The organism is Phyllobacterium sp. NPDC097923 (assembly GCF_044760925.1).
GTDB lineage: Bacteria > Pseudomonadota > Alphaproteobacteria > Rhizobiales > Rhizobiaceae > Phyllobacterium > Phyllobacterium calauticae.
Window position 1 is genome coordinate 2070707 of record NZ_JBIWBL010000001.1, and the last position, 391184, is coordinate 2461890.

The following is a 391184-nucleotide window of genomic DNA, read 5'->3' on the forward strand; positions in this document are numbered from 1 at the left end:
CGCTGTTTAACCATTGCCTCGCAGAAATGCAGGCCGCCCATAAATAGGACAGGCCGGTTTTGCACAATTATTTGAGAATTGCGTCATTTGCCGCAGAGGTTTATCCATTCATTGTGCCCTAAAAGAACCAAAACACTGTGGGGTTAAGGGTCCAGATCCATTAATCTGATCGAAAGGGCGCCTGAAACGGCAAGAAGATGCGAGGAGAGGCGTGAAGGGCGGGGCCTTTCCCCCGACCGAGCGGCTCGACACTGCAGCTTGCAGCCGTTTCGGCGTCCGGAGGATATGGTCTTTTCGCCCGGCTACATCGTCGCAAAGGCTTGAAAATGAACCACATTGCCATCGCCTTTGTTCCTTGTATCCGAACGAAAAGCCTCATACCATTTCGACCAGATTAACGGGTCCGGACCCTAAAGATGAGCCAGGTCTATTTACTCCGCCATGCCAAAGCAGTCTGGCCATCTCCCGGGCAAAAAGACTTTGACCGGACTTTGGATTCCGTCGGGATTCAATCGGCAACCGTTCTCGGCGAAGAGATGAAGCGGTTCGGGCTGCGGCCGGACATCGTCCTCTGCTCGACCGCCGTTCGGGCAAGGCAGACACTGGAGCATATCGCCCTGCAACCGCCCTTCATTCTGGAAGATCTGGAAAAACTCTATTCCGGCAGCGCCGACAACTATCTGACAGCCATCCGCATGGCGGGGCTTGAGCATGAAAATGCCCATTCCGTCATGCTGGTCGGCCATAATCCGATGATGGAGGATGTGGCCATTGCCCTTGCCGGGCGCGGCGATCCGCCCGCTCACCCCACCTTCGCAGCCGGTTTTCCCACGGCGGGGCTCGCCGTCATTGATTTTGCCGTCCCCCTGGCGGAAATCCGTCACGGAACCGGGACGCTGAGCACGTTCCTGTCGCCTTCCGAGCACCTCTGAAAAAAGCCAACGTCTTGTCATTGGACGTGTCACCCCTATATCCGGGCCGAGAACGGACGAAAGTGCAGGACGATTGACTTGGGAACACTGACAACACTGACCGACGAGGCAAAGATCGCCCTCGATACACTGGCGGATCGTACCGCGGGGCTGGTTTCGCCCTCGCTCCGGCTTGGTGTGACCGGCCTTTCCCGGGCGGGCAAGACCGTTTTCATCACCGCGCTGGTGCACAACCTCATCCACGGCGGCAGGCTGCCGATGTTCGAAGCGCAGAAATCCGGACGGATCGCCAAGGCCTATCTGGAGGAGCAGCCGGACGACGCGGTGCCGCGTTTCCAGTATGAGGATCACCTCAAGGCGCTCATTGAGGACCGTGTCTGGCCGGATTCCACCCGAGCCATTTCGGAGCTGCGGCTGACCATCGAATACGAATCCGCGTCGATGTGGAACCGCATGTTTTCCGGCGGCAAGCTTTCCCTCGATATTGTCGACTATCCCGGCGAATGGCTGCTCGACCTGCCGCTCCTCAACAAGTCCTATGCCGAATTCTCCAGCGACTCCTTCGATCTGGCGCGCCTTGAAAGCCGCCGCGAGCTGGCAAGCGAGTGGCTTGCCGTGGCGGATGCCATTGACGCCGATGCGCAGGCCGACGAAGTAACGGCGCAGCGACTTGCGCGCAGTTTCACCGGCTACCTCAAAGCGGGAAAGGCAGACGAGCGCGCATTGTCGACGCTGCCGCCCGGCCGTTTTCTGATGCCCGGCGATCTCGACGGCTCACCCGCCCTCACCTTCGCACCCCTGCCCAATCTCAAATCCGGCAAGTTCCGCCCCGGCTCGCTGGCCGCCATGATGGAGCGCCGCTACGAGGCCTACAAGACCCATGTGGTCAAACCGTTTTTCCGCGAGCACATTGCCCGGCTCGACCGGCAGATCGTGCTGGTCGATGCCATGCAGGCGATGAATGCGGGATCGTCCGCCATTGCCGATCTCGAGCGTGCCCTGACGGAAATCCTCTCCTGCTTTCGCCCCGGCAGCACCAATTTCCTCACCGGGCTTGTCCAGCGGCGCATCGGCCGCATTCTTATTGCCGCAACGAAGGCCGATCATCTGCACCATGAAAGCCATGACCGGCTGCAGGCCATCGTCCGCCGCCTGGTGGACCGGGCCGTCGGCCGTGCCGACTTTTCCGGCGCGAATGTCGACGTGCTGGCCATGGCGGCGGTGCGCACCACGCGCGAGGCAACCGTCACCCAAGGCAAGGAAATCCTCCCCGTTATCGTCGGAACGCCGCTGAAGGGCGAAACGATCGACGGCGAACACTTCGACGGCAAGACGGAAACAGCCATATTTCCCGGCGACTTACCGGAAAGACCGGATTCAATTTTCGAAGGACCGGAATCAGCTTCTGAAGATCCGGCCATTCGCTTCGTCCGTTTCCGTCCGCCGGTACTCGAAAAGACCGCAGAAGGGTTTACACTCTCGCTGCCGCATATCCGGCTTGATCGCGCGCTTCAGTTCCTGATCGGAGACCGCCTCGCATGACCGACAGCACCCCACGCAAACCTGCAGCCTTCCGCATGGCCCCGCCGGAGACAGCCGCGCGCGCCGGGGCGGAAACGACGCACAAACCCGCCGAAGCCCGCAGGCCCGCCGCAATCAGGGATATCGCGGTGATCACACCGGCACCCGTTGATGTGTTCGACCTCGATGCCGCAACGGCAGATGAACTGGATGCCTTGACCCCGCCACCGGCCCTGCCGCGCAAGAAACGGTTCTCCTTTGCGTCGGTGCTGACCGGCTCCCTCGGCGTATTGGTGTCGCTCGCCGTCGGGCTATGGGCCGACAATCTCATCCGCACCCTGTTCGAGCGCGCGCCCTGGCTTGGCTGGGCGGCGCTTGCCGTCGGCATCGTCGCCGCTCTCTCGCTTTTCGCCATCGTCATCCGCGAAACCCTGGCCCTGCGCCGCCTCGCGTCCGTACAATCGCTGCGCGATGAGGCGGCCAAGGCGGCGGCCGACAATGATGCACGGCAGGCCAAGACCGCCGTCGCGCGGCTGGTTACCATCGCCGAGACCATGCCGGCGACCGCCAAGGGCCGTGCCCTGCTGCATGATCTGCGCGACGACGTGATCGACGGACGCGATCTCATCCGCCTGACGGAAACCGAATTGCTGCGCCCGCTCGACCGGCAGGCGCGCGAGCTCATTCTCGCCGCTGCAAAGCGCGTTTCGGTTGTCACCGCCGTCAGTCCGCGCGCCCTCGTCGATATCGGCTATGTGATTTTCGAGTCGGCCCGGCTGATCCGCCGCCTGTCGGAACTCTATGGCGGGCGCCCCGGCACGCTGGGCTTCCTCAAGCTGACCCGCAACGTGATCGCCCATCTCGCCGTCACCGGCACCGTGGCCATGGGCGACAGCATCGTCCAGCAGCTTGTCGGCCACGGGCTCGCCGCAAAGCTCTCGGCGCGGCTGGGCGAAGGCGTCATCAACGGCCTGATGACCGCGCGCATCGGCATTTCCGCAATGGATCTGGTCCGCCCGTTTCCGTTCAATGCGGAAAAACGCCCGGGGATCAGTGATTTTATTGGGGATCTTGCCCGTATCGGCGGCGGGAAAAAACAATAATCCTGTGGACGGGGTTGCAATTTCGGCAGGAATGGCAACCATCCGTTAACCATTCCAACCGATGATCGGTCATCGTCATTTCAATGATTTGTGTTGAGTAACCCGAATGAAAACACGCGCAGCTGCCGCTACCATATCTTTGTTCGCATGCGCGCTCTTCGCGTTTTCCGCACAAGCCAAGGACAAAGACAAGGACGCCGAGTTCTTTCAGACCGTCGAAGGCCAGTGGGTTGGTCCCGGCGAGATCGTTGCCGGCAAGTACAAAGGCACGAAATTCACCTGCACGCTCGACGGTTCAACGCCCGATGAGACCGCAGGCATGACGCTGGACGGCAATTGCCGTGTCGGCATTTTCAACCAGCCGATGAAGGCAACCATCGCCCGTTCCGGCGGCACCTATAAGGGCACGTTCCTCGACGGTGCAGCGGGCAAGGGCCTTGATATCACCGGCGGCAGTGTTGCCGGCGACCGGGTTGTCCTGAACATCACCCGCAAACAGCTGACCGGCGCAATGCTGGCCAAGTTTACCGGCGACAACACGCTGAACGTCACCATATCCGTGCGGCTCGAAGATACGCTGATCCCGGTTGTCGGCATGACCCTGAAGCGCGTGGACAACACCGCGGTCAGCAGCATCGCCAAGAACTGATCAATCCGTTCGGTTGTCGCGCCACCAGCCCGCCTCGTCGCGGGCTTTTTCTATGCCGGAACGGTCACACAGGAGAGCCCATCCGGCAATGCTTTTGCCGCCGACCACAAGGTCCGGCGCGATATCGCCGAGCGGCACCAGCACAAAGGCCCGTTCCGTCATGCGCGGATGCGGCAGTGTCAGCGTCGGGCTTTCAAAGTGCTCCCTGCCCTCATAGACCAGAAGGTCGATGTCGATGATGCGCGGCCCCCAGCGTTCGATCCGCTCCCGTTTCATCCTGCGCTCGATGTCCAGCGTGGCCGCCAGCAAAGCTTCCGGTTCGAGGGATGTTTCGACACAGGCACAGGCATTGTGAAACCACGCCTGATCGATCTTTCCCCACGGCGGGGTCCGGTAAACCGGCGAAACGGCAGCAACCCGCGTATCATCGCGGCGGTCAAGGGCCTGCAGGGCTTCCGCCATCGACTGAACGGGTTCGCCGATATTGCCGCCCAGTCCCAGCCACGCCTTGTGCACCGGGCTCATGTTCCGGCACTCCGGGTTGCAAGCATGGCATCGGCAATGGCCAGCGCATCCCGGTTCATCCTGACATCGTGCACGCGAAACACATCCGCACCGGCCAGCCGCAGGATCGCGGATGTCGCGGCCGTGACCACGTCGCGCTGGTCCGCATCGCGCCCTGTCACCGCGCCGAGGAAACGCTTGCGCGACGTACCCGCCAGGAAGGGATAACCAAAGGCCCGCAGCTCGCCGAACCGCCGCATCAGGGCGAGATTTTCCTCGGTTTCCTTGGCAAAGCCGAATCCGGGATCGAGCACGATCTGCTCGCGCGCCACGCCGGCCAGCCTGGCGATCTCCAGCGAGCGGTTGAGGAAAGCGAATTGGTCAACGATGACATCCGGATCGCGCTCCCGCTCCCGGCCCGTATGCATGATGACAAGCCCCGCACCGGTTTCCGCCGCAAGATCGGCAATCGCCGGTTCGCGCTGGACACCCCACACGTCATTGACGATATGCGCACCGGCGGCAACGGCCAGCCGCGCGGTTTCCTCGCGATAGGTATCGACGGAAATGAGCACATCGGTTTGCCCGGCCAGGGCTTCAATCACCGGAAGTACCCGCGCCTGTTCGGTCCGGGGATCGACGCGGGTTGCGCCGGGACGGGTCGACTCGCCGCCGACATCGATGATGGTTGCCCCCTCGGCAATCATCGCCCTCGCCCCCTCGATGGCCTTGTCCAGCGCCAGATGTACGCCGCCATCGGAAAACGAATCCGGCGTGACATTGAGAACACCCATGATGACAGACACCGGCCCGAGCGTGAGGGATCGCCCATGCGCCAGACGCCACTCTCTTTGCATGGGATGCTCCTTTCAAGACTGTACTGCTGCCGTTGTTTTTGAACAGAACGGCCGTCACGTCAATTCATCCGCAACGTTTTTGGCGCTACAGTATCGGCAGCACAGGCAGGCTTTGGCCGAAATGAAGGACCAGTCCCCATGAAAACGATTGTCAGAACGGCGGCTCTCGCACTTGCATGCCTGCTCGCGACAGAAAGCGCCAATGCGGCCGTGGTCCTGCGCAATTACAAGTATTTCACGCTGTCCGGCACCACCGCCGCCGATCTCGACCGCGAGTTGAGCCGGCGTGGTCCGCAACTGCACAAGACCGGGCCTCGCCATCCCGGCGCGACACAGATGCGGTTCAACACCAAGGTCAAATACGGCTCCGACGGCAAGAGCTGCCGGGTTGTCGAGGCAAACATCACCATTCACGCCCAGGTTCACCTGCCGCGCTGGAAGCAGCGCGCTTCGGCCAAGCCCGATCTCGCCATGATCTGGGATACGCTGTCGGCCGATATCAAACGTCATGAAGAGAGCCATATCGTGATCGCCCGCACCGCCGCCGGCGATATGGAACGGGCGATGAAAGCCCTGCCCTGGCGCAGCAATTGCGAAGAGATGAAAGCCGATGCGGCCAAGCTCATGGTCAAGCTGATGAAGGAGCAGGACGCTGCGCAGATTCAGTTTGACCGCGTGGAGGGAAAGAATTTTGAGCGCCGCTTCGAACGGCTGCTCATATTCCGCATCCAGCGAGAGATGGAAAAGAAAAAGGGATAGCGTGACCGGCGCTGACGCGCCGGCGCATTCTTCAAGCGACGCCCAGCTTCTTCTGCAGGCTGGTCGATGAGGTCGTATACTGGAACACCACCCGTTCGCCGGGGCTGACGATGCGTTTGGCCGCCTGGGTCATCAGCGCGGCCTCGTGGAAACCGGACAGGATCAGCTTGAGCTTGCCGGGATACCAGTTGATGTCGCCGATGGCGAAAATCCCCGGTTCCGAGGTTTCGAAGGTTTCGACATTCACCGGTATGAGATTTTCATGCAGGTTGATCCCCCAATCGGCGATAGGGCCGAGTTTCATCGTCAAACCGAAGAACGGCAGCAGGCGGGTGACCGGAATCTCCGTCTCGCCCTCCGCAGCCTTGATCGTGGCGCTGGACAGTTGCCCGTCGGTGCCCGTCAGGCCGGAAACCTGTCCAAGCTCGAACCGCACGCTGCCGCGTTCGACCAGTTCGAACATTTTCTTGACGCTGTCGGGTGCCGCGCGGAATTCGGCACGGCGATGCACCACGGTCAGGCTGCGGGCGATGGGCTGCAGGTTCAGCGCCCAGTCCAGCGCCGAATCGCCGCCGCCGACAATCAGCACGTCTTCGTCACGGAACTCTTCCATGCGGCGCACCGAATAAAAGACACTCTTGCCCTCGAAGGCCTCAATGCCGGGAACCGGCGGACGCTTCGGCTGGAATGAGCCACCGCCGGCGGCGATCACCACCACTTTGGTCTCAAAAATCTCGCCTTCGTCCGTTTCCACGTGGAACTGGCCATCGGGCTGACGTTCCAGCCGGGTGACCATGCGATTGAAATGAAATTGCGGCGCGAACGGCTTGATCTGCTCCATCAGCTTGTCCGTCAGCCCCTGCCCGCTGATTTCGGGCCAGGCCGGAATGTCATAGATCGGCTTTTCCGGGTAGAGTTCGGCGCATTGGCCGCCGGGACGGTCGAGAATATCGATCAGATGGCATTTGAGATCGTAAAGGCCGAGTTCGAATACGGCAAAGAGGCCGACAGGCCCGGCACCAATGATCACAACGTCCGTTTTGGTTATTTCACTCATCGACAATTCCTCATGACAAACCAGTGCAGTATTTCATACCCGCCCGCGGTCTGGAATGGAGCAATTCTAATCGGTCGGTGAGAAAATATCAGGCAAAATATGCGGAATGTCAGGCCTGACGTTCCGGAACATGCACGACAAGGCCGTCCAGTTCATCGGAAACGCGAATCTGGCAGGACAGGCGCGAGCTCGGACGCACGTCATAGGCGAAGTCCAGCATGTCTTCTTCCATGGCTTCCGGCTCTCCGGCCGCGTCCTTCCATGCCCCATCGACATAGACATGGCAGGTCGCGCAGGCGCAGGCACCGCCGCATTCCGCGTCGATGCCCGGCACGGCGTTGCGGATGGCACTTTCCATCACGGTCGAGCCGTTCTCGGCTTCCGTTTCAATCCGGACGCCATCGAAAGTGACAAACGTGATCTTTGCCATGAAAAGAACCCCAAGCAGAAAAGTTACCGCTGAGATAGGGATTTGGGCAGGGAAGTCAATTGCACTCCCTGACGCAGCCTTGGGGGGCCTGCCCCCGGGGCCGAGGCCCTAGCGCGTGATCGCCGCTATATAATCACGTACACCGTCGATTTCGGGATGAAGTTCGCTGAGCAGCTTCGTGTTGCCGGGCGACTGTTCAATCGATTCGGCCAGATCGGCCACACGGAAGGCACCAACGGCGCGTGCCGAACCCTTGAGCGATTTGGCAAGACGGACCCGTTCATCCGCGTTCGCCTGGCTCAACCGGTTGACGATTCCGGAGATTTGCCGGGAGAACAGGCTGAGGATTTCGGTCTCGAGTGCACGGTTGCCGAATGTCTCGCGGGTAAGATGCACAAGATCGATCGGCCGTTTGCGCGATGGTTTGGACGTTTCGCCGCCCGGCAGCGCAAAAGCCATTGACGCTTGTTGTGGCAGTGCCATGATACTCTCCTGAACTCAGACTCAAATGAATGCACAAGTTTAATCAAATGCCGGATATTCTGGGTTAAAGCGTGGCCGCTACCCCCCGAATTGGCCCGATGTGGTGAACGAAGGGTTAATTCAGGCATTCCGGCAAAATTTGGTTCGGGCCAAAAAAATTAACCTTGTGTTTAAACTTTTAAGCATTTCCCGAATCCATTGTTTCTTTCCAATCCATGTGCCAGTACGATAGACTTAAGGCGTAAAGAGTATGGCGCAGTCGACTCCACATGTGGTCACTGCCCAATATTGCGAGGTAAACATGGCCACAGCCCCGAAGAACAAAGCAGCGAAAGCCGAGGACGAACTTGGTGAAGCTCTTGAAAAGGCTCTAGAAATTGATTTCGATGAGTCTACACTCGGCATGGATATGGATCTTTCGCCAGTCGATGACGATCTGATCTCTTTCAACGATCTCGAAGCGCAGATTTCCCAGGCAGCGCAGGAACTGGCAGCGGAAAAACATATTCCGCCCGTCGCTCCGGAACCCGTAAAGCCCGTGGAAATCAAGGAAAGCCTTGCCGCGGAGAACACGATTCCGCTGCCGGCGCCCAAGCCGCAGATTCAGGCTGCCAACCCGATTCCCGCTGCTCCGCCCGCGCCGCCAAAGGCGCCCGCCGTGCCGCCGCAGACATTCAAGCCGGCAAATGACGATTTGCTGCAGAATACCCAAACGACCCGCTCGCCGGTTTCAAACCAGGCGCCACGCTCCTATGGACTGGTCACCGCAATCGTCAGCGTGCTCTGGGCCGCCGGCGTTCTTGCGCTTGGTCAGGCGCTCTACGGCTCGTCCCTGTGGTCGATTCGGTCCTTCGCCGATTTTGCCGCTGCGCCCTATGCGATTGCCCTTGCCGTCGCGATCATCGTTCCGATCATGCTGTTCTGGGCCTTTGCCCTGATGGTGCGCCGCGCGCAGGAAATGCAGTATGCCGCCCGCTCCATGGCCGAAGCCGCCATGCGTCTTTCCGAGCCGGAAATGCTCTCGTCCGACCGCGTGGCCTCGCTGGGCCAGGCCGTTCGCCGTGAAGTCGCCGCGATGAGCGAAGGTGTCGAACGCACCCTCGCCCGTGCCGTTGAGCTGGAAACGCTTGTTCAGACCGAGGTCAACCAGCTGGAACGCGTCTATACGGACAACGAACACCGCATCCGCACGCTGGTCGACCGTCTTGGCGGCGAACGCGAATCGGTCATCGGCCATGCCGAACGGGTTCGTGCGTCGATCTCCAGCGCACATGAACAGCTGAAGGATGAACTGTCCCTGGCTGGCGATTCGCTGCGTGACAATCTGCTCAACGCCTCGACCAACCTGACCATGTCGATCAACCAGTCCGGCGACACGCTCATCGATCGCCTGACCCAGAGCGGCCATACAATTGCCGAATCGATCGGCTCGCGCTCCGACGACATCTCGGCCAAGATCACCACTTCGGGCGAAGCCTTTGCAAATCTTCTGGAAATGCGGATTGCAGCCCTGTCCGAACAGACCGATTCGGTGACGATGAAGCTGGCCGATACGCTGGATGGCCGCACCAACAGCATGCTCTCGCTGCTCGGCAACGCCACCCAGACCCTGGTCGGTGAATTCGATACGCGTCTCGCCGGGCTCGACACCACAATCAACGAGCGCGGCCGTTCCCTGCTCGCTGAATTCGAAACCCGCGCCCAGTCGCTGGATGCCAGCACCGAACGCCTGAATTCAGCGCTGGAAGCCCGTGCGCGCCAGATCAATGAACAGTTGATCGAACGCACCCGCGACATCGCCAAGACCTTCACTGACGGCCGCGCTTCGATTGACGGTATCGTCGACGAGACGAAGGCGAAGATCGGCAACGACCTGTCGAGCCTTTCCGAATCGGTTGGAAGCCTGCTGTCCACCAATACGACGCTCTTTGCCGACAGGTTGGCCGAAAGCCGCGAAGCCCTCGCTGCGACCCTTTCCGGCGAAACAGAACGGGCTGCCTCGATCATTCGCGATCAGGCCGGACAGCTTGGCGACCATACGTCGACCCTGCGCTCCGTTCTCGAAACCAGCACGGCAGCCATCGGCCAGATCATCGACGGTCACACCGCATCGCTTGATGACCGCACCTCCGGTCTGCGTGCGGCACTGGCTGACAATGATGCCCGTATCGGCGCGACGCTCGATTCCCATGCCAAGGCCATCGAGGACCGCACGTCGGGCATGCATGCTGCATTCTCCGACACGGATGAAAAGATCCGCCAGACCCTGGACGAACATGTGCGCAGCATCGATGCCCGCAGTGCCGGCGTTGAAGCCGCGATCCTGGCTGGCGATGCCCGCATCGGCCAGACGCTCGAAGCCCATGCCAAGATCATGGACGACCGCACGTCCGGTATGCGCGCCGCCTTTGTCGACACGCACGCCAAGATTGCCCAGACTCTTGACCATCATGCCAAGAGCCTGGACGAACGCAATCAGGACATCCAGCTCGCTCTGGCTGGCAGCGACGCCAAGCTTGACGAGACGCTGGCTGCCCACACGCAGGCCATTGACGCCCGCAACGCGGAAATCCAGTCGACCCTGCTCAACAGCGGTGCGCGCATCGACGGCACACTCAGCGGCTTCATCGAATCCGTTGATGGCCGGACAAGCCGCATTGAAAGCGCATTGACCAGCAGTGACGAGCGCATCAGCAATGTCCTGGCATCGCATGCCAGCGCCATTGAGGACCGCACCGCCGGTATCGAACAGGCGCTCGCCAACAGCGATACACGCATCGGCAACACGCTTTCTTCCCATGCCTCGGCATTGGATGAGCGCACGGCGGCCATCCAGGCGGCGCTTGAAAACACCCATGCGCAAATCGGCCAGACCCTGGCCGGTCACGCCTCGATCATCGACGAACGCACTGCCGGCATCCGCTCTGTTCTCGACAGCAGCAATGCACAGATCGGCAATGTGCTCACCTCGCACGTCACCGCCATCGACGAACGTGCCGCCGGAATCCGGGCAACGCTCAACGACAGCAACGCACAGTTCGGTGATACGCTTGCCTCGCATGTCAATGCGATTGACGAACGGGCAGCCGCAATCTCGGCAGCGCTTTCGAACAGCAGTGCGCGCATCGATGACACGCTCGCCTCGCATGTCGGCGCTATTGACGAGCGGGCTGCGACGATCACGTCGACGCTTGCCAACAGCACCGCCAAGATCGGCAGCACACTTGCCTCGCACGTCAACACGCTTGATGAGCGCGCGGCAGCCATCCAGGCAACGCTTGCCAACAGCAATGCCGGTATCAGCGATACGCTTGCCGCCCATGTCGGCACGATCGACGAGCGGGCCGCGGCCATCGCGGCAAGCCTCGCCGACAGCGATGCCCGCATTGGTGAGACACTCAACACCCATGCCAGCGTGCTCGACGACCGTATCAGCGGTATTCGCGCGGCGATGGAACATGGCAATACGACGCTCAGCCAGACCCTTGACGGTCAGGCCAGCGCCATCAGCGATCGTACCGTTGCCCTGCAGGCCGTTCTGCACGACAGCGCCGAAGTGCTCGCCAAGGCGTTCGAAACCCATGGCGGCACCATCGACGAACGCACGACGACCATGCAGAGTGCGCTCGCCATGGGTGTCGACAATGTCCGCAAGTCGCTTGAACAGAGCGCCTCGGTCGTTGCCCGCACCCTGCGCGACAAGATCACCGAAGCCGCTTCCACCCTCACCGGCGAAGCACAGAAGGCCGGTGAAGCACTCGACGGCCACGGCGAGGCATTCAGCCAGCGCATGAATGAAAGCCTGGCTGAAACCGAGAAGCGTCTTGGTCAGCGGGCAACGGAAGCCGCCGCCAATCTGGAAGCACTGGAAGCCCGCTTCACCGCGGCCACGGATTCCACCGCCTCCAAGCTGGCCGAAAGCACCCGCGAACTCAACGAAGTGCTGGCAGCCCGCTCGCAGGAAATCATCAGCATCCTCGACAACACGGCGCAGCCGCTCGTCGAGAGCCTTGCTGACAATGGCCGTACGCTCGCTTCGCAGCTTGTCGAAGCCACCACGGCGGCGACAGAACGCCTGCGCGTGGAAAATGCGGCCCTGATCAATGCCATCGCCAGCCGCACTGCGGAAACCATCACCGCTGTCCAGGAAGCCAAGGCAGGCCTGACCGACGACGTCAGCAACCTGATCGACCGCCTCTCATCTTCCAATGCGAAGCTGGGCGAGTTGATCGACATGGCCACCAAGAACCTTGGCGACATCGATGGCCGCCTCCTCGACACGACAACCACCTTTGCCGAAAACGCAACGCGTGCGGCCGAGTCCTTCCAGTCCTCGACACGCCTGATCGACGGCAATATCGGCAAGCTCTCGCAGCTGTCGAACACGACACTCGTCGACATTGCTTCCATCGCCAAGCGTTTCGACGACCATGGCAAGATGCTGGGTGCTGCATCGGAACTGATCAACTCGTCGCAGTCGAACCTCGCTTCGACCTTCGACGAACGTCAGGCCGCCCTGCAGAATCTGGCAACCGGTCTGGTGGAGAAATCCGAGCACATCGAAAAGACCATGCGGTCGTTCGAATCCCTCGTCTCCTCCGCCTTCGACCGGGCCGAAGGCCGTGCCACGCAGACAACCGAACAGATCCGCAATTCGATCGCGGAAGTTGTCGAACAGGCATCGCAGAAGTTCGCCAATGCGACGGACGAAATCCGCCGCTCCTCCGCCGCCATCCGTGCGGAACTCGAAGAGACCCGCTCCGAATTGCAGCGCGGCGTCATGGACATGCCGGAAGAAGCCAAGCAGTCGACCGCGCAGATGCGCAAGGCTGTTTCCGAGCAGATCAATGCGCTGAAGGAACTGTCGGAAATCGTGCAGAAGTCCGGACGCCTGACCGACGTCGGCGAAGCCCGGGCAGCCCGCGCCCCTGCTCCTGCCCGTACGGCAGCAGCCGTTGCACAGGCCCCGCAGCCGCAGCGCAGCGAGCCGGTTGCAGCACCACGCGCCGTTGCTGCAGCACCCGCTGCTCCGGCCCCGGCCATGCGCGGCAGCCTCGACGTGCGCGGCAACCCCGAACAGCCCAAGCAGGGCAATGGCTGGGTTTCCGACCTGCTCCGTCGTGCATCCAGTGATGAAGCTCCGGCCGAGCCAAAGGCAAAGGCGCCCGAGGCACGCTCGCCCGGTCAGGTGGTTGAATCGCTGAACTCGCTTTCGGTCGATATCACCCGTGCTATCGACCACGAGGCTTCGGTTGAACTGTGGCAGCGTTACCGCGCCGGTGAACGCAATGTGTTCACCCGTCGCCTCTACACGCTGAAGGGTCAGCAGACGTTTGACGAGATCAAGCGCAAGTACCAGGCAGACAGCGAATTCCGCCGTGCCGTCGACCGCTACATGGACGACTTCGAGCGCCTGCTGGAAGACGTTGCCCGCAATGATCGCGACAATGTCCTGACCCAGAACTACCTGACGTCGGATACCGGCAAGGTCTACACCATGCTGGCCCATGCGAGTAACCGCCTGCGCTAAGGCGCGTTACCAGCCGGAACTGAAAAACGCGGCCACTGGCCGCGTTTTTTGTTGCCCGCGCACCAACGCCGGAGACAGGCCTGCAGCGAATGGAATATCTCCCGTTGCAGGCCGGCGGCTTCGGCGCTATACATGCCGCGTCGGAAAAGGCAGACTTGGTTTGGTAAGCCCAAGTCCTTTCGGAAACGGAAGCTCTGTCCCTGCCTCGTGCAAGTGTTCCCCTCGACGAACAGCCAACGCTGTCCAAGCGTTTCTTGTTCGTCCGTGTGGTTCGCAGAACGATGAACCGCTCCGGTCGAACGACCACAAAGGAGTAGTTCATGCCCGATTTTCCCGAGATTTATGATGTTGTGATTGCCGGCGCAGGCCCTGTCGGCCTGTTTCTCGCCTGCGAGCTGCGCCTCGCCGGCCTCTCGGTCCTGGTGCTGGAGCAAGCCGAGAACCCGCACTCCCCACTGAAAGGGTTGCCGTTCGGCATGCGCGGCCTTTCCGCCCCCACCGTCGAAGCCTTCTATCGCCGCGGCCTGCTGGACGACATCCCGGCCCCGCAAAAAGAACCATCGGATGGCAACAGGACACCGGCTACAGCGCATTGGGTGCAACAGCCGCGCCGCGCGGGCGGCCATTTCGCCGGCATCCAGTTTTTCCAGGACAATATCGACACCTCAAAATGGCCCTATCGCCTGCCCGGCCCTGCCGCCGCCAATCTGGCAACCACCATGCAGCAGGTGGAATCCGTCCTTGCCGCCCGCGCTGACGCAATGGGCGTCGAGATCAGGCGCGGCCTCGGCGTGGAGCGTTTCGACCAGTCGGACGATGGCGTGACCGTTCATGCCGGCGGCACCGCCTTTCACGGTCGCTGGCTCGTGGGCTGCGATGGCGGGCGCAGCACCGTGCGCAAGGCTGGCGGTTTTACGTTCACCGGCACCGATCCCGAATTCACCGGCTATTCCGTTGAGGTCGAGATCGCTGATCCGGATATGCTTGCCCCCGGCCGTCACTATACGCCGACGGGCATGTACACCTACCAGAAGCCCGGAACCATCGCGATGGTCGATTTCGACGGCGGCGTTTACCACCGGACCCGGCCGATCACGCTCGACCACGTGCAGGCGGTGCTGCGCCGCGTCTCCGGCACCAGCGTCACATTGACGGCGCTCACGCTTGCCACCACGTGGACGGACCGCGCCTGTCAGGCCACCGCCTACCGCAACGGACGGGTGCTGCTCGCCGGTGACGCTGCGCACATCCATTCCCCGCTCGGCGGACAGGGATTGAATCTCGGGCTTGGCGACGCGATGAACCTGGGATGGAAGCTCGCATCAACGATCCGCGGCACCGCGCCGTCCGGCCTGCTCGACAGTTATGAGAGGGAACGGCACCCGGTTGGAGCGCAGGTGCTTGACTGGTCGCGTGCCCAGGTCGCGCTCATGCGGCCGAGCCGCAGTTCCCGTGCGCTCGAAGCCATCATGCGTGATCTCATCGATACGCGCGATGGTGCAACCTACTTCGCCGAACGCGTCTGGGGCGTGTCGCTCCGCTACGATCTAGGGGACAGCCATCCGCTCGTCGGTCGCAGCGCGCCCGACTTCGAGCTGGCCGACGGGACGTTCCTTGGCGGGCATCTTGGAAGCGGGAAAGGCCTTCTCCTGGACTTTGACGCCGCTGCACCGCTTCAGGCGCTGGCACGCCGCTGGGGCGGCCGGATCGGCTATCTCGCACAAGATGCCAGAAACCGGCTTGGCCTGCGCGCCGTGCTCATACGCCCTGACGGTATCGTCGCCTGGGCCGGTGCGACCGCTTCCGATCTGGAAGACCTTGCGCAGACCGCGGCGCAATGGTTCGGCGAGCCTGAATAGGCAGGTGAACGATACGTGGTGCGTGGTTCGACAAGCTCACCATGAGGAAAGTGGTTTGGTTGCAAAGCCAGTCACAGGCGTTGCAGAACATGACTCCCTGCAGCCCACGTCATCCCTCATGGTGAGCTTGTCGAACCACGCACGCTGTTGCTTGCCGTGGTCCTCACGCCGTCTGCAGCGCCTTCTCTCCGCCGAACATCTCGCGGTAGGCGGTGGGCGTTGTTGCCAGCTGCTGGCGAAAATGATGCCGCAGGGTGGCAGCCGTGCCGAACCCGGTGGTCTCGGCGATGATCTCTACCGAAAGTGAGGACTGCTCAAGCAGTTCCCGTGCCTTGGCCAGCCGTTCCGACAGCAGCCACTTGGCCGGTGTCGTGCCTGTAGCCGCCTCGAAGCGGCGCAGGAAGGTGCGCGGGCTCATGCCCGCCGCCTTGGCCAGCGTTGCAATGGAAAAATCCTGCCTGAGCTCGGTGCGCATCCGCTCGAGCAGCGGCGACAGCCTTACCCCCTCATGCGGTGGCGGCACGGCCCGTTCGACGAACTGCGCCTGCCCGCCTTCACGGTGCGGCGCCACCACAAGCCGGCGCGCCACCTTGTTGGCAGCCTCGGTACCAAAATCCCGGCGGATCAGATGCAGGCAGAGGTCAATGCCCGCCGCGCTCCCGGCAGAGGTCAGGACACTACCCTCATCCACGTAAAGCACGTTGGGCTCAACCGCGATATCCGGATAGCGCTCTGCCAGGAGATCGGCATAACGCCAATGCGTCGTCGCCCTGCGACCGGCCAGGAGACCGGCGGCCGCCAGGACGAACACACCGGAGCAGATGGAGAGAATCCGCGCGCCATTGGCATGTGCCCGCCAAAGGGCCTGTGCCAAAGCGTCCGGCACTGCATGCTCGACACCGCGCCAGCCCGGCATGATGATGGTGCCCGCCTGTTCGAACAGGTCAAGCCCGCCATCGGCCAGAATGCGCACGCCGCCGGTGGCGCGCAGTTCGCCCACCTCAATACTGGCGACGGCAAATTTGTACCAGTCATCGCCCATTTCCGGGCGCGGCAGTCCGAACATTTCAACGACCAGGCCGAACTCGAACGTGCAGAGCCCGTCATAGGCAACGGCGACAACCAGCGGATTCTCAAGGCGGGGGGCAAGGGATGCGTTTGACATGATATCGACGATATATGGCAATCTTGCCAACTACCAGTACCTTGTTGCTTGCCTTACGAATTGGGCAGCAACACAGGAGAACGCCATGAGCTACGTTACCGAAACCCCTGCCGCCGCACCACAGATTGTCATCGAGCATTTTTCCCGGCGTCTCGCGCTTGAGACCGATTGTGCCGATGTGGCCGCATCGCTGAAGGCGGGCGAACAGGACTTTGTCCTCCTGCACGTGGTGGGAACACCGGCGGCCTATGAACGCCGTCACGTGCCGGGAGCCATTCATCTTCCACATCGCGAGATCACCGCCGAACGCATGGCCGCATGGCCCAACGATACGCTGTTCGTCGCCTATTGCGCCGGCCCACACTGCAATGGAGCCGATCAGGCAGCGCTGAAACTCGCAAGACTGGGACGCCCTGTGAAAATCATGATCGGCGGCATTACCGGCTGGGCCGACGAGGAACTCCCCTTCGCCACCGGTCCGGCGGCGGGCGAACTCAAAAAGGTCGCCTGAGTTTCCGGTTTAGATAACGGACAGCGTCCAGGTGACGATATCGCCTGCGGCGCTGTCAAACGCATGGTTCAGGGCGGTGACATAGGCTGCATTGCCCTGGCCGCTGACCGGCGATGTCGAGCGGAACACGCGGGTTGCGCGCACGGTGCCGTTCTTGTCATTGAGGATCTTGATGGCGATCTCGACAACGGCCGTTTCCTTGCCCGAAGCATCGATATCGAACGTGCGGATATTGCTGATCACCTGATAATCGATGGCAAGGCCTTCGCCGGGACGGCCGACACCGCCGAAGCGGCCCGAGCTCTCGAACGCCTGCACGAGCCGCGTCTGCACGATGTTCGGCAGGCGGTCGGACCACTGCGCGCCCTTCAGGAACGAAATGGCGTTCGGTCCGGAGCGGACAACGACATTCTCCCCGTCAAGCGCTTTGAGGGCCGATGGCGCGGCGATCAGGATCTGCCGGCTGCCATGTTTTCTGGATGAAGTGTCGGACAGCGACGGGCCGGACAGATCGAATGTATCAAGCTTCTTGGTTCCGGCGCAGGCGGAAACGGACAAAGCCATCAGCAGAGCGGCAATTGTCGTTCTTGAATTCACCAATGGTATCATCCCTGTCACGCAAAGCTTCACGATTCATTAACCTTCATGCGATGCAGCATCGCCAAAGTCAACGGCGCGTGCGGCCGTCATACTCCGGCACATTGCCGCTGCCGCCGAAAATCACCCGCTGCGGATTCTTCTCAAGATCGCTGATCGCCCGCTCGATGCGCTGGACCGACTGGCGGCTCTCGGTGACGAGCGCCTGTACGTCGCGCAAGCCCTGTCCGGAGAAGCGGTTGAGGTTGTCCGTGATCGGGCCGAGCTTGGTGTTGAGATTGTCGGCGACCTCGCGGTAGGATTTGAGTGTGTTCTTGGCCTCGGCTACAACGCTGCCGTCCCCATCGGACACCAGATTGTCGACCTTGGCCAGGACGCCATCGACCCGGGCGGAAGCGGCATTCAGGCGCGTCATCATTTCACGCGCCTCGCGCACCACCGACTGCACGTCTTCGGCGCTCTGGCTGAACTTGTCGATCACATCGGAGTTCTTGGCCAGCGCATCGGTGAATTTCTTGGTGTTGTTGACCGTATCGACCAGCGGCCCCTTTACCTCGGTGATGAAACTTTCGATCGAGCTCATCGCCGTGTTGACGCGCTCAAGAATGTCCTGCGCCTTCTGCAGAAGGTTGTTGACCACCGACGGATCGGCATCGATACGCGCAACGGCGCCATCCTTGTCGGCTTCCTCAAGCAGATTGGGCTCATAGACCTTGCCGCCCTTGAGCTCCACGAAGGCCAGACCGGTCAGGCCGGTAAAGCCGAGGGTTGCCTGCGTCGAGCGGGTGATCGGTGTCGTGCTGTCAATTTCCGCGGTGGCGATCACCGCGTCAGGATTGGTCTTGTCGATATTCAGCCGCCGCACGGTGCCAACCTTGATGCCGTTGAACAGCACCTGGCTGCCCTCGGCCAGGCCGGTGACCGAACCGGCAATGCGGATTTCCAGCGTCGTCATTTCCTGCCTGTCGCCGTAGCGGGCGATCCAGTAGACGAAGACGAACGCCGCGACGCAAACCGCAAGCGTGAAAATCCCGACCAGAACGTAGTTGGCTTTGGTCTCCATCGATTATTCCACCTAACCCTGTTCCTTCAGCAACGGCCCGGATTGCCGGGCGCTTTGCACACGATCAGACTTTCGCCTGCTGCTGCCGTTCGGTACGATCTGGCGCGCGCGCTTGCCATGAAAATATTCCTGAACCCACGGGTCATCAAACGTCAGCATGTCGTCGATGGTTCCTTCCACAAGAACCCTTTTCTTACCCAATACCGCGATTCGGTCGCAAACGGCGAACAGGCTGTCGAGATCGTGCGTGACCATATAGACCGTCAAACCCATGGTATCGCGCAGATTTGCGATCAGTTCATCGAAATCCGCGGCACCGATGGGATCGAGCCCCGATGTCGGCTCATCGAGAAAGACGATGTCGGGATCGAGCGACAAAGCGCGGGCGAGCGCCGCACGCTTGATCATGCCGCCGGACAGTTCCGACGGAAATTTCTCCGCCGTATCCGGTTTCAATCCAACGAGATCGATCTTGAGGCGCGCCAGTTCGTCCATCAGGCTGTGCGGAATGTCGAGATATTCACGCATCGGCACCTGAATGTTCTCCAGAACCGTCAGCGACGAGAACAAGGCACCGTGCTGGAACAGGACGCCCATGCGCATGTCGACGCTGAGTTTTTCCTGTTCCGTCGCATGATCGATGTCATGGCCGAAAATGCTGATATTGCCGTGCTGTTTCTGATTGAGACCGAGGATCGTCCGCATGAGGACGGATTTGCCGGTCCCCGATGCGCCGACAAATCCCAGTATCTCGCCGCGATAAACGTCGAGATTCAGGTGCTCCAGCACCGATGAACGGCCGAAGGACACGCTGACATCCTTGACCGAAAGGATGATATCGCTGGGCTCCTGCTCTCTGCTCTGGCCGTTGTCTGTCGAATTCATTCGCCTCGGGCGTCCCTGGATCTGAAAATCAATGGATAGAGAGCGTCGTCAGCACCGCAGCACACACGCCGGTATCGACGTGGAACCCTGCGGCGGCAGAAGCACTTGAATTGTTTGCTCTATCGGTCAACATCCCCCACACATATCGAGTCTCGGACTCGATGTCACTGTAGCAATTAAGGCGCACATAATGACTGTTAACATGGAGATTACCGTTGAACGTTGGCCTATTGCCGGAACGTTTACAATCTCGCGCGGTTCCAAGACGGAAGCAGCCGTGGTGGTTTGTACCCTGCGCGACGGACTGCACACGGGGCGCGGCGAATGCGTTCCCTATGCCCGCTATGGCGAAAGCCTCGATTCCGTCTGTGCCGAAATCGAAAAACTGCGCAGCGTGCTCGCCGCAGGGGCCAACCGGCACGATTTGCCCGGTTTGATCGGCGCCGGCGCGGCCCGCAATGCCGTCGATTGCGCGCTCTGGGATCTCGAAGCCAAACGGGCCGGCCGGCGCGTTGCCGATATCATCGGCTTGTCGCCGCTCAAAGCCCTGACCACGGCCGTGACCGTTTCCTTCGGCGATGCACAGACCATGGCTGCCTCGGCCCGCGCCCTGTCGGGCCGTCCGGTCATCAAGGTCAAGGTGGGCGGCGAGGATGACGAAGATCGCATTCGGGCCGTAGCGGAAGCTGCGCCCGACAGCCGCATCATTCTCGATGCCAATGAGGGCTGGACCGACCGGAATATCGTCCGGCACATGCTGGCCGCCGCAAAGGCGGGGGTCGTGCTCATCGAGCAGCCGCTTCCGGCGGGCAAGGACGGCATTCTCTCGACAATCCCCCACCCCGTCCCCCTGTGTGCCGACGAGAGCGCCCACGGTACGGACGATCTGCACACCCTCCTTGGTCGCTACGACAGCATCAACATCAAGCTCGACAAGACGGGCGGCCTGTCCGAGGCCCTGCGCATGCAGAAACGGGCGCGCGAACTCGGGTTCGGCATCATGGTCGGCTGCATGGTGGGCACGTCCCTGGCCATGGCGCCTGCCATCCTCGTCGCGCAGGACGCCGACTTCGTCGATCTCGACGGTCCGCTGATCCTGAAGGAGGACCGCCAGCCCGGCCTCGTCTTTGAAGGCAGCCGCGTCTCGCCACCGCAATCGGAGCTTTGGGGCTAGCGCTCGCGCTGCTCCAATCGAAGCGAAACATTGGCCAGGACAAGCCCGACTGCCGCCAGTGCCACCATGGCATAGAAGCCATAGATGCCGGTGGCGCTGTAAAGCGGTCCGGACACCATGGTGACGATGGCCAGCGACGTGCCGATGAAGAAGGTGGATATGCCCTGCGCCGTTCCACCTTTCTCCTCGGGAATGGTCATGGCGATCATTTTCTGCATGCCGAGGAAAGACAGGGCGAAGGAGAAGGCATGCAGGCTCTGCACGACGAAAAAGCCGGCGACGCCGAGACCGGCGGGCACGATCAGCGGGAAGACGGTCCAGCGGAATATGGCGACGGCTGAACCGATCATCAGCACCCTGGCCGGATGCAGGCGTCCGAAAACCCGGCGAAAGCAGGTGAACATGATCACCTCGGCCACCACGGCGATGGACCAGAGCGCGCCGATCACCGTCTCTTCAATGCCGATGGACTTCCAGTAGATGGCCGAAAAACTGTAGCCGTAGGCGTGGCTTGCCTGCGTGATCCCCGTGGCGATCAGGAAGGTCACGAACGCCGGGCGGCGCAGCGCCCTGCCTGCATCCGCCATGTCGATATCCGACAGCGGCGACAGGCGGCGCGGCTTGCCGATGCGCGGCACCACGAAGCTCATGCCGCATGCGGCTACCAGCGCCCCCAGCAGCACCGTCGGGATGATCCACTCGCCCGTGTGCTGGATCAGCACACCGCCGGCAAAGGAAGCCAGCAGGAACGCAATCGATCCCCAGACGCGCATTCTGGCAAAATCCGCGCCGTAGCGGCGCACGCCTGAAAGCGCAATCGTGTCGGCCAGCGGAACCTGCGATGTCCACGGTGCGGCAAGCACCAGCGACACGACCAGTATCCCGAAGAAATTGAACGGCAGAAAGTAGAACGCCGCAACGATCACCGCCAGAACGGTGGCAATGGTCAGGATATGCGCCCGGTCGCTGGATTGATCAGCCAGAATGGAAACCAGCGGCGCGGCGATGACGCGCACGAACAGCGGCATGGACAGAACGATCGATATTTCCGTCGGCGACAGCGAACGGAATTCCAGCCACAGGGGGAAATAGGGCAGATGCAGGCCGCTTGAGATGAAGATCGCGAAATAAGCCAGAGCCAGCCGAAACTCGAACCGAGATGGCTTGTCGTGAAAAGTGTCCGCAGTGGCGGCTGTCATGGAGGAACTTTCGGAGGATCGAGGAACGGCGCACGAATATATGAATAGCCGTATTCCGAAATACCATGATTTGGCCCAACTGCCTAGAAACGCTGAAGGTTTTCCAGCTCAATTATCATGAATGCAGAAAATATAAATTAGCCGGCGGAGGCGATCCTCGCCGCGTTCGCTTCGTGGCCGAGCTGCGGCTTGGCACCGGCAATCGCCGTGAGAATATCCTCGAATATATCGGCGCAGGCTTCCCAGCTGAATCCCTGCAGGGTGGCATCGGGATCGACGCGACCCATGGCAAGTGCGCCCAGCGCAGCCTCCTGCAGGTCGGTTGACAGAACGCCAGCGCCTGTCGCACCGATGACATCCTTCGGGCCGGCCACCGGATAGGCCGCGACCGGCAGCCCGCAGGCAATCGCTTCCAGCAGCACCAGGCCGAACGTGTCGGTGCGGCTGGGAAAAACAAACACATCGGCACCCGCATAGTGGCGGGCGAGTTCCTCGCCCTCCTTCTTGCCGGCGAACACGGCGTCGGGAAATTTGCGCTTCAGCTCATCCATATCCGGCCCGTCGCCGACGACAAGTTTTGTTCCCGGCAGATCCAGCGCCAGAAAGGCTTCAAGATTCTTTTCCGGCGCAACGCGGCCGACGCAGAGAAAGACGGGATGCGCGAGACCGAGATCGACATCCGCCTGCGGCCGGAACAGATCGCGGTCGACACCGCGCGTCCACACGCGCAACGTGTCGAAGCCGCGCTCGCTCAATTCCTCGTAGATAGACTGTGTCGGGACAAGGCAGGTCTCGGCGGCATTGTGGAACCGGCGCAGAAAGCCGTAGGTCCAGGCCAGCGGAATGGGCAGGCGCTCGCGCAGATATTCGGGAAAACGCGTATGAAAGCTGGTGGTGAAACGCCACTTGTTTTTCAGGCAGGCACGCCGCGCCATGATGCCGAGCGGGCCTTCCGTGGCGATATGCACGAAGGCGGGCTGCAGCGCCTCGATCCGGGCTTTCACCGCCGCAGGATAGGTCAATGCCAGGCGGATTTCCGGATAGGTGGGGCATGGCGCCGAAGGATAGTCCGCGGGTGAGATGATCGTCACCTCGACGCCCCGCGCCTCCATCTGCTCGCGCAATTGGGTCAGGGTGCGCACCACGCCATTGACCTGCGGATGCCAGGCATCGGAGACGATGACCAGCCGCTTCATCGGATCGATCTCTGCAGGAGACGCCATTCAGGCCGCATTCGCCGCCTTGGGACGCTTGTCCTCGAGTTTGACGACAGGCGCAAAGCCCGCCTTCTCCCCGATCAGATGCGTCCAGGAGATCAGTTCCATCTTGCCGTCATGATGCTCGACAATGGCGGTGCAGCTTTCAACCCAGTCGCCGGTGTTGATGTATTCGATGCCGTCGATTTCTTCGATGGTGGCGTGGTGGATATGGCCGCAGATGACGCCGTCGGCGCCGATGCGCCGGGCCTCGTCGGAAACGACGGTCTGGAAGGAACCGATGAAGTTGACGGCCTTCTTCACCCGGAATTTCGCCCAGGCGGAGAACGACCAGTAGCGCAGCCCGAGCATGCGCCGCACCTTGTTCATGATGGTGTTGATGGCCAGCGCCGCATCATAGGCCCAGTCGCCGAGATAGGCGATGTGGCGGGCATTGCGCACGACGACGTCGAACTGGTCGCCATGGATCACGAGGAATTTACGGCCGTCAGCGGTTTCGTGCATCGTGCGGTCCATGACCTCGATACCGCCGAAATGCGTACCCTGGAAATCGCGCAGGAATTCATCGTGGTTGCCGGCGATGTAGAGGATGCGCGCGCCCTTGCGGCTCTTGCGCAGAAGTTTCTGCACGATGTCGTTGTGCTCCTGCGGCCAGTGCCAGCTGCGGCGCAGACGCCATCCATCAACGATATCGCCGACCAGATAGATCGTATCCGCATCGTGATACTTCAGGAAGTCCAGAAGGAAGGTCGCCTTGGCGCCTTTGGAACCAAGATGCACATCGGACAAAAAGAGCGTGCGAAACTTACGTGTCTCTGGCTCAACCATGAGGCTGATCTCCGTTCAGCGCCGGTACGCATCGGTACCTCTGGTCTGACAGAAACCTGATTCATGTCACAGTCTTATGACGCCGCTAAAAAGTCTATGGTTTCCTGCGATAAACACTTGTAACAAAATGGACTTCATTTATGGCTCTTCGTGTCATTTATGCATGCTAAAAAGATTGAATCGCAAATCCCAAGTTGCGACCAGCCAATTTCCGGAGGATATTATCCATGGCCAAGGACAATTCGCCCAACCAGTCCGACCTCGAAGAAAGCGCCCTGTTTTACCACCGCTTTCCTCAGCCGGGTAAACTGGAAATCCAGGCGACGAAGCCGCTTGGAAATCAGCGCGATCTTGCCCTTGCCTATTCCCCCGGTGTCGCCGCGCCCTGCCTGGCCATTCATGAAAACCCCGCTACAGCCGCCGATTATACCAGCCGCGCCAATCTTGTGGCGGTCATCTCCAACGGCACTGCCGTCCTTGGCCTCGGCAATATCGGCCCCCTCGCCTCCAAGCCGGTGATGGAAGGCAAGGCGGTTCTCTTCAAGAAATTCGCCGACATCGACGTCTTCGACATCGAGATCGACGCGCAGGAGATCAACAAGATCGTCGATGTCGTTGCCGCGCTCGAACCCACCTTTGGCGGCATCAACCTCGAGGACATCAAGGCGCCGGAATGCTTTGACGTGGAGGAGATCCTGCGCGCCAGGATGAACATTCCGGTGTTCCATGACGACCAGCACGGCACGGCGATCATCGTCGCCGCAGCCATCCTCAACGGCATGGAGCTGGCCGGCAAGGATCTGTCCAAGGTCAAGATCGTGGCGTCCGGCGCCGGCGCGGCAGCGCTCGCCTGCCTCAACCTCCTGGTCAAGCTCGGTGCCAACCGCAAGAACATCTGGGTCTGCGATCTCGACGGCGTCGTCTATGACGGCCGCAACACGCTGATGGACCGCTGGAAATCCGTCTATGCCCAGAAGACTGACGCACGCGTGCTGGCCGATGTCATCGGCGGTGCCGACGTGTTCCTCGGCCTGTCCGCGGCAGGTGTCCTGAAGCCGGAACTTTTGAAGCAGATGGCGCCGAACCCGCTGATCATGGCGCTGGCAAATCCCAATCCGGAAATCATGCCGGAAGACGCACGCGCCGCACGCCCCGACGCCATGATCTGCACCGGACGCTCCGATTTCCCCAACCAGGTCAACAACGTCCTCTGCTTCCCCTATATTTTCCGCGGCGCGCTGGATTGCGGCGCACGGGCGATCAATGAGGAAATGAAGATGGCGGCGGTCAAGGCCATCGCGGCGCTCGCCCGCGAGGAGCCATCGGATGTGGCGGCTCGCGCCTATTCCGGCGAAACGCCGACCTTCGGCCCCAATTATCTCATTCCTTCGCCGTTCGATCCGCGCCTGATCCTGCGCATCGCGCCGGCCGTGGCCAAGGCGGCCATGGAAACCGGCGTTGCCGACCGCCCCATCGAGGATTTCGAGGTCTATCTCGACAAGCTGAACCGCTTTGTCTTCCGCTCCGGCCTGATCATGAAGCCGATCTTCACCGCAGCGCGGACCGCCGAGAAGAAGCGGGTGATCTATTCCGACGGCGAAGACGAGCGGGTTCTGCGCGCGGCACAGGTGGTGCTTGAGGAAGGCACGGCGATTCCGACGCTGATCGGCCGCCCGCAGGTCATCGAGACGCGTCTCAAGCGCTATGGCCTGAAGATCAAGCTCGGTACCGATTTTGACATCATCAATCCGGAAGACGATCCGCGCTACCGCGACTATGTCGACCTTCTGGTGAACCTGACCGGCCGGCGCGGCACCACGCCGGAGGTGGCACGCACCATGGTCCGCGCCAGCGGCACGGTGATTGCAGCCCTGGCCATCATGCGCGGCGAAGCCGATGCCATGATCTGCGGCCTGGAAGGCCGTTTCGAGCGCCATCTGCGCAATGTCGACCAGATCATCGGCAAGCTTGAGGGCATCCGCAATTTCTCGGCACTCAGCCTTTTGATTTCGCAGCGCGGCGTGCTGTTCCTGACCGATACCTATGTCAGCATCGATCCGACAGCCGAAGAGATTGCGGAAAAGACGGTTCTGGCCGCCAACGAAATCCGCCGCTTCGGCATCGAGCCCAAGGCCGCCCTGCTCTCGCACTCCAACTTCGGTTCGCGCGATTCCGAAAGTGCCGCCAAGATGCGCGCCGCTTCGGAAATCCTGCGCTCCAAGGCACCGGACCTGGAACAGGATGGCGAAATGCATGGCGATTCCGCCCTGTCGGAAATCCTGCGCGAGCGTGTGCTGCCGCATTCCCGTTTGAGCGGTGAAGCCAACCTTCTGGTCTTTCCCAATCTCGATGCGGCCAACATCACGCTCAACGTCGTCAAGACGGTCACCGACGCACTGCATGTCGGGCCCATTCTGCTCGGCGCCGCCAAGCCTGTGCATATTCTGACGCCGTCGGTGACATCGCGCGGTATCGTCAACATGACGGCTCTGGCAGTGGTTGAGGCGTCACAGCGCCTGGAATAGCGCGCTGCCGTCTTATTGCTGCCGCACGTTCATGGATGGTTCAGGCGCAGTCAGCCAGGTAGGCTGCGCGTGATCTTGCAGGACTAGACCATATGAAACGGTTCATACACTTTGCGGCACTCGCCATGGGCACGCTGCTGTTGTCAACACAGCTGGCAGCGGCCCAGTCGGACGTTTGCAGCCGCATGGAACAGCGTCTGCGCGAACTCGACAATGATTTCGTCACCGACGAGTATGAGCTGAACCTGCGCCGCGACCGGGTGGAAGCTGCCATGGACGCCAACAATTGCTCGGCATCCTACGAGCCTGACCGCGAAGTCTTGCCGCGCGAAGTCGAACCGCGCGACGGGGAGCCCCGGCGTCGCCCCTATGAAGTCCTCGGAGGCCAGCGGCCACTGGAAAACGAGCCGCTGGAAAGCACCGCGCCGGTCTACGGCGGACAATATCAGACGCTCTGCGTGCGCACCTGCGACGGCTATTATTTCCCCATTTCCTACGCGACGGGCGCGGAGAATTTCCATCGCGACGAAGCGCAGTGCCAGGCGCAATGCCCGGGCGCGAAACTGTTCTATCATTCGACCAACGGTGAAACCGTCGATCAGATGATTTCCCTGCGCGGCCAGGCCTATACGGATATGCCCAACGCGTTCAAATTCAGGAAAGTCGGCGCCAATGGCACGCCGCAATGCTCCTGCCAGCGCACGGCGGGCAATTACACGACGCTTGGAAATCCCAAGGAAATAGCCCGGCAACCAGCGGCGAAACCGGCGCCAGCACAAACACAGCCAGCACTCAAACCGGCGGAACCGATCAAACCTGTCGAGCCTGTCAAGGCCGAACCATTGCCATCGGCCGAGCCGGCGAAAAACCCCGAACCGAACAAGCCGGCGGCACCGGCCGAGGCCAAGGCCGAACCGGCTGCGCCTGTGATAGAGCCGGAGAAAAAACCGTCATCGATTATTCAGCTGGGGACACCCGCCGTGCCGAAAGTCGAAGCGGAACAACCGAAACCGCTGTCACCGGACAAGCCGATCGATCCCAACCGCAAGGTCAGGGTCGTCGGGCCAACGTTCCTTCCCGACCAAGAAGGGGCAGTAAATCTGCGAGCTCCGGACCAGAAGCCAGCCCGGTAAGGGCAATGCGCAGGGGCATGAACAACGGCTTGCCCTTGCGTCCGCTCCGAACCTTCACCGCTTCCGTCCACTGCTTCCAGGTCTCGCGGCTCCACGGCTCCTGCGGCAACACGTCAAAAGCCGCCGCAACGAAATCATGGTCCTCTTCGGCAAGGACTTCGTCACTGACGGGACCGTCCTGGACGATCTTCCACCACAGCGCCGCATCGGCGACGCGCGTGAGATTGCCGCGCACCGCAAGCCAGAAGGCTTCGGCCTTGTCTCCTGTTATCCCCATGTCCCGCAGGCGTTCTTCAGCCACGTCGAACGGCATGGCATGGATCAGCGTGCGGTTCAGCGTATCGAGTTCCGCCGGATCGAATTTCGAGGATGATTTCGATGTTGCCTTCGGATCGAAGATCGTGGCGAGCGATGCCATGTCAGGCATGGCGACCACATTCTCCGACGTTCCAGTCAGCACGGCGAGGCTGACCACGGCCATCGGCTCATAGCCGTCGCGGCGCAGGCTGCCGACGGACAGGGCGCCGGTGCGCTTGGATAGTCCCTCACCCGAAACAGTCGTCAGCAGATTGTGGTGGCCAAGTGCCGGCGCCTTCGCACCGAGCGCTTCGAAAATGGAAATCTGCACGCCACTGTTGGTAACGTGATCGTCGCCGCGGATGATATGCGTGATGCCCATGTCGATATCATCGACCACGGAGGTCAGCGTGTAGAGATAGGTGCCGTCTTCGCGCACCAGCACCGGATCGGAAAGCGATGCCAGATCAACGGTCTCTTCGCCGCGCACGATATCATCCCAGTGGACAATGGTGCGCGCAGGCGCGAACGGATCGTCCTTGAAGTTCGGCAGCAGGAAACGCCAGTGCGGGCGATGACCCTCGGCTTCCAGCTTGGCGCGATCCTCCGCCGTCAGTTTCAGCGCATCGCGGCCATAGACCGGCGGCAGGCGGCGCGCGAGGCGCAGCTTGCGCTTGCGTTCGAGTTCTTCCGGGGTCTCGTAGCAGGGATAAAGCACGCCAGCCGCTTTCAGCTTTTCGACAGCCGCATCGTAGAAGGCAAAGCGTTTCGACTGGTATTCCACCCGCACCGGCTTGATGCCAAGCCAATCAATATCAGCCGCGGTCGCTTCGGCATATTCGGTCTTCGAGCGCTCCACGTCGGTGTCATCGAAGCGCAGGATCAATTGGCCATTGTGCTTCAGCGCGAACAGCCAGTTGAACAGGGCAGTGCGCGTGTTGCCGATGTGGATATAGCCGGTCGGAGATGGTGCAAAACGGACGGTGATGGTCATGCGTCGGGCATATCGGAACGACGCGTGAAGATCAATATGCGGACCATGAGGAGGTACGTTGCAAGACCGTCATGCGTCCTTCGACAAGCTCAGGATGAGGGAGACGGAAGGGTTGCAAGGCAATTGACGAAAGTCACAAAACCTCCGCTCCCTGCAAATCTCCAGCCTCCCTCATGGTGAGCCTGTCGAACCACGCACAATGATCACGCCAGCATTCTAGCCGTCATTGAGAACAAGACCCTTGGTCAGTTCCAGCGCCTGCCGTTCGAACAGGCTGCGGTAGATGCCGCCGTTCAGGCGGATCAGGGCTTCGTGGTTGCCCTCTTCCGCAATCCGGCCATGGTCGAAGACCAGCAGCCGGTCGAGCGCCCGCACCGTGGACAGCCGGTGCGCGATCACCAGGGTCGTCCGGCCCAGCATCAGCCGTTCCATGGCCTGCTGGATCAGCACTTCCGATTCCGAATCGAGGCTCGACGTTGCCTCATCCAGGATCAGAACCGGCGCATCCGCGAGGAAAGCCCGGGCAATGGCCACGCGCTGACGCTCGCCGCCGGACAGCTTCACACCGCGTTCACCCACCAGCGTGCCATAGCCCTTCGGCAGGGCCATGATGAAGTCATGCGCGCTGGCCTGCCGGGCCGCTTCCTCGACCTCGCTTTGCGTGGCTGTCGGCCGCGCATAGGCGATGTTCTCGGCCAGCGTCCGGTGGAACAGGATCGGCTCCTGCTGCACGATGGCAATCTGCTGGCGCAGCGATGCCTGGGTGACGGTGGAAATATCCTGACCGTCGATCAGGATGTGCCCCGCCTTCACGTCGTGCAGACGCTGGATCAGCTTGACGAACGTCGTCTTGCCCGAACCGGAGTGGCCGACAAGGCCGACGCGCTCACCCGCCCGGATCGTCACCGAGAACCGGTCATAGAGCGGTGCCCGATGCGCCCCGTAGTGGAACGTCACATTGTCGAACACGATCTTGCCATTGGTGATCTGGATCGGCTTGGCGCCGGGCCGGTCATCAATGCCAAGCGGCTGACTCTGGATGTCAACAAGCTCTTCCATATCGTTGATCGAACGCTGCAAATTGCGGATGTGCATGCCGACTTCCCGCAGGTAGCCCTGCAGGATGAAGAACGACGTCAGCACGAAGGTGATGTCACCCGCACTCGCCTGCCCCTTCGACCACAGCCACAGGGCAAAGCCGATGACCGATGCCCGCAGGATGAGCAGCAGCGAGCCTTGCGTCGTGCCGTTGCGGGTACCGCGGATCCACGTGCGCCGCGTCCGGTCCTGCCACTTGGCAAGAACCTTCAGCAGCCGTGCGTCCTCGCGCTTTTCCGCGCCGAAACCCTTCACCACCATGTTGCAGCTGACCGCATCGGCCAGCGAACCGCCGAGCTTGGTATCCCAGCGATTGGCAAGGCTCGCCATCGGCGCGACATAGCCGAGCGACATCGCCACCGTCACGCCGACGAACACCAGGGATCCCAGGCCGATGATGACGCCCATCATGGGCCAGTACCAGGCCATCAGCACGGTCGAGCCGACAAGCATGACAACGGACGGAAACAAGGCTACCAGCAGCGTATCGTTCAGCAGGTCAAGCGCCCACATGCCGCGCGTGATCTTGCGCACCGTCGAGCCGGCAAAGCTGTTCGCATGCCAGTCCGTCGAGAAGCGCTGGACACGGAAAAAGGCGCCTGAGGCAATCTCCGACATCATTTTCAACGTCAGCTTGACGATCGTCATGAAGGTGACGTGCCGCAGGATGATGGCACCCAGCGACAGGGCCATCAGGGTCCAGAATGCAGCCATCGCCGCATCCCAGGCAATCGCATCCGTTGCCGCGCCATTGACCACCGCGTCGACCAGCCGCCCCGAATAGAGCGGCGTCAGCACGTCGGCCAGTGTCGAGAGCAGCACTGCACCAAGAATAAGAGCCAGACGCACCGGCTGCTTCTGCCAGTGAATCCAGGTGAATCCGAGAACGCTGCGGAAGGCTCCGCCGCGCAAGGCGTTACGTAAAAATGCCATGACAATCGTCCGGTGCCAAAACGCACCGGCCTCAAATATGAATTTCAGACGAGAATGCCGCGCAACAGAACGAGGGAATCAATGCGGCACAATTGGCTTGGCGACTTGCCTGAACACAGGAAAGGCCAATATCGGCGATGAGTGTTCTTGACCGGTGAAGTCAATTGAAAAGCCCTGGGGCTTTTCATCATCACATGTCAGGAACGGACGCCGCCCCGAGGGGACATTGAAACAGCTGCCATTCTAAACCTCCCGGGCTTGATTGCCGGAGAGATGGCTTATAGGTGAATCGCAATCACGCGCCAAGCGCCTATTTTTTGTGCAGCCGCTTTTCGAAATAAAGTGAGGCGTGATTGCAACACTAGACTTTAGTCGTAGTCAAAAACGACGGTTGCAGAACGACCCGTGCGTGGTTCGACAAGCTCACCATGAGGGATGGAGAGGATTGCAGCGTGTTATATCCTGCACCCTTTGCGATTGGCATTGCAGCCAAATCACCTCCCTCATGGTGAGCTTGTCGAACCACGCACCATCGCACTCATGCAATCAGCCCTATCCCCGATCACGGAACTTGTTGGTGATGGGATAACGCCGGTCGCGGCCGAAATTCTTCCGCGTCACCTTCACACCCGGCGCGGACTGCCGGCGCTTGTATTCGGCGAGATAGAGCAGGTGTTCGATCCGCTCCACCGTCTTGCGCTCATGGCCGCGCTCGACGATCTCGTCCACGCCCATCTCGTTCTCGACGAGGCATTCGAGAATGTCATCGAGCACCGGATAGGGCGGCAGCGAATCCTGATCCGTCTGGTTCTCGCGCAATTCGGCGGACGGCGCCTTGCTGATGATGTTTTCCGGGATGACGATACCCGATGGACCGAGGCCGCCGGCGGGCACATTCCTGTTGCGCCATTCCGACATGGCGTAGACCTGCATCTTGTAGATGTCCTTGATCGGATTGTAGCCGCCGTTCATGTCGCCATAAAGCGTGGCATAGCCCACCGACATTTCCGACTTGTTGCCCGTCGTGACCACCATCGAACCGAACTTGTTGGAGATTGCCATCAGGATCGTGCCACGGGCCCGGCTTTGCAGATTTTCTTCGGTGATGCCCTCTTTCGTCCCTTCGAATGTCGGCCCGAGCGCTTTCAGAAAACCTTCCACCGGCTCGAAGATCGGCACGATGTCGTAGCGGCAGCCCAGCGCCTTGGCGCAGTCTTCCGCATCTTTCAGCGAGTCCTTCGATGTATAGGTATAGGGCATCATCACGGCGCGCAGCCGCTCCTCGCCCAGCGCGTCGACAGCCAGCGCCGCGCAGATCGCCGAGTCAATGCCGCCGGAAAGCCCGAGGACCACATCCTTGAAGCCGTTCTTGTTGACGTAATCGCGCAGGCCCAGCATGCAGGCGCGATACTGCGCCTCCTCGCCCTCGGGGATTTTCGACATGGGGCCTTCCGAGCAGGACCACCCGCCCGTGCTGCGCCGCCACGTGGTGACAACAAGTTGTTCCTCGAACTGCGACATCTGGAACGCGATGTTCTTGTCCGGATTGAACGCAAACGAAGCACCGTCGAAAATCAGATCGTCCTGACCGCCGAGCTGGTTGGCGAAAATCAGCGGTAAACCGGTTTCGATCACCTGGCGCAGCACCACCTGATGGCGCACATCCACCTTGCCGTTGTAATAGGGCGAGCCATTGGGCACGCAGAGTATCTCCGCGCCGCTCTCGGCCAGTGTCTCGCACACGCCGAGGTCGCCCCAGATATCCTCGCAGATCGGAATGCCGATGCGGATGCCGCGGAAATTCACCGGCCCCGGCATCGGCCCCTGCTGGAACACCCGCTTCTCGTCGAACTCGCCATAGTTGGGCAGATCGACCTTGAAGCGTTCCGCAATCACCTTGCCGCCATCCAGCACCATGACCGAATTGTGCAGGCCGCTCTCGCGCCGCAGCGGCGTACCGATAATCACCCCCGGTCCGCCATCCGATGTGTCGGCCGCAAATTCTATTGCCGCCTTTTCGCAGGCTTCGATGAAGGCTGTCTTCAGCACCAGATCTTCCGGCGGATAGCCTGAGATAAACAGCTCCGTGAACAGGATGAGATCGGCGCCCTGCCGCGCGGCGTCGGCCCGTGCTTCACGCGCTTTTGCCAGATTACCCTTGATGTCACCCAGGACAGGATTGAGCTGGGCGATGGCGATACGGAGGATGTCGGGATTTTTGCTCATATTGAACATATATCATTTCGCTGGAGATTAAACAATGCGACTCACACGCGGTTTCAGGAAAGAAATACGTGCCAGAGCGTATAGAACCAGACGATGGCGACGAGAACAACCGAGATCAGCACGGCCAGCGATCCGCAATCCTTGGCGATCTGGATGTCGCGCTGGAAATCCCGCGACACGGCGTTGCACGCCGCTTCAATGCCGGTGTTCAGCACCTCGATCATGATCAGGATAAGCACCGAGCCGGTCAGAACCAGGAAAACCAGCACGGATGGCGCAATCGCCGCGGCGACGGGAATCGAGAGGATGAAAAGGATGAGTTCCTGCTGAACCGCCTTTTCATGCACCGCCAGGTGCCTGAGCGCGCGCATGGAATTGACGAATGCCAGTATTAGCCGCTGCATGGTTTGCTCCCGTCCGTCCGTAACGGCAGCTATAAAGCCAGATCGGGCGGCGTCAATCCTTCACCCGTTCCCGGCCCCTCAGTCGCCCGCCACGACGATACCGCCGCCGCTCGCCACATATTTCGGCAGATCGTCGCCGATTTCGTAATAGTCGCCCTTGTCGCCGACAAAAATGTGCACTTCGCCCTTGAGACTGGTCGGCTTGTCGAACGATCCGGCCATCACCGAGATGTAGTCGAGATCATGGTGTTTCCAGAACATCACCGATCCGCAATTGCGGCAGAAACCGCGCGCCGCATATTCGCTGGCGGCATACCATTTGATGTTTTCCTCACCCGTGATGGTGATGGCATCCTTCTGGACATTGGTCGCCGCATAGAAATGGCCGGATTGCTTGCGGCACTGCGAGCAATGGCAATAGACGATCCCGCGCAGCTTGCCATGCGCCTTGAAGCGGATGCCTCCACACAGACACGATCCACTATGCAATTCCGACATCAGGCGGACTCCTGTTCAAAACAGCAAAAGACTAGGCTTGCGCCAGCGTCCTGCCTTGCGCGATCACGCCTTTGCCGACCGTGTCAGCGACATGCGCAAAAGCGCGGCGCCGACGACGGCGGAAAGCAGTGATCCGAGCAGCACGCCCAGCTTTGTTTCATCCTGCAGCAGGGGCGAATTCGCATAGGCGAGGAGGCCAATGAACAGGCTCATGGTGAAGCCGATGCCGCACAGCATCGAAACCCCATAGATCTGGAACCAGCTTGCACCCGCCGGGCGTTCTGCCAGCCGCAACTTTATCGCCAGCAGCGCAAAGGCAAAGACGCCGATCTGCTTGCCGACGAACAGGCCGGCCGCCACGCCAAGGGGGACGGGATCGGCAAGGTTGGACAGCGAGACGCCGCTGAAGGATACGCCCGCATTGGCAAAACCGAAGATCGGCACGATGGCAAAGCCGACCCAGGGCTGGATGGCGTGCTCCAGCTTGAGCAGCGGCGATTCGGTTGCCCCCTGCCCGTCCTTGGCCCCGCGCATGGGAATGGTCAGCGCCAGGAGGACACCGGCCACCGTGGCATGCACGCCCGATTTGAGCACAAGAATCCACAGAATGACGCCGAGGACGAGATAGGCCCAGAGCCGCACCATGCCGAGACGGTTCATGGCCATCAGGATGACGAAAACACCGGCGGCACCGGCAACGGCGGGAATATTCAGCCCATCCGAATAGAACAGCGCGATGATGAGGACCGCGCCCAGATCGTCGATAATGGCAAGCGCCGTCAGGAAAACCTTCAGGGACAAAGGCACGCGCGAACCAAGCAGGGACAAAACACCGAGCGAGAAGGCGATATCCGTTGCCGATGGAATGGCCCAGCCCCGCGCCGTTTCGGTGCCAGCATTGAAGGCAAGGAAGATGGCCGCCGGAACGACCATGCCGCCGACCGCAGCGAAGCCCGGCAATGCGCGCCGTGACCAGCTGGACAACTGGCCGCTGATCATTTCACGTTTGATTTCCAGCCCGACCAGCAGGAAGAAGATCGCCATCAGCGCATCATTCACCCAGTGAAGAATACTCAGGCCGCCGACATAGGTCTTCAGAAGGCCGAAATAACCGTCACTGAGCGGTGAATTGGCAATGATCAGCGCCAGCGCGGCCACCACCATCAGGATGATGCCACCGGAGGCTTCGCTCTCGATGAAGGAACGGAAAGACGCTGTCAGACGGATTCGGCGCGAAGGTTTTGTTGTCATGGAACCTTGATAGAATCCAAAGACATAAATTTCCAGCCAAAACGGCCCGGCGTTCTGACAGATACGTGATCAGGTCAGGATTGTTACCCCAATCGCCCAAAACAAAGGGCGGCCCTTTGGAGGCCGCCCTTGCTGTTCATGCCAGTTGTTCAGACGGATCAGCCGTTGACGGCGATCTTCTGCGGATGCGCGTTGCGCTCCTTCTTGAGAAGTTCTGCAACGAGGAACGCCAGCTCCAGCGCCTGGTCGGCGTTGAGGCGCGGATCGCAATGGGTGTGGTAGCGGTCCGACAGATCTTCCGCCGAAATCGCCCGTGCACCGCCCGTGCATTCCGTCACGTTCTTGCCGGTCATTTCGATGTGGATGCCACCGGGATAGGTGCCTTCCGCATGATGAACGGCAAAGAAGCCTTCAACTTCCTTCAGGATACGGTCGAAAGGCCGTGTCTTGTAGCCATTGGCCGTGATCGTGTTGCCATGCATCGGGTCACAGGACCAGACCACATCGCGGCCTTCCTTCTGTACGGCGCGGATCAGCTTGGGCAGATGGTCGCCCACCTTGTCATGGCCGAAACGGGCGATGAGGGTAAGGCGGCCGGGTTCGTTTTCCGGGTTGAGCAGATCGATCAGCCTGATCAGACCGTCGGGCTCCAGCGAAGGGCCGCACTTGAGGCCAAGCGGGTTCTTGATGCCACGGCAGTATTCCACATGGGCATGGTCCGGCTGGCGGGTACGGTCGCCGATCCAGATCATGTGGCCAGATGTGCCATACCAGTCACCGGAGGTGGAATCCACGCGGGTCAATGCCTCTTCGTAGCCAAGCAGCAAGGCCTCATGGCTGGTGTAGAAATCCGTCTCGCGCAACGTGTGGTTGGTTTCCGACGTGATGCCGACGGCGCGCATGAAGTCCATCGTATCGGAAATCGTGCGGGCAAGTGACTCATAGCGCTCGCCCTGCGGGCTGTCCGACACGAAACCGAGCATCCACTGGTGCACGTTCTCGAGGTTGGCATAGCCACCTTGGGCGAAAGCGCGCAGAAGGTTCAGCGTTGCAGCCGACTGGCGATAGACCATTTCCTGGCGGTTCGGATCGGGGATGCGGGCAGCCTCGGTGAACTCCATGCCATTGATGATGTCACCGCGGTAGACCGGCAGCTCGATACCATCCTTGATTTCCGTATCGGCAGAGCGCGGCTTGGCGAACTGACCGGCAATGCGGCCGATTTTCACAACCGGCTGCGATGCGCCGAAGGTCAGGACAACCGCCATCTGTAGGAACACGCGGAAAAAGTCGCGGATATTGTCCGCGCCATGCTCGGCAAAGCTCTCGGCACAGTCGCCGCCCTGCAACAGAAAACCCTGCCCTTTGGACACGGCTGCGAGCTGGCGCTTCAGCTTTCGCGCCTCACCTGCAAAAACCAGCGGCGGATAGGTACGAAGACGGCCCTCGACATCGCTCACAGCCTGAGCGTCCGGATAAAAAGGCGCCTGCTTGATTGGCTTGCCTCTCCAGGAAGTCGGTGTCCAGTTCTTCGTCATTATTGCACCTGTTTTCTATTGTCCGCACTGGGTAGCGGTGGTTTGCGTTTTCCGGTTGCTCCGGAAGGCGCTCATATAGTGGAAATATCCCTATTATACCAGTCCTGTTAAGGTTTGCGGCGGAAACACGAAATCGAGATTGTCGCAGGCGGCATTTTGATTTACGTTGACGTTAAAGTCAAAGTTGGAGCCGCCGATGCGCGACATTGCTTTTCAAACCTCTGATGGCTTTCCCCTGCATGGCACCATGTTTGACGGAAAAGGCGCCGGGCCGGCGGTCCTGATCTCCTCCGCGGCCGCCGTTCCCAACACATTCTACCGGCACTTTGCCCATAAACTGCTCGATTGCGGCGCCTCCACGGTGCTGACCTACGATTATCGCGGCGTCGCGAAATCCGGAACGCCGAAGGGATGGACCACGCGCCTCGGCATGAAAGACTGGGGCGTGCTCGATTTTCCCGCGGCAGTCGATGTTCTCAAGCGCGCAGCCGGCGACAGGCCTCTGGTGGGCATCGGCCATTCCTATGGCGGCCTGGCGCTTGGCCTCAGCAACCGGTCTTCCGATTTTGCCCGCTATACATCGCTTGCCTCGCTCTCCGGCTATTACCGCTACACGGCCGAACCGTTTTCCGTCTTTGCCAAGATGAACTTCCTCGCCCTGCCCCTGGCGCTCTCGCTCGGACGCGTGCCCAAATGGAGCGGTATCGGCGAGAAACTGCCCGGCAGTGTCTTCCAGGACTGGGCACGCTGGTGCCGCAATCCCAATTTCCTTTTCGGCGACGCCAGAACGCCGGAGTCGAAGCATTTTCAATCGGTGCGCACGCCCCTCCTTGCCGTCGGATTGACCGATGATCCCTGGGGAACGCCGAAGGCAATCGATCACCTTTTGACCCACTACGGCAATGCGCCGACAAACCAGCTATGGCTATCCCCGCAGCAATCGACCGGCGGCGCAATCGGCCACCTCGGCTTCTTCCGCAAGCATCATACCGCCACGCTGTGGCCGCCCGTCATCGACTGGCTGCTGCACGGGAAGGTGCCGCACGGCGCAACGCACCGCGCCGAACAACGCGTTGCCTGAAGGAATGCGTTGATGTCTCAGGCGTAGGGCGTGCCCGCCATTGCGGCTTTGAGGCCGAGGGTTCCCTGGTCGACAAGCCCGAGGAAGACGGCTGTCGCTTCCCGCGCATCCTGTTTCAGCTGAAAGGAGCGGTGCGCCTGGACGAAAGCCGTGGTCCATGTCGCCAGAAGCAGCCCGGCGGCAAGATCGGCATCGGAATCGTCTGGTTCCCGCCCCGCGCTCTCGGACAGGGCCAGACTGATGGTCTGCGCAAGCTCGTCACGGATCGCTCTCGCCCGGGCCTTCAGGGTTTCACTGCTCTCGATCGTCGCCATGAAGGCCTGGCTCCTGACCGAAAACCGGAGATAAGGAACGTCCTCCGCAGCCAGCCGATGGGCCAGCAGACGCAATGTCTCGACCGGAGTGACGCCGGGCTCGCGCCGCTGCAAAGCGTCACGCAGCATCCCGTGCCCCTCTTCCTCGCGATCGAAGAACATGTCCTCCTTGCGGGGAAAGTGATTGAACACGGTCATCCGCCCCACATCGGCGGCCGATGCAATCTCGTCCACCGTCACATGATCGAAGCCACGCTGCATGAAAAGCCGGGTGGCGGCGATGGAGATGCTTTGCCGGGTGGCAAGGCGCTTACGGGATCGGCGGTCGGATGGCACTGTCATGTCACCGCTGATAGCACGATTTATATACTGAGTACAATTTTGTATTGACACGAAGCGCCGGATGACCCCATATAAGTGTACTGAGTACATATTGGGATCAAGTATATGAGAAATGACATCGATATCGTGGTCGTGGGAGCCGGCCCCGTCGGGCTCCTCACCGCCATTGAACTGACTTTGGGCGGTGCGCGCGTTCTCGTGCTGGAGCGCCTCGCCACGCCGAGCCTGGAAATGAAGGCCGGCGGGCTCGGGCCATTGGGGCTTGAGGCGTTGCAGCGGCGGGGCATGACGGCCGCCATCGCCGCCGCCGAGGCGAGCAGTTTCGCGGCGATGGCGCAATCCGGCCGGGACCCGCGGGCGAAGGGGTCGAAGTACAGCGGCCATTTCGCCGGCCTCTCCCTGATCCGCAAGGATGCGCAGACAGAGCCGGAACGCCGCGCCCGCCCCGTGGACCAGCAGGCCCTCGAAGCCATGCTGGCCGACCGCGCACACGCGCTTGGAATCGATGTCCGCCGCGACTGTGAAGTCACCCACTTCATCCAGCATGCGGATGGCGTCGATGTGGAATGGACATCTCCCGCGGGCACAAACCATGTGCGCTGCGCCTACCTCATCGGATGTGACGGGGGACGCAGTTCGATCCGCAAGATGGCCGGCTTCGATTTCCCCGGCACGCCGCCCTCATCGACCTTCTACCAGGCCGTTGCCGAAATCGATCATCCCGACCGCCTGGCACCGATGGGTTGGCGGCGCACATCGGGCGGCATCTTCTCCTACGGGCCGTTCCCCGGCCGGCTGGTGATGATCGAATTCACCGGTGCGCCGCAGGACCGGCAGGCGCCGGTCACACAGGAGGAGATCGAAGCGGTTCTGCGCCGTGTCAGCGGCGCCGATGTCCGCGTCAAGGCGCTCGAAAGCGGCAGCCGATGGACTGACAACACGCGGCTTGTCGACACCTACCGCCAAGGCCGGGTGCTGCTGGCCGGCGATGCGGCGCATATCCATACGCCGTTCGGCGGACAGGGCCTCAGTCTCGGGCTCGTGGATGCCGCAAATCTCGGCTGGAAGCTCGCCGCCGTCATTCGCGGCGAGATGCCCGAAACCCTGCTCGATACCTATACGGACGAGCGGCGCCCCGTTGCCGAAGCCGTTCTGGCAAACACGCTTGCCCAGATGGCCATCATGCGGCCCGATCCGCAGGCGGGCGCGATGCGCGATATCATCGTCAACCTCATGCAGTTCGATGACGTCAACCGGTTCATTGGCGAGATGATGAGCGGTCTCTCCATCCGCTACGATCTCGGCTCGGAACGGGACGAGGTTGGCCGGCTGACGGGCGACCGGCCGATCAACTGCGGCGATGCCGGCACCTCGCTCTACGATCTGATGCAGGATGGCATGGGCGTTCTGCTCGACGCCTCCGCCGGAGGGAAGGCTTTCAGCCTCGTTGCCGCCCGCACAGGAAGGGTGCGGTGCATCGCCGTCGATGCAGGACCTTCCCTGCTGATCCGTCCGGACGCCTGCATTGCCTGGGTGGGTGACGACGACAGCACGGACGATTTGGAGCAGGCACTCCGGCGCTGGTTCGCGCCATCACAACCGTGACCCCGTCCGGGTCGAGCCCTTACAGCAGCAAAGGCTCGATATCAGTCGATGCGGGCGCCGTCGACGATCCGGTATGTCGGCTTGTACATCGTCACCAGTTCCTCGGCGGCAGTCGGATGCACAGCCATCGTCCTGTCGAAATCTTCCTTGGTGCATCCGGCCTTCATCGGAATGGCCAGAAGCTGTGCCATTTCACCCGCATCGGGTCCCAGGATGTGCGCGCCGACCACTTTCCGGCTGTCTGCATCGACAATCAGCTTCATCAGCATCTTTTCCGTGCTGCCGGACAGCGTATTGCGCATCGGGCGGAACACCGCCCGGTACACCTCGACCGCTTTGAATGCGCGCGCCGCGTCCTGCTCGGTCAGGCCGACAGTACCGATCTCCGGCTGCGAAAACACCGCCGTTGCAATCAGCGCGTGATCCGGCTGCGTCGGATTGTTCTTGAAGGCAGTCTCAAGGAAGCACATGGCTTCGTGAATGGCGACAGGCGTCAATTGCACCCGGTTGGTGACATCGCCGACCGCCCAGATGTTTTCCCTGCTCGTGCGGGAATAGCCATCCACTTTGATCGCACCCATCTCATCCACAGCAACACCAGCCGCCTCGAGACCGAGCGATGTCGTGTTCGGCACGCGGCCGATGGCCAGCATCACCTGATCGGCAACAATCGCATCCCCGCCGGACAGATGCACCAGTTTGCGGCCATCATCCTGGCGTTCGACCCTGGTGATGATTTCCGTGCAACGGATATGAATGCCCTTTTCCGCCATGGCCGCATGCAGCATGTGGCGTAGATCCTGATCAAAGCGCGACAATATCTCCTTGCCGCGATAGACAAGCGTGGTGTCGACGCCAAGGCCATGGAAAATATTGGCGAATTCCACCGCGATATAGCCGCCGCCTTCGATGACAATGGCTTTCGGCAGCGTATCCAGATGAAACGCTTCATTCGAGCTGATGCAGAATTCATTGCCCGGCAGCGAGGGATGCGGGCTTGGGTGACCGCCGACGGCGATCAGTATCTGGTCAGCGGTCACCCGCTTGCCGGTCTTGAGAATTTCGATCGTGTGATCATCGATCAGCAAAGCGCGGCTCTCGAAAATCTCCACGTCCGAGTTTTCCAGCCCCTTGCGATAAAGCCCTTCCAGACGGGCGATTTCGCGGTCCTTGTTGGTGATCAGCGTCGGCCAGTCAAAGGTGCTCTTGCCAACGGTCCAGCCATAGCCGGCCGCCGCATCGAAATGTTCCTGGAATTGCGAGGCATAGACGAAGAGCTTTTTGGGCACGCAGCCGCGAATGACGCATGTGCCGCCCATGCGGTATTCCTCCGCCAGCCCGACCCGCTTGCCCATGGCACCCGCAAGGCGTCCCGCACGCACGCCGCCGGACCCGCCGCCGATGACAAAGAGGTCATAGTCATAGGTCGCCATTTGCACTCACTCCGAATCTGTTCCGCTGCTGATCACTTTATATGGGTTTATAACGCCGCTTTAAAAGAACAAAGCCCGGCTTGGACACCGGGCTTTGCAAATGGTCAGGAAGCGGAAAGGATCAGGGCTTCGGCTTGGCAGGCGCTGCCGGCTTGGCCGGAGCCTTTGCCGGGGCTTTGGCAGGCGCTTCCGGCGCTGCCGGTGCTTCAGGCGCGGGCGCCGGCGTTACCGGTGCTGTCGCCGCAGCGGCCGCAACGACCTTTTCGGCCACAGCCTGCGCAAGATCGCGGGCAATACCGGCGCGCCAGATGCTGGCGGCCTTCAACACTTCGCGCATTGCGATTGGGTCTTCCGACAGGAATTTCTTGCCTGCGGGAGAATTGTAAAAGCCGGTGATGGCGTTCAGCTCTTCTTCCGAAAACGACACGGCATAAGCACGGGCAGCTTCGTTTTCGAGATCCGCACGACGCGCCGCCAGGGCCAGTGCCTGCTCGTCCACGGTGGAGCTGATGATGGACTCAAGATTGGGATCTTTATCGATCAGCTGAACTTTCAGGTTCTGTGCCGCATCTGGCAAAATCCCGTCAAACATATCCGTCTTCTTCATCGCTGCAATTGCAGCGCGTGCGGCAGCAAGATGTGATGCGGTGATTTCCTGCGCCTGCGCGGTACAAAGACTGCCCAGCATGATCGCGATAGACAGAGGTGCAATCAAACGGCGAAAGCCAGTTGCTCGGTTCATGGATTTATTGCTCCGTTTTTCTCAAGACTTTGCCTGTCAAGGCTGTGTTCGTGTTCGTATGCCGTCAGCACCGGCCAGAATAGCCACGCGCGCCAGCCCTAGAAATAGTCCATGCTCCACAACGCCCGGTATGGCGTGCAGAGCGTTTGATAACGCTCTTGTATCCGGAATGCGGCCAAAAGATGCATCCAGGATCAAATGCCCGCCGTCTGTAACAAATGCTTCGCCTCCCGTCATCCTCAATGTAACGGAACCGGACAGATCAAGCGCTGCAGCAGCTTTTTCAATGGCGATGTGCGTTGCCGCAAGACCAAAACGGTTCACTTCAATCGGCAATGGGAACCTGCCGAGCACCTCGACATTCTTCGACTCATCCGCAATCACCAGCATTTGCGCCGACGCGGCAGCCACGATCTTTTCACGCAGCAGTGCACCGCCGCCGCCCTTGATCAAGGCGAGTTCCGGGCCGATCTCGTCGGCGCCGTCAATGGTCAGGTCCAGTACCGGCGTTTCCTCCAGCGTGGTCAGCCTGACGCCAAGCTCCCGGCACAGCGCCGCCGTGCGTTCCGACGTCGGCACGCCGATGACATCAAGGCCCGCGGCGACCTTTTCCGCCAGAAGGCGCACAAATTCTTCGGCCGTGGAGCCGGTGCCGATACCCAGGCGCATGCCATCTTTGACATAGGTCAGCGCTTCGGCAGCTGCCTTGATCTTCAGTGTCCTGGCATCCATCCTTGGCGCCCTCTCCCTGCTTTGACTTGACACTAGTGGTCCTATTCTGACATTCGCATATGGCGCGTGATGTCAAATGGGATGCGAATGTCACATTCGTTCCACTTGGCTCCCTAACACGTCAGACAGACGGGTCAAGGCTCGATAAATGATTTCGCCCTATACATAAGCGGATCGTACCACGCCTGAAATGCATAAATCGCGGAACTCCTCATCCGAACCTTAAAATCGCAGGTGCACAGAATGTCCAAACCTATTGTTGTTTTCGATCTCGATGGCACCCTGGTCGATACCGCCCCGGACTTGCTCGACAGTCTCAACCACTGCCTCGAAGCGGCCGGCATGCAGAAAGTAGACCCGGTTGCGCTGCGCCGTTATGTCGGGCAAGGCGGCCGCGTGATGATCGAACGGGCGTTCGAGGCACAGCAGAAAATTCTCAGCCCCGAACAGCTCGACTGGCTGGTCGGTCTTTTCCTTGAGCACTACGGCAAGAACATGCCCGGCCATTCCGCGCTTTACGACGGCGTGGAAGATGTGATGAACAATCTTGCCAAGGCCGGCTACCTCCTTGCCGTGTGCACCAACAAGTTCGAGGGCCTTTCCGTCAGCCTTTTGACGGCGCTCGGGCAGAAGCAGCGCTTTGCCGCCATATGCGGATCCGATACGTTCGCGTTCCGCAAACCCGATCCCCGCCACCTCTTCGAGACCATCGCCAAGGCGGGCGGCGACCGCGACCGCGCCCTGATGATCGGCGACAGCCGGACGGACATCGACACGGCCAAAGCCGCGGGCATTCCCGTGATCGCCGTGGATTTCGGCTATTCCGACCTGCACGTGTCGAGCTACGAACCAAGCAAGGTCATTTCACACTATCGTGAATTGAACCTCGACCTCGCCGAACGTCTGATCAACGCGGTCAATGCCTGATTTGGCTTGAATCGGAAAGACTTAGCTTTCCCGACGGCAAGTACCTGAAGATCCCGGATGGAACAAAGTCTGCAATCATGCGTTGCATATTTTGATCGATACCACGCCCATGGGTGTAGTATCCGCAGCCTATTCGCGCATTCATGACAACGAAGATGTGCATCTTCGGGATTTCAGGAGGAAATATGAGAAAGCTTGTTTCGTTGTTCACGGCGGCCGTCATGTCGATCGGCATGGTTTCCGCAAGCTCCGTGGCCAGTTATTCCGCCCCGATGGTGCCCTTGTCCATCGAAGGCTCGAATCCCGTCAAGCAAGTCCGGGATCACGGCAACTGGAGGATGCGCCATGGCTGGCGCGGCGGCGGTCATTGGCGCGGCAATCGCGGCTGGCACGGTAATCGCGGCTGGTATGGCGACCGGGGATATCGCGGCGACCGCTACTGGTACAGAGGCCATCGCGGATATCGCGACTACCGTCCCGGCTACCGCTATTATAACGGCGCATGGTTCCCGCTGGCTGCCTTTGCGGGCGGCGTGATCATCGGCAACGCCATCAACAATGACCGCGTTGTCAGACGCGGCTCGAGCTATCACACACGCTGGTGCTACAATCGCTACCGGTCCTACCGGGCGTATGACAATACATACCAGCCCAACAATGGCCCGCGCCGCCAGTGCGTTTCGCGATAAGGCGGAACAGAACGCGCTTGATTCACGTCCCCGGTCACCGCTGTGACCGGGGACGTACCGAAGCGTTGCCGCCTATGCTTTAGACGGAAGTAGCAGCCAATTTGCCTCAAATTCGCAACCATTGCCCATTTTTTGGGCGATTATCCGCGTTGCAGCGTAAATAGCGGAATGTGCTTGCATTTTTTTCCCAACGCGCTTGAATGATCGTGTGTGAAGGGGATTATGAGTGAAGCCATTTGATGAGATGATCAAAACCGGCGGTCAGGTACGCCCGCCATATGAACAACTGCAATGCTGGCTTAATACCCAGAACCCGGAACGGTTTGCGCAGAAGGCGCGCGATGCAGAAAATGTCTTCCGCAAAACCGGGATCACCTTCGCCGTCTACGGCGATGAGGAAGCGGCAGAACGCCTGATCCCCTTCGATATCATCCCACGCATCATCACCGGCAATGAATGGCGACGCCTGTCGCAGGGCATCGAACAGCGTGTGATGGCCCTCAACGCCTTTCTCGATGACATCTACCACCGCCAGGAAATCATCCGCGCGGGCCGCATCCCGCGGGAATTGTTCACCCACAACGATGCCTTCCTGCCCGAGATGGTCGGATTCCGCCCGCCCGGCAATGTCTATACGCACATTATCGGCGTCGACATCGTCCGGACCGAAGAAAACCAGTTCTACGTTCTCGAAGACAATGCCCGCACGCCATCGGGCGTTTCCTACATGCTGGAAAACCGCGAAACGATGATGCAGCTGTTTCCGGAGCTGTTCCAGCAGATCAAGGTACGGCCTGTCGAAACCTATCCCAAGCAGTTGCGCCAGTCCCTGGCCGCCGTCGCGCCGCCCGGCTGCAACGGCACGCCGACCATCGCCGTCCTGACCCCCGGCATCTACAATTCAGCCTATTTCGAACACGCCTTCCTGGCCGACCAGATGGGTGTCGAGCTCGTCGAGGGCAGCGACCTGAAGATCGAGAACGGCAAGGTGGTGATGCGGACCACCGAAGGCAACCGCGCCATAGACGTGCTGTACCGGCGTGTCGACGACTCCTTCCTCGACCCCCTCACCTTTCGCCGCGATTCAGCGCTCGGCGTTGCCGGCATCATGGATGTCTACCGCTCCGGCAACATCACCATCGCCAATGCCCCCGGCACAGGCATCGCCGACGACAAGGCGCTCTATTCCTATATGCCGGAGATCGTTGAGTTCTATACCGGACGCAAGGCAATCCTCGAGAATGTGCCGACGCACCGCTGTTCCGAACCGGACACGCTGAAATATGTCCTGGAAAACCTTGCCGATCTTGTGGTCAAGGAGGTTCACGGCTCCGGCGGCTACGGCATGCTGGTCGGGCCGGCGGCCACCAAGCAGGAACGCGAGGATTTCGCGCTGAAACTCAAGGCCAATCCGAAAAACTACATCGCCCAGCCGACGCTCGCCCTGTCGACGACGCCGATCATGACGGAAAAGGGTCTGGCGCCACGCCACGTCGATCTGCGCCCCTTCGTTCTCGTGTCCGACCGCATCCGCATCACGCCGGGCGGCCTGACCCGCGTGGCGCTGAAGGAAGGCTCGCTCGTTGTCAATTCCAGCCAGGGAGGCGGGACAAAGGACACCTGGGTTCTTGACGACTGACCACTCTGAATGGGGAATGAGGGCTGCCACAGACGGCCCCATCAAGAAATAAAAGAGGGATACAACCAAAACATGCTTCTTGGTCGCACCGCGAATGGTCTCTACTGGATGTTCCGCTATATCGAGCGGGCAGAGAATATGGCACGCCTGATCGATGCCGGTTTGCGGATGGCTTTGACGAAAACCTCCGACGCGCCGGAGGAATGGTCCTCCGTGCTGATGAGCGCCGGGGTGAAAATCGGCTACGACGCCAAATATGGCGAATACAATGCCAGTCTGGTCTCGGATTTTCTGCTGCGCGACCTTGGCAATCCGTCGAGCGTGATGTCCTGCATCGAAACAGCCCGCTCCAATGCCCGCATGGTGCGCACGGCCCTCACCCGCGAAGCCTGGGAAAGCGTCAATGAAACCTGGATGATCCTCAAATCGACGCTCGCCGAAGCGGTCCCCGAAACGGATCTTCCGCGCGTCCTCGACCAGATCAAGCGTGAAACCGCCATCATCCGCGGTGCCTTCCACGGCACGATGCTGCGCAACGAGATTTTCAATTTCGCCCGCATCGGCACGTTCATCGAACGGGCCGACAACACGGCGCGCATTCTCGACGTGAAATATTACGTGCTGCTGCCGTCGATTTCCTATGTCGGCACGACACTCGACAATTTTCAATGGGAGTCGATCCTGCGCTCGGTCTCGGCCCACCGCTCCTATCGCTGGGTCTACGATGTCGAATACAATCCGGTGAACATCGCCGATTACCTCATCCTCAATTCGCGCATGCCGCGCTCGCTGAACTTCTGTTACTCGAATATCGTCGACAATCTCACGTTTCTCGCCAATGATTACGGCAAGCGGCACGAGTGCCACGACATGGCGGAAAGCATCATGACACGGCTCGAAAACAACGACATCCGCACCATCTTCGACAACGGCCTGCATGAGTTTCTCAGTGACCTGATCTATCAGACATACGGCCTGGGCAGCAAAATTGCCGAAGCCTACAATTTCGATTGAACGCCATGCTCCTGACCATCAAACACACCTCGCGCTACCAGTATGATTTCCCGGTGCAGTATGCTGTTCAGCGTTTGCGCCTGCATCCCTCGAGTTCGCCCGGCCAGAAGGTCATCGACTGGACCGTGACGGTTCACGGCGCCGAGCAGGAAGCGAATTACCGCGACGGTTATGGCAACCGGACGCAGCTCGTGCGGCTTAACCGCGATGCGAGGGAACTGGTCATCGAGGCCGCGGGCCAGGTGGAGACGGAAGACCGCTCCGGCGTGCTCGGCAAGGTCTATAATTTCATGCCGATCTGGCTTTATGAGCGCGAAACCGCACTGACGAAGCCGGGGGATGCCGTCCGCCAGCTCGCGGCCAGCCTGAACGTCAAGGACGACAAGCTGGCGCTCATGCATGAATTGATGGACACGCTGCACAGTGCTGTGGCCTATACGCCGGGCACCACCGACATCGCCACGACGGCCGAAGAGGCGCTGACACTGGGAACGGGTGTCTGCCAGGATCACACCCATGTTTTCCTCGCTGTCGCCCGTGTCCTGAAAATTCCTGCCCGCTATGTCTCGGGCTATCTCATGATGCTCGACAGCATCGAACAGACCGCCACCCATGCCTGGGCGGAAGCCCATATTGACGGGCTCGGCTGGGTCGGCTTCGATGCCGCCAACAACATCTGTCCGAACGAGCATTATGTGCGCATCGCCTGCGGCCTCGACTACAATGAAGCGTCGCCCATTTCCGGCATGCGCTTCGGCCCGGGCATGGAATCGCTTGCCGTGGACCTCAATGTAGAGCAGTAATCGCCGGGATTTTTTAAATTCGGGATTCGCTATGACCTATTGCGTCGGGCTTAAATTGGATCGTGGTCTTGTGTTCATGTCGGACACCAGAACAAATGCCGGCGTCGACAACATCTCCACGTTCAAGAAGATGTACACATGGGCAAAGCCCGGTGACCGTGTCATCACGCTTCTGTCGGCCGGCAATCTTGCCACGACGCAGACCGTCATCAGCATTCTCAACGAACGCACCAAGATTCCGTCCGAGCGGGCACCGTCGATCTTCGACATGCCCTCGATGTTCCAGACGGCAAAGCTGGTGGGCGATACGATCAAGAATGTGATCCACGACGTGGATTCCAACGGCCAACGTGCCGATTCCTTCGGCGCCTCGATCATTCTGGGCGGCCAGATCAAGGGTGGCGAGCCCCGCCTGTTCCTGATCTATCCCGAAGGCAACTTCATCGAATCCTCACCCGACACGCCGTTCTTCCAGATCGGCGAGCACAAATACGGCAAGCCGATCATCGTGCGTTCCTACGATCCGGCCATGACGTTCGAGGAAGCAACCAAACTGCTGCTGGTGTCCTTCGATTCCACCCTGAAATCCAACCTGTCGGTCGGCTTGCCCCTGGACATGCAGTTTTACGCGGCGGACAGCCTCAAACTGGGCTTCGAAAAGCGCATCGAGCGCAACGATCCCTATTACGAGGCCATTTCCGACGGCTGGTCGCAGGCTCTCAAACTGGCATTCCAGAGCCTGCCTTCCTTCGAGATCGATTAGCTGCAAAACCTCGGATGCGTGGTTCGACAAGCTCACCACCACCGGCAAACCGGTAGCCTACAGCTTTGCCGTCGTCTGCGGAACGTCCGCCTGGCGCACCGCCGTCGTCTTGACGATGGCCTTTTCCATGTAGAGATCGCGCTGATAGACGTCGTCGAAATACTGGATGGCGCCCGTCCTGGCGTCTGGCCATGCGGTGAAATACGAGACGTAGACTGGCAGCGGGTCCTTGACCCGGACGCTGCGCTCGTTCTTGCCGAAATACTGGTTCAGCTCCTCGACCGGCACGCCGAGCACGGCCGCAGCCATGTCACGCGGACGTTCCAGACGGATGCAGCCGTGGCTGAGCGCCCGCATATCCCGTTTGAAGTAGGACTTTGCCGGCGTGTCGTGCATGTAGATGTCATGGCTGTTGGGGAACAGGATCTTCAGCTCGCCCAGCGCATTGTCGAGGCTCGGCTTCTGGCGGATGCCGACGCCGCCGCCGCTGGATGCGACCTGCGCCCAGTCCACGGCGCTTGATGGAATGACACGGCCGGACTTGTCATAGACCTCGTAACCGCTATTCTCGAGATAGGAGGGGTTATTGAGAATTTTCGGCATCATCTCATTGAGAATGATCGACCGCGGCACGCCCCAGGACGGATTGAACACGACGGTCTGAATCGTGTTGTCGAAAAAGTAGGTCTGGTTGGTCGGCGAACCGACCACAATGTTCATCGCCAGCTTTTCCGCGTTGTCGTCAAAATACTGCGCGCGATAGGCCGGCTGGTTGATGAACACGTAGCGCTTGCCGAAATCGTGCGGCAGCCAGCGCAGGCGCTCCATGGAATAGAGAATGCGGTCGCGCTTGGAACTGTTGGTCTCGCCCTGCAGCGAACTGATGGTGCCGCGCCCGATCACGCCATCGGGCTTCTTGCCCTGGCTGGTCTGGAAATCCTTGATCGCCTCGACCAGGCTCGGGTCGTAAACCGTCGCATTCTCATGTTCCTGCAGCACGGCTTCATGCTTGGCGAGAAAATCCTTCGGCGCCTTCGCCTTGATCAAGGCGACCACGTTGCGGATTTCCGGGTTTTCCTCGCCGGGACGGATCATGGTGCCGGGCGCAACGCGCACCGTCGGCTCGGCACTGGTCCCGCCAAGCTCATGCAGATTCTGCTTCAGTTCCGCATACCATTTGTTCTGCGGCTCAAAACTCTTGAGCAGCGCAGCAGCATCATTGGTCGACGCAAGCTGCTCGATCACCGCACGCGGCTTGACCCGGTCAACGGCGAAATCGTGGAACCCGCTCAGCCGGTTCGGATTGATGCGCCCGTCACCCTGGTCCATCGCATAGCGCAGCGCCCGCGCCGACATGGTCAGTTCGAAATCCGCCAGTTCCTTCAGCCGCGCCGGGATGTTGGCCCGATCATAATCATCGCTCGGCAGCTTGACCGCATAATCCTTTGGATCAAGCCCGTCGGCGCCCGCCGAATTGAACACCGCCGCGACCGCCTTGGCCTTGGCCGAGACATCATAGGAGGACGTCCAGATGGGCTGCTGTTTCAGGGCATAATAGGCAACGATAGCGTCCGCTATGTCCTTTTCCGCCAGAATATGGGCTTCCCTGATCTGCTCGAACTTCAGGCCGAACTGTTCCAGCGGAATCTGCGGTGCGGCATCCCGGTTCTGATTGGCCGATGCCGTCAGTTGCAGGTCGATCCTGGAAAAATCCACCCGCACCAGCCCGTCGGGTTTGTAATCGTAATTCTTCGGCGCGGTCACCGTCACGCGCTTGACGGGCGCTGCCCGGGCAACGGGCTGCTGCCGCGGCAGTTCAGGCTTCGGCGCATAGACCGGCTGCGCCTGTACGCGGCGGCTGCCAAACAGGAAATCCATCAAATTGTCGGCGGCCAGTGCCGGAGACATGGAAATGGCTGTGGCCGACAACATGGCAGCTACAAAAATCGCATGCTTTTTCGAATTGGAATTCATAATGCTCGCCCAGATGGTACAGTCACGCCCGCAACGGATGCAGGCCACGAATGGTGATTCACAGCCAGTTTCGCCGCATCCTATTTACAATCTTTTAACAATAACCCGCCCCTTCGATTTATATTCGCGCGCGCCGCTCGAGCACCCTGATGATGGCTATCGGCTCATTTAACGCAATTCACCGCAGCTTTCACAACGATTCGCGCATCAGGCCCCTGACCCAATCAATTCTTTTGCAGAACATGCAATAATGTCACAGCTCAAGTGACGCGAAACTTGAATTGCGCTCTTCGGCGCATAAATATTTCCAAGTAACCTTACTGTTGTTCATTATAGCATTGATAAGTACTTTGAGCACGCCCGCCAAAGCAGGTTATAGTCTTCTGAAGAAAATATTTCTCACGGGAAAGCCCGCGCGGATATCGGTACTATTGCTCCGCAGCAGGGATCAGTGGCGATGACGGGTCACGACGGGCTCGCGGCTTAAACCTTTCGCCGCCAGTTCATCGAGATAGGCCTGCCAGCGCTCGTCGCGGTTGCGGCCGAGGTCGATCAGGTAATCCCAGCTGAAAAGGCCGGTATCGTGCATGTCATCGAAGGTGATGCGCACCGCATAATTGCCGACGGGGTCCATCTTGGCAATTTCGACATTCATCTTGCCCGGAACCGTCACACGCTGTTCCGGCGAATGCCCCTGCACTTCCGCCGATGGCGAAGCCACGCGCAGCAGTTCCGCGCTCAACATGTAGGTTTCGCCGGTATCGAATGCGATCGTCAGGGAACGGCGATCCTTGCTTACCCGCAGTTCCTTGGGCCAGGCAGTGGTCATGGCAGATGCTCCTTTATGCGCACTCTTCTCTATGCGCCCCGACATTTGGTCGCAAGTGAACAATCGTCCGCATGCGGAATCCTATAGAGACTGGACAAGCCGGGGCCGCCACCCTATCTCTTCTCAAGGAGGTTTGCTTGGACCACGTCGCATTGCTCGAGAAAACGGCTGTACAAACACCGATGGTTGATCCTTTCGGCAGGACGATCAGCTATTTGCGTGTGTCTGTCACCGACCGCTGCGACTTCCGCTGCACCTATTGCATGTCCGAGCACATGACCTTCCTGCCCAAGAAAGACCTTCTGACGCTGGAAGAACTGGACCGCCTGTGCACCGCCTTCATTGGAAAAGGCGTCAAAAAACTGCGGCTGACCGGCGGCGAACCGCTGGTGCGCAAGAACATCATGCATCTGATCGGCGAACTGTCGCGCCATCTGCGCAGCGGTGCTCTCGAAGAATTGACCTTGACCACGAATGGCTCGCAGCTCGCCCGCCATGCGGCTGAGCTGGCCGAGCACGGCGTCAAACGCATCAATGTATCGCTCGATACGCTCAATCCGGAAAAATTCCACGCGATCACCCGTTGGGGCGATCTGGCGCGGGTGATGGAAGGCATCGACGCGGCGCAGGCTGCCGGCATCCGGGTCAAGCTCAATGCCGTTGCCCTCAAGGGGTTCAACGACCTGGAAATCCCGGAGATGATCCGCTGGGCCCATGGCCGCGACATGGACCTGACGCTGATCGAAACCATGCCGATGGGCGAAATCGATCTGGACCGGACCGATCAGTATCTGCCGCTGTCCATGGTCAGGGCCGACCTTGCCCGGCAATTCACGCTGGATGACATTCCCTACAAGACCGGCGGCCCGGCCCGTTACGCGCATATTCGCGAAACGGGCGGGCGCATCGGCTTCATCACGCCGATGACGCACAATTTCTGCGAAAGCTGCAATCGCGTTCGCCTGACCTGCACCGGCACACTCTATATGTGCCTTGGACAGGAAGACGCCGCCGACCTGCGCGCGCCGCTGCGCGCCTCGGAAGGCAATGACCTCTTGAACGAGGCCATCGACGAAGCCATCGGCCGCAAGCCGAAGGGGCATGATTTCATCATCGATCGCCGCCACAACCGCCCTGCAGTCTCGCGCCATATGAGCGTGACCGGCGGCTAGAGCATTTTCCAACATTCCGGATGCGCGAAGCCTCGCCGCTTGATATATCAAACGGAGCGATTCCGGGGGAGAATCGCCTGCTCTCATTCGGATGAACGCCTTGGCGCTTACGCCCAATCTTCGCGGCAGCCTGTACATGGCCATCGGCATGGCCAGTTTCACCTTCAATGATGCGACGGTCAAACTGGTTGGCGCGCATATGAACATGGGCCAGGTGATGCTGGTGCGCGGCGTGATGGCGACCACGCTCATCCTGCTGCTCGCCTGGCGGCAGGGCATGCTGATACCGCTACGCCACGCCCTGCACCGCATGACGATCCTGCGCGCCGTCGGCGAAGTCGTGGGAACCGTGAGTTTTCTCATCGCGCTTGTTCATGTTCCCCTCGCCCTCACCTCGGCCATTCTGCAGGCCCTGCCGCTGGCCGTCACGCTGGGCGCGGCGATGTTCCTCGGCGAACCCGTGGGATGGCGGCGCTGGATCGCCATCGCCGTCGGTTTCTGCGGTGTCCTCATCATTGTTCGCCCGGGTTACGAGGGCGTCAGCCCCTACGTCCTGCTGATCGCCGTAACCGTGATCTTCGCCGCGATGCGCGATCTCGCCACGCGGCGCGTGCCCAAAACCATCCCGGTGCTGATGATATCCGCCCTGACATCGGCGGGCGTATCGCTGGCCGGCATCGGCCTGATCGGCCCGCTGGGCGGCTGGACGCCGATGACCTGGCTGAACACCGGCCTCCTGTTCTTCGCCTCCTGCTGCGTGATCGTCGCCTACCATTTCATCATTCTCGCCATGCGCGAGGGCGAAATTTCCTTTGTCGCACCTTTCCGCTACACAAGCCTCGTCTGGGCCATTCTCCTGGGTTTCCTGTTCTTCGGCGACCTGCCGGATCTTCCCATGATCATCGGCGCGATGATCGTTATTGGCAGCGGCCTCTATACGCTTTACCGTGAGCGGATTGTGGGACGGAGGCTGCCCGCCGCAACGGCTGTGGCGGCCGGTTCTTCGCCCGATGGAGTGTAAACGGTGCGCATTGCAGGGATTATTCTGGCCGGCGGCCGCTCGAGCCGCATGGACGGGCACGACAAGGCGCTTTTGCCGTTCGGCACGGCGCGGCTGATCGATTTCATCGTCGCGCGCCTGTCGCTTCAGCTGGAAACCCTGGCCATCAACAGCAATGGCGATCCTGCGCCCCTCGCCGATCTGCACCTGCCCGTTGTCGCCGACAGTATCACGGGATTCGCCGGCCCGCTCGCCGGTATCGTTGCCGGCATGGAATGGGCCGCAGGCGGCGCGCTTCCCCTCACCCATATCCTGACCGTCGCCACGGACACGCCCTTCTTTCCGCATGATCTCGCCTCCAGACTTGGCGGGGCCATCGCCGATGCCCCGGATCACATCGCCGTCGCTGTCTCCGATGGGACATGGCACCCGGTGTTCGGGCTCTGGCCGGTTGCGATGAAGGAGGACCTGAAGCAATGGCTGCGCGATCCGGAGAACCGGCGGGTCCGTACCTGGATCGAAGATCACGCGCATCGCACGGTGGATTTTCCGCTGATGACGGCGCAATCAGGCGATTCATTCGATCCGTTCTTCAATATCAATCGCCCGGACGATCTCGGCCAGGCCCGGTCGATGATCGCAGAATCACGCGATTGGAAGACATGGTCATGACCCACCGCATCTTTGGCATCACAGGCTGGAAGAACTCGGGCAAAACAACCCTGACGGTCAAGCTCGTAACGGAACTGACGCGGCGCGGCTGGAAGATTTCAACCGTCAAACACGCCCATCATGATTTCGACATCGACAAGGAAGGCACGGATTCCTTCCGCCACCGCAAAGCGGGCGCCGGAGAAGTGGCCATTGTTTCCGACCGCCGCTGGGCGCTCATGCATGAACTGGCGGATGAGGCGGAACCGTCCCTCGAAGAGATTGTCGCGCGGCTTGCCCCATGCGATCTCGTTCTGGTCGAGGGCTACAAGCGCGAAGGCCACAAGAAGATCGAGACGCGGCGGCTGGAGGGACGGCCCGGCGGGAGCCTGGCGCAAAATGATCCCGGCATCGTCGCCATCGCCAGCGATTTTCCGGTGACGGACGAGCAGATTCCCGTCTTCGACCTGGATAACACGACAGGATTGGCCGACTTTATCGAGCATGAGATGGGGCTTGCCCGCTAGGCGGGTCAGGAAATGACGTTTCGCGCGGAAGCTGCGCAAGAAAAATATAATCCTCAAACAATTATGTGGTTTTGCCGTCCTGAATCGCCGCCCGGTAAAAGATTCCCGGTTGCTTTTATCAGAAAACTAGTGGGAATATCGCCGGTCAGGAGCAGCGAAAAAACTGCGACCTTGCCCGGAAGGCTGTCCAAAAGAACAGGGGAACAGCCGGGCCACAAAAGAGAGGTTGAATAATGCGTATCACCAAGCGTCTCGCACTCGGCGTTGCTGCCGTTGCCTTTGCATTGTCCATGGGAGCGGCCCATGCAGAGGACGCCCTGAAGCTGACCATCGCTTCAGAGGGAGCCTACCCGCCCTTCAACAACCTGACGCCGGACGGCAAGCTGGAAGGCTTTGACATCGATATCGGCAAGGCGCTTTGCGAAGAGATGAAGGCGCAGTGCACCTTCGTCACCCAGGATTGGGATGGCATGATTCCCGCCCTGCAGGCTGGCAAGTTCGATGCCATCATCGCATCCATGTCCATCACGGATGAGCGCCTGAAGAAGGTCGATTTCTCCAAGAAGTACTACAACACGCCTCCGGGCATTGCCGTACCGAAGGATTCGAAGCTGAAGGACGTCACGCCGGAATCCCTGAAGGGCAAGACACTGGGCGTGCAGGCATCGACCAGCCACTCCAACTTTGCCGAAGCCAAATACAGCGGCGCCGACATCAAGATGTATCCGACCGCCGACGAATATAAGCTCGATCTGGCCAATGGCCGCATCGACGCTGCCATGGACGACTCCGTGGTTTTGGGTCAGTGGCTCGACAGCGATGCCGGCAAGTGCTGCAAGCTTCTCGGCACGATCACCCCGGATCCGGTCATCCATGGTCCGGGCGCTGGCGTCACTGTCAAGAAGGGCAACACGGCCCTGGCTGACAAGTTCTCCGCTGCCATCGCTGCGATCCGCAAGAATGGCAAGTACAAGCAGATCAACGACAAGTACTTCAAGCTTGACGTTTATGGCGCCGAAAATTGATTTTAGCCTTGTGAATTGACCAAGGGGGATGGCGGATCTGTTCCGCCATCCCTTCCTGAACTCCAAATTCGAACCTGAATTTTAAATTCAAAAATGACGGGCCGGCCCGAAAAATCGGGCACTGGGGAATGGCCTGCAAAAGAATGAAAGAAGCCTATGGGCTCAATTGCGTTATTGGGATTTGGTGAAGGCGGCTGGGGCCTGAGCATAGCAAGCGGCATTCTTGTGACTGTCACTCTTGCGCTTGCGACATTGCCCGTCGGACTGCTCATCGGATTTTTCGTCGCTCTCGGCAAACAGGCCGAAGAACCGTCCATCCGGCTTGCGGCCAATATGTACACCACGATCTTTCGTGGCTTGCCCGAGCTGCTCACTCTGTTTCTCGTCTATTTCGGCGCACAGATCGGCATCCAGAAGCTCGGCGTCCTGCTGGGTTTTTCCGGAACCATCGAAATCAACTCGTTTCTGGCCGGCATGTTCGCCATGGGCGCCGTGTTTTCGTCCTACGCCAGCGAGGTCTTTCTCTCCGCATTCCGCGCCATCCCGCGCGGCCAGTATGAGGGCGGCTATGCCATCGGCCTCTCCTACGGCCAGACAATGTGGAAAGTGGTCCTGCCGCAGCTGATCCGCGTCGCCCTGCCCGGCCTTTCCAATCTGTGGATGATCCTGCTCAAGGATACGGCGCTGGTGTCCGCGATCGGACTGGCGGATATCCTGCGCCAGACCGGCGTTGCGGCGCGCGTCACCAAACATGCTTTCCTGTTCTACGGTACGGCCTGCCTGATCTATCTGGTGCTCGCCATTCTCTCGTCCTTCGTGATCCATGCCATTGAACGGCGCACGACAGCCAGTGGAGTGCGGCGATGACCGAAAGCTTCCTCAATGCCCGCACTGCCGCGATAAGCCGTCCGCCCGCACCGGCGAAACGCTGGACCAGGACGCGGATTATCGGCCATGTGCTCGTCGCGTTCTGGGCCGCCCTGATCATCGGGCTCCTGCTCGATCTCTATGCCGCCTGGGATATCGTTCTCATCCAGACCTATGGCCCGAAATACTGGCAGGGCCTGGTCACCACCCTGACGCTGGTATTCAGCTCCATTATTTTCGGGGCCATCCTGTCGGTCCCCGTGGCCTATGGCCGAATGACCAAGAACAAGATCGGCGCGGCGATCGCCTATGGCTACGTCTATTTCTTCCGCGGCACGCCGCTGATCGCCCAGGTCTTCCTGATGTATTACGGGGTCAGCGAGTTTCGCGGCTTCCTCGAAACAATCGGGCTGTGGTGGTTCTTCCGTGAAGCCTGGTATTGCGGCTTCCTGGCCTTCGCGCTCAATACGGCGGCCTATCAGGCGGAAATATTGCGGGGTGCCATCCAGAGCGTGTCGCTCGGGCAATGGGAAGGCGCGGCGTCCCTTGGCATCTCCAAATTCGTCACATTCCGCAAGGTCATCCTGCCCCAGGCGCTGATTGTTGCCCTGCGCCCTTACGGCAACGAGGTCATCCTGATGATCAAGGGATCGGCCATCGTCGCCCTGATCACCGTCTACGATCTCATGGGCTATACCAAACTCGCCTATTCACGGACTTTCGATTTCCAGGCCTATCTCTGGGCCGCTATCATCTATCTGCTGCTGGTGGAAATACTGCGTCACATCTGGGACTGGATGGAACGCCGCATCACCCGGCATCTGATACGCTGATTCAACTGACTGAAAAGAAACAAACGATGCTGAAAATCTGGGGCCGCGGCAACTCGACCAATGTCAAGAAGGCACTTTGGGCGGCCGAAGAACTGTCCATTCCCTATGAAAATATTCCCGCTGGCGGTGCCTATGGCATCGTTGCCAGCCCGGAATATCGCGCCATCAACCCCAACAGCCGCGTGCCCGCCATTGAAGACGACGGCTTCGCACTCTGGGAGAGCAACACGATCGTGCGCTATCTCGCGGCGAAATACGGCAAGTCGACCTTGCATATCGAAGATGCCGCGGCGCGTGCCAGCGCGGAAAAATGGATGGATTGGGCCACGTCAAGCATCGCCATCCCCTTCCGCGACGTGTTCTGGAACACGGTGCGCCTCGCACCGGACCAGCAGGATCACGCCGCCAGGGACAAGGGTCTGGCGGAATGCAGCGCGATGTTTGCCATTGCCGATGCGGCGCTGGCCTCCCAGCCCTATCTCTCCGGTACAGACTTCGGTGTCGGCGACATCCCGCTTGGCTGTTTTGCCTATGCGTGGTTCGAGATGCCGATCAAGCGCCCCGATCACCCGCATCTGCTCGCATGGTATGAACGCCTCAAGAGCCGCCCGGCCTACCGGAAGGCCGTGATGACGCCGCTCACCTGACAGACTTACTGCGGCTTCAACCGCCAGACCCCCAGCAAGCCGTCCTGATAGGCCTTTTCGTCCGTCGGGATGGTAATTCCCTGCGTATCGGCCCATTTCTGCGCGAAATCGCGATAATTGGCTGAGAACACATTGCCGGACTGGCCGGTCGTCTGGATATAGGTCGACCGGTTGAGATCGGCCAGATCGAACAGGCCGCGATAGCTGCTGCCGTGGGTGGCGCGATACGGATTGCTTTCATCCGTGAGCTGCGATTTTGCCCGGTCGAGCGTGAAAGCACCGCCGGAGGCCGGCACATCCACATTGAAGATGCGGTCGAGCGGGCTGACCTGCGCGAACGGCCGGTGCGCCCCATAGGCATAATGCAGCGCGCCCCAGTTCCATTTCGAGCGGTCCGCGCCGAGGCGGCCATCGAGATCCTTCAGGGCATCGGCCAGCGCCAGGGCAAGCACGTCGCCGCAGCTTTCCTTCTCCGGCGTCCGCCCGTCGTCACACCAGTCGCGCGCCGGATTGGGTCCGAGCCAGCGCAGCATCGCCGATACCCGGACCTGCCAGTAGGTTGGGAATGCCTCGCCGAGATCATCCTCGACAATCCGTTTGGTGGCCGCGCGCAGCCAGGCATTGAACAGCAAGGGCTCGATGCGGTGGCGGTCTTCCACATAATCCCATTGGCTCAATTGCTTGAACGCGGCCTGATCGATGTCCTTTCGTCCTTCGATCAGCTTGAGCATCACCGGCCCCAGCACCGCATAGGCGTTGGAATAGGCATCGCCCTGCGCCTTGCGGTTGCTCTCCATCGATTGCCGGTCCGCGCCATAGATCAGTGCCTTGATCCGGTCGAACCGCCATGTCTCGTCCCAGTCGAATGTCAGGAAATGCGGATAGGCTGCATCCACCATCTTGGTATTGGCCGTGCCGATGACATTTTCCGGAGGGTTATAGCTGCGGGGCAGTTCCTCGTAGGGAATGGTGCCTTTCCAGTCATAGGTCGCATCCCAGCCCGGCGACGGCGCACGCCCCATGATCCGGTTGGCCGGATCGCGGACCGGCACCCTGCCCGGTGCGATCAGCCCGATATTGCCGTCGACATCGGCAATCACAATCGATTGCATCGGCGTGACGAAATCGCGCATCCCGTTCTGGAAATCCGCCACACTGGCAAAATCCCAGAGTTTCAGGCCAGCCGATATGGTTCTGTCGTCATCGGCAAGTGCGGTCCATGCCAGCGCTGCAACCGTGTTGTCAGGCAGATAATGATCAAGACCACGATAGTCCGCCGGCAGTACCGGCCCGTGCCGCGTGACCAGCCGGTCGAAGGTCACGTCACTGCCGCCCTTGACCTTGATGGTGACAGGCTGCTTGCGGAACGGCGCAAAGCCCTCCGGCGTCTGATATTCATTCCGATTGGCCGGATTGATCCGTTCGACAAAAATATCCTGAACGTCGGAGCCGGTATTGGTGAAACCCCAGGCAATGCGATCATTGCGCCCGAGCAGCACCAAAGGCACGCCTGGAAGCGTCACGCCGACGAGATTCTTGCTGCTGCCATCGGCGTTCTTCACTTCCAGATGCGCCAGATACCAGACGGCAGGCGTCGTCAGCCCGAGGTGCGGATCGTTCTCCAGGATGGGCTTGCCGGTTTCGGTTTTCGCCCCGCCCACCACCCAGTTGTTCGATGCGCCGGTCGACATGACGGCATTGAGCGCGGCAAACCGCTGTTCAGCTTGCAAAGCGCCGGTCCTGATCGGGCCGCTTGGCAAGCCCAGAAGCTGCTTCAGGTCCGGCAGCGGCGGCGGTGCGTCATCGGCCACGGGCGGCAGGAGATCGGTGATTTCCGCATCCGTCATTCCCAGCCGGGCAAATTTGAGACGCAACACTTCCTGATCGATATTGGCGGCCAAAGTCACGGACATCATCTTCAGCGTCACGATCACATCGGCCGCCGTCCATTCATCCGGCTTGTAGCCGAGGACGACAAATTCAGGCGAATATTTCGATGCGAAGGAGCGGCCCTTGCTGTTGATGAAGGCGTTGATGCCGCGCACATAGGCATCGATGCGCTTGCGGTCCGCCGGATCGAGCGAAGCGGCCGACGCGACGGCGGATTCATAAACACCGAGCGAGCGCAGAAACCGGTCCGTGGAAACCGTCTTGTCGCCGAACATTTCTGACAGGCGCCCCTGCCCGGCCATGCGGGTGACCTCCATCTGCCACAGGCGTTCCTGCGCGTGGACAAAGCCGAGAGCGGTCAGAACATCCTCGACATTGCTGCCGACGATATGCGGCACCGCGTTCTTGTCCCGCGTCACCGTGACGGGCGCCGCAAGGTCCGTCAGCACCATCTCGCCGGTGGCCGGGGCCACCGAGCGGGCCAGCCAGACGTAACCGGCCCCTCCTGCGATCAGAGCGAGCGGAATGAGTGAAAAAACAATCCACAATAGGCCTTTGATGATCCGCCGCATTGTCCTAACCTCTCCCGCAATCCTTCGAACACATAGCCTATCTGACAGAGGAAATTACGGAATGGCAACAGTCACATTTATCGGTCTTGGCGTAATGGGTTACCCGATGGCGGGTCACCTGAAGACTCGTGGGGGCCATGACGTCACCGTCTTCAACCGCAATGGCGAAAAGGCGAAGAAGTGGGCTGATGCGTTTCACGGCAAGCATGCACCGACTCCTGGAGAAGCCGCTGCGGATAAGGATTTTGTCTTCTGCTGCGTCGGAAATGATGACGATCTGCGGGCTGTCACCACAGGCGAGAACGGCGCGTTCCATACGATGAAGAAGGGCGCGATTTTCGTCGATCACACCACCGCATCAGCGGAAGTGGCGCGTGAACTCGATGCGGAGGCGCGCAAGCGCGGCTTCCATTTTCTCGATGCGCCGGTCTCGGGCGGCCAGGCCGGTGCCGAAAACGGCGTACTGACCGTCATGGTCGGCGGCGAATCGGAAGCCTTCGAGCGGGCAAAGCCGGTTATCGAATCCTTTGCCAGAATGGTCGGCCTCATGGGCCCCGCCGGTGCGGGCCAACTCACCAAGATGATCAACCAGATCTGCATTGCCGGTCTGGTGCAGGGGCTGGCCGAAGGCATTCACTTCGGCAAGAAGGCCGGCCTTGATATCGAGAAGGTCATCGAGGTCATTTCCAAGGGTGCAGCAGGATCGTGGCAGATGGAAAACCGCCACAAGACCATGAACGCCGGAAAATACGATTTCGGCTTTGCCGTCGACTGGATGCGCAAGGATCTGGGCATCTGCCTCGACGAAGCCGACCGCAACGGCGCACAGCTGCCCGTCACGGCATTGGTCGACCAGTTCTACAAGCAGGTGCAGAACATGGGCGGTAACCGCTGGGATACGTCATCCCTGCTGGCGCGTCTGGAGAAATAACCCGCCGGGGAACCGGCCTGAGACGATCAGGCTGGTTTCCCAGCAACGCTACCGGGCGCGCGAAATGTGCGCCGCCAGATCAAGGCAACGGCAGGCATAGCCCCATTCGTTGTCGTACCAGGCGACAAGCTTGGTCAACCCGCCCTCGATCTGCATGCCGGCGAGCGCGTCGAAGATCGATGAATGCGGATTGCCGCGCATGTCGGTCGAGACGACGGGTTCATCGCAATAGGCGAGAATACCGGCCATCGCGTTCACCGCCTGCGTGCGGATCATCGCGCAGATGTCCTTATAGGACACGTTTTCCCTGAGGCGGCATGTGAGATCGATCATCGATACATCAGAGACCGGCACGCGCACCGCCATGCCGTTGATCCGTCCGTTCAATTCGGGCACCACCTTGCCGACCATGCGCGCCGCGCCGGTCGTCGCCGGGATGATGTTCTCGAGGATACCGCGCCCGAAACGCCAGTCCTTGCGTGCCACGCCGTCGACCGTGTTCTGGCTCGACGTCGTGGCGTGCACCGTCAGCATCAGTGCTTCTTCGAGGCCGAAAGCGTCGTTCACCGCCTTGGCGAGCGGTGCCACGCAATTGGTCGTGCACGAGGCGTTCGAGACAATGCTTTGACCGGCATAGCCGGTCGCGTTGACGCCCATGACGAAGACCGGCGTGTCGTCCTCCGGCGGCGCCGAGAGCAGGACCTTGCCGGCGCCGGCGGAAAGATGTCCTTCCGCCGCAGCCTGCGTCAGAAACCGGCCGGTCGCCTCGATAACCACATCGACACCCGCCTCGCCCCAGCCGATTGCGCCTGGCTCCCGTTCGCTGAAGGCCCTGACCCTGCGGTCATTGATATCGAGCGCGCCGTCTGCGGCACTTATGCTGCCCCGGAAACCGCCATGCACGCTGTCATATTTGAGGAGATAAGCGAGATGATCGGTTGGCAGCAGATCGTTGATCGCCACGATCTCGACGTCGTTGCGCGCCATCGCGGCCCGTAGAACCGTCCGGCCAATGCGGCCGAACCCGTTGATGCCGATACGGATTTTGTCAGTCATCGATTGTCCTTTTTGTCCAGGCGGAGAAATGGCGCGTCTCTTCTTCGAGAGGGATTGCTTTCCGTGCCGCTGAATTTTAGACTACTTCGCATAAAAATTTTTGCAACGAATTTATTGCGATACGGTACAAAAATGAAAGAGCAATCCGCCCGCGGCCGTCCGCGCCAATACGATGCCAAGGCTGCGCTCGGTGCCGCACTCCTCGAATTCCGGCGTCGCGGCTACACCGCCACATCGCTCGACCACCTGTCGGAGGCGACGAAAATGGCGCGGCCAAGCCTTTATGCCGCCTTTGGCAACAAGCGCGCGATCTACCTGCAGGCCGTCGCCCATTACGCCGAGGACAGTGCCGAGCGCTGGAACCGCGCCCTCTTCGGCGAACCCTCGCTGGCAAAGGCGCTCAATGACTATTTTTTGATGATTGTTGCCATCTATTCGGAAGGGGACGACCGCCCGCTCGGCTGCCCCGTGCTCAGCGTCATCACCGGCGAGGCGACAGCCGACCCATTGATCGGCGCCGAACTGTTTGCCGCTCTCGGACGCACGGACGCGCGCTTCCGCGAGCGGATCGCGGCGGCGCGCGATGACGCCCAACTGCCGCCCGCGACCGACATCGATGCGGTCGCCGACATGCTTGCCGCCCTGCAGCACAGCCTTGCGCAGCGCGCCCGCGCCGGGACGGCCCGGGCCGACCTTGAGCGCATCGCGCGCAACAGCATTGCGCTGATCCTCAAGGCCGCAGGCGCGACCACAGCGTCATAGACGCCATGGCGGGTCTATGCGCCTGGGGCGATCAGGCGGATTCCTTTTCGATGCTCATGTAATCGAGCGGCAGTTCCGTCGTGTACTTGATCTGCTCCATGGCGAAGGCCGAGGACACGTCGCGAATGTCGATCTTGGCGATCAGGCGCTTGTACACGGCATCATAGGCGGCAATATCAGGCACGACGACCCGCAAGAGATAGTCGACATCGCCGCTCATGCGGTAGAACTCGACCACTTCGGGAAATTCCTGCACCACTTCGGAAAAACGCTTCAGCCATTCATTGTTGTGCGCCCCGGTGCGGATCGACACGAACACCGTGACACGCGTATTGACACGGACAGGATCAAGGATGGCAACGCGGCGCTGGATCACGCCATCCTCTTCCAGTTTCTGGATACGGCGCCAGCACGGCGTCGTCGACAACCCTACCTTCTTGGCGACATCAGCCACCGCAAGCGTTGCATCCTCCTGCAGGAGGCGAAGAATTTTTCGGTCGAGTCTGTCCATGATCTCTTGTCCCTTTGGAATGGGATACTTTATGGTCCGTAATTCCCCCACCGTACAAGAAAAATATTCTAAACTTTATAAATCTGAAAAAAATTTCATCCGTAAACCGGTCAAATTAGAATCCTGACCTTCTGCCGGAGCACAGGGAGAACGTTCTGCTCGAACCATGGATTTCGGCGCAGCCAGCCGCTGTTGCGCCATGACGGGTGCGGCAGGGGCAGAATCGAGGGTCCGGACGCCGCATCGAAATAATCCTGCCAGTGAAAGACCGTATCGGTCATGCTGGCACGGCGGCGCTTTCCCAGATGGTAGGCCTGCGCATACTGGCCGATTGTCAGGATAAGCTCGACTTGGCGCATGGCGGCGAAAACCTGATCGTGCCAGATGTGACGGCACTCCTTGCGCGGCGGCAGATCGCCGCCATGCGCATCATAGCCGGGAAAACAGAACCCCATCGGCACGATGGCAAATTTGTCCGGATCGTAAAAAGCGGTGCGATCAACCCCGAGCCAGTCGCGCAACCTATCGCCCGAAGGATCGTTGAACGGCAGGCCACTGTTGTGAACGCGGATGCCGGGCGCCTGCCCGCAGATGACGATGCGCGCGGTCTGCGACAGCACGCAGACCGGATTGGGCTCATGCGGCAAAGGCGGCAGATAATGCGGCGCATCCCGGCACAGGCGGCATGCCTTGATCTGCGCGGCCAGGACGTCAAGCGCCCGGGCTGGCATGGTCAGCGCCTCATGCCTTGGCACTCGGCCGGCTTGAAACGGCATCGTACCAGCGCTTCACATGCGTGACATGGCCGGGCATCTCGATCCGGGCAGGCTTGAAGAAGTCGATGGCCACAAGCCCGGTAATATCGGCGATGGAATAGTCGTCGCCCGCAATGAAGGCGTTGGTTGCAAGCTGCGCGTCGAGAATATCGAGGAATGCCACGGCCTTTGGCTTGTTTGCCTCGCCCCATGCGGGAATTTGCGGCACCTCCCATTCGATCATCGCCGGGTGGATATGACGGAAGGCGGCAGCGACGCTGGCAAACAGGTGCAGTTCCACCCGCCGCTGCCACATTTCAACCAGCGCCTTGCCGACCGCACCCCGGCCGAACAGGGCAGGTTCGGGATAGATTTCCTCGAAATAGCGGGAGATCGCCACGGACTCGGTGATAACAGTGCCGTCATTGAGTTCAAGCACGGGCAGGCGCTGCATGGGATTGAGCGCGGTCACTTCGGCCGAGCGATGCCCCATCGCGCCCATGTCGACGGGCACGAGCGGCACTTCGACACCCTTCTCCGCCAAAAATATGCGCACGCGCCGCGGGTTCGGCGCCCGTCCTCCATCATATAGCTTCACCAGATCTCTCCCAATTTCTCACGCACCCAGTCATAGACGCCATTGACGATATCGGCCAGCCGGTTCCGCGCCTCGGGCGGTGCTTCGATGTCCTGCTGGTGCATTTTCCGCCAATCCTGCGGCCTGTCGAAAGAACTTTTCCACAGACCCTTTCGTTCCGTCCGCGCCTGCATTTCCGCGTCGCGGTAGTCGCCATAGGCGACGGCCTGCCCGGTCTCGACCATGGCGCGGTTGAGATCAGCATCGCCCGCAAAACAGGTGCCGAGATCGCGCTTGTACTTGTCCCGCCCGCTTGTCTCGCAGCGGATGGGCCGGCCACCGATCAGCCTGACCAGCGCCTGCCGCGCCTCTTGCCCGCAGGCATAGCCGCCCTGCCCTTCGCCGCAACGCTGGGCGAGTTCCGGCGCATCGATCCCCTTGAGGCGGACATGCTGCCCCGTCACGACCACCGTATCGCCATCGATGACATAGGCCTTGCCCGTTATCTCCCGCACCTCGCGCGGCACCGACAACCGCGCCGCCAGCAGCGCAACCAGAGCGAAGAACACCAGCATCAGCAGATAGTCGGCCAGTTTCCTGGCGAGCGAACGCGGCGCCGCCGCAGGACGCCGCCAGCGCCGGCGATAACGGCCAAACCGCCCGTTCATTGCGACGTACCATCCATGCCGGTTGATTCTCCCCACCGATTGGCCAGATTTGAAAGTCTTTTAATCATTTATGAATAGGCTTGCGATGCAATGCTGCCGGAGTGCAGACAAAACGGCGATCTGGAACGGGGCGCATGGCATTACTCGACGCAATCAGTGCAGACAAAAACATTGTTGACCGGCGAAAACTGCCGCGCAACAAGGATTTGTCCGTTGTGGTTCGCCGCGCCCGCGACCGTCTGATGGAACATGCCGGCATCAGGCACTTCGAACGCGAACTACTGTTCATGCACACCCGCGCGCTGATCGTCAACGCGGCAATGCTGCCGCTGTTCATCGCCCTGATCGCCGTGGCCGGCGTCCTCGCCGGATTTGGCCGAGACATGGTCGTCTGGGCCGGCATCACGATCGGCCTCTATATGGTGCTCGGCCTTCTCGCCCGCCGCCTGGAAAAAATCGGCATCACCAACGAACAGGTCAAGAACTGGCAGATCATCTATCTCGGCGGCCATTTTCTCACCAGCATGGGATGGGCGTATTTTTCCTTTCTGAGCTGCGCCACCTGCGGCATCAGCCTGTTTCCGGTCATTCAGGCGGTTGTCCTGATCCTGGCCATGGCGATTACCGCCATCATCTGTTCGGCCCTGCGCGCGGCCATCCTCGCGGCATTCACCGTGCCGGTCATCACCTACACGATCCTCGCCACCAGCCATCTGCAGAGCCCGATACAGGCGACGATGGTCGTCATGCTGTTTGCGGGGCTGGCCTTCTTCTATCTCGTGGCGACACGTCTCAACCGCTCGGTATCCGTCTCCCTTGCCCTGCAGGCGGAGAAGGATGCCCTGATCGCCGAGCTGGAAACGGCCAACGCCATGTCCGACGAAGGCCGCCGCCGCGCCGAGGAAGCCAATCTGGCCAAATCCCGTTTTCTCGCCTCCATGAGCCACGAACTGCGCACGCCGCTCAACGCCATCCTCGGCTTTTCCGAAGTCATGGCCAAGGAAGTGCTCGGGCCGATACAGAACGCCACCTATCGCGAATATGCCGGGGATATCCATACCTCCGGCGTCCACCTGCTCAACCTCATCAACGAGATCCTCGATCTGAGCCGGATCGAAGCCGGGCGCTACTCCATCAACGAAGAGCCGCTGCTCTTGACCGACATCGCCGAAGAATGCATCCACATGATGGATCTGAAGGCCCGCAACAAGGGGATACGGCTGCTGCCCCAGTTCGAAACCGGCATGTGGCCGATGCAGGCCGACGAGCGCTCCATACGGCAGATCGTCCTCAACCTTTTGGCCAATGCGGTGAAATTCACCCCGCAGAACGGCCGCATCGACATCAAGGTCGGCTGGACGGCGGGCGGCGGGCAGTATGTCTCGGTGCGCGACAATGGCCCGGGCATCCCGCCCGAGGAAATCCCGGTGGTCCTGTCCGCCTTCGGTCAGGGCTCCATCGCCATCAAGAACGCCGAACAGGGCACAGGCCTTGGCCTGCCCATCGTGCAGGCCCTCGTGCACATGCATGACGGCGAGTTCCACCTCTTCTCCAAATTGCGCGAAGGCACGGAAGCGCTTGCGGTTTTCCCGCGGGCGCGGGTCCTGCAAAACATGGATTCCGCCACGAAATCCGCCGCCGCCAAAAAAGTTGCCTAGAATACTCAGGTTCAATTTATTGTCATTTGCGCGTTATGCGGCACCCCGCCATTGCTGGCCCATTGCAACAGGTTCATATGGGGAAGCTTCATGAACGCAAATGGAAACAACCGTCCTCTGATCATTCCGGCCCTTGGCGGCATCTACACCGGCCTCGCACAATTTTCGGAAACGCTGCTGCGCGTCATTGCCGGCGGTGCACTTGTCGTGCACGGCTCGGGCAAGATCGCCAATCCGTTCGGCGCCGTCGAAATGGTCGAGGGTCTGAGCTTTTATCCCGGCGTGTTCTGGTCGCCGCTGCTGGCGGCAACGGAGTTTTTCGGCGGCATCCTGCTGGCGCTCGGCTTCCTGACGCGCCCTGCGGCCTTTGCCACCACCATCGTGCTGGCCGTGACAATCTATTTCCACTGGATCGCGCAGGGTCAGGGCTGGGCAGGTTCGGAAAAATCCATCCTGTGGGCGGCGATCCTGTTCTTCTTTGTCATCCGCGGCGCCAGCAATCATTCGGTCGACGCAAAAATCGGCAAGGAATTCTAGCCAGCAGTGCACCGCCGGCATGCGCCCCGCGTGCCGGCGGTATCACTCTGCCCGCTCAGGCAGCAAAGCGGGCGATCACCATGCAGACGGCGGTGACCGCCAGCAGACCGGCTGCGATGCGGTGGGATATCTCCGGTTTTTTCCGCAACGCACCCTGCACCCCCGCTGCGGCGATGGCGGTGAGGATGCCGATCCCGAGAACCGTCTCGGAGCCTGACAGCCAGCTGCCGTGGTAAAGCCCCATCAGCGTGGCACCGCTCAAAAAGGCCACGGTCGCCGCCCCCATTTGCGGCCGGAAGAACTGCTGGCTTCCCGCACCGCCCGTACGGGCAAGCGTAAACGTCGATCCCGCCCAAAAGATTGATGACAGGACGTGAATGGCGAGCAAAATCATCAGAAAGACTGGCATGATGAACCTCCCTGTTGGCGTATTGACGCGAATTGGTATGTTGATCGATACGATCGAATAATACATAGATATCTAACTATTCGATGTCAAAGGAATATGATGGAACCCGTACACCCACCCATCGGATTGCTGCTCGCACGCACGGCCAAAACTGTCAGCCGTGCCTTCGATGATGCTCTGGCCGCCGAAGGCGGCTCCGTATCGGTCTGGCTTATCCTGCTGGCGCTGATGCGCGGCGGCCACCGGATGCAATCGGAACTGGCCGATGAGGTCGGCATCCAGGGCCCGACCCTGACGCATCACTTGAATGGCATGGAGGATGCAGGTCTTTTGCTGCGCAAAAGGGAACCGGACAACCGGCGTATCCACCGGATCGAGCTGACCGATGGCGGGCGCGCAATGTTTCATCGCCTGCGGCGTGTCGCCATGGCCTACGACGCGCGATTGCGCTCCGGCTTTACGGAAGCGGAGCTGGACATGGTGCGGGATTTGCTGGAGCGGCTGGCCGGCAACGCCAATCCAGCCCCCGGATGATTGGCCGAGGGCTGCTGCGCAAAAATCTCAGTCCCGGTTGCTGACGCCTGCCTGGTCGAATGTCGCCATGCCGCTGTGGCAGAGCGCTGCCGCCTTGACGATACCGGCGGCGAGCGCCGCGCCGGTGCCCTCGCCCAGCCGCATGCCAAGGTCAAGCAATGGCTTCTTGCCCAGCTTTTCCAGAACCTTGCGGTGGCCGGGTTCTGCCGAGACATGGCCGAACAGGCAATGATCGATGGCTTCCGGGTTGGCCGCATGCAGGATCGCGGCGGCCGAGGTGGCGACATAGCCGTCGATGATGACGGGAATGCGTTCAACGCGGGTCGCCAGGATGGCGCCCGCCATCGCCGCGATCTCGCGCCCGCCCAGACGGCGCAATACTTCCAACGGATCCTTCAGGTGCGAGCCATGCAGCGCCACCGCCGTGCGCACCGCATCGGCCTTGCGCTTCATGCCGTCACTGGTCGCGCCCGTGCCGGGTCCGACCCATTCCTCCGCCGTTCCGCCATAGAGGGCGTGGAAAATCGCCGCCGCAATGGTGGTGTTGCCGATACCCATTTCGCCGATGCACAGAAGGTCCGTGCCACCCGCGATGGATTCCATGCCGAAAGCCATAGTGGCGGCGCAGGTCTTTTCGTCCATGGCCGCTTCTTCGGTGATATCGGCGGTGGGATATTCCAGCGCCAGATCGAAGATTTTCAGGCCGAGATCATTGGCGATGCAGATCTGGTTGATCGCCGCGCCGCCCGCCGCGAAATTTTCCACCATCTGCGCCGTCACCGATGACGGATAGGGCGAAACGCCCTTGGCGGTGACGCCGTGATTACCGGCGAAAACCGCGACCAGCGGCCGCGTCACCTGCGGACGCGAGCGGCCTGTCCAGGCGGCCAGCCACTCGACGATCTCTTCCATGCGGCCGAGCGCGCCCGGCGGCTTGGTCAGGGTCGAATCGCGCTTGCGCACGGCGGCGACAGCGGCCTCGTCCGGTCCGGGCAGAGTTTCGATGAGAGTGCGGAAATCGTCAAATGGCAGGCCAGTGGTCATGATGTTCCTTGAACCAAGTCTTCATGGCAAATTATCGATGCACGTCCTATAAGCTTTGGCAGACAAAACGCAAAGGCCATCGGGCGGCATTGAATGTCGCGCCCCGGCCGCCGGCTTTGCTGAACGGGAACAGGTCATGGAACTGCTGAAGGAAACGATGCGCGCGCTGGCCTTTCTGTCGCGCTGGCCGGTATCGCCGCAATGGTTCGAGGATTATCAGGGCTCGCTGCACGACACGGTGCGCGGCTTTCCGCTCGCAGGTATCCTGATCGCCGTGCCCGCCGCGGTGGTCATCCTTGTCGGACACACCCTCGACCTGCCGGAATTCGTGACCGCGCTGCTGCTGGTCACCACCTCGATCATTGTCACCGGCGCCCTGCACGAGGACGGCCTTGCCGACGCTGCCGACGGCTTCTACGGCGGAAAAACCAGCGCGCGGCGGCTTGAGATCATGAAGGATTCGGCCATCGGCTCCTACGGAACGCTGGCGCTGATCCTCTCCGTGCTGCTGCGCATTGCCTTCTACATGGACATTCTCAGCGATCTCAGCCCCATTGCCTCTATCGCCGTTCTCGTGGCGACGGAGGCGGCAAGCCGGGCCATCCTGGTCAAATTCTGGCAGATGCTCCCCTCCGCCCGCTCCGGCGGCGTTGCCGACAGCGCGGGTACGCCGACGGAAGACGCCGCCAATTTCAGCCTGATCATCGGCGCGGTCATCCTCGTGATCGGCTTTGGCGCAGCCGGGGGACCTTTTGCCGTGATCGTACCCGCCTGTCTGGCGGGATTGGTGTTTTATGGCTTTGCAGCCCTCTGCCGCGACAAAATAGGCGGGCAGACCGGCGATACTTTGGGCGCCATGCAGCAACTGGCAACGATTTCGCTTTTGCTCGGGCTTGTGATTGCGGTCTAACTGTACCAAATCTGGGATATGAGCACCATCGAGTCACCCTGCATCCTCGTCTGCGCCATCGATATGAAGACCGGCTATTGCTTCGGCTGCGGGCGCACGCGCGAGGAAATCGGTGCGTGGCTGACGATGACGCCGGACAATCGCCGGACGATCATGGCTGGCCTTGCCGCCCGTCTCGACGTCATCGAACGCCGCCCGCGCCGCGAAACCCGGCGCACCCGCATGGCCCGCGAGAAGGAGGGTGGCATTTGATGTCCCGCCTGTTCTGGATCATCATCGCCCTCATCGCCGGAACAACCCTGCTCCTCATCGCCAACAATGGCAATGGCACGACGCTGGGTCTGGCCAATGACCAGTTCGCCCGCCTTGCCTATATGAGCATCTGGGGCATCGTGATTGCGGCAGGCCTGCTCGGCTCCGGCATCCCGCTCAGCCACTTCCTGCGCAACATGGCCATGTGGCTGGTTATTCTGATGGCCCTGGTTGCCGGTTACCAGTATCGCTATGAACTGCAGGACATCGGCCACCGCGTCACGGCGGGGCTCGTTCCCGGCAGCCCGATTTCCGCAAGGGATGGCGATGGCGGCGTGACAGTGACGCTGGCCAAGGCGGAAAACGGTCATTTCGAGGTCAAGGGCTCGGTCAACAATGCCTCGATCGGCTTCATGGTCGATACCGGCGCATCCTCCATCGTGCTCTCCTATGACGATGCGCGGCGGGCGGGCCTCAATCCGGACAAGCTCGCCTACAGGACGCCGATCATGACGGCGAACGGCGCAGCCACTGCCGCGATCGTGATGCTGGACGAAATCAGGATCGGTGCCATCCTCCGGCGCAATATCCGTGCCATGGTCGCGCAGGAGGGCCGCATGGACGGCAGCCTGCTCGGCATGAATTTCCTCAACACCCTCAGCGGTTTTTCCGTGCGCGGCGATCGCCTGATCCTGTCGGATTAGACGGTTCAGGCGGCCTGGTCGGCCGATCCGGCCTGCACGGCTTCATACGCACGGCGGATGACACTGCTGTCCGCATCCGGCCTGTTGGCTTCAGTCGACAGGATCTGGCGCCAGCGCCGCGCACCGGCTGCACCGTGGAACATGCCGACCATGTGGCGGGCTATATGCGAGACGCGCCCGCCCTGCCGCACGTGCTCATCCGCATAGACGCACATATGGTCGATGATCGCATCGACCGATGCGGCCGGACGGGCATCGCCATAGATCGCCCTGTCCACATCGGCGAGCAACATGGGATTGTTGTAGGCGGCGCGGCCGAGCATGACACCATCCACATGATTCAAATGCTGAAGCGCTTCATCGAGCGTCTGAATACCGCCATTGATCCCGATGAATTGACTCGGGTTTTGCCGCTTGAGCCGGTAGACACGGTCGTAGTCCAAGGGCGGAATATCGCGGTTTTCCTTCGGTGACAGCCCCTTGAGCCAGGCTTTGCGCGCATGCACCCACAGGGCATCGGCCCCGGCCGCGAACACGCCGCCAGCGAGATCGTCAAGCGCCGGTTCGATATCCTGATCATCGACGCCGATCCGGCATTTGACCGTGACGGGGATGGACACTGACTGCTTCATCGCAACGACGCAGTCGGCCACCAGACCGGGCGTTTTCATCAGGCAGGCACCGAACGTGCCGGACTGCACGCGGTCCGACGGGCAGCCGACATTCAGGTTGATCTCGCGGTAACCGAAGGTTTCCCCCACTCGCGCGGCTTCGGCGAGCTTGGCCGGATCGGAGCCGCCGAGCTGCAAGGCAACGGGGTGCTCAGCACTGGAAAAACCCAGGAGCCGTTCGCGGTTGCCGTGGATAGCCGCATCCGCCACGATCATTTCCGTGTAGAGCAAGGCATGGCGCGTGAACTGGCGGTGCAGCGTCCGGCAATGGCGATCAGTCCAATCGATCATCGGCGCAACCGCAAAGCGGTTGTGCGTGTAGCCATTGTTCTGTTCAGCCGTCATTGCCACGTCCGGATGCTTTCGTTTGGTGTTGGCGCGTTTGCACAATGCGTGATCGGCAATGTGACGGTCAAACGGCCGAATTCTCCCGGCCTTCGCCACAGATTGCGCCGCTCCTCATAATGCGCGGCGGCCGTTTTGTCCACCGGAGCATGGCTTTTGCGCCACAATGGCCCGGCCTGATAGGGTACATTCAGTAGCGTGATAAAACCGCAACAAAGTCTATCGAACCGCCGGTTCGGCATTTTTCAGTTTTACACCGTCATAAAAACCGGCCTAAAACAGATTCATCGATTTGCATGGAGGCTCCCGATGAACATCAAAGCTATTCTTCTTGGCTCGGCGGCGGCGTTGGTTGCCGTTACTGGCGCCCGCGCAGCGGATGCTATCGTGGTGGCGCAGCCGGAACCGGTTGAGTATGTTCGCGTCTGCGATGCTTATGGCAAGGGCTTCTTCTATATCCCCGGTACTGAAACCTGCCTGAAGATCGGCGGGTATGTGCGCTACGATGTCGGCGCGGGTGACAATGTCTACAGCGGCGGCGAATTCGGCACCTGGAACAAGCATCTGCGCACGGAAATCCGCTTCGATGCCCGCTCGGAAACCGAACTCGGCACGTTGCGTTCCTACATCCAGACCCGTTTCGAATACACCAATGGCGTGAACAGCGGCGGCACCATTCCGCAGGCCTTCATTGAGCTCGGCGGCTTCCGCATCGGTGTTGCCGACGAAATCTTCGGCTCATGGACCAATTATGCCGGCAACATCATCAATGACGATGTGATCAACTACAACAGCTGGGCAAGCAATCAGGTCAGCTATACCTACGCCGCGGGCAATGGCTTCTCGGCCATCATTGCCGCCGAACAGGGTTCGACCAATGACGGCTATTCCGGCTATGTCATCGACAGCTACCTGCCGCACATGATGGGCGGTGTGAAGTTCGAGCAGGGTTGGGGCGGCGTCAGTGCAATCGGCGGTTATGACTCCAACGTCGAAGAATTCGCCGGAAAGTTGCGCTTCGACCTGAAGTTCACCGATACGTTCTCGGCCTTCGTCATGGGCGGCTATCAGTCCGGCTACGACACCACCCGCGTCAACCGCAATTTCCTCGCGCCATGGCATGGCGAGTGGGCGGCATGGGGCGGACTGGCCGCCAAGGTTTCCGACAAGGCAACCATCAACGGTCTCGTCGGCTATGAATCGGAAGGCACCGTGGCTGCGGCTTTGAACGTTGCTTACGAACTTGTCCCCGGCTTCACCATCACGCCGGAAGTGAACTACACCAAGTTTGACGGCGACCGTAAGGACACCTCGCTTGCCAATGGCGGCAACGATGATGCTTTCGGCGGCACGATCCGCTTCCAGCGCAATTTCTAAGGCGATCGAAGAGTAAACAAAACCGGGGGCTTGCCCCCGGTTCTTGCATATTCGGATAAGGCTCGTTCAGATTTGCTCGGAAACGGCGGCAAAGGCCGAGGATTTCCTGAGAACAGCGACAAAAGCACGGCCTGCGACGGCAACCTCGCCGGAATTGTCGATCATCACGGCATCGGAGGGATCGCACGGGTTTGGCGCAGCCCGCATCAGGCGGCGTTTGATTTCCTCGGCATCCTCGCGGCCGCGCGCGGCCAGACGCTGCGCCAGGACCTCGGGCGAAGCAGTGATGTGCACGACGATGAAATTGGCATAGGACTGGCGCAAGGCAGGCAGGACACCGCGCGACACATTGGCAATGGCCACCGCGCCCTGTTCCACCTGCTGGTCCACCGAGACCGGCAAGCCGTAGCGCAAACCGTGGGCTTCCCAGCAATGGCAGAACGCCCCTGCCCGCTGCGCGGCCAGAAACTCTTCCTCACCCAGGCTGTCATGGTCTTCCGCATCGACCGTCGATGGCCGTGTCACCACCCGGCGCACGAAATGGAAATCCGGCTGGCCGCGCAATGCGTCGCGGGCAAAATCCATGATCGTGTCCTTGCCCGCCCCGCTCGGGCCGACAACGGCGACAAACACACCGTTGCGCAACGGCGCCGATGCCGGATTGAGCGCGCGTTCGATCGTTGCCGCTGCCATCAGACCACCCGGCGGCCTTCGCGCCACACCGTGCGGACGACCGGAATGTGCTCGTCGACCCGGACCCGCACCAGATCGGCGCGCTTGCCGACTTCGATGACGCCGCGGTCGTCGAAACCGACCGCCTCGGCCGGGTTCTTGGTCACCAGCCGCACCGCATCCGGCAGGGTGATCCCCTCGACCACGTCACTCAGGAAGAATGTCGACTGGATCAGGCTGAACGGAATGTAGTCGGAGGACAGGATGTCGAGATGACCATGTTCGACCAGCTCACGCGCCGAAACATTGCCGGAATGCGAACCGCCGCGAACGACGTTCGGCGCGCCCATCAGCACGGCAAGACCGGCCTGTTTCGAGGCCGCCGCCGCTTCCAGCGTCGTCGGGAATTCCGCCACGTGGATGCCCTGCTCCACCGCTTCATCCACATGGGCTGTCGTTGCGTCGTCATGGCTGGCCAGCACGATGCCGCGCTCGCGGCACAGATCGGAAATGGCTTTCCGGTGCGGTGCGGAATGGCGGGCCGATTCCTCCATGCGCTGCTCGCAGAACACGTTGAATTCGAGGTCGGACAGCTTCAGCTTGCGCTGGTAGTAATAGGCATAGGTTTCCAGGTCGACGAACTGACGCTGGCCCGGCGCATGATCCATCAGCGAGGCCAGGCGCACGCGGCTGTCATTGTCGAAATAATGGAACCCGTCGAGGCAGTCGGCGACCGACACTTCGCAGCGCAGATGGAAATAGTGATCCGCGCGCAGGCGATCCTGCTGCACGCTGTCTTCAATCGCGTCGGCCAGCTTGCGGATTTCCCCGGCGGACATGTCCGCATCGCGGTCAAGGCCGATGCGCAGTGCATCGAGCACCGTGGTGATACCGGATGAGGCAATCTGTGCATCATGCGCAAGCACGGCTGCAATCGGGTTCCAACGCACACGCGGACGCGGCGCATAGTGGCCTTCCAGATGGTCCGTGTGCAGTTCGACAAGCCCCGGAATGAGATAGTCGCCGCCAAAATCCTCGCCGCCCGATGCCGTCCCGGTTGAAATATCGGCAATCTTGCCGTCACGGATCAGGACGGACCCCTTGATGACGTCATCTTCGAGAACGATTTGCGCGTTGTTCAGGATCAATTCGGCGGACATGATCAGGCAGTCTTTCTACGGTTGGTTCCGGCCAGCGGATGCAGCGAGTGAATTTCAAAGGGGAAGCCCGGCTCGGCTTCCGTAAACAAAGCGAGATTGTTGATTTCGACTGGCTCTTCGAGGACTGGTTCCAGGAATTCACTCAAAATACGTTCGATTTTGGGCCGGTCACGCTCGGGAACCGGTCCCGTCAGGGTCATATGGAAGCGGAAATCCTCGAAAACATAGGGATAGCCCCATTGTTCCAGATTGCGGCGCTGGGCCGGCGACAGTTTTTCCGGGTTCCGCCGCTTGATCTCCGCTTCGCTCGGCGGCGCGCGGAAACGGTCGAAGGCCACGGTCACGTCATTGGCCAGCTGGTTCAGCCTGTCCACCGGTTCCTCCGGCACGAGGGCGAAAAACCCGTCAAGATTGGCGATCGTCAGCTTGGGAATTTCCACGGGTTCGATGGAGGAGGCAAAATGCATGAGGGCCGAGAGAAGCTCGCGCTCCTCAATCCCGTCAGCCAGATGGAACGGCGCCTTCAGCGTCGCGTGGAAACCGTAGCGGCGCGCCGACTCGGTCAGCTGGGCAAAATCCTCATGCGCCAGATCGCGGATCTGCGGCGGCCGCACCGGCTGGCCGGTGAAGGCGTTGCGGCCGAGCCAGTTTGCCGCCACTTTCAATAGCGGGTCGGCCGATGGCGGCGTGAAATAGATTGCATAGCGCATGGATGATTCCTCTGGAACAGTCTCGCGTTACGCTTCAAATATGACAAGCCTTTGAACGTCGAGATTTAGAGCAAGTTTTATTTATTCGGAGCCATTCTGTCGGAGGGAATTTGGTTCAAGATCGAGGGGTTTGGCGAGACCGATGTCTGTCCATCGGGCGAAGCCGAAACCCGATGGAATTGGGCCAAATTCACCCGGCCCTTCGGGTTTCCGGCTGGCGGCCACCCACTTTGTCAGGCAGCTTCGTCCGATGGGTAAACATCGGCCTCGCTGCCTTCCGCGTGGGTTGTCTCGCCATCCGAGAAACAGAATTGGCTCCGCATAAACAAAATTTGCTCTAATGTTGGCTCTTTCCGGTCAAACGCGAGCGCAGGGCGTTGGATATGCCGTCGAAAATGAATATCACAACGAGGATGAGGACGACCATATAGGCGACATTGTGCCAGTTGGTGTTGGTGCGCATCGCTTCCCACAATTTCAGGCCGATGCCGCCCGCCCCCATGGCACCGATGATGGTGGCCGAGCGGGTGTTGGATTCCCAGAAATACAGCGCCTGGCTGGCGAAAACCGGCAGCACCTGCGGCAGGACACCGTAGCGCTGCACATTGGCCGGCGACGCGCCGACGGATTTAACGCCCTCGCGCTGCTTGTCGTCGATGTTTTCAAGCGTTTCCGAATAGACCTTGCCCAGCGTGCCGGTGTCGGTGAAGAAGATCGCCGAAATACCGGCGAGCGGTCCCGGGCCAAAGGCGCGGGTGAAGAACAGCGCCCAGATCAGCATATCAACCGAGCGCAGGAAGTCGAAGAAGCGCTTGGTGATCTGGTTGGCAAAGACATTCGGCGTGATGTTGCGCGCGGCAATGAAGGCCAGCGGAAACGACAGCAGCGACGCCATCAGCGTGCCCATGAAGGCCATGACGATGGTCTGCAGCAGTTTTGTCCAGACATCGCCGTGCTGCCATGAGGAGTTGAACCAGATATTGTCGAAGGCAAGCGATGCATTCGACATCTCAGGCTTGATGCGCTCGCCGCTGACGATCAGCGAGGCCACCTCGCCAAAGGACTTACCCCAGAACGGCGAACTCGTATCGAAGACGAAATTCGCCCAGCCGAGGAACCGGCGGCTCACCACGACCCGCTGCGGAATGATGTCGGCCTGCCCGGCAAAGCCGAAACTCACCGTCACCTGGTCTTCCTTCAGGGTTGCCCAGCCCGGCAGCGGCCCCTGCGGCTTGGCGCCGTCTGCCGCCAGCAGCACCGTCAGGGTCTCGCCGCCCCGCGTGACGATCACGCGCTGATCGTTGATGTCGAGCTTCTTGTCCGAACCGAAGAGGATGGCGACATTGTTGCCGTCCTTCACCACCCAGCTCGGGTTCGGATTGTCGCCGAGCTCAGAAAACCGGGGATAGCTGACGGTCGTGTCCGTCGGCCCCGGCCGAACCGTGGTCTTGATGGCATAGGACACCCAATCGCGGGCATAGAGTTCGGCACGCTGCCATTGGCCGCCGGCAAGCACGGTGCCGATGGAAAAGAACCACCAGCAATAAAAGACATAGGCCACGATGCCCGCTGCAATCAGCACAGGCATGAAACGGCGCCAGAACGGCGGATTGAAAACGGCGGGATACCGGGTTTCGAAATCGGCAATGGTGCCGGCTGTGATAGCGCTCATGATATTATCCTAACCACCGGCAGTGAAGGCCTGCTCGCCCACGAGGCGGCGGCGCAGCCATGCGGAAAACTGATCCACGGCAATGATCGTCACGAACAGGAGCAGGATGATCGCCAGCGTCTTGGCCTGATGCCCGCGTCCGATCGACAGGCGCAGCTCCTCGCCGATACCGCCGCCGCCAACCGCGCCGATGATGGTCGAGGCGCGCACGTTGATCTCAAGCCGCAGCAGCGCATAGGACATGAAATTCGGCATGACCTGCGGCACGATACCGAAACCGACGCGCTCGAACCAGTTGGCACCGACGGCGCGAAGCCCCTCATCCGCCTTCATATCGGCATTCTCCACCACTTCGAAGAACAATTTGCCGAGAGCGCCGATCGTGTGAATGCCGACGGCGAACATGGCCGGAATCGGCCCGAGCGACAGGATGGCAGCGAAGAAGCCGGCAATGACGATTTCCGGAAAGGCGCGCAGGATTTCCATATAGCGGCGCGCGGCAAACCGGATGAACCGGTTTTTCACGAGATTCTTGGCCGCGAGAAAGCAGATCATGAAGCCGAAAATGAAACCGGCGAGTGTCGCCAGGATCGCGATATTGAGCGTTTCCAGCATCTTGTAGAAATATTCGGGCATGTAGAACCCGCCGAAGAGATAGACCCGCCCTTCCGGATAGTCATATTTCAGGCTTCCGTCGAAATAGGGCGACGGCAGATCGAACATGGCGCGCCAGACTTCCCATCCGTCGCGCGGAACCAGATCACCGGCAAAATCGAAGAGATGCGGCAAACGGTCGAAGAACTTGCCCGCATTGGATTCATTGGCAAACCACAGGGACCCGGCAATGGTGACCAGCAGCCCTATGGCGATGATCCAGCTATAGGCACGGCGGCGTCCGGCAAGCTCCTGCCAGTGCCGTTCGATCTGGATGCCGTCGGACGACAACTCAGGGGAAGCGGTTCTGCTCATTGCAAACATCCTTCAAGGTGCCGCAAACAAAATCACGGCCAGATCCGCAGAACTGGCCGTGATGATGTGTGTCTGGCTTATCCGCCGATCTGCGCTTTGCGGGCGTCGATGATGGGCTGATAGAACTGGGTGTTGACCTCAGTATAGCTCTTGAAATCGCCGCCCATGGTGGCTGCGAAGCAGGCAGGATCGCTCTTCGGCAGATCGAGCATGAAGGCCTTGAACTTGTTCTTCAGGTCGGCATCCAGCGAGGTGCGGATAACGATCGGGCCGTTCGGGATCAGCGGCGACTTCCAGAGTTCAACGAAATCCTTCATGTCGATCAGGCCCTTGTCGACCATCTTGCGCAGATTGCCGGAGGTGTAGCCTTCGTCGAACTTGCCGACGCCGGAGCCGAATGTCGTGCCCGCATCGAACTTGCCGTCCTTGACGGCGAGAACGAGGTTTTCATGGCCGCCGCCGAAACCGGTTTCAGAGAAGTATTCCTTGACCGAGGTCTTGATGTCCTTCGGCAGCGAGGTCACAGGGATCAGGTAACCGGATGTGGAGTCTGGATCGGCAAAGCCGAGCTTCTTGCCCTTCATGTCGGCCAGCGTCTTGATGCCGCTGTCCTTGCGGGCAACCATGATCGAATAGTAACCGGTCGCACCATCCGTCTGGACGGTGGTCAGGATCGGCTCGACAGCCTTCGGATTGGTCAGGTAGATCTTGGCAAAGCCAGAAGCGCCCAGTTCCGCATAGTCGAGGGTGCCGCCGAGCAGGCCCTGGATGACGCCATCATAATCCGTCGCCGGGAACAGTTTGACATCCTTGACGCCGAGAACCTTTGGCAGCTTGTCGACGATGCACTGGTAGTTGCGCAGACGGTCTGCTTCGTTTTCGCCGCCGATGATACCGACGCGAAAGGTCTCAAGGTTCTCGGCACGAGCCATCGAGCCTGCAAACACGGCGCTGATTGCAATCGCACCCATAAGGGCTTTCTTAAGCAACATGACTATCTCTCCTGTCAAAGCTTCCAGAGTTTTTTATGTGGACTTGAGCCCGTTACGTGGGCAAGCCGATCAGTCTGCACTGCATTTTCCAGCCATATCTGCCGGAAAACACTCTACCGCGCGGCCAAAATGGCCTCCAATTCGGGGATTGGTGTCGGCGCATGACGCGCAATGCTTGTCGATGTGATGGCTTCCGAGAAAGCATCCTTCAGGCCATCAGCACCATAGATACGGCGGGCGGCAGCCTCGGTCAGATCATCCGGCGTTCCGTCGAAGACCACCTTGCCGCCCTGCATGCCGATGATGCGCTCGCAGAAATGCCGCGCCGTATCGAGCGTATGCAGGTTGGTGATGACGGTGAGGCCCTCTTTCTCATTGATGTCACGCAAGGATTCCATCACCACCTGCGCATTGCGCGGATCGAGGGAGGCGATGGGTTCGTCGGCGAGAATGACTTTGGGGTTCTGCATCAGCGCCCGGGCGATGGCGACCCGCTGCTGCTGTCCGCCGGAGAGCGTTCCGGCCCGCTGCAGGGCGGTTTTGGCAATATCGAGCCGCTCAAGGGCGGCGATTGCCATGGCACGTTCTTCGCGTGAGAATATGCCGAGAAGGCTTTTGATGGTGGATCGGTGGTTCAGGCGTCCAAGGAGGACATTGGTCAGGACATCGAGGCGGGGAACAAGGTTGAACTGCTGAAAGATCATCGCGCAATCGCGTTGCCAGGTTCGCAGCGCCGAGCCGTTGAGCTTGGCCACATCCTTGCCGTCAAAGATGATCGACCCTTCGGACGGGTCGATCAGGCGGTTGATCATGCGCAGCAGCGTCGACTTGCCGGCACCCGAGCGACCGATGACTCCGACCATCTGCCCCTGCGGGATTTCAACATTGACATTGTCGATGGCAATATTGCTGCCAAAGCGACGCGTCACGTTTTCAATCTTCAGCATAGGCCAATCCTTGTTGGTATTGCCCTGTCCTAAAGCCCTAGTGTGAAGGTGCGATGGCACTTTTATTGCACTTACGTGACAACTGGGGATAGCAGAAGTCAGCCTGAATGTTTTTCGAGAAATGCCTCGATATCGAGGGCGCGAAAATCATCCAGCGCACCACGCAGGCGGGCATGGTCCCAGTCCCACCACGCCAGTGTTTGCAGGCGTTCCGCCGTCTTTTTGTCGAAACGGTCGCGGATTTTGCGGGCGGGAACACCGCCGACAATCGTATAGGGATCAACATCGCGTGAGACCACTGCCCCTGCCCCGATCACGGCGCCATCACCGACGGTAACGCCGGGCAGAACCGTCGCGCCATGGCCGATCCAGACATCGTGGCCGATACGCACCTGATTGGTCCGGCGCCATTCGAAAAACGACTCCTCCGGACCCGCATCGTCCCAGTAATCGCCGGCGCGATAGGTGAAGTGATGCAGCGTTGCCCGCCAGGTCGGATGGTTGGTCGCGTTGATGCGCACGCTCGCCGCGATGTTGGCGAACTTGCCGATCGTGGCGCACCAGACCGCACTGTCCTGCATGATGTAGGAATAATCGTCGAGTTTGGTTTCGCTGATGCGGCAGCGCTCGGAAATCTCCGTGTAGCGGCCGAGTTCGCTGTCCTCGACGTGCGCGGTCGCGTGAATGAGCGGTGTTGGGGAAAGCCGGGTCATGCTGCCTCGCTCTGCACGGCAAATGCGGTCACGTCGATGATGCGATCGGCCACGGCCTCGCGCACATCCTCGTCGTGGAATATCCCGAGCATGGCGATACCCGCTTCCTTTTTGCTGCGGATCATCGCAACGACCACTTCGCGGTTTTTGGCATCGAGCGAAGCTGTGGGCTCATCCAGAAGCAGGATCGGGTGATCGGTGATGAAACCGCGCGCAATATTGACGCGCTGCTGTTCACCGCCGGAGAAGGTGGCGGGCGGCAGCGACCAGAGCCGTTCGGGCAGATTGAGCCCGGCAAGCAGAGCCGCAGCCTTGTCACGGGCGTCGGTGCGGTCGATGCCGCGTGCCACCAGCGGTTCGGCAACGACATCGAGCGCCGACACGCGCGGCACGGTGCGCAGGAACTGGCTGACATAGCCGATCATGTCGCGGCGCACGCCCAGAACCGTGCGCGGATCGGCACTGGCAAGATCGACCAGCCGGTCGCCATAGGGCACGATGATCTGGCCCTGGTCGACGGCGTAATTGCCATAGACCATTTTGAGGATCGAGCTCTTGCCCGCCCCGGACGGACCGCCAAGCACGGCGCATTCACCCGCCTTGATGGAAAACGAGACATTCGCCACCACGGGCAGGCGGATGCCGTCGCGCAGATGCATGGTGAAGCTCTTGGCGACATCGGAAACAACGAGAGGTGTTGGCATGATGCTAGACCTGCAGGATGGAGGAAACGAGAAGCTGGGTATAAGGCGCCTGCGGATCGTCAAGCACCCGGTCGGTCAGACCGGTTTCAACGATGTGGCCATCCTTCATCACCATCATCCGGTGCGACAGCAGCCGAGCGACGGCAAGATCGTGGGTGACGACGATGGCCGCAAGCCCGAGATCGCTCACCAGCCCGCGCAACAGATCGAGCAGACGGGCTTGTACCGACACATCGAGACCGCCGGTCGGCTCATCCATGAACACAAGCCGGGGATTGGTGACGAGATTGCGGGCGATCTGCAGACGCTGGCGCATGCCGCCCGAGAAGGCGCGCGGCTGGTCGTCGATGCGGTCGGAGGCGATTTCCACCCGGCCCAGCCAGTCGGTAGCCGTCGCGCGGATATTGCCATAATGCCGGTCGCCGATGGCCATCAGCCGCTCGCCGACATTGGCACCGGCGGAAACAGTCATGCGCAAGCCATCGGCCGGATTCTGATGCACGAAACCCCAGTCGGTGCGCATGAGGAAGCGGCGTTCCGCTTCGCTCAGCCGGTAGAGATCGCGGAACTGGCCGTCGCGCATGCGGTATTCCACCGAGCCTGCCGACGGGGCAAGACGCGTTGCCAGACAGTTGAGCAATGTCGTCTTGCCCGAGCCGGATTCACCGACAATCGCCAGTACTTCACCCGGCCACAGCTCGAACGAGACATTCTGGCAGCCGATGCGGCTGCCGTAGAATTTGGAGAGGTCCTTGACCTTCAAGAGAGGTGTATCGCTCATATTCATTCTGCTGCCTCCGCCGTATCCGCCGCCAGCGCACCGCGGTGCCCCTTGGCCTGCCGGTCTTCACAAAAATCCGTATCCGAACAGACGAACATGCTGCCACCCTTGTCGTCGAGAATGACCTCGTCCAGATAGCTGCCCTTCGCCCCGCACAGGGCGCATGGCTGGGAAAATGTCTGAATTTCAAAAGGATGATCCTCGAAATCGAGACTGACGACTTCCGTATGGGGCGGAACCGCATAGATGCGCTTTTCGCGCCCTGCCCCGAAAAGCTGCAATGCCGGGGACATATGCATCTTCGGGTTGTCGAACTTCGGCGTCGGCGACGGATCCATCACATAACGCCCCTCGACCTTCACCGGATAGGCATAGGTGGTGGCGATATGGCCGTGGCGGGCAATGTCCTCATAGAGCTTGACGTGCATCAGGCCGTATTCTTCCAGCGCATGCATCTTGCGGGTTTCGGTCTCGCGCGGCTCCAGGAACCGCAACGGCTCGGGGATCGGCACCTGATACACGAGGATTTGCCCCGCCTGCAGCTGTGCTTCGGGAATGCGGTGGCGCGTCTGGATGATCGTGGCTTCAGCTGTTTTCGTGGTCACGCGGACATTGGCGACTTTCTGGAAGAAAGCCCGGATCGACACGGCGTTGGTCGTGTCATCGGCGCCCTGGTCGATCACCTTCAACGTATCATCGGGTCCAAGAACGGCGGCAGTCACCTGCACGCCGCCGGTGCCCCAGCCATAGGGCATCGGCATTTCGCGTGAGGCGAACGGCACCTGATATCCCGGAATGGCAATGGCTTTCAGGATGGCGCGGCGGATCATCCGCTTGGTCTGTTCATCCAGATAGGCGAAATTATAGGTCGCTAGATCGGTCATTCTGCTGCCTCTTTGGTTTCGACGCCTGCCAACCGGTTGCGCTCATGTTCAGCGCGCATGCGCCGGATGAGATCGAGTTCGGCCTGGAAATCCACATAGTGCGGCAATTTCAGGTGCTCGACGAAGCCCGTCGACTGCACGTTGTCACTGTGGGAAATGACGAATTCCTCGTCCTGTGCGGTGGCGGTGATGTCTTCGCCCAGCTCCCTTGCCCGCAGGGCACGGTCGCACAGCGACATCGACATGGCCTTGCGCTCGCTCTGGCCGAACACCAGGCCATAGCCGCGCGTGAACTGTGGCGGCTGCTTTGCCGATCCCTTGAACTGGTTGACCATCTGGCATTCGGTGACCCGGATGGTGCCGAGCGTCAGCGGGAAATCCAGCTCCGCCACCTCGAGTTCAACCTCGACCTCCCCGATACGGATTTCACCGACAAAGGGATGGCTGCGGGCATAACCGCGCTGGGTCGAATAGGCGAGCCCGAGGAGAAAACCTTCATCGCCGCGTGCAAGCGCCTGCAGGCGCAGATCGCGTTCCAGCGGAAAGGTCAGCGGTTCGCGGGTCAAATCCCCCGCGACTGCGCCTTCCGGCAGGTCGCCATCTTCCTCGATCATGCCGTCATGGCCGAGGATGTCGGTGACCCTGGGTGTGAAAACCTCCGGCTCGTCGCGCTGGTCTGGCGCTTCAACCGGTGCATCCACGGCAAGCTCTGGGTCGAGCAGACGGTGCGTGTAATCGAATGTCGGGCCCAAAAGCTGCCCGCCGGGAAGATCCTTGAACGTGGCGGAAATGCGCCGTTCGATCTGCATCTGCGCCGTTTCCAGCGCCTTGGTATAGCCGAAACGGGGCAATGTGGTCCGGTAGGCACGCACGAGAAAAATCGCCTCGATCAGATCGCCGCGCGCCTGCTTGATGGCGAGCGCCGCGAGTTCGGGATCGTAGAGCGAGCCTTCGGCCATGACCCGGTCGACGGCCAGCGACATCTGCTCGACAATCTGATCGAGCTGGATCGGAGCCACATCCCGGTCACCGCGGCGCCGGTCGGCCAGAAGCTTGTGCGCATTGCGGATGGCGGCTTCACCGCCCTTGACTGCAACATACATGGTTCAGGCCTCCGTCTTCTTGATGCGCGTGGTGCGGGGCAGCGCGGCAAGCGCACCCTTGCCGGCGAAGATCAGGTCGACACCGCGCGGGAAAGCCGCGCGATTGGCGATCCATTGATCGATGAACATTTTCGGCAGCTGGCTGGGTGAGAACGCCATGGAACCCTTGATCCCCGGTCCTTCGAGAACGAGCGTGTCCGCGCCGTCGAAACCATCGATCTGCAGGATCAGCGTCGTCGAACGATCAGGGTATTCCGACGTGCCGCGGCAGAAGGATTCCAGCGAGGGCATCGTTGCCACATCGCTGATCAGGGCAAAATCCGCATCCGCCGGTTCGCCGGTCAGTTCAAGACCCGTATGGAATTTCAGCCATCCCGTGCATGCCGCCGAACCCGAGATCGCGCGGTCACACCACACGGTTGCGTCGTGATCGAACAGGGTTGCGGCAATCGACGCGGCAAGAGACGTCAGCGGCGCAGGCGGCACGGCAAGATCGCTCACGTCGACGATCCTGCCGGGATTGGCCATGGCGTCCATGAGTGCCCGGAAAACGGTTTGCGCGTTCAGCACACTGTCGCTGAAACCGCCCTCGAAGATTTGTGTGTCCGAATGCATCAGTCGTCACCCCGTACCATTGTGAAAAAATCGACCTTGGTCGCAGCGGTCTCGGCGCGCTTCGACGTGCGGTCGCGTTCGAGACGATCGGCAATCGGCGCAAGCACCGCGCGCTCCACCGCATCGCGGCATTCCGGCTGCTGCCACAGCGCATCGAAGACAGCGGCAAGCCGCACCTTCTCGCGGTGACGGCCAAGCGCATAGGCATGGCCGACCGCACCATTGCCGAGCCGCACCGTTGCGCGCGTCACGGTCGCCTCACCCAGGTTGAAGGGCGCGCCGCCGCCGCCGATACGGCCGCGCAGCATGACGAGGCCGGTTTCCGGGCCGCGCAGGGTCTCGACCTCGGGCTTGTCGCCCCATCCGGCCCACAGGGCCGCTATTTCAGGCGCGGTCGCCTGCGCCAGCAAAGCCATGGCGGCCTTGCGCTGCAGATCCGGCGCGCTGCCGGTTTGCGTGGACTGTATATTTTCTTTGATCATTGACATCTCGCTCAGATTTGTCTATTTATCTATACAACTAGACAATAAACACACCTATAAATCCCGTCAATGACAGGAGCATGACAAAACGTGAAATCCGCACGATTCATCACCCGCAACAGCGGTGTTGCCATCTGGCGGCAGATTGCCGACCAGATCCGCGGCGACATCACGGCGGGCAAAATGCCGAGCGGCGCCAGGCTGCCGCCGGAGGTAACCCTGGCCGAACGCTTCGCGGTCAACCGCCACACCATCCGCAGCGCCATTGCCGCCCTGACCAAGGAAGGCGTGCTGCGCGCCGAACAGGGCCGCGGCACCTTCGTGGCCAACAGCAAGAAGCTGACCTACCGCATCGGCGAGCGGACGCGGTTTTCCGAAATCCTGGCGACGCAGGTGCGCGAGACCAGAGGCATATTGCTGGGTCACCGCGTCGAGGACGCGGCGGGAGAAGTCGCCGCAGCCCTCGGCATGACGGGCGGTCAGGTGATCAGGATCGATTCCATGCACACGGCGGACGGCAATCCCGTTTCCTGCGCCACCGCGTGGTTCGATGCGGCGCGCGTGCCCAACGTGGCCGAGGATTATCGGGCGTCAGGTTCCATCACCGCCGCCCTCAAGGCGGCCGGCATCGACGATTATCTGCGCAAATCGACCATCATCGCCGCGCGCCACGCGGATGCGGAGGATTTGCGGCACCTGCGCCTGTCGCCGGGCGCCATCGTTCTGGTCTCGACGGCGATCAATGTCGATATGGACGGCCATCCCATTGAATATGCCAGAAGCCGCTTTGCCGCCGACCGCATGGAGATCGCAATCGACGGCAAGTCGATGGTCTAGTTATCGGCAGTCGATTGCACCGCGCGTGGTGCGTGGTTCGACAAGCTCACCATGAGGGAGGTCGAGAGTTGCAGGGAGCCTTATTCTGCGACGTTCGCGATTGGCATGCAGCCAAACCACCTCCCTCATGGTGAGCTTGTCGAACCACGCACGATGGGAATGCCAAGCGTCAATTCATTCCTAATCCGTCACCGACCCGCACCAGCCCGGCAGATAACCGGCAGCATCGCCCTTGGCTTCCTTGAGAGCGCGGTTGAGAGCGGCGTCAAAATCGGCTTCCACCGTCTTGCGGCCTATCCGGCGCCGCAGAAAATCCGCCCAGAGGAACTCGCTGAACGGCGTGGTGTCCTTGGCATAGCCGCCGGCACGGCGCAGTTCACCCGCAAGGCTGCGGAACGGATCGTCATCAAGATCCTTGATCGCCTTGGGAATGGCCGCATAGTCACGGCGTTTGCCCTCGGAATCAAACGGATGCATCCAGCCGCGATTGTCGAGAACCACCATGAACGCATCCTTCTCCAGCGATGACAGGTCGCTGACGACAGTGACAAGAATGTGTTTCACCCCCTCCTCGTGCAGCGCGCGGGCAAGATGGTGATGGTCGATGACGTAATTGCGCCTGTTCGGTCCAAGCACCACGGGGATCATGTGTTCGCCGAGAAACTTGCCGCCCTTCTCGCCCTTCTGCTGGCGCCATTTCCTGCGCTTTTCGTCCACTTCGCGCATGCCGACGGTGATCTGGGTCGGCCGCAGATCCTTGATCGCAACCGGCGTTACAATGGGTTCTCTTGTTCCGGATATCTGCATGATCATTCCCCTACGCTTGGTGCCAGTTTTCGGATGGCATCATCGACACTGTGAAAGATGTTGTCCGGCCCGAGCAAGGCGATAAGCCCGAACCGGGACAAGGCATTCTGCGCCCGGACCGATTCCAGCCGGGCGATGGCGAATTTCACATCGGCGTTCCGGCAGTAATTTATCACGTCCGTCAGGGCCTGCGATGCCGTGTAATCGATCTCGATAATGCTGCTGGCTTCGAGGACAACGAGGTTGAGCGCCGGCCCGCTCGCATCGATGGTGCTGCACAGACCACGCTTGAAATCATCGGCGTTGACAAAGGAAAGCGGCGCCTGGAACGCCACGACCAGCACACCGGGTATCTTCTCGCCGTCGCTGGCGGCGCTCGGCGGCCACCAGATCGAACTGCCGGGCACTTTTTCGAACTCGATGGGGCGGGCGCGCATCACAGCCCACAGGCCATGCAGCAGCGACAGCCCGATGCCGATGGTCACCCCCGATTCGATGGGCAGGGCGACGATCGCCGCCATGGTGATGAGGATCAGGCCGAATTCGCCCCGCGCTTCCCGGTAGACAGCGATGATCGTCGGCCAGCGGATGATCCTCTGGGCGACAAAGAGCAGGATGCCCGCCAGGGCAGCGTGCGGCACGCTCGCCAGCAGCTGGCCGCCGAACGCCACCAGCGCCAGAACAATTGCCGCAGCGATCAGGCCGCTGATCTGCGACGTCCCGCCGGTCTCCGTGACAATCGCCGTGCGCGGTGGGCTGGCATTGACCGGAAAGGCGCCAAACAGCCCCGACAGGATGCTGCCTGCCCCCACGCCGACAAAATCGCGGTTGACGTCGGGCGCATCGCCGTTCTTGGACACGAAAGACCGTGTCGTGGCGGCCGTTTGCACCATCACCACCACGGCGACCAGCAATGCGAGGGGCAGCAGGCTGCGCAGTTGCTCAAAACCGATCTGCGGCAGGGCAACATGCGGCAGGCTGTTGGGAAGCGGGCCGAGAACCGTCACGCCGCGGCTTTGCAGGCCGAGCAGCACCACCGCAAGGGTGGAGATGACAAGCCCCAGCAGGGCGCCGGGTATCCGCGCATTGATCCGCTCGGACAGGAACACGATCAGGAACACACCCGCCCCGATGGCAACGCTGTACGGGTTGATCTGTCCAGCGCTGGCAATGGTTGCCGAGACGCGCTGGAACACATCGCCCGACTGCGCGGCGATGCCCAGGAGGCCGGGCAATTGCGAGATGATGATGTGGATGGAAATACCCGCGAGAAAGCCCGTCGTGACCGGCACCGACAGAAGGTCGGCAATCCAGCCGAGCCGGAAGATGCCGCTTGCCACAACGATCAGCCCGACAATCAGGCCGAGCGCCGCAGCCAGCAGACCGAATTCGGGCGAGCCGCTGGTGGCCAGCAGCGCGAGGCTGCCGGCAAAGATCGGCGTGATGGTTGAATCGGCCCCGGCGGAGAGATGGCGGCTGGCGCCGAAGATGGCAAAGGCCAGCGAACCCGCAATGAAGGCAAAGAAACCGATCTCGGGGGCAAAACCGCCAAGGCGTGCCGTCGCCATCTGTTCGGGGATGGCGATGGCCGCCAGCGTCAGGCCGGCAATGACATCGCCGTTGAGATCGGACAGCCTCCACCCCGCAAGCGAGCGGAACGGCAGCCAGTTCCTAGCTCCGGTCGCCGGATTGGAAGCACTCACCTGTTTCACCGAACGCCTCCATTGGATTGATGCAGTCTACCACATGGTTTTGGCCGCGCGTGCGGCCCATTCATTGTCGTAGGTTTCACCGCCCACGCGGTTTTCGCTCAGCGCCGCCAGCATCTGGCCCGGTGTCGGGAATTCCTTCGGCGAGCGGAATTTCTCCGGGTTCCACAATTCCGAGCGGATGAGCGCCCGCGCGCACTGGAAATAGGCTTCCTCGACTTCCATGACGAGAACGGAGCGCGGCGCCTTGCCATCCATGATGAAGCTGTCCAGCAGCGTCTGATCCGTATCGACGAACGCGCGGCCGTTCACACGGAAGGTCGTGTTGAGACCGGGAATGAGGAACAGCAGGGCGACGCGCGGATCGCGCACGATATTGCGCAGCGAATCGATGCGGTTGTTGCCGCGCCGGTCGGGCATCATCAGCGTCCGCTCGTCATGGATGCGGATGAACCCGGCCAGATCGCCGCGCGGCGAGCAATCGAGCCCCTCGGGCCCGCTCGTTGCCAGCGCCACAAAGGGCGAACCTTCGATCAGTTGCCGGTATTCCGGAATGATGCGGTCCGCCACCTTGGCGGTCGATGCTTCCGCTATCGCGCCATTGCCGTAAATGACCTCAAGTTCATCAATTGTCGTAACGCGGGACAACGCAACCTCCTTCTGTGTCGTGCAAATGCGTTTGCCGCCTAACATCGCATGTTTAAGTCTTGATGACAGCCGGTATTTTTACCGAATGACAGCGGCATCGCACTCGTATATCAGTCGCACCGGATGCATGTTGAGGAGGTTTTCATGGGCGGGTTTGCAGCCATCGGCGAGTGTATGATTGAGCTGTCGGGAGCCAGTGGCGACCAGTGGCGCATGGGATTTGCCGGCGATACGCTCAACACCAGCTGGTATGTGCGCGCCCTCACCGACGCCGATTTTGCCGTCGATTACATCACGGCCTTCGGCGATGATCCGTTCTCGCTCAAGCAGCGGGCGTTCCTTGCGGAAAACGGCATCAACACCGCCCATAGCCCGGTTATAACAGGTGCACGTCCGGGCCTTTATGCCATCACGCTGACGGGTGTCGAACGCTCCTTCACCTATTGGCGCACCGATTCCGCCGCCCGCCATCTCGGCGACGACCCGCAGGCCCTGGCGCTCAGCCTCGATGGGCGCAAGATCATCTATTTCTCCGGCATCACCATGGGTATCTTGAGCCCGAAGAGCCGCCAGAACGTGCTGAACGCCGTCAGCAATGCGCGCCGTCAGGGCACGCTCGTCGCCTTCGACGCCAATTACCGGCCGCGCCTGTGGGAAAACGCCGAGACGGCCAGACAGGCGCTGATCGATGCCTACCACGTCGCCGACATCGCCCTGCCGACCTTCCCCGATGAAAATGCCCTGTTCGGCGACGCCACGCCCGAAGAAACGGCCGCGCGCATCGCCAGCTATGGCGTGCGGGAAATCGTGGTGAAGGACGGCACGGACCCGGCGCTCGTGGTTGCGGACGACCGGCAAAGCCGCGTGCCCGCCGTCCGCGCCAACGCCGTGGACACGACAGGGGCCGGCGACAGTTTCAACGGCGGTTATATCGCCTCGCGTCTGGCCGGTCTTGCGCCTGTTGACGCCGCCGCCCGCGCCCACCGGGTCGCGGCGCGGGTCGTTGAGTTCCATGGCGCGCTGGCACCGATGGGGGAAGCGCGCAAGGCCTTCAGCAGCTAGGAGCAGCAGCACCGTCACGCGTGGTTCGACAAGCTCACCATGAGGGAGGGTGCGGATTGCAGGGAGCTATATCCTGCAATGTTCGTCGTTGGCGTTGCAACCAAACCACGTCCCTCATGGTGAGCTTGTCGAACCACGCACCACGATCTAAACCTTGTGCTTCTTGAAGGTGTAGCGGGTCATCTGGCTGTATGTCTCGTCCGGACGCAGGATCGACTGCGGAAAATACGGGAAATGCGTCGAATCCGGCCAGTTCTGCGCTTCAAAGCAGAACCCGGCATAATCGGCATAGGTCTGCCCCGTCAGGCCGAGCGGCGGTCGCCCGCCCAGCGTATTGGCCGCGTAGAACTGCACACCCGGCTCCGTGGTGAGCACCTGCATCTCGATGTTGCTGCGCGCGCCCTTGGCGGATGCTACCCATTGCAGGGGATGGCGCTGGCTGGAAACGCAGAAATTGTTGTCATAGACAACCTGCTTGCCGTCCTCATCCCGCCGGATCGTCCGGTATTCGCGGAAATCATGCGCCGTTCCCGCAACAGGCAGGACGCGCCCGTCCGGAAGCAGGTCGCCATTGACGGCGAGGTAAGCGTCGGCACCGATCTTGACCTGATGGTCCAGCACGTCGGTCAGGCCGCCATCGTCGAGATTGAAATAGCTGTGATGCGCCAGGTTGCAGATTGTCGGCTTGTCCGTCACCGCATCGAGGCGGATGGCCAGCGTCCCCTTGGATTCCAGCATATAGGTGCAGGTGATGGTGAGATTGCCGGGAAAGCCCATCTCGCCGTCGCCAAGCATGATCGTCAGCGTGACATAGTCAGGACCGACGGCCACGACGTTCCAGGCGCGCCGTCCCGCCCCGGCATCGCCGCCATGGATGTTGTGGATGCCATGGAAATTGCGCTGCAGGGCAAAGGTCTGTCCGTCAATGACGAGTTCGCCATCGCGAATGCGGTTGACCGTCCGTCCGATGGTCGCCCCGAGATAGGGCGAATGCGCGGGATAGTCGGCAAAGTCCTGATAACCGAGAACCAGCGGGTGATCGTGATCCTTGAGGCGCAAATCCTGGATGACTGCGCCCCAGGTCAGGATTTTGGCTGTCAGCCCGCCGCCCGAGATGGTGATGCGGTGAACTGCCTCGCCATCGGGTGTATGGCCGAAAATTTCCGTATGCATCAGTCTTACAGCCCCAGGCCGCCGACGCAGATATATTTGGTGTCGAGATAGTCTTCGATACCCTGATGTCCGCCTTCCTTGCCGAGACCGGATTCCTTCAGGCCGCCAAACGGTGCTTCCACCGTGGTGATCATGCCTTCATTGACGCCGACCATGCCGTATTTCAGGCCTTCCGAAACCCGGAACACCCGGCCAAGGTCCTGCGTGTAGAAGTAGGAGGCAAGGCCGAACTGGGTGTTGTTGGCCAGATCGATCGCTTCCTGTTCCGTCTCGAATTTGTAGATGGGCGCGACAGGGCCGAAAATCTCTTCCGTGGTGAAGAGCATGTCGGGCGTGGCATCGCCGATCACTGTCGGTTCGAAGAAGCTGCCGCCGAGCGCATGGCGCTTGCCGCCGGTGACAATCCTGCCACCCTTCTCTTTGGCGTCGGCAATGAATTCTTCCACCTTGGCGACGGCCTTGTCATCGATCAGCGGACCCTGCTGCGTGCCCGCATCGAGACCGTTGCCGACCTTCAGCTTGTCCGTGGCCGCCGCGAATTTCTCGACGAAGGCGTCGTAGATGCCGGACTGCACGAGGAAACGGTTGGTGCACACACAGGTCTGGCCGGAATTGCGGAATTTGGCCGCGATGGCCCCATCCACCGCGCGGTTCAGATCCGCATCGTTGAACACGATGAACGGCGCATTGCCGCCCAGTTCCATCGACACCTTCTTCACGGTGTCGGCCGCCTGCTTGATCAGGATCTTGCCGATTTCCGTCGATCCGGTGAAGGTGATCTTGCGCACCAGCGGATTGCTGGTGATCTCGCCGCCGATTTCCGAGGCCGAACCGGTGAGAATGTTCACGACACCCTTGGGAATGCCGACCTCTTCACACAGCGCACCCCAGACCAGGCCGGAATAGGGTGTCTGCGTTGCCGGCTTGACCACGGCCGTGCAGCCGGACGCCAGCGCCGGACCGATCTTGCGGGCAAGCATTGAGGACGGGAAATTCCACGGTGTGATCGCGCCGATGACGCCGAGCGGTTCTTTCGTCACGAGAATGCGCCGGTCGGCCCACGGGGATGGCACCACGTCGCCATAGGTGCGCCGCGCCTCTTCCGCATACCAGAGGATATAGGCCGCCGACATGCCGATCTCGCCTTTGGCTTCGGTCAGCGACTTGCCCTGCTCCAGCGTCAGAAGCTCGGCCAGCGCATCCTGATTATCGAGAATGGCATCGTGCAGCTTGCGCATCAGCTTGGAGCGTTCGAGCACGGATGTCTTGCGCCATGTCTTGAAGGCTTCGGCGGCGGCGTCGATGGCGCGCCGCGTTTCCACCTTGCCGGCATTGGGGACGGTGCCGATCTTCAGGCCGGTTGCAGGGTTGATGACGTCAATCGTCTTGCCGGAATCTGCGGCCACCCATTCGCCATTGATCAGATTGGCCTGTTTCATGAACTGGCTGGATTTCTGCAACATCATGTTTCTCCCTGAAATGTAAGGCGGAGCGTTTGGTCCACTGATTTTGTGAGTTCCGTAAAAGGCAGCCCGGAGTGGCGCCCGTGGCCGTCACCCTGCTCCTTTTTCGTCAAAGCTGCAACAACCTTCCCTATCCGAAGAAGTGCGTCGCTATCGTGACCCAGAACGCCATCGTCACCGCCGACAGCGCCGTCGCGATGACCATCGAGTTGGAAGCCAGGGCCTCGGCGGTCCGGAATTTTGTTGCTATGAGGTACGAATTCACGCCTGCCGGCAGTGCCGCCGACACCACGGCGATCTTGGCGGTGAACGGCGGCAGGCCGATGGCCAGCGCGAGCCCCAGCACGACCGCAGGCATGACGAAGAGCTTGATCGTCGCGATGACCAGCGACGCGGCGAGATGGCCGGATATGCCGAACTTCTTCAATCCCATGCCCATGGCGAACAGCGCCACCGGTCCGGCAACGCTCCCCAAGAGCTGCACCAGGGAATCGACGACGGACGGCAGGTGCAGGCCGGTCGAGCGCCACAGCCATCCCGCGAGAATGCCGAGAACGAAGGGATTGCGCAGGAGGCTGCGGAAAAACGACACGATGACCGTGCGCAGGCTCCCCTCTCCCTGGAACACGCCGTCCCGCCGCAGGGCGATCTCGTGCAGGGTGATCGAGGCGGCCATGACGCTCGGCATGTGAACGGCAACGATCAGCGACAGGATGGCAAACCCGTCCTGACCATAGACCCCGAGCATGAGCGGCATGCCGAGGAATACGAGATTGGAAAAGGCGCCGGAAACCCCGGCAACGACGCCGGCGCGATTATCCCGGCCAAAGATCACCTTGATCGCCAGATCGGACAGCGTCCAGGCGACGGCAAGCCCGATGAAATAGGCGGCCCACAGGCCCCACGGGGCCGAACCGTGGAAATCCGCCGTCACCATGGTGCGGAACAGCAGCAAGGGAGCGGCGATCATGAAAACAAATTCGGAAAGCCCGTCGCCCACCCGTTCATCGAGCAGCTTGAAGTGCGCTGCGGCATAAGCCACGGCAATCACTCCAAAAACCACGATGATTGTTTGAACGAGACCCATTGTCTCCGCAATAGGCCCGCGGCGGTGCCCGCGCAAGGCAATCGCAGTTCTTCACTTTATTTTTTTTGGCCAAAACCCCATCTGCGCTGCTAAGGAGATTGAATGTTGAAGCATTCGCGATTTTACGTCCTTCCGGCACTCTCGCTCGTTCTGGGCGTATTCCTATCCATTCCAACGGCATTGGCGACCGATGCGGCCTGGGCCAGGCTGACACGCGGCGGCTATACCGTCCTGCTGCAGGGCGCCGATGCGTCGGGCAGTTTGAGCCCCTCCACGGACAGTTCCACCGACTGCACGCAGGTCCGCACGCTGTCCGACCGCGGTCATCAGCTGGCGCAGAAGCTCGGCGCCCGCTTTGCCGCAAAATCGGTGCGAATCGACAAGGTTCTGAGCAGCCCCGTCTGCAATGCGCAGGAAACCGCCCGGCTGGCCTTCGGCGCAGCGCCCATGGAAATTGTCAGCGCGCTTGGACCTTTGGCGGATGACGATGCGGGGAAACAATCGCAGATTGACCAGATTCGCGCCATGATCGCGGAATTCAAAAGTTCCGGCAATCTGGTAATGATGACCGACCGTGCCAATATAACCGCACTGACCGGCATTGTTCCGCGCCCGACGGAAGCGGTGGTGGTCTCGCCTCCCGCAGCGGGTGAAACGGTTCATATTGCGGGCAGGATCATTTTCGACTGACGGCGGAATATGCTGGAGTAACAAGGGATAGGGCAATTCGGTCTTTCCCTTGGCCGTGAAAAACGCTAGATACCGCGTCATCAGACATCAGTGCCTTTACGAGGCACCGGAAGCAAAAGGAAACTGAATTGACCTCAACATTCGACAAGGTCGCCGATATCATCGCTGAAACCAGTGAAATCGACCGCGATTCCATCACGCCGGAAAGCCACACGATTGACGATCTCGGCATCGATAGCCTTGACTTCCTCGACATCGTTTTTGCCATCGACAAGGCCTTCGGTATCAAGATCCCGCTCGAGCAGTGGACGCAGGAAGTCAATGACGGCAAGGTTCCGACCGAGGAATATTTCGTGTTGAAGAACCTGTGCGCCAAGATCGACGAACTCGTCGCCGCCAAGAAGGCCTGATTTCTGGAAATCCATTCTAGTGGTACCATCCACCTAACCGGGTGCACCGTATAAGCGGTGTTGCGAGACAATGCAGAACAACACCGTCGTTATCACTGGCATCGGACTGATTTCATCCCTGGGTGAAGGCGCCGATGCCCATTGGCAGGCACTGAACGGTTCCGCCGGTCCGCGCGTCGATAGCGAGACGTTCAAGCCCTATACGGTTCACCCGCTCGGTGAGGTCGACTGGAACAACCAGATCCCGAAGCGCGGCGATCAGCGGCAGATGGAGACCTGGCAGCGCCTGGGAACCTATGCCGCCGGCCTCGCCCTCCAGGATGCCGGGATCAAGGACAATGAAGCGCTCTGCTCGACCATGGACATGGTCGTTGCCGCCGGTGGCGGCGAGCGCGATGTTACCGTCGACACCCAGATTCTGGCCGAAGCGCGCGTGCGCAACGATCTCGGCACCATGCTCAATGAAAAGCTGACGACGGAACTGCGCCCCACCCTGTTCCTGGCGCAGTTGTCCAACCTGCTCGCCGGCAATATTTCAATCGTCCACAAAGTGACCGGCTCATCGCGCACATTCATGGGCGAAGAAGGCGCTGGCATTTCCGCCCTCGATACGGCCGCGGCCCGCATCCGCTCTGGCCAGAGCACCCATGCGCTCGTCGGCGGCTCCTACAATTCCGAACATCCCGACATGCTGCTCGGCTACGAGCTCAACGGCATGCTGAAGACCGATGGCTGGGCACCGCTCTGGCAGCGCGAAGGCACCGCAGGCGGCGGCATCGTCACCGGTTCCGGCGGCGCATTCCTTGTTCTCGAAAGCGCCGACCATGCGGCCAAGCGCGGCGCCCGCGTCTATGCCGCCATCGACGGCATCTACAGCGCGCAGATCCGCCGCAAGCGCGAAGACCTGAAGGAAACCATTGCCAAGCTGGTTGGCGCTGCCAGCGCCGACAAGCCCGCCGGTCTCATCGTATCCGGCGCAACCGGTGCGCACGGCATCACAGCAACGGAAAAGCAGGCGCTTGATGTGTTTGCCTCCGCCGCCGTGCGCGGCGTTGCCGGCAGAATCGGGCATCTGCGCGAAGCACAGTTCCCGCTCGCCGTCGGCCTCGCAGCCCTCAGCCTGTTTCATGGCGCGGCGTTCCCGCCCATCGATGCAAAAAATGAAAAGGCCGCTTCCGGCGGTCTCGATACGGCACTGGCGACCTCGATCGGCGCAACCCGGGGCGAAGGCGTCGCTCGCCTCGTCAAAGTTTGAAGGACTGGCACATGTCCAAATACACTGACCATCTTGGCCGCCCGCTCGTTGCCGTCACCGGTCTTGGCGTTGTCTCCTCGCTCGGACAGGGCAAGCAGGATAACTGGGCCGCACTGACTTCGGGCACATCGGGCATTCACACGATCACCCGCTTTGCCCTCGACAATCTGCGCACGCAGATCGCCGGTACCGTGGATTTCCTCAAGGAGAGCGACGAAGGCGCGTCAGCGCTGTCGGAAAAACTGGCATCGCTTGCCGCCGAGGAAGCCATCGCGCAAGCCGGTTTCGACACGGAGAATTTCGGCGGACCGCTGTTCCTCGCCGCGCCGCCGGTGGAACTCGAATGGCGCAACCGCTTCGCGCTCGACGCACTGGTGAAGAGCGAGGGCGAGCCGGGTTATGACCTGCTTCTCGCCGCCTGCCGCCGCGGAACGCAGGAAGCCATGTTCCATACAACCGAATTCGGCTACATCGCCGAGCGCCTTGCCGATACGTTCGGCACGCGCGGCCTGCCGATTACCCTGTCGACCGCCTGTGCATCGGGCGCCACCGCCATTCAGCTCGGCGTCGAGGCCATCCGGCGCGGCGAAAGCGACCGGGTTCTGTCCATCGGCACGGACGGCTCGGTTTCCGCCGAAGCGCTGGTCCGCTTCTCCCTGCTGTCGGCGCTATCCACCCAGAACAATCCGGCCCACAAGGCGGCAAAACCCTTCTCGAAGGATCGCGACGGTTTTGTCATGGCCGAAGGCTCCGGCGCACTCGTGATGGAATCGCTGGAATCAGCCGTCGCGCGCGGCGCCAAGATTCTCGGCATCATGCGCGGCTGCGGCGAAAAGGCCGATGATTTCCACCGCACCCGGTCAAAGCCCGACGGCTCGCCGGCCATCGGCGCGGTGCGTGCAGCGCTTGACGATGCGGGCATCAAGGAAGATGCGATCGACTACATCAACGCGCATGGCACCTCGACACCCGAGAACGACAAGATGGAATATCTCGCGCTCTCGACCGTCTTCGGTGAGCGCATTTCCACACTGCCGCTCTCGTCCAACAAGTCGATGATCGGCCACACGCTGACGGCGGCCGGTGCGATTGAAGCCGTGTTCTCGATGCTGACCATCGGGACGGGAACCATCCCGCCGACGATCAACTATGACAATCCGGATCCCGCCATCGTGCTCGATGTGGTGCCCAATGTGAAGCGTGAAGCCAGCGTCTCCGCCGTGCTTTCCAGCTCTTTTGGCTTCGGCGGGCAAAATACGTGTCTTGTCATGACGGCAGAACCGCACTAATCCCTCTCCGAAAAGGAAAACGGATAATATGCGCGCATTACAGCTGATCGAAGACCGCAGGCTCGAGATTGTCGACATTGCACCCCCGCCCCCTCCCGGCCCCGGTGAAGTAACGGTCAATATCAGGGCTGTCGCTCTCAACCACATCGACGTCTGGGGCTGGCGCGGCATGGCTTTTGCCAAGCGCAAGATGCCGCTGACCATCGGCGCGGAAGCATCCGGTGTGGTCGATGCCATAGGCCCCGGCGTTGCCAACCTCCTGCCCGGCCAGCTCGTGTCGATCTACGGGGCGCAGACCTGCGGACTGTGCCGCCCCTGCCGCGAAGGCCGCGACAATCTCTGCGAGCATGTCTCCGGCGTACACGGCTTCCATCTCGATGGCTTTGCCCAGGAAAAAGTAAATCTCAAAGCCCGCCTGCTGGTTCCCGCACCTCCCGGTGTCGACGAGATCGGCGCAGCTGTTGCACCCGTCACGTTCGGTACCGTCGAGCACATGCTGTTCGACAATGCCAAGCTCGAACCCGGCGAGACCATTCTCGTGCATGCGGGCGGTTCCGGCATCGGTTCGGCGGCGATCCAGCTGGCCAAAAAAATCGGCTGCACGGTCATCACCACCGTTGGTTCCGACGAAAAGATCGAAAGAGCCAAGGCGCTCGGCGCCGACCACGTCATCAACTACCGCGAGGACCGCTTTGAAGGTGTCGTGCGCAAGCTGACCAAGAAGAAGGGCGTTGACGTCGTCTTCGAGCATGTCGGCGCCGATACCTGGGCCGGGTCCATGCTGTCGCTGCGGCGCGGCGGAAGGCTCGTGACCTGCGGCTCGACCTCGGGCGTTTCCACCAGCATGAACCTGATGATGCTGTTCCAGCAGCAGCTGAAACTGCTCGGCTCCTTCGGCTGCCGCATGGAGAACATGGCCGATGCCATGCAGAAGATGGCGCGCGGTCTGGTCCATCCGGTCATCGACACGGAAGTCGGTTTCGATGATATCGATACGGCATTGAAGCGGATGGAAGGCCGGGACGTCTTCGGCAAGATCATCCTGCGCGTCAACTGAGCCGCGCATGAATCTGAAATTCAAACTTGCCCTGTTCCGCTGGGGCCAGAAGTTGAAGACATTCAACTACTGGCTGTCGGCGCATGCGATTTTCGGTGTGCTGTTCCTCCTGCGGCTGCTGCCGGCGAAGGCGGCAACGAATTTCATCGATGCTTCGGCACGCCGCATAGGCCCGCTCATGGGGCGTCATCGCGTCGCCATGACTAATCTGCGCATGGCCTATCCGGAAAAATCCGAAGAAGAACTGCAGCTGATCGCCCGCGACATGTGGAGCAGCATGGCCCGCCTCACCGCGGAATATGTCTTTCTCGATGCAATCTTCGATTATGACCCGCACAGCGATACGCCGGGCCTGATCGAAGTGCAGGGCCGCGAAATCTTTGAGCGCATCCGCGACGAGAGCGACCGCCCGCATATCTTCTTCACCGCTCATTCCGGCAATTTCGAACTGCTGCCGATCTGCGCCGCGACGTTCGATCTCAACGTCACCGCGCTGTTCCGCCCGCCGAACAATCCCTATGTCGCGAAGAAAATCCTCAGCGCGCGCCGCACCAATATGGGCCACCTCGTGCCGTCCAAGGCCGGTGCTGCCTGGTCGCTGGCCAGCGTTCTCAACACCAACGGCAATGTCGGCATGCTGGTCGACCAGAAATTCCACCGCGGTGTTGCCTCGACCTTCTTCAACCGCCCCTGCAAGACCAATCCGCTTCTGGCCAAGCTGGCGCGGCAGTATGATTGCGATGTCTATCCCGCGCGCTGCGTCCGCCTGCCCGGCGGCCGTTTCCGGCTGGAGCTGGAAGAAAAGATGGAACTGCCGCGCGACGAAACCGGCGCGGTCGACATTGCCCGCACGGTTCAGCTGGTCAATGACAAGGTCGAAACCTGGGTGCGGGAATATCCCGGCCAATGGATGTGGTTCCACAAGCGCTGGAATGCCTAAGCCGGCGGTTGATGCCGCTCGCGCCGTCAATAATAATTCATCACCGCATGTTTCGCCTCGGCGAAGAACAGCCAGCGCTCGACGAACAGGCCGACGAGATGGGTGAGAACGGCAACGACCATCAGGCAGAGGCCGAGCGCACCGCCGACAGCCATCGCCGTCAGCAGCGCCAGAACCGGCAGCAGAATGCCACTGACAAAGGCGATGGCCCAGAGTTTTTCAGCGTGTTTGCGCGCAACGCGAAATCCCATTTCCCGGGTGAGATAATTGTCCAGCGCATGCGGGCGTTCGAGCAGCCGCACTGTGCCGATACTGCCCAGTCCGGTGGCACTTTCCGGCGTCGACAGCGGAACAAGCGTCCTTGCCCGCTTGCGCCAGACCATCTTTGCCACAAGTGCCAATAGCAGAAGCAGCAAGGCGAGGAGTTGCAGTGGCAATCCGCGCGGTCCAGCGAAAAAAGCCGCCAGCAGCGCACCGCCCGCAAGGGAAAACAGCAGGAAGCAGAGCGGCGTCAGCCGGGTGTGCCAGAAATCCACGGTTTTCAGCGAGGCATAGATCATCGAGGTGCAATAGACCGTGATCAGCGCGCCGAGCACAGTGATCAGGCCGAGAATGCCGTCCTGCCGGTTCATGAAGAGACAGAGAGCAGCGTTCGACGTCAGCGGAACGAAGGTGGCAATCGCCATCACGCCTTCGCGCGACAGCCAGCTCGACCGCCATTGGCTCAGTGCCCGCCATGCCCGCTGCGGGTTGCCGAGATGCAGGAGCGATGACAGGAGCCCGATGCTGATCAGCGCGAGGGCTGTCACATAAGCGATTTTGGTCGGCAATGCCGACGGATCGAGAAATCCCAGCCCCAGCATGACGGCAAGGCCATAGCCAAGACCCGACAGCGTGGTGAAGATGATGATCGAATAGGCCGGATGCATTCAGTGCATCCTCGGGGTGTCAAAAAACAAATGCATGTTCAAATCCGGTCCAGCGTTTTGTCGAGCCAGGCAAAGAAGCCGCGCGCACCTTCGGTGTTCTCAGCCAAAGGAATCATCGGCGCGGCGCTGGCCAGCGATGTGCGGGCGCGTGGCGGCAGATATTTGTTGGTCGGCCGCGTCGCCTGCTCCGGCATCAGGTCAAAACCGCCCCGTTCCGCCACCATCACCGACACGTCGGACGTGGGATCACCGAGATCGCCGTAATGGCGGGCATTGGCCGGGCATGTGCGCACGCAGGACGGCACCCGGTCCTCCTGCTGCAGGGTTTCATTGTAGATCCGGTCGACGCACAGCGTGCATTTCTTCATCACCCCGGCCGCCAGGTCCATTTCGCGTGCCCCATAGGCGCAGGACCAGGCACACAGACCACAACCGATGCACTTGTCCTCGTCGACAAGCACAATGCCATCTTCGGCACGCTTGTACGATGCACCGGTCGGACAGACGGTCACACAAGGCGCGTCTTCGCAGTGCAGGCAGGATTTCGGAAAATGCACTACCCGCGCATCGCCCGCCTCGCCGATCACCTGCCCGCCGTCCGGCACCACCTCAAAACTGTGAATGCGGTTAAGAAAGGTGCCGGAAACATCGTCGCCGTAGGGATGCTGGTCCGACAGCGCGTTGCCATAGGCGCCGGTGTTCCACTCCTTGCAGCTGATGACGCAGGCATGGCAGCCGACGCATACATCGAGATCAATGACGAGGCCGAGCTTCTTGGCACTGCGGGTTTGCGGCAGGCTGGTCATGCCGTCCACTCCTGTCCGTAGCGTAATTGATCCACCGGTTCCGGCTGGCTGCCGGGCCGGTGCAGCGTCGGGAAATGCGGCTCGCTCACCGCCTCACCCGCCTCCGCTTTCTCGATCTGCACGCGCAAGTCGTACCAGGCCGCCTGCCCGGTGATCGGATCGGAATTCGACCAGCGCATGCCATCGGCTTTCGGCGGCAGCAGTTCATGGATGAGATGGTTGAGCAGAAAACCCTTGGTCGCCTCCGGGGCATGCTTGTCGAGCGCCCAGGCGCCGCTGCGCTTGCCGATGGCATTCCAGGTCCACATGGTCCTGCCGTTCACCGCCTCGGTGCGCGCGATCTCGCATTTGATGCGGCCGTGATGCGACGTCACCCAGACCCAGTCACCATCCTTCAGCCCCAGCGCGTCGCAAATGCCGCCGGGCACATAGAGCGGGTTCTTGGTGTGGATCTGCCGCAGCCACGCATTCTGCGATCCCCAGGAATGATACATCGCCATGGGGCGCTGCGTGATCGCATGGTAGGGGAAAGCCTCGGTATCGACGCCCTGTTCCTCGAACGGCCGGTACCACAGGGGCAGCGGATCGAAACATTCGAGCAGCCGCTGCCGGTATTGTTCCGGCGCAACCGGCTGGCGGGTGCCCAGCGCCGACAGGCGGAATTTTTGCAGCGTCTCCACATAGAGCTGGATCGTCACCGGCTGCGGCGTATCGAAAAAGCCGGTATCGATGGCGAACTGCTGGTAGGCGGCATTGTGGTGCTTGAAATACAGCGCCTCTTCCGGGATGTGCTTCATCCAGAAGGCGCCATTGCCGATGTAGTTTTTCAGCTGGTCCGGGTTCGGCGTTCCGCGCCCCTCGCCCGCCCCATCCGCATCGCGCCAGCCGGACAGCGGACCGATGCCCGGCTTGCGCTGGTGATTGACGATGTAATCGGCATAATCCTTGTAGAGCGCACCGCCCTGTTCATCGACGAAACCCGGCAATTTCAGCCGTGCACCGAGATCGATCAACACCGACTGGAAGCCGCGCACATTGCGGTCCGGCTCCAGCACAGGCCAGCGGATGGCATCACAGGCGGCTTCCGGCTCGGAAATGGGCCGGTCGAGCAGCGAGATGCAATCATGCCGCTCAAGATAGGTCGTATCGGGCAGCACCAGATCGGCATAGGCGACCATCTCCGAGGAATAGGCATCGGAATAGATGATTTTTGGAATCTTGTATTCGCCGGTCGCTTCGTCGCGCGCTTCCAGCATTTTGATGGTGCCGCGCGTGTTCATCGACGAATTCCACGCCATGTTCGCCATGTAGAGGAACAGCACCTCCACCGGATAGGGATCGCCCACATGGGCATTGGCGATCACCATATGCATCATGCCGTGCGCCGACAGCGGCGCTTCCCACGAAAACGCCTTGTCGATGCGCTGCGGCTTGCCATCCGCATCGACCAGCAGGTCTTCCGGCCCAAGCGGATAGCCGAGATGCGGCCCGGCCAGCGGCTTGCCCGGCGTCACGTGCTCCGCCCGGCCGTGCGGGCGCGGGTGCGCTGTGGCCGGTTTCGGATAGGGTGGCTTGTAGCGATAGCCGCCGGGGCAATCGATGGAGCCGATGATGGTCTGCAGCACGTGCAATGCCCGCGCCGATTGAAAACCGTTGGAATGGGCCGAGATACCGCGCATGGCATGAAAAGTCACCGGGCGGCCGATCATCACATCGTGCTGCTCGCCCTTCATGTCGGTCCATGGCTGGTTGAGGATGATCTCCTCCTCGAACGCCACCCGCGCGATTTCCGCAGCCAGCCCTTTGATGGTCGCTGCCGATATGCCGGTTTCAGCAGCGACGGCATCGGGCGCGTATTGCGGATCAAGGTACTTTTCCGCCATCAACCGTAGGACACTGCGCACTTTGCGGCCGTCATCCGTGGTGAAATCGGCGTTGAGATCGGCAACATGGCCCGGCTCGTCAAAACGCACCAGCGCACCCGTTTTGCGGTCACGCACCAGCGCCTTGCCGAGATCGTCACGCAGGAACAGGCCGTGATCCTCCTTGCCCTCGTCGTCAATCACCAGCCACGGCGCATTGGTGTAGCGCTGGAGATAATCGAGATCGATCTGGCCGTTGCGGAACAGTTCGTGAATGATGGCGAGGATCAGCAGCCCGTCCGTACCGGGGCGGATGCCGATCCAGTTGTCGGCCACCGCGGAATAGCCCGTGCGCACCGGATTGACCGAAACGAACCGCGCGCCGTTCTGCTTCAGCTTGGAAATACCCATCTTGATCGGGTTGGAATCATGATCCTCGGCGACCCCGAACAGCACGAACAGTTTCGTCTTGTCCCAGTCCGGCGCCCCGAATTCCCAGAATGCGCCGCCGATCGTGTAGATGCCCGCCGCCGCCATGTTGACGGAACAGAAGCCGCCATGGGCGGCGTAGTTGGGCGTGCCGAAATTCTGCGCCCAGAAACTGGTCAGGGCCTGCGACTGGTCGCGGCCGGTGAAGAAGGCCAACTTCTGCGGCGCGGTCTCACGCACCGGCTGCAGCCAGTCGACGGCAAGCGACAGCGCCTCCTCCCAGCTGATTTCCTTGAATTCGCCCGAGCCGCGCGGGCCGGTGCGCAGCAGCGGCGCCCGCAGCCGCGCCGGCGAATAATGCTGCATGATTCCGGCCGAACCCTTGGCGCACAGCACCCCCTTGTTGATCGGGTGATCGCGGTTGCCTTCGATGTAGCGGACCTTGCCGTCCTTCAGATGCACGTTGATGCCGCAGCGGCAGGCGCACATGTAGCAGGTTGTCTTGGCGATCGTATCCCCCACCGGCGCCGACAGGGCAATGTACGGTTCGGTTTGCATGGGGTGATTGCCTCGCTTGTCACAGAATCCCTGTTTTATAAGAACAATTCCAATCCACCAAACACACAAGCGACATTGCACAGAGAAATCGCCGCGATGCTACTGCCAAGAAGTTGCCTCTTGCCAAATCAGGACATGGCCTGATTTGATATACCAATGGATGAAAAACTCTCCCATGCCATTGAAAAACGCCGTGACGATCTTGTCGCGCTGACCCGTGATCTCATACGCTTTCCCACGGTCAATCCGCCGGGTGAAGCCTATACGCCCTGCGCCGAATTTATCGCGCAACGGTTGAAGAAGAGCGGTTTCGAGACCCAGCTGATTCGCGGTGAAGGCACGCCCGGCGACACGGACCGCTATCCGCGCACCAATATCGTCGCGCGTTTCGATGGCCGGACGCATGGCCAGACCGTACATTTCAATTCGCATATCGACGTGGTCGACGCGGGCGAAGGCTGGACGGTCGACCCGTTCGAGGGCGTGGTAAAAGACGGGAAAGTCTACGGGCGCGGCGCCTGCGACATGAAGGGCGGGCTTGCCGCTTCGATCATCGCCGCCGAAGCCTTTCTTGAAGTCTATCCCGACTTTGCCGGTTCCATCGAGATTTCGGGCACGGTGGACGAGGAATCCGGCGGTTTCGGCGGCGTCGCCTATCTCGCCAGCAAGGGCTTTTTCTCAAAACCGCGCGTCGACCACGTCATCATTCCCGAACCGCTGAACAAGGACCGCATCTGCCTCGGCCATCGCGGCGTCTGGTGGGCCGAGATCGAGACCAAGGGCGAGATTGCCCATGGCTCCATGCCGTTTCTCGGCGATTGCGCCGTGCGCCACATGGGCGCGGTGCTCGACGCCTTCGAAAAGGAACTGTTTCCGGCGCTCGACAAGAAGCAGACCCGCATGCCCGTGGTGCCGGAAGGCGCCAAGCGCTCCACCATGAACATCAATTCCATTCATGGCGGCCAGACCGATGACTATTCCGGCCTGCCCTCGCCCAACGTGCCGGATTCCTGCCGCCTGACCATCGACCGGCGTTTCCTGCTTGAAGAAGACATCACCGAGGTCAAGCGCGAGGTGACGTCGATCCTCGACCGGCTGCAATGGGAGCGGCCGAAATTCCATTACAACATCCGCGACATCATGGAGGTGCAGCCATTGATGACAGAGCGTGATGCACCTGTGGTCACCGCCGTTGCACAGGGCATCCGCGACGTCTTCGGCAAGGAACCGGAATATGTCATTTCGCCGGGCACCTATGACCAGAAGCACATCGCCCGCATCGGCCTGCTGCATGACTGCATCGCCTACGGGCCGGGTATTCTCGACCTCGCCCACCGGCCCGACGAATATGTGGGCATCGAGGACATGGTCGAGTCGGCAAAGGTCATGGCGCTCGGCCTGAAAGTTCTGCTGTCCGGCTCAATCTAGGCATGGTTCTCAAAACAAAAATGTGCTGATCTGCACGGGGTTTACGGCAAAGTCCTTGGGAGACGTTGAATGAACAAATTCTGGAAGTCGGCCCTTGCGGCCAGCGCGCTTGTCCTGCTTTCCGCCACCGCATCCCTTGCTGCCAAAACCGACCTCGTGCTGGGCGTCGTCTTGGAACCGCCGCACCTCGATCCGACTGCCGGTGCAGCCACGGCGATCGGTGAAGTGGTCTACGCCAATGTGTTCGAGGGGCTGACACGCATCAATGCCAAGGGCGAGGTTCTGCCAGCCCTTGCCGAGAGCTGGACTGTGTCGGACGACGGCAAGATCTATACCTTCAAGCTGCACAAGGACGTGAAATTCCACGATGGCACGGCCTTCGACGCGCAGGATGTCAAATTCTCGCTCGACCGGGCGCGCGACGAAAAATCCGTCAACCCGCAAAAGCCGCTGTTCGCGGCCATCGATACGGTGGAGGTCGTCGGTCCGCTGACCGTCAAGGTCACGCTCAATCAGCCCAATGGCGATTTCCTCTACAATATGGGTTGGGCCGCCGCAGTCATCGTCGCGCCGGAAAGCGCCGACACCAACAAGGAAAAGCCCGTCGGCACCGGGCCTTTCAAGTTCGATACCTGGGCGAAGGGCTCGCAGATCGTCATTTCGAAAAACCCAGCCTACTGGGGCACACCCGTTGCCTTGGACAAAGCGACATTCCGCATCATCCCCGATCCGGCCGCCGCAACGGCAGCGCTGCTTGCCGGCGACGTGCAGGCGTTCCCTGTGTTCCCGAGTTATGAGGCCGTGCCGCAGTTCCAGGCCGATCCGCGCTTCAAGGTGGTCATCGGCACCACGGAGGGCGAGACCGTCCTTGGCATGAACAACCAGAAGCCGCCCTTCGACAATCTCAAGGTCAGGCAGGCGATCGGCCACGCCATCGATCGCAAGACCCTGATCGACGGCGCCATGTTCGGCCTGGGAACGCCCATCGGCTCGTTTTTCCCGCCGCACCACCCCGCCTATATCGACCTGACCGCCGAGTCCGCCTACGATCCGGCACTGTCGAAGAAACTGCTGGCGGAGGCCGGTCATCCCAACGGTTTCAAGACCACGCTGAAACTGCCGCCTCCCGTCTATGCCCGCCGCGGCGGCGAGATCATTGCCGCGGAATTGCGTGAAATCGGCATCGAAGCGGAAATCATTCCGGTGGAATGGGCGCAGTGGCTCGAACAGGTGTTCAAAGGCAGGGATTACGACATGACCATCGTGTCGCACACCGAGCCGAACGACCTCAACATCTTCGCCCGCGACAATTACTATTTCAACTACACCAGCCCGGCCTTCCGTGAGGTGATCAAGCAGATCGAGGCGACCTCCGATAAGGCCAAGCGCACCGAACTCTACCAGCAGGCGCAGAAAATTCTGGCTGCCGACGCCCCGGTCGCCTTTCTCTTCCAGCTGCCGAAAACCGGCATCTGGGATGCCAAGGTCGAGGGACTGTGGGAAAACGGACCCATACCGGCCAATGACCTGACGGCAGTGAAATGGGCGGAATGATAGGTTGATGTATCTGGGTTCTTTCACCCCCCTCTGGGCTGCCGCCCATCTCCCCCACAAGGGGGGAGATCAGCCTACATTGCCGTCTTTGCAAAATCTGAAACGGCTCCTGTTGTGCGAAAGCGTTCATGTCGATGTGATCTCCCCCCTTGTGGGGGAGATGTCCGACAGGACAGAGGGGGGTGAGTATCCCCGTCGCCCATGCTGAACTACGTGTCGAAGCGGATCCTGATCGGCATCCTGACGCTTCTGGCCGCTTCCGTCGTCGTGTTCATCGTGCTGGAGGTCGTGCCCGGGGATCCGGCGCGGCTGATGCTCGGCATGAACGCCACCGAGGAAGCCGTGCGGGCCCTGCAGCAGCAGATGGGGCTCGATCAGCCCCTGCTCGTCCGTTATGCCAGCTGGATCGGCGGGCTCCTCGTCGGCGATTTCGGCAAATCCTACACCTATTCGGTTCCCGTCCTGAACCTCATCACCGAACGCATTGCCGTTTCTCTGCCGCTGGCCCTGATTTCGCTGTTTCTGTCGACAATCATCGCCATTCCTGTCGGCCTGTTTTCCGCGTCGCGGCGCGGCACGATGGCCGACAGCGGCACGATGGCGATTGCGCAGGTCGGCGTTGCCATTCCCAATTTCTGGTTCGCGCTGCTGCTGGTCTATGTCTTCGCCGTCAGCCTGCGCCTCGTTCCGGCGGGTGGCTTTCCCGGCTGGAATGCCGGTATCTGGGCCGGGTTCAAATCGCTGATTCTGCCCTCCATCGCGCTTGGCCTGCCGCAGGCCGCCATCCTTGCCCGCGTCACCCGCTCGGCTCTGCTCGACGTGCTTGGCGAGGACTATATCCGCACGGCGCGGGCCAAGGGCCTCACCCGCCGCAAGGTGCTGTACCGGCACGCCCTGCGCAACGCCCTGATTCCGGTCCTGACCATTCTCGGCCTGCAGTTCGCCTTTCTGCTGGCGGGTACGATCATCATCGAGAATGTCTTCTACCTGCCTGGCCTCGGCCGTCTGGTGTTCCAGGCGATCACCCAGCGCGATCTCATCGTGGTCCAGGGCGTCGTCATGCTGCTGGTCGCCACGGTCATCCTCGTCAATCTTCTGGTCGATCTCTCCTATGCGCTGGTCGATCCGCGCCTGCGGGGCCGCTCATGAGCGCGCCCACGGAATGGCAGGCCAATATCTCGAAGGCCTTTTCCAACCGGTCCTTCGTCATCGGCCTGACGATCACGGTCCTGCTGGCATTGATGGCGGCGCTGTCCTTCGTCTGGACACCCTATGCCGTCGGCTCCTTCGACATTCTCGGCAAGCTGAAACCGTCGTCCTCGGCCCATTGGCTCGGCACGGACCATTTCGGCCGCGATATCCTGTCGATGATCATGGTCGGCAGCCGCAATTCCATCGCCGTGGCCTTTGTCTCCGTCGTCATCGGCGCCGGCATCGGTGTGCCGCTCGGCCTGTGGGCGGCAGCAAGGGGCGGCATGATCGATGAAGCCCTGATGCGCTTCAACGATCTCGTCTTCGCCTTTCCGGCCCTGCTTTCCGCCGTCATGATTACCGCCGTGTTCGGCCCCGGCGCGATCAACGCCATCATCGCCATCGGCATTTTCAACATTCCGGTCTTCGCCCGCGTCGCCCGCGGCGCGGCGCTGTCGCTGTGGCCGCGTGAATATATTCTGGCCGCCCGCGCAGCGGGCAAGAGCAGCCTGCTGATCACCATCGAGCACATCCTGCCCAACATGATGAACATTCTTGTGGTGCAGGGCACCATCCAGTTCTCCCTCGGCATTCTGGCGGAAGCGGGCCTGTCCTATGTCGGCCTCGGCTCGCAGCCGCCGATGCCGAGCTGGGGGCGGATGCTGTTCGAGGCGCAGACCATGATCGGTCTGGCGCCGCACATGGCGCTTTATCCCGGCCTTGCCATCGTCATCACCGTGCTCGGGCTCAATCTTCTCGGCGATGGCCTGCGCGATGTTCTCGACCCGAAAATGCGGCGGGAGCGGTCATGAACCTGCTTGAAATCAGCAAACTGACCCTGCGCATCGGCGCGTTCGAGGCGCTGAAAGGCATCGACCTTTCAGTGAGGACAGGCGAAATCCGCGCGCTTGTCGGCGAATCCGGTTCGGGCAAATCCATGACGGCGCTGAGCATCATGAAGCTGCTTCCGGGCGGTGCGCGCACCGGCGGGCAAATCAACTTCGGCGGCAGGGATCTGCTCACAGCCAGCGAAGCGGAGATGTGCCGCCTGCGCGGCAATGAGATCGGCATGGTGTTTCAGGAGCCGATGACCGCCCTCAACCCGGTCAAGACAATCGGCGAACAGGTGGCCGAAGGCATCAGGCTGCACACCGGCGCAACCCGCGCCGTCGCCGAGGAGCAGACGCACGCCATACTCGACCGGGTCGGCCTGCCCTCGACAACATTTCCCCTCAGCCGCTATCCGCATGAACTGTCCGGCGGCCAGCGCCAGCGCGTGGTGATCGCCATTGCCTGTGCGCTCAAACCGCGCCTGCTGATTGCCGACGAACCCACCACCGCGCTCGATGTCGTCCTGCAGGCGCAGATTCTCGACCTCCTGCAAAGCCTCGTTGACGAGGAACGGATGGGCCTGCTGCTGATCAGCCACGACCTCGCAGTGGTCGCGGGCATGGCTCATTCGATCACCGTGCTGCGGCATGGCGAGGTCATGGACACCGGCGAAACCACGCAGATCCTGAGCGAGCAGACGCATCCCTATACGCGCCAGCTGGCACAGGCCTCCATGCATGTACCGGAGCGCACCGCGCATCACCCGACCCAGGCAACCCCGGATGGCCCATTGCTGGCGATCCGCAACCTCACGCGCACCTATCCGGGCCGCCGCAAGGGATTGTTCGGCCGCGATCCGGATTTCCGGGCGGTGGACGACGTCACTTTCGATATCAAGCCGGGGCAGTCCACGGCCCTTGTCGGGCGGTCCGGCTGCGGCAAGTCCACCCTCGCCCGCATGGTTCTGGCGCTTGTCCGGCCGACTGACGGCCAGATTCATTTCGCCGGGCGGCGCATCGACAAGCTGGCGCCGGACGATCTGCGCCCGGTGCGGCGCAACATGCAGGTGGTGTTTCAGGACCCCTACGGTTCCTTCAATCCGCGCCACAAGGCCGAGCGTCTGATCGCGGAGCCGCTTTATCTGCTCGACCGCGAACTGTCCGACGGCGAGCGGCGCGACCGGGTGCACCGTGCACTGGAGCGGGTCGGCATCCCGCGCGCCGACAAGGACAAATATCCGCACGAGTTTTCCGGCGGCCAGCGCCAGCGGCTCGCCATTGCCCGCGCCATCATCACCGAGCCGAAACTTATTGTCGCCGACGAGCCGGTGTCCGCCCTCGACGTGTCGATCCGCGCGCAGATTCTCGATCTCTTCGCCGACCTCAACGACCGGCTGGGCATCGCCTACCTGTTCATCACCCACGATCTCGCCGTGGCGCGGGCCATCACCGATACGGTCATGGTGATGTCCGAGGGCAAGATCGTCGAGCGCGGCAAGACGGAGGAAATCCTGCGCCAGCCGCTGTCGGAGGCCGGCCGGGCACTGGTCCGCGCCTCACCCGACCTGCACAAGGCTCTCGCCCGCCGGATCACCGAACAGGGCTAAAACAGCCCAAGAAAGAACAACACCAGCAGCACGCCCATGAAAAGCGCGGTTGCAACGCTGTAGACGCGCAGCGCCGCATCGATGTGCGCGGCACCGGCATCGCGATGGCCTGATCCGTTGAGCATCGGCTCGTTGGCAACCACGCCGCCATAGATGCGCGGTCCGGCAAGCGCGACATCGATGGCCCCGGCCATGGCCGCCTCGGGCCAACCGGCATTGGGCGAGCGATGCAGCCGCGCATCGCGCATCATCACGTCGAACGAACGGGCTGCGGCTTTTCCGCCATGCACGATCCACGCGGCCGCAGCGATCAGCAATCCGGTCAGGCGCGCCGGGATCCAGTTGGCGACATCATCCAGCTTGGCGGCGAACCGGCCAAAGTCGCGATGGCGGTCATTGAGATGACCGATCATCGAATCCGCCGTGTTCAGCATCTTGTAGGCGAGAAGCCCCGGCAGGCCGAGCAGCGCAAACCAGAAGGCCGGGGCAATGATCCCGTCTGACGTGTTTTCGGCAAGGCTTTCAATCGCAGCGCGCGTGATGGCCGCCTCGTCGAGCACCTGCGGATCGCGCCCGACAATCATCGACACGGCACGGCGCGCACCCACCAGCCCGTCATTGCGCAGCGCATCGGCAACCCGTGCGACGTGCTCGCCCAGGCTTTTCTGTGCCAGGAAAACCGCGACGATCAGGGCTTCGATCAGCCCGCCGAACGGCGGAATCATCGTCAGCGCCCAATGGATCAGCACGCCGATACCAGCGGCGGCAAGCAGGAGGACGAGCATGGCGAGAAAACCGTTGCGGCGCTTTTCCTCCTCGGTATGCCCGGCCCTGTTGAAACGCTTGTCGATGAAGGCGATGGCCTTGCCGAACAGCACGACGGGATGCGGCACCCGCTGCCACAGCCAGTCGGGATCGCCGACATAACGGTCCGCCAGGAGGGCAAGAAACAGAATCAAAAGGTTGATTTCCATAGATGATTCGATCCCGTTGATTCAAAATCTCAGCTTCGCACAGCGTCCATTGCTATAATGGCACGCTGCCGGAATGTCTCTGCGTCATTCTCATCCAGTGGCAGGCCAAAGCGCAACCACTGCGGTGCATAGGCGAATTTGCGCACCAGCACGTGCTGCGCGCACAAGGCCTCGAACAGGGCATGGGCGCGCCCGTGCTCGACCAGCGCAAACAGATCGGTACCCGCGATTTCCTTCAGGCCGATACCGGAAAAAACCGTGACGAGGACCTCGCGCCGCCGGGTCAGCCGGGCGCTGAAAGCGGCAAGCGCTGACGTGTCGGTAAAGGCGTGCCGGGCAATCGCCAGCGCCGGACCGGAGACGGCCCACGGCCCCATGCGCTCCGTCAGCTTCGCCGCAAACGCCGGGCTGGTCAGGGCAAAACCCAGCCGCAGACCGGCTAGCCCGAAGAACTTGCCGAAGGATTTGAGCACGATCAGGCCATCGCGCCCGCACTGCGCGGCAATGCTTGTTTCGGGATGCGGATCGGCAAAGGCTTCATCGACGATCAGGAAACCGCCCCGTACCTGCAATGTCCCGGCAAGCGCAATCAGCGTGTCCTTCGCAACGATGCGGCCGTCCGGATTGTTGGGATTGACGATCACCACCACTTTGGCGGAGTGCGGAATGCCGGAGACATCGCTGCACGGCGTTACTTTCCAGCCTGTGCGCTCGAACGAGGACTGGTGCTCCTGATAGGTCGGACCGACGATCGCCACCTCGCCGCGATCCGTCAGATCCGGCATGATCTGGATCAGCGCCTGCGTGCCCGGCGCAGCGGCAATGCCTGCGCCCGCCGAGGCGCCGTAGTAAACACGGGCTGCCTCGAGCGCCGCTGCCAGCAGGTTTTCATCGGGCAGACGGTTCCACACGTCCGGATGAATGGATGGCAGCGGAAAGGCCTCCGGGTTGATGCCGGTGGACAGGTCAATCCAGTCTTCACGCCGCCCGCCAAACCGGCTTATGGCGCGATCAAGCGCGCCGCCATGCTCAATCTGCATCATCCGGCCATATCGATCATATGCATGTAGGAACCCGATACCGAGCCGACCCGCAGGCCCGCCTCGCCGAGATCTTCGCCCAGCGCATCGCGGACGCGAAACAGCCGCGCGGCGTCCCCTTCGCGCACAATGCTGGCATAGTGGAATTCATGCGCGGTGAAGGGAAAGGGAAACGGCGAAGCCGCCAGCGGCTCGATCCGGCGGTAGCCCAGATGCATCCGGCGCTCGGCAAAGCTGGTCTGCAGCGGCAGCAGGCCGAGCATGCCATGGGCTTTCCCGGCGGCATCCTCGATGCTTTCACCCAGCACCATGTAGCCGCCGCATTCCCCGTAGATCGGGATGCCGCGCTGCGCCGCCTGGCGGATACCGGCGGTAAAATTGGCAGCCGCCGCCAGCTGTTCCGCATAAAGTTCGGGATAGCCGCCGGGCAGATAGACCGCATCGCTGTCCGCTGCCGGGGCTTCGTCGTTCAGCGGCGAAAAGAAACTGATCTGCGCACCGCGGCGGCGCCAGCCATCGAGCAGATGCAGGTAGGAAAAGGCAAAGGCATTGTCGCGCGCCACTGCAATGTGCTGGCCGAGCGGCGGCACGCGCGCAATATTGGCCATGGAGGCGACGGGCCCCAGACGCCCGGCGATCTGCTGCAGCGCGGCAAGATCGATCTGCCTCCCCATGACCTCGCCCGCATGGGCCATGAACGCATCGAGCGCGCAATGCTCCCCCGCCTGCACCAGCCCGAGGTGACGCTCCGGCAGATGCAGCCTCGGGTCGCGCGCAATGACGCCGAGAACCGGAATGCCGACCGGCTGCAGCGCGGCGCGCAGCATGGCCTCGTGCCGTGCGCTGCCGACGCGGTTGAGCACGAGACCCGCGATCATCAGCGTGCGGCGGAAATCCCGGAAGCCGCTGACCACGGCGGCAATCGAATGCGACTGCTTTGCGCAGTCGAGCACCAGAATGACCGGCAGCGACAGGCGCACGGCGAGATCGGCCGCCGATCCCTTGCCGTCCAGCGCACCGTCGAAAAGCCCCATCATGCCCTCGACCACCAGCGTCTTGCCGCCTTCCGCATGACGCGATGCCAGCGCGCTGATCAGGTCGGGCCGCATGGCCCAGGGATCAAGATTGATGCAGGGCACACCGCTGGCCACGCTGTGATAGGCCGGATCGATATAGTCGGGGCCCGCCTTGGCCGGCGCGATTTTCACGCCGCTGTCGCGCAGCGCGCGCAGCAAACCCAGCGTTACCGTGGTCTTGCCGCTTCCCGAAGCCGGGGCGGCGATGACAAAGCCCTTCATCCCGCATCCTTTTCGCGGCGCGTTCCCAGCGGATCGACCTGCAGCACACGCCCGTCCAGTGCCCCCAGCCAGTCGAGCGCATTGCGCAGGCGCACCACTTCGCCGATGACAACGATGGCGGGCGGGCGCAGTCCCGCCTGTTCCACAGCGTTCTCGGCCTGCGCAAGGGTTGTTTCCAGCACTGTCTGCGCGCCCGTCGTGGCATTGCAGACAAAGGCCATGGGTTCGTCCTTCGCGCGGCCCGCCGCCATCAGCTTGGCGGCGATCACGCCGATATGCTTCATCGCCATGTATATGACGATGACGGACGAACCCTTGGCGATGCTCGCCCAGTCCATCGTATCGGGAATGAGACCCGTCGCGTCGTGGCCGGTCAGGAAGGTCACGCTCTGGTTGGTCTCGCGGTGGGTCACCGGAATGCCCGCATAGGCGAGCCCGCCGATACCGGCGGTGATTCCCGGCACGATGCGGAAGGGAATGCCATGCTCGACCAGCGTCAGCGCTTCCTCCCCGCCCCGGCCGAAGACGAAGGGATCACCGCCCTTCAGGCGCAGCACCCGCTTGCCGGCCTTGGCCAGTTCCACCAGACGCAATGAGATATCGCGCTGCTGCGGCGAAGGCTTGCCGCCGCGCTTTCCGGCATATTCGAGTTCCGCGTCCGCACGGGCAAAGGAAAGGCATTCCTCGTTGACCAGCGCGTCATAGACAATGGCATCGGCCTGTTCGAGCGCATTGACCGCATGCAGCGTCAAGAGCCCGGGATCACCCGGCCCGGCCCCGACAAGCCAGACATGACCCGTTTCGAACTTCGGCAATTTTGACGTCACTGCGCTCATCGCGCTCCCCGTATCTGTTGCATCGCGCATAGCATAATTTTCCGCATCGCAAGCATGAACTTATCGGAAAAATCATGCAACTCTATCCCAAGCTGGTCTATAAGACGCGCATGAGCGACGAACCCGATGCCGGATTGCGAAAACCAGACGATGCCAACCCTGCTCCCCTGCGCCGGGGCTGGACCACGGGTGCCTGTGCGACCGCCGCAACCAAGGCCGCGCTGATTGCCCTGATCACGGGTGAATTTCCCGATCCGGTCGCCATCATCCTGCCAAAGGGCGAGGTCCCGCATTTTCCGCTGGCGCTCGAATCAATCGGCGACGGCTATGCCATCGCCGGGATCGTCAAGGATGCCGGCGATGACCCTGACGTTACCCATGGCGCCACCATCATCTCCACGGTCCATCCCGCCGCGCCCGGCAGCGGTATCCGGTTTGTCGCAGGCGAAGGCGTTGGCACCGTCACCCTGCCGGGCCTGCCGATTCCGCCGGGTGAAGCGGCCATCAACCCCGTCCCGCGCGCCATGATGACCGCCATCTGCGAGGAAATCTGCGCCCAGTACGACCTGCCCGCCGATCTTGTCGTGACCATCTCCGTGCCGGAGGGCGAGGAACTGGCGAAGAAAACCTGGAACCCGCGCCTCGGCATCATCGGCGGCATTTCCATTCTCGGCACGACGGGCATCGTCCACCCCTTCTCCTGCGCGGCATGGATCCATTCGATCCATCGCGGCATCGACGTATCCCGCGCCGCAGGGCTTACCCATGTGCTGGCGGCAACCGGTTCGACCTCGGAGGATGCGGCGCAGGCGATCTACGATCTGCCAGATATCGCGCTGCTTGACATGGGCGATTTCGCCGGGGGGCTCCTCAAATATCTGCGGGTTCACCCCATCGACAGGCTGACCATCGCGGGCGGCTTCGCCAAGCTGACCAAGCTGGCACAGGGCGCGCTCGACCTGCACTCCGCCCGCAGCCAGGTCAGCATGGCATTTCTGGCCGACGAAGCGGAAAAGCTTGGTTTCGACAAGGATATGAGGGAGCGGATTCTGAATGCCAACACCGCGCAGGAAGTGCTTGAAATGACTCAAGGGTTTGGCATCGACTTGCCGAAGTCCATCGCCGAAAAAGCCAAGGCCGTGGCGCTCGCCACCCTCAGGGGTGCGCCTGTCGCGGTGGAAATAATCGTGACCGACCGCAAGGGGACAATCCTTGCCCGCCTCTGATCGTCCTGTGCTTATCCTCGGCGGCACGGCGGAAGCGGTCAAGCTTGCCGCCGCGCTTGTCGCCCTTGGCTATCGGACAATCTCATCGCTGGCAGGCCGCACCAGCAATCCCGGCAGGATCGACGGCGACGTGCGCACCGGCGGTTTTGGCGGCGCGGACGGCCTTGCCGCCTATATCCGCAGGGAAGGCATCGCCCTGCTCGTCGATGCGACCCACCCCTTCGCCACGCAGATATCGGACAATGCGCGCGCGGCGGCGGATGCCACGGGCGTTCCCTTCGTGCGGCTGGAACGGCCGGACTGGCAGCGCAAGCCCGGCGATGCCTGGACCAGCGTCACAAGCCTTGAAGAAGCGGTTTGCGCCATTCCCGCAAAGGCCCGGATATTGCTGGCGCTCGGCCGCCAGCACATCGCTCCCTTCTCCAGACGAAGCGACGTGTACTTCGTCGTGCGCATGATCGATCCGCCGGAAACGCCGCTCGACCTCCACGATTTCGAGCTGGAACTATCCAAGCCGGGCAAGAAGGATGAGGAAGCCGCGTTTCTCAGCCGCAAGCGCCTCACCCATATCGTCTGCCGCAACTCCGGCGGCGCCGCATCCTATGCCAAGATCGCCGCGGCGCGGGAGCTTGGCTTGCCCGTCATCATGATCGAGCGGCCGCACCGCCCCACCGGTCACACCCTGCCCGACACATCAGGCGTTCTGCGGTTTATTGAGGAAACGCTGGGCTAGCGGGAAAGGTGTTGGGCATGGCTCGTGGTGCGTGGTTCGACAAGCTCACCATGAGGGATGGAGTGGGCTGCAGGGAGCTATGTTCTGCAAAGTCTGCGATTCGCCTTGCAGGCAACCATCTCCCTCATGGTGAGCTTGTCGAACCACGCACCCACCAGAATGCCAACTATTCCGAGCGTGACCGCAAGGTGTGGCTGTGATCCTTGTGGTAAAGCGCGGAATCGCGGAACGCATCCGCCGACAGGCCCTTGCCGACAAAGATCATGGCCGAGCGCGTCAGGCCCGACTCCCGCACTTTTCCGGCAATATCCGCCAGCGTGCCGTGAATGAACTGTTCATCCGGCCAGCCGACGCGGTAGGCCACGATGACGGGGCAATCGGCGCCGTAGAGCGGCACAAGATCGGTCTCGATCCGCTGAAGGTTGCGGATGGAAAGGTGAATGACAAGCGTCGCGCCGGATTTGCCCAATGTCACGAGATCCTCGCCCTCCGGCATGGCCGAGGACTTCATCGAGGTGCGGGTGAGGATGATGGTCTGGCACACTTCGGGAACCGTCAGTTCCTTTTTCAACGCAGCGGCGGCGGCGGCAAAGGCCGGAACCCCCGGCGTCACGTCATAGTCGATGCCGAGCGCATCGAGCCGCCGCATCTGCTCGGCCACCGCGCCATAAATGGAGGGATCGCCGGAATGCACCCGCGCCACGTCCTTGCCTTCCGCATGCGCCCGCTCGAATTCGGCGATGATCTCGTCCAGCGTCAGTGACGAGGTATCGACAACGCGCGCGCCCTCCGGCACCTCGGCCACCATTTCCGGCGGCACCAGCGATCCCGCGTAGAGGCAGACCGGGCAGGACTGGATCAGTTTCAGGCCGCGCACGGTGATGAGATCGGGGGCGCCGGGGCCGGCGCCTATAAAATGAACCGTCATTGTCTATCTCTTTCTTGCCAATGCAGCCGTTGCATGGGCGGATTTTGTCTTACCGATCACCAGCGCGCCGTCCGGTCCCGCAGCGGCAAGCGCTGCCGCTTCCGCGACGCCGTGGTTGCCTGTCAGTTCGAAGACACGCCGGGACGGATTGGCAAGGCGGGGCGTTTCCCGTTCCAGGGTTGCCGCATCGAAGCACAGGAAAGGCAATTGCCAAAGCGCAGCAAGCGCAACCATCGCCGGTTCAGCCGCGCGCGCATCGAGGGAATGGATACCTGTGAGATCGCCGGGCTTTACCCCGCCCGCATGCAGCACCGACTCGGCAAGGCTGCGCAGTTCCGCCGGATCGCATCCCCGCTCGCATCCAAGGCCCAGCGTGTAACGGGCTGCGCTCTCCGGCTCTTTAACCATCAATGCTGCTTGTGAAGCTCTTCCGGCGTCACGCCCAAAAGATCGGCCGTGCGGCGGATGAGATTGGCTTCCTTCGGATCGAGATCGTCATCGGCATTGGCGATCGTCAGCAGGTGCCGCAGCAGCATGACCTTGCGCTCGAACGGCACATCGGCAAAAGCCAGCGCCGCCTGCTCGCTGGAGGTCTCGTAGCCGAAATCCTTCAGATAGTCGGCCACTTCGCCGAATTCTTCGGGAGCAATGCCGAAATCATTGGAGGCAATGCGCAGGATCGCCGCATATTCCGACTTTTCGGTCTTGCCGTCAGCCAGCGCCACATGCATCAGAAGCAGGAGCTCCGCCGTCAGGACCGGGTCATCGGCAACCTTCTGCACGGCACTCTTTGCGCCAAGAAATGCGGTGATGCGATCAAAGATGCTCTCGCTCATTGTACCCCCAAACTGTCTTCACGCGATAGATCGCAGCCCCGGCGGCTGAATTCAAGTGCGCAAACAACACACTAGAATGCGATTCGCACAAGCGGATCGGCTCAGCATTGAAATGTTCTCGCCAAAGCCGAAATTCCCTCTATGGTCCGGCGCATTCTCAAAGAGTCTCCCGCCATGCCCGCCTTCTTCGACAATGTTCCCGTACTTCTGATCCTTGCCGGCTTTGCCGCCGGTTTCATCGATTCCATTGCCGGAGGCGGCGGCCTGATCACCGTTCCGGCCCTGCTTCTGGCCGGCCTCTCGCCGGTGGAATCGCTGGGGACCAACAAGCTGCAATCGCTGTTCGGTTCCACCTCGGCAACCATAGCCTATGCCCAAAAGGGCCATGTGAACCTGAAGAAGCAGCTTCCATCGGCGTTCATGTCGTTCCTCGGTGCGGTGGCGGGTGCCCTCCTCGCCGGCTTTCTGCCCGGCGATCTCCTGCGCGCCTTCCTGCCCGTGCTGCTGATCGCCATCGCGCTGTATTTTGCCCTGAAGCCCAACATGGGCGATATCGACCGCGCCCACCGGATGACGCCGTTCCTGTTCGGCCTGGCCATCGTTCCCTTAATCGGATTTTACGACGGCGTGTTCGGACCGGGCGCCGGTTCGTTCTTCATGCTCAGTTTTGTCTCGCTGGCCGGTTACGGCCTGCTGAAGGCTACGGCTCACACGAAACTGCTCAACCTTGCCTCCAATCTCGGTGGCTTCGCCACCTTCGCCTTTCTCGGCGTCATCAACTGGAAGGTCGGCCTGTGCATGGGTGTCGCCCAGTTCATCGGCGCGCGGGTTGGTGCGGGGCTGGCGATGAAGAACGGCGCGAAAATCATCAAGCCGCTGCTGGTGATCGTCTGCCTGGCGCTGGCGACAAAGCTGCTTCTGGACCCGAACAATCCGATCCGCCTGTGGCTCGCCACGCTGTTTTAGCAGCGTGGCGTGAACATCGCCTCTAAAATTCGATGCCCTTCTGCGCCTTGATACCGGAACGGAAGGGATGCTTGATCATTTCCATCTCGGTGACGAGATCGGCAAACTCGATCAGTTCGTCCTTGGCATTGCGCCCGGTGATGATCACGTGCTTCATGTGCGGCTTCTGCTTGAGCACATCGATGATTTCCTCCACCGGCAGATAGTCGTAGCGCAGCGCGATGTTCAGCTCATCGCACAGGACAAGATCGGTTTCGTCATCGAGGATCATTGTCTTCGCCTGTTCCCAGGCATCCCGGGCCATGGCGATATCGCGGGCGCGGTCCTGCGTTTCCCACGTAAAGCCCTCACCCATGGCCGAGATGGTCACCTGCTCGGGAAACTTCTCCAGAACCCAGCGCTCGCCGGTATCCCATGATCCCTTGACGAACTGGATCACGCCGATCTTCATGCCGTGGCCGAGCGCCCGAAACACGACGCCGAAACCGGCCGTCGATTTGCCCTTGCCCTTGCCGGTATTGACGATGACCAGTCCCTTTTCATCGGTCTTGGTGGCAAGGATCTTGTCGCGCACGGCCTTCTTCTTGCGCATCTTGTCGGCGTGGCGCGCGTTGACTTCCTCTTCGGTCAGGTTCAACAGTTTCTGTGATTTTTCAGCCATTTGGCGTCTCCTTCCGAATCATTGTCTCAGGCGGCAAGCATGCCGAGTTCATAGCGCGCCGAGTTCGACCGCGGGGTCCAGAAGCCGCGCTGCACGGCCTCCTCCAGCTTTTCGGCGATATCCCGCAGCGCATGCGGGTTCTTGTCTTTCAGGAATGTCCGCACATCCTCGTCCATCAGGAACGCCTGATAGACCGCCTCGAAATGGTGCGTGCGCACGGCGCCCGTCGTGGCGGCGAAGGCGAAGAGATAGTCGACCGTTGCCGCCATCTCGAATGCACCCTTATAGCCATGGCGCATAACCCCGGCGATCCACTTCGGATTGGTCACGCGGCCGCGCACGGTTCGCCCGATTTCCTCTTCGAGCGTACGGATGACAGGCTTTTCAGGACGCGAATGATCATTGTGGTAGATGGCTGGACGCTCGCCCGACAATTGCTCGACCGCCGCCGACATCCCGCCCTCGAACTGATAGTAATCGTCGGAGTCGAGCAGGTCGTGCTCGCGGTTGTCCTGATTCTGCACCACGGCCTCAACGGTGCGCAGGCGCTCTTCGAGAAGACCGCGCTCCGCCTTGCCCTCTTCCCCCGCGCCATAGGCATAACCGCCCCAGACCAGCCATGCCTCGGCAAGGTCGTCGCGCTTGTCCCAGGCCTTTTCGTCAATCAGCGCCTGCAGGCCGGCACCATAGGCACCGGGCTTTGAACCGAACACGCGAAAGCCCGCCCGCTGCTTTGCCGTCTTCTCGTCGGCTCCCTCCGCCACAAGCCGCGCCTGTTCGCTGCGCATGCGCAGGGCAATGGGATTGTCTTCCGCGTCTTCGGGCAAGGCGCCGACCGCCCGCACCGCCGTGTCGAACAGTGCGATCTGGTCGGGGAAAGCATCGCGGAAAAAGCCGGAGATGCGCAGGGTCACGTCGACGCGCGGACGGCCAAGCACGGCAGGCGGAATGATCTCGTATCCCGTGACACGCCGCGAAGCCATGTCCCAGACCGGTTTGACCCCGATCAGGGCCAGCGCCTGCGCAATATCGTCGCCGCCGGTGCGCATGTTTGATGTACCCCAGGCGGTCAGCCCCAGCGATGTCGGCCACTCCCCATGATCCTGCGTATAGCGGCGGATCAACAGCTCAGCCGATTTCTGCCCAAGCTCCCATGCGGCGGGTGTCGGTACGGCGCGGCTGTCGACGGAAAAGAAATTGCGTCCGGTCGGCAGAACGTCCGGACGTCCGCGCGTCGGTGCGCCTGACGGCCCCGGCGCCACAAAGCGTCCGTTCAGCGCCGTCATGAGCCCGGTCATTTCGGCTGCGCCGCAGGCCATCACAGCCGGATGCAGGGTTGCGCGGATACCGTCCAGAACCGTTTGCGTCGCCTGCCAATCCCCGGGACAGGCGGTTTCACCGGCCACCAGCCTGGCGGCCAGCAACTCGATGCGCTCCACCGTATCACCGGCAATGCGCCAGGGATCGCTGGTGACAGCGTTCAGAATTATGGGCCGTTCCGCGCTCCAAGGTGCGGCCATATCGCAATCCAGCGGATCGAAACCGGCAAAGCCGAGATCAGCAGCGATGGCGCGCTGCAGGCTTTGATCGGCGCCAACACCCGAACCGCGCGGCACGCGCGCCAGCGCGACCACCAGATCGGTGAGCAGGCGCCCTTCCGGCGACAGGCCGAAAATATGCAACCCGTCGCGTATCTGCATCTCCTTGAGGTCGCAGAGATAGGCATCGAGCTTCTGCAGGGCGAGATCGTCGGGATCGTGATCGTGAATGCCCGCATCGCTGTCGAGACCGATATCGCGCACGAGATCAAGAATCTGCACCTTCAGCCGCACGAGGCGGCGCGGATCGACGCCGGACGCTTCGTAATATTCGTCGACCAGCGCTTCGAGGTCCTTCAGCGGCCCGTAGCTTTCGGCCCGGGTCAAAGGCGGTGTCAGGTGATCGATAATGACGGCGGCGGAGCGGCGTTTTGCCTGTGTACCCTCGCCCGGATCGTTGACGATGAACGGATAGATATGCGGCACCGGCCCCAGCACCGCCTCGGGGAAACAGGTTTCCGACAGCGCCAGCGCCTTGCCCGGCAGCCATTCGAGATTGCCGTGTTTGCCCACATGCACGATGGCATGTGCATCGTAGACACCGCGCAGATAGGCATAGAAGGCGAGATAGCCGTGCGGCGGCACCAGATCGGGTGAGTGATAGGTGTCCTTCGGATCGATATTGTAGCCGCGTGCCGGCTGGATGCCGACCAGCACCGCGCCGAACCGGCTGAGCGGCAGCGCAAAGCCGCGCGCCGCATCGAGGAAGAACGGATCGGCATCCGGCGCACCCCAGCGCGCCGTCACCTTCTCCTGAATCACCTGGGGAAGCGATTGAAAGAAGCTGTTGTATTGATTGAGCGAAATCGTCTCGCGGATGGCGCGCCCGTCGCTGGCCGCATTGGTCGGGCCCGCCATCAGATGGTTGATCAGCGCTTCGCCATCGGCGGGCATATCGGCGATATCGTATCCGGCATCACGCATGGATTTCAGCACCTGCCATGTACCGGCAGGAGTGTCGAGCCCGACGCCGTTGCCAAGCCGTCCGTCCCGGTTGGGATAGTTGGACATGACAAGCGCAACGCGGCGCTCATTCGGCTTGCTTGTGCGCAGGCGTGCCCAGTTCGCCGCGAGATCGGCGACGAAGGCGACACGGTCGGCCTGCGGTTCATGCATGACGATATTGGCCTGCACCGCCTCGTCGAAATGCTGCGCCGACTTGAATGAGACCGCACGCGACAAAACCCGGCCATCCACCTCGGGCAGGGCAACATTCATCGCCAGGTCGCGGGCGGAAAGCCCCTGATCGGACAGGCGCCACTGCTCGGCGCTGGAGCCGGAGAAGATGACCTGCAGCACCATCGCGCCATCATGTTCAAGCACGGTCGGCTTGCGCGCGGAACCGGGTGCAGACACGGCAAACCCCGTGGCATTCAACACCACGGCGGGCGGTGCTTCGGCAAAGATGCTCTCCAGCGTGGCGATGGAAACCGGATCCTTCAGGCTGGAGACAAACACCGGCAGCGGATTGAGCCCCTTGGCGCGCAACGCATCAAGCAAAGCCGCCACAGGCTGGGTCTGGCCGCTTTGCACCAGCGCCCGGTAGAAGCAGATGGCAATGACAGGCGCGCCATCCGTCCAGTCAAGCCGCATCGCGTCCAGCGAGGGTGCTGAATTGCCGGGCCACCACAACCCCGCCTTGAGCAGGGGCGCGGCCTCCTGCGGCTTCTCGCCGGAAAAAATCAGCGCCGCGCAATAATCGAGGAAACGCTGGGCATTCTGCGCCCCGCCCTCCAGCAGATAATGCCAGAGCGCATCGCGGTCGGGCCGGGCGACGGTTGAAAACCGGTCGAGCCCCGGATCGGGCTTGTCGTCTCCCGGCAACACCGCAAGCTGCACCTTGTGATTGATGGCGCAGGCATGCAGCGCTTCGAGGCCATAGGGCCAGTAGCTCTCGCCGCCGATCACCCGCACGACGATCAGCCTGGCATGCCGCGCTGTCCGCTCGACATAGGCATCGACGGACATCGGGTGCGACAGGCTCATCATATTGGCAAGGCGCAGCGAAACTGCACCATCGCCCTGCCGCCGTGCGGCGGCAAGGCTCGCCAGCTCCGTATCGGCGGCGGACAGGAACAGCACATCTCCCGGCGTCTGGCCGAGGTCGATGGCCTCGGTGCCTTCAGCGATGGTGCCTTTCTGGGCAAGCAGGAGATGCATTCAATATCCTATCGTCAGGCAGCGGCAGCGGCGGTGACCGCCGATGTGATGGCGTCATTGTCGATATCGTGCAGTCCGATGACGACGAGACGGGTCTGCCGTTCCTCGCCCGGATTCCACGCACGGTCGAAGTAATGCTCGATGCGCGTTCCGACGGCCTGCACCACCAGCCGCATCGGCTTGCCGGGAACATCGGCAAAGCCTTTGAGGCGCAGGATGTCGTGATCGGCAATCACGGCCTTCAGCTTCTCGACAAAGTTTTTGGGTTCGGCCACCGGACCAAGCCCGACAACAAAGCTCTCGAATTCGTCATGGTCGTGCTCTTCGCCCGCTTCATGCTCCATTTCATGGTGCGACTTGCGGTTGGCGATGTCCTCTTCAGTGCCGACGCCGAGACCGAGCAGCAGTTCATTGCTGAGCTTGCCGAAGCTGGCCGACACCATGTTGAGCGAACGCGACGAACGGCTCTGCACATCGCCGCGCACGCCGTCGAGCTGCTTGTCGCTGATCAGGTCGCTCTTGTTCAGGACGATCAGGTCGGCGGCGCGGATCTGGTCCTCGAACAGTTCTTCAAGCGGGCTGTCATGGTCGAGCGATTCATCCTGGATGCGCTGGGCATCCACCTTGTCGTGGTCATCGGCAAAGCGGCCTTCGGACACGGCGGAAGCGTCGATCACGGTGACGACACCGTCAACCGTCACCTGCGTCTTGATCTCCGGCCAGTTGAAGGCTGCAACCAGAGGCTGCGGCAGCGCGAGGCCCGAGGTCTCGATGACGATATGGTCCGGACGGTCCGGACGGTCGAGCAGCTTGGTCATGGTCGGGATGAAATCATCGGCCACGGTGCAGCAGATGCAGCCATTGTTCAACTCGATCACATCCTCGTCCCGGCAGGCTTCGATGCCGCAGCCCTTCAGCAGGCCGCCGTCGACGCCGAGATCGCCGAACTCGTTGATTATGAGCGCAATGCGCTTGCCATTGGCATTTTCGAGCAGATTGCGGATCATCGTGGTTTTGCCCGAACCGAGAAAACCGGTGATGACCGTCGCTGGAATCTTCTGACCCTGCATATTCCTATCCCTTCATGGTGAGCGGCAGCCCGGCTGCCACGAAATAGACTGTTGCCGCGGCCTGCGCCACGGCCTGATGGAGACGTCCGGCATGGTCGCGAAAATCGCGCGCCATGCGGTTCTCCGGTACAATGCCGAGACCCACTTCGTTCGAAACCAGAACGATCGAGCCTTGAAGTTTCGGCAGCGCTTGCATGAGCTGCCGTGTCTCGGCGGTGATATCGCGCTCGGCCATCATCAGATTGGTCAGCCAGAGCGTCAGGCAATCGACAAGGATCGCTTTGTCCGTGGCCGCAACCCCCTGCAGGGTGTCCACCAGATCGAGCGGCTCTTCGATGGTGTGCCAGGATGAACCGCGCTGCGCCTTGTGCAGGTCGATGCGGACAGACATTTCCTCGTCCCAGGACCTGCCGGTTGCGAGATAAACGGGCTCAAGGCCGGAAGCCATGATCAGGCCTTCGGCAAAGCTGGACTTGCCCGAGCGGGCACCGCCGAGAATGAAGGTCACGCCGTGATTCAGCTGGGGCATCGCCGTCACTGCAATCGCGATGATCCGTCAGGTACGATCAAGCGGAATGCGGGCGGGGAAACGAGCGCGTATACAATGCGAGCAGCCATAACAACCTCCGTGCTGGGCCTGAAGGGACACGACCCTTCGGTTCTTGGGCAGGATTACCCCGAGCGCTTCCTGGGAAACGCTCTATGACTGGCAGGTCTCCTGGCTCGCGGGTCACAGGATGAATGCTGCCTTCCCGGTTTCCCAGTGGCTGCCTTCTGCATATGCGTCAGGCTTTGCATTGATCCTCGCCGCTCTACAGTCGCGGGGTCGGCTGCGGTGGGGTCGCCCTTGAGGGTACAACCGTCGCATTCCCTTTTGATCCCTTGGCCTTTGGCCAATATGGGAACCAATCATGGCTGGGACGTTATTCACCCCCCACGGGAAATGTCAATGGAATCCGCACGGTTTGCTCAGGGAGTAGTGGGTGGTTCGACAAGCTCACCATGAGGGAGGTGGAGGATTGCAGGGGATATGTTCTGCAATCTCCGCGATTAGCATTGCAGCCCACCCATCCCCTCATGGTGAGCTTGTCGAACCACGCACCGCAGCACATGCGAGCAGCGCATCCACATCCAGCACTGTTTCAAGCTCGGCGGCGACACTATCCAGCGCGGCATCCACCCCGGCCTTGTAGTCGAATGCTTCAGCGGCAATGCCCATCGTGCCCAGCAGCGCGGCGCGAAACCGGTCCGCCCCGAAAAGCCCATGCAGATAGGTGCCGAAAACCTTGCCGTCCGCCGATATGGCACCGTCGTCGACGCCGTTGATGCGCACGGCGGGGCGCGAACAGTCCGGGCCGGTCGTCCGGCCCAGATGAATCTCGTAGCCATCCAGCGGCAGGTCGAATGGCAGCGACTGCGCCGCCACATTGCGCACGGTCTTTTCCGGCTCCATCACCGTATCGATATCGAGATGCCCGAGCCCTGCCGTCTCCGTCACGCTGCCCTCGATGCCGTCGGGATCGCGCACCGTTCTGCCCAGCATCTGGAAACCGCCGCATATGCCGATGATATGGCCGCCGCGCCGCCGGTGCAGGTCGAGATCCCTGTCCCAGCCATTCTCGCGGAAGCGCAGGAGGTCGCCGATGGTGGATTTGGACCCCGGAATGATGACCAGTCCCGCATCGGCAGGCAGCCGCTCGCCGCTGCGCACCATCACCACATCCACCTGCGGTTCGGCCATCAGCGGGTCGAGATCGTCGAAATTGGCGATGCGGTCGAGCACCGGCACGGCGATCTTCAGCGCCCGGCCCTCGCCCTTCACCAGACGTTCCAGCACGACGGAATCCTCCGCCGGCAGCCGCGCCGCGTCCTTCAGCCATGGCACCACGCCGAAAGACGGCCAGCCGGTGAACTGGGTTATGGCTTTCAGGCCGTCATCGAACAGCGAGACGTCGCCACGAAACTTGTTGATGATATAGCCGGCAATCATCTCCCGGTCTTCCCGCTGCAGGATCGCATGGGTGCCGACGAGCGAGGCGATCACCCCGCCGCGATCGATATCGCCGACCAGCACCACGGGAACATTGGCGCGGATGGCAAAGCCCATATTGGCGATATCGCCCGCCCGCAGGTTGATTTCGGCGGGAGACCCCGCCCCCTCGACGATGACCAGATCGGCACCTTCACGGACGATGTCCCACGACGCCATGACCGCATCGAGCAGCTGCGCCTTGAATGTCTGGTAATCACGCCCCTTGGCCTGGCCCCAGACTTTGCCCTGCACGATGATCTGGCTGCCGGTCTCCGATTGCGGTTTCAAGAGCACCGGGTTCATGTGCACCGAGGATGGCACGCCGCAGGCGACGGCCTGCAGCCACTGCGCCCGCCCGATCTCGCCGCCATCGTCGCTCACCGCCGCATTGTTCGACATGTTCTGCGGTTTGAACGGCCGAACCGTCAATCCGCGGTTGCGCGCAAGCCGGCAAAGTCCGGCCACCAGGACGGATTTACCAACATCTGACCCTGTTCCCTGCAACATGATTGCGTGCGTCATGGGCTTTGAGTAGCGGATATGTCTTTCTCTTCCTAGCCCCCGGCAAAACCTATCTGAATCGTTGCGCGGCCCCGCGCTTGCGATAGAGTGGAAATCAAGAGGAATACAGGGAGGTTATCATGGATGCGGTCGTTGATACGGCGTCCGGCCAGTTCGAACTCAACGAGGATCAGCTGGCGATTCAGGACATGGCGCGCGCCTTCGCGGCGGACCGCGTGGCACCGAACGCGCTGGCCTGGGACCGGGACAAGCATTTTCCCGCCGATGTGATTCGCGAGACCGGCCCGCTCGGCATGGGCGGCATCTACACCAAGGAAGAATTCGGCGGTTCGGGACTGAAACGGCTTGATGCCGTGCTGATCTTCGAAGCCCTGTCGGCCGCCTGCCCGGCCTTCTCCGCCTTCATCTCGATTCACAACATGGCGACATGGATGATCGATCTCTACGGCAATGACGAACAGCGCCAGCGCTTCGTGCCGCAGCTGACCTCGATGGAATGGCTGGCGAGCTATTGCCTGACCGAGCCCAATTCCGGCTCGGATGCCGCCGCCCTCAAGACCCGCGCGGTGCGGGACGGCAACCACTATGTCCTCAACGGCGCCAAGCAGTTCATATCAGGTGCCGGCGATACCGATCTTTACGTCACCATGGTGCGCACCGGCGAGGATGGCCCGAAGGGCATTTCGACCCTCATCATCCCGAAGGATGCGCCCGGCCTGTCCTTCGGTGCCAATGAACACAAGATGGGCTGGAACGCCCAGTCCACCCGGCAGGTGATTTTCGACAATTGCCGCGTTCCCGTGGAAAACCGCCTCGGGGCGGAAGGTGATGGCTTCAAGATCGCCATGGGCGGGCTCGATGGCGGACGCCTCAACATTGCCGCCTGCTCGCTCGGCGGCGCCCAGTCCGCCCTCGACAAGGCGGTCGGCTATGCGTCCGAGCGCAAGGCGTTCGGCAAGGCGATCAACCAGTTCCAGGCGCTGCAGTTCAAGCTGGCGGACATGGAAACGGAACTCTCGGCGGCACGCGTCCTGCTGTACACCGCTGCGTCAAAACTCGACCGCAAGGCGCATGATGCATCGAAATGGTCGGCCATGGCCAAGCGCTTCGTCACTGACACGGGTTTCAATGTTGCCAATGACGCCCTGCAGATCCATGGCGGCTACGGCTACCTGCACGATTACGGCGTGGAGAAGCTGGTGCGGGACCTGCGCGTCCACCAGATTCTGGAAGGCACCAATGAAATCATGCGGGTAATCATTTCCCGCTCGATGATGGGTCGCTGAACCACACCGCATCCGACACACAAGAACGCTATCAGGGAGAATGCTGCGATGACGACAGTCGCTTTTATCGGTCTTGGCCATATGGGCAACCCCATGGCCGCCAATCTGGTCAAGGCAGGCCATACGGTGCTGGGTTTTGACCTGTTGCCGGACAATCTCGCAACCGCCAAAGCCAATGGTGTGGGCATCGCGGCAAGCGCGCTTGCTGCCGTTGCGGATGCCGATGTCGTCATCACCATGCTGCCCGCAGGCAAGCACGTCCTGTCCGTCTATGCGGAGATCGCCGGAAAAGCCAAACCCGGCGCGCTGCTCATCGATTCCTCGACCATCGATGTCGATTCCGCCCGCAAGGCGCATGAGACCGCCAAAGCCCATGGCCTGCTCTCGGTCGACGCCCCGGTCTCCGGCGGCATCGGCGGTGCGGCAGCGGGAACCCTGACGTTCATGGTGGGCGGTGCGGCTGATGCATTCACTGTTGCCGAGCCGATCCTGAAACCCATGGCAGGCCGCATCGTCCATTGCGGCGAGCCCGGCGCCGGTCAGGCCGCCAAGATCTGCAACAACATGATCCTTGGCATTTCCATGATCGGGGTCAGCGAAGCCTTCACCCTGGCAGAAAAACTCGGCCTGTCGCATCAGGCGCTGTTCGACGTCGCCTCGACCTCGTCGGGCCAGTGCTGGTCGCTGACCACCTATTGCCCGGTCCCCGGCCCCGTGCCGACATCGCCGGCCAACAACAGCTACAAGCCCGGCTTTGCCGCCGCCCTGATGCTGAAGGATCTGAAGCTGTCACAGGAAGCCGCCAAAAGTGTCGGTGCCGCGACACCGCTCGGCCAGCACGCGGAAGAAATCTATGCGGCCTTCGGTGCCGCCGGGAACGAAGGTTCGGACTTCTCCGGCATCATCAATTATCTGCGCGAGGCCACGCGCGAAGGCTGACCGCGCCGGGAAAAGCCGGGAAATTTTCAAAATTTAGATTTGCTTAAGCTCTCGCTAACCTCGCGGTAACGATGTCCGGTTAAAACTTTGCATGGAGCGGACAAGACCCTGCTCCATGCTCCGGATCAGGTACTGCGTACCGGGGCTGTAATTTCTGCCAGCGTATTGTACGGCAGAAAGCCATGCGTCATTTGGCAAAAAACCGCACTGTTCCTCACGGACAGGGCGGTTTTTGACTTGGGTCTTCATCAGACAACAGCACAAAGAAAAACCGCCGCCCTGACAGGACAGCGGTTTCCGGAATAGTCCGATGCGTGGACGATCAGCCGGCCGAGCGGGTCCAGATGAAGGAAACCGCCGACGCGATGCCGCTCCTGGCATTGCCGGATGGCGCATTGCGCTTTTCCGTGGCATTCCAGGCAATGTGGACGCGATTGTTGCGATTGAAGATGTAAAGCATTTGGGCACCTGAGGGTAAAAACATTTGTTGCCGCTCAAATGCGCTTTTTGCCTAAAGTTTGATCACGTTTTTTCGCCATGGCGTGTCGCATTTACAGCAACGACCCGTGCAAATTTGCATGGCAGCCATGCTGAAACCGCATCCCTGTTGCCGCAATTGCTGGTGTTCTCACGGAAACACCAGCAAAATCAACGATGGCGCGGATAGAAAAGCCGAAAACCTGCCTTAATTCAGCCTGCGCCGCTCAAACGCTTGTAATTGGCCCGCAGTGTTTTGCGGCCGGGCCGGAGGGCCGCCTGTGTCGCTTTATCGACGGTGGCCTGGGCAATGGCGGCGGGCGACTTGCCGCTCCACACATCCAGCCAGAAGGTCGCTGCCGAATTGATCACCGACAGCTGCGCCGCGACGACACCGTCCGTCACCGCTGCCATTTTTTCGGACACGGCCCGGGTGGATTCCGGCTTGGATGACGTCTCCGTCATCCCCTCCAGCATCATCATCGGCAGGCGCATGGCGATGACCATCGATGCCATCTGCATGTCGTGAACGGGTGTACGGCGCTTCGTCGGAGATTTCATGCTTTGGACCCTTTTGGTTTGAACGCCGCATCGACCGGCGGTTTTAGAGCATCGCACCATAAATGGAACGCAGTTCTGTTTCTCGGATGGCGAGACAATCCACTAGGAAGGTAGCGAGGTCGATGTCTTTCCATCGGACGAAGCTGCCTGACAACGTGGTTGGCCGCCAGCCGGAAACCCCAAAGGGGTCGGGTGAATTCAGGCCAAATCCTTCGGCCTTCGACTTCGCCCGATGGAAAGGCATCGGCCTTGCCCTGAATTCCCTCCGACAGAACGCGTTCGATTTATGGTACGATGCTCTAACCGTTTGCGAGCCGATTGGTTTCATTGGCCATGCCGACAACCGCAAGAAGTTCCATCAGCTGCGGATCCGTCATGCCCTTGGCGCGGGCGGAGGCCGTGTGCGACCAGCTGCAATAGTCGCAATTGTTGGTGGCGGAGACGGCGATATAGATCATCTCCTTGACCAGCGGATCGAGCGCACCGGGCGCCATGACTTCCTTCAGGCTCTCCCACGTGCGCTTGAGCAGTTTCGGGTCATTGGCCAGCACCTTCCAGAAATTGTTGATCCAGTCCGTCCCGCGCGTGTGCATGATGTCGTCATAGACCGCGCGCACGGCGGCATCGGCCTGTTCATATTCGATCATCGGAACAATGGTTGGGTCGGTCATCGTGCTTTCCCGTGCGTTGGAGCCTGGCAAACAGCCATCCGGAAACGCTGGATGGCGGGCGGTTGAAACCCAGATTGCGGCGGAAAACCGGAGAAAGTCCATTGGAATTCCTTCACGGGAAAATCCGGCGCTTAGAGCCAGTAAAACCGGGAAAAACCGCACCGCAGTGAATGAATTAATGAAGAAAAATCGCCTAAAGCATTGATCTTTCATCACCCGGCTTGTTACACTACCCCCATGAACATTGTGACATTCGGCTTCACAATAGGTTTTCCCGCGTCGTTATATCGACAGGTGCTGTCGCGATATACCTCATTAATTCAATGAAACCATTGCATTCTGATGCGATAAGGATGCCAAATGGCACACAAGCGAACGACTGGGTAAGGCAGTACCAAGTTAAGATTCGTACCGGGTGAACTGTCAAAACGAGTGGGAGACAAAACTGATGAAGAAGCTGCTTGCTTCAACTTTACTGGCCGCAGGGCTTTTCGGCTTTGCCGGAGCTGCTTCGGCGGCGGGGTGCGGGTCCGTCACCATCGCCAACATGAACTGGCAGTCAGCGGAAGCGCTGGCTAATCTCGACAAGCTTATACTCAGTGTAGGCTATGGCTGCGATGCCGAACTGGTCGCAGGCGATACGGTTCCAACCTTCACGTCGATGATCGAAAAGGGACAGCCCGATATCGCGCCGGAAGGCTGGCTCAATGCCGTCAAGGAGCCGCTGGACAAGGCGGTCAAGGAAGGCAAGCTGGTCTATGCCGCGCCTGCCATCACCGAAGGCGGTACGGAAAGCTGGTGGGTACCCAAATACTTTGCCGATGCGCATCCGGATATCAAGACGATCGCCGATGCCATGAAGCACCCCGAACTCTTCCCTGCGCCGGAAGACCCCAAGAAGGGCGCCGTGTTCAACTGCCCGTCGGGCTGGGCGTGCCAGATCACCACCGGCAATTTCTTCAAGGCCTATGAAGCCGAGAAACACGGCTTTACCCTCGTCGATACGGGATCGGCCGCAGGTCTCGATGGCTCGATTGCCAAGGCCTATGAGCGCAAGGAAGCCTGGCTCGGTTATTACTGGGGTCCGACGGCCATTCTCGGCAAGTACCCCATGGTCAAGCTCGACAATGGCGTGCCGTGGGAAGAAAAGGAATGGAAGCGCTGCAACGTCGTTGCCGATTGCCCCGATCCGAAGCCGAACGGCTGGCCGAAGGCCGACATCTACACGATCGTCACCAAGAAATTTGCTGACGCTGCGGGTCCGGCCTTCGAGTACCTGAAGAAGCGCCAGATTTCCAACGAGGAAGCCAACAAGCTCCTCGCCTGGATGGTCGACAATCAGGCAACCGGCGAAGACGGTGCCAAGTATTACCTGAAGAACAACGAAGCCACGTGGTCGAAGTGGGTTTCTCCGGAAGCCGCTGAAAAGATCAAGGCCGCGGTCAAGTAACCGCTGGATGCGGCGGAGATATTCTTCGCCGCATCGCACCATCCCGAATGGGCCGAACGTTGCCGCGTCCGGTCGCGATGGTCATTTGATGACCCACAAAGAAGGGGACGCACCATATGGATTGGTTCTACTCATTCCCGAAAATGAATGACGAGACACTCCGCAATTTGAAAAAAACCATGGATGAGGGCTTCAAGGCCTTCACCCGCAGTTACGGCGATGTGATCGAGTCATTTTTCCAGCCGCTGCAATACTTCCTGATCCAGGCCGAAAAATTCATGACGACGACGCCCTGGCCGATCATGGTCCTGCTGATCGCCGGCATTGCGTGGCTCGCCAGCCGCAACTGGAAGATCGTGGCCGGAACGGTCATCACCCTGCTCCTGATCGGCTATTTCGACATGTGGAGCGATGCGATGAAGACCATCGCGATGATTTTCGTCGGCACCGTCGTCTCGGTCGTCGTCGGCATTCCCATCGGCATCATCATGGCGCGTTCCGACGGTTTCCAGCGCGTCGTCAATCCCATCCTTGACGTCATGCAGACCATGCCGAGCTTCGTCTACCTCATTCCCGTGGTCATGCTACTCGGCATCGGCAAGGTGCCCGGCCTCATCGCCGTGGTGATCTACGCCATTCCGCCGATGATCCGCCTGACCAATCTCGGCATCCGGCTCGTCGACAAGGATGTGCTCGAGGCGGCCGATGCCTTCGGCTCATCGAGCTGGCAACGCCTGAGGAACGTGCAGATCCCCCTCGCCCTGCCCACGATCATGGCCGGCATCAACCAGACGATCATGATGGCGCTCGCCATGGTGGTCATTGCCTCGATGATCGGCGTCCAGGGCCTCGGCCAGCCGGTTCTGCGTTCGGTCAACGGCCAGTTCTTCTCGCTCGGACTTTTCAACGGTCTTGCCATTGTCGGCATTGCCATCATTTTTGACCGCGTCAGCCAGGCTTATGGCATGCGCCTTCAAAAGCACCAGGAGGTGGTTCATGGCTGATCGTTCCGTTCAGGGCGCCGGTATCCAGATCAAGAATCTCTACAAGATTTTCGGCCAGAAACCGGGAGCTTACGTCGATGCCGTCAAGAAAGGCATGACCAAGACCGAGCTCAACGAAAAATACAACCACGTGCTCGGCCTGCGCGATATCAATATCGATATGCCCGCCGGCTGCATCCAGGTGGTCATGGGCCTCTCGGGTTCGGGCAAATCGACGCTGATCCGCCATATCAACCGGCTGATCGATCCGACGGTCGGCGAGGTCATCATCGGCAACGCCGATGTCTGCAAGATGAACCAGAACGACCTGCGCGAGTTTCGCCGCCATAAAACAGCGATGGTTTTCCAGAAGTTTGCGCTGCTTCCCCATCGCACGGTACTCGACAACACGGTCTATGGCCTGGAAATCCAGGGCCTGAGCCGGGCGAAACAGGAAGAACAGGCCCGCCGCTGGATCGAGCGCGTCGGCCTGAAAGGCTTTGAGGAGAATTATCCCAATCAGCTTTCGGGCGGCATGCAACAGCGTGTCGGTCTTGCCCGTGCACTGACCAATGACGCGCCGATCCTGCTCATGGACGAAGCCTTTTCCGCCCTCGATCCGCTGATCCGCATGGACATGCAGTCCGTGCTGCTCGACCTGCAGAAGGAAATCAAGAAGACTGTGGTGTTCATCACCCACGATCTCGACGAAGCGCTGCGGCTCGGCGACCGGATCGCCATCCTGCGCGATGGCGAGGTGGTCCAGCAGGGAACGGGACAGGATATCGTCCTGAAGCCAGCGGACGAATATATCTCGAGCTTCGTCAAGGAAGTGAACCGAGGCCGGGTGATCATGGTCGACACCATCTCGACCAAGGGCGACGGTTCGGCCAATGCGGGCGGCGTGACGGTTATGACCGGAACAATCCTCGAGGAAGCGGCCAAGACCATGACGGATGCCAACCAGCAGCACGCAACGGTTGTTGATGAGGCCGGCAAACCGCTCGGCGTCATCAGCATGAACAACCTGATCCAGGCGATGGTCACCCCCATCAGCCATCTGACCCATCAGGCGGCGGAGTAGGCGTTCCCACCCCCCTCTGGGCTGCCGCCCATCTCCCCCACAAGGGGGGAGATTAGCTTTCACAGCTGTTTGATCAGTTCTGAGGCATTGCAAAATAAGCAAAGGCATTAATGCCGATGTGATCTCCCCCCTTGTGGGGGAGATGTCCGGCAGGACAGAGGGGGGTGAAAGACCCTCTTCATGAAAAACCACACCAACTTATCCACCACTTCCCAACCCACGTTATTCTCATCCCTGTCCTTTCCGGCGGGAATGCTTCCGGAAACTTTCGCAAGTCGGGAAAGGATCGGCGCCTCGGCCCTACAGGGAGGAAAACCTGTGCGGCTGGGGAGGTTTGGCTCAATGGTTGTGCATTGGACGAAATCCTCAAAAACGCCGGGGCGGGTGGTCCCAGGATCGCAAGCATTGCATACCAGAATACCCAAGACCCGCGTTCCAGGGACCGCCCGTCTTTCCCACCTTCTCAACAGCCAGACGCGAAAGCGGGCGTGGCAACGGAGAAGAGCGTTGCAGAACAATCATGCGTGGTTCGACAGGCTCACCATGAGGGAAGTCGAGGATTGCAAGGAGCACTATTCTCGCAACTTTTGCGATTAGCATTGCAACCAAACCACTTCCCTCATGGTGAGCCTGTCGAACCACGCACCACGCACTGTAAACCACGCAACCCGCCCATTTCACCCCTCCACCACCCATGTCGCTTCCCTTGCGCTCGGCGTCGCTCAGGCCGCGCACGATTGCCCCGTCTCTGGCGATAGTGGCACCATCGCAAGTGAAGGGCATGAGCAATGAGTGAACCGGCAGCAGACATCGAAATCCCCGCAACGGCACGCGATCATGGCCGGCGTGGCGGACGCTCCCGCCCCCGCAGCGTTGAAAGCGGTGCTTTCGACCAGCCGCCGTTCCGGCAGCTGAAAATCCCGTTCACGCCGACCAAGATCATCTCCGACGACGAACTGGAATCGATCCACAATGCCTCGCTGCGCGTGCTGCAGGAGATCGGTGTCGACGTGCTGCATGATGGTGCGCGCGAGATCATGAAGGCGGCCGGCGCCGATGTGCGCCCCGGCTCGCAGCGCGTGCATTTCGATAAGGACATGATCCTCGAATATGTCGGCTATGCGCCGTCGGAATTCACCCTGCATGCCCGCAATCCCGCGCACAATGTGCGCTTCGGCGGCAACAACCTGATTTTCGCGCAGATGGGTTCGGCGCCCAATTGCTCCGACACGGACAATGGCCGGCGCTCCGGCAACCAGGCGGATTTCCGCAACTTCGTCAAACTGGCGCAGATGCACAACATCATCAACACCACGGGCGGTTATCCCGTCGAGCCGATCGACATCCATCCCTCGGTGCGCCACCTCGAATGCATCCGCGATCTCGCCACACTGTCCGACAAGGCCTTCCACATCTATTCGCTCGGCAAGGAACGCAACCTCGACGGCATCGAGATCGCCCGCCTTGCCCGCGGCATCAGCCAGGAGCAGTTGCAGAACGAGGCCTCCTGCTACACCATCATCAACACCAATTCGCCGCTGAAGCTCGACGTGCCGATGATGGAAGGCATCATCCATATGTCGGGCAACGGCCAGATCGTCATCGTCACGCCGTTCACGCTGGCGGGTGCCATGGCGCCGGTGACCATCGCCGGGGCGCTGGTGCAGCAGAATGCCGAAGCGCTCGCCGGCATCTCCTTCACCCAGATGGTCAGGAAGGGTGCGCCGGTCGGCTATGGCGGCTTCACCTCCAATGTCGACATGAAATCCGGGGCGCCCGCCTTCGGCACGCCGGAATACATGAAGGCGCAGATGGTCGGCGGCCAGCTTGCCCGCCGCTACAAGATCCCCTACCGCACCTCCAATGTCTGCGCCGCCAATACGGTCGATGCGCAGGCGGCCTATGAATCCGTCTTCTCGCTGTGGGGCGCGATCCAGGGCGGCGGCAATTTCATGCTGCATTCCGCCGGCTGGCTGGAAGGTGGCCTGTGCTGCTCCTATGAAAAGATGATCCTCGATTTCGACCTGCTGCAGATGGTGGCCGAATTCCTGACCCCGCTCGACCTGTCGGACGATGCGCTGGGCATCGAAGCCATGCGCGATGTCGGCCCCGGCGGCCATTTCTTCGGCACCGCCCACACCCAGTCACGCTACAAGACGGCCTTCTACGCGCCGATCATTTCCGACTGGCGCAATTACGAGACGTGGCAGGAGGCGGGTTCGCCCACGGCCATCGAGCGCGCCAACCGGGTCTGGAAGGAGCGGCTCGCCACCTATGAGAAGCCCGCCATCGACCCGGCCATCGAAGAAGAGATCAATGCCTTCGTCGCCCGGCGCAAGGCCGAGGGCGGCGCGCCGACGGATTTTTAGTGAGATGGACATTCTATCCACCCCCCTCTGGGCTGTCGCCCATCTCCCCCACAAGGGGGGAGATCACATCGACACCAGCATTATTGGCCCAATGTTCAACTTCTCAGATTGTGCGAAGGCAGTCATGAAGGCTGATCTCCCCCCTTGTGGGGGAGATGCCCGACAGGGCAGAGGGGGGTGAAAACCGTTTTGCTATGCTTGAATCAACTTCTCAACGCATTGAATCACATTTCCATACAAGAGGCATAAGTGAATGAAATCGCACGTTAAAGCAGTAGTCATTGGCGGCGGCGTAGTCGGATGTTCGGTCCTTTACCATCTCGCCCGTGCCGGCTGGAGCGATGTCCTGCTGATCGAACGCTCGGAGCTGACATCGGGATCGTCCTGGCATGCGGCGGGCGGTTTCCACACGCTGAACGGCGATCCCAATGTCGCCAAGCTGCAGGCCTATACGGTCAGCCTCTACAAGGAAATCGAAGAACTCTCCGGCCAGTCCTGCGGCCTGCACCTGACCGGCGGCGTGATGATGGCCGACAGTCCCGAGCGCATGGACTTCCTGCGTCTTGCCCATGCGCGGGGCCGCTATCTCGGCATGGATACGGAGCTGATCACCCCTTCCGAAGCCAAGGCCATGTTCCCGCTGATGGACGAAACCAATTTCGTCGGCGCCATGTGGGACCCGGTCGAAGGCCACCTCGATCCATCCGGCACCACCCACGCCTATGCCAAGGCCGCCCGCAAGCTGGGTGCTGAGATTTCCCTGCGCAACCGCGTCGTCGAGCTGACGCAGGAGGTCGACGGCACGTGGAACGTCGTCACCGAACAGGGAACCGTGAAGGCCGAGCACGTGGTCAATTGCGGTGGCCTGTGGGCGCGTGAAGTCGGGCGCATGGTCGGGCTCGAACTGCCGGTTCTGGCAATGGAGCATATGTATCTCCTCACGGAAGACGTGCCGGAGGTGATGGAGTTCAACCAGTCGACCGGACGCGAACTGATCGGCGTTATGGATTTCAAGGGCGAGATCTACACGCGGCAGGAACGCAACGGCATCCTGCTCGGCACCTATGAGAAGGCGGCCAAGCCGTGGTCGCCGGTCAACACCCCGTGGGATTTCGGCCATGAACTGCTGGCCCCGGATATCGACCGCATTGCCCCCTCCCTCGAAGTTGGCTTCAAGCATTTTCCCGGCATCGAAAAGGCCGGCATCAAGCAGATCATCAATGGCCCCTTCACCTTTGCACCGGATGGCAACCCGCTCGTCGGCCCCGTTCCCGGCCTGACCAATTACTGGACCGCCTGCGCCGTCATGGCCGGGTTCAGCCAGGGCGGCGGTGTCGGCCTTGCCCTTTCCAACTGGATGGTGCATGGCGAACCCGGCTTCGACGTCTGGGGCATGGATGTCGCCCGCTTCGGCGAATGGGCCACGCTACGCTATACCAACGCCAAGGTGCGCGAAAACTACTCGCGCCGCTTCTCCATCCGTTTCCCCAACGAGGAACTGCCCGCCGCACGGCCGCAGCAGACCACGCCGCTCTATGACACCATGCTGGCGCAGAACGCCGTCATGGGCGATTCCTGGGGCCTTGAGACACCGCTCTGGTTCGCACCCAAGGGCACCGAAGCCAAAGATATCGTTTCCTATCACCGCTCCAACGATTTCGAGCACATCGGCAATGAGGTCCGCGCCACGCGCGAGCGGGTCGGCGTCACCGAAATCGCCAACTTCGCCAAATACGAAGTCACCGGCAGCGGTGCGGAAGCCTTCCTGTCGCGCCTGATGACCAACACGATGCCGAAAGCCGGGCGTCTGGTCCTCACCCCCATGCTGAACGAGAGGGGCAAGCTGATCGGCGATTTCACCATCGCCAAGGCAGCTGAAGACCGTTTTCTGATCTGGGGTTCGTCCGCCGCTCAGCGCTATCACATGCGCTGGTTCCAGCGGCACCAGCCGAAAGACGGGACGGTACATATCCACCGCTTCGACCAGACGCTGGTCGGCCTGTCCATCGCCGGACCGAAAGCGCGCGACCTTCTCGCCAAACTCGTCGATGAGGACGTGTCGAACGCTGCCTTCCGGTTCATGGATTTCCGCGAAATGGCCGTCGGCGGTGCGCCCTGCAAGGTCAACCGCATTTCCTATACCGGCGATCTCGGCTACGAAATCTGGATGGAGCCGGCCTATCAGCGGCTGGTCTACGCCGCCATCAAGGCTGCAGGCGAGGAATTCGGCATCGTCGATTTCGGCATGCGTGCGCTGCTCTCCATGCGGCTTGAGAAGAATTTCCCGACCTGGTTCCGCGAACTGCGCCCGATCTACGGCGTTTATGAAGGCTCGATGGATCGTTTCATCAAGCTTGGCAAGAACGACTTCATCGGCCGCGAGGCCGCGGCGCAGGAAAAGGCCGAATTCGACGCCGGCACCAGCAAGAAGCTGCGGCGGGTCTCCCTGATCATCGACGTGCCGCATGGCAATGGCGCTGCCGATGTCATGGGCGACGAGCCGATCTGGGCCAGGGTCAGCAAGGATTACGGTGTCGTCGAGGCCGGACATGGCATCGGCGCGCCGCGCTTCAACGATGCGGGCGCGGTCGTGTCCTTCGAGGGCGACAAGGGTGCGGTGCAAGGTGAATGGCGCGTGGTCGGCTGGGTCACGTCAGGCGGCTATGCCCATCATGTCGGCCATTCCATGGCGCAGGGCTATGTGCCCGCCGAGCTTGCCGACAACGAGAATGCCGGGCTGTTCGAGGTCGAGATTTTGGGTCTTCGCCGCGCCGCCCGCATCAACATCGAGCCGCCGTTCGATCCATCCGGTGCCAAAATGCGCGGGTGATTGGGTCGTTGCAGAATCTGTGGTGCGTGGTTCGACAAGCTCACCATGAGGGAGGTTGAGGATGGCAGCCCACCCAGTTCCCTCATGGTGAGCTTGTCGAACCACGCACGATAGATATGCAATGTGGATCTAAACAGCCACACCCTCAAACGCCGAGACAAAGGGCAGGCCCTTGCGCCTGCCCGTCCAGCCCACGACGATGAGGGCACTGGCAGCCTCATGGTGACGCTGGGCGAGCGCCCACGACTTGCAATCGATCGCTGCGACATCGGCACGGCCTGACGCCACCGCTTCGATGGACAGGCGGTGGCCGCCCGTCTCGACAAGGCGCGCGAACAGGTCGAACCCCTCGCCCCGCAACGCCAGGTCGCGCTCGATGGCGAGATAGCCCGACATGGAATCAGGGCTGTTGAAGGCAAGACGCTTGCCGCGCAGGCGATCCACCGGCAGGACCGGTTCGCCGCCGCGCGGTGCCGGAACCGCCAGCCCCTCGCCCCGGCGCATGACAAGCGCGCTGGAATAAAGCGCCTCGTCGCCGCCCGCCACGCCGGAATAGTCGTCCTGCCCCGCCACATGCACATGGGCGGCAAGGCCGAGCTCCATCGGTCCCCAGCACGTCTGGGCGAGCAGGAGCGCCGGATGGCGCCACAGCGTCGGCAGATCAAGTTCGTGGGGCGGCAGCGTCGCGGGATCGGGCGCAATCACCGCGCCCGAGGCATCGCGGATACCGCCGGGAACGGGCGGCAGGTCGCCATTGCGCCGCGTCAGGTAATCCGGCGCGTCAAAACCTTTGGCCCGCAGCCTGTCGCGCAGGACAAGCCACTGCGCATCCACTTCGGCGCGGCGTTCCGGCCAATCATACATCGGCAAAGCTGCAATAGGGATCATGCGGGAATGTTACTCTGTCGGAGGCTCGGCGGGAATAGGCACGCTGGTGCCGCCCTGCAGGGAAATGCCGTGGCGGCGCGGATGGAAAGCCCGGGCCGTCGCCGGTTCGCGCCGCAGCACCGGATGCACGACCTCTTCCTTGCTGCGGAAAGCATAGGCGCGCAGGATCTCGAAATAGTTGCGGAAGACGTAGCCGCCATTCATGGCTTTCCACTCTTCACGTTGCTCGCTGTAGAGCTTCGGCAGCTTGTACCACGGAACGGTCGGCCGCTTGTGATGGACGAAATGCAGGTTGTTGTTGAGGAACAGCAGCGCCAGCGGCGATTTCTCGACAATGATCGTGCGGCCATCCGGACGCTCGGACCATTGATGCTCGCAATAGGTGCGGATGGCGATGATCGACAACCCCGCATAGGCCGCAGTCACGGCATAGAGCCAAAGCGGAATGCCGAATGCCAGCAACAGCGCAACCAGAACGACCAGCCCTGCAGCGTGCGACAACCACGCATTGCGGACCTTGCGGTCGCCGCCCGAAATCAGCCTGGCCTCGCTGATAAGAAAGCCGATCACCATGAGAACCGGCCCGATGACAACCCGGCCAATGAGCGTATTGTTCCAGCGCAGCAGGGTTTTCAGAGCGCCCGGCAGTTTGTCCCAGTCGCCCAGCGCCCGGTAATAGCTCTCCGGATCGTCATAGGGATCGGTCAGCCGTTCATCCGCATGGTGCTTCAGGTGCAGATGCTTGTAGCGGCGATAGGGATAGAACAGGCCGAGCGGCAGGGAGACGAGAAGCTCGTTCAGCCAGCCGCTGCGTGTGGGATGTCCGTGCAGAGCTTCGTGCTGCAGCGAGGAGTGAAACGCCACTGCCACCGCCATCAGCGCCAGAGCCGCGAACGGCATGGCGGGATAGAGGTATGCGCCGGCTGCGAACCACAGTCCGTAGCAGACGAGCATCAAGCCAATGGTTGGCCATTCGATGCCGGGGTGTTTGCGTTCCCGGCCGGTTTTGTCAGTTGGTTCTGCTGTATGTGCTTCTGATTCCATGATTTTCATGGTCTCACTGTCCAAAACTGTCAGCAATGATATTATTGTGAGAAACCGTTGATTTTGCGCACCAAATCTTGCATTTGTTGTACTCAGTAAACAAAGGAGCGGGAAAATGGACAAACGCGATCTGTCGCGCCTGTTTCAGGAGCGGATCAGGAGCCTGCTCAACCGCAGCGGCGACAACCAGTCATCCTTCGCAGCGGCGGTCGGCATCGACCGCTCCGCCCTCTCCCAGCTCCTATCCGGCCAGTCCACCCGCCTGCCGCGCGTCGAAACGCTGCTCAACATTGCCGAACGTTATGCCGTGTCGCTGGACTGGCTGCTGGGCCTCAGCCAGGACGAGGGCATCATCGGCGAACTGCGCGCCAGCATGGAGATCGAGGAGGGTGTCGACGGGTTCGAGCGGACGCTGCTGGTGCGCTGGCATGCGGAAGCCTCGGGCAGCAAGATCCGCTATGTCCCGGCCCGCATTCCCGATCTTCTGCGCACCCAGGCGGTGATTGCCTACGAGACATCGCTGGTGCACCGCGACCCCGTCACCCAGATCGCCGAAACCGCGTTCCGGCTGGACTACAACCGCCAGCCCGGCACGGACATGGAAGTGTGCATGCCCTACCAGACCCTGCGCGATTTCGCCAAGGGCGGCGGCATATGGGGCGACCTGTCCCGCGATATCCGGGAAGAACAGTTGCAGCAGATGAGCGTCCTCATCGACGAGCTCTACCCGTCCTTCCGGCTCTATCTGTTCGACGGGCGCGAGCGCTTCTCCGTGCCCTACACGGTCTTTGGTCCCTACCGCGCCGCGATCTTCGTCGGCGAGATGTATCTTGTCCTCAACACCACGGAAGCTGTCCTGACCATGCAGCGACATTTCGACGGGCTGATCCGTGTGGCAAAGATCAACGCGCACGAGGTCGCCGCCTATATTTCCACGCTCAAGGCCGAATGATGCGGCAGCACTTGTCGCAAATGAAGATTGACCACATATAAAGACTTCCTTATATCGTTATCTAAATAGCACCATAGGAACGCGCCATGACCACAGCCAATCCGCTTGCCGAACTTCTTGCTGAAAAAGGTGTCCTTTTGGCTGATGGCGCGACGGGCACGAACCTGTTCGCATCGGGTCTTGAGGCGGGTGAAGCCCCGGAACTGTGGAATGAAGCCCAGCCGGAAAAGATTCTTGCCCTGCATCAGGGCTTTGTCGATGCCGGGGCTGACATCATCCTCACCAATTCCTTCGGCGGCACGCGGCATCGCCTGAAACTGCATCACGCGCAGGACCGTGTGTTCGAGCTGAACAAGAAGGCCGCCGAACTCGCGCGCGCCATCGCCGACAAGGCCGGGCGCAAGGTGATTGTCGCCGGATCGGTCGGACCGACGGGCGAACTGCTGGTGCCGCTTGGCGCACTGACCGAAGAGGACGCCGTTGCCGCCTTCACCGAACAGCTGGAAGGCCTGAAGGCCGGCGGCGTCGATGTGGCCTGGATCGAAACCATGTCGGCGCCCGGTGAAATCCGTGCCGCTGCCGAAGCGGCCGTCAAGGTCGGCCTGCCCTATGTCTACACCGGCTCGTTCGATACGGCGGGGAAGACCATGATGGGCCTGCCGCCGAAGGATATTCACGCCGTCGTCGATGGACTTGCCGCGCGCCCTGTCGCCGTCGGCGCCAATTGCGGTGTCGGCGCCTCGGATATTCTCGCTTCGCTGCTCGACATGTCGGAGGCCGATCCGCAGGCCACCATCGTCATCAAGGGCAATTGCGGCATTCCGGAATTCCGCGGCGCGGAGATTTTCTATTCCGGCACGCCGGAGCTCATGGCCAATTATGCGCATATGGCAATTGACGGCGGCGCAAAAATCATCGGCGGCTGCTGCGGCACCTCGTTCGTGCATCTGGCTGCCATGCGCAAGGCGCTCGACAGCCATGTCAGCGGCATCAGGCCGACGGTAGAGACCATCATCGAAACCATCGGGCCAATGCGCAACAAGCTTTCCGCCCATGCCGATGACCTGCCCAAGCGCGAGCGCCGCGGCCGCCGGGGCTGAAATCACGCCATTTGAGGCCGTGTGGTGGTGCGTGGTTCGACAAGCTCACCATGAGGGAAGTGGTTTGATTGCAGCCCACAAATCTCCCTCATGGTGAGCCTGTCGAACCACGCACAATGATTCTGCAATCCTTCGAGACAAAAATGGCCGGGAAATCCCGGCCATTTGCTTTTCGGCAATGCAACAAACCTATTTCTTAGCTTCCAGCGCATCGGCCAACCGCACCAGCGACAGAAATTCGCTGCGATAGCCGAAGGCATCATCGCCGCGCGATCCCGCGCCGAGCCTGGCGATATCGGCATAGCTGTAGCTCGCCAGGCTATCCGTCCCGCGCAGCTTCTGACCGAAGGCGGCAACGGCCGTCGAGAACCGCACATCGTCCGATGCGGCCGCCGAAACCTCATTGGCCTTGGTCACGGGCGTCGTGATCAGCTTGCTCACATCCTCGTTCGGCAGCTTGTAGCGGATCTTGAAGAAGGCGTATTCGTCCGATCCCGCTTTCGTATCGGCAGTTGCTGCATTCGGCTTGGCGTAGCGCAGGTCGTCGGTCAGCACCGCCGGACTGTTCTTCGGCGTGACCTCGTAAATGGCCGTCACCGTATGCCCCGAGCCGATTTCACCGGCATCGATGCGGTCATTGTTGAAATCCTCGCGCTTGAGGGCGCGGGTTTCGTAGCCGATCAGCCGGTATTCCGCGACGGTCGCCGGATTGAACTCGACCTGGATTTTCACATCCTTGGCAATCGGAAACAGCGTCGATGTCGCCTCCTGTACCAGCGTCTTTTCCGCTTCGGCCAGCGTATCGATATAGGCGGCGGTGCCATTGCCGTTCTGCGCCAGGACCTGCATCATCTCATCATTGTAATTGCCCTCGCCGAACCCGAAGACCGACAGGAACACACCGGATTTGCGCTCGTCCTCGATCAGTGTCTTCAGTTCCTCGTCGCTGGACTGGCCAACGTTAAAATCGCCGTCCGTGGCCAGCATCACGCGGTTGACGCCATCCTTGACGAAATTGGCCTTGGCAAGGCGATAGGCCTCCTTGATACCCGCTTCGCCCGCCGTCGACCCGCCCGCTTCCAGCCGATTCAATGCATCAAAGATCTTTGCCTTGTCCTTTACCTCCGTCGGTTCCAGCACGGTCCCGGCATTGCCCGCATAGGTCACGATGGACACCTTGTCCTTGGGATCGAGCTTGCCCACCAGCATGTGGAAGGCGGATTTCAGCAGCGGCAGCTTGTCCGGCTCGTCCATCGATCCCGAGACATCGATCAGGAACACCAGATTGGCGCGCGGCTTTTCCGCCGGGACGACATCATAGCCCTTGATGCCGATATGCATCAGCTTGGTGTTCTGGTTCCATGGCGTGGGCGTCACGGTGATCGTGGTGTTGAACGGCGTCTCGCGGCTCTGCGGCCCTTTCCAGTCATAGGGGAAATAATTGATCATCTCCTCGACGCGCACGCTGTCCGGATCGGGCAAGGCACCGTCCTTCAGCGAACGGCGCACCATGGCATAGGATGCCGTGTCCACATCGATCGAGAATGTCGACACCGGATCATCGGCCACGCGCTTGACCGGATTGGTGTCGAACCGCTGGACCCGGTCGCCCGAGGGTTGCTGCGGGGCAATGCTGTCCTGCGCCATTTCCACGGCGGGTGCAGGCATGGGCGCCATCGCTACCGGCTTTTCGGCAGCCGTACCTGCCTGCCCGACGGTTTTCGAACTGCTGAGTGCCTCGATCTGCCTGGCAAGCGGCGCCTGCTTGACGGCTGGCTGAGACGGCGCAGCCGGTTCGACCATTGGCAGGGGTTGCGGCTGCACGGGTTTCGGCTCGTCGACCTGCGGCGGCTGCGCTCCTATCATGGCGGGAGCCTGCTGATTTCCAGCCAGCATGCGCGGATCGTGCATCATGGTCCAGGAGATGTACCCCGCGACCGGCAGGATCAGCAGGCCGCCGAGGGCCGATGTCGTCAGCAGCAATTTCTTTTCCATCGTTTCACTCCACAATTGGGTTGCGATGGAACTGAGACGCCGGATGATTCCGCTTCCTTGGGTCTGCACTGCGGTTTTTTTCGCATCGGCATCGTCGAACGCCCGCATGGCCGCCTGCAGGGCGGCGCGCCTGGCTGCATCGGCAGGCGGTGGCGGCGTCATACGGCGGAGCCGGTTCAGGTCTTGATCGTTGGTCATGTCTAAAAGCCCTCCGGCGCGCGCAGGATGCGCTTCAGCCGTTTCTTGGCATCGTGGATGTGCCACGAAACCGTGGCTTCGGCGCAATCCAGCACTTCGGCTGCGTGCGCATGATTCAAGCCCTCCCCATAGACCAGCAGGACGGCATCCGCGGTCTTGTCAGGCAATGTCTTGACCGCCGCCCACAGGGCGGTCACGTCATCATCCCCGGCATCGGGAGGCGGAGCGTCACTCAGCAGTTCGCGGTGATAGGCCTCGGCCTTGCGCTTTTCGCGCGCATGGCGGCGCAGGTGATCACGCGCGGCATTCAGCGTCATCCGGTAGAGCCAGGTGCGCAAGTGCCCCTCGCCGCGCCATTGCCGGATGGCGCTGCCGAGCTTGATGCAGACATCCTGCGCGATATCCTCCGCATCGTTGCGGTTGCCCGACCAGCGCCAAGCGATGCGGTGGATGAAGACATAGTTCTGCTCGATCAGGAGCCCGAATGCGCTGCGGTTCCCTGCCCGCGCCTGCGCCACAAGGGTTGAACTATCCGCCGTGTCATCCGTCAAACCGGAAATATCCAAAATGCCTGTCACCCTGTTCATCGCAGCTTTGACGATGCGACGGCGTCAATCCTTGGGTGAAAAAATGCAATCAATCAAAATATTTTTTGGCTGACGTCAGGCGGCGGCAAACGCCGCCATGTGAAAGCGCTGCTGGTCCGCCGTATAGGCGTGTTCACGGCCCACGGGACAGGCCAGCCGGGCAAGACACCCGCCATCCATGCAAAGCGCGCCTTCCGGCACTGCCAGGTGACTGCGGCAGCGGCCCACAGCGAAGCGCGCACCGTCGAAGGCATCGACCGGACAGGCGTGCAGGCAGGGCTTTTCGATGCAGCTATCGCAGGGATGGTTGTTCAACGGGACAGCGGGAAAACCGATTGCCCTGTCAAACAGCAGCGCCCCGCGAAACGCCTGCCAGAGCCCATATTCGGGATGAATCAGCAGCCCCAGTGGCGATGCCGACAGGCCTTCCGCCCGCTTCGCCCATTGCTGGAAGGGCAGATAGGGCTTGTCCGACGGAAACACCGCCTGCCCGTCCAGTTCGACTGCGACACGCGTCAGCACCGCCTTGGACCATGCATCCAGCGGATCGGGCTGATCGCTGTGCGACTGCCGCCATCGTGCAAAATGCGGCCAGATCGATGAACCGAAATGGCCGATGAGCACCACGCTGCGCGCTGCAGCGCCGTGGTGCAGGCCGGGTGCCGCCTCACCGGGTCCAAACACGAAACCGCCGCGCGGAACGAGACCATGCGGTTCCAGCGCGGCGGTGATCTGGTCAAGGAACGGATCGGCAAAGCTCATCCGGGGCCCGGACCTTTGACAGCAGAGGCCCAGACTTCCTGATGGATCAGATTGGCCACTTTAGCCCGGCCGTCTTCGGGCTTCTTTCAGGTGAATGCGTCGGGCATCGACGCCTTCTTCTTGGCGATGAATTCCTTGAGCGATTCGTCGATGGCCGGATCGAGATAAGGCGCCTCGTAGCTTTCAAGCCAGCGCCGTGCCAGCTCGTTGCCGCGCTGGTCGGCACGTTTTTCGCCTTCGGCCAGCCACTGCTCGTAGGAATTGTTGTCGGCAATGTTCGAGCGGTAGAACGCCGTCTGGAAATTCGCCTGCGTGTGGTCGCAGCCGAGATAATGGCTGCCCGGGCCCACCTGGCGGATCGCGTCCATGGCCTGGCCGTTCTCCGAGAGGTCGACGCCTTCGGCGAATTTCTGCGCCATGCCGAGCTGGTCGATGTCCATCATGAACTTTTCATAGGAGGACACGAGACCGCCCTCGAGCCAGCCGGCCGAATGCAGCACGAAATTCGTCCCGGCCAGCAGCGTCGAGTTCAGTGTATTGGCGCTTTCATAGGCCGCCTGCGCATCGGAAACCTTCGAGGCGCACAGCGAACCGCCGGTGCGGAACGGCAGTCCGAGACGCCGTGCCAGCTGTGCCGCGCCGTAGGAGACGAGCGAAGGTTCCGGCGTGCCGAATGTCGGCGCGCCCGACTGCATCGAAATCGACGAGGCGAAGGTGCCGAAAATCACCGGAGCGCCCGGACGGATCAGCTGGGTGAAGGACGCACCGGCCAGCACTTCCGCCAGAACCTGCGTCAACGTGCCGGCGACGGTCACCGGGCTCATCGCGCCGGCAAGAATGAACGGCGTGACGATGCAGGCCTGGTTGTTGCGGGCATAGACCTTCAGCGCACCGACCATCGTTTCGTCGAAGACCATCGGCGAGTTCGCATTGATCAGGCTGGTCAGGACCGTGTTCTGGTCGAGATAGTCCTCGCCGAACACCAGCTTGCACATGGCAATCGTGTCTTCCGCGCGCTCGGGCGCGGTGACCGAGCCCATGAACGGCTTGTCGGAATATTTGATGTGCGCATAGATCATGTCGAGATGGCGCTTGTTGACGGGCACATCCACCGGCTCGCACACGGTTCCGCCGGAATGGTGGATCGACGGCGCCATATAGGCGAGCTTCACGAAATTGTTGAAGTCCTCGATGGTCGCGTAGCGGCGGTTGCCGTCGAGATCGCGCACGAAGGGCGGGCCGTAGACCGGTGCGAACACCGTGGCCTTGCCACCGATCTGTACGGACCGTTCGGGATTGCGCGCATACTGCGTGTAGACCGAAGGCGCGGTTTTCAAAAGCGACCGGGGAAGCCCCTTGGGGAAATGCACCCGCTCGCCTTTGACATCTGCACCGGCTTCGCGCCAGAGCTGCAGGGCTTCCGCATCGTCGCGGAACTCGATGCCGACTTCTTCAAGCACGGTATCGGCATTGGCTTCGATCAGCGCCAGCCCTTCCTCATCCAGCACTTCATATTCGCGAATCTTGCGCGTGATAAAGGTGAGCGACTTGCCCGGGCCGCCGCCGGAACGGGCGGCACGGCGTGCAGCAGCGCCTGCACCGGCACCGCGCCCGCGGCGTCCGCCGCTTTCTGCAGTGTCCACGGGTGCGTCGGCTGGCGTTTCCTGATTCATTTTCTCTCTCCAGGCGCTTGATGCGCGGATTGGTTCTTCGGTCATGACCTCAACACCCAAATCCTACCCGCGACACATATCGGGGCGTTCCCGTGTGCGTCAAACAATGGCGCATGGAAGACAAACAGACAGTCGTTTTCGTCATTTACGAGGTCGCATTTAAGCAATGCGTTTTCAGCAACTTGCCCGATATGTTAAGGGAATGCCAGTACCGGTACAAAGCTGTGCATAACGCTTGAGAGGAAGAACACCCATGGCCGACGATGAAATCATTCTTTCGGAGCTTTCGGACGACGAACTCGTCGAACAAATGCACGACGATCTGTACGACGGATTGAAGGAAGAAATCGAGGAAGGCACCAATATCCTGCTCGAGCGCGGCTGGGTCCCCTACAGGGTTTTGACCGAAGCCCTCGTCGAAGGCATGCGCATCGTCGGCGAGGATTTCCGCGACGGCATCCTCTTCGTGCCGGAAGTCCTGCTGTCGGCCAACGCGATGAAAGCCGGCATGTTCATCCTGCGCCCTCTTCTTGCCGCCACCGGCGCGCCGAAACAGGGCAAGCTCGTCATCGGCACGGTGAAGGGCGACATTCACGACATCGGCAAGAATCTCGTCGGCATGATGATGGAAGGCGCAGGCTTCGACGTCATTGACCTTGGCATCAACAACCCGGTCGAGAACTATCTCGCCGCCATCGAAGAGCACAAGCCCGACATTCTCGGCATGTCCGCCCTGCTGACGACGACGATGCCCTACATGAAGGTCGTCATCGACACGATGAAGGAAAAGGGCATTCGCGACGATTACGTCGTGCTGGTCGGCGGCGCTCCGCTCAACGAGGAATTCGGCAAGGCTGTCGGCGCCGACGCCTATTGCCGCGATGCGGCCGTGGCGGTGGAAACCGCCAAGGACTACATGAAGCGCAAGCACAACCAGATGTCCGGCGCCTGAACCGGAACAAAACGGCCGCATCCAAATGCGGCCGTTTTTCAAACATAATATGGGTTTGCTGAAATCGGCCTTCTCAGACCTGGGGATCAGTTGGCAGCTTTTACAACCCTGTGACCAGCGGACTGGGTCGCATTCACGGTATTGGCTGTATCTGCACCCATGCCGCGGATGGTGTTGGCGCAGCCGGCAAGAGCGACGACAGCAAGAACAGCGGCAATTGGTACAACGCGTGATAGTTTCATGGACAGGGTCTCCCGTTCTGATAGAATTTAATCAACGTTCGCATAACGCGATGGAGCGAAATCAGTTCCATGAATATAAGCCGGAACTCGAATAATACGCCGGAAAAGGTCCGGGTGATCGCCTGCGGCATGATTGCCCGCGAAATACTGGCCATCCGCGAGCAATTCGGCCTCGATCATATCGAACTGAAATGCCTGCCCGCCGTTTATCACCATTACCCCCAGAAAATCGCCCCATCGGTTGACCGGGCCATTGTACGGGCCAAGGCTGAAGGCATCAAGCGTATCTTCGTCGGCTATGCTGATTGCGGCACCGGCGGCCTGCTCGATCAGGTCTGCGCGAAGCATGGCGTGGAGCGAATCGAAGGGCCGCATTGCTTCTCGTTCTATGTCGGCAACGACGCCTTTGCCTCCCGATGGGAGGACGACATGACGTCGTTCTTCATGACCGACTTCCTTGCCCGGCATTTCCAGGCCTTCATGGTCAAGCCGCTTGGCCTCGACCGGCATCCGGAACTGCGCGACATGTATTTCGGCAATTACACCAAGATGATCTACCTCGCCCAGACCGACGACCCCAAACTCAATGCCAATGCGGAACGGGCGGCGGAATTTCTCGGCCTTGCCTATGAGCGGCGCTTTACCGCCTATGGCGATCTGGTCCCCGCCCTGACACGGGCGGCGGCACCCGCCGCGCCTTGACACTTCCCTTTCTGCCCCCAAATCGGCATGTTGCCTCCAACGGAATCGAATTCAAAGGACAGTTCCATGGTGTCTCGAAGCCTTTTTGCCGTCATGATCGGCCTGAGCATGCTGACCGCCGCCCATGCGGATGGCGCAATCACCAGGATCATCACCGCGTCTGACAGCAAGCGTCTCGAACAGTACGAGCAGACAAAGGCCAAGGCCCTGACGCAAGCCAGGGCGAGCGGGACTGCGGCGGATGTGCGCTTGGTCGATGACCTCTTGAAGCGGCCCGGCCTGCCGTTCAGCCAGGATTTCGACATGACCGGCAACTGGCAGTGCCGGACGATCAAGCTTGGCGGCATGGCCCCGGCGCTCGTCGTCTATGGCTGGTTCAAGTGCAAGGTCACCGATGACGGTTCGGGCTGGGCGCTGGAAAAGGTGACGGGCTCGCAGCGCACCAAGGGCCGGTTCTACACCGAAAGCGACACGCGCCTGACCTATCTCGGCACCGGTTATGTCGCGGATCAGAAACCGGTGAAATACGGCGCAGGTCCGAAAACCGACGAAGCCGGTTATGCCTACCGCACCGGCAAGAACGCCTTCCGCATCGAATTCCCGGCACCCTATTACGAATCCCTGCTCAACGTCATGGAATTCAAGCGCTGAAGGCGACGCATCATTGCAATGTCACCCCGGCCATTCATGGGGGGCCGGGGTTGAATACAGATATCCCGCTAAAATCCCTGTCGCAAAAGCAACAATGGTGCACGTCGCATTTGAGGGCGCGCACGTCGTGAGATAGCAAGCTTAACCCCTGATTTTCCGGCAAAACGGTCCTCGTTGGAGGATAAAGTGCATGGCCGATCTCATTGTCGTTTATTGGCGGGACATTCCTGCTCAGGTGACCGTCAAAAAAGGACGCCAGGCCGCAAAACGTGAACTTCCTCTTCGATTTACTGAGGCCATCGACATGTGTGCGATGCGCATAGGCGCCAGGGATTCGGACGCCTATCTGGCAGAATGGCGCCGGGGAACACCGGTGCCGGTGAGTGACGATCTGGACGCGGAGGCTGATGCAGCCCTCGCCCGTATCGACAGCGAATATCATCGGGAGCGCCTTGTAGCGCTGGTAAAGGCAGGCGGACATGACAATTCATGAATTGAAAGCAAAGCCAATGACAAAGATCGCAGCATCCATCGAAGTGGCCGCGCGCCAGGCGATTGACTCACAGGACCTGCCGGGTCTGTTTCCGGAAGGGACGCGTGTTTACATCACCGACATGGGCACCGATGGCGTGGACACGCTCACCGCTGCCGCCAAGCGCATTCATGATCTCGGCTACAAGCCTGTACCGCATTTCGCCTCCCGCCGCCTTGGAACACGGGCAGCCCTGGAAACCCGCATCCGCCGCGCCGCTGAAGAAGCAGGGGTGACCGACGTGCTGGTCATCGGCGGCGGCCTCGAACGGCAGGCCGGCGAGTTCTCCTCCACCATGGAAGTGCTGGAAACCGGCTTTTTCGACAAATACGGCATCACCGAGATGGGTGTTGCCGGCCATCCCGAAGGCAGCCCGGAGTTTTCCGAGGCCGTGGCACTGGAAGCCCTGCGCCTGAAGAAGAATTTCGGCGAGCGCACCGGCGCCCGCCTGCGCGTGGTCACGCAGTTCGGTTTCGACGCCGAGCGTTTCATCCGCTATGCCGAATCCCTGCGCGAACATGGCGTTGATCTGCCCGTGCATCTCGGCGTTGCCGGTCCGGCCAAGATCACCACGCTGATCAAATATGCCGCCATGTGCGGCGTTGGCAACTCAATCAGCTTCCTGAAGAAGAACGCCCTGTCGCTGACAGCGCTCGCCACCAGCCATTCGCCGGAAGGCGTGGTCGGCCCGATCGAGCAGCACGTCATCAACAGCCCGGCTTCCGCCATCAAGCAGATCCACATTTTCCCGTTCGGCGGCCTGAAGAAGTCCTCCGAATGGCTGGTCGACCGCGGCTCCTGGAATGTCGCATCGGCACAATACGCATCCGCAGCATCCAACTAAGGATTTCCTGAATGACCCGCACGATCGTTGCTTCGGCGACCAGAGAAATCATCATCGGATTTGACCAGCCCTTCTGCGTGATCGGCGAGCGCATCAATCCGACCGGCCGCAAGAAACTCGCAGCCGAGATGATCGAAGGCAATTTCGACACGGTCATCAAGGACGCGCTGGAGCAGGTTGCTGCCGGCGCGACCATGCTCGACGTCAATGCGGGCGTCACCGCGGTCGATCCCAATGCGACGGAACCGGGCCTTCTCGTCAAGACCCTGGAAATCGTGCAGAACCTCGTCGACGTTCCCCTGTCCATCGACAGTTCGGTCACCGCCGCCATCGAAGCGGCACTGAAGGTTGCCAAGGGCCGCCCGCTGGTCAATTCCGTCACCGGCGAAGAGGAAAAGCTTGAAGCCATCCTGCCGCTGATCAAGAAATACAACGTTCCCGTCGTCGCCATCTCGAACGACGAGACCGGCATTTCCATGGACCCGGATGTGCGTTTCGCCGTTGCCAAGAAGATCGTGCAGCGCGCCGCCGATTTCGGTATTCCGGCGCATGACATCGTTGTCGATCCGCTGGTCATGCCCATCGGCGCGCTCGGCGATGCGGGCCGTCAGGTTTTCGCACTGCTGCGCCGCCTGCGCGAGGAACTGAAGGTCAACACCACCTGCGGCCTGTCCAACATCTCCTTCGGCCTGCCGCATCGCCACGGCATCAATGCCGGGTTCATTCCCATGGTGATCGGCGCGGGCATGACATCGGCGATCATGAATCCCTGCCGTCCGCAGGAAATGGAAGCGGTGCACGCGGCCAACGTCCTCAACGGCACCGACGCCAACTGCACTTACTGGATCAAGAAGTATCGTGACCACCAGCCGGCGGCGGCCGGGGCAGCGCCTGCTGTTTCGGTGCCAGCCGACGCCAATGGCGGCGCACGCCGGCGCGGTGGCCGTGAAGCGCGGCGCGGCGCGACGGGTTGATTGGTTTGGAATGCCACGCTATTGGCGGCATCAGCCATTGTGCGTGGTTCGTGGTTCGACAAGCTCACCATGAGGGAGGGAGTGGATTGCAGGGAGCCTTATTCCGCGCCGTTCGCGATTGGCATTGCAACCAAACCACCTCCCTCATGGTGAGCTTGTCGAACCACGAACCACGCATAATGGCATTGCAGGCGAATGGCATGCGGGACTTGGAGCATTGATCGTGGACGCACCCGTGAAAGACAGTGAAGCATCGGCAAAGGACGCACTTGTCCTGTTCATGCCATCGGGCAAGCGCGGGCATTTTCCGGTCGGCACGACCGTGCTGGAAGCAGCGCGGACCCTGGGTGTCTATGTGGAAAGCGTCTGCGGCGGGCGCGGCATCTGCGGGCGCTGCCAGATCGACGTGCAGGAAGGCCGTTTTGCCAAGCACGGCATCACCTCCTCCAACGACCACATCTCCGAATTCGGCCCCAAGGAAAAGCGTTACGCCGAAAAGCGCGACCTGAAGGACGGCCGCCGTCTTTCCTGCTCGGCCACCATTCTCGGCGATCTCGTTGTCGACGTGCCGCAGGACGTGCAGGTCAATGCGCAGGTCGTGCGCAAGGATGCCGATACGCGCATCATCGAGCGCAATCCCGCCGTGCACATGTGCTATGTCGAGGTGGAAGAGCCCGACATGCACAAGCCGCTCGGCGATCTCGACCGCCTGAAGGCCGCGCTGGAAAAGGAATGGGGCATCCGCAATCTCGACGTGGACGCCTATCTCCTGCCGCAGATCCAGAAAATCCTGCGCAAGGGCGAATGGTCGGTGACCGCCGCCATCCACCACGACGAGGAAACATCGCGGCCGGTGATGATCGGCCTGTGGCCGGGCCTGAAGAACGAGGCCTATGGCATCGCCTGCGATATCGGCTCCACCACCATCGCCATGCACCTGTCGTCGCTGTTGTCGGTGCGCACCATTGCCTCGGCCGGAACATCCAACCCGCAGATCCGCTTCGGCGAAGACCTGATGAGCCGCGTCTCCTACGTCATGATGAACCCGGACGGCCGCGAAGGCATGACCAATGCGGTGCGCGAAGCCATCAATGAACTGATCGGCAGGGTCTGTGCCGAGGGCAATGTGGCGCGCGAAGACATTCTCGATGCGGTCTTTGTCGGCAATCCGATCATGCACCACCTCTTCCTCGGCATTGACCCCACGGAACTGGGCGGCGCGCCCTTTGCGCTTGCCGTGTCCGGTGCGGTGCATCTGAAAGCCAGTGAAATCGGCCTTGCCATGAATCCCGGCTCGCGGGTCTACATGCTGCCCTGCATCGCCGGCCATGTCGGCGCCGACGCCGCTGCGGCGACGCTCGCGGAAGGTCCGCACCGGCAGGACGAGATGATGCTGCTCGTCGATGTCGGCACCAATGCCGAAATCGTGCTCGGCAACCGCCAGCGCACGGTTGCCGCCTCCTCCCCGACCGGCCCTGCCTTCGAAGGCGCGGAAATATCCGGCGGCCAGCGCGCCGCGCCCGGCGCCATCGAACGCGTACGCATCGATCCGGTGACGCTGGAGCCGCGCTTCCGCGTCATCGGCACGGAACAATGGTCCGATGAGGCAGGCTTTGCCGAAGCGGTGCAGGCCAGCGGCATCACCGGCATTTGCGGCTCGGCCATCATCGAAGTCGTCGCGGAAATGTACCTTTCCGGTATTATTTCCGAAGACGGCGTGGTGGATGGCAGCCTTGCCGCCAAATCACCGCGCATCCGCCCAACGGGCCGCACCTTCTCCTATCTGCTGCATGAGGGGTCGCCGACCATCATCATCACGCAGAATGACGTGCGGGCGATCCAGCTGGCCAAGGCCGCGCTCTATGCCGGCGTCAAGCTGCTGATGGACAAGCAGGGCATCGACCATGTCGACCAGATCCGCTTTGCCGGAGCCTTCGGCTCCTTCATCGACCCGAAATACGCCATGGTGCTCGGGCTCATCCCCGATTGCGACCTCGACAAGGTGAAGGCCGTCGGCAATGCGGCGGGCACAGGCGCGCGCATGGCGCTGCTCAACCGCGACTACCGCCGCGAGATCGAAGACACCGTCACCCGCATCGAAAAGATCGAGACGGCGCTGGAGCCAAAATTCCAGGAGCACTTCGTCTATGCCATGGCGATGCCCAACAAGGTCGACCCCTTCCCCAAGCTGTCGCTGGCCGTCACCCTGCCGCCGCGCAAGAATGTCGGTGAGGATGGCCAGGCGGGCGACGCCACGCCGCGCCGCCGCTCACGCGAGGACAGGGCCGCCCGCCGGTCGCGTGAATAAATCCAGTCGCTTGAGTTTGCCGCGCGGGGAAATTCCGCTATCAACATCCACCATGATTGATTCCGGACCTGTTTTCCCATGATTGCCTGCTTTGACATCGGTGGCTCGGCCATCAAGGGTGCAATGGCCTATGCGCCCGAAGACATACGGCCCCTGCCCAAAGTGCCGACGCCCCTGCATGATTTCGACGCCTTTGCCGGTGCCATCGAAAAAATAGCGGCGGATGGCGGCGCCGATCCGACATCGCTGATCTCGATTTCCATCGCCGGGGTTGTCGACGCCGACAGCGGCAGGATCACCTGCGCCAATATTCCCTGCATCCATAACCGTCCGCTGGTAAAGGACCTCAGCGAGAAACTCGGCCGTCCGGTGCTTGTCGCCAATGATGCCGACTGCTTTGCCCTGTCGGAAGCCGTTGTGGGCGCCGGACGCGGCCACCGCGTGGTGTTCGGCATCATTCTTGGCACCGGCGTCGGCGGCGGGCTGGTCATCAACGGCAAGATCCATGAAGGTGCCGGCGGTTTTGCCGGGGAATGGGGCCATGGCCCGATTTCCGCGACCTGGGCAGGCAATCCGCCCATCGCCATTCCGCGCTATGCCTGCGGCTGCGGCCAGGTGGGCTGTGTCGACGCGGTGGGCGCGGCGCGCGGCATGGAGCGGCTGCATGCCCATATCCACGGTGTCGACCTGCCGAGCACCGAAATCATTGACGCCTGGAACAGAGGCGACGCGGCGGCCGAGCGCACCATCGACTGCTACATCGATATCGTCAGCGGCCCGCTGGCCATGACGCTCAATGTTCTCGGCGCATCGGTTGTGCCCGTCGGCGGCGGCCTCGCCAATGCCGTTCCGCTGATCGAGCGGCTGGACCGGGCGGTGCGTGACCGCATCCTGTGGAAGACCGGCAAACCGCTGGTCATCCCCGGCGAATTGAAAATCGAACCCGGCCTGATCGGTGCCGGGGTTCTCGGATTGATGGGCGAAACAAAATGAGCGGCATTCTCCTGGAAGTCTGCGTCGATGATTCCAACGGCCTTGCCGCTGCGATAACAGGCGGCGCCGACCGGGTGGAACTGTGCTCGGCGCTGGAACTTGGCGGATTGACGCCGACACCGGGCCTGATCGGCCAGGCGATTGCCTCACCCATTCCGATCTATGCGATGATCCGCCCGCGCCCCGGCAATTTCGTTTTCGGTGAAGCCGATATCGATGCCATGCTGCGGGAAATCGACATGATCCGCAGTGCGGGCCTTGCCGGCGTCGTTCTCGGCGCGAACCACGCCAATGGCAGCCTCGACCATGCCACGCTGGAACGCCTCATGCGCAATTGCGACGGGCTGGGCGTGACGCTGCACCGGGCCTTCGATCTCGTGCCGGACCTTGGCGAAGCGGTTGAAACCGCTGTCGGACTGGGTTTCGAGCGCATTCTCACATCCGGTCGGATGCCGACCTCGGCGCAGGGGATCGGCGATCTGGAAACGACCTTCGCTTTCGCCGCCGGGCGGATCAGGATCATGCCCGGCTCCGGCGTGAATATCGGCAATGCGGACACACTCCTGCAGCGCATTCCGTTCCGGGAAATCCATTCCTCCTGCGCGGTTCCGGCAGAACCGGTCAGCGCCGCCGCGCAGCGGCTCGGTTTCGAAACCGCCACGCAGAAACGCACCAGTGTTGAGCTGGTCAAGGCGTTGAAAGCTTTTTGCCTCGCGCGTTGAGGTGTTGGTTGATTTGACACCCCCCTCTGGGCTTCCGCCCATCTCCCCCACAAGGGGGGAGATCACATCGACATCAACGCTTTAGCCGACTTTGCAATGTTTCAGAACTGATCGAAACAGGAGTAAAGGCTGATCTCCCCCCTTGTGGGGGAGATGCCCGGCAGGGCAGAGGGGGGTGAAAATATCACCGCCTTAAAGCTTGCCCGTCCGCTCATAGCCTTCAAAATACACCCGGAGATGCTGGGCGACGGCTTTGACATGCGCGCCCGCATTCTTGGCCACCAGCATACCGAGTTTCGATTCGCCGAGCGGCGGCAGACCGTGTTCTGCGCCGAGTTCGACCATGTTGTCCTCAAGCAGGAATTTTGAAAACGGTGCCACGGCCAGATCAGCCACGATGGCGGCGCGCTGCCCCATCGTATGGGCGCTCATATAGGCGACGCGATAGTCCCTGCCGGCGCTTTCCAGCGCGCTGATGGCATTGGCGCGCCAGATGCAGCCCTCTTCCCACATGGACAGCGGCAGCGGATTGCGCTCATGCGCCGTGCCGCATTTCGCACCGGCCCAGATGATATCCTCGGTCATCAGAACTTCGATCTCGTCGAGCTTTGCCAGCGTTTCATTGACATTGACCAGCGTCACATCGAGCCTTTGCTCGTCGAGCCGCTTGCGCAGGCTGTTGCTCTGGTCGATGACCACATCCACCGTCACATCCGGGTGCGATTCGGCAAAGCGCTTGAGCACGAAGGGCAGCACCTTTTCGCCGACATCATCAGGTGCGCCCAGCCGTACCACGCCGGAAACCGTCGGCGTGATGAACTTGGCAACGGTTTCGCGGTTGAGCGCCAGCATGCGCCGGGCATAACCCAGCAGAAGCTCGCCGCTCGGCGTCAGCTTGACCGACCGCGCGTCACGCTCGAGCAGCACATGCCCCAGCGTCTCCTCCAGTTTCTTGATCTGCATGGACACTGCCGAGGGCGTGCGGAACACCGCATTGGCGGCGCTGGAAAAGCTGCCGGTTTCGGCAATCATGGCAAAGGTACGCAAGACGTCGAGATCGAGGATGGGAATGGGGTGCTGCATCGGTGCGGACATTGCGGCGTCTCCTTGATCAATTTTTCTGAACTATAGTGTTCTCTAATTTCGTTTGATTGAACATCAACTTGGGCAGATAGTCAAGATCACAGAACGGGCAGGCCGCAGAAAATGGCCGCCTGAAGCAAAAGGAGCAACAAAATGAGTGCCTGCAATGACCATTACATCGAACATCGAGCCAGCTTGAGCGAACGTCTGTTCGCCGCCGTAAGCCGCACGGCCGGAACCGTGGCATCGATCGCGGAAGCCTCGCGCAACACCATTGTCCGGCAGCGGCGTCTGCGGGCGACGGAAGCCGCGCTGGACAGCCTGCCGGAAAATATCCGTTTCGATATCGGCTGGCCGGATCTATATGAACGTCAGATCGCGGCGGGCAATGACATCAACCGTACGCACCAATAAATCATGAAAATGCAAGTGTAAGGGAGCAGACCGGGCCGCGTCTGCTCCCTTTACCATGCGCTCTACCTGCGCTTTTGCGACACAGGCAGGCACCCTTCCCTTTAGAATAATTCTATGGTTCTATCAGAAAAAAAGCTTAAGAGACCACGCCTGTAATTTGAAGACTCTACTTCAGGTGCGACATGGCCTCGTAGTAAAAAACGGGAACCTAGAGACATCATGAACCAGACGGGCCTCAACAAGCGGTCTTTTGTTTTTTTCCTCGTGCCGAACTTTTCGATGATCGCCTTTGCGACGGCCATCGAACCGCTCCGCATTGCCAATCGCATGCTCGGCTACGAGGCCTATCGCTGGCGCCTGGCGTCGGTGGACGGCAAGCCCGTCACAGCCTCCAACGGCGTCGAATGCGCCGCCAATTCCTCGCTTGAGGATGAGCGCCGCTTCCTGACCGGCGAAGACCGCCCGTCCATGGTGTTCGTCTGCTCCGGCGTGCATGTGGAAAAATTCCAGAACAAGTCGGTCTATGCCTGGCTGCGCGAAGAGTTCAACCGCGGCGTGGCCGTCGGCGGCCTGTGCACCGGCGCACATATCCTCGCCGCCGCCGGACTGCTCTCGGGCAAGCGCTGCGCTATCCACTGGGAAAACCTGCCCGGTTTTGCCGAATCGTTTCCGAAGGCCGATGTCTATGCCGACCTCTTCGAAGTCGACGGCAACATCTATACCTGCGCCGGAGGCACAGCAGCCCTCGACATGATGCTGAAGCTGATCGGCGACGATTTCGGCGACAACATCGTCAACCGCGTCTGCGAACAGGCGCTGACCGACCGGGTCCGCAGCCCGCATGACCGCCAGCGCCTGCCCTTGCGTGCCCGCCTCGGCGTGCAGAATTCCAAGGTTCTGACCATCATCGAACTGATGGAGGCACGGCTTTCCGAACCACTGTCGCTGATCGAGATTGCCGACCATGTCGGCCTGTCGCGCCGCCAGATCGAGCGCCTGTTCCGCCAGGAAATGGGCCGGTCCCCGGCGCGCTACTATCTGGAGATCCGGCTCGACCGTGCCCGCCACCTGCTGATCCAGTCGTCCATGCCCATCGTGGAAGTCGCGGTCGCCTGCGGGTTCGTGTCGGCCTCGCATTTCTCCAAATGCTACCGTGAACTCTACGGCCGCTCACCGCAGCAGGAACGGGCCGACCGCAAGCAGCTGATGGCCGCTTAAGCCAGTCGGGATAGACCGCAACTCTGCAGTGCGTGGTTCGACAAGCTCACCATGAGGAAAATGGAGGATTGCAGTGAGCACTATTCTGCAAGGTTTGTGATTGATCTTGCGCCAAACCACCTCCCTCATGGTGAGCTTGTCGAACCACGCACAACCCAAAAGAAATGGCGCCCGTTCAGGCGCCATTTTCATTTCTCCATGCAAGCGGAACCGGCTTAAGCCCTGAGGCGCTCGTTCTCCGTATCGAAAGGCGCTTCCGGAATGACCGTCGCCTTGTGCGTCTTGCCGAGAATCTTGATCTCGAGCTGCGTGCCGAGTGCCGAATAGTCCGGCTTGACCATGGCGAGCGCCAGGCTCTTGCCCAGGCGCCAGCCATAACCGCCATGCGTCGCACGGCCGATGAGCTGGCCATTGGCGTAGATCGGCTCGCTGCCGCGGGCATCGACATCCGATACACCGGGGACATGCACTTCGAGCGTGACGAAATTCCACTTCAGGCCATCCTCGCGGGCCTTCACAACGGCATCGCGGCCGATGAAATCACCCTTGTTGGGATGAACGAAACGGTCAAGGCCGCTTTCGAAGGCATTGTATTCGATCGAGAGTTCGCGCGGGATCAGGCGATAGGACTTTTCCACCGCCATTGCCGTCATCGCACGGATGCCGAACGGCTTGATGCCGAATTCCGCACCGGCTTCGAGCAGCAGGTCATAAATGGTGTTCTGCTGTTCAATGGGGTGATGCAGTTCCCAGCCGAGCTCACCGACAAAGTTGACGCGCAGGGCATGGGCCGTGGCCGTGCCGACGCTGATTTCCTTGCCCGACAGCCAGGGGAAGGCTTCGTTGGACAGGTCCGCACGGGTGATCTTCTGCAGAACCTCACGGCTCTTGGGCCCCGCAAGCACCAGCACGCCATACATCTGCGTGATCGGGCGGAGGGTTACCGAGCCGTCCGTCGGCAGGAGTTTGACCAGATAATCATGATCATGGTTCTCGTAAGCACCGGCGGATACCAGATAGAACTTGCCGGGCGCCCATTCATAGACCGTGAATTCGGAGCGCACCCCGCCCTGCTTGGTCAGGAGGTGGCACAGCGCAATGCGTCCCTGCTTCTTGGGAATGCGGTTGGCCAGAATGGAATCGAGCCATTCGCGCGCACCGGGGCCTGTTACTTCCATCTTGGCAAAGGCCGACATGTCGAGCAGGCCGACATTGCTGGTGACGTTCTTGATCTCGTTGCCGACATGTTCAAAGTAGTTCGAACGATGGAAGGACCAGAGTTCCTTCACCTTGCCGTCCTTGTCCGGCTTCGGATGGTTGTGGTTGAGCAGCACATCCGGCTTGTCCAGCTTGGCGACCTCAAGGCCATAGCCCTGTGGTGCAAACCAGTTGGCGCGCTCCCAGCCATAGACGGTGCCGAACACGGCGCCGAGCGCCTTCTGGCGGTCATAGGAGGGCGAACGCTTGAGCGGACGGGCCGCGCTGCGCTCTTCATCCGGGTAGTGCACGGAGAACACCTCGGCATAGGCTTCCTCGTTCTTTTCCTTGAGGTAGCCTTCCGTCGCATAGGGGCCGAAGCGGCGCGGATCGACGCCCATCATGTCGATGGAGGGCTCGCCCTCGACAATCCATTCGGCCAGCTGCCAGCCGGCGCCGCCAGCGGCGGTGACGCCGAAGGAATGGCCTTCATTGAGCCAGAAATTCTTCAGGCGCGGCGCTGGGCCGATGATGGGCGAGCCGTCCGGCGTATAGGCGATGGCGCCGTTATAGACCTTCTTGATGCCGACTTCGCCAAAAGCGGGAACGCGGGCAATGGCGGTTTCGATATAGGGTTCGAGCCGGTCGAGATCCTCCTGGAACAGCTCGTACTCGCTGGCATCGGACGGGCCGTCGACATAGCAGACAGGCGCACCTTTTTCATATGGTCCGAGCAAAAGGCCGCCGTTTTCCTCACGCATGTACCAGGACGAATCGCTCTCGCGCAGCACGCCCATCTCCGGCAGGCCCTTGGCCTTGCGCTCGAGAATGGCCGGATGCGGCTCGGTGACGATGTACTGGTGCTCTACCGGAATGACCGGCACGTCGAGGCCGACCATCTTGCCGGTCTTGCGGGCAAAATTGCCGGTCGCCGAGACGACGTGTTCGGCAGTGATATCACCCTTGTCGGTCTTGACGAGCCACTCGCCCGAGGGCAGCTGCTCGATGCCGAGAACCGTGGTGTAGCGATAGATGGTTGCACCGCGATCGCGCGCGCCCTTGGCAAGCGCCTGCGTCAGGTCGGCCGGCTGGATATAGCCGTCTTCCGGATGCTGGATGGCGCCGAGAACGCCGTCCATTTCCGCCAGCGGCCAGATTTCCTTGACCTGTTCCGGCGTCAAAAGCTTGACCGGCACGCCGATCGTCTCGGCGACACCGGCATAATACATATATTCGTCCCAGCGGTCCTTGGTGCGGGCGAGACGGATGTTGCTGCAATTGGTGAAGCCGACATTCATGCCGGTTTCCTCTTGCAGCTCCTGATAGAATTTCACGGAGTATTTGTGGATCTGGCCGACGGAATAGCTCATGTTGAACAGCGGCAGCAGCCCGGCCGCATGCCAGGTCGAGCCGGAGGTCAGTTCCTTGCGCTCGATGAGCACGACATCGCTCCAGCCCTTCTTGGCCAGATGATAGAGTGTCGACACACCCACCACACCACCGCCGATCACAACTACACGCGCTTGGGTCTTCATTTCATTCTATCCTCTGATATCAATCGGTGGTCAGGCGGCACGCGCCATTTTCTGCACTATGCCGTTCGCACTGTCCATTGCTAAGGCCTGTTTGCGACATGGCCAAAACATGCCGCGACGCGCGGCAAACTGGCTGCGGTTTGTGCGAATTTCCGATCAAGGCAAGGGAATGATCTGCCGCTTCTCGCATGGGAGCGACACCCTGAAAACGAACAGGCCCGAACTGTTTTGCACAGTCCGGGCCTTTATCTCAGCAATCGGCGGTGGCCGGGTTACTTGATCGAAACCTTGCCGCCCTTGATTTCGATGGTTTCCGCGCCGGTCAGGGCTTCGCGGTCACCATTGGGAAAGGTGACGAAACAGCCGCCGCTGCAAAATTCAACCGTGTCTCCGGCTGCAACCTGCAGCTGGGTCTTGCTCGACCCTTCGGTGACGACGATGGTCTGTGCGCTGGCATCGCTGTTCTTCAGGCTGGCGGCAAATGCGGGTCCGGCCAGAATAGTGCTCGTAAGAATGACAACTGCAAACTTGTTCATATCACCCCGGTGCTTCCACCGCCCCTGTTGCCTCGGGCTCAACTGGCCCTTTTCGACACCAGTTATAACGGGGTGAAACTGAACGGCAACTGAACGCCCCGTTATTTTTCCGTGATTTAGACGAAAGTGGGGCACTGGCCCCGCACACCGCGTCTCAGGACTTGGTCGTCTTCTTCACCGGCGCTTTCAGCTCCGCCTTCACCCGCTCGGTGATCATCTGCACGATCGCATCCGCGTCATCGAGGTGGATATTGACGTCGCGCTGCGGGAACGGAATTTCGATCCCCTCCTCGGCAAACCGGTCGACCAGCGCAAAGCGGATTTCATTCTGCACGGTGCCGGAATTCGACAGGTCAGCCAGATGCACCCGCATCTCGAAATCCATTCTGGAATCGCCCAGCGCCTTGAACTGCACGAAGGGCTCCGGATTTTTTAGGACAAGCGGATGGCTGCGGGCAATGTCCATCAGGATGGCATGCACGCGGCGCGGATCGACCTTGTAGGAAACGCCGATCGGAATTTCCACGCGCCCCAGCTTGTTGCGGTGGGTCCAGTTGCCGACATTGCCGTTGATGAAGGACGAGTTGGGAATGATGATCGACTGGCGCTGGAAGGTTTCCACCTCGGTCGCGCGCACGCTGATCTTCTTGACAATGCCGCCGACGCCGCTGGTTTCGATCCAGTCGCCGACCTTGAAGGGACGCTCAGCGAGCAGGATCAGGCCGGAGACGAAGTTGGAGACGATCGCCTGCATGCCGAAACCGATACCGAGCGACAGACCGCCGGCCACCAGCGCGAGGCTGGAGAGATTGATGCCCGCCGCCGAGATGCCGATGAGCCCGGCCATGCCGAGGCCGAGATAGCCGACCGCCGTGCGGATCGAGTTGCGCACGCCCGAATCCAGCTTGCCGCGCGCCATGACCCGCACATCCAGCCAGCCCTGGAACCAGCGTGTGAAGAAATAGAACAGCGCGAAGAGCAGGATGCCGACGGCAATGGCCACCAGCGAGATCGTCACCGAACCGATCTGGAAACCGGTGGCTATGGTGAGGAACCAGACCGTCATCTCACTCCACTGGAAGCCCCAGAGCAGCAGGATCACCGGAATACCGAGGAGAAGCACGAAAATATTGATGATGATGCTGGCGATCAGGCCAAGCTGATCGAGTGTCGAGTCGTCAATGCCGAAGCGCTTCTGCACTGTGCTGCCGAGCACCGTGCCGCCCAATGCATTCTCGTCGGCCACCGCGCGCGCCGTGAGGAAGCCCAGATACATCGTCACGAGCACAGCGCCATTGATGACGATCTGCTGCGAGACGAAACGGGCAAAACCGATATAGCCCAGCAGCGCGGCGATGATCGGAATGAGGCCGATGGCATAAAGGAACAGCCGCAGCGGCCTTGGCCAGCGCCGGGCTTCGCCGGTTTCCTCATTCTCGAGCGGTTTGAGAAATGCCATGGCGAGGATCAGCAGCCCGACCAGAACCGTTGCAAACAGGCTCTTGGCCACCGTCAGCGACAGGGGTGAGGATGCAATCTGGTTGACCGTATTGGCGAGATAATCGAGCCCCGTGATCGTCGCCGTGGCCGTGACCAGAACCATGAGAATGCGGCCCGGACGCGGTGCAACGCGCACGAGACGCCAGTTGGGGGCGCCCGGGCAAATGACGGCCTGGGCCAGCGCATGCACGAAATAGACGATGCCGATCACCGAAAACAGCGTGTAGATCAGCGACGCGATATCCGGCCGCAGCACATTGAAGTAGCCGAGGAAAAAGTAGGTCGTGGCCAGGAATACGCCGACGGTCACCGACCGCATCAGGGTCGACCAGAAGGCCACCGCCAGGCGGCTCAGATAGGAGGGTTCTTCAACCGCCGGATCGCGCAGATAGAGATGCCCCAGCAACCGCTGGCCGCCGATAAGAAGCACCAGCGCGGTTATCGCGGCAAAGAAGGCGGCGGCCAGCAGGGACTGCCATTTGAAGGTGATGACGAAGCGCCACCAGGACGAAATGAGCTGGTTCATCGTGCCCATTTCCCGGCCATAGGCGTCGATGACTTCGCTGCCGAGGGAATAGTTGATGTCGACGCGCTGCGACAATGTATTGGCAAAAAGCTCGCGCCGGGCATCGCCGATCGCATCGATCATCTTGTTGACTTCGAGCAGCTGGTCTTCGGTTTCGCCGAGAACCGCGTTGATCTCGGCCTTTTCCGTCGTCAGGCGGGTGCGTTCATCCGTGACGATCTTCGCTTCGGCCGGCTGCCCCTGCGCGGGCGGTGCGCCCAGCTGTTCCAGACGGGCATTGATCTCGGTGATGCGCGGCCGGAACGAAACGCCGATATCCAGCAGTTTCTTGGCGCTCGCTTCCAGATCGAGGCGCAGATTGGCAAGCGCCGCGTCGGCATCGGCCTTCTGCTTGAATTTCTGTTCATAGGTCGAGATCTGCTTCTTCAGCGCATCGATGGCCGGGCGCTGTTCGGCGACGATGTTCGATTTGACGGCGGGCGCCGGCGCCGGCGCCACGGGTGCCGGCTCCGCTGCGGCGGGCGCAGGCTCCGGTGCCGGGGCTGGTGCGGGCGATGTGGCGGCCGGGGCTGGCGCCGGGGTCTGCGCCAAAGCCAGTTGCACCGGGGCCGCCAGAAACAGAACGGCGGCAATCGTCAGAAGAATCTGCCGAAGGAAAGATGAGATCACGGGTTCAGATCCATTTATGAACAGTTTGCTTCGTCGATTTGCCCGTTCATGTCGGCACAATCAAGGCACTTTCTGCTTTCATTCTCGCGACTGGTCGGCTTGTTGACAGTGCTCGCCGCTATCGTGATGACCATTCCAGCAATGCGACAGTAGCATAATGTCGGGGTAATCATGCATCGTCACACCTGCGGCAGGCCGGAAACTTGCCAAAGTCACAATTTTGCTCGCCTTCGCCTCGCGCTCATCTTGACCAGTACAGACGCACACTGTTGACTGGCACAATCGGGAAACAAACGTCCAACCGCAACAGATTCGCTTTCGAGACCAGAAGACCATGATCATCAAATGCCCCTATTGCGGCCCGCGCGACGTCATCGAATTCACCTATCAGGGCGACGCGACACGCCAGCGCCCCGACCCAGCCTCATCCGATCAGGCCGCATGGAACGCCTATGTCTATGAGCGGGCCAATCCCATGGGCGCGCACCGTGAGTTCTGGCTGCACAGCGGCGGCTGCCGCCAGCATCTGATCGTCACCCGCGATATGGCGACCCATGTCATTTCGTCCGTGGGCTTTGCCCGGGATGCCGTTGCCGCCGGGAAAGGCGGTGATCGCCCATGACCGCGTCACGGCTCCCCAAGGGTGGACGGATCGACCGCGCCAGGACGGTGCGGTTCACCTTCGACGGCAAGGCCTATAGCGGCCACCCCGGCGACACGCTGGCCTCGGCCCTCCTTGCCAATGGCGTGACGCTGTTCGGCCGCTCGTTCAAATATCACCGGCCGCGCGGCGTCTTTGCGGCGGGCAGCGACGAGCCGAATGCGCTCGTCACCGTTCTCAACGGCGATGTGCGCGAACCCAATGTCCGCGCCACGGAACTGGAAATCCATGACGGCCTCGTCACCGAAAGCCAGAACCGCTTTCCCTCGCTCGAACACGATGTCATGGCGATCAACCAGCTGGCCGGGCCGATATTGTCGGCGGGCTTCTACTACAAGACCTTCATGGGCCCGGCCATCGGGCCGCTGCGCAGCACCAAGGTCTGGATGTTCTTCGAAAAATTCATCCGCCGCGCCGCCGGTCTCGGCAAGGCAGGCATTGCCGCCGATCCCGACCATTACGAGCGCATGAACGCTTTCTGCGACGTGCTGGTGGTGGGCACCGGCCCCGCCGGACTATTGGCGGCGGAAGCCGCAGCAGAAACCGGCGCGCAGGTGATCATCGCCGAGGAACGGCCGGTTGCCGGCGGCGCACTGCTTGCATCGGCGGAACTGATCGACGGGCGCAACGCCGCCGTCTGGGCGCGGGAAAAGGCAGCAGCGCTCGCGGGCCGCGCCAATGTGCGTTTTCTCACCCGGACTTCCGTCTGGGGCTATTATGACGGCAATGTCCTGACCGCCATCGAGCATGTCTCCGATTTCAAGCCGAACCGCACCAAGGGGCAGCCGCGCCAGCGCCATTGGGTCATCCGCACCGGCAAAACCATTCTGGCGACGGGTGCGTTCGAGCGCCCGATCGTGTTTCCCGGCAATGACTGCCCCGGCGTCATGCTGGCCGATGCGGTCAGGCGCTATGCGGTCGAATATGGTGTGGCTGCGGGAACCAATGTGACGCTGTTCACCAACAATGACAGCGCCTATGAGGCAGCCCGCGCCATGGCGCAGGCGGGCGTCAATATCGTTGCCATCGTCGATGTGCGCGCGGATGTGTCCGGCGCCTGCATCGAGATTGCCTCGGCGGCGGGGGCGGAACTGGTCCTCGGCCACGCCGTCACCGGCACCCATGCGGGCAAGACGCTCAGCTCCATCACCGTGCAGCATTTCAATGCGCAGACCGGCCATGTCTCCGGCACGGCGCGGGAAATCAAGACCGATTGCCTCGGCGTCTCCGGTGGCTGGTCCCCCGCGATCCATCTCGCCAGCCAGGCGGGCGGCAAGCCGGAGTGGGACGAGGATTTGCAGGCCTTCCTGCCGCCGGAGGCCAACCAGAACTGGGTGACGGCAGGATCCGCAGCGGGATACATGGATACGGTCAGCGTGTTCTCCGATGGCGCGACCAAGGGCACCTCCTCCAAGACCAAACCGAAGCTGCCTGCGGTCGATGCCCCGATGTTCGATGCATCGCCCGCCCCCGTGTTTGAAATCGAGCCCGCGGCCAAATCGCAAAAGGCATTCGTCGACTTCCAGCACGATGTCACCGCCGACGATATCCGCCTCGCCTACCGCGAGGGCTTTCATTCGGTCGAGCACCTGAAGCGCTACACCACGCTCGGCATGGCGACGGACCAGGGCAAGACATCAAACATTCCCGGCCTTGCCATCATGGCCGATGTACGCGGCATTACCATTCCGGAGGCGGGCACCACCCGCTTCCGCCCGCCCTTCACCCCGGTATCCTTCGGTGCTATCGCCGGTGAGCGCTATGGCGACCTGCGGCCGCACCGGCTGACCCCGATGCATGACTGGCATCTGGCCAACAGCGCCAAGACCTATGAAGCCGGCCTGTGGCACCGTCCGATGATCTATGGCAGCCATGGCGAGACGGTCGAACAGGCCTATGTGCGTGAAGCGCGCGCGGTGCGCCAGAGCGTCGGGATTGTCGATGTTTCGACCCTCGGCAAGATCGACATTCAGGGTCCGGACGCGGGCGAACTGCTCGACCGTGTCTACACCAACATGTTTTCCACCCTGCCGGTCGGCAAGGCGCGCTACGGTCTGATGCTGCGCGAGGACGGCATTGTCTATGATGACGGCACCACGTGGCGGCTCAGCGAAACACAGTTCCTGATGACGACCACAACGGCCAATGCCGGAAACGTCATGCAGCATCTGGAGTTTTATCTGGATTGCGTCTGGCCGGACCTGCGCGTGCACCTGACCTCGGTCACCGATGTCTGGGCCGGGACGGCCGTGTCGGGCCCGAAAGCCCGGGCTGTTCTGGAAGCCTGCGTCGCGGGAACCGGTGTCGACAATGCAACCCTGCCGTTCATGGGCATTGTGCATGGCTTTATCGGCGATGTGCCGGTCATGATCTGCCGCCTCTCCTTCTCGGGCGAGCTGGCCTATGAAGTCTATTGCGGCGCCGGCTATGGCACGCAGGTCTGGGAAGCGCTGCTCGAAGCGGGCAAACCTTTTGACATCATGCCTTACGGGCTGGAAGCGCTGGGCACGCTGCGCATCGAGAAGGGCCACGTCACCGGCGCCGAAATCGATGGCCGCACCACCGCACACGATCTGCATCTCGACTGGATGCTGTCGAAGAAGAAGCCCTATATCGGCTCCGGCATGAAGGACCGCGCGGGATTGAACGATGAAAACCGCCTGTCACTCGTCGGGCTGATCTCGCTCGACAACCAGTCGATCAATGGTGGTAGCCATATCGTCAGCGATGCGGCGCCGCGTGAACCCGCCGACAGTTTCGGCCACGTCACTGCGGCCTGCTATTCCCCGGCGCTCGGCAAATACATCGCGCTGGCGCTGGTCAAGCACGGCACATCGATGATCGGCAACCGCGCCTATGCGACGGACCTTCTGCGCGGCAAGCACGGCGCCGTCGAGATCGTCAGTCACCACATGTTTGATCCAGAGGGGAGCCGGATGCATGGCTGAACCACAATCGCCCCTCGGCCACGTCTTTGTTCCGGGTGACCATGGCAACTCCGCCGGCGGCATCGGCCTTGTCCTGACCGAGCGCAGCGACGTTTCCATCGTGCAGGTGACCGCATGGCGCGGGACCATTCCCGCCATCCTGACCGCCATCGGTAATGTAACCGGATTGAATGTCGCGGACAAACCCGGCGCCGGGCGCAGTGCGGGCGAAAAATCCGCCTTCGGTTTCGCGCCCGGACGTTATTTCGTTGTGAGCCCGTCCGCTGATCTGGAAGACCGCCTGCGCAGGGCCATACCGCTGGAAACCGGTACGATCATTGACCTTACCCATGGCCGCACTGCCATCCGCGTCAAGGGCCCATGGTCGGAATGGGTGCTGTCGAAGCTGTTTGCCATCGATTTTTCCGAACACGGCTTTCCCGTCGGCTTCGGCCGTGCCACGCTGCACCACGATATCCACGCCAATATCCAGCGGATCGATGCGGAGACCTTCGACCTCTACGTGTTCCGCACCTTTGCCCGTTCGTTCTGGCAGACGCTGGGGCATGCGGCGGCGGAGGTCGGCTACCGCGTCGAATAAGCCGCTTCCGGCCTATCGCTCGTTATGACGCCAGCAGGCTCTTCGCCGGTTTTCCCGCGATATAGACTTCCGCAATGGTGCGGTCGTCGCCCATGGTCTGCATCAGGAACAGCTCTTCAACCAGCGTTTCCACCGTTTCCATGCGCAGGCGCATGGCCGGGGTGGAGCGGGCATTGAGCACGATGCAGTCCGCCTCCGCGCCCGGCGTGAACGAGCCGATGATGCCCTGCAGCGACAGCGCGCGGGCATTGCCGAGTGTCGCCTGATAATACGAGCGCAGCGGGTGATAGCGCTGGCCCTGAATGTTCAGGATCTTGTAGCCCTCATCCAGCGTGCGCAGCATGGAATAGGATGTGCCGCCGCCGATATCGGTGGCAATCGCATGGCGCACCGGCGGATGGGACGCCTCGAGGCGCGCCAGATTGAACAGGCCACTGCCGATGAACAGGTTCGAGGTCGGGCAGAAGACTGCGACGGACCCGCTATTGGCGATGGCAGCAATTTCGGCATCGGTCAGGTGGATGCAGTGGCCGAGCAGCGTCTTGGGACCAAGCAGGCCGTAATGCTCATAGACCTGCGTATAATCCCGGCTCCACGGAAAGAGTTCGGCCACGAAGGCAATCTCGGCGGTGTTTTCACACAGATGCGTCTGCACGTGCAGATCAGGATATTCGCGGGCCAGCGCCCCGCTCATCTCCAGCTGTTCCGGCGTCGATGTCGGTGCAAAGCGCGGCGTGATGGCATAGAGCTGGCGCCCGGTTCCGTGCCATTTGCCGATCAGTTCCTTGCTGTCGTCATAACCCGACTGCGCCGTGTCGAGAAGACCGGGCGGCGCGTTGCGGTCCATCATCACCTTGCCCGCGATCATGCGCATGTTGCGCAGGTCCGCCTCGGTGAAAAATGCCTCGACCGACGCCTTGTGCACGGTGCAATAGGCGGCTGCCGTGGTGGTGCCATGGCGGATCAGCTCATCGAAGAAAGCCGAGGCGATGCGCTGCGGATGCCCCTGATTGGAGAATTTCTGCTCCTCGACAAACGTGTATTTGTTCAGCCATTCCATCAGTTCGCCCGCATAGGAGGCGACAACCTGCATCTGCGGGTAATGGATGTGGGTATCAATGAAGCCCGGCATGATCAAATGCGGGCGATGGTCGACGACCTCGACATTCCAGCCTTCGCCGGCGCGCAGGCGGGCATAGTCGTCAATGGCCCAGATCTTGCCGTCGCGGATCAGCAGTCCACCATCCTCGATATAGGTGAATGCGTCCGGGCTGGCGTCGCCCGCCAGCGGCTCGTCGTGAAACGTCAACAGACGTCCGCGTAACAGAAGTTCGGTCATTGCGTGGATTTTCCCGATACCGCAGAACGATACCACGCCACGATCCGGGACCGCTCGGCATCTGTCATCTGCGTCAGATTTCCCGGTGGCATGGCGTGGCTGGCACCGGCGAACAGATAGACCTGGCTGGCATGAGTCGCAATCAGTTCGTCCGTATCGAGGCGAATTCCTTTGGGCGCGTGCATGATCCCTTCAAAGGACGGCTCCGCCGCATGACACATGGAACAGCGTCCCATGACGGTGTCGCGCACCTCCTGAAAGTTCTGCGCGGCGAGAAAGGGCGCAGCGGCGCTCGAGACTTTTTCCGGCCCCTGCAGGACCTTCGGCACGGTCGACAGCCAGATGATGATGATGAACAGCACGACCGAGGCCAGCCACGTCCAGTGCGGATTGCCGGTTCCGGCATGTTTCGAGTTGAAATAGTGGCGGATGAGCACGCCGATGATGAAAATCAGCGCGGCGATGACCCAGTTGAACTCCGTCGAACTCGCCAGCGGATAATGGTTGGACAGCATCAGGAAAATGACCGGCAGCGTCAGGTAATTGTTGTGGGTCGAGCGCTGCTTGGCCTGTTTTCCGAGCTTCGGATCGGGCGTCTTGCCAGCGATCAGATCGGCAACGACCTTCTTCTGGTTCGGAATGATCAGAAGGAACACATTGCCCGACATGATCGTGGCGGTGAATGCGCCAAGATGCAGGAAGGCGGCGCGCCCGGTGAACAGATGCGTATAGCCCCATGCCATGACGACGATGACCGCATAGAGGATGAGCATCAGCGCCGTGTCATTGTTCGCCAGCGGCGACTTGCACAGGAGATCGTAGATCAGCCAGCCGAGCCCGATCGACGCGAGCGAAATCAGGATGGCGACCGGCGTCGATACATCGAGAACATTGCGGTCGATGAGATAAAGGTCCGCACCGGCATAATAGACGATGCACAGAAGCGCGAAGCCGGAGAGCCATGTGGCATAGGACTCCCATTTGAACCAGATCAGATGTTCCGGCATGTGCGGCGGCGCGACCATGTATTTCTGGATGTGATAGAAGCCGCCGCCATGCACCTGCCATTCCTCGCCGTTCACCCCCTGCGGCAGGCCCTGATGGCGGCGCAGCCCCAGATCAAGCGCGATGAAATAGAAGGATGAGCCGATCCAGGCGATTGCAGTGATCACATGCAACCAGCGGGCGGCAAAGCTGAGCCATTCCCAGAAAATAAGGTAATCCATCGGGGCCTCATGCAAAGCATCACAATGCGTGTGTTCGCGGCCCGATGCAAGGTGATGGCTGCAAGATCAATGCGTGGTTCGACAACCTCACCATGAGGGAGGTTGGGGATTGCATGGAACACCGTTCTGCAACCTCCAGGACAGCGTTGCAGCCCACCCAGTTCCCTCATGGTGAGCTTGTCGAACCACGCACTCCAAATCATGCAATGCTGCCATCTACTTGGAATCGTGAAAGATAATCCCGAGTGTATGGCGCTGGCCGCTGCACACCCGGCTCACACCATGGCGCATGTTGACCCGGTAATAGCCGCGCGATCCCTTGACGGGGCGCTGGCTGACCGGAAAGACCACGCCGTCGCCCTGCCGCAGCGGCACCACCTCCGCCCGCGACTGCATGCGCGGACGCTGCTCGGTCAGGACAAATTCGCCGCCAGTGAAATCCGTTCCGGGCTCTTTCAGCAGAAACGCCACCTGCAGCGGGAACACGTGAATGCCGTAGATATCCTGATGCAGGCAGTTGTAATCGCCCGCGCCATATTCCAGCAGCAGCGGCGTCGGCCGGTCCTGCCCGGCGGCATGGTAACGCTCAATGAATGCCTGATGCGCATCGGGATAGCGGATATCGATGCCCATCTGCTCGTTCCAGCGGTTGGCGATGCGGGCCAGCGGCGGATAGAGCGCTTCACGCAACCCGTGGACAATTTCGGGGAGCGGATAGGAGAAATATTTGTACTCCCCCTGCCCGAAGCCGTGCCGGGCCATGACGATGCGCTTGCGGAAAATCGTATCGTCGGGATAGCTATCCGCCAGCGCCGTGCATTCGGCGCGCGACAGGACATTGCGCAGGATGGTGCAGCCGAAAGCCTCCATCTCCGTTTGTGCGGCGGTCCAATCGATCGGGCTCATGTCTGGCATTGCAGCATCCTTACTCACGCAGAAATTCCTGCACAGGAGACCGCAGTTATAGCCGATCAACCACCCGTTTCCTGCGCAGAGCACGATGAAAGGGCCTGCGCTTCACAAAAACGACGGTTTTTTTGTCCATGAGGCCGGGCACACGACGATTTTAAGTGACTCGGCTTGCCGGACTTCATAAATAGAGTCGCAACGGGGTCTGACAGACCGCGAACGGGAACTGCTGGAAACGCATATGGGCTTGAACAGAAATGGCAAATCAGAAAGGCGTGGATCCGCTCCGCTGCTGATTTCTATCTTCTGGCTCATTGCGACCCTTGGCGCCGTCTATATCGCCGCTCCCGAAACGGATCTGCGCAACAACCGCGCCAGCGCACCGGTGCGCGACGATGCCCGCCTTGCCCATGAGAGCGACAATCGCTCCGCCCCCGTGCAGAATTCCATGCGTATGGCTGCGCTCGAAGCCCTGCACCTGAAAATCAAGAGCGGCGTGCGTGCCGATACGAATTCCCATGACGGCATTCTGCCGGACGGGATTTCCCTGATTCTGGCCGGCGCACAGCCAGCCACACCCTCCGAAACCGGTTCAAGCCTGGCGCTTGACCGCATCAGCGTTTTCAGCGCCCGGGCTCCCCCCGCCGCGCTTGCCTGAGGCAATCCGTTGCTCGGCAACGGTTCCAACGCAACACCATCGGCAGCCGCCCGGAACAAACGCGACCATTTCCCGGCAGCCACGCCGCAATTCATGACGGAACACTGATATGCGCACTTCGAAATGGGTTCTTGGAACCTATATTTTCATCATTATTGCGGGCATCATCCTCGCACTGCCCAATATTTTCACCAAGGCACAGCTCGATGCCTTGCCCAACTGGCTGCCCAAGAAGCAGATTTCGCTTGGTCTCGATCTTCGCGGCGGTTCCTATCTCGTTCTCGAAGTGGACGCCGCAGCCCTGAAGAAGGACCGCGTCCGCGCCATGCTGGACGATGCGCGCAACAAGCTGCGCACCGAACGCATTCAGGCGCAGTCAGTCCGCATCGCCGGTGATTCCGTCATCGTCACCATTGCCGACCAGGCACAGCGCGACCGCGCCGTGACGGTTCTGAAGGAACTGACGGCCCAGGTCGCACAGGTCGGCTTCGCCGCCCCGGTCAGCGACATCGACATCACCTCCGCCGACAACACGATCCGTCTCACCCTGACGGATGCCGGCATGAAGGACCGGCTCGACAACGCCTTGCAGCAGAGCCTTGAAATCGTCCGCCGCCGCGTCGATCAGGTCGGCGTGGCCGAACCCTCGATCCAGCGCGTCGGTTCCGACCGTATCGTCGTCCAGCTTCCCGGCCTGCAGGACCCGTCCCAGCTGCGCGCGCTGCTCGGCAGCACGGCCAAGATGACGTTCCACATGGTCGCCGACCGCAATTTCGGCGATACGCCGCCGCCCGGCATTTCCATCCTACCGGATGCGAAGAATCCCGGCCAGACCTATCCGGTCGAGGACCGCGTTGCGCTCAGCGGCGAACGCCTGACCGACGCCCGCGCCGCATTCGACCCGCAGACCAACCAGCCGATCATCTCGTTCCGCTTCGACAATGTCGGTGCGCGTCAGTTTGCTGAAATCACCAGCCAGAATGTCGGCCGTCCCTTCGCCATCGTTCTCGACGGCAAGGTGCTGACCGCGCCGGTCATCCAGGTGCCGATCACCGGCGGTTCCGGCCAGATCACCGGCAATTTCACGGTGCAGGATACGGTGACAACCGCCGCCCTGCTGCGCGCCGGTGCCCTGCCCGCGCCATTGACGGTCATCGAAGAACGCACGGTCGGTCCTGATCTGGGCGGCGACGTCATCAAGATGGGCATCCTGACCGGTCTTGTCGGCTTCGCCCTCGTCGTCGGCTTTATCTTCGTTCTCTATGGCGCATGGGGCTTCATCGCCAACCTGGCGCTGGCGCTCAATGTCATCCTGACATTCGGCGTGCTCAGCCTTATCGGCGCCACGCTCACCCTGCCCGGCATCGCCGCCATCATCCTTGGCATCGGCTTTGCGGTGGATGCGAACATTCTGATCAACGAGCGTATCCGCGAAGAAGCCCGCAAAGGCATCGGCGCCATGGCCGCCGTGGACCGCGGCTTCAAGCACGCCTACGCCACCATCGTCGATGCGAACGTCACGCACCTGATTTCCACGCTGCTGCTGTTCCTGTTCGGCACCGGCCCGATCCGCGGCTTCGCGGTCACCATGGTCATCGGCACGCTGATTTCCATGTTCACCGCCGTGACCGTCGTGCGCATCGTGATGACGGCCATCGTCCGCCGCCGCAAGATGAAGACCATCCACATCGAGCACGTGGTCAAGCTGGTTCCGGAGACCACGAAAATCTCCTTCATGAACGCCCGCTTCTTCGGTATCGGCGTCTCGATCTTCCTGTCGATCGCCTCGGTGATCCTGTTCATCCATCCCGGCCTCAACTACGGCATCGACTTCAAGGGCGGTATCCAGGTTGCCGTCACCACGTCGAAACCCGCCGATCTCGCCACCATGCGCAGCTCGCTGGAAGCACTCGGCCTCGGAGAGGTCGTGCTGCAGCAGGCCGGCGGCGACAATCAGGTCCTGATTCGCGTCCAGCGCCAGGATGGCGGCGAAGAAGCCCAGACGGCGGCCGTGACCAAGGTCAAGGCCGCGGTCGAACAGCTCGATGCCGGCGTGAAGATCGAAAGCTCGGAAGTCGTCGGACCCAAGGTCAGCCAGGAACTGGCGCGCTCGGGTGTTCTGGCGGTCATCCTCGCCAGTATCGCCATGCTGCTCTATATCTGGTGGCGGTTCGAGTGGCACTTCGCCCTCGGCGCGATTGCGACGCTCATTCTCGACACGACGAAGACGGTCGGCTTCTTCGCCCTGATGGGGCTGGACTTCAACCTCACCGCCATCGCCGCGCTTCTGACGATGATCGGCTACTCCGTCAACGACAAGGTGGTGGTCTATGACCGCATGCGCGAGAACCTGCGCATTCACAAGAAGATGCCGCTGCGCCAGATCATCGACATGAGTATCAACCAGACGCTGGCCCGTTGTATCTACACCTCCGTCACCATCTTCCTTGCCATGCTGCCCATGGCAATCTGGGGTGGCAAGGCCGTGGAAAACTTCGCGCTGCCGATGCTTTTCGGTGTCGTGATCGCCACGAGTTCGTCGATCTTCATCGCTGCCCCGATCCTGCTGCTCCTGGGAACATGGTGGGAAAAGAACCACCAGCACCGCATCGGATCGAGCGAGACACCGGCCGTGAAGAGCTGAGCGGAGCCTGATCTGAGCTCTCCAAGCTAAATATCTGCGGCGTATGAAAAAAATTGCATTTCATGCGCCGCAGAACGACAAAAGTTGTTTGCAAGACATCATGTGTACGCAATACTGAGGCAGTCATTGGCTGCAGACAGATTGACTCTATTATTTTTCATCACGACCCAGGGGGAGACACCGACATATGCCTCATGAAACGCCGCTGATTGCGACAATCGTTGTGGGCCTTGTGGTGGCCTTCATCTTCGGTGCGATTGCCAACCGTCTGCGCGTTCCTCCCCTTGTCGGTTACCTGCTTGCCGGTGTCCTTGCCGGCTCCCACACCCCCGGTTTTGTCGCCGATCAGGAACTGGCGGCTGAACTCGCCGAGATCGGCGTCATTCTGCTGATGTTCGGCGTCGGGCTGCATTTCTCCCTGAAGGATCTGTTGTCGGTCCGGGCCATCGCCATTCCCGGTGCCATCGTGCAGATCGTCGTGGCAACCCTGCTCGGCGCCGGGCTTGCCTGGATTCTCGGCTGGAGCATGCAGGCGGGCTTCGTCTTCGGTCTCGCTTTGTCCGTTGCCAGTACCGTGGTGCTTTTGCGCGCCATGCAGGAGCGCCGCCTGATCGAGACGGAGCGCGGGCGCATCGCCGTCGGCTGGCTGATCGTCGAAGACCTGGCCATGGTTCTGGCACTGGTACTGCTGCCGGCCATTGCCGATGCCGTCAACGGCAAGAACCCCGCGGTCGAGGCCGCTGCCCATATCGCCAGCGACCCCATCGTCGCCTATTTCAATCTCGGCATCGGTGGCATCATCGGGCTGACGCTCGGCAAGGTTGCCGCCTTCGTCGCCGTGATGCTGATCGTCGGCCGCCGTGTCATCCCGTGGACACTGCATGCCATTGCCCATACCGGCTCGCGCGAACTGTTCCGGCTCGCCGTGCTGGCCATTGCGCTTGGTGTGGCTTTCGGCGCGTCGAAACTGTTCGGCGTCTCGCTGGCGCTCGGCGCCTTCTTCGCCGGCATGATCATGAGCGAATCCGAACTCAGCCACCGGGCGGCAGAGGAATCCCTGCCGCTGCGCGATGCTTTCGCCGTGCTGTTCTTCGTCTCCGTCGGCATGCTGTTCGACCCGATGACCATCATCAACGATCCGCTGCCGCTTCTGGCAACGCTTGCGATCATCGTGGTGGGCAAATCGCTGGCAGCCTTCTTCATCGTGCTGGCGTTCGGTTATCCCACAGGGACCGCCCTGATCATTTCGGCCAGTCTGGCGCAGATCGGCGAATTTTCGTTCATTCTGGCGGAGCTGGGTGTCGGGCTCGGCATGCTGCCGCAGGAAGGGCGCGATCTCATTCTCGGCGGCGCCATCCTGTCGATCCTGCTCAATCCGGTCGTCTTTGCCGGGGTGGGATATCTGAAACCGTGGCTGGAAAAACGCTCCGCCTCGGCAACGGAAGCCAGCCCCGAGACGACGGTCGTCGAGGAACCCGACGTGGAAGAGCTGCAGCCGACCACCCTCACCAACCACGCGGTGCTGATCGGTTACGGCCGTGTCGGCAGTCTGGTGGGCGATGCGCTGAAGGAAGTCGGCAAGCCGTTTCTGGTGATCGAAGATGCCGACAAGACCGTGGCAAAGCTGCGCGATGACGATGTGGAAACCATTGTCGGCAATGCCGCCAATGGCGATGTGCTGGCCGCGGCCAACCTTGCCGAAGCCCGGCAGCTGATCATCGCCATTCCGAACGCCTTCGAAGCCGGGCAGATCGTCGTCAAGGCGCGTGCCGCCAACCCGGCCATCAGCATCCTGGCACGCGCGCATTCGGACGCCGAGGTCCAGCATCTGCAGGATCTGGGTGCCGACGCGGTGATCATGGGCGAGCGGGAAATTGCCCGGGGGATTGTCGCGCATATTCTCGATCTCGACAAACCGAAGCCGGAGGAGCCCTTATCGGCATAACCAAAGAAAAACGGGGTTCGCGGCGCAAGCCAGGTGAGAATGATTGGACGGGAATGGGTATGAAGTTAAAGGATTATATATGGCCGGTGATCGGCTTGGCCGCTGTTGCTGTCTCCGCGTGGCTCCTCTACCGGGAGTTGCGGAGCATATCTCTTGAGGATGTGATCCACAGTCTCTATGCGATTCCGACCCACCGCTGGATTCTGGCTGCCCTTGCCTCCCTGCTCGCCTATGCCGCCCTTGCAGGCTATGACCGGATTGCCCTTCTGCATCTGCGCCGCAAGATTTCCTGGCTGTTCATCACCCTTTGCTCCTTCACCACCTATGCACTCTCGCACAATATCGGCGCGTCGGTGATCTCGGGGGCGGTGGTGCGCTATCGCGCCTATTCCTCGCAAGGGATGAGCGCGGCGGAAATCGCCCTGCTCATTGCCTTCTGCTCCTTCACCTTCATGCTCGGCACGATCACGCTGAGCGCATTCGTGCTTCTGATCGAACCGGAAATATTGCAGCGCTTCAACAATGAGCTGCCGCTTTCCCTCAGCTATCTCCTCGGCTTCGGCGCCCTCGCCTTCGTGCTGCTCTACGTCTTCGGCAGCTGGCTGCAGCTGCGCCCGCTGCGCATCCGCAAGTTCACGCTCGAATATCCGCGTCTGACCGTCGTTGCCCAGCAGCTGATTGTCGGGCCGCTGGAACTGATCGGCGCCGCCGCCATCATCTATTTCACCCTGCCCGAAGCGGGCAATCCCGGCTTTCTCATCGTGCTCGGGATTTTCCTCATCTCGTTTTCCGCCGCCCTCATTTCCCATGCACCGGGTGGCCTCGGCGTACTGGAACTGGTCTTCCTGACCGGGCTTCCCGACATGAACCAAGCTGATGTGCTGGCTGCGCTGATCATCTTCCGCCTGTTCTACCTGCTGATCCCCTTTGCCCTGTCGCTGCTTGTCGTCCTGTTCTTCGAGCGTTCGCAGTTGCTCCTGCGCTTGTACAAGAAGGACAGCGAGACCTGAGCCGTCAACGCCGGGCCGATTTCACGATTCCGGATTTTCGCATTGGAATTTTTTTCCAATACACCCCGACTTTAGACCCCCATTCCTTCAAAGAATGGGGGGCGGCACCTATTTTCAGGCTGTGATTTCAACATTTCCTCCCCAAGCTGGAAGGATGGGTGCCTGATGACAACATTGATCATTCCCGGATATCTCGGCTCCGAGAAAGGCCATTGGCAACGGCAGTGGCTGGCCGATGACGATAGCGCCCGCCTTGTCGAACAGGATGACTGGGAAAACCCGGTTCTGTCGCAGTGGCTGCACGTGCTTGAGGCGTCGATCTCGGAAACACCCGGCGCCATTCTCGTTGCCCATAGCCTTGGCTGCGTGCTTGTCGCCCATCTGGCCAGCCGTCCCTCCGCCGCCCATGTGGCAGGCGCCGTGCTGGTCGCACCCGCCGATGCCGAGCGCATGGCGGTGCAGGACCCGAAGTTCCGCAGCTTTGCCCCGCTGCCGCGTCACGATTTCGGCTTTCCCTCCATCGTCGCCGCCAGCCGCGACGATCCCTACATGTCCTTCAACAAGGCGCAGGCACTGGCGGATATCTGGGGCTCGGGATTTGTCGACATGCGCCATGCCGGCCACATCAACGTTGCCAGCGGCTTCGGCGCATGGCCGGAAGGCTATATCCTGGCGCAGTCGATGCGGCGGCCGGACGATGCCCTTCGCGCAAGGCGGGCGGCGTAAAGTGTCTAGCCAGCCTGCTTGCGTTCCAGAACATATTTGAGGATGAGCGTGACCACCGCGATCAGCGCCAGGGTCGACGAGGCGGCAAAGGCCCCGGTGACGTTGTAGTCGTTGAACAGCAGTTCGATCTGCAGTGGCAGCGTGTTGGTCTGGCCGCGAATGGCGCCTGATACCACCGACACGGCACCGAACTCGCCCATGACACGCGCATTGCACAGCACCGCGCCATAGAGCAGCGCCCAGCGGATATTCGGCAGCGTGACATAGAAGAACGTCTGCAGCCCCGTTGCCCCGAGGGTGATGGCCGCTTCTTCGTCTTCGCTGCCCTGCGCCTGCATGAGCGGAATGAGTTCGCGTGCCACGAACGGGCTGGTGACAAACAGGCTGACCAGAAAGATCGCCGGCACCGTGAACATGATCTTGATGTCATAGCTCTCCAGCAGCGGACCGAGCAGGCCCTGGCTGCCGTAGAGGAAGAGATAGGTCACACCCGCGACAATCGGCGAGACGGAGAACGGAATCTCGATGAAGGTGATCAGCAGACGGCGGCCGGGAAAGCGGAAACGCGTGACCAGCCAGGCGACGCAGATGCCGAAGACCATGTTGATCGGCACCACGACGATGGCCGTCAGCACGGTCAGCCAGATCGCATGCAATGTCGCGGGCTGGGTGATCTGCGCGATATAGACGGAGATGCCCTCGCGCAGCGCATAGGTAAAAATCACCGCGATCGGCACGCCGATGAACAGCGCCGACAGGGCCATGGCGGCGAGGATCAGCAGCCAGTGCGCCGTGCGTGCCGGCCGCTGGCCATGCCGCCGGGACGACTGCATTTTTGCCGGGGCGGCGGGATCAGCTGCGGTCTGCATAACGGAGCTGCCAGGCTTGAATGGAATTGGTGACAAAGAGCATGAGGAACGCCATCACCAGCATCACGGTGGCGATGGCCGCCGCGGCGGGATAGTCATATTCATCGAGGCGGATGAACACGAGCAGCGACATCACCTCGGTCTCGAACGGCAGATTGCCGGAAATGAAGACGATAGCGCCGAATTCGCCGAGGCTGCGGGCAAAGGACAGGCTGCATCCGGCAATGAATGCCGGGAAAATCGCCGGCCAGATCACCCGCGCAAAAATCTGCCAGTTGGTCGCGCCGAGCGACCGCGCCGCTTCCTCGACATCAACAGCCACATCCTCCAGCACCGGCTGCACCGTGCGAATGACAAAGGGAATGCTGGTGAACATCATGGCGATGGCAATGCCGAGCGGCGCATAGGCGACCTTCACCCCCAGCGGTTCGAGATAACGGCCGAACCAGCCATTGGCGGAAAAGACGGTGACGAGCGCAAGACCGGCAACGGCGGTCGGCAGGGCGAACGGCAGGTCAACCACCGCATCCAGCAGCCGCCGCCCCGGAAACTCATAGCGCACCAGCACCCAGGCGAGCAGCAGGCCGAACAGCGCATTGAACAGCGTAGCCAGCAACGCGGCGCCGATGGTTATCTTGTAGGTTGCAACCGCGCGCTCGGACGAAATGATGGCCCAGAAATCCGACCAGCCGAGATTGACCGATTTGTACAGCATCGCCAGCAGGGGCAGCGCCACGATGATGGCGAAGTACAGCAGCGTCACGCCGAGGGTCAGGCTGAACCCCGGCAACAGTCCACGCTGGCTGGATTTTGAAAACAACGGCATGCTCGGGTTCTAAAGCCTGTTCGTGCGAAAGCAAGCAGGGGTTGCAAAGAATGCGGCGGCACAGCCAACGCCATGCCGCCTTCGGGTTCGTCAGCCGCTGATCAGCGCTTGGTGAAAACCTTATCGAGGATGCCGCCCTCAGCGAAATGCTCCTTGGAGAGCTTGTCCCAGCCGCCGAAAACGTCCTCCACGGTCACCAGACGCGTCTCGGGGAACTGCGCGGCATATTTCGCCTTGATGGTCTCGTCATGCACGCGGTTGAAATTCTGGGCGAGAATGTCCTGCCCTTCCGGCGTGTAGAGGAATTTGAGATAGTTTTCGGCAATTGCCCGCGATCCGCGCTTGTCGACGACCTTGTCGACAACAGTGACGGGAAACTCCGCCAGCAGGCTGACCGGCGGCACCACCGCCTCATACTTGTCTTCGCCCAGCTGCTTGCGCGTGCCCAGCACTTCCGCCTCGAAGGTGATCAGCACGTCGCCGATGCCGCGTTCGGCAAAGGTCGTGGTTGCGGCACGCCCGCCCGTGTCGAACACCGGCACGTTGGCAAAGAGTTTCTTGACGAAATCCTGCGCCTTAGCCTGGTCCTTGTTGTTGGCCTCAAGCGCATAGGCATAGGCGGCCAGATAGGTGTAGCGCGCGTTGCCGGAGGTTTTCGGATTGGGGAAGATCACCTTCACATCGTCGCGGACGAGATCATCCCAGTTCTTGATGTGCTTCGGATTGCCGGCGCGCACCAGAAAGGCCGGCAGGGAATAATAGGGCGAGGAATTGTTCGGCAGGCGCGACTGCCAGTCGGCGGGAATGAAATTGCCCTTGTCATGCAGCACCTGCACGTCGGTGACCTGATTGAAGGTCACGACATCGGCTTCAAGCCCTTCCAGGATCGAGCGGGCCTGTTTTGACGACCCCGCATGCGACTGGCTGACGGTGATGTCCTTGCCGGCCGCTTTCTTGTAGGCCGCCGTAAAAGCCTTGTTGACCTGTTCGTAGAGCTCGCGCGAAACATCGTAGGACACGTTGAGGATTCCGGCCGGCTCTGCGGCTTTCACCGGTCCGAAGCCGAGCGCCAGAGCAACCGTGGCGTAGACGAACAGTTTTTTCATTGCATTCTCCCAAGCAGCCAGCACGGATCGTGCTGTCGAAATGAACCCAGCCCCATCCAACCCAGCGATGTCATAGGAGAACGGATATTTTTTCTGAGAATGCCGCCAAATCTCCGGGAGCGGAAGAATTGGAATTCCAACAATACCTTTTTTCTTAAAACTTTATACCAAGAAATGACTAAAATGAAATATTCGCCCGGTCTATCCGGGCCGGTTCCGCAATCCGCTTCCACCCCGCGATGCCGCGAGGCAGCGTCGTGAACAAAAGCGCGGCTTACCAGAAGCCGCGATGCTGCCAGCACCAGAGGAAATCCTCCTCGGTCCAGTTGCGATGACGCTTGGCCGAGGCCTCGTCGCTGTCCCGCTTCTTCGCATCCCGTGTATCGGTATCGAGTGTTTCCGAGGCGAATACCTCGCGCCACAGGCGTTCCGCCCGATTAAAGATGCCGGATACTTCACTGTACATTGCGACCTCCAGGGAACAATTGGGTTGCAGAGTGCAGCTGCCTCCAGGAGACAACCGATACCCGATGATGACCGGTTGTAAAAATTTGTCAACAATCACTACCGGTTTAATCGTGTATCGATTTTAACGCTTTCGCAACTTTTCGGGCGCTTAATTCTTAATGAATGATTATTTTTCAGAGCCTTAACAGCCATTTTTAAGACATTTGGCCGCCATGAAAAAACTCTATTCTTTGACACTTTAACACTAGAAAATGTCACGCGAGGGACTATGACTGCATCTCACAGGGTGGTCAGGCAACAATCATGATTTCGCAGAAAGCCAAATATGCGCTCCGGGCGCTTGTCGTTCTCGCCAGAGCCGATGCCGAAAAGGCCCTTTTCATTTCGGACATCGCGGAAGAACAGAACATTCCGAAGAAGTTCCTGGAACAGATCCTGCTCGACCTGAAACATCAGGGCATCGTCATGAGCCGCCGCGGCAAAATGGGCGGCTATCTCCTGCTCAAGCAGGCGCAAGACATCACCTTCGGTGAGGTCCTCAGGCTGATCGACGGGCCGATTGCGCCCCTGCCGTGCCTCAGCAAGATTGCCTACCGGCGCTGCGAAGACTGCGACAGCGAGGACAAGTGCGAAATCCGCCATGTCTTCAGCGAGGTCGCCAATGTCACGCGCGGCGTGCTCGATAAGACCACGATTGCCGATTGCCTCGCTTATGGCGATGGCGGCAAGCTGGCAGCCGTGCTCGACAGCTAACCCCTCGGAAAACACCATGACCGCCAACGATCCGGAAACACTGGCCTTTTACGCCGATGAAGCGGTGCGTTACGCCAACCAGTCGCAAGCGCGCGCGTTTGACCATCTCGACGCCTACCTCGCCCTGCTGTCTCCCGGCGCCAGAATTCTTGAGCTTGGCTGCGGCGGCGGTGACGACACGGCCCATATGCTTGCCCGCGGCTTTGACGTGGTGCCGACGGATGGCTCGCCCGAAATCGCCGCCGAAGCGCAGAAGCGCCTGGGCATTGCCGTCGACGTCTTGCAGTTCGAGCATATTGATGCGGACAATGCCTATGACGCCGTCTGGGCCAGCGCCTGCCTGTTGCACGTGCCGCGCGCCGGCCTGCCCGCTATCATCAGCCATATCAACCGCGCCCTCAAACCCGGCGGACGGTTCTTTGCCAGTTTCAAGGCCGGTACGGCCGAAGGCCGCGACCGCTTCGGCCGCTACTTCAATTATCCCTCGCCGCAATGGCTGCGCCAGGCCTATGGCGAAGATCGCTGGCACGATATCGATATCGCTGCGCTAATGGGCAGCGGCTATGATCGTGAGCCGACGCAATGGCTGCACGTCATCGCCACCAAGCAGCCCTGATCAGGTAAAGACAGCTTTTCCGATAACCGGCGTTGACGGCACCGCCACATCGCGCGGCTCCAGCATGCCCGCGTGAAAGGCCATGTGCCCGGCATCCGTCGCCTTGGCGAAGGCGGTCGCCATGGCGACAGGGTCGGCAGCCTTGGCAACGGCGGTGTTGAGCAGGATGGCATCAAAGCCGAGTTCCATCACCGTGGCGGCATGGGACGGGCGGCCGAGACCGGCATCGACGATGAGCGGCACCTCGGCGAAATGCCCGCGCAGGGCACGCAGGGCATGCAGGTTGAGCGGGCCGAGCGCCGATCCAATCGGAGCACACCACGGCATCAGCACCTCGCACCCCGCCTCGAGCAGGCGCTCGGCCACGACCAGATCGTCCGTCGTATAGGGAAACACCTTGAAGCCGTCCGCAGTCAGGATCCGCGCTGCTTCCACCAGCGCAAACACATCCGGCTGCAGTGTGTCGTGATTGCCGATGACTTCGAGCTTGATCCAGTCGGTGGCAAAAATATCCCGCGCCATCTGGGCGGTCAGCACCGCTTCCTTGACCGTGTGGCAGCCCGCCGTATTCGGCAGCACATGCACGCCGAGCGACTGGATCAGTGACCAGAACTTGTCGCCGGACTTGCCGCCCGCCATTTCGCGCCGCAGGGAGACCGTGACGATCCTGGTTTCCGATGCCTTCACCGCATCCATCAGGATCGCCGGTGACGGATATTGCGCGGTGCCAAGCAGGAGGCGCGAGGACAGTTCGGTGCCATAAAGGGTCAGCATGGCTCAGCCTCCCTGCCGGGGGGTGAGGATTTCCACCCGGTCGCCGTCATTCAGCGCCACGGCAGCGCGCGCGGTCGCCCGCACCAGCTCGCCGTTGAGCGCGGTCGCCAGCCATTCGCCCTCATACTCAAGTTCGCCGAGCAAATCGGCCAGTGTCTTGGCCGCAACCTCGTGCGGCTCTCCATTGACGATCAGTCTCATGATCAAGCTACCTTCTCTGCGTCAAAAGCCATCGCCGCCGCCTGCATCGCCATGGCAGGCGCCAGCAAAAATCCATGCCGGTACAATCCGTTGATGCTGATCACCCGGCCATCCCGCTCGACGCGCGGAAAATTGTCCGCATAGGCCGGGCGCACGCCGACACCGGTCTCGATGATCGCTGCCTCGCCGAAGGCCGGATGCAGGCTGTAGGCGGCATTGAGCAGTTCCATCATCGACCGGGCGGTGACCGGCCCCGTCGCATCGCTTTCGATCATCGTCGCGCCGACCATGAAGAGGTGATCGGCGCGCGGGACGATGTAGACGGGAAAACGCGGATGGATCAGCCGGACAGGCCGGGCCAGCGCGATGTCGCGGGTTTGCAGGATGAGCATCTCACCGCGCACCCCGCGCAGATCCGGCTTGGCCGTGGAATAACCGGTGCAGTCGACAATGCGGTCGAATTTGCCCTCGTCCCGCTCGTTCTCAAAGCGAACGCCGGATGCGGCGAGCTTGGCCGCCAGGGCCGTCAGGGCGCGGCGCGGATCGAGATGCGCTTCGTCCCGGAAAAACAGCCCCCGGCGGAACCGCCCCGCAAGGTCGGGTTCGAGACTGCCCAGTTCCTGCGCGTCCACGCCGGCAAAACCCGAGGTGCGCGAGGCGAAGCGGTCCAATTCCCCGGCATCACGCGCTGGCGCCAGCACCAGCGTACCGTTGTGCACGACACGCCCCGGCAGGGCCGCCTCCCACCAGGAGGCAGCCTTCAATCCGAGTTCCAGCACCTGTTCATCGGCGCTTTCCCGCTCGCAATAGGGCGCAAGCATGCCGCCCGCATACCAGGAGGCGGTCGACGACGTGTCGCGGCGCGGGTCGAAGACGGTCACGTCTGCGCCCCGCGCCATCAGTTCATGTGCGGCGGTGAGCCCGGCCACGCCAGCGCCTTTGACAAGGATGCGCATCAGAAATCATCACCCCCGACCGGTATGGGCACGGCTGCTGATTTCAGCGGCATGTAGAGATCACCGCCCTGCCGGAATTTTTCCGCCATGGCCGACATGCCCTCCTTCTGCGCTTCGGCGCGGATATCGTGGGAAATCCGCATCGAACAGAATTTCGGTCCGCACATGGAGCAGAAATGCGCGACCTTGTGTGCCTCCTTCGGCAATGTCTCGTCGTGGAACAGTCGCGCCGTTTCGGGATCGAGCGACAGGTTGAACTGGTCTTCCCAGCGGAACTCGAAGCGCGCCCGCGACAGGGCATCGTCCCGCACCTGTGCCGCCGGATGGCCCTTGGCAAGGTCCGCCGCGTGGGCGGCGATCTTGTAGGTGATCACCCCGATCTTCACATCGTCGCGGTTGGGTAGGCCCAGATGTTCCTTCGGTGTGACATAGCAAAGCATGGCGGTGCCGAACCAGCCGATCATCGCCGCACCGATCCCCGACGTGATGTGATCATAGCCGGGCGCGATATCGGTGGTGAGCGGTCCCAGCGTATAGAACGGCGCCTCGCCGCAGACGGCAAGCTGCTTGTCCATGTTCGCCTTGATCTTGTGCATCGGCACGTGGCCGGGGCCCTCGATCATCACCTGGCAACCCTTGGCCCAGGCAATCTGCGTCAGTTCCCCCAGCGTCTCCAGCTCGGCAAACTGCGCAGCATCGTTCGCATCGGCAATGGAACCCGGCCGCAGCCCGTCACCCAGCGAGAAGCTGACATCATAGGCACGGCAGATATCGCAGATTTCCTCGAAATGCTCGTAGAGGAAACTTTCCCGGTGATGATGCAGGCACCACTTGGCCATGATCGAGCCGCCGCGCGACACGATGCCGGTGACACGGTCGACGGTCAGCGGGATGTAATGCAACCGAACACCCGCATGGATGGTGAAATAATCGACACCCTGCTCCGCCTGTTCGATCAGCGTGTCGCGATAGACCTCCCACGTCAGGTCCTCAGCGATGCCGCCGACCTTTTCCAGCGCCTGATAGAGCGGCACGGTGCCGATCGGCACGGGGGCGTTGCGGATGATCCATTCGCGGATATTGTGGATGTTGCGGCCGGTCGACAGGTCCATCACCGTGTCGGCACCCCAGCGGATGGCCCAGACCATTTTTTCCACTTCCTCAGCCATGGAGGAGGTCACTGCGGAATTGCCGATATTGGCATTGATCTTGACCAGGAAGTTGCGGCCGATGATCATCGGTTCAAGTTCGGGATGGTTGACATTGGCCGGAATGATCGCCCTGCCCCGGGCAATCTCCTCGCGGACGAATTCCGGTGTGACATAATCCGGCACCGACGCGCCGAAGGAATTGCCGTCGCGCTCCAGCTGCGCCCGCGCCGCGTCGCGGCCGAGGTTTTCACGGATCGCCACATATTCCATCTCCGGCGTGATGATCCCCGCCCGGGCATAGGCGAGCTGCGTCACGGCTTTATCGCCCTTCGCCCGCAATGGCCGGTTGCGTACCGGGAACTCCGGGGTCAGCCGTTCACCGGTGACGAAGCCATTGTCCTCCAGCCTGACGTGGCGGCCGTCATAGGCGGCAAGGTCGGCATGGCTGGCAAGCCAGCTTGCGCGGATGCGCGGCAGGCCCTTGGCGATGTCAATGGCAACATTGGCATCGGTATAGGGTCCGGACGCGTCGTACACCGTCACCGGCGGCTCGCCCGCCGTCGGGTGCACCGATATCTGGCGCAATGGCACGCGGATATCCGGATGGATATGGCCGGGTTTGTAAATTTTGATCGAGGCCGGCAGCGGTCCTGCCGAAACGGTTGGGGTAATTGCGGTCATCATCAGGCTCCTAAGCAATCAAGCGTGGAAACCCAGTTCTGTGCCGGAAGGATGAAAAGAGATTGCGAATCCGGATACGGATGTGCCGAGGCTGACTCGCATGACTTTCGCACCGTCCCTACGCCAGTATGAACTGGATCAGGTTCAACGGGTCACTGCGCTGCAAAAGCCAGCAGAATCTCAGCCCCTTGTCGGGACCCCCCTGGTGAATGTCTTGAATTGAACGCCCGATCCGCCATTTGTCAAGCGAATCGGTAAAATCGTGTGTGTAGCGCCCGGTCGATTCCAGGCGCCTTGACCGGATCAGGCGGCGCGCAGCGGCTTCAACGCATTGCTCCACTTGAGCAATTCGCCAATCATGGTGTTGGCGCTGGCGGTCACCAGTTCATTGGCCTGGAAGACGCCTTCATCGTTGATGAACTGCTGGTACGCCGGAACGGGAACGCCTTCGGGAATGGGAACCATCCGCAGGCCTGCGATGAGACCCTTGACCGATTCGACCGAGCGCAGGCCGCCCGACACGCCGCCATAGCTGACGAAGCCGACCGGCTTGTAGTTCCATTCCTGCCACAGATAGATGATCGCATTGGTCAGGGACGGCGGAGCGAAATAGTCATATTCCGGCGTCACGAACACGATCGCATCGCCCGCCTCGATCAGCGCGCTCCACTTTTTCGTGTGCGCATGCTCATACTTGCGGGCGCGCGGGTGGTTGGGCTCGTCGAAAACCGGCAGGTTGAGATCCGCCAGGTCAATCAGAACAGGCTCGAACTGGCCGTCCTGGCTGGCAAAATCATGGAACCACTTGGCAACCGGCTGACCGGCGCGGCCCGGACGGGTGCTGACGTGGACGATGTTGAGCTTGGGTGCCATTGAAAGGTCTCCATAAGGCTTGACGAGTATGGAGCATGCATAGGCGCGGCGTGATGCGGCGCACAAGAAGGCACTTTTTTGAAACTGGGTAATATCGATGTGAAGACGATAGTTATGGCGGAGTCTTCACAAAACGAAACCCGCTCCAGCATGGCTCGCTGTGCGGGTTCTGTCGCGTTTTGCAAGGACCGGAAACTCCGGTCATTGATTATCGGTTGTTGTTGAAATCGCTGGAAGCGGCACCTGGACGGGCAACGCGTTCTTTCTTCTTCGGACCAGGAAGCAGACCTTCACGCTGTGCCTGCTTGCGCGCTGCCTTGCGGGCGCGGCTGACGGCTTCAGCCTTTTCACGGACACGGCGCTCGGACGGCTTTTCAAATGCCTGGCGCGCCTTCATTTCGCGAAAGAGACCTTCGCGCTGCATCTTCTTTTTCAGGACCCGGAGGGCCTGTTCAACATTGTTATCACGGACGAGAACTTGCAATCGTTTTCCTTACCCATGCTTGTCTCGTCTTGCGGGCGTAAGCGTCACAATCAGACAAGCGTTTGATGAATTACCACAACGGCAATCCCGAGAAGCGCGGACTTTATTCATTCCCGCGCTAAAAATCCAGTGCACGGGAGCAGTTTTACTGACATCCACTTCATTTCATCCCGGCAAATTCAATATTTCCGCCGGGATGAACCTGTCGCTTTGCCAAATCCGCCGCATCGGACGGATTTCGGCAGGGAATCAGATGGCAGCGGTGATGATGATTTCGACGAGATAATCCGGGGTCGCCAGCTTGGCTTCGCCGGTGGCGCGCGCAGGCGTGTTGGCCGGATCGACCCAAGCATCCCAAACCGCATTCATTTCGGCAAAGTCCTTCATGTCGGCCATCCAGATGATCGCCTGCAGGATCTTGGACTTGTCGGAACCGGCTTCCTTCAACAGGCGCTCGACCGAAACCAGGACATCCTTGGTCTGCTCGGTGACGCTCTTGCCCGGTGTACCTACCTGCCCTGCGAGATAAACCGTGTTGCCATGGATAACGGCCTGGCTCATGCGTGGACCGACTTCAATACGACGAATGCTCATGGAAAGCTCCTCTAGCAGTTTGGGTAGATCGATATTGGACAGGCATATAAGAAAAAAGGGCCATTCGGCCCTGTTCAAGGCGTTATAGTTGGGGCCCGCCGGAAAGCAACAAAAATCATCGGTTCCGCCCACGGTTTTCGTTTGCCCCGCCCCCTGAAGCGAGCGGCCGCAAGGGTTTGGATCCTCCGTCCGCTGCACCATTGTTAACCATGGGAAAGCGGAGGCAAGGGATGCTGCGGAAACCGGCTGCTTCTGTCGCGATGTGTCTTGCGGGCTCAAGGCGCCGCTGCATACTCGACCATTCCATGGCTACTGCGCTGTTGATAGCGGAAGCGTCGGGCGGACCAGCCGCGAACCCTAGGAATTTGATTTTGTACTTGCGATATGATGCAATATTAAGCTTATCTATGATAACGTGCCCTACAATTCGACGGGAGTGATAAGTAATTGATATATCCATTCGTTGAAAACATAAGATATGGTGACCGATCTATACCATTCTGCATCGCCGATGAGATCGGATATCATTGGTATGTTGCAGTTGGCAACAATTATACTGGATTTCGCGAGCGTTGCATTTACTTGATCGAACCGGGATCGCATGTTGTTGACTGCGGCTCCCATCACGGATTGATGACTGTGCTATTCGGCCAGAAAGCGGGTCCCGCCGGCAGGGTGACCGCTTTTGACGCGCTGCCATTCAATGCGGGTGTCGTGCAGCGGAATGCCGAGCTGAACGGGCTGGCAAATGTGGTGACCCACGGCAAGGCCGTCGGGCAGAAAACGGGCACCCACAAGGTGTTGGCCCCGCACAGCAACGTCATCCTCAACGATATCAATGTGCATGCTCCCGATGGTGACCTGATTGTCGACGTCATCGCGCTGGACGATGCGGATTTGGGCAAGGTGGATTTTCTCAAGATCGACGTGGAAGGACACGAGGTTGCTGCCCTGAAGGGCGCCCGCGGCGTGTTGCAGCAGCTGCCGTTTCTCGACATCGAAATTCACAACTTCATGCAGGTCGACGCGCGTACCCACTGCTTTGCCATCATGGAAGCCTTGCCGGCCGGCGGATATCTTTTTTCCATCGACGAGGATCCCGAATGGCACGAGGCGCATGAGATCGACATGAATTACCTCATCGGCCTGCCCAACCCTCATCTTCTGGCCAAGCCAAAACAGCGGGTGCTCTAGAATCGCGGTAAAATGAGAAAACCCCAAGTCATTGATATGACCTGGGGTTCTGATTGGTGGGCACAGTAGGGATCGAACCTACGACCCGCTGATTAAGAGTCAGCTGCTCTACCAACTGAGCTATGTGCCCGTCAGCCGCTTTGACGACCGAAGGTGGGGGCTCTATAACGGGGCAAAACCGGCCTGTCCAGCCCTTCTTGAAAACTTTATGTCAGCTTTGAACAATAAGTTGTTTAAACAAAAAGCTGTCCCTCCGCCGTCTTGACCGCCGAACCGCCGATACGACCGCCGGCAAGCTTCTGGTCGGCGATATCCAGTTCCAGCCGCAATCGCGATGGACGGCCCATTTCCTGGCCCTGTTCCAGCCACAGCCGCAACAATCCGTCGAGCGGCTGGTCAAAATGCTGGATGGCGCCGGCAAAGGCCGCCGTGGCGGAACCCGTTGCCGGGTCCTCGTAGGTGCCCTCGTCGCTGACAAACATCCGCGCATGAAAATTGCTGTCGTGCAGCGTCGTTTCGCGGCAATAGACATAGACCGGCAGCTGGCGCCCGTCGATCACAGGCGCGGCCTTTTTCATGGCGTCCTGGTTGATTCGAATCCGCCCGGCAGCCGCCAGCCCGTGAATCGGGATCAGCAGGTAAGGCACGCCGGCATCCCAGACGGTCGGCACGTGATTCTCAAAGCCGATCTCCTTGGGTTCGAGACGCAGGGCATTGGCCAGCGCGATCCTGTCGGAATTGTACGGCACCTGTTCCGGCAGCTTGGGAAGATCGAATTCGGCAAATGCTCCCGCCTTGCTGAGTTTCACGCCGCAGCGGACGGGCCCGATCTTCTCTTCCAGAATGATCAGCGTTTCCTGATCGCTCGCCACATCGGGAAACCGGCTTTGCGCCAGGGCGATGGCGGACCCGACGGTCGGATGACCGGCGAACGGCATTTCGTAATCGGGCGTAAAAATCCTGATCTGCGCCGTATGGGCAGGATTGTCCGCCGGCAGGACGAACACCGTCTCTGACAGATTGAATTGCCCGGCAATCCGCTGCATGGCGGCATCGTCCAGCCCGGCTGCATCGTGCACAACCGCAAGGGGATTGCCCGTCAGGACCTTGTCGGTGAAAACATCATAGACTTGATAGTGCCGGCCGCTCATTTGCATACTCCTCGTCAAACCCTCGGCGAAAGTAGACACTGGAGAGAGCTGTTCAAGATAAACCTTGTGACGGTGACATTCCAGCCTGCAGGCCATGGGTTGCGTGGTTCACGGCCTGAAGTGCCAGTCGCCAAAGGTGGCGAAGGTACGCGGCGTCGCCTCCCCCATCTCGCCGGCCGCCGTAATGGCACAGACCCCCTCCAGTTCCGGATCGGCCTGGGCGGCAATGGTGGCGCGAATGGATGCGAGCAGTTCATCTCCGGTCTGCCGGAAATAATAACGCCGGAACACGGCAATGCTCCGCTCCACCCTGACGAGATAGGCCATGTCGTCCCGGCGCGATGCGGTGCCAAGATCGATGCCGGTTTCCTCGGCCACCTCGCGCTGGGCATTGCCGTCGAAATCCACCTGATCGCCCACGAGATCGCCCGCATCGAACGATCCAGCCGGGAAATACACCCGTCCCGCCGCCGATGTCGTGGCGCCCATCTGCCCGGCAATCAGCCTGTTGTCGGCCGATACCATGACCCCGACGCTGAAGATGTGCCAAGGCTTTGCAGCCGTGCGGTTGCGCTTCCAGTGCATCATCGTGGCAAAGGTGGTGCGCCTGTAAGCCGCGCGGAAAATACCGGCATCGATCCCTGCCTGTTCAGCCAGGAAGAACGAGCCGTCGAACAGCGTGGGATTGGCCGCCAGTTCCCGTGTCCAGTTTGCGACAATGTCAGCGCGATGCTGAACATCGTAGGCGAGAGGCCCCTCCTCCACGCGCACAATGGCCTGACGGATCGGGATGACGGCTGCTTCGGGAATGGTGTGCATGGGTCAGATGACGTTGAAGGTGACGGCAACGGGGCAGTGATCGCTTGCCTTGGGGCGGTCCCAGCCGATCCTGGGAAACAGCTCGACCTTCTGGTCCGGCGGGAAAATCGTGCGGTATGGCTGGCCGCGCCGGATGATGTCGGGCACAACCTTGCTGTTGGTTCTGGCCAATGCGGGCGACGCGAGGATGTAATCGAGCTGGCACAGGTGGCGCTCCTCCGGGCCGCGCGTATGGTACAGCGTCCAGCGATCCATCACCGGACGGCGTTCCACCAGATTTTCGCAGAACCCGCCGTCCAGCAGCACGTCGACGCTGCTCGTCGCCTCGCGCACCGGATCGAATGTGTATCCGGCCAGCGAATCGCCGCCAATGACAATGCGTTCGCGATAATCGTTGAAATCGCCGCAGATCACCCAATGCTTGCTGGCCGAACCGCCGCTATCGGCAAACCGGTCCTCGATGATCCGCCGCACCGCCTTGGCTTCGGCCACGCGCACCGGCATGGAGGCGGTGCGCCCGTCCAGCCCGTTGCGCGGCGGCCCCATGGATTTGAAATGGCTGACAAACAGCGTGAGCGGCCGCCCGCCGATACGCACGTCGATCTCCAGGCAGTCGCGCTTGAAAATGCGCTCATGCGGCTCAAGCCCAAGCGCCGCGATTTCGGCGTTGTACAGACCGAAATCATTGTAGGTCACATGGGCATGGCTGGTCATTTCGATGAATTCGATCGGCTCGCCGTGCCGGGTCTGGTCGCGCATCAGCACCGCCACGTCGATGCCGCGGCTGTCATTGCCTTCCAGCATGTATTTGTGCCGGTAGCCCTCGCCGACCATCTTGAAGAGATAGCCGAACTCGAAGGCATTCAGTGCACCGATATTGTCGACTTCCTGCAGGCAGAGAATATCCGCATGCGTTTCGGCGATGGCAAGCGCCGTCAACTGGCGCGTGTCGTCCGCATGGGCGATGGCCCGCGCCTGTTCCAGCTGCCGGTACTGTTCCTCGTCATTGATCTGGAACAGCTGCAGCGTCCGGTCCTTGTTCAGATTGTTCTTGAAGCCGGAGAAATCAAACCTGTTCATCAGATTTTCGACGTTGAATGTGGCGATGCGTACAGACATTCACATACCCTGAATTATGAAACCGACAGTCGAAGCAGGACGTTGTTGTGAACCTAGCCTGATTGCCGCACTACAACCAGTGGTCCGATTCTGACATTTGCATTCCTTTGATACAGGCCATTCAGGCAAATGTCAGAATCAAAGGACCACTGGCAACCATATAACTCTAGTGGAACTTTGAATTTGACATTCGCATGCACCGCGCGATGTCAAATGCGACGCGAATGTCAAATTCGTTCCACTAGTGCCGAAACCGTTACCGCAGGGATTTCCGCTTGGCGGTGGCGGCGGGGTGCGTAAAGGCCTATATTAGGGAAAACAGCATGGACATGACGATGATGAAGACCCTGATCACAGCCCTCGCCGCCTTTGGCCTTGCCCTGACCCTCGGTCTCGGCGCCGCGTCTGCGCAGGTCCAGCCCTATCGTCCGGCCCCGCGCGGCAATGATCCGGTTCCACTGCAGCCGCTGATTCTCGGCACCGACAGCCCGGCCAACCTTGCCGGGCCCAATTGCACGGGCTCGGCGCGGTGCAACGATTTCCGCACCCGCCGGCCCATCATCTCGCCGACGACCCGCACCCAGGCGCAGATCTGCCAGGACCGCTATCAATCCTACCGTGCCTTCGACAATACCTACCAGCCCCTGAGCGGGCCGCGCCGCACCTGCACGCTGCAATGAAAAAAGGCCGATAGATCGCTCTATCGGCCTGATTCCTGGAAAGGTCGAAGACCTTAGTTCTTGGCTTTGTCGACCAGCTTGTTGCTGCCGATCCATGGCATCATGCCGCGCAGCTTTTCACCGACTTCTTCGATCTGGTGCTTGTCGTTGTTGCGGCGGATAGCCTTGAAGCGCGATGCGCCGGCCTTGTATTCCTGCATCCAGTCGGAGGTGAACTTGCCGGTCTGGATGTCGGTCAGGACACGCTTCATCTCGGCCTTTGTTTCGGCAGTGATGATGCGTGGGCCGGAGACATATTCGCCCCACTCGGCCGTGTTGGAGATCGAGTAGTTCATGTTGGCGATGCCGCCTTCATAGATCAGGTCGACGATCAGCTTTACTTCGTGCAGGCATTCGAAATAGGCCATTTCAGGCGCATAGCCGCCTTCAACCAGCGTTTCGAAGCCGGCGCGGATCAGTTCAACGAGGCCGCCGCACAGAACAACCTGCTCACCGAACAGATCGGTTTCGCACTCTTCGCGGAAATTGGTTTCGATGACGCCCGAACGGCCGCCGCCGACGCCGCAGGCATAGGACAGCGCGAGGTCATGCGCATTGCCCGAGGCATCCTGATGGATGGCGATGAGGCAGGGAACGCCGCCGCCCTTCTGGTATTCGCCGCGAACCGTGTGGCCGGGGCCCTTCGGTGCGATCATGACAACGTCAACGGTCTTCTTCGGCTCGATCAGGCCGAAATGCACATTGAGGCCGTGGGCAAAAGCGATGGCAGCGCCGTCGCGGATGTTGTCGGCGATGTGATCCCTGTAGATGTCGGCCTGCAGTTCGTCCGGCGTCGCCATCATCATCAGGTCGGCCCATTTTGCCGCTTCGGCAACGCTGACGACCTGGAAGCCGTCGGCTTCGGCCTTCTTGGCGGTGGCAGAGCCCGGACGCAGGGCAATGCGCACGTCCTTGGCACCGGAGTCCTTCAGGTTCAGCGCATGGGCGCGGCCCTGCGAACCGTATCCGATAATGGCAACCTTCTTCGACTTGATCAGGTTGATGTCTGCATCGCGGTCATAATATACGCGCATTGATTTCTTCCCTTCAGCGTTGCGTACAGCGGCCTTAAGCGGCCCCGTTGGTATGAGCTCCGTACAGAGCGAAAAACTGCTGTGTCGCGCGCCGGGCCTCGCCGTCGATTGCCACATCAGTCAACTCGAACCGGTCGCCAAGCAGCAACCGGATTTGCACATCCCGGACGACCAGTCCGAAAAAGGTGCGAAATGCTTCTTCCGTATCGTCGAATGCCAGCAGTCCGGCTTCACGCCCGACCTCGAGCAGCGGCATCAGGCGGCGCGCCATGGCAAACGGCCCGTTCTCCAGGACGATGGCGCCGAGATCGCGCTTGTCGCTGCCCGCATGGCTGACAGCCACGCGGTTGAGCGCCACGGAAATCTTGCCGGAGAGAACGCGCAGCCAGTCCGACGCAAAGCGTTCCAGCCCGCTGGTCAGCGACGAAAGATCAAGTCCGTCGCGCCTGACCGTGACGCCGCGCACCTTCGACGCCTGCCACTGAACCGTCGCGGTCAGGAGCCCGTCCCGGTCGCCGAACCATTTGTAGAGGGTTTCCTTCGAACAGCTGGCGCGGCGCGCCACGCTGGTCATCGTCAGCGCGTCCCCCGCCTCCACCAGCAGGCCAAGCGCCGCATCGAGAACGTCGCGCTGACGCTCTGTCAATGGGCTGTCACTGGCTTCCGCAGCAGATTGCACGAGGCTTCTTCCATTCGCTTTCACGGCTTCACTTGCCGTACCGTACGTTACGGTTCGGTTCTAGAGCCATGAAAATCGTTTGGCAAGTGGGGATGAAAAAGATTTCTAGAACCAGGCTTTTTCCTGCAAACCGATTGGCCGGAACGGGTCGATAAGAGTACCCGATACCATCGATGCCAGAAGCTGCGGCGCCGGCGGAATACGCGCCACGGTTGGAACCACCCAATCGCGTGCAAAGGGCAGCAGGGTCGAATCCGACTGGTAGAACGGGGTGAATGCCCGCGACAGGGCCTGGAAGCCGCGCACATGCGTCCGGCGGGAGGCGGCATAGGCGGACAGCGCCGCATCGAGCTCCGTGGATGTGGCAAGGGCATGGGCAAGTGCCCGCGCATCCAGCAGCGCCATGTTGGCGCCCTGCCCCAGCTGCGGGCTGGTGGAGTGGGCCGCATCGCCGATGACGGCGAGGTGACGCCCGGCGGGCATGGCCAGCGTATGGTGGCCATAACGCGCCAGCGTCATATCGTCGAAACCGCCGATCTGATCGGTATAGGCCGAGCATTCCGGCCAGAGCGACAGCACCCGGTCCTTCCAGCTTTCGATCCCCGCAGCGCGCAGAGCCTCCGCTTCATCCGGCTTTGTGCTCCAGAAGAACGCCGCCATGTCATCGCCGCCCACGTCGGTCCTGCCAATCGGCAGAACGCCGATCATCACGCCAGCCCTACGGTAGCGCTGCAGCAGCGAACGCGTGTCAAACCCCTCCCCGCGCCATTTCAGCGATATCCAGAAGGCGCCGTATGTCAGTGGCTCCGGTTCGCAGGGATGGATGGCAAACTGCTTGAGCCGCGAGCGCGAGCCGCTGGCATCGACGACCAGATCGAAGGTGCCGATGCTGCGGCCGGTACTGGTCATCAGCCATGCCCGGCCGTTGCCCGTGTCCATCGTGACGACGTCGACATTGGTCTTGATATCGATACGCGCCTGCAACACCGCCTGATACAGCACATCGAACAGGGCGGCGCGATGCACGGCAATGCCGTAGCGACCGCTTTTCAGTGCCGCATACTGGACATCCAGCACCGCCCGCCCGGACAGGGCATCGGCGCCGTAGAGTCGGTCGATCCGGTTGCCGAGCCCGGAAATGCTGTCGAACAGCCCGAGATCATCAAGCACCGTCAGGCCGGTGGGTTGCAGGATGAGGCCGGAGCCGAGAGGCGAAGGGGCGGCAAACCGTTCGAGCAGTTTGACATCATGCCCGGCGCGATGAAGATAGAGCGCGGCGGCGAGCCCCGCGGGCCCTGCACCGACAATGGCAATCCGCTGTTTTTTCAATCTGACCCTGCCCGTTTTCTGCTACGGGCATACAGACGCGATGCGGGTCTTTCAACCCGATATCGCGTCTCGCCGGTTCAGATGTTTACCTGTGTTCCGATTTCCACGACGCGGCCGGTCGGAATCTGGAAATATTCCGTGGCATCGCTGGCGGTGCGCGCCAGCGCGATGAACAGGCGGTCCTGCCAATGCGGCATTTCCGAACGGGCCGATGCCTTCAGCGAGCGGCGCGACAGGAAGAAGGACGTGGTCATGATGTCGAACTTCCAGCCCTGCTTGCGGCAGATCGCCAGCGTGCGCGGAATGTTCGGGCGCTCCATATAGCCGAAGGTCAGCGTGACGCGCATGAACAGGTCGTTGATCGGCTCGATCTTGACCCGCTCGCTCTTCTTGACCAGCGGCGACGGCGCGGTGATGACCGTCAGGATCACATTGTTCTGGTGCAGCACCTTGTAATGTTTCAGGCTGTGCATCAGGGCTGTCGGGGTGCTCTTGGGATCGCCTGTCAGGAACACGGCGGTTCCCGGCACCAGCGGCGGCGGGTTCTGCGCCATCTTCTTCGAGATCAGATCGAGCGGCACTTCGCCCTTGCGGGTCTTTTCGAACAGCTGACGGCTGCCGCGGACCCAGGTGAACATCACCAGGATGATGAGGAATGCCACCACGAGGGAAGCCCAGCCGCCATCGACAACCTTGATCAGGTTGGCGCTGACGAATGTCAGGTCAACGATGATGAAGCCGACGGTCAGGCTGACGGCCACCCAAAGGCGCCACTTCCAGATGCGGCTCATGACGATGAACAGCAGGATCGTCGTCACCAGCATGTTGCCGGTCACGGCAATGCCGTAGGCCGAGGCCAGGTTGGTCGAGCGCTCGAAGCCAAGGACGAGCAGGACAACCACGAGGCCGAGCAGCATGTTGACCCGCGGCAGGTAAACCTGGCCGGACTGCTTCTCGGAGGTGTGTTCGATGTTGAGGCGCGGCAGGAGATTGAGCTGCACCGCCTGGCGCGACAGCGAATAGGCGCCCGAGATAACCGCCTGACTGGCGATGACGGTGGCCGCCGTGGCCAGAAGCACCATCGGCAGCAATGCCCAATGCGGGAACATCTCGAAGAACGGGTTTTTGGCCGACTCGCCATGCGCCAGAATGAAGGCGCCCTGACCGAAATAGTTCAGGAGCAGACAGGGGAAGACGACCCAGACCCAGGCCGTGGCAATCGGCTTGCGGCCGAAATGGCCGAGATCCGCATAGAGCGCTTCCGCACCGGTCACCGCCAGGAACACCGTGCCGATGGTCGGGAACGCCGTTGCCGGGTTTTCGAGGATGTAATCCACCGCGTAATACGGGTTGGCGGCGGCAAAAATGCTGATATCGTCGAACAGGTGCCATGCACCGAAAAAGCCGATGGCCAGAAACCACAACAGGGTGATCGGGCCGAAAATCGTGGCAACGCGCGCCGTCCCGAAACGCTGGACGGAAAACAGCGTCAGCAGGATGACCAGCGTGATGGGCACCACGAAGGGTTCCAGCGACGGAGTGACGATCTCCAGACCTTCAACCGCCGACAGCACCGAAATGGCCGGGGTGATCACCGCATCGCCGTAAAACAGCGACGCACCGACAATGCCGAGACCGAGAATGAGCTGTGGCCGGGATTTGAAACTCGAGCGCGCCAGCGCCATCAGCGACAGGATACCGCCCTCGCCGTCATTGTCGGCGCGCAGCACGAAAAAAACATATTTGATGGTGACGATCAGGGTCAGCGCCCAGAAGATCATGGAGACAACACCGAGAATATCGGTCCTGCTCAGGAATCCGTCGAGCGATGCGGCATGAAGCGCTTCGCGAAAGGCGTAGATCGGGCTTGTCCCGATGTCGCCATAGACAACGCCGAGGGCGCCTAGCACAAGAACCGGAAATGCTTCTTTGTGATGCGGTTCCGGTTCATAGGCGGCGGTACCGTTTAAACAGTTCTCGTCGCCAACTTGCTGGTCACTCATACAGGTTTTCCCTCGCTCCGACAGCGTGGGCGGACGAGTTAGTCGTGTTGCACCGCAATATCAATCGCCATTTTAACATAGCTGTCATCCCACGTTATGCAAAAACGCATGGCAACGCAAATCCTGTACGCGAATCAACGTACTAGACTTGAAGCGCATTCATGAATCTTTCCACAGCCCGCGACATACCGTGCGTCAAAGCATCGGCTGTCAGCCCGTGACCAATGGAAACCTCCACCAGATTTGGCACTCTTTTGACCAGAGCAGGCAGATTGGCGACCGTCAGATCATGCCCGGCATTGACGGCAACGCCCGCCTTCGCCGCCGCTTCAGCGGTCTTCGCCAGCCGGTCGAGCTCCAGTGCCTCGCGGCGCGGATCGTCATGCGCACCGCCATAGGGGCCGGTATAGAGTTCGACGCGATCCGCCCCGAGCGCCTTGGCGAGCGCCGGTGCAGCCGGATCGGCATCGATGAACAGGGATACCCGCGCCGACTGGTGTTTCAGCTGCCGGATGATCGGCGCCAGGAAATCGCCGTCCTTCTTCAGGTCCCAGCCATGATCGGACGTGGCCTGCGCCGGATCGTCCGGCACCAGCGTGACCTGCTCGGGCTCGTTCTTGGCGACGAGATCGAGAAACTGCGCCGTCGGATACCCTTCGATGTTGAATTCGGCCTGCGGAAACTCGTCATCGATCAGGGCGCGGATCTCCGGCAGGTCGGAGAAGCGGATATGCCGCTCGTCCGGACGCGGATGCACGGTCAGGCCCGCAGCACCGCCGGCCAAGGCCACGCGGCCAAGCCCGATCACACTGGGCCAGGGCAGGTCGCGGCGGTTGCGCAACATGGCGATTGCATTGAGGTTCACGGAAAGGGAAGCTGTCATGCTGAAGTCCAATGTTTTTTCTTGTCCTGATCTTTACAGCAGAAAACGAACATTAAACATTGGAATCTGGTACGACCCGAAAGATGTTCGCAGGCCCGCCCCTCGCCTCGCAAGTTCTTGCCCGCAAAGAGTACGATTTGATGAGCCCATCCGATTTTTCCTCACCGCTTTTTGCCCAATGGCGCGCGCATGCCGCATCCGACTGGTCCGCCTATGTCGACCACGCCTTTGTGCGCGGCCTCGGCGACGGTTCCCTGCCCCAAACGGCTTTTCTGCACTATCTCGTCCAGGATTACATCTTTCTGTTCCACTTCTCGCGGGCCTGGGGCATGGCTGTCCTGAAGGCGGAAAGCCATGAGGAACTGGCGCTGGCATCGGCAACGGTCCATGCGCTGGTCAATCATGAAATGCCGCTGCATATCGAGATATGCGCGAAGGCCGGAATTTCACGCGAGAGGCTGCTGCAGACCGACGAGGAACCGGAGAACCTCTCCTATACCCGCTACGTCATCGATGCCGGATTGTCGGGTGACTTCCTTGATCTCATTGCGGCTCTTGCACCCTGCGTCATGGGTTATGGCGAAATCGGCGCGCGTCTCGCAGCCACCGCATCGGCAGGCAATCCCTATCAACCGTGGATCGATGCCTATGCGGGCAAGGACTATCAGGAGGCCTGTCACGCGGTCGGACGGCTCATCGAAAGCAGTGTCCATGCCCGGCTCGGTCCCTCACCGCAAACGTCCGGGCGCTGGAAGACGCTCAATCGCCGTTTCCGCGTGGCGACACGGCTGGAGGCCGGATTCTGGTCGATGGGACTACGTGGTGCGGCGCTTGCTCAATAGACCGGGGCAAGCGCATGATCGGCCCATTCCTCGCGGGGAATGGGCTTGCCTACTGTGAATTCAAAGGATTGAACCTGCTGCGTCTCCGGCGATATTCCGCAGTTGAACGCCAGGTTGTACCAGTTTCCACCACTGCGCATGGCTGCACCCGTGGCGGTTATGACACCGGATTTAACCTTCGTAGCGGCCATGGCATAGGCGATGACCCGATCCGGCTTGAAGCTTTTGTCCCATTTCGCCACTTGCGCCATGGCTTCCAGATTGCAGATCTGTTCAAGCCTCGTGCCAAGTTCCAGCGTTGGCAGCGCTTCGCGCGTCTGCCGGCTGCGTGGATCGGCCAGCACACCCGCCGACAGCATGGTCGTCGCTTTGCGCATGGCCGGCTGCTCCATTGCAGCGGAGGCCGCTTCCTGCCTTGGCGCCGGCAGAGCATCGGGAAGCGGCGCGGATACAGGAGGGAGAACAGGCAGATCGGCGGGTTTTGTTTCCGGAGCCGCCGCCGGTACGATCTGAAGATCGATGGTCTCTTCCAAGGGCGCATTGAAGCGAAATGGCCTCGCCAAGGCGATGAGAGCCAGTACAAGCAAAAGGTGCAGCACAGCAGAGACAATGACGCCGCTGGTGCTTGCCTCCCTCAATGGGGCATTCGCAAAGGTTTCGCCTGCCACCAAGCTCACCGAACTCACTCTCCCGGCCGACTGTTCACATCACACAGAACAAAGACACGCTCTTCAAGTGAACGCAACGCGCGATTGGAGTCAGGGCTGATGGCGCAGCAGGGAGGATGTGCCTGCGGCGAAGCCCATTTTCTCGTAGAACGGGATGAGGCGATCCGGGCAGTAAAGCTCGAAGCTTGCCATGGACTGGAGCTTCTCATGGCCTTTGATGCGCTCCATGATCTTTTGCCCCAATCCTGTCCCGCGGAATTTTTCATCAACAATCACGTCGAAGATCATGGCCTTGTAGACATAGTCGGTCAGAACGCGGGCAAAACCCACCAGCTTGCCCTCGGCGCAGCAACCGATGACAATGTCGCAGTGATCCAGCATGCGCACGACATCGTCGAACTGCCGGTTCTTGGTCCACCATTCATTCCGGTAGAGTGCGTGAAGCTCCTGCCGATGGGCGCCTTCTATCCGGTCAATCCACTGCAAATCCATATTCGCCCCTCCCGGCAGACAAGACCTTAACGCACCACCGTCAGCCGTTCGGCCGCGCGGGTGATGGCCGTGTAGAGCCAGCGGTCGCGCGTATCGCGGAAAGCAAAGCTCTCATCGAACAACACGACTTCATTCCACTGCGAGCCCTGCGCCTTGTGGGTCGTCAGCGCGTAGCCATAGTCGAAATCGTCGTAGCGCTTCTTGGTCTGCCACGGAATTTCCGTATCGGGATCCTCGAACTGCGCCTTGAGCAGCTTGATCTTGGCAACACCCCTGCCCGGCTCTTCATCCTCCGGCGCCACCAGCAGGTTGATGCCGGGTTTGACGGTCTCCCGCGACGAGGTCATGACCTTCCATAGCGAGCCGTTGAGCAGTCCCTTGGCCGGATCGTTGCGCAGGCACACCAGCTTGTCGCCCGCCTGCGGAAACGAAGCGCTGAACCCTTTGAGCTCGCGCAGACGCTGATTGTAGCGGCGGCGGGTGCGGTTCGTACCCACCAGCACCTGATCGGCGCCGAGCACCAGATCCTGCGTCACCTCGTTCTTGGAGATGACCTTGGCCGCACCGAAATCGCCGTAGCCGAATTCACGTCCCTCGCGCACGTCAAGCGCCAGGCGCAGGATCGGGTTGTCGCGCGCCTGCCGGTGGATTTCGCTGAGCAGGAAATCCGGCTCGTGTTCGGTGAAGAAGCCGCCGCCGGATATCGGCGGCAGCTGGCCGGGGTCGCCCAGCACCAGAATGGGCGTGCCGAAGCTCATGAGATCGCGGCCGAGCTGTTCGTCCACCATCGAGCACTCGTCGACGACGATCAGCTTGGCCTTGGCAACCGGGCTTTGCCGGTTGAGTGAGAAGGTCGGAGCGATGCTGGTCTTACCGGTGGTTTCATCCTCGACCGCCTCTTCGCCGCGCGGGCGATAGATCAGCGAATGCAGCGTCCGCGCATTGGCAGCGCCCTTCGAGCGCAGAACCTGCGCGGCCTTGCCGGTGAAAGCGGCGAACTGCACGTCCCCGTCAATATGCTCGGCGAAATAGCGGGCCAGCGTCGTCTTGCCGGTACCGGCATAGCCGAAAAGCCGAAAAAGCGGGCTGCGCCCGTCTTTCAGCCATTTGGAAACGGCGCTGAGCGCCTCATCCTGTTGTGGTGATAATTGCATGGCCCTGACTGACAGGATTCGCCCGCAAAGGGCAAGGAAAATGGGTGAATGCTGTCTTATACTATAGATTATCCGGGTTTCCCGGACGGATTTTGCCCGTTCCGGAATAACCGGTTTCCGTGTCTGTCATGCGGAATTCGTCGCCCTTTACCTGCAGACGCCAGCAGACCTTCTGCTCCTCGCCCTCATAGAGCAGGCAGAGCGTGTCATGCTCCAGCGTCCACTCGCCCGCATAGGCCATGCCGTTGGTCAGCACTTTGTCCGGCTTGCAGCATTCGATGAGCTTGCCGCGCGATTTACCGTCGGCTCCGAGAAACTCGGTGAAGTTGAACGGCGGCTGCGCCTTGACTTCGCCGGTGATGGTCGCGCCGGTCAAGAGCTTGCGCAGGTCCTGTTCGGTGGTTGCGGGCCAGGGCGCGTCCTGCGCCCGGACAGGCGCGGAAAAACTGGCCGCTGCCGCAAGCATCCATGCAATCGCTGCGCGGCGGACCGTCAAAGCTCCATGCATCTCAAGACCTTTCCGGATCATTTTCCAGCCTGATCGGCTGACCATGCGGGGTTGCGTGGGCCGCACGTTGCCATGAAGCGGCGAGATCATCAACATCCGTCGACTTTGCCACGTTCTTGGCCGCAACGAGGGATTCCAGTGCCGCGACCCAGCGATGGTAGTAATCACTGCCGTCCTCCAGCGCACCGGGCCGTTTCAGTTCGGTGGAGAGCGCCTGCGCCCACTCATCCCAGCCGAACAGGCCCCGGCTGTGCACGGCCAGCACCATGGCAAAGGCTTCCGCCTGCCACGGCTCGGCAAAAACCGGCGCATCGATCCCGTCGCCCAGCCCTTGCGAATGCGCAATCAACTCACGCAGGCTCAAGATAGCTCTCCCAGGCGTCGATGCTGACGGTCAGGGTCGGATCGGCGCCCTCACCCCAGATCTCCGCCGCCGTGAACACGACGGTGTAGACATATTGCGGGTTCTCGCCTTGGCCATGCGCATTGGTATCCGGGAAGACGAAGCCTTCGTGCACGGCTTCCACCGTGCCGGTTTTCCCGCGGGCGTAGCGCGGCAGCCGCGTATGTGTCTGCGGGTTGAAATTGCGGGTTCTGACGCGGTTCCCCGCCTGGAAACGCGGCGCCTGTCCGACCGGACGGTCGCAGGGACCGCCCTTCGCCAGAACGGCGGCAACGTTCTCCGCTTGCAGGACACGCTTGGGCTCGGTTCCCCTGCCAAGGGAGTGCCCCTGCGCCAACTCCGCATCGGTGACGAATCCATGGCGCTTCAGCAGCACTTCCAGCGCCTTGGTCCAGATTTCGTAATAGCTGGAGGAATAATAGTCGGCGGGATGCAGGCTTTCGCGCGCATGGCGGCTTTCGTCGATGTTCCAGTGCCCCATGGCTCCGGCGGCGAGCGTCAGACCCAGCGCCCGCTTTTCCCACACCGCATGGAAATAGGGCTCGTCCTTCTCCGGATTGACCGGGCCGAAGCCCATCTGCCCGCCAAGATCCTGCGGCCCGTTCATGCCACCTCCGGCACACGGGCGAGCCCCGTGCCGATCATCGAATCCCGCGTCACCAGCGTCGCCAGCTGTTCCTCGCTCCAGCCATCGGTGCCTTCCGGGCGCAGCGGGATGATGAGGTAGCGCAACTCGGCGGTCGAATCCCACACGCGGATCTGCGTGGTATCGGGCAGAACCAGATCAAACTCCGCCAGCACACCGCGCGGATCGATGACGGCACGCGAGCGGTAAGGCGGCGACTTGTACCAGACGGGCGGCAAGCCGAGCACCGACCATGGGTAGCAGGAACACAGTGTGCACACGACGAGATTGTGGGTTTCCGGCGTATTGAACACCGCCTGCATGTGCTCGCCCTGCCGGCCGGTATAGCTTAGCGACGCGATGGCTGCGGTCGCATCGCGTCTCAACCAGGCATTGAATTCCGGATCGACCCACGCCTTGGCCACAACCTTCGCACCGTTGCGGGGACCGACTTTGGTCTCATAGGTCTCGACAATGGCATGGATCGCCTCGGGATCGACAAGGCCTTTTTCAGTCAGGATCGTTTCGAGTGCCCGCACCCGTGCGGCCATGGGATCGAGTTCATTGTCGTGGTGGTGATCGTGATCATGGGACATGGTGGAAACTTATGCGTCTCCCGCATTTCGTGCAAGATCAGCGCAGCATCGGCCAGAGACTGGCGACAAGCAAGGCCGCCATGCTGATATTGAACCATTTCAGCCGCGCCGGGTCCGACAGCCAGCCGCGCATGAACTGGCCGAAGGCCGCCCAGCTTGACACCGAGGGCACGTTGACCAGGGCGAAGGCGATGCCGACAATCAGCACCGTGACGAGATAGGCCTGCGGCGCGGTATAGGTCGCCATCGCCGTCACTGCCATCACCCAGGCCTTGGGGTTCACCCACTGGAAGGCGGCGGCCTCAAAGAATGTCATGGGACGGGCATTGCCATCGACCGTGCCGAGCGAGCGCGACGTCGCGATCTTGTAGGCGAGATAGACCAGATAGGCGCCGCCGGCGAATTTGAGGATCGTGTAGACCAGCGGGATGGTCTGGATCAGGGCGCCAAGGCCAAGACCGACGCCGATCAGCAGCGAAAAGAAGCCGCTGCCGATGCCCAGCATATGCGGAATGGTGCGCCGGAAGCCGAAATTCACCCCGGACGCGAGCAGCATCAGATTGTTGGGTCCCGGCGTGATCGACGTGACGAAGGCAAAAACGAGGAGCGTGAAAAAGATTTCGAGCGACATGACAAACCGGATCTGATGCGTGGGGAAGATTTAAGCTTCGGGTTCATGTCGCTCAATCGCAATCTTGTCAGGGATACAATTGCGTATCCCTGAGTCCGATTGCCGCTGAAGCCTACATGCCCTGCGGGCCGCGGTTCATGGCGGCGACACCGGTCCGGCAGATCTCGACGAGACCCAGCGGCTTCATGATGGCGATGAACTGGTCGAGCTTCGATCCCTTGCCGGTGATTTCGAAGATGAAATGTTCCGTCGTGGCATCCGCCACCTTGGCGTGGAACGCATCGGCAAGACGCAGCGCTTCGTTGCGGTTCTCGCCGAGCCCTGCCACCTTGACCAGCGCCAGCTCGCGCTGGATCGGCTTGTCATTGCCAAGCTCGTCGGCGCGCACCGACAGGTCGACCACCCGGTGCACCGGCACGATGCGTTCGAGCTGATGGCGGATCTGGTCGAGCACATGCGGGGTGCCGCGCGTCACGATGGTGATGCGCGACAGGTGCTGTTCATGCTCGGTTTCCGAGACGGTCAGGCTTTCAATGTTGTAGCCGCGGCCGGAAAACAGGCCAATCACCCGGGCAAGGACGCCGGGTTCGTTGTCAACGAGAACCGATAGCACCGTGGTGATCGGTAGCTCCGTCTCCTTGGCAATGAAATATGCCGAGCCGGAGGCTAGATTTTGAGCGTTCATTACAGTGTTTCCTCTCCGGTTTCTTAAACGAGCTGCCGTCCCTTGGCATCAATGGCATTGGCAACGGCTTCATCCGTCGCTTCGTCAGGCAGGAGCATTTCATTGTGCGCCTTCCCCGACGGAATCATCGGGAAGCAGTTTGCCAGATTGGCGACGCGGCAATCGAACAGAACCGGTTTCTTCACGTCGATCATTTCCTGAATGGCATCGTCGAGATCGCCCGGCTTTTCACAGCGGATGCCGTGGCCGCCATAGGCTTCCGCCAGCTTGACGAAATCGGGCAAGGCCTCCGTATAGGAGTGCGACAGGCGGTTGCCATGCAGCAATTGCTGCCACTGGCGCACCATGCCCATATACTGGTTGTTCAGGATGAAGATCTTGATCGGCGCTTCGTACTGCACCGCCGCGCTCATTTCCTGCATGGTCATCTGCACCGAGGCATCGCCGGCAATGTCGATGACCAGCGAATTGGGATGGGCAATCTGCACGCCCAATGCCGCCGGCAGGCCATAACCCATGGTGCCGAGGCCACCCGACGTCATCCAGCGGTTGGGCTTTTCAAAACCATAGAACTGTGCCGCCCACATCTGGTGCTGGCCGACTTCCGTCGTGATGAAGGTGTCGCGATCCTTGGTCAGCGCATAGAGCCGCTCCAAGGCATATTGCGGCATGATCACGTCCTTGTTGCGTGTATAGGACAGGGACTTGCGCGACCGCCATTTGTCGATCTGCGCCCACCATTCGCCGATCGCCTTCTTTTCAGGCTTTTCGGACGAAGCGCGCCACAGCCGGACCATGTCTTCCAGAACCCGGCCGACATCGCCAACCACGGGAATGTCGACGCGAACCGCCTTGTTGATCGAAGACGGGTCGATATCGATGTGGATTTTCTTCGAGTTGGGCGAGAAGCCATTGAGGCGCCCGGTGATGCGGTCGTCGAAGCGCGCACCGATGCAGACCATAACGTCGCAATCATGCATCGTCATGTTGGCCTCGTAGGTGCCGTGCATGCCCAGCATGCCCAGCCAGTTCTTGCCCGATGCCGGATAGGCGCCGAGGCCCATCAGGGTGGAGGTGATCGGGAAATTGGTCAGCTCCACCAGTTCGCGCAGCAGATGGCTGGCCTGCGGGCCGGAGTTGATGACACCGCCGCCGGAATAGATGACCGGACGCTTGGCTGTCGCCATCAGGGCAACGGCCTGCTTGATCGCCTCGATATCGCCTTCGATCTTGGGCCGGTAGCTGGTGCGCGGCGCGGTTTCCGGCGGCGTATAGAAGCCGGTGGCGAACTGCACGTCCTTCGGCACATCAACGAGAACCGGACCCGGACGGCCGGTGCGCGCGACATGGAAGGCTTCGTGCAGGATGCGCGCGAGATCGTTGACGTCCTTCACCAGCCAGTTGTGCTTGGTGCATGGACGCGTGATGCCGATCGTATCGCATTCCTGAAACGCATCCGAGCCGATGAGCGTGGTCGGAACCTGGCCGCTGATGCAGACCAGCGGGATGGAGTCCATCAAGGCATCCTGCAGCGGCGTCACCGCATTGGTCGCACCGGGGCCGGATGTGACCAGCATCACGCCGACCTTGCCGGTGGAACGGGCATAGCCCTCCGCCGCGTGACCGGCGCCCTGCTCATGGCGAACCAGCACGTGATTGATCTTATCCTGCTGATGCAGCTCGTCATAAATGGGAAGGACCGCACCACCCGGATATCCGAAAATGTCCGTCACGCCCTGATCGATGAGTGCCTGAATGACCATTTCGGCACCGGTCATCTCCCGTCGTTGCGATGTGTGGTTGTCACTATCCTGCTTGTCTGCGGTCATCGATCTCTTCCCGTGTATTCTGCGGCTCTCGGCCTTCCAGAAGGTGTTTTCGTTTAGCGTAAGGTTTGGAAATAAAAAAGGCCCCCGAAGGAGCCTGTGTTTCGCGCATGGGAGCTTCCGCCGGGTGCTTACAACACCCTGCCCATGCGCGGTCCCACGACGATAAGAACTGTTTTCATGGTCGCGGACGATAATTAAGCAAATTCTATCCGTCAACGGCAAAATTCAGGAAATTGAAATGTTCGCAAACAAAGCAATGCTTTGGCGCAACATCCTTCAAATGTGAAATGCATCGCTAAGATATTCTCAATGCCTTGCGCTTAAGGTTCAATCCCGTTGCCAAATCCCAGGATTGACCACGACCTATGAGCGCCGAAGCCCTGCCCTCTGCACAACAAAGACCGATGGTCCGCAACCGGACCGATGGGCACGTCATCGAATGCAACGGCGACAAGGCCATTATCCACGCCAAGACCGGCCCGTCGATCACGGCATCGGACGATTACTGGTCTGTGGGCCAGCTTATCTCCATTCAGGTTGCCGACAGCCGCGTGGTCGGTCTTGTCTACAAGGTTGAGCTACCCAATGCCGAATGGCAGCAGGATGTCGATCAAAGCATCCATATCCATGTGGAACTCGTCGGCCAGGTCGATGCGCATATCGACGGAAAATTGCGCTTCTCCTCGGGCATCACCACCTATCCGCATATGGGCGCCATCGCCCATCGCATCCGCGCCGCCGATCTGGCCACCATCTACACCACGTCGCTGAAGAACACGGTGTCCATAGGCCACCTCTCGCAGAATGCCGACATTCCGGCGCTGATCTCGGTCGACAGCCTGATCTCCCGCCATTTCGCCGTGCTGGGCAGCACGGGCGTCGGCAAATCCAGCGCCGTGACCCTGCTTTTGCGCAAAATCATTTCGCAGCGTCCCGATCTGCGCATCCTCATTCTTGACCCGCACAACGAATTTGCCAGCGCGTTTCCCGATCTCGCCATCTCCATCGACTACAACACCTTCGATTTGCCGTACTGGATGTTCAAGCTGGAGGAATTCGGCGAAGCCGTGTTCCGCGGACGCCCGCAAATCGCGGCTGAAATTGATATTCTGCGCGATCTCATTCCGCTCGCCAAAGAACGTTTTGCCAATGTCGAGGCGGCAGCCACATCGTCCCTGCTGAAGAGAGAACGTGATTTCGCCTCGATGACCGCCGATACGCCGACGCCCTACCGGATGGCGGATCTGATCAAGCTGCTGGAAGAGCGCATCGGCCAGCTCGACGGCAAGACGGACCGACCGACGATGAAGGCGCTGCGCTACCGCCTGCAGGCACTGGTCGCCGATCCGCGCTACCGCTTCATGTTCTCGGCCCCGGCAACGCTCGATACGATGCGCCAGACCGTCGGTCACATTTTCCGCGTGCCGAAAAACGACCGGCCCATCTGCGTGTTCCAGCTGGCGGGATTGCCGTCGGAAGTGGTGAACTCCGTCGCCTCGGTTCTCTGCCGGATGGCTTTTGACCTAGCCGTTTCCAGCGATGGCAATGTGCAGACGCTTGTCGTATGCGAGGAAGCACACCGTTATATCCCCGCCGATACCAGCGCCGGGTTCTGGCCGACGCGCCAGGCCATTGCACGCATCGCCAAGGAAGGCCGCAAATACGGCGTCTATCTCTCTGTCATCACCCAGCGGCCGGGCGAGCTGGACCCGACGATCCTCTCCCAGTGCAGCACGGTTTTCGCCATGCGGCTCGGCAATGAGCGCGACCAGGAAATCGTCCGCGGCGCCATCAGCGGCGCGTCGCAAAGCGCCGTCGGCTTCCTGTCGTCGATCGCCAACCGCGAAGCGATCGCCTTCGGTGAGGCCGTGCCAACGCCCATGCGCATGATGTTCGAAACCATTGCGCCGGAACATCTGCCCGCCGCGCATATGACGCAGCAGCAGGAAGCCGTGCGCAGCGGTGACAGCCACGTTTCGCTCGACATGATCCTCAACCGGATGCGCCAGCTCAATGCGGCCGACAGCACCACGACCGAACATGCATCGGCCGGTTTTCAGGCCCCGGAAAAACCGGCGATGGTGCAGCGCCCTGCGGCACCCATTCCGCCGGAACCAGTCCGGAGCCAGTGGCGCGCGGCCGAATCCGCCCCGATCATCGAAGAGCCGCGCAAACCGGCGCGATCCGAGAGCGAAGGGTTTCGCGCCAGCGATCTCATCCGCAGCTTCCGCACTGACAAGACTTAAGGGCGGGGATAGGCGATCCGCTCCCAGTCGTCGCCGAGCTGGTTGCGGAACCAGGTCATTTGCCGCTTGGCATATTGCCGCGTCGCAATGGTCGACAGCTCGGCTGCCTGTGCAGGCGTGATCGTGCCTGCCAGCATCCTGGCGATTTCACCGACCCCGATGGCGCGCATGGCGGGCAGATCGGAGGACAGTCCGAGCGCCAGCAGGGCTTTGACCTCCTCGACCGCTCCCTTCTCCAGCATGGTAGCAAACCGCAGCGCGATCCGTTTGCCAAGCCAGGCCCGATCCGGGTCGATGACGATCTTGCGGGCCGAGGCCGCATCGATCAAAGGCGTGCCGGTTTGCTTCTGCCAATCGATGATCGACCGTCCCGAAGCATCGATCACTTCCAGCGCCCGCACGACGCGCTGGCTGTCGGTGGGGCGCAGCACTGCTGCCGCCCGCGGATCTTTTTCGCTCAAAATGGCGTGCAGCTGCTGCGCTCCGACCTGCGCGTCCTGCGCGCGCCAATAGGCCCGCACATCATCGGGTATATCAGGCATGGCCGAGAGGCCGCCGAGCAGCGCCCGGAAATAAAGCCCGGTGCCGCCAACAAAGATCAGCGGGCGGTCACCCGCAGCTTCGGTTTTCAGCAGGTGTTCGACATCGGTGAACCAGCGGCCGGTGGAATAGGCTTCGGACGGCGGGACATGGCCATAGAGGCAATGCGGCGCTTGCAGAAGATCATCCGGCCCCGGCCGTGCGGTAAGCACATCGAGCACGCCGTAGACCTGCATGGAATCGGTATTGACGATCCAGCCGCCGGTCTCCTCGGCATAGCGCAGCGCCAATGCCGACTTGCCGCTTGCCGTCGGTCCGGCTATCAGGATTGTCTGTCTTCTTGTCACACCAATCGTCCAATCGGGAAATGCTCATGCCCTTGATGGCCACGCTTATCGCCAATCCGGCTTCACCCCGTCTCAGCGCATCGCTCGGGATTAAAGCCTCAGCGGCACTCAATGCAACAGGACTTTACTGGCTGGCCGACGGAATTGCCTGCGATCTCGCCCTGCGCACAGGCTCGGACCCGGTGGCGGCCCATGCGGAACTGGCGCGGATCGTCGATGGCGAGCCCATCGACATCGTCGTGCAGGAACAGGATACACGGCGCAAGAAAATCCTGATCGCCGACATGGATTCCACCATGATCCAGCAGGAATGCATTGACGAACTGGCCGAAGAGGCCGGCCTGCGCGACAAGGTGGCGGCCATCACCGCCCGCGCCATGAATGGCGAGATCGCCTTCGAGCCCGCCCTGCGTGAACGGGTGGCACTGCTCAAGGGCCTGCCCTATTCCGTCATCGACAAGGTCATCGCCAGCCGCATCACCCTCATGCCCGGCGGACCGGAGCTTGTCCGCACCATGAAGAAGCACGGGGCCTATACGGCGCTGGTTTCGGGCGGCTTCACCGTCTTCACCCAGCGTATCGCCGCCATGATCGGTTTTCACGAGAACAGCGCCAATACGCTCATCGACAATGGTGAAACGCTCACCGGCGAAGTCACCGAACCCATCCTCGGCCGCGAAGCCAAGGTCGCGGCACTCAACGCCATCTGCGAACGCTTCAATCTTGCGCCGGACGAGGCCCTTGCCGTCGGCGACGGCGCCAATGATCTCGGCATGCTGCAGCTTGCCGGCACAGGGGTCGCATTGCACGCCAAGCCGTCGGTCGCGGCGCAGGCAAAGGTCCGGGTGGATCATGGCGACCTCACCGCGCTGCTCTACATCCAGGGCTATCGCAAGACCGACTTTGTCATCTGACAGCGCCGGAAACAAAAAAGGCGGCCATTGGCCGCCTTTTTGCTGAGGTCGTTGAGACGTCAGTTCATCTGCAAAGTCACGAAGCGCAATTCGCCCGTCTTGGATGCCAGCATCAAAAGGGCATTCTTGCGGCCTTCATCGCGCAGCTTCTCGATACGGGCAGCCACGTCTTCCGGCGTCTTGACGGCTTCCTGGGCAATATCGACGATCACGTCGCCCGCTTCGATCCGCTTGTTCGCGGCAATCGATTGGGCCTGCACTTCGGTGATCAGAACGCCCTCGACCTCCTTGGCAATGCCGAATGTCTTTCTGCTGTCATCGTCGAGCACGCCGAGCGTCATGCCGAGGACATCCACATCCTGCGCGGCGTCTTCATCCTGATCGGTCTGCGACTGGGATTTCTCCTTGGTCTTGGCATCGGTCGTATCTTCCAGCCGGCCGAGCGTGACCTTGACCGTCTGTTCCTTGCCCTTGCGCACCACGACGACATCGACGTCCTTGCCGACAGGGCTTTCCGCCACGGCGCGCGGCAGATCCTTGACATTGTTCACCGGCTTGCCGTCGAACTTGGTGATGACGTCACCGGGCAGGATGGAGCCGTTGGCCACGGGACCGCCGTCAATGATACCGGCAACCAGCGCGCCCTTGCTTGAGGTCATCCCCAGGCTTTCGGCGATATCGTCGGTGACCGGCTGGATGCGCACGCCAAGCCAGCCGCGCTGCACTTCGCCATGGTCGCGCAATTGCTGGATCACACCGGCGGCGAGGTCCGCCGGAATGGCAAAGCCGATGCCGATCGATCCGCCGGTCGGCGAAATGATCGCCGTGTTGATCCCGATGACCTGCCCGTACATGTCGAACAGCGGGCCGCCGGAATTGCCCCGGTTGATCGCCGCATCCGTCTGGATGAAATTGTCATAGGGGCCGGAATTGATGTCGCGGTTGCGGGCGGAAACGATACCCACCGTCACGGTGCCGCCAAGACCGAAGGGGTTGCCGATGGCCATGACCCAATCGCCGATACGAGCCTTTGAGGAATCGCCGAACTTGACCGCGACCAGCTTGTGCTTTTTCGGGTCGACCTTGAGCACCGCCAGATCGGTCTTGGTGTCCTTGCCGACCAGTTCCGCCTTCAGCTTCGACCCATCGGTGAAATTCACCTCGATATCGTCCGCATCGGCGATCACATGATTGTTGGTCACGACGATGCCCTGCTCCGCATCGATGACAAAGCCGGAGCCCAATGACTGAACCTTGCGGGACGGATTGTTCTCACCCGGCTTCTGCTTGCCGAAATACTCGTCGAAGAACTCCTGGAACGGTGATCCCTCCGGGACTTTCGGCATGGGAACCGGTCCGGAATCGCCATCCTGCCCCTTGATGGTCTGCGATGTCGAAATATTGACCACCGCATCCAGCAGACCCTCGGCGAGATCGGCGACGGACGCCGGGCCCTGGGCTTTCGGCTGCGCCGATTGTGCTGCCGCGATGGTCACAAAGGCGGGCGTCACGCTCGTGGCGGACAGGGCAATCAGCGCGATTGCCGCGGTGGCAGAACGGAAAATCGGGCGACCAGGAGTGAAAACCATGCGTTCGGGCCTTTGTCAGTGTGCTCGGATTAAAAAATAAATAGCGATGAATTACAACAGAGCCGCGAGAGTAGACGAAAATATGGCCGTCAGACTGCAAGTCTGATCAAGTTTGGTAATGGCGGGGCCCGCCATTACCCCCGTGCGAGCCAGACGATACCCACGCCGATGGCAACCGACGCGACACCGGCCATGCGCAGAAAGCCATCCGGCTGTCCGCTAACGTCCCGCGCGACGCGCTTTGCGATCAGCGGGAAACAGCCGTAGAGCAGCCCCTCGAAGACGAGGAACAGCCCTACAGCATCCAGAAAGTCGATCATACCTGGCCTGCCCCTATTGCGGGGCAGGTTTTGCAGCAGCCGGCGCTGGCGGAACAGCGCCACCATTGGCATCCTGGAAATACCGGAAGAACTCGGAATTGGGCGAAAGCACCATCGTTGTTCCGGCATTGTCGAGGGCTGTGCCATAGGCAGCCATGGATCGGTAGAACGCGAAGAAATCCGGATCCTTGGAGAAGGCATCGGCAAAGATCCGGCTGCGCTCGCCTTCACCCTCGCCGCGGGCGATTTCCGATTCCTTGCGGGCTTCCGCAATGATCTCGACCACCTGGCGATCGGCAATCGCCTTGATGCGCTGGGCAGCTTCACGGCCGCGGGCACGCAGGAATTCAGCCTGGGCAAGACGCTCGGCCTTCATGCGCTCGAACGTCTGCTGCGACACTTCCTGGGTCAGGTCGGTCCGACGAACGCGCACGTCCGCAATCTCGAGACCCAGCGATTCCGCATCCGGACGCAGCTGTTCGCGCACTTCACGCATCATGCCGGCACGCTCGTCGGAAAGCGCGGCTTCAAATCCACGCAGACCGTAAACGCTACGCAAGGATGCATCGAGACGCGTGCGCAGACGGGCCTGCGCGAATTCCACATCGCCCGACACCGTCTGGCGGAACTTGCGCGGATCGGTGATCCGGTAGACCAGGAAGGCATCGACTTCGTAGAACTTGCCGCCCGAAACCTGAACACGGATATTGTCCAGTTCAAAGCTCAGCAGACGATCTTCGATCATCTGGACATTGTCGGCTTCAAGAAAGCCGAACGGCAGCTTGAAATAGATACCGGGCTGGGTCTTCACATCGACGATCTGGCCGAAGCGCAGGACAATGGCCTGCTGACGTTCATTGACGACGAAAACCGAGGAATAAACCAAAAGGGCGATGAATGCGATGAGACCCGCAATAAGAGGAAGACGGTTCTGGCTCATTACTTTGTCCCCTCAGTCGGGCGCTGCTGCTTTGTGATCTCCGACAAGGGCAGATAGGGCACGACCCCCTGACCGTTCTTCTGGTCGACAATCACCTTGTTCGAGTCCTTCAGCACACGTTCCATCGTTTCGAGGAAAAGACGCTTGCGGGTCACTTCCGGCGCCTTCACATACTGGTCATAGACCGATGTGAAGCGCTGGGCCTCACCCTGTGCTTCCTGCACGATACGGTTCTTGTAGGCGGCCGCATCTTCGCGGATCTGCGCGCCTTCACCGCGGGCCTGACCGAGTTTCTGGTTGGAATACTGGTTCGACTCCTCGACGAAGCGGTCTTCGTCCTGTTCGGCACGCTGCACTTCATCGAAGGCATCGGCCACTTCACGCGGCGGCGACGCATCCTCGATGGAGACGGCATTGACCTGAACACCGGCGCCGTAATCATCCAGTGTCTTCTGGATGATGCCGCGCACGTCGTTGGCGATGCCAGCACGATTGTCGCGGAAAATGTCCTGCGCGGGGCTGCGGCCGACGATTTCACGCATGGCGCTCTCGGAAACCTGCTGGACCATGTTTTCCGGACTCTGCACATGGAAGAGGTAAGCAACCGGGTCGGAAACGCGGTAAAGAATGGAGAACTGAACATTCACGATGTTCTGGTCGCCGGTCAGCATCAGGCCTTCCTTGGCACCAGACACACCCTGCCCGCCGATGTTCTTCTGCTTCTCGACGATCTGGACCTTTTCATAGGTCTCGATGGGCCAGAGATGGAAGTGCAGGCCGGGCTCGGAAATATCCGCCTTCGGCTTGCCGAAGCGCAGTTCGACAGCGCGTTCATCCGGCTGGACCGTGTAGATCGACTGGAAAAGCCAGAAGGCAACCAGGGCAAGCGCCGCCAATCCGAAGATCGTCGAGCTGCTGCCGGTGCCGCCGGGAAGTGCCTGGCGCAGACGGTCCTGGCCACGGCGGATAATATCTTCAAGGTCGGGCGGATTGCCTCCGGGACCTCCGCCTTGCGGCTTCTGGCCCCATGGACCACCGCCGCCGCCATTGTTGTTACCGCCGCCACCCCAAGGGCCGCCGCCACCGTTCTGATTACTCCAGGGCATTCCTACCTCATGTTTTGGAACGAGATTCGCCACCCCATGGCAACGTCCCGCTAACCCGATATCCCGTTTATAGGGATCGCAAGGCGCGCTTTCAACGCGCAGCGCGGTTTTTCATGCTAATTTGGTAAAAAGTCGAACGATTATGACCGCTTATCACGAAATTTTCATATTGATTGCCGGATAAGCGGCAAATTCTAGCGTCGTTCGTAAATCGTGTAGCGGGTCGGATAATTATCTTTTTCACCCGCCGGGAATTCTTCCTGAAACACTTCGTTCCAGTTCTTCGGATCGATGGGAGGGAAAAACGCGTCGCCCTCGATATTGGCCAGAACCCAGGTGACGTGAAGACGGTGCGCCCGGTCCAGGAGCTGGCGATAAATCTCGCCGCCGCCGATAACGCAGATTTCATCCACCTTGTCCGCCGCCGCATGGCTGCCGGCAATCATCAGCGCCTCATCCACGGAACGGACCGCAATGACGCCGTCCACGGCAAAGGCGGGATCGCGGGTGATGACGATATTGGTGCGTCCCGGCAGCGGCTTGCCGAGCGTATCCCAGGTCTTGCGCCCCATGATGATGGGTTTGCCCATGGTGACCGCCTTGAAACGCTTCAGGTCAGAGGAAAGGCGCCACGGCAGGCCATTGTCACGGCCGATAACCCCGTTCTGCGCGACGGCAACAACAAAACTGATCATTGGACCTATTCCTTCCGGGAAAGCAGACAGCGTAAACCAAAGAGCGCGAGCAATTCGACCAGATCAACGGGTCCTGACCCTAGACGGCGATCGGCGCCTTGATGCTCGCTTCGGCCACATAGTTCTCAAGACTGAAATCGTCGAATGTGAAAGCAAAGAGGTCTTTCACGTCGGGATTAAGGCGCATGACCGGCAAAGGACCCGGCGTGCGGCTCAATTGCAGCCGCGCCTGCTCGAAATGGTTGGCATAGAGATGCGCATCGCCCAGCGTGTGGACGAAATCACCCGGCTGTAGACCCGTGACCTGCGCCACCATGAGGGTCAGCAGGGCATAGGATGCGATATTGAACGGCACGCCGAGGAAAATATCGGCGGAGCGCTGGTAGAGCTGGCAGGAAAGCTTTCCGTCGGCCACGTAGAACTGGAACAGGCAGTGGCAGGGCGGCAGCGCCATTTCATCGACCAGCGCCGGATTCCATGCGGAAACGATCAGACGCCGCGAATAGGGATTTTGCTTTATCGCACTGACAAGATTCGCAATCTGGTCGATATGCCGGCCATCGGGCGCAGGCCAGGAGCGCCACTGATAGCCATAGACCGGCCCGAGATCGCCGTTCTCGTCGGCCCATTCATCCCAGATCGTCACGCCGTTTTCCTTGAGATAGGCGATGTTCGTTTCGCCTTTCAGGAACCACAGCAGCTCATGGATGATGGATTTGAGATGCAGTTTCTTGGTCGTCAGGGCAGGAAAACCCGCCGACAGATCGAATCGCATCTGGTAGCCGAAAACGGAACGTGTGCCTGTCCCGGTACGGTCGCCGCGGTCGACGCCGGTATCGAGCACATGCTGAAGAAGATCAAGATAAGCGCGCATGGCTTCTCTTTAGCAGATTCGTTTCACGAAGCAGTAAAACTTCCGTGTGATCCACAAGCACGGGCGGCAAAAATCCCCGGCGAATCACCGGGGATCCATTTCGGTCCACCCAACGCTCAGAGGCTGCCGAGCAGTCCGAGCTCTTTTGCCGTCAGATAATAGAAGGTGACCCGGCCCTTGGAACGGTGATCTTTCATCTTTTCGCAGACGGCGTGAATGGCAGCATCGGCCTTGGCAGCATCGGTAACGCCGAGCTTCTTGCCAACCCAACTGGTACGAACACGGGCCAATTCTTCCGGATCCGAGCAGGAAACCAGCGAAGAATCCCGGTTGCGCAGGGCAATTCCGAGATGTTTGACGATTTTTGTGACAATCGCCTCGTCCGCACCCGCATCGTAATGACGTACATCTGCTAGATAGTCACTCATGAAAAAATCCCCTGATTGTTGGTTTCAATGCCCAGGCACTGAAACCCTCCCTGACACAAAAGACACCGCACAACCGGCAGCTGCATAACGCGATGACTCGTTAGACACAGGAAACATTCCCCAGCTACAGGAACCTGTCAATGCCGCTCTTTCATTTCGCCGCGACACCACCTATATAGGTCTTGCTGGCTTCGGCCAGCTATGGTGATAAACGGACGATACAATAAGCCTATTGGACCCGGGGGCGGTACCCGGCGCCTCCACCAGAGTGCAGTTGCACGACTGCATTGTGGCGGGGGCGAAATAGGATCGACAAGGGTGTAAAAATCGCTCTTTTGCCCGGCATAGTACCACCGTTATCGGGCTAACTCAGTAGTTGCAAACGACAACTATGCGGAAGCACGTCTCGCTGCTTAATTGCGGTGTGATCGCTTCAAATTAAGTCCTAGGGGTTCGCACTTCTAGGCGGGGTTCGGAGGTACCTGGCAACAGAAACCTCCACCTTTCCCCTTTTTGAAAATCCGCCATGCCGCAAGCCGTCTTCAGGCTTTGCGCATCCTGTTGCGTCAATCGTCCTGCGCTGCAGAAATGCAGAAGGCCCGGAACTTATGGTTCCGGGCCTTCGTCTGAGTGGATGAGCGAGGCTGCTTACTCGGCAGCGGCTTCCGCTTCGACAACGCGGCGGCGCGCGATTGTCAGCTGCGTCAGAATGAAGGCGGCCACGGCGCACAGGCCGATACCCGCGGCCATCGGCAGTGCCGTGCCGTTGAAGAACAGACCTGCAATGACCATTGCGACAGCTGCCGTCACGAAGTGCAGCGTTCCCATCAGGGCTGACGCCGTACCGGCAATCTCGCCATGATCTTCAAGCGCAAGCACCGCGGTTGTCGGAATGACCAGACCGAGGAAGCCGTAACCGATGAACAGGAATGTCGCCAGGACCGGCAGCTGGTTGAAGCCCAGCGCCATGACGACAACCATGGCCGCCATGGTGAACGAGAAGGCCGTCAAGGCCATACGCATCACACGCACCAGGCCGAAACGGTCGCCGAGCCAGCCGGTCAGCTGCGATACCGTGAAGAACGACACCGCATTGATCGAGAAGGCGATGCTGTACTGTGTCGGCGTCAGGCCGTAATGGTCGATCAGCACGAAGGGCGAGTTGGCGAGGTAAACGAGGAAGCTCGAGATACCCAGCCCGCCGATGAAGGTCAGCGTCAGGAAGTTGCGGTCGCTGAGCAGCAGGCGATAGGCCGCCATGGCGCTGCCAAGGCTGCTTTCCACGCGTGCGGCCTTGGGCCGGGTTTCCTTCAGCTGCGTCGACAGGAGGATCAGCCCGATGAAGGCGGCAATCGTCACCGCCCAGAACACGCCGCGCCAGCCGTAGAAGCTGATGACGGCACTGCCCGTCAGCGGCGCAAGGATCGGCGAAATGCTGAAGACCAGCATCAGCAACGACATCAGGCGCGCCGCCTGGACACCCGTGTGCATGTCGCGAACGATGGCGCGCGGAATGACCATGCCGGCCGCACCGCCGATGCCCTGCAGGAAGCGGAAGGCAATCAGCGTTTCGATGTCATTGGACAGCGCGCAGCCGACGCTGGCCACGGCAAACAGGCCGATGCCCATATAGAGCGGCGCCTTGCGGCCCCACATGTCGGAAAGCGGCCCATAGATCAGCTGGAAGATGGCGAAGGAAATGAAGAACGCCAGAAGGCTCATCTGCACGACATTGTTTTCGGCGCTGAGATCCTTGCCGATGGACGGCAGCGCCGGGAGATACATGTCGATCGCAAATGGCCCGATGGCCGACAGGAGACCAAGAATGAGGGCCGTACGAAAGAAAGAGGTCGTCATGGTGTTCATCTTTCAGAAAACGGCAGCGCGAAGCTCATCGGCTTCTGCGCCGCATTGCTCTCAGGAGAGGTTCAGAATTTTTCACCTGCGATGGAGCGGCGCGGCTTGGGAGGACGCTCTCTCCATCACAAAACAGTGTGTCAATGTTTTTAGACACAACTGTCAAATTAGACACTATTGTCTAAAACGTCAATGCGCATTATCTTCGGTTCATGACAAATCCAAAAGAAGCAGCGCACAAGGCGACCGGCCATACCCAACGTGGTCAATGTTCAAAACGTCTATCGATATTGGATGCAGCGGCCGAGGTATTTTGCCGGGAAGGCTTTGCCGGAGCGAGTATTGACGAAATCGCTGTGGAAGCGGGCGTTTCGCGCCAGACTATATACAACCACTACCGGGAAAAGGAAACACTCTTCACCGCCGTGGTCGAAGACGTGATGAACCGCACCAATGCCAGCCTCTTCTCGATATTGGCGACATTTCCCGACAAACCCGACAATCTGGAAGACGATCTGAGCGCATTTGCGGTGCGGCTCGCCCGGAATTGCCTGTGCAACCAGGACGGAAAGTTCCTGCGCAAGCTGGTGCAGTCCGAGGGCGAGCGCTATCCGCAGCTGTTCGAGGGCTGGCGCAGGCACGGCCCCGGCAAGATCGGAACCGCCCTCGCCGCGCTGTTTGCCCGCCTCTCCCATGGCGGCGGCCTGCAGATGGATGATTTCGATCTGGCCGCCCGGCAGTTCCTGGCCCTGGTCAATGCCGATCTGCAGATGATTACGCTCTTCGGCGAATCGCCGACCGGGAAACAGCTGGACAATGCCGCGCGCAATGCCGTGCGCACCTTCCTGCGGGCCTATTCCGCCTCCGCAGGCAATCCGGCAATGGGTGCGGACAACGGGCCCCAGCGGGCACGGCAAGCTTAATTTAAGCCTGGAGCTTACAACCAGTCGCAATTCCTTTATCCATGCGCCATAATGGCTCAAACCTGTTTGTCATCTCTGCTTGACAGAGAGGGGCGAATCCATGGGATAAGAGTGCATGCCACAAGATATGATCCGTTACGATATACTGGCCCAGGAAGCGCTGCGCGGCGTTATCCGCAAAGTCCTTGGTGAAGTTGCCAAGGCTGGTCTTCCTGGCAACCATCATTTTTTCGTCACGTTCCTGACCGGTGCGGCGGGCGTGCGTATTTCGACGCGTCTGCACGAAAAATATCCCGAGCAGATGACCATCGTCCTGCAGCACCAGTTCTGGGACCTGCAGGTCACCGATACGCTGTTTGAAGTCGGCCTGTCCTTCGGCGACGTGCCGGAACGTCTGGTCGTGCCGTTCTCGGCCATTCGCGGCTTCTACGATCCCTCCGTCAACTTCGAACTGGAGTTCGACGTCGAGGTGGAAGAAACCGTCGGCGATAACGATCAGGGCGTTACCAGCATTGCACCGGTGCAGCCCGCCGAAAAGCCGAAGACGGCAACGTCCGGCGTCAAGCCGAAACCCGCAGCCAAACCGGCCAAGAAGCCGGCCAAGGCAGGCGGCGAGAAAGCCGATGCTCCGCGCGAGGAAACGGGCGAGAAGGCATCCGCATCGGTCGTTTCCCTGGATTCATTCCGGAAGAAGAAGTAACGCGCGCCCATGGCCGACATCGTCAACCTGCGACAATTCAAAAAGCGCAAGGCGAAGGACGCGAAGGAGCAGAGTGCGGCCGAGAACCGGATTGTGTTTGGCCGCACCGGGACCGAGAAACAGTTTGAAAAGAACGCCAGCCGCAAGACGGAGCGGTTTCTCGACAGCAACCGGCTTGAGGGTCGCGTACCACCAGCCGGCAAGGACAAGCCTTGAGCCTTGTCCGCAAACGGTCCGTGACAATCCGCGGGCACCGCACCAGTTTTTCCCTTGAAGACCCTTTCTACGCGATCATCACGTCCATCGCGGATGACCGCAAGATCACGCTCGCCCGCCTGATTGCCGAAATCGACGAGGGCCGCGACCGCGACTCCAACCTGTCTTCGGCCCTGCGCATCTACGTGCTCGACTGGGTGATGAACGGGATGAAAACCGCTTCCTAAGAAGCTGATTTGATTCGCGGTGTTGTACTCACCCGGCATTCTGCATCGCCGTCATGCGTGGTTCGACAAGCTCACCATGAGGGAATCCAGCGCTCTGCAGATTGCAACTTTCCTCATGGTGAGCTTGTCGAACCACGCACAATGGTTTTGCCAGCCCTACTGAACCGTTGGCCCGAGCGTCTTCAGAAAATCATCCACGGACTGTTTGTTGAGGGCACCGCTTCCCTGCTGCGGCGGCACCTGCGCACCGCCGGTGGGAGCCGACTGCTGCTCGCGGGCCTTCCGGGCCGCATCTTCCGCAGCCTGCTTCTCGGCGGCAGCCTTTTCAGCAGCGGCTTTCTCGGCAGCGGCTTTCTCGGCCGCAGCCCTTTCAGCCGCCTGCCGCTCCGCCTCGGCCTTTGCCGCCGCTTCCTGTTCCGCCTTCAGCCTGGCTTCTTCGGCAAGCCTCTGCCGTTCCGTGGCCTTGCTCTGGAACAGCAGGGCTTCGCGGCGCAGCCGCTGCTTTTCAACCAGCGACGCCTGCATGGTTTCGACGCGCTGCTGCTCGCGCTCCAGCGTGCGTTGCGTCAGGAACTGTTCCAGCGGCTGGCGGTTCAGCGTCCATTTCGGCGCGCGCCACGGCCCCTCTCCCTTGAACTCGACAACCGGCTCGGCACCGGCAACCACCAGCTTACCCGGATCGAACGCATAGCGCCCCTGCGAGGCCATGGTCATGTCGGGGAAATTCAGCCGCAGATCGGCATTCAGCGACGCACCGGGGCTTTTCAGCTGGAATGTCGATGTCCGCGCCGTGCCGCCGGCAATGGTAAAGGCAAATTCCGCCGCACCCGCATTGAACGGCCCGGCATGCAGATATTTGCCGATCACGCCATTCACGCTGGCAGCGGTGATCGGGCCTGACAGCCCGTCGGCATCGTCCAGGATAGGCTTGAGCGCGCCGGGATTGATGGTATCGATGGTCAGATCATCCACCGAAACGACGCCCGAACCGGCAACCGACGCCATCATGTCGGCGATGGAGGTGCCGGTTGCGTTGATCGAAGCGACGATCTTGGCTGTGCCCATCAGCGGCTCATGGTCGTCAGGCGTGTAGAGATCATCGAGGGAGGCCTGCTCCAGCGTGAACTGACCGGCCGCCAGACCGGTACCGCTCGTATTGCGCAGCTCGAACGTGCCCTTGACGGTGCCGCCGAGAATCTCGCCCTGCGTTTCATCGAGCCGCAGATAGCCGTCCTTCAGCGATGCGGTGGACTGCAGCTTGCCCATCCGTCCGAGAACACCGGCGTCCGCCTCATCAGCTTTGATCTTGAGATTGAAATCGGCCGGGAACAGCGGCGCCTTGGCAAAGGTTTCTTTCGGCCAGTGCATTTGCCCGCCCGCGTCGACAGCGCCGGTGCCGAGCATGAACTGCGCCACGGCGGGAAGGTCGATCCTGCCCAGCGCCAGATTGCCCTGGATATCGGGTGTGCCATTGTTCACGCCGAGATCGAGACGGCCGGCAATCTTGGTGTCATGCACCTTGCCGTTCAAATCCGGCAGCACCAGTCGGCCCTTGGCGAGCTGGAAGCTGCTGGCCATGTCGACCGGCATGCCGTTGCCAAATCCTGGCAGCGAATAGCCGGCTGTCGCAAGATACGGCTCCAGATCGCTGGCCTTGATCGACGCCCGCCCTTCGCCGTTCAACAGGCCGTTGCTGCTGCGCAAACTGCCGTCGAGGAGCGCCTGGCCATCCGGCGCTTTCAGCGCAAGCTGCGTCTGGATGCCGTCCTTGCCATTGCCTTTCAAGGCAAGGTCCGCCTCCAGCTCACCGGCAAAGCCGAGCGGCAGCGCGGGAAGTCCGATCAGGGCCATCAGGTTCTCGCCGTGATCCGTGCGCGCATTCATCGTCAGTTCCAGCACACGGAACTTGTCGGTACCTTGGCTGGTCGTGCCGGAAAGCGTGATATCCATGCCGCCGGTTTTCCCCGCCGCGCTCAGCGACAACTCATCGGCGGCATCCTTGCCATGCAGCGCATTGGCGATGATGCTCAGCTCCGTTCCGTCAAACAGTCCGGGAAACCGGGTCGCATGCTCGTTGAGCGCCGCAAGGAACGGGAAGTCGGGAAACTGCGCCGCCAGCGCCGCAACGAACGGCGCCATGTCATCCGAGAGAACCGTTGCATCCAGCGAACCGGAAGGCTCGGCCTTGAACGGCGCGATCTTGCCGGTTGCGGTAATGGTCGCCCCGGACACATTGCCCACGGTCAGGCGGTCGATATCGAAGACGCCGTCGCGCAGACGAAAGCCGGTATCGAGCGATTCCGCCACCAGGCCGCCATGGCTGACCGGCCCGGCTTTCACCCGCACATCGAGATCTTCACCCGCCAGTTGCGGTGCGCCCTTGCCCGCCTCCGATGGCGTGTTGCGGCCGAAGATGGCGGCAAAGGCTTCCAGTGCATCGCCATCCAGCGCGCCACCGTCCAGCGTCAGCTGGGTCAGCGGCACGGATTCGCCCTTGGCGCTGCGGATCAGCGATCCCTTCAGCGAGGCGCCGCCAAGCGCCACTTCCAGATTGTCGATGCGCTGCAGGTCGTCGTGCAGTTTCACATCACCGGAAAAACCCGCTCCCGCCAGCCGCCGGATCGATTCATCCACCGTATCGGTCAACCATGCCGCCAGACCCGAGGGCTGGCGCGACGCGACGAGGAGTTTGCCGTCAAAACCGAAATCCTCGCCGATCTGCAGCATACCGCTGGCCTCGAACTGGGTTCGTCCCGGCAGTTCCGCCCGCAGCTGGTTGATCTTCCAGGCGCCGCCCGAGGGTTCCGCGTCGATCCGCACCGAGCGGATGGTGGTGTCGCCCGCCACGATGGCCGGAAGTTTCAGATCGATGCTGCCCGGAACCGTCGGAATGGGCAGCTGGTCCATCAGCCGGCGGAACACGCCCAGCCGCTGCGCGGCCGTGTGGGGTGTCGGCTTGCTGCCCTTGCTGTCCTCGTTCTGGTTGTCGAACGTGACCTGCTGGCCATCCGCCTTGATTTCAAACCGCGGGTTCCTGCCATAGTCGAAAAGCGCGTTGCCATTGACGATATAGGGATCGTCAACCGTCCCCTGCTCCATCCGGAACTCCGGAATGGTCACGCTGGCATGATCGGCCTCGAAGCGCCCGGTCACGCGCACGCTGGAAAGAAGCGGCTTGTCCTCGGCCGGCGTCCCCTTGCCCGCCGCCTTGGGCGCTGTCTCGTCCGCCGAACGGATGTTGATGCCGCCGGCATATTTCAGCGCGCCCTTGTCAAGCGTCACCCCGCCGTCGGTCTCGAGCACCGCCGGAATGCCGTCAGGGATAATGCGTGCATGCACGTTGAGCGAGCCGTCCGGCTTCAACTGGCCGGTGGAAGCGGAAACGCTGGTCCGCTCCCCGTTGAAAAGCAATGTGCCATCGAATTTCCACGGACCGCTCAGCTTGGTCGCGGACACCGTCGCATTGAGATCGTTCACGGTGCGCACTGTCGCGGTCGAGGCGTCGCGCACCAGCACGGAGCCGTTGGTGATCCGCACGTTTTCCAGCTTGACCTGCGTCGAGCCGAACGATGTCTGTGGCCGGATGGCCCAGTCGACCACGCCGTTGCGGTCGATATTGACCGAAGCGGTCGGCTTCTCCAGCCGCATGTCGAAAATGAGAATCTCGCCGCGCAGGAACGGCGCAAGTTCCGCGTCCATCGAAAACTTGTCGATGGTCATGACCGGCGCCGATCCGGGGTCGCCCACCTTGACGTCGGAAAAGGTCACCGATGGAAACGGCAGAAGCCGGGCGCTGGCCGTCCCGGCAACCGTGACGGGCCGCCCGAGCAGCGCCGATGCCTCCCGTTCAAACGAGGAGCGGTAGCCGGCCCAGTCGACAAAATACGGCACCACCAGTGCCGCGGTGAGCACCAGTACCAGTAGTCCGCCGATCAGAACAAAAAGGCGCGCCAGTGTTTCAACTCCATTCTTACGCGTTGGGCACCGTATACACCGCACCGTTCACAAATTGGGCGAAGATGCGGAATCAACGTGCAAAGTTACAGACGTAAGATCTTGCCGGGATTCATGATATTGCCCGGATCGATAGCCCGCTTGATCGTTTCCATCACGTCGACCGCACCGCCAAGCTCGAGTCGGAGGAATTTTATCTTGCCTTGGCCGATGCCGTGCTCGCCCGTGCAGGTTCCGTCCATGGCAATCGCCCTGAGATTGAGGCGCTCGACAAAGGCTTCCACGTTCTGGATTTCCTCCGGATTCTTGTCGTCGAACAGGATCAGCACATGGAAATTGCCGTCGCCCGCATGACCGACAATCGGCGCGATCAGCCCGCTCGCCGCAATATCCTTCTCCGTTGCGACGATACATTCGGCCAGGCGCGAAATCGGCACGCACACATCCGTCGACAGCGACTGCTTTCCGGGCGCCAGCGTCATGCAGGCGAAGTAGGAATTGTGCCGCGCCGACCACAGCTTTTCCCGCTCTTCCAGATTGGCCGTCCATTTGAACGGGCCGCCGCCATTGGCCGCGGCAATCTCGCCGAAGAGTTCCGCCTGTTCGGCCACACCGGCGTCACTGCCGTGGAACTCGACAAAGAGATAGGGGGCAACCGGATAATCAAGCTTGGAATAATTGATCATCGCCTGCATCTGTAGGCTGTTGACCAGCTCGATACGCGCCACGGGAATGCCCATCTGGATGGTCTCGATCACCGCATTGCAGGCGCTTTCGAGATCCGGAAACGCACAGATGCCACCGGAGATCGCCTGCGGAATGCCGTAGAGCTTCAGCGTCAGTTCGGTGATGATGCCGAGCGTGCCTTCGGAGCCGACGAGCAGCCGGGTGAGGTCATAACCGGCAGACGTTTTCTTCACCCGCTTTGCCGTGCTGATCAGGCGCCCATCCGGCATGACGGCCTTCAGTGCCAGCACGTTTTCGCGCATGGTGCCGTAGCGCACGGCATTGGTGCCCGAGGCACGCGTGGCAGCCATGCCGCCAAGGCTGGCATTGGCGCCGGGATCGATCGGGAAGAACAGGCCGGTATCGCGCAGATATTCGTTGAGTTCCTTGCGGGTGATGCCCGGCTCGACCACGACATTGAGGTCTTCGTTATAGACCTTGAGAATGCGGTTCATCCGCGACAGGTCGATGGACACACCGCCCGCCGGCGCATTCACATGGCCTTCCAGCGATGTGCCGGTGCCGAACGGAATGACCGGCACCTGCCACTCGCCGCAGAGGCGCACCACTTCCTGAACGTCTTCGGTCGTTTCGGCGAAAACCACGAGATCGGGGGCCTGGTTCGGAACATAACTGGTGGTGTGGCCATGCTGCTCGCGGATGGATTTGCCCGTCTGCGCGTTGTCACCAAACCTTTTCTTAAGAATCGAAACAACGGTCGCAATACCATTTTCATTGCGCACCATTGCTCCTGCATCAGCCAATGCCATTCCAGTCTCCAGAATTCCAATCGAGGATTCGTCCAATTCACGTGCATTTTCAGTCACTGCACGCGACTTGTCCAGTTGTAACTCTGTGTGAGAGAACCGCAAGGGTTGGGGAAGAAAGTCCGTGAGATAATCTCAATCAGCACAGCGGGATGATGCTGGTGGTGGTGCGTGGTTCGACAAGCTCACCATGAGGGATGTGGTTTGGTTGCAGCATCAATCGAAGACCTTGCAGAACGCAATCACCGGAAGCCCACAACCTCCCTCATGGTGAGCTTGTCGAACCACGCACCCCTTCACTCCTCATCGTCGTCGCTGGGTTCCCAGTCGGTGACCCGGACAAAGCGCTCCTGTTCGCCGGTCCGTTCAAACACGCTGCCGACCGGCGAGTCGAGCAGCGGGATGATGCTGGGATCGTAGTTGGCGATGGTGTTGACGTCGAAAATCCCGCTGTTGTCCGGATCTTCCATGTAGTCGTCGCTCTCGAAGCCCGAGAGAAAACGCCAGCCGCTGTCCAGTGCGTTGTCGGGATCCTCGCGGTACATGAAGCGCACGGGATAGCCGTCGATTGTGATCGTATCGGTTGCGATACAGCCGCCGTAATTGCGGACCAATGGCCGTATCTCGTCTTTGCTGAGTCGATAGGTTTTATCCATGCCCGATTTTAATTGATCGTCAGCGACTTGGCGAGTCTGCGGAAGCGGTCGGCAAATTTATCCTTTTCGCTGCCCCGCACGATCAGGATGGCGCGAACGTAGCGGTCGCCGGCAAACCGGGCGATCTGGGCGACGTAAAGCGCATCTCCGCTGGTCGCGTCCTTGGCGCTGCCGTCAATATCCACCCATTCGCCGCCATCGGCCGGCGCGCTGCTTTCATTGTCCGAGCGGACATCCTTGATCCCGGTCAGCGACGCAAAGGCCTTCCTGGCAAAGTCCATGCGTGCGGCAGCCTCGGGCGCATTGCCGAGATTGGACGCGATGATGATCACCGGCTGCGCCGCGCTGGCGGGTACATCCTGCGGTCCGTCGGTCAGGAGATAGGTTGCCCCGGCAATGGCACGGATCGGGCGAAATCCGGCGAGATCGCCCACCTTGAACGGCAGGGCAGCGATCTGTTCCTCAAGGGTTGGCGGCGTGCGCACCGCGATCGAGCGCAATGTGTCCTCGACATCCGCATCCGATGGCGCACCGGCAACCCCGTCGGGAATTTGCATGGTGACCATCGTCGTGGTCGTCGGCGCCTGCGACAGGACAATCCATTTGCGGTATTTGATGCCGGAGGCAATCTGGCTGCCGTGAATATATTTGGCTGCCGACGCGCCCTTGACCGACCAGTCCTGTGCGGCACCGCTGACAACGATGCCCGTGGGCGCCAGACCTTCCGCATTGAACTTGGCGGAGATTTGCGCATAGGCATCCACCGGCAGCTCGGTCAGCACAATGGTCGCGCCCATTGCCGGGTCTTCAAAGCCGCTGAACGTCGACGACGGCTGCATGTTCCGGGGGATGACCAAGCCGACGCTGGAGCCTTCCGGGAAAACAGCCTCCTGCGCAAAGCCCGCCTGCACATGCGCAAGCGATATCATCATGAAGACCAGAAGGGCAGTTATGTAGCGCATGAAGGCATTTCCCGTCGCGTTCCGTTGTTGTGACTAGCAGTGCCCGGAGCGGTCTGGCAAGCCATTGGTTTCATGGGGACGGGAAATGCGCTGTGTCGTCAGCTCAGGTATTTCTTGAAGAACGCCACCGTGCGGCTCCAGGCGAGATCGGCGGCTTCCTTGCTGTAGCGGGCGGTGGACGTATCGTTGTTGAACGCGTGGTTGACGCCGTCATAGACCTCGATGTCAAACGTCTTGCCGTTGTCCTCAAGCGCTTTCCTGTAGCCGTCAATGCCCGCATTGATCCGCGTATCGAGGCCCGCATAGTGCAGCAGCAGCGGTGCCTTGATTTTTGCGACATCCTCGGTCTTGGGCTGGCGGCCGTAATAGGCCACCCCGGCATCGAGGTCCGGCGAATTGACGGCCAGATCATTGACCAGCCCGCCGCCCCAGCAAAAGCCCATCACGCCGACCTTGCCATTGGCATACTTGACCGATTTGAGATAGGCGATCGTCTCGACGCCTTCGGCAATGGTCTTTTCGGGGTCGAGATTGGCAATCAGATCGCGCGCCTTGTCTTCGTCCGAAGGCGTGCCGCCGGCCGACGACAGGAAGTCCGGGGCGAAAACCGTAAAGCCTTCCAGTGCCATGCGCCGGGCGATATCGCGGATATGCCTGTTGAGACCTCGATTTTCGTGAATGACCACGACCACCGGCAGTTTCGCCGTCGTGTCGGTCGGGCGTACGCTGTAGCCTTTCATGTCTCCCGCCGGGCCGGAATGAATGACATCCTTGGTGAGCAGCCGCGGATCGTCGGACGCGACAACCGCAGCCTGCGCGGAATTTGCCGCCAGCATCGGTGCAATGATCGCAGCTGCGGCGCCGGAGCCCGCCAGCTTGGCGAGCTTGTCCATGAAGGACCGCCGGTCGAGGGTCAGATGCGTATATTCATCATAAGCATCGACCATGGCCTGACTGATCGTAGGAGTTTTCTTCGGCTTGTCCATTGTGGCTCTTTCCATCGAAAAGGACTGCCGGGCCATCAAACCCCCTCCGTTTCCCATCACCCTTTCAGGCAATGCGAAAGGACACCGGTGGAGAGCGCAACGCCGAGTCCAGTCATCACTGTGGCGCCAATTTCCCAGACGCCGACCGCCTCGTCAAGGCAGGCAGCACCGGATTGCGCCGGCGCTGTCCCGCATGCAAAACCTACTTGTCCTCGCAAAAGCTGATCCGGTTGCTGAACGGATCGATCACATGCACCTCGCGGCCCCAGGGCGCTTCTTCGAGACCCGGCTTCATGAAGCGGTAGTTCCTGGCATGAAGCTCCTTGTGAAACGCTTCGATGCCCGTCATGCGCACGAAAACCCGGGCGCCCGGACTGGCATCGCCGGAATGTTCACTCAGATGCAGCGTCAGGCCGGAGCGCGTCACCTGACAGTAAAGCGGCATGTTGTCCTCGAACCGGTGCTCCCAGTCGAGGGTGAAGCCGAGATAGTCCAGGTAGAATTCCTTGGCCTTATCAACGTCGAAAATCCGCAGGATCGGGTTGGCCGGTCCAAAGGAGATGGCTCCCTTCGGCGCAGGCCCGTCCTCCGCGATCTTTGCCGCCAGCACGTTCCAGTTGCCCAGACCAAACCCGGCGGCAACAAGCTCCAGACCGTCACTGTGGGAAATCTCGATATTCTTGGCGGCAAGCGCCTGTCGCAGCGATTTGGCCATCGCCTTGGCGTCATGAAATGTACGCATCGTCTATCCTTCATAGGGGTGAACGCGGAAAGTCAGTGCCCGCATTGCCGACCCGTTCACCATGCAAAGGATGAAACGCAGCATCGTTCGATACATTCACCATGGGTTGAACCCCCGCGAGCGGCTGGCCGTATCTGCCTGATGAATTGATATGAGCAGTTTTACGCCGCGTCAACTGGATTAAAACAGTCAACAAAAACCCTCCCGGCTGCCGACCGGGAGGGTGCGATGGTGCGCCCAGCCTATTTCGGCAGGGTATAGGCGATGACGTAGTCGCCGGCCTTGGTGTTGATCGAGCCGTGGCCACCGGCGACGATGACGACGAACTGCCGCCCGTCGGGCAGTGCATAGGACATGGGTGTGGACTGTCCGCCCGCCGGAAGACGCCCTTCCCACAGCTGCTTGCCCGTGGTGACGTCATAGGCCCTCAGATAATTGTCGACCGTTGCGCCAAGGAATGCGACGCCGCCCGCCGTGATGATCGGGCCGCCCAGCCCCGGCACTCCGACCTTGAGCGGCAGGGGCAGCGGCGAGGAATCGTAAACCGTGCCGTTGCGGTGCTTCCAGGCGATCTTGCCTGTGCGCAGGTCCGCCCCCGCCACATAGCCCCAGGGCGGGGTCTGGCATGGCAGGCCGAGCGGCGAGACGAACGGTCCCATCACCACCGCATAGGGTGCGCCTTCATTGCGGTTGAGCCCCTGCTCGCTGCCCTTGGTGCCCGCACCCGGCGCCGGCACATCGGCGCGCGGCACGAGCCGTGAAGTGAAGGCCAGATAGGTCGGCATGCCGAACATCACCTGCCGCTCCGGATCAACCGCCACGCCGCCCCAGTTGAACACGCCGAAATTGCCGGGATAGATCAGCGAGCCCTGCAGCGACGGCGGCGTATAACGCCCTTCATAGCGTAGCTTGAGGAAATGGATGCGGCAGGCGAGCTGGTCGAACAGCGTCACGCCCCACATGTCCTTGCCCTGCAGCGGTCGCGGTATGAATGTCAGGCCGGAAACCGGCTGTGTCGGCGCGGTGTGGTCGCCCTCGATGGCACCGCCGGGGGCAGGCACCTCCTCGACCGGAATGATCGGCTCGCCCGAACGCCGGTCGAGCACGTAGATATCGCCCTGCTTTGTCGGACCGACCAGTGCCGGAACCGCTCCGCTTGCGGTGTTGATGTCGACAAGGCTTGGCTGCGAGGGCACGTCCATGTCCCAGAGATCGTGATGCACGGTCTGGCGCACCCAGCGCATCTGCCCGGTGTTGAGATCGAGCGCCACGATGGAGGACGAGAATTTCTCCACATTGGCGGACCGTCCGGCGCCAAGCTGGTCCGGCGTCTGGTTGCCGAGTGGCACATAGAGCAGCCCGAGTTTTTCATCCGCGCTGGAAATCGACCAGCTGTTGGGGGAGTTGGCGGTGTATTTCTGTCCCTCCGGCAGCGGCGTCGTCACATCGGGATTGCCGGAATCCCAGTTCCACACCAGCGCGCCGGTATTGATATCGAAAGCGCGGATGACGCCGGACTGTTCGTGGATCGAATAGTTGTCATTAACTGCGCCGCCGACGATGATCTTGCCCGCGGCAATAACCGGCGGCGAGGTCGAATAGTAGTACCCGGCGGGGTTATAGGGCATGCCGGTTTCCAGATGGATGGTGCCCTTGTCGCCAAAGGCCGGGCAGACCTGGCCATTGGCCGCATCGAGCGCGATCAGCCTTGCATCGGCGGTGGGCATATAGACCCGCTCGGCGCAGGGTTGTCCGGCCGCGACGGTGGCATCGGCATAATAGGACACGCCGCGGCAGGTCTGGTGCTGCCGGTCGTCATTGTCCTTCACCTGCGGATCGAAGCGCCATTTTTCCTTGCCGCTGGCGGCATCGAGCGCAATGACGAAATTATGCGGCGTGCAGATATAGAGCGTGTCGCGCACCTTGAGCGGCGTCACCTGATAGGTCGTTTCCGGAATATCGGTGGAGCGGCGCACGTCGCCGGTCTGGTAGGTCCAAGCCACCTGCAGCTTGGCGACATTGTCGGGCGTGATCTGCTTCAGCGGCGAATAGCGCTGGCCGTAGAGGCTGCGGCCATAGAAGTGCCAGTCGTCATTGGGCACGCCCCCGATATCGGGCGTGGCGGTCACAGCCTCCCGGCTCAGCTGGCCGGGAAGATCGAGCGGATCCCGGGTCATGGAATAGCCGGCAACGCCGAGCGCCACCAGAACGGCCAGCCAGAGCGGCGCTGCCCCCAGAGAGGCAGAGCCATTATCGGCACGGGTCAGCCGGCCGCGCACCCACGGTGTCAGGAGCCAGAGCCCGAGCAGGATGATCACGCCGCCACGCGGCGCCAGCTGCCACCAGTCGAAGCGGATTTCCCAGATGGCCCAGCCCAGCGTGCCGATCACCAGCAGCGCATAGACCGGCAATGCGGCCGAGCGCCGCCGGAATAGGAGAATGGATGTGACGAGAAAGGCGAGCGCGGCGATGACATAATACCAGCTGCCGCCGAGGACGGCGAGCCAGACGCCACCCGCACCCAGGGCAGCCGCGATGATCAGAAAAAGGAGAGCTGTCAGAGTGATTGCCATGGCAGGGATCCTTTCCAAGCTCAATCAAGATCGAATGGTCCTGACATGAGGCTGCGAACGGGCCATCGGCTGCCAGATTCCTCTCTGATCTAGGCGTATGCCCTAATTCAGAACGGCGCAATATCAACGATTGCAAATTTCAATCGCAAGTTTCAGGGGAAACTCTGCGCTAAATGCTGTACGTTCTTGCTTTGTATCGGATCGGTCTGGTTTTTCGATGCCGAATCACTACATTGGAGTGAAATGTCCGGATTGCCTGACGATATACCGTTCTTCGATGAACCTGATGCGCCTCGCCAGCCGCAGGGCATAGCTGCACGCGCCATGCAGGCGCGCGGCGCGCCGCCCTATCTCAATGGTCTCAACCCCGAGCAACGCCTTGCGGTTGAAACCACCGAAGGGCCGGTACTGGTTCTCGCCGGTGCCGGAACCGGCAAGACACGGGTGCTGACCTCACGCATCGCCCACATCCTCTCCCTCGGCAAGGCCTATCCCAGCCAGATTCTTGCGGTGACCTTCACCAACAAGGCGGCGCGCGAGATGAAGGAGCGCATCGGCGTTCTCGTCGGCGGTGCCGTGGAAGGCATGCCCTGGCTCGGCACGTTCCACTCCATCGGCGTCAAGCTGCTGCGCCGCCATGCGGAACTGGTCGGCCTGCGTTCGGATTTCACCATTCTCGACACGGATGATGTCATCCGCCTGATCAAGCAGATCATTCAGGCCGAAGGGCTCGACGACAAACGCTGGCCTGCCAAGCAGTTCGCGCTGATGATCGACGGCTGGAAGAACAAGGGCCTCGGCCCGGAGGAAATCCCCGAGGGCGATGCCCGCGCCTTTGCCAACGGCAAGGGCCGCGAACTCTATACCGCCTACCAGAACCGCCTGAAGACGCTGAACGCCTGCGATTTCGGCGACCTGCTCTGCCATCCCATTCGCATGTTCCGCGCCTATCCGGATGTGCTGAAGGAATATCACGCCAAATTCCGCTACATCCTCGTCGACGAGTATCAGGACACCAACACCGCCCAGTACATGTGGCTGCGCCTCATCGCGCAGGGCTCGAAGAATGTCTGCTGCGTCGGCGATGACGACCAGTCGATCTATGGTTGGCGCGGTGCCGAAGTCGACAATATCCTGCGCTTCGAGAAGGATTTTCCCGGCGCGGTCGTGATCCGCCTGGAGCGCAATTACCGCTCGACGGCGCATATTCTCGGCGCGGCGTCGTTCCTCATTTCCCACAATGAGGGCCGCCTCGGCAAAACCCTGTTCACCGATGCGCCGAATGCCGAAGACGCCAAGGTCAATGTCCACGCCGCCTGGGATTCCGAAGAGGAAGCCCGCGCGGTCGGCGAGGAAATTGAACAGGCGCAGCGCAGGGGCCACAACCTCAATGATATGTCGATCCTCGTGCGCGCCTCCTTCCAGATGCGCGAGTTCGAAGACCGTTTCGTCACCCTCGGCCTGAATTACCGCGTCGTTGGCGGCCCGCGGTTCTACGAGCGCCTCGAAATCCGCGATGCCCTCGCCTATTTCCGCGTCGTGGCTCAAGGGTCCGATGACCTTGCGCTGGAGCGCATCATCAACACGCCCAAGCGCGGCCTCGGTGAAGCCGCCGTGCGGCAGGTGCATGACTATGCCCGCGCCCGCGATATCGGCATGCTCGATGCCGCCGCCGATCTGGTGCAGACGGAAGAGCTGAAGCCCAAACCCCGTTCCGCCCTGCGCGAAGTGGTTGAAAACTTCCACCGCTGGCAATCTTTGATTGATTCAACGCCGCACACCCAGCTCGCCGAAATGATTCTCGACGAATCCGGCTATACCGCCATGTGGCAGGCCGACCGTTCGGCGGAAGCGCCGGGCCGGCTGGAAAACCTGAAGGAACTCATCCGCTCCATGGAGGAGTACGAGTCCCTGCGGTCGTTCCTCGAACACGTGGCCCTGGTCATGGACGCCGAGCAGAATGAAAATCTCGATGCGGTCAACATCATGACGCTGCATTCGGCCAAGGGGCTGGAATTCGAGACCGTCTTCCTGCCCGGCTGGGAGGAAGGCCTGTTCCCGCACCAGCGCGCGCTGGATGAGGGCGGCCGCTCCGGCCTTGAGGAAGAGCGGCGGCTTGCCTATGTCGGCCTGACGCGCGCCAAGAAGAACCTGCATATCTGGTTCGTCTCCAACCGGCGCATCCACGGGCTCTGGCAGTCGACGATCCCCTCCCGTTTCCTCGAGGAACTGCCGGAAGCGCACGTGGAAGTTGTTGCGACAGGCAATTCCTATGGCGGATACGGTTCCGGCGGCGGCTATGGCCAGTCACGCTTCGACCGCGCCGATCCGTTCGAGAACACCTATTCGACGCCCGGCTGGCAGCGCGCCCAGCAGAACCGTTCCGACGCCACGCGCAACAATTGGGGCTCACGCTCCGGCGCAAAGGTCGAGCGCATCGGCTATGGCGAGACGGATTCCGGCCACGGCGCCGGACGCGGCTCGGTCAAGGGCCGCATGATCGACGGCGAGTTGGTGGCCAAATCCGTCAGCGAAACCCCGTCGAATTTCGACGTCGGCGACCGGGTGTTCCACATCAAGTTCGGCAACGGCAATGTCTCATCCATCGAAGGCAACAAGCTGACCATCGATTTCGACAAGGCCGGGCAAAAACGCGTGCTCGACAGTTTTGTGAAGCAGATCTAGGCGGGCTGGGTTCTTTCACCCCCCTCTGGGCTGCCGCCCATCTCCCCCACAAGGGGGGAGATCACATCGACATCAGTGATTTTACGTAATTTTCAATGTTGAAGATTAGTTGAAACAGCTGTGAAAGCTGATCTCCCCCCTTGTGGGGGAGATGTCCGGCAGGACAGAGGGGGGGTGTAAACCCAACGGAAACACCCCAACTCTATTCCGGCTTGCCCTTGGTCCAGGTGACATTTCCGGCAAACAACGGAATCGTTGCGATGGAGGTTTTGGCGGACCCGTCCTGCACCTGGCTGGCATGGGCGAGATAGATCAGCGCATTGTTCTGCTTGTCGTAGATGCGGGTGATGTTCAGCTTTTTCCAGATCAGGCTGGTGCGTTCGGAAAACACCCGCTCACCGCCCTCGCCCAGCTTGATGTCGCCGATGACGATAGGGCCGGTCTGCTGGCAGGAGATCGACGCATTGGACGGATCCTCGAACCAGTTGCCCTTCTGCAGCCGGTCGATCACGCCGCGCGAGAACGAGGCGAGATGGCAGGTGACGCCCTGGATCTTCGGGTCCGCAACCGCATCGATGACGATGTCATTGCCCAGCCAGTCGACGCCGACCTTGCCGACCTCCTCCGCCTGAGCCGGCAGGATGGCGGCGCCCAGTAGGGCCAGAGCAGCGAGCATATGCTTCATCGAGAATCTCCTGAAATGGTTGGGCTTGCCAGACACAGTTGGATACGGCATTGCGGAATTGCAAGCAGAACGGCCCGCCGCTCCTATCGTTCCCACTTCGCCAGAAAATCCTCGATGCCCAGCGACTGGATATCGGGGATGGCCTCGAAAATCGTCGTCGCGGGCCAGTCCCACCAGGCCAGCGCCATCAGGCGTTCGGCAATGGCGGCGGGAAAACGCGGACGGATCAGGCGCGCCGGATTGCCCGCGACGATGGTGTAGGGCGCCACGTTTTTGGTCACCACCGCATTGGCGCCGATCACCGCGCCGTGGCCGATGCTGATGCTGGGCATGATGACAGCGCCATGGCCGATCCACACATCATGGCCGATGCTGACGCGCTTGGCCTGCCGCCGGGCACGGAAACCGAAATCGACCCCCTGATACCGGAAAAACTCATTGGGGCGATAACTCACCTTGTGGGTGGTCAGCCGTTCCATCGGATGTTCCAGCGCGTTGATGCGCACATTGGACGCGATGGAGCAGAAGCGACCGATATCCGCATAGATGCCTTCGCTGTGGCGTTCGATGTAGGAAAAGTCCCCCATCGTCACATCGCGCAGGATCACCCGCTCGCTGACCTCGGCGAAACGGCCGAGCTTGACGCCCTTGAGCTGTGCCGTCGGGTGGATGCGCGGTTCGGGATTCTGGAAGCGGAGGTCGTCGGGATCAGCCATCGTGCTTTCTCAAATAAGGTTGCGGCAATTCTTTTGCATAAAAGCCGGTGAAATCCTATAATCCCCGCATGAAATCATCCTATTCCATCAGCCCATCGCGATTGACGCTCTACACGACACTGGCACTCTTTGCAGCCATGGCGACGGGCGCAACCTTTGCCGCATGGTTCAACCATGGCGATACGATCTTCCTGTCGCTGATCCAGGCTGGTCTTTCCTGGTGCATATAGAAGCGCCAGCACAGCCCCCAGAGGAAATGTACTTATGAACAGACGTCTGATGCTGTTTCTTGTCGTGGCGATCATGCTGCTGGCCGCCGCGGCCGGATGGATCACGTTCCAGTCCTACCGCCATCAGCCGGGCTCCGCCAATGCCGGCCCCTTCGGCGTACCGTTTCAGCTCGTGACCATGAACGGCGAGCCGGTTACCGAGGCGGCGTTCCGGCAAAAGCCGTCGGCGGTGTTCTTCGGCTTCACCCATTGCCCGGAAATCTGCCCGACCACCCTGTTCGAACTCGATGCCTGGCTGAAGCAGCTCGGGCCCGAAGGCCAGAATATCAACGCCTATTTCGTCACCGTCGATCCCGAACGCGATACCGCCGATGTCATGAAAACCTATGTCGGCAATGTCTCGGACCGTATCACCGGCATAACGGGCGATCCCGACAAGATGGCGGCGATGCTGAAAGGCTATAGCGTCTATGCGCGCAAGGTGCCCACCGAGGGCAGCGACTACACCATGGACCACACCGCCTCGGTCTTTCTTCTGGATAGCAAGGGCGGTTTCTTCGGCACCATTGCCTATGGCGAAAATCCTGATACGGCTGTCGCCAAGCTGAAACGTCTGGCCAAGAGCTGATGCACTATCTAATGGTGCGTGGTTCGACAAGCTCACCATGAGGGAGGGTGTTGGCTGCAAGGCCAAACTGAAACATTGCAGAATAGAACTCCCTGCAACCCTCGGCTTCCCTCATGGTGAGCTTGTCGAACCACGCACTCAGGACCAAGCAGAGCCACCTGCCATTTCGAAAGTACACGACCCGATGACCCAGACCCGCCTGTTCCTCACCGCTGGCAAGATCGAAGCCGACCGCGTGTTCGACCTGCTGCAGCTCGCCTTCGAAGAGGATGGCCTGCCGATTTCCACTTTCGAAGTGGACGAGGATGCGGAAATCTTCGACGTCTCGGTCTATACGTTCGAGCCCGACGAGATCGAGCCGCGCATCCGCGATATCCTGGGCAGCCATGCCGTCAAGCTCGACGTGCAGCGCGAACAGGTACCCGATATCGATTGGGTCGCCCATTCGCTCGAAGGCCTCTCGCCGGTGCGTGCGGGACGGTTCTTCGTGCACGGCTCGCACGACCGCGACAAGCGCCGCATCAACGATCTCGGTATCGAGATCGACGCCGGTCTTGCCTTCGGCACCGGCCACCACGGCACCACCTCCGGCTGCCTCGACATGATCGGCGAAGTCATCCGCCGCGAACATCCGCGCAATGCGCTGGATCTGGGCACCGGCAGCGCCGTGCTGGCCATCGGCATTGCCAAGCTTGCCCCCATTCCGGTTCTGGCGACGGATATCGATCCGGTGGCCGTGGCGGTGGCGCAGGACAATGTGGTGAAGAACGGCGTCGCTGCGCGCGTCCAGACGGAGACGGCCACGGGCTTCCATCACCCGGCCATGCGCTTTGCCGCGCCGTTCGACCTGATCGTCGCCAATATCCTCGCCCGCCCGCTGATGCAACTCGCGCCTGAGATGCGCAAGCATCTGGCCTGGGGCGGATCGCTCATTCTCTCGGGCATTCTGGAAACCCAGCGCGACAAGGTGCTGGCGGCCTATCGCGTACAGGGTCTTTTCCACCAGAAAACGCTGCGGCGCGAGGGCTGGGTCACCCTGCACCTCAAGGCGAAATCCACCTACTGAATCAAAAGGGCAGCGAAAGCTGCCCTTTGTTTTCGGCGCATTAGATGATGCGCTTGGTTCCCGCGCACATACCGTCCTGAAAAACCCGGTGCAAACCGCGCGCCTCCATTGCCTCCGCCGTGATCGAAAGATAGGTTCCATCACCCAACAGCAGAGGTTTGCATCACCATGTTCCAGTCGTTTGAGGTCGTCAGCAATCCGGCCACCGGCGCCCCGCGCGTCGCCAAGCTGCGCGCCGAACTCGAAGCCCTCGGTCTTGACGGTTTTCTCGTTCCCCGCGCCGACGAACACCAGGGCGAATATGTACCGCCCCGCGCCCAGCGCCTGGCCTGGCTGACCGGGTTCACCGGTTCCGCCGGTGTCGTGCTTGTCCTGAAAAACAAGGCGCATCTCTTTGTCGACGGCCGCTACACGCTGCAGGCCGCCGAGCAGACCGATCCTGCGGTTTTCACCGTGGAAAGCCTGGTGGAAACGCCGCCGCCGGTCTGGCTGCGCAACAGTGGCCGCAAACTGACCATCGGCTTCGACCCGTGGTTGCACACCATTGCCGAAACCAAGGCGCTGCGCGAAGCGCTGGAAGCCAATGGCGGCACGCTGGTGGCGGTCGAGCACAATCTGGTCGATCTGGTCTGGGAAAACCAGCCTGCTCCGCCGCTCGAAGCCGTGACCATCCAGCTGGAAAAATATGCCGGGAAACTCGCCAGCGACAAGCTGAAGGAACTGGCCGAAGCGGTGGAAAAGGCCAAGGCTGACGCAACCGTCCTGACCGATCCTTCCTCCATCGCCTGGGCTTTCAACATCCGCGGCAATGATGTGAGCAACACGCCGCTGCCCCTGTCCTTCGCCATCATTCCGGTGTCCGGCGAACCGCTGCTCTTCATCGACAAGCGCAAGCTGCCCATCGAGACTGAGGCTTACCTGACCCAGCTCTCAACACTGCGCCCGCCATCGGCCCTTGAAGCGGATGTCGCCAGCCTCGGCGCACAGGGCAAGGCCGTGATGCTTGACCCGGCGCTGGCAGCGGAAAAACTGCGGCTCGTGGTCGACCATGCCGGCGGCAGAATTGTCGAGGGCACGGATCCCGCCCGCCTGCCCCGCGCCCTGAAAAACGCCGCTGAACTGGCCGGTGCACGCAAAGCGCATGAGCGCGACGGCATTGCCATGGTCTCGTTCCTGGCCTGGGTCGACGCGCAGGCACCCGGCACCATTGACGAGATCGATGCGGCGAAGAAGCTGGAGGAAACCCGCCGCAGTGTGGCGGAAGGGTTCCAGATGCCGCTGGAAAACCTCTCCTTCGACAGTATTTCCGGCGCGGGGCCGAATGGCGCTTTCGCCCATTACCGCGTCAACACCCAGTCAAACCGCACGTTGCAGGATGGTGAGCTCTACCTCATCGACAGCGGCGGCCAGTACCGCGACGGCACAACCGACATCACCCGCACCCTGCCGGTCGGCAAACCGACCGAGGATATGAAACGCAAGTTCACGCTGGTGCTCAAAGGCGTCATCGCCATCACGACGGCGCGCTTCCCCAAGGGTACGCGCGGCATGGACATCGACGTGCTCGCCCGCATCGCCCTGTGGAAACAGGGCTATGATTACGGCCACGGCACCGGCCATGGGGTCGGCTCATTCCTGTCGGTGCATGAGGGTCCGCAGAGCATTTCCAAGCGCGGCACGCATGAACTGCTGCCGGGCATGATCCTGTCCAACGAACCCGGCTACTATAAGCCCGGCGGCTACGGCATCCGCACGGAAAACCTGCTCATTGTCACGGAACCTGTCGTCCCCGAGGGCGGCGATATCCCAATGATGGGTTTCGAAACGATCACGTTCTGCCCGATCGACAAGCGCCTGATCGATACCAGCCTGCTGATCCGGGAAGAACTGGTATGGCTCGATTCCTATCACGCACAGGTGCGCGAGGTTCTGCTGCCGCACACCGTTGCTGCTGACCGCGACTGGCTGATCAAGGCAACCGAACCGCTCGGGTAACTTATACGGGAAGCTGGCGCAGCAGGATGATCATGGCTGCGCCGGCGAGAAACATCGTCAGCGCGTTGAACCGCAGGGAAACCAGCCCGGCAAACACCAGCGCAACCACGCCGCGCCAGTCCGCCGTGGCGATGGCGGGCGCCACCAGCGTCGTCAGAACCGCAGCAGGCACGGCATTAAGCGCCACTTCGACGCGCGGATGCACGCGGTCGAAGCGCGACAGGACGAGATGACCGCCGATGCGGGTCAGGAACGTCAGCACGGCACCGGCGAGAATAATCCAGAAGATCGTCGACATCTCAGTTCTCCCCCGCGGTTTTATCGGGTTTCGCCACGATCACGGCGGTCAGGATACCGGCGAGCGCGCCGATGCTGACATGCCAGGGCGAGCCGATGGTCTTGGCCGCGACAATCGATGCGATGCCGCTGGCAATGACGATGGGCGCCCAGTTGGAGCGTTTGCGGAATCCCATGACCAGGCCGAGGAAATAGATCGGCAACAGCATGTCGATCCCCAGCGCATGCGGATCCTTGATCAGATTGCCGAAGAGCCCGCCGATCCACGCTTCCACCACCCACATCACATAGATCGGCGTCGCCACGCCGAGATACCAGGCAAAGGTGACGCGTACGCCGGACTCCGCCCGCTTTTCGGTCTCGGCATATTGCGGATCGGTCAGCAGGAAATAGCTCAACAGGCTTTCGGGAATGGTGAAGTGGCCGATGCGGCGGCCGACGGCAGCCGAATACAGCACGTGGCGGAAATTGACCGCGAAGATGGAAAAGACGATCAGCCAGGCCGGAATATTGTGGCCGAACAGCTCGATGCCGACCATCTGGCTGGCACCGCCAAAAATCGCCGCGCTCATCAGCACCGCCTCGAACACGGTAAAGCCGTTATCGATGGCAAGCGCGCCGAACAGCAGGCCGAAAGGCGCAGAGGCAATCATCACGGGAAGCCCGCGACGGAACCCCTGCCAGAATTCCACGCCAAAGCCTGCCCGCCGCGCAACGGTGGTTTCGTCTTGATATGTTTGTTCGCTCATGATGAGCGTGGTCTAAGGCAGGTTGGCCAGCCTGTCACGTGAGAATTGTTGATCGCTATCATCAATGTTGCTGCAGCGTCGAACGGCCTGGCCAACTGCGTCGATAGTGTGCGTGGTTCGACACGCACACCAGACCCGGCAATCGGCTGAACTCAGAACTTCTGGGTCAGCGAAATGCGGAAGCTGCGGCCCACTTCGGCGTAGCGGTCGGCCACCGCGAGATTGATATCGTTCGGGACATCCGTGGCATTCCAGTATTTCTTGTCGAAGACATTGAAGACACCAGCCTGGAGCTTCATGCCCTTGGCAAACTTCGGCTCCCAATAGGCTGTCGTATCGACGATGCCATAGCCGGGAGCAACGAAACCGCCGCCACTGACCTTGTCGCGCGCTGCGGCCATCGTCAGCGACACGTCGGCACCCCAGCTGTCGGCGTTATAGCCGAGGCCGACAATCGCGCGGATCGGCGGGATGGAGTTCAGATATTCCTGGGTTTCGGTGTTCTTGCCCTGCGAGACGGCAACCGATGCCCATGTCACCCAGTTCTCGGCGAAATTGACGCGGCCATTGAGTTCGGCACCGTAGATCTGCACGCGATTGAGATTGGCATAACCGGTGATGCCGCCAACCGGATACTCGCCGCCGGGCGGTGCAATGGTCACGTTGTCGATGAAGTTGCGGTAGTAATTGTTGAAGACGCTGGCCGACAGCGCATATCTGTCGCTCTCATACTTGGCGCCAACCTCGAAACCGTTGCTGGTCTCAGCCTTCAGGCCGGGATTGCCGACACGGGCATAGGAACCGGGCGCGCCGTAGTTCTGGAACAGTTCCTGCGCGGACGGCGCGCGGAAGCCCTGGGCCCACTGCACATAGAAATCCAGCTCGCTGGTGGCGTGATAGGTCGCCCGCAGCTTCGGCGTAAAGCGCGAGTCGCTGTTGGATGCCGGCAGTGTCCCGTTGAAGTTGGGGCCATGCTCATAGGCTGCGGTCGACTGCGGATTGTGCTCGTACCAGTCGAAACGCCCGCCCGGAGTCAGGGTCAGACGGCCGTTCAGAAGCTCGATATCATCCTCGGCATAGATGCCGAATCCGGTCGACTGCACGTCGGGCATATCGGAACTGTTGGCATGCAGCATGCGGCAGGTCTGCGGGCCGAAAGGCTGGGGCAGCTTGCTCCAGTCGACACTCGGGCAATTGTCGACGCCCGCCGCGTACTGATGCATGTTCTGCCGGTAGATTTCCGTACCGATGCGGAACTTATGCCTGATGTCGCCGATCTCGGCTTCCTTGACCACATAGCCGGTAAAGCCATAGGCATCGAGGTTCAGCTCGTTGTCGCGCTTGTACACGCCCGAGGGGAAGCCATAGCGGAACGGGTCGCCGCGAATAATCCGCGCCCTGGCATCCGGCAAGCGGATGGCATCGGTCGTATTGGTCAGGGTCTGCTGCGTCCAGTAGGCAACGGCGTGCGCCTCATCCACCCAGCCGCCCTTGTCCGGGGCGATGTAGTCATAGCTGCCGGAAATGCGCTTGCGTTCATAATTCTCGCCGGACTTGAAGCTGTCGGGCACATAGGCGGATGTCGTGCCGATGAAATTGTCCGAATCGGAATCCTTTTTGAAGATTTCGCCGGTCAGGCCGAAACGATGGCCGCCCTCGACATTCTGGTAGAGTTTTACCAGCACATTGCCCTGATCGTAATCGAGCGGATTGGCCTCGGTCCGTCCGGTGCCATAACCGCCGATATCACCGGGAGTATCCTTCTCGTGGCCCTGGCGATACCCGCCCTGCACGAGGAATTCCGTGTTGCCCGCACGGGCTGCCACCGCCGCATTGGTGCGCCAGCTGCGATCGCCGCTGTCATAGGTGCCTTTGGTCAGAACGCCCCAGTTGCGCCCATCACTGATGACATCGGACGGGTCGAGCGTGCGCATCTGGACAACCCCGCCCAGCGCGCCCGAACCGTAGCGGCTTGAGTCGGCGCCCTTGGTGATGTCAATCTTGGAGAGCCCGTCGAAATCAAAGCCGTCCAGACCGCCCTGCGTTCCGCGCGGATCGGAAATCCACGGCACGCGGATGCCATCGATCGTGGTCAGCACCCGGTCCTGGTCGAGACCGCGCAGATTGATGCTCTTCGAGGTGGAGTTGAAATTGACGCCCGCATCGACCCGGCGCCCCAGATCCTGGAAATTGTCGACCATCCGTTGCTGGATGGTTTCCCGCTCGGTCGTCGCCGTCAGCGGCGTCGCCTCCGTGCCGCTCTGATTGCGCTTGAGCACAATCGGCGCCAGCTCGATTGTTTCGCCCGTTGCCGGTGCGCTTTGGGCAAACGCTGCGCCCGTGCCCAACCCCACAACCAGCAGGGTACCCGCGCTACCGCACATCAGGCGCGCAAGCATGTTCCGTGTCAAAACCATATCCAAACCCCCGAGAGAATGCTTGGCTGGCTTAACGTTGAGCGCGAAGACCGCGTCGTGTTCATGGCTTGCTGAGCGGAAATTATCTGCGTGTATTCACGCTGTACATTTGTTCAGTACAAAAACATGACTATAAAAGTCAATATTAAATACACCGATTATTTCAGGCCGATTTATTGGCCGGAACGGTGTTGCCGCAGCACCACATTTGTCCCGTCAGCACATCAGGAAACCAGCGTTCCCTCGATCTTTTTTCCCCAGTCGATGAGCGGCTTGGCCTTCAATGCAAAGTCGAAGAGTTCGTCGGCAAGCGCCGGCGACGTAATGCCATCCGGATCGATGGGATGGCGCACGACGAAATGCCGGTTGCGCAGGGCTTCGACGAGGTCGGGATCGGTCACCGTTTCGAAGCCGCGCGGCGTGCGCTTCAGGCGGTCGTAATCGCTTAAGGTCAGTCCGCCCTTTTTCAATGCGGCCACCATGGCGCGGTAGCTCTCCGGCTTGTCGACGATGGCCTTGCGCATCGCTGCGAGAAGCTCCGGCTTCTGCTGCCACCACGCGACGGCGGCGTAGCAGCCCTTGTAGTCCTCCAGACCGACGCAGACGTAGAAACAGCCCGATTCGGCCCATTTGCTGCCATCGGGCGAAAGCAGTGCCGAGAGATGCCGGTTGTAGGGGCTCTTGTCCTTGGCAAAGCGCGTATCCCGCTTGATGCGGAACTGCGATTTCTTGCGGTCACCCTTGAACGGCAATCCGGCCTTTTCAAACCGGGCGATCAGATCATCGATAAGGTCGCCCAGCGGCTCGTGCAGGTGGGCTTCGAACAGATCCTTGTTCTCAACGAACCACTCCCGGTTCTGGTGAAAATCCAGCGCCTTGAGGAAGGGCAGCGCCTTGTCGCCAAAGCCTTTGAAAACCGTCTCGCTCATGCGCCCACCAGGGTAAACCAGGCATCTTCATCGATGACTTCGATGCCGAGGGACTGTGCCTGCGTCAGCTTGGAGCCCGCCCCCGGCCCGGCCACCACCAGATCGGTCTTTTTCGAGACGGACCCGGCTGTCTTGGCGCCGTAGCGTTCGGCCATGGCTTTCGCTTCATCCCGCGACATGCGCTCCAGCGAACCGGTGAAGACGATGGTCTTGCCGACAACCGGCGAATTGCTGACCGTGCGCACCTCTTCGTCCAGCGGCGTGACTTCCGCCAGCAGGGCAGCCAGCGCCGTCCGGTTGTGCTCTTCCGCATAGAAATCGACGAGGGCCTCGGCCACGATGCTGCCGATGCCGTCCACCTCGTTGAGCTCGCGCCAGGCGTCGTTGCCCTTGTCGGATTTGTCCGCCGGCAGGGTTGCCGCCTGCGCAACGGCTGCCAGCGCCGCATAGGAGCGATAGGCCTTGGCCAGCCGCTTGGCATTGACCTCGCCGACATGGCGAATGCCCAGACCATAGATGAAGCGGCTCAGCGCCACCTGCCGCCGGTCATCGATCGCGTCATAGAGTTTCTTGACGGAGACAGCGCCGAAACCATCGATGTTTTCCAGCTTGGCCAGCGATGCCGCCTGCCGTTTCTTCAGGGTGAAAATATCCGCAGGCGTGCCGATATGCAGGGCCGGATCGTCCGATTTGAAGAAGAACTCGACCTGCTTTTCGCCAAGCCCCTCAATGTCGAAGGCATTGCGCGAGACGAAGTGCCGGATGCGCTCCACCGCCTGCGCCGGGCAGATCAGCCCGCCGGTGCAGCGCCGGACCACTTCCCCCTCTTCGCGCACCGCATGCGAGCCACAGGCCGGGCAGGTATCCGGGAAGACATAGGCGGACGGGCCGCGCGGCTTGTCCGCGACGATATCGACGATCTGCGGGATGACGTCGCCCGCCCGCTGCACCACGACTGTATCGCCGACGCGCAGGTCCCGCCCTTCGCGGACCGGCTGGCCGTTCTGGCCGATGCCTTTGATATAGTCCTCATTGTGCAGGGTCACATTGGTGACGACGACACCGCCGACCGTCACCGGTTCAAGCCGGGCGACAGGGGTCAGCGCGCCGGTCCGCCCGACCTGAATATCGATACCGCGCAGGATGGTGATCGCCTGTTCCGCCGGGAATTTGTGGGCAATGGCCCAGCGCGGGCTGCGGGAGACAAAGCCCAGCCGCTGCTGCAAAGCGAGATCGTCGACCTTGTAAACAACGCCGTCGATATCATAGCCCAGCGTCGCACGCTGTTCCTCGATCTGGTGATAATGCCTGACCAGACCATCCACCGTCTCGAACTTCTGCATCAGCGGATTGACGCGGAAGCCGTAGGACTTGAATGCCCCCACCATGCCCATCTGCGTTGCCGCAGGCATGGCGCTGACCTCGCCCCAGGCATAGGCGAAAAACTGCAGCGGCCGCGATGCGGTGATCGTCGCGTCGAGCTGGCGCAGCGATCCCGCCGCCGCATTGCGCGGATTGGCGAAGACCGGCTTGCCATCCTGTGTCTGGCGTTCGTTCAGCGCGGCAAAATCCGCATGGCTCATATAGACTTCGCCGCGCACCTCCAGCACCTCGGGCGGATTGCCGCCCAGCACATTGGGTATGCTCGCGACCGTGCGGGCATTGAGTGTGACGTTTTCGCCCGTCGTCCCGTCGCCGCGGGTGGCGGCGGTGACCAGACGGCCCATCTCGTAGCGCAGCGACAGGGACAGTCCGTCGATCTTCGGTTCGGCGGTGATTTCAACCGGCGCGCTGGCGCCCAGCTTGAGGAAGCGGCGGATGCGGTCAACAAAATCCTGCACGTCCTGATCGGAAAAGGCATTGTCCAGCGACAGCATCGGAATGGAATGCGTGACCTTGCCGAATTTCTCCGAGACCGTCGCACCCACCTTGTTCGAGGGAGAATCCTCGCGCTTCAGGTGCGGGAAACGCTGCTCGATGGCAAGGTTCCGCCGCCGCAGGGCGTCATATTCCCCATCGGATATCGTCGGCGCATCTTCCGTGTTGTAGCGGTAGTCGTGCTGGGCAATCTCCGCCGCCAGACGGCCGAGTTCCTCTGCCGCTTCTGCTTCGCTCAATTCTTCTACGGGAATGTCTGCCATGGCCTGTCCGACGCTGAAAATACGGATTCGGCGGGAGATTAACTGAAGCGACGCGCAAATGCACCGTTCAAAATCGACGGGATTCGCAGGTTGCAGTCAGCTCCTGCCACAACCCGCTCTGCATGAAGATGGTGCGTGGTTCGACAAGCTCACCATGAGGGAGGTTTGTATTCTGCAGGACGCCAAGTTCCCTCATGGTGAGCTTGTCGAACCACGCAGCGCAGGCGTGCAACCCGCTCAGGAGGCAGCAGCGCTGTTCTCACGCAGAAGCCGCACCGCGGCGGCACGTGCTTCGTCCGTGACGCTGGCACCCGCCAGCATCCGGGCAATTTCTTCCTGGCGGTCACCCGTTTCCATCGCATGGATGGACGTGGCAACACGGTCATTGCCCCTGGCGGATTTGGCGATGAGGAAATGCGTTTGCGCCCGTGCCGCCACCTGCGGCGCATGGGTGACCGACAGCACCTGCACCCGGTCCGACAGGCGGCGCAGCCGCTGGCCGATGGCATCGGCCACGGCACCGCCAACGCCCGTGTCGATTTCGTCGAACACCAGTGTCGGCGCCGAACCGCGGTCGGCCAGCGCCACCTTCAACGCCAGCAGGAAGCGCGAAAGCTCGCCGCCCGACGCCACCTTCATCATCGGCCCCGCCCGGGTACCAGGATTGGTCCGCACCCAGTATTCGACTGTATCAATGCCCTCGGGCAGGCGGTTTTCCGGGTCCGCCGCCATCTCGACGATGAATTCGGCCCGCTCCAGCTTCAGCGCCGGAAGCTCGGCCATGACGGCTGCCTTGAGGTGACCGGCGGTTTCGTGCCGCTCCCGTGACAGCATCGCCGCCGCTTCGTCATAGGCTGCCCGCGCCGCGACAGCTTCCTTTTCCAGCGCGCCAAGCCGCTCGGCGCCCGCATCGATATCCGCGAGATCCGCATCCATCCTGTCGCGCAGGCCGGCGAGATCATCCACCGGTACGGAATATTTGCGGGCAGCACCGCGCAGGGCGAAAAGCCGCTCTTCGGTCTGCTCGAGAACACGCGGATCGAAATCAATGGCACGGATGGCCTGTTCGATGCCGTTCTGCGCTTCCGTCAGGGCGTTGAGCGCCTCGTCGATGGCCTTGACCACCGGTTCCAAGAGCTGCGGCGCTTCCGGCACCTTGCGTTCCAGCCGCCGCACGAGGCTCGCCAGCGACGGCACCGGGGAACCCGAGCCCGACAGCACCTCATTGGCATCGTTGACATCGCCAGCGATCTTTTCCGAGCGCATCATTTCGGTGCGCCGGGTGGCCAGCGCCTCTTCTTCCAGCGGTTCCGGATCGAGCTTTGTCAGTTCGTCGACGGAGGCCCGCAGATAATCCGCCTCGCGCGTCGCCGCCTCAACCTTGGCGCGATGCCGCACCAGCCTGTTTTCCGCATCCCGCCAGGTCTTGTGCAATGAGCGGACCGTTGCCGCCTTGGTTTCCAGCGAACCGAAAGCGTCGAGCAGTGTACGGTGAATATCGATATCGATCAGCGCGCGGTCATCGTGCTGGCCATGGATTTCGACCAATCTGCGGCCGAGCTCCTTCAACAGCGTGACGCTTGCGGCCTGATCGTTGATGAAGACGCGGCTGCGGCCATCCGATGTCTGCACGCGGCGCAGGATGATGTCGCCGTCATCGCTGATGTCGTTGTCGCGCAGGAGTTCGCGGGCGGGATGGGCACCGGCCACGTCGAACACAGCCGTTACCTGCCCCTGCTCCGCGCCGTGGCGCACCAGCGAGGCATCGCCGCGCGCGCCGAGGGCGAGCGACAAGGCATCGAGGAGGATGGATTTTCCGGCGCCGGTCTCGCCGGTGAGTACCGACAAGCCATCGCGAAACTCAATGTCGAGCCGTTCAATCAGAACAATATCGCGGATCGACAGGTGCGAAAGCATGAATCGCTCAGGTTAATAGTGGATCAGGCGCCATTTTTCTTGCTGCCCACGATCGTCTGGGCAGCCTGTGACAGCCAGGAACCGGCATTCTGGCGCGGCTCCAGACCGCCGCTCTGCAGCAGCTTGTAGCTGTCCTTGTACCACTGGCTGTCCGGGTAGTTCTGTCCGAGTACCGCTGCGGCCGACTGCGCCTCGCTGGTCAGACCCAGCGCATAATAGGCTTCGGTCAGGCGTGCCAGTGCTTCTTCGACATGGCGGGTGTTGGAATACTGTTCGACAACGCCGCGGAAGCGCTTGATCGACGCCAGATATTCCTTGCGTTCCAGATAATAACGGCCGACCTGCATTTCCTTGCCGGCGAGCTGATCGCGGCCGAAACGGATCTTTTCCTTGGAATCGTCGACATATTCCGACTGCGGGAAACGCTCGACGACTTCATTGAACGCCGTGATGGAGCGGCGTGTCATGGTCTGTTCGCGCGTCACGTCCGGGATCTGGCGGTAATAGCACAGGCCGGTGATGTAATAGGCGTAGGCGGCTTCCGGCTGCGTCGGATACAGCGCGATGTAGCGCTTGGTCATGGCGAGCGAGTCGTCATATTTGCCAGCACGGTAATTGGCAAAAGCCCCCATCACCAGCGCCTTGCGGGCGAATTCGGAATAGGGATGCTGGCGGTCGACGGCATCGAACTTCTTGGCGGCCTCATCGAGGCGCCCGGCATTCAGATTGGCGAGGGCCTGGTTGTAGAGCACATCGGCGGGCTCGATTGTGTCGACATAGGCCGACAGGTCGAGGTCCTTATCGTTCGAGGCACAACCGGAAATGGCTGTTGCACCGGCAACGGACGCCATAAGAAGGGCCAACCGGGCCTTGCTGCCAAACCCTGCACTCATCGACATTCTGCAACTCGCCATTCTGTCTTAGGCCCCATTCAAGAAATTAGAGCATTCTGCGCAAATCCGATATCACGTTTGCGCATCATGCTCTAGATACTGTCAAACTCACTGTCAGTTGCGCGTTCTTAAACCACAAGCCAACAGAATCAGCAATCTTATTGCCATCTAATCGTCCAAATTTGTGGCGGAGGCAGAAATGAGTTGCGAAAAGAACATATTCCCTTATTTCGGCAGCGACATATGCCCTACCCGGTAAATCCGGGTCGCCTCATCGGCCTGTTCCGGCTGCTCCGCAGCCCGCAGCCGGAAACGCACCACCGTCCATGTGGTCGGCTCAAAACCCGCCACGGATGCAAGAATACCGTTGTGTTCGCCATCCCGTAACACCCGCCCGCTTTCCTGTTTGCGTCTTTCGCCCAGAGGCATGGAGGCGTCGACCGGCACAATCTCCCGCGTCGCAAACGCCGCCTGCGACACGTCGGGCGACACGAAGGCCTGCCAGACAAACCAGGACTTTACCTGCGGCCGGCCGAACGCACCCGACACGCCGGCAAACCCGTCCCCGCCGAGAAAATTGTTCAAGCCCTCCACATCGTCCCACAGGTAAAACGGCGCATAGAGGTTGTCACGGCTGCGGGTCGCATCCGTGCGGCGGGCCGACAGATAGGCCTTGAAGCGCAGATGCGGATAATTGTCGAGCAGATGCCCTTTCTCGGCGATCCGCCGGTCGATGATGCCCATGTCATAATCGGCAGGCAGGGTGAAACTGTATTGCATCGCGATCATGATCATTCTCCTCATCGTATGACGGGTTCAAGCCAATATACCGATTTGCCGTCATGCACGGCCTGAATGCTGACATAGGAGAACGCGCTGTCAGCGCTGGCGCCGTGCCAATGGCGTTCATCCGGAGCGAACCAGACGCAATCCCCGGCCCGCAGCTCTTCAACCGGTCCGCCGTCCCTCTGGGCAACACCGACGCCGGACAGGACATAGAGGAACTGTCCGCGCGGATGGGTGTGCCAATGGGTGATGACCGAAGGGTCGACGGTGGCCCGCATCACGGTGTTCTCACCTTCGCTTTCGCTTTCCAAAAGCATTTCCGCCCAGAACGGCGCGGAAGATATGCCCTCCGGCGCGCGTCCGATTGCCGTCCCTGCCCGCCGTATTGTCATTTCCGCCGGACAGGCCTTTGGTTTCGTGGTTATGTCGTTCATGGACTGATTTCCTGTACTGAGAAAAAGCCGGGTCAGGCGACTTCGAGCATCTGCATGCCGCCATTGCTGAAGGACCATTCATCGCGCGAGGACGTGCTGATGATGATCATGACATCCTCGGGGCGCACGCCAGGCGAAACCGCAAGCTTCGCGACAAGCCGCTCGTAGAACGCCTTCTTCGTCGCCGCATCGCGCGGTTTGCCGATGGTAATGGCAAAGATGATGAAATCGTCGGAGCGCGGGCCGCCGAGATAGTGGCGGTCGAAAATGAACTCGTTCGGGCGGTGCTGGTGGATGACCTGGAAGAGATCGTTCTGCGGAACATTGAACGTCTCGATCATCGCCTGATAGAGGCTGTCCGACACGGCTTTCAGATAATCATCAGACTTGCCCTGCATGAGGGAAATACGGGCGAACGGCATGGAACGATCCTCTTTGTCTGGCGCCCCGGCACATGGTGTGAAGCGCAATTGAACTTGACGGAATGGTTCTAGCACCGCACAATCATCCTGATAATCAGAAATATATGGATCGATGATCCTGAAAAATTGGACGATAAATATGCGCCGGACCATATTCGACCTGGATGTTCTGCGAACCTTCACGACGGGCGTCGACCTTGGCAGTTTTGCCAAGGCAGCCGACCGGCTTGGCCGGTCGACCTCTGCGGTCAGCGCCCAGCTGAAAAAGCTGGAGCAGCAGGCGGGAACGCCGATCTTCCAGAAATCCGGGCGCGGCCTCGCCCTGACCGACGCGGGCGAAACGATGCTCGCCTATGCAAGGCGCCTGCTCGACCTCAACGACGAGGCGGCGAGCGCCATTCACGGCATCGAACTGGAAGGATGGGTACGGCTCGGCCTGCAGGAGGATTTCGGCGAAACCCTGCTGCCCAATATTCTCGGGCAGTTTGCGCGGGCCCATCCCAAGGTGCGCATCGAAGCGCGCGTGGCCCGCAATGCGGAGCTGCTTGAGCGCATCGCATCCGGCCGCCTCGATCTCGCGCTGGCCTGGAACAACAGTGCACCGCTGTCCAACAGCGAACGGGTCATGGAGGTTCCCATGCGCTGGGTCGGCTCCATCAATCCCGACATGGTCTGGCAGAAGTCCGGCAACGAACCCCTGCCGCTGGCCGCCCTCGAAGCGCCCTGCCTGTTGCGCACCGCCGCCATCAATGCGCTGGATCGCGCCGGCATCGCCTGGCGCCTGGCGTTCATCAGTCCAAGCCTGGGTGGTCTATGGGCCGCAACGGCGGCGGGGCTCGGCCTCACCATCCGCACGCCGATCGGCTTGCCGGGAACGGTGCAGGCTATATCGCCTGGGGCAAACGGGCTGCCCCTGCTGCCAAATCTGGGATTGGACCTGTACCGGGCCGATGCGGAACCGTCGCCGGTCACGGCCCGGCTGGCATCGATCATCCTGCAGGCATTGCACGAGTCAGTGCGTGTGGGAGCAAAGGCCGCTTAGAGGGATTGAACGGGTGGTGCGTGGTTCGACAAGCTCACCATGAGGGAGGATGGGGATTGCAGGGAGCTATACTCTGCAACCTCGGCGATTGGCATTGCAGCCCACCCAAATCCCTCATGGTGAGCTTGTCGAACCACGCATGACATCAATTGCAAGACTGGCTAGACAGCCCAGGGTGCAAACACCGGTGCATGGACAGCGACGAGGGACGCCCCGCGCCCCGCGATGCCCGCCGTTTCGACGATCTCGAACGCAGAGTGATCGGACAGCAGTGCCCGCAGCGCCATGGCATTCAGGCGGTGGCCGCCGCGATAGGAGCGGAAGCAGCCGATGAACGGCGCCCCTGCCAGGGCAAGATCACCAACGGCATCCAATGCCTTGTGGCGCACGAACTCATCGGGAAAACGCAGGCCGCCGGGATTGATGACCGTATGGTCATCGCCGATGACAAGCGAGTTATCCAGTGACGAACCGAGCGCCAGCCCGGCAGCCCAGAGCTTTTCCACATCACGCATGAAGCCGAAGGTGCGGGCGGACGCAATCTCGTCGCGGAACACCGCCTCGCTCATATCCGCGGCAAAGATCTGTCTGCCGATGACGGGTGTGTCGAAATCGATCTCCACCTCGTAGCGCGTGCCGTCATGGGGGACGAACTCCGCCCAGGAGGCACCGGCCTCGATGCGCGACGGCTTAAGCACGCGGATATAGCGCCGCCGGGCTGTCTGCTGGACCAGCCCCGCCTCATCGAAGGCCACGAGGAAGGCGGCCGATGTGCCATCGACGATCGGCACTTCCGCCGCATCGATCTCGATGATCAGATTGTCGATCCCCGCCCCGGATATCGCGGCCATCACATGTTCAACGGTGCTGACGGTCGCGCCGCTCCGCTTGCCCAGCGTGGTGCTGAGATCCGTCGTGCCGACTTCCGAGACCAGCGCCTTGATGGCATGGCTGCGCCCTTCGCCATCCCGCCGGTGAAAGACAATGCCCGTATCGGCGGCAGACGGCACGAAGGTCATCGTGACGGGCGCGCCGCTGTGGACGCCAACGCCGGACAGCGAAACCCGTTCTGCAATGGTCGTTTGATAGTCGCGCAACTGAGACCCCATGCCCTGCTCTGCCCCATGCCCTGCTTTGGCCATGTCATCGTAAAATCAATCTGTGCCGTTCTGCCAGAATCAAGGTGAACCGCAGCTATTTTGCGCCGGACGATACAATTGACGCGGCGTCAGGCAAAATCACGGTTTCGGCAGTCCCGCAACGGTCCTGCACGGACAAGAACTAGGTCGTTTCCGAGGTTTTTCAATAGTTTGAACGAAAAAACCCGCCATTGGGACAATGGCGGGTTTCATATTTCTTAACAATACGTGATCGGATCAGTTGGCCTGGCGGCGCAGGAATGCCGGGATTTCCAGCTGATCGTCTTCCGACGACTGGCGCGACTGGGGCTGAACACGGCCCTGTTCGTCCAGCTGTCCGCGGCGCGGTGCATAGATCGATGCATCCTGCGACAGCGGGCGGCGCGGCTCTGCCGGGCGCATGGCCGGTTCGCGCGGCTGTGCCGGTTCAAGCCGTGCAGTGTCGTCTTCGCGGCGGGTCAGGCCGGCGGTCAGACGCTTCAGCAGACCCATCGGGCCACGGTCTTCGTGGCTGTCATAGGATGCCTGGTCGCGGCCGTGATCACGCGCATTGAGTTCCGCCTGAACAACCGGTGGGAAGTCGGACACGTTTGGCATGCGCGGTGCCGGTGCAGGCTGCGCGACGGGCGCTGCCTGCATCTGAACCTGCGGCTGCGGTGCCGGCTGGTGGACAGACTGCTGCGGAGCTGCGGCAACCGGTGCGTCGAACACTTCCGGAGCAGGTGCCTGGAAAATGCGGCTCTGCGGACGGAATTCCTGTTCGGCCGGCTGCGGTGCACGCTGCGGCATTTCCATTTCGGCGGCGCGAATGGCGTCGGCGACCGGATCGGCAAGGCGGGCTGCCGGCTGCTGCACGACAGGGCGCGGCGCAACAGTCTCGACCCGTGCGGCCGGTTGCTGGACCGGCTTGGCAATCGGCTTCATCGGCTGGCGAAATTCAATCGGCGCAGGGGCCGACTCTCCCAGCTGCTTGTCGATGCCTGTTGCCACGACCGAAACGCGGATGATGCCTTCGAGGCTTTCGTCGAAGGTTGCGCCGAGGATGATATTGGCATCCTGATCGACTTCTTCGCGAATGCGCGTTGCCGCTTCATCGACTTCGAACAGCGTCATGTCACGGCCGCCGGTGATCGAGATCAGCAGGCCCTTGGCGCCACGCATCGAGGTTTCGTCGAGCAGCGGGTTGGCAATGGCAGCTTCGGCAGCGGCCATGGCGCGACCATCGCCGGATGCTTCGCCCGTGCCCATCATCGCCTTGCCCATCTCGCGCATCACCGAACGCACGTCGGCGAAGTCGAGGTTGATCAGGCCTTCCTTGACCATCAGGTCGGTGATGCAGGCAACACCGGAGTAGAGAACCTGGTCGGCCATGGCGAAGGCATCGGCAAAGGTGGTCTTGTCATTGGCGATGCGGAAGAGGTTCTGGTTCGGAATGACGATCAGTGTGTCGACATTCTTCTGCAGGTCCTCGATGCCCATATCGGCGGTGCGCATGCGGCGCTGGCCTTCGAAATGGAAAGGCTTGGTGACGACACCCACGGTCAGGATGCCTTTTTCGCGGGCGGCGCGGGCAACAACGGGCGCAGCACCGGTACCGGTACCGCCACCCATGCCGGCCGTCACGAAGCACATGTGCGTGCCCTGCAGGTGATCGTTGATTTCATCGATGCATTCTTCAGCGGCGGCGCGGCCGACTTCCGGCTGCGAACCGGCACCCAGACCTTCGGTCACTGCAGCACCCAGCTGAATGAGACGTTCAGCCTTCGACTGCGACAGGGCCTGCGCATCCGTATTGGCCACAACAAACTCAACACCGCGCAAACCGGCATTGATCATGTTATTGACCGCGTTGCCACCACCACCGCCAACACCAAACACGGTGATCCGGGGCTTAAGCTCGGTAATGTCCGGCTTTTGCAGATTGATGCTCATTTGTTTGTTCCTTTTTCCTTTACCGCTTCGCCGCCGCGGTATCTTTTTTGGGTTTCCCCGGATTGATCAAAAACTCTCTTTCAGCCACTGGCCGATACGCTGAAAACGCCCACCCGTACCCGTCATCAGCGATGATGAACCGGCCTTTACAGAACGCTCCTCAATTCCTGCCACCTGCGGATAGATCAACAGACCGACCGCTGCGGAGAAAGCTGGCCCCTTGGCTGCTTCGGGAAGCCCCGTCACACCCAGAGGACGGCCAATACGTACGTTGCGGGCCAGAATACGGCGCGCCACTTCAGGCAAACCCGCCAGCTGGCTGGCTCCGCCTGTCAGGACAACACGCTTGCCGACAATCTGGCCGTAGCCGGACTGGTTGAGGCGGTCGCGTGCCAATTCCAGTGTTTCTTCGACGCGCGCCCGGATGATGCGTGTCAGCACCGCGCGCGGATATTGGTTGGGAACGTCGCGGCCGTCATTGCCGAGCGGCGAGACGCTGATGAGATCGCGGTCATCGGCAGCGCTTGGCAGGGCCGAGCCGTGCATGACCTTCAGCCGTTCCGCGTCGTCCATATGGGCGGAAAGACCGCGCGCCACATCCATCGTCACGTGATTGCCGCCGATGGCGATGGCATCCGCATGGATGAACTTGCCTTCGGAGAACACAGAAATCGTCGTGGTACCGCCGCCCATGTCGATGCAGGCCGCGCCCATTTCCGCTTCGTCGTCGACGAGCGCCGAAAGGCCGCTGGCGTAAGGGGTTGCAATCATCGCCTCGACCGAGAGGTGGCAGCGGTTGACGCAGAGTTCGAGGTTGCGCAGCGGCGCCGCATCGGCGGTCAGCACATGCATCTCGACCCCAAGCGTGTCGCCGATCATCCCCAGCGGGTCGCGGATGCCCTTCTCGCCATCGAGCGCATAACCGATGGGCAGCGAATGCACGAGGTGGCGTTCCGTCGCCAGCGCCTGCTTGGCACCGGCGGCAAGCACCCGGCGGATATCGGACTGGTCGACTTCATGGCCGCCCAGATTGATGCTGGCGGAAAAGCTTTCGCTCTTCAGGCGCCCGGCGGAAATGTTGACGATCATCGAGTCGACGGTAAGGCCAGCCATGCGTTCGGCCGCATCGACCGCCAGGCGGATGGCCTGTTCCGCCGCGTCGAGATTGACGATGACGCCTGATTTGATGCCGCGCGATTTCTGGTGGCCGATGCCGAGCACCTCGATGCGATGGGTGCGGCCGGGCAGATGGGCGCTTTCCTCACGCGGACGCAGCCGGGCGATGATGCAGCACACCTTGCTTGAACCGATGTCAAGAACCGTCAAAGACCGCGTCCGTTTTGCGGAAGCAGCTCCAGTCGACGTGCTCTTTCCGTTCAGAATACTCATATACGCTTCTCCGAACGCTTAGGCGCCTTGTCCCGCGCCTTCAAAAACTCTACGCGCTGCACCATCGCATCTGGCGTCAGCTTCAAAACAACCCGGTCGGCAAGCCGCATGTCGACCGACGCGATCGCCCGGGACAACAGCCCGTCCTTCCGGTCCATCTTCACGATATCGGCCAGTGCCTGATCGATACGGAATTCCGGCAGCATCACCGTCACGCCATTCTTCAGGATCAGATCCCAGCGCCGGTCGCCGACGCGGGCATAGGCCCGGACCTGCGATACGACATCCGGAAACGCTGCAATCTGCGCGAACAGCATTTTCGCCTGCTTGTCGGCACCCGCGCCCATGATCAGCGGCAGCGCCGAATGGCGGCCGGACGAATAGGGGACGATCACGCGGCCATCCTCGTCGATGATCGACAGATCATCGCCGTTCTGCCAGACAGCCAGGGCGGAGCGCTCGTGAATCGAAATCTGGATCGTGTTCGGATAGACCTTGAACACATCGACGGATTCAACCCACGGCAGGGTTGCCACGGCCTTCTGCGCATCGGCGGCACTCAGGCCGACCAGCGAGGTCTCGCCATCGAGGCCCAGCGCGCCCAGCACGTCGATCTCGGAGGTTTCCTTGTTGCCGACCACTTTCACGTCTTCGATGGCAAAACCGAAGGTCGATGTCGTTACCTTGACCACCTCGGGAGCATGGCCACCAAGAATGGCACCGTAAGCGCCGGTCAGAGCCAGAAAGACGACAGCACCGAGGGTTCCCGTATGGTTGGGGATATGAACCTCCCCTTCAACCATGCGGGTGAAGACGCGCACAGGCTTGCGCAGGAATTTCGGCAGGACGAAGCGGAAACGGCCAAAAGCCGCCATCCTGTCCGAAGACACTGGCGCCACACCCCGCGGGTGTCCTTTTTTGCCCTTCAACGCAAACACGATGCGTCCTCCACCATCCAACTCAACAATTCACCGAAGGTATGCCCCGCGGCTTTGGCGATATCAGGTACAAGAGATGTTGGAGTCATGCCCGGCTGGGTGTTTATCTCCAGCCAAATCAGTTCGCCATCTTCGGAAAAACGGTCGTCGTAACGGAAGTCCGACCGGCTAATCCCTTTACATCCAATTGCCTGATGCGCCTTGAGTGCTAGTGTTTGTATTTTTTGGTAAATTTTTAGTGAAATTTTAGCCGGACACACATGATTTGATCCGCCTGCAACATATTTTGAATCATAATCGTAGAACTGATGACCCACGGGAATGATTTCACACACCCCGATGGCCACATCGCCCATCACGGCGCATGTCAGTTCGCGACCATGGATGTAGCGCTCGACCATGACGGTGTTGCCATACTTCCATTCCGCCGAGGTGATCACCTGCGGCGGATGCGACTGATCCTCCTTGACGATGACGACACCGAAGCTCGACCCCTCATTGACGGGCTTGACCACATAGGGCGGCTTCATCGGATGTTTCGTGGTGAAATCGAAACGGTTCATCACCTTGGCTTCGGCCACGGGAACACCGGCAGCCCTGGCGATGGTCTTCGCCTGCTCCTTGTCCATGGCCAGCGCCGACGCAAGCACGCCGGAATGGGTATAGGGAATTTCCAGATATTCGAGGATGCCCTGGATCGTACCGTCCTCGCCGAAAGGACCATGCAGCGCGTTGAACACCACATCGGGGCGCAGCTCAGCCAGCACGCTGGCGATGTCGCGGGTCACGTCGACGCGCGTGACCGGATAGCCCTCGGCCTCCAAAGCATCGGCGCAGGCATTGCCCGAGGAGAGACTCACCGGACGCTCCGATGAAAATCCGCCCATCAGCACCGCAACATGCTTTTTCGCCATGAAGGCAACCCCTTGTACACATCCCCATCAAAGCCGAAAAACGACATGAGTCTCCGCACGCCCGGCGATCAAGACCGCAGGCACCCGAGGCTGACCAAATCAGCCGACTCAAATCAGTTAACGCTTGCCCCTAAAGAATCAGAGAGTTGATTCCGTGACAAGTCCCCTTTGATTCAACAATGAAATTTGGCGTAAAAAAAAGTGTTTGCGATTCGATTTCGGAAACAAAATCAGAGGCAAACGCGCCTCTGATTCAACGTAAAAAAATTTCGGTTTTTGCTACAAAAGCTGCCCCATATACTCCTGCACTTCCTGGCCGGGACGGAAAAGCCCCAGACGCTTGATTTCCCAGTGCAGATGGATGCCGGAGTTTTGCAGCACGAGCGAGCGGATCGTCTCGCCGAGGGTTTCAAGGTCATGACCGCTGGCCGTGCCGGTATTGATCATGAAATTGCAGTGCATCGGCGACATCTGTGCACCGCCGATCATCAGGCCGCGACCGCCCGCCGCGTCGATTTCCTTCCAGGCGGATGTGCCTTCCGGGTTCTTGAAGGTCGAGCCGCCGGTCTTCTCGCGGATCGGCTGCACGGTCTCGCGGTGCTGCTGCACCGCATGCATCGCCGCCTGAATGGCATGGGTTTCGCCGGGTGTTCCTTCCAGCAATGCGGAGGTGAAGATCAGGTCGCCGGCTGCGCCGCAATGGCGATAGGCATAACCCATGTCGGCATTGGACAGGATATGCACATTGCCCTTGCGGTCGAGCGCCCGCACCTCGACCACCCGCTCGCGCGTCTCGACCCCGTTGGCACCGGCGTTCATGCGCAGGGCGCCGCCCAGCCCGCCGGGAATGCCATGGTAGAAATGGAAACCGGCGATCTTCGCCTCAAGCGCCGCCGCGGCAAGCCGCTTGTCCGGGGTCGCGGCACCCGCCCGCAACTGCGTATCGCCGACGCGTTCGACCTCGCCGAAGCCCTTGGCGGAGAGGCGCACGACAAAACCGGGGACGCCGCCATCGCGCACCAGAAGGTTGGAACCGATGCCGACGACAAGGATGGGATATTCTTCGGGAACGGCCTGCAGGAAGGCTGCGAGGTCTTCCTCGTCGGCAGGCTGGAACATGACTTCCGCCGGGCCGCCGGCGCGGAACCAGGTCACCTTTTCCATGCCCATATTGGGCGTCAGCCGCCCGCGCAGCCCCGAGAAACGATCCCCCAGCTTGCCAAGCAGGGCCTCGCCGTCAATCCTTGAAGACATGATATCCTTCCAGCAGTTCGATCGTGAGGCGCCACGGCCTCACGCAACCGCAAAATCTAAAGCGCAGCCAGCTCCTTTGGCAAGGCATAGGCCCATTGGGTGATGTTGCCGGCACCCAGGAAAACCACGAAATCGTCGGGCTTGGCGATGGTGGCGATCAAGGGCGCGATGTCCTGCGGACCCGCGATATACCGCGCGTCACGATGTGCCGCCGTCTTGATGCGGGACACCAGCGCTTCCGATGTTACGCCCTCGATCGGGTCTTCACCTGCGGTATAGACCGGCGCGACGATCACGGTATCGGCATCATTGAAGCACGCCGCAAACTCGTCAAAGAGGCTGGCCAGACGGGTAAAGCGATGCGGCTGGACAATGGCGATCACCCGGCCCTTGGCGGAATCGCGCGCCGCCTTCAGCACGGCCTTGATCTCGACCGGATGGTGGCCGTAATCGTCGAACACATCGACGCCCTTCCACGAACCGGTATGGGTAAAGCGCCGCTTCACGCCGCCGAAAGACGACAGGCCCTTCTTGATGTCCTCGGCGGAAATGCCGAGTTCATGCGCCACGGCAATCGCCGCTGTCGCGTTCGACACATTGTGCCTGCCGGGCATCGGCAGCCGCAGGCCCTTGATCTCAGTGGTCTCGCCAGTCTTGCGCTTGGCAATCTGCACGTCGAACTGCGAGGTCGGACCATCGACCACGAGATTGACGAAACGCACGTCGGCTTGCGGGTTTTCACCATAGGTGATGACGCGGCGGTCCTCGATGCGCGACACCAGCGACTGCACTTCCGGATGGTCGAGGCACATGACGCCGAAGCCGTAGAACGGCACGTTCTCGACGAACTGCCGGAAGGCTTCGCGCACCCGGTCGAACGTGCCGTAGTGATCGAGATGCTCCGGATCGATATTGGTGACCACGGCGATATCGGCAGGCAGCTTCAGGAAGGTGCCGTCGCTCTCGTCGGCTTCCACCACCATCCATTCGCCCGCACCCATGCGGGCATTGGTGCCATAGGCATTGATGATGCCGCCATTGATGACGGTCGGATCGAGATTGCCCGCATCGAGCAGCGTGGCCACCATCGAGGTGGTCGTGGTCTTGCCGTGCGTGCCGCCAATGGCGACCGCCTGACGGAAGCGCATGAGTTCGGCCAGCATTTCGGCGCGGCGCACGATGGGCAAAAGTTTTTCGCGCGCGGCAACGAGTTCCGGATTGCTCTTCTTGATCGCCGTCGACACCACGATAACCTCGGCGTCGCCGAGATTATCCGCATCGTGTCCGACAAAGACCTCGATCCCCTTGTCACGCAGACGCTGCACATTGGCGCTGTCCGCCTGATCTGAACCCTGAACCTTGTAGCCGAGATTGTGCAGGACTTCGGCAATGCCGCTCATGCCGATACCGCCGATACCGATGAAATGAACAAGACCGATGTTGAGCGGCATCTTCATGGACGCACTCCTTTTTTGAAAACTTCAGAAGGAGACGAGGTCATAGCGAACTCATCTCACCGCAAGGGATTGGCCGGATGCAATAGCCTCTGTGAGGTCGGCAAGCAACCTTGCAGCGTCCGGCTTGCCCGTCGAGCGGGCTTTTTCCGCAATAAATGCCAGCCGCGTTGGTTCGTGCATGGCGCTGGTCAGGATATGGGCGATCCGCTCCGGCGACAATTCCGACTGCTTGATGACATCGGCTCCGCCCGCGGCCTGCAAGGCAGCGGCATTGGCGGCCTGATCATGGTCAAGCGCATGCGGGAAGGGAACCAGAATGGCCGGGCGGCCGATGGCCGCGATTTCCGACACGGTCGAGGCACCGGAACGCGACATGACGAAATGCGCATCGGAAATGCGCCGCGGCATATCCTTGAAGAACGGCGCAACCTCGGCCTTGACGCCCATGGCCTGATAGGCGGCGCGCACCTGCGCCTCGTCCTCGGCGCGGGCCTGCTGTGTCAGCACCAGACGGGCCCGGTCCTCCGGCGACAGAAGCTGGATGGCAGCGGGAATGGCAGTTGAAAAGTATGACGCGCCCTGACTGCCGCCGAACACCAGAAAATGAAACGGCTGGTGCGCCTGCGACGCCTTGTAGGCGTTGCCGACTTCCGCCAGCACGGCCGGGCGAACGGGATTGCCCGTCACCACGATCTTGCCGGCATAGGGGCCCTCGCCCTGCGGCAGGAACCCGCCGGCAATGGCATTGACGCGGGCAGCAAGCGCTTTGTTGGCACGGCCCATCACGGCATTCTGTTCGTGGATGAGCGTCGGGATTTTCAGCGCCGTCGCCGCATAGAGCGGCGGCAGGGTCGGATAGCCGCCGAAGCCCGCCACTAGCTTCGGCTTCAGGCGCCGGAACAGTTTGCGGGAATCGAGATTGCCCTGCCAGAGCGTCCAGAAGGTGCGGACGAGAGAAATCGGGTTGCGCCCGCCGATGGTGGCCGAGCGCACCACGTGAATCTCCTTGGCCGGAAAGCTCCCGGCGAACCGTTCGGCGCGGTCATCGGTCGCCAGATGGATATCCCAGCCGCGTTCGATCAGCACATGCGCCAGCGCTTCCGCCGGAAACAGGTGCCCGCCCGTGCCCCCGGCACACAGAACAATAATCCCCTTCGACATCAGTCCCTCAGATAGCGTTGGCCAGTGACGGCGTTTTCGTGTTTGCCAGCGTCGCCGACCGCCTGCCCTCGGGTCTGCGCCTTGTCAGCGCCAGCAGCAGTCCCGTCGAAATGGCCACCGAGATGAGCGACGAGCCGCCATAGGAGATGAACGGCAGCGTCATGCCCTTTGCGGGCATCAGGTGCAGGTTCACCGAAATGTTGATGATCGACTGGAAGCCGAACAGGATGACGAGGCCGGAGACGGCAAGGCGGGTGAAATCGTCCCGCTCCTTCAGCGCGATCGACAGGCCGCGAATGACGATGAAGGCGAAGATCAGCACGATCAGCAGGCAGAGCGCGATGCCATACTCCTCGGCGGTCACCGAGAAGATGAAGTCCGTGTGGCTGTCAGGGATGATGCGCTTGATGGTGCCTTCGCCCGGGCCCTGCCCGAGCCAGCCGCCACGGATGATCGCCTCGCGCCCGGCATCCACCTGGAACGTATCGCCTTCGCCGGTCATGAAACGGTCGATACGGCCCGCCACGTGCGGGAAGATCGTGTAGGCGCCGAAAAATCCGGCAACGCCAAGGACGCCAAGGCTGATGATCCACAGCCACGGCACACCGGCCATGAAGAACATGGCGCCCCAGGTGATGGCGGTCAGAATGGTCTGGCCAAGGTCGGGCTGTGCCACCAGCAGTGCCGCGACAACGCCGAACAGCACCATGGAGAAGAAGTTGCCGGGAATATCCTTGCGCCGCTCATTCTCGGAAAACAGCCAGGCGCAGACAATGACGAAAGCCGGTTTCATGAATTCGGATGGCTGGATGGAGATGCCCGCAAGCGACACCCAGCGGCGTGCGCCCTTGACTTCGATGCCGAAGAACAGGGCGCCAACCATCGCCAGCATGGAAAGTCCGAGCAGGATGATGGCAAAGCGCCGGATGGTGCGCGGCGCCATGAATGACACGGCGAACATGACGAACACCGCAGGCACCATGAACATCGACTGGTGCTTGACGAAGTAAAAACTCTCAAGGCCGATGCGCTCGGCAACGGCGGGGCTTGCGGCGAAGGAGAGAAGGATGCCGAGACCCATCAGGCTCAGGCAAGCTGCCAAAAGGAAACGGTCAATAGTCCACCACCAGTCGGCTACGGGTCCACGGTCAATGCGGCTTACCATCAATTCGCTCCCTGGATAGGTGATGCGCCCGCAAGCGCCAATACGGCGGAGCGGAAGGCCTCGCCGCGTTTCTCGAAATTCTGAAACTGGTCGAAACTGGCACAGGCGGGCGACAGCAGGACCACTGCTTCCTGCGATCCGTCGCCGGCCGCATCGCGTGCGGCGTGTTCCACCGCGGCAGCGATCGTGCCTGAAATTTCATACGGCGCCGCCTCGCCCAGCGTTGCCGCAAACTGCGGTGCCGCCTCGCCGATCAGATAGGCCTTGGCGATACGCGGGAAAAAGCCGGACAGCGAGGCAATGCCGCCTTCCTTGGGCAGGCCGCCGGCAATCCAGTAGATACGCGGGAAGGACGACAGCGCGGGCGCAGCCGCATCCGCATTGGTCGCCTTGGAATCGTTGACGAACAGCGTCCTGCCCTGCCACGCCACCTGCTCCATGCGGTGCGCGAGGCCGGGAAAGGTTTTGAGGCCCGCATTGATCTCATCCGCCGAGAGGCCGACGGAACGGCAGGCGGCAAAGGCTGCCAACGCGTTCTGCGCATTGTGCTCGCCGCGCAGCGACCCGATGCCCTGCAGCGAGGCGACGGCGGTTCTCGCGCCGTTTTCAGCGAGATACAGCGTCGCCCCGTCGGCGAAATAGCCGTTCGGGATAGGCAGGCGCTTGGAGATGCGGATCACCGGTTTGCCTGCACGCTCCAGCCGGTCGGCAATCGCCGCGCAGAAACTGTCGTCGACACCGACAATCGCCGTCTCGCTGCCCGCCACCAGCCGTTCCTTGATCTCGGCATAGTGCTGCATGGTGCCGTGCCGGTCGAGATGATCCGGCGTCAGGTTCAGAAGGATACCGGCGGTTGGATTGATCGACGGTGCCAGATCGATCTGGTAGGACGAGCATTCCACGACATAGTGGCGGCCATCCGCTGGCGGCTCGAGCGTCATGACGGCGGTGCCGATATTGCCGCCCAGCTGCATGTCGCGGCCCGACGCCCTGATGATATGGGCGATCAGCGCCGTCGTCGTCGACTTGCCGTTGGTGCCGGTGATGGCGATGAACGGGCTGTTCTTTCGCGCCAGATTGCGCTCGCGCACGAAGAGTTCGACGTCGCCGATGATTTCAACGCCTGCGGCGCGGGCGAGATCCACCGTCCAGTGCGGGCGCGGATGGGTCAGCGGCACGCCGGGTGACAGGACAAAAGAGGAGAACTGCTTCCAGTCGGCCAGCCGCAGGTCACTGGTGTCGATGCCGGCAGCCTGCGCCCGCGCAACGCTTTCAGGATTATCGTCCCAGGCAATGACCCGCGCCCCGCCAGCGACAATCGCCTTTGCCGTCGCAATACCCGAACCGCCGAGCCCGAAGAGCGCGACGGTCTTGTCCAGCATGGAGTGGGCAGCGATCATGCAACTGGCCTTATCTGAGCTTGAGTGTGGAAAGGCCGATCAGCGCGAGAATGACGGCGATGATCCAGAAACGGATCACGACCTGGCTCTCGGTCCAGCCCTTCTTTTCGAAATGATGGTGGATCGGCGCCATCAGGAACACGCGTTTTCCCGTCAGCTTGAACGAGGTGACCTGGATGATGACCGACATGGCTTCCATGACAAAGACGCCGCCAATGATGGCCAGAACGATTTCGTGCTTGGTGGCAACGGCGACGGCACCGATGAGACCACCCAGCGCCAGCGATCCGGTATCGCCCATGAAAATGGCGGCGGGCGGTGCGTTGAACCAGAGAAAACCGAGACCCGCGCCGATGACAGCGCCGAGAACCACGGCGAGTTCACCCGTGCCTGGCGTGAAATGGATCTGCAGGTAATCGGCAAAGATCGCATTACCGGCGAGGTAGGCGATCACACCGAACGAGGCCGCGGCGATCATCACCGGAACGGTGGCAAGACCATCGAGACCGTCGGTGAAATTGACGGCATTGCCCGCGCCGACCATGACGAAGGCGGCAAAGGGAACGAAGAAAATGCCGAGATTGAGGATCAGTTGCTTGGCAAACGGGAAGGTCAAGGACGAAGAGAACGGTTCCTGCCCCGCCCACATGATGGCAAGACCGGCGAGCGCAGCGACCAGAAACTCGATGCCGAGGCGCGCGCGGGCGGAAAAGCCCTTGAACGACTGTTTGCTGACCTTGAGATAATCATCGTAAAAGCCGATGGCCCCGAAGCTCACGGCAACCAGAAGCACGACCCAGACATAGATGTTGGACCAGTTGGCCCAGAGCAGCGACGAGATCAGGATACCGGTCATGATCATCAGGCCGCCCATGGTCGGCGTTCCGGCCTTCTTGAAGTGGGTTTGCGGGCCGTCCGCACGGATCGGCTGGCCGCGGCCCTGCCGGACACGCAGGGAGTCGATGATGCGGGGACCGAACAGAAACACGATCAGCGCCGAGGTGATCAGCGCGCCGCCGGTCCTGAACGTGATGTAGCGGAAAACGTTCAGAAATTGGATATGTTCCGCCAGACCGGCCAGATAATAAAGCATAGACTATGTCCCCATCCCGTAAGCTCACTCGGCAGGACCGGCGGGCTCCACGGCGTTGTACTTCTGTAGGATTGCCTTGACGATCCGGACAAAACCGATTCCTTTCGATGATTTGATCATGATCACATCACCGGCCCTGATCGTGTTCAGCAGATTTGACTGCAATTCGTCGACGCTCTGCCTGTATTCGGCGTGAAATTCAACCGGCAAGGCGGCTTTAAGCGCCGCCATTTCAGGTCCGCCAAGAAAAACCATGTTGATATGATTGGCCGTGATGACCGGCGCCAGGTCCGCATGCAGCTTCGGCGCCTGCTTGCCGAGCTCCAGCATGTCGCCGAGCACGGCAATGCGGCGCCCCTTGCCCGTGGGCACGGCGGCAGCCAGAAGCTCTATCGACGCGCGCACCGAAGCCGGATTGGCGTTGTAGCTCTCATCGATCAGCGTGAACGTGCCGTTGCCGATTTCGAGCAGATGGCGCGCACCGCGCCCGCTTTCCGGCCGCAGCGATGCCAGCGCCAGCGTAACCTTGGTCATGTCGGCGCCGGTCAGATGCGCCGCGCCGAGCACTGCCAGGACGTTCTGCACGATGTGCCTGCCCGGAGCACCGACCTTGACGACGGCTTCCGCACCGGCGAGCCGCACGGTCATGCAGGAGCAGGCATCGTGCAGCTTGAGCGCGCGCAGGCGGTAATCCGCCCGGGCATTTTCACCAAAACTCTTGATGTGCTCGACACCAGCATTGCGCGCCAGCGTTTCCAGAAGCTTGTAGTGCTTGTCGTCGCGATTGAGCAAGGCATAGCCGCCGGGCACAAGCCCTTCAAAAATCTCGGCTTTTGCCGTCGCGATTTCCTGCAGGTTCTTGAAATGTCCAAGATGCGCCGGAGCGATCAGCGTGACGATTGCCACGTGCGGGCGAACCATCTTCACCAGCGGGCGAATCTCGTCCGCATGGTTCATGCCGATTTCAAAAACACCGTAATCCGTGTCCTCGGGCATGCGGGCGAGCGTCAGCGGCACACCCCAGTGATTGTTGAACGAGGCAACCGATGCATGCACCTTGCCCGAATCCGCCAGAACGTGCCGCAGCGCTTCCTTGGTGGTCGTCTTGCCGACGGAGCCGGTCACGGCGATGATCTGGGCATGGGAGCGTTCGCGCGCAGCAAGGCCGAGCCGCGTCATGGCTGCCAGCACGTCATCGACCACGATCATCGGGGTCTTCAGCTTGCCGAGCGCAGGCAGCTTCACTTCCGCAACCACGAGCAGTGCCGCACCGGCGGCCACCGCTGCCGTGGCAAAATCATGCCCGTCGAGCGCATCGCCCTTGATGGCGAAGAACGCCTCACCCTTGCGCAGGGTGCGCGTATCAATCGAAATTCCGGTAATGCCTTCGGGCAGCGCCCCAACCGGACGGCCGTTCATGGCCTCAATCATGGCTTCGGAGGTCCAGAGCAAACTCATGGATTGCGCTCCCGGGCCAGACGGTCCTTCAGGGCCTGGGCGACTTCCGTGTGATCGGAGAACGGCAGCACAACGGTGCCGACGGTCTGGCCTTCTTCATGGCCCTTGCCCGCGACAATCAGCGTATCGCCGGATTTCATCATGGCAACCGCCACGCGGATCGCCTCATGCCGGTCGCCGATCTCCTGCGCGCCGGGAGCGGCGGCGAGAATTTCAGCGCGGATGGTGGCGGGAACTTCCGAGCGCGGATTGTCGTCGGTCACAATGACGACATCGGCAAGGCGGGTGGCGATTTCGCCCATCATCGGGCGCTTGCCCTTATCGCGGTCGCCGCCGCAGCCGAACACCACAATGACGCGCCCTGTCGTGAAGGGACGGACCGAGGTGAGCACGTTTTCCAGCGCATCGGGCTTGTGGGCGTAATCGACATAGGCGGGCGCCCCCTCTTCCGTCGCACCGACAAGATCGAGCCGTCCCGGCGCGCCCTTGAGCCGCTCAAGGCCGCGCATGGCCGCAGCAGCGGGAACTCCGGTGGCAATGGCAAGCCCTGCGGCCACAAGACCATTGGCCACCTGGAAATCTCCCGCCAGCGGCAGGGTGATCTCAAAGATCTCGCCGGCAATCTGCACTTCCACATGCTGGCGGAACCGCTCATGCTCGACACGCTTCAGCGTGATGAATTCGCCCTTGCGGCCGACCGTCAGCACCTTGCAACCGGCTTCGGTGGCCGCCGCAATGGTCGGCTTGGAAAAGGGATCGTCAGCGAAAATGACGGCGGGCGCGCCCTTCGGCAGCAGTTCCCTGAACAGACGCAGTTTGGCGGCGTGATATTCCTCGACCGTCGGATGATAATCCATGTGGTCACGGCCAAGATTGGTGAAAGCACCGGCCGACAGCTTCACACCATCGAGGCGGCGCTGGTCAAGGCCATGCGACGAGGCTTCCATGGCCGCATGGGTGACACCCTCTTCCACCAGCTCGCTCAGCAGCTTGTGCAGCTCGACGGGGTCGGGCGTGGTCAGCGAACCGTAATCATTGCGCGTCGGCGAAACCACGCCTGTCGTGCCGATGCTGGCCGAGGCGAAACCGGCATTGGCCCAGATCTGGCGGGTGAAGGATGCCACCGATGTCTTGCCGCTGGTGCCGGTGATGGCGACCATCACATCCGGCTGCACCCGGTAGAAGCTGGCAGCCGCAAGCGCGAGGGCCCGGCGCGGATCGTCCACATAGATGATCGGGGCGGAGACGTTGCTCAGCTTGGAATCGCTGGCGGCAACGATGATCGCAGCGCCGCGTTTTGCTGCATCGGCGGCATAAACGCTGCCGTCCGCCTTCGAGCCTTTCAGGGCCGCGAAGAGGAAACCGGGCTTGACCTCACGCGAATCGGAAGTCAGGCCATTGATCGTCGTTTCCCCGAATTCGGAGATTGCCAGGGCAGGTATGCCGTTCAATTCTTTCAGTTTCATGACCGAATCTGCTTTACTCATCACTGTCGTAGGAAACCTGCAATGGCGCGACTTGTTGGCCGAAATCGGGCTTTACCCCGAGAAACGATGCGGATCTGCGGATAATTTCCGCCACCATGGGTGCCGCGTTGAAGGCTGCGATACCGCTGCTCTGCCCTTCGGCAGGCTTTGGTTCGTCGATAATGGTCAAAACGACATATTCCGGTTTTTCGATCGGAAAGGCCGCCACGAAGGCGTTGAACCGCAGATCCTTGGCATAGCGGCCATTGACGACCTTGTCCGCCGTTCCGGTCTTGCCGCCGACGCGGTAGCCCTTGACGTTGGCGTTGCGGCCCGAGCCGGTATCGCCGTTGAGCTTGTAGAGATAGCGCATGTCATCGCTGGTTTTCGGCTTGATGACCTGTTCGGCCATGGTCTGTGCCTGTTCCAGCGTACGCGGCAGGAAAGTCGGTTCGATCAGCCGGCCGCCATTGACCAGCGCCGCGGCGCCGACCGCCGTCTGCAGCGGTGTCGTGGCCATGCCGTGGCCGAAGGAGATCGTGATCGAATTCACCTTCTTCCACACTTTCGGCGAATAGGGCTTGGCGACCTCCGGCAGTTCCGTCTTCATCGGATCGAGCAGGCCGAGACGCGTCAGGAACGCCCGGTGATTTTCGATGCCCACCGCATCGGCTTCCCGCGCCGAGCCGATGTTGGAGGAGAAGACGAAAACTTCCGGCAGGGTCAGCACACGCGCCTTGCCATGGAAATCGTGGATCGTCTGGCGGCCGATGGTGATCGGGCGTGTCGCATCATAGGTCGTGTTCAGCGTCGCCCCGTGGTCGAGCGACATGGCGGTGGTGAAACTCTTGATCGTCGAGCCCATCTCGTAGAGACCGGCGGACATGCGGTTGAGGTGGTCCTTGTCGAGCGCATTGAACGGGTTGTTCGGATCAAAATCCGGCGCCGAGGCCATGGCCATCACTTCGCCGGTATTGACGTTGAGAACAACGGCACCCGCCGCAATGGCGCGGTATTTCTGCATCGCATTGACCACGACGTCGCGCACCACGTGCTGGACGCGCAAATCGATAGACAGGCGCACCGGCGCCAGCGAACGCCCGTCCGCAAGGCCGACATCGCGCAGATCCGACAGCCCCTGCGAGTCGATGTACTTCTCCATGCCGGCAATGCCCTGATTGTCGATATTGACGAGACCAAGGATATGCGACGCCGTCGGGCCACCGGGATAGAAGCGTGATTTTTCCGTGCGGAAGCCGATGCCGGGAATGCCCAGCGCCATGATCTGGCTCTTCTGCTGCGGTGTCAGGCCGCGCTTCAGCCAGGCAAAGCCTGCGCCGCTCTTCAGGCGGCTGTAGGTCTGTTCGAAATTGAGATCCGGCAGGACGGTCGACAGCAGTTCATAGGCCTCATCGGGATCGATGATCTTGCGCGGCTCGGCATAGAGCGATGCGGTCTTGATATCGGTTGCTAGCACTTCGCCGTTGCGGTCGAGAATATCCGGCCGCGAGGCCAGAACGGTGCCGGTCGGACCGTTATAGCCGGTGGTATCTTCCTGCATCCCGTAGAAAATCAGGCGTCCGCTGATGACGCCATAAATGCCGATAAAGCAGATCATGGCCATCATCACGCGGTTGCGCGCGCGATTGCCCGTCTTCTTCTTGCGCGCATCCATTTCGAATGCCGGTGCCGTTCCGTTTTCCAGCTGCGCTGCTTTCCGCTTGATCCAGATGCCCATCTTAATGCGCAGCCCCCTTCGGTTTCGCGCCGGGGACGGCCGCAACGGTTGCCCTGCGCACGCTGCCGGTCTTGATCGTATCGGTCTTTTTCACGGCAGGCCCCGCATCGGCCTCGGTGATGAGGTTGGCGACGTCATCGATCTTTTCGGCGGCGGGTTTGGCTTTCGGAATCTCGTTGATGTTGGCGATCTGCTGCGCCTCGACCGGCTGCAGGTTGAGCTGGCCCTGGAAGGAGGCAACCAGCTTCTGTAGGCGGTTGGGCTGCGTCAGCAGGCTCCAGTCGGCCTTCAGGAGATCAATCGTATCCTTCTCGTCGGCGATCATCCGCTGGATCTTGTGCACTTCCGTCATCTGCTTTTCAGCATCGTGCTTGATTTTATAGGTGATGCCGGCCGCTGCGATCATCAGCCCGATCAATATGATGTCGAAGGTGCGCAGCATGGATCAGCTCCTCGCCGTTTCATGAAAATGCGGAAGATTGGGCAGGCCGTAGATCGAATGATCTTCAGCCAGCGGCGGGTTTTCGGTGCGGATGGCAGCACGCAGCTTGGCCGAGCGCGCACGCGGATTGCTTTCCGTCTCCGCCTCGGTCGGCGCAACCACGCCCTTGCCGATGGGGGTGAAGCTTGCCAGGCGCACCTGCACCTGCGGCAGATGGCGCGAACCGCCGCTCGAACCGGCGCGGTCATTGAAGAAGCGCTTGACGATGCGGTCCTCGAGCGAATGGAAGGTCACGACAACCAGGCGGCCGCCCGGCTTGAGCGCCCGCTCGGCCGCATGCAGCGCGCGAACGAGTTCGCCCAGTTCGTCATTGACGAAAATGCGCAGCGCCTGAAACACGCGCGTCGCCGGATGGATCGGAATCTTCGGATTGCGCCCGACCAGCGCCTCGATGGCATTGGCCAGATCGCGGGTGCGGTGAAACGGCTCGGTGGTGCGGCGCTTTTCGATCATGCGCGCGATGCGGCCCGCATGGCGCTCCTCGCCGAGGAAATTGAAGATGCGGGCAAGATCGCCCGTCTTGAGGCGGTTGACCACGTCGGCGGCACTTGGCCCTGAACTTGACATGCGCATGTCGAGCGGCCCGTCCTTCTGGAAGGAAAAGCCGCGCTCGGCCTCGTCGATCTGCATGGAGGACACGCCGATGTCCAGCACGATGCCGTCGGGAGCACCCAGCAATGCAACCTGATCCAGTGTCGAGAAAGTGCCCTGCACGAGCGTGAGGCGGCCCGCATGGGCCTTTTCCAGCGCCCGCCCGGCTTCGATAGCCGAGGGATCGCGGTCGATAGCCGTCACCGATGCGCCGGTATCGAGAATACGGCGGGTATAACCACCTGCACCGAACGTGCCGTCGATGATCAATTGACCGGGACCAGGCTTCAGTGCGGCGATGACTTCATCGAGCAGGACGGGTATGTGGCGCGCTTCATCCTGACCGCCCGCACCCGCCATCACCTGTTTCCTGTCTGATTGTCCAGATTTTCCAGCCGCCGCCGCTCCATCAGGCGTTGACGTACCTTTGCCCGATGCGTTTCGAACTGCTCCGGCTGCCACATCTGAAAATGCGTGTTCGCCCCCGCAAAGGTCACATCGGTCGTGATGCCCGTATGCTCGCGCAGGAAATCCGTCACCGTGATCCGTCCATCCGCGTCCAGCTTGAGAAAGCCGCCATCCGCATGCAGGTAGAAAGACATATCGTCTGCCATTTCGGCGAAGGGATCCTCGCTCTCCAGCCGCTTGTCGAAGCGCGTCAGCAGATCCGGTCCGCCCGCATCGAGGGCAGGAAGATGCAGGGAGCGCAGGGCGTACAGTTCCGTGTGGCCGGCCTGCTGGATGATCGAACGGAAATGCGCCGGTACGGAAACCCGTCCCTTCGCATCGATCCTGTTCGTTACATGTCCGAGGAACCGGTTCAAAACGCAACACCGCCGTTTCCGCCACGAAGGCCTGTTTCATTTCTACCCCTGCTCCACCCCTGGGAGCCCCATCAATAGCCGCGGAAGCATTGGCCGAACGGGCCGAATGCAAGCCCTGGCATGCCAAATCCAATGTCGGGAAACACCGTGTCGACTGAACGCTACTGATGAAACCAATCGATATCATGGGGTACTATGGGCGTCAATGGGATTAGAGAACACATGGTGGGAGCAAGCCTGCAATCAGACGCACTTCCGGCGATTCTGAATTTATGGCTCATTAAGCTTAATGAACGGTTAGGAAACCGGTTGGGCGGTATGATTGAAGCCTTTGCGGAGGCGTCGTGCGTGGTTCGACAAGCTCACCACGAGGGAAGTGATTTGGTGACAAGCCCAATCGGAAAGATCGCAGAACTTGGCTTCCTGCAATCCTCATCTTTCCTCATGGTGAGCTTGTCGAACCACGCACGATGCATCTGCAGTCGCGGGCAACCGTAAGAAGGATGAAGTGTCAGCTGGCCTGTAAGCCGGGTTCTGTATGGCCGGACTTGCGTCCGGCGCGGCAGCCATTCATCTTGGACGGATGTTGCCATCCGCCTCCTGCAACCTACCCGGACGACTGACCGGAAACTGATCGCCAGGCTTTCGCCTGACACGCCGTCCCTATTCGGTTTTGCTCCCGGTGGGGTTTACCTTGCCGTTCCTGTTACCAGCAACGCGGTGGGCTCTTACCCCACCCTTTCACCCTTACCCCGTCATTCCTTGCGCCCAACCGGCAATGATCCGGCGCAACGAAAGACGGGGCGGTTTCCTTTCTGTGGCACTTTCCCTGGGGTCGCCCCCGCCGGACGTTATCCGGCACCGTGTTTCCCTGGAGCCCGGACTTTCCTCACGTGCCGCCTTTCGGCTTTTGACACGCGCGGCTGCCCGGCCAGCTGACGAAGCGTATAAAAGGGTTTCGCAGCAAAAACGCAAATGAAAAAGGCCGGATTGGTTATCCGGCCTTCATCTTTGTAACGATCTCCAACGGTTTTAGTTGGAAGCCATTTCCATTTTCACCTTGGCGCAGTAGTTGGCCGAGACCGGATTCATGCGCGTTGCGCCATGACCGGCATTGTAGCGCAGGATGGTGCCGCAGGTCGTGCCGTTGCCGAGCTTGTGCGCCCCGGCAAGATACTTCATGCCCCAGCGGATATTGGTTTCGGGATTATAGAGCGCCTGGCGGCTACCGGTATAGCCAAGGCCGCGCGCCGTTTCGAGCTTGATCTGCATCAGGCCGATTTCGCCGGCGCTGCCGGTCATGTCGGCGCGGTAGTTGCTTTCCACCCGGACCACGGCATTGGCGAGGGAGGCCGGGACGCCGTAGGACGCGGCGTAGGAATTGATGATCGTCGTATATTTCATCGATCCGGCGGCCGATGGGATGCTGCCCGTTGTCATCGTGTCGACATTGGCGAGATTCCTGTGGCGCACCTTGGTTCTGAGCCGGACCTTGGTTTCGACAACCGGACGCTTGGATGACGCCAGGGTCTTTTTGCTGGCATGGGCCTTTACGACGCTCTTTTTACCCTTGCTTGCTGCCTGGACAGTCTTGGCGGATTTCCCGCCTTCTTTATCCTTTTCCGCTGCGGCCCGCTTGGCCTTGAGGTAGTCCATCAGGTTTGTCGGCTCTGCCGGACTGCTGTATGCTGAATTTGCGCCAAAGAAGGCCGTCGCCCCAACAAGGGCGAGAATCATACCAAATTTTTTTGTCATCGTTTTCCGTCTAAATCGCTTGGGCAATACGAGCGCACTGCCGGACCCCGTTCCGCGCCAAAAATCTAAAAGGGCATTACCGGAACAATGTCCAAGGATGTGACGGTCCAATGCAGCCGAATATGGGTCGGCCAAATAACAAAGTGTAACACATTGAAATATATAGGTTGCAGTGCACAAATAAACGCCGGGAAAGCGTTTTTTTACAGAGAGTTAAGCATGAAGCGCGGGAAGTGCGGAAAGTACCCGGTGCAGGGTTTCGATGGTTGACATGTCGGCGACTCCGTCGACTTTTTCCGGGCGAAAGTGGCGCTGGAACGCTAAAATGCCTAATTCTGTCGACCGTCCGAACACACTGTCGATCGGCACATCATAGCCGTAGAGCGCCAGCATGCTCTGCAAAGCCTCGACCGGCTGACCCTGGTCGCCGAGGGAAAAGAAGCGTCCGCCGCGAACCGGCGATGGCTGTACCCAGTGCCCCACGCCAGCATTGTAGAGGATCGGCCACGGGAATTTTTCACCCGGATCGATCTTGCGTGCGGGCGCGATATCAGAGTGGGCAAGCACGTTTTCCGGGCGCATCTTGTGGCGTGACACAATCCCCTTGCACAGGTCAATCACCGCGTCGATCTGCGCATCGCCGAAATCGGGGAAATTCAGCAGCGGTCCGCCATTGACGATCTCGATGCCGATGGAGCGGGAATTGATATCCGTCTCGCCCTTCCAGGAGCTTTGTCCGGCATGCCAGGCGCGCTGGCTTTCCGGCACGAGCTGAACGACGCGCCCGTCCTCGTGCACGACGTAGTGGGCGGAAACTTCGCTTTGCGGATTGGTCAGCCAGCCCTCGGCCGCCTCCCCGGTTTCCATGCCGGTATAATGCAGGACGAGATAGGACGGATGCTTGCCGTCCTTGCGCGGGCCAAAATTCGGTGAGGGATGCACTTCCGCGCGTAAATGGTCCGGTTTAAACGCGTTCATATGCCTTCAAATCTTTTTCGACTTTTTCCCAGGCCGCATTGATAGCGGCAATGCGCTGATTGGCAATAGCGACGAATTCCTCCGGCACGCCGCGGGCAATCAGCATGTCCGGATGATTTTCCCGCACCAGCGCCCTGTAGCGCTTGCGGGCGTCTTCGAAACTGACATCCCGCGCCAGACCGAGAACCACAAACGGGTCCGCCTGTCCCCGCCCGACATGCCGTGCCAGAATGCTGTCGAACTGGTCTTCATCGAGCGCGAAAATCTCGGCGACCGTGCCCAAGAAGATCAGTTCCTTGTCATGCAGCGAGCCGTCAGCCTTGGCGATGTGGAAAAGGCCGTCGAGAATATCTTCCAGCATCTTGCAGTTCGGCTTGCCGGTGCCGCACAGGGAGGCCAGTTGCGCCGCATAGGTCTCGTAACCCGCCACATCCTGCTTGGCGAGATTGTAAAGCCGGGTCACCTGATCCTGGTAGCGCGGCGGAACATGGAAAATCTCGTGAAATGCCTTGACCTCGACTTCGGTGACGACACCGTCAGCCTTGGCCATTTTGGCCGAGAGCGCAATCATGGCGATGGAGAATGCGACACGCCTGCGGGTTTCGGGGTCTCCCTCGAAGGCCGTGCGCACGGCTTCGATGATGCTGGAGAAAGCATCGATGGCAGTGCTGGTAATGAAGTCGCTGATACGGCGCCAGATTGACATGGTACTGTTTTATTCAAATTCTTTCGCAATTGCGAGAGCCATCTGGAACAAGCCGGGCAGACCGGTTGCCGCACCTGTCAAAATGGAATGGCCGGCGCGAAGCCGGCCATTCTTATCGGGGATAGCGGCTCTTACTGAACGCCGAGCGTGTCCTTCATGACTTTTTCTGCAGCATCCGCGGCGGCCTTGATCTGGTCGGCCGTCTGGCCGGCAGCCTTGGCCGCATCTTCGGCAGCCTTGCGGGCGGTGGCGACAGCAGCCTGTTTCTGCTCAGCCGTCATGGTCGCAGCCTGCTCTTTCAGCTTCTTCAGAGTATCCGCCGCATTCATCGGCGCTGCTGGCGCTGCGGGTGCCGCCGGAGCCTGCGTTGTGGACGGCGTTGCCGGAGCGGCAGGCTTGGCCGGTGTTGCAGCAGGCTGTTCGGTCGCTGCCGGAGCCTTCTTTTCCTCTTCCTTCTTGCCGCAAGCGGTCAGTGCAAGAAGCGAAACCATACCAAGTGAAATAAGTAGTTTGCTGTTCATGGGTATACCCTCTCCGTTTCAACCAAATACGTCCCTCACGCAGTTATCTTACCTCAATTGAGGCAAAGTTGGGTCTTGTTTTAAAGTTCGGTTAACTTTTCATCGGAGAGCCGCAAAATGGGCAGTAATCCCGGCGTTTCCGGTGGGTTGTGCCAAGCCTGTTCTTTTGCAAAACTTGCCCTATCCGATCCCACGCCAGCAGAGTGCCCCGCATGTCTCCTACCCCTTTGATTCGTGTCCTGACGGCGCACGATGCCGCCGCCTTCCAGGCCCTGCGCCTGCATGGCCTTCAGAGCACACCGGAAAGTTTCGGCTCGAGCTACGAGGATGAGGTCGGCCGCACGCCTGCCGAGATTGAGCGCATGCTCGACGGCAGGCCCAATGCCGTGTTCGGTGCCTTTGCCGGGACCGAACTGGTCGGCATGGCCGGCTTCGCGACGACGGCCAAGGTCAAACAGAAGCACAAGGGCCTCTTGTGGGGCGTTTTCGTTCATGCGGACTGGCGCGGCCACGATCTTGGCAGGAAGCTGACCATGGCGGTCATCGGCCATGCCCGGGATCACGTCGACACGCTGCACGCAACGGTCATGGCAGCCAATCTACCCGCCCGCACGCTCTATCTCGGATTGGGCTTCACGGTTTTCGGCTTTGAAAAGGATGCCCTGCGTATCGACAGCCAATCCTACGATGATGAATTGCTGCGGCTCGATTTGCGCTGATACCGCAGGCAAAAATCGTCACGCCATCTTGAAAATGAAACGGATTGGGTTTATATCGCCAGATAATAATTAGCACACTACTTATTGTCTGGCTATGATATGACCCCGATGACGCCCCGCGATACCTATATTGACGAGCTTTCGAAAGTCAGCCGCAAGATCCGCACATTGTTCGATGCGCGGGTCAAGCAGCGCGGTCTTACCTTTGCGCGCGCCCGGACCATGATGCTGCTCGACCGCATGGAAATCCTCAGCCAGAAGGATCTGGCGGAGGAATTGGAAATCGAAACGCCCACCATGGTGCGGCTGCTCGACGGCCTGGAAAAACAGGGCTTTATCGAGCGGCGCTCCGTGGACGGCGACCGCCGCGCCAAGCAGATCGTCATGACGCCGCTGGGTGCGGAACTGGCCAGCGAGGTCAGCCAGCTGGCGCAGGAATTGCGCGCAGAGTTTCTGAATGGCGTGGACGAGACGGCACTTGTTGCCGGACTTGAGGTCATGCGTGCCATCAACCGCAACATCGGCGACATGGACAAGGATCAGAACGGATGATCCGCGAGGCAGAATTCGTCGGGTATGACCCGCTGAAGCTGCAACCGGAACCGCCGGAGGAAGCGGTGCTGCCCGCTGCAACGCCGCCGGCCCCGCCACCCGCCATCAGCCCCTACCGCTCCGCCATCTATATCGCCGCCTCGACGCTGCTCTCCCTCACGCAAGGGCTGGGCATGAACCTCATCGCCACCAATGTGGCGCAAATCCAGGGTTATCTCGGCGCAACGAATACCGAAACCACCTGGCTGATCGCCGCCTATATGGCGCCGAATGTCAGCCTTTCCGTCGCACTGATCAAAATCCGCAACCAGTATGGCTTGCGCAACTTTGCCGAACTGAGCATTGCCGGTTTCGTTCTCGTTTCGCTGATGCACCTGTTCGTCACCGACCTGCAATCGGCCATCATCATCCGCTTTTTCAGCGGCGTTGCCGCATCGCCCATGTCGAGCCTCGCCTTCCTCTACATGCTGGAGGCCTTTCCGCCGGCGCGCAAACTCACCGTCGCCGTGTGCCTCGTCCTCACCAACATCTCGCTCGCCTCGCCGCTCGCCCGGCTGCTGTCGCCCACCCTTTTGGAATTCGGCCAATGGCAAGGTCTCTACATGTTCGAGATATCGCTTGCCTTCATCGCCTTCGCCACGATCTACCTGCTGCCGCTCACGCCCGTGCCGCGCGCCAAGGTCATCGAAAAGCTCGACATTGTAAGCTATCTGCTGATCGCCATCGGCTTTGGCTGTACCGCCGTCGTGCTCGTGACCGGGCGGCTCTACTGGTGGGCGGAAGTGCCATGGCTCGGCATTCTTCTCGCCATTGCCGTCATCACGGTCACCACGGCGGTCGTCATCGAACTCAACCGGGAAAAGCCCCTGCTCGACATCCGCTGGATCGCCAGCCGGGAAATGCTGCATCTGGCGGGGACGATCCTGCTGTTCCGGCTGATCGTTTCCGAGCAATCCACCGTCGCCACCAATTTCTTCCAGAACCTCGGTTTGCTGAACGAGCAGATCGCCGCGCTCTATGGGGTGATGATGGTGTCGATGATCGTAGCAGGCCTGTGCTGCGCCGCGGTGATGAAGCCGGAACGCGGCCCGGCCATCCACGCGGTGGCGCTGGTCTTCCTGATCGTCGGTTCCTACATGGACAGCCAGGCGACAAACCTGACGCGCCCCGACAACATGTATCTGAGCCAGGCGCTGATCGCGGCGGCCACGGCTATCTTCCTGCCGCCCGCCATGTCGGCCGGCCTTACCTCCGCCCTGAAACGGGGCCCGAGCTATATCCTCAATTTCATCATCGTATTCCTGGCGACGCAAAGCCTCGGCGGATTGCTCGGAACCGCTGTCTTCGGCAGCTTCGTCACGATCCGCGAGAAATTCCACTCCAACGTGCTGGCCGAACATATCGTCCTGTCCGACCCGCTCGTCGCCCAGCGTGTCACGCAACTGGCGAACGGCTATGGCCGGGTCATCACCGACAAGGCACTGCTCAATGCCGAAGGGATCGCGCTCCTGTCGCTGCAGACGACGCGTGAAGCCAATATCCTTGCCTATAACGACGCATTCTTCCTCATTGCGGCGATCTCGTTCTTTGCCCTCGTCGCCCTTCTCACCCATGTCGGCTTTCGCTATGCCGCCGGAAAATTCATGGCTCCGCGCGTGACCGGCGAAACCGCCCAACCAAGTTCATAAGATCATGTCCCGATTGCTCCGCAACACCGCCACCCTCACCGCCATTCTTCTCGGCCTGCTCGGCCTTGTGCTGGTTCTCTATGCATGGCGGCTGCCGCCCTTCAACAGCAATGTCGAGATCACCGAGAATGCCTATGTCAAAGGCTACGTAACCCTCATCAGCCCGCAGCTCAGCGGATACATCGTCGACGTGCCGGTGCAGGACTATCAGCAGGTCAAGGAAGGACAGCTGCTGGTACGGATCGATGACCGCATCTATGCGCAGAAGCTCGAACAGGCCAAGGCGACACTGGCAAGCCAGCAGGCAGCCCTCAGCAATTCGACCCAGTTGGAACGGGCGGCGGAAGCGCGTATCGGTTCCAGCCAGGCACAGCTCGACAGTGCCAATTCGGGCCTGCGGCGCACGCAGGCCAACTGGGCCCGCATCGAACCGCTTGCCATCAAGGGCGTCATGACGAAGAGCGATGCCGATCAGGCTGAAACCGCACTGGAACAGGCACAGTCGGCGGTCACCCAGGCGCAGGCCGCGCTGGAAGTTTCCAAGCAGGACCTGGAGACCATCAAGGTGAGCCGCGGCTCGCTGGAAGCCGCCGTCAGCGGGGCCGTGGCAGCCGTCAATCTCGCCGAGATCGACATGACCAACACAAAAGTCCTCGCACCGCGCGACGGTACGGTTGGCGAAGTGGGTGCGAAACTCGGGCAGTACGTGACCGCAGGAACGCAGCTGATGGCCGTGGTGCCGCCGGATGTCTGGATCATCGCCAACTTCAAGGAAACTCAGCTCAGCGATATCAGGATCGGCCAGCCCGTGACGTTCACGGTGGACGCACTCAATCGCAAGCGCCTGAACGGCCATGTCGAGCGCTTCGCGCCGGCCACCGGCTCGGAATTCAGCGTGCTCAAGCCCGACAATGCGACCGGCAATTTCACCAAGGTTGCCCAGCGCATTTCCGTGCGCATCTCCGTCGATCCCGGCCAGGACCTGGCGCAGTATCTGGCGCCCGGCATGTCGGTCGTGGTGCGAACCGAGCTGGAAAAATAGGTTTGCGCGGTGTTTTTTTCCGATGCCACGGGGGTTTAGCCGCATAAGCTGAATCAATCCGGCAGGGATGTGATTCAAAACCGTCACGGCTTTGTTACATCGAGATGTTAGGCGGAGAGGAATTTCCAACAAAGGGGATTCGATCCAATGCCGTTTGCGAAACAGCCCGACAGCGCCACGGCGCCGCGGCATGAAAAAGTTCAGAACGCCGTACGCCAGAACAGGCTCCTGTCAAAAGCCGGACTTTCCGAACGGCTGTTTGCCCATGTCTTCAAGGGCCTCGTCTATCCCCAGATATGGGAAGACCCGGAGGTCGACATGGAGGCGCTGCAGATCCATTCCGGCCATCGGATCGTTACCATCGCGTCGGGCGGTTGCAATGCCATGTCGTACCTGACCGCCGATCCCGCCAGCGTCGAGGCGGTCGATCTGAACACGGCCCACGTGGCGTTCAATCGCCTGAAACTCGCCGCCGTCACCCGCCTGCCCAACTACGATGCCTTCTATCGCTTCTACGGAACGGCGGATGACAAGGCGAACCTTGCCGCCTATGAACGCTTCATCCAGCCGCATCTCGACGGCACCAGCCGCGCCTATTGGGAAAAGCGGATGCTGTCCGGCCGCCGGCGCATCACCATCTTTTCGCGTGACCTCTACCGGCATGGCCTGCTCGGACTGTTCATCGGCATGGGCCACCGCGTCGCCAGGCTCTACGGCATCGACCCCCGCGACATCCTCAAGGCAGCGACGATCGAAGAGCAGCGCGCCTATTTCGACAGCGCCCTCGCCCCGCTTTTCGACAAGCGGATGGTGCGCTGGGCAACCAAGCGCAAATCCTCGCTGTTCGGCCTTGGCATCCCGCCGCAGCAGTATGATGCACTGGCAACGGCAGGCGACGGCAACATGGCGCTGGTGCTGCGCCGCCGCCTGGAAAAACTCGCCTGCGGCTTCCCGCTGTCGGAAAACTATTTCGCGTGGCAGGCCTTCGGGCGCGGTTACAGCGACAATGCCGAAACCGGCCCGCTGCCGCCCTATCTCTCGCGCAACAATTTCGAGAACGTGCGCGACCGCGCCGAGCGCATGAGCGTCGTCAACGCATCGTTGACGGAGTTCCTCGCGGCCAAGCCCGCAGGTTCCGTCGACCGCTTCATCCTGCTCGACGCGCAGGACTGGATGAACGACAAGCAGCTGAACGAACTCTGGCATGAAATCACCCGCACGGCCGCTGCCGGCGCGCGCGTCATTTTCCGCACCGCGGCCGAGCCCACCATCCTGCCGGGCCGCATCGACGACGCCCTGCTTGCGCGCTGGGATTACCGGGAGGAACAGTCTCTCGACCTGCATGCCCGCGACCGGTCGTCCATCTATGGCGGCTTCCATCTCTATCTGCTCAAGGATTGATACCGATGTTTGCCAAGATCGAACATGGACCGCTGATGGATCGCGTCTACCGGCACCAGCGCCACTTTTATGACGCCACGCGCAAATACTATCTGCTCGGACGCGATCCGATGATCGCAGGCCTGATGCCGCCGGCCAATGGCAGCATCCTGGAGATCGGCTGCGGTACCGGGCGCAATCTGGTCATGGCCGGAGCCGCCTATCCCACGACAAAGCTCTATGGCATCGACATTTCCAATGAGATGCTGACGACAGCCCGCAAGAAGGTGATGGCTGCCGGCCTGGGCGAGCGCACCGAACTTGCCTATGCCGATGCGGCGAAATTCGATCCGTCCGCCCTGTTCGGCCGCGCCCAGTTTGACCGGATTTTCATCTCCTATGCGGTGTCGATGATCCCGCAGTGGGAAAGCGTCATGCGCGAAGCGGTCAACCATCTGGCTCCCGGCGGCCAGCTGCACATCGTTGATTTCGGCGATCTCGCGGACTTGCCCGGAGCCGCGAAAACCGCCCTCTACAAATGGCTCGAATGGTATCACGTCACGCCGCGCAACAACCTGTTCGAGGTTGCGCAGGACATCGCAGCCGCCACCGGCGCGCACGCCGAAGCACAACGGCTCTATCGCGGCTTTGCCTGGATTTCGATCATCAGCCGCCCGGGCTGAGGCAATCATCCCGCCGTGCGTGGTTCGACAAGCTCACCATGAGGGAGATTGAGGATTGCAGGGAGCCATATTCTGCAACTTATCAGATTGGCACTGCCGCCAAACCACCTCCCTCATGGTGAGCTTGTCGAACCACGCACAACAGGATTGTCCCCCTATTTGCAGAGATCGCCCTTGGCGACAACCGAGCTTGGCGCAGCGAGGCAGTAGAGCTTGGTGATATTGGAGGACGTGCGCTCGCCGAGCGGATTAGGGTCCAGTTCATCGCCGCTTTGCGATTGCAGCAGCTCGCAATCGCTGCGCAGCAGGCACATTACCGGGATACGCGCCATCGCCGTCGCTGTCTTGAACATGCCGCGCCTGCCGTCCATGGCACCTGTATTGTGCACGCGGTACCACTGGTGCGTGCGGGAAATGCGGTAGAACGAACGCGGGTTCGAGAGGATGGCGAGCCGCGACAACAGGTCGTTATCGGCGAAAAGATCGACGACCTGCCCGTCATAGGGCTCGGTCAGCCGGAAATTATTCGATACGAACGTCGAATTGAAGACAATCGCCGCCGTGCACGGAAACGCCGCAGCCATGTGCCGGGCAAGGCCTCCGCCCAGTTCATGCCCAACGGCGATATAATCGATGGGCAAGCCGTCCGAATTCTTCTGCGCCTCGGCCCTGACCTTGGCAAACTCCTGGCGTGCGGTGCGGTACTGATCCCATGGGTTGATGATCTGGGTGAAATAGCTCAGCTCGCTGATGAACCCCGGAATGCTCGCCAGACCGTCGGCACCGCGGAACACGATCATGTAGGACATGCGGTCCGAACTGCGGCGGCGATAGACTTCCGCGTAAAATCCGCCTGCCCTGGCGATGGGGTCGCCAAACGGCTCCCAGCCGAAATATTCGGTCTTCAGGTCAAAATGATGCCGGGCAATCGGCTTGTAAACGTTCGACGCATAGGCGGCATAGACACCGAAGTAATCCGAAATCAGCTCGTTGTTGTAGCCGGGATAGCCGCGGTAGTTCTTCCAGAAGCTCGGCACCGTGGGACGAACGCAGTTTTCCGCATGGCTGTTGCCGATCCCCAGCTCCGGCCGGTCGATCGTCACCCATGCAGCCACCGTCGCATTGGCAAGGCCAATGACGCAGATGACAAGTACAGCCCAGCCAATTTTCCTGATCATACGCTTCCCCGGATCGGTCAAATGGCCGTGCTGCCAGAACGTTTGCCGCCTGTTATATCAAACACGAAGATGTGACCCATCATACCCCGCAACTCTCATACAGATATCACATTGAAAAATCATGACAAAGGAAAGGCATACTACCATCAACCATAATCTCCGCCGGTCATGATCTGTTAAGCATAATGCCGCATGAGTGGAAAAATAAGGAATGCCCCTTCACGATTCGAGTACGGACCGCCATTGATGAAGCGACTTGCTGCTGGATTATTGACCCTTCTTCTCGCCGGTTGCACGACGGTCGACTACGATTTTTCCGATGCAAAGAAGCGGGCCTCGCCTGCCCCGCTGCAACAGATCGCAGCGCCCGCGGGCAAGATCAATGCGCCGCGTTTCAACGACAGCAATCCGCATGACTGGAAAGGCAGAACGCCCTGGCACTACCCGGTGCACGGAACGGACGTCTCCAAATACCAATCGACCATCGATTGGGCGGCCGTGCGCGGCAATCGCATCTCGTTTGTCTTCATCAAGGCCACGGAAGGGGCGGACCGGGTCGATGACCGCCTCGCCGACAACTGGCAGGCCGCACGCGCCGCAGGCATTCCGCGCGGCGCCTACCACTTCTACTATTTCTGCCGTACCGCCAAGGAACAGGCGCAGTGGTTCATCCGCAACGTGCCGAACGATCCCGGAGCCTTGCCGCCGGTGCTCGACATGGAATGGAACGCCGCATCGCCGACGTGCAAGCTGCGCCCCAATGCGGCGGTGGTGCGCAGCGAAATGCGCGTCTTCATCGACATTCTCGAACGCCATTACGGCAAGCGGCCGATCATCTACACCACCGTCGACTTCTTCGACGACAACGACCTGCGGCAACTGGCCGGCTATCCGTTCTGGTTGCGCTCGGTTGCAGGTCATCCCGATGAAAAATACGGGCCGCATCCCTGGACGTTCTGGCAGTATACCGGAACCGGCTCCATCCCCGGCATTCGCGGCGATGCGGATATCAATGTGTTTGCCGGTGACGAAACCGCCTGGAAGCAGTGGCTTGTGCGCAACAAGGTGCGATAAAGTCACACCGGACCTCTTCTCGCAATTCTGTGACTTCACGAGGGGGACATAATCGTGCATTAGCAGGACAAGCTCGCGCGCCTGCTGGCGCCCCCTGTTACCAACGAGATTTCCCTGATGAACAAACTATCGATTGCTCTTGCCGCCGCACTCCTTTCTGCGACAAGTTCTGCTTATGCACTGGACCAGATCAACCACCAGCAACCGGCAGCTGTAAAACCTGCCTGCGGCGGCGAGATGGAACCCTGGTTCAACGGCCTTATCGCCGAAGCAAAAGCGGCAGGCGTGACCGACAAGGGCCTCGGCGAACTTCTCAAGGCATCGCTTGACGACAAGGTTCTGCAGCGTGATCGCGCCCAGGGCGTATTCAGCCAGACCTTCCTGACATTCTCGACCCGCATGGTGTCGGATTACCGCCTCAAGCAGGGCGCAGCCAACCTGAAGAAATATGCCGACACCTTTGCCAGGGCAGAATCCGAATATGGCGTGCCGGGCCCGGTGATTGCCGCCTTCTGGGGGCTGGAAACCGATTTCGGCGCGGTACAGGGCGATTTTGACACGCTGAACGCGCTGCTCACCCTCTCCTTCGATTGCCGCCGTCCGGAGCTGTTCCGGCCGCAGCTGATCGCCTTGCTCAAGCTGTTCGACAAGGGCGTGGTCGATTCCAAGACGACCGGCGCATGGGCGGGCGAGATCGGCCAGATGCAGATGTTGCCGACCGATTATCTGGAGCGTGGCGTCGATGGCGACGGGGACGGCAAGGTCGACCTCAAGAACAGCGCGCCGGACGCCATCATGACGGCGGCCCGCGTGCTGCACGATCTCGGCTGGCGCAAGGGCGAGCCCTGGCTGGAGGAAGTCAAGCTGACCCGGGATCTGCCTTGGGAAAACGCATTGCGGACAAACCGCCTCCCCCATTCCAAATGGGCCGAATGGGGTGTGATGGGCATGAAGGGACCGCTCGGTCCCGACAATGGCGATGCATCCCTCCTGCTGCCGATGGGCCGCAAGGGACCGGCATTCCTGTCCTATGCCAATTTCGACGTTTTCGTCGAATGGAACAAGTCCATCATCTACGCGACAACTGCCGCCTATTTCGCCGCGCGCCTTGCCGGTGCCGGTCCGCTTGAGCCGACCACGCCGGAGACGGGCCTCACGCAGGAACAGATGAAGGAACTGCAGACCAAGCTCGCCGCCCGCGGCCACGATATGGGCCCGAAGATTGACGGCGTGTTCGGCATCCTGACCCGCGATGCCGTGCGCGACGAACAGATGCGCCTCGGCCTGCCCGCTGACGCCTGGCCCACCCCGGAATTGCTCAGCAAGCTCTAAGTCCTCCCAGTAGGGCCCCTTGAGATTAACACCCAAGGGGCTCAAGACGACTAGTCAAGATTATCGGCTTTCGTCGTAGGATTTCCCGTACCGATATGATCGGCAAGCTGTCGTGCACTGAAACCATATGTGCCGCTCGCATCAACTTCCGGCAGCATACCCCTGTTCCAAGCAATCCACTGGTCAAACAGGCTTTTGAATTTATCAGGATATCTGCTCTGTAAGTTTGCGCGTTCCAGCGGATCATCGACAACGTTAAACAGATAGGTATTGTCGAGTATTTTGAGATATTTGTAATCTCCAATACGCGCTGCGCGCTGCTTATTGCCTTTATAGCGCCAGAAAACGCTGCGCTCGATGGGAACAGCGCCAGCATTCACCAGACCCGGCAGCAAGGATATTCCATCCGGGGGATAGGACGGGTCGGTAATACCACCCGCCGCTTCCAGCAATGTCGGCAGCCAATCCATACTCAGGGAGACCTGATTGGAAGTGCGGCCTCCCGCTATTCTTGAGGGCCAGCTGATAATCGACGGAATCCTTATCCCGCCTTCCAGCAACTCGGACTTCTTTCCGGAAAACGGCCATGTATCCGAAAACCTCTCACCGCCATTATCACTGGTAAAAATAACGATGGTGTTTTCCGCAAGGTTGTTATCCTGAAGTGCCTGCAGAACCTGTCCCACCTGATAGTCCATCCGCTCAACGATCTCGCGATATGTTTCCTGCGTCCCCGCATCGAAGCTAGCCAGACCAAGGCGATTTGCTTTCAGTCGTGCCGATTCTTTTTTCCCCTCCTCGCCCGGAACCTCCCAGGGCCAATGGGGTGCGTTGAAATGAAGGCTGACGAAGAACGGCGATTCACAGTTTTTGTATTCTTTGATTGTCTTGACGGCCTGATCACCAAGCAGATCCGTCAGATACCCTGCTCTTTCCACCTCAACGTCATCCTCCCATAAATCCGGTCCTCCGGCTTCATGCGAATAATAATCGAGGGCACCGCCCGTGAACCCGAAGAAATGATCATAACCACTCTTGAGCGGCCAGTATTTCGGGAAAGCGCCCAGATGCCATTTCCCGATCAGGGTCGTTTTATAGCCAACCTTCTTCAGCAGCGATGGCAGGGTGGGATGCTCAGGCGGAAGACCGACATCCCGTCCGGCCAGAGGCTCTTCCAGCCCAAGCGGCAGACGATACTGATATCTGCCGGTTATCAGTGCCGTTCGTGTCGCCGAACACACAGCCGAATTGGCATAGGCCTGCAGAAAACGAACCCCCTTTTGGGCTATGGAATCAATATGCGGTGTGCGTATTGACCGGTGCCCGTAGGATGACAGATCAGCATAGCCAAGATCATCCGCCACTATGAATAGAATATTGGGTTTCTTATCCAAACTGGCTTGGGCTTGTTGCCCTCCCGCCGTCGCCAGAACCGCACCAACGGCAGCACTCTTCAACAAGGCACGCCTTGTCAGACCATTCCTTTGCATAACTGCAATATCCTCATTGAAAATAACATTTAAAAAACAATGCCATCTTCAACGATAAGCCAGCACGCTTCGAGAGAGAAATCGCCTCCCAAAGCGCAGTTTTTGGAAAAACAATACTAAAATGAGGGCATCATTCCACGCGCGCCATTGTTTCCAGTGAAGCAAAACCCTCCGGCCGCTCGCCCTCGTCGAACGGCGTTTCCACCTCGACGAACGTATCGGGGTAGAAACCGTTGAAACGGGTGCGCAGCGACAGGGAATAGGCGCCGATATTGCCGATTTCGATCCAGTCGCCGGTGGCGACCGTCTCCGGCAGCCAGAATGGCCGTGACAGGATGTCGACGGAATCGCAGGTTGCGCCGCAAACGCGGAACGGCACGATGTCCCGGACATTGCCACTGCGATGCTTGTGCGCGGGGTCGGGTATGAACCGCGCCGGCAGGGTGATCTTGCCGGTCCACGAATCCGACAGTGACGCCCAGATGCCGTCATTGATGTAAAGCCGCCTGCCCTTGCGCAGGAGCACGCGCACGATCAGCGAAAAGGCGCGCGCCACGATCACCCGGCCCGGCTCCGCCACCAGCGGCAGATCGTCAAACCCCCATTCCTTGATGTCGCCGCGCAGGCGCGACATCAATTGCCCGAGCGACGGCATCTCCACATGCTTGCGCTTGGGATCATGGCCGTATTCGGCCGGGAAACCGCCACCGACGTCGAGCCCGGCCAGCGGCACGCCCGCACGGTTGCGCACCCAGTCGGCCGACCGCAGGGCGCGTTCATAGGTATCGGGATCCTCGATCTGGCTGCCGACATGGAAGCAGATGCCGACCTTGTAGCCGATCTTGTGCAGCCGCTGCAGAAGCTCGACCGCATGGGCCGGTGTTGCACCGAATTTCTTGGACAGTTCATAGGCCGCATGGCCCTTGGTCTGCAGCCGCACGTAAAGGGTGATGCTGCCCGGATCGATATCGAGCGCACGCACGATGCGCGTTATCTTGGCGATCTCGTCCTCGTGGTCGACGGCCAGGATGCGGATGCCATAGGTTTCAAGCGCAAGGCGGATATCCGACTGGGCCTTGATGGGATGCATGTAGAGCATATGCGCATTCGGGGCGACCTTGCGTACCGCGGCGAACTCGCCCGGCGATGCCACATCGAATGTGTTGATGCCGTTGCGCGCCAGCGTTTCCAGGACCAGATTTTCGCCATTGGTCTTGACCGCATAGGCAGTCTCGCCGGGAAACATCTGCATGAACTGGTGCGCGTCTTCGACCAGCACATCCGGCCGAAAGCAATAGACGGGTTGATCGGGCCGCAGGGTAAGTGCTGCATCGCGGGCCGTGGCGAATCGTTGCATCTTGATCTTCTGCTCCATGCATAACTCTTAGCAAGAGCAGATGACGGACGAAAGTCGCTTTCTCCATGCAAGAAACGGGTGGCAATTTACCGGCGCGCGCCTAGAAATATCCGGTGCAGATCCGAATCGGGGGATTATCCGTGGCCGTAAACCAGACAACATCAGCCAATCCGCTTGCCATGACCGGTTTTGTCTGGCTGCAACTGCTGCTGCTGGGAGCCATATGGGGCGGTTCGTTCTTCTTCGCCAAAATCGCGGTGCACGTGATTCCGCCGCTGACGCTCGTGCTGTTTCGCGTCGCCATCGCCGCCGTTGCCCTGCACATCTATCTCCTCGCCCGCGGCATCCGGTTCTGGGATTATCGCCGGCACGCCCTCGGCTTTGCGGGACTGGGGCTCCTGAACAACGTCATTCCCTTTTCGCTGCTGTTCATCGGCCAGACGGCGCTCGGTGCCGGGCTGGAATCGATCCTCAACGCCACGACGCCGATCTGGACGGTGATCATCGCCACATTCCTTACCGTCGATGAAAAGATCAGCGCCAACAAGATCGCCGGTATCCTTCTCGGCGTCTTCGGCACGGTGGTGATGATCGGGCCCGGCGTGCTCTCCGGGTTGGGCGGACCGTTGTGGGCGGAAATCGCCGTGCTCACCGCCACCCTCTCCTATGCCTTCGCCAGCATTCTCGCCAAGCGGTTCAAGGGCATTCCGCCAACAGTGACGGCAACCGGCCAGATGACGGCCTCGACGCTGATCATGATCCCTGTCGTGCTTCTCTCCAGCGGCATGCCGGATTTTGCCGCACCCGATCAGGGCGTCTGGGCGGCCGTGTTCAGCCTCGGCCTGCTCTCCACCGCCTTCGCCTACATCCTGTTCTTCTCCATCGTCCGCGCCGGCGGCGCCACCAATGCCTCGCTGGTCACGCTGGTGGTTCCCGTCAGCGCGATCCTGCTTGGAACAGTTTTTCTCGGGGAGGAACTGGGTTTGAAGGATTTTGCCGGCATGGCGCTGATCGCCCTTGGCCTTCTGACCATTGACGGCAGGCTGCTCGCAGCGTTGCAAAAACCGCGAAAAAGATAGAGTTTTCAACAAATCCTAACGGGTACGGCTTGGCATTTCCCGGTCTGGATTGCGGCGCAACTGTGTCATAAATCGGTGAGAAAACACGCGCATCGCGTTTTGGTGCAATGCAAAAATAAACCAAATTCCCGGTCATTTTATCGTGAATTGACGATTTTTCATTCCTGTAAATGTGTTTCATTTCAGAAACTTACCATTGCAGAGCAAAAAATTTCTACAGATCATGTCACACCGCGGTAACATTTCCGCTTTTTCTGTGGCAATTTTCCGCTATGCTAAGACGGTTAACTGCAGGAGACAAACTATGGGACTTACGCGTTCGATGAACGTCCTCATGATCTGTGCAGCGTTCGCATTTATCGGTGCAATGGTCGTAGGACTCATACCCTGATTGAAAAAAAGAGCGCCGTGGAGATGGTCTCTGACCGTTAAGAAGGTGACAGACAAATTTGGATGGCCCGGTTGCAGCAACCGGGCCATTTCCAATTTAATGCTATTGCCCGATATCAGGCGGCGCCGGCCAATGCCGGTTCCAGCGGCGCGCTGGCAGGGCGGATGCCGATGAGATGGCAGATGGCGAAGGCAAGGTCGGCCCGGTTCATCGTGTAGAAATGGAAATCCTGAATGCCGCGCTCGACCAGATCGAGAACCTGCTCGGCAGCCACAGCCGATGAAACCAGCGCATGGGTCTGCGCATCGTTTTCCAGCCCCTCGAACCGCTCGGCCAGCCATGCGGGGATGTGAGTCCCGGCCTTCGAGCAGAAATTGGTGACCTGCGTGAAATTATGGATCGGCAGGATGCCTGGCAGGATCGGAATATAGATACCGGCGCGGCGGACCTTTTCGACATAACGCTCATAGAGATCGTTCTCGAAGAAGAACTGCGTGATCGCCCGCGTCGCGCCATTGTCGACCTTGCGCTTGAGCATGTCGATATCGGTGGCGAAATCCGGGCTTTCCGGATGCTTTTCCGGATAGGCGGAAACGGAAATGTCGAAATCGGCAAAGGCCTTCAGCCCGGCGACGAGATCGGCGCCGTTTTCATAACCGCCGGGTGTCGGCTTGTAATGGGCACCGACGCCGCCGGCCGGATCGCCGCGCAGGGCAACGAAGCGCTTCACGCCCATGGCCGCAAATTCGCGCACCACGGTATCAACCTCTTCCTTCGTCGCATCGACGCAGGTCAGGTGCGCGGCGGCGTTGACGTCCGTTTCGGTCAGGATACGCTTGATCGTGCGGGCCGTGCGCTCGCGGGTGGAACCGCCGGCGCCGTAGGTTACCGACACGAATTCGGGATTGAGCGGCGCAAGGCGCGTCACGGTTTCCCACAGGCGCTCTTCCATCACCTCGGTCTTCGGCGGGAAGAATTCAAAGGAAACCTTGATATTGGTTCCAAGGTCGGCACGGCGGGATTGGCGGAAAAAGCTCATCAGACACTCTCCGTTACGCGGGAGGTTAAAGCGGGATCAGCGATCAGCAGGCGTGGGTCGCGTGCCAACCACAGTTTGACGGTCAGTTTGTCTTTGTCTTTTGGTTCGAGTTCGATGCTGTTTTCCAGCGCCAGCCCGGCCTCGGTCAGCCAGTCACGCATCTGGTTGTCGTTGAAGCCAAGCCGTATATGCGCATGGCTGTCCCGCAGGAATTCAAGATCGTGCGGGGCGAAATCGACGATCAGCATGCGCCCGCCCGCACGCAAGGCGCGTGCGGCCTCGCGGATGGCCTCGGCAGGATTGTCGAGGAAGTGCAGCACCTGATGAACGGTCACCAGATCGAAGGACTCCCGGTCAACCGGCAGCGAATAGACATCGCCCTGGCGGACCTGCGCATTGGTGATGCCGGACCGATCAAGATTGGAGCGGGCAATGGTCAGCATGTCGCGATTGATATCGATGCCGACACCGCGCACGTAGAGCGGGGCAAACAGTTCGAGAAGACGGCCGGTGCCGGTGCCCACGTCAAGCATCGCCTGGAACGGTGTGCGCCCGATGATCTTCGTCAGCGCGGCTTCCACCGCGCCATCCGGCACATGCAGCGAACGGATAGCGTCCCAGCTGGTGGCATTGGCACTGAAATAGGCGGCGGCCCGCTCGCGGCGCTGCAGCTTCACCGAGCCGAGCCGCTCGATATCACGCTCCAGCAACGGATCGGACACATCAAGACGATCGAGCAGGATCCGGGCGATATCGCCAACCACCAGGGATTCAGCGAGGCGGAAATAGGCCCAGGAGCCCTCCTGATAACGGTTGATCAGATTGGCTTCGAACAGCAGCTTGAGATGGCGGGAGACGCGCGGCTGCGACTGCCCGAGGATGGAGGTCAGATCGGAAACCGTCAGATCCCCCCGGGACAACAGCGCCAGAATGCGCAGGCGGCTGGGTTCCGCCGCTGCCTTCAGCGTATCGACCATCAGGTCAAGATTGAGATCACGTTTGTCCATCAAGGTATCCTCAAAAGATATAAAGATATGTTTATGTGAGAAATACAGATTTGGCAAGTTTTGTTTTTCCGTTGACGGCAAATTTTGTCGCGTCTGAAATAGGCTGGTATATCGATCAGCGAATCGGCGGGAAGAGAGTGCAATGAGTTCAGGAACCAACCGCCAAAGGGCCATCGGCAAAGCGCTGACGCTGCTTTTGCCGGCCGTGCCCTATTCGGATTCCGAGCCCATACGCGCCGCCGCCACGGCACCGCACATGAAAAGCCTGCCACCACCCATTGCGGTGTGGCTGGCCACGGTCGCCCACGTCCGCCATCAGCACACGGATTACGATGCGCTACGCGACGAGGGCTACGACAAGGAGTCGGCCCGGTTCTTCGTGCTCGAAGCCATCAACCGGAAATTGACGGAATGGCGGGCGACGCGGCTGCTGGATCCGGACGAGGACGATCCGAGCTGACTTCGGCGCCGGCATTCCACTGATCTTCATAGATGAGCTGGTCCAGCGGCAGCCGTTCGCGCCAGCCGCGCTTTTGCAGCTCCGGCTGATCGTAGAGCTGGTCGACATAGCCGATGCAGAGATAGGCGATGATCTCGACATGATCAGGGATGGCCAGAATGCGGCGCATGTCCCGGTCGTGGTAGATGCTGACCCAGCCGACGCCGATGCCTTCCGCCCGCGCCGCCAGCCACAGGTTCTGCACGGCACAGACGGTGCTGTAGACATCCATCTGCCGGTTATGGGTGCACCCCAGAACGACATCGCCGCCGCGTGTCCGGTCGCAGGTGATGCACAGATTGACCGGCGCCTTCACGATGCCCTCAAGCTTCAGCGATGCATAGAGCGCCTGCCGCTCGTCGGTGAACATGGCCTTTGCTTCGGCATTGGCGCGGGTAAAGGCCCGGTGCACCTCGGCCTTGCGCGCCGCATCGCGGATGAGAATGAAATTCCACGGCTGCATGAACCCCACCGACGGCGCGTGATGGGCGGCATCGAGCAGCCGCAGCAGCACCTCGTCGTCGACGGGCCTTGGCAGGAACTGGTCGCGCACATCGCGGCGGGTATGGATGGCTTTGTAGACGGCGGCGCGCTCGTCCGCGGAAAAATCGGCAGCGGCCACGGGACCACAGGCAGAATCATGCATCGTTTGCTCCCAACAATGCGAGGACCAGGTTGCCCTGACCCCAGACACCTCCCCGCTGTCCATGCGGTTTCGGCTATCCGGTCCGGCCGGTCTTCTGACTGAGGTTCACCTGCACCGCGCGCCTTCCGGGTTTCCCCGTGGCAATCTGCGCGGCCCATCCCCTATACAGCGTTGGGCACGTGCCGGATTTGCACCGGCTTCCCGATTCTCCTGCATGCAGGCACCGGACCTGCATTCCATTCGCCACAGATCGGCGAAGGACGCAAGCATCAGCCCGGATAAATCCATTGCTCCGGCAGACGCGCATCGATTTTTTCGCCGGAACGGATGATTCCCGGCACTTCAACCCAGACGACGATGCCGCGCAGCCGCTTCGACGCCTTGACAAAGTCAAGCGCCGTCGCGGTGTGATCGGCGGTCTGCGCCCGCTCGGCGATGGAGCGTCCGGCGACCTTGCACGGCGCGTTCTGTCCGTCGACCTTCAGCGTCACGCCGCCTTCGAAGAACAGCAGCGTGCGCGGCGGCAGCATGGAAAGCGAGGGAATGCCATCCACAACCATGTTGGCGCCGATCCATTCGGGCTTGATGTGCGCCAGACCCATGGCCTTAGCAATGGCTTCGAGTTCGTCTACCGCCAGAATGGAAATATGCCGCTCATTGCGCATTTCGGTACCGCGCGGGTACCAGGGTTCGCGCCCGCCGGACCGGCGCGTCAGGCCCGCGTGATAATCGCCGCGGATGCCTTCAAAGGTGAGATCGAGCGTGTCCGTGGCAGCGGTGACAAAACTGTCTTTCGGCGCCTGGAACAGGCCGCTCACCCGTCCGACAATCTTGCGGGCCGGAAGGATGTCCGTTCTGGTTGCGAAAAGGTCTGTCATGACGGCACTCCGGTGAAATCAGCCGCATCTTAGGAAAATTGCTTGTTAAAACCAGCCAATATCACTGATGGAAACGTCAAAATTGGTGATGGGAGGGCGTTGCCGCCCTCCCGGTCGCATCAGCGTGTCAGAGGCTTGTAGCTCGGACGCTTCGGATTGACGCTGTCCGGTCCGAGACGACGGATCTTGTCATTCTCATAGTCCTGGAAGTTGCCTTCGAACCATTCGACGTGGCTGTCGCCTTCGAAGGCCAGGATGTGCGTCGCCAGCCGGTCGAGGAACATGCGGTCGTGGCTGATGATAACGGCGCAGCCGGCGTATTTTTCCAGCGCGTCTTCCAGAGCCGCAAGCGTTTCGGTGTCAAGATCGTTGGTCGGTTCGTCGAGCAGTAGGACATTGCCGCCGGATTGCAGCATCTTGGCAAGATGCACGCGGTTACGCTGACCGCCGGAGAGATTGCCGACCTTCTGCTGCTGGTCACCGCCCTTGAAGTTGAACGCCGAGACATAGGCGCGCGAATTCATCTCGTTCTTGCCGATCTTGATGATTTCATTGCCGCCGGAGATTTCTTCCCAGACATTCTTCTCCGCCGCGAGGTGATCGCGGCTCTGGTCGACATAACCGAGATGAACCGTTTCACCGACGCGGATCGAGCCGGAATCCGGCTTTTCCTGTCCGGTGATCATCTTGAACAGCGTGGTCTTGCCCGCACCGTTCGGACCGATGATGCCGACAATGCCGCCGGGCGGCAGCTTGAAGGTCAGGTTTTCGATGAGAACGCGGTCACCGAAGGATTTGGTGAGGTTCTCGGCTTCGATAACCACCTGTCCCAGGCGTTCGCCCGCCGGAATGATGATCTGCGCATCGCCGGGACGCTGCTCATTGGCGGCATCGACCAGCGCGTCATAGGCCTTGATGCGGGCTTTCGACTTGGCCTGACGTGCCTTGGGGCTGGCGGAAATCCACTCGCGCTCGCGCTCCAGAGCCTTCTGGCGCGAGTCGTCCTCGCGGCCTTCCTGCTGCATGCGCTTGGCCTTCGCACCGAGATAGGCGGAGTAATTGCCTTCGTAGGGGATGCCGCGGCCGCGGTCGAGCTCGAGAATCCAGCCGGTCACATTGTCGAGGAAGTAGCGATCGTGCGTGATCAGCAGGACGGAGCCGGCATATTCGCGCAGGTGCTTTTCCAGCCAGGCGGTGGTTTCGGCGTCAAGGTGGTTGGTCGGCTCATCGAGGAGCAGAAGATCGGGCTGCGAGAGGAGCAGGCGGCACAGTGCCACACGGCGGCGCTCACCACCGGACAGCTTTTCCACGCCGGAATCACCGGGCGGGCAGCGCAGCGCTTCCATGGCCATTTCCACCTGGGATTCCAGATCCCAGAGGTTCTTGGCGTCGATAATGTCCTGCAACTTGGCGCCTTCATCGGCGGTTTCGTCGGAATAGTTCATCATCAGTTCGTTGTAGCGGTCGAGAACGGCCTTCTTGTCCGCAACGCCATCCATGACGTTGCCCATCACGTCCTTGGTGGGATCGAGATAGGGTTCCTGCGCGAGGTAACCGACCGTGGCACCGTCAGCCAGCCAGGCTTCGCCGGTATATTCCTTGTCCATACCGGCCATGATCTTGAGGATCGTCGACTTACCCGCACCGTTCGGTCCGAGGATACCGATCTTGGCGTCGGGGTAGAAGGAAAGATGGATGTTTTCGAGAACCTTCTTGGTTCCGTATGCCTTGTTCAGGCCGGCCATATGGTAAATGAATTGGCGTGCCATAACGCGCGTCACTCCGATGTTCGGGATTTTTGGGACATGAATTTGCGCCGTATGTAGGCGAAAGGGGCGCGGGTGGCAATGCACACGGCATTTATTTCGGGATTGCCGGGCGTTTTACGGGGTATTTGTATTCCTGTCGAACCACGCGCAACGGAAATGCAAACCGTCCTTCAGAACGAGCGAAACCGGGTGCGGATATTTCCGTCACCCGGTTTCCCCTCTGGTGCCGCATTTGGGGAGCGTCCTCTTCCCCCCGGAACGGCCATGTAACTGGCAAGCGCTTGGATATCCCGGTCCGGACAATCATCCCCCGACGCCGCAAATCAGCGTTCTGTCAGCCGTGAAAGCCAGGGACGATCGAGAGAAGACACAGGATCCAATCTCTTTCGGAAAGAAGTTTTGCGGCAAGTTTTTGTCGTTTGCAAGAGGTTTTGCAAAATAAAATTGCAGCGCACAAGGCGTGATTATTTATTGTGCAAAAACCCATGGAGATACCCGAATTTACGCAGAATTTATTGTGGATTGACTAATCACGCGCCACCCTTTCAATTGATCGCGGGAGGCATGAATGGGTTTTGCAGACATCGAAACGGTCCGGTCGCCGACGGGTGCGGCGCTTGCCATGCGCTTTTCACCCGCCGCAGGCAGCGGCACAGCCATTGTCCAGATCAGCCACGGCCTTGCCGAACACTGCCTGCGCTATGGTCGTTTTGCCGAGCATCTCAACAGGCACGGTTTTCATGTCTACGCCCACGATCATCGCGGCCACGGCTATACCAAAGCCGATGGCGCGCCGCCCGGCCGTTTCGCCGAGCGGGACGGCATGCGCCTGGTGCTCGAGGACATGGACGCGGTCAACGCCGCGGCCCGCGCCCGCCATCCCGGTCTGCCGCTTGTTCTCTTCGGCCACTCTATGGGCGGCCTGATCGGCCTCAATTACGTGCTGGGCTATCAGCAGAAGGTCGATGCCGCCGCCATCTGGAACGCCAATTTCTCCGCCGGGCTCGCCGGACGGCTGGCGCAGGGCATCCTGCGGGCCGAACGCATGCTGCTTGGCTCCGACGTGCCGAGCATGCTTCTGCCGAAACTGACCTTTCAGGTCTGGGCGCGCGGCATCAGGGATGCCCGCACACCATTTGACTGGCTGTCACGCGACCCCGATGAAGTGGACGCCTATATCGCCGATCCCCTGTGCGGCTGGGACGCGTCGGTCGGCATGTGGCGCGATGTCTTCGGCTTCACCTTTGCCGGAGCCGACAACAGCCGCCTTGCCAAGGTACGGCGCACCCTGCCCTTCAATCTCGCCGGCGGGGCGGAAGATCCCGCCACGGCCGGGGGCAGCGCCGTGACGCATCTCGGCAGGCGGATGCAGCGGCTCGGCTTCAGCGATGTCACGACCAAAGTTTATGCCGACACCCGCCACGAAGGCTTGAACGAAATCAACCGCGACGTAATCATGCGTGACTTCACCGATTGGGCGGTTCGAGTCGTTCAGCAACAAGCCCCGAAACAAACACTGAATTTGGAGCCACTTTAACAACCATGACTGAAGCTCCCCTCAAAGGCGTGCGTGTCATCGAACTCGCCCGCGTCCTCGCCGGACCATGGGCCGGACAGATTCTGGCCGATCTTGGTGCCGATGTGATCAAGGTGGAGAATCCCGCTGGCGGCGACGAAACCCGCGGCTGGGGCCCGCCCTTCATCACCAGCAAGGAAGGCGAAAACCTCTCTGCCGCCTATTTTCATTCCTGCAACCGCGGCAAGCGCTCGATCACCGTCGATTTCACCTCGCCCGAAGGCCAGGAAACGGTGCGGGCACTCTGCCGCACGGCGGATGTCGTGCTGGAAAACTTCAAGGTCGGCGGCCTGAAGAAGTATGGTCTCGACTATGAAACATTGAGCGCCGACAATCCGCGCCTCGTCTACTGCTCCATCACCGGTTTCGGCCAAACCGGCCCCTATGCCAGCCAGGCCGGCTATGACTTCATCATCCAGGGCATGTCCGGGCTGATGTCGGTCACCGGCGAGCCCGACCGCGAGCCGCAGAAGGTCGGCCTTGCCGTCGCCGATGTGTTCACCGGGCTTTACTCGGTCATTGCCATTCAGGCGGCACTGGCTCATGCGGCAAAGACCGGCGAAGGCCAGCTGGTGGATATGGCATTGTTCGATGTGCAGTCCGCCGTCATGGCCAATCAGGCGATGAACTATCTCGCTACCGGCAAAAGCCCGAACCGCATGGGCAATGCCCATCCCAACATTTCGCCCTACGAGGTCGTGCCCACCTCCGACGGCCATCTCATTCTTGCCGTCGGCAATGACGGGCAGTTCGCCCGTTTCTGCGCGATCACGGGGCTGGACGGCCTCAGCGCCGATCCGCGCTTTCTAACCAACCGTGCACGGCTGGAAAACCGGGCCGCACTGACCGCCATCATCCGGACGGAGACGCAGAAGCGCACGCGCGCCGACCTCCTCGCCGCCTGCGCCCAGAATGCCGTGCCTGCCGGGCCGATCAACCGCATCGGCGAAATGTTCGACGATCCGCAGATCGTCTCCCGGCAGTTGCGTCTCGACCTTGACGATGCCCATGGCAGCAGCATCCCCTCGGTGCGCACGCCGATCGTCATGTCGAAGACACCCCTCACCTACAACAGACCCTCGCCGCGCCTCGGCGAACACAGTGCAGACATTCTCCAGGAATTGAAGGACGCATCCGATGAAAACCGGCGGTGAATTGATCGTAGAAGCCCTGAAAGCCAATGGCGCGGAACAGCTGTTCTGCGTTCCCGGCGAAAGCTACCTAGCCGTGCTGGACGCGCTGGTGGATGCCGATGTGGGCGTGACCGTCTGCCGGGCCGAAGGCGGTGCGGCGATGATGGCCGAAGCCTGGGGCAAACTGACCGGCAAGCCCGGCATCTGCTTCGTCACCCGCGGCCCCGGCGCAACCAACGCCTCGCCCGGTATCCACATCGCCATGCAGGATTCGACCCCGCTGATCCTGTTCATCGGCCAGGTGCAGCGCGATGCGCGCGAGCGCGAAGCCTTCCAGGAAGTGGAATACCGCCGGTTCTTTGCCGACACCGCCAAATGGGTAGCCGAAATCGACGATGCCCGCCGTATCCCAGAATTCGTCACCCGCGCCTTCTCCGTCGCCACCTCGGGCCGCCCCGGTCCTGTCGTGCTCGCCCTGCCGGAAGACATGCTGACCGACAAGGTCGAAGCGGTGGCCGCACAGGGCTGGCAGCCGGTCGAAACAGGCCCGTCGCCCGCCAGCATCGAGAAACTCGCCGACCTGCTGCAGGGCGCCAAAAAACCGTTCATGATCCTCGGCGGCTCGCGCTGGGACGAAGCGGCCGTGCGCTCCATCACCCGCTTTGCCGAGAAGTGGCATCTGCCGGTCGGCTGTTCCTTCCGCCGCCAGATGCTGTTCGATCACCTGCATCCGAATTATGCCGGCGACGTCGGCATCGGCATCAACCCGGCACTTGCCACACGCGTCAAGGAGGCTGATGTGCTGCTGCTCGTCGGCGGACGTTTCGGCGAAATGCCGTCCTCGGGCTATACGCTGATGGACAGCCCCTACCCCAGGCAGACGCTGATCCATGTGCATCCCGACGCCGATGAGCTCGGCCGCGTCTATCGCCCCGCCCTTGCCATCAACGCCGCACCGGATGCCTTCGCCGCGGCGGTAGACCATCTGGCGCCGCCATCGCATATCAACTGGCCCGGCGAGGCGGAAGTTGCCCACGCTGCTTATCTCACATGGTCGACCCCGCCGCAGACCGGACCCGGCAATGTCGCCATGGGCCCAATCATGACCTATCTGGAAAGCGTGCTGCCGGAAGACGCCATCATGACCAATGGTGCCGGCAATTACGCCACCTGGCTGCACCGTTTTCATCGTTTCCGCCGGTTCGGCACGCAGGCCGCGCCGACGTCGGGCTCCATGGGTTACGGCCTTCCCGCCGCTGTCGCGGCGAAACGGCTTTATCCCGAGCGGACCGTGGTCTGCTTTGCCGGTGACGGCTGCTTCCTGATGAATGGCCAGGATTTTGCAACGGCGGTCAAATACGGGTTGCCGATCATCGTGCTTGTCATCAACAACAATATCTACGGCACCATCCGCATGCATCAGGAGCGGGAATATCCGGGCCGTGTGTCGGCAACGGACCTGACCAACCCTGATTTTGCCATGCTGGCCCGCGCCTATGGCGGACATGGAGAGACGGTCGAGAAGACGGCTGATTTCGAAGGCGCATGGCAACGCTCGGTGCAAAGCGGCAAACCGTCGATCATCGAAATCCGGCTCGACCCCGAAGCAATCACGCCGGCGAAAACCTTGACGGACATCCGCAATAAGCGTTGATCATTCCCTGTTGAATGATTTGAGGATGGAAAGGCGGCTCTTTCAGTGTTAAGGAGCGCGCCTGACCAGACAATATGAAAGCCTGCACATTGAGCAATCCGGCAATCACAATCGTAATTCCATGCCGAAACGAGGCCGCAAACCTGGCCTTCCTTCTCGATGAAGTGGATGCAGCCATGGAAGGCCGCAGCTACGAAGTGGTGGTGGTCGATGACGGTTCGACCGATGGAACGGGCGACGCCCTGGCCGAACGCATCCGCGCCGGCAAGCCGCTGCGCCATATCCGCCACGACAAATCAGCCGGCCAGAGCGCTGCGGTCCGATCCGGCGTTTTCGCCGCAAGGGGCAAAGTCGTCGTGACGATGGACGGCGATGGCCAGAACGATCCGGCCTATCTGCCCAGGCTCGCCGATGCGCTGATCCAGGCAGGCCCCGCCGTGGGCATTGCCGCCGGCCAGCGGCTGAAGCGCACCGACACCAAGCTGAAGCAGATCTCGTCGAAACTCGCCAACAAGCTGCGCGGCGCCATCCTGAAGGACAACACGCGCGATTCCGGCTGCGGGTTGAAGGCGGTGCACACCCAGCTTTTCCGCGAACTGCCGTTCTTCGACGGCTGGCACCGCTACCTCCCCGCGCTGGTGATCCGCGAGGGTTACGGCGTCGTGCATGTGGATGTGGTGGACCGCGAACGCCGCCACGGCAAATCCAATTACGGTATTCTCGACCGCGGCCTGCGCGGTATTCTCGATCTTTACGGTGTGTGGTGGCTGAGAAAGCGCCGCAAGACCGTTCCAACCATCACGGAGATCAGCCATGGCTGACGCATTTAGCAATTGGCTGCACTCGGTCTTTGTCGCTCAGTTTGACGCTTGGATCCTTCTCGGCTTTTTCGCACAGGGCTGCTTCACCATGCGCTTCGTCGTACAGTGGATTGCTTCGGAAAAGGCCAAGCGCAGCGTTGTTCCGGTGACGTTCTGGTTCTTCTCGCTGTTTGGCGGCGTTCTGCTCTTCATCTACGCGATCGTGCGCAAGGACCCGGTGTTCATCGCCGGTCAGGGTTTGGGCCTCGTCGTCTACATCCGCAATCTGTGGCTGATCGCCAATGAGAAAAAGGCGATGACGCAGGACAGCTGAGCCGAAGGCACCGCAAGGCACGATCATGACCCATTCTGACCCTGCGTCTGCGGGCACCGCAAAACTCCGCTTCAGCCACTACCTGCTGCTCATTTTCATCTGCCTTGTGTCGTTCGTGCCCGGAATCGCCGCGATTCCGCCGCTCGACCGGGATGAAGCGCGCTATATCCAGGCCACGCACCAGATGGCGGAAACCGGCGATTACGTCGATATCCGCTTTCAGGATGCCTCGCGCTACAAGAAACCCGTCGGCATCTACTGGCTCCAGAGCGCCGTGCTGAAGGCCACCGGCTATGACCAGACGGCACCGGTCTGGGTCTACCGGCTCGTCTCGGTCGGCGGCGCAACGCTGGCGGTTCTCGCCACGGCGGCGCTGGGCGCATTCCTGTTCGGCCAGAGCGCCGGGCTGCTCGCAGGCATGGCGCTTGCGGCCATTGTCATGCTCGGCTTCGAAGCGCGTGTGGCGAAAACCGATGCCACCCTGCTCGCCACCGTGGTGTTTGCCCAGGGTGCGCTGGCGTGGATATGGATGGCTAGCCGCAACAACACCCCGGCAAAATGGACACCCGCCCTTGTCTTCTGGATCGCAACGGCCATAGGCGTTTTGATCAAGGGACCGATCACGCCTTTCGTCAGCGTGCTCACCGCCGCCGCGCTCTGTCTCTTCTACCGCGAATGGCAATGGCTGAAGCGGCTGAAACCCCTGAGCGGCATCGCCATTCTGCTGGTCATTGTCCTGCCCTGGCTCGTCCTGATCACGCTGAAGAGCGGCGGCGCCTTCTTCAACGAATCCGTCGGCAATGACCTGTTGTCCAAGGTGGGCGACGGGCAGGAAAGCCACGGCGCACCGCCCGGTTATTTCGCGCTGATTTTCGTGCTGTTTCTCTGGCCCTTCGGCGTCATGGCCATACGCGGCGGTCTGCAGGCGCTCAGCCATTTCCGCACCGATCCGCGTCTCGCCTTCCTGACCGCCTGGTACATTCCCTACTGGCTGGTCACGGAGATGATCCCGACCAAGCTGCCGCACTATATCCTGCCCGCCTATCCCGCGCTGCTGCTGATGATGGCCTGGGCGGTGGACAGCGGTATTGCCAGCCAGCCCTATCGCGGGCGCTGGCAGATCTGGCTTGAACGGCTGACACTGCTGGGTCTGGCCATTGCCACGCTGGCGCTGATGGGCGCAGGCACCGTCCTGCCCTTTGTCATGGCCCACACGCTTCCCATTGCGGGGATCATTGCCTTCTTCACCGCAGCGGCGGCAGGCATCTTTGCCAGCGGCCTCGTGCTCAGGGATAATCTGACGCGTGCCATACAGGTGACGGCAGCCTTTGCCATTGCTACGCTGGCTCTGCTCACATGGGGCGTGGCTCCGGCCATCACGCCGATCTGGATGAGCCCGGCCATCAACAATGCCTTCAATGCGGCAAAACCCTGCGCCAACAGCGTGCTGGCATCGGCGGGCTATGCCGAGCCGAGCCTGGTTTTTCTGGCGGGTACAAAGACCATCCTGACCAGTGGCGCGGGCGCGGCAAAATATCTGCTCGACAATCCCGCCTGCGCGATTTCCGCCGTCGACGAGGGCAGCCAGGCGGAGTTTCTGCAAAACCTGCCGCAGGGGGAAAAATCCGTCGTCGTGGCCGGCAGTGTTTCAGGCATCAACTACAGCAAGGGCCGCAAGACAACCATAACACTGTACAAGGCCGCGCAGTAATCTTATCCGATGGCATATCTGCCGTGCGTGGTTCGACAAGCTCACCATGAGGGAAGCTTGCGGGCTGCAATGAAACCATCGCCCTCATGGTGATAAACCACCTCCCTCATGGTGAGCTTGTCGAACCACGCACCACCACGATGCAAATGTTGTTTTAAACGCCCTGCCCCAGGCGCGGGCGGCCGATGGAGTGGTATTCCAGCCCCGTGCCGTCGATGTCCTGCTCGCCATAGACGTTGCGCAGATCGAACAGGAGATTGCCCTTCATCAGGCTGGCAACCTTCTTCAGATCGAGTGCGCGGTAGGCGTTCCATTCGGTCAGGAGCACGGTGATCCCTGCGCCCTCGACGGCCTCATAGGCGGATTTGCACCAGACGACGCCCGGCAGCACCGATTCGGCAGCCGAGCGCGCTTCCGGATCATGCGCGCGCACCGTCAGGCCTGCCTTCTGCAGGGCGGGGATGATATCGAGCGCCGGTGACTCGCGAATATCGTCGGTGTTGGGCTTGAAGGCGATGCCAAGCGCCGCAATGGTTTTTGCACCGCTCCTGGCGGCCGCCGCGATCACCCGTGCCGCCATGGAGTGCTTGCGCTGCTCGTTGACCACGACGACCTGCTCGATCAGGGTCTGCGGCGCATTCATCTTGCGCCCGGTCGCCGCATAGGCGCGGGTATCCTTGGGGAAGCAGGAGCCGCCGAAACCGGGCCCAGCATGCAGGAATTTCGAGCCGATGCGGTTGTCCATGCCGATGGCGCGCGCCACGTCCTGCACATTGCCGCCGGTCTTTTCGCACAGGTCAGCCACCTCGTTGATGAACGTGACCTTCATCGCCAGAAAGGCATTGGCGGCATATTTGATGATCTCGGCATTTTCCAGCGTGGTCACGATCATCGGCGTTTCGCGCAGGTAAAGCGGCCGGTAGACGCGCTTCATGGCATTGGAACCGGGCTCGTCATGCACGCCGACCACAACGCGGTCCGGCCGCAGGAAATCCTCGACGGCCGAGCCCTCGCGCAGGAATTCCGGATTGGATACCATCGAGAACGGCACATCGGGCCGCGCCTTGGCAATATGCGCGCGCACATCGGCATTGGTGCCGACCACGACCGTCGACTTGATCACGATCACCGCGCCCGGCTTCATGGCGGCGGCGATCTCATCCGCAGCGGCGTAGATATATTGCAGGTCGGCTTCCCCGTCGCCGCGCCGCGACGGCGTGCCGACGGCGATGAAAATCACATCCGCGTCAGCGACCGTCGATGCCAGCTCTGTCGTAAAGACCAGGCGCCCGTCACGGGCATTGCGGGTCAGGAGTTCGTCCAGACCGGGTTCATAGATCGTCACTTCCCCGGCCTGCAGGCGCTCGATAATGGCCGGGTTCTTGTCGACGCAGGTGACCTGAAAACCGAATTCGGCAAAGCACACACCAGAAACCAGACCGACATAGCCAGTCCCGATCATTGCAATCTTCATCGCACTATCCCATTCGTGACGTCAATTTCGCGCAGACATGTCGCATATTCGCGCGGCGCTGCCAATTGCGGGTTGCATCCCATTCAAAAAACGCCAGCCACGGGATCGCAGCCAGCGTTTTCGATGTGCCTTATCTAAAGCGTTTCAACGCGTGTTCAAGCCAGTTTCGGCGGGGTGCGCTCCGGTCCCCGGCGCTCGGCCGACGCGGCCCAGAGGTTGATGTTCGCATCGTTTGCATAAGTGTCGATTTCGGCAAGCTCCGCATCGGTAAAATCGAGATTTTCCAGAGACTTGACGCAATCGATGACCTGCTGCGGCTTGCTCGCGCCGATGAGCGCGGTGGTGATCCGGCCGCGCCGCAGCACCCAGGCAAGCGCCATCTGCGCCAATGTCTGGCCGCGCTTTGCGGCAATCGCGTTCAATGCCCGGATATTGGCAAGGTTCTGTTCGCTGAGGAAGGCCGGATTGAGCGACTTGCCCTGGGCTGCGCGGCTTTCTTCCGGCACGCCCTTGAGATATTTGTCGGTCAGCATGCCCTGGGACAGCGGCGAGAACACGATGGAGCCGATGCCGAGTTCTTCCAGCGTGTCGACAAGACCGTCATCCTCGATCCAGCGGTTGATCATGGAATAGCTCGGCTGATGGATGAGGCACGGCGTGCCGAGTTCTTCCAGTATGGCGGCCGCTTCGCGGGTGCGATGCGAGTTGTAGGAGGAGATGCCGACATATTGCGCGCGCCCGGAACGGACGATGTGGTCGAGCGCCATCATGGTCTCTTCGAGAGGCGTATCCGGATCGAAGCGGTGCGAATAGAAGATATCGACATAATCGAGACCGAGCCGCTTCAGGCTCTGGTCGCAGCTGGCGATCATGTATTTGCGGCTGCCCCACTCCCCGTAAGGGCCGGGCCACATGCCGTAACCCGCCTTGGAGGAAATGATCAGCTCATCACGATGGCCCTGGAAATCCGTGCGCAGGATTTCGCCGAATGCTTCTTCGGCAGAACCGGGCGGCGGGCCGTAATTGTTGGCGAGATCGAAATGGGTGATGCCCAGATCAAAGGCCTGGCGGCAGATGGCCTGCTTGGTCTGGTGCGGCGTGTCGTGTCCGAAATTGTGCCACAACCCCAGGGAAATTGCCGGCAGCTTGAGGCCGCTCTTGCCGCAGCGATTGTACTTCATCGTGTCGTAGCGTTTGGAGTCCGCAGTCCATTTCATGATCGATCTCTTCCCTGTCGTCTTGCCTCGGCGCCAAGCCGGACGATTCCCGTTTCAGCGCGCCGGACTATGAACGAAAGTCATGGGGATGTCATGACGTGAAATAGGTAAGTCGCATTGCCTTATTACGTATAATACGTATAATACGTAGTTTAGATCGAGGAGTCCGTCATGAAGCAGTTCACATTTTCGGAGGTTAACCGCCAGTCGGGCGAAATTCTCGATACGGCCCTGATCGAGCCTGTCGCTCTGACCAAGCACGGCAAGGAAAAGCTCATCATCATCACGGCGGAAAAATATCACCACCTCATGGGCCAGTCGAGTGCGGTCGCCTATACACTTGAGGATGCGCCGGATGACATACACACCTCGCTTTTGGAAGGTCTCGACACGATACTAACCGGCGAGGACGATGCTTAAACCCGGTGACGTGCTCGAGTACCACTATCTTTGGGCACGTCAGGCCGATGTGGGTGAAGAATCCGGCCGAAAAGCACGTCCAGTCTGCCTGGTCGTTAAAACAGCCACAAATCCGGCCAACCTGTTTCTGTTTCCGCTCACCTCACAAAAACCCTTGAGATCGCGTGCCTCCACCGCCGTCAGCGAAATTGAATGCCGCCGCGCCGGGCTCGATTTTCCATCGTGGCTTATTCTGGACGAATACAATTATGTCGATGCCGACAAAGCCTACGACTTTGTCTCGATAACCCCGTTGGGTGCCTTCAGCGAAGCCTTCCTTCGGAAAATCGCCATACTCATAAAACAGGCATCCGCAGAACGCCGCGTGCGGGCTGTCCTGCGGACGTGACCGTCACGCCTTGATGATCTGGTCGTTGGCATCGAAACGGTAGGTGCGTCCGGCATCCGGCGTCGCATAGAGCACCTGATCGACCTCGTACTGGTGCTCGCCAAAGAGGCGGACCGTCAGCGGACCGAAATCCGTCTGCAGATAGATGATCGTATCGGCTCCAAGATGCTCCACGTGGATGACCGACCCCTTCCAGGTGCCGGATGTATTGCTCACCTGGATATGCTCCGGGCGAATCCCGACGGTCTTTGCCGCGGGGTCGCCGAGCTTCGCGCCCTCGACGAGGTTCATCTGCGGCGAGCCGATGAAGCCCGCGACGAACAGCGTCTGCGGTGAATTGTAGAGTTCCATCGGCGAGCCGACCTGCTCGATCCTGCCCTTGTTCATGACGACGATCTTGTCGGCAAGCGTCATGGCTTCCACCTGATCGTGCGTCACGTAGATCATCGTCGCCTTCAGCTGCCGGTGCAGGCGGGCAATCTCCAGCCGCGTGTTGACGCGCAGCGCCGCATCGAGATTCGACAAGGGTTCGTCGAACAGGAAGAGCTGCGGCTCGCGCACGATCGCGCGGCCGATGGCCACGCGCTGGCGCTGGCCGCCGGACAGTTCGGCCGGGCGTCGCTCCAGATAATCATCGAGCGACAGCATGGCCGAAGCGACCTTCGTGCGTTCCTTGATTTCTTCCGCGGGTTTGCCGGCCTGCTTCAGGCCAAGGCCCATATTGTCGCGCACCGACAGATGCGGATAAAGCGCATAGGTCTGGAACACCATGGCGATGCCGCGTTTTGCCGGCGGCGTATTGTTGACCTTTTTGCCGTCGATCAGGATCTCGCCCGAGGTCGCATCCTCAAGACCGGCGATCACGCGCAGCAAGGTCGACTTGCCGCAGCCGGACGGCCCGACAAAAATCACGAACTCGCCATCCCGCACCTCGAGATCGATGCCTTTCAGCACGTCAACCTGGCCGAAAGACTTGCGAATATTTTCTATCTTCAAAGAACCCAATGTCTTGTTCCCGTCTTCAAACTTTTAATTACAGGTCTACCGGCTTGCCGGTGCGCACGCTTTCATCAGCCGCAAGGCAGACACTGAGCGACCGCACGGCATCCTGCATGTGGCGGCCCAGGTCGAGATCCTCGCGGATGGCTTTGAGAACAAAGGCCTGCTCCAGGTCGCAAAGCTCCTGATGGCCGGGTTCACCCGCCATGTTGAGCAGTTCGTCCGGCTTGGCAAAACGCCCGTCCGCGCCTGTCCTGGCCGAATGCAGCCGGATGGTCGATGTCTTGGTGTGCGAGTCGATATCATCCGACTTGGCGTTCTGGTCCATGACGATGGACACGCAGCCATTGGGCGAGATCACGTCCTTCACGAAGAAGGCCGTTTCCGAAATCATCGGACCCCAGCCTGCCTCGTACCAGCCGACGGAATTGTCGTCGAAGAGAACCTGCAGATGACCGTAATTGTACATCTTCGCATCGACCTCGTCGGAAAGCCGCACGCCCATGCCGCGCACCTGAACCGGCGTGGCATCGGTGATCTGCAGCATCACGTCGAGATAATGCACGCCGCAATCGACGATGGGCGACGTGGTCTGCATCAGCGCCTTGTGGGTTTCCCATGTCGGGCCGCTCGACTGCTGGTTGAGGTTCATGCGGAAGACATAGGGTCCGCCGAGCTTGCGGGCTTCCTCGATCAGCCGCACCCATGACGGATGGTGGCGCAGGATGTAACCGATCACCAGCTTGCGGCCATACTGCTTGGCCGCGGCGACCACACGCTGCGCATCGGCGACGGTTGTCGCCAGCGGTTTCTCGACAAAGACGTCGGCACCCGCCGCCATGGCGGCAACGGCATAGTCCGCATGACTGTCGGAGTAGGTGTTGATCGAAACCAGCTCCGGCTTGAGATCGGCCAGCGCCTGTTCGAACGAGGGGTGGATCGTGTAGCCCTGCAATTCCTTGGCCAGCGGCACGACGGAGCGGTTGACCAGCCCGACAATCTCGAAGCCGGGATTGTTGTGATAGGCGAGCGCGTGGCTCCGGCCCATATTGCCAAGCCCGGCAACCAGAACCCGCACAGGCTTTTGCGTATTCGCGCTCATTTGACTGCTCCCGATGTAATGCCGCGGATCAGTTGCCGCGAGAACAAGAAGTAAAGGACGAGCACCGGCAGGATGGCGAGGGTCAGCGCCGCCAGAACGGCATTCCAGTTGGTAACGAACTGGCCGATGAACACCTGCGAACCCAGCGTGACAGTTTTGGTGGCATCGCTTGGCGCCAGGATCAGCGGGAACCACAGATCGTTCCAGATCGGGATCATCGTGAATACGGCGACCGTTGCCATGGCAGGCTTGACCAGCGGCAGCACCAGCCGGAAAAAGATCGAATATTCCGTCAGACCGTCGATGCGGCCGGCATTCTTCAGGTCATCCGACACGGTGCGCATGAATTCGGTGAGAATGAACACGGCGAGCGGCAGGCCCTGCGCGGTGTAGACGAGGATCAGCGCGGTTAGGGTGTTGACGAGCCCCGTCGCAACCATGCCCTGCAGAATCGCGACCGTTCCAAGGCGGATCGGGATCATGATGCCGAGGGCGAGATAAAGCCCCATCAGCGAATTGCCACGGAAGCGGTATTCCGACAGGGCGAAGGCCGCCATGGCGCCGAACAGCAGCACGAAGAAGATCGACACGGAAGTGACGATCAGGCTGTTCTGGAAATACAGGGTGAAATCACCCTGTGTCAGCACCGAGTTGTAACCGACCAGACTGAAGCTGGATGCATTCGGCAGGCCAAGCGGGTTGCGGAAGATCGACGCCCGGTCCTTGAACGAATTGATGATGATCAGGAACACCGGAAACAGCGCGATCAGCGTGTAGATGATCAGGGCGACGTGAACGAAACCGGAGCGGAGGGGTGATGTACGGGCTTTTGCCATGACGGGACCTTCCTAGAACTGGTACCGGCGCATGCGCCGCTGGATGGCAAAGAGATAGATGCACACGCCCGTGAGGATGATCAGGAACATCACCGTGGCAATGGTCGCACCCATGGACTTGTCGCCGATCTGCAGCTGGAAGCCGAAGAAGGTGCGGTACAGCAGCGTTCCCAGGATATCGGTCGATCCGTCCGGGCCGGCAAGCGCGCCCTGCACCGTATAGACAAGGTCGAAGGCGTTGAAATTGCCGACAAAGGTCAGAATGGAAATGATGCCGATGGATGGCAGGATCAGCGGCAGCTTTATCTTCCAGAACTGGCTCCAACCGGTAATGCCGTCGCATTCCGCCGCTTCGAGAACTTCTTCGGGAATGCTCAGCATCGATGCGTAGATCAGCATCGTCGGAATGCCGACATTCTGCCAGACCGAGATAAGCGATACGGTGATGAGCGCCGTGTCGGGCCGGCCCAGCCAGGGCGCGAACAGCGATTTCAGGCCGACGAGATCAAGCAGGTAGGGCGATACGCCCCAGATCGGCGAGAGGATCAGCTTCCAGATGAAACCGACGATCACGAAGGACAACAGGGTCGGCAGGAACAGCGCCGTGCGGTAAAAGGCGCCAAAGCGCAGCTTCGGCACCGACAACAGCGCAGCCAGGGCGACGCCGATCGGGTTTTGCACCAGCATGTGGATCAGGAAGAACACGAAATTGTTGCGCAGAGCGTTCCAGAAACTCGCCGACCAGCGCGGTTCGCCGAACAGGGTCTGGAAATTGCCGAAACCGACAAACACGCTCTGCCCGTCAACCACGTTGAACAGCGACAGGCGCAGGGTTTCGATCAAGGGCAGGATCATGATCGCCGTATAGACGATCACCGCCGGCAGCAGGAACACAAGGATGTGCCAGCGCCGTGCGCGTTTGTCCTGACCGCTGTCAGACTGGGAATAGTCGGCCGTGCTCATTAACTCGCAAACCCCTGCTTATTGATTTGTTGGTCATGGAAAACCGGTCCACGACTGCCGTTCGTCAAACGAATGCAGCGGCAATGATTGCCACTTCTAAGCACGTTTTGTTTGGGCCCAAATACATCGGCCTTGGTTTCGCATAAACAAAATGTGCTCGGAATAAGCGAAATGCCGGAGCGGCGCGAACCGCCCCGGCATTCGATTGCTTACTTCGCAGGCTTGTACCAGCTGTCGAGACCGTCCTGCAGCTTCTTGGCTGCAACTTCGGGCGTATCGGTGCCGTTGATCACATTGGCCGATTCAACCCAGGTTTCGTTTTCCAGGTTCGGCTTGCCGCGCGACAGGATCTGATAGGTCGAACGGATCGTCGGCTTGCACTTTTCGCGCCAGGACACGAATTCCTGCGCCAGCGGGTCCTTCATCTTGACAGGCGTCGACGACAGGCTGAAGAAGCCCGGCAGCGCGTTGGCATAGATGTCGGCGAATTCTGGAGAAGCAACCCAGCTGAGGAACTTCTTGGCCGCTTCCGGATTCTTGCTCTTGGCATTCATCGCTGCACCAAGATCGGCATGATCGGAGATGTAGCAGGTGTCGCCGGCCTTCTGCACCGGTGGCAGGAACGCGCCCATCTTGAACTGTGCCTGCGTGTTGAACAGCGAGATTTCCCACGAACCGGCGGGATAGATCGCGGCACGGCCGAGCGTGAACAGGTTCTGGCTGTCCGGATAGGTCTGGGCTTCGAAACCGTCGCCGAGATAATCCTTCCACTTGGCAAGCGTCTTGTAAGGCGCAACCCAATCTGCATCGGTAAGTTTCTGCGTACCCTTGATCAGCGCGGTACGGCCTTCTTCACCCTTCCAATAGTTCGGTCCGATGTTCTGGTAGCCCATGGTTGCGGCTTCCCAGAGGTCCTTCGTGCCCATGGCGAGCGGAATGTAGGTGCCGTCCTTCTTGATCTTGTCGAGAGCGGCGAAGAACTCGGCTTCGGTCGTTGGAACCGCAATGCCCAGCTTGTCGAAGGCATCCTTGTTGTAGATGAAGCCGTGAATGACCGATGCCATCGGCACGCAGAACGTGTCGGAACCGTCATCGGTGCTCCATGCCGCCTTGGCAACAGGCGTGAAGTTTTCCATGCCCGGAAGGCTCTTCAGGCTCGACAGGTTGCCACGCTTGAACTGTTCCAGCGACTTGTCGAACGGACGGCAGGTGATGATGTCACCGGCGCTGCCGGCATCGAAGCGGGCGCCAAGAGCGGCATCATATTCGGTCGGCGGCGTCGGAGCGAACTTGACCTTGATCCCGGGATTCTTCGCTTCAAAGGCCGGAATGAGCTTTTCCTGCCAGATGGCAAGATCGTCCGTACGCCAGCTTTCGATTGTCAGCGTTGTATCGGCGGCATGAGCAAAGCCGGCCGAAGCCAGGATGCTCGTTGCCATGAGCAGTGATTTTAAAGTCGTGCTTCCCATTTTAGTCTCCTGTTGCACCCTTTGAGCAGTGCCGTTAACGAGAGCCGAGGCTCCCTTTCAGTGTCGAAAGCGACGGGCGTAGCCTCTGTTGATTGCTTTCGAGAATGTGTGATGCCTGTTTTGCGTCGGCTGCACCCGCTGCCAGCAGGATTGCGCGCTTTACTGATCCATCGGTTGAAGCCAGATGCTGTTTCGCATCGGCGATGTCGCAGGCGGCGATGGCCGAAACGATGAGAGCGGCGCGTTCGCGCAGCTTTTCATTGTCGGCAACAAGATTGACCATGTAGCCGTCATGCACGTGGCCCAGATGCACGGCCATGAGCGTGGAGAGAAGATTGAGCGCGATTTTCTGCGCGGTCCCTGCCCCCATGCGTGTCGAACCGGCGACGATTTCCGGGGGTGTTTCCAGCGTGATCGCCACGTCGGCATGCCTGAACAGCGGCACAGCCGGATTGTTGGCAATGGCGATGATCTTCAGCCCGCGCCGCTTGGCCTCATCGATGGCCGCCACCGCATAGGGCGTCGTGCCGCTGGCGGAAATGGCAATCAGGCAATCGCCCTGCCCAAGGCCGGCGCCAGCGATATCGCGGGCGGCCTGCTCGACATCATCTTCATACCCGCCGGCAAGGCGGACAAGACTTTCGATACCACCCGCCAGAAGGATCACCACACGGTCCGGCGCGATGCCATAGGTGCCGGGCAGTTCGAGTGCATCGGCAAGCGCCATCAGGCCGGAGCTGCCGGCGGCGGCATAGGCGATACGCCCGCCCGCGGCCAGGGTTTCGGCGGCGAGCAGCGCCGCCGCGGCAATGGAATCCGTCGCCCGCGCCACCGAAGCCGCTGCCTCGATCTGCGCCTCGTGCAGCAAACGCAAAACATCGGCTGGCGATCGCTCGTCCAATCCGGATGCCTTGTCGTTGCGTTGCTCGGTACGGGTTACCACCACTCGCCTCTCCTCGTTGCGATAATTAATGCCAAAAAAATACCACTTGTCCAGAGGTTCTTAAAAAAATCATGCACTGTTTTTCATACAAGTTGAATTACTCAATAAAATCAGCATGATGAATAAAAGTGGAAAAAACCTGGAATTAACGCTTGGCTATTGGTATTTTATTGGTATTCTATTTTCGGAGGGCAACGAGTGTGAGATATCTCCTGGGAATTGATGGTGGTGGAACAGGCTGCAGGGCAGCCGTGGCCGATATGACAGGCCATGTTCTGGGCATCGGCAAAAGCGGTTCGGCCAACATCATGACCGACATGGAAAACGCGCGCCTGAATATTCTCGGCGCGACAAATGCAGCCTTTGCCGAAGCCGGGATCGATGCAGCAATGATTCCCGCGACCGCGGCGGTTCTTGGGCTCGCTGGCGCCATGGTCGGCGGCAATGGCGAGAAGCTGCGGACAACCCTGCCCTTTCAGCATTCGTTGGTGACATCCGATGGCACGATCGCCCTGCAGGGTGCGCTCGGCGACAATGACGGAACCGTGGTCATCATCGGCACAGGCACCCTGTTCGTCACACGCGAAGGCGATGACATCCGATTTGCAGGCGGCTGGGGCTTCAAGGTGGGTGATCTTGGCGGCGGCGCGCGAATCGGCCGCGATCTCCTGGAAGAGGCCCTGCTGGCCCATGACCGGTTTCACCCTTCGTCACCCCTGACAGAGGCCGTCCTCCAGCGCTTTGAAAACAATCCCCACCGGATCGTCGAGTTTGCCCACGCGGCACGCCCCAGCGATTTCGGTACGCTTACGCCGCTCGTTTTTGACTATGCTGCCCGCAACGATGCCGTGGCGCTGGCGATTGTGAACAGGGCGGCGGCACAGATCGAAGAGGGGCTCGATGCCATCATGCCATCCGCGCAGGAACGCCTGTCATTGATCGGCGGACTGGGGCCGCTGTTCGAACAGCATCTTTCGCCCCCGTACCGAGCAAAGCTGCAAAAGCCGCTGCATGACGCGCTGACGGGCGCGGTGCAACTGGCGGTGAAAAACTTCGCGCCGGCGCGCAAGGAGGCCGTGCATGGCTGATGGGTTGATCGATATCCTGCCTTCCCTGAATGATGGTTCTGCCAGTGGCGGCCCGCTCTACGTCAAGCTGCAGCGGTTGATCGAAACGGCTGTCCGCGACGGCATGCTGCAGCCGGGCGATGCCTTGCCGCCCGAACGGGAACTTGCCACCATCGCCGATATTTCGCGTGTCACCGTGCGCAAGGCGGTTCAGGGGCTGGTCAACACCGGCCTGCTCGTGCAGCGGCATGGCTCCGGCACCTTTGTCGCGCCCCGTTCGGAGCGGGTCGAGCAATCGCTGTCGCACCTGACCTCGTTCACCGAGGACATGGCGCGGCGCGGCATGATCGTGCGCTCCACATGGCTCGATCGCGGCATCTATCCGCCCTCGCCGGAAGAAATGGTCACGCTCGGTCTTTCCTCGGGCGAGAAAGTTGCCCGCATCAGCCGCTTGCGCGTTGCCAATGACACGCCCATGGCGATTGAACGCGCCGCCCTGTCCATTCAGGTGCTGCCCAATCCGGAACTGGTCACGCTGTCGCTCTATGCGGTGCTGGCTGAGGGCGGCAATCGCCCGGCCCGCGCCATTCAGCGCATTTCGGCGGCAATCCTGAAGGAGGCCGATGCCAAATTGCTCGAGGTACCCGCGGGTTCGGCCAGCCTCAACATCGAGCGCATATCCTATCTCGAATCGGGAAAAGTGATCGAGTTTACCCGGTCGATCTATCGGGCGGATGCCTATGAATTTGTCGCGGAGCTGAAGCTCGGCGACTCCTCGGAAATTTCAGGAGCAGTACTTTGACCACCAACGGAACTCTCATGCGCGAAGAAATTCGCTCCATCCCGGATGTAACCGCGCGGTTTCTCGATGCTTCCCGCGATACGCTGGCCAGTGCCGGAGCAAGACTGCGCGAGAAGAACCCGCCCTTCCTGGCCTCCATTGCCCGCGGTTCATCGGACCATGTGACAGCCTATCTGAAATACGCAACGGAACTGACCGCAGGCATTCCCGTCGCCTCGCTTGGACCGTCCGTCGCCTCGATCTATGGCATCACCCTGAAACTCGAGAGCGCCGCGACCCTCTCCATTTCCCAGTCCGGCAAGAGCCCCGACATTGTCAGCATGACCAAGGCGGCACGCGAAAGCGGCGCGCTGACGCTCGCCATCACCAATGAAATCAATTCCGATCTCGCCTATGCCAGCGATCTCGCCATCGATATCCTGGCGGGACAGGAACGCAGCGTCGCCGCCACCAAGACCTTTGTCAGCTCGGCGGTCGCCGGTCTCGCCATGATCGGCCACTGGACGCAGAACAAGGAACTGCTTGCCGCCATCGATGAACTGCCCAAAGCCCTTGCAGCGGCCATCCGCTGCGACTGGTCGCCGTTCGGCGCCGCCATGAAGGGCGAAAACTCGCTTTTCGTGCTTGGACGCGGACCATCCCTTGCCATTGCCAACGAAGTGGCGCTGAAATTCAAGGAAACCAGCGCCATGCACGCGGAATCCTACAGCGCCGCAGAAGTCATGCACGGACCCAAGGCCATCGTCGGCAAGGATTTCCCCGTTCTGGTGCTTGCAGCGCGCGATGCGGCTGAAGATTCAATCGTGCAGGCTGCCGATCGCCTTGCCGAACAGGAGGCCGCTGTCTTCCTGACATCGGCGAAACCATCGAAAGCCACCGCATTGCCGTTCATCGCGACGTCGCACCCATTGACGGACCCGCTCACTCTGCTGGTATCATTCTATGCTTTCGTGGAAGATTTTGCCCGCAGCCGCGGATTGAATCCGGACGAGCCACCGCATTTGAGAAAAGTGACTGAAACAATATGAGCACTGTCTATGCACTGACCGGCGCCGACATTTTTGACGGCGAAAACTGGCATGCCGGTTCGGCGATTCTCGTCGATGCCGGCACCATCACCGGTATCGTTGCCCAGGCGGACATCCCTGCGGATGTTCGCCGGGTCGCGCTCAACGGCGGCAAGCTTGTGCCCGGTTTCATTGACGTACAGGTGAATGGCGGCGGCGGCGTTCTCCTGAACGACGGCCCGAGCGTCGAGGCGATCAGGACCATCTGCCAGGCGCATTTCGCCTTCGGCACGACCGCCCTCCTGCCGACCCTGATCACCGACACCCCCGCCATCACCAATGCAGCGATTGCCGCCGGCAAGGCGGCGGCGCTGGAAAAAGTCACCGGATTTATCGGCCTGCATCTCGAAGGCCCGCACCTTTCCGTCTCGCACAAGGGCACGCACGATCCCGCGCTTATCCGCCCGATGGAGGACAGCGATCTTGTGGCGATCGTGGAAGCCGTGCAGGCACTGCCGGTACTGCTCACCACTGTCGCCCCGGAGACCGTTCCCGTCGACAAGATCAAGGCCATGGTCGATGCGGGTGTCATCGTCAGCATCGGCCACAGCGGCGCAACGTATGAAATGGCGGTCGCTGCCAAGGATGCCGGCGCGTCCATGGCAACCCATCTTTTCAATGCCATGAGCCAGCTCGGAAACCGCAGCCCCGGCGTTGTCGGCGCCATCCTTGAAACCGGCGAACTGTCGGCAGGGCTGATTGCCGATGGTTTCCACGTCAGCAAGGCCTCGATGGCGATTGCCCTGCGCGCCAAGCAGGGTCCGGCCAGGATTTTTCTCGTGACTGACGCCATGTCGACCATCGGCACGGATATCACCACCTTCACGCTGAACGGACGGACGATCCGGCGGCATGACGGCCGCCTGACGCTCGAAGACGGCACGCTTGCGGGAGCCGATCTCGACATGATTTCGGCAGTCCGCTTCGTCCATCGCGAGCTTGGACTTGACCTGGAGGAAGCCCTGCGGATGGCCTCGCTCTATCCCGCCGAGAGCATCCGCATCGATCATCGCTACGGGCGCATCGGCACCGGATATGTCGCCAATATCGTGCATCTCGATGATGCGCTTGGCGTCGATCACGTCTGGATCGACGGCGATCTGCATTACGCCCGAAACCCGAGTTGACGGGCTTCTCCGATTGACGATACTGCCCTTTTTGGACAATCGGAGAAATAAAATGGCTGGGGACGCGCTTGTCGTCATCGATGTGCAGAACGATTTTTGCCCGGGCGGTACACTGGCCGTGGATGGCGGAAGCGAAATCGTCCCGATCATCAACAAACTGATCATCCGGTTCGATCACGTCATCCTGACGCAGGACTGGCACCCGGCCGGCCATTCGAGCTTCGCTTTCTCCCATCCCGGCAAGGCGCCCTTCGACACGGTGAAAATGCCCTACGGCGACCAGACGCTGTGGCCGGACCATTGCATTCAGGGTACGCCGGGTGCCGATTTCCATGCGGATCTGCAGTGGACCAAGGCCGAACTGATCATCCGCAAGGGCTTCCGTCCGCACATCGACAGTTACTCGGCGTTTTTCGAGAACGACCGCAAGACCCCGACCGGCCTTGCCGGCTACCTGCGCGAGCGCGGCATCACCAATGTGACCTTCGTCGGGCTGGCGACAGACTATTGCGTCGCCTATTCCGCGCTGGATGCGGTGGCGCACGGTTTTACCGCCGATGTGCTGCTCGATGCCTGCCGCGCCATCGACATGGGCGGGTCACTGGCCGCCATGGTCGCGAATATGCGCAAGGCCGGTGTTACCCTCATCTGACCGGCGCAAAAGTGAACAGCTGAGCATTTTTTCCACAGGCGTTAACCCAGACATTCGACCAAAGTCATAAAACTGTTGTTTCTCTGTCACATAATGAGGATAGTGCCCATAAGCGCATCCAATAAGCGTGTTCCTAACGACGCCTCATTATGGGAGACATACATGACATTTCGCGGCACTTCGCTCAGCCTTGCGCTCGGACTTATCCTCGCATCGTCCACCTCATCCTTTGCCGTCACCGAAATCAGCTGGTGGCACGCCATGACCGGTGCCAACAACGAGGTTGTTGAAACCCTGTCGAAGGAATTCAACGAAAGCCAGAGCGACTACAAGGTCGTTCCGGTGTTCAAGGGCACCTATCCCGAAACGTTGAACGCCGGCATTGCCGCGTTCCGTGCCAAGCAGGCCCCGCATATCATGCAGGTATTCGACGCGGGAACCGGCGTCATGATGGGCGCCGAGGGCGCGATCAAACCGGTGGCCGACATTCTCTCGATGGGCGGCGCAAAGTTCGACAAGAGCCTCTATCTGCCGGGCATCGTCGCCTATTATTCCAAGCCGGACGGCACGATGCTGTCCTTCCCCTACAACAGCTCCTCGCCGATCCTTTACTACAACAAGGATATCTTCAAGAAGGCGGGCCTCGATGAAAACAACCCGCCAAAGACCTGGCCGGAAGTCTGGGATGCCGCCAAGAAGATCAAGACCAGCGGCGCAGCCAAGTGCGGCTACACCTCGACATGGCTGACATGGATCCACACGGAAAACTTTGCCGCCTGGAACAATGTCTCCTACGGCACCAATGAAAACGGCATTGCCGGAACCGATGTCGAGCTGAAGATCAACGCGCCGATCTATGTCAAACACTTCCAGGAACTGGCCGACCTCGCCAAGGATGGCACCTTCCGTTACGGCGGACGCACATCCGAAGCCAAGCCGCTGTTCCTGTCAGGCGAATGCGGCATCTTCACCGAATCCTCCGGCGGCCTGGGCGACGTGGTCAAGTCGGGCATGAACTACGGCACCGGCCAGCTTCCCTATGACCCCGATGCCAAGGGTGCACCGCAGAACACGACACCGGGCGGCGCCAGCCTCTGGGTGTTCGCCGGCAAGTCCGACGCGGAATACAAGGGCGTTGCCGCCTTCTTCACCTTCCTGTCGCGCACCGACATCCAGGCCCGCCTGCACCAGGTATCCGGCTATCTGCCGGTGACCCTTGCCGCCTATGAGGACACCAAGAAATCCGGTTTCTACGACAAGAACCCTGCCCGCGAAATTCCGATCAAGCAGATGATGGGCAAGGCGCCGACGGAAAACTCCAAGGGCGTTCGTCTGCCGAACCTGCCACAGGTGCGTGATATCGAGAACGAAGAGTTCGAGAACATGCTCTCCGGCAAGCAGACCGCCCAGCAGGCCCTCGACAATGCCGTCAAGCGCGGCAATGCAGCCATCAAACAGGCGAACGGCCAGTAAGAGCCGGTTCATGAACGCCCCGTCCGCATGTCTTGCGGACGGGGCTCTTTTCAAGAGGGGCAATCATGGCATCGTCAACGCGTGTCACTTTTCCGAACAAGATCCTGCCATATCTGCTGCTGGCGCCGCAGCTTGCCATCACGATTGTCTTTTTCTACTGGCCCGCGTCCCAGGCCATCCGCCAGTCGGTGCTGCGCGAGGATCCGTTCGGCCTGTCGACCCAGTTCGTCGGCCTCGGCAATTTCAAGCGCATCCTGAGTGACCCCAATTACCTGAATTCGCTTCAGGTCACGGTCATCTTCTCCATCGCTACGGCAGTCATTGCCATGGGCTTCGCGCTGCTGTTCGCCGTCATGGCCGACAAGGTCATCCGCGGCAAAGGTGTCTACCGCACCCTGATGATCTGGCCCTATGCCGTCGCTCCGGCCATTGCCGGCATGCTCTGGCTGTTCCTGTTCAACCCCTCGATGGGCACATTCGCCTATATGATCCGCTCCGCCGGTTACAATTGGGACCCGCTGCTCAACAGCAATCAGGCCATGCTGCTGGTGGTTGCCGCCGCCGCGTGGAAGCAGATCAGCTACAATTTCCTGTTCTTCGTTGCCGGGCTGCAGTCCATTCCCAAATCGCTGATCGAAGCCGCCGCCATCGATGGTGCGGGCGAAACCAAGCGCTTCTGGACCATCATTTTCCCGCTGCTTGCCCCAACGACGTTCTTCCTGCTGGTCGTCAACACCGTCTACGCCTTCTTCGACACGTTCGGCATCATTCATGCCGTCACCGGCGGCGGCCCCGGCAAGGCGACGGAGACACTGGTCTACAAGGTTTACAATGACGGCTTCGTCAACCTGATCCTTGGCGACTCTGCGGCGCAATCGGTGATCCTCATGGTCATCGTCATCGGCTTGACGGCGATCCAGTTCCGTTATGTCGAGCGCAAAGTGCATTACGGCTGAGGAGCGCAGAGATGATCCAGAACAATCCCATCGGCCGTCTCGTCGCCCACATCATCCTGATTGTCGGCATCCTGATCGTGGCCTTCCCGATCTACTACGCCTTCATCGCCTCGACCCAGTCGCTGCAGGATATCATGCGGCCGCCGCTGTCCCTGCTGCCCGGCGGGCATTTCTGGGAAAATTACACGACGGCGCTTTTCGGCGGCATCGGCCGCATCGGCGGCGTGAGTGTCGGCCGCCTGCTCATCAATAGCACGATCATGGCGCTGGCGATTGCCGTCGGCAAAATCATCATTTCGATCCTGTCGGCTTATGCCATCGTCTTCTTCCGCTTTCCCGGCCGCATGGTCTTCTTCTGGCTGATCTTCATCACCCTGATGCTGCCGGTCGAGGTCCGCATCCTGCCGACCTACAAGGTCATGGTCGATCTCGGCCTCATCGATACCTATACGGGCCTGACGGTTCCCCTCATGGCATCGGCTACCGCAACCCTCCTGTTCCGCCAGTTCTTCATGACCATACCGGGCGAGCTGGTGGAAGCGGCACGCGTCGACGGTGCAGGCCCATGGCGCTTCTTCAAGGACATCCTGCTGCCCCTGTCCAAAACCAACATCGCAGCGCTGTTCGTCATCCTCTTCATCTATGGCTGGACCCAGTATCTCTGGCCGCTGCTGATGACAAACCGCAACGACATGACGACCATCGTCATCGGTCTGCGCAAAATGATTTCCTTCGCCGATGCCGACACCGAATGGCATCTGGTGATGGTGACCTGCATTCTGGCCATCCTCCCCCCGATCCTCGTCGTTGTGCTGATGCAACGCTGGTTCGTGCGCGGTCTGGTCGAAACGGAGAAATGATCCCATATGGCAAGTGTTGAACTCACCAATGTCCGCAAGGTCTATGTCGGCGGCGTCGAGGCGGTCAAAGGCGTCGATATCGACATCAAGGACGGCGCCTTATGCGTGCTTGTCGGCCCGTCGGGCTGCGGAAAATCGACCCTCCTGCGCATGATCGCGGGGCTGGAATCCATTACCGACGGCACGGTCAAGATCGACAACAAGGTTGTCAACGATCTCGGCCCCGCCGAACGCGACATCGCCATGGTCTTCCAGAATTATGCGCTCTACCCGCATATGAAGGTCTATGACAACATGGCCTACGGCCTGCGCAATCGCGGCATGCCGAAAGACCAGATCGACAAGCGTGTGCGTGAAGCAGCGGCAACGCTGGAGCTGGCGCATCTGCTCGAACGGCGTCCGCGCGAATTGTCAGGCGGTCAGCGGCAGCGTGTCGCCATGGGCCGCGCCATCGTGCGCAACCCCAAAGTGTTCCTTTTTGACGAACCCCTCTCCAATCTCGACGCCAAGCTGCGCGGCCAGATGCGGGTGGAAATCAAGAACCTGCAGCGCCAGCTCGGCGTGACCAGCGTTTATGTCACCCACGACCAGCTGGAGGCCATGACGCTTGCCGACATTCTCGTGGTGATGAATGCCGGTGCGGTCGAACAGATCGGCGCGCCGCTGGATATCTACGAAAAGCCCGCCAGCACATTCGTCGCCAGCTTCATCGGCGCCCCGCCGATGAACCTCATTCCGGTGACCGCCGGCGAATCCGGCCTGATCCTGAAGGACGGCACGCGGATCGGCGCCGAGGGGCTTGCCGTATCCGACAAGGATGCGGTGATCGGGTTCCGTCCGGAAGATCTGGAGGTTGCCACCGGCACGGAAAACCACATTGGCGGCCTGCTGCTCGACCTCAAGGTGCTCGGTGTCGAGCCGGTCGGCGCGGAAAGCTATGTCTATGGCATCATTGGGGGTGAGCGGGTCGTCGTGCGGGTTGCCGGCCGTTCCGTATCCCAGCCCGACGATCACCTCAGGGTGATCATCCCCAAGGAAAAGCTGCATCTTTTCGGCGGCAACGGCAAGCGCATCTGAAGACATTAAAGCAAACCACTCCCCTCCACCCATCGGCGAAGGGGAGTGAAAGTGTCGATTACCAGGCTGGAACAGCCGCACCCTTGTACTTGTCGAGGATGAACTGCTTGACCGGATCGGAATGGTAGGATTCGATCAGCGTCTTGACCCAGGGCTTGTCCTTGTCGGCCTTGCGCACGGCGATCAGGTTGACGTAGGGCGCCTTTTCGCCTTCCTTCAGGATCGGGTCCTTCATCGGATCAAGGCCGGCTTCAAGCGCGTAATTGGTGTTGATCGCAGCGGCATCCACATCGTCGATGGAACGCGGCAGCTGGGCAGCATCCAGTTCGACGAACTTGAAGTTCTTCTTGTTCTCCGTGATATCGGCGAGCGTCACCTTGAGGCCTGAACCTTCCTTCAGCTTGATCACACCCTTGTCGGCAAGGATCAGCAGCGCGCGGCCGCCATTGGTCGGATCGTTCGGAATGGCAATCGTCGCGCCATCGGCCAGTGCATCGAAGCTCTTCACCTTCTTCGAATAGACGCCCATCGGGAAATTCACGGTGTTGGCGACATCGACGAGATCGAACTTGCGGTCGGCAATCTGGTTGTCGAGATAGGGCTTGTGCTGGAACGAGTTGGCATCAAGCTCGCCGTCGTTCAGCGCCTGGTTCGGCACGACATAGTCGGAAAATTCGAAGATTTCGATGTCGAGGCCCTTCGGCTTGGCGATTTCCTTGACCTTCTCCATGATCTGCGCGTGTTCGCCCGGCGTCACGCCGATCTTGATCGTTTCGGCCAGAGCGCCCGTCGCGCCGAGCATTGCCGCCACCGCAGCGGTGACGAGGATTTTCTTCAACATTGTACTCTCCTGTTTTAACGTAAACGTGTTTTCAGCGGGGGCGGATGCGCTTGTCGAACCGCCGTGCCAGCCGGTCACCGGCGCTCTGCACAAGCTGAACCAGCACGATCAGCACCAGAACCACGATGGCCATCACATCCGGCATGAAGCGCTGATAGCCGTAGCGAATGCCGAGATCGCCGAGCCCGCCGCCGCCGACGGCACCGACCATGGCTGAATAACCGATCAGGCTGACGATGGTGAGCGTCAGGGCCGATGTGATGCCGGGACGCGCTTCGGCCAGCAGAACCTTGAACACGATCTGGGCGGGACTTGCCCCCATCGCACGGGCAGCCTCGGTCAGCCCCGGATCGACCTCGCGGATTGCCGATTCAACCAGCCGCGCGATGAAGGGAATGGTTGCAATGGTCAGCGGTACAATCGCGGCGGTGGTTCCGATTGAGGTCCCGGCAATCATGCGGGTGAAGGGAATGATGGCGACGACCAGAATGATGAAGGGCGTCGAGCGGGCCGCATTGACGACAAGCCCGAGCACCTTGTTGACCGAAGGCGCAGCAAAAAGCTCGCCGCGGCCGCTGGTCGCCAGAAAAACACCAAGCGGAATGCCGAACAACGAGCCGATCAGGCCCGCCACGGCGACCATGTACAGCGTCTGGCCGGTGGATTTCACCAGCAGTGCAAAAATATCAGCGGACATAGCCGACAACCTCCGATGACAGGCCGTGATCGGCAAGAAAGCTTCGGGCTTGGACTATCTTTGCCTCATCGGCGAGCAGGGAAACCACCAGCATGCCGAACGGGCGCCCGGCAATCTCGTCGACCGCACCGGCCATGATATTGACCTCGATACCGAGATCGCTGCCGAGCCGCGCCAGCATGGGCTCCGTCGCATTCTCGCCCTTGAAGATGATACGCAGGATCGTCCGCAAGCCCGGCTCCGGCTTCTCGACCATCTGCCGCGTCAAAAACTCCGGCAGATGCAGCCCTGCCAATCCACCCAGCAGCGACCGGGTTGTCGCATGGGTATGACCGGTGAACACATCGAAAGTCGGGCCCTGTTCGACGATGCGTCCGCCATCGATAACCGCCACGTGATCGGCAATGGTCTTGATCACTTCCATCTCATGTGTGATCAAGAGAACAGTGAGGCCAAGCTCCTTGTTGATGGTCTTGAGCAGGGCAAGAATCGACCGGGTTGTTTCAGGATCAAGTGCCGATGTCGCTTCATCCGAGAGAAGCAGTTTGGGTTCCGTTGCCAGCGCCCGTGCGATGCCGATGCGCTGTTTCTGCCCGCCGGACAGTTCGGAGGGATAGCGATTACGCTTGTCCGACAGCCCCACCAGATCGAGCAGTGGTGTCACCCGCTTTTCGATGGTCTGTCTGTCGACACCGGCGATTTCAAGCGGCAGGGCGATATTGTCGAAAGCCGTGCGCGACGAAAGCAGATTGAAATGCTGGAAGATCATGCCGATGGAGCGGCGCACGTCGCGCAGCCGCTTTTCATCAAACTCGGCAATATTCACCCCGTCGACAACGACGCGGCCGCTTGTCGGCTTTTCCAGCCCGTTGACCAGCCGGATCAGGGTGGACTTGCCCGCGCCGGAACGGCCGATAATGCCGGTGACGGAGCCGCGCGGGACAATCAGATCGACACCGTCGAGCGCGGCCACTTCCGCACTGGTGCGCCCTGCCGCAAAGCGTTTGGAAACGCCTTCAAACGCCACCATCGGATCAGCCGCCGCGGTCAATCCATCACCGGCAGCCGTTCCCGCCGCTTCTCCCGTCTTCCGTGTCACAACCGTCATCATCATTTGCGCTGCCTGTGCAGCCGCCCTGTTGTCTGTTTGCGACCGTCTATACCGATCCGGTCGACTTTTCGATAGGGCATACGGGCAAGCATGAACATTTTCGATAGTGGAAATCGTGGATTCATCGGCCGGCGGCCGGAACTACGCGTCAAGATCGCGCCAAGCGCATTCGACTATAGTTGAAAATTCATATTCAAAACAACCGCTTACCTCAAATGATTCAACTCTGCATTTCTAGCGGCGCTCTGTGAAAACGGGCAATGCATTGGACAGGCGTTTTACACGCGATCCATTTGAGGGCGAAGCAGCAAGCACCGAGCCAGCCGGTGTATCGGGGAGATGGGCCTCCCCGACCACGGCAATGGCCTTGCTCTCAAAACTGGAGGTGATCTATGCGGAAATTGCCGTTTAGCATCACGCTAGAGGTGAAAAGAACCCGGACCGGCTGGACGCTGGTGATCCGGGTTCGATTTACACTTTAGAAACGAGGGACGGGTGAAAACCCGTTCCTCACTCCAGAACTTTACAACATCCGCCCCACGATTCCAACCAACCCTGAGTTTCAAGCGGCGAGTGCAAGTTTCGATGCGTTCAGGCCGCACTCCAGATCATTGGGAAATTCTGATCTACAGGCCAAGGCCAGAACTATTGTTCGGAGAGAACGCGATGATCATTCAACAATAGTTCTAAATGCCCATCAAAAACAACCGCTTACCTCAAATGATTCAACTCTGCATTTCTAGCGGGGCTTTGTGAAAACGGGCAATGGATTGAACAGGCGTTTTACACGCGATCCATTTGAGGGCGAAGCAGACACACCGAGCCAGCCGGTGCATCGGGAAGACGGGCCTCCCGACCACAGCAATGGCCTTGCTCTCAAAACTGGAGGTGATCTATGCGGAAATTGCCGTTTAGCATCACGCTAGAGGTGAAAAGAACCCGGACCGGCTGGCAGCTGGTGATCCGGGTTCGATTTACACTCTAGAAGCGAGGGGTGGGTGAAAGCCCGCCTCTCACTCCAGAACTTACAACATCCGTCCCACGATTCCAACCAACCAGAGGTTTCAAGCGGCGAGTGCAAGTTTCGATGCATTCAGGCCGCGCTCCAAATCGCCAAGAATATCATCGATATGCTCAATGCCGACCGAGAGCCGGATGTACCCTTCGGAAACGCCGCTCGCCCGCTGTTCTTCCGGCGAGAGCTGGGAATGCGTAGTCGTTGCTGGATGGATGGCGAGGCTGCGGACATCGCCGATGTTCGCCACGTGATAGAAGAGTTCGAGCGCTTCGATAAATTTGCGCCCTGCCTGCAGGCCACCCTTGAGCTCGAAGCCTACCAGACCACCAAAACTGCCCGAGAGATATTTCTCCGCCCGCTCGCGATCGAGACCGCTCTGCTGCGATGGATGGATGACCTTGGCGATCTCCGGCCGCTTGGCCAGGAACTCGGCAACCTTCTGCGCATTCTCGACGTGGCGTTGCAGACGTAGCGACAGCGTCTCGATGCCTTGGATGGTCTGGAACGCATTGAAGGGGGACAGCGCCGCGCCAAGGTCGCGCAGCAGCGTAACGCGCGCCTTGATGATATAGGCGACGGGTCCGATGGGTTTGACCGCCTCCGTCCAGACCGCACCGTGATAACTTGGGTCAGGTGTGTTCAGCGCTGGCTGCCGTTCCGGGAATTTCTCCCAGTCAAACTGCCCGCCATCGACGATGATGCCGCCGATGGAGGTACCGTGCCCGCCAAGATATTTTGTGGTGGAGTAGACGACAATAGCAGCACCGTGCTGCAGGGGCCGTGCGATCAAAGGCGCTGCTGTGTTATCCACGATCAGCGGAATGCCATATTCGCGCCCGATGGCGGCGACTTCGGCAATGGGAAACACGGTGAGTTTCGGATTGGGCAGTGTTTCCGCATAATAGGCACGGGTTCGCTCATCCGTAGCCCGGCGAAACGCTTCGGGATCCCGGGGATCGACAAAGCGCACCTCGATGCCCTGATCCTTCAGCGTATTGGCAAACAGGTTCCATGTGCCGCCATAGAGATCGGTGGAACTGACGATATTGTCACCAGCCCGCGCAAGGTTCTGCACGGCAAGCGCAGACGCCGCCTGCCCCGAAGAAACCACGAGCGCAGCAATACCGCCGTCAAGCGCGGCAACACGCTTCTCCAGGACATCGGTGGTCGGATTGCCGATACGCGTATAGATGTTGCCGAGTTCCTTCAACGCGAAGAGATTGGCCGCGTGCTCCGTGTCACGGAACTGGTACGAGGTTGTCTGGTAGATCGGCACGGCCACGGCGCCGGTTGCGGGATCCGCCCGCCAGCCGGCATGCAGGGCGATGGTCTCGGGGTGCAAATGGACTGCCATGGTTTTCGTCCTCGTGTTGGTGCGGAATGATCACCCGAAACACTAGGAGAAGTTGCAATGAGGGAATACGCAGGCCGTTGCTTATTTCAGCGCGTTCGCGAAATCCCATACTAAAAGCGGGGCGCAACGCCCCACTTTATGCCAATCGCGCACCTATGAAACCGGGTATGGAGAATTCCATTCCCGGCTCCATGCTATTTACCCGGAGGGCTCAAGCAGCCCGATAACGTTCCAGCCAATGGGCGTAGGGTGAAGGCAGAACCCAGGCCGGCTTCTCGACGCCCAGTTCCTTGGCGGCGCGGAACGGCCAGTGCGGATCAGTCAGCAGCGGACGTGCCAGCATGACGAGATCGACCTTTTCATCACGGATGAGACCGTCGGCTTCCTGCGGCGTGCTGATGTACCAGGATGTCGAGGCTGGCAGACCGGTTTCGCGGCGGACACGCTCCGCAACCGACCCAAGGAATGCCGGGCCCCACGGAATATTGGTCTTGCCCAGCGAGAAGCCCATGCTGACATCGATGAAGTCGAGGCCATTGGCCTTCAACTGTTTGACAAGTTCTATGGCTTCGCTGAGGGTTTTTTCGTCCTGCCCGTCATACTCGATGACACCGAGACGCGCTGTCAGCGGCAGGTTGTCCGGCCAAACGGCCCGCACGGCCTGCACCGTTTCGATGAGGAAGCGGCTGCGGTTCTCAAAACTGCCGCCATAGTCGTCGGCGCGCGTGTTGGAATGCTCGGACAGAAAACTCTGCGCGAGATAGCCATGGGCAAAATGCAGCTCGAGCCATTCGAAGCCGACGGAAAGTGCCCGCTTCGCGCTGTCGACGAATGCCTGCTTCACCCGCTCGATATCGGCCTTGGTCATTGCGTGCGGAACCTTCGACAGCCCGCCGCCGTAGGCAATGGCCGAAGGGGCAATCGTTTCCCAGCCGCGCGGATCGTCGTCCGCAATATGGTCATCGCCTTCCCACGGCCGGTTCGCGCTGGCCTTGCGCCCCGCATGGCCAATCTGGATACCGGGAACGGCGCCCGCATCCTTGATGGTCTGAACCGCCGGTGCGAATGCCTTCGCCTGTTCATCATTCCACAACCCCGCGCAACCCGGGGTAATCCGGCCTTCCGGCGACACGGCGGTTGCCTCGACAATCACCAGTCCGGAACCGCCACGCGCCAATCCGCCGAGATGAACGTGATGCCAGTCATTGATCACGCCGTCATTTGCCGAATACTGGCACATAGGGGAAACGGCGATTCGGTTGCGCAATGTCACATCCTTCAAGGTGAAGGGGTCGAAAAGAGAGGCCATATATTTACTCCAAGGTGGGGTGCTGCGGACATTCAGGTCCGCTGATATTTCCATAGTTCGATATTATTCGAACAATAGCAATACACAAAATTTTGTGCTAGGATACGTCCATGAGAGAATATCGCCATCCCCAGATCACCGAAGTGCAGCTCGAATCCGTGCTTTACGCGCTGAGCGACCCCATCCGCCTGTCGATTGTCCGGCAGTTGGCCCGCGAAGGTGAGGCAACCTGCGCCGCGCTTGAGAACGGACGCCCGAAATCCAGCGTGTCACATCATTTCCGCGTGCTGCGGGAAGCCGGGATCATCAAGACCCGCAACGACGGCACCTCGCGGATCAACGAATTGCGCGACAATGAACTGGCCGAGATTTTTCCAGGCCTGCTGCCGGCAATTCTCGCAGTCCGCGGCTAGGGTCCGGACCCTGGAACGACGCGGCAAGGCGGACCACTTGAATGATCCGCCACACAGCCGGTGAATGCGCCCGCCTTATACATGGAAGCGACTTTGATTTTTACTTGAATTTAACAATACAAGACATCATTATTCTCTTTTATATTTGAATATTCACATTCAATTCGCATTGCCAGCGGAGAAATTACAAAACTTCTTACAAATAATCTCATATTACTCAGGCATAAACCATACAACCATAAAGACATTGGTAACTATTATAAAAAATGGTAAGCAAATTAACCAATGCCGAACGTAATAAAAATAGCATAGGGAAATATGAACTCGCCTTTCTGAGGTCCGTGAGTGCAACTGTCGAATTTCCATACGCCTGACGCTATCCGTTCCATGTTCGGCATGCGGGGAACGATAAATCCTGCCGTCAAGCGGCGGGTCTACGCTGAACAGATGGATGTGGCGCTGCGACTGGCGTCCTTTACCGTCATCGTGGCCATGAGCGTCGTGTTCGTGGTGGCGTTTGTCTTCTGGGATCAGGGACATAGCCTGTATCTGGGCAGTCTGGCCACCATCGTCACCGTCATGACCGCCGCATCGCTGTTTGCCTGCTGGCAATGGTACAAGGTGCCAAAGGTCAAGGAGCTTGGCTTCGCCGGCATCAAATACCTGATCATCATATCCGCATGTTACGGCCTGTGCCTGGCAAGCATTCCACTCATGCTTTTTCTGGAAGCCGATGCCTACCACAGGCTGCTGATCGCCTGCACGGCGGCCGGTCTCATGGCGACCGGCATCGGCGTGGCCGTGGTTCCGCTGGCCGCCATTGCCTTTTCGGGCGCCATCATCACCGGCTCGTTCTTTGCCCTCGCCTCGACCGGCGAGGATTTCTTTCTTTTCATTGCGATCTTGCTGGCCATCTATGCGCTGTTCATCCTGTTCACCATCGTGCACATGAGCAACCTGATCGTCATGCGCACGCTCGACCAGATCAAGGTCGAGCAGCAGAAGGAGGTTATCAGCCTGCTTCTCTATGATTTCGAAGAGAATGCCAGCGACTGGATCTGGGAAACCGACGCCGACCTGAAACTCCAGCACACCTCGCCGCGCCTGGCACAGATCGCCGAGAAAACCACCAAGCAATTGCAGGGCATGCCCTTCGCGCAACTGTTCAAGGTCGACCAGTCACACGCTGAAGAGGCGGTGAAGGTGGGGTCGATCTGGCAGGCCATTGAAAACCGCACGACCTTCCGCAACCATATATTGCCGATCAATATAAAGGGCGAAACCCGCTGGTGGTCACTGACCGGCAAGGCCATCTTTGACAATGCCGGGCAGTTCTGCGGTTATCGCGGGGTTGGTTCCGACGTGACAGCGGCAAAGCAGTCGGAAGACAAGCTGTCCTATCTCGCCCGCTACGACGTGCTCACCGATCTGCCGAACAGAACCCTGTTCACCGATCAACTCGCCGAAGCAACCAAGGAACTGGAAACCGGCCTTGCCGGCTTTGCCGTGTTCTGCATCGACCTCGACGAATTCAAGACCGTCAATGACAGCTTCGGCCACGGCATCGGCGATCAGTTGCTGAAGCAGGTCGCGGAGCGTTTGCGCGGCACATCCCCTGCCCGCTACATCGTGGCGCGCCTGTCCGGCGACGAATTTGCGATCCTGGCCCCTGGCGCCGGCCAGCCCGAAGCGACGGCACTGGCGGAAGATCTCGTGCGCCGCATCTCACAACCATTCTGGATCGATGGCATCCAGATCAACATCCATATCAGCATCGGCATCGCGCTTGCCCCCATGGACAGCGTCAGCGATATCATGCGCTGCGCCGACCTTGCGCTGTACCGCACCAAGAACGAGGGCCGGAACAGCTATCGGTTCTACGAAGTCGAAATGGATGCGCGGATCGAGGCCAAGCGCGCCCTGGCGATGGATTTGCGCGGCGCTCTGGCACGGCAGGAGTTCATCCTGCATTTCCAACCGATCGTGTCGGCCATCACGCTCAAGACCGTCGGGTTTGAAACCCTCCTGCGCTGGAAGCATCCGGTGCACGGGTATATTTCTCCGGCCATCTTCATTCCGATTGCGGAAGAGACCGGCAATATCATCCCCCTCGGCGAATGGATCATCCAGGAGGCTTGCAAGACGGCGGTGTCCTGGCCCGACGACATCCATGTGGCGATCAATATTTCCGCGATCCAGTTCCGCCATTCGGATCTCGCCTCCATCGTTCGCGATGCGCTGACAACCAACAAGCTGAAGCCCAACCGCCTCGAACTCGAAATCACCGAATCCGTGTTCCTTGAAGCCAATGTCGCGGCGATTTCCCTGCTGCGGCAGTTCCGGGCAATGGGTGTAAGCATTGCGCTTGACGATTTTGGCACCGGCTATTCCAGCCTCAGCTATCTGCGCAAGATGCCTTTCGACAAGATCAAGATCGATCAGTCCTTTGTGCGCGACCTCCCGCACAACAGGGGAAGCCTTGCCATCATCCGTGCGGTGATGGGTCTTGGCGCGAGCATGGGCATGAAGATCACCGCGGAAGGCGTTGAAACCCGTGAACAGCTGGCCTGCCTGCAAAAGGAAGGCTGTGATCAGGTGCAGGGCTTCCTGTTCAGCCCGGCGGAGCCGTTTGACAAGACAGCCGACCTCATGTCGTTCGACCGCGACCGCTACGAAGTCGCCAGCTGAGGCGCGTTCTCAAACCCGATGAGAGATGAAGCAGCCCGGCGGCTCACGCCTGCCGCTTCGTCTTGTCCTGAACAGTTGGACGATAGCTGGGTGACAGCCGCGAATCTTTTGGCCAGTAGGCCAGGAAGCCCTTGATGACTTCGCCGGGAATATCGAGCGGATTGTACTGATCCCTGTCCACGAACATCAGGGACTGTTCGCCATGACCGAGCAGGCCTTGCGCTGCGCTGTGGATTTCGTGCTGCAGCGTGACGAATTTGCGGTTGTGCCGGGCGATCTTGATGCGAACGCTGATCTGCTCGAATTCCTTCGATTCCCGCCGGTAATCATGGGTGAAGGAACGTGTGAGGATGTAGAACCGCGTCGTCGCCAGATCGAAATCCGGCATGCAGACATTGAAGAACAATTCGCGCGCCTTGCCGACCCAGCGCACATAATTGGCGAAGTAGACGTTCCCGACCGAATTGGTATCGTCATAGGTCGGGGTGAGATGCATGACGAACCACTCGCCATCGAAACCATGCGACTGCGATATTTCCTCGCCGCCCGACGTGTTTGTCAGCGGGGCAGTGCTCATCATCCGAATGGGCTGGTCGACGATTTCAACCGGGATCGCCTTCGAGCGGGGTCCCACCAGTTCGATGATGACCGGCAAAGCGCCGATCAAGCCGATGAACGGCGACAGGAACAGGAAGCCGGGTACAGGCTGGATATAGCCGAGAACGAAAATCAGCGACGATCCGCAGCCGATCAGGAAGCTCAGCACCGGATCGAATTTCGGTTTCGCCCCCAAAGCCTCGCAAACCAGATTGGCGGACGCGCTGACGAACAGCGTGGCGAAAGGCATCATGAAATACATGAGCGAAAAGTTTGCCGGTACGGCGGCATAGGCAACCCAGGTCGCGCCGATCAGCAGCCACAGCGGCGACGAGGCAATGCCATCGGGAATAAGCGCCAGCAGCGGACTGTTGCTGCGCATGTTCTTGCCGCGCAGATACCAGTTCGTCGCGCAATAAAAACTGTCGACTGTCGATGTGAGCGCCGCAATCGTCCAGATCGCAAAGGCAATCGCCAGATAGGGCGCACCATTTTCCGCGGCCAGGACAACCGCTGCGGAAACCGACCCTTGCGCGCTCGGCAGGCCGTCAATGGAAATGATGCTGCCGATGGGACCGACCGTCGACGCGATGGAAGCATTGAGCAGGAGAAAACCGAAGAACAGCAGGGCACCGGCGCCATAGGCGATCCCGACCGACCCGCCCTCGCGCTTGATATAGACCGCCCGCTGCCAATGCTGGATATCGAGCCACGGGCCGAGCAGGAAGCCGATCACCGTCGGCATGACAAGGCCGTAAAAGCGTGCATCGAACTGCTGGAGCGGGACACCGGGATAGTCCGACGTCTGCCGCAGACCGGAAAGCAGCACGAGCCCTGCCGCAACGCCGATCACCGTATAGAGGATATGCAGCTTCTTGATCTGCTCCAGTGAAAGCGCATGGCCGATGGCGCAGGAAGCCAGAAGCAGGAAAGCAACGCCTATTGTCGCGCCCTCGCCCACAATCGGCTGCCACAAATAGGCAACGAAGCCGAAAACCGTCACCACCAGCGCCGCCATCTGGAACAGCAGAAAGACGCCGACATAGCGGTTTTCGATGTCCTTCATGATCTGGTCCGGCGTCCGCTTGCTGCGGCCGAGAATAAAGCCGAACAACCACAGACCGCCAACATTCGAGATCGCGAAACCGAAGAAACCAAGCCAGCCATAGGTCAGCGTGACGTGGATGGAATAGAAAAAACCCAGACCCCACAGCCAGGATAGGCCAATTGTAGGCGCCCACATAAGATTTCGCACGAACGTCATGTCTATCCAGCTTTACGAGAGTCGGTGATCGACAACACCAACTTTAATCCACGTTATTCGCTGTAATAAGTCAATGATCTGCTCTTAGCAGTTGCGGAAAGTTTCAAGATTTTTGCTTGCTTTCCCGTTGCGAATGCAAGCAGCCTTTATCGGGATTTTTACCCAGCGAAGCACGCGAAATACTGCGGGAACGAGGTCGTACACTCATAAAATCTGGTTGAAATGGTATCAGGACCGCCAGCGCTGATGCGCCGGCGGTACGCTGGCGGGATTAGAGGCCCGCGATCTTTCTCAGGTCGTCCACTGCGCCGGAACCGGCGGCAAGAACCGGCGCACCCCGGGTCAACGCCTCGCCCTTTGCCGGGAATGGATGGTGCCAGCCGCCGGCTTCCTTGACGAGGCAGTAACCGGCCATGCAGTCCCACGCATGCATGTAGGGCTCGTAATAACCGACAAGACGGCCAGCGGCGACATAGGCCAGCATGAGCGCGCCCGATCCGTTGCGGATGAAATTGCCGCCGGCTTCCAGCAGCTTTTCCACCAGGGAGGCAACGACTGCCGGGGTGACATGGTGATTGGCGCCGATACCCGTCACCGCATTGCGAATGGTCTTGCTCGGATCGATGGAGAGCGCCTTGCCGTTCAGGGTCGCGCCCATGCCGAGCGCCGACGCATAAAGCTCCTCATTGCACGGGACATAGATGACCCCGACGACGATCTCCTCGCCACGCAGCGCCGCAATGGAGATGCACCAGGTTGGCATACCATTTACGAATGGGCTGGTGCCGTCGATCGGATCGATCACCCAGGTGAATTCGGAGGTTCCCGCGCTGACGCCATATTCTTCGCCAAGCACCGCATCGCCGGGAAAGGCCGCCGCAATGCGGGCGCGGATCAGTTCTTCCACTTCCCGGTCGGCAATCGAGACCACATCCTGCGGATCGGCCTTGGTCTCGATGACCAGCCGCTCGCGCGCATTGAAATGCGCCAGCGCCACGGCGCCGGCTTCGATAGCCATTTTCTGGGCCAGGGCAAAACGGCCCTGCAACTCGGCTTCGGCATGCGATGTCATGATAGTCCTTTGAAAATGCAGTTTCAGTTGTTGATGATGGCGATGCCGCGATGGTGGAAACCGATGCTGACACTGGTTGCGGGAGGAAGATTGCGGTCTACGGCCGGATCGACCACGAAGAGCGTTCCGGACGCGGTTTCCACTTCATATTCGACGTGATCGCCGAGATAGGCGGCATGCCGGATGCTTCCGGCGAAGGCACCGTTCCCACCCGCTTCCAGCGTGATCGCATTGGGCCGCACGGCGAGCTTCGCCGGTCCCGGCCGGGCGTTGCGGCCCGGCACGGCGTGTTCCAGCGTGCCGACACGGATGATGGCATTGCCGCCGTCGCTGCGCAGCACTTCACACGGCACAACATTGGCCTCGCCGATGAAATCCGCAATGAAGGATGAAGCCGGTGCTTCGTAAAGCTCGCGCGGCGAGCCCTGCTGGGCGATGACGCCCTCCTGCATGACGATGATCTGGTCGGACACGGCGAGCGCTTCCTCCTGATCGTGCGTGACATAAACAGCAGTGAAGCCGAGCCGCTGCTGCAACTCACGGATTTCGGTGCGCACGCGGCGGCGCAGCCGCGCATCGAGATTGGACAGGGGTTCGTCCAACAGCAGCACCTGCGGCTCCAGAACCAGCGCCCGCGCGACGGCGACACGCTGCTGCTGGCCACCGGACAATTCCGCCGGAAGGCGCTGACCATAGCCGGAAAGGCCAACCTGCTTGAGCCCTTCCTCCGCCTTTTCCCGCGCATCGGATTTCTTCATGCCCGAGGATTCAAGGCCGTAGGCGACGTTTTCCGCAACCGACATATGTGGAAACAGCGCATAGGACTGGAACACCATCGAGACATCGCGCTCATTGGCGGGAAGCATGGTGACATCCTTGCCGCCGATCAGGATACGGCCGGCGGAGGGGTGCTCCAGCCCCGCCAGCATGCGCAGGGTCGTGGTCTTGCCGCAACCGGACGGGCCGAGCAGCGTGACCAGCGTGCCGGGCTCGATCGTCAGCGAGAGATCGTGAATGGCTGTGAAATTGCCGAACTGCTTTTTGACATTGGAGAAGACGACGGAGCCGGTGCGATGGGTGGTCATGATGCGGCCTTTTCTTGTGGAGCGGCGGAGGGAACGAAGGCTGTCGCAACGCGGTTTTCGCGGCGCAGTTTTCGTTCGCCCACCAGAAGCTGGAAACAGGTGATGATGACGATCATGACGACGATCAGCATCGAGGAGTAGGCCACCGCCACGCCGTACTCGCCGTTTTCGACGAGCCCGACAATATAGGAAGTCGCCATATTATATTCGGCACTTACAAGGAATATGACAGCGCTGATCGAGGTGATGGCGCGCACGAAGGAATAGACCAGCGCGGCCACGATGGCCGGGCGCAGCAGCGGCAGGATCACCTTGCGGATGGTGCGGAAACTCGTTGCCCGCAGCGTCAGCGAGGCTTCGTCGAGACTCTTGTCGAGCTGGCTCATCGCCGCCACGCCGCCGCGCACGCCCACGGGCATGTTGCGGAAGACGAAGCAGGCGATCAGGATCAGCGCCGTCCCGGTCATTTCAAGCGGCGGCAGGTTGAAGGCCATGATGTAGCTGATGCCGATGACCGTGCCGGGAATGGCAAAGCTCATCATCAGGGCAAACTCGAAGACATTGCGGCCGACAAAGCGCTGGCGCACGATCAGATAGGCCGTGAGCAGGCCGACGGCTGCAGTCAGCGGTGCTGAAATCAGCGCGATCTTGATTGTCGTCCAGAACGAGTTCCAGGCAACGCCGGTCCAGGCAATGGCGCCATTGCTGAAGCTGAAGGAGAATGCCCGCTGGTAATGTTCCAGCGTCAGCGTGTTGTCGAGACCCCAGGTGCGCACGAAACCGCCGAACAGGATCATGCCGTAGATGACGAGCGTGAACAGTATCCACGGAATGACGATCGCGTGGACACCGATCGACAGGGTGCGCGGCAGGGCGATATGCGCGCCGGAATCGCCCTTGCCGGTGACTGTGGCAAAGCTTTTGCCTGCCAGCCAGACGCGCTGGGCGAGAAACGCCGAGAGCGTAAAGAACAGCAGGATGATCGCAAGCACCGCTGCCCGCGACGGATCGTTCTGCGAACCGACGACGGCGAAGAAGATTTCCGTCGACAAAACGCCGTGGCTGCCGCCGAGCACCAGCGGATTGCCGAAATCCGCCATGCTTTCGATGAAGCCGATGAGAAACGCATTGGCGAGACCGGGTTTCATCAAAGGCAGGGAAACCCGCCAGAAGGTGCGCCAGCGGTCGGCGCGCAAAGTCTGCGATGCCTCTTCCATTGATGGGCTGACGCCCTCGACGACGCCGATCAGGACGAGGAACGAGATCGGCGTGAATGACAGGACCTGCGCGATCCATATGCCGGTCAGGCCGTAGAGCCAGCGGCCGGGCTCGATGCCGAAAAGCTCGGACAATTGCTGGGTGACGACACCAGCGCGGCCGAATAGCAGGATCAACGCCAGACCGATGACGAAGGGCGGCGTGATGATCGGCAGGATGGTCAGAAGACGCAAGCCTTTCTTGAACGGGAACCGGGTGCGGGTGGCGACCAGCGCAAAGCACAGGCCAAGGAGGGTGGAACCCGACGCGGCGAGAATGGCGAGGAACAGCGTGCGCCAGGCAATGCCGCAGCGGGTGCCGCCGACCACGCAATCGAGACTCCAGATCGACGGGTCCTGGATATTGCGCACGAACCCGGAAGGGTCGAACGAACCGTCAACGCTCTGGACCGAGCCGATCAGCATGCTGCCGACGGGATAGAACACGAAGATGGCAACGAGGAAGATGAGGAGCGCAATCGACGCGACGACAAAGGCGTCGCCGCGCAGCACACCGCGTTCGGCCAACCCGAAGGAAAACATCAGGACGAAGGACAGCGCAACCAGACCGGCCCCCGCCCCCATGGACGGCTGCCCGTCGGCGAGCGGCCCGAACAGGCTTTCGCTGATCGCCCAGCTCCAGCCGGTGAAACCGATGGCAAGCCCCTGCAGAACCAGAAAGACAATGCCGGCAGCGCCTGCCCCGATGAGCAGATTGGCCCGCAGCGGCGACACCTTGAACACCCGGGCAGCCAGTCCCAGCGCGAACAACAGCGCGATGATGGCCAGCGACCAGCGGCCATGGCTGGCGATCTGCACAAGGCCGGGCGCTTCCACCGCACCGGACGGGAATTTGCCCAGCCAGCCAAGGCCGTAGAATCCGCTTTCGATCCTGTACCACGGCACAAGGGCAAACCCGGCAAGGCCTATACCGAGAGCAATGTTCAATCTCCGGTCGCTACGTTCCATTGTGCTACCCAATACTGTCTTCGATGATGGAAATGGCTGGCGTGCCCGAATAGAAATACCGGGCACGCGAAACTGCGGAACTCAGATCAATTGGCGCTTGCGCCGATTTCCTTGTCCCAGCGGTCAAGCAGTTCCTTGCGCTTGGCCGGATCGCCATAGGTCTTGAAGTCATAATCGATGAGCTTGATGTCTTCGAACTTCGGCGCTTCCGGCGGAACGACCGCCGCCTTGTTCGATGGCAGCTGGAAGGACTTTGCTTCCTTCATGTGCGACTGCACCTCGGCAGACAGCGCCCAGTCATACCATTTCTTCGCCGCATCGAGATTGCGCGCGCCCTTGACGATCGACATGGAGCCGATCTCGTAGCCCGTGCCTTCGCATGGCGCGACGGTTTTCACCGGAAAGCCTTCAACGGTCTGGGCCACCGAGTCATGCATGAAGACGATACCGAGCGCCGTCTCACCGCGCGCCGCGGCCTTCACCGGAGCGGAACCGGATTTCGTATATTGCGAGACATTGGCATTGAGCTTCTTCAGATAGTCATAGGCCTTGTCCTCGCCCATGATCTGCACCAGCGATGCGAGCGCCGTATAGGCTGTTCCCGACGAGTTCGGATTGGCCATCTGGATTTCGCCCTTGTAGGACGGATCGAGCAGATCGGCCCAGCACTTGGCTTCCTTCATGCCCTTTTTCTTGACGATATCGGTGTTGTAGCCCCATCCCAGCGCCCCGGCATAGACGCCGACGGTCTTGTAGCCGGAACTTTCCGCCTGCTTCTTGGCCCAGTCCTGCAACTGGTCCAGCAGCGGCGATTTGTATTCCTGTGTCAGGCCCTCGGATGCCGCCTGCAGATGCGGATCGCCCGTGCCCGCCCACCAGATATCGGTCTTGGGGTTGCGCGCCTCGGCGCGGATTTTTGCATAGGTTTCGCCCGACGACAGGCGCACCATATTGACCTGAATGCCCGTATCCTTCTCAAACATGCCCTTCATCAGCTCGCAGATGACGACATCGGCCGAGCAGATCAGATTGAGATTGTCCGCCGCACGCGCCTCCATCGGCATCATCTGGATACCGGCAGCAAAAGCAGCAGCAATGGCAAAGACTGAACGCATGAATTTCTCCTCCCTGAAAAAACGGCACCTCCATGCCGCTGCTTGTTTTGCAAGCGTGTGCAAAAGTTTCACATGCGAACAGTTCATGTCAAGCCGGCTTATTGATTTTGTCCGATTAAATTTGAATATGCTTGCCTTGCGGAGAAGAGCAATCGTGTGCAATCTATGGAAAAACCGAATGTTGCCCGGGTGGAAATCTCGTTGAACAAGTCATTCATCAGCGCCGAAGACGTTGCAAAAAGAGCCGGTGTGTCGCGTTCGGCGGTTTCACGCACGTTCACTCCCGGCGCCAGCGTGTCCGACGAGACGCGCCGGCGCGTCATCGAAGCGGCGGATGCGCTCGGCTATCACGTCAACCAGCTTGCCCGCGGCCTGATGCGCAGCGAAAGCGGCATCGTCTGTCTCGTTGCCTCGGAAATGGACACGCCCTATCGCGCCCGGCTGGTGCGGGAACTGTCCCATGCGCTGCAGAAGGCCGGCAAGGTCTGCATGATCATCAACACCGACCGCTCTGACGGCAGCGTCGATGCCGCCCTGCGGCAGACGCTCAATTACCGGGCGGACGCGTCGATCCTGCTCTCCGGCCTCCCCGACAAGGCGATCACCAAACTCTGCCTCGACAGCGGGCAGCGCATTGTCCTGATCAACCGGGATGACGAGATCGAAGGGCCGTTCCGCATTAATCTCGATGACAGGCGCGCCGCGCGGGCGGCCGTCAATGCCTTCCTGCGTGCCGGCTGCCGCCGTCTGGCCTTTGCCAATTCGGCCGTCGGCACGCCAAGCCTGATGGCGCGCGAACATGGTTTCATTGCCGCCGCCGCCGAATTCGGGCTGGAGGTGACGGTGATCCGCCATGGCAACACGGTCTATGAGAGCGGGCAGCACATTGCCCGGATGCTGTTCACCGAGCCGACCCGGCCCGATGCGGTGTTCTGCGTCAACGATCTCATGGCATTCGGGCTGATGGACAGCGCACGCCATGATTTCGGCCTGCGCATTCCGGACGAGCTTTGCGTGACCGGTTTCGACGACATCCCCCAGGCCGACTGGTCGTCCTACGCGCTGACAACATTTGCCCAGCCGGTCGAGGACATCGTCAGAACCAGCGTGGAGTGGCTGACCAATGACGCCGACGAGTCCGGATTGGACAACCGTTCCGTCAGCCTGCACGCATCGATGGTCTGGCGCAAAACCATCCGCACGCCGGGCCGATAGAACCGGCCTAATCCGTGGAAAAACTGCCCCAGACACGCACCCTACCGCGTCCGGCGCGCTTTGCTTCGTAGAGAGCCCGGTCTGCCAGGTTCACCAATGCATCCGCGCCGTCCTGCGTGGCGGCGGGCAACTGTGCAAGCGCGCTGATGCCGATACTGACCGATGTCCGGCCAGCCGGAACATCCTCTTGATCCAGATGCAGGCCGGCGACGGCCTCCAGCAAGGTCGTGGCAATGTCCGCCGCCTCATCGATACTGGCGCCCGGCAGCAGCGCCGCAAACTCTTCCCCGCCGAAACGCGCGACAACGCCGGTGCCCTTGCCGATCACCTTGCTGAGGACACGCCCCACCTGCACGAGGCACCGGTCCCCGGCCAGATGGCCATAGACATCATTATAGGCCTTGAAGTAGTCGATATCGATCATCAGCAAGGCCAGCGGCTGCCCGTGATCACTCGCCCGCTCATATTCCCGCTTGAGCAGGCGGCTGAACTTGCGCCGGTTCGGCAGGCTGGTCAGATGATCGCTTTCCGACAGCTTTTTCAGTTTCCGGTTGGCTTCGAGCAGTTTCTGCTCCAGCTCCATCCGCAACCGCACCGTTGAGGACAACTCTTCTTCAATCTGTTTCTGACCGCTGATGTCGACGCTGGTCGCCAGCAGCCGCAGCGGCGATCCGTCGGGACCATATTCGACGATCTTGCCGCGGCTGAGTATCCACGCCTCGCCGCCATTGCCGCGCGGCACCCGGTAGACCGCTTCGAAATGCGGTTTTCGGCCGCTGACAACATCTTCGAATGCCTGGATCGTGCTGGCCTTGTCATCGGGATGCACGATGTCCCACGCCACGTTCTCCGCCGCCGGGCTGGCCGGGTCCAGCCCGAGCAGGGTCCGGTATTGCGGCGAACGCCAGACCCGGTTCGTCGCAATATTCATATCCCATATCCATTGCCCGGCGCTCTCGAGCGCATAGGTCGTGCGCTGCTCGATTTCGGCCAGTCGCTCGGAAATCTTGGTCATGGTGGTGATATTGGTGTAGGCCACCGAAATTCCCGCCACTTCCCCAAGATCATTGGTCACCGGAGCGGCGGAAATCATCAGTGTTTCAGCCCCCCGCTGCATCGTGTGATCGGGAATGGGCTTTTCCTTCAGGGCAGCGACCAGGCTGGCCCGCAACAAGGCGGCGTGGTCGGGCACCACATCCTCCACCGACCGGCCAACCGCATGATCGCTGCTGACGTCAAGCATCCGGGAAAGCTGATCGTTGACCGTGACAAAGATGCCGTCGCGATTGAGGTAGCAAAGCCCGACCGGGACCTTGTCATAGACGGCTTCAATCTGGAGCAAGCGGTCGCCACCACGCTCATTCTGGGTGTCGAACGGTGAGTTTCGCGACTTACTCGATGGCATTACGCAATCTTCGCTCCTCTGCAGTCACCCACCGCATTATGTCTACTTTGGCGACGGGAGAGCCGGAGCGTCAAGTTAAATACTGCAATCTAAGGTTAATTATCGTTCAGCTGTTCAACCTTGTTACAGGCCGATAAAGCAATAGGCTTAAGCGATCTGGATGCGCTGCTGCTTCTCGAACCGCTTGATCAACCGGTCGCGCTTGAGCCTCGACAGCCGGTACAGCCAGAAAATGCCGTCGAGCTGATCGATCTCGTGCTGCAGGCAAACCGCAAGCAGCCCGTCCGCTTCCTGCGTCTGCGCCGCGCCGGATATATCCTGATAGCGTATGCGGATGGCCGCCGGACGTTCAACCTCGTCATTCATGCCGGGCATCGACACGCTGCCCTCCATGTTCCTGACCAGCACATCCGATGACCATTCGATCAACGGATTGATGTAGGACCGCACGCCCTGACCATCCGCAAGCTCGATGACAACAACACGTTTGAGAACACCGATATGCGGCGCGGTTATGCCGATGCCCGGTGCATCGCGCATCGTGTCGAGAAGATCGGCAACGAGATGCTGCAAACCGTCATCGAATACGGTGACAATGTCTGCCCTCGCCCGCAGATCGGGATGGGGGAATTTCAAAATCCTGCGGATCGTCATATCGATACTCCAGCCGGGCCGCGTGGCAGATCAGCAACGCACCGGCTTCCTGTTGCCTCAAACCGGTGCCTGAATGCAAGCTTGCTTTACAAGCGGCACCCCGCCCGATAATCCACAGGAGAATACTGCGGTCTTCGTTATCCGACGGACTGACCCAACGAGGCTGATGCATGTCCTCCAGCGAAACCGAGATCAAGCAACAGGTTCTGCCCAAGGGCGCGCTGTATATGACGCTGCTGGCTTTGGCCACGACGATTGCCTCGTTCATCGTCATGATGGGCATCACCAGCATCTCGCCGACGAAAGAGATAACCCAGCTCATCATCGCGGCCAACACCGTTTCGATCCTGCTGCTGGTCTATCTGTCCTATGCCACGGTGCGCAAACTCTTCCTTTTCAAGAACAAGGAAAAGCACAATGACCTGCACACCAACATTGCCTTCATCTTTGCACTCATCGCATCGATTCCGTCGATCATCGTGGCCTGTTTTTCCCTGATCATCCTCGACAACCGGCTGAACTCATGGATCAACGTCGACAACAACAAGATCATCGACATGTCCATCAAGGCCGCGCAGTCCTATACCGAGGACAATGCGCAGAACCTTTTGACCACGACCCTGTCCATGGTCATCGAGCTCGACCAGCGGCGCATGCTTTTCAGCCTGGATCGCGGCGCCTTTTCCGACTGGCTAACCTATGATGCCGGGCGCAACAACCTTTTGGGCGCATCCCTCGTCGATTCGAGCGGCACGCCCGTCGTCAGCGCCAGCCTCATCAACGACCATACCTTGCCGCCGGTGCCCCTGTCGGCCCTGCGCGGCGCCGCCGGCGACCGGCCGGTGCTGATCCCGCCTGGCGCCACCAATCTCGTCGGCGCGGTGATCAAGACGCAGGCCCTGCCCGATCTCTATCTCTACACCGTGCGCACAATCGATCCCTCTGCCCTCAACAACATGCGGATCATGACCGACAACAACAGCGAGTACCAATCGCTGGCCAGCAACCGCAAGAACACGCAGATCGCCTATGCGCTGCTTTACATCGAACTGACGCTGCTGCTGCTGCTCACCGCCGTCTGGACCGGCATCGCGGTGGCCAACCGCGTTGTCCAGCCGATCCGCCTGCTGATCGGGGCGGCGGAAGAAGTGGCAACCGGCGATTTCGACGTCTCGGTCCCCGTGCGCGGCTCCGATGGCGACATCGGCTCGCTCTCCCTCACCTTCAACAACATGGTGCAGCAGCTGAAGACCCAGCACACCGACCTGATTTCCGCCAAGGAGCAGATCGACGAGCGCCGGCGCTTTACCGAAGCCGTGCTTTCGGGGGTGACCGCCGGGGTCATCAGCGTCAACACGGAAGGCGACATCGCCGTTATCAACCGGCCGGCGGAAACCATGCTGCTGGGTGATCACGTCTCCACCATCGGCAGCAACCTGACGGAGCTTCTGCCGGAGTTCGGCGAAGTGTTCACCACGGCGCGTGACAGCGGCCGCTCCTCGAGCCGCAAGCAGATCGCCATGACCCGCAACGGCGTCGCCCGCTCCTTCAACGTCCAGATCACCCGGGAAGATGCGGACACGCACAACACGTCCTACGTGGTGACCGTCGACGACATCACCGATCTGGTGGCCGCGCACCGCTCCTCCGCCTGGGCCGATGTGGCCCGGCGCATCGCCCACGAGATCAAGAATCCGCTGACCCCCATTCAGCTTTCCGCCGAACGGCTGCGCCGCCGCTATGGCAAGGTGATCACCGAAGACCGCGAGGTTTTCGACCAGTGCACCGAGACCATCATCCGGCAGGTCGGGGATATCGGCCGCATGGTGGACGAGTTTTCCGAATTCGCCCGCATGCCCAAGCCGCAACTGGCGGCGACTGACATCCGCGATGTGCTGCGTGATGCATCGTTCCTTGTCGAAATCAGCAACAGCCAGATCAAGTTTGCCCACGAATTCGCCGACGAACCGCTGATCGGCAATTTCGACAGCCGCCTTTTGGGGCAGGCATTCGGCAACATCATCAAGAACGCGTCGGAATCCATCGATGCGGTTCTGCTGTCGGGCGCCATCAGCGAAGGCCATATATTGGTGCGGGCCATGGCTGCCGGTCCTTCCATCGTTGCCGAGGTGCTGGACAACGGCAAGGGCCTGCCGGCTGAGAACCGCCACCAGCTGCTGGAACCCTACGTGACCACCCGCGAAAAGGGAACGGGACTTGGCCTGGCCATCGTCAAGAAGATTGTCGAGGATCACGGCGGGCAACTGGAAATGCACGACGCACCGGCCAGTTTCCATGCGGGGCGCGGTGCCCTTGTCCGAATGGTCTTTCCAAGAGTGGTCGTTTAACGAAAAGTTAACGCAATTTCACGGCTCCGATATCAAATGTGATGATTCTGTGGCGGACAACAAATTGAGCGGCACATCCAAAAGTGTTATTATCCGCTTGCTGTTATCCGGATGGCTGAACACCCGTTCCGCACGCTCCGGCAGCAGGACATGAATCACTCCGAGCAAAAACGATCGTTGGCCATCAGAGTCAGCGGCGGGTGTTCGTGATCCTTGAGAACGCGCCGGATTATCCGGCTACGCTCAACAGGAGGCAGGCGATGCGACACGTTAAGGAAAATGGCGATTTATCCAATTGGATGACGTGCTCGGTCATTTTGTTCGGTGCACTGATGGTGACTGCGGTTATCCTTGCAATCTGATCATCCGATAAATATCGCAGATCAATCTCCGGCGATACGCAAGCGAGCGTATCGCCTTTGATTGCTGTTTTGCCGGCGCACCCTTCCACCCCGTGACATCGCACGTGCGGCCGGTGCGATCACCTTCCCGTTACTACCTCTGGTAAGCACCGCTTTTCTGTGCGAACAATCGCATACGCTGCGTTGACTTTGACACCTGTCCCACGGGATGCGGATAACCGAGGAGCGGCCGAATGATAGCCCTGAATATAAACGGCGAAGAGCGCAATGTGGATGTGCCGGAGGATATGCCTCTGCTCTGGGTGCTGCGTGACGTGATTGGCCTGACCGGCACCAAGTTCGGCTGCGGCATTGCCCAGTGCGGCGCCTGCACGGTGCAGCTCGACGGGCGGCCGGTGCGCTCCTGCGTCCTGCCTGTCGCTTCCGTCGGTGCCCGGAAGGTCACGACGATCGAGGCCATCGGCACAACGCCCGCCGGCAAGAAGATTCAGGACGCCTGGCTTGATCTGGAGGTCATCCAGTGCGGCTACTGCCAGTCCGGGCAGATCATGTCTGCCTCGGCCCTGCTCGATCGCAATCCTGACCCCAGCGACCGGGATATCGATGCGGCCATGTCCGGCAATATCTGCCGGTGCGGCACCTATACCCGGATACGAGCGGCGATAAAACAGGCCGCGAAGGCCTGAGGAAATGGAGATAGCCAGCATGAGCAAGCCATCCTCCTCCCCCTCCCCGAAAACAGCCACCTCCCGCCGCGCCTTCCTGCAGGGCGGCGGACTGCTTCTGGGATTTGCATTGTTCGGCGTAGGCATCAAACCGGTGCTTGCGGCGAGCACCGCACAGCCGGTTGACGGCGATGTCACTGCCGCCTTTGCGCCCGACGCCTTCATCCGCATCGGTACTGACGGGCTGATCACCCTCATCCTTCCCAATATCGAAATGGGCCAGGGCACCCATACCGGCGAAGCGACGCTGATTGCCGAAGAACTGGAAGTCAGCCTCGATCAGGTGAAGGCCGTCGATGCGCCGCCGAACGACAAGCTCTACGCCACGGCAGCTTTGGGCGGACAGGCGACCGGCGGCTCCACCTCCATGCGCGCCACGTGGGAACCCCTGCGCAAGGCCGGCGCAACCGCGCGGATGATGCTGGTTGCCGCAGCCGCCGCGGAATGGTCCGTACCCGTGAGCGAATGCGTGGCCAGGCTTGGCGTGGTGACCCACCAGCCAACCGGACGCCAGCTTGCCTATGGCGCGCTTGCCGACGCGGCAGCCAGGCAACCCGTGCCGGCCGAGGTAAAACTGAAGGACCAGAAGGATTTCCAGCTGATCGGCAAGTCGAGCCGCAGGCTGGACACGCCGGGCAAGGTCAACGGCGCCGTGAAATACGGGATCGATATCCGCGTGCCTGACATGAAGGTGGCAACCGTCGCCGCCTGCCCTGTCCTCGGCGGCAAGCTCGGCGATGTCGACGACAAGGCCGCGCGGGCCATTCCCGGCGTGCGCGATGTCGTTCGGCTGGACAACGCCGTCGCCGTGATCGGCGATCATTTCTGGGCGGCAAAAAAGGGCCTGGAAGCCCTCGACATCACCTGGGTCGAAGGGGCGAACGCCAACCTTGCCAGTGCCAACATCATGGCGGCGCTGAAAGCCGCATCCGAGCGCAAGAAGCCGATCATGGCGCGCCAGGAAGGCGATGTGGACGGCAGGATGAAAGCCGCCGCCACGAAGGTCGAGGCAACCTACGAGCTGCCATTCCTTGCCCATGCCCCGATGGAGCCGATCAACTGTGTCGTGCATGTGCGGCCCGACGAGTGCGAAATCTGGGTCGGCACGCAGGTCCCGGCTATCGCGCAAGGGCTTGCTGCGAAAGTGACCGGCTTTCCCCTGGAGAAAGTCATCCTGCACAACCAGCTCATCGGCGGCGGCTTCGGCCGGCGTCTCGTGGCGGAATCCGTGGCGCAGGCTGTCGCCATCGCCAGGCAGGTGAGCTATCCCGTCAAGATCATCTGGACCCGCGAAGAAGACATCCAGCATGATCTTTACCGCCCCGCCTATTACGACCGCATAGCCGCGGGGCTCGGTGCCGACGGATTGCCGACCGTATGGGTCGACCATGTCGCCGGCGGCTCGGTGCTCGGAAACTACATCCCAAGCGGCTGGCCCGAGGACAAGCTCGACGATGACGCGGTCGAAGGCGCGGCCAAGCCGCCCTACGACCTGCCGGTCATCCAGGTCGACTGGGTGCGCGAGGACCCGCCCGTTCCCATCACCTGGTGGCGCGGGGTCGGCCCCACGCACAATGTCTTCGTGGTTGAAAGCTTCATGGATGAACTCGCCCATGCGGCGGGCAAGGACCCGGTGGAATACCGCCGCGCCCTGACCAAGAACCAGCCGCGTGCGGCGGGCGTGCTTGAACTTGTCGCCGAGAAATCCGGGTGGGGAACGCCGCTTGCCGCTGGCATGGGCCGGGGCATCTCCCTGCACGATGCCTTTGGCAGCTACATGGCCGCGGTGCTGGAAATCTCGGTTTCTCCGGCAGGCGAAATCACGCTGCACCGCGCCGTTGTGGCCGTCGATTGCGGCATCACCATCAACCCCAATACGGTGGAAGCACAGATCGAAGGCGGCCTGATCTTCGGTCTTTCCGCCGCGCTCTACAGCGGCATCACCTTCACCGATGGCCGCGTCGACCAGAGCAATTTCCACGACTACCGCATCCTGCGCAACAATGAAGCGCCGAAGATCGAAATCCACCACGTCAAGAGCAGCGAATCCCCGGGCGGTATCGGCGAGACCGCAACGGTTTCGGCAGCGCCCGCCCTCGCCAATGCCATCTTCGCGGCCACCGGCAAGCGCCTGCGCACGCTGCCCTTCAACCGCGACGCGTTGAAAACCGACGGCACCGACAAGAAAAGCGTGTCGATAATTCCTCCGCTCGCGGCGCCTCTGGCGGCTGCATTGGCGAGCGCAAAGCCGGCCGATACCGAACTCGAAAAGCTGTGAGACCCTGAATCATGAAAAGACTCGGCCTCCTCCTGCTCGTCGTCGTGGTTGTCATTGCGGCAGGCGTCGCGATCTTCCTGTTCAAGCCGGCCTCGCTGCCGGATGTTTCCGCGGCACAGGCGAAGCTGCCGACAGGACAGGCGCTGATCGATCGCGGTGAATATCTCACCCGCGCCGCCGATTGCGTTGCCTGCCACACCACCGCCGGCGGCAAGCCCTATGCCGGTGGGCTCGCCTTCAAACTGCCGTTCGGCACGATCTATTCGCCCAACATCACGGCGGACAAGGAGACGGGCATCGGCAATTGGAGCGATGCGGAATTCGTGCGCGCGCTGCATCAGGGCATCGACAAGGATGGGCAGAATCTCTACCCCGCCTTTTCCTATGCCGCCTATGCCCAGATGACGACGGAAGATGCACTGGCGATCAAGGCCTATCTCTTCAGCCTGCCGCCGATCAAGGCCAACGCGCCGAAAAATCAATTGGGTTTCCCCTTCAACCAGCGCTATGTCATGCGCTTCTGGAACCTGCTTTTCGTGCCGAGCGGCCCGCTGCAGCCCGACCCGGCGCAGACGGCTGAATGGAATCGCGGTGCCTATCTGGTCGAAGCCATGGCCCATTGCGGCGAGTGCCACACCCCGCGCAACGTGTTTTACGCCGTCGATAATGGCAGGAAATTCGCCGGGGCCGAACTGCAGGGCTGGAAAGCCTACAATATCAGCTCGGACAAGCGCACCGGCATCGGCGGCTGGAGCGACCAGCAGCTTTTCGACTACCTCTCGAAAGGCCATGCGGAGGGGCGCGGCGCCGCCACCGGCAGCATGGGGGAAGCCGTCGACTTCAGCCTGCGCCATCTGACGCCGGAAGACATCAAGGCCATCGTCACCTATGTGAAATCGGTGCCGCCGCAGACGTCCACCGACAATGCGGTTGTCGAAGCGGAACCGGCTACGCTCACCGCATCCACCGCCTATGCCCCTGCTGCGGACGCGCAGGATGGGCTCGGGCTCAAGCTTTTCCAGGGTGCCTGCGCCAGCTGTCATGGCTGGAACGGTGAGGGTCTGCAAACGCCCTATGCCGCGCTGAAAGGCAGCCGGACCGTCAACGATCCCGACGGGACCAATCTTATCCAGGTTATCCTCAAGGGCGCGCACATGACCACGCCGCAGGGCAGGCAGTCCATGCCGGCCTTCGCCAATGCTTATTCGGATGTCGAGATCGCGGCGCTGAGCAACTACGTGCTGGGGCATTTCGGTGGCAAGCAATCGGCCATTACCCCGGCGGATGTGGCCAAGGCGCGCACGCAATAGACCGAAAGGCAGGATATCTGAGATAACACTTGATTTAGGGAATGATCCTTCCCTATATTGGGGCATGACCGAAACCATTGCATCAGACACCATGCGCGGCCGTGGCCGCCCCCGCGAATTCGATATGAACGAAGCGCTCGACAAGGCTTTGCGCGTCTTCAGCGAACGCGGCTACCACGCCACCTCGATCGGCAATCTGACCGACGCCATGCAATTGGCTTCGGGCAGCGTCTACAAGGCGTTCAAGGACAAGCGCGGCGTGTTTCTGGCCGCCTTTGACCGGTACCGGACCGTGCGCAGCGGCAAGCTGCGCGCCGTCATCGATACGGACAAGACGGGCTATGAACGCATCCGTGACGCCTTGACCCTTTATGCCGATGTCTCACATGGCCAGACAGGAAAATTGGGCTGCCTTGTCGTCAGTTGCGCCAGCGAGCTGGCAACGTTCGACCCGGAGGTCGCGAAAAAAGTCGCGGCTGCCATGGATAGCAATGAAGCCGTGCTGCGGGACCTGATCGAGCTGGGCCGGAATGACGGCTCGGTGCCCGCCCAGATCGACGGCAAGGCGACGGCGCGGCTCCTGCTCTGTCTGGTGCAGGGCATGCGCGTTGTCGGAAAAACCGGGCGTACACGCGATGAAATGGTGGCCGCCGTGACCGTGGCCATGAAAACCCTGACCTGATCGCATCCATCAATAAACTCTCAATTCCCTCCCAAGGAGTTACCCATGTCGTCCCCCCATACAGACGCCCCGTCTGATCATCCGGCCATTTCCCCGTGGCTGACGCTGCTGCTCGCGACCGCCTGCGGGCTGATTGCCGCCAACCTCTATTACGGCCAGCCGCTGGCCGGACCCATCAGCGCGGAACTTGGCATGTCTCCGGCAGCCGCCGGCCTCATCGTCACGCTGACGCAGATCGGCTACGGCCTCGGTCTGCTGCTGATCGTGCCGCTGGGCGATCTCTTCGAAAACCGCCGCCTGATCCTGACCGTCATTTTCGCCGGTGCTGCCGCGCTGCTCGCTGCCGGACTGGTCACCCATCCCCTGCCATTCCTCGCCGCCGCCCTCTTCATCGGGCTCGGCTCGGTCGCCGTACAGATCCTCGTCCCCTACGCCGCCCACATGGCTCCGGAAGCCGCACGCGGCAAGGTTGTCGGCAATGTCGTCAGCGGCCTGATGCTGGGCATCATGCTGGCGCGCCCCGCCTCCAGCTTCATCGCGCAGTTTTCCTCGTGGCACGTGGTGTTCTATCTTTCCTCCGCCACGATGATCGTCCTGATGATCGTGCTGGCATTGGCCTTGCCGAAGCGGGTTCCCGCCTCGAAACTCGCCTACCGCCACCTGCTGTCGTCCATGGGTCGTCTGGCCGTGACAACGCCGATCCTGCAGCGCCGCGCGCTGTATCAGGCCTGCATGTTCGGAGCCTTCAGTGTGTTCTGGACCACGACACCGCTGCTGCTGGCCGGACCGGAATTCGGCCTGTCGCAGGGTGGCATTGCCCTGTTTGCGCTGGCGGGTGTTGCCGGCGCCATTGCGGCCCCCATTGCCGGACGCTGGGCCGATCGCGGCCTGACACGCCCGGCAACGATCTTTGCCTTGCTGCTGGTATCGGCATCGTTTCTGATGACGCATCTGGCGCCGCATGGCTCGGCACTGGCGCTCGGCCTGCTCACGGCAGCCGCCATCCTGCTCGACTTTGGCGTCACCACCAATCTCGTGCTGGGACAGCGGGCGATCTTCTCGCTCGGACCGGAATACCGCAACCGCCTGAACGGGCTTTACATGGCGACATTCTTTGCCGGCGGCGCCATCGGTTCGGCCGTCGGCGGCTGGGCCTTTGCCCATGGCGGCTGGTGGCTGACCTCCTGGATCGGCTTTGCCCTTCCGGTGCTCGCGCTTCTCTATTTCACCACGGAAAAGCGCGCCGTGCTGGTGCCCGCCACATGAAACTCAGTGCGGGGCCGCCAAAGCCCCGCAGCCCGGCACGTCCTCCAGCCGGTAATAGACCGGGATACCCCGCTCATTGGCAAGGCGGACATCATTGTCCGCTCCCTTTGAATCACCAGGCAGGCGCAGGATCGCATCGCACAGCGCGATCAGCCGCCCGGCCGCCGGATGGAATATCTGGTCGTAGAGCGCATCGCCGATCGTCTTGCCGCCCGCCGCATGCCATACGGGCAAGGCCACCCATTCGCCGATCATCGGCAGATGGCCGGCCTGAAACAGCGGCCAGGACACCTCCTCCAGCCGCTTGAGATTGTCAGCCATCTTGCCGGCATCGTCATTGGTTCCGGACCGGTATGGCCCGGCGATCAGAATAAGCATGGTCTTCTCCGTATGTTTTGTGAGGATCAAGCGAAAATGTGCAGGGCGGCGTGCTGCAGCAGCATGATTGTCTTGCCGTCCTGAATGGTGCCGCTGCCGATCATGGCCAGTGCCTCGTCAAAGGGCAGTTCGAGGACATCGATATCCTCGCCCTCGGCTTCTTCGCCGCCGCCATCCGAAACCTGGTCCGACGAGGTGTATTCCCCGACAAAGAAATAGAGCTTTTCGGTCACCGACCCCGGACTCATGAAGGCTTCGAAGACTTTGCGCACATGCTTCACGCGATAGCCGGTCTCCTCCTCCGCTTCCCTGCGGATGCGCTCCTCCGGCGAGATATTGTCGAGCAGCCCGGCAGGTGCCTCGATCAACAGCTCGCTGCAGCCATTGACGAAGGCGGGGTAGCGGAACTGGCGCGTCAGGATGACGGTGCGCCGCGCCCGGTCATAGAGCAGGATCACCGCGCCATTGCCGCGATCATAGGTTTCCCGGTTCTGCGTCTGCCAGGTGCCGTCGCGGCGCAGATAATCGAATGTCGTCTTTTTCAGCACGAACCAGTCATCGGCAAGAATTTTCACGGTCCGGATACGGACACGGTCGGCAAGCTTGGTCATTGGGCACCACCATGGGACAGGATCGACTTGATAAAACGTGCAACTTCGTGCAGAGTCAAGAAATATCGTGCAATATTTTGAGGACCACATGCTGACGCAACAGCGCAAGGCGCATATTCTCGCGGTTCTGAAGGATACAGGACAGGTGGTCGCCAAGACCCTGAGCGAGCAACTCAACCTGTCGGAAGATACGATCCGCCGGGATTTGCGCGAGCTGGCGGCGGAGGGACTGTTGCAGCGGGTGCATGGCGGCGCTCTGCCCGCCTCGCCTGCCCTTGCCGACTTTTCGGGACGCCAGGCCATTGCCACCGATGGAAAGAAAGCCATCGGCCGCGCCGCGGCCGCCATGATCCGGCCCGGACAGGTGGTGTTTGTCGATGGCGGCACGACGGCCGTGCAGCTCGTCCGCCATTTGCCGCCGGGGCTCGAGGCAACCATCGTCACCCATAGCCCCAGCATCGCCGTCGAGCTCGTGGCTCATCCCGGCATGACGGTGGAGATGATCGGCGGGCGGCTGTTCAAGCATTCTGTCGTCGCCGTGGGTGCGTCAGCCATAGAAGCCATCGCCCGATACCGTGCCGACATCTATTTTATGGGCGTCACCGGCATTCACCCGGAGATCGGCCTGACGACGGGCGATTCCGAAGAAGCTGTCATCAAGCGAGCCTTGTCCCGCCATGCGGCCGAAACCATCGTTCTCGCCTCCTCCGAAAAACTGGGCGCCGCATCGCCTTTCGTGATTTTGCCGATGAATGAAGCACAGGGCCTGGTTGTTGAACGCAGCACGGCGGAGGAAACCATCGCAGCCTACCGCAAGGCGGGGATGACAGTTACCAAGGCTTAGAGCCCGTTCTGTTCCAATAGAGAAAGGAAGGGCTCTAGAGGGCAGCTTCGTTTTCGGCAATCAGGTTCATCACCTGGTCAAACGGCTCGCGCGAGCGCAGCATCCGCGCCAATATCCAGGCACCTTCCAGCGACACCAGAATTTTCATGGCGAATGCCCGCGCGTCCTTGTCAGGGTAGAACCGCGCGATCTGTTCGGCGAAACTGCTGATCCAGCCTTCCATGACCTCCTTGATCGCCAGCGACAGCCGCTCGGATTTTGGTGTGGTATCCAGAAGCACGCTTGTGATGGGACAGCCGAGGGTCCAGCCGGAGGCCTCGAATGAATCGTAGAGACGCGCGATCATCAGTTCCGCCCCGGCCCGGAACGTCGGCGCATCGCGAAAACTCTTGTTCAGGACGTGAATGATGTAACCGCCGGCACTGCGCACCGCGTGCTCGGCCAGCTCTTCCTTGCCGCCGGGAAAGTGGAAATAGAAGGATCCCTTAGGAGCCTTTGCCTTGGCGATGATCTCGGTCAATCCCACACCGTGATAGCCGTGCGCCTGGAACAGGACGACGGCGGTATCGATAAAGCGGGTCTTTGCATCTGATGGACGTGGCATGGGCCTATTATGCATATTGTATGGCGATCGGTCTAGTGCTAGGTTCTATGGCGATTGCCATAGAACGAACGGCACATTCAGGGAGAATGCCGATGTCTGACCAGCACGAACGCCATTTGACAGGGTGCGAAGCAGCGCCCGCACCATCAACAGTTCCCCCACTGTGGCAACGATTGCTTGATCTCAGCGGTTATTCCGCCCTGCGCAGCCTTGGCGGGCGCAAGCCGGAGACGAGGATGCCGCAAGGCTGGGACGGTCTGGAACCATTCGATCTCTTGCGGGGATGGCAGTGCGGCGAGGACTGAGTAGCAAGAAGAAACCAGAATTGTCCGGAATGGTCACAAGCCAAGCCGCAAGGCCTTACTCCTCAAGCATTTCCGGAATTTATACCGGGTAAAATACAGGGACAAAGTATATTCTCAATTTTATACGCCATTATAAGTTGTAATATGCAACCGCAAACACCGTGATTCGACCAGATATATCGGTGATAAGCGATTGTCTTGATGGAATCGCCAAATACCACCAATTATTTCCATTTATTTTACAATGGTTTAATGTTGCAACCTGTGAATTGACGTCAAATTTGTGACATAATTGCAACGACGAGCGCCCAACCGTTATACAACTTGGAGTTGGCAGTTGCTGTCCTCGGTAAAACTGCACTAAGCAGTATAGGTCAATCAAGACCTTTTGGGGGACCAATATGACTATCAGAAGTATTCTACTGGGCTCAGCTGCAGCTCTCGTTGCAGTATCCGGCGCCCGCGCTGCTGACGCAGTTGTTGTCGCCGAGCCGGAAGCTGTCGAATATGTTCGCGTTTGCGATGCATACGGCAAAGGCTTCTTCTACATTCCAGGCACCGAGACCTGCCTGAAGATCGGCGGCTATGTCCGTTACGACGCCAAGGGCGGCGATGACGTGTACTCCGGCGGTCACGTGAATAATGGTAGCGATCCCAATGGCGATGGCACCTATTTCAAGCGCTCGCGCGCTGTCGTGCGTTTCGATGCCCGTTCGGAAACCGAACTCGGCACGCTGCGTTCGTACATTGAAACACAGTTCAACTACGACAACGGCGCCAACAAGGGCGCGTCGATTCCTCACGCCTATATCGAACTCGGCGGCTTCCGCATCGGTACGACGGATGAAGTCTTCGGTTCGTGGACCGGTTATGCCGGCGACGTGCTGAACGACGACGTGATCAACTACCAGTCCGGTCAGTCCAACCAGGTCAGCTACACCTTCACGGCTGGCAACGGTTTCTCGGCAATCATCGCTGCTGAACAGGGTTCGGGCAGCTATGCCGCCATTGATCCTGTAACGGGCCTTCCGATTACAGGAACCTCCCGGTCCTACCAGATCGACGATTACATGCCGCATGTTCTCGCCGGTGCGAAGTATGAACAGGCTTGGGGCGGTATTTCGGGCGTCGTCGGTTATGACTCCGTTATCGAAGAATGGGCTGGCAAGCTCCGTTTGGACGTGAAGTTCACCGACACTGTCAAGGCATTCGTCATGGGCGGCTATCAGTCGAACTTTGATGACTCCGGCAGGAACCAGAACTGGTTCGGCACATGGACCGGTGACTGGGCTGTTTGGGGTGGCCTGTCCGCCAAGGTTTCCGACAAGGCAACCGTCAACGCACAGCTCGCTTACGAATCCGAAGGCACATACTCGGGTACTTTGAACCTTGCTTACGAACTGGTTCCTGGCTTCACGATCACGCCGGAAGTCACGTACACCAAGTTCGACGGCCTGCGTAAGGCTGCCTCGATCGCCAATGGCGGCAACGACGATGCGTTCGGCGGCATGATCCGCTTCCAGCGCAACTTCTAATCCGCTGCGATTTGGAGATATCCCCGGGGGCTCGCCCCCGGGTTATACGGCCACGGCCCAAAAAGCATTTATCAATTGTACCTGGCCATGTAGAAGGACTGCATGTCCGGGTCTCGATGATGAGATCTCCAGTCACGTCATTACCTTGGAACGGTGGGCCGCAAGCCCGCCGTTTTTTGGCGTTTGGCGAAGGTTTCCGCAATGGACATGGCGGGCCTGATTGAAACGATCACGGTCGGCCGTTCTCCGGAAAAAGAGCATTGGCTCCGCCCTTCTCCGGCATTTTTCAAGGATTGGCACCGCACCGAAAATCCGCAAACGTTTCACAGCAACCATGCCTTGATATATCGGCGTTCAGATCGAAACTGAGCCGCGGCGTACCCATCTGGTCGGAACTCCGAGAAGCCGATTCACAATACGCAACGGGTATGTAATTTTCCAGGAATAGCTGCGCTGCAGTTGGACCAGCGTTTCATTCAAAGCCTGGGTCGTCGAACGGGATGAACCGAGATTGACTTGCAGAGATTCAATTTCTGTCTGCAGCTGTTGCAAGCACTGATCCACCGACGCCTGCTTAACCCGCAGTTCTTCGATCAATTGCTGGCGTTGCGTGATTGCGTCCTCGGCAATGCGCAACTGTTCATTCATTTGGTGCGCCTGGCCTTGGGAGATTTTCTGCCTGCTGGCGAACTCGTCGAAGGTGATGTCCACGAGGCAATTGCTGAGCTGGTTCAGCCTTTGATGCAGCAAACTCAGATTGATCATTGCTTCTTCATCGTGGGGAGACTGATCAAGTATACGTAAATTGGCGAGAATCTGTTGAATATATCCGTCGTCCTGCTCAGTAGCAGATGAAAGCTCTGGAGGCGTGTTATGATGCCTCAACGCTGGCTTCAGGAACGACTCTATATGTGTTCGTGCATGCGCAGGATTGATCGGCCAATCAATCCGCAGGAACGACTCGAGCTTGCCAAATACGGCTTCAAAGCTGTCAATGAGATCGTCGAAGGATATGAAAACGCGTTCAAAATTCTGAGAACTCATCACAGCGTCAAGAACGTGCCGCGCCCAAACAGTTTTGGCGTATTCGCCGGTGGTCCCGCCTCTTGCGGCCAGCGATGCAGCAACGTCCACCGGTTTACGGTAAGGAATAATGCAGCGAATATCCAAGTCCAACAGACGCGATATATCCTCATACAGCGGGAAGAAACGGCAGATCCTCGGATCCTTGACCACAAACAGGTCGGAATTGCCGAACTCGTCCTTCAGGGCTTGGGCAATCCTATCCCGATAATAGGAATATCGGTCTCCCAATGATTCCAAGTCAAAATCACGCCAGTCATTCCAACTGCTGCCGCCTTCGGCAAGCATTTCGTCGTGGATTTGTATAAGTCGCGTAGACTCCCAATGCCCTGGTTCATTACTTGCATTTCCCCCAAGCAAATGAATGGGCAGATCAGCCCCCAATAAGCTTAGAATACGCGTAACAGCACTCGTCCCAGATCGATGCATGCCAAGAACAGCAAGCATTACTCTCTTCTTCGACCCATATTCGTACAATTTTATATTCCCCGATAGATTCGTCGTATCCCCAAAGCCCTTCTCACAATTGCTTCGACAAAAATCAATAAGTTCTGCTCTCATTTGGTGGATTATTCTTAAGCTGTGTAAAGAGTTGCAGAAGTAACCATTGCAAATCTGCCAACAGACAAAGATTCCGCTTTGAAGAACATTATTCTTCAGGGTGCAGCCGGAGCCGAGCGCGCGACCAAATACCTCAGCCAGCTACATGTGCGAAACAGTCTTGCGCGCATGCGATGCCGGACAAAACAGCACCGTGATCCTGTGAATACCCGACAGCCACAGCCATTGCCGTCATCTCTTGCGCGCCACGATATAGGGCCGGTTGTCATTGCCCCCGGTTGCGTGGTTTTCGGTGGCAAGAATGTCGAAGCCTGCGGCGGATATGAGCTCACCCAGCTCCGCCACGCGGAACACGCCCGCATAGGGTGCCAGCCGCAATGCACGCATTGCGGGCAACAGGGCGAGCCGGATGAGCGGGTTCATCTCGCCAACGCAGGGTGTCTTGGAAATGAACAGGCCCTCCGCCGCAAGCAGGGCATGGATGCGGCGCAGCGTACCGGGCAGGTCGCGGACCAGATGCAGATAGTTGAATCCGAGGATCGCGTCGAATTCTTCCACGCCGGGCGCCAAATCCTCGGCGGTCGCCGTGCGGAAGGCAAGCGCCGGGATGGTGGGGCCGGCGGTCTGTTTCTCCCCGGCAATGGCGATCATGCCCGCGGAAATATCCACGGCAAGATAGCTTTGCACATCGCCCGCCAGCCGGAGTGCCGTTGTTCCCGTTCCGCAGCCGAGTTCGAGCACCCGGCCGTGCGGTGTCAACAGCGCGCGGGTCTGCTCCAGCGTGCGCGCATAGCCGGCCGGGTCAGCAATCGCACCCCTGGCATATTTGCGCGACGTCCGGTCCCAGAAACGGGCATCACTGGCTGTGCTCATGGCGGACTCTTCTGCCTTTCACATGCGGGAACGGGTCGATAGCAGGTTGCATGCAGTCCATTCCGGGTTTGATCCGAACGCAATAGCCGGCGTTTCTCCTGATGGCTTCAGTTCTAGCGCACATCTGCCGTTGTTCAAGGCACGCGCCATTGATTGAACGCGGTGGGAATGGCACAAAAAGTTTGCAACAGTGTCGGAACGGGGCCATGCCGTTCGTCCTATGGCTATATCCATGACAGGCGAACAGGGAGATCACGCGATGACTGGAGACAACACAGTAAAGGGGCCCGCTTCCTACTTTCCATCCATCGAAAAGACCTATGGCAAACCCATAGGCCACTGGTTGACGGTTTTGGCAGGCGTGCCGGATCAGAAACATATGGCGATGGTCGCCGTCCTGAAAGCCCAGCACAATATGGGGCACGGGCACGCCAACGCCCTGGTTGCGCATTTTCGGGCCCAGACCGGAAGCTGATTGTGCCATTGCCCGGCCGAGACGTCGAAGCGCCTCCACCCGAAGGGCAGAGAGGCGCTTGCGATCCGGGCGGCGATTGCTGCCTATTTATCCGGGCCTTTGCGCGGCCAGCGCTTATCGTCGCGTTCCAGTTTCTTCACCGTCAAGACCAGACCCGTCGTCAGAACGGCGGCCAGAATGACAATAATCAGAATCCAGCTTTCTTCCAATATTTGTACCATTCCGCCAACGCCTCCTCGTTGCCGCTCAAGCCCGGCCCGAGCCATGATAGCAGCGATGCCGGCCAAAATCATGACTGCAACAAAGAGTGATGGCCAACCGCCAGGCCAATCGAAGCGCGCGGCATGAATATATTGATTTTGTTGCATGATTTGGAAGAATGGTGGGCCCGGAGGGACTCGAACCCCCAACCAAGCGGTTATGAGCCGCCGGCTCTAACCAATTGAGCTACAGGCCCCACCTGAAAGCGGCAAACCCTATGGCTGCCGCCCGTCTTCCCCGCGATCAATAGCGGGAAAAATCACGAATGCAATGCCCGATTTGATCTCATCGCCCGATCGGGCAATTTCGGGCTGAAAATCCACAACTCCTGTGGATTTTCATGCGCTTGCGCGGGCGCACCGGCACGGCGCGGACGGGTCAGCGCTGTTCCTGCCCGGCCAGCACCAGCAACTGGCGCGCGCTTTCCTCGTCGGTGATGAAAACCGTCGGGCGGATCAGTTTCATCGCGCCAAGCAGGGCATTGATCTTTTCCTTGCCGCCGGATGTCAAAACGCGCACCGGAACCTTCTGCAGGGTCTCGATGCCCACCGACATGACGAGATCATGAATCGGGTGGTCGACGAGGCGTCCCTGCTGGTCGTAGAAGTGGAACAGGATATCGCCGACCGCGCCGCGTTCGGCCAGGGATGACTGGTGTTCCTCATTGAGGAAGCCGATGCGGTAAGGCGTGCTCGATGCCGTTTCGATGGCGCCGACGCTGAGCAGCACGAGGTCGAGATCCTCGGCCATCTCGAACACGCTCTTCAGGCCGCAGCGCTCGATCAGCGCCGTTCGGGTCTCGACGCTGTCCACCAGCGCCGGGGCCGGAATGAGATAACCATTGCCCTGAAACAGCTGGGCAAATTGCCAGGCGAATTCCGCCGGGTTGAAGCGGCGCGGCTGGCTGATGCCGCCAAGCAGCGAAATCACGGTAAAATCTTCAAGCGCGCGCGCTTCCAGATAGGACAGCGTGCTGAGCAGGGTACGCCCCCAGCCGACGCCGATGCGCATGCCGTTGGCCACCACGCCCGACAGATAATCGCCGGTGGCGGCACTGATGGCCGGTATCGGATCGTTGTCGGCCTGCGACAACGGGGCGATGATCACCTTCTCCAGCCCGAACTGCTGTTCGACCTGCCGTTCCAGCGCAATCAGGTCCGACAGATAGCCCTGGATGCCGATCTTGACCTCGTTGCGGGCGCGCGCCTCGGCCAGCATGCGCACGATGGTCACGCGGCCGACGCCGAGCACTTCGGCAATCTCGTTCTGGGTCATCTGCTCGATGTAATACATCCAGGCGGCGCGCATGCGCATGCGGCTGATTTTCGTATCGGGCTGCCCGATATCCAGGGGGGCCTTTTTCGGAGTGTTCGGCGCGCTAGTCGCCCGCTTGCGTCGATCGGTCACTTTACACCCCCTATTGCTCGCATCCGTTTCCTGCCAGTGCCAGATTTGTGTGCTGACAAAACAACGCCGTGCACAGTACACTCCGGCAGAATATTGTTTAGCAAGTCACCAAAAGCAGATACAAAGCATTATCCACTTTGCAAGTCGAGGTCTGCCACATGATCAGGGATATTTCAAACGAGATTGTCGTCGGCCTCAAGGACCGGTTGCGCGATGTCCGGCACATGATCCGGGCCAGCCGCAGCGACAAGATCAGGACGGCCGCCCCTGAAGGTCCGGAAGCTTTACTCGGTCATGCCGCCCGCGTCGTCGACAAGGCGCTGACCGTGGCCGAAAAAATCTCGATTTCGCTGGTGTCGCAGGATCCGAAGGCCCATTCGGCCACCATCGAGGCGCGCAGCCTGCATGCCTATTTTCCCGCCGACAGCGCCAAGGGCGAAGCCCTGTTCCGCCGCGATGTCTATTATCTGGCGAAACGTATTTTCACCGTTCTCGGCAGCGAAAACCCGGTGGTTCACGAGGCGACCTTTGCCTCCGTCCATGCGATCATGATTCGCCGGCATGCCGACCGCATCAACGCGGCAACCCGCACGAACGGCTTGACCGAGATATCGGATGCCTGCGCGGCCCTGACCTTTGAACTGCAGGCGAGCCACCAGGCCCAGCCGCTGCCCCCGCACATGCCGGGTGACAACGGCCCGGACATGGCGACCCGGTTCCTGTGCTTCTCCGCCATTGCGCTTGCCATCGGCCTTGCCAGCTACAGCGACAATGAAGAGCCGGGCGACGAAAAGCTGGTGGAGAGTGCGCTGCTGGCACTGAAAGCCCGCCACACCAGCCTCATCGAGGCCACGCAGGGCAAAAACCGGACGGATGCGCTGTCCGGTCTTTTCGCGTTCCTGATTCCGGTCCTGCCTTAAGCGGTTTTAGCACCGTCCAGAACGCACTTCTTGGCACGCTGGATCGATGACGGGCTCATGCTCAGCTCGGTCAGGCCCATGGCGATGAAAGCCGGGATCAGGTCCGGGCGCCCGGCGGCTTCACCGCACATCCCGACCATGATGCCCGCATCGACCCCGGCCTTTGCCGTCAGTTCAATGGCGGCCATGACGGCGGGATGAGTTACGTCATTGAGCTTGGCCACCGTCGGGTTGAGCCGGTCGGCGGCCATGATGTACTGCGTCAGGTCGTTGGTGCCGATGGAAAAGAACGCGACTTCCCTGGCCAGTGCCGGAGCAATCAGCACGGCGGCCGGTGTCTCGATCATCACACCGAGATCGAAATGCGCAAATGGCGTGCCAGCGGCCGCCAGTTCCCCGGCGCACTCCTCGATCAGCGCCTTTGTTGCCTGCACCTCGCCGACACCCGAGATCATCGGCAGCATCACCTTGATGTTGCCGTGGACAGCGGCGCGCAGCAGCGCCCGCAGCTGCGGCTTGAATATATCCGGCCGGTCCAAGCACATGCGAATGCCGCGCCAGCCGAGGAACGGGTTTTCCTCATCGGGAAAGTCGACCCCGGCGATCGGCTTGTCGCCGCCGATGTCGAGCGTCCGCACGATCACCGCATGCGGCGCAAAGGCTTTGGCGAGGCTGGAATAGGTTTCCGCCTGCAGATCTTCCGACGGCAGGTGGATATGCCGCATGAACAGGAGTTCGGTGCGGAACAGGCCGACGCCCATGGCGCCCGCTTCCTTCGCCGCATCGATTTCCTCGAGCGAACCGATATTGGCGGCAATGTCGATGACCGTGCCGTCGGCGCGCCGGGGCGTAACGTCCTTATAGGCGGTCAACGCGCGCTTTTCCGCTTCAGCCTTGGCAATGGCCGCCTGAAAACGATCGGCAACGGCCGTATCCGGATCGGCGAAAACCGCGCCGCTGTCGCCGTCGAGCGCAACGGTCCTGGCATCCTTCAAATCGAGCACGGCGCGGCCAAGGCCAAGCACGGCGGGAATGCCATGGGCACGGGCAATGATGGCGACATGCGAGGTGGCGCCGCCATGGCCGCAGATCACCCCGGCAATGCGCTTCAAGGGCGCGCGGGCAAGATCCCAGGCGCCGATATCCTCGGCAACCAGGATCGAACCCTCGGCGATGGCATCAAGGTTGACGTCTTCCTGCCCCAAAAGGGCCAGGCATATCTGCCGCCCGACCGCATTCACATCGTCGGCGCGGGCGTTGAGATAGGGATCGTCCATGGTTGCGAAATCGGAGGCGATCTTCGATGTTGCCCCGATCACCGCCGAAACCGCGTCGATCCCGCCTTCGACAATGGCAATCGCCCCGCCGGTCAGTTCGTCGTCATTGGCGATATCCTTCAGCGCCGCGACAATACCGCGATCACTGTCCGCCAATCCGGCTTCCGACAGCGAGGCGTCCATGCGCTTCTGCACGGTGACGATGGCCTGCTTCAGCCGCAAAACCTCGTCGGCAATGGCGTTGGCCGCCAGCGGGCGGTTCTCATGCTTGATCTCTGCGGGAAAAAACCCGTAGACGGGGCCGACGGCCACGCCCTCGCTTGCAGCGACACCGCGCAGGGCACCATCGGCGGTGGGACCATGCGCAGGCCTGTTTGCGGCGGGCTTCCCGGCATCCGGCTTCGGCGGCTGGACCGCGCCGTCATCTTCGATCCCCGCATGCGGGTTCTCGAGGTAGCCGATCAGCGCCTCGATGGCTTCGATGGCATCGGCACCGGTTGCGCGGACGGTGATTTCCTCGTTTTCCTTGACGCCAAGCAGCATGAGTTTGACTGAACTCTTGGCGCTGACCGACCTGTCATCCTTGACCAGCTCGATATCCGATTCGAAACTCTTGGCGAGTTTGACAAACCGGGTGGCTGGCCGCGCATGTAATCCGTCATGCACCCGCACAATCGTCGAGCGTTCCATGCTTTACTCTCTTTGGTATTTCGTTCTGTTTCGGCCTGTCAGTCCTGAACCCTATCCGATGGTGATGGTCGCCCCCACCTTGAGGGTTGAAACCAGTTCGCCGGTATCCACTTCCGATGCACAGATTTCACCGGGACGGTCAACATGATCGGACCCGTTGAATGTGATGACAACATGGCCGATGTCCCGGACCTTCTGCCAGGCATAGTCGCCGATGCCGGTTATCTCAGCCGAGAGATCGCCGATACGGATCACCGAACCGACCGGCGGCGTTGCTTCCGACGGCGTGCCGTCGACCAGATGCAGGATGGAAACTTCGGCAAGTTCCGGCGGCGCGCCATCGGCAAACAGGATGACAACGCCTCCCTCTGCGAGGTCCGCCACCTCGGGACCCACGGCTGTTACCCGTGTTTTCAAAAGAACTGACATGATGGCGAACCTCTTCTTGTTAATCGGGTTTAGAATACGATCAGGCTGACAACCCAGGCGATCAGCACCGAGACGGGACCCATGATCTGGCGGCTGATCAGAACCGCCGGGACACCGATCTCGATCGTCTTGGGCTTGGCTTCACCCAGCGCCAGTCCGACCGGCACGAAATCACAACCAACCTGCGTGTTGTAGGCAAACAGCGCAGGCAGGGCCATTGCGGGCGAAATCGTGCCGTTGGCGATCTGCGGACCGATGATGGCCACGCCGATGACCTGGGCAATCACCGCGCCCGGTCCCAGGATGGGTGACAGGAACGGCAGGCCGCAAATGGCCGAGATGATCAAAAGGCCGACGATGTTGTTGGCAAGCGGACCCATCGGCTGGGCCAGCACATCGCCGATCCCCGTATAGAGGATGAAGCCGATGAGCATGGTCACGAAGGCCATGAACGGCAGGACGTTGCGGATGACCTGATCGATCGTGCGGCGGCCGGCATTGAAGAAAATGCCGACGACACGGCCCATGACCCGGCCAACCGAACTGATCAGCCCGATCAGGCCGCCTTCGCCGTTGTCCGATGCCGTATCCGTGCGGCTGGACATGGCAGCGGCCATTTCGGCCGGTGTCGGCGTGGCAGCGGCCCCCGCCACCGTGGCTTCCTGCGATCCGTCGGCAAGCTCGATATTGGCTTCCTTGACGCCGGAGACATAGATGTCCTCGGTGATGAACTGGGCCAGCGGGCCGGACTGGCCGACAGGCGTCAGATTGACGGTTGGAATGCGCTTGCGCGGATAGACGCCGCAGCGTGCGGTACCGCCGCAATCGACGACGACAACGCCCATTTCGCCTTCGACCGGCGGCGACTTGAAGCCATCGACGGCTTCACCGCCGGTGAGTTCGGCGATCCGGCGCGCCACGGGATGAATCCCGCCGCCCGTGACGGAAACGACCTTGTTGCGCTGCGGTGTCAGCTGGATGGTCAGCGGGCCGCCCCAACCGTTGGAGCCCTTGGATATTTTGACTGGTTTATAGGTCTTCGACATTGTTTTTCTCCCCACCCCTGACTTAAAGCTCGATGCCCTGGCGCCGCGCCATGATGGCGGTGATGCGCTCGGTCAGCATGCCTTTGAGGAGGATGACCACGAGACCGACAATGGCGTACCAGATCGCCACCCGGATGTGATAACCGGCGGGAACAAGACCCTTCTTTTCCAGTTCGAGCAGGGCCACCAGAATGCCGCCCCAGACGAAATACTCGCCGGGATTGATATGCGGGAACAGGCCGAGCGGCGGATGCACATAGGACACGGCAGCGTCATAGAACGCCGGCTTGTGCTTTTCCTCGAGGAACGAGCCGAACGTATAGGCCATGGGATTGGTCAGGAAGAACACGGAGAGCAATGGCAGCACCGTGTAACGGGTCAGGGCAATGCGGCCCGCGCCGCGCGCGATGCCATGGACGCGCTCTTCGCCGACCAGTTCGGTCAGCGCGTAGAAGGCGGTCATCAGCACGACGAGTGTCGGGATGATACCGGTGACGAAACCGGCAAAGACTTCGCCGCCCTTCTGGAAAATACCGATGAAGTATTTACCGGCGCTGGTCAGCCAGCCGAGCTGCTCTTCCTTCTGCACGTTCTGCAGCTTGTTCTTGAATTCCTCGACGGAAATATCGCCGCTGGATTGCGCCAGAACCACGAGGTCATTGCCCGCGTGGTGGATAGCCTGTTTGCCGTGCAGCGCAGCATCCGAGACCATCGACCCTGCCACCGACAGATGGTGCATGGTGACGTCGGCGTGCTGTGCCAACATTGTTAGAATTGACATGTTCCCTCCTCCTTATCGGCCATTTGCTTGGGTACGGCCACCCCCGGGCTTGCCCCTATGCGTTGACTGTCTTGATTCCTGCCAGGCCCGGCCGCTTCGGCTCGGCACGCGCACGGTCGATCTGCTCGATGGCGCGCTCCGCCGCCTTGGCCAGGGCCGGGTCTTCCACGCCGGATAGGAGCGGATCGGCGCGCAGGGCGTTCAGCGTGATTCCCTCGAACTCCGGCCGCCGCGCAAACTTCGCGAAAACCGAACGGCCGCGCATCACCAGGAAGCGCTGCACCACGAGATCCGGCGTCACCACCACGAGAGCGATGACGCCTTTGCCGAAACGTCCGCGCACATTGCCTGCACCGACATATCCGTCGTTGTACTTCGACGTAATTCCCTTCATCACATCGCCATAATGGCGCATCTGGTACCAGACGCCCAGCGACTGCAAAGCCCAGAGAACTCCAAGGGCAAGCAATCCCCATTGCCACATCGCCATGTCTTCAACCTCCCATTGTCCAGTCATAAACATATGCTATGCCGGAACGGAAAAATATAGAACATTTGTTTTTTGCAATGTCAATATGTATGATTTCCTGTATCATTGAAAACTTGGCTTCCTCTGCATTGAAGCGTAAGACATTGATGGAACTGATCAGAGAGATACGGCATGGATTTTCTGTTTCGCGATGAGCTGGTGAATACGCCCGACCTGCGCCACCGCCTGCGGCGGCTGCGCTGGTTCCGCATGGCCTTTCGCAAGAATGTCGCGCTGATTGCCGAGCATTATGGCTACCGCTTTGTCATTGACGAAACGAAGCTGACCGCCGCTTTCCTCAACTGGATCGAAACCGTCGAGCAGCAGAAATCCTTCGCCCGCATCGACCGCAAGGACTTCATCATCTTCGCCGCCGGTCTGGTGCTGAAGGAACTCATCACCGAGGCGCCCGCCAAGGTCCAGGGGCATACGCCGCAGACCAATGCCGATGCCACCGAAATGGCCGATATCATCGCCTTCTGGCCGGAAGGGTTTCTCTACACCAACTTCTGCGTCGGCACGATTGCCGCCATCTACGAACAGGAATTCGGCACGGCGCCGCAAATCGCCAGCTGCGCCAACGACCTGCGGACCTGGTGGTCATACAAGGAAAATGTCACGGAAATGCCGGGCTACGCCGTGGCCTTTCTCGACAAGTTCCTCGGTGCGGAGCCAAACTGGGTCATGCCCAACCTGGCATCCGCCCGCAGCGCCATCCAGCGCGCCCTCGTCGCGTCGAAGGGCGGCAGCCGCCTGACCGCGACTACCCCGCCGACCGGCTGATTTCCCGCAGGATCCGCACGACCTTTTCCCGTTGCTCCAGCTGCGGCATGTGCCCCGTCCCGGCAAAGACATGGACGGCGATCTCGCCGGGCAGGCCCGCGGCATGGGCTGCCGGAATGATCCGGTCCGCCGCCCCGACAATCACCCGGACCGGCATGGCCAACCCGGCAAGGTTTCTGCGGATATCGAAGACCTGCGTGCCATCGGCAAAGAAGCGGTCGGCCACCAGCTTTTGCGCCGCGCGCAACCCTTCGTCCTGCGACTGGGCAAGCGTTGCCTTGACGAAGGATTTGGTGAGGAGGCTCTCGTCCTGCACCAGCAGTTTCATCCAGGCGACGAGACTGGCTTCGGCCCTTGCGCGGACGAACCCCTGCAGGAACGCCCCGTTGATTTCAGGACCGAGCCCGGCTGGCGCGATCAGCGTCAGGGCGCGGATATCGAGGTTGCCGCGCGCCGCGACCTTGGCCGCAATCGCCGCGCCGAAGGAATGCGCCGCCAGCGCGACCGGCCCCGCATGATGGGCGGCAATCGTCCGCTCCACCTGCGCTGCAATGGAATCGATGTCCGCCGGAATGTCGCGCGGTGATTCGCCATGCCCCGGCAGATCAATGGCCAGGATCGGGCTATCCAGCGTTGTCCCGGCCAGCATCGGCCGCCAGCTGTTGAGATCGGAACCGAAGCCGTGGATCAGCACCAGCGGCGCGAGCGTCGCATCGTTGCCCTGCCGCAGCCAGACGGCATGCAGCGGCGCGTCACCGGTCTTGGCCTGCACGGGAACAGTGACGGCCGGTTGAGCCGCCGCCGGCCGCGCCTGCGGAACATTGGCTTCGACGTCCCTGCGCTGAATCCGGCCCTTGGGACCGGAGCCCGCAACCGACGTAAGGTCGATCCCGCTTTCTCTTGCGATCCGCCGCGCCAATGGCGTCGCGCGGACACCATCCGCTGCGGCAGGCAGGGTTTCCGCAACCGCGGCAACCGGCGAGGCAATGGCAGCATCCAGCGGCGCGTTGGAGATGGCGGTCTCCACGACATCCGGCTGGCTTGCCGGTGCGGCATAGGTTTCGCCTTCCGCATAAATCCACGCGACGCACTGGCCAACGGGCACGACGGCGCCTTCCGCGGCCTTGACGTCACGCAGGATGCCGGAGGCTGGCGCATCCACTTCCATGGCAGCCTTGTCGGTCTCGATTTCGAACAGCAGCTGGCCCTTGGAAATGCTGTCGCCTTCCTTGGCGTACCAGCGCGAGATCTGGCCGGTCTCCATATCCATGTCGACCTTGGGCAGGATGACTTCGGTAGGCATGAGCTATCGCACCCCCTTCACGAGATCGCGGGCGCTGGCGAGAATGCCCGGCACCTGCGGCACGGTGGCCTTTTCCAGCTCCGGATTATAGGGGATCGGTGTTTCCGCCCCGCCCAGCCGCACAATCGGCGCGTCGAGATAATCGAAGGCCTCGCTTTCGGCGATCATGGCGCTGACTTCCGCGCCGACACCGAGTGTTTTCACGCCCTCATAGACGCACATCAGCTTCGACGTCTTCTTGACGCTGGCAATGATGGTGTCCTTGTCCATCGGCCGGACGGTTCTCAGGTCGACGACTTCGACGTTGATCCCTTCCTTTTCCAGCTCTTTGGCCGCTTCCAGCGCCTTGTGCACCATGATGGCCGAGGCAACGATGGTAAGGTCCGTGCCTTCGCGCACGACGGCCGCCTTGCCGATCGGTACGGTGTAATAGCCTTCGGGCACCGGCCCCTTCATCTTGTAGAGCAGCTTGTGCTCGAAGATCATCACCGGGTCCGGATCTTCGATGGCCGCCAGCAGCATGCCCTTGGCATCGTAGGGCGTGGACGGCTGGATGACCTTCAGGCCGGGAACGTGGCCGAGCCAGGCTTCGAGGCTCTGGCTGTGCTGTGCCGCCGCGCCCGTGCCGGAACCGGCGGGAAAGCGCATGACCAGCGGCACCGAAACGGCACCGCCCAGCATGTAGCGGATCTTGGCCGCCTGGTTGACGATCTGCTCCATGGCCAGCGCCGCAAAGTCGGAGAACTGGAACTCGAAGATCGGCCGCATGCCGGTCAGCGCTGCGCCGACGGCAACGCCCGCACCGCCAAGCTCGGAAATCGGCGTGTCCATCACCCGGTCCTCGCCGAAGCGATGCACGAGATCGCCCGTGACCTGGAAGGCGCCGCCATAGACGCCGATATCCTCGCCCATCAGGAACACCCGGTCATCGGCCTCCATGGCAAGCGCCATGGCTTCCTGGATAGCCTGCGAATAGCTCAGCTCGCGGATTGTCTCATTCATCTGGAAAGTCTTTCAGTCCGTGTAAACGTCGCGCGTGAGATTGTTCAGATCGGGAGATGGGCTGTTCCTGGCAAATTCGATCGCCTCGGCGATCTCCTTCTCCACATCCGCGCGGATGGCGTCGATATCCCCATCGGTGACGAAGCCGAACTCCTTCAGCTGGGTCTCGAACAGGTCGATGGGATCACGGTTGGCAATCCAGTCCTCGATCTCTTCCTTGGTGCGGTAGCGGTTGCGATCGCTCTTGGAATGGCCGCGATGGCGATAGGTCTTGCACTCGATCAGCGTCGGGCCCTCGCCGCGCCGCGCCCGCTCGACAGCCTCGTTGGAAGCCTCGGCGACATCCGACAGATTGTTGCCGTCAACGATCACGCCCGGCATGTTGTAGCCGGCGGCGCGATCCGCCACGTTCGGCACCGCCGTCGACCGCTTGGTCGAGGTGGACATGCCGTAGCCATTGTTCTCGCAGACGAAAACCACCGGCAGTTTCCAGATCGCGGCAATATTCAGCGCCTCGTGAAAGGCGCCTTCATTGTTGGCGCCGTCACCGAAATAGGAAATGACGACCTTGCCGTTCTTCTGTTTCTTGGCGGAAAGCGCGGCACCCACGGCAATCGGTATGCCGCCGCCGACGATGCCATTCGCACCGAGATTGCCCTTGGACACGTCGGCGATGTGCATGGAGCCGCCGCGGCCCTTGCAATAGCCGGTTTCCTTGCCGAAGAACTCGGCAAACATTTTTGACACTTCCGCGCCCTTGGCGATGCAATGGCCGTGACCGCGATGGGTCGAGGTGATCATGTCATTGTCGTGCAGCGGCATGGATATGCCGACGGCGCTGGCTTCCTGGCCGATGGACAGGTGCATCGTGCCGTGGATGAGCCCGCGCGTGTAGGATTCTTCCGCGCCCTCTTCGAAGCGGCGGATGAGATACATCTTGCGCAGGGCTTCCTTCAGCTGCTCCGGAGAATAGTGCCGGAACGCGAAAGGAAGATTGCTGCCATCATCCTTGAGTTTGGCGTTTGTGGCGGGAGCCATGCTTGGCACTCCTTAGCTGTTTGCCCTGAATTCTGGTTGCCGGACGTCACGCGCCATAGACGAGCTTGTCCTGCCGCTTCCGCAGTTCGACGATCTTCGAGCCGGGGATGGGGGCGGCATTGGCGCTGGTGATGAGTGCACCCTTGGCGATGGGCGCCGTCACCGTGCCGCCCTGCAACAGGCCGCAGGGAATGGCTCCGGCGGCACGCGCCTCCGGCGCCGTCATGATCCAGGCGCGGTAGCAATATTCGCCGATCGCATCGAGCGTGTCGCCGACCTTCAGGTCCTTCTTCGCCACCGCGCAGACTTCCGCCACCGGTTTCGCCAGAGGCACCATGTCGGCCTTGCCGTAGAGCACGACGCGCGCGCAGGTCAGCGGCACTTCCAGCGAGGTCAGGTGATAGGGCCGGTGGAAGGTGAAATACGGGCCCTTGCCCATCTTCAGATCCTCCATCCGCTCCGAAATGCGCGGATGCGACATGTCGGCGACCACGAACACACCCGGCGCCACGCCCTTGCCGATGGAATAGTCGACGACGCCGACGCGCGACAACAGCCCGCCATCCCTCTGCGGAATCAGCGTCTTGTTGAGCTGGTCCAGCGTGGCGGCGGGGCCGTGCATGCCGGCCTTGTCGGGGACAAGCCCCGTCGCATTGGCGATCGCCGCCATTTCCACCATGGTCTTCGAGCCGTCGACGAATTCCACCAGCATGCGCACATTCATGTGGCGGCGTGCCGCCTCTTCCTGGTAATCGTCGGGAATGGCGTCGATGTTGAGCGGGTTGTTCTTGCCCTTGCCGGCGGCAACGATCGGATGGCCCATGGCCGAGACGAACTCGATCAGCTCCATGCAGGAGGACGGCTCGTCGCCGGCGCCCAGCGAATAGGTGACGCCAAGGCGGTCCGCCTCGCTTTTCAGATACGCCCCGATGGTCACATCCGCCTCGACATTCATCATGACGAGGTGCTTGCCGTGCTCCATGGCTCTGAGGCCGATCTCGGCCCCGACCGCCGGAACGCCCGTCGCATCGATCACCACGTCGATCAGGCCATTTTCGAGGATGAGGTCGGCATTGTCGGTGACGGCGATCTTGCCGCCCTCCATCGCCGCGGTCAGGGCCGAGGCGGTGGTCACTTCCTTGGCATGGCCGGGCTCCTGGTAGGCGATATCGACGGCTTTCAGCGCATTGGGCAGGTTCAGTTCGGAAATCGCGCCGATCTCGACGCCGGGCATATGCGCCACCCGCGTGACGATGTCCGTGCCCATCTCGCCCGAGCCGATCAGCCCGATGCGGATCGGACGACCCGCATCCGCCCGCGCCTGCATGTCCCGCGCCAATCCCGTCAATGCCACATTGCTCGCCATACCAAAATGCTCCTCAAAAGGCTTCCGATGCGATGCCGGAAACCATTCTTATCCTGCCAATCGAATATTGAACATTTGTATTTTAGTCAAGACCTATGTGCATTATAAGGATGATAACGATGATCCCGTAACTACTGCGTCGACCCATGGAACGCAGGCTTTGAAGAGAGATGGAAATGCCGCAAAACAGGTTCGATCTGATAGTTTTTGATTGCGATGGCGTGCTTGTGGACAGCGAGCCGCTGGCGGAACTGGCCTATCACAACGTCTATGCCAGCCATGGAATGGACCTGCCCGCAGGCACCATTGCCCAGTGCGTCGGCATGAAGCAGGCCGATATCATCCGGCGAATCGGCGAGCTGACCGGCTTTCACCTGTCCGACGCGGGTGAAGCCGGGCTGTGGCCCGAGACAAAACAGGTCTTCAGCCAGTTCCTGCAGCCGACCGCCGGCATCGCCGCCCTGCTCGCGGACTTGGAAACGCCCCGCTGCGTTGCCTCGTCATCGTCGCTGGAGCGCATTCACTTCAGCCTGAAAACCACGAACCTTGCCGGATATTTTGGCGACGCGATCTACAGCTCGTCCATGGTCAAGCGCGGCAAGCCCGCCCCGGACCTGTTCCTGCATGCGGCGAGCGAGATGGGCCACGAACCATCGGCCTGCGTTGTCATCGAGGATTCGCCCTATGGTGTCGAAGGCGCCGTGGCGGCGGGCATGACGGCCATCGGCTATACCGGCGGCGGCCACACCTACACGGCCCACGCCCAGACCCTGCTCGACAAGGGCGCCAGCGCCGTCTTCGCCGACTGGAAGGATATTTCCTATTGGATGCGCGCCGCCAACGATTGACCGGCAGCGTGCACGTAAAAACAAAAAGGGTGCCGTGGGGCACCCTTTTCGCTTGGTTTCAAGCCAATTCTAGTTCTTCAGCTCGAACGTCACATTGACCGTGACATTGTAGCTGTTCTCGCCGGCAGCCACCGGGACCGAATCGGATGCTTCGGCCGCCATCATCTTGGCGCGCGGTGCACCGCCATAGGGGCGCGGCTGGAACGTCTGTTCGCTGATCTCGATGACCTTGCCGACTTCAACGCCCGCCGCAGCCGTCAGGGTTTTCGCCTTGGCAATGGCATTGGCCACGGCCTTCTTGCGCGCTTCCTCGACGATTGCCTCCGGCTTGTCATTGGTGAATGTCAGGTTGCCGCCCTGGTTGACGCCCAATGTGACGGACTGATCGAGAATCTCGCCGACCTTCTTCAGGTCACGCACCCGCACGGACAGCGAATTGGAGACGGCATAGCCGACGATCTTCGGTGCCTGCGGCGGCTGGCCCTGCTTGTTGTCCGGATAGACATAGCGCGGATCGATATTGAAACCGGATGTCTGCAGGTCGCGCTCGGCGATTCCGGCCTTCTTCATCGCGTCGAGAACCTTGGCCATGGTCTCGTTGTTGGCGGTCAAAGCTTCCCGTGCGGTCGGCTTTTCCTGCAGCACGACGAGTGAAACGATAGCCATGTCAGGCGCGGCAGTGGCTTCGCCTTCCCCGGTCACCGTAATGCGCGGGCGCGGTGTCTCATCTGCCATGGCAGCGAACGGAACGGCCATCATTGCGGTTGCGGCAAAAGCCACGGCTAGAAATTTTGGTGTCATGGATGATCTCCCCAAGATGAAGTGACACAGCTGCGTCGCAGCCGATTATGGGCGCAATAGGGCGAAAGATACAACTTTCGCCCTACGCGTGCATTACGTGTGCGGATGAATTCAGCGGATGATCGGGCAGCCCGGTGCGCGGGCAAAGACAACCGCCGAGCGATGACCATAGCGCCAGCCGGTGACGCGGACCGCATTGCGGTTCACAACCGCGCGCGGGTTGCGGATACCCATGCGGCTTGCCTTGTTCAGGGCCTGGTTGACGCTGCAGGCGCGGACGGGACGATAGCCGCCATGATAGCGGTGACCGTAGCGATGATCGACCTTGACGACATTGGACACCGGACCGGCGGCGTCAGCCATGGACGATGCCACCGGCGCTGCCGAGGCGGCACTCACGCCGAACACCGAACCGAGCCCGAGAGCGGCGGTCACAGCGAGCATCTTGATGGACATGCGGGACATGGGCGTTTCTCCTTTGTTGGTTGTTGCTCCGGACGGGAAAGTCCGGAAGGTGACCGTTTGTTCCACTATTCACCTGAACAAAGCTTCAACGCGCCGTTCATCTCCCGTTCAGTAGGATTAATTTTCCGAAGACGGCGATTCCGCCATCATCATATGGTCGAAATAATCTTCGTCCGTTTTCAGGTCATGATCATAGGCGGTGATCTTGCCGCGCACCGAAATACCCGCCTCGTGCACGGTGTCCGCGCTGCCCGAAACCAGCGGATGCCACCAGTACAGGTCTTTTCCCTCGTCGATCAGACGATAGCCGCAGGTATCGGGCAGCCAGTCCACCTCACGCACGATTTCCGGGGTCAGGAAGACGCAATCGGGAACTTTCTTCTTGCGGTGCACATAATCCGAACACTGGCAGGTCCCCGCATCGAGCAGGGTGCAGGCCACCGTGGTAAAATAGATTTCTTCCGTGTCTTCGTCCTCGAGCTTGTGCAGGCAGCAGCGGCCGCACCCGTCACACAGGCTCTCCCACTCCGAGCGGTTCAGCTCGTCGAGCGTCTTGGTTTTCCAGAATGGTTCCTTGGGCATGCGTTGCAATACATCGACCGCAACGCCGCGTCCAGAGTTTTGCATGAACGCAAGATGAACGGTGCCTTCACATCGGATACAGGCGCACCCGTGCAATCTTGCTGTAATCGGATTCAGGCAGGATCACACATGTACCGGTGTGAGGCTCAAGGAATCTGGTGAGAAGACCGCGATGGACAATCGGCTGCCACAAAGCTGGCACAACCTCCGGTCACAAACATTTGACGTGTTTCCAAGGAAGGAAACGCAAGACAGGGATGACAATGAAACGTACAGCGCTCTTTTTTGCTTCGACAGCAATTCTGTTCTCCTCGCCCTCGGCGATGGCGGAGCAGTCGCCTCTCCCTCGCCCCTACATCTCCTCCAACACCAATGAAGCACCGCTGCTGATGGCGCAAGCCGCAGCCGATCCGGCTGCCGAGCTGGCGAAAAAGCAGCAGGAAGAAGCGCAAAAGGCAGCGGAGCACGAAGCCGCCGCCCGCGCCGAAGAGGCAAAGCAACGCGCTGAAAAGGAGGCTGCTGCCGCCGCCCACGCCCAGCAGCAGGCGGAAGAACAGGCCAAGAAGCGCGCCGACGAGGCAGCGCACGCCGCCGAAGCACAGGCAGCCGAACGCGCCCAGGAGGCCAAGCGTGCCGCCCAGGAAGAAGCGCAGAAGGCGGCCGAGCAGCAGAAGGCCGTAGAAGCCCAGGCCAAGCAGAAAGCGGCAGAGGAGGCACAGGCTGCCAAGGCCGCCGAAAAGGCCGCCGCCCAGGAAGCCGAACAGGCCAAGCGCGCCACCCAGGCCGAGGCACAGAAAGCCGCCGAACAGCAGAAAGCCGTGGAAGCAGAGGCCAAGCAAAAGGCCGCTGCGGATGCGCAGGCTGCCAAGGCTGCTGCTGCGCAAGAGGCTGAACAGGCCAAGAAGGCGGCAGAAGACGAGACGCGCAAGAAGGCCGACGCCGCCCAGAAGGCAGCCGACAAGGCCGCCAAGGAAGCCCCGGCCGCCGAACAGCCCGCCGAAAAACCGGCACAGCCCAAGCCGCAGAAGCCAGCACCGGAACAACCCGCCGCTGAAAAGCCTGCGCCGGTCACTGAACCCGCAGCGGCCGAAAAGCCGGCCAAGCCCGTCGAAGCCCAGAAGCCGGCTGCCGAACAGCCTGCGCCTGCAAAACCCGCCGCTGAAAAACCCGCGCCGGTCACTGAACCCGCAGCGGCCGAAAAGCCGGCCAAACCCGTCGAAGCCCAGAAGCCGGCTGCCGAACAGCCTGCACCTGCAAAACCCGCCGCTGAAAAACCCGCGCCGGTCACTGAACCGGCAGCAGGCGAAAAGCCGGCCAAACCCGTCGAAGCCCAGAAGCCGGCTGCCGAACAACCTGCGGCTGCAAAACCCGCCGCCGAAAAACCCGCGCCGGTCACCGAACCCGCAGCAGGCGAAAAGCCCGCAACCCCTGTCGAGGCTGGAAAACCCGCATCGAAGGAACCATCGCCGCTGCCGGAAAATGCCGCGCCGGTGCTCGACAGCCAGAAACCCGCACCGCCGGCCAAGGGCACGGGCGGCCAGGCCGCCGGCAAGCCGGCCGGTGCAACGCCGGTTGTCCAGCAGCCCGCCGTTCAGGCCCCGGCCACGCCGCCCGCACCGCCGCCGAAGAACGATGCGGACGTGCAGAAGGCGCTTGTCCCGGTCAGGATCGAGCCCATCCGCACCGAGGAAGGCACCCGCGTCAAGCAGGCGCCGCGCGAGGAGCGCCCGGCCGACGTGCAGGTGATCAAGCAAATCGACAATCGCACGATCGTCGAAGTCAACAACAACATCTTCGTGGAAAGCTCCGATCGTCCGCGCATGTCGCGCGATGCGCAGGATGTCTATTATGAGAACCTGCCGCGCAACCGCACCCGCGAAACCATCGTGCGCGACAATGGCGTCCAGGTCGTCACGATCCGCAACCGCTATGGCGATGTGATCCAGCGGTCGCGCGTCATGCCAGACGGGCGTGAGGTTCTGCTGAGCTACACGCCGGATTACGACCGCGAGGAACGCTATCAGTGGCGTGATCCCGGCCTTGACCTGCCGCCGCTGGTGCTCGATATCCCGATTGCCGACTACATCCTCGATGCCGATCAGGTGCCGGAAGCCGATGTCTATGACTTCTTCTCCCGCCCGCCGGTGGAACGCGTCGAACGCATCTATTCGGTCGACGAGGTCAAGCGCTCGGCCCGTATCCGCGACAAGGTCCGCCGCATCGATCTGGACACCATCACCTTCAAGTTCGGTTCGGCCGATATCACCGAAGACCAGATCCCGCATCTCGACAGCGTTGCCAAGGCGATGGCCGAGATCCTCAAGAAGAACCCGGCGGAAACCTTCCTCATCGAAGGCCATACGGACGCCGTCGGTTCCGATCAGGCCAACCTCGTGCTGTCGGACAAGCGGGCTGAATCGGTTGCCCAGGCGCTGACCAATGTCTTCGGCATCCCGCCGGAAAACATGGCGACGCAGGGCTACGGCGAACGCTACCTGAAGATCAAGACCGACGGTCCCGAACAGCAGAACCGCCGCGTCGCCATCCGCCGCATCACCCCGCTGGTGCAGCCGCTGGCCAGCAAATAGCCTGATCCGCAGGCCGTCATGCGAAAACCCGGACTTCGGTCCGGGTTTTTTGTGATGGCCGGTGGTTTTGTCTTGAGTTCGCCGGCCGCATCGCTATCTGATGCATGAGATCAATCGGACCCTGTTGTTTATGAAACGCATCGAAATATTCATCGAAAACATCATCCTGGCGTCGCGCTGGCTGCTTGTTGTTTTCTACCTTGGGCTTGCCGTTGCGCTTGCCATCTATGCCTTTTCCTTTGCCGGAAAGCTGCTGGATTTCGTCATGAAGGTGACGAGCCTCGACGAAACCGAAACGATCCTGAAAATGCTGGGATTGATCGATGCGGCGCTGGTCGCCAGCCTCGTGGTGATGGTCATCATCTCCGGCTATGAAAACTTCGTCAGCCGCTTTGACCAGGCCGATGACGTGCACTGGCTCGGCACGATCGATGCCGGTTCGCTCAAGATCAAGGTGGCATCGACCATCGTCGCCATCTCGTCGATCCATCTTCTGCAGGTGTTCCTCAACCTGACGAAATATACGACCGAACAGCTGACATGGTTCACGGTGATCCACCTCGCCTTCGTCTTCTCCGCGCTGTTCCTTGCCTATATCGACAAGATCATGGCCAAGGACAAAGGCGCGAAGAAATCGAACGAGCCGTCCATCTGAACCGAATGAAACAAAGAGCCCGGATTTTCCGGGCTTTTTCTTTTCCGGCCCGCGCCCTTCCGGCGATGGCTGGTCCCGCAAAGCAAAACGGGATGGGTTTTCACCCATCCCGTTTGCATTTCTAGCACATTTGCCCGTAGCTTAACTGTCGAGGAAGCTGCGCAGCTTGCGCGAGCGGCTCGGATGCTTGAGCTTGCGCAACGCCTTGGCTTCGATCTGGCGGATACGCTCGCGCGTCACCGAGAACTGCTGGCCGACTTCCTCAAGCGTGTGGTCGGTGTTCATGCCGATGCCGAAGCGCATGCGCAGCACGCGTTCCTCACGCGGCGTCAGTGAAGCGAGAACCCGGGTCGTCGTGTCGCGCAGATTGGCCTGGATGGCCGCATCGATCGGCAGAAGCGCATTCTTGTCCTCGATGAAATCGCCGAGATGTGAATCCTCTTCGTCACCGACCGGTGTTTCCAGCGAAATCGGTTCCTTGGCGATCTTCAGCACCTTGCGCACTTTTTCCAGCGGCATGGCCAGCTTTTCCGCCAGTTCTTCCGGCGTCGGTTCACGGCCGATTTCATGCAGCATCTGGCGCGATGTCCGGACGATCTTGTTGATCGTTTCGATCATGTGCACCGGAATGCGGATGGTGCGCGCCTGATCGGCGATCGAACGGGTGATCGCCTGACGAATCCACCAGGTCGCGTAGGTCGAGAACTTGTAACCACGGCGGTACTCGAACTTGTCGACCGCCTTCATCAGGCCGATATTGCCTTCCTGAATGAGATCGAGGAACTGCAGGCCGCGGTTGGTGTACTTCTTGGCGATGGAAATCACGAGACGCAAATTGGCCTCGACCATTTCCTTCTTGGCAAGAGCCGCTTCGCGCTCGCCCTTCTGCACCTGGTTGACGATGCGGCGGAATTCCGAAATCGAGATCGCAGTTTCCTGCGCCATGTTCTGGATTTCCGTGCGCAGGTTCTTGATCGTGTCTTTTTCGTTCTTGGTGAACTCTTTCCAGCCCCGCGTGGTGAGGTTGGAAACGGCCTTCAGCCAGTTCGGATCAAGCTCGTTGCCCTGATATTCCTTGAGGAAGTCCTCGCGGCGCACGCCATAGGATTCGGCAAGACGCAGGAGACGACCTTCGTTCTGCACCAGACGCTTGTTGATGTCGTAGAGCTGGGCAACCAGCGCTTCGATACGGTTCTGGTTCAGCGACAGCGACTTCACCGCCTTGATCAGCTGATCCTTCAGTTCCTTGTAGCGGCGTTCCTGGCTTGGCGACAGCGAACCGGAGGCAGCGAGGCGGTTTTCCACCTGCTGGTCCTGCAGCTTGCGCAGCTTCTTGTAGGTGTCGGCGATGACGTCGAGCGTTTCCATGACCTGCGGACGCAGCTCGGCTTCCATCGCGGCGAGCGACAGATTGGCTTCATCATCCTCGTCATCATCGTCTTCAACGGGCGTATCGCCGCCGACATTGGTAATGTCGTCGTCGTCGCGGCGGCTGCGCGAACGGTCATTGCCGGCGGCCGGCTTTTCTTCCTCGACGCGCTCGATCACCGGAGCCTGCTTGGCCTCAGGGCCCGCATAGGTGGTTTCAAGGTCGATGATTTCGCGCAGCAGAATCTGCGAGTCGTTCAAGGCATCGCGCCAGATGATGATGGCCTGGAAGGTCAGCGGGCTTTCGCACAGCCCGGAAATCATCGTCTCGCGCCCGGCCTCGATGCGCTTGGCGATGGCGATTTCGCCTTCGCGCGACAGAAGCTCGACAGTGCCCATCTCGCGCAGATACATGCGCACGGGGTCGTCTGTGCGGTCGGTCGGCTCTTTCTTGGTCGTGGTCGGTGCAACGGCGGTGCCGGTTGCGTCGGCAAGCTCGCGGGCATCGCTCTCGTCGTCGCTGTTGTCAGCTTCTTCGGCGTCCGCATCCTGCTCGTCATCTTCGACAACGTTGATACCCATGTCACTGAGCATGGCCATCGTGTCTTCGATCTGTTCGGAAGTGACCTCTTCGGACGGCAGAACGGCATTGAGCTCGTCCATCGTCACATAGCCGCGCTTTTTGGCGAGCTTGATCATCTTCTTGACAGCGTCATCGGAAAGGTCGAGAAGCGGTCCGTCCGGCGCGCCTTCGCGCTCGACTTCTACTTCTTCGTTTTCCTTTGCTTTCGTTGCCATATTCTATGTCTCCAAGCGACGTTTCGCTTTGTTCATGCATGGGAACTAACGAGTGCGGTGGCGCACCGGTTCCCCTGCAGCGTCAAGGTAATAAATGATCGACTAGCCGAAATCCCGTTAATGCCGGATTAACCTTGTTATTCCGATGGCGAGCACATTGTATATTTGCCGTATTTGCCGGTTTTTCAGCCAAACCTACAAACATCAACCCAATATTTTCAATTCCGCGCAATCTGATTCCGTCATTATTGACCCACGTCAACCCCGACTCAACTGATTCGCGGCAAAAAAGCGAATCAATTTCGTCAAAAACCCTTTCCGGACCGTCCGGAGGGGATTCCAAAGCCCTCGATCAGTGCTTCCGTCGCCTGGGCGTTGCGGATGTCGTTCTGAATATCGAGCAGCCGGTTGAGGTTTTCGTCGGTCGTTTCCGTCGCCAACGCGGTTTCAGCTACTTTCAGCTCTTTATGTAGTGTGCTTGCGCGCTGATGCAAGTGAACGGCCTGCCGCAATGCTTCCAGCGCATCCTCTTCCGCCGCTTCCGCCGTCGCCGTCCACATGCGGGCGCGCCGCACGAGCGCCTCGAGCGCCTCGATCAACGTGCCGTGCCCGGCCTCGGCCATGGCCTTGCGCATTTCCAGCCCGTCCACCACGTGGTGCTCGGCCAGTGCATTGAGCATGGCGGAATGAAAGCGCTTCAGGTCCGGGTGGCTGAATTCCAGCCGCACCACCGTTTCGAAATCCTCTTCGATCAGCCGGGGATGGTTGAACAGGGTCATCAGGATGGCGGTCTCGCGCAGGGGCGGCGCCGCCGAGGTGGTCTTGACCAGCACCGAGCGGGCAAGACTGTCGGAAACGGCGAGCCGCCCCGAGGCCGCACCCCTGCCCCGCTGTCCATAGCCGTTCTGGTTGCCATAGCCATTCTGGCCGTTGCCGCGCTGGTCGCCGTCGCGCCGGTTGTTGTTGCTGCGCTGGTTCGAGCCGAAGAACTGCTGGATGCGGTCGCGCACATCCTGCGCATAGTGGCGGCGCACATTCTCGTCGGCAATCAGCGCCGTCATCTGCTTGAGCCGGGATTCCAGTTCGGCACGCCGTTCCGGCGTGTCGAAAACCCCGCCGCTGGTCTCGCGCGTCCACAGCATGTCGGCGAGTGGCCGGGCATCGTCCAGCACCGCCTGAAACGCCTGCGGGCCTGATGCCTTGACCAGATCGTCCGGGTCCTTGCCTTCCGGCAGCACGGCAAAGCGCAGCGACCGCCCCGGCTTCAGCGCCGGCATGGCGAGATCAATGGCGCGGTAGGCCGCCTTGATCCCGGCCTGATCGCCGTCGAAACACAGCACCGGTTCCGGCGACATGCGCCAGAGCAGATCGAGCTGGTCTTCCGTCAGCGCCGTGCCGAGCGGCGCGACCGCCTGGCCAAAGCCCGCCTGCGCCAGCGCAATCACATCCATATAGCCTTCGACCGCGATAACGGCCTTGGCGGCCTGCCCCGCCTGCGGCTGCGCGGCCCGCCGGGCACGCAGGGCGTTGAACAGCACCTTGCCCTTTTGAAACAGCTCGGTCTCGTTGGAATTGAGATATTTGGCCGGGGCATTGGGTGTGAGCGCTCGGCCGCCGAAAGCGATGACCCGCCCGCGCAGATCCTCGATCGGGAACATGATGCGGTCGCGGAAGCGGTCATAGGACACCGGCTTGTCGTCGCCATAGACCACGAGGCCGCAGGCCTCGATCTGCTCGCGTGTCGCGCCTTTCAGCGCCAGATGCTCCTTCAGCGCATTGCGGCTCTCCGGCGAATAACCCAGCCGGTAGGCATGCTGGGTGGTTGCCGACAGGCCGCGATCGCGCAGGTAGGCTCGAGCCTTGGCGCCCGCCGCCGACTGCAACTGCTCTTCGAAGAATTTCGTCGCCATGTCCATGACGTCATAAAGCGTGGCGCGCTTGGCCTCGCGCATTTCCATCTCGGCATCGCGCGCCGGCATGGGAATACCGGCCATATCTGCCACGCGCTGCACCGCCTCGGGAAAGCTCAGGCCCTCAAGCTCGGTGAGAAACTTGAAATGATCGCCCGTCACCCCGCAGCCGAAGCAGTGGTAGCGGCCCTTGCGGTCCTCGCAATGGAAACTCGGCGATTTCTCGCCATGGAACGGGCAGCACGCCCAGAAATCACCCTTCGGCGCGTTGGTTTTTTTCCGGTCGAACGACACCCGCGTGCCGATCACACTGGAAATCGGTACACGCTCCCTGATCTCATCGAGAAAGGATGGCGGAAATCGCATGCTGCTCTTCGTTCACTTCATCCGGCGATTCGGGGGCTCACGCCCTGAATGCCTCCATTTTCCACGGTTTCAACAGCTATCTGCAGAACCGGTTCCATATTGCATCATATCGGGGGGCGGTGAAAGGTCTGCAAGCCGGTCATCCCCCGCTCATCCTATCTTTTTGATTTAATTATCAGATCGGATATTAAAAAGCCGGCTCACCATTATCGGCATAGCCAAAGACTGTCATAAAACTGTTACACTTTGTCAAAAACGACATAATTTTTCTTAGCCGGAACATATTTTTTCCCCTTTTGGATTGATATGTTATCTTAATAATTGGCAACTAGAATTGGTCTGGTTGTATACCGCATTTTTCCACCTCGTTAGGATTGGCTCAAGTGAACGGTTCGACAGTTTTATTGCATCTCGCAGGTGCGGTGGCCCTTCTGCTGTGGGCCACGCGCATGGTTCGCACCGGTGTCGAGCGCGCCTATGGCGAGCGCATGCGCCAAAGCCTGCGCGGCGTGCTGCACAATCCCGTCCTTGCCGTCCTCTGGGGTACGATGCTTTCCATCGCCCTGCAGAGTTCGACGGCCGTCAGCCTGCTCGTCGGCTCCTTCGTCGGGTCCGGCATTGTCAGCGGCATTTCCGGGCTGATGGCGGTGCGCGGTGCCGAGGTCGGCTCGGCGCTCGTCGTGCTGATCCTGAGTTTCGACCTGACCCTGCTGGTGCCTCTGTGCCTGCTCGCCGGCACCGTCATCTTCATGTCGACCGAGCGCGGCGACTGGCGCCAGATCGGCCGCATTCTCGTCGGCATCGGCCTTCTCGTGCTGTCGCTCGAGATGACCGGCCAGGCCACCGAGCCGCTGCGCAACAGCGACCTCCTGCCTGTCATCGTCAGCTATCTGAGCACCGACCCGGTCACCGCCTTCATGCTGGCGGCGCTGATGACCTGGCTGTTCCATTCCAGCATCGCCGCCATCCTGCTGCTGGTCACCTTTGCCTCGCGCGGGCTGATCGATCCGGAACTCGGCGTCGTCATGGTGTTCGGCGTCAATCTCGGCTCGTCCTTCATCGCACCGCTGCTGACGCGCAATGCCGCGCCGCAGGCCCGGATCGTGCCGATGGGCAACCTGTTGATGCGCGGCGCCGGTTCGCTGGTGATCCTCATCGCCTACCTCACCTTCAAGCCGTCGGTGGCCTTCCTCGGTGCGGCGCCGGCCGACCAGATCATCCATGCGCATATCCTTTTCAACATTATCATCCTGCTCGCCGGCGTGCCGCTGTCGGGCCTTGTTCTGAAGGCCACCAAGGCCATCGTCGCGCTCAATGCCCCGGCGCCGCAAGCCCCGTCGCTGGAACAGGCGGAGCTCAGCGCGCTGGATGAAAGTGTGCTCGATGCACCGAGCCTTGCCCTTGCCAATGCCACCCGCGAGACCGTACGCGTCTGCGAAACCGTGGAAATCATGCTGCAGCGGATCATCGGGCTCTACGAGAATCCCGAGCAGGCGCGCATCGACGAATTGTCGGGCCTCGATGACAAGGTCGACCGCAAGCATGCCGCGATCAAGCTTTACCTGGCCAAGCTGACCACGCGCGCCCTGTCGCCGCAGGAAGTCAGCCGCGCCCAGGAACTGCTGGGCGCCTGCGTCAAGCTCGAACAGGTCGGCGACATCATCGTGCGCAACATGCTCGCGCTCGTGCAGAAGAAGATGGACCGCAAGCTGAAATTCACCGATGAGGGCTGGCTGGAACTCAGCAACTTCCACGCAAAGGTCCTGACCAATGCGCGCATGGCGTTCAACGTTCTGGTGTCGCGCGACAGCGAAATGGCGCACCAGCTGGTGCTGGAAAAGGATCTTCTGCGCGATCTGGAAAAGCAGAGCAGCCAGCGCCACTTCAGCCGCCTGCGCGAAGGGACGCTGCGCAGCCTGGAGACCAGCTCGATCCACCTCGATACCATCCGCGATCTGAAGCAGATCAACTCGCTGCTGGCCGCCATGGCCTATCCGGTGCTGGAGGAACAGGGCCTGCTCAACACGACCCGCCTGCGCGCGCTGAACAACTGATTTATTGGCGATAGGGCGCTGTTGGTTTGCAGAGATGACAGAAGCACGGTGCGTGGTTCGACAAGCTCACCATGAGGGAAGTGATTTGGTTGCAATGCCAATCACAAACGTTGCAGGATGTAACGCTCCGCAGCCCTCCACCTCCCTCATGGTGAGCTTGTCGAACCACGCACAATGGCTCTGCCATCCACCCATCAAACAAAAATCACGCCAACTTATCCACCACGTCCCAACCCGGGATATTCTCATCCCTGTCCTTTCCGGCGGGAATGCTTCCGGAAACCTTCGAAAGTCGGGAAAGGATC

The 391184-nt window shown here is 60.8% G+C and carries 358 protein-coding genes, 2 tRNA genes, 2 other RNA genes and 3 riboswitches; of the genes, 145 read left to right on the forward strand and 217 right to left on the reverse strand.

Going from position 1 to position 391184, the window contains the following annotated elements; genetic code table 11:
• The first annotated feature begins 416 nt into the window (after positions 1-416).
• The 4 genes from ACIQWS_RS10535 (at position 417) to ACIQWS_RS10550 (ending at position 4205) form a co-directional block, all read left to right on the forward strand.
• A complete protein-coding gene (locus ACIQWS_RS10535) occupies positions 417-932 on the forward strand; it encodes a SixA phosphatase family protein (protein ID WP_403176193.1) in 516 nt (171 codons plus the stop codon).
• 78 nt (positions 933-1010) lie between these two features.
• Positions 1011-2474 (forward strand): YcjX family protein, encoded by a 1464-nt coding sequence (locus ACIQWS_RS10540; RefSeq protein WP_403176196.1) that lies wholly within the window; start codon positions 1011-1013, stop codon positions 2472-2474.
• Positions 2471-3556: a YcjF family protein gene (locus ACIQWS_RS10545; RefSeq protein ID WP_403176199.1), complete on the forward strand. Its 1086-nt coding sequence runs from the start codon at positions 2471-2473 to the stop codon at positions 3554-3556. The genes ACIQWS_RS10540 and ACIQWS_RS10545 overlap by 4 nt, the downstream gene beginning before the upstream one ends.
• A gap of 106 nt (positions 3557-3662) precedes the next feature.
• Positions 3663-4205, forward strand: coding sequence for a hypothetical protein (locus ACIQWS_RS10550; RefSeq protein WP_223612944.1), 543 nt, complete (start codon positions 3663-3665; stop codon positions 4203-4205).
• Here ACIQWS_RS10550 and folK read toward each other — a convergent pair whose 3' ends face one another.
• A complete protein-coding gene (gene folK / locus ACIQWS_RS10555; RefSeq protein WP_346308039.1) occupies positions 4206-4730 on the reverse strand; it encodes a 2-amino-4-hydroxy-6-hydroxymethyldihydropteridine diphosphokinase in 525 nt (174 codons plus the stop codon).
• Positions 4727-5566 carry a dihydropteroate synthase gene (gene folP / locus ACIQWS_RS10560; RefSeq protein ID WP_403176205.1) on the reverse strand — a complete coding sequence of 280 codons (840 nt, stop codon included), beginning with the start codon at positions 5564-5566 and terminating at the stop codon, positions 4727-4729. Before folP ends, folK begins: the two co-directional genes overlap by 4 nt.
• A 138-nt stretch (positions 5567-5704) precedes the next feature.
• Between folP and ACIQWS_RS10565 the strand changes: the two genes are divergently transcribed.
• Positions 5705-6325, forward strand: a complete 621-nt coding sequence (locus ACIQWS_RS10565; protein WP_403176209.1) for a DUF922 domain-containing Zn-dependent protease — start codon at positions 5705-5707, stop codon at positions 6323-6325.
• 31 nt (positions 6326-6356) lie between these two features.
• On the opposite strand, the gene ACIQWS_RS10570 is transcribed toward ACIQWS_RS10565, so the two are convergent.
• The 3 genes from ACIQWS_RS10570 to ACIQWS_RS10580 all read right to left on the reverse strand — a co-directional run bounded on the left by ACIQWS_RS10570 (position 6357) and on the right by ACIQWS_RS10580 (position 8295).
• A complete protein-coding gene (locus tag ACIQWS_RS10570; RefSeq protein WP_403176218.1) occupies positions 6357-7382 on the reverse strand; it encodes an NAD(P)/FAD-dependent oxidoreductase in 1026 nt (341 codons plus the stop codon).
• Between the two features lie 109 nt (positions 7383-7491).
• The gene (locus ACIQWS_RS10575) at positions 7492-7812 is read right to left on the reverse strand and encodes a 2Fe-2S iron-sulfur cluster-binding protein (RefSeq protein ID WP_240370589.1); all 321 of its coding nucleotides are present in this window, start codon (positions 7810-7812) and stop codon (positions 7492-7494) included.
• Between the two features lie 108 nt (positions 7813-7920).
• A complete protein-coding gene (locus tag ACIQWS_RS10580; protein WP_346308035.1) occupies positions 7921-8295 on the reverse strand; it encodes an Hpt domain-containing protein in 375 nt (124 codons plus the stop codon).
• 301 nt (positions 8296-8596) lie between these two features.
• Here ACIQWS_RS10580 and ACIQWS_RS10585 point away from each other — a divergent pair, with 301 nt between their 5' ends.
• Positions 8597-13825, forward strand: coding sequence for a kinesin (locus tag ACIQWS_RS10585; RefSeq protein WP_403176228.1), 5229 nt, complete (start codon positions 8597-8599; stop codon positions 13823-13825).
• 320 nt (positions 13826-14145) lie between these two features.
• Positions 14146-15684 (forward strand): FAD-dependent monooxygenase, encoded by a 1539-nt coding sequence (locus ACIQWS_RS10590; protein WP_403176232.1) that lies wholly within the window; start codon positions 14146-14148, stop codon positions 15682-15684.
• A gap of 163 nt (positions 15685-15847) precedes the next feature.
• On the opposite strand, the gene ftrA is transcribed toward ACIQWS_RS10590, so the two are convergent.
• Positions 15848-16849 (reverse strand): transcriptional regulator FtrA, encoded by a 1002-nt coding sequence (ftrA, locus tag ACIQWS_RS10595; protein ID WP_403177691.1) that lies wholly within the window; start codon positions 16847-16849, stop codon positions 15848-15850.
• A gap of 85 nt (positions 16850-16934) precedes the next feature.
• On the opposite strand from ftrA, the gene ACIQWS_RS10600 reads away from it, so the two are divergent.
• Positions 16935-17360, forward strand: a complete 426-nt coding sequence (locus ACIQWS_RS10600; RefSeq protein WP_403176236.1) for a rhodanese-like domain-containing protein — start codon at positions 16935-16937, stop codon at positions 17358-17360.
• A 9-nt stretch (positions 17361-17369) separates the two neighbouring features.
• Here the strand turns inward: ACIQWS_RS10600 and ACIQWS_RS10605 are convergent, their stop codons facing one another.
• The 3 genes from ACIQWS_RS10605 to ACIQWS_RS10615 form a co-directional block, all read right to left on the reverse strand.
• Entirely contained in the window at positions 17370-17924 is a 555-nt protein-coding gene (locus ACIQWS_RS10605) for an ABC-type transport auxiliary lipoprotein family protein (protein ID WP_374042692.1), read from the reverse strand.
• A 103-nt stretch (positions 17925-18027) separates the two neighbouring features.
• Positions 18028-19020, reverse strand: coding sequence for an MlaD family protein (locus ACIQWS_RS10610; RefSeq protein ID WP_346308030.1), 993 nt, complete (start codon positions 19018-19020; stop codon positions 18028-18030).
• A 12-nt stretch (positions 19021-19032) separates the two neighbouring features.
• Positions 19033-19905 carry an ABC transporter ATP-binding protein gene (locus tag ACIQWS_RS10615; protein WP_288192495.1) on the reverse strand — a complete coding sequence of 291 codons (873 nt, stop codon included), beginning with the start codon at positions 19903-19905 and terminating at the stop codon, positions 19033-19035.
• Between the two features lie 190 nt (positions 19906-20095).
• Between ACIQWS_RS10615 and dgcA the strand changes: the two genes are divergently transcribed.
• Complete coding sequence (dgcA, locus tag ACIQWS_RS10620; protein WP_403176244.1) at positions 20096-21079, forward strand: N-acetyl-D-Glu racemase DgcA; 984 nt, start codon at positions 20096-20098, stop codon at positions 21077-21079.
• Here the strand turns inward: dgcA and ACIQWS_RS10625 are convergent.
• The 3 genes from ACIQWS_RS10625 to ACIQWS_RS10635 all read right to left on the reverse strand — a co-directional run bounded on the left by ACIQWS_RS10625 (position 21076) and on the right by ACIQWS_RS10635 (position 24323).
• Positions 21076-22278: an MFS transporter gene (locus ACIQWS_RS10625; RefSeq protein ID WP_346308028.1), complete on the reverse strand. Its 1203-nt coding sequence runs from the start codon at positions 22276-22278 to the stop codon at positions 21076-21078. The genes dgcA and ACIQWS_RS10625 overlap by 4 nt on opposite strands.
• 137 nt (positions 22279-22415) lie before the next feature.
• The gene (locus ACIQWS_RS10630; RefSeq protein ID WP_403177699.1) at positions 22416-23474 is read right to left on the reverse strand and encodes a glycosyltransferase family 4 protein; all 1059 of its coding nucleotides are present in this window, start codon (positions 23472-23474) and stop codon (positions 22416-22418) included.
• Positions 23475-23501: 27 nt separating this feature from the next.
• A complete protein-coding gene (locus ACIQWS_RS10635) occupies positions 23502-24323 on the reverse strand; it encodes a UDP-2,3-diacylglucosamine diphosphatase (RefSeq protein ID WP_223612928.1) in 822 nt (273 codons plus the stop codon).
• A gap of 227 nt (positions 24324-24550) precedes the next feature.
• On the opposite strand from ACIQWS_RS10635, the gene ACIQWS_RS10640 reads away from it, so the two are divergent.
• Together ACIQWS_RS10640 and ACIQWS_RS10645 are read left to right on the forward strand one after the other, a co-directional pair.
• Positions 24551-26848 (forward strand): NADP-dependent malic enzyme, encoded by a 2298-nt coding sequence (locus ACIQWS_RS10640; RefSeq protein ID WP_403176248.1) that lies wholly within the window; start codon positions 24551-24553, stop codon positions 26846-26848.
• 92 nt (positions 26849-26940) lie between these two features.
• On the forward strand, positions 26941-27981 hold the full coding sequence (locus ACIQWS_RS10645) for a DUF2865 domain-containing protein (RefSeq protein ID WP_403176251.1): 1041 nt from the start codon (positions 26941-26943) through the stop codon (positions 27979-27981).
• Here the strand turns inward: ACIQWS_RS10645 and gltX are convergent.
• The 7 genes from gltX to ACIQWS_RS10680 all read right to left on the reverse strand — a co-directional run bounded on the left by gltX (position 27899) and on the right by ACIQWS_RS10680 (position 37220).
• Positions 27899-29272, reverse strand: a complete 1374-nt coding sequence (gene gltX, locus ACIQWS_RS10650) for a glutamate--tRNA ligase (protein ID WP_403176254.1) — start codon at positions 29270-29272, stop codon at positions 27899-27901. The genes ACIQWS_RS10645 and gltX overlap by 83 nt on opposite strands.
• 216 nt (positions 29273-29488) lie before the next feature.
• The gene (locus tag ACIQWS_RS10655) at positions 29489-31303 is read right to left on the reverse strand and encodes an ABC transporter ATP-binding protein (protein ID WP_346308024.1); all 1815 of its coding nucleotides are present in this window, start codon (positions 31301-31303) and stop codon (positions 29489-29491) included.
• 552 nt (positions 31304-31855) lie between these two features.
• Positions 31856-33529 (reverse strand): NAD+ synthase, encoded by a 1674-nt coding sequence (locus ACIQWS_RS10660; protein ID WP_346305027.1) that lies wholly within the window; start codon positions 33527-33529, stop codon positions 31856-31858.
• Positions 33530-33582: 53 nt separating this feature from the next.
• Positions 33583-33933 carry a diacylglycerol kinase gene (locus ACIQWS_RS10665; protein WP_346305026.1) on the reverse strand — a complete coding sequence of 117 codons (351 nt, stop codon included), beginning with the start codon at positions 33931-33933 and terminating at the stop codon, positions 33583-33585.
• 78 nt (positions 33934-34011) lie between these two features.
• Positions 34012-34431, reverse strand: coding sequence for a GFA family protein (locus ACIQWS_RS10670; RefSeq protein ID WP_223612922.1), 420 nt, complete (start codon positions 34429-34431; stop codon positions 34012-34014).
• A gap of 63 nt (positions 34432-34494) precedes the next feature.
• On the reverse strand, positions 34495-35682 hold the full coding sequence (gene nhaA, locus ACIQWS_RS10675; protein WP_403176265.1) for a Na+/H+ antiporter NhaA: 1188 nt from the start codon (positions 35680-35682) through the stop codon (positions 34495-34497).
• Between the two features lie 158 nt (positions 35683-35840).
• Entirely contained in the window at positions 35841-37220 is a 1380-nt protein-coding gene (locus ACIQWS_RS10680) for a class II 3-deoxy-7-phosphoheptulonate synthase (protein WP_403176267.1), read from the reverse strand.
• A 196-nt stretch (positions 37221-37416) separates the two neighbouring features.
• Between ACIQWS_RS10680 and ACIQWS_RS10685 the strand changes: the two genes are divergently transcribed.
• The gene (locus ACIQWS_RS10685; protein WP_403176271.1) at positions 37417-38301 is read left to right on the forward strand and encodes an alpha/beta fold hydrolase; all 885 of its coding nucleotides are present in this window, start codon (positions 37417-37419) and stop codon (positions 38299-38301) included.
• A gap of 17 nt (positions 38302-38318) precedes the next feature.
• On the opposite strand, the gene ACIQWS_RS10690 is transcribed toward ACIQWS_RS10685, so the two are convergent.
• Positions 38319-38957, reverse strand: coding sequence for a TetR/AcrR family transcriptional regulator (locus ACIQWS_RS10690; protein ID WP_403176274.1), 639 nt, complete (start codon positions 38955-38957; stop codon positions 38319-38321).
• A gap of 105 nt (positions 38958-39062) precedes the next feature.
• On the opposite strand from ACIQWS_RS10690, the gene ACIQWS_RS10695 reads away from it, so the two are divergent.
• Complete coding sequence (locus tag ACIQWS_RS10695) at positions 39063-40562, forward strand: FAD-dependent oxidoreductase (protein ID WP_403176279.1); 1500 nt, start codon at positions 39063-39065, stop codon at positions 40560-40562.
• Positions 40563-40603: 41 nt separating this feature from the next.
• Here ACIQWS_RS10695 and gor read toward each other — a convergent pair whose 3' ends face one another.
• The 3 genes from gor to rpiA form a co-directional block, all read right to left on the reverse strand.
• Positions 40604-41995 carry a glutathione-disulfide reductase gene (gor, locus tag ACIQWS_RS10700; protein ID WP_403176285.1) on the reverse strand — a complete coding sequence of 464 codons (1392 nt, stop codon included), beginning with the start codon at positions 41993-41995 and terminating at the stop codon, positions 40604-40606.
• A 121-nt stretch (positions 41996-42116) separates the two neighbouring features.
• A complete protein-coding gene (locus ACIQWS_RS10705; RefSeq protein WP_403176289.1) occupies positions 42117-42737 on the reverse strand; it encodes a DUF2059 domain-containing protein in 621 nt (206 codons plus the stop codon).
• Between the two features lie 36 nt (positions 42738-42773).
• The gene (rpiA, locus tag ACIQWS_RS10710) at positions 42774-43469 is read right to left on the reverse strand and encodes a ribose-5-phosphate isomerase RpiA (protein ID WP_403176294.1); all 696 of its coding nucleotides are present in this window, start codon (positions 43467-43469) and stop codon (positions 42774-42776) included.
• Positions 43470-43712: 243 nt separating this feature from the next.
• Between rpiA and ACIQWS_RS10715 the strand changes: the two genes are divergently transcribed.
• From ACIQWS_RS10715 to ACIQWS_RS10740, 6 genes are all read left to right on the forward strand, one after another.
• The gene (locus ACIQWS_RS10715; protein WP_346305863.1) at positions 43713-44396 is read left to right on the forward strand and encodes an HAD family hydrolase; all 684 of its coding nucleotides are present in this window, start codon (positions 43713-43715) and stop codon (positions 44394-44396) included.
• 185 nt (positions 44397-44581) lie between these two features.
• On the forward strand, positions 44582-45085 hold the full coding sequence (locus ACIQWS_RS10720; protein WP_346305864.1) for a BA14K family protein: 504 nt from the start codon (positions 44582-44584) through the stop codon (positions 45083-45085).
• A 226-nt stretch (positions 45086-45311) separates the two neighbouring features.
• A complete protein-coding gene (locus tag ACIQWS_RS10725) occupies positions 45312-46724 on the forward strand; it encodes a circularly permuted type 2 ATP-grasp protein (protein WP_223612911.1) in 1413 nt (470 codons plus the stop codon).
• Between the two features lie 72 nt (positions 46725-46796).
• Complete coding sequence (locus tag ACIQWS_RS10730) at positions 46797-47738, forward strand: alpha-E domain-containing protein (RefSeq protein WP_346305865.1); 942 nt, start codon at positions 46797-46799, stop codon at positions 47736-47738.
• A gap of 5 nt (positions 47739-47743) precedes the next feature.
• Entirely contained in the window at positions 47744-48541 is a 798-nt protein-coding gene (locus tag ACIQWS_RS10735) for a transglutaminase family protein (RefSeq protein WP_346305866.1), read from the forward strand.
• A 31-nt stretch (positions 48542-48572) separates the two neighbouring features.
• Positions 48573-49304, forward strand: a complete 732-nt coding sequence (locus ACIQWS_RS10740) for a proteasome-type protease (protein WP_105732382.1) — start codon at positions 48573-48575, stop codon at positions 49302-49304.
• 57 nt (positions 49305-49361) lie between these two features.
• On the opposite strand, the gene ACIQWS_RS10745 is transcribed toward ACIQWS_RS10740, so the two are convergent.
• Entirely contained in the window at positions 49362-51236 is a 1875-nt protein-coding gene (locus ACIQWS_RS10745; protein WP_403176306.1) for a murein L,D-transpeptidase, read from the reverse strand.
• Here ACIQWS_RS10745 and ACIQWS_RS10750 point away from each other — a divergent pair.
• Positions 51217-51450: a hypothetical protein gene (locus ACIQWS_RS10750; RefSeq protein ID WP_346305432.1), complete on the forward strand. Its 234-nt coding sequence runs from the start codon at positions 51217-51219 to the stop codon at positions 51448-51450. The two genes, ACIQWS_RS10745 and ACIQWS_RS10750, sit on opposite strands and share 20 nt — an antisense overlap.
• A gap of 276 nt (positions 51451-51726) precedes the next feature.
• Here ACIQWS_RS10750 and ACIQWS_RS10755 read toward each other — a convergent pair whose 3' ends face one another.
• A complete protein-coding gene (locus ACIQWS_RS10755; protein ID WP_346305433.1) occupies positions 51727-52107 on the reverse strand; it encodes a DUF971 domain-containing protein in 381 nt (126 codons plus the stop codon).
• Positions 52108-52289: 182 nt separating this feature from the next.
• Here ACIQWS_RS10755 and moaA point away from each other — a divergent pair, with 182 nt between their 5' ends.
• From moaA to ACIQWS_RS10795, 8 genes are all read left to right on the forward strand, one after another.
• Positions 52290-53279, forward strand: a complete 990-nt coding sequence (gene moaA, locus ACIQWS_RS10760) for a GTP 3',8-cyclase MoaA (RefSeq protein WP_403177704.1) — start codon at positions 52290-52292, stop codon at positions 53277-53279.
• Positions 53280-53370: 91 nt separating this feature from the next.
• Entirely contained in the window at positions 53371-54300 is a 930-nt protein-coding gene (locus ACIQWS_RS10765; protein ID WP_308526388.1) for a DMT family transporter, read from the forward strand.
• A gap of 3 nt (positions 54301-54303) precedes the next feature.
• Complete coding sequence (gene mobA / locus ACIQWS_RS10770) at positions 54304-54951, forward strand: molybdenum cofactor guanylyltransferase MobA (protein ID WP_403176316.1); 648 nt, start codon at positions 54304-54306, stop codon at positions 54949-54951.
• The gene (gene mobB, locus ACIQWS_RS10775) at positions 54948-55457 is read left to right on the forward strand and encodes a molybdopterin-guanine dinucleotide biosynthesis protein B (protein WP_223612902.1); all 510 of its coding nucleotides are present in this window, start codon (positions 54948-54950) and stop codon (positions 55455-55457) included. The genes mobA and mobB overlap by 4 nt, the downstream gene beginning before the upstream one ends.
• Before the next feature lie 233 nt (positions 55458-55690).
• Positions 55691-56482 (forward strand): ABC transporter substrate-binding protein, encoded by a 792-nt coding sequence (locus tag ACIQWS_RS10780; RefSeq protein ID WP_223612901.1) that lies wholly within the window; start codon positions 55691-55693, stop codon positions 56480-56482.
• 156 nt (positions 56483-56638) lie between these two features.
• Complete coding sequence (locus ACIQWS_RS10785) at positions 56639-57349, forward strand: ABC transporter permease (RefSeq protein ID WP_346305436.1); 711 nt, start codon at positions 56639-56641, stop codon at positions 57347-57349.
• On the forward strand, positions 57346-58182 hold the full coding sequence (locus ACIQWS_RS10790) for an ABC transporter permease (protein ID WP_346305437.1): 837 nt from the start codon (positions 57346-57348) through the stop codon (positions 58180-58182). The genes ACIQWS_RS10785 and ACIQWS_RS10790 overlap by 4 nt, the downstream gene beginning before the upstream one ends.
• A 26-nt stretch (positions 58183-58208) precedes the next feature.
• Positions 58209-58829 carry a glutathione S-transferase family protein gene (locus tag ACIQWS_RS10795; protein ID WP_403176328.1) on the forward strand — a complete coding sequence of 207 codons (621 nt, stop codon included), beginning with the start codon at positions 58209-58211 and terminating at the stop codon, positions 58827-58829.
• A gap of 5 nt (positions 58830-58834) precedes the next feature.
• On the opposite strand, the gene ACIQWS_RS10800 is transcribed toward ACIQWS_RS10795, so the two are convergent.
• Positions 58835-61291, reverse strand: a complete 2457-nt coding sequence (locus ACIQWS_RS10800; RefSeq protein ID WP_403176331.1) for a penicillin acylase family protein — start codon at positions 61289-61291, stop codon at positions 58835-58837.
• Positions 61292-61352: 61 nt separating this feature from the next.
• Between ACIQWS_RS10800 and ACIQWS_RS10805 the strand changes: the two genes are divergently transcribed.
• Positions 61353-62222, forward strand: coding sequence for an NAD(P)-dependent oxidoreductase (locus tag ACIQWS_RS10805; RefSeq protein ID WP_403176334.1), 870 nt, complete (start codon positions 61353-61355; stop codon positions 62220-62222).
• Between the two features lie 48 nt (positions 62223-62270).
• On the opposite strand, the gene gap is transcribed toward ACIQWS_RS10805, so the two are convergent.
• A complete protein-coding gene (gap, locus tag ACIQWS_RS10810) occupies positions 62271-63278 on the reverse strand; it encodes a type I glyceraldehyde-3-phosphate dehydrogenase (RefSeq protein ID WP_403176338.1) in 1008 nt (335 codons plus the stop codon).
• A 132-nt stretch (positions 63279-63410) separates the two neighbouring features.
• On the opposite strand from gap, the gene ACIQWS_RS10815 reads away from it, so the two are divergent.
• Entirely contained in the window at positions 63411-64040 is a 630-nt protein-coding gene (locus ACIQWS_RS10815) for a TetR/AcrR family transcriptional regulator (protein ID WP_403176343.1), read from the forward strand.
• 31 nt (positions 64041-64071) lie between these two features.
• On the opposite strand, the gene ACIQWS_RS10820 is transcribed toward ACIQWS_RS10815, so the two are convergent.
• The 4 genes from ACIQWS_RS10820 to ACIQWS_RS10835 form a co-directional block, all read right to left on the reverse strand.
• Entirely contained in the window at positions 64072-64551 is a 480-nt protein-coding gene (locus ACIQWS_RS10820) for an Lrp/AsnC family transcriptional regulator (protein ID WP_105732368.1), read from the reverse strand.
• A gap of 110 nt (positions 64552-64661) precedes the next feature.
• The gene (locus tag ACIQWS_RS10825) at positions 64662-65282 is read right to left on the reverse strand and encodes a uracil-DNA glycosylase family protein (RefSeq protein WP_403176348.1); all 621 of its coding nucleotides are present in this window, start codon (positions 65280-65282) and stop codon (positions 64662-64664) included.
• Between the two features lie 10 nt (positions 65283-65292).
• Positions 65293-65904, reverse strand: coding sequence for a glutathione S-transferase family protein (locus ACIQWS_RS10830; protein WP_403176351.1), 612 nt, complete (start codon positions 65902-65904; stop codon positions 65293-65295).
• Entirely contained in the window at positions 65901-66551 is a 651-nt protein-coding gene (locus ACIQWS_RS10835; RefSeq protein ID WP_346305446.1) for a thermonuclease family protein, read from the reverse strand. The genes ACIQWS_RS10830 and ACIQWS_RS10835 overlap by 4 nt, the downstream gene beginning before the upstream one ends.
• A gap of 134 nt (positions 66552-66685) precedes the next feature.
• On the opposite strand from ACIQWS_RS10835, the gene ACIQWS_RS10840 reads away from it, so the two are divergent.
• Together ACIQWS_RS10840 and ACIQWS_RS10845 are read left to right on the forward strand one after the other, a co-directional pair.
• Entirely contained in the window at positions 66686-68209 is a 1524-nt protein-coding gene (locus tag ACIQWS_RS10840; protein ID WP_346305447.1) for an ATP-binding protein, read from the forward strand.
• A gap of 90 nt (positions 68210-68299) precedes the next feature.
• The gene (locus ACIQWS_RS10845; protein ID WP_403176360.1) at positions 68300-68746 is read left to right on the forward strand and encodes a DoxX family protein; all 447 of its coding nucleotides are present in this window, start codon (positions 68300-68302) and stop codon (positions 68744-68746) included.
• Between the two features lie 55 nt (positions 68747-68801).
• Here the strand turns inward: ACIQWS_RS10845 and ACIQWS_RS10850 are convergent, their stop codons facing one another.
• Positions 68802-69155 carry a hypothetical protein gene (locus ACIQWS_RS10850; protein WP_346305449.1) on the reverse strand — a complete coding sequence of 118 codons (354 nt, stop codon included), beginning with the start codon at positions 69153-69155 and terminating at the stop codon, positions 68802-68804.
• Positions 69156-69254: 99 nt separating this feature from the next.
• On the opposite strand from ACIQWS_RS10850, the gene ACIQWS_RS10855 reads away from it, so the two are divergent.
• Entirely contained in the window at positions 69255-69689 is a 435-nt protein-coding gene (locus ACIQWS_RS10855) for a MarR family winged helix-turn-helix transcriptional regulator (protein WP_403176368.1), read from the forward strand.
• A 27-nt stretch (positions 69690-69716) separates the two neighbouring features.
• On the opposite strand, the gene cobT is transcribed toward ACIQWS_RS10855, so the two are convergent.
• Entirely contained in the window at positions 69717-70736 is a 1020-nt protein-coding gene (gene cobT, locus ACIQWS_RS10860; RefSeq protein ID WP_403177711.1) for a nicotinate-nucleotide--dimethylbenzimidazole phosphoribosyltransferase, read from the reverse strand.
• 133 nt (positions 70737-70869) lie between these two features.
• Between cobT and ACIQWS_RS10865 the strand changes: the two genes are divergently transcribed.
• The 3 genes from ACIQWS_RS10865 to ACIQWS_RS10875 are packed head-to-tail and all read left to right on the forward strand — an operon-like array spanning position 70870 to position 72599.
• Positions 70870-71643, forward strand: a complete 774-nt coding sequence (locus tag ACIQWS_RS10865; RefSeq protein ID WP_403176372.1) for an adenosylcobinamide-GDP ribazoletransferase — start codon at positions 70870-70872, stop codon at positions 71641-71643.
• Positions 71644-71661: 18 nt separating this feature from the next.
• Positions 71662-71895, forward strand: a complete 234-nt coding sequence (locus tag ACIQWS_RS10870; protein ID WP_403176376.1) for a DUF1289 domain-containing protein — start codon at positions 71662-71664, stop codon at positions 71893-71895.
• Positions 71895-72599, forward strand: a complete 705-nt coding sequence (locus tag ACIQWS_RS10875) for a TIGR02281 family clan AA aspartic protease (protein WP_403176389.1) — start codon at positions 71895-71897, stop codon at positions 72597-72599. The genes ACIQWS_RS10870 and ACIQWS_RS10875 overlap by 1 nt, the downstream gene beginning before the upstream one ends.
• Positions 72600-72604: 5 nt before the next feature.
• On the opposite strand, the gene dusA is transcribed toward ACIQWS_RS10875, so the two are convergent.
• Positions 72605-73615 carry a tRNA dihydrouridine(20/20a) synthase DusA gene (gene dusA / locus ACIQWS_RS10880; protein WP_403176394.1) on the reverse strand — a complete coding sequence of 337 codons (1011 nt, stop codon included), beginning with the start codon at positions 73613-73615 and terminating at the stop codon, positions 72605-72607.
• Between the two features lie 309 nt (positions 73616-73924).
• On the opposite strand from dusA, the gene ACIQWS_RS10885 reads away from it, so the two are divergent.
• Positions 73925-74992, forward strand: coding sequence for a porin (locus tag ACIQWS_RS10885; protein WP_403176397.1), 1068 nt, complete (start codon positions 73925-73927; stop codon positions 74990-74992).
• A gap of 66 nt (positions 74993-75058) precedes the next feature.
• On the opposite strand, the gene phnN is transcribed toward ACIQWS_RS10885, so the two are convergent.
• The 14 genes from phnN to phnG form a co-directional block, all read right to left on the reverse strand.
• Positions 75059-75688 carry a phosphonate metabolism protein/1,5-bisphosphokinase (PRPP-forming) PhnN gene (gene phnN, locus ACIQWS_RS10890; RefSeq protein ID WP_223613474.1) on the reverse strand — a complete coding sequence of 210 codons (630 nt, stop codon included), beginning with the start codon at positions 75686-75688 and terminating at the stop codon, positions 75059-75061.
• A complete protein-coding gene (locus tag ACIQWS_RS10895) occupies positions 75685-76824 on the reverse strand; it encodes an alpha-D-ribose 1-methylphosphonate 5-triphosphate diphosphatase (RefSeq protein ID WP_403176401.1) in 1140 nt (379 codons plus the stop codon). The genes phnN and ACIQWS_RS10895 overlap by 4 nt, the downstream gene beginning before the upstream one ends.
• A gap of 2 nt (positions 76825-76826) precedes the next feature.
• On the reverse strand, positions 76827-77534 hold the full coding sequence (locus tag ACIQWS_RS10900) for a DUF1045 domain-containing protein (RefSeq protein ID WP_346305458.1): 708 nt from the start codon (positions 77532-77534) through the stop codon (positions 76827-76829).
• Positions 77535-77871: 337 nt separating this feature from the next.
• The gene (gene phnE / locus ACIQWS_RS10905; RefSeq protein ID WP_403176404.1) at positions 77872-79206 is read right to left on the reverse strand and encodes a phosphonate ABC transporter, permease protein PhnE; all 1335 of its coding nucleotides are present in this window, start codon (positions 79204-79206) and stop codon (positions 77872-77874) included.
• Between the two features lie 9 nt (positions 79207-79215).
• The gene (gene phnE / locus ACIQWS_RS10910; protein ID WP_403176409.1) at positions 79216-80175 is read right to left on the reverse strand and encodes a phosphonate ABC transporter, permease protein PhnE; all 960 of its coding nucleotides are present in this window, start codon (positions 80173-80175) and stop codon (positions 79216-79218) included.
• 77 nt (positions 80176-80252) lie between these two features.
• A complete protein-coding gene (phnD, locus tag ACIQWS_RS10915; RefSeq protein WP_223613473.1) occupies positions 80253-81164 on the reverse strand; it encodes a phosphonate ABC transporter substrate-binding protein in 912 nt (303 codons plus the stop codon).
• A gap of 116 nt (positions 81165-81280) precedes the next feature.
• Positions 81281-82114, reverse strand: a complete 834-nt coding sequence (phnC, locus tag ACIQWS_RS10920; protein WP_223612877.1) for a phosphonate ABC transporter ATP-binding protein — start codon at positions 82112-82114, stop codon at positions 81281-81283.
• Between the two features lie 98 nt (positions 82115-82212).
• Positions 82213-82827 (reverse strand): DapH/DapD/GlmU-related protein, encoded by a 615-nt coding sequence (locus ACIQWS_RS10925; protein WP_403176418.1) that lies wholly within the window; start codon positions 82825-82827, stop codon positions 82213-82215.
• A complete protein-coding gene (phnL, locus tag ACIQWS_RS10930; protein WP_403176423.1) occupies positions 82824-83531 on the reverse strand; it encodes a phosphonate C-P lyase system protein PhnL in 708 nt (235 codons plus the stop codon). Before phnL ends, ACIQWS_RS10925 begins: the two co-directional genes overlap by 4 nt.
• A 4-nt stretch (positions 83532-83535) precedes the next feature.
• Positions 83536-84312 (reverse strand): phosphonate C-P lyase system protein PhnK, encoded by a 777-nt coding sequence (gene phnK, locus ACIQWS_RS10935; protein WP_091877674.1) that lies wholly within the window; start codon positions 84310-84312, stop codon positions 83536-83538.
• Positions 84313-84314: 2 nt separating this feature from the next.
• Positions 84315-85196, reverse strand: coding sequence for an alpha-D-ribose 1-methylphosphonate 5-phosphate C-P-lyase PhnJ (locus tag ACIQWS_RS10940; RefSeq protein ID WP_105732345.1), 882 nt, complete (start codon positions 85194-85196; stop codon positions 84315-84317).
• Complete coding sequence (locus tag ACIQWS_RS10945) at positions 85193-86299, reverse strand: carbon-phosphorus lyase complex subunit PhnI (protein WP_403176429.1); 1107 nt, start codon at positions 86297-86299, stop codon at positions 85193-85195. Before ACIQWS_RS10945 ends, ACIQWS_RS10940 begins: the two co-directional genes overlap by 4 nt.
• A gap of 3 nt (positions 86300-86302) precedes the next feature.
• Positions 86303-86914: a phosphonate C-P lyase system protein PhnH gene (phnH, locus tag ACIQWS_RS10950; protein ID WP_403176435.1), complete on the reverse strand. Its 612-nt coding sequence runs from the start codon at positions 86912-86914 to the stop codon at positions 86303-86305.
• Positions 86914-87402 (reverse strand): phosphonate C-P lyase system protein PhnG, encoded by a 489-nt coding sequence (phnG, locus tag ACIQWS_RS10955; protein WP_403176444.1) that lies wholly within the window; start codon positions 87400-87402, stop codon positions 86914-86916. The genes phnH and phnG overlap by 1 nt, the downstream gene beginning before the upstream one ends.
• 84 nt (positions 87403-87486) lie before the next feature.
• Here phnG and phnF point away from each other — a divergent pair, with 84 nt between their 5' ends.
• Positions 87487-88233, forward strand: coding sequence for a phosphonate metabolism transcriptional regulator PhnF (phnF, locus tag ACIQWS_RS10960; protein ID WP_403176448.1), 747 nt, complete (start codon positions 87487-87489; stop codon positions 88231-88233).
• Positions 88234-88413: 180 nt separating this feature from the next.
• Here phnF and ACIQWS_RS10965 read toward each other — a convergent pair whose 3' ends face one another.
• From ACIQWS_RS10965 to ACIQWS_RS10975, 3 genes are read right to left on the reverse strand one after another with little or no spacing between them, the layout of a single operon-like run.
• Complete coding sequence (locus ACIQWS_RS10965) at positions 88414-89034, reverse strand: ParB-like protein (RefSeq protein WP_403177718.1); 621 nt, start codon at positions 89032-89034, stop codon at positions 88414-88416.
• A gap of 8 nt (positions 89035-89042) precedes the next feature.
• On the reverse strand, positions 89043-90743 hold the full coding sequence (locus ACIQWS_RS10970) for a SulP family inorganic anion transporter (protein ID WP_403177721.1): 1701 nt from the start codon (positions 90741-90743) through the stop codon (positions 89043-89045).
• Between the two features lie 36 nt (positions 90744-90779).
• A complete protein-coding gene (locus tag ACIQWS_RS10975) occupies positions 90780-91397 on the reverse strand; it encodes a pyridoxamine 5'-phosphate oxidase family protein (protein ID WP_403176453.1) in 618 nt (205 codons plus the stop codon).
• A gap of 144 nt (positions 91398-91541) precedes the next feature.
• On the opposite strand from ACIQWS_RS10975, the gene ACIQWS_RS10980 reads away from it, so the two are divergent.
• Positions 91542-92459 carry a sugar kinase gene (locus ACIQWS_RS10980; protein ID WP_403176457.1) on the forward strand — a complete coding sequence of 306 codons (918 nt, stop codon included), beginning with the start codon at positions 91542-91544 and terminating at the stop codon, positions 92457-92459.
• Between the two features lie 147 nt (positions 92460-92606).
• Here ACIQWS_RS10980 and ACIQWS_RS10985 read toward each other — a convergent pair whose 3' ends face one another.
• The 3 genes from ACIQWS_RS10985 to ACIQWS_RS10995 all read right to left on the reverse strand — a co-directional run bounded on the left by ACIQWS_RS10985 (position 92607) and on the right by ACIQWS_RS10995 (position 96182).
• The gene (locus tag ACIQWS_RS10985; RefSeq protein ID WP_403176461.1) at positions 92607-93632 is read right to left on the reverse strand and encodes an aldose epimerase family protein; all 1026 of its coding nucleotides are present in this window, start codon (positions 93630-93632) and stop codon (positions 92607-92609) included.
• A 5-nt stretch (positions 93633-93637) separates the two neighbouring features.
• Entirely contained in the window at positions 93638-95095 is a 1458-nt protein-coding gene (locus ACIQWS_RS10990) for an NAD-dependent succinate-semialdehyde dehydrogenase (protein ID WP_403176464.1), read from the reverse strand.
• Positions 95096-95225: 130 nt separating this feature from the next.
• The gene (locus ACIQWS_RS10995; RefSeq protein ID WP_403176467.1) at positions 95226-96182 is read right to left on the reverse strand and encodes an AEC family transporter; all 957 of its coding nucleotides are present in this window, start codon (positions 96180-96182) and stop codon (positions 95226-95228) included.
• A 102-nt stretch (positions 96183-96284) separates the two neighbouring features.
• On the opposite strand from ACIQWS_RS10995, the gene ACIQWS_RS11000 reads away from it, so the two are divergent.
• The 6 genes from ACIQWS_RS11000 (at position 96285) to ACIQWS_RS11025 (ending at position 101823) form a co-directional block, all read left to right on the forward strand.
• Positions 96285-96872 carry a histidine phosphatase family protein gene (locus ACIQWS_RS11000; RefSeq protein ID WP_403176472.1) on the forward strand — a complete coding sequence of 196 codons (588 nt, stop codon included), beginning with the start codon at positions 96285-96287 and terminating at the stop codon, positions 96870-96872.
• 128 nt (positions 96873-97000) lie between these two features.
• Positions 97001-97282, forward strand: a complete 282-nt coding sequence (locus tag ACIQWS_RS11005; RefSeq protein WP_105732333.1) for an acyl carrier protein — start codon at positions 97001-97003, stop codon at positions 97280-97282.
• A 70-nt stretch (positions 97283-97352) separates the two neighbouring features.
• Positions 97353-98537 carry a beta-ketoacyl-ACP synthase gene (locus tag ACIQWS_RS11010; protein WP_403176482.1) on the forward strand — a complete coding sequence of 395 codons (1185 nt, stop codon included), beginning with the start codon at positions 97353-97355 and terminating at the stop codon, positions 98535-98537.
• A gap of 11 nt (positions 98538-98548) precedes the next feature.
• The gene (locus tag ACIQWS_RS11015) at positions 98549-99826 is read left to right on the forward strand and encodes a beta-ketoacyl-ACP synthase (RefSeq protein ID WP_403176489.1); all 1278 of its coding nucleotides are present in this window, start codon (positions 98549-98551) and stop codon (positions 99824-99826) included.
• Between the two features lie 28 nt (positions 99827-99854).
• Entirely contained in the window at positions 99855-100883 is a 1029-nt protein-coding gene (locus ACIQWS_RS11020; RefSeq protein ID WP_403176494.1) for a zinc-binding dehydrogenase, read from the forward strand.
• Between the two features lie 7 nt (positions 100884-100890).
• On the forward strand, positions 100891-101823 hold the full coding sequence (locus ACIQWS_RS11025) for a lipid A biosynthesis lauroyl acyltransferase (protein ID WP_288192545.1): 933 nt from the start codon (positions 100891-100893) through the stop codon (positions 101821-101823).
• Positions 101824-101849: 26 nt separating this feature from the next.
• Here ACIQWS_RS11025 and ACIQWS_RS11030 read toward each other — a convergent pair whose 3' ends face one another.
• The 3 genes from ACIQWS_RS11030 to ACIQWS_RS11040 are packed head-to-tail and all read right to left on the reverse strand — an operon-like array spanning position 101850 to position 106407.
• A complete protein-coding gene (locus ACIQWS_RS11030) occupies positions 101850-102752 on the reverse strand; it encodes a dimethyl sulfoxide reductase anchor subunit family protein (protein ID WP_403176498.1) in 903 nt (300 codons plus the stop codon).
• 38 nt (positions 102753-102790) lie between these two features.
• Entirely contained in the window at positions 102791-103558 is a 768-nt protein-coding gene (locus ACIQWS_RS11035) for a 4Fe-4S dicluster domain-containing protein (RefSeq protein WP_346305478.1), read from the reverse strand.
• Positions 103555-106407, reverse strand: a complete 2853-nt coding sequence (locus ACIQWS_RS11040; protein ID WP_403176502.1) for a molybdopterin oxidoreductase family protein — start codon at positions 106405-106407, stop codon at positions 103555-103557. The genes ACIQWS_RS11035 and ACIQWS_RS11040 overlap by 4 nt, the downstream gene beginning before the upstream one ends.
• A gap of 156 nt (positions 106408-106563) precedes the next feature.
• Between ACIQWS_RS11040 and ACIQWS_RS11045 the strand changes: the two genes are divergently transcribed.
• The 5 genes from ACIQWS_RS11045 (at position 106564) to ACIQWS_RS11065 (ending at position 113017) form a co-directional block, all read left to right on the forward strand.
• Positions 106564-107835: an acetylornithine deacetylase/succinyl-diaminopimelate desuccinylase family protein gene (locus ACIQWS_RS11045; protein ID WP_346305480.1), complete on the forward strand. Its 1272-nt coding sequence runs from the start codon at positions 106564-106566 to the stop codon at positions 107833-107835.
• 69 nt (positions 107836-107904) lie between these two features.
• The gene (locus tag ACIQWS_RS11050; protein WP_403176506.1) at positions 107905-109389 is read left to right on the forward strand and encodes an ABC transporter substrate-binding protein; all 1485 of its coding nucleotides are present in this window, start codon (positions 107905-107907) and stop codon (positions 109387-109389) included.
• A gap of 201 nt (positions 109390-109590) precedes the next feature.
• Entirely contained in the window at positions 109591-110538 is a 948-nt protein-coding gene (locus ACIQWS_RS11055; protein WP_403176510.1) for an ABC transporter permease, read from the forward strand.
• Positions 110535-111392 (forward strand): ABC transporter permease, encoded by an 858-nt coding sequence (locus ACIQWS_RS11060; protein WP_403176515.1) that lies wholly within the window; start codon positions 110535-110537, stop codon positions 111390-111392. The genes ACIQWS_RS11055 and ACIQWS_RS11060 overlap by 4 nt, the downstream gene beginning before the upstream one ends.
• Positions 111389-113017: an ABC transporter ATP-binding protein gene (locus ACIQWS_RS11065; RefSeq protein ID WP_403176519.1), complete on the forward strand. Its 1629-nt coding sequence runs from the start codon at positions 111389-111391 to the stop codon at positions 113015-113017. The genes ACIQWS_RS11060 and ACIQWS_RS11065 overlap by 4 nt, the downstream gene beginning before the upstream one ends.
• Here the strand turns inward: ACIQWS_RS11065 and cbiB are convergent.
• From cbiB to cobA, 4 genes are read right to left on the reverse strand one after another with little or no spacing between them, the layout of a single operon-like run.
• On the reverse strand, positions 113014-113991 hold the full coding sequence (gene cbiB / locus ACIQWS_RS11070; RefSeq protein WP_346305485.1) for an adenosylcobinamide-phosphate synthase CbiB: 978 nt from the start codon (positions 113989-113991) through the stop codon (positions 113014-113016). The two genes, ACIQWS_RS11065 and cbiB, sit on opposite strands and share 4 nt — an antisense overlap.
• Before the next feature lie 29 nt (positions 113992-114020).
• Complete coding sequence (cobD, locus tag ACIQWS_RS11075) at positions 114021-115031, reverse strand: threonine-phosphate decarboxylase CobD (protein ID WP_403177726.1); 1011 nt, start codon at positions 115029-115031, stop codon at positions 114021-114023.
• Positions 115031-116329, reverse strand: a complete 1299-nt coding sequence (locus tag ACIQWS_RS11080) for a cobyrinate a,c-diamide synthase (protein WP_346305486.1) — start codon at positions 116327-116329, stop codon at positions 115031-115033. Before ACIQWS_RS11080 ends, cobD begins: the two co-directional genes overlap by 1 nt.
• A complete protein-coding gene (cobA, locus tag ACIQWS_RS11085; protein WP_403177730.1) occupies positions 116326-117165 on the reverse strand; it encodes a uroporphyrinogen-III C-methyltransferase in 840 nt (279 codons plus the stop codon). Before cobA ends, ACIQWS_RS11080 begins: the two co-directional genes overlap by 4 nt.
• Positions 117166-117275: 110 nt before the next feature.
• Here cobA and ACIQWS_RS11090 point away from each other — a divergent pair, with 110 nt between their 5' ends.
• Entirely contained in the window at positions 117276-118391 is a 1116-nt protein-coding gene (locus ACIQWS_RS11090) for a cobalt-precorrin-5B (C(1))-methyltransferase (protein WP_346305498.1), read from the forward strand.
• Positions 118378-119124: a cobalt-precorrin-6A reductase gene (locus ACIQWS_RS11095; protein ID WP_403176527.1), complete on the forward strand. Its 747-nt coding sequence runs from the start codon at positions 118378-118380 to the stop codon at positions 119122-119124. The genes ACIQWS_RS11090 and ACIQWS_RS11095 overlap by 14 nt, the downstream gene beginning before the upstream one ends.
• Positions 119125-119290: 166 nt before the next feature.
• On the opposite strand, the gene cobM is transcribed toward ACIQWS_RS11095, so the two are convergent.
• Genes cobM through ACIQWS_RS11110 form a run of 3 tightly spaced genes read right to left on the reverse strand, consistent with a single transcriptional unit; the run spans position 119291 to position 120888 of the window.
• Complete coding sequence (cobM, locus tag ACIQWS_RS11100) at positions 119291-120052, reverse strand: precorrin-4 C(11)-methyltransferase (protein ID WP_288194802.1); 762 nt, start codon at positions 120050-120052, stop codon at positions 119291-119293.
• A 3-nt stretch (positions 120053-120055) separates the two neighbouring features.
• Complete coding sequence (locus ACIQWS_RS11105; protein WP_403176531.1) at positions 120056-120460, reverse strand: cobalamin biosynthesis protein; 405 nt, start codon at positions 120458-120460, stop codon at positions 120056-120058.
• Positions 120460-120888 carry a TerB family tellurite resistance protein gene (locus tag ACIQWS_RS11110; protein ID WP_403176535.1) on the reverse strand — a complete coding sequence of 143 codons (429 nt, stop codon included), beginning with the start codon at positions 120886-120888 and terminating at the stop codon, positions 120460-120462. The genes ACIQWS_RS11105 and ACIQWS_RS11110 overlap by 1 nt, the downstream gene beginning before the upstream one ends.
• Positions 120889-121062: 174 nt before the next feature.
• Here ACIQWS_RS11110 and ACIQWS_RS11115 point away from each other — a divergent pair, with 174 nt between their 5' ends.
• Positions 121063-121854, forward strand: a complete 792-nt coding sequence (locus ACIQWS_RS11115; protein ID WP_403176541.1) for a TSUP family transporter — start codon at positions 121063-121065, stop codon at positions 121852-121854.
• A gap of 22 nt (positions 121855-121876) precedes the next feature.
• Here the strand turns inward: ACIQWS_RS11115 and cobO are convergent, their stop codons facing one another.
• From cobO to ACIQWS_RS11140, 5 genes are all read right to left on the reverse strand, one after another.
• On the reverse strand, positions 121877-122515 hold the full coding sequence (gene cobO, locus ACIQWS_RS11120; protein WP_223612846.1) for a cob(I)yrinic acid a,c-diamide adenosyltransferase: 639 nt from the start codon (positions 122513-122515) through the stop codon (positions 121877-121879).
• A 26-nt stretch (positions 122516-122541) separates the two neighbouring features.
• The gene (gene cobN, locus ACIQWS_RS11125) at positions 122542-126273 is read right to left on the reverse strand and encodes a cobaltochelatase subunit CobN (protein ID WP_403176547.1); all 3732 of its coding nucleotides are present in this window, start codon (positions 126271-126273) and stop codon (positions 122542-122544) included.
• Between the two features lie 14 nt (positions 126274-126287).
• On the reverse strand, positions 126288-127343 hold the full coding sequence (cobW, locus tag ACIQWS_RS11130; protein WP_403176550.1) for a cobalamin biosynthesis protein CobW: 1056 nt from the start codon (positions 127341-127343) through the stop codon (positions 126288-126290).
• 4 nt (positions 127344-127347) lie between these two features.
• Positions 127348-127872: a bifunctional adenosylcobinamide kinase/adenosylcobinamide-phosphate guanylyltransferase gene (cobU, locus tag ACIQWS_RS11135; protein WP_403176556.1), complete on the reverse strand. Its 525-nt coding sequence runs from the start codon at positions 127870-127872 to the stop codon at positions 127348-127350.
• 161 nt (positions 127873-128033) lie between these two features.
• Positions 128034-128268: riboswitch (cobalamin riboswitch) on the reverse strand.
• A gap of 150 nt (positions 128269-128418) precedes the next feature.
• Complete coding sequence (locus tag ACIQWS_RS11140; RefSeq protein WP_403176560.1) at positions 128419-129897, reverse strand: cobyric acid synthase; 1479 nt, start codon at positions 129895-129897, stop codon at positions 128419-128421.
• A 119-nt stretch (positions 129898-130016) separates the two neighbouring features.
• Between ACIQWS_RS11140 and ACIQWS_RS11145 the strand changes: the two genes are divergently transcribed.
• Together ACIQWS_RS11145 and mmsB are read left to right on the forward strand one after the other, a co-directional pair.
• Positions 130017-131183, forward strand: a complete 1167-nt coding sequence (locus ACIQWS_RS11145; protein WP_403176564.1) for an isobutyryl-CoA dehydrogenase — start codon at positions 130017-130019, stop codon at positions 131181-131183.
• A 48-nt stretch (positions 131184-131231) separates the two neighbouring features.
• Positions 131232-132122: a 3-hydroxyisobutyrate dehydrogenase gene (gene mmsB, locus ACIQWS_RS11150; protein ID WP_403176568.1), complete on the forward strand. Its 891-nt coding sequence runs from the start codon at positions 131232-131234 to the stop codon at positions 132120-132122.
• A 322-nt stretch (positions 132123-132444) separates the two neighbouring features.
• Here mmsB and ACIQWS_RS11155 read toward each other — a convergent pair whose 3' ends face one another.
• The 3 genes from ACIQWS_RS11155 to ACIQWS_RS11165 form a co-directional block, all read right to left on the reverse strand.
• The gene (locus ACIQWS_RS11155) at positions 132445-132582 is read right to left on the reverse strand and encodes a hypothetical protein (protein ID WP_203117525.1); all 138 of its coding nucleotides are present in this window, start codon (positions 132580-132582) and stop codon (positions 132445-132447) included.
• Between the two features lie 230 nt (positions 132583-132812).
• Positions 132813-133160 (reverse strand): hypothetical protein, encoded by a 348-nt coding sequence (locus ACIQWS_RS11160; protein ID WP_403176572.1) that lies wholly within the window; start codon positions 133158-133160, stop codon positions 132813-132815.
• Positions 133161-133459: 299 nt separating this feature from the next.
• Positions 133460-133831: a carboxymuconolactone decarboxylase family protein gene (locus tag ACIQWS_RS11165; RefSeq protein ID WP_403176575.1), complete on the reverse strand. Its 372-nt coding sequence runs from the start codon at positions 133829-133831 to the stop codon at positions 133460-133462.
• 448 nt (positions 133832-134279) lie between these two features.
• Here ACIQWS_RS11165 and ACIQWS_RS11170 point away from each other — a divergent pair, with 448 nt between their 5' ends.
• From ACIQWS_RS11170 to ACIQWS_RS11190, 5 genes are all read left to right on the forward strand, one after another.
• Complete coding sequence (locus ACIQWS_RS11170) at positions 134280-135281, forward strand: ABC transporter substrate-binding protein (protein WP_223612837.1); 1002 nt, start codon at positions 134280-134282, stop codon at positions 135279-135281.
• Positions 135282-135397: 116 nt separating this feature from the next.
• Positions 135398-136285 (forward strand): ABC transporter permease, encoded by an 888-nt coding sequence (locus tag ACIQWS_RS11175; protein WP_403176578.1) that lies wholly within the window; start codon positions 135398-135400, stop codon positions 136283-136285.
• A complete protein-coding gene (locus ACIQWS_RS11180; protein WP_346307457.1) occupies positions 136278-137348 on the forward strand; it encodes a glycine betaine/L-proline ABC transporter ATP-binding protein in 1071 nt (356 codons plus the stop codon). The genes ACIQWS_RS11175 and ACIQWS_RS11180 overlap by 8 nt, the downstream gene beginning before the upstream one ends.
• A gap of 788 nt (positions 137349-138136) precedes the next feature.
• Positions 138137-139717: a trimethylamine methyltransferase family protein gene (locus ACIQWS_RS11185; RefSeq protein WP_403176584.1), complete on the forward strand. Its 1581-nt coding sequence runs from the start codon at positions 138137-138139 to the stop codon at positions 139715-139717.
• A gap of 253 nt (positions 139718-139970) precedes the next feature.
• Positions 139971-142547 carry an FAD-dependent oxidoreductase gene (locus ACIQWS_RS11190; RefSeq protein ID WP_403176586.1) on the forward strand — a complete coding sequence of 859 codons (2577 nt, stop codon included), beginning with the start codon at positions 139971-139973 and terminating at the stop codon, positions 142545-142547.
• Between the two features lie 129 nt (positions 142548-142676).
• Here the strand turns inward: ACIQWS_RS11190 and ACIQWS_RS11195 are convergent, their stop codons facing one another.
• The gene (locus tag ACIQWS_RS11195; RefSeq protein ID WP_403176589.1) at positions 142677-143435 is read right to left on the reverse strand and encodes a phosphate/phosphite/phosphonate ABC transporter substrate-binding protein; all 759 of its coding nucleotides are present in this window, start codon (positions 143433-143435) and stop codon (positions 142677-142679) included.
• Between the two features lie 9 nt (positions 143436-143444).
• Positions 143445-144479 carry a fatty acid desaturase gene (locus ACIQWS_RS11200; RefSeq protein WP_403177736.1) on the reverse strand — a complete coding sequence of 345 codons (1035 nt, stop codon included), beginning with the start codon at positions 144477-144479 and terminating at the stop codon, positions 143445-143447.
• Between the two features lie 115 nt (positions 144480-144594).
• Between ACIQWS_RS11200 and ACIQWS_RS11205 the strand changes: the two genes are divergently transcribed.
• Both ACIQWS_RS11205 and bmt read left to right on the forward strand, forming a co-directional pair.
• A complete protein-coding gene (locus tag ACIQWS_RS11205) occupies positions 144595-145431 on the forward strand; it encodes a helix-turn-helix domain-containing protein (protein ID WP_223612830.1) in 837 nt (278 codons plus the stop codon).
• A gap of 86 nt (positions 145432-145517) precedes the next feature.
• Positions 145518-146531, forward strand: coding sequence for a betaine--homocysteine S-methyltransferase (gene bmt / locus ACIQWS_RS11210; protein WP_223612829.1), 1014 nt, complete (start codon positions 145518-145520; stop codon positions 146529-146531).
• 189 nt (positions 146532-146720) lie between these two features.
• On the opposite strand, the gene ACIQWS_RS11215 is transcribed toward bmt, so the two are convergent.
• The 4 genes from ACIQWS_RS11215 to ACIQWS_RS11230 all read right to left on the reverse strand — a co-directional run bounded on the left by ACIQWS_RS11215 (position 146721) and on the right by ACIQWS_RS11230 (position 151746).
• Positions 146721-148724: a von Willebrand factor type A domain-containing protein gene (locus tag ACIQWS_RS11215; protein ID WP_403176594.1), complete on the reverse strand. Its 2004-nt coding sequence runs from the start codon at positions 148722-148724 to the stop codon at positions 146721-146723.
• Positions 148725-148726: 2 nt separating this feature from the next.
• Entirely contained in the window at positions 148727-149302 is a 576-nt protein-coding gene (locus tag ACIQWS_RS11220; RefSeq protein ID WP_403176597.1) for an RNA polymerase sigma factor, read from the reverse strand.
• Positions 149303-149386: 84 nt separating this feature from the next.
• The gene (locus ACIQWS_RS11225) at positions 149387-150073 is read right to left on the reverse strand and encodes a hypothetical protein (protein ID WP_403176599.1); all 687 of its coding nucleotides are present in this window, start codon (positions 150071-150073) and stop codon (positions 149387-149389) included.
• 86 nt (positions 150074-150159) lie between these two features.
• Positions 150160-151746 carry a trimethylamine methyltransferase family protein gene (locus ACIQWS_RS11230; protein ID WP_346306714.1) on the reverse strand — a complete coding sequence of 529 codons (1587 nt, stop codon included), beginning with the start codon at positions 151744-151746 and terminating at the stop codon, positions 150160-150162.
• A 253-nt stretch (positions 151747-151999) separates the two neighbouring features.
• Here ACIQWS_RS11230 and ACIQWS_RS11235 point away from each other — a divergent pair, with 253 nt between their 5' ends.
• A complete protein-coding gene (locus tag ACIQWS_RS11235; RefSeq protein ID WP_091877729.1) occupies positions 152000-152698 on the forward strand; it encodes a B12-binding domain-containing protein in 699 nt (232 codons plus the stop codon).
• A gap of 86 nt (positions 152699-152784) precedes the next feature.
• On the opposite strand, the gene ACIQWS_RS11240 is transcribed toward ACIQWS_RS11235, so the two are convergent.
• The gene (locus ACIQWS_RS11240) at positions 152785-152940 is read right to left on the reverse strand and encodes an entericidin (RefSeq protein WP_223612824.1); all 156 of its coding nucleotides are present in this window, start codon (positions 152938-152940) and stop codon (positions 152785-152787) included.
• Positions 152941-153009: 69 nt separating this feature from the next.
• On the opposite strand from ACIQWS_RS11240, the gene ACIQWS_RS11245 reads away from it, so the two are divergent.
• The 8 genes from ACIQWS_RS11245 (at position 153010) to ACIQWS_RS11280 (ending at position 160666) form a co-directional block, all read left to right on the forward strand.
• Positions 153010-153642 carry a DUF1638 domain-containing protein gene (locus ACIQWS_RS11245; RefSeq protein WP_403176604.1) on the forward strand — a complete coding sequence of 211 codons (633 nt, stop codon included), beginning with the start codon at positions 153010-153012 and terminating at the stop codon, positions 153640-153642.
• 66 nt (positions 153643-153708) lie between these two features.
• On the forward strand, positions 153709-154293 hold the full coding sequence (locus tag ACIQWS_RS11250) for a DUF4893 domain-containing protein (protein WP_403176607.1): 585 nt from the start codon (positions 153709-153711) through the stop codon (positions 154291-154293).
• A 190-nt stretch (positions 154294-154483) separates the two neighbouring features.
• Positions 154484-154786 carry a virulence factor gene (locus ACIQWS_RS11255; RefSeq protein WP_091877734.1) on the forward strand — a complete coding sequence of 101 codons (303 nt, stop codon included), beginning with the start codon at positions 154484-154486 and terminating at the stop codon, positions 154784-154786.
• Positions 154787-154802: 16 nt separating this feature from the next.
• Entirely contained in the window at positions 154803-155669 is an 867-nt protein-coding gene (locus tag ACIQWS_RS11260) for a methylenetetrahydrofolate reductase (protein ID WP_223612821.1), read from the forward strand.
• Positions 155670-155680: 11 nt separating this feature from the next.
• Complete coding sequence (locus tag ACIQWS_RS11265; protein WP_346306709.1) at positions 155681-156643, forward strand: methyltetrahydrofolate cobalamin methyltransferase; 963 nt, start codon at positions 155681-155683, stop codon at positions 156641-156643.
• 280 nt (positions 156644-156923) lie between these two features.
• Positions 156924-158951, forward strand: a complete 2028-nt coding sequence (locus ACIQWS_RS11270) for an ASKHA domain-containing protein (RefSeq protein ID WP_403177739.1) — start codon at positions 156924-156926, stop codon at positions 158949-158951.
• A 78-nt stretch (positions 158952-159029) separates the two neighbouring features.
• Positions 159030-159944: an ROK family protein gene (locus tag ACIQWS_RS11275; protein ID WP_403176614.1), complete on the forward strand. Its 915-nt coding sequence runs from the start codon at positions 159030-159032 to the stop codon at positions 159942-159944.
• Positions 159941-160666: a copper homeostasis protein CutC gene (locus ACIQWS_RS11280; RefSeq protein WP_403176621.1), complete on the forward strand. Its 726-nt coding sequence runs from the start codon at positions 159941-159943 to the stop codon at positions 160664-160666. Before ACIQWS_RS11275 ends, ACIQWS_RS11280 begins: the two co-directional genes overlap by 4 nt.
• Positions 160667-160858: 192 nt before the next feature.
• Here the strand turns inward: ACIQWS_RS11280 and ACIQWS_RS11285 are convergent, their stop codons facing one another.
• Entirely contained in the window at positions 160859-161761 is a 903-nt protein-coding gene (locus ACIQWS_RS11285; protein ID WP_105732281.1) for a LysR family transcriptional regulator, read from the reverse strand.
• Between the two features lie 141 nt (positions 161762-161902).
• On the opposite strand from ACIQWS_RS11285, the gene ACIQWS_RS11290 reads away from it, so the two are divergent.
• Both ACIQWS_RS11290 and ACIQWS_RS11295 read left to right on the forward strand, forming a co-directional pair.
• Positions 161903-162163, forward strand: coding sequence for a hypothetical protein (locus tag ACIQWS_RS11290; RefSeq protein ID WP_403176626.1), 261 nt, complete (start codon positions 161903-161905; stop codon positions 162161-162163).
• Positions 162164-162382: 219 nt separating this feature from the next.
• Complete coding sequence (locus tag ACIQWS_RS11295; RefSeq protein WP_182549277.1) at positions 162383-163381, forward strand: GlxA family transcriptional regulator; 999 nt, start codon at positions 162383-162385, stop codon at positions 163379-163381.
• A gap of 215 nt (positions 163382-163596) precedes the next feature.
• On the opposite strand, the gene ACIQWS_RS11300 is transcribed toward ACIQWS_RS11295, so the two are convergent.
• The 3 genes from ACIQWS_RS11300 to ACIQWS_RS11310 all read right to left on the reverse strand — a co-directional run bounded on the left by ACIQWS_RS11300 (position 163597) and on the right by ACIQWS_RS11310 (position 169344).
• Complete coding sequence (locus tag ACIQWS_RS11300; protein ID WP_403176631.1) at positions 163597-166113, reverse strand: FAD-dependent oxidoreductase; 2517 nt, start codon at positions 166111-166113, stop codon at positions 163597-163599.
• A gap of 272 nt (positions 166114-166385) precedes the next feature.
• Positions 166386-166649 (reverse strand): hypothetical protein, encoded by a 264-nt coding sequence (locus tag ACIQWS_RS11305; protein WP_223612814.1) that lies wholly within the window; start codon positions 166647-166649, stop codon positions 166386-166388.
• Between the two features lie 154 nt (positions 166650-166803).
• The gene (locus ACIQWS_RS11310) at positions 166804-169344 is read right to left on the reverse strand and encodes a mechanosensitive ion channel family protein (protein ID WP_403176634.1); all 2541 of its coding nucleotides are present in this window, start codon (positions 169342-169344) and stop codon (positions 166804-166806) included.
• 334 nt (positions 169345-169678) lie between these two features.
• Here ACIQWS_RS11310 and ACIQWS_RS11315 point away from each other — a divergent pair, with 334 nt between their 5' ends.
• From ACIQWS_RS11315 to ACIQWS_RS11325, 3 genes are read left to right on the forward strand one after another with little or no spacing between them, the layout of a single operon-like run.
• Positions 169679-169966: a sarcosine oxidase subunit delta gene (locus ACIQWS_RS11315; RefSeq protein WP_288192456.1), complete on the forward strand. Its 288-nt coding sequence runs from the start codon at positions 169679-169681 to the stop codon at positions 169964-169966.
• Positions 169963-172953: a sarcosine oxidase subunit alpha family protein gene (locus tag ACIQWS_RS11320; protein ID WP_403176638.1), complete on the forward strand. Its 2991-nt coding sequence runs from the start codon at positions 169963-169965 to the stop codon at positions 172951-172953. Before ACIQWS_RS11315 ends, ACIQWS_RS11320 begins: the two co-directional genes overlap by 4 nt.
• Entirely contained in the window at positions 172946-173533 is a 588-nt protein-coding gene (locus tag ACIQWS_RS11325) for a sarcosine oxidase subunit gamma (RefSeq protein WP_403176642.1), read from the forward strand. The genes ACIQWS_RS11320 and ACIQWS_RS11325 overlap by 8 nt, the downstream gene beginning before the upstream one ends.
• Before the next feature lie 22 nt (positions 173534-173555).
• Here ACIQWS_RS11325 and guaD read toward each other — a convergent pair whose 3' ends face one another.
• From guaD to ACIQWS_RS11340, 3 genes are all read right to left on the reverse strand, one after another.
• Positions 173556-174872, reverse strand: a complete 1317-nt coding sequence (guaD, locus tag ACIQWS_RS11330; protein ID WP_403176646.1) for a guanine deaminase — start codon at positions 174870-174872, stop codon at positions 173556-173558.
• Positions 174869-176098 carry a urate hydroxylase PuuD gene (locus tag ACIQWS_RS11335; protein WP_403176649.1) on the reverse strand — a complete coding sequence of 410 codons (1230 nt, stop codon included), beginning with the start codon at positions 176096-176098 and terminating at the stop codon, positions 174869-174871. The genes guaD and ACIQWS_RS11335 overlap by 4 nt, the downstream gene beginning before the upstream one ends.
• A 216-nt stretch (positions 176099-176314) precedes the next feature.
• Positions 176315-176968, reverse strand: coding sequence for a 2OG-Fe(II) oxygenase (locus ACIQWS_RS11340; RefSeq protein ID WP_403177741.1), 654 nt, complete (start codon positions 176966-176968; stop codon positions 176315-176317).
• A gap of 280 nt (positions 176969-177248) precedes the next feature.
• Here ACIQWS_RS11340 and ACIQWS_RS11345 point away from each other — a divergent pair, with 280 nt between their 5' ends.
• The 5 genes from ACIQWS_RS11345 to ACIQWS_RS11365 all read left to right on the forward strand — a co-directional run bounded on the left by ACIQWS_RS11345 (position 177249) and on the right by ACIQWS_RS11365 (position 183990).
• Entirely contained in the window at positions 177249-177665 is a 417-nt protein-coding gene (locus ACIQWS_RS11345) for a hypothetical protein (protein ID WP_403176652.1), read from the forward strand.
• Between the two features lie 109 nt (positions 177666-177774).
• Entirely contained in the window at positions 177775-180309 is a 2535-nt protein-coding gene (gene secD, locus ACIQWS_RS11350) for a protein translocase subunit SecD (RefSeq protein WP_346307130.1), read from the forward strand.
• A 187-nt stretch (positions 180310-180496) separates the two neighbouring features.
• Positions 180497-182254, forward strand: coding sequence for a YbaL family putative K(+) efflux transporter (gene ybaL / locus ACIQWS_RS11355; RefSeq protein ID WP_223612804.1), 1758 nt, complete (start codon positions 180497-180499; stop codon positions 182252-182254).
• Between the two features lie 59 nt (positions 182255-182313).
• The gene (locus ACIQWS_RS11360; RefSeq protein ID WP_346307131.1) at positions 182314-183264 is read left to right on the forward strand and encodes a lysylphosphatidylglycerol synthase domain-containing protein; all 951 of its coding nucleotides are present in this window, start codon (positions 182314-182316) and stop codon (positions 183262-183264) included.
• 162 nt (positions 183265-183426) lie between these two features.
• Positions 183427-183990, forward strand: coding sequence for an alpha/beta hydrolase (locus ACIQWS_RS11365; protein ID WP_403177744.1), 564 nt, complete (start codon positions 183427-183429; stop codon positions 183988-183990).
• A gap of 5 nt (positions 183991-183995) precedes the next feature.
• On the opposite strand, the gene cysW is transcribed toward ACIQWS_RS11365, so the two are convergent.
• The 5 genes from cysW to ACIQWS_RS11390 all read right to left on the reverse strand — a co-directional run bounded on the left by cysW (position 183996) and on the right by ACIQWS_RS11390 (position 187257).
• A complete protein-coding gene (cysW, locus tag ACIQWS_RS11370; RefSeq protein ID WP_403177747.1) occupies positions 183996-184823 on the reverse strand; it encodes a sulfate ABC transporter permease subunit CysW in 828 nt (275 codons plus the stop codon).
• A gap of 19 nt (positions 184824-184842) precedes the next feature.
• The gene (gene cysT, locus ACIQWS_RS11375) at positions 184843-185685 is read right to left on the reverse strand and encodes a sulfate ABC transporter permease subunit CysT (RefSeq protein WP_403176665.1); all 843 of its coding nucleotides are present in this window, start codon (positions 185683-185685) and stop codon (positions 184843-184845) included.
• 101 nt (positions 185686-185786) lie between these two features.
• Positions 185787-186791, reverse strand: coding sequence for a sulfate ABC transporter substrate-binding protein (locus ACIQWS_RS11380; protein WP_403176669.1), 1005 nt, complete (start codon positions 186789-186791; stop codon positions 185787-185789).
• Positions 186788-187093, reverse strand: coding sequence for a hypothetical protein (locus ACIQWS_RS11385; protein ID WP_403176671.1), 306 nt, complete (start codon positions 187091-187093; stop codon positions 186788-186790). Before ACIQWS_RS11385 ends, ACIQWS_RS11380 begins: the two co-directional genes overlap by 4 nt.
• Positions 187066-187257, reverse strand: a complete 192-nt coding sequence (locus tag ACIQWS_RS11390; RefSeq protein WP_223612799.1) for a hypothetical protein — start codon at positions 187255-187257, stop codon at positions 187066-187068. The genes ACIQWS_RS11385 and ACIQWS_RS11390 overlap by 28 nt, the downstream gene beginning before the upstream one ends.
• A 305-nt stretch (positions 187258-187562) precedes the next feature.
• Between ACIQWS_RS11390 and ACIQWS_RS11395 the strand changes: the two genes are divergently transcribed.
• Together ACIQWS_RS11395 and ACIQWS_RS11400 are read left to right on the forward strand one after the other, a co-directional pair.
• Positions 187563-188012: an Rrf2 family transcriptional regulator gene (locus tag ACIQWS_RS11395; protein WP_223612798.1), complete on the forward strand. Its 450-nt coding sequence runs from the start codon at positions 187563-187565 to the stop codon at positions 188010-188012.
• 16 nt (positions 188013-188028) lie between these two features.
• Entirely contained in the window at positions 188029-188628 is a 600-nt protein-coding gene (locus ACIQWS_RS11400) for a class I SAM-dependent methyltransferase (protein WP_403176677.1), read from the forward strand.
• Here ACIQWS_RS11400 and ACIQWS_RS11405 read toward each other — a convergent pair whose 3' ends face one another.
• From ACIQWS_RS11405 to ACIQWS_RS11435, 7 genes are all read right to left on the reverse strand, one after another.
• Positions 188629-189402 carry a thiazole synthase gene (locus tag ACIQWS_RS11405; protein WP_403176680.1) on the reverse strand — a complete coding sequence of 258 codons (774 nt, stop codon included), beginning with the start codon at positions 189400-189402 and terminating at the stop codon, positions 188629-188631. It lies immediately after the preceding gene.
• A gap of 3 nt (positions 189403-189405) precedes the next feature.
• Complete coding sequence (gene thiS, locus ACIQWS_RS11410) at positions 189406-189603, reverse strand: sulfur carrier protein ThiS (protein WP_130270072.1); 198 nt, start codon at positions 189601-189603, stop codon at positions 189406-189408.
• Between the two features lie 2 nt (positions 189604-189605).
• The gene (thiO, locus tag ACIQWS_RS11415) at positions 189606-190559 is read right to left on the reverse strand and encodes a glycine oxidase ThiO (RefSeq protein ID WP_403176688.1); all 954 of its coding nucleotides are present in this window, start codon (positions 190557-190559) and stop codon (positions 189606-189608) included.
• On the reverse strand, positions 190559-192391 hold the full coding sequence (thiC, locus tag ACIQWS_RS11420) for a phosphomethylpyrimidine synthase ThiC (RefSeq protein WP_403176694.1): 1833 nt from the start codon (positions 192389-192391) through the stop codon (positions 190559-190561). The genes thiO and thiC overlap by 1 nt, the downstream gene beginning before the upstream one ends.
• Before the next feature lie 97 nt (positions 192392-192488).
• Positions 192489-192605: riboswitch (TPP riboswitch) on the reverse strand.
• A gap of 89 nt (positions 192606-192694) precedes the next feature.
• A complete protein-coding gene (locus tag ACIQWS_RS11425; protein ID WP_346305905.1) occupies positions 192695-193264 on the reverse strand; it encodes an NAD(P)H-dependent oxidoreductase in 570 nt (189 codons plus the stop codon).
• A gap of 208 nt (positions 193265-193472) precedes the next feature.
• Complete coding sequence (gene rpsU, locus ACIQWS_RS11430; RefSeq protein WP_105732257.1) at positions 193473-193748, reverse strand: 30S ribosomal protein S21; 276 nt, start codon at positions 193746-193748, stop codon at positions 193473-193475.
• 249 nt (positions 193749-193997) lie between these two features.
• Positions 193998-194342 carry a RidA family protein gene (locus ACIQWS_RS11435; protein WP_403176701.1) on the reverse strand — a complete coding sequence of 115 codons (345 nt, stop codon included), beginning with the start codon at positions 194340-194342 and terminating at the stop codon, positions 193998-194000.
• Between the two features lie 582 nt (positions 194343-194924).
• Here ACIQWS_RS11435 and ACIQWS_RS11440 point away from each other — a divergent pair.
• Positions 194925-195536 (forward strand): FkbM family methyltransferase, encoded by a 612-nt coding sequence (locus ACIQWS_RS11440; protein WP_403176704.1) that lies wholly within the window; start codon positions 194925-194927, stop codon positions 195534-195536.
• 54 nt (positions 195537-195590) lie between these two features.
• Here ACIQWS_RS11440 and ACIQWS_RS11445 read toward each other — a convergent pair.
• The 4 genes from ACIQWS_RS11445 to ACIQWS_RS11460 form a co-directional block, all read right to left on the reverse strand.
• Positions 195591-195666, reverse strand: a tRNA-Lys gene (locus ACIQWS_RS11445).
• A gap of 103 nt (positions 195667-195769) precedes the next feature.
• Positions 195770-196687, reverse strand: coding sequence for a PhzF family phenazine biosynthesis protein (locus ACIQWS_RS11450; protein ID WP_403176709.1), 918 nt, complete (start codon positions 196685-196687; stop codon positions 195770-195772).
• A gap of 108 nt (positions 196688-196795) precedes the next feature.
• Positions 196796-197506, reverse strand: coding sequence for an NUDIX hydrolase (locus ACIQWS_RS11455; RefSeq protein ID WP_403176711.1), 711 nt, complete (start codon positions 197504-197506; stop codon positions 196796-196798).
• A gap of 3 nt (positions 197507-197509) precedes the next feature.
• Positions 197510-198625, reverse strand: a complete 1116-nt coding sequence (locus tag ACIQWS_RS11460) for an endonuclease/exonuclease/phosphatase family protein (RefSeq protein WP_403176715.1) — start codon at positions 198623-198625, stop codon at positions 197510-197512.
• A 323-nt stretch (positions 198626-198948) separates the two neighbouring features.
• On the opposite strand from ACIQWS_RS11460, the gene ACIQWS_RS11465 reads away from it, so the two are divergent.
• Positions 198949-199305, forward strand: a complete 357-nt coding sequence (locus ACIQWS_RS11465; protein ID WP_346306240.1) for a BA14K family protein — start codon at positions 198949-198951, stop codon at positions 199303-199305.
• Between the two features lie 53 nt (positions 199306-199358).
• Here ACIQWS_RS11465 and ilvC read toward each other — a convergent pair whose 3' ends face one another.
• The 5 genes from ilvC to ACIQWS_RS11490 form a co-directional block, all read right to left on the reverse strand.
• Positions 199359-200378, reverse strand: a complete 1020-nt coding sequence (ilvC, locus tag ACIQWS_RS11470) for a ketol-acid reductoisomerase (RefSeq protein WP_188343638.1) — start codon at positions 200376-200378, stop codon at positions 199359-199361.
• Positions 200379-200412: 34 nt separating this feature from the next.
• Entirely contained in the window at positions 200413-201057 is a 645-nt protein-coding gene (locus tag ACIQWS_RS11475) for a TetR/AcrR family transcriptional regulator C-terminal domain-containing protein (protein WP_346306242.1), read from the reverse strand.
• Positions 201058-201162: 105 nt separating this feature from the next.
• On the reverse strand, positions 201163-202386 hold the full coding sequence (locus ACIQWS_RS11480; RefSeq protein ID WP_403176726.1) for an FAD-dependent oxidoreductase: 1224 nt from the start codon (positions 202384-202386) through the stop codon (positions 201163-201165).
• A 77-nt stretch (positions 202387-202463) separates the two neighbouring features.
• Positions 202464-204389 carry a potassium transporter Kup gene (locus ACIQWS_RS11485; RefSeq protein ID WP_223612784.1) on the reverse strand — a complete coding sequence of 642 codons (1926 nt, stop codon included), beginning with the start codon at positions 204387-204389 and terminating at the stop codon, positions 202464-202466.
• Positions 204390-204531: 142 nt separating this feature from the next.
• Positions 204532-205272: a pyridoxine 5'-phosphate synthase gene (locus tag ACIQWS_RS11490; protein ID WP_346306964.1), complete on the reverse strand. Its 741-nt coding sequence runs from the start codon at positions 205270-205272 to the stop codon at positions 204532-204534.
• Positions 205273-205412: 140 nt separating this feature from the next.
• On the opposite strand from ACIQWS_RS11490, the gene ACIQWS_RS11495 reads away from it, so the two are divergent.
• Positions 205413-206114: a TenA family protein gene (locus ACIQWS_RS11495; RefSeq protein ID WP_403176734.1), complete on the forward strand. Its 702-nt coding sequence runs from the start codon at positions 205413-205415 to the stop codon at positions 206112-206114.
• On the opposite strand, the gene ACIQWS_RS11500 is transcribed toward ACIQWS_RS11495, so the two are convergent.
• The 10 genes from ACIQWS_RS11500 to ACIQWS_RS11545 form a co-directional block, all read right to left on the reverse strand.
• Positions 206108-206791 carry a DUF930 domain-containing protein gene (locus ACIQWS_RS11500; protein WP_403176737.1) on the reverse strand — a complete coding sequence of 228 codons (684 nt, stop codon included), beginning with the start codon at positions 206789-206791 and terminating at the stop codon, positions 206108-206110. The two genes, ACIQWS_RS11495 and ACIQWS_RS11500, sit on opposite strands and share 7 nt — an antisense overlap.
• A gap of 81 nt (positions 206792-206872) precedes the next feature.
• Complete coding sequence (locus tag ACIQWS_RS11505) at positions 206873-207274, reverse strand: GNAT family N-acetyltransferase (protein ID WP_403176743.1); 402 nt, start codon at positions 207272-207274, stop codon at positions 206873-206875.
• Positions 207275-207300: 26 nt separating this feature from the next.
• Positions 207301-208428 (reverse strand): ATP-dependent RecD-like DNA helicase, encoded by a 1128-nt coding sequence (locus ACIQWS_RS11510; RefSeq protein WP_403176746.1) that lies wholly within the window; start codon positions 208426-208428, stop codon positions 207301-207303.
• 61 nt (positions 208429-208489) lie between these two features.
• Positions 208490-208957: a hypothetical protein gene (locus tag ACIQWS_RS11515; protein ID WP_403176747.1), complete on the reverse strand. Its 468-nt coding sequence runs from the start codon at positions 208955-208957 to the stop codon at positions 208490-208492.
• On the reverse strand, positions 208938-209300 hold the full coding sequence (locus ACIQWS_RS11520) for a nitrile hydratase accessory protein (RefSeq protein ID WP_403176749.1): 363 nt from the start codon (positions 209298-209300) through the stop codon (positions 208938-208940). Before ACIQWS_RS11520 ends, ACIQWS_RS11515 begins: the two co-directional genes overlap by 20 nt.
• Entirely contained in the window at positions 209287-209946 is a 660-nt protein-coding gene (gene nthB, locus ACIQWS_RS11525; protein WP_403176752.1) for a nitrile hydratase subunit beta, read from the reverse strand. Before nthB ends, ACIQWS_RS11520 begins: the two co-directional genes overlap by 14 nt.
• Positions 209943-210560: a nitrile hydratase subunit alpha gene (gene nthA, locus ACIQWS_RS11530; RefSeq protein ID WP_403176757.1), complete on the reverse strand. Its 618-nt coding sequence runs from the start codon at positions 210558-210560 to the stop codon at positions 209943-209945. Before nthA ends, nthB begins: the two co-directional genes overlap by 4 nt.
• 37 nt (positions 210561-210597) lie before the next feature.
• A complete protein-coding gene (locus ACIQWS_RS11535; protein WP_403176761.1) occupies positions 210598-211191 on the reverse strand; it encodes a LysE family translocator in 594 nt (197 codons plus the stop codon).
• 112 nt (positions 211192-211303) lie between these two features.
• Positions 211304-211876, reverse strand: coding sequence for an acetolactate synthase small subunit (gene ilvN, locus ACIQWS_RS11540; protein ID WP_091877790.1), 573 nt, complete (start codon positions 211874-211876; stop codon positions 211304-211306).
• 23 nt (positions 211877-211899) lie between these two features.
• Positions 211900-213705, reverse strand: coding sequence for an acetolactate synthase 3 large subunit (locus tag ACIQWS_RS11545; RefSeq protein ID WP_403176774.1), 1806 nt, complete (start codon positions 213703-213705; stop codon positions 211900-211902).
• Positions 213706-214070: 365 nt separating this feature from the next.
• Here ACIQWS_RS11545 and ACIQWS_RS11550 point away from each other — a divergent pair, with 365 nt between their 5' ends.
• The gene (locus ACIQWS_RS11550; RefSeq protein ID WP_403176780.1) at positions 214071-215951 is read left to right on the forward strand and encodes an ATP-binding protein; all 1881 of its coding nucleotides are present in this window, start codon (positions 214071-214073) and stop codon (positions 215949-215951) included.
• On the opposite strand, the gene miaA is transcribed toward ACIQWS_RS11550, so the two are convergent.
• Positions 215948-216844, reverse strand: a complete 897-nt coding sequence (miaA, locus tag ACIQWS_RS11555) for a tRNA (adenosine(37)-N6)-dimethylallyltransferase MiaA (RefSeq protein WP_403177750.1) — start codon at positions 216842-216844, stop codon at positions 215948-215950. The two genes, ACIQWS_RS11550 and miaA, sit on opposite strands and share 4 nt — an antisense overlap.
• A gap of 20 nt (positions 216845-216864) precedes the next feature.
• Between miaA and serB the strand changes: the two genes are divergently transcribed.
• Positions 216865-217752: a phosphoserine phosphatase SerB gene (gene serB, locus ACIQWS_RS11560; RefSeq protein WP_403176785.1), complete on the forward strand. Its 888-nt coding sequence runs from the start codon at positions 216865-216867 to the stop codon at positions 217750-217752.
• 59 nt (positions 217753-217811) lie between these two features.
• Here serB and ACIQWS_RS11565 read toward each other — a convergent pair whose 3' ends face one another.
• The 7 genes from ACIQWS_RS11565 to ACIQWS_RS11595 form a co-directional block, all read right to left on the reverse strand.
• Positions 217812-219341: a Do family serine endopeptidase gene (locus ACIQWS_RS11565; protein WP_403176787.1), complete on the reverse strand. Its 1530-nt coding sequence runs from the start codon at positions 219339-219341 to the stop codon at positions 217812-217814.
• Positions 219342-219475: 134 nt separating this feature from the next.
• Positions 219476-219661 (reverse strand): DUF2065 family protein, encoded by a 186-nt coding sequence (locus ACIQWS_RS11570; RefSeq protein ID WP_223612770.1) that lies wholly within the window; start codon positions 219659-219661, stop codon positions 219476-219478.
• Positions 219662-219674: 13 nt separating this feature from the next.
• Positions 219675-220601 (reverse strand): protease modulator HflC, encoded by a 927-nt coding sequence (locus ACIQWS_RS11575; RefSeq protein WP_346306948.1) that lies wholly within the window; start codon positions 220599-220601, stop codon positions 219675-219677.
• Positions 220601-221707 carry an FtsH protease activity modulator HflK gene (hflK, locus tag ACIQWS_RS11580; RefSeq protein WP_105732232.1) on the reverse strand — a complete coding sequence of 369 codons (1107 nt, stop codon included), beginning with the start codon at positions 221705-221707 and terminating at the stop codon, positions 220601-220603. The genes ACIQWS_RS11575 and hflK overlap by 1 nt, the downstream gene beginning before the upstream one ends.
• A gap of 194 nt (positions 221708-221901) precedes the next feature.
• The gene (locus ACIQWS_RS11585) at positions 221902-222402 is read right to left on the reverse strand and encodes a dihydrofolate reductase (RefSeq protein ID WP_403176796.1); all 501 of its coding nucleotides are present in this window, start codon (positions 222400-222402) and stop codon (positions 221902-221904) included.
• A gap of 79 nt (positions 222403-222481) precedes the next feature.
• Complete coding sequence (locus tag ACIQWS_RS11590) at positions 222482-223276, reverse strand: thymidylate synthase (protein WP_223612767.1); 795 nt, start codon at positions 223274-223276, stop codon at positions 222482-222484.
• A gap of 116 nt (positions 223277-223392) precedes the next feature.
• Complete coding sequence (locus ACIQWS_RS11595; RefSeq protein WP_223612766.1) at positions 223393-223704, reverse strand: DUF2853 family protein; 312 nt, start codon at positions 223702-223704, stop codon at positions 223393-223395.
• Between the two features lie 145 nt (positions 223705-223849).
• Here ACIQWS_RS11595 and ssrA point away from each other — a divergent pair.
• Positions 223850-224207, forward strand: a transfer-messenger RNA (tmRNA) gene (gene ssrA / locus ACIQWS_RS11600).
• Positions 224208-224352: 145 nt separating this feature from the next.
• Here the strand turns inward: ssrA and ACIQWS_RS11605 are convergent.
• On the reverse strand, positions 224353-225561 hold the full coding sequence (locus ACIQWS_RS11605) for a multidrug effflux MFS transporter (protein ID WP_223612765.1): 1209 nt from the start codon (positions 225559-225561) through the stop codon (positions 224353-224355).
• Between the two features lie 212 nt (positions 225562-225773).
• Between ACIQWS_RS11605 and ACIQWS_RS11610 the strand changes: the two genes are divergently transcribed.
• The 4 genes from ACIQWS_RS11610 (at position 225774) to ACIQWS_RS11625 (ending at position 227627) form a co-directional block, all read left to right on the forward strand.
• Positions 225774-226484, forward strand: a complete 711-nt coding sequence (locus ACIQWS_RS11610) for a TetR/AcrR family transcriptional regulator C-terminal domain-containing protein (RefSeq protein WP_403176804.1) — start codon at positions 225774-225776, stop codon at positions 226482-226484.
• Positions 226485-226599: 115 nt separating this feature from the next.
• Positions 226600-227184: an SspB family protein gene (locus ACIQWS_RS11615; RefSeq protein ID WP_403176805.1), complete on the forward strand. Its 585-nt coding sequence runs from the start codon at positions 226600-226602 to the stop codon at positions 227182-227184.
• A 9-nt stretch (positions 227185-227193) separates the two neighbouring features.
• Complete coding sequence (locus tag ACIQWS_RS11620) at positions 227194-227400, forward strand: DUF4169 family protein (protein WP_346306943.1); 207 nt, start codon at positions 227194-227196, stop codon at positions 227398-227400.
• Complete coding sequence (locus tag ACIQWS_RS11625; protein WP_346306942.1) at positions 227397-227627, forward strand: ribbon-helix-helix domain-containing protein; 231 nt, start codon at positions 227397-227399, stop codon at positions 227625-227627. The genes ACIQWS_RS11620 and ACIQWS_RS11625 overlap by 4 nt, the downstream gene beginning before the upstream one ends.
• Before the next feature lie 156 nt (positions 227628-227783).
• On the opposite strand, the gene ACIQWS_RS11630 is transcribed toward ACIQWS_RS11625, so the two are convergent.
• The 7 genes from ACIQWS_RS11630 to ACIQWS_RS11660 all read right to left on the reverse strand — a co-directional run bounded on the left by ACIQWS_RS11630 (position 227784) and on the right by ACIQWS_RS11660 (position 238993).
• A complete protein-coding gene (locus tag ACIQWS_RS11630) occupies positions 227784-231626 on the reverse strand; it encodes an AsmA-like C-terminal region-containing protein (RefSeq protein WP_403176814.1) in 3843 nt (1280 codons plus the stop codon).
• Between the two features lie 41 nt (positions 231627-231667).
• Positions 231668-233077, reverse strand: a complete 1410-nt coding sequence (locus ACIQWS_RS11635; protein WP_403176820.1) for an FAD-binding oxidoreductase — start codon at positions 233075-233077, stop codon at positions 231668-231670.
• Between the two features lie 293 nt (positions 233078-233370).
• Positions 233371-233730, reverse strand: a complete 360-nt coding sequence (locus ACIQWS_RS11640; RefSeq protein WP_223612758.1) for a DUF2185 domain-containing protein — start codon at positions 233728-233730, stop codon at positions 233371-233373.
• A gap of 8 nt (positions 233731-233738) precedes the next feature.
• Positions 233739-234692, reverse strand: coding sequence for a hypothetical protein (locus ACIQWS_RS11645; RefSeq protein WP_403176824.1), 954 nt, complete (start codon positions 234690-234692; stop codon positions 233739-233741).
• A gap of 98 nt (positions 234693-234790) precedes the next feature.
• Positions 234791-235714: a dienelactone hydrolase family protein gene (locus ACIQWS_RS11650; protein ID WP_403176827.1), complete on the reverse strand. Its 924-nt coding sequence runs from the start codon at positions 235712-235714 to the stop codon at positions 234791-234793.
• Positions 235715-235880: 166 nt separating this feature from the next.
• The gene (locus tag ACIQWS_RS11655; RefSeq protein WP_346307857.1) at positions 235881-236420 is read right to left on the reverse strand and encodes a glyoxalase superfamily protein; all 540 of its coding nucleotides are present in this window, start codon (positions 236418-236420) and stop codon (positions 235881-235883) included.
• A gap of 242 nt (positions 236421-236662) precedes the next feature.
• A complete protein-coding gene (locus ACIQWS_RS11660; RefSeq protein ID WP_403176834.1) occupies positions 236663-238993 on the reverse strand; it encodes a glucose/quinate/shikimate family membrane-bound PQQ-dependent dehydrogenase in 2331 nt (776 codons plus the stop codon).
• 243 nt (positions 238994-239236) lie between these two features.
• Here ACIQWS_RS11660 and ACIQWS_RS11665 point away from each other — a divergent pair, with 243 nt between their 5' ends.
• Positions 239237-241678, forward strand: a complete 2442-nt coding sequence (locus ACIQWS_RS11665; protein WP_403176838.1) for an ATP-dependent helicase — start codon at positions 239237-239239, stop codon at positions 241676-241678.
• A 202-nt stretch (positions 241679-241880) separates the two neighbouring features.
• Here the strand turns inward: ACIQWS_RS11665 and ACIQWS_RS11670 are convergent, their stop codons facing one another.
• Both ACIQWS_RS11670 and ACIQWS_RS11675 read right to left on the reverse strand, forming a co-directional pair.
• On the reverse strand, positions 241881-242363 hold the full coding sequence (locus ACIQWS_RS11670; protein WP_403176842.1) for a CreA family protein: 483 nt from the start codon (positions 242361-242363) through the stop codon (positions 241881-241883).
• Positions 242364-242446: 83 nt separating this feature from the next.
• Positions 242447-243079 (reverse strand): DapH/DapD/GlmU-related protein, encoded by a 633-nt coding sequence (locus ACIQWS_RS11675; RefSeq protein ID WP_403176845.1) that lies wholly within the window; start codon positions 243077-243079, stop codon positions 242447-242449.
• Positions 243080-243147: 68 nt separating this feature from the next.
• On the opposite strand from ACIQWS_RS11675, the gene ACIQWS_RS11680 reads away from it, so the two are divergent.
• The 4 genes from ACIQWS_RS11680 to ACIQWS_RS11695 all read left to right on the forward strand — a co-directional run bounded on the left by ACIQWS_RS11680 (position 243148) and on the right by ACIQWS_RS11695 (position 246998).
• Positions 243148-243309: a hypothetical protein gene (locus tag ACIQWS_RS11680; protein WP_223612750.1), complete on the forward strand. Its 162-nt coding sequence runs from the start codon at positions 243148-243150 to the stop codon at positions 243307-243309.
• Between the two features lie 34 nt (positions 243310-243343).
• Positions 243344-243937 (forward strand): SCO family protein, encoded by a 594-nt coding sequence (locus tag ACIQWS_RS11685; protein WP_403176850.1) that lies wholly within the window; start codon positions 243344-243346, stop codon positions 243935-243937.
• 184 nt (positions 243938-244121) lie between these two features.
• The gene (locus ACIQWS_RS11690) at positions 244122-245003 is read left to right on the forward strand and encodes a 50S ribosomal protein L11 methyltransferase (protein WP_403176858.1); all 882 of its coding nucleotides are present in this window, start codon (positions 244122-244124) and stop codon (positions 245001-245003) included.
• Positions 245004-245171: 168 nt separating this feature from the next.
• The gene (locus ACIQWS_RS11695; RefSeq protein WP_403176865.1) at positions 245172-246998 is read left to right on the forward strand and encodes an aminopeptidase P family protein; all 1827 of its coding nucleotides are present in this window, start codon (positions 245172-245174) and stop codon (positions 246996-246998) included.
• Position 246999: 1 nt separating this feature from the next.
• Here ACIQWS_RS11695 and ACIQWS_RS11700 read toward each other — a convergent pair whose 3' ends face one another.
• The 10 genes from ACIQWS_RS11700 to ACIQWS_RS11745 all read right to left on the reverse strand — a co-directional run bounded on the left by ACIQWS_RS11700 (position 247000) and on the right by ACIQWS_RS11745 (position 257983).
• Positions 247000-247296 carry an AzlD family protein gene (locus tag ACIQWS_RS11700; protein ID WP_130270011.1) on the reverse strand — a complete coding sequence of 99 codons (297 nt, stop codon included), beginning with the start codon at positions 247294-247296 and terminating at the stop codon, positions 247000-247002.
• 1 nt (position 247297) lies between these two features.
• Positions 247298-248044 (reverse strand): AzlC family ABC transporter permease, encoded by a 747-nt coding sequence (locus ACIQWS_RS11705; RefSeq protein WP_403176869.1) that lies wholly within the window; start codon positions 248042-248044, stop codon positions 247298-247300.
• Positions 248045-248196: 152 nt separating this feature from the next.
• Complete coding sequence (locus ACIQWS_RS11710; protein ID WP_403176871.1) at positions 248197-250461, reverse strand: TonB-dependent hemoglobin/transferrin/lactoferrin family receptor; 2265 nt, start codon at positions 250459-250461, stop codon at positions 248197-248199.
• 224 nt (positions 250462-250685) lie between these two features.
• On the reverse strand, positions 250686-251390 hold the full coding sequence (locus tag ACIQWS_RS11715; RefSeq protein WP_403176873.1) for a DUF2461 domain-containing protein: 705 nt from the start codon (positions 251388-251390) through the stop codon (positions 250686-250688).
• Positions 251387-253531 carry an NAD-dependent DNA ligase LigA gene (ligA, locus tag ACIQWS_RS11720; RefSeq protein ID WP_403176877.1) on the reverse strand — a complete coding sequence of 715 codons (2145 nt, stop codon included), beginning with the start codon at positions 253529-253531 and terminating at the stop codon, positions 251387-251389. Before ligA ends, ACIQWS_RS11715 begins: the two co-directional genes overlap by 4 nt.
• Positions 253532-253768: 237 nt before the next feature.
• A complete protein-coding gene (recN, locus tag ACIQWS_RS11725; protein WP_403176882.1) occupies positions 253769-255448 on the reverse strand; it encodes a DNA repair protein RecN in 1680 nt (559 codons plus the stop codon).
• Positions 255449-255471: 23 nt separating this feature from the next.
• Positions 255472-256341 carry an outer membrane protein assembly factor BamD gene (locus ACIQWS_RS11730; protein WP_223612741.1) on the reverse strand — a complete coding sequence of 290 codons (870 nt, stop codon included), beginning with the start codon at positions 256339-256341 and terminating at the stop codon, positions 255472-255474.
• Positions 256342-256566: 225 nt separating this feature from the next.
• On the reverse strand, positions 256567-257130 hold the full coding sequence (locus ACIQWS_RS11735) for a DUF4865 family protein (protein WP_403176889.1): 564 nt from the start codon (positions 257128-257130) through the stop codon (positions 256567-256569).
• Positions 257131-257141: 11 nt separating this feature from the next.
• A complete protein-coding gene (locus tag ACIQWS_RS11740) occupies positions 257142-257561 on the reverse strand; it encodes a cupin domain-containing protein (RefSeq protein WP_403176891.1) in 420 nt (139 codons plus the stop codon).
• Between the two features lie 32 nt (positions 257562-257593).
• Positions 257594-257983, reverse strand: coding sequence for a tautomerase family protein (locus ACIQWS_RS11745; protein ID WP_346308151.1), 390 nt, complete (start codon positions 257981-257983; stop codon positions 257594-257596).
• Positions 257984-258122: 139 nt separating this feature from the next.
• On the opposite strand from ACIQWS_RS11745, the gene ACIQWS_RS11750 reads away from it, so the two are divergent.
• Positions 258123-259025, forward strand: a complete 903-nt coding sequence (locus tag ACIQWS_RS11750; protein WP_403176903.1) for a LysR substrate-binding domain-containing protein — start codon at positions 258123-258125, stop codon at positions 259023-259025.
• Between the two features lie 161 nt (positions 259026-259186).
• On the opposite strand, the gene lpxC is transcribed toward ACIQWS_RS11750, so the two are convergent.
• The 22 genes from lpxC to ACIQWS_RS11860 all read right to left on the reverse strand — a co-directional run bounded on the left by lpxC (position 259187) and on the right by ACIQWS_RS11860 (position 283406).
• Positions 259187-260134, reverse strand: coding sequence for a UDP-3-O-acyl-N-acetylglucosamine deacetylase (lpxC, locus tag ACIQWS_RS11755; RefSeq protein ID WP_403176908.1), 948 nt, complete (start codon positions 260132-260134; stop codon positions 259187-259189).
• A gap of 267 nt (positions 260135-260401) precedes the next feature.
• Entirely contained in the window at positions 260402-262096 is a 1695-nt protein-coding gene (gene ftsZ, locus ACIQWS_RS11760; RefSeq protein ID WP_403176916.1) for a cell division protein FtsZ, read from the reverse strand.
• A gap of 66 nt (positions 262097-262162) precedes the next feature.
• A complete protein-coding gene (gene ftsA / locus ACIQWS_RS11765; RefSeq protein WP_182549367.1) occupies positions 262163-263485 on the reverse strand; it encodes a cell division protein FtsA in 1323 nt (440 codons plus the stop codon).
• On the reverse strand, positions 263482-264423 hold the full coding sequence (locus ACIQWS_RS11770) for a cell division protein FtsQ/DivIB (protein WP_403176923.1): 942 nt from the start codon (positions 264421-264423) through the stop codon (positions 263482-263484). Before ACIQWS_RS11770 ends, ftsA begins: the two co-directional genes overlap by 4 nt.
• Positions 264411-265337, reverse strand: a complete 927-nt coding sequence (locus ACIQWS_RS11775) for a D-alanine--D-alanine ligase (RefSeq protein WP_346308154.1) — start codon at positions 265335-265337, stop codon at positions 264411-264413. The genes ACIQWS_RS11770 and ACIQWS_RS11775 overlap by 13 nt, the downstream gene beginning before the upstream one ends.
• Before the next feature lie 279 nt (positions 265338-265616).
• Positions 265617-266591, reverse strand: coding sequence for a UDP-N-acetylmuramate dehydrogenase (murB, locus tag ACIQWS_RS11780; RefSeq protein ID WP_346308155.1), 975 nt, complete (start codon positions 266589-266591; stop codon positions 265617-265619).
• A gap of 56 nt (positions 266592-266647) precedes the next feature.
• Positions 266648-268048 (reverse strand): UDP-N-acetylmuramate--L-alanine ligase, encoded by a 1401-nt coding sequence (murC, locus tag ACIQWS_RS11785; protein WP_346308156.1) that lies wholly within the window; start codon positions 268046-268048, stop codon positions 266648-266650.
• A 51-nt stretch (positions 268049-268099) separates the two neighbouring features.
• On the reverse strand, positions 268100-269209 hold the full coding sequence (gene murG, locus ACIQWS_RS11790) for an undecaprenyldiphospho-muramoylpentapeptide beta-N-acetylglucosaminyltransferase (protein ID WP_403176938.1): 1110 nt from the start codon (positions 269207-269209) through the stop codon (positions 268100-268102).
• A 7-nt stretch (positions 269210-269216) separates the two neighbouring features.
• Positions 269217-270374 carry a putative lipid II flippase FtsW gene (gene ftsW, locus ACIQWS_RS11795; RefSeq protein ID WP_105732195.1) on the reverse strand — a complete coding sequence of 386 codons (1158 nt, stop codon included), beginning with the start codon at positions 270372-270374 and terminating at the stop codon, positions 269217-269219.
• A complete protein-coding gene (gene murD, locus ACIQWS_RS11800) occupies positions 270374-271774 on the reverse strand; it encodes a UDP-N-acetylmuramoyl-L-alanine--D-glutamate ligase (protein WP_403176948.1) in 1401 nt (466 codons plus the stop codon). Before murD ends, ftsW begins: the two co-directional genes overlap by 1 nt.
• A 10-nt stretch (positions 271775-271784) precedes the next feature.
• The gene (mraY, locus tag ACIQWS_RS11805; protein WP_105732193.1) at positions 271785-272867 is read right to left on the reverse strand and encodes a phospho-N-acetylmuramoyl-pentapeptide-transferase; all 1083 of its coding nucleotides are present in this window, start codon (positions 272865-272867) and stop codon (positions 271785-271787) included.
• 24 nt (positions 272868-272891) lie between these two features.
• Entirely contained in the window at positions 272892-274325 is a 1434-nt protein-coding gene (locus ACIQWS_RS11810) for a UDP-N-acetylmuramoylalanyl-D-glutamyl-2,6-diaminopimelate--D-alanyl-D-alanine ligase (protein ID WP_403176956.1), read from the reverse strand.
• Positions 274322-275791 carry a UDP-N-acetylmuramoyl-L-alanyl-D-glutamate--2,6-diaminopimelate ligase gene (locus tag ACIQWS_RS11815; protein WP_403176960.1) on the reverse strand — a complete coding sequence of 490 codons (1470 nt, stop codon included), beginning with the start codon at positions 275789-275791 and terminating at the stop codon, positions 274322-274324. Before ACIQWS_RS11815 ends, ACIQWS_RS11810 begins: the two co-directional genes overlap by 4 nt.
• Before the next feature lie 13 nt (positions 275792-275804).
• Positions 275805-277466 (reverse strand): penicillin-binding protein 2, encoded by a 1662-nt coding sequence (locus tag ACIQWS_RS11820; RefSeq protein ID WP_288192470.1) that lies wholly within the window; start codon positions 277464-277466, stop codon positions 275805-275807.
• Between the two features lie 64 nt (positions 277467-277530).
• Positions 277531-277971: a hypothetical protein gene (locus ACIQWS_RS11825; RefSeq protein ID WP_288192400.1), complete on the reverse strand. Its 441-nt coding sequence runs from the start codon at positions 277969-277971 to the stop codon at positions 277531-277533.
• Positions 277972-277974: 3 nt separating this feature from the next.
• Positions 277975-278982, reverse strand: a complete 1008-nt coding sequence (gene rsmH, locus ACIQWS_RS11830; protein ID WP_403176967.1) for a 16S rRNA (cytosine(1402)-N(4))-methyltransferase RsmH — start codon at positions 278980-278982, stop codon at positions 277975-277977.
• Positions 278982-279446 (reverse strand): division/cell wall cluster transcriptional repressor MraZ, encoded by a 465-nt coding sequence (gene mraZ / locus ACIQWS_RS11835; protein ID WP_346308161.1) that lies wholly within the window; start codon positions 279444-279446, stop codon positions 278982-278984. Before mraZ ends, rsmH begins: the two co-directional genes overlap by 1 nt.
• 507 nt (positions 279447-279953) lie before the next feature.
• Positions 279954-280385: RNase P RNA component class A (gene rnpB, locus ACIQWS_RS11840), an RNA gene on the reverse strand.
• Between the two features lie 93 nt (positions 280386-280478).
• Positions 280479-281201: a lytic transglycosylase domain-containing protein gene (locus ACIQWS_RS11845; protein ID WP_403176971.1), complete on the reverse strand. Its 723-nt coding sequence runs from the start codon at positions 281199-281201 to the stop codon at positions 280479-280481.
• 213 nt (positions 281202-281414) lie between these two features.
• Complete coding sequence (locus tag ACIQWS_RS11850; protein ID WP_403176974.1) at positions 281415-282179, reverse strand: N-acetylmuramoyl-L-alanine amidase; 765 nt, start codon at positions 282177-282179, stop codon at positions 281415-281417.
• Complete coding sequence (locus tag ACIQWS_RS11855) at positions 282166-282885, reverse strand: DnaJ family molecular chaperone (RefSeq protein ID WP_346308164.1); 720 nt, start codon at positions 282883-282885, stop codon at positions 282166-282168. The genes ACIQWS_RS11850 and ACIQWS_RS11855 overlap by 14 nt, the downstream gene beginning before the upstream one ends.
• 131 nt (positions 282886-283016) lie before the next feature.
• Positions 283017-283406, reverse strand: a complete 390-nt coding sequence (locus tag ACIQWS_RS11860; RefSeq protein WP_403176978.1) for a hypothetical protein — start codon at positions 283404-283406, stop codon at positions 283017-283019.
• A 212-nt stretch (positions 283407-283618) separates the two neighbouring features.
• Between ACIQWS_RS11860 and ACIQWS_RS11865 the strand changes: the two genes are divergently transcribed.
• The 6 genes from ACIQWS_RS11865 to ACIQWS_RS11890 all read left to right on the forward strand — a co-directional run bounded on the left by ACIQWS_RS11865 (position 283619) and on the right by ACIQWS_RS11890 (position 289470).
• On the forward strand, positions 283619-284125 hold the full coding sequence (locus ACIQWS_RS11865) for a GNAT family N-acetyltransferase (protein ID WP_403176986.1): 507 nt from the start codon (positions 283619-283621) through the stop codon (positions 284123-284125).
• 108 nt (positions 284126-284233) lie between these two features.
• Positions 284234-284677, forward strand: coding sequence for a MarR family winged helix-turn-helix transcriptional regulator (locus ACIQWS_RS11870; RefSeq protein ID WP_223612719.1), 444 nt, complete (start codon positions 284234-284236; stop codon positions 284675-284677).
• A complete protein-coding gene (locus tag ACIQWS_RS11875; protein ID WP_346308166.1) occupies positions 284674-286365 on the forward strand; it encodes an MFS transporter in 1692 nt (563 codons plus the stop codon). Before ACIQWS_RS11870 ends, ACIQWS_RS11875 begins: the two co-directional genes overlap by 4 nt.
• A gap of 4 nt (positions 286366-286369) precedes the next feature.
• Complete coding sequence (locus ACIQWS_RS11880) at positions 286370-287407, forward strand: HlyD family secretion protein (protein WP_403176997.1); 1038 nt, start codon at positions 286370-286372, stop codon at positions 287405-287407.
• A 147-nt stretch (positions 287408-287554) separates the two neighbouring features.
• Positions 287555-288808, forward strand: coding sequence for a DUF3419 family protein (locus ACIQWS_RS11885; RefSeq protein WP_403177000.1), 1254 nt, complete (start codon positions 287555-287557; stop codon positions 288806-288808).
• Between the two features lie 5 nt (positions 288809-288813).
• Positions 288814-289470: a class I SAM-dependent methyltransferase gene (locus ACIQWS_RS11890; protein WP_403177005.1), complete on the forward strand. Its 657-nt coding sequence runs from the start codon at positions 288814-288816 to the stop codon at positions 289468-289470.
• A gap of 155 nt (positions 289471-289625) precedes the next feature.
• On the opposite strand, the gene ACIQWS_RS11895 is transcribed toward ACIQWS_RS11890, so the two are convergent.
• Positions 289626-290648 (reverse strand): hypothetical protein, encoded by a 1023-nt coding sequence (locus tag ACIQWS_RS11895; RefSeq protein WP_223612714.1) that lies wholly within the window; start codon positions 290646-290648, stop codon positions 289626-289628.
• 246 nt (positions 290649-290894) lie between these two features.
• Here ACIQWS_RS11895 and ACIQWS_RS11900 point away from each other — a divergent pair, with 246 nt between their 5' ends.
• Together ACIQWS_RS11900 and ACIQWS_RS11905 are read left to right on the forward strand one after the other, a co-directional pair.
• The gene (locus ACIQWS_RS11900; RefSeq protein ID WP_223612713.1) at positions 290895-291722 is read left to right on the forward strand and encodes a GH25 family lysozyme; all 828 of its coding nucleotides are present in this window, start codon (positions 290895-290897) and stop codon (positions 291720-291722) included.
• A 237-nt stretch (positions 291723-291959) separates the two neighbouring features.
• Positions 291960-293054: a lytic murein transglycosylase gene (locus ACIQWS_RS11905; protein ID WP_403177755.1), complete on the forward strand. Its 1095-nt coding sequence runs from the start codon at positions 291960-291962 to the stop codon at positions 293052-293054.
• A gap of 50 nt (positions 293055-293104) precedes the next feature.
• On the opposite strand, the gene ACIQWS_RS11910 is transcribed toward ACIQWS_RS11905, so the two are convergent.
• Together ACIQWS_RS11910 and ACIQWS_RS11915 are read right to left on the reverse strand one after the other, a co-directional pair.
• Complete coding sequence (locus ACIQWS_RS11910) at positions 293105-294511, reverse strand: sulfatase (RefSeq protein WP_403177014.1); 1407 nt, start codon at positions 294509-294511, stop codon at positions 293105-293107.
• A gap of 163 nt (positions 294512-294674) precedes the next feature.
• Positions 294675-295901 (reverse strand): alanine racemase, encoded by a 1227-nt coding sequence (locus ACIQWS_RS11915; protein ID WP_403177760.1) that lies wholly within the window; start codon positions 295899-295901, stop codon positions 294675-294677.
• A gap of 179 nt (positions 295902-296080) precedes the next feature.
• Between ACIQWS_RS11915 and ACIQWS_RS11920 the strand changes: the two genes are divergently transcribed.
• Entirely contained in the window at positions 296081-296980 is a 900-nt protein-coding gene (locus ACIQWS_RS11920) for a DMT family transporter (protein WP_346306682.1), read from the forward strand.
• Between the two features lie 506 nt (positions 296981-297486).
• Here the strand turns inward: ACIQWS_RS11920 and metF are convergent.
• Together metF and ACIQWS_RS11930 are read right to left on the reverse strand one after the other, a co-directional pair.
• A complete protein-coding gene (gene metF, locus ACIQWS_RS11925; RefSeq protein ID WP_403177018.1) occupies positions 297487-298410 on the reverse strand; it encodes a methylenetetrahydrofolate reductase [NAD(P)H] in 924 nt (307 codons plus the stop codon).
• On the reverse strand, positions 298410-299417 hold the full coding sequence (locus ACIQWS_RS11930; protein WP_223612709.1) for a metalloregulator ArsR/SmtB family transcription factor: 1008 nt from the start codon (positions 299415-299417) through the stop codon (positions 298410-298412). The genes metF and ACIQWS_RS11930 overlap by 1 nt, the downstream gene beginning before the upstream one ends.
• Positions 299418-299559: 142 nt before the next feature.
• Here ACIQWS_RS11930 and ACIQWS_RS11935 point away from each other — a divergent pair, with 142 nt between their 5' ends.
• Positions 299560-299877 (forward strand): DUF2293 domain-containing protein, encoded by a 318-nt coding sequence (locus tag ACIQWS_RS11935; protein WP_105732169.1) that lies wholly within the window; start codon positions 299560-299562, stop codon positions 299875-299877.
• Here ACIQWS_RS11935 and bluB read toward each other — a convergent pair.
• From bluB to ettA, 3 genes are all read right to left on the reverse strand, one after another.
• Complete coding sequence (gene bluB / locus ACIQWS_RS11940; protein ID WP_403177026.1) at positions 299810-300562, reverse strand: 5,6-dimethylbenzimidazole synthase; 753 nt, start codon at positions 300560-300562, stop codon at positions 299810-299812. The two genes, ACIQWS_RS11935 and bluB, sit on opposite strands and share 68 nt — an antisense overlap.
• 66 nt (positions 300563-300628) lie before the next feature.
• Positions 300629-300805: riboswitch (cobalamin riboswitch) on the reverse strand.
• A 26-nt stretch (positions 300806-300831) separates the two neighbouring features.
• Positions 300832-301440 (reverse strand): MOSC domain-containing protein, encoded by a 609-nt coding sequence (locus ACIQWS_RS11945; RefSeq protein ID WP_346306674.1) that lies wholly within the window; start codon positions 301438-301440, stop codon positions 300832-300834.
• A gap of 119 nt (positions 301441-301559) precedes the next feature.
• Positions 301560-303209 carry an energy-dependent translational throttle protein EttA gene (gene ettA / locus ACIQWS_RS11950; protein ID WP_346306675.1) on the reverse strand — a complete coding sequence of 550 codons (1650 nt, stop codon included), beginning with the start codon at positions 303207-303209 and terminating at the stop codon, positions 301560-301562.
• 568 nt (positions 303210-303777) lie between these two features.
• Here ettA and ACIQWS_RS11955 point away from each other — a divergent pair.
• From ACIQWS_RS11955 to ACIQWS_RS11980, 6 genes are all read left to right on the forward strand, one after another.
• Positions 303778-304746, forward strand: a complete 969-nt coding sequence (locus ACIQWS_RS11955; RefSeq protein WP_403177036.1) for an alpha/beta fold hydrolase — start codon at positions 303778-303780, stop codon at positions 304744-304746.
• Positions 304747-304751: 5 nt separating this feature from the next.
• Complete coding sequence (locus ACIQWS_RS11960; protein ID WP_403177038.1) at positions 304752-305939, forward strand: CaiB/BaiF CoA transferase family protein; 1188 nt, start codon at positions 304752-304754, stop codon at positions 305937-305939.
• Positions 305923-307572 carry a thiamine pyrophosphate-binding protein gene (locus ACIQWS_RS11965; RefSeq protein ID WP_403177042.1) on the forward strand — a complete coding sequence of 550 codons (1650 nt, stop codon included), beginning with the start codon at positions 305923-305925 and terminating at the stop codon, positions 307570-307572. Before ACIQWS_RS11960 ends, ACIQWS_RS11965 begins: the two co-directional genes overlap by 17 nt.
• A 74-nt stretch (positions 307573-307646) precedes the next feature.
• A complete protein-coding gene (locus ACIQWS_RS11970) occupies positions 307647-308393 on the forward strand; it encodes a glycosyltransferase family 2 protein (RefSeq protein WP_403177046.1) in 747 nt (248 codons plus the stop codon).
• A complete protein-coding gene (locus ACIQWS_RS11975; protein WP_223612700.1) occupies positions 308386-308706 on the forward strand; it encodes a lipid-A-disaccharide synthase N-terminal domain-containing protein in 321 nt (106 codons plus the stop codon). The genes ACIQWS_RS11970 and ACIQWS_RS11975 overlap by 8 nt, the downstream gene beginning before the upstream one ends.
• Positions 308707-308731: 25 nt before the next feature.
• Positions 308732-310417 (forward strand): ArnT family glycosyltransferase, encoded by a 1686-nt coding sequence (locus tag ACIQWS_RS11980; protein ID WP_403177053.1) that lies wholly within the window; start codon positions 308732-308734, stop codon positions 310415-310417.
• Between the two features lie 154 nt (positions 310418-310571).
• Here the strand turns inward: ACIQWS_RS11980 and ACIQWS_RS11985 are convergent, their stop codons facing one another.
• Positions 310572-311891 carry a UDP-glucose dehydrogenase family protein gene (locus ACIQWS_RS11985; RefSeq protein ID WP_403177055.1) on the reverse strand — a complete coding sequence of 440 codons (1320 nt, stop codon included), beginning with the start codon at positions 311889-311891 and terminating at the stop codon, positions 310572-310574.
• Between the two features lie 155 nt (positions 311892-312046).
• A complete protein-coding gene (mgrA, locus tag ACIQWS_RS11990) occupies positions 312047-313108 on the reverse strand; it encodes an L-glyceraldehyde 3-phosphate reductase (protein WP_223612697.1) in 1062 nt (353 codons plus the stop codon).
• A gap of 171 nt (positions 313109-313279) precedes the next feature.
• Here mgrA and ACIQWS_RS11995 point away from each other — a divergent pair, with 171 nt between their 5' ends.
• Together ACIQWS_RS11995 and ACIQWS_RS12000 are read left to right on the forward strand one after the other, a co-directional pair.
• Positions 313280-313528, forward strand: a complete 249-nt coding sequence (locus ACIQWS_RS11995) for a type II toxin-antitoxin system Phd/YefM family antitoxin (protein WP_403177062.1) — start codon at positions 313280-313282, stop codon at positions 313526-313528.
• Positions 313521-313916, forward strand: coding sequence for a hypothetical protein (locus ACIQWS_RS12000; RefSeq protein ID WP_403177064.1), 396 nt, complete (start codon positions 313521-313523; stop codon positions 313914-313916). Before ACIQWS_RS11995 ends, ACIQWS_RS12000 begins: the two co-directional genes overlap by 8 nt.
• A gap of 3 nt (positions 313917-313919) precedes the next feature.
• Here the strand turns inward: ACIQWS_RS12000 and ACIQWS_RS12005 are convergent, their stop codons facing one another.
• The 6 genes from ACIQWS_RS12005 to ACIQWS_RS12030 form a co-directional block, all read right to left on the reverse strand.
• Positions 313920-314921: an ABC transporter ATP-binding protein gene (locus tag ACIQWS_RS12005; protein WP_403177069.1), complete on the reverse strand. Its 1002-nt coding sequence runs from the start codon at positions 314919-314921 to the stop codon at positions 313920-313922.
• Between the two features lie 28 nt (positions 314922-314949).
• Complete coding sequence (locus tag ACIQWS_RS12010) at positions 314950-316017, reverse strand: Gfo/Idh/MocA family oxidoreductase (protein WP_346305242.1); 1068 nt, start codon at positions 316015-316017, stop codon at positions 314950-314952.
• Positions 316014-316853 carry a carbohydrate ABC transporter permease gene (locus ACIQWS_RS12015; RefSeq protein WP_223612694.1) on the reverse strand — a complete coding sequence of 280 codons (840 nt, stop codon included), beginning with the start codon at positions 316851-316853 and terminating at the stop codon, positions 316014-316016. The genes ACIQWS_RS12010 and ACIQWS_RS12015 overlap by 4 nt, the downstream gene beginning before the upstream one ends.
• Positions 316854-316865: 12 nt before the next feature.
• Entirely contained in the window at positions 316866-317816 is a 951-nt protein-coding gene (locus ACIQWS_RS12020) for a carbohydrate ABC transporter permease (RefSeq protein ID WP_223612693.1), read from the reverse strand.
• Positions 317817-318025: 209 nt separating this feature from the next.
• Positions 318026-319285 (reverse strand): ABC transporter substrate-binding protein, encoded by a 1260-nt coding sequence (locus tag ACIQWS_RS12025; RefSeq protein ID WP_223612692.1) that lies wholly within the window; start codon positions 319283-319285, stop codon positions 318026-318028.
• Positions 319286-319319: 34 nt separating this feature from the next.
• Positions 319320-320231, reverse strand: a complete 912-nt coding sequence (locus ACIQWS_RS12030) for an N-acetylmuramic acid 6-phosphate etherase (RefSeq protein WP_346305243.1) — start codon at positions 320229-320231, stop codon at positions 319320-319322.
• A 197-nt stretch (positions 320232-320428) separates the two neighbouring features.
• Here ACIQWS_RS12030 and ACIQWS_RS12035 point away from each other — a divergent pair, with 197 nt between their 5' ends.
• The 9 genes from ACIQWS_RS12035 to ugpC all read left to right on the forward strand — a co-directional run bounded on the left by ACIQWS_RS12035 (position 320429) and on the right by ugpC (position 329309).
• A complete protein-coding gene (locus ACIQWS_RS12035) occupies positions 320429-321316 on the forward strand; it encodes a BadF/BadG/BcrA/BcrD ATPase family protein (RefSeq protein WP_403177089.1) in 888 nt (295 codons plus the stop codon).
• A complete protein-coding gene (locus tag ACIQWS_RS12040; RefSeq protein WP_223612690.1) occupies positions 321309-322097 on the forward strand; it encodes a GntR family transcriptional regulator in 789 nt (262 codons plus the stop codon). The genes ACIQWS_RS12035 and ACIQWS_RS12040 overlap by 8 nt, the downstream gene beginning before the upstream one ends.
• Before the next feature lie 17 nt (positions 322098-322114).
• Positions 322115-323125: an SIS domain-containing protein gene (locus ACIQWS_RS12045; RefSeq protein WP_403177097.1), complete on the forward strand. Its 1011-nt coding sequence runs from the start codon at positions 322115-322117 to the stop codon at positions 323123-323125.
• Positions 323122-324291 carry an N-acetylglucosamine-6-phosphate deacetylase gene (gene nagA / locus ACIQWS_RS12050; RefSeq protein WP_403177101.1) on the forward strand — a complete coding sequence of 390 codons (1170 nt, stop codon included), beginning with the start codon at positions 323122-323124 and terminating at the stop codon, positions 324289-324291. The genes ACIQWS_RS12045 and nagA overlap by 4 nt, the downstream gene beginning before the upstream one ends.
• Positions 324292-324343: 52 nt before the next feature.
• Positions 324344-324943 (forward strand): bifunctional nicotinamidase/pyrazinamidase, encoded by a 600-nt coding sequence (pncA, locus tag ACIQWS_RS12055; protein WP_223612687.1) that lies wholly within the window; start codon positions 324344-324346, stop codon positions 324941-324943.
• Positions 324944-325105: 162 nt separating this feature from the next.
• On the forward strand, positions 325106-326416 hold the full coding sequence (gene ugpB / locus ACIQWS_RS12060) for a sn-glycerol-3-phosphate ABC transporter substrate-binding protein UgpB (protein ID WP_403177107.1): 1311 nt from the start codon (positions 325106-325108) through the stop codon (positions 326414-326416).
• Between the two features lie 65 nt (positions 326417-326481).
• Positions 326482-327372 (forward strand): sn-glycerol-3-phosphate ABC transporter permease UgpA, encoded by an 891-nt coding sequence (gene ugpA / locus ACIQWS_RS12065; protein ID WP_288194052.1) that lies wholly within the window; start codon positions 326482-326484, stop codon positions 327370-327372.
• Positions 327373-327383: 11 nt separating this feature from the next.
• The gene (gene ugpE / locus ACIQWS_RS12070; RefSeq protein WP_346305246.1) at positions 327384-328232 is read left to right on the forward strand and encodes a sn-glycerol-3-phosphate ABC transporter permease UgpE; all 849 of its coding nucleotides are present in this window, start codon (positions 327384-327386) and stop codon (positions 328230-328232) included.
• Between the two features lie 6 nt (positions 328233-328238).
• On the forward strand, positions 328239-329309 hold the full coding sequence (gene ugpC / locus ACIQWS_RS12075) for a sn-glycerol-3-phosphate ABC transporter ATP-binding protein UgpC (protein ID WP_403177114.1): 1071 nt from the start codon (positions 328239-328241) through the stop codon (positions 329307-329309).
• A gap of 58 nt (positions 329310-329367) precedes the next feature.
• On the opposite strand, the gene ACIQWS_RS12080 is transcribed toward ugpC, so the two are convergent.
• From ACIQWS_RS12080 to ACIQWS_RS12100, 5 genes are all read right to left on the reverse strand, one after another.
• A complete protein-coding gene (locus ACIQWS_RS12080) occupies positions 329368-330150 on the reverse strand; it encodes a MetQ/NlpA family ABC transporter substrate-binding protein (protein WP_403177119.1) in 783 nt (260 codons plus the stop codon).
• A 31-nt stretch (positions 330151-330181) separates the two neighbouring features.
• Positions 330182-330847, reverse strand: coding sequence for a methionine ABC transporter permease (locus tag ACIQWS_RS12085; RefSeq protein ID WP_403177125.1), 666 nt, complete (start codon positions 330845-330847; stop codon positions 330182-330184).
• A complete protein-coding gene (locus ACIQWS_RS12090) occupies positions 330837-331877 on the reverse strand; it encodes a methionine ABC transporter ATP-binding protein (protein WP_403177770.1) in 1041 nt (346 codons plus the stop codon). Before ACIQWS_RS12090 ends, ACIQWS_RS12085 begins: the two co-directional genes overlap by 11 nt.
• Positions 331878-333022: 1145 nt before the next feature.
• On the reverse strand, positions 333023-334330 hold the full coding sequence (locus ACIQWS_RS12095) for an O-acetylhomoserine aminocarboxypropyltransferase/cysteine synthase family protein (protein WP_403177129.1): 1308 nt from the start codon (positions 334328-334330) through the stop codon (positions 333023-333025).
• Between the two features lie 211 nt (positions 334331-334541).
• Positions 334542-335639: an NADH:flavin oxidoreductase/NADH oxidase gene (locus ACIQWS_RS12100; protein ID WP_403177136.1), complete on the reverse strand. Its 1098-nt coding sequence runs from the start codon at positions 335637-335639 to the stop codon at positions 334542-334544.
• A gap of 110 nt (positions 335640-335749) precedes the next feature.
• Here ACIQWS_RS12100 and ACIQWS_RS12105 point away from each other — a divergent pair, with 110 nt between their 5' ends.
• Entirely contained in the window at positions 335750-336052 is a 303-nt protein-coding gene (locus tag ACIQWS_RS12105; protein WP_223612679.1) for a helix-turn-helix transcriptional regulator, read from the forward strand.
• Between the two features lie 345 nt (positions 336053-336397).
• Complete coding sequence (locus ACIQWS_RS12110; RefSeq protein WP_403177143.1) at positions 336398-338740, forward strand: putative bifunctional diguanylate cyclase/phosphodiesterase; 2343 nt, start codon at positions 336398-336400, stop codon at positions 338738-338740.
• A 43-nt stretch (positions 338741-338783) separates the two neighbouring features.
• On the opposite strand, the gene ACIQWS_RS12115 is transcribed toward ACIQWS_RS12110, so the two are convergent.
• From ACIQWS_RS12115 to ACIQWS_RS12135, 5 genes are all read right to left on the reverse strand, one after another.
• On the reverse strand, positions 338784-340580 hold the full coding sequence (locus ACIQWS_RS12115; protein ID WP_403177145.1) for an acyl-CoA thioesterase: 1797 nt from the start codon (positions 340578-340580) through the stop codon (positions 338784-338786).
• Positions 340581-340872: 292 nt separating this feature from the next.
• The gene (locus tag ACIQWS_RS12120; RefSeq protein ID WP_346307083.1) at positions 340873-341673 is read right to left on the reverse strand and encodes an inositol monophosphatase family protein; all 801 of its coding nucleotides are present in this window, start codon (positions 341671-341673) and stop codon (positions 340873-340875) included.
• A 23-nt stretch (positions 341674-341696) separates the two neighbouring features.
• A complete protein-coding gene (locus ACIQWS_RS12125; RefSeq protein WP_403177153.1) occupies positions 341697-342758 on the reverse strand; it encodes an ABC transporter ATP-binding protein in 1062 nt (353 codons plus the stop codon).
• The gene (locus ACIQWS_RS12130) at positions 342755-344983 is read right to left on the reverse strand and encodes an ABC transporter permease (protein ID WP_403177156.1); all 2229 of its coding nucleotides are present in this window, start codon (positions 344981-344983) and stop codon (positions 342755-342757) included. The genes ACIQWS_RS12125 and ACIQWS_RS12130 overlap by 4 nt, the downstream gene beginning before the upstream one ends.
• Positions 344984-345069: 86 nt before the next feature.
• Positions 345070-346098: an ABC transporter substrate-binding protein gene (locus tag ACIQWS_RS12135; RefSeq protein WP_403177159.1), complete on the reverse strand. Its 1029-nt coding sequence runs from the start codon at positions 346096-346098 to the stop codon at positions 345070-345072.
• Between the two features lie 201 nt (positions 346099-346299).
• On the opposite strand from ACIQWS_RS12135, the gene ACIQWS_RS12140 reads away from it, so the two are divergent.
• Positions 346300-347313, forward strand: coding sequence for a substrate-binding domain-containing protein (locus ACIQWS_RS12140; RefSeq protein ID WP_403177166.1), 1014 nt, complete (start codon positions 346300-346302; stop codon positions 347311-347313).
• Positions 347314-347320: 7 nt separating this feature from the next.
• Here ACIQWS_RS12140 and ACIQWS_RS12145 read toward each other — a convergent pair whose 3' ends face one another.
• Positions 347321-348655, reverse strand: a complete 1335-nt coding sequence (locus ACIQWS_RS12145) for a diguanylate cyclase (RefSeq protein ID WP_403177172.1) — start codon at positions 348653-348655, stop codon at positions 347321-347323.
• Positions 348656-348865: 210 nt separating this feature from the next.
• Positions 348866-349372: a peptide deformylase gene (locus tag ACIQWS_RS12150; protein WP_403177175.1), complete on the reverse strand. Its 507-nt coding sequence runs from the start codon at positions 349370-349372 to the stop codon at positions 348866-348868.
• A 170-nt stretch (positions 349373-349542) separates the two neighbouring features.
• Between ACIQWS_RS12150 and ACIQWS_RS12155 the strand changes: the two genes are divergently transcribed.
• The 6 genes from ACIQWS_RS12155 (at position 349543) to ACIQWS_RS12180 (ending at position 358343) form a co-directional block, all read left to right on the forward strand.
• Positions 349543-351720: an ATP-binding protein gene (locus ACIQWS_RS12155; protein ID WP_403177180.1), complete on the forward strand. Its 2178-nt coding sequence runs from the start codon at positions 349543-349545 to the stop codon at positions 351718-351720.
• Between the two features lie 595 nt (positions 351721-352315).
• On the forward strand, positions 352316-352768 hold the full coding sequence (locus ACIQWS_RS12160) for a (2Fe-2S)-binding protein (RefSeq protein ID WP_403177183.1): 453 nt from the start codon (positions 352316-352318) through the stop codon (positions 352766-352768).
• Positions 352769-352787: 19 nt separating this feature from the next.
• The gene (locus ACIQWS_RS12165) at positions 352788-355085 is read left to right on the forward strand and encodes a molybdopterin cofactor-binding domain-containing protein (RefSeq protein WP_403177188.1); all 2298 of its coding nucleotides are present in this window, start codon (positions 352788-352790) and stop codon (positions 355083-355085) included.
• Positions 355086-355096: 11 nt separating this feature from the next.
• On the forward strand, positions 355097-356395 hold the full coding sequence (locus ACIQWS_RS12170; protein WP_403177194.1) for a c-type cytochrome: 1299 nt from the start codon (positions 355097-355099) through the stop codon (positions 356393-356395).
• Between the two features lie 64 nt (positions 356396-356459).
• On the forward strand, positions 356460-357077 hold the full coding sequence (locus tag ACIQWS_RS12175; RefSeq protein WP_403177203.1) for a TetR/AcrR family transcriptional regulator: 618 nt from the start codon (positions 356460-356462) through the stop codon (positions 357075-357077).
• Positions 357078-357122: 45 nt separating this feature from the next.
• On the forward strand, positions 357123-358343 hold the full coding sequence (locus ACIQWS_RS12180) for an MFS transporter (protein WP_403177209.1): 1221 nt from the start codon (positions 357123-357125) through the stop codon (positions 358341-358343).
• Positions 358344-358346: 3 nt separating this feature from the next.
• Here the strand turns inward: ACIQWS_RS12180 and ACIQWS_RS12185 are convergent, their stop codons facing one another.
• On the reverse strand, positions 358347-358721 hold the full coding sequence (locus ACIQWS_RS12185; protein WP_223612663.1) for a DUF4406 domain-containing protein: 375 nt from the start codon (positions 358719-358721) through the stop codon (positions 358347-358349).
• 26 nt (positions 358722-358747) lie between these two features.
• Positions 358748-359332 (reverse strand): NUDIX domain-containing protein, encoded by a 585-nt coding sequence (locus ACIQWS_RS12190; protein ID WP_403177215.1) that lies wholly within the window; start codon positions 359330-359332, stop codon positions 358748-358750.
• Between the two features lie 88 nt (positions 359333-359420).
• On the opposite strand from ACIQWS_RS12190, the gene ACIQWS_RS12195 reads away from it, so the two are divergent.
• On the forward strand, positions 359421-360176 hold the full coding sequence (locus ACIQWS_RS12195; protein ID WP_403177220.1) for a DeoR/GlpR family DNA-binding transcription regulator: 756 nt from the start codon (positions 359421-359423) through the stop codon (positions 360174-360176).
• A 34-nt stretch (positions 360177-360210) separates the two neighbouring features.
• Here ACIQWS_RS12195 and ACIQWS_RS12200 read toward each other — a convergent pair whose 3' ends face one another.
• On the reverse strand, positions 360211-360780 hold the full coding sequence (locus tag ACIQWS_RS12200) for a TetR/AcrR family transcriptional regulator (RefSeq protein ID WP_346307098.1): 570 nt from the start codon (positions 360778-360780) through the stop codon (positions 360211-360213).
• Positions 360781-360872: 92 nt separating this feature from the next.
• On the opposite strand from ACIQWS_RS12200, the gene ACIQWS_RS12205 reads away from it, so the two are divergent.
• Positions 360873-361085: a hypothetical protein gene (locus ACIQWS_RS12205; protein WP_346307099.1), complete on the forward strand. Its 213-nt coding sequence runs from the start codon at positions 360873-360875 to the stop codon at positions 361083-361085.
• A gap of 401 nt (positions 361086-361486) precedes the next feature.
• Complete coding sequence (locus tag ACIQWS_RS12210) at positions 361487-362620, forward strand: porin (protein ID WP_346307100.1); 1134 nt, start codon at positions 361487-361489, stop codon at positions 362618-362620.
• A gap of 354 nt (positions 362621-362974) precedes the next feature.
• Here the strand turns inward: ACIQWS_RS12210 and ACIQWS_RS12215 are convergent, their stop codons facing one another.
• Complete coding sequence (locus ACIQWS_RS12215) at positions 362975-364150, reverse strand: hypothetical protein (RefSeq protein ID WP_403177231.1); 1176 nt, start codon at positions 364148-364150, stop codon at positions 362975-362977.
• Between the two features lie 345 nt (positions 364151-364495).
• Positions 364496-365137 (reverse strand): class I SAM-dependent methyltransferase, encoded by a 642-nt coding sequence (locus ACIQWS_RS12220; protein WP_346307102.1) that lies wholly within the window; start codon positions 365135-365137, stop codon positions 364496-364498.
• 259 nt (positions 365138-365396) lie between these two features.
• Between ACIQWS_RS12220 and ACIQWS_RS12225 the strand changes: the two genes are divergently transcribed.
• Positions 365397-365612 (forward strand): DUF4287 domain-containing protein, encoded by a 216-nt coding sequence (locus ACIQWS_RS12225; RefSeq protein WP_403177239.1) that lies wholly within the window; start codon positions 365397-365399, stop codon positions 365610-365612.
• Between the two features lie 83 nt (positions 365613-365695).
• Here ACIQWS_RS12225 and ACIQWS_RS12230 read toward each other — a convergent pair whose 3' ends face one another.
• From ACIQWS_RS12230 to ACIQWS_RS12240, 3 genes are all read right to left on the reverse strand, one after another.
• A complete protein-coding gene (locus tag ACIQWS_RS12230; protein WP_346307104.1) occupies positions 365696-365980 on the reverse strand; it encodes a hypothetical protein in 285 nt (94 codons plus the stop codon).
• 12 nt (positions 365981-365992) lie between these two features.
• A tRNA-Ile gene (locus tag ACIQWS_RS12235) sits at positions 365993-366069 on the reverse strand.
• A 182-nt stretch (positions 366070-366251) separates the two neighbouring features.
• Complete coding sequence (locus ACIQWS_RS12240; RefSeq protein WP_403177248.1) at positions 366252-367280, reverse strand: sugar-binding transcriptional regulator; 1029 nt, start codon at positions 367278-367280, stop codon at positions 366252-366254.
• 158 nt (positions 367281-367438) lie between these two features.
• Here ACIQWS_RS12240 and ACIQWS_RS12245 point away from each other — a divergent pair, with 158 nt between their 5' ends.
• Positions 367439-368200, forward strand: a complete 762-nt coding sequence (locus tag ACIQWS_RS12245; RefSeq protein ID WP_346307105.1) for a hypothetical protein — start codon at positions 367439-367441, stop codon at positions 368198-368200.
• Here the strand turns inward: ACIQWS_RS12245 and ptsP are convergent.
• From ptsP to ACIQWS_RS12270, 5 genes are read right to left on the reverse strand one after another with little or no spacing between them, the layout of a single operon-like run.
• Positions 368197-370167 (reverse strand): phosphoenolpyruvate--protein phosphotransferase, encoded by a 1971-nt coding sequence (ptsP, locus tag ACIQWS_RS12250; protein WP_403177254.1) that lies wholly within the window; start codon positions 370165-370167, stop codon positions 368197-368199. The genes ACIQWS_RS12245 and ptsP overlap by 4 nt on opposite strands.
• Before the next feature lie 51 nt (positions 370168-370218).
• On the reverse strand, positions 370219-370596 hold the full coding sequence (locus tag ACIQWS_RS12255) for a PTS glucitol/sorbitol transporter subunit IIA (RefSeq protein ID WP_346307107.1): 378 nt from the start codon (positions 370594-370596) through the stop codon (positions 370219-370221).
• Between the two features lie 29 nt (positions 370597-370625).
• Positions 370626-371642 (reverse strand): PTS glucitol/sorbitol transporter subunit IIB, encoded by a 1017-nt coding sequence (locus tag ACIQWS_RS12260; protein ID WP_223612651.1) that lies wholly within the window; start codon positions 371640-371642, stop codon positions 370626-370628.
• A 22-nt stretch (positions 371643-371664) separates the two neighbouring features.
• Positions 371665-372423, reverse strand: coding sequence for a PTS glucitol/sorbitol transporter subunit IIC (locus ACIQWS_RS12265; protein WP_223612650.1), 759 nt, complete (start codon positions 372421-372423; stop codon positions 371665-371667).
• A gap of 55 nt (positions 372424-372478) precedes the next feature.
• On the reverse strand, positions 372479-372913 hold the full coding sequence (locus ACIQWS_RS12270) for a transcriptional regulator GutM (RefSeq protein WP_346307112.1): 435 nt from the start codon (positions 372911-372913) through the stop codon (positions 372479-372481).
• Between the two features lie 171 nt (positions 372914-373084).
• Here ACIQWS_RS12270 and ACIQWS_RS12275 point away from each other — a divergent pair, with 171 nt between their 5' ends.
• Positions 373085-373735, forward strand: a complete 651-nt coding sequence (locus tag ACIQWS_RS12275; RefSeq protein ID WP_288194650.1) for a hypothetical protein — start codon at positions 373085-373087, stop codon at positions 373733-373735.
• Here ACIQWS_RS12275 and ACIQWS_RS12280 read toward each other — a convergent pair.
• Genes ACIQWS_RS12280 through ACIQWS_RS12295 form a run of 4 tightly spaced genes read right to left on the reverse strand, consistent with a single transcriptional unit; the run spans position 373716 to position 378444 of the window.
• Positions 373716-375038, reverse strand: coding sequence for an acetoin dehydrogenase dihydrolipoyllysine-residue acetyltransferase subunit (locus ACIQWS_RS12280; RefSeq protein WP_403177264.1), 1323 nt, complete (start codon positions 375036-375038; stop codon positions 373716-373718). The genes ACIQWS_RS12275 and ACIQWS_RS12280 overlap by 20 nt on opposite strands.
• A gap of 3 nt (positions 375039-375041) precedes the next feature.
• Positions 375042-376040, reverse strand: coding sequence for an alpha-ketoacid dehydrogenase subunit beta (locus ACIQWS_RS12285; protein ID WP_182549470.1), 999 nt, complete (start codon positions 376038-376040; stop codon positions 375042-375044).
• Between the two features lie 12 nt (positions 376041-376052).
• Positions 376053-377078, reverse strand: coding sequence for a pyruvate dehydrogenase (acetyl-transferring) E1 component subunit alpha (gene pdhA, locus ACIQWS_RS12290; RefSeq protein ID WP_403177270.1), 1026 nt, complete (start codon positions 377076-377078; stop codon positions 376053-376055).
• A gap of 46 nt (positions 377079-377124) precedes the next feature.
• Entirely contained in the window at positions 377125-378444 is a 1320-nt protein-coding gene (locus ACIQWS_RS12295; RefSeq protein ID WP_403177274.1) for an NAD(P)H-dependent oxidoreductase, read from the reverse strand.
• Positions 378445-378620: 176 nt separating this feature from the next.
• Between ACIQWS_RS12295 and ACIQWS_RS12300 the strand changes: the two genes are divergently transcribed.
• Entirely contained in the window at positions 378621-379292 is a 672-nt protein-coding gene (locus ACIQWS_RS12300) for an HAD family hydrolase (protein ID WP_403177276.1), read from the forward strand.
• A gap of 69 nt (positions 379293-379361) precedes the next feature.
• Here ACIQWS_RS12300 and ACIQWS_RS12305 read toward each other — a convergent pair whose 3' ends face one another.
• The 3 genes from ACIQWS_RS12305 to ACIQWS_RS12315 all read right to left on the reverse strand — a co-directional run bounded on the left by ACIQWS_RS12305 (position 379362) and on the right by ACIQWS_RS12315 (position 381140).
• The gene (locus ACIQWS_RS12305) at positions 379362-380093 is read right to left on the reverse strand and encodes an SIMPL domain-containing protein (RefSeq protein ID WP_403177279.1); all 732 of its coding nucleotides are present in this window, start codon (positions 380091-380093) and stop codon (positions 379362-379364) included.
• A 111-nt stretch (positions 380094-380204) separates the two neighbouring features.
• A complete protein-coding gene (locus ACIQWS_RS12310; RefSeq protein ID WP_346306722.1) occupies positions 380205-380558 on the reverse strand; it encodes an antifreeze protein in 354 nt (117 codons plus the stop codon).
• 117 nt (positions 380559-380675) lie between these two features.
• Positions 380676-381140 (reverse strand): YcgN family cysteine cluster protein, encoded by a 465-nt coding sequence (locus ACIQWS_RS12315; RefSeq protein ID WP_346306723.1) that lies wholly within the window; start codon positions 381138-381140, stop codon positions 380676-380678.
• A 263-nt stretch (positions 381141-381403) separates the two neighbouring features.
• Between ACIQWS_RS12315 and ACIQWS_RS12320 the strand changes: the two genes are divergently transcribed.
• Positions 381404-383728 carry an OmpA family protein gene (locus tag ACIQWS_RS12320; protein ID WP_403177289.1) on the forward strand — a complete coding sequence of 775 codons (2325 nt, stop codon included), beginning with the start codon at positions 381404-381406 and terminating at the stop codon, positions 383726-383728.
• 130 nt (positions 383729-383858) lie between these two features.
• Complete coding sequence (locus ACIQWS_RS12325) at positions 383859-384383, forward strand: TIGR00645 family protein (protein WP_403177294.1); 525 nt, start codon at positions 383859-383861, stop codon at positions 384381-384383.
• Positions 384384-384524: 141 nt separating this feature from the next.
• Here the strand turns inward: ACIQWS_RS12325 and rpoD are convergent, their stop codons facing one another.
• Both rpoD and dnaG read right to left on the reverse strand, forming a co-directional pair.
• Complete coding sequence (gene rpoD / locus ACIQWS_RS12330; RefSeq protein WP_105732097.1) at positions 384525-386549, reverse strand: RNA polymerase sigma factor RpoD; 2025 nt, start codon at positions 386547-386549, stop codon at positions 384525-384527.
• A gap of 305 nt (positions 386550-386854) precedes the next feature.
• Positions 386855-388825, reverse strand: coding sequence for a DNA primase (gene dnaG, locus ACIQWS_RS12335; protein WP_403177299.1), 1971 nt, complete (start codon positions 388823-388825; stop codon positions 386855-386857).
• Positions 388826-389208: 383 nt separating this feature from the next.
• Between dnaG and ACIQWS_RS12340 the strand changes: the two genes are divergently transcribed.
• Positions 389209-390879: a Na/Pi cotransporter family protein gene (locus ACIQWS_RS12340; protein ID WP_288193545.1), complete on the forward strand. Its 1671-nt coding sequence runs from the start codon at positions 389209-389211 to the stop codon at positions 390877-390879.
• Positions 390880-391184 lie beyond the last annotated feature (305 nt).

What these genes read in the sequence shown, in the direction of transcription:
- ugpA (WP_288194052.1), top strand. Translation starts at nt 326,482, where the DNA reads ATGGCATCGTCAACGCGTGTCACTTTTCCGAACAAGATCCTGCCATAT.
- ACIQWS_RS11715 (WP_403176873.1), bottom strand. Translation starts at nt 251,390, where the DNA reads ATGAGCGAGACGGTTTTCAAAGGCTTTGGCGACAAGGCGCTGCCCTTC.
- ACIQWS_RS10705 (WP_403176289.1), bottom strand. Translation starts at nt 42,737, where the DNA reads ATGAACCGAGCAACTGGCTTTCGCCGTTTGATTGCACCTCTGTCTATC.
- ACIQWS_RS10550 (WP_223612944.1), top strand. Translation starts at nt 3,663, where the DNA reads ATGAAAACACGCGCAGCTGCCGCTACCATATCTTTGTTCGCATGCGCG.
- ACIQWS_RS11815 (WP_403176960.1), bottom strand. Translation starts at nt 275,791, where the DNA reads ATGAAACTGAAAGAATTGAACGGCATACCTGCCCTGGCAATCTCCGAA.
- murG (WP_403176938.1), bottom strand. Translation starts at nt 269,209, where the DNA reads ATGTCGAAGGGGATTATTGTTCTGTGTGCCGGGGGCACGGGCGGGCAC.
- ACIQWS_RS12020 (WP_223612693.1), bottom strand. Translation starts at nt 317,816, where the DNA reads ATGAGCACGGCCGACTATTCCCAGTCTGACAGCGGTCAGGACAAACGC.
- ACIQWS_RS11465 (WP_346306240.1), top strand. Translation starts at nt 198,949, where the DNA reads ATGGACATGACGATGATGAAGACCCTGATCACAGCCCTCGCCGCCTTT.
- ACIQWS_RS10850 (WP_346305449.1), bottom strand. Translation starts at nt 69,155, where the DNA reads ATGCCAGTCTTTCTGATGATTTTGCTCGCCATTCACGTCCTGTCATCA.
- cobA (WP_403177730.1), bottom strand. Translation starts at nt 117,165, where the DNA reads ATGAGCGCAGTGACGTCAAAATTGCCGAAGTTCGAAACGGGTCATGTC.
- ACIQWS_RS11425 (WP_346305905.1), bottom strand. Translation starts at nt 193,264, where the DNA reads ATGGCACCCAAGCTCAACATCGTCCACGTCAGCACCCGTCCGGGCCGC.
- ACIQWS_RS12220 (WP_346307102.1), bottom strand. Translation starts at nt 365,137, where the DNA reads ATGAGCACAGCCAGTGATGCCCGTTTCTGGGACCGGACGTCGCGCAAA.
- ACIQWS_RS11360 (WP_346307131.1), top strand. Translation starts at nt 182,314, where the DNA reads ATGAAGTTAAAGGATTATATATGGCCGGTGATCGGCTTGGCCGCTGTT.
- ACIQWS_RS11515 (WP_403176747.1), bottom strand. Translation starts at nt 208,957, where the DNA reads ATGATCCGGAAAGGTCTTGAGATGCATGGAGCTTTGACGGTCCGCCGC.
- ACIQWS_RS11335 (WP_403176649.1), bottom strand. Translation starts at nt 176,098, where the DNA reads ATGGATTACCTTATTTTCTGGGAATGGCTCAGCTTTGCCGCCCGCTGG.
- ACIQWS_RS10565 (WP_403176209.1), top strand. Translation starts at nt 5,705, where the DNA reads ATGAAAACGATTGTCAGAACGGCGGCTCTCGCACTTGCATGCCTGCTC.
- ACIQWS_RS10720 (WP_346305864.1), top strand. Translation starts at nt 44,582, where the DNA reads ATGAGAAAGCTTGTTTCGTTGTTCACGGCGGCCGTCATGTCGATCGGC.
- ACIQWS_RS10580 (WP_346308035.1), bottom strand. Translation starts at nt 8,295, where the DNA reads ATGGCACTGCCACAACAAGCGTCAATGGCTTTTGCGCTGCCGGGCGGC.
- ACIQWS_RS11265 (WP_346306709.1), top strand. Translation starts at nt 155,681, where the DNA reads ATGACCCGCACGATCGTTGCTTCGGCGACCAGAGAAATCATCATCGGA.
- ACIQWS_RS10680 (WP_403176267.1), bottom strand. Translation starts at nt 37,220, where the DNA reads ATGACGAAGAACTGGACACCGACTTCCTGGAGAGGCAAGCCAATCAAG.
- ACIQWS_RS11980 (WP_403177053.1), top strand. Translation starts at nt 308,732, where the DNA reads ATGACCCATTCTGACCCTGCGTCTGCGGGCACCGCAAAACTCCGCTTC.
- ACIQWS_RS11270 (WP_403177739.1), top strand. Translation starts at nt 156,924, where the DNA reads ATGCCATCGGGCAAGCGCGGGCATTTTCCGGTCGGCACGACCGTGCTG.
- ACIQWS_RS11675 (WP_403176845.1), bottom strand. Translation starts at nt 243,079, where the DNA reads ATGGCTGATCCCGACGACCTCCGCTTCCAGAATCCCGAACCGCGCATC.
- ACIQWS_RS11735 (WP_403176889.1), bottom strand. Translation starts at nt 257,130, where the DNA reads ATGATCGCGATGCAATACAGTTTCACCCTGCCTGCCGATTATGACATG.
- ACIQWS_RS12085 (WP_403177125.1), bottom strand. Translation starts at nt 330,847, where the DNA reads ATGTCCGCTGATATTTTTGCACTGCTGGTGAAATCCACCGGCCAGACG.
- ACIQWS_RS11575 (WP_346306948.1), bottom strand. Translation starts at nt 220,601, where the DNA reads ATGAGCCAGAACCGTCTTCCTCTTATTGCGGGTCTCATCGCATTCATC.
- ACIQWS_RS11235 (WP_091877729.1), top strand. Translation starts at nt 152,000, where the DNA reads ATGGCCGACGATGAAATCATTCTTTCGGAGCTTTCGGACGACGAACTC.
- lpxC (WP_403176908.1), bottom strand. Translation starts at nt 260,134, where the DNA reads ATGGGGTCTCAGTTGCGCGACTATCAAACGACCATTGCAGAACGGGTT.
- ACIQWS_RS12265 (WP_223612650.1), bottom strand. Translation starts at nt 372,423, where the DNA reads ATGTCAATTCTAACAATGTTGGCACAGCACGCCGACGTCACCATGCAC.
- ACIQWS_RS10570 (WP_403176218.1), bottom strand. Translation starts at nt 7,382, where the DNA reads ATGAGTGAAATAACCAAAACGGACGTTGTGATCATTGGTGCCGGGCCT.
- ACIQWS_RS11570 (WP_223612770.1), bottom strand. Translation starts at nt 219,661, where the DNA reads ATGATCGACTTTCTGGATGCTGTAGGGCTGTTCCTCGTCTTCGAGGGG.
- ACIQWS_RS10745 (WP_403176306.1), bottom strand. Translation starts at nt 51,236, where the DNA reads ATGTTGTCGGCCACAGCCATTTCCATGTCTCCGGCACTGGCCGCCGAC.
- bluB (WP_403177026.1), bottom strand. Translation starts at nt 300,562, where the DNA reads ATGCATGATTCTGCCTGTGGTCCCGTGGCCGCTGCCGATTTTTCCGCG.
- ACIQWS_RS11315 (WP_288192456.1), top strand. Translation starts at nt 169,679, where the DNA reads ATGATCATCAAATGCCCCTATTGCGGCCCGCGCGACGTCATCGAATTC.
- ACIQWS_RS11635 (WP_403176820.1), bottom strand. Translation starts at nt 233,077, where the DNA reads ATGGCATTGGCTGATGCAGGAGCAATGGTGCGCAATGAAAATGGTATT.
- ACIQWS_RS12255 (WP_346307107.1), bottom strand. Translation starts at nt 370,596, where the DNA reads ATGTCAGTTCTTTTGAAAACACGGGTAACAGCCGTGGGTCCCGAGGTG.
- ACIQWS_RS10630 (WP_403177699.1), bottom strand. Translation starts at nt 23,474, where the DNA reads ATGAAGCGGCTGGTCATCGTCTCCGATGCCTGGCATCCGCAGGTCAAT.
- gor (WP_403176285.1), bottom strand. Translation starts at nt 41,995, where the DNA reads ATGGCGACCTATGACTATGACCTCTTTGTCATCGGCGGCGGGTCCGGC.
- mobB (WP_223612902.1), top strand. Translation starts at nt 54,948, where the DNA reads ATGACCCACCGCATCTTTGGCATCACAGGCTGGAAGAACTCGGGCAAA.
- ACIQWS_RS11105 (WP_403176531.1), bottom strand. Translation starts at nt 120,460, where the DNA reads ATGGTTAAAGAGCCGGAGAGCGCAGCCCGTTACACGCTGGGCCTTGGA.
- ACIQWS_RS10730 (WP_346305865.1), top strand. Translation starts at nt 46,797, where the DNA reads ATGCTTCTTGGTCGCACCGCGAATGGTCTCTACTGGATGTTCCGCTAT.
- ACIQWS_RS10815 (WP_403176343.1), top strand. Translation starts at nt 63,411, where the DNA reads ATGAAAGAGCAATCCGCCCGCGGCCGTCCGCGCCAATACGATGCCAAG.
- ACIQWS_RS11710 (WP_403176871.1), bottom strand. Translation starts at nt 250,461, where the DNA reads ATGGTTTTGACACGGAACATGCTTGCGCGCCTGATGTGCGGTAGCGCG.
- ACIQWS_RS10800 (WP_403176331.1), bottom strand. Translation starts at nt 61,291, where the DNA reads ATGCGGCGGATCATCAAAGGCCTATTGTGGATTGTTTTTTCACTCATT.
- ACIQWS_RS11660 (WP_403176834.1), bottom strand. Translation starts at nt 238,993, where the DNA reads ATGGCAATCACTCTGACAGCTCTCCTTTTTCTGATCATCGCGGCTGCC.
- ACIQWS_RS11460 (WP_403176715.1), bottom strand. Translation starts at nt 198,625, where the DNA reads ATGTCTGTACGCATCGCCACATTCAACGTCGAAAATCTGATGAACAGG.
- rpiA (WP_403176294.1), bottom strand. Translation starts at nt 43,469, where the DNA reads ATGGATGCCAGGACACTGAAGATCAAGGCAGCTGCCGAAGCGCTGACC.
- ACIQWS_RS11000 (WP_403176472.1), top strand. Translation starts at nt 96,285, where the DNA reads ATGTTGAAGCATTCGCGATTTTACGTCCTTCCGGCACTCTCGCTCGTT.
- ACIQWS_RS11690 (WP_403176858.1), top strand. Translation starts at nt 244,122, where the DNA reads ATGACCCAGACCCGCCTGTTCCTCACCGCTGGCAAGATCGAAGCCGAC.
- guaD (WP_403176646.1), bottom strand. Translation starts at nt 174,872, where the DNA reads ATGACCGAACTTCTGTTACGCGGACGTCTGTTGACGTTTCACGACGAG.
- ilvC (WP_188343638.1), bottom strand. Translation starts at nt 200,378, where the DNA reads ATGCGCGTATATTATGACCGCGATGCAGACATCAACCTGATCAAGTCG.
- nhaA (WP_403176265.1), bottom strand. Translation starts at nt 35,682, where the DNA reads ATGACAACAAAACCTTCGCGCCGAATCCGTCTGACAGCGTCTTTCCGT.
- ACIQWS_RS12325 (WP_403177294.1), top strand. Translation starts at nt 383,859, where the DNA reads ATGAAACGCATCGAAATATTCATCGAAAACATCATCCTGGCGTCGCGC.
- ACIQWS_RS11875 (WP_346308166.1), top strand. Translation starts at nt 284,674, where the DNA reads ATGATCCGCGAGGCAGAATTCGTCGGGTATGACCCGCTGAAGCTGCAA.
- ACIQWS_RS11895 (WP_223612714.1), bottom strand. Translation starts at nt 290,648, where the DNA reads ATGATCAGGAAAATTGGCTGGGCTGTACTTGTCATCTGCGTCATTGGC.
- ACIQWS_RS10940 (WP_105732345.1), bottom strand. Translation starts at nt 85,196, where the DNA reads ATGACCGATCTAGCGACCTATAATTTCGCCTATCTGGATGAACAGACC.
- ACIQWS_RS12090 (WP_403177770.1), bottom strand. Translation starts at nt 331,877, where the DNA reads ATGGTGGCGTTTGAAGGCGTTTCCAAACGCTTTGCGGCAGGGCGCACC.
- ACIQWS_RS11405 (WP_403176680.1), bottom strand. Translation starts at nt 189,402, where the DNA reads ATGCTGACCCTTTATGGCACCGAACTGTCCTCGCGCCTCCTGCTTGGC.
- ACIQWS_RS10645 (WP_403176251.1), top strand. Translation starts at nt 26,941, where the DNA reads ATGAAACGGTTCATACACTTTGCGGCACTCGCCATGGGCACGCTGCTG.
- ACIQWS_RS11905 (WP_403177755.1), top strand. Translation starts at nt 291,960, where the DNA reads ATGGAACCCTGGTTCAACGGCCTTATCGCCGAAGCAAAAGCGGCAGGC.
- ACIQWS_RS11260 (WP_223612821.1), top strand. Translation starts at nt 154,803, where the DNA reads ATGACAAAGATCGCAGCATCCATCGAAGTGGCCGCGCGCCAGGCGATT.
- cobU (WP_403176556.1), bottom strand. Translation starts at nt 127,872, where the DNA reads ATGCCCCAGCTGAATCACGGCGTGACCTTCATTCTCGGCGGTGCCCGC.
- ACIQWS_RS12320 (WP_403177289.1), top strand. Translation starts at nt 381,404, where the DNA reads ATGAAACGTACAGCGCTCTTTTTTGCTTCGACAGCAATTCTGTTCTCC.
- ACIQWS_RS12120 (WP_346307083.1), bottom strand. Translation starts at nt 341,673, where the DNA reads ATGACATCGCATGCCGAAGCCGAGTTGCAGGGCCGTTTTGCCCTGGCC.
- ACIQWS_RS11020 (WP_403176494.1), top strand. Translation starts at nt 99,855, where the DNA reads ATGCGCGCATTACAGCTGATCGAAGACCGCAGGCTCGAGATTGTCGAC.
- phnE (WP_403176404.1), bottom strand. Translation starts at nt 79,206, where the DNA reads ATGAGCGCTATCACAGCCGGCACCATTGCCGATTTCGAAACCCGGTAT.
- mmsB (WP_403176568.1), top strand. Translation starts at nt 131,232, where the DNA reads ATGACGACAGTCGCTTTTATCGGTCTTGGCCATATGGGCAACCCCATG.
- ACIQWS_RS12155 (WP_403177180.1), top strand. Translation starts at nt 349,543, where the DNA reads ATGTCCTCCAGCGAAACCGAGATCAAGCAACAGGTTCTGCCCAAGGGC.
- pdhA (WP_403177270.1), bottom strand. Translation starts at nt 377,078, where the DNA reads ATGGCTCCCGCCACAAACGCCAAACTCAAGGATGATGGCAGCAATCTT.
- ACIQWS_RS12100 (WP_403177136.1), bottom strand. Translation starts at nt 335,639, where the DNA reads ATGGCCTCTCTTTTCGACCCCTTCACCTTGAAGGATGTGACATTGCGC.
- cobO (WP_223612846.1), bottom strand. Translation starts at nt 122,515, where the DNA reads ATGGCTGAAAAATCACAGAAACTGTTGAACCTGACCGAAGAGGAAGTC.
- phnE (WP_403176409.1), bottom strand. Translation starts at nt 80,175, where the DNA reads ATGAGCAGAACCGCTTCCCCTGAGTTGTCGTCCGACGGCATCCAGATC.
- ACIQWS_RS11380 (WP_403176669.1), bottom strand. Translation starts at nt 186,791, where the DNA reads ATGAAAAAACTGTTCGTCTACGCCACGGTTGCTCTGGCGCTCGGCTTC.
- ACIQWS_RS12205 (WP_346307099.1), top strand. Translation starts at nt 360,873, where the DNA reads ATGTCTGACCAGCACGAACGCCATTTGACAGGGTGCGAAGCAGCGCCC.
- dgcA (WP_403176244.1), top strand. Translation starts at nt 20,096, where the DNA reads ATGACTGTTAACATGGAGATTACCGTTGAACGTTGGCCTATTGCCGGA.
- metF (WP_403177018.1), bottom strand. Translation starts at nt 298,410, where the DNA reads ATGAGCTTTTTCCGCCAATCCCGCCGTGCCGACCTTGGAACCAATATC.
- ACIQWS_RS12045 (WP_403177097.1), top strand. Translation starts at nt 322,115, where the DNA reads ATGCGCGAAGAAATTCGCTCCATCCCGGATGTAACCGCGCGGTTTCTC.
- bmt (WP_223612829.1), top strand. Translation starts at nt 145,518, where the DNA reads ATGACCACAGCCAATCCGCTTGCCGAACTTCTTGCTGAAAAAGGTGTC.
- ACIQWS_RS12000 (WP_403177064.1), top strand. Translation starts at nt 313,521, where the DNA reads ATGCTTAAACCCGGTGACGTGCTCGAGTACCACTATCTTTGGGCACGT.
- ACIQWS_RS10995 (WP_403176467.1), bottom strand. Translation starts at nt 96,182, where the DNA reads ATGGGTCTCGTTCAAACAATCATCGTGGTTTTTGGAGTGATTGCCGTG.
- ACIQWS_RS11820 (WP_288192470.1), bottom strand. Translation starts at nt 277,466, where the DNA reads ATGGATGCGCGCAAGAAGAAGACGGGCAATCGCGCGCGCAACCGCGTG.
- ACIQWS_RS11700 (WP_130270011.1), bottom strand. Translation starts at nt 247,296, where the DNA reads ATGTCGACGATCTTCTGGATTATTCTCGCCGGTGCCGTGCTGACGTTC.
- ACIQWS_RS10755 (WP_346305433.1), bottom strand. Translation starts at nt 52,107, where the DNA reads ATGACCACTGCCTGGCCCAAGGAACTGCGGGTAAGCAAGGATCGCCGT.
- ACIQWS_RS12300 (WP_403177276.1), top strand. Translation starts at nt 378,621, where the DNA reads ATGCCGCAAAACAGGTTCGATCTGATAGTTTTTGATTGCGATGGCGTG.
- ACIQWS_RS11225 (WP_403176599.1), bottom strand. Translation starts at nt 150,073, where the DNA reads ATGAGCTTTGCCGATCCGTTCCTTGACCAGATCACCGCCGCGCTGGAA.
- ACIQWS_RS12015 (WP_223612694.1), bottom strand. Translation starts at nt 316,853, where the DNA reads ATGGCAAAAGCCCGTACATCACCCCTCCGCTCCGGTTTCGTTCACGTC.
- ftsW (WP_105732195.1), bottom strand. Translation starts at nt 270,374, where the DNA reads ATGGTAAGCCGCATTGACCGTGGACCCGTAGCCGACTGGTGGTGGACT.
- ACIQWS_RS11975 (WP_223612700.1), top strand. Translation starts at nt 308,386, where the DNA reads ATGGCTGACGCATTTAGCAATTGGCTGCACTCGGTCTTTGTCGCTCAG.
- ACIQWS_RS10780 (WP_223612901.1), top strand. Translation starts at nt 55,691, where the DNA reads ATGCGTATCACCAAGCGTCTCGCACTCGGCGTTGCTGCCGTTGCCTTT.
- ACIQWS_RS10980 (WP_403176457.1), top strand. Translation starts at nt 91,542, where the DNA reads ATGGGCGGGTTTGCAGCCATCGGCGAGTGTATGATTGAGCTGTCGGGA.
- ACIQWS_RS10735 (WP_346305866.1), top strand. Translation starts at nt 47,744, where the DNA reads ATGCTCCTGACCATCAAACACACCTCGCGCTACCAGTATGATTTCCCG.
- ACIQWS_RS11290 (WP_403176626.1), top strand. Translation starts at nt 161,903, where the DNA reads ATGAGTGCCTGCAATGACCATTACATCGAACATCGAGCCAGCTTGAGC.
- ACIQWS_RS12040 (WP_223612690.1), top strand. Translation starts at nt 321,309, where the DNA reads ATGGCTGATGGGTTGATCGATATCCTGCCTTCCCTGAATGATGGTTCT.
- ACIQWS_RS12115 (WP_403177145.1), bottom strand. Translation starts at nt 340,580, where the DNA reads ATGTGGGCGCCTACAATTGGCCTATCCTGGCTGTGGGGTCTGGGTTTT.
- ACIQWS_RS11010 (WP_403176482.1), top strand. Translation starts at nt 97,353, where the DNA reads ATGCAGAACAACACCGTCGTTATCACTGGCATCGGACTGATTTCATCC.
- ACIQWS_RS11450 (WP_403176709.1), bottom strand. Translation starts at nt 196,687, where the DNA reads ATGAGCGGCCGGCACTATCAAGTCTATGATGTTTTCACCGACAAGGTC.
- ACIQWS_RS11280 (WP_403176621.1), top strand. Translation starts at nt 159,941, where the DNA reads ATGAGCGGCATTCTCCTGGAAGTCTGCGTCGATGATTCCAACGGCCTT.
- phnL (WP_403176423.1), bottom strand. Translation starts at nt 83,531, where the DNA reads ATGCCAACACCTCTCGTTGTTTCCGATGTCGCCAAGAGCTTCACCATG.
- ACIQWS_RS11015 (WP_403176489.1), top strand. Translation starts at nt 98,549, where the DNA reads ATGTCCAAATACACTGACCATCTTGGCCGCCCGCTCGTTGCCGTCACC.
- ACIQWS_RS11045 (WP_346305480.1), top strand. Translation starts at nt 106,564, where the DNA reads ATGGATGAAAAACTCTCCCATGCCATTGAAAAACGCCGTGACGATCTT.
- ACIQWS_RS11775 (WP_346308154.1), bottom strand. Translation starts at nt 265,337, where the DNA reads ATGGCGAAAAAGCATGTTGCGGTGCTGATGGGCGGATTTTCATCGGAG.
- ACIQWS_RS11640 (WP_223612758.1), bottom strand. Translation starts at nt 233,730, where the DNA reads ATGGATAAAACCTATCGACTCAGCAAAGACGAGATACGGCCATTGGTC.
- ACIQWS_RS12215 (WP_403177231.1), bottom strand. Translation starts at nt 364,150, where the DNA reads ATGCTTGCTGTTCTTGGCATGCATCGATCTGGGACGAGTGCTGTTACG.
- ACIQWS_RS10790 (WP_346305437.1), top strand. Translation starts at nt 57,346, where the DNA reads ATGACCGAAAGCTTCCTCAATGCCCGCACTGCCGCGATAAGCCGTCCG.
- ACIQWS_RS11255 (WP_091877734.1), top strand. Translation starts at nt 154,484, where the DNA reads ATGGCCGATCTCATTGTCGTTTATTGGCGGGACATTCCTGCTCAGGTG.
- ACIQWS_RS12165 (WP_403177188.1), top strand. Translation starts at nt 352,788, where the DNA reads ATGAGCAAGCCATCCTCCTCCCCCTCCCCGAAAACAGCCACCTCCCGC.
- ACIQWS_RS11930 (WP_223612709.1), bottom strand. Translation starts at nt 299,417, where the DNA reads ATGGACAAACGTGATCTCAATCTTGACCTGATGGTCGATACGCTGAAG.
- ACIQWS_RS11190 (WP_403176586.1), top strand. Translation starts at nt 139,971, where the DNA reads ATGAAATCGCACGTTAAAGCAGTAGTCATTGGCGGCGGCGTAGTCGGA.
- thiO (WP_403176688.1), bottom strand. Translation starts at nt 190,559, where the DNA reads ATGCGCATCCTTGTCAAAGGCGCTGGCGTGGCCGGGCTCACCGCCGCA.
- ACIQWS_RS12150 (WP_403177175.1), bottom strand. Translation starts at nt 349,372, where the DNA reads ATGACGATCCGCAGGATTTTGAAATTCCCCCATCCCGATCTGCGGGCG.
- ACIQWS_RS11645 (WP_403176824.1), bottom strand. Translation starts at nt 234,692, where the DNA reads ATGCGCTACATAACTGCCCTTCTGGTCTTCATGATGATATCGCTTGCG.
- ACIQWS_RS12245 (WP_346307105.1), top strand. Translation starts at nt 367,439, where the DNA reads ATGATCAGGGATATTTCAAACGAGATTGTCGTCGGCCTCAAGGACCGG.
- ACIQWS_RS10615 (WP_288192495.1), bottom strand. Translation starts at nt 19,905, where the DNA reads ATGAATTCGACAGACAACGGCCAGAGCAGAGAGCAGGAGCCCAGCGAT.
- ACIQWS_RS11745 (WP_346308151.1), bottom strand. Translation starts at nt 257,983, where the DNA reads ATGCCGTTCGCCCGTATTTCCCTCATGCAGGGCAAGTCTGATGATTAT.
- ACIQWS_RS12280 (WP_403177264.1), bottom strand. Translation starts at nt 375,038, where the DNA reads ATGCCTACCGAAGTCATCCTGCCCAAGGTCGACATGGATATGGAGACC.
- ACIQWS_RS11025 (WP_288192545.1), top strand. Translation starts at nt 100,891, where the DNA reads ATGAATCTGAAATTCAAACTTGCCCTGTTCCGCTGGGGCCAGAAGTTG.
- ACIQWS_RS11345 (WP_403176652.1), top strand. Translation starts at nt 177,249, where the DNA reads ATGGGCTTGAACAGAAATGGCAAATCAGAAAGGCGTGGATCCGCTCCG.
- ACIQWS_RS11185 (WP_403176584.1), top strand. Translation starts at nt 138,137, where the DNA reads ATGAGTGAACCGGCAGCAGACATCGAAATCCCCGCAACGGCACGCGAT.
- ACIQWS_RS11945 (WP_346306674.1), bottom strand. Translation starts at nt 301,440, where the DNA reads ATGACAGACCTTTTCGCAACCAGAACGGACATCCTTCCGGCCCGCAAG.
- ACIQWS_RS10765 (WP_308526388.1), top strand. Translation starts at nt 53,371, where the DNA reads ATGAACGCCTTGGCGCTTACGCCCAATCTTCGCGGCAGCCTGTACATG.
- ACIQWS_RS11695 (WP_403176865.1), top strand. Translation starts at nt 245,172, where the DNA reads ATGTTCCAGTCGTTTGAGGTCGTCAGCAATCCGGCCACCGGCGCCCCG.
- ACIQWS_RS11655 (WP_346307857.1), bottom strand. Translation starts at nt 236,420, where the DNA reads ATGCGTACATTTCATGACGCCAAGGCGATGGCCAAATCGCTGCGACAG.
- ACIQWS_RS11400 (WP_403176677.1), top strand. Translation starts at nt 188,029, where the DNA reads ATGACCGCCAACGATCCGGAAACACTGGCCTTTTACGCCGATGAAGCG.
- ACIQWS_RS11970 (WP_403177046.1), top strand. Translation starts at nt 307,647, where the DNA reads ATGAAAGCCTGCACATTGAGCAATCCGGCAATCACAATCGTAATTCCA.
- ettA (WP_346306675.1), bottom strand. Translation starts at nt 303,209, where the DNA reads ATGGCACGCCAATTCATTTACCATATGGCCGGCCTGAACAAGGCATAC.
- ACIQWS_RS11605 (WP_223612765.1), bottom strand. Translation starts at nt 225,561, where the DNA reads ATGACGACCTCTTTCTTTCGTACGGCCCTCATTCTTGGTCTCCTGTCG.
- ACIQWS_RS10925 (WP_403176418.1), bottom strand. Translation starts at nt 82,827, where the DNA reads ATGACCCGGCTTTCCCCAACACCGCTCATTCACGCGACCGCGCACGTC.
- ACIQWS_RS11955 (WP_403177036.1), top strand. Translation starts at nt 303,778, where the DNA reads ATGGGTTTTGCAGACATCGAAACGGTCCGGTCGCCGACGGGTGCGGCG.
- ACIQWS_RS11670 (WP_403176842.1), bottom strand. Translation starts at nt 242,363, where the DNA reads ATGAAGCATATGCTCGCTGCTCTGGCCCTACTGGGCGCCGCCATCCTG.
- ACIQWS_RS11850 (WP_403176974.1), bottom strand. Translation starts at nt 282,179, where the DNA reads ATGAACGCGTTTAAACCGGACCATTTACGCGCGGAAGTGCATCCCTCA.
- ACIQWS_RS11490 (WP_346306964.1), bottom strand. Translation starts at nt 205,272, where the DNA reads ATGACAGCTTCCCTTTCCGTGAACCTCAATGCAATCGCCATGTTGCGC.
- phnG (WP_403176444.1), bottom strand. Translation starts at nt 87,402, where the DNA reads ATGTCAATGATCAAAGAAAATATACAGTCCACGCAAACCGGCAGCGCG.
- ACIQWS_RS11485 (WP_223612784.1), bottom strand. Translation starts at nt 204,389, where the DNA reads ATGAGTGACCAGCAAGTTGGCGACGAGAACTGTTTAAACGGTACCGCC.
- ptsP (WP_403177254.1), bottom strand. Translation starts at nt 370,167, where the DNA reads ATGGAACGCTCGACGATTGTGCGGGTGCATGACGGATTACATGCGCGG.
- ACIQWS_RS11115 (WP_403176541.1), top strand. Translation starts at nt 121,063, where the DNA reads ATGCCCGCCTTCTTCGACAATGTTCCCGTACTTCTGATCCTTGCCGGC.
- ACIQWS_RS11390 (WP_223612799.1), bottom strand. Translation starts at nt 187,257, where the DNA reads ATGTACAGTGAAGTATCCGGCATCTTTAATCGGGCGGAACGCCTGTGG.
- ACIQWS_RS11915 (WP_403177760.1), bottom strand. Translation starts at nt 295,901, where the DNA reads ATGCAACGATTCGCCACGGCCCGCGATGCAGCACTTACCCTGCGGCCC.
- cobD (WP_403177726.1), bottom strand. Translation starts at nt 115,031, where the DNA reads ATGCAGATTGAGCATGGCGGCGCGCTTGATCGCGCCATAAGCCGGTTT.
- ACIQWS_RS10660 (WP_346305027.1), bottom strand. Translation starts at nt 33,529, where the DNA reads ATGAGCAAAAATCCCGACATCCTCCGTATCGCCATCGCCCAGCTCAAT.
- rpoD (WP_105732097.1), bottom strand. Translation starts at nt 386,549, where the DNA reads ATGGCAACGAAAGCAAAGGAAAACGAAGAAGTAGAAGTCGAGCGCGAA.
- ACIQWS_RS11090 (WP_346305498.1), top strand. Translation starts at nt 117,276, where the DNA reads ATGAGCGACGAACCCGATGCCGGATTGCGAAAACCAGACGATGCCAAC.
- ACIQWS_RS12225 (WP_403177239.1), top strand. Translation starts at nt 365,397, where the DNA reads ATGACTGGAGACAACACAGTAAAGGGGCCCGCTTCCTACTTTCCATCC.
- ACIQWS_RS11810 (WP_403176956.1), bottom strand. Translation starts at nt 274,325, where the DNA reads ATGAGTTTGCTCTGGACCTCCGAAGCCATGATTGAGGCCATGAACGGC.
- ACIQWS_RS11050 (WP_403176506.1), top strand. Translation starts at nt 107,905, where the DNA reads ATGAACAAATTCTGGAAGTCGGCCCTTGCGGCCAGCGCGCTTGTCCTG.
- ACIQWS_RS10805 (WP_403176334.1), top strand. Translation starts at nt 61,353, where the DNA reads ATGGCAACAGTCACATTTATCGGTCTTGGCGTAATGGGTTACCCGATG.
- ACIQWS_RS10665 (WP_346305026.1), bottom strand. Translation starts at nt 33,933, where the DNA reads ATGCAGCGGCTAATACTGGCATTCGTCAATTCCATGCGCGCGCTCAGG.
- ACIQWS_RS10545 (WP_403176199.1), top strand. Translation starts at nt 2,471, where the DNA reads ATGACCGACAGCACCCCACGCAAACCTGCAGCCTTCCGCATGGCCCCG.
- ACIQWS_RS11595 (WP_223612766.1), bottom strand. Translation starts at nt 223,704, where the DNA reads ATGAGTGACTATCTAGCAGATGTACGTCATTACGATGCGGGTGCGGAC.
- ACIQWS_RS12285 (WP_182549470.1), bottom strand. Translation starts at nt 376,040, where the DNA reads ATGAATGAGACAATCCGCGAGCTGAGCTATTCGCAGGCTATCCAGGAA.
- ACIQWS_RS12125 (WP_403177153.1), bottom strand. Translation starts at nt 342,758, where the DNA reads ATGACCACCCATCGCACCGGCTCCGTCGTCTTCTCCAATGTCAAAAAG.
- cobW (WP_403176550.1), bottom strand. Translation starts at nt 127,343, where the DNA reads ATGCAGGGTCAGAAGATTCCAGCGACGGTCATCACCGGTTTTCTCGGT.
- recN (WP_403176882.1), bottom strand. Translation starts at nt 255,448, where the DNA reads ATGCTTTCGCACCTGTCGATCCGCGATATTGTTCTGATTGAACGGCTC.
- ACIQWS_RS11890 (WP_403177005.1), top strand. Translation starts at nt 288,814, where the DNA reads ATGTTTGCCAAGATCGAACATGGACCGCTGATGGATCGCGTCTACCGG.
- ACIQWS_RS12310 (WP_346306722.1), bottom strand. Translation starts at nt 380,558, where the DNA reads ATGTCCCGCATGTCCATCAAGATGCTCGCTGTGACCGCCGCTCTCGGG.
- ACIQWS_RS10690 (WP_403176274.1), bottom strand. Translation starts at nt 38,957, where the DNA reads ATGACAGTGCCATCCGACCGCCGATCCCGTAAGCGCCTTGCCACCCGG.
- ACIQWS_RS11495 (WP_403176734.1), top strand. Translation starts at nt 205,413, where the DNA reads ATGAGCCCATCCGATTTTTCCTCACCGCTTTTTGCCCAATGGCGCGCG.
- ftsZ (WP_403176916.1), bottom strand. Translation starts at nt 262,096, where the DNA reads ATGAGCATCAATCTGCAAAAGCCGGACATTACCGAGCTTAAGCCCCGG.
- ftsA (WP_182549367.1), bottom strand. Translation starts at nt 263,485, where the DNA reads ATGAGTATTCTGAACGGAAAGAGCACGTCGACTGGAGCTGCTTCCGCA.
- ACIQWS_RS11870 (WP_223612719.1), top strand. Translation starts at nt 284,234, where the DNA reads ATGACGCCCCGCGATACCTATATTGACGAGCTTTCGAAAGTCAGCCGC.
- ACIQWS_RS11295 (WP_182549277.1), top strand. Translation starts at nt 162,383, where the DNA reads ATGAACCAGACGGGCCTCAACAAGCGGTCTTTTGTTTTTTTCCTCGTG.
- ACIQWS_RS10785 (WP_346305436.1), top strand. Translation starts at nt 56,639, where the DNA reads ATGGGCTCAATTGCGTTATTGGGATTTGGTGAAGGCGGCTGGGGCCTG.
- ybaL (WP_223612804.1), top strand. Translation starts at nt 180,497, where the DNA reads ATGCCTCATGAAACGCCGCTGATTGCGACAATCGTTGTGGGCCTTGTG.
- ACIQWS_RS12275 (WP_288194650.1), top strand. Translation starts at nt 373,085, where the DNA reads ATGGATTTTCTGTTTCGCGATGAGCTGGTGAATACGCCCGACCTGCGC.
- ACIQWS_RS11860 (WP_403176978.1), bottom strand. Translation starts at nt 283,406, where the DNA reads ATGAACAGCAAACTACTTATTTCACTTGGTATGGTTTCGCTTCTTGCA.
- ACIQWS_RS11165 (WP_403176575.1), bottom strand. Translation starts at nt 133,831, where the DNA reads ATGACCGACCCAACCATTGTTCCGATGATCGAATATGAACAGGCCGAT.
- thiS (WP_130270072.1), bottom strand. Translation starts at nt 189,603, where the DNA reads ATGAGACTGATCGTCAATGGAGAGCCGCACGAGGTTGCGGCCAAGACA.
- ilvN (WP_091877790.1), bottom strand. Translation starts at nt 211,876, where the DNA reads ATGAACGCTCAAAATCTAGCCTCCGGCTCGGCATATTTCATTGCCAAG.
- ACIQWS_RS11920 (WP_346306682.1), top strand. Translation starts at nt 296,081, where the DNA reads ATGACCGGTTTTGTCTGGCTGCAACTGCTGCTGCTGGGAGCCATATGG.
- ACIQWS_RS11665 (WP_403176838.1), top strand. Translation starts at nt 239,237, where the DNA reads ATGTCCGGATTGCCTGACGATATACCGTTCTTCGATGAACCTGATGCG.
- ACIQWS_RS10870 (WP_403176376.1), top strand. Translation starts at nt 71,662, where the DNA reads ATGAGCACCATCGAGTCACCCTGCATCCTCGTCTGCGCCATCGATATG.
- nthB (WP_403176752.1), bottom strand. Translation starts at nt 209,946, where the DNA reads ATGAACGGGCCGCAGGATCTTGGCGGGCAGATGGGCTTCGGCCCGGTC.
- ACIQWS_RS11985 (WP_403177055.1), bottom strand. Translation starts at nt 311,891, where the DNA reads ATGAAGATTGCAATGATCGGGACTGGCTATGTCGGTCTGGTTTCTGGT.
- gap (WP_403176338.1), bottom strand. Translation starts at nt 63,278, where the DNA reads ATGACTGACAAAATCCGTATCGGCATCAACGGGTTCGGCCGCATTGGC.
- ACIQWS_RS11080 (WP_346305486.1), bottom strand. Translation starts at nt 116,329, where the DNA reads ATGAAGGGCTTTGTCATCGCCGCCCCGGCTTCGGGAAGCGGCAAGACC.
- ACIQWS_RS11230 (WP_346306714.1), bottom strand. Translation starts at nt 151,746, where the DNA reads ATGAATCAGGAAACGCCAGCCGACGCACCCGTGGACACTGCAGAAAGC.
- serB (WP_403176785.1), top strand. Translation starts at nt 216,865, where the DNA reads ATGCCCTTGATGGCCACGCTTATCGCCAATCCGGCTTCACCCCGTCTC.
- nthA (WP_403176757.1), bottom strand. Translation starts at nt 210,560, where the DNA reads ATGTCCCATGATCACGATCACCACCACGACAATGAACTCGATCCCATG.
- ACIQWS_RS12315 (WP_346306723.1), bottom strand. Translation starts at nt 381,140, where the DNA reads ATGCCCAAGGAACCATTCTGGAAAACCAAGACGCTCGACGAGCTGAAC.
- ACIQWS_RS12010 (WP_346305242.1), bottom strand. Translation starts at nt 316,017, where the DNA reads ATGAGCGCGAATACGCAAAAGCCTGTGCGGGTTCTGGTTGCCGGGCTT.
- ACIQWS_RS10610 (WP_346308030.1), bottom strand. Translation starts at nt 19,020, where the DNA reads ATGGAGACCAAAGCCAACTACGTTCTGGTCGGGATTTTCACGCTTGCG.
- cysW (WP_403177747.1), bottom strand. Translation starts at nt 184,823, where the DNA reads ATGCAGTCGTCCCGGCGGCATGGCCAGCGGCCGGCACGCACGGCGCAC.
- ACIQWS_RS11845 (WP_403176971.1), bottom strand. Translation starts at nt 281,201, where the DNA reads ATGACAAAAAAATTTGGTATGATTCTCGCCCTTGTTGGGGCGACGGCC.
- ACIQWS_RS11200 (WP_403177736.1), bottom strand. Translation starts at nt 144,479, where the DNA reads ATGGAATCAGAAGCACATACAGCAGAACCAACTGACAAAACCGGCCGG.
- thiC (WP_403176694.1), bottom strand. Translation starts at nt 192,391, where the DNA reads ATGACCGCAATTACCCCAACCGTTTCGGCAGGACCGCTGCCGGCCTCG.
- ACIQWS_RS11825 (WP_288192400.1), bottom strand. Translation starts at nt 277,971, where the DNA reads ATGCTGCGCACCTTCGACATCATATTGATCGGGCTGATGATCGCAGCG.
- ACIQWS_RS12135 (WP_403177159.1), bottom strand. Translation starts at nt 346,098, where the DNA reads ATGCGTTCAGTCTTTGCCATTGCTGCTGCTTTTGCTGCCGGTATCCAG.
- ACIQWS_RS10605 (WP_374042692.1), bottom strand. Translation starts at nt 17,924, where the DNA reads ATGGCTTTGTCCGTTTCCGCCTGCGCCGGAACCAAGAAGCTTGATACA.
- ACIQWS_RS10600 (WP_403176236.1), top strand. Translation starts at nt 16,935, where the DNA reads ATGAGCTACGTTACCGAAACCCCTGCCGCCGCACCACAGATTGTCATC.
- ACIQWS_RS12210 (WP_346307100.1), top strand. Translation starts at nt 361,487, where the DNA reads ATGACTATCAGAAGTATTCTACTGGGCTCAGCTGCAGCTCTCGTTGCA.
- ACIQWS_RS11455 (WP_403176711.1), bottom strand. Translation starts at nt 197,506, where the DNA reads ATGCACACCATTCCCGAAGCAGCCGTCATCCCGATCCGTCAGGCCATT.
- ACIQWS_RS10895 (WP_403176401.1), bottom strand. Translation starts at nt 76,824, where the DNA reads ATGTCCGCCGAATTGATCCTGAACAACGCGCAAATCGTTCTCGAAGAT.
- ACIQWS_RS10655 (WP_346308024.1), bottom strand. Translation starts at nt 31,303, where the DNA reads ATGGCATTTTTACGTAACGCCTTGCGCGGCGGAGCCTTCCGCAGCGTT.
- ACIQWS_RS10990 (WP_403176464.1), bottom strand. Translation starts at nt 95,095, where the DNA reads ATGTTGCAGAAATCCAGCCAGTTCATGAAACAGGCCAATCTGATCAAT.
- ACIQWS_RS11055 (WP_403176510.1), top strand. Translation starts at nt 109,591, where the DNA reads ATGCTGAACTACGTGTCGAAGCGGATCCTGATCGGCATCCTGACGCTT.
- cobM (WP_288194802.1), bottom strand. Translation starts at nt 120,052, where the DNA reads ATGACGGTTCATTTTATAGGCGCCGGCCCCGGCGCCCCCGATCTCATC.
- ACIQWS_RS11650 (WP_403176827.1), bottom strand. Translation starts at nt 235,714, where the DNA reads ATGGCCCGGCAGTCCTTTTCGATGGAAAGAGCCACAATGGACAAGCCG.
- mgrA (WP_223612697.1), bottom strand. Translation starts at nt 313,108, where the DNA reads ATGAAATGGACTGCGGACTCCAAACGCTACGACACGATGAAGTACAAT.
- ACIQWS_RS11030 (WP_403176498.1), bottom strand. Translation starts at nt 102,752, where the DNA reads ATGCATCCGGCCTATTCGATCATCATCTTCACCACGCTGTCGGGTCTT.
- ligA (WP_403176877.1), bottom strand. Translation starts at nt 253,531, where the DNA reads ATGGCAGACATTCCCGTAGAAGAATTGAGCGAAGCAGAAGCGGCAGAG.
- dnaG (WP_403177299.1), bottom strand. Translation starts at nt 388,825, where the DNA reads ATGCGATTTCCGCCATCCTTTCTCGATGAGATCAGGGAGCGTGTACCG.
- ACIQWS_RS12095 (WP_403177129.1), bottom strand. Translation starts at nt 334,330, where the DNA reads ATGGCAGTCCATTTGCACCCCGAGACCATCGCCCTGCATGCCGGCTGG.
- ACIQWS_RS12260 (WP_223612651.1), bottom strand. Translation starts at nt 371,642, where the DNA reads ATGTCGAAGACCTATAAACCAGTCAAAATATCCAAGGGCTCCAACGGT.
- cobN (WP_403176547.1), bottom strand. Translation starts at nt 126,273, where the DNA reads ATGCATCTCCTGCTTGCCCAGAAAGGCACCATCGCTGAAGGCACCGAG.
- ACIQWS_RS11505 (WP_403176743.1), bottom strand. Translation starts at nt 207,274, where the DNA reads ATGGATTTGCAGTGGATTGACCGGATAGAAGGCGCCCATCGGCAGGAG.
- ACIQWS_RS10625 (WP_346308028.1), bottom strand. Translation starts at nt 22,278, where the DNA reads ATGACAGCCGCCACTGCGGACACTTTTCACGACAAGCCATCTCGGTTC.
- ACIQWS_RS11180 (WP_346307457.1), top strand. Translation starts at nt 136,278, where the DNA reads ATGGCTGATCGTTCCGTTCAGGGCGCCGGTATCCAGATCAAGAATCTC.
- ACIQWS_RS10715 (WP_346305863.1), top strand. Translation starts at nt 43,713, where the DNA reads ATGTCCAAACCTATTGTTGTTTTCGATCTCGATGGCACCCTGGTCGAT.
- ACIQWS_RS10885 (WP_403176397.1), top strand. Translation starts at nt 73,925, where the DNA reads ATGAACATCAAAGCTATTCTTCTTGGCTCGGCGGCGGCGTTGGTTGCC.
- ACIQWS_RS10590 (WP_403176232.1), top strand. Translation starts at nt 14,146, where the DNA reads ATGCCCGATTTTCCCGAGATTTATGATGTTGTGATTGCCGGCGCAGGC.
- ACIQWS_RS10875 (WP_403176389.1), top strand. Translation starts at nt 71,895, where the DNA reads ATGTCCCGCCTGTTCTGGATCATCATCGCCCTCATCGCCGGAACAACC.
- phnC (WP_223612877.1), bottom strand. Translation starts at nt 82,114, where the DNA reads ATGCTGAAGATTGAAAACGTGACGCGTCGCTTTGGCAGCAATATTGCC.
- ACIQWS_RS11305 (WP_223612814.1), bottom strand. Translation starts at nt 166,649, where the DNA reads ATGAACAAGTTTGCAGTTGTCATTCTTACGAGCACTATTCTGGCCGGA.
- ACIQWS_RS12175 (WP_403177203.1), top strand. Translation starts at nt 356,460, where the DNA reads ATGACCGAAACCATTGCATCAGACACCATGCGCGGCCGTGGCCGCCCC.
- ACIQWS_RS11960 (WP_403177038.1), top strand. Translation starts at nt 304,752, where the DNA reads ATGACTGAAGCTCCCCTCAAAGGCGTGCGTGTCATCGAACTCGCCCGC.
- ACIQWS_RS11620 (WP_346306943.1), top strand. Translation starts at nt 227,194, where the DNA reads ATGGCCGACATCGTCAACCTGCGACAATTCAAAAAGCGCAAGGCGAAG.
- murD (WP_403176948.1), bottom strand. Translation starts at nt 271,774, where the DNA reads ATGATCGCTGCCCACTCCATGCTGGACAAGACCGTCGCGCTCTTCGGG.
- ACIQWS_RS11610 (WP_403176804.1), top strand. Translation starts at nt 225,774, where the DNA reads ATGACAAATCCAAAAGAAGCAGCGCACAAGGCGACCGGCCATACCCAA.
- ACIQWS_RS12190 (WP_403177215.1), bottom strand. Translation starts at nt 359,332, where the DNA reads ATGACCAAGCTTGCCGACCGTGTCCGTATCCGGACCGTGAAAATTCTT.
- ACIQWS_RS11175 (WP_403176578.1), top strand. Translation starts at nt 135,398, where the DNA reads ATGGATTGGTTCTACTCATTCCCGAAAATGAATGACGAGACACTCCGC.
- ACIQWS_RS11340 (WP_403177741.1), bottom strand. Translation starts at nt 176,968, where the DNA reads ATGGAGGCTTTCGGCTGCACCATCCTGCGCAATGTCCTGTCGCGCGCC.
- ACIQWS_RS11215 (WP_403176594.1), bottom strand. Translation starts at nt 148,724, where the DNA reads ATGACCAACGATCAAGACCTGAACCGGCTCCGCCGTATGACGCCGCCA.
- ACIQWS_RS11205 (WP_223612830.1), top strand. Translation starts at nt 144,595, where the DNA reads ATGGACAAACGCGATCTGTCGCGCCTGTTTCAGGAGCGGATCAGGAGC.
- ACIQWS_RS12200 (WP_346307098.1), bottom strand. Translation starts at nt 360,780, where the DNA reads ATGCCACGTCCATCAGATGCAAAGACCCGCTTTATCGATACCGCCGTC.
- ACIQWS_RS12025 (WP_223612692.1), bottom strand. Translation starts at nt 319,285, where the DNA reads ATGGGAAGCACGACTTTAAAATCACTGCTCATGGCAACGAGCATCCTG.
- ACIQWS_RS10825 (WP_403176348.1), bottom strand. Translation starts at nt 65,282, where the DNA reads ATGCCAGCCCGGGCGCTTGACGTCCTGGCCGCGCAGATCAAGGCATGC.
- ACIQWS_RS11435 (WP_403176701.1), bottom strand. Translation starts at nt 194,342, where the DNA reads ATGAGCATTCGTCGTATTGAAGTCGGTCCACGCATGAGCCAGGCCGTT.
- ACIQWS_RS11395 (WP_223612798.1), top strand. Translation starts at nt 187,563, where the DNA reads ATGATTTCGCAGAAAGCCAAATATGCGCTCCGGGCGCTTGTCGTTCTC.
- ACIQWS_RS11510 (WP_403176746.1), bottom strand. Translation starts at nt 208,428, where the DNA reads ATGCAATTATCACCACAACAGGATGAGGCGCTCAGCGCCGTTTCCAAA.
- secD (WP_346307130.1), top strand. Translation starts at nt 177,775, where the DNA reads ATGCGCACTTCGAAATGGGTTCTTGGAACCTATATTTTCATCATTATT.
- ACIQWS_RS11325 (WP_403176642.1), top strand. Translation starts at nt 172,946, where the DNA reads ATGGCTGAACCACAATCGCCCCTCGGCCACGTCTTTGTTCCGGGTGAC.
- dusA (WP_403176394.1), bottom strand. Translation starts at nt 73,615, where the DNA reads ATGACGGCTGAACAGAACAATGGCTACACGCACAACCGCTTTGCGGTT.
- ACIQWS_RS10900 (WP_346305458.1), bottom strand. Translation starts at nt 77,534, where the DNA reads ATGCGCTATGCAATCTATTTCACGCCGCCATCGGCCGACCCGCTATTG.
- ACIQWS_RS11535 (WP_403176761.1), bottom strand. Translation starts at nt 211,191, where the DNA reads ATGTCGCTCGAAATCTTTTTCACGCTCCTCGTTTTTGCCTTCGTCACG.
- folP (WP_403176205.1), bottom strand. Translation starts at nt 5,566, where the DNA reads ATGCAAAGAGAGTGGCGTCTGGCGCATGGGCGATCCCTCACGCTCGGG.
- ACIQWS_RS11240 (WP_223612824.1), bottom strand. Translation starts at nt 152,940, where the DNA reads ATGAAACTATCACGCGTTGTACCAATTGCCGCTGTTCTTGCTGTCGTC.
- ACIQWS_RS10640 (WP_403176248.1), top strand. Translation starts at nt 24,551, where the DNA reads ATGGCCAAGGACAATTCGCCCAACCAGTCCGACCTCGAAGAAAGCGCC.
- ugpB (WP_403177107.1), top strand. Translation starts at nt 325,106, where the DNA reads ATGACATTTCGCGGCACTTCGCTCAGCCTTGCGCTCGGACTTATCCTC.
- gltX (WP_403176254.1), bottom strand. Translation starts at nt 29,272, where the DNA reads ATGACCATCACCGTCCGTTTTGCACCATCTCCGACCGGCTATATCCAC.
- ACIQWS_RS11040 (WP_403176502.1), bottom strand. Translation starts at nt 106,407, where the DNA reads ATGCAAACCGAACCGTACATTGCCCTGTCGGCGCCGGTGGGGGATACG.
- murC (WP_346308156.1), bottom strand. Translation starts at nt 268,048, where the DNA reads ATGAAGATGCCGCTCAACATCGGTCTTGTTCATTTCATCGGTATCGGC.
- ACIQWS_RS11730 (WP_223612741.1), bottom strand. Translation starts at nt 256,341, where the DNA reads ATGAGTGCAGGGTTTGGCAGCAAGGCCCGGTTGGCCCTTCTTATGGCG.
- ACIQWS_RS11585 (WP_403176796.1), bottom strand. Translation starts at nt 222,402, where the DNA reads ATGATCAGTTTTGTTGTTGCCGTCGCGCAGAACGGGGTTATCGGCCGT.
- ACIQWS_RS10795 (WP_403176328.1), top strand. Translation starts at nt 58,209, where the DNA reads ATGCTGAAAATCTGGGGCCGCGGCAACTCGACCAATGTCAAGAAGGCA.
- mraY (WP_105732193.1), bottom strand. Translation starts at nt 272,867, where the DNA reads ATGCTTTATTATCTGGCCGGTCTGGCGGAACATATCCAATTTCTGAAC.
- ACIQWS_RS10845 (WP_403176360.1), top strand. Translation starts at nt 68,300, where the DNA reads ATGAACGCAAATGGAAACAACCGTCCTCTGATCATTCCGGCCCTTGGC.
- ACIQWS_RS11935 (WP_105732169.1), top strand. Translation starts at nt 299,560, where the DNA reads ATGAGTTCAGGAACCAACCGCCAAAGGGCCATCGGCAAAGCGCTGACG.
- ACIQWS_RS11300 (WP_403176631.1), bottom strand. Translation starts at nt 166,113, where the DNA reads ATGAAGACCCAAGCGCGTGTAGTTGTGATCGGCGGTGGTGTGGTGGGT.
- ACIQWS_RS11900 (WP_223612713.1), top strand. Translation starts at nt 290,895, where the DNA reads ATGAAGCGACTTGCTGCTGGATTATTGACCCTTCTTCTCGCCGGTTGC.
- moaA (WP_403177704.1), top strand. Translation starts at nt 52,290, where the DNA reads ATGGTTGATCCTTTCGGCAGGACGATCAGCTATTTGCGTGTGTCTGTC.
- ACIQWS_RS12170 (WP_403177194.1), top strand. Translation starts at nt 355,097, where the DNA reads ATGAAAAGACTCGGCCTCCTCCTGCTCGTCGTCGTGGTTGTCATTGCG.
- ACIQWS_RS10835 (WP_346305446.1), bottom strand. Translation starts at nt 66,551, where the DNA reads ATGAACGGGCGGTTTGGCCGTTATCGCCGGCGCTGGCGGCGTCCTGCG.
- cysT (WP_403176665.1), bottom strand. Translation starts at nt 185,685, where the DNA reads ATGCCGTTGTTTTCAAAATCCAGCCAGCGTGGACTGTTGCCGGGGTTC.
- ACIQWS_RS10840 (WP_346305447.1), top strand. Translation starts at nt 66,686, where the DNA reads ATGGCATTACTCGACGCAATCAGTGCAGACAAAAACATTGTTGACCGG.
- ACIQWS_RS12270 (WP_346307112.1), bottom strand. Translation starts at nt 372,913, where the DNA reads ATGGCGATGTGGCAATGGGGATTGCTTGCCCTTGGAGTTCTCTGGGCT.
- ACIQWS_RS10695 (WP_403176279.1), top strand. Translation starts at nt 39,063, where the DNA reads ATGAGAAATGACATCGATATCGTGGTCGTGGGAGCCGGCCCCGTCGGG.
- ACIQWS_RS10985 (WP_403176461.1), bottom strand. Translation starts at nt 93,632, where the DNA reads ATGCATACGGAAATTTTCGGCCATACACCCGATGGCGAGGCAGTTCAC.
- ACIQWS_RS10670 (WP_223612922.1), bottom strand. Translation starts at nt 34,431, where the DNA reads ATGTCGGAATTGCATAGTGGATCGTGTCTGTGTGGAGGCATCCGCTTC.
- phnH (WP_403176435.1), bottom strand. Translation starts at nt 86,914, where the DNA reads ATGCATTCGGACACACAAATCTTCGAGGGCGGTTTCAGCGACAGTGTG.
- ACIQWS_RS11705 (WP_403176869.1), bottom strand. Translation starts at nt 248,044, where the DNA reads ATGAGCGAACAAACATATCAAGACGAAACCACCGTTGCGCGGCGGGCA.
- ACIQWS_RS11275 (WP_403176614.1), top strand. Translation starts at nt 159,030, where the DNA reads ATGATTGCCTGCTTTGACATCGGTGGCTCGGCCATCAAGGGTGCAATG.
- ACIQWS_RS11245 (WP_403176604.1), top strand. Translation starts at nt 153,010, where the DNA reads ATGAATATAAGCCGGAACTCGAATAATACGCCGGAAAAGGTCCGGGTG.
- ACIQWS_RS11250 (WP_403176607.1), top strand. Translation starts at nt 153,709, where the DNA reads ATGGTGTCTCGAAGCCTTTTTGCCGTCATGATCGGCCTGAGCATGCTG.
- ACIQWS_RS12105 (WP_223612679.1), top strand. Translation starts at nt 335,750, where the DNA reads ATGAGAGAATATCGCCATCCCCAGATCACCGAAGTGCAGCTCGAATCC.
- phnK (WP_091877674.1), bottom strand. Translation starts at nt 84,312, where the DNA reads ATGAGCGATACACCTCTCTTGAAGGTCAAGGACCTCTCCAAATTCTAC.
- rsmH (WP_403176967.1), bottom strand. Translation starts at nt 278,982, where the DNA reads ATGGCGGGTGCGGGCGGTCAGGATGAAGCGCGCCACATACCCGTCCTG.
- ACIQWS_RS11035 (WP_346305478.1), bottom strand. Translation starts at nt 103,558, where the DNA reads ATGACCAGCCTGCCGCAAACCCGCAGTGCCAAGAAGCTCGGCCTCGTC.
- ACIQWS_RS12295 (WP_403177274.1), bottom strand. Translation starts at nt 378,444, where the DNA reads ATGGCGAGCAATGTGGCATTGACGGGATTGGCGCGGGACATGCAGGCG.
- ACIQWS_RS12230 (WP_346307104.1), bottom strand. Translation starts at nt 365,980, where the DNA reads ATGCAACAAAATCAATATATTCATGCCGCGCGCTTCGATTGGCCTGGC.
- ACIQWS_RS11855 (WP_346308164.1), bottom strand. Translation starts at nt 282,885, where the DNA reads ATGTCAATCTGGCGCCGTATCAGCGACTTCATTACCAGCACTGCCATC.
- murB (WP_346308155.1), bottom strand. Translation starts at nt 266,591, where the DNA reads ATGTCTTCAAGGATTGACGGCGAGGCCCTGCTTGGCAAGCTGGGGGAT.
- ACIQWS_RS11995 (WP_403177062.1), top strand. Translation starts at nt 313,280, where the DNA reads ATGAAGCAGTTCACATTTTCGGAGGTTAACCGCCAGTCGGGCGAAATT.
- ACIQWS_RS11320 (WP_403176638.1), top strand. Translation starts at nt 169,963, where the DNA reads ATGACCGCGTCACGGCTCCCCAAGGGTGGACGGATCGACCGCGCCAGG.
- ACIQWS_RS11680 (WP_223612750.1), top strand. Translation starts at nt 243,148, where the DNA reads ATGAAATCATCCTATTCCATCAGCCCATCGCGATTGACGCTCTACACG.
- ACIQWS_RS10865 (WP_403176372.1), top strand. Translation starts at nt 70,870, where the DNA reads ATGGAACTGCTGAAGGAAACGATGCGCGCGCTGGCCTTTCTGTCGCGC.
- ftrA (WP_403177691.1), bottom strand. Translation starts at nt 16,849, where the DNA reads ATGTCAAACGCATCCCTTGCCCCCCGCCTTGAGAATCCGCTGGTTGTC.
- pncA (WP_223612687.1), top strand. Translation starts at nt 324,344, where the DNA reads ATGGCTGGGGACGCGCTTGTCGTCATCGATGTGCAGAACGATTTTTGC.
- ACIQWS_RS11545 (WP_403176774.1), bottom strand. Translation starts at nt 213,705, where the DNA reads ATGACCGCAGACAAGCAGGATAGTGACAACCACACATCGCAACGACGG.
- ACIQWS_RS10585 (WP_403176228.1), top strand. Translation starts at nt 8,597, where the DNA reads ATGGCCACAGCCCCGAAGAACAAAGCAGCGAAAGCCGAGGACGAACTT.
- ACIQWS_RS11550 (WP_403176780.1), top strand. Translation starts at nt 214,071, where the DNA reads ATGAGCGCCGAAGCCCTGCCCTCTGCACAACAAAGACCGATGGTCCGC.
- ACIQWS_RS10945 (WP_403176429.1), bottom strand. Translation starts at nt 86,299, where the DNA reads ATGTATGTTGCAGTCAAGGGCGGTGAAGCCGCCATCCGCAATGCGCAC.
- ACIQWS_RS11170 (WP_223612837.1), top strand. Translation starts at nt 134,280, where the DNA reads ATGAAGAAGCTGCTTGCTTCAACTTTACTGGCCGCAGGGCTTTTCGGC.
- ACIQWS_RS11140 (WP_403176560.1), bottom strand. Translation starts at nt 129,897, where the DNA reads ATGACGCACGCAATCATGTTGCAGGGAACAGGGTCAGATGTTGGTAAA.
- ACIQWS_RS10685 (WP_403176271.1), top strand. Translation starts at nt 37,417, where the DNA reads ATGCGCGACATTGCTTTTCAAACCTCTGATGGCTTTCCCCTGCATGGC.
- ACIQWS_RS11110 (WP_403176535.1), bottom strand. Translation starts at nt 120,888, where the DNA reads ATGAGCGAGAGCATCTTTGATCGCATCACCGCATTTCTTGGCGCAAAG.
- ACIQWS_RS10575 (WP_240370589.1), bottom strand. Translation starts at nt 7,812, where the DNA reads ATGGCAAAGATCACGTTTGTCACTTTCGATGGCGTCCGGATTGAAACG.
- ACIQWS_RS11615 (WP_403176805.1), top strand. Translation starts at nt 226,600, where the DNA reads ATGCCACAAGATATGATCCGTTACGATATACTGGCCCAGGAAGCGCTG.
- ACIQWS_RS11065 (WP_403176519.1), top strand. Translation starts at nt 111,389, where the DNA reads ATGAACCTGCTTGAAATCAGCAAACTGACCCTGCGCATCGGCGCGTTC.
- ACIQWS_RS11565 (WP_403176787.1), bottom strand. Translation starts at nt 219,341, where the DNA reads ATGGTTTTCACTCCTGGTCGCCCGATTTTCCGTTCTGCCACCGCGGCA.
- ugpE (WP_346305246.1), top strand. Translation starts at nt 327,384, where the DNA reads ATGATCCAGAACAATCCCATCGGCCGTCTCGTCGCCCACATCATCCTG.
- ACIQWS_RS10635 (WP_223612928.1), bottom strand. Translation starts at nt 24,323, where the DNA reads ATGGTTGAGCCAGAGACACGTAAGTTTCGCACGCTCTTTTTGTCCGAT.
- ACIQWS_RS10750 (WP_346305432.1), top strand. Translation starts at nt 51,217, where the DNA reads ATGGCTGTGGCCGACAACATGGCAGCTACAAAAATCGCATGCTTTTTC.
- ACIQWS_RS12130 (WP_403177156.1), bottom strand. Translation starts at nt 344,983, where the DNA reads ATGGAACGTAGCGACCGGAGATTGAACATTGCTCTCGGTATAGGCCTT.
- ACIQWS_RS11740 (WP_403176891.1), bottom strand. Translation starts at nt 257,561, where the DNA reads ATGAACGACATAACCACGAAACCAAAGGCCTGTCCGGCGGAAATGACA.
- ACIQWS_RS12305 (WP_403177279.1), bottom strand. Translation starts at nt 380,093, where the DNA reads ATGACACCAAAATTTCTAGCCGTGGCTTTTGCCGCAACCGCAATGATG.
- ACIQWS_RS11590 (WP_223612767.1), bottom strand. Translation starts at nt 223,276, where the DNA reads ATGCGCGCTTATCTTGATCTTCTTCAGCATGTGCTCGATACCGGCGTC.
- nagA (WP_403177101.1), top strand. Translation starts at nt 323,122, where the DNA reads ATGAGCACTGTCTATGCACTGACCGGCGCCGACATTTTTGACGGCGAA.
- ACIQWS_RS12195 (WP_403177220.1), top strand. Translation starts at nt 359,421, where the DNA reads ATGCTGACGCAACAGCGCAAGGCGCATATTCTCGCGGTTCTGAAGGAT.
- ACIQWS_RS11965 (WP_403177042.1), top strand. Translation starts at nt 305,923, where the DNA reads ATGAAAACCGGCGGTGAATTGATCGTAGAAGCCCTGAAAGCCAATGGC.
- ACIQWS_RS10855 (WP_403176368.1), top strand. Translation starts at nt 69,255, where the DNA reads ATGGAACCCGTACACCCACCCATCGGATTGCTGCTCGCACGCACGGCC.
- ugpC (WP_403177114.1), top strand. Translation starts at nt 328,239, where the DNA reads ATGGCAAGTGTTGAACTCACCAATGTCCGCAAGGTCTATGTCGGCGGC.
- cbiB (WP_346305485.1), bottom strand. Translation starts at nt 113,991, where the DNA reads ATGGAAATCAACCTTTTGATTCTGTTTCTTGCCCTCCTGGCGGACCGT.
- ACIQWS_RS11155 (WP_203117525.1), bottom strand. Translation starts at nt 132,582, where the DNA reads ATGCTTTACATCTTCAATCGCAACAATCGCGTCCACATTGCCTGGAAT.
- ACIQWS_RS12180 (WP_403177209.1), top strand. Translation starts at nt 357,123, where the DNA reads ATGTCGTCCCCCCATACAGACGCCCCGTCTGATCATCCGGCCATTTCC.
- ACIQWS_RS11145 (WP_403176564.1), top strand. Translation starts at nt 130,017, where the DNA reads ATGGATGCGGTCGTTGATACGGCGTCCGGCCAGTTCGAACTCAACGAG.
- ACIQWS_RS11285 (WP_105732281.1), bottom strand. Translation starts at nt 161,761, where the DNA reads ATGTCCGCACCGATGCAGCACCCCATTCCCATCCTCGATCTCGACGTC.
- ACIQWS_RS11160 (WP_403176572.1), bottom strand. Translation starts at nt 133,160, where the DNA reads ATGAAATCTCCGACGAAGCGCCGTACACCCGTTCACGACATGCAGATG.
- ACIQWS_RS11865 (WP_403176986.1), top strand. Translation starts at nt 283,619, where the DNA reads ATGTCTCCTACCCCTTTGATTCGTGTCCTGACGGCGCACGATGCCGCC.
- ACIQWS_RS11195 (WP_403176589.1), bottom strand. Translation starts at nt 143,435, where the DNA reads ATGATCCCTATTGCAGCTTTGCCGATGTATGATTGGCCGGAACGCCGC.
- ACIQWS_RS12160 (WP_403177183.1), top strand. Translation starts at nt 352,316, where the DNA reads ATGATAGCCCTGAATATAAACGGCGAAGAGCGCAATGTGGATGTGCCG.
- ACIQWS_RS12080 (WP_403177119.1), bottom strand. Translation starts at nt 330,150, where the DNA reads ATGTTGAAGAAAATCCTCGTCACCGCTGCGGTGGCGGCAATGCTCGGC.
- ACIQWS_RS10820 (WP_105732368.1), bottom strand. Translation starts at nt 64,551, where the DNA reads ATGGACAGACTCGACCGAAAAATTCTTCGCCTCCTGCAGGAGGATGCA.
- ACIQWS_RS12185 (WP_223612663.1), bottom strand. Translation starts at nt 358,721, where the DNA reads ATGCTTATTCTGATCGCCGGGCCATACCGGTCCGGAACCAATGACGAT.
- ACIQWS_RS10740 (WP_105732382.1), top strand. Translation starts at nt 48,573, where the DNA reads ATGACCTATTGCGTCGGGCTTAAATTGGATCGTGGTCTTGTGTTCATG.
- ACIQWS_RS11880 (WP_403176997.1), top strand. Translation starts at nt 286,370, where the DNA reads ATGTCCCGATTGCTCCGCAACACCGCCACCCTCACCGCCATTCTTCTC.
- ACIQWS_RS11685 (WP_403176850.1), top strand. Translation starts at nt 243,344, where the DNA reads ATGAACAGACGTCTGATGCTGTTTCTTGTCGTGGCGATCATGCTGCTG.
- folK (WP_346308039.1), bottom strand. Translation starts at nt 4,730, where the DNA reads ATGAGCCCGGTGCACAAGGCGTGGCTGGGACTGGGCGGCAATATCGGC.
- ACIQWS_RS10535 (WP_403176193.1), top strand. Translation starts at nt 417, where the DNA reads ATGAGCCAGGTCTATTTACTCCGCCATGCCAAAGCAGTCTGGCCATCT.
- ACIQWS_RS11750 (WP_403176903.1), top strand. Translation starts at nt 258,123, where the DNA reads ATGCGCCGGACCATATTCGACCTGGATGTTCTGCGAACCTTCACGACG.
- ACIQWS_RS11060 (WP_403176515.1), top strand. Translation starts at nt 110,535, where the DNA reads ATGAGCGCGCCCACGGAATGGCAGGCCAATATCTCGAAGGCCTTTTCC.
- ACIQWS_RS11885 (WP_403177000.1), top strand. Translation starts at nt 287,555, where the DNA reads ATGCCGTTTGCGAAACAGCCCGACAGCGCCACGGCGCCGCGGCATGAA.
- hflK (WP_105732232.1), bottom strand. Translation starts at nt 221,707, where the DNA reads ATGCCCTGGAGTAATCAGAACGGTGGCGGCGGCCCTTGGGGTGGCGGC.